Source organism: Citrobacter sp. CFNIH10 (genome assembly GCF_002934585.1).
In the GTDB taxonomy this organism is placed as follows: Bacteria; Pseudomonadota; Gammaproteobacteria; order Enterobacterales; family Enterobacteriaceae; genus Citrobacter_A; species Citrobacter_A amalonaticus.
Genome location: NZ_CP026216.1, coordinates 1,210,411 through 1,671,783, shown reverse-complemented (window position 1 = coordinate 1,671,783; position 461,373 = coordinate 1,210,411). Strand labels below are relative to the sequence as shown.

Below are 461,373 nucleotides of genomic sequence, written 5' to 3'. Positions count from 1 at the left end.
TTCGTTAAACAAAATCCCCCTCAGGAACATTTTCGGCAAGCCTGATAAGCGTCGTGCCATCAGGCAGGTCGGCGCACATTGCCGGATGGCGGCGCAAGCGCCCGGTCGGTTTCATAACGCACGCTGAATCGCTGGCGACGGCGATATGCGTAAACATCTTCAACATGCCCTTCCCGAATGCGCGTCTGTAATGCGCGCCAGTAATCGGCACGAAACAGATCGGCGTGCATCTCCTCAAACAGCGGTCCGATGCGTGGGTCGGCGCATAACCAGTGGCGAAACTCCTCAGGAAACACATCGCCAGGGGATACGCTATACCAGGGCTCGGCACTCATCTCATCTTCCGGGTAGCGCGGCGGCGGGATGTCCCGGAAATTCACTTCCGTCATGTAGCAGATTTCATCGTAATCGTAGAACACCACGCGACCATGACGGGTGACGCCAAAGTTTTTGAACAGCATGTCGCCGGGGAAAATATTGGCGGCGGCAAGCTGGCGAATCGCGTTGCCGTACTCCTCAATCGCATCCCGCAGTTGCTGACCTTCGACCTGCTCAAGCCAGATATTGAGCGGCACCATCCGCCGCTCAATATAGAGATGACGGATGACAATCTGCTCACCAAGATCGGTTATCTTTTCCGGCACTTCCTCAAGTAACAGCGCCATCAATGCCGGATCGATCTGACGTTTATCCAGCACGAAATTTTCGAACTCCTGGGTATCTGCCATGCGTCCCACGCGATCGTGCTCTTTCACCAGTTGATAGCAGGCGCGAACGTGGGCGGCAGACATCTCTTTTTGCGGCGCGAACTTATCTTTAATGATTTTAAAAACCCGGTCGAACCCCGGCAGCGTAAAGACCAGCATCACCATGCCACGTATGCCCGGCGCTTCAATGAACTGCTCATCGCAGCTGCGCAGATACAACAAATACTCGCGATAGCTCTCGGTCTTCGCATGTTTCTGACAGCCAATCGCCATGTATAACTCAGCGGTGGTTTTTCCTGGCAGGATCTCGCGCAACCATTCCACCAGCGCGGCGGGCAGCGGCGCGTACACCATAAAATAGGAACGAGCGAAACCGAACACGATACTGGCTTCTGCCGTGGTGGTCAGGCAGGTATCCACAAACAGTTCACCTTCATCGGTGCGATGAATCGGCAGCAAAAAGGGCAACGTGGCGGATGGCGTGATGAGTTTGCCGACCAACCATGCAGCTTTATTGCGATAAAACAGTTCGTTAGCCACCTGTAGATGGCACTGCTGCAACGTCTCCTCACCAAAGGTTTGACGCAGATGTGCAATGATATAGCGAATATCGCGCCCTTTGTTCTGCCAGGGCAGGCGCAACGGCAGATCGCTGAGAATGCGGGTGAGCAGCGGTTCCCAACCGCTATCCGGGAAGAAATCTTTTGCCAGCGGACGCGGGATCGTCCGGAAACGACGTTCCGGCTGGGAGCTAAAAATAAAGAGCCGCTCGGGAGTGAGCGAGCGGTGGTCAAATAACCGACAATATACGGAGTTAAAAAAGCTCTCCGCAATCTCGAAGCGCGGGTAATCCGGCAGGAGCCCCGTGTAATGCTCTTTTACACGCAGCAAAAATGCGGCGTCGGTACTTTTGCCGCCAGTGATGCAGCGCAGTTGTTCCACCACCAGACCCACGTGGTGATCGTAGAGGTGAATACGGCTTTTCATCGCCTGCTGCACGGCATGCCAGTCAGCCTGTTCAAAGCGCTGTTGCGCGCCGGAGGTCACTTCCAGAAATCGACCATACTGGGCGTCGAAACCTTGCAAAATCGTCTGAGCAATCAGTAACTCCAGGCCACGCGTCATCGCTTCTCCTCATCCGGCACAACGTCATGCCGGATAGCGCGTCTGCTTATCCGGCCTACATCCCTTCGTAGGCCCGGTAAGCGCAGCGCCACCGGGCATTAATCAAAACTGTGATTCTTCGGTCGAGCCGGTCAGCGCGGTCACCGAGGAAGTGCCGCCCTGAATGATGGTGGTGACTTTATCAAAGTAGCCTGTCCCTACTTCCTGCTGATGGGACACGAAGGTGTAACCGTCTTTAGCCGCCGCAAATTCCGGCTGCTGAACCTTCTCAACATAGTGGCGCATGCCTTCACCCTGCGCGTAGGAGTGCGCAAGGTCGAACATGTTGAACCACATGCTGTGAATACCTGCCAGGGTAATGAACTGGTATTTGTAACCCATATCGGACAACTGCTGCTGGAAGCTGGCGATGGTCTTATCGTCCAGATTCTTCTGCCAGTTGAACGACGGCGAACAGTTATAGGCCAGCAGTTTGCCTGGGAATTTCGCATGAATCGCATCGGCAAAACGCTTCGCCAGTTCCAGATCCGGCGTCGAGGTTTCACACCACACCAGATCGGCATACGGGGCGTAGGCCAGGCCACGGCTGATCGCCTGCTCAATGCCGGCACGCGTACGGAAGAATCCTTCACTGGTGCGCTCGCCGGTAATAAATTCGCTGTCGTACGGGTCACAGTCGGAGGTGATCAGATCCGCCGCATCCGCATCGGTACGCGCAATCACCAGCGTCGGGACGCCCATAACGTCTGCCGCCAGACGCGCAGCCACCAGTTTCTGAATCGCTTCCTGAGTTGGCACCAGCACTTTGCCGCCCATATGACCACATTTCTTCACCGAGGCCAGTTGATCTTCGAAGTGAACAGCCGCTGCACCGGCCTCAATCATCGACTTCATCAGCTCAAACGCATTCAGTACGCCGCCAAACCCGGCTTCCGCATCGGCGACGATTGGCAGGAAGTAATCCACATAGCGCGGATCGTTGGGCTCAATACCGCTGGACCACTGGATCTGATCCGCACGGCGAAAGGTGTTGTTGATCCGATCCACCACTGCCGGAACAGAATTCGCCGGGTAGAGCGATTGATCCGGGTACATACTGGACGCCAGGTTGGCATCCGCCGCAACCTGCCACCCCGACAGATACACCGCTTCGATACCCGCTTTCGCCTGCTGTAACGCCTGACCACCGGTCAGCGCACCAAGGCTGTTGATGTAACCTTTTTTCGATTCGCCGTGCAGCAGACGCCACATTTTGGCTGCGCCCAGCTGCGCCAGCGTGCATTCCGGGTTAACCGAGCCGCGTAATTTCACCACTTCCTCCGCGCTGTACGGGCGACGGATGCCTTCCCAGCGTGGTTGTGTCCATTCTTTCTGTAACGCTTCGATCTGTTGGGTACGGGTTTTCATGTGCAGATGCTCCATATTATTCTCCTGGCTTCCCAGGCGTTATTGGTGAAGGCAGTTTGGTCACGGGAAGCCGCGCAAAAACCGGAGCGTACTTATCGTACGTGAGGATTTTGAGCACGGCCCGGGGCCAAAATGGCGAACAAAATAGCCTGGGCATTTACGCCAGCAGGCGGTAGCCTGGCAATGTCAGGAAATCGATTAATTCGTCAGAAGTGGTGATTTGCTCCATCAGGCGCGCGGCATCATCAAATCGGCCGCTGCTGTAACGGTGTTCACCCAGTTCGTCCTGGATGACCCGCATCTCTTCAGCCAACATCTGGCGGAACAGCGCCTTAGTGACCGGTTTGCCGTTGCTCAGGGTTTTCTCGTGATGGATCCACTGCCAGATTGACGTACGGGAGATCTCCGCTGTCGCCGCATCTTCCATCAGGCCATAAATCGGCACGCAGCCGTTGCCGGAGATCCACGCTTCGATGTACTGCACCGCAACGCGAATATTGGCGCGCATCCCCTCTTCCGTACGCTCGCCTTCACATGGCGCCAGCAATTGTTCTGCGGTAATCGGCGCGTCTTCATCACGGGTCACAAACAGCTGGTTTTTGTTCTCGCCGAGCACCTCGTTGAAGACTGCCATCGCGGTATCCGCCAGTCCCGGATGCGCAATCCACGTGCCGTCGTGGCCGTTATTGGCTTCCAGCGCTTTATCCGCTTTCACCTTGCTGAGTACCTGATTATTGCGTTCAGCGTCTTTGCTCGGGATGAATGCCGCCATACCGCCCATCGCGAAGGCACCACGTTTGTGACAGGTTTTAATCAGCAGACGCGAATAGGCGCTAAGGAAAGGCTTATCCATCGTCACCACCTGGCGGTCCGGCAGAACGCGATCCGGATGATTCTTCAGCGTTTTGATATAGCTGAAGATGTAATCCCAGCGACCACAGTTCAGCCCGACAATATGGTCACGCAGCGCGTGCAGGATCTCGTCCATCTGGAACACGGCCGGCAGGGTTTCAATCAGCAGCGTAGCTTTAATCGTACCGCGCGACAGATTGAAACGATCTTCGGTATAGCTGAAGACTTCACTCCACCAGGCCGCTTCCTGCCAGGCCTGCGTTTTCGGCAGGTAGAAATAGGGACCGCTGCCTTTGGCCAGCAACGCTTTGTAGTTATGGAAGAAATAGAGGGCAAAATCGAACAGGCTGCCGGGGATCGCTTCACCGCGCCAGGTCACATGTTTTTCCGGCAGGTGCAGACCACGCACACGGCAAATCAGTAATGCCGGATTGGGCTTCAACTGATAGATTTTGCCAGCTTCATTGGTGTAGCTGATGGTGCCGTTTACCGCGTCACGCAGGTTGATATGCCCGTCGATCACTTTGCTCCATTCCGGTGCCAGCGAATCTTCGAAATCGGCCATAAAAACCTTCACATTCGCGTTCAACGCATTGATGACCATCTTGCGTTCAACCGGTCCGGTGATTTCGACCCGACGATCCTGTAAATCCTCCGGAATGCCGCGAATCTTCCAGTCTCCGTTTCTAATGGAAACAGTTTCCGAAATAAAATCAGGCAATATACCGTTGTCGATATCCCGCTGCTGCTGAATACGAGCCGCGAGCAGCTTATTGCGCTTCGTCGTAAAGCGCGCCACCAGTTCAGTGAGAAATTCGACCGCTTCATCGGTCAGGATCTGCTTCTCTGGCTCACCATGGGGCCTGGTAAAGATCAATTCATCGGTAGTCGTTGCCTGTTGATTCATTCTGTAACTCCTCGTCATTGATAACAAAGCATTCCCAATGCGAACGAAGGATCGTTGTGCGCTTTTCGTTCAGCACAACTAAGACTACTCATTTAAATTTCAAAATCAAAAACAATTTCCATTTTTAATTTAATTATCAATTAACCTATTGATAACAATAAAAATAAAGTTTAATCACAAGTTGAAGTGCATTTCGGAAATAAAAAAGGCACCCGAAGGTGCCTGATTCACTATGCTGAAACGCTTTAGGATCGTCAGCGACAGACGATTAATCCAGCGTTGGATTCATGTGACGCAGATCATATGGTGTGATCTGGTAGACGTAATAGTTGAGCCAGTTGATGAACAGCAAATTACCGTGGCTTCGCCAGGTAGCGCGAGGTTTGTTTTGGGGATCGTTTTGCGGGAAATAATTGTAGGGAACGTCGGGGTTTAATCCGGCTTCTACATCGCGGAAATATTCGCTACCTAATGTGTTGGCATCATATTCCGGATGGCCCGTGACAAACGCAATGCGTTTATCTTTGCTGGCAAAAAGATAGGCATCACCATTCTCAGTCTCGGCGAGGATCTCAAGATCGGTGTAGTCACGGATCAACACTGACGGGAAATCAGCATAGCGTGAATGCGGGGCCAGGAACGAATCATCAAAACCCCGCGTCAGCAGTGCATGAGGGTGAAGAATATGATGCTCATAAACGCCAGAAAGCTTATCAGTGCGGGTCTGTTTCGGAATACCGTAGAGGATATTAAGCGCTGCCTGGACCGCCCAACAGACAAACAGCGTTGAGGTGACATGATCTTTCGCCCACTCCAGCACTTGTTTGATCTGTGGCCAGTAGGCAACATCATTGAACTCCACCAGACCCAGCGGCGCGCCGGTGACGATCAAGCCATCGAAGTTCTGATCGCAGATATCCTCAAAGTTACAGTAGAAGTTGTTCAGATGCTCTGCTGGCGTATTACGCGACTCACGTGCATCAATGCGCAGTAACTGTACATCCACCTGCAACGGAGAGTTCGACAGCAGCCGCAAAAACTGATTTTCCGTTTCGATTTTCTTCGGCATCAGGTTGAGGATGAGTACCTTTAGCGGACGAATTTCCTGACCTGAAGCACGGGAAGTCGTCATAACAAAGACGTTTTCCTCACGTAAGAAATTGACGGCGGGTAGCTCGTCCTGCACACGAATCGGCATAACCTGATAACCTCACTACATACGTTTAAACGTTTAGACATCCAGATAGCTGAAGATACTCAGAAATCACGCCAATGTCGAGCCTGCATGTTAAAGGTGAGAAAGTTTCACGACGACGGATACGTTAGAATATAAGCATAACGAAAAGGAGAGAATATGGTTATTAACATACGCCGATCGCGGCATGATGAAGGGAACAAACTGATTGCAATCTGGTGCCGTTCGGTCGACGCCACGCATGATTTTCTGTCTAAAGAGTACCGCATCAAGCTGGAGGAACTAGTCCGCTCGTTTTTACCCGAAGCCCCTTTATGGGTTGCCGCTAATGAGCAGGATGAGCCCGTCGCGTTTATGTTGCTCACTGGAGAGCATATGGATGCGCTGTTTGTTGATCCCGATATTCGGGGCTGTGGCGTGGGTAAACTGTTGATTGAGCATGCGCTTTCGCTAGCGCCCGCGTTGACGACTAACGTGAACGAGCAGAATGAACAAGCTGTGGGATTCTATAAGAAGATGGGATTCAGGGTGACGGGGCGCGCAGAGGTCGACGATCTTGGGCAGCCATATCCGTTATTGCATTTGCGTTACCACAAAGCCTCGTCCTGACAGCAGGCCGGATAAGGCAAAGCCGCCATCCGGCAGTGGTGCGGTCTGCCTGAGGCGCTGCGCCTGTCAGGCCTACAGGCCAGATAAGGCAAAGCCACACTCCAAATTTGCAGCGCAGAAACGCAAAAAAGCCCATCCGTCAGGATGGGCTCTTCACTTAATTGATGCCTGGCAGTTCCCTACTCTCGCATGGGGAGACCCCACACTACCATCGGCGCTACGGCGTTTCACTTCTGAGTTCGGCATGGGGTCAGGTGGGACCACCGCGCTACAGCCGCCAGGCAAATTCTGTTTATTAACCCGCCTTTCGCCGGTTAATCTAATCTGTAATCAGGCTGAAAATTTTCTCAATCCGCCAAAACAGCTTCGGCGTTGTAAGGTTAAGCCTCACGGTTCATTAGTACCGGTTAGCTCAACGCATCGCTGCGCTTACACACCCGGCCTATCAACGTCGTCGTCTTCAACGTTCCTTCAGGACCCTTAAAGGGTCAGGGAGAACTCATCTCGGGGCAAGTTTCGTGCTTAGATGCTTTCAGCACTTATCTCTTCCGCATTTAGCTACCGGGCAGTGCCATTGGCATGACAACCCGAACACCAGTGATGCGTCCACTCCGGTCCTCTCGTACTAGGAGCAGCCCCCCTCAATTCTCCAGCGCCCACGGCAGATAGGGACCGAACTGTCTCACGACGTTCTAAACCCAGCTCGCGTACCACTTTAAATGGCGAACAGCCATACCCTTGGGACCTACTTCAGCCCCAGGATGTGATGAGCCGACATCGAGGTGCCAAACACCGCCGTCGATATGAACTCTTGGGCGGTATCAGCCTGTTATCCCCGGAGTACCTTTTATCCGTTGAGCGATGGCCCTTCCATTCAGAACCACCGGATCACTAAGACCTGCTTTCGCACCTGCTCGCGCCGTCACGCTCGCAGTCAAGCTAGCTTATGCCTTTGCACTAACCTCCTGATGTCCGACCAGGATTAGCTAACCTTCGTGCTCCTCCGTTACTCTTTAGGAGGAGACCGCCCCAGTCAAACTACCCACCAGACACTGTCCGCAACCCGGATTACGGGCCTACGTTAGAACACCAGCCATTAAAGGGTGGTATTTCAAGGGCGGCTCCACACGAACTGGCGTCCGCGCTTCAAAGCCTCCCACCTATCCTACACATCAAGGACCAGTGTTCAGTGTCAAGCTATAGTAAAGGTTCACGGGGTCTTTCCGTCTTGCCGCGGGTACACTGCATCTTCACAGCGAGTTCAATTTCACTGAGTCTCGGGTGGAGACAGCCTGGCCATCATTACGCCATTCGTGCAGGTCGGAACTTACCCGACAAGGAATTTCGCTACCTTAGGACCGTTATAGTTACGGCCGCCGTTTACCGGGGCTTCGATCAAGAGCTTCTCCTTACGGATAACCCCATCAATTAACCTTCCGGCACCGGGCAGGCGTCACACCGTATACGTCCACTTTCGTGTTTGCACAGTGCTGTGTTTTTAATAAACAGTTGCAGCCAGCTGGTATCTTCGACTGATTTCAGCTCCACGAGTAAATCGCTTCACCTACATATCAGCGTGCCTTCTCCCGAAGTTACGGCACCATTTTGCCTAGTTCCTTCACCCGAGTTCTCTCAAGCGCCTTGGTATTCTCTACCTGACCACCTGTGTCGGTTTGGGGTACGATCTGATGTTACCTGATGCTTAGAGGCTTTTCCTGGAAGCAGGGCATTTGTTGCTTCAGCACCGTAGTGCCTCGTCATCACGCCTCAGTGTTAAAGTGAACCGGATTTACCTGGAACACACACCTACACGCTTAAACCGGGACAACCGTCGCCCGGCCAACATAGCCTTCTCCGTCCCCCCTTCGCAGTAACACCTGGTACAGGAATATTAACCTGTTTCCCATCGACTACGCCTTTCGGCCTCGCCTTAGGGGTCGACTCACCCTGCCCCGATTAACGTTGGACAGGAACCCTTGGTCTTCCGGCGAGCGGGCTTTTCACCCGCTTTATCGTTACTTATGTCAGCATTCGCACTTCTGATACCTCCAGCATGCCTCACAGCACACCTTCGCAGGCTTACAGAACGCTCCCCTACCCAACAACACTTAGTGTCGCTGCCGCAGCTTCGGTGCATGGTTTAGCCCCGTTACATCTTCCGCGCAGGCCGACTCGACCAGTGAGCTATTACGCTTTCTTTAAATGATGGCTGCTTCTAAGCCAACATCCTGGCTGTCTGAGCCTTCCCACATCGTTTCCCACTTAACCATGACTTTGGGACCTTAGCTGGCGGTCTGGGTTGTTTCCCTCTTCACGACGGACGTTAGCACCCGCCGTGTGTCTCCCGTGATAACATTCTCCGGTATTCGCAGTTTGCATCGGGTTGGTAAGCCGGGATGGCCCCCTAGCCGAAACAGTGCTCTACCCCCGGAGATGAATTCACGAGGCGCTACCTAAATAGCTTTCGGGGAGAACCAGCTATCTCCCGGTTTGATTGGCCTTTCACCCCCAGCCACAAGTCATCCGCTAATTTTTCAACATTAGTCGGTTCGGTCCTCCAGTTAGTGTTACCCAACCTTCAACCTGCCCATGGCTAGATCACCGGGTTTCGGGTCTATACCCTGCAACTTAACGCCCAGTTAAGACTCGGTTTCCCTTCGGCTCCCCTATTCGGTTAACCTTGCTACAGAATATAAGTCGCTGACCCATTATACAAAAGGTACGCAGTCACCCCATTAAAGAGGCTCCCACTGCTTGTACGTACACGGTTTCAGGTTCTTTTTCACTCCCCTCGCCGGGGTTCTTTTCGCCTTTCCCTCACGGTACTGGTTCACTATCGGTCAGTCAGGAGTATTTAGCCTTGGAGGATGGTCCCCCCATATTCAGACAGGATACCACGTGTCCCGCCCTACTCATCGAGCTCACAGCACATGCAATTTTGTGTACGGGGCTGTCACCCTGTATCGCCGGCCTTTCCAGACCGTTCCACTACCACACATGCTGATTCAGGCTCTGGGCTGCTCCCCGTTCGCTCGCCGCTACTGGGGGAATCTCGGTTGATTTCTTTTCCTCGGGGTACTTAGATGTTTCAGTTCCCCCGGTTCGCCTCGTTAACCTATGGATTCAGTTAACGATAGTGCAACGAATTGCACTGGGTTTCCCCATTCGGACATCGCCGGTTATAACGGTTCATATCACCTTACCGACGCTTTTCGCAGATTAGCACGTCCTTCATCGCCTCTGACTGCCAGGGCATCCACCGTGTACGCTTAGTCGCTTAACCTCACAACCCGAAGATGTTTCACTTCTGATTGCGAAAATTTGAGAGACTCGAACACACCATTAACAGTGTGTCGTTTCAATTTTCAGCTTGATCCAGATTTTTAAAGAGCAAATATCTCAAACATGACTCGCTGAGTCAGTTTTGAGATACAAAGGCCGGCGACTTTCACTCACACAAACCAGCAAGTGGCGTCCCCTAGGGGATTCGAACCCCTGTTACCGCCGTGAAAGGGCGGTGTCCTGGGCCTCTAGACGAAGGGGACACTGAAGTCTGCTTCGGCAAGACGCCTTGCTTTTTACTTTTCATCAGACAATCTGTGTGGGCACTACAAAGGCAGGTTCTTTAAGGTAAGGAGGTGATCCAACCGCAGGTTCCCCTACGGTTACCTTGTTACGACTTCACCCCAGTCATGAATCACAAAGTGGTAAGCGCCCTCCCGAAGGTTAAGCTACCTACTTCTTTTGCAACCCACTCCCATGGTGTGACGGGCGGTGTGTACAAGGCCCGGGAACGTATTCACCGTGGCATTCTGATCCACGATTACTAGCGATTCCGACTTCATGGAGTCGAGTTGCAGACTCCAATCCGGACTACGACATACTTTATGAGGTCCGCTTGCTCTCGCGAGGTCGCTTCTCTTTGTATATGCCATTGTAGCACGTGTGTAGCCCTGGTCGTAAGGGCCATGATGACTTGACGTCATCCCCACCTTCCTCCAGTTTATCACTGGCAGTCTCCTTTGAGTTCCCGGCCGGACCGCTGGCAACAAAGGATAAGGGTTGCGCTCGTTGCGGGACTTAACCCAACATTTCACAACACGAGCTGACGACAGCCATGCAGCACCTGTCTCACAGTTCCCGAAGGCACCTATCCATCTCTGGAAAGTTCTGTGGATGTCAAGACCAGGTAAGGTTCTTCGCGTTGCATCGAATTAAACCACATGCTCCACCGCTTGTGCGGGCCCCCGTCAATTCATTTGAGTTTTAACCTTGCGGCCGTACTCCCCAGGCGGTCTATTTAACGCGTTAGCTCCGGAAGCCACGCCTCAAGGGCACAACCTCCAAATAGACATCGTTTACGGCGTGGACTACCAGGGTATCTAATCCTGTTTGCTCCCCACGCTTTCGCACCTGAGCGTCAGTCTTCGTCCAGGGGGCCGCCTTCGCCACCGGTATTCCTCCAGATCTCTACGCATTTCACCGCTACACCTGGAATTCTACCCCCCTCTACGAGACTCAAGCCTGCCAGTTTCGAATGCAGTTCCCAGGTTGAGCCCGGGGATTTCACATCCGACTTGACAGACCGCCTGCGTGCGCTTTACGCCCAGTAATTCCGATTAACGCTTGCACCCTCCGTATTACCGCGGCTGCTGGCACGGAGTTAGCCGGTGCTTCTTCTGCGGGTAACGTCAATGGCTAAGGTTATTAACCTTAACCCCTTCCTCCCCGCTGAAAGTACTTTACAACCCGAAGGCCTTCTTCATACACGCGGCATGGCTGCATCAGGCTTGCGCCCATTGTGCAATATTCCCCACTGCTGCCTCCCGTAGGAGTCTGGACCGTGTCTCAGTTCCAGTGTGGCTGGTCATCCTCTCAGACCAGCTAGGGATCGTCGCCTTGGTGAGCCGTTACCTCACCAACAAGCTAATCCCATCTGGGCACATCCGATGGCAAGAGGCCCGAAGGTCCCCCTCTTTGGTCTTGCGACATTATGCGGTATTAGCTACCGTTTCCAGTAGTTATCCCCCTCCATCGGGCAGTTTCCCAGACATTACTCACCCGTCCGCCACTCGTCAGCAAAGCAGCAAGCTGCTTCCTGTTACCGTTCGACTTGCATGTGTTAGGCCTGCCGCCAGCGTTCAATCTGAGCCATGATCAAACTCTTCAATTTAAGTTTGATGCTCTTAGAATTAAACGTCGTAATGAATTACGTGTTCACTCTTTGAGACTTGGTATTCATTTTTCGTCTTGCGACGTTAAGAATCCATGTCACTCTGAGTGCCCACACAGATTGTCTGATAAATTGTTAAAGAGCAGTTGCGACGCGCTTTAGCGCTCTGTCGCGAGGTGGCGTATATTACGCTTTCCTCTTTCAGAGTCAACCCTGATTTTCAGGATTTTTCTCTTCAACCGAACCGGCTGTTTGTGTGAAGTGATTCACATCCGCCGTGTCGATGGAGGCGCATTATAGGGAGTTCCCGGGCATCCGCAATAGAAAAGTTGCAGAAAAATGACTGACTGCTGCATTCCCCAGCAAAACCCCGCCTTATACCCTTTTACACACAGACTTATCCACAATCGTCGGGATCTTTGAGCGGATCTTCCCTGCCGTTAACGATCTATATAGAGAGAAAATCAGAACCAGAATCGAAAAAGAAAAATTCGCGAGCGTTGCGCAAACGTTTTCGTTACAATGCCCCCGCAAAACAAGGATGCCCCGTAAGGGGCGTTAGCTAAGTTTTTCACGAAAAATTCAGCTAACGCTCTCTGTTATCGTCAAATCCAGGGGATTTACCATGCAACAACGTCGTCCAGTCCGCCGCGCTCTGCTCAGTGTTTCTGACAAAGCTGGTATCGTCGAATTCGCCCAGGCACTTTCCGCACGTGGTGTGGATCTGCTGTCGACAGGGGGCACTGCCCGTCTGTTAGCAGAGAAAGGTCTGCCGGTGACCGAAGTTTCCGATTACACCGGTTTCCCGGAAATGATGGATGGACGCGTCAAAACCCTGCATCCTAAAGTACACGGCGGTATTCTCGGTCGTCGCGGTCAGGATGACGGGATTATGGAACAGCACGGCATCGCCCCCATCGACATGGTGGTTGTTAACCTTTATCCGTTCGCCCAGACCGTTGCCCGCGAAGGCTGCTCACTGGAAGATGCTGTAGAGAACATCGACATCGGCGGGCCGACAATGGTGCGCTCTGCTGCAAAAAACCATAAAGATGTCGCAATCGTTGTAAAGAGCAGCGACTACGACGCCATTATTAAAGAGATGGATGCCAACGACGGTTCTTTGACCCTCGATACCCGTTTCGACCTCGCGATTAAAGCCTTCGAACACACCGCCGCTTACGACAGTATGATTGCCAACTATTTTGGCAGCATGGTTCCGGCCTATCACGGTGAAAGCAAAGACGCCGCGGGTCGCTTCCCGCGGACGCTGAACCTGAACTTCATTAAGAAGCAGGATATGCGCTACGGTGAAAACAGCCACCAGCAGGCTGCATTCTATATAGAAGAGAACGTACAAGAAGCCTCCGTTGCAACCGCTCAGCAGGTTCAGGGCAAAGCGCTCTCCTATAACAACATCGCCGATACCGACGCCGCGCTGGAATGTGTGAAAGAGTTCAACGAGCCAGCCTGCGTTATCGTCAAGCACGCGAACCCATGCGGCGTTGCCGTAAGCACCTCTATTCTGGATGCCTACGATCGCGCCTACAAAACCGACCCAACATCTGCCTTCGGCGGCATCATCGCCTTTAACCGCGAACTGGATGCTGAAACGGCGCAGGCCATCATCTCCCGTCAGTTTGTCGAAGTGATCATCGCTCCATCAGCGACCGATGAGGCGCTGAAAATCACCGCTGCCAAGCAAAACGTGCGCGTTCTGACCTGCGGTCAGTGGGCTGAGCGCGTGCCGGGCCTGGACTTCAAACGTGTTAACGGCGGTCTGCTGGTACAGGATCGCGATCTGGGTATGGTCACTGCTGGTGAGCTGCGCGTGGTGACGAAGCGCCAGCCGACCGAACAGGAACTGCGCGACGCGCTGTTCTGCTGGAAAGTCGCGAAGTTCGTTAAATCCAACGCCATTGTTTACGCCAAAGAGAACATGACTATCGGTATTGGCGCAGGCCAGATGAGCCGCGTCTACTCCGCTAAAATTGCCGGGATCAAAGCCGCTGATGAAGGTCTGGAAGTGAAAGGTTCCGCGATGGCGTCCGACGCCTTCTTCCCGTTCCGCGATGGTATTGATGCTGCTGCCGCTGTTGGCGTGAGCTGCGTGATCCAGCCAGGCGGTTCCATCCGTGATGATGAAGTCATTGCCGCTGCTGACGAACACGGCATTGCGATGATCTTCACCGACATGCGCCACTTCCGCCATTAATGGAGCGAGACATGAAAGTATTAGTTATCGGAAACGGCGGGCGCGAGCACGCTCTGGCGTGGAAAGCCGCTCAGTCACCAACAGTGGCAACCGTATTTGTTGCACCGGGTAACGCCGGCACCGCGCTGGAACCGACGCTGCAAAACGTCGCGATCGGCGCAACCGATATTCCGGCACTGCTGAACTTTGCCCAGAGTGAAAAGATTGACCTGACGATCGTCGGCCCGGAAGCGCCGCTGGTGAAAGGCGTGGTCGATACCTTCCGTGCGGCGGGCCTGAAAATCTTCGGTCCAACCGCAGGCGCGGCACAACTGGAAGGTTCAAAAGCGTTCACCAAAGATTTCCTTGCACGTCACCAGATCCCGACGGCCGAATATCAGAACTTTACGGAGATCGAACCAGCTCTCGCTTATCTGCGTGAGAAAGGCGCGCCGATCGTCATTAAGGCTGACGGTCTGGCTGCCGGTAAGGGTGTGATTGTCGCAATGACGCTGGAAGAAGCCGAAGCCGCCGTACATGATATGCTGGCTGGTAACGCGTTTGGCGACGCGGGTCATCGCATCGTGATTGAAGAGTTCCTCGACGGCGAAGAAGCCAGCTTTATCGTGATGGTCGACGGCGAGCACGTCTTGCCGATGGCGACCAGTCAGGATCATAAGCGCGTAGGCGATGGTGATACCGGCCTGAACACCGGCGGGATGGGTGCCTATTCTCCGGCGCCGGTGGTGACGGATGACGTCCATCAGCGCACGATGGAACGCATCATCTGGCCAACCGTCAAAGGCATGGCGGCAGAAGGTAATACCTATACCGGTTTCCTGTATGCCGGTCTGATGATCGACAAACAGGGCAATCCGAAGGTGATCGAATTTAACTGCCGCTTTGGCGATCCGGAAACCCAGCCCATCATGCTGCGTATGAAATCCGATCTGGTTGAGCTTTGCCTTGCTGCCTGCGAAGGCAAACTGGATGAGCAAAAATCAGAGTGGGATGATCGCGCCTCGCTTGGCGTGGTGATGGCAGCGGGCGGTTATCCTGGCGATTATCGCACCGGCGACGTGATCCACGGTTTGCCATTGGAAGAAGTGGCAGATGGCAAAGTGTTCCACGCCGGCACCCGACTGGACGATAACGAGCAGGTTGTCACCAGCGGTGGTCGCGTGCTGTGCGTCACTGCGCTGGGGGATACGGTGGCAGAGGCGCAAAAACGCGCCTATGCCTTAATGACCGATATCCACTGGGACGACTGTTTCTGCCGTAAAGACATCGGCTGGCGCGCCATTGAGCGTGAACAGAACTAACGCGACAGTTTCGCCAGCAGCGTCTTTCGCGTAATCCCTAGCTGACGGGCGGCTTCCGTTTTGTTGCCGCCCGTTTTTTCCAGCGCCGCCAGAATCACCTCTTTTTCGACTTCCACCAGCGGCTGAATGGCCTGCTCCGTCATGAGCGGCAGGGGCTGACTCGCGATCGCCAGCGGCAGCTCGCGCTCAGAAATATACTCTCCGGTCAGCAGGACCACTGAACGCTCAATTGCATTTTCCAGCTCACGGATATTCCCCGGCCAGTCGTAGTGAATCAGCAGATCCATCGCCCGTGGGGTAAACCCTTTCACCGCCTTACGGTTACGTTCAGCAAACCGCTGGCGAAAGTGGTCAGCCAACAGGGGGATATCTTCCCGCCGCTGACGCAGCGACGGCGTTTCAATGGTCACTACGTTCAGGCGATAGTAGAGATCCTGACGAAAACGTCCGGCCTGCACCTCTTGTGCCAGATCGCGATGAGTCGCGGCAATCAGGCGGACATCGACCGAGATCGTCTGGTTGCTGCCCACACGCTGAACTTCGCGTTCCTGAATCGCCCGCAGTAACCGCACCTGCATCATCGGCGAGATATCACCAATCTCATCAAGAAACAGCGTGCCGCCATCGGCTTCGACAAAGCGCCCTTCCCGGCGCTTGTCGGCACCGGTAAATGCGCCTTTTTCATGACCGAACAGCTCAGATTCCAGTAGCGACTCGTTGAGCGCCGCGCAGTTCAACGTTATCAGCGGTTTGTCGCTCCGCTCACTGCAGGCATGCAGCGCACGCGCCACCAGCTCTTTCCCGGTGCCAGAATCTCCATGAATCAATACCGTTGCATCGGAAGGCGCAACCATCGCAATTTCACTCAGCAGTTGTCGCATCGCCGGGCTTTCGCCGACCATCCCAAACTGCGAGGCGGAAACTGACGGCAGCTCGCTGGCGGATGCTCGCGTATGCGCCAGCGCGTTTTCCAGCGTCGTTTGCAGATTATCAAAATCCAACGGTTTGATTAAGTAATCCTGCGCGCCGGTTTTTAGCGCCTCTACCGCCGTCTCCACGCTGGAAAACGCCGTCATGATCAGCACCGGAATTGCCGGGTTCAGCGTCTTGATCTCTTTCAGCGTTTCGATGCCGTCCATCTCCGCCATGCGTACATCGCACAACACGAGGTCAAAGACGTGTTCACGCACCTGCTCGAGTGCGGCTCGCCCGCTGTAGGCCAGCGCGACGTCATAGCCCCATCCTCGCAGTAATGCCTGTAAAATAGTGCAGTGGCTGACGTCGTCATCCACCACCAGAATATCGATCTTTGCGCGAATCATCCTTGTGAATCCTTACGTGTTAACGTCACCGGGAGCCAGAGGGTGAACGTTGCGCCTTTACCTGGCAGGCTATCCGCCTGGATCGTCCCGCCATGCTGTTCAATGATGTTCTGTACCACCGCCAGCCCCAGTCCCGTACCGTCCGCTTTCGTCGTGAAATAAGGGGTGAAAATGGCGGCCAGCTGTTCCGCCGCAATCCCTTTCCCGCTGTCTGCAACGGTGATTTTAACGCGATCGGCTCCGCTTGTGCTTGCCTCAACGCGGATGGTCCCCTGCCGATCGATGGCATGAATCGCGTTCAGATAAAGATTTAGCAACACCTGCGTCAGCCGGTCCGGGTCAGCCTGAACGGGCGGCAGCGCAGGGTCTGACACAAATTGCAGCTCAATCGCCCGACTCTGCGCGTCCTGGCTGACCAGTTGCAGAGAGTGGTCAATTACCGCATTGAGATCCACCGACTGCAAGGACAAGTGCGCGGGCTTCACCAGTTCCAGCAGTTCACTGACCACCCGGTTTAAACGATCGGCCTCTTTCGCCATCACCTGCGCCAGTTCATGCGCTTCACCGCCCGCTGGCGCGCGTTCAGCAAAGTACTTTGCCAGTCCTTTGATGGAAGAGAGCGGATTTCGAATCTCATGCGCGACGCCTGCGGCCAGATGCCCGATCGCCACCAGCTTCTCTTTACGGTTCATCTCATCCTGCAACAGCTGGCGAGAACGCAGGTATCGCCGGTACCAGAAAAACGTCAGGAGGGTCGCCAGCAGCACGGTGGTCAGCGCGAAAAGCATAATCAGCGTATTACGCCACTCACGCGCCTGCGTCACGGCCAACTCACTGGCATCAAAGGCGATAAAAATGAACTGATGAGCAGAACCCGGCATTGCGCCATTACCACGCGACATCCCACGCATCCCGTGTCGTCCAGGGAAAAACAGCGGCTGGAACTGACGATAGATCTCCAGCGCCGGAACGGTCTCCCCCTGCGCATCCGTCGCGTCAAGCGCACGCCAGCGCGCCTCTTCTCCTGGGTGTAATGTGTGCATCTCTGCTGGCGAGTAGAGCGTTTTCCCGACCAGGGCAGGATCGCTGTGCATGACAACGTTGCCCTGCGCATCGGTCACGGCAAACCACAGCACGCCTGGCTGCCCCGCCATCTCTTCGAGCAGCGTTTGCTGCTGAGCATGATGCATCCGCATGCCCATCCCGACGCGCGTCCCCGACTCCAGTGCACGGATTAGCACACTGCCTTTTTCCAGCAGCGTCTGCCGCGCTGCGTCACTTTCACGCCCGTAATCGCGGATCACCATCACGGCAAATAGCCCAACCAGAATCAGGATGATGGCGGGTAGCACCCCGCTCAACCATCGGGCTACCGTATCCTTATGTTCTCGCATCATTCTCATCAGCTCTGAGTGACTCAATCCCTTCTTTTCAGCAGAAATCATGCCACTTTTCGCGGCTCGTATCCCGGTCTTGCCACACAAACTGCCGACAACGCCGGGTAAAAATGACCCACTGCGTCCTTCCGGCGAGTCATTTTTACTCGCTTTGCTGGCCTGTGCATCGCCAGAACCCGCGCCGGGCGGGAAGAATCAGTCTGGCACGGAAGATGCAATACAGAAGATAAGACCACCCACTGGAGGATAAATGATGAAACGGAACACGAAAGCAGGCCTGGCGCTGATCGCCCTCTCTTTGATGGTGCTGGGTTCCAGCCCCGCCCTGGCACGGCATCACTGGGGGAACGGCGGCGGCATGTGGCAACAAAATGGCAGTGGACTGAGCGCAGAGCAGCAGGCTGCCGCGCAAAAAATCCATAATGACTTTTACAACCAGACTAACGCCCTACGCCAACAACTGATGTCCAAACGCTATGAATACAACGCGCTGTTAGCGACGAATCCGCCGGATACCGCCAAAATCAATGCGGTGGCGAAAGAGATGGAATCCTTAAGACAGTCTCTGGATGAACAACGGGTGAAACGGGATGTTGCCATGGCTCAGGCCGGTGTCCCTGGCGGTATGGGGATGGGTTACGGCGGATGCAGTGGTCGTGGCGGCCACATGGGAATGGGACACTGGTAATGTTTTGCCTGATGGCGCGACGCTTATCAGGCCTACAGAATGTCTGATGTAGGCCGCCATCCGGCACCCATCAAAACGTTTTTTCTTTTGGCTGCCAGTGGCAGAAGTCGGAATTCGCCACCAGCAGAAGCTGTGACCCTTCGGGCGCCTCCAGCCATGCCACGCTGACGTCAACAGATGAATGGCTCTGGCGGCGCTCAATGTGACTCATCGCCCAGGCATCTAAATCCGGTTTAATCGTCTCGCCTTCGCAGGTGGTAACCGTACGTTCAGCGGCATGCCAGCGTCCCTGACGCAAGACCACCCGCCCCTGTCGCAATGCATCGCTGGTCAGGCGGATCTGCTCGGCACGGTAACGGTACAATTCGATTTGGTCGTTCGACAACTGCTGTTTATGACCATCGACTTCGCGCTGCATAAAGCTCAGTTCGCCGCGATCGTCAAAACGCACGCGGATATGCTCCGGCGGTTCGCCATAAATATTGAGTTCTATCAGTGAAAGGGAATCACCCTGCCAGCGGTACTCGCTGGTTGTGGTACTGCCATTACGCCACGGACTGAACACCGAAAGCATATGGACGCCGTCTGATGCGTCTTTACGCCAGATACGCACCGCACCCTGGTTGTCAGCAAACCCACTGGCGGTAAACGGCGGAAGAGAGGCGTTATGGCTACAGGCCGTTAGCAACAGCACGCCTGCTAACGTCAACGTGCGACGCCAGACAGACGAAAGGGGCGAAGCCGCCCCTTCATTAAAACTGTTCACAGCCACGCGGTCTTACTTAACTGCGTCTTTCAGTGCTTTACCAGAAACAAACGCCGGTACGTTAGCTGCGGCGATTTTGATTTCTTTACCGGTCTGCGGGTTGCGGCCAGTGCGCTCAGCACGGTGGTTCACTTTGAAGGTACCGAAACCAACCAGTTGTACAGCATCGCCTTCTTTCAGAGACTCAGTAATAGCAGCCAGAGTGGATTCCAGAGCAGCTTTAGCCTGGGTTTTGGACAGTTCTGCTTTGTCTGCAATTACATCAATCAGTTGAGTCTTGTTCATAAGTTATCCTTACAATGTGTTTATCGCTTGCTAAGCATCGAGTGCGACGGAAATGCCAGAAAAGCACTCTCCTGCATACACGCACCGATAGCCACTTTTTTTCGCCCTCCAAATGTAGACCAGACGGGGGGCGGAAGGGAAGCCTTCAGGTACGACAATTCAGAAGTTAAATCACGTTTTCGTGTCTTACTGCTGCAAATTTATACCGATATTGCTCTCGCCAGCCTCACGCAGGTCTGCTCTAAGCCCTTTTATCAGCTCAATGTCGCGTTCTTCACAGTCAGCTAAAAGTCGGAATATTTCCCACTGAATATCCCACTCTTGCTCCACCGCCGGGTTATCTTTGAGCTCTTCATCGCTCATTTCTCGACCTGCCTGGGTCATTTCCAGCATCGCAACCGTAGTGATGGACGTCTTGCTGACTTCAATGGCGTGTTCCAGCGTCTCACCGCTCAAACGGGAATGAACCAGCTCGCTTAACGCCACGCAGGCATCAATGGCCGGATAAACCCCATACAAGTCATAATCGTCTGCCGCCGGGATCGCTTCTTCAAACTTCTCCAGTTGGCTGTCGAAATTCACTTTCGCGTCTTTGACCGTCAGCGTTTCCCAGATCAGGTCCAGAATACGGCGGTACACCTGTCCGTCGCCAAACCCGGTCTGTTGGCAGAACATGGCATAGTTCGGGTACATGCGCTCACACAGGCAGGCCATAAACGTGACGTGCTGCCAGCTTTCCAGACGTTCCAGACGCAGATGAATCGGGTTTTGTAACATGATGAATTCTCGAATCAGAAATTAGCGGCAGTGTACCGCAATCAGGGCTGAATTTCCTGCCATCGCATAAATGCTGGACGTTCCGATGCCACCGCATCCGCCCAGCGGGTTGGCTCCGGCAGGCGGTAGCCTTTCATACAGCGCTGCACCCACGCCAGGGCACTGTCCAACCCGACACGATGGCCCGTAGCGATAAACAGCGGATTACAGCGCGCTTTGCTACGCCAGACCCATGCCAGTTGCTCACCTTTGTCCATCAGCGGCGCCAGTGCGCCAGGTTCAGCAGAGAGTGGTTCGAACTTGCCGCACAATCGTTTTTTCGCCACACCAATGGTCGGCACATCCACCAACAGTCCGAAATGGCTGGCCACGCCGAGACGGCGCGGATGGGAAATACCGTGACCATCCACAAAGAGCAAATCGGGTTTTTGCGAGAGTTGCTCCCACGCTGCCAGCAACGCGGGATATTCACGGAAGGAGAGAAAGCCGGGGATATAAGGCATGGTGGTGGCGATGCGCGCCACTTTGTATTCCACCAGTTCCAGCGAGGGATATTTCAGCAAAACCATCGCCGCCCGCGTCACCTCTCCGCCCTGTTCAAACCCCACGTCTGCCCCGCCGATCAGATCCGGCGGATCGTTATCAAGTTGATCCACGCGGATTACAGATGAGGCCAGTTCAAGTTGTTGAGCGCGTAGCGACGCGAGGTCCATATGGTCTCCTTAGCGGTGGTATTGCGCGGACAGCCGGTGCACCGCCTCCACAAAGGCGCCAGCATGTTCTGGCGGCACGTCCTGGTGGATGCCGTGACCGAGGTTAAAGACGTGGCCTTCCCCCTGGCCGAAACCAGAAAGTATAGACACCACTTCTTCTTCGATCCGCGCCGCAGGCGCATAGAGCATGGAAGGATCCATGTTGCCCTGTAAAGCGACCTTGTGTCCCACGCGACGACGTGCATCGGCAATATCGGTGGTCCAGTCGAGCCCGAGCGCATCGCAGCCGGTTTCCGCCATCGCTTCCAGCCACTGTCCGCCACCTTTAGTAAACAGCGTCACCGGCACGCGGCGACCGTCGTTCTCACGCAGCAGGCCATCAACGATTTTGTGCATGTAATACAGCGAGAACTGCTGATAATCGCGTCCGGTCAGCACGCCACCCCAGGTGTCGAAAATCATCACCGACTGCGCGCCCGCCTTGATTTGAGCATTCAGATACAGCGTGACGCTCTTCGCCAGCTTATCAAGTAGCGCATGCAGCGTTTTCGGGTCGGCATACATCATCTTTTTAATCACGGTAAAGGCTTTGCTGCTTCCACCTTCCACCATGTAGGTCGCCAGCGTCCACGGACTGCCGGAGAAGCCAATCAGCGGCACATCGCCTTTTAGCTCGCGACGAATCGTACGTACCGCGTTCATCACGTAGCCCAGTTCATCTTCCGGATCGGGAACCGGCAGCTTGTCGACATCGGCTTTGCAGGCGACCGGTGCAGTAAAACGCGGACCTTCGCCGGCTTCAAACCAGAGCCCCAGCCCCATCGCATCCGGAATGGTCAGGATATCCGAGAAGAGGATCGCCGCATCAAGCGGATAACGGCGCAGCGGCTGGAGCGTCACTTCGCAGGCCAGCTCGGCATTTTTGCACAGTGACATAAAATCGCCCGCCTCTGCGCGGGTGGCTTTATATTCCGGTAAATAGCGGCCCGCCTGGCGCATCATCCATACCGGGGTGACATCAACGGGCTGGCGCAGCAGCGCACGCAGATAACGATCGTTCTTCAGTTCGGTCATTTTTGCAGTTCCTTATTGCGTCAGGCCGTCAGTGTATCATGTCATTCATACTCAGCCCGACACATTGCCACGGTATCTTCGATCAGACGCCGTGCGACGGTGCCAGGCGGCGGCAGGAGTGGTAGATCATCGTAGCGATACCAGTTAGCCTCCAGCAACTCTTTCGGGTCGATGACAATCTCGCCGCTGTCATACTCCGCCATAAACGCAGTCATCAGCGACATCGGGAAAGGCCACGGCTGCGAGGTGATATAGCGCAGGTTTTTAATTTTAATGCCGCTCTCTTCCATCACCTCACGCGCCACCGCCTGTTCCAGGGTCTCGCCCACCTCAACAAATCCGGCAAGTACGGTATGTACGCCGTTACGATGGCGAACGTGTTGGGCAAGCAGGATCGAATCCTCACGGCGAATGGCGACGATAATGCAGGGGGCGATTTGCGGATAGTAACGTTCACGGCAGTGGGTACAGAGCATCGCCCACTCGGTTTTACTCGGATGCATCAGGTGCCCGCAGTAGCCACAGAATTTATGCGATCGATAAAACTCAGCCAGCTGTACCCCGCGCCCCGCCAGTTGAAACAGCCCCACATCCTGATCGATCACCTGACGAACCGATCCCATCTCGTGACGCCGATGCTGTTGCACCAGCCAGACGGGTTCGCCTTCCCACTCTCCGATTTGCAGCGCTGGCTGCCCGACAAGATCGAAAGTTGCCGCATCGCCGTGTGGCAATTCGCCATGAGGCAACCATAATTTTTGCTCATGGCTGACGATCCACCAGCCGTGATCTAATTTTTCAATTATACGATCCATAGCTCTTGCACTACCTTTGCTTCACTGGCATGTTGATAACATTATTTTTACAATTCCTGCGTGAGCAGTTTTTAAATCTACACTTGCGGAGTCAATCATGCTAAACCAGCTGGAAGACCTGACAGAGCGCGTCAGAGGAAGTAACAAACTGGTTGATCGCTGGCTACATGTACGTAAGCATCTGCTCGTGGCTTACTACAATCTGGTTGGCATTAAGCCTGGCAAAGAATCGTACATGCAACTGAATGAAAAAGCGCTGGATGATTTTTGTCAGAGCCTGGTCGACTACCTCTCCACCGGACACTTCAGTATTTATGAACGTATTCTGCATAAATTGGAAGGTAACGGGCAGCTTTTAAAAGCGACAAAAATTTGGCCGCTACTGGAAGCTAACACACAACGCATCATGGACTACTATGACTCCAGCCTGGAAACGGCGATTGATCATGATAACTGCCTGGAGTTTCAACAAGTTTTATCCGATCTCGGCGAAGCGCTGGAAGCCCGATTTGCGCTAGAAGATAAGCTGATCATGCTGGTCTTTGACGCCATGCATGACAATGCGGTTATCAAACGTCCTGCTTGAGTTCGGCGCACAGAACGCGTAGTTTACCCCTATTGCCTCTTATCAGAGGTTACATCTTGTCGGAGTGCCTGGTGTGAAAACACCGGCTGAGACCGTTAATTCGGGATCCGCGGAACCTGATCAGGTTAAAACCTGCGAAGGGAACAAGAGTAATTCTGCTTTATGCGTAAGCCTTAACGGGCGTCGCACACCTATTACTCATCCGTCGTCTGACAAGCCATCTCCTTACTTTTTTGGAATGAGCTATGTCTGCAACTACCCCTAAATTGTCCCGCCGCGAACAGCGCGCGCAAGCACAACACTTTATCGATACGCTGGAAGGCACAGCCTTCCCGAACTCAAAACGGATCTACATCACCGGTTCACAACACGATCTTCGCGTCCCGATGCGGGAAATTCAGCTTAGCCCGACGCTCATCGGCGGCAGCAAAGCGGAACCGCAGTTTGAAGAGAACGAAGCGATTCCGGTGTACGACACCTCCGGTCCGTATGGTGATCCGGATGTGGCAATTAACGTCCAGCAGGGGCTGACAAAGCTGCGCCAGCCGTGGATTGATGCGCGTAACGACAGCGAAGCCTTAACTGACCGCAGCTCTGTCTATACCAAAGAACGTCTGGCCGACGACGGTCTGGATGAACTGCGTTTCACCGGTTTGCTGACGCCAAAACGCGCGAAAGCAGGCAAATGCGTGACGCAACTGCACTACGCGCGCCAGGGTATCGTCACCCCGGAAATGGAGTTTATCGCCATTCGTGAAAACATGGGCCGTGAACGCATCCGCAGTGAAGTGTTACGCCAGCAGCATCCGGGTGAAGGATTTGGCGCACGCCTGCCGGAGAACATCACGCCGGAATTTGTGCGTGATGAAGTGGCCGCTGGACGAGCTATCATCCCCGCCAACATCAATCACCCGGAATCGGAACCGATGATTATCGGGCGTAATTTCCTGGTGAAGGTGAACGCCAATATCGGCAACTCTGCCGTCACCTCCTCCATCGAAGAAGAAGTGGAGAAACTGGTGTGGTCAACGCGCTGGGGAGCGGACACCGTAATGGACCTCTCCACCGGTCGCTATATCCATGAAACCCGCGAATGGATCCTGCGCAACAGCCCGGTACCGATCGGTACCGTTCCGATCTACCAGGCGCTGGAGAAGGTCAACGGGATCGCCGAAGATCTGACGTGGGAAGCCTTCCGCGATACGCTGCTGGAGCAGGCCGAACAGGGGGTGGACTACTTCACCATTCATGCCGGCGTACTGCTGCGCTATGTGCCGATGACCGCGAAACGCCTGACAGGGATTGTCTCGCGCGGAGGGTCCATTATGGCGAAATGGTGTCTCTCTCATCACAAAGAGAACTTCCTCTTCCAGCACTTCCGCGAGATTTGTGAAATCTGCGCTGCCTATGACGTGTCGCTGTCGCTCGGCGATGGCCTGCGTCCGGGTTCCCTTCAGGACGCCAACGACGAGGCACAGTTCTCAGAACTGCACACACTGGGCGAACTGACCAAAATCGCCTGGGAGTATGACGTGCAGGTGATGATTGAAGGTCCGGGCCATGTGCCGATGCAGATGATCCGTCGCAACATGACCGAAGAGCTGGAGCACTGTCATGAAGCGCCATTCTACACCTTAGGCCCGCTGACCACTGATATCGCACCGGGTTACGACCATTTCACCTCGGGAATTGGCGCAGCGATGATCGGCTGGTTTGGCTGCGCGATGCTCTGCTATGTCACCCCGAAAGAACACCTTGGCCTGCCAAACAAAGAAGATGTGAAACAGGGGCTGATTACCTACAAGATTGCCGCCCATGCCGCCGATCTGGCGAAAGGGCATCCGGGGGCGCAAATCCGTGATAACGCGATGTCCAAAGCGCGCTTTGAATTCCGCTGGGAAGACCAGTTTAATCTGGCGCTCGATCCGTTTACCGCCCGCGCTTACCACGATGAAACCCTGCCGCAGGAATCCGGCAAAGTCGCGCACTTCTGCTCCATGTGCGGCCCGAAATTCTGCTCAATGAAAATCAGTCAGGAAGTCCGTAACTACGCCGCCGCGCAGACCATCGAAGTGGGGATGGCGGATATGTCAGAAAACTTCCGCGCCAAAGGCGGAGAAATCTACCTCAAGCGGGAGGAAGTCTGATGATTCAACCCGATTTCCCAACGGTTCCTTTTCGCCTGGGCCTCTATCCGGTTGTCGACAGCGTAACGTGGATTGAACGCCTACTGGATGCGGGCGTGCGTACGCTCCAGTTGCGCATCAAAGATAAGCGTGATGAAGAGGTGGAAGCCGATGTGGTGGCCGCCATCAAACTGGGGCGGAAATACAACGCCCGTCTGTTTATTAACGATTACTGGCGGCTGGCGATCAAACACCGCGCCTATGGCGTGCATCTGGGTCAGGAAGATCTGGAAACCACCGAACTGAAGGCGATTCAGGCGGCGGGATTACGCCTGGGCGTCTCGACACACGACGATATGGAGATCGACGTAGCGCTGGCGGCACGTCCCTCCTACATCGCGCTGGGCCACGTTTTCCCGACGCAGACTAAGCAGATGCCGTCCGCGCCGCAAGGACTGGAACAACTCGCACGGCATATCAATCGTCTGAATGATTATCCTACCGTCGCCATTGGCGGTATCAGCCTGGAGCGCGCACCCGCCGTGCTGGCGACTGGTGTAGGGAGTATTGCGGTGGTCAGCGCCATTACCCAGGCCGAAGACTGGCGGGCGGCCACCGCGCAATTGCTGGCGATAGCAGGAGCAGGCGATGAATGACCGTGACTTTATGCGCTATAGCCGTCAGATCCTGCTGGGCGATATCGCCATTGACGGTCAGCAAAAGCTGCTTGCCAGCCGTGTGCTGATCGTCGGGCTGGGCGGATTAGGCTCACCGGCCGCGCTGTATCTGGCAGGAGCCGGTGTCGGCACGCTGGTGCTGGCTGACGACGATGAGGTTCATCTCAGCAACCTGCAGCGGCAGATCCTGTTCACCACGGATGATATTGCCCGCGCTAAATCGCAGGTTGCACAGCAGCGGCTGGCACGACTCAATCCGGATATCGAACTGCTCTCGCTGACGCAGCGTCTGAGTGGAGAGGCGCTCAGGCATGCAGTGGCGCAAGCGGATGTCGTGCTCGATTGCACCGACAACATGGCGACGCGTCAGGAAATTAACGCCGCCTGCGTGGCGCTCGATACCCCGCTGATCACCGCCAGCGCGGTCGGTTTTGGCGGCCAGTTGATGGTGTTGACGCCGCCCTGGTCACAAGGCTGCTATCGCTGCTTATGGCCGGATGACGCGGAACCCGAACGCAATTGCCGTACCGCAGGCGTTGTCGGCCCCGTCGTCGGGATGATGGGGACCCTGCAGGCACTCGAGGCAATCAAGCTCCTAAGCGGTATGGAGATACCCGGCGGCGAATTGCGCCTGTTTGACGGCAAAACCAGCCAGTGGCGCAGCCTGGCATTACGCCGCGCCAGCGGGTGCCCAGTGTGTGGAGGGCGACATGCGAATACAGTTCAATGATGAGCCAATGCAGTGTGCAGAAGGACTCTCCGTGCATACACTGCTGACGCAATTGAATCAGTTAAAACCCGGCGCCGCACTGGCGCTGAATCAACAGATCCTGCCCCGCGAGCAGTGGGAGCAGCACATCGTGCAGGAAGGCGACCAGATCCTGCTTTTTCAGGTTATCGCAGGGGGTTGAAATGTTACGAATTGCAGATAAAACATTTGATTCGCATCTGTTCACGGGCACGGGTAAGTTTGCATCACCAGCATTAATGATTGACGCGATCCGCGCCTCCGGTAGCCAACTGGTGACGCTGGCCATGAAGCGAGTGGATTTGCGCCAGCATAATGACGCCATCCTGGCTCCTCTTATCGACGCGGGCGTCACGCTGTTGCCCAACACCTCCGGGGCGAAAACGGCAGAAGAGGCAATCTTTGCCGCACAGCTTGCGCGCGAGGCGCTCGGTACCCATTGGCTGAAGCTGGAAATTCATCCCGATGCGCGCTGGTTGCTGCCGGACCCCATTGAAACGCTGAAAGCCGCCGAGGCACTGGTAAAACAAGGATTTGTGGTGCTGCCTTACTGCGGTGCGGATCCGGTGCTGTGTAAACGGCTGGAAGAGGTGGGCTGTGCGGCAGTGATGCCGCTCGGCGCGCCGATTGGCTCTAATCAGGGGCTGGAAACCCGGGCCATGCTGGAGATTATTATCCAGCAGTCCACCGTTCCGGTCGTGGTGGATGCCGGAATCGGCGTACCCAGCCACGCCACGCAGGCGCTGGAAATGGGCGCGGACGCCGTGCTGGTGAATACGGCGATTGCCGTGGCGGACGATCCGGTGATGATGGCCCGCGCTTTCCGTCTGGCGGTAGAAGCCGGCCTTCTGGCGCGTCAGGCAGGACCGGGTAGTCGCAGCCGTCAGGCGCAGGCCACCAGCCCACTGACCGGTTTTCTGGAGATCCCGGTATGAAAACGTTCACCGACCGCTGGCAGCAACTCGACTGGGACGACATCCGCCTGCGCATCAACAGCAAAACGTCCGCTGACGTTGAGCGGGCGCTAAATGCCCCCCACCCCAGCCGCGACGATATGATGGCACTGCTGTCACCTGCCGCGAGCGCATACCTTGAACCGCTGGCACAGCGGGCGCAGACGCTGACCCGCCAGCGCTTCGGCAATACGGTGAGTTTTTACGTCCCGCTGTATCTCTCCAATCTGTGCGCTAACGACTGTACCTACTGCGGTTTTTCGATGAGTAACCGCATCAAGCGCAAGACACTGAATGAAACGGACATTATCCGGGAGTGTGCGGCGATCCGCGAGCTGGGTTTCGAACATCTCCTGCTGGTCACCGGCGAGCATCAGGCAAAGGTGGGAATGGACTATTTCCGTCGCCACTTGCCCACCATTCGCCAGCAGTTTTCGTCATTACAGATGGAAGTTCAACCGTTAGCCGAGGCGGAATATGCCGAACTGAAAACGCTGGGACTCGACGGCGTGATGGTCTATCAGGAAACGTATCACGACGCGATGTACGCGCAGCACCATCTGAAAGGGAGAAAACAAGATTTCTTCTGGCGGCTGGAAACCCCGGACCGACTGGGGCGCGCCGGTATCGACAAAATCGGCCTCGGGGCGCTGATTGGTCTTTCCGACAACTGGCGGGTGGACTGCTATATGGTTGCAGAGCATTTGCTGTGGCTTCAGCAGCACTACTGGCAAAGCCGCTACTCGATTTCGTTCCCGCGCCTGCGTCCGTGCGCTGGCGGTATTGAGCCCGCCTCAATCATGGATGAGCGCCAACTGGTACAAACCATTTGCGCGTTCCGTCTGCTGGCACCGGAAATTGAGCTGTCGTTGTCGACGCGGGAGTCGCCCTGGTTTCGTGACCACGTGATCCCGCTGGCGATTAACAACGTCAGCGCGTTCTCGAAAACCCAGCCTGGCGGGTATGCGGACAATCATCCTGAACTGGAACAGTTTGCGCCACATGACAACCGCCGTCCCGAAACTGTCGCCGATGCGCTTGCCGCGCAGGGGCTTCAGCCGGTATGGAAAGACTGGGATGCGTATCTGGGGCGCGCTTCGCAAAGGCGATGAACCGTCTTGCAAACGGGTAACCATTTTACGAGCCGCGACGAAAGAGAGAAAATGAGAGGTTGTTGTTAGCCTCTCACTTTTTTAACGTATCACCGTCAGCCTTAACGCTGTCCAGGGCGAAGAGCTTCTTCCTCGTTTCGCCCTACCTTCACCGAAATCAGCGAGATAAAACACCAATTTCAGCCCAAAATGGCCACTGGGGTGTACACTTCTTAAGATAAATCACCTCGACTTATATCAGCGAGATTATAATTGCCTACATTCTTCCTGATATGCAGAGCCACATTGTTGGCTTCACTTCGCACTTCTCTTCGGGATTTACACTTTCTGGATAAGTACAGTAATGGCACGTCATAACAGAAAACTTTCATTCACGACGCCAATATTGGTGAGCTTTACGGGGATCATACTCAGCTTTTTATTGATCGCCATATTCATAACTTTTACGCAGAAGAATGATTTTCTTGAAGATTATCATGGTATTAATCGGAACTTCACCCATAACCTGGCGGTGAACTATACCGAGTCTTTGCTACGCGAAAATGATTATATCCTTGGTCGGGCGGCGACCTACTTTTCTCGTAATGACCACCTGAACGACACGGTTAACCTTGACCCGGAACAAGGTCTGAAAACCATCATGCAATTGCAGACGCTGATGCCCTCAGTCTCCTCGATCTCATTGGTAGATATAGAAGGCCATTACCTGCGCGCGCCCCAGGTGCTAAATACCGAACGCAGCACAACATTCGACGTGAAATCGCGTCCCTGGTTTATGGATCAGGCTGAAGCCAGTACCTTTAGCAACTATACCGCCCCCTACATTGACTATTTTACGCACCACCCTACGGTGACGATCTACAAACCGGTCATCTCTCCCGAAGGGAAAATGAAAGGTACGATTGCGTTTCATCTTGATCTGACGTCAATGGGTTACGCATTGCGCCAGATGGTGGCTCCCGTCCAGGGCGAGTTCTATGTGGTCGACCGTGATGGAAAAGTGGTACTGCATCCGGATACAGGCGCGCTGTTTAAACAGTATGTCAGTAAAAAAACCATGAGCCGGATGACCAGCGGTGAAGGACATCTGTACGACCCGGACACTCAGGACTGGTACTACTACTATTCGTTCACCAACCCGGACTGGTTTGTGATTTATCGGGTTTCAGATACAACCCTCGTCGATCTGACACGTCATGAGACCAACATTGTGGTCTGGGGATTTGCCCTTGCGGCGATCATCATTGCGCTGTTTGGTCTCTATCTTCGCCACGCTTCACGCACGGTGCTGATGAATATCATCAACGCAATCAAGACCGGCGATGTGAAACGCGCACCGCGCCTTGAAGCAATGCTGAGCAAAGCTATCGAGTCCAATAAGGAGCGCGAACTGGCTTACGTTCGACAGGCGACCATTGATGCCCTGACCGGTTGTAAAAACCGCCGCGCTTTTGACAGCGATATCGCCGCGCTGATGAACGATCACCAACCGTTCGTTCTGGCACTGGTGGATATTGATAATTTTAAATTTATCAATGATACCTGGGGACATTTGAATGGCGACATCGTCCTGCGTAACGTCGCGCGCGAAGGGATTCAGATCATGCAACCCGCCGCCGTTTCTGTCTATCGCTATGGCGGTGAGGAGTTTGCCGTGCTGTTCTCGGGTGAGCAATTGAACAACGCGCATACCCTACTGGAACGCTGGCGCATTGAGGTCGCGCAGCGCTCATGGCGTGAAGAGGGTCTGCACGTCACCTTTAGCGCCGGACTCGGGGAATGGAATCTGGAAGCGCAGGAACAGCTGATCATGCGTGTAGATGAAGCGCTATACAAAGCCAAACAGGAAGGAAAAAACCGGATTATTGTCGCGAATCGCTGATCATCCCCTCTCTGCAACGCCCGTTATGACGGGCTTTTTTTCATTTTGAGAAAAACCGCAACCGGTTTCATTATTTGTGCGATTTCTTTGTGATGCTTTACACACATTCGCGGTAAGGCGGTTGTTCTCATCACTCGGTCGGACTAAAGATGAAGTATCAATGGAACCGTGAGAGCGAACTATGAAGAATATCGTTTTATGCTGTGCCGCCGGTATGTCCACCAGCATGCTGGTACAACGAATGAAAGATGCCGCTCAGAAGAAAGGGATCGAAGTGACGATCAAGGCTGTGCCTGTCGCAGAGTTTAAAGAGAATATTGCCACGGCGGACATCGTTCTGTTGGGCCCGCAGGTCAAGTATGAGCAGGCAAAATTGCAGGCGCTGGCCGATCCGCTCGGTAAGAAAGTCGCCGTGATCGACATGATGGATTACGGCATGATGAAAGGCGATGCCGTGCTGGAAAAAGCCCTGAAGCTGATGGAGCCCTAACATGGAAGAGTTAGAAACCATCATTATGGAACTGCTGGTTAATGCCGGAGCCGCACGAAGCCAGGCATTGACCGCCCTGCAACTGGCTCGCAAAGGCGACTTTGCCGGTGCCGAACAGGCGATGGAAGAGTCACGCGATTACGTCAAACTGGCGCATAAAATCCAGACGCAACTGATCGGGATCGATGAAGGAACCGGTAAGCTGCCGGTGAATCTGATCACCGTCCACTCGCAGGACCATCTGATGAACGCGATGGTGATTCAGGATCTGGCAGGTGACATGATTGAACTGTATCGCCGAATCCCGCTGGCAAACTGATAAAAAAGCCTGGTGGCGCTACGCTTACCGGGCCTACAAAAACGCCATAAAAAAACCCGCCGAAGCGGGTTTTTTACTGTCAGGCAGTCAACGATTACTCGTTGTCAGAACCACCCAGACCTGCGTTCAGCAGTTCTGCCAGGCTGGCAGAGGCATCTTCTGCAGTCACCTGCGGTGCAGCCGGAAGTTCACCCGCAGCACGGCGACGCATACGATCCTGGTGGTACGCATAACCGGTACCCGCCGGGATCAGACGACCTACGATAACGTTCTCTTTCAGGCCACGCAGTTCGTCGCGTTTACCCGCAACGGCTGCTTCGGTCAGGACACGCGTGGTCTCCTGGAACGATGCGGCAGAGATGAACGACTCGGTTGCCAGAGACGCTTTGGTGATACCCAGCAGATCGCGGGAGAACGTGGCGCCCACTTTGCCGTTCGCTTCCAGTTCGCGGTTAGCGATCTTGACGCGGGAGTATTCAACCTGTTCGCCTTCCAGGAAGTCGGAGCTACCAGCGCTTTCGATGGTGGCTTTACGCAGCATCTGACGAACGATAACTTCGATGTGTTTATCGTTAATCTTAACGCCCTGCAGACGGTATACGTCCTGAACTTCGTTAACGATGTAACGAGTTACAGCATGAACACCACGCAGACGCAGAATGTCGTGCGGTGCTTCCGGACCGTCGGAAACCACGTCACCACGTTCTACACGTTCACCTTCGAACACGTTGAGCTGACGCCATTTCGGAATCATCTCTTCGTACGGATCGCTACCGTCTACCGGGGTGATAACCAGACGACGTTTCCCTTTGGTTTCTTTACCGAAGGAAATAATACCGCTGATTTCAGCCAGGATTGCCGGCTCTTTCGGACGACGTGCTTCGAACAGGTCCGCAACGCGCGGCAGACCACCGGTGATGTCCTTGGTACCGCCGGATTCCTGCGGAACACGCGCCAGGGTGTCACCAGAACTGATCTGTACGCCATCTTCCAACTGAACAATCGCTTTACCCGGCAGGAAGTACTGCGCAGGCATGTCGGTACCCGGGATCAGTACGTCGTTACCCTGAGCATCAACGATTTTCAGTGCAGGACGCAGATCTTTACCACCGGTAGTACGTTCTGCGGAATCCAGAACCACCAGAGAAGACAGACCGGTTAACTCGTCGGTCTGACGCGTAATGGTCTGGCCGTCGATCATGTCAGTGAAGCGGACAAAACCACTCACTTCCGTGATAACCGGCATAGTGTGCGGATCCCAGTTTGCTACGGTTTCACCGCCGGCAACCTGCTCACCATCACCTTTCGCCATCACAGAGCCGTAAGGCACTTTATAGCTTTCTTTGGTACGACCGAATTCGTCGATCAGTTTCAGCTCAGTGTTACGGGAGGTGATCACCAGTTTACCGCTGGAGTTCACAACCGACTTCGCATTGCTCAGACGGATGCTACCTTTGTTTTTCACCTGGATGCTGGATTCAGCAGCCGCACGAGATGCCGCACCACCGATGTGGAACGTACGCATCGTCAGCTGTGTACCCGGCTCACCGATGGACTGTGCCGCGATAACGCCGATAGCTTCACCTTTGTTGATGATGTGGCCACGCGCCAGGTCACGACCATAGCAGTGCGCACATACACCAAAGTCGGTGTCACAGGATACAACAGAGCGAACTTTCACAGAGTCAACGGAGTTTGCTTCCAGCAGATCACACCACTGTTCGTGCAGCAGCGTGTTGCGCGGAACCAGAATATCCGCCGTACCCGGCTTCAGAATGTCTTCTGCGGTTACACGACCCAGAACGCGATCGCGCAATGGCTCTTTAACATCACCACCCTCGATAACCGGGGTCATGGTGATACCTTCCAGCGTGCCGCAGTCGTCTTCGGTAACAACCAGATCCTGTGCAACGTCAACCAGACGACGCGTCAGGTAACCGGAGTTCGCTGTTTTCAGTGCGGTATCCGCCAGACCTTTACGCGCACCGTGCGTGGAGATGAAGTACTGGAGTACGTTCAGACCTTCACGGAAGTTCGCGGTGATCGGCGTTTCGATGATGGAGCCATCCGGCTTCGCCATCAGACCACGCATACCCGCCAGCTGACGAATCTGTGCAGCAGAACCACGCGCACCGGAATCGGCCATCATGTAGATGCTGTTGAAGGAAACCTGCTGCTCTTCCTGACCGTCACGGTTAATCACGGTTTCGGTTTGCAGGTTATCCATCATCGCTTTGGAAACGCGATCGTTCGCCGCAGCCCAGATATCGATCACTTTGTTGTAACGTTCGCCGGCGGTAACCAGACCAGACTGGAACTGTTCCTGGATCTCAGCCACTTCAGCTTCCGCTTCAGAGATGATCTCGTGTTTTTTCTCCGGGATGACCATGTCATCGATACCAACGGATGCACCTGAACGCGCTGCATAAGCAAAGCCGGTGTACATCGTCTGGTCCGCAAAAATAACGGTCGGTTTCAGGCCCAGAATACGGTAGCAAGTGTTCAGCATCTTGGAGATGGCTTTCTTGCCCAGCGCCTGGTTGACGATGGAGAAAGGCAGACCTTTCGGTACGATCATCCACAGGATTGCACGACCTACCGTCGTATCAATCAGGCTGGTTTTCGCAACGAACTCGCCGTTAGCATCTTTTTCGTATTCGGTGATACGCACTTTAACGCGCGCATGCAGAGAGGCCAGGCCAGCGCGATAAATACGCTCAGCTTCTTTCGGGCCAGTCAGCACCATGCCTTCGCCTTTGGCGTTAACACAGTCACGGGTCATGTAGTACAGACCCAGTACAACGTCCTGAGACGGAACGATGATAGGTTCGCCGTTCGCCGGGGACAGGATGTTGTTGGTAGACATCATCAGCGCACGCGCTTCGAGCTGGGCTTCCAGCGTCAGCGGTACGTGAACAGCCATCTGGTCACCATCGAAGTCGGCGTTATAGGCCGCACAAACCAGCGGGTGCAGCTGGATAGCTTTACCTTCGATAAGAACAGGTTCAAACGCCTGGATACCCAGACGGTGCAGTGTTGGTGCACGGTTCAGCAGTACCGGGTGTTCGCGGATAACTTCGTCCAGGATATCCCAAACGACAGCTTCTTCACGCTCAACCATTTTCTTCGCGGCTTTGATGGTGGTGGCGAGGCCACGCAGTTCCAGCTTGCCGTAGATGAACGGTTTGAACAGCTCCAGTGCCATTTTCTTCGGCAGACCGCACTGATGCAGACGCAGGTATGGACCTACGGTGATAACAGAACGACCGGAGTAGTCAACACGCTTACCGAGCAGGTTCTGACGGAAACGACCCTGCTTACCTTTGATCATGTCGGCCAAAGATTTCAGAGGACGTTTGTTAGAACCAGTGATCGCACGACCGCGACGACCGTTATCCAGCAGGGCGTCAACCGCTTCCTGCAGCATACGTTTTTCGTTGCGTACGATGATATCCGGCGCAGCCAGATCCAGCAGACGTTTCAGACGGTTGTTACGGTTGATCACGCGACGATACAGATCGTTTAGATCCGACGTGGCGAAACGACCACCATCCAGCGGAACCAGCGGACGCAGATCTGGCGGCAGAACCGGCAGAACGGTCAGGATCATCCACTCCGGCTTATTGCCAGACTGAACGAACGCTTCCAGCAGCTTGATACGCTTGGTCAGCTTCTTACGTTTGGTTTCGGAGTTGGTTTCGTTCAGCTCTTCACGCAGAGTTTCACACTCTTGCTCCAGATCCATGCTCTTCAGCAAGGCCTGGATCGCTTCCGCACCCATCTTCGCGTCAAATTCGTCACCGAACTCTTCCAGCGCATCCAGATACTGTTCTTCAGTCAGGATCTGCTGGCGTTCCAGATTGGTCATACCGCCTTCGATAACCACATAGGATTCGAAGTACAGTACGCGTTCGATATCGCGCAGCGGCATATCGAGCAGCAGGCCGATACGGGACGGCAGAGATTTCAGGAACCAGATGTGAGCAGTCGGGGACGCCAGCTCGATGTGGCCCATACGCTCACGGCGTACTTTAGTCTGGGTCACTTCAACGCCGCACTTCTCACAGATCACACCGCGGTGTTTCAGGCGCTTGTACTTACCGCACAGGCACTCATAGTCTTTTACCGGCCCAAAGATACGGGCGCAGAAAAGGCCGTCACGCTCAGGTTTGAACGTACGGTAGTTAATGGTTTCCGGCTTCTTAACTTCACCGAAAGACCATGAACGGATCATGTCTGGCGAAGCCAGAGCAATTTTGATCGCATCAAACTCTTCGGTTTTAGTTTGCGCTTTCAGAAACTTTAATAAGTCTTTCACGGATTTGCTCCCGTCGGAGTTAGCACATTCCGCTGCCGGGTGTTATTCCGGCAGCAGTGACCTGTTTGAGCGAGAATTACTCGTCTTCCAGTTCGATGTTGATACCCAGCGAACGAATCTCTTTCAACAGTACGTTGAAGGATTCCGGCATGCCCGGTTCCATCTGATGGTTGCCATCTACGATGTTCTTATACATCTTAGTGCGGCCGTTCACGTCATCAGACTTAACGGTGAGCATTTCCTGCAGGGTGTATGCCGCGCCGTATGCTTCCAGCGCCCATACTTCCATCTCCCCGAAGCGCTGACCACCGAACTGCGCCTTACCACCCAGCGGCTGCTGAGTAACCAGGCTGTAGGAACCGGTGGAACGAGCGTGCATCTTATCGTCGACCAGGTGGTTCAGTTTCAGCATGTACATGTAACCTACAGTTACCGGACGCTCGAACTGCTCACCCGTACGGCCGTCGAACAGCGTGATCTGACCGGAAGTCGGCAGGTCACCCAGTTTCAGCAGCTCTTTAATTTCCGCTTCTTTCGCACCGTCGAACACCGGCGTTGCGATTGGCATACCTTTGCGCAGGTTTTCAGCCAGACGCAGAACTTCTTCATCGCTGAAGGTATTCAGGTCAACTTTCTGACGAACATCAGCGCCCAGATCGTACGCACGCTGGATGAACTCGCGCAGTTTCGCGACTTCCTGCTGCTGTTTCAGCATGGCGTTGATCTTATCGCCGATACCTTTCGCAGCCATACCCAGGTGGGTTTCCAGAATCTGACCGATGTTCATACGAGACGGTACGCCCAGCGGGTTCAGTACGATATCTACCGGCGTACCGTTAGCATCGTGCGGCATATCTTCGATCGGGTTGATCTTAGAAATGACACCCTTGTTACCGTGACGACCTGCCATCTTGTCACCAGGCTGGATACGGCGTTTAACGGCCAGATAGACCTTAACAATCTTCAGCACGCCCGGTGCCAGATCGTCGCCTTGGGTGATTTTGCGGCGTTTCGCTTCGAGTTTTTTCTCGAACTCGTGTTTCAGTTCGTCGTACTGCTCAGCCAGCTGTTCCAGCTGATTTTGTTTCTCTTCATCGGTCAGGCCGAGTTCCAGCCAGCGATCGCGAGGCAGTTTGTCGAGCTTCTCAGCTTCAACACCACCGGCAACCAGCACAGCATAGATACGGCTGAACAGGCCAGCTTCGAGGATCTGCAGTTCTTCAGACAGGTCTTTCTTCGCCTGCTTCAGCTGCATCTCTTCGATTTCCAGCGCACGTTTGTCTTTTTCTACGCCATCGCGAGTAAAGACCTGAACGTCGATAACCGTACCGGAAACACCGTTTGGTACGCGCAGAGAAGAGTCTTTAACGTCAGACGCTTTCTCACCGAAGATCGCACGCAGCAGTTTTTCTTCTGGCGTCAGCTGGGTTTCACCTTTCGGCGTTACCTTACCCACCAGAATGTCGCCGCCGGTCACTTCCGCACCGATGTAAACGATACCGGATTCATCCAGTTTGGAGAGCGCAGCTTCACCCACGTTCGGGATGTCAGCGGTGATCTCTTCCGGCCCCAGCTTGGTGTCACGGGACACGCACGCCAGTTCCTGAATGTGGATGGTGGTGAAACGGTCTTCCTGGACAACACGCTCGGAAACGAGGATGGAGTCTTCGAAGTTGTAACCGTTCCACGGCATGAACGCGACGCGCATGTTCTGACCGAGCGCCAGTTCACCGAGGTCGGTGGACGGACCGTCTGCAAGTACATCACCACGTTCAACCGGCTCGCCCAGAGAGACACACGGCATCTGGTTGATACAGGTGTTCTGGTTAGAACGGGTGTATTTGGTCAGGTTGTAGATGTCGATACCCGCTTCGCCCGGGTACATCTCGTCTTCGTTAACTTTGATAACGATACGGGAAGCATCCACGTACTGAACGGTACCGCCACGTTTAGCCACCGCAGTAACACCGGAGTCAACGGCAACAGCACGTTCCATACCGGTACCTACCAGCGGCTTATCAGCGCGCAGAGTCGGAACCGCCTGACGTTGCATGTTCGCACCCATCAATGCACGGTTGGCGTCATCGTGTTCCAGGAACGGGATCAGGGACGCACCGACGGAAACCACCTGCTGAGTGGAAACGTCCATGTAGTCAACCTGGTCACGGCTGAACAGGCTGGATTCACCTTTGCTACGGCAGGTCACCAGATCTTCTACGAAGTGGCCATCGTCATCCAGGTTCGAGTTCGCCTGAGCGATAACGAAGTTACCTTCTTCAATAGCAGACAGGTAATGAATCTCATCTGTCACAACGCCATCAACCACGCGACGATACGGCGTCTCGAGGAAGCCATATTCGTTAGTCTGTGCGTACACGGACAGGGAGTTGATCAGACCGATGTTCGGACCTTCAGGCGTTTCGATTGGACATACGCGACCATAGTGCGTCGGGTGTACGTCTCGAACTTCAAAGCCAGCACGCTCACGCGTCAGACCGCCTGGGCCGAGGGCAGAGATACGACGTTTGTGCGTAATCTCAGACAGCGGGTTGTTCTGGTCCATAAACTGAGACAGCTGGCTGGAACCGAAGAACTCTTTCACTGCTGCAGAAATCGGTTTGGCGTTGATCATGTCCTGAGGCATCAGGGTATCCAGATCGCCCAGAGACAGACGCTCTTTCACCGCACGCTCAACACGTACCAGGCCAACGCGGAATTGGTTTTCCGCCATTTCGCCTACGGAACGGATACGACGGTTGCCGAGGTGGTCGATATCATCGACTTCGCCTTTACCGTTACGGATATCGATGAGCTTCTTCATCACTTCGATGATGTCGTCTTTGCTCAGGATACCGGAACCTTCGATTTCGTCGCGCAGCAGAGAACGGTTGAACTTCATACGACCGACCGCAGACAGGTCATAACGGTCTTCAGAGAAGAACAGGTTCTCAAACAGGCTTTCAGCCGCTTCACGTGTCGGCGGCTCACCCGGGCGCATCATGCGGTAGATTTCTACCAGCGCGCTCAGACGATCGTTAGTTGGGTCGACGCGTACGGTTTCAGAAATGTACGGGCCGTGATCCAGATCGTTGGTGAACAGGGTTTCGATACGTTTGTGGCCAGACTGGCTCAGCTTAGCCAGCAGATCCAGGCTCAGCTCCATGTTCGCCGGGCAGATCAGCTCGCCAGTGGATTCGTCAACGTAATCTTTCGCAGCCACTTTGCCCGCAATGTACTCAACCGGAACTTCGATATGTTTGATATCGTCTTTTTCCAGTTGGCGGATGTGACGCGCAGTGATGCGGCGGCCTTTTTCAACGTAGATTTTACCGTTCGCTTCGATATCGAAGGAGGCGGTTTCACCACGCAGACGTTCAGGCACCAGCTCCATCTGCAGCTTGTTGTCGCGAATCTCGAAAATCACTTTTTCGAAGAACAGATCCAGGATCTGCTCAGTGGTGTAGTTCAGCGCACGCAGAATAATGGTCGCAGGCAGTTTACGGCGACGGTCGATACGTACGAACAGGTTGTCCTTCGGATCGAATTCGAAGTCCAGCCAGGAACCACGGTAAGGAATGATGCGCGCGTTATACAGCACTTTACCCGAAGAGTGGGTTTTACCTTTGTCGGAGTCAAAGAAGACGCCCGGACTACGGTGCAGCTGAGAAACGATAACACGCTCAGTACCGTTGATAACAAAGGTACCGTTGTCGGTCATGAGCGGAATTTCGCCCATGTAGACTTCTTGTTCTTTAATGTCTTTAACGGTGCCTTCCGGCGCTTCGCGCTCGTAGATCACCAGACGCAGTTTTACGCGCAGCGGTGCGGAATAGGTCACGCCACGGATCTGACATTCCTGAACGTCAAACACCGGTTCGCCAAGACGGTAGCTGACGTATTGCAGCTCGGAATTACCGCTATAGCTCTGAATCGGGAATACGGAACGGAAGGCGGCTTCCAGACCATACTGCCCCTCAGGATCTTGCTCGATAAACTTCTGAAACGAGTCAAGCTGGATAGAAAGGAGATAAGGCACATCCAGAACTTGTGGACGTTTACCAAAATCCTTACGAATACGTTTTTTCTCGGTATAGGAGTAAACCATAGGGTTCCTCAGCTCGCTGACAAGTCGACCCATCTGTCCATTGAGCGGACAGTTTGTGCAACACTATTTTGTTGACCGGAAAATCGAATACTTTCCGCAATGCCTGTTGCTATCACGCTTAAACCATTTCATTGCGATTTACACAGAACGGACGCTCTGTCGCAGTATATTAAGTCGTCGATAGAAACAAGCATTGAAAGGCACAGCAGTAGTCAAACAGTGTGAAACGCTACTGGCGCCTTACAGCGCAAAAAGGCTGGTGACCAAAAAGTCACCAGCCATCAGCCTAATTTCTCAGGCTGCAACCGGAAGGGTTGGCTTATTTAACTTCAACTTCAGCGCCAGCTTCTTCCAGAGATTTTTTCAGTGCTTCTGCGTCATCTTTGCTCACGCCTTCTTTCAGAGCGGCCGGAGCAGATTCTACCAGGTCTTTAGCTTCTTTCAGACCCAGGCCAGTTGCGCCACGTACTGCTTTGATTACAGCAACTTTGTTAGCGCCAGCAGCTTTCAGAATTACGTCGAATTCAGTTTTTTCTTCAGCAGCTTCAACCGGGCCAGCAGCTACAGCAACAGCAGCAGCAGCGGAAACACCGAATTTTTCTTCCATTGCAGAGATCAGTTCTACAACGTCCATTACGGACATAGCGGATACTGCTTCAATGATTTGATCTTTAGTGATAGACATTTAAATTGTTCCTGAATATCAGAATAAGTTTATACGTAAGCAGATGCTTTAAAAAGATAACTGCGATTAAGCAGCTTCTTTCGCATCGCGTACAGCAGCCAGAGTACGAACCAGTTTGCCAGCCGAAGCTTCTTTCATGGTTGCCATCAGGCGTGCAATTGCTTCTTCGTAGGTCGGCAGAGTTGCCAGGCGGTCGATCTGAGACGCCGGGATCAGCTCACCTTCAAAGGCAGCGGCTTTGACCTCAAATTTTGCATTCGCTTTCGCGAACTCTTTGAACAGACGAGCAGCAGCGCCCGGGTGTTCCATAGAGTATGCAATCAGGGTCGGACCAACAAACGTGTCTTTCAGGCACTCGAACGGAGAACCTTCAACAGCACGACGCAGCAGGGTGTTACGAACAACACGCATGTAAACGCCAGCTTCACGACCTGCTTTACGCAGTTCAGTCATTTTATCTACAGTCACGCCACGGGAATCCGCAACTACTGCAGACAGCGCGCCTTTGGCTACTTCGCTGACTTCAGCAACAATCGCTTGTTTGTCTTGAAGATTTAAAGCCATTAGCTTTGCTCCTGGATGTTTGCCGGAACTCATGTTCCGGAACTCACTTCACTCTTTCCAACGAAAAGAGCGTCTTAATACGGTGAGCAGAAACAAGCCAGAGTATCCAAAAATAATCTTAGCGTTCTGTCACCGTCTACGCAGGGGATTAAGTTTCTTACGAAACACCTGCGGTCTTCGACGGAGGCCTGGATTAGGCCAGGCTCCAACGAACAAATCTGTTCTATGCTTCGTCTTTCGAACCGCAATTCAAATGACTTGCAGAGTGTCTGTCTCTTTCAACAGAAACGTGGGGGTAGAATTGTAGACAAATCCACCGCCCACGTAAAGCTAATCTTAGTTCGCAGAAGCGCTCAGACCAGCCTGATCAACGGCAACACCAGCACCCATGGTGGTGGAGATGCTGATTTTCTTGATGTACACGCCTTTCGCCTGAGTCGGTTTTGCTTTCTTCAGCGCAACCAGCAGAGCTTCCAGGTTTTCTTTCAGTTTGTCAGCGTCAAAATCCACTTTACCGATGGTAGTGTGGATGATGCCGTTTTTGTCGTTACGGTAACGAACCTGACCCGCTTTAGCGTTCTTAACTGCTTCAGCAACGTTCGGCGTTACGGTACCCACTTTCGGGTTTGGCATCAGGCCACGCGGACCCAGAACCTGGCCCAGTTGGCCAACAACGCGCATTGCATCCGGAGAAGCAATAACCACGTCAAAGTTCATTTCGCCTTTCTTGATCTGCTCAGCCAGATCTTCCATACCTACCAGTTCAGCGCCAGCAGCTTTAGCAGCTTCAGCGTTTGCACCCTGGGTAAATACAGCTACGCGAACGGAACGGCCAGTACCGTGCGGCAGTACAGTTGCACCACGTACGTTCTGGTCAGATTTACGCGCATCGATGCCGAGGTTAACGGCAACGTCTACGCTTTCAACGAACTTAGCGGTAGCCAGTTCTTTCAGCAGAGAGATAGCTTCGTTGATGTCGTACTGTTTGGTCGCATCAACTTTCTCACGGATCACACGCATGCGCTTGGTCAGTTTAGCCATTTCTTAGTCCTCCACTACCAGGCCCATGGAACGTGCAGTACCTTCAATGGAGCGAGTCATCGCTTCAATGTCGGCACCAGTCATGTCGGCAGCTTTGGTCTGCGCGATTTCCTGCAGCTGAGCGCGGGAAATTTTACCTACTTTGTCTTTGTTCGGCTTACCGGAACCAGACTTAATACCAGCCGCTTTCTTCAGCAGAACGGCTGCCGGAGGCGTTTTGGTAATGAAGGTGAAAGAACGGTCAGCGTAAACGGTGATAACAACCGGAATTGGCAGACCTTTTTCGATGGAATCAGTCTTAGCGTTGAACGCTTTGCAGAATTCCATGATGTTAACACCCTGTTGACCCAGAGCAGGACCAACCGGCGGACTCGGGTTTGCCATACCAGCTGCAACCTGCAGCTTGACGTAGGCTTGGACTTTCTTAGCCATTCTCAATTTCCTCTGTTGGGTGATAGCGCCTCAGAGAGGCTCCCCGTGATATAAAAATTCGTTCTACGGGCCAGGCCCATAAAAACAAAAGGCGCGAAATTGTATTCCAATCTCACGCCTTGTGCAACGATTAAATCGCCGCTTTTTTGATCGTTACTTAGGCTTTTTCAACCTGTGCAAAGTCCAGCTCTACCGGGGTCGCACGACCGAAGATAGAAACGGATACTTTCAGGCGGGACTTCTCATAGTCCACTTCTTCAACGACGCCATTAAAGTCAGCAAACGGACCATCGTTGACACGCACCATCTCACCCGGTTCAAACAACGTTTTCGGCCGCGGCTTATCACCCACCTGCTGCAGGCGATTCATAATCGCATCAACCTCTTTGTCGCTGATCGGCGCCGGACGGTCAGATGTACCGCCGATAAAGCCCATCACACGCGGTACGCTACGCACCAGGTGCCAGCTCGCGTCATTCATGACCATCTGGACCAGCACATAACCCGGGAAGAATTTACGCTCGCTCTTACGGCGCTGACCACCACGGATTTCAACCACTTCTTCGGTCGGCACCATGACTTCGCCAAACAACTCTTCCATATTGTGTAATTTGATATGCTCACGCAGCGATGTTGCTACGCGGCCTTCAAAACCGGAAAACGCCTGAACGACGTACCAGCGCTTTTTAGGAGCTTCAGACATCTCAGAACCTCAGGCCAGTGATAAAGGAAACCAGGCGAACCAGAATACCATCCAGTCCCCACAGGATCAGTGACATTACTGCGGTAACCGCAGCCACAATCAACGTGGTGTGCAATGTTTCCTGGCGAGTCGGCCAAATGACCTTACGTACTTCAGTACGCGCTTCGCGGGCAAAAGCAACGGTAGCTTTACCTTTTGTCGTCAACAGCGCGACACCACCCGCTGCAGCAATCAGAATTACTACGGCCAGCGCACGCAGCGGCAGCATCATGTCACGATAAAGATAGTTGCCAACAATTGCCACGAGCAGCAATGCCACAACCACGATCCACTTTATCGCTTCCAGGCCACGCCCGCTCCCTTGAGCTTCGGTATTCGCACTCATAAACCAACCTGTCAGAAGTATTCTACAAATAATTTCACCCCGCGAATGCGAGGCTAACCAGTCAACCTTGTGCCGAAATGCATTGGGGGCATTCCGGGCTCAACGCCCTCTTCAGAGCCTGTCTCAGCAATGATTATGACAAATAAAATCACTGATGAGCCAGGTTCTGGTTCGAAAGCGTGCAAAAAGGGCATCAAATGATGCCCTTTTAATGCGCATTGCGTCAAATGTTATCAGCGATTAGCTGAGAACTTTAGCAACAACGCCTGCGCCTACCGTACGGCCGCCTTCACGGATTGCGAAACGCAGACCGTCGTCCATCGCGATCGGGTGGATCAGGGTAACAACCATTTTGATGTTGTCGCCCGGCATTACCATCTCAACGCCTTCCGGCAGTTCGATGGTGCCAGTCACGTCAGTTGTACGGAAGTAGAACTGCGGACGGTAGCCTTTGAAGAACGGAGTATGACGGCCGCCTTCGTCTTTGGACAGGATGTACACTTCGGATTCGAACATCGTGTGCGGCTTGATAGTGCCCGGCTTAGCCAGTACCTGACCACGTTCGATTTCTTCACGTTTGATACCACGCAGCAGAACACCAACGTTCTCACCCGCACGGCCTTCGTCCAGCAGTTTGCGGAACATTTCAACGCCAGTACAGGTAGACTTGGCAGTCTCTTTGATACCAACGATTTCAACTTCTTCGCCCACTTTGATGATACCGCGTTCTACACGACCGGTAACAACGGTACCACGACCGGAGATGGAGAATACGTCTTCGATCGGCAGCAGGAACGGCTTGTCAATCGCACGCTCTGGTTCCGGGATGTAAGAATCCAGGAAGCCAGCCAGTTCGATGATTTTCGCTTCCCACTCTGCGTCGCCTTCCAGCGCTTTCAGAGCAGAACCACGAACGATCGGGGTGTCGTCGCCCGGGAAATCGTACTGAGACAGAAGTTCACGAACTTCCATTTCTACCAGTTCCAGCAGCTCTTCGTCATCAACCATGTCGCATTTGTTCAGGAACACGATGATGTACGGAACGCCTACCTGACGACCCAGCAGGATGTGCTCACGAGTCTGCGGCATCGGGCCGTCAGTCGCAGCAACAACCAGGATCGCGCCGTCCATCTGCGCAGCACCGGTGATCATGTTTTTAACATAGTCGGCGTGGCCCGGGCAGTCTACGTGTGCGTAGTGGCGAGTCGGGGTGTCATATTCAACGTGAGAAGTGTTGATGGTGATACCACGAGCTTTTTCTTCCGGCGCGTTATCGATCTGATCGAATGCGCGAGCAGCACCGCCGTAGGTTTTAGCCAGTACGGTAGTGATGGCAGCGGTCAGCGTTGTTTTACCATGGTCAACGTGGCCGATAGTACCGACGTTAACGTGCGGTTTTGTACGTTCAAACTTTTCTTTAGACATCGATTGTCCCTCTAAGACACGGATAAATCGGTGATATCACCACATCAACCAGGCGATATGCCTGAACTGTTGAATCATTGAGTCGTTACAGAGAAAACACGGGGAGGAGAAGTGAAGTGGTGCTGATACCCAGAGTCGAACTGGGGACCTCACCCTTACCAAGGGTGCGCTCTACCAACTGAGCCATATCAGCACGTCTGGAGCGGGCAGCGGGAATCGAACCCGCATCATCAGCTTGGAAGGCTGAGGTAATAGCCATTATACGATGCCCGCATCCTGAAACTCGGCTACCCAGTTCTTTCTGTAACAAAAAAAGAGACAAGTCTCTTTTCTCATTCGAGCCGATTATTTTCGTAACCAGCTCAGACAGCAATTGCTGCCAGAAAGTGGTGGTGGGGGAAGGATTCGAACCTTCGAAGTCTGTGACGGCAGATTTACAGTCTGCTCCCTTTGGCCGCTCGGGAACCCCACCGGACTTGATGGTGCCGACTACCGGAATCGAACTGGTGACCTACTGATTACAAGTCAGTTGCTCTACCTACTGAGCTAAGTCGGCATCAAGTAGCGCGCATTCTATGGAGACCTGCGTGCTCATGCAACTAAAAAATTGCATAAAATGTTCTATCGCTCACATTTTGCACTATACGACCAAAAAATGGCGTATTTTCAGTCAGCTTAGCATAAAATTTCGACATTATCTGGCAGTCCATTTCCTCCCACCTGCATCGGGTGGTACTTCAACGCACCAAATCATCGCCTGTACATCTGGAATATCCGTCACATTGCGTTTCAGGGAATGACGTTCAGAAGAGATTTTTTCTTATTATTCCCCCCCATCTGGTGTTACCCTCCTGCCCATTGTCCAAATTAACTGAAATGCGACGTGCCATTGCATGCCGGGGATGACGCGCTTTTTATCACTGCCCTGATGGTGTAATGACAGCCAGAAACATGCTTATGAGTATAAAAGAGCAAACGTTAATGACGCCTTACCTACAGTTTGACCGCAACCAGTGGGCTGCGCTTCGTGATTCCGTGCCGATGACCCTCACTGAAGAAGAGATCGCACGGTTAAAAGGGATTAATGAAGATTTATCGCTGGAAGAAGTTGCAGAGATCTATTTGCCCTTGTCGCGTTTGCTTAACTTCTATATCAGCTCGAACCTGCGTCGTCAGGCTGTTCTCGAACAGTTTCTGGGCACGAACGGTGAGCGTATCCCTTATATCATCAGTATTGCTGGCAGCGTAGCGGTGGGGAAAAGTACCACTGCGCGTGTATTACAGGCGTTACTGAGCCGTTGGCCAGAACATCGTCGCGTTGAACTGATCACCACGGATGGTTTTCTTCATCCAAACCAGGTATTAAAAGACCGTGGGTTAATGAAGAAGAAAGGTTTTCCGGAATCGTATGACATGCATCGTCTGGTCAAGTTTGTCTCCGATCTCAAATCCGGCGTGCCAAACGTAACCGCTCCGGTTTATTCGCATCTGATTTATGATGTGATCCCTGATGGGGATAAAACCGTGGCCCAACCCGATATATTAATTCTCGAAGGACTCAATGTTCTGCAGAGCGGGATGGACTATCCACACGACCCTCATCATGTATTTGTTTCGGACTTCGTCGACTTCTCTATTTATGTTGATGCACCGGAAGAGTTACTGCAGACATGGTATATCAATCGTTTTCTTAAATTCCGCGAGGGGGCGTTTACCGACCCTGACTCTTATTTCCATAACTACGCGAAACTGACGAAAGAGGAGGCGATCAATACGGCCACCTCATTATGGAAAGAAATTAACTGGCTGAATTTAAAACAAAATATTCTACCCACGCGTGAGCGCGCGAGTCTGATTATGACCAAGAGCGCCAATCATGCCGTCGAGCAGGTTCGCCTGCGAAAATAATTAAAAAGGGAGCTTTCGCTCCCTTTTTAATTATTCAGCGCTTCTCAGGGAGATTTCTCCCCCAACCCACGGTTTTATAATACCATCCTGTTCCAGAAGTAATGCGCCCTGCGCATCGATACCTCGTGAAATACCGTATATTTCTTTGTCACCGATAATCAGTTTAACCTGGCGATTGATAAAGTTATCCAGCTTTTCCCAACGGGAAAGATAAGGAGCCAGTCCTTCTTGCTCAAATAACTCCAGCGCGGTACGTAATTCACGAATGAGCCTTGCCGCCAGCGTATTGCGATCGAGCGTAATCCCAGCTTCCTGCAACGTAATCCATCCCTGATTCACCACGCCTTCTTCCACACGGCGCATTGCCATGTTAATGCCGGCGCCGATGACGATCTGCGCAGCATCGCCCGTCTTACCCGTTAACTCAACCAGGATCCCCGCCAGTTTGCGATCCAACAGGTAGAGATCGTTAGGCCACTTCACCCGTACCTTGTCCGCACCCAGATCACGCAGAACCTCAGCCATTACGATACCGATCACCAGGCTTAAGCCGATCGCGGCGGCCGGCCCCTGCTCCAGACGCCAGAACATTGAAAGATAAAGGTTTGCGCCAAAGGGGGAAAACCACTTACGTCCACGACGTCCACGACCTGCCTGTTGGTATTCCGCCACGCAGGCATCGCCAGACTGCAATAGATCGATGCGGTCCAGCAGGTACTGATTGGTGGAATCAATAACCGGCAGCACAGCCACCGTGCCGCAATCCAACTGACTGTAGATGCGGTCAGAATCCAGCAACTGAATCGGCTCCGGTAAACTGTATCCTTTGCCTGGCACGGTAAAGACATCAACTCCCCAGTCACGTAGAGTCTGGATATGTTTATTGATGGCCGCCCGGCTCATCCCCAACTGTTCACCCAGTTGCTCACCGGAATGAAACTCGCCATCGGCCAGTAAGGAGATAAGCATCAGAGGAACGGTATTATCCTTCATGCAATGATCTCCACAGCATTGACTTCGCCACTCTGCCCGATGAAGCGTACTTCAGGCTCCAGCCAGACGTTAAATTTCTCACCGACTTTCGCACGCACCAGGTGCGCGAGATTGACCACATCTTCGCTTGTCGCGTTAGCCGCGTTAATAAGTACAAGCGCCTGTTGACGATGTACGGCTGCCCCTCCGATACCCACGCCTTTCAACTCACATTGGTCAATGAGCCAGCCAGCCGCCAGTTTTACTGAACCATCAGGTTGAGGGTAATGAGGGGCATTCGGAAACTGAGACAGCAGTGCCTCAACCACATCCTTTGCCACGACGGGGTTTTTAAAAAAGCTGCCCGCATTACCGTTCACTTTTGGATCGGGCAGTTTTGTTATACGCATATGGCAAACCGAATCAAACACCTGCTGGGGCGTTACCGTGGCCGGATCCAGACGCGTCAGGTCGCCATAGGTCAACACTGGTTGCCATTGCTTAGTCAGACGTAACCCCACCGCAACGATCGCGTAGCGATCCTGGTATTCATGTTTAAAGATACTGTCACGATAGCCAAAGCGACATTCCGCCGCACTCACGCGCCGCGATTTTCCTGTCGCCAGCTCAACACAGTCAACATAATCACACACTCGCTGGAGCTCCACGCCGTAAGCACCAATATTCTGGATCGGTGAAGACCCTACGCAGCCGGGGATCAGCGCCAGGTTTTCCAGCCCCGGCATGCCAAGACGTAGTGTATGCTGAACCAGATGATGCCAGTTTTCACCCGCACCGACATGCAATAACCACGCGTCTGGTTGCTCTGTTACTTCAATGCCTTTGATACGATTAACGATCACTGTCCCGCGGAAGGCGTCAAGGAACAGGACGTTACTCCCTTCACCCAGTATCAGTACCGGCTGATGCAACGCATTGGCAGATTGCCAGGCGCTAAGTAGTTGTTGTTCATTTTCGGCGCAAACAATCTCATTGGCATTTTGATCGATGCCAAAAGTATTCCAGGATTTAAGGGAGTGATTCATAGAGGCTTTCCTGATGCAAAATCGCGGTTAGTTTACCGCATATGCCGCAGTATGGCTTGTATTATGGCGGGATGACGTTATTCGATAAAATGATCCGACCGATGACGGATGCAAAAAAGCCCATCCGTCAGGATGGGCTCTTCACTTGTTTGATGCCTGGCAGTTCCCTACTCTCGCATGGGGAGACCCCACACTACCATCGGCGCTACGGCGTTTCACTTCTGAGTTCGGCATGGGGTCAGGTGGGACCACCGCGCTACAGCCGCCAGGCAAATTCTGTTAATCTGTATCAAGCTGAGTTGAATGCGTCATCTCTTCGCCGAAACAGCTTCGGCGTTGTAAGGTTAAGCCTCACGGTTCATTAGTACCGGTTAGCTCAACGCATCGCTGCGCTTACACACCCGGCCTATCAACGTCGTCGTCTTCAACGTTCCTTCAGGACCCTTAAAGGGTCAGGGAGAACTCATCTCGGGGCAAGTTTCGTGCTTAGATGCTTTCAGCACTTATCTCTTCCGCATTTAGCTACCGGGCAGTGCCATTGGCATGACAACCCGAACACCAGTGATGCGTCCACTCCGGTCCTCTCGTACTAGGAGCAGCCCCCCTCAATTCTCCAGCGCCCACGGCAGATAGGGACCGAACTGTCTCACGACGTTCTAAACCCAGCTCGCGTACCACTTTAAATGGCGAACAGCCATACCCTTGGGACCTACTTCAGCCCCAGGATGTGATGAGCCGACATCGAGGTGCCAAACACCGCCGTCGATATGAACTCTTGGGCGGTATCAGCCTGTTATCCCCGGAGTACCTTTTATCCGTTGAGCGATGGCCCTTCCATTCAGAACCACCGGATCACTAAGACCTGCTTTCGCACCTGCTCGCGCCGTCACGCTCGCAGTCAAGCTAGCTTATGCCTTTGCACTAACCTCCTGATGTCCGACCAGGATTAGCTAACCTTCGTGCTCCTCCGTTACTCTTTAGGAGGAGACCGCCCCAGTCAAACTACCCACCAGACACTGTCCGCAACCCGGATTACGGGCCCACGTTAGAACACCAGCCATTAAAGGGTGGTATTTCAAGGGCGGCTCCACACGAACTGGCGTCCGCGCTTCAAAGCCTCCCACCTATCCTACACATCAAGGACCAGTGTTCAGTGTCAAGCTATAGTAAAGGTTCACGGGGTCTTTCCGTCTTGCCGCGGGTACACTGCATCTTCACAGCGAGTTCAATTTCACTGAGTCTCGGGTGGAGACAGCCTGGCCATCATTACGCCATTCGTGCAGGTCGGAACTTACCCGACAAGGAATTTCGCTACCTTAGGACCGTTATAGTTACGGCCGCCGTTTACCGGGGCTTCGATCAAGAGCTTCTCCTTACGGATAACCCCATCAATTAACCTTCCGGCACCGGGCAGGCGTCACACCGTATACGTCCACTTTCGTGTTTGCACAGTGCTGTGTTTTTAATAAACAGTTGCAGCCAGCTGGTATCTTCGACTGATTTCAGCTCCACGAGTAAATCGCTTCACCTACATATCAGCGTGCCTTCTCCCGAAGTTACGGCACCATTTTGCCTAGTTCCTTCACCCGAGTTCTCTCAAGCGCCTTGGTATTCTCTACCTGACCACCTGTGTCGGTTTGGGGTACGATCTGATGTTACCTGATGCTTAGAGGCTTTTCCTGGAAGCAGGGCATTTGTTGCTTCAGCACCGTAGTGCCTCGTCATCACGCCTCAGTGTTAAAGTGAACCGGATTTACCTGGAACACACACCTACACGCTTAAACCGGGACAACCGTCGCCCGGCCAACATAGCCTTCTCCGTCCCCCCTTCGCAGTAACACCTGGTACAGGAATATTAACCTGTTTCCCATCGACTACGCCTTTCGGCCTCGCCTTAGGGGTCGACTCACCCTGCCCCGATTAACGTTGGACAGGAACCCTTGGTCTTCCGGCGAGCGGGCTTTTCACCCGCTTTATCGTTACTTATGTCAGCATTCGCACTTCTGATACCTCCAGCATGCCTCACAGCACACCTTCACAGGCTTACAGAACGCTCCCCTACCCAACAACACTTAGTGTCGCTGCCGCAGCTTCGGTGCATGGTTTAGCCCCGTTACATCTTCCGCGCAGGCCGACTCGACCAGTGAGCTATTACGCTTTCTTTAAATGATGGCTGCTTCTAAGCCAACATCCTGGCTGTCTGAGCCTTCCCACATCGTTTCCCACTTAACCATGACTTTGGGACCTTAGCTGGCGGTCTGGGTTGTTTCCCTCTTCACGACGGACGTTAGCACCCGCCGTGTGTCTCCCGTGATAACATTCTCCGGTATTCGCAGTTTGCATCGGGTTGGTAAGCCGGGATGGCCCCCTAGCCGAAACAGTGCTCTACCCCCGGAGATGAATTCACGAGGCGCTACCTAAATAGCTTTCGGGGAGAACCAGCTATCTCCCGGTTTGATTGGCCTTTCACCCCCAGCCACAAGTCATCCGCTAATTTTTCAACATTAGTCGGTTCGGTCCTCCAGTTAGTGTTACCCAACCTTCAACCTGCCCATGGCTAGATCACCGGGTTTCGGGTCTATACCCTGCAACTTAACGCCCAGTTAAGACTCGGTTTCCCTTCGGCTCCCCTATTCGGTTAACCTTGCTACAGAATATAAGTCGCTGACCCATTATACAAAAGGTACGCAGTCACCCCATTAAAGAGGCTCCCACTGCTTGTACGTACACGGTTTCAGGTTCTTTTTCACTCCCCTCGCCGGGGTTCTTTTCGCCTTTCCCTCACGGTACTGGTTCACTATCGGTCAGTCAGGAGTATTTAGCCTTGGAGGATGGTCCCCCCATATTCAGACAGGATACCACGTGTCCCGCCCTACTCATCGAGTTCACAGCACATGCAATTTTGTGTACGGGGCTGTCACCCTGTATCGCCGGCCTTTCCAGACCGTTCCACTACCACACATGCTGATTCAGGCTCTGGGCTGCTCCCCGTTCGCTCGCCGCTACTGGGGGAATCTCGGTTGATTTCTTTTCCTCGGGGTACTTAGATGTTTCAGTTCCCCCGGTTCGCCTCGTTAACCTATGGATTCAGTTAACGATAGTGCAACGAATTGCACTGGGTTTCCCCATTCGGACATCGCCGGTTATAACGGTTCATATCACCTTACCGACGCTTTTCGCAGATTAGCACGTCCTTCATCGCCTCTGACTGCCAGGGCATCCACCGTGTACGCTTAGTCGCTTAACCTCACAACCCGAAGATGTTTCTTTCGATTCATCATCGTGTTGCGAAAATTTGAGAGACTCGAACACACCATTGACAGTGTGTCGTTTCAATTTTCAGCTTGATCCAGATTTTTAAAGAGCAAAACTTCGCAGCGCACCCTTTCAGGTACACTCTGAAGTTTTCTTGATTACGTTCTACAGTATGGTGGAGCTATGCGGGATCGAACCGCAGACCTCCTGCGTGCAAAGCAGGCGCTCTCCCAGCTGAGCTATAGCCCCATACAGTGTAGTTAAAACCTCATCCCCAATTCGTTTCCGGGCGCGGCGTGGTGAAGCGAAGCATACGTAAAGTATGTGAGCTTTGCCACAACAAAGCACGGGAGCGAATTTGGTAGGCCTGAGTGGACTTGAACCACCGACCTCACCCTTATCAGGGGTGCGCTCTAACCACCTGAGCTACAAGCCTGTAGAGGTTTTACTGCTCGTTTTTCATCAGACAATCTGTGTGGGCACTACAAAGGCAGGTTCTTTAAGGTAAGGAGGTGATCCAACCGCAGGTTCCCCTACGGTTACCTTGTTACGACTTCACCCCAGTCATGAATCACAAAGTGGTAAGCGCCCTCCCGAAGGTTAAGCTACCTACTTCTTTTGCAACCCACTCCCATGGTGTGACGGGCGGTGTGTACAAGGCCCGGGAACGTATTCACCGTGGCATTCTGATCCACGATTACTAGCGATTCCGACTTCATGGAGTCGAGTTGCAGACTCCAATCCGGACTACGACATACTTTATGAGGTCCGCTTGCTCTCGCGAGGTCGCTTCTCTTTGTATATGCCATTGTAGCACGTGTGTAGCCCTGGTCGTAAGGGCCATGATGACTTGACGTCATCCCCACCTTCCTCCAGTTTATCACTGGCAGTCTCCTTTGAGTTCCCGGCCTAACCGCTGGCAACAAAGGATAAGGGTTGCGCTCGTTGCGGGACTTAACCCAACATTTCACAACACGAGCTGACGACAGCCATGCAGCACCTGTCTCACAGTTCCCGAAGGCACCAAGGCATCTCTGCCAAGTTCTGTGGATGTCAAGACCAGGTAAGGTTCTTCGCGTTGCATCGAATTAAACCACATGCTCCACCGCTTGTGCGGGCCCCCGTCAATTCATTTGAGTTTTAACCTTGCGGCCGTACTCCCCAGGCGGTCTATTTAACGCGTTAGCTCCGGAAGCCACGCCTCAAGGGCACAACCTCCAAATAGACATCGTTTACGGCGTGGACTACCAGGGTATCTAATCCTGTTTGCTCCCCACGCTTTCGCACCTGAGCGTCAGTCTTCGTCCAGGGGGCCGCCTTCGCCACCGGTATTCCTCCAGATCTCTACGCATTTCACCGCTACACCTGGAATTCTACCCCCCTCTACGAGACTCAAGCCTGCCAGTTTCGAATGCAGTTCCCAGGTTGAGCCCGGGGATTTCACATCCGACTTGACAGACCGCCTGCGTGCGCTTTACGCCCAGTAATTCCGATTAACGCTTGCACCCTCCGTATTACCGCGGCTGCTGGCACGGAGTTAGCCGGTGCTTCTTCTGCGGGTAACGTCAATTGCTGCGGTTATTAACCACAACACCTTCCTCCCCGCTGAAAGTACTTTACAACCCGAAGGCCTTCTTCATACACGCGGCATGGCTGCATCAGGCTTGCGCCCATTGTGCAATATTCCCCACTGCTGCCTCCCGTAGGAGTCTGGACCGTGTCTCAGTTCCAGTGTGGCTGGTCATCCTCTCAGACCAGCTAGGGATCGTCGCCTTGGTGAGCCGTTACCTCACCAACAAGCTAATCCCATCTGGGCACATCCGATGGCAAGAGGCCCGAAGGTCCCCCTCTTTGGTCTTGCGACATTATGCGGTATTAGCTACCGTTTCCAGTAGTTATCCCCCTCCATCGGGCAGTTTCCCAGACATTACTCACCCGTCCGCCACTCGTCAGCAAAGCAGCAAGCTGCTTCCTGTTACCGTTCGACTTGCATGTGTTAGGCCTGCCGCCAGCGTTCAATCTGAGCCATGATCAAACTCTTCAATTTAAGTTTGATGCTCTTAGAATTAAACGTCGTAATGAATTACGTGTTCACTCTTTGAGACTTGGTATTCATTTTTCGTCTTGCGACGTTAAGAATCCATGTCACTCTGAGTGCCCACACAGATTGTCTGATAAATTGTTAAAGAGCAGTGCCGCTTCGCTTTTTCTCAGCGGCGCGGGGTGTGCATAATACACTTTCCCGCTTCAGAGTCAAGCATTTATTTCGCTTTTCTCTGTTGGTGTTCATCACTGGTTTTCACCGGAGAACCCCGCTGACCCGGCGGCTTGCGTGCCGTTGTTCCGTGTCAGTGGAGGCGCATTATAGGGAGTTATTTCGGGCTGACAAGGGGAAATTTAAAATAATTTTCCGAGTGCGTAATATTTACCCAAAACAGCGTTAAACCGTCAGTTTTTCGAGCGATTCAAAGCCATAGCGCTGCAAAACGGGCAATAATTGCTCAGTTTCTGGCGTCATCGCCATGCAATAGGCAATGTTGGCATCTGCTGATTTCGCATCCGGCGCTTCATGTTCCAGTAGCCAGGCAGTACGTCGTGCAATGGCCGCCCCGGAATCGACCAGTCGCGTTCCTTCAGGCAGAACCTGTAAGAGTTCTTCCTGCAACAGGGGAAAGTGGGTGCAGCCAAGTACCACGGTATCAGGCGGCTCCGGCATCCGCAGCCATGGGCGCAGGATCCGTTGTAGTTCTTCCAGCGGCACGGGCTCGCCGTGCAACTTCGCTTCCGCCAGTTCCACCAGCTCTGCGGACCCCAGCATGGCTATCTGGCACTCATTGGCAAAGCGCGCGATCAGTTCATGCGTATAAGGGCGCTTCACCGTCCCGCGCGTGGCCAGAAGCCCGACAACCCCGTTCGCCGTCAGACGCGCCGCCGGTTTGATCGCCGGTACCACGCCCACAACCGGGAAAGCGAACTTCTCACGTAAGGCAGGAAGAGAGACCGTGCTGGCCGTGTTACAGGCGATAACGGCCAGAGAAAGAGGATAACGCTGCTGTACCGCCGTCACGATCTCAACAACGCGCTCAACGATAAATGCCTCGCTCTTCTCCCCATAAGGAAAAGCCACGTTATCGAAAGCATAGATATAGTGGAGATCCGGCAGGAGATGCCGAATCTCATCATAGACCGACAACCCACCGACACCGGAATCAAATACCAGCACGGTGGGGCGTGGATCAGAAGGTGTAGCTGCCAGACAAGGTGTATTCCCGTCCTGCAGTTTGGTAGCCATAAACTGTCTCGTAATCTTTATCGAACAGGTTGGCTATTTTACCACGAACTGTGAGATGTGAGGTGACTGGATATGAAAGTCCGAGGTCCCACACGCTCAGCCCGCCCATTTTCACCTTCCGGGAATTGTCGTAGTCGTAATCGTAACGCTCGCCAATATACTGATAGGTCACATCCCAGCCCAGATCGTAGACCTGTCCGCTGAGCTCGTACTTCACCTGCTGTTTAGCGCGACGATAAAGCGGCTGATCGGTTTCATCATCACGCGGATCAACATACTGCAACGTTAAGCGATGATCGACCGGCCCGGTCGTCAGGTTCCCGGTCCATTCCAGGCCTTTGATGGTCGCGGATTTGACGTTGAAGTAGGTATTGTTGTTGTAGTCGATCAGGTTCTGAATTTTGTAGCGATAGGTCGACAGACGCCAGTCAAGCGGGCCGGTCAGCCCTTCTAATCCGGCTTCCCACTGCTTCGACTCTTCCGGCTTCAGGTTTGGGTTAGAGGCGATCCCAAAACGCTCCGCACCAAACTGTTGCCCCAGTGAAGGCGCAAGGAAGCCCGTGCCATAGGAAAGCGTCACTTTATAGTCATCAACAAACTGCCATCCCGCCGCTGTTTGCCAGGTACCATGCCAGCCGAACTGGTCGTCATGGTCTTCACGGCCCGACGCTTCCAGCGTCACGCTATCAATCTGCTGTTGCCCGGTGAGATAGAGGCCCGTGTTATCACGCTTATAGTTGTCTGTCCCATACTCGCCGAAGGACATCAGCTTTTCTTGTTTCCAGTCGACACCAGCACTGACAGCGCCGTGCCCGACAATAACGTTGTTGCCCCACTGGACGTAGCGCTGTTCCATATCATCAAGGCTATAACCTGTGGCATAGCGCCCATTCAGGCTGCTGTAGTTATAGTCCTTAATTCGCTGGTAGTTAGCGACCAGTTGTGACGAGTAGATTCCAGAATTGAAGCGCAGCCCCGTATCCCACGACTGAGTGTAATTCTGGTGCTCGTCGTTTCCGCCGTCATATCCCCAGTTCCCCTGGTCGTAATCGGCATTACTGGCATAGCCGTAGCCACGAAAGTAACCATCGAATTGATCGTTAAATTTGTGCTCAACGCCACCCCAGAAGAGTTTATTGCGATAACCATCGCGATCGCTGTCGCCGCTATAGCTGGAACGCGGCTGAACGTCGAAGCCTTTGGTGGTCTGATAAGCCCCGGCCGCGGTTACCACGGTATCGCCAAAACGCTGGCGGTACGTACCGTCATATTGCTGATAACCTTTTGACCCCACGCCAGCATTAATCTGCGAACGTTCCTCACCCGTCATAGTGATGATGTTCACTACGCCGCCAATCGCGCCAGAGCCATAAATGGCTGAGCGCGGGCCACGGATATACTCAATGCGCTGCACCAGCGACACCGGGATCTGGTCAATATCGGAATTATTCGTAATGCCCGGACGGGCGACCGGAATACCATCGACTAACACCAGAACGTGTTTCGCTTCGGTACCCCGCACAAACAGAGAAGAGCTTTGCCCCATGCCGCCATTCTGGGCGACATCCACGCCTGGCAGGCGGCGCATGACATCCAGAACGGTTCGGGACTGCCAGCGTTCGATATCCTCGCGGGTGACAATATCGGTCGGGGCCAGAACGGTATTAACAGGTTGTTGAAAACGGTTTGCTGTCACGACAAGCGTGTCAGGGGTGGCATCCTGTGCCCAACCCGAAAAAGCCGCGACGGAGAGCGCCGTCAGCAGCGATGTTTTTTTAATCATTGTAAAGCATCCACAATATAAGAAGGATGCCGCAGGTCCCACCGATAGTACGCGATGATGAAAACCAGTTGCGACGTTAGCCGGCAGGTCTTCGGGCTTGGAAGGTTATCCACGGATATAAGAGATGAAGACTTCCCACCCAACAGGCAGTGTCTGCTTACGCTCTCATCTCACCTTTCCTTACCGCTGCGCGTCAGCTCCAGATTTACACTGGATTCCCTATTAACTCACAGGACCGGCACACGGATGCTACAGTTTGTAACATCTTACTGTCCAGCGTGTTTGTTAAATATGAGAGATCATCAATGACTGGACATCTGTTGAGCAATCCCTACAATCCCCGCGTACTTTTATTTTTCAGGATACATCATGACCCCCGAACACCTTCCGACAGAACAGTATGACGCGCAGCTCGCCGAAAAAGTGGTGCGCTTGCAGAGTATGATGGCGCCCTTTTCTGACCTTGTCCCGGAAGTGTTTCGTTCGCCGGTCAGTCACTACCGTATGCGTGCTGAATTCCGCATCTGGCACGATGGCGATGACCTCTATCACATCATTTTTGACCAACAGAGCAAAAGCCGAATCCGCGTCGACAGCTTCCCTGCGGCGAGTGAACTGATTAACCAGTTGATGACCGCGATGATCGCAGGCGTGCGCGACAACCGCGTGTTGCGCCATAAACTGTTCCAGATTGATTACCTCACCACCATGAGTAATCAGGCAGTGGTTTCGCTGCTGTATCATAAAAAGCTGGACGACGAATGGCGTGAAGCCGCCGAAGCGCTCCGCGACGCCCTGCGTGCGCAGAACCTGAACGTGCATCTGATTGGCCGCGCGACAAAAACCAAAATCGAGCTGGATCAGGACTACATTGATGAACGTTTGCCAGTTGCGGGCAAAGAAATGATCTATCGCCAGGTTGAGAACAGCTTTACGCAGCCAAATGCGGCCATGAACATTCAGATGCTGGAGTGGGCGCTGGATGTCACTAAAGGCTCGAAAGGCGACCTGCTTGAACTGTACTGCGGTAACGGCAACTTTTCTTTAGCGCTGGCACGCAATTTTGACCGTGTGCTGGCCACCGAAATCGCCAAACCGTCTGTTGCCGCCGCGCAATACAACATTGCGGCGAATCAGATTGATAACGTGCAGATTATCCGCATGGCGGCGGAAGAGTTTACGCAGGCAATGAACGGCGTGCGCGAATTTAACCGCTTGCAGGGTATCGATCTGAAAAGCTATCAGTGCGAAACGATTTTTGTCGATCCGCCCCGCAGCGGCCTGGACAGCGAAACGGAGAAAATGGTACAGGCATATCCGCGCATTCTGTACATCTCCTGTAATCCGGAGACGCTGTGCAAGAACCTGGAAACGTTAAGCCAGACGCATGACGTATCACGTCTGGCGCTGTTTGATCAGTTTCCGTATACGCACCATATGGAGTGTGGGGTGTTGTTGACGGCGAAGTGAGTGTCATAACCGGATGATGACGCAAAGCGTCTCATCCGGCATCTCCTCTTTATTCCGACACTTCCTGCTTGCGATTACGCATTTTCACGCCGATCCAGAAGACCAGAATGACCGACAGCACCGCCGGGAAGAAGTTGGAACCGATATCCGGATATTCCGCGCGCACCACGGTGCTGTAAAGCAGAACGCCGAGAATAAAGCAGGCGGCAGCCAGACCCGGTAAACCCACAGGCATGGTGCGATTCAAATAACGTTGATGCAGACAGTACACCGTCAGCACCAACGAGATAATCGGAAATACAGAAAACGGCACGATGGAGCTAAACAGCGCCGCGAATGTGCCATTGATTGACAAGCCAGCGACCAGCGCCAGCAGCAGCGTACCTTTATCCTGAACTGACTGTTTCATTACTCTTCCTTCACGTTACCCGGAATGAGGGGCATCTTCTCTTGTTCACGGCGATACCAGTAATACGCACCTTTCGAAATCATGCGCAGTTGCAGTACCAGTCGCTCTTCTAACTGCCGACGCTGTTCCGCGCCCACGTCCAGCGCTTCGGCGCCTGCACTGAAGACAATCGTCACCATCGCTTCGGCTTGCGCTTCAGTAAACGCACGCGGCATATGGTTTTCGATTTCCAGATAGTCCGCAAGTTCCGCGATGAAGTGCTGAATTTCTCGCGCAACGGCAGCACGGAACGCCGCTGAGGTGCCAGAACGTTCACGCAATAATAAACGGAAGGCGTTGGGGTTGTTACCGATGAACTCCATAAATGTGGAGACCGAGGTGCGGATCACACTCCCGCCCTTGGCGATACGCTGACGAGCCTGGCGCATCAACTGACGCAACATCAGACCGCTTTCATCAACCATGGTCAGGCCGAGCTCATCAACATCACGGAAATGACGATAAAAGGAGGTTGGCGCAATGCCCGCTTCACGTGCGACTTCACGCAAACTGAGACTGGCGAAGCTACGCTCCGCGCTCAGTTGACTAAATGCGGCTTCTACCAGCGAACGCCGGGTTTTTTCTTTTTGCTGCGCTCTAACGCCCATCACGATGTCTGAATCCTTCCGTATGCCTTGTCCGGCACTATACCAGAGTTCAAAGTTAATCTGTTTGTTCAGCTTTGTGAATGATTGTTTACGCGCAGTTTGTGCTTCGGCTTCGCAAAAAAGCACAACGATAATTGGGTTATCCCGGCAATGATGTTACTATTCTGTTGCTTTTATGTATAAGAACAGGTAAGCCTTACCATGCCACATTCCTACGATTACGATGCCATAGTTATAGGTTCCGGCCCCGGCGGCGAAGGCGCTGCAATGGGTCTGGTTAAGCAAGGAGCTCGTGTTGCCGTTATCGAGCGTTATCACAACGTTGGCGGCGGTTGCACCCACTGGGGCACCATCCCGTCAAAAGCGCTCCGCCACGCAGTCAGTCGTATTATCGAATTCAATCAGAACCCCCTTTATAGCGATCATTCCCGCCTGCTTCGTTCCTCATTCGCCGATATTCTCAACCATGCCGACAACGTGATTAATCAGCAAACACGGATGCGGCAGGGTTTTTATGAGCGTAACCACTGCGAGATCTTGCAGGGTAACGCCCATTTTGTTGACGAACACACGCTGGCGCTGGAATGTCATGACGGTACGGTTGAAACCCTGACAGCAGAGAAATTTGTCATTGCCTGCGGATCGCGCCCTTATCATCCGGCAGACGTGGATTTCTCGCACCCGCGCATTTATGACAGCGATTCGATCCTCAGTCTGCACCACGAACCGCGCCATGTGATTATTTATGGTGCCGGAGTGATTGGCTGCGAATATGCGTCGATCTTCCGCGGAATGGAGGTCAAAGTTGATCTCATCAACACCCGCGACCGTCTGCTGGCGTTCCTCGATCAAGAGATGTCCGACTCCCTCTCTTACCACTTCTGGAACAGCGGCGTCGTCATTCGCCACAATGAAGAGTATGAGAAAATCGAAGGCTGCGACGATGGCGTGATCATGCACCTGAAGTCCGGTAAGAAACTGAAGGCCGACTGCCTGTTGTATGCCAATGGTCGTACCGGCAACACCGATTCTCTGGCGTTACAGAATATCGGTCTGGAAACCGACAGCCGTGGTCAGCTCAAGGTCAACAGCATGTACCAAACCGCGCTGCCGCACGTTTACGCGGTGGGTGATGTGATCGGTTACCCGAGCCTGGCGTCCGCAGCATACGACCAGGGACGCATTGCCGCCCAGGCGCTGGTGAAAGGGGAAGCGAACGCGCACCTGATCGAAGATATCCCGACCGGCATTTACACCATCCCGGAGATCAGTTCCGTGGGCAAAACCGAACAGCAACTGACGGCGATGAAAGTGCCTTACGAAGTGGGCCGCGCTCAGTTTAAACACCTGGCGCGCGCGCAAATCGTTGGCATGAACGTAGGTACGCTGAAGATTTTGTTCCATCGGGAAACGAAAGAGATTCTGGGGATCCACTGCTTTGGTGAGCGCGCAGCCGAGATTATTCACATCGGTCAGGCGATTATGGAGCAGAAAGGTGGTGGTAACACGATTGAGTACTTCGTTAACACCACCTTTAACTACCCGACGATGGCGGAAGCCTATCGGGTAGCGGCGCTAAATGGCTTAAACCGCCTTTTTTAACGCCTTGTCGAAATGGCCATCCATCGCACCGCGGATGGCCTCTGCCAGTTGCTCATAGCGACTACGCAGCGGTGATCCTGGACGATACACCAGCCCCACCGTACGACGCGGCTCAGGCTTAATGCAGGGCAGATATACCACGCCATCACGTTTGCGTTCTTGCGGAACCGCCAGTGCAGGCAGCAGGGTAATACCGCTTCCTGCCGCTACCATGTTACGCAGCGTTTCCAGACTGGTCGCACGGAAGTGGGTGTCTTCGTCAGCACCGGCTTCAAAGCAGAATCCCATCGCCTGATCGCGCAGACAGTGACCGTCCTCCAGCATCAGCAGTTTTTCGCCTGCCAGATCGGACATCGGCACGCATTCGCGATTCGCCCACGGGTGATCTTCGTAGATCGCCAGCAGCATCGGCTCGTCGAACAACGGCACTTCGATAAAGGCCTCGCTCTCTTTCACCAGCGCCAGGATCACGCAGTCAAGCTTGCCGCTATCCAGTTGCGCCAGCAGCTGATGGGTCTGCGCTTCATGCAGATACATTTCCAGCTTCGGGAAAGTCTGGTGCAGCATCGGGATAATATGCGGCAGCAGGTAAGGACCGACAGTGGGAATCAAACCAATGTGCAGCGGACCTGACATGGTTTCGCCCTGTTGGCTTGCCATCTCCTTGAGCACTTTGACCTCACGCAGCACGGTACGCGCCTGATCCACCAGCAGTAAACCCGCCTGGGTGAACAGCACTTTACGACTCGTACGCTCCAGCAGCATCACGCCCAGCTCATCTTCCAGCTTGCGGATTTGTCCGCTCAGCGTTGGCTGACTAACGTGACAGGAGTCCGCCGCGCGCCGGAAGTGGCGATGTTCGGCTAATGCCACCAGGTATTCAAGATCACGAATATTCATTATTCATCCTCCATCGCCACGATAGTTCATGGCGATAGGTAGCATAGCAACGAACGATTATCCCTATCAAGCTTTCTGTCTGATAATCCATCACAGAAACGGAGCAGTCTCGTTTAACCCTTGAAGCCACTGCCCGTTCAGAGAGTCTCTCTCTACCCAAATAACGAAAGCCAACGTGAACTTTTGCGGACCCCGTGGTCCGCATTTTTTTTTGCGTAAAAAAGCCAGGCATCGTGCCTGGCCGGAATGAAGTTAATCAGCGTTATATTGCACTCAATGCATCCGCAACGCGTTTGAATTGCGCAAACCGGCTACGCAGCATGTTGTGCTTTACGGCATTCGGCTCAAGTCTGATCACCGACGGCAGAGTGGCGTTAATCGCCTGTGCGAATCCTGCATAATCCCCCACGCCAACGGCCGCACACATCGCCGCCGCCCGGCACCCGGACTGCTCGACATCGACAATTTCAAGCGGCAGATTGCTGGCATCGCAAAACATCTGCATCCAGATGCGCGAATGCGTTGGCCCGCCGGTAAAACGAATCGCCTGGGTTGCGCCGTTGAGTTGCAGCATCCGGTCCTGATGCAGTAAATGAGAAAATACGATGCCCTGATAGATAGCGTAAACCATGTCTGACGCATCGTGATGCCCTGCCAGCCCGAAAAAGCCGCCGCTTAATGAGTCGCAATAGTTTGAGCCGTACAGCCACGGGAAAAACAGAATGCTGTCTGGCTTCTGATACCCCTGCTCCGCCCACCGGTTAAGCGTATCGTGATCGTTCGCCAACGCCGGGAAAAAATGGTTGATAAACCAGGTCAGATTACTGGCGGAAGTGGGGCTGCCTTCATGCGCAAAATACTGCCCAGGAACACTGAATTTACCCCACACATAGGGATAATCCGCCGGAATAATGCGATCGAATACCCGGGTAGCGATAGACCAGGTGCCCGCTACCGCACTGAGGTGCGAGCTGTCATGCACACCGGAGGTGATGGCTGCGCCAACCACGTCAAAGACCCCGCCGAACACGGGTGTACCTGCCTTCAACCCGCATAACGTAGCGGCATCGGCGGTCACATAGCCAGCGAGATCGGCAGAACCTATCACCCCCGGCGTGCAGTGCACCATCTCCTCAATGCCAAACAGGGCGAACAGCGCGGGATCGAACTCATTACGCTGCTGATTAAACAACTGGCTCCCGGAGATATTGGTCTCTTCACAGGCAAGGTTATCCGTCAGGCAGTAACGAATATAATCGTGCGCCATCAGGATGTGGCCCGTCCGCGCGTAGTTCTCCGGCTCATGCTGTTTCAGCCAGGCCAGCAGCGCTGCCGGATGAGAAGGCCATAGCTGTTGCAAACTGAGCGGGTACGCCTGGCGATCGACACCCTGCGCCTTCCAGCTTGCCACCAGCGGTTGCGCCCGGGAATCTGAAGAGACGATGCCATTACGGACGGGTTTGCCCGACTTATCGACCAGGTAAAGTCCTTTACCGTGTGCAGAAAAGCCAATCCCGCGGATCTGTTCCGCCGCAATATGGCTCTCGGCCAGCGCGCGCTGAATCACGAGACATGTGGTGGCCCAGAGCGCGTTCATATCGCGCTCACAACACCCCACCTGTGGGCTCAGCAGCGGCAAGGTTTGGGCCGCAACGGTGACTTCTCTACCTTCGGCGGTATAAATCCCCGCTTTGGTGACTGTGCCGCCCAAATCAATGCCGATAAAGTAATGGCTCATCGTTATCTCCTTAACCTGCCATGAGCGGCCGTTCGTCATACCACCCAGCTGCCTGCATCTTGCTCTCTATCCACTGGCGCGCATGGATAATTTCTAACAACGGCTCGGCGGACTTTTCCGTCCACATCTCAATCAGGAAGGTTCCCCGATAGTTAAGGCGGCGTAGCGTTTTGAACAGCTTGATAAAGTCCACACACCCTTCGCCAAAGGGCACATCGCGGAATTGCCCGGGCGAATCCGGCGTCACCGGGAATGTGTCTTTGAGATGGATCGCGGCAATACGGTCGATGCCTTTCGCCAGTTCGCTCTCCAGTTCGTTACCCCAGGCAGTTAAGTTGCCGACGTCCGGGTAAACGGTGAACCACGGCGAGTTAATTTTTTCATCCAGCACTTTCCATTTGCTGATGGAATTGATGAAAGGCGTATCCATGATTTCCACGGCACACATCACCTGCGCAGCTGCAGCCTGCTCCGCGGCCCAGGCCATCGCATCTTCGAACCAGGCGATAGTCTCTTCATTCTGTGGCTCATAATAAACGTCATAACCGGCAAGCTGGATGGTCCGTATCCCTAGATCCTGCGCCAGTCGCAGTGCTTTTTGCATGATGGCACTCGCCTGCTGGCGAGTCTGACTATCGTGGCTGCCGAACGGGAAACGGCGATGGGCGGATAAGCACATCGTTGGAATGCGCACCCCGGTTTTCTGGATCGCGCTGATGATTTCCATACGCTCTGCCAGTGACCAGTCGAGACGTGCCAGCCGCTCTTCGCTCTCATCCACCGACATTTCGACAAAATCAAAACCGCAGGATTTTGCCAGTGCCAGTTTTTCTACCCAACTGGTGTTTCCGGGTAGCGCCTTTTCATAAATACCTAACGGGTGGCTACGCATTATCTTCCCTCACGAGTGGCCAGTTGTTGTAACGCTTTTCGGCTGTGATTCATGGCGCGCTGTGCCTGCCATTTTTGCTTAAAGAATTTAAACGCCAGCGCTGCTATCAGCGTGATACCCCAGACCGCCAGATTGAAATGCAGGCTGAGGCCTAACAGGCTCAGGCCGGTGGCGATCACCTGCAGCACCAGCAAGGCGCAAAAGACGTGGCTGACTTTGCCTGAGCCGCCGAAGGGATCGGTGCCGCCCAGCACAATCGCCAGTACCGTCAGCAGCAGATAAGAATCGCCATAGCCCATACGGGCGGAGTTAAAACGGGCCAGCATAATCAGCCCGGCCAGCACACACAGCAGGCTGGAAATCGCGTAAATCGCCATTAACACACGGTGGGTGCGAATGCCGCTAAACCAGGTCGCATTGATGTTGCTGCCGCACATATAGATGATTTTCCCGGTACGGGTTTTGCCGAGGAATAGCGCCAGGCCCAGGGTAGCGACGATAAAAATCACCATCGGCACCGGAATGCCAAAGATCACTTCCGACCCGATACTGCGCACCACCGGTGGCATACCGCTTAGCGCCGCGCCTTTAGTCAGGTAAACGCCGATGCCGCTGATAATGGTCATGCTGCCCAGCGTCACCAGAATCGGGTGCGCGCCCACGCGGGAAATAATGGTCCCGGTGAGCGCGCCGATCGCCATGGCGATCGCCATCGCACCCAGCAGCGCCAGAAACAGCCACCACAGTTGCATACCGGTAGACGCGTCAGCCGGCACATACTGGATCAGCAGCCAGGCCATAAACAGGCTGGTCAAATTCGCGGTACCGATAATCGCCAGATTCAGACCGCCGCTCAGCATCGGGACAAACATCGCGAAGGTCAGTAGCCCCAGTTCCGGTAGCTGAAAGGCGATACTCAGAAAAGTGTTGTCGGTAAAAAAACGCCCTGGCATCGCCAGACTGAACGCCGCCACGGCGAAGAAACAGATCGCCAGCAACCCTGAGCTGGTGCCATCAAGCGGTAAAAATGCCTGCTTTTTCATTTCAAGCCCCCTGTCAGACGAATCCAACGTCCGTTTCTTTACGTTTTTTGTAGTGGGTGACGCAGATAGCCGAGACAATCACCACGCCGATGACGATATTCACGAAGTAGCTGGAGACGCCGATCAGGTTAAGACCGTTTTTGAGGATGCCGATCAGAAAGACCCCCATTAGCGTGCCGATCACCGAACCGCGCCCGCCGGACAAACTGGCTCCGCCCAGCACGGCGGCAGCCAACACATCGAGTTCGCCGCCCACCAGCGCGTTAGGCACCACTTCACTCATGCGGTAGGCCTGTAGCATTCCGCCAATGGCGGCGGCGGCGCCAAGATACCCGTAGGCAAACAGATAAATCAGCGATACCCGGATACCGATACGTCGTGCCGATTCGGTACTGCCGCCCACCGCATACAGCTGGCGGCCAATATGGGTTTTATTCATCAGCATCCAGGTGAAACAGGCCATCGCCAACATCACCACCAGCGGCAGTCCGACCTGGTAGGTTTCTCCTTCAAAACCAAAACTAAACAGCGATCGCTGGGTGATCCACCAGTCCGGCAGGTCATAGATGCTGTGGCCGTTGGTCAGCCACATCAGCATGCCGAACAACAGCGACTGCATACTGATGGTGATGATGATGGAAACCACATTGAGGTAATAAATCAGGATCGCGTTGATCAGGCCAAATATCACACCCAGCGCGATAGCAAACCCCAGGCACAGCAGCGGGCTGGTCATGGTGCCGCTGAGCAACAGGGACGCCACCACGTACTGAACCACCGACGCCACGGCGGCGAAGGAAATATCAATCCCCCCGGTAACCAGCACCACAAACAAGCCGAGGGCGAATATCCCCGTCACCGCGTAGCTTTCGGTGAGATCGAGCAGGTTCTGGATTGACAGGAACTCATTACTCATCAGCGAAAAAAACGCCAGCATCAGGACGATGACCCAGCCCAGCCAGCCTTCCACCGACCGTGGAAACCGGAGCGACAATACATTAGCCATTAATCACCTCCGCCAGCTGCTGCTCGGTATAGTCCGCAGGCAACAGCTCGTTAATAATTTTCCCGCGCTGCATATGGAAAATACGATCGCAGTTGTAATACGCCTCTGGCGCTTCATCGGTAATCAGCAGCACGGAAATACCGACGCCGGAAAGGCGGTGGATAAGCTGATAAATACTGTCTTTCGCGCCAATATCGACGCCGACGGTCGGCGCATCAAGGATCAAGACTTTGGGGCGGGTTAAAATCCATTTTGCCAACACCACTTTTTGTTGGTTGCCGCCGGACAGCGTCGAGAGCGGGTTATCGGGATTGGCGACTTTAATATCCAGATCCTGGATCCACTCCTGAACGAGGGTAGCCTGCCGTTTTTCGTCAATAACATGCCACGGCGTTTTTAACCGGTTAAGGATCGAAAGCACCATATTGTCGCTGACCGACTGCGGGAGCACCGCGCCCAGCGTCAGGCGGTCTTCAGAGACATAGGCAATGCCCAGTTTCGCGGCCTGCGTATTGTCTTTGATGATGACTTTTTTCCCTTCCAGATAAATCTCTCCGCTATCCGGATGGGTAATGCCAAAAAGACTTAACGCCAGCTCTGTTCGCCCTGAGCCTAACAATCCGCACAGTCCCAGCACTTCACCCTGGTGAAGCTTCAGTGAAATATCCTCGAACTGCCCTTTCCGACTGAGCTTATTCAGTTCCAGCACCACTTTTCCTTCCACGCTGTTCGGCAGCTTTTTCTGATGGACAATCGTTCTGCCGGTCATCAGTTCGGTAATACGCGACGGGGTTAGTAAATTCGCCGCCCAGGTGCCAATGATTTCGCCATCGCGGATCACGGTAATACGGTCGGAAATCTCTTTCACTTCATCCAGACGATGGCTGACAAACACCACGGTGATATTTTTATCGCGCAGATAATTGACCGTGCGCAGTAGTTGGTTAACTTCAGTACGCGTCAGCGACGCCGTAGGCTCATCCATAATCACCAGCCGGGCATCGGCCACCAGCGCGCGGCAAATCGCCACCTGCTGGCGCTGGGCAATCGGTAAATGCTGAACCTGCGCGTCCGGATCGAGGGAGAAATGTAATTCGTGGATAATTTTTAGCGCCAGCGCTTTCAGACGGGCTTTGCGGTGCCAGCCAAAATAGCCCTTGAGATTTTCTTCAAAGGCAATATTTTCCGCGACCGTGAGGTTCGGGAATAACGACAGATCCTGATAAATAACCTGAATGCCTAACTCACGGGCTTTATCCGGCGAGAGTCTGGACCAGGATTTATCATCAATAATAATTTCGCTACCGGCATCCGGGATATACACACCGCACAGGGTTTTTATCAGCGTACTTTTACCACAGCCGTTCGCTCCGGCCAGACAGTGGACTTCGCCTTTATTTAACGTGAGATCAATATTCTTTAATGCCCGATGACCGCCAAAACTTTTGCTTAGCGACTTAAACGTCACCAACGGTTCACCGGCATTTCGTTCTGCAATATGCGGCATCATGCTGTTCCTGAAAACGACCAAAGGATTTCCGGGCCGGTTGGCGGCCCGGTGATGCGACCAGAAATTACAAACCTAACTTCACTAAACGCCGGGTATTTTCAACATCAAGCTTTTCGGGGTTATCGCTCAGGATGGTGTTGTTCTGGACTTTGATTTCGCCCATATCGCCGATTTTGACGCCGTCTTTAATCGGTTCGCCGTTCATCATCGCCGTGGCGACCTGAACGAAAACTTTACCGGCGATCATCGGGTTAGAAATGTAGCCGCCGTCAATCGCGCCTTTCTCCAGCAATTTAATGCCCTGACCCGGAGTGAAGGTGCCGAACACGCAAATCGCATCGTTTTTCTTACGCTTATCAATCGCGCGGCCTGCGCCAATCGGGCCCTGAGAACCGAACGACATAATGCCTTTGAGATCTTTGTATTTGGACATCAGGTCATTCGCAGTGCGCATGGAATCGTCCACCGATTCCGCCACGCCAAAGCGATCTTCCACCAGGGTCATTTTCGGGTAGTGTTCTTTTTGATAAGCAATCGCGGCATTGGCCCAGTCATTCACCAGCGGTACCGTCAGGCTGCCGACAAACATGGCGTATTTGCCCTCTTCCCCCATGCACTTCGCCATATCTTTCATATGATTGGCGCCCATGGTTTGGGTGTTCAGCAGCTCAAAATCCCAGTCAGCATTAGCCTGATCAGGTGATTCATGGGTAATCACTTTGATACCGGCTTCCTGGGCACGTTTAAGTACCGGCTCCAGCACTTTCGCATCGTTCGGCACCACGCCAATCACATCGACTTTCTTAGCGATTAAATCTTCAATGGCCCGCACCTGCTCGGCCGGGTCTGCCGTCGTTGGGCCAACCTGCCAGGCATTAACGCCGAGCGCCTTGCCCTCTTCTTTAATCCCTTGTTCCATCACGTTGAACCAGGGAATCCCGCCGACTTTCACAACCACGCCCATGGTAAAAGGCTTGTTGGCTTTTTGCGGCGCCGTGGATTGTTCAGCCCACGCGGCGGTTGATGACAATGCAACAGTAATCAGGCAGGGTAAGAGTAATTTTTTCATCGTAATTTCCTTAAGAAATAGCTTCAGACGCCAGGAATACCCAATAAAAATTGGCCTGACTTTTTATTTATTTCGACTTTCCTCTGGCATTGGCAGAATAACCAGACAGGTGTCATGATTATTCAGATAACGGCTAACACATACTACTTATCGACTTCCACCACATTTAGCTGTGGGTATTGCGCACGATAACGTTGATCAATACAGCTATTGGTGACCATAATATCGATTTCATCCAGCATACATATTTTACTGAAGGCGTATTGTTCAAATTTACTGGAATCCACCAGAAGGATCTTTTGCCCGGAAACCTGTAACATAACCTGTTTTAATCTGGCATTTATTTCACTGCCATCACGTATGCCATTTTCCAGATTTACTCCCTGACAGGAAAAGAAAAAACTATTAATTTGAAAATTTCGAATAGCACTCTCGGCAACGGGTCCATGGAAATCATCGTGGCGTTCAGAATACTCACCCCCAATACCGATAATGCGCACTTTATCCCGACAGGCCAGCGCCTGGATAATGCGTAGCGAATTGGTCACCACGGTAATATCAATGTCCGGAATTTGCCGGGCCAGAAACCAGCAGGTACTGCTGTTGTCCATCAGAATGCAATCGCCGGAATGAATAAACTGTAACGCTGCCTTGGCGATTTTAGTTTTGATATCAGGATGTTCCTCGGTACGCTTGCGAAATGATTCGGCGCGGTCCACGCTGCTCGCCTGCCATGCCGTCCCCTCTATCGCCGCTGCCGTCGCCTCTGGCGCATCCAGAGAAACCGCGCCGCCAAAGCTGCGGGTCAATCGTTTGTTACGTTCTAATACTCTCAGATCCCGGCGAATGGTTTCCGGTGATACCTGACATAATTGCGACAGCTCCGTTACCCGCACCGCCCCTTGTTTTTGCACATGGGCACAAATCATTTTGTAACGTTCTGCCTGCAGCATAATAGGGATCCGCTAAGTATCATTTTACATGGTCTTATAATTAACGTTTCCACCCGGAATTAAAGTGATTAATTTCAAGAAATATTCCATTGAAAAAGCCCGCGAACAATTGAACGATACTCATCACAATAAACAATGAAATAACAGCAACCAGTCAACATGTAAGGTGATAAAACTCACAAAATACGCTTATTTTGCACGCCTGCCGTAACCTGAAAACACGCAAACAAACATAAATGGTCATCTTAGGATTGACCAAATATGCCCGAATGTGACCGAGTATGACTTTTTCTTGCCATGACGCGCCTGACTACGTTTTACATCCTATTTATTCGGCGTAATTTAAATAAAAACGCGGCACATATTTTATGTTATCCATCGTTAAGTCATTAATGCTGTTAAATAACATGCTTCCTATATTCTGGAGTCAACAATGAATACGTTAAAACAACACGTTCTCGAGGCGAATTTATCCCTGCCTGCGCATAAACTGGTAACGTTTACCTGGGGTAACGTCAGCGGAATCGATCGTGAAAAAGGTATTATGGTCATCAAACCTTCCGGAGTGGAATATAACCATATGGGTCTGGAAGATATGGTGGTGGTGGATGTACAAAGCGGCAACGTTATTGAGGGAAATAAAAAGCCATCATCAGATACCGACACGCATTTAGCGCTCTATCGCGCTTTCCCGACGATTGGCGGCATCGTACATACGCATTCCCGACACGCCACTATCTGGTCGCAGGCCGGAAAAGACTTAATGGCTTTAGGCACCACGCATGCGGATTATTTTTACGGAACCATTCCTTGCACGCGCCCGATGCATGACGAGGAAATTAATGGCCGCTATGAATATGAAACTGGCAGCGTGATTATCGAAACCTTTGCGCAGCGCGGGCTTTCACCGGAACAGATCCCGGCGGTACTGGTCAACAGCCATGGGCCTTTCGCCTGGGGTTCTGATCCTGCTAACGCCGTGCATAACGCCGTGGTACTGGAAGAAATCGCTTATATGAATTTGTTTACTCAGCAGTTACAACCTCAAATTCCCGCCATGCAACCCACGCTGCTGGATAAACATTTCCTGAGAAAACACGGCGCGAATGCTTATTACGGACAGTAATCTTCGCGTGATGGCATAAAAAAGCCTGGCATCTCGCCAGGCCAGATAAGCCAGAATACCCGTTATGCCAGACGCGCCTTCGCGTAGCTGATCGCTTGTGCGATCTGCTGCGGAGACACCCCGCCCTTCGCGGCACGTTTGTCCAGACACGACTGCAGAGAGAGGATCGGGTATACGTCATCGCCAATGACGCTACTGAATTTCTGCAGATCGGCGAGCGGCAGGTCTTCCAGCGGTTTCCCCTGACGAATCGCCTCAACAACCGTTTCACCGACGATGTGGTGCGCTTCACGGAACGGCACGCCTTTCGCGACCAGATAATCCGCCAGTTCAGTGGCGTTAGCGTATCCTTGCTGCGCCGCTTCCTGGCAACGCGGACGTTTCACCTGAATGCCGTCCAGCACCAGCGCAGCCATATGCAGGCAGTCCAGCCAGGTGTCGAGCGCGTCGAACAAGCCTTCTTTGTCTTCCTGCATATCTTTGTTGTAGGCCAGTGGAAGTCCTTTCAGCGTCATCATCATGCCCGTCAATGCGCCCTGCACACGGCCACATTTACCGCGAATCAACTCCAGCGCGTCCGGGTTTTTCTTCTGCGGCATCAATGAAGAACCGGAGGTCACGCGATCGGAAAGCTCAACAAAGCCCGCTTCACCGGTGTTAAAGAAAATCAGATCTTCGGCAAAACGCGACAGGTGCACCATACCGATAGAGGCGTCGGCCAGCAGTTCCAGCACGTGGTCACGATCGGAGACGCTGTCCAGACTGTTACGCGTGGCCGAGGCAAATCCCAGCCAGCCCGCCAGCTGTTCACGATCGATTTCATAGGCGGTCCCGGCCAGCGCGCCACAGCCTAATGGGCTAACGTCCAGACGCTTTAACGCATCCTGCAGACGGCTTTCATCACGCGCCAGCATTTCGACATACGCCAGGCACCAGTGCGCAAACGTCACCGGCTGCGCACGTTGCAGGTGGGTATACCCCGGCATCACCGCATCCTGGTTATTTTCCGCCGTCTCGACCAGTGCGCTCTGCAACTGACGATTGGCGGTAAGCAGTTCGGTTACCGTCTCTTTGCACCACAGTTTCAAATCGGTAGCGACCTGGTCATTACGGCTACGCCCGGTATGCAGCTTTTTACCTAACTGACCGACTTTGTCGATCAGTTTGCCTTCCACCCAGCTGTGAATATCTTCGGCATCGCTTTCGAGGATCTGCTGCGGATTAGCGCGAACCTCTTCCAGCAGTACGTTCAACGCCTCTTCGAGCTGAAGTTGTTCGTCAGCGGTCAACACGCCAACGGTAACCAACGCTTTGGACCAGGCCACAGAGCCAACAATATCCTGCTCCGCCAGGCGGTAATCAAAGCGCAACGAATCGTTGAACTGTTTGAACCGCTGATCTGCTGCCTGAGTAAAACGCCCACCCCAAAGTGCCATAACGAATTTCCTTAATTTGATATTTTTGCCCGGTGGCGCTGCGCTTACCGGGCCTACAAAACCCATGCAGGCCGGATAAGGCGAAGCCGCCATCCGGCACATTAATAGTTAAGCTAGAATACGTGTACCGATCGGCGTACCGTTGAACAGCGCCGGGAGTTGCTCGGCATGACGCCAGGAGGCGATATCCACCGGACGACCCAGCGTGCGTGCAGCATCCAGCGCGGCATTGACCTTCACAATCATGCCATCGGTAATAATACCCTGGTCGATCAGCTGTTCCGCTTTCGCGGCGGTCATTTCAGCAATGCGCTGACCTTTACCGTCGAGAATACCACTCACGTCGGAAAGCAGGATCAGATCCGCGCCCAGCGTCGCCGCCAGCGCTGTCGCCGCCTGGTCCGCGTTCACGTTCATCAACTGCCCTTCTTCCGTCACCCCAATCGAGCTGACGACTGGCAGAAAACCATTTTCCAGCAGCGTGTTAATCAGCGTAGGTGAACCCGGCTGCGCCAGTCCAACATGGCCAAGCTCTTCGTCGAGCTGGGTCACTTTTACGCTATCGCCATCGCCAAGATACAGGCCTACGGAGGCGATGTGGTGTTTCTTCGCCCATGCCAGCAGCGTTTTGTTCGCCGTTCCCGCCAGCGCACCGGTGATGATGTCGATCTGGTCAGCAGGCGTCACACGCAGGCCGTTTTTCTTTTTCACCGGCAGGTTGAGCCCTTTCATCAACTCATCAACGACACAACCGCCGCCATGGACAATGACCAGCGGACGCTGATGCGACTCGCGATAGTTCACCAGCGCAGTAAAAAGACGCTCCAGCGCCTCTTCGCTATCCAGTAATACGCCACCCAGCTTGATAATTAATGGACTCATCATTGCACCCTTAAATAAGAGACTGCGTTTCAGCAAAGCCGAAACGGATATTGGCACACTGCACTGCCTGTGCGGCGGCGCCTTTCAACAAATTATCTTCGGTTGCCACCACGATCAAATGTTCACCCTGCACGGCAAAACCGATATCGCAGAACGGCAGCCCAACGACATTCTTCAGCGCCGGAACGCCTTTGTCATACAGACGCACCAGCGGTTTATCCGCATACGCCTGCTGTAATACCTGCGCGACCTGCGCAGCGGTCACGCCCGGCTGCAGTCGACAAGTGATCGTTTCCAGGATCCCGCGCGGGAAATTGCCCAGATGCGGGGTGAAAATCACGTCCGTTCCCAGATGGGTGGCGATCTCCGGCTGATGACGATGGGTAAACACGCCATACGGTTGCAGGCTCACTTCGCAGAAGCTGTTAGACAACGCCGCTTTACGTCCCGCTCCGCTCACCCCGCTGGTCGCGTTAATCACCGGCCATTGCGTCAAATCCAGCAGTCCGGCATCAATCAGGGGTTTCAAAGAAAGTTGCGCCGCCGTGGGATAACACCCCGGCACCGCAATCAGATTCGCCTCTTTCAGTTTGTCGGCGCTCCACTCCGCCAGACCGTAGACCGCCTGCTCAAGCAGGTTGGGATACTGATGGGTGAAGCCATAGTATTTTTCATAGAAGCTGGCATCGTTCACGCGGAAGGCACCGGAAAGGTCGAAGACCACGCAACCGGTAGCCAGAAATTGCGGCGCCAGGTCATGGCTGACTTCGTGGGCGGTGGCTAAAAACACCACATCCACACCATCGGTAAACTCGCTGATATCGGACATCGGCTGCAACGGCAGATCGACGATGCCTTTAAGCTGTGGATGCAAATCAGAAATTAACTTTCCCGCATCATTGCTTTGCGCTGAGACGGTCAAAGCGGTTATGGTCATATGAGGGTGGCGATTCACGTAGCTTACAAGCTCTGCGCCCGCATAACCGCTAGCGCCTACAATCAGCGTATTCAACATCAGGTTCCTTTATGCTCAACGTTAATGTATTTTTATGCATATTTATTGCATGAATATTGATACTATCACGACCTAAGGTGTGTCAACAATGAAAATGAACTTACCGCCATTTATCGAGATCTACCGCGCGCTGATTGCCACGCCGTCCATCAGCGCTACCGAAGAAGCACTGGATCAGAGCAATGAGTCTTTAATCAATCTGCTGGCGGGTTGGTTCAGCGATCTCGGTTTCAACGTTGAGATTCAACCGGTCCCGGGAACCCGCAATAAATTCAATCTGCTGGCCAGCACCGGACAAGGAGCAGGCGGCTTACTGCTCACGGGTCATACCGACACCGTACCGTTTGACGATGGGCGCTGGACGCGCGATCCCTTCACCCTTACCGAGCATGACAATAAGCTCTACGGTCTGGGTACCGCAGATATGAAGGGCTTCTTCGCATTTATTCTCGACGCGCTTCGCGACGTTGATGTGACACAACTGAAAAAACCGCTCTACATCCTGGCGACGGCAGATGAAGAGACCAGTATGGCGGGGGCGCGTTACTTCTCGGAAAACGCGTCGATTCGTCCTGATTGCGCGATCATCGGTGAGCCCACGTCGCTACAGCCGATTCGCGCTCACAAAGGTCATATCTCGACGGCGGTACGGGTGATGGGCCAGTCCGGTCACTCCAGCGATCCGGCACGCGGCGTGAACGCCATCGAACTGATGCACGACGCGATTGGTCGCATTATGCAACTGCGCGATACTCTGAAAGCGCGTTATCACTACGACGCGTTCACCGTACCATATCCCACCCTGAATCTGGGTAGTCTGCACGGTGGCGATGCGTCGAACCGAATTTGTGCCTGCTGTGAACTGCATATGGATATCCGTCCGCTGCCGGGCATGACGCTGGGCGATCTGGATGGTTTGCTGACGGAAGCCCTGGCGCCAGTGAGCGAACGCTGGCCGGGTCGTCTGACCGTTGCCGAACTCCATCCGCCGATCCCTGGTTACGAGTGTCCGCCGGACCATCAGCTTGTCGAGGTAGTGGAGAAACTGCTGGGCGAAAAAACCGATGTCGTGAACTACTGCACCGAAGCGCCGTTTATTCAGACCCTGTGCCCAACGCTGGTGTTGGGAGCGGGTTCAATCAATCAGGCGCACCAGCCTGACGAATATCTCGAGACGCGTTTTATTAAGCCCACCCGTGAGTTAATCACCCAGGTCGTGCACCACTTCTGCTGGCACTGATCGAACTACCCGCTTTCCCGGCCTACCTCCGATGGTAGGCCGGATATGCGCAGCGCCATCCGGCAATGCATTTTCACATTCCGATAAGCATTTCTTATCTGGCTGGATGTGAATTAAATTTCGTAAATTACCCGCATTTATTCGTTTGCTGAACCGATTTCGCCGCAATTGACGCCACGGGTTTTACGTGGCTTTATAAAAGACGACTACTAAACAAAGTCCGAAAGATTTCGTGTCACAGCAAGGCGGCAAACAAGCCCATTCCAGGGCGCTTACATAAGTAAGTGACCTGGGTGGGCGAGCGCAGCCAACGCCGCTGTGGCGTGAAAGATACAGGACTCATAGATTAAAGATGGGGTGTCTGGGTTAATATGAACGAACAATATTCCGCGTTGCGTAGTAATGTCAGTATGCTCGGCAAAGTGCTGGGAGAAACCATCAAGGATGCGCTGGGAGAGAACATTCTTGATCGCGTAGAAACAATCCGTAAGCTGTCTAAATCCTCACGCGCTGGCAATGAAGCAAATCGCCAGGAGTTGCTCACCACGTTACAGAATTTGTCGAATGACGAGTTGCTGCCGGTCGCACGCGCGTTTAGCCAGTTCCTGAACCTGGCCAACACCGCCGAGCAATATCACAGCAGTTCGCCAAAAGGCGAAGGCGCCAGCAACCCGGAAGTGATTGCCCGCACCCTGCGTAAACTGAAAAACCAGCCAGAGCTGAACGACGCCATCATCAAAAAAGCGCTAGAGTCGTTGTCTCTTGAGCTGGTGCTGACCGCACATCCGACGGAAATTACCCGTCGCACACTGATCCACAAAATGGGCGAAATCAACGCCTGTCTGAAGCAGCTCGATAACAAAGATATCGTTGAATACGAACGCCACCAGCTGATGCGCCGTCTGCGTCAGCTGATTGCCCAGTCCTGGCACACCGATGAAATTCGTAAGCTGCGCCCAAGCCCGGTTGATGAAGCCAAATGGGGCTTCGCGGTGGTCGAGAACAGCCTGTGGCAGGGCGTACCGAACTATTTACGCGAGCTGAACGAACAGCTGGAAGATAATCTGGGCTACCAGTTACCCGTTGATTTCGTTCCGGTCCGTTTCACCTCATGGATGGGCGGCGACCGTGACGGCAACCCGAATGTAACCGCAGATATCACCCGCCACGTTCTGCTGCTGAGCCGCTGGAAAGCAACCGACCTGTTCCTGAAAGATATTCAGGTTCTGGTTTCCGAGCTGTCGATGGTCGATGCCACGCCGGAACTGTTAGCGATGGTCGGTGAAGAAGGCGCTTCGGAGCCTTACCGCTATCTGATGAAAAACCTGCGCTCGCGCCTGATGGCAACCCAGGCTTGGCTGGAAGCGCGTCTGAAAGGCGAGAAGCTGCCGAAACCGGCAGGTCTGCTGACGCAAAACGAACAGCTATGGGAACCGCTGTACGCCTGCTACCGGTCGTTACAAGCTTGCGGCATGGGCATTATCGCCAACGGTGAACTGCTCGACACCCTGCGTCGTGTGAAATGTTTTGGCGTCCCGCTGGTGCGTATTGATATCCGCCAGGAAAGCACCCGCCACACCGAAGCGCTGGGTGAACTGACCCGCTACCTCGGCATTGGTGATTACGAAAGCTGGTCAGAAGCGGACAAACAGGCCTTCCTGATCCGTGAGCTGAACTCCAAACGCCCGCTGCTACCGCGCAACTGGGAGCCGAGTAATGACACTCGTGAAGTGCTCGACACCTGTAAAGTCATCGCCGAAGCGCCGAAAGGGTCGATTGCTGCCTACGTCATCTCAATGGCAAAAACGCCATCTGACGTGCTGGCTGTGCATCTACTATTGAAAGAAGCCGGAATTGGCTTTGCCATGCCGGTGGCCCCGCTGTTCGAGACCCTTGACGACCTGAACAATGCCGACGACGTCATGACCCAACTGCTGAACATCGACTGGTATCGCGGTCTGATTCAGGGCAAGCAGATGGTGATGATTGGTTATTCCGACTCGGCAAAAGATGCCGGCGTAATGGCCGCCTCCTGGGCGCAATATCAGGCGCAGGATGCGTTGATCAAAACTTGCGAGAAAGCCGGTATCGAACTGACGCTGTTCCATGGTCGCGGTGGTTCTATCGGTCGCGGGGGCGCACCGGCCCATGCCGCCCTGCTTTCACAACCACCGGGCAGCCTGAAAGGCGGTCTGCGCGTGACCGAACAGGGCGAGATGATCCGTTTCAAATACGGTCTGCCGGAAGTCACCGTCAGCAGCCTGTCGCTATACACCAGCGCCATTCTGGAAGCGAACCTGCTGCCGCCGCCAGAGCCGAAAGACGCCTGGCGTCATATCATGGACGAACTTTCAGTCATCTCCTGTGACGTGTACCGTGGCTACGTGCGTGAAAACAAAGACTTTGTCCCGTACTTCCGCTCCGCAACGCCGGAACAGGAACTGGGCAAACTGCCGCTCGGTTCGCGTCCAGCGAAACGTCGCCCGACCGGTGGTGTGGAATCTCTGCGCGCTATTCCGTGGATTTTCGCCTGGACGCAGAACCGCCTGATGTTGCCAGCCTGGCTCGGTGCCGGCACCGCGCTGCAAAAAGTGGTGGAAGATGGTAAGCAGAGCGAACTGGAAGCGATGTGCCGCGACTGGCCGTTCTTCTCCACCCGTCTCGGCATGCTGGAAATGGTGTTCTCGAAAGCGGATCTGTGGCTGGCGGAATATTACGATCAGCGCCTGGTCGCGAAAGCGCTGTGGCCGCTGGGCAAGGAGCTGCGCGAACTGCTGGAAGAAGACATCAAAGTGGTGCTGGCGATTGCCAACGATTCACATCTGATGGCCGATCTCCCGTGGATTGCCGAGTCTATCCAGTTACGGAATATCTACACCGACCCGCTGAACGTTCTGCAGGCTGAGCTTTTACACCGCTCGCGACTGACGGAACAACAGGGCAAAGAGCCCGATCCTCGCGTTGAACAAGCGCTGATGGTCACCATTGCCGGCGTGGCGGCAGGTATGCGTAATACCGGCTAATTTTCCCCCTAACCCCCTCTCGTGCTATTGCGCGCGAGGGGGTTGAAATAGTTCTGTCATAACCTCCGCACATTCACTATATTTCTGTCTGTTTTTTCCACCGTGAGATTTTTCAGAGCAACGTGTGCCTTTGCACCGGTGCTTCAGATTCTCTTAAGGTTTAGTCGCTACGTTTGGCACCACGTTTAAAGACAGGCTGACAATATGCAATCCACAACCCTCCAGTCTACGCCATCATTTAGCTGGAAAGCCCTTGGCTGGGCGCTTCTCTATTTTTGGTTTTTCTCCTCTTTATTACAGGCCATTATTTTAATTACGGGTTTCAGCGGTACCAACGGACTGCGTGACTCGTTGCTTTACAGCTCCCTTTGGCTAATCCCAATTTTCCTGTTCCCGAGTCGGACCCGCATTATTGCTGCGGTGGTGGGGATCGTGTTATGGGCGACGTCGCTGGCCACGCTCTGCTATTACGTCATCTACGGGCAAGAGTTTTCGCAAAGCGTCTTGTTCGTGATGTTTGAGACTAACGCCAACGAAGCCAGCGAATACCTGAGCCAATACTTCAGCCTGAAGATTATCGCCATTGCGCTGGCCTATACCGTCGTCGCCGTATTTCTCTGGACACGACTGCGCCCCGTCTATATTCCCGGACGCTGGCGTTGGCTCGTCTCTTTTGCGCTGCTGTATGGGCTGATCCTGAACCCGTTTGTGGTTCGTTCTGCGTTTGGCAACTCGCCGTATGAAAAAACGCTAAGCGGCCTCTCCTCACGTATGGAACCGGCGGCACCATGGCAGTTTGTCATTGGTTACTACCAGTATCAGCGCCAGTTGACCTCACTTAACAACCTGTTAAGTCAGAACCACGCTCTGCCTCCGCTGAGCAATTTTAAAGACAATTCCGGCGACGCGCCGCGCACGCTGGTGCTGGTGATTGGCGAATCCACCCAACGTGGCCGCATGAGTCTGTACGGTTATCCGCGTGAAACCACGCCGGAACTGGACGCATTGCATCAGTCGGATCCGAATCTGACCGTGTTTAACAACGTCGTGACCTCACGCCCTTACACGATCGAAATCTTGCAACAGGCGCTGACCTTCGCGAACGAGAAGAACCCGGACCTGTATCTGACGAAACCGTCGCTGATGAACATGATGAAACAGGCGGGGTATAAGACCTACTGGATCACAAACCAGCAGACGATGACCGCCCGTAACACCATGCTGACGGTTTTCTCTAAGCAGACCGATGAGCAGTTCTATATGAACCAGCAGCGTACGCAAAGCGCGCGCGAATATGACACTAACGTGCTGACGCCATTTAAGAAAATCATGGCTGATCCGGCACCGAAAAAGTTCATCATCGTGCATTTGCTGGGCACGCACATTAAGTACAAATTCCGTTACCCGGAAGACCAGGGCAAGTTCGACGGCAGTACCGATCATGTTCCGCCAGGCCTGAGCGCAGAAGAGCTGGAATCGTATAACGATTACGACAACGCCAACCTGTATAACGACAAAGTCGTCGCGAGCCTGATTAAGGATTATAAAGCGACCGATCCGAACGGCTTCCTGCTCTATTTCTCCGACCATGGCGAAGAGGTGTATGACACCCCGCCGCATAAAACGCAGGGTCGTAACGAGGACAACCCGACGCGTCACATGTATACCGTGCCGTTCCTGTTGTGGACGTCCGACAAATGGCAGGCCGCGCATCCGCGTGATTTATCACAAGATGTGAATCGTAAGTACAGCAGTTCGGAACTGATCCACACCTGGTCCGACTTAGCCGGGCTGACCTACGACGGTTTCGATCCGACGCGCTCCATCACCAGCCCGCAGTTCAAAGAAACCACGCGCTGGATTGGTAACCCGTACAAGAAAAATGCGCTGATTGATTACGACACTCTGCCGTATGGCGATCAGGTCGGAAATCAGTAAGTCATTCAGCAGGCCACGCTTTTTAGGGTGGCCTTTTTTCACCCTGGCGGTTACTGTTTCCTTGTCTGTGCAACGCAAGGGATCATCATGTATCAAGACGTCAGCCATCTTCTATCCCGCCTGATTCATGGCCCCGCGCCGCTGCGCCAGATTTTCTTTGCCAGTACGCTTACCCCCATCCCGGCGCTGGCGTATCAGGTCGATTTTCCCCGTCTGGAAATCGTGCTGGAAGGTGAACTGACCGACGCCAGCCTCACCGACACGCTCACCCCATACGATGTGCTCTATGTGCCAGCAGGTGGCTGGAATCTTCCGCAGTGGCAGGTGCCGGTCATTACGCTCAGTATCCTGTTCGGCAAACAACAGCTCGGATTCAGCGTGGTGCAATGGGACGGGGAAACATACCAGAATCTGGTCAAACAGCACGTGGCGCGCCGTGGCCCGCGTATCGGTTCCTTTCTGTTGCAGACGCTCAATGAAATGCAAATGCAGCCGCAGGAGCAGCAAACGGCGCGGTTGATTGTCGCCAGTCTGCTCAGCCACTGTCGCGACCTGCTTGGCAGCCAGATCCAGACTGCCTCGCGCAGCCAGGCGCTGTTTGAGGCTATCCGCGACTACATTGACGAGCGCTACGCCTCACCGCTCACCCGGGAATCGGTGGCGCAGGCGTTCTATATTTCGCCGAACTATCTCTCGCATCTGTTTCAAAAAACGGGGGCGGTTGGCTTTAACGAATACCTGAACCATACGCGACTGGAACACGCAAAGACCTTGTTGAAAGGCTACGACTTAAAAGTGAAAGAAGTCGCGCACACCTGCGGATTTGTGGACAGTAACTACTTTTGCCGCCTGTTTCGTAAAAACACCGAACGCTCGCCGTCAGAATATCGTCGTCAGTATCACAGCCAGCTAACGGAAAAGCAGGTCAGTCCAGAATAAGATGGGTATATTGCGGAGCGGAAAGCAACTTACGCACCGCGCTCATGACACGCTGCGGTTCGCGCAGAAAGGCGTTAATGCCGGACTGGACATAACGGCATTGAGTGAAACGTTCCGCTCCCGCCAGTTCGATATCGGTAATCAGCAGCACGGCATCCGCCCGACGGATATCCTCTTCGGTTAAGCGATTTTCCGTACCAAGCGCCCCCTGCGTTTCAATCTTAATGGTCCATTTTTCCTGCTGGCATAACTTCTCCAGCCGTTCAGCCGCCATGTAGGTATGGGCCACACCGCTTACGCAGGCCGTCACCGCGACCAGAAATCGTCCTGTTGACACGGACATATTACCCTCCTGTTGTGACCTGAAAGCCCGCGTTCTCCGCCATCTCACGCATTTGGGCAATAATCTGTTCCGTTGGCGCAGGGACGTCCTTCATCCCCCACTGCTGCCCGAGCAACCGATATTTCGGTTCTCCATAGAGATGAAACGGTAGCAGGTGCAATTGCTTTATACCAAGCGATAACAGCAACGTCAGCGCGCGCTGCATATTCTCATGTGTGAGCGTGTAACCGGGGATCAGCGGCAAACGGGGGATCACGTTAACGCCCTCCGCCACCAGCATCCGCAAATTAGCCACGACGCGTGGCATATTCATCGCCACAATCTCACGGGCCCGTTCAGGCTCCATGATCTTTAAATCGAACAGCACTTCATCACACGCTTTCGCCAGCGGAAGCAGCCGACGGGCGGGGGCATCGCCTGCCGTTTCAATTGCACAATGCACACCCCAGCGCCGCAGACGCTGTAAGAATCGCGTAGCGAAAGCCGCCTGCATCAACACCTCTCCGCCCGACAGCGTCACCCCGCCGCCAGAAGTGCGAAAGAAAACGTCATCTTTCATCACCTCGCGTTCCAGCTCATCCAGGGTGACATCACGGCCAATACACTCAAACACCCCGGAAGGACACTCGTCGGCATCACGCAGACACGGCGTACAGTGCAGGCATTTGCTTTCCCGTCGCACCGTTTCAATTCGTGGCGAGATCGATTCCGGATTGGCGCACCACGGGCAGGTGTGCGGGCAGCCTTTAAAAAAGACCACCGTGCGGATCCCCTGACCGTCATTCAGCGAATACCGTTGAATATTGAAGATGCGTGCGACCTCCTCGTCGCACGACTCCACAACCACACAACTGATGCGCGGTGCGGCGAATGATGTCATCCTGAATCTCCTTCGACAGCTCGACAAAGAAGGCGCTATACCCTGCCACACGTACCACCAGCCCGGCGAAATCCTGGGGTCGCAGCTGCGCTTCCCGCAGCGTTTCGGCATTCACCACGTTAAACTGAATATGCTGCAATTTGAGCTGGGTAAAGGCGCGCAAGAAATCGCACAGTTTGCGTAATCCTGCCTCTCCTTCCAGCGTGGCGGGCGTGAACTTCACGTTCAGCAACGTCCCGTTGGACAACAGCGTGTTATCCAGCTTACTGACCGATTTCAGCACCGCCGTCGGTCCCTGCATATCCTGTCCAAGCATCGGCGAAAGGCCGCCATCCGCCAGTTGCTCTCCGGAAAACCGCCCGTCCGGCGTCGCCCCCACCACCGCGCCCAACGGCACGTGTGCGGACACGGTATAAGAACCCGGCGTAAACTGCCCGCCACGCGGATTCTGATACTTCTCCACCTCTTTGCAGTAATAACGCAGCAGTTCGGCGCTGATGTTGTCCACCTCATCAATGTCATTACCGTATTTATGGAAGCGGTTGATCAACCTGGCGCGGATCTTTTCCCCTTCCGGCGTGGCAAAGTTAGCCTTTAACACCGCAAGAAGTTCGTCAAAACGGAGGCGCTGCTGCTCAAACACCAGTCCATTCAGCGCATGCAGAGAATCGCTGAGGTTGGCGATGCCAATACCCTGCACACCCGAGAAATTATAGCGCGCGCCGCCGTCGGTGATGTCACATCCCTTCTCCAGACAATCACTGATAAACGAGGAGAGCAACGGCACTGGCGCCCAGTCGCGATGACCGATGTCGCAAATATTACTGCCTTCAACCATCAGCGTGATGTAGTGGCTGATTTTGGCGCGAATATGTGCCAGCAGACCGTCCCAGGTCAGCTCACCATTACCTTCATTCTCGTACAGGCTAATTTCCATGACCTTCAACAGATTGAACATAGCGATATCATGCAGACCATAGGTTCTGCCCGGAATCGACAACTCCACGCACCCTACCACGGCGTAATCACGCGCATCTTCCAGCGAGACGCCCCGGTTGAGGAATGCCGGGATCACCACTTCATCATTAAAGATCTGTGGAATACCGGTACCCAGACGGATAGTCTCGGCGGTCTTCATCAGAAACGGCGTATCAATCAGCGCGTTGATGCGAACGCCCAGATTCGGCTGGGGTAACTGCACACTCTGATAGGCATCGAGACAGAGGAATGAAAGCACGTTTACCGCACTGCGGCCATTCTCCGTCAGGCCACCAAGTAGCGCGGTATAGCCGGTCGGGAAGCCAGCGAAATAACGTGCGCTGCTGGTCGAACGCAGGAGCACAATGTCGTTGCATTTCACCCACAGCGATTCCAGCAGTTCTTTCAGGAATGCGGGATCATCTCCCTGCGCCAGCGACGCCTGATAAAACGGCAGCATGTACTGATCGAAACGCCCCAGCGACAGCGAACTGGCGTTGGACTCGTACTGCAAAATGATGTTCATGTACCAGAACAACTGGCACGCCTGCCAGAAGGTGTGCGGCTTATGCTGCACGTTATGCCGCGAGTTGGCAGCGATAGTCAGCAACTCCTGGCGACGAGTGACGTCAGGGCAGCGTTCAGCCATCTCTTCCGCCAGTACGGCATAACGCAGAATGTGGCGCTGCGACGCTTCCAGCAGCAGCAGTGCCGCCTGATAAAAGGCGTTATGCGGCGCCTGCTCGCAGTGCGCGCGCATCTCCATCACCAGTTCACCCAGCCCATGATTCAGCAGGCGCGGATAATCAATGATGATATGCCCCTGTCCCTTATCCGTCTGGTTGATGCTAAAAATCTGGGTACTGACGGCGGCCTTAACCTCATCCGTCATCTGACCGTTGATGAAATCCTTCATCGACCGTTTTTCCCAGTAAGGGAACAGCACATCACGATAGAGGCGTTTATCGTCTTCGCTGATGTCGAAACGGTCCTGGGGACGAGTCGGGAACTGATCCAACTCGTTGAGCAGCCAGTACGGGTCCATCTCCGGCGACATGATGCCCGCACGCGGTTTAACGGTACGGTTGCCGGCAATCAGTTCCTCATCACGAATCGAAATCTCGACATGCTCGAGGATATATGCGGTCGCCTTAGCCCGACGTAAAATGACCGGCTCCCCTTCCGTCTGTTGATGACTGGCGGTATACAGCATTGCACGCTCAAGCGAAATTTCCCTGCTGTTCTGAAAGAGTGCCGCTTTTAAGCGGTGGATGCGGTGGGTCATGAGGAACTCCTGTGGGCATGAATGCCTGATGGCGCTACGCTTATCAGGCCTACAAATTCGTAGGCCGGATAAGGCAGCGCCGCCATCCGGAACACAAAAAACTTATGCGGTTTGCGCCAGATGCGCGCCAATCTTGTTCATAATCGCGTCGGCGCGTTTTACCGCATCGCTGATGTTGACACGGACGATAGTCTTACCAACAAAACGCTCCTCAAATTTAATCCCGATATCCTTGGTCAGAATGACGATATTAGCCTGTGCCACATCAGCGGGTGTCAGTTCATTTTCCAGACCAATGGAGCCCTGCGTCTCCACTTTCACTTCCCAGCCTTTCGCTTTGGCTGCACTTTCCAGCGCTTCAGCGGCCATATAGGTATGTGCAACACCTGAAGGACATGCGGTTACTGCAATAATTTTCGTCATGACGCCACTCCTCACTTAATTAATTTCAAAATCTAAATCCAGATCGTCTTCTTTCTCGTCGGTCTGAGAGACATTCTTGCGCGCCAGGCTTTTCAGCACGTTCACACAGATAGCCGTCACCACCGCACCTACCGCCACCGCGGCGACATAACCTAGTTTCCCTTCCACCACCGGCAGAACAATCAGTCCACCCCAGCCTGCGTAACACTGAGCGCCGAACAATGCCGCCGTGGCCGCACCACAGGCCGAACCCAGCATGATGGAAGGAATGACGCGCAGCGGGTCAGCGGCAGCGAAAGGAATCGCCCCTTCGGTAACGCCCACACACCCCATCACCAGCGCCGCTTTACCGGCTTCGCGCTCTTCAGAAGAGAAATTTTTACGCCCCACCAGCGTCGCCAGTCCTAAGCCCAGCGGCGGCACGCAGATCCCGACCGCCGCAATGGCCACCACGGTGTAAACCCCCTGCGCTACACAAATCAGCATGAAGGCGTAGGCCACTTTGTTGATCGGGCCGCCCATGTCAAAGGCCAGCATCAGCCCCATAATCACCGCCAACACCACGATGCTGCCCTGCTGCATGCCTTGCAGCCACTGGGTCAGACTGGCGGTCAGCGCGCCAACGGGTTCGCCCAGTCCCCACATCATGATGCCCGCCGTAATAAAGGTCCCGATGACAGGAATCACGAAGATGGGCATGACAGAACGCAATACCTTATGGACCGGAATTTTTTTCAGGTAATACACCACAATGCCGCCGATAATCCCGGCAATCAGCGCCCCGAAGAACCCGGCGCCGAAGCTGTTGCCTACCCAGGCACCAATCGCGCATGGTGCCAGCGCGGAGCGTTCCGCAATGGAATAACCAATGTACGCCGCAAGGAAAGGCACCATCAGGGTCAGCCCGGCCACGCCGATATCAAACAGCTTTTTGAGATTCGGATCGGTCGCGGCATCAGGCACCGCCCCTTTCCCATACAGCATGACGGAGACTGCCAGTAAGATGCCGCCCGCAACCACAAAGGGGATCATATGCGACACCCCCGTCATCAGATGCTGACGGGTATTTTTCAGGATGTGTACCAACTCATTCATAAGTCGCTCCCGGGCAGGTGTTTGCCCATATCCATAACGTTGTTGTGGCAAACAATAGGCAATCCGCAAGGTCGCAGACAGTGGATAAAAAGGCCATTTACTGGATTTTTGTAATATCAGTACAAAAATGCGATCCGCTTCATAAGTTGAAGGATAAGAGAATTCACGGATACCGGGAGGACTTGTGAACTGTCTCCCACTTTTCGCCTTACATTACATTTGTCCAGTTTTTGGCAGAATTGTCACATGGCAGCGAACAAGCAAGGCCTTTTATGCTGTAGACAGAAAACCGTTATGGGAGAAAGGCAATGGCCCTGATTGTGGAATTTACCTGTGAGCTGCCCAATGGCGTCCATGCGCGCCCGGCAAGCCATGTTGAGACCCTGTGTAACACCTTTACTTCACACATTGAGTGGCACAACCTGCGAACCGATCGTAAGGGCAACGCCAAGAGCGCACTGGCGTTGATTGGCACGGATACGCTGGCTGGCGACCCCTGCCAGTTGCTCATTACAGGAGCAGATGAATCCGATGCCCATCAGCGCCTGAGCCTGTGGCTGCGCGACGAGTTCCCCCACTGCGATGCCCCGCTGGCAGAAGCCAGTAACAGCGAATTAGAACCACTACCGGCTTCACTGACTCACCTGAACCCGCAGCTTTTCCGCGCCCGTAGCGTTTGCAGTGGTAGCGCGGGCGGTATCCTGACGCTTCTCTCTTCGCTGGATCTCAACGCGCTCGGCGAACTCCCTGTGGCAGGCGATGTGGAAAGCGAGCAGTCGGCGCTGGATCGCGGCTTAACACTGCTGGTAAAAAACATTGCGTTTCGTTTGCTCGACAGCGACGGCGCCACCAGTGCGATTCTGGAAGCCCACCGTTCGCTGGCGGGCGATACCTCCTTACGTCAGCATTTGCTGGCAGGCGTTTCTCGCGGCTTAAGCTGCGCGCAGGCGATTGTCGACAGCGCCAACCATTTCTGCGATGAGTTTGCCCATTCCAGCAGTCGCTATTTGCAGGAACGCGCGCTGGACGTTCGCGACGTCTGTTTCCAGTTGCTGCAACACATCTACGGCGAAAAGCGCTTTCCGGCACCGGGAAAGCTGACCCAACCCACCATCTGTATGGCGGATGAGTTGACGCCCAGCCAGTTCCTGGAACTGGACAAAACGTTCCTCAAAGGACTGCTGTTGAAAAGCGGCGGCACCACTTCGCACACGGTGATTCTTGCTCGTTCATTCAACATCCCCACTCTGATCGGTGTCGCGATTGACGCTTTAACCCCGTGGCTGCAGCAAGAAGTTTATATCGATGGCAATGCAGGAGCGGTGGTGGTCGCGCCTGATGAACCGGTCAGCCGCTACTATCAGCAGGAAGCCCGTGTACACGAGGCGCTGCGCGAGCAACAGCGCGTCTGGCTGACCCAGGAAGCGCGCACGGCCGACGGCATTCGTATGGAAGTTGCCGCCAACATTGCTCACTCCGTGGAAGCGCAGGCGGCATTTGGCAACGGCGCGGAGGCGGTTGGCCTGTTCCGCACCGAAATGCTGTATATGGATCGGCTCAGCGCTCCGGACGAGAACGAGCTGTACAACATTTTTTGCCAGGCGCTGGAATCCGCACAGGGGCGCAGCATTATTGTGCGTACGATGGATATCGGCGGCGATAAGCCCGTTGATTATCTGAATATTCCTGCTGAAGCCAACCCGTTCCTCGGCTATCGCGCCGTGCGTATCTATGAAGAGTACGCCGCGCTGTTTACCACTCAGCTCCGGTCGATCCTGCGCGCATCGGCGCACGGAAGCCTGAAAATTATGATCCCGATGATCTCCTCAATGGAAGAGATCCTGTGGGTGAAAGAGAAACTGGCGGAAGCCAAACAGCAGCTTCGCAATGAACAGATCCCATTTGATGAGAAGATCCCGCTCGGCATTATGCTGGAAGTCCCGTCAGTGATGTTCATCATCGACCAGTGCTGTGAAGAGATTGATTTTTTTAGTATTGGCAGCAATGACCTGACGCAATACCTGTTGGCCGTTGACCGCGATAACGCCAAAGTGACCCGCCACTACAACAGCCTGAACCCGGCCTTTCTGCGCGCGCTGGATTTCGCGGTGCAGGCGGTGCACCGTCAGGGGAAATGGATCGGCCTGTGTGGCGAGCTCGGGGCAAAAGGTTCCGTTCTGCCATTGCTGGTCGGGTTGGGGCTGGATGAAATCAGCATGAGCGCCCCCGCCATTCCTGCCGCTAAAGCGCGAATGGCGCAGCTCGACAGTCGCGCCTGCCGCCAATTGCTGAATCAGGCGATGGCCTGTCGCACGTCGCTGGAAGTGGAGCATCTGCTGGCGCAGTTCCGCATGTCACAGCAGGATGCCCCACTGGTCACCGCCCAGTGCATCACCCTCGACAGTGACTGGCGCAGCAAAGAAGAGGTGATCAAAGGGATGACCGACAACCTGCTGCTCGCCAGCCGCTGCCGCTACCCCCGCAAACTGGAAGCCGATCTGTGGGCTCGTGAGGCAGTTTTCTCTACCGGGCTGGGCTTCAGCTTCGCCATTCCGCACAGCAAATCTGAACACATTGAGCAGTCCACTATCAGCGTGGCACGCCTGAAAGCGCCTGTCCGCTGGGGAGATGACGAGGCGCAGTTCATCATCATGCTAACGCTCAACAAACACGCGGCGGGGGACCAGCACATGCGTATTTTCTCACGCCTGGCCCGTCGCATTATGCACGAAGAATTTCGCAATGCACTGGTGAATGCCGCGTCTGCCGACGCGATTGCCAGCCTGCTGCAACATGAGCTTGAACTTTAAGAGGAAGCAAAATGGAACTGTATCTGGATAGCGCCAATGTGGCGGAAGTCGAACGTCTGGCCCGCATTTTCCCTATCGCCGGGGTGACGACCAACCCGAGTATTATCGCGGCAAGCAAAGAATCCATCTGGGATGTTCTGCCGCGTCTGCAAAAGGTGATTGGCGAAAACGGCGTTCTGTTTGCCCAGACCATGAGTCGCGATGCGCAGGGAATGGTGAACGAAGCTAAACGTCTGAACAATGCCGTTCCGGGAATTGTGGTGAAAATCCCGGTAACCTCTGAAGGACTGGTCGCCATCAAGCAGTTGAAAAAAGAGGGCATAGTCACCCTGGGAACCGCCGTGTACAGCGCCTCTCAGGGACTACTTGCCGCGCTGGCGGGGGCAAAATATGTCGCGCCTTACGTCAACCGCGTAGATGCCCAGGGCGGAGACGGTATTCGCACCGTTCAGGAATTACAGACGCTACTGGAACGTCATGCCCCGAAAAGCAAAGTGCTGGCCGCCAGTTTCAAGACCCCGCGCCAGGCGCTGGACTGTCTGCTGGTGGGCTGTGAAGCAATCACCCTTCCTTTAGATGTAGCGCAACAAATGCTCGATACCCCTGCGGTAGAGTCAGCTGTTGAGAAGTTTGAGCAAGACTGGAAAAACGCATTCGGTAACATCAACCTGTGAGGGAAATAAGGTATGGATCGCATTATTCAATCCCCTGGTAAGTACATCCAGGGTGCAGATGTCATCACTCGTCTTGGCGAATACCTCAAGCCGTTGGCTGAACGTTGGCTGGTTGTTGGCGACAAATTTGTTCTCGGTTTCGCTCAGGGCGAACTGGAAAAAAGCTTTAAAAACGCAGGACTGGCGCTGGAAGTCGCGCCGTTTGGCGGTGAATGCTCGCAAAACGAGATCGACCGTTTGCGCAGCGTGGCGGAAAATGCGCAGTGTGGCGCGGTGCTCGGCATCGGCGGCGGTAAAACGCTGGATACCGCCAAAGCCCTTGCCCACTTTATGAACCTGCCTGTGGCGATCGCCCCGACCATCGCCTCAACCGATGCGCCCTGCAGCGCACTTTCCGTTATCTACACCGATGCTGGTGAATTTGACCGTTATCTGCTGCTACCGCACAACCCGCATATGGTTATCGTCGACACCAAAATCGTTGCCGGCGCCCCGGCGCGTCTGTTAGCCGCAGGGATTGGTGATGCGCTGGCCACGTGGTTTGAAGCACGCGCGTGTTCACGCAGCGGCGCGATCACCATGGCGGGCGGCAAATGCACTCAGGCGGCGCTGGCGCTGGCTGAACTGTGCTACAACACGCTGCTCGAAGAGGGTGAAAAAGCAATGCTCGCCGCCGAGCAGCATGTCGTGACCCCGGCGCTTGAGCGCGTGATTGAGGCCAACACCTATCTGAGCGGCGTCGGCTTTGAAAGCGGCGGTCTGGCTGCCGCGCACGCGGTTCACAACGGTCTGACGGCGATCCCGGATGCGCATCACTATTATCACGGTGAAAAAGTGGCCTTCGGTACGCTGACGCAGTTGATTCTGGAAAACGCGCCGGTTGAAGAGATTGAGACCGTTGCCGCACTGTGCCATTCCGTCGGTCTGCCGATTACGCTGGCGCAACTGGATATCAAACAGGATATCCCGGCGAAGATGCGTATTGTGGCAGAAGCCTCCTGCGCGGAAGGCGAAACCATTCACAACATGCCTGGCGGCGCAACGCCGGATCAGGTTTATGCCGCACTGTTGGTTGCCGACCAGTACGGTCAGCGCTATCTGCAAGAGTGGGAATAACACGCTCTACACTCCCGGCCTCGCCGGGAGTGTTTCTTATCTCATCAGGCCTGTTCGACCACCTGCACCTCACGCTTTTTCCGGCTGACAATTGCCAGCGCCATAACGATCAGCACAATTCCCCCACCCTCAACGGGACCGGGGTTTTCACCAAGCAGCCACCAGGAAAACAGCACGCTACAGACCGGCACCGCCAGGGTGCTTAAGCTGGCGATACTGGCAGGCAAATTCTTCAGGACAAACAGCCACAAACTCCAGGCCAGCGCCGTCGCCAGAATCGCGCTATATCCCAGCGCCCAGAGGACCACCGGCTGCCAGTCAACTTCCCGCTGCGGCACCAGCCAGGCCACCGCACTCATCACCAGCGCGGCATACAACATCTGCCAGGCCGTTAACGACAGCAAATCGACGCGTGGATGGCGGGTATAAAGACGTTTAGCGACAATGGCGCTCGCTCCCCAGCTGACTCCGGAGAGAATCGCCAGCAGAGCGCTCTTCAACGTTGATAAATTCAGTTGCCACGGTTGCAGCACCAGCAGTAACCCTATTGCGGCAATGGCAATTGCGGCGTATTGCAGGCGTCGCAGTCGCTCCCCCAGAAACAGCGCCGCCAGAATAACGACCCAAAACGGCATGGTATAGGTCAGGATAGCGACTTTCCCCGCCCCGCCGCTGACCAGCGCCCACTGACCGAAGCCAATCATCCCGCAGGTCTGCAACAGCGCAATCGCCAGCGTAAACCGAAACGGCGTCGGGCGCAGGCCACGGCCGCGCAAAAGGAGGACGAGGAATAATATTAAGGCTCCGAAGATACAGCGTAATGCAGTGAAGTCGAACGCGCCGATATAGCTCGTGACCTGCTTCATAAAAATCCAGCTATAGCTCCAGATAAGGGTAAGCAAGATAAGACCACCGATTGCCAGTGGATTGCCCTTTCCTGAGACAGACATGATAGATCCAGTAGATTGACGTTTCCTGCGGACACTATACCCCTACAAATACACTTCAGCGACTGCAAGCCGTCGCTGAAGTGGGGTCAGATTACATCAGGGGTGGGCTTACTGCAGGTCGAAACGGTCCAGGTTCATCACTTTCACCCATGCCGCAACAAAGTCCTTCACGAACTTCACGTGCGCATCGCTACCGGCATACACTTCCGCCAGAGCACGCAGCACCGCATGAGAGCCAAAAACCAGGTCCGCACGAGAAGCGGTGTATTTCACTTCACCTGTCTGACGATCGCGACCTTCAAACTGTTCGTTTGACTCATCAACCGGTTTCCATTCGTGACGCATATCCAGCAGGTTGACGAAGAAGTCATTGCTGAGTACACCCGGACGATCGGTAAAGACACCATGTTTACTGCCGTCGTAGTTCGCGCCAAGCACGCGCAGACCACCCACCAGCACGGTCATTTCTGGTGCGGTCAGAGTCAACTGCTGCGCTTTATCGATCAGCAGAGACTCTGTTGTTGCCACGCCAGGTTCACCGCGATAGTTACGGAACCCATCGGCGATCGGTTTGAGGAGCTCAAACATCTCAATATCTGTCTGATCCTGACGCGCATCCACACGACCAGGCGTAAACGGCACATGAATGCTGACACCTGCAGCGCTGGCGGCTTTTTCAACCCCCACGACACCGGCAAGAACAATGATATCGGCCAGCGACGCTTTAGCGGAATCACGCTGGATTTTCTCCAGAACCGGCAGCGCACGCGTAGCAATCGCATTGACATCCCAGCCGCGCTGCGGCGCTAATGCCAGACGCGCACCGTTCGCCCCGCCACGTTTATCCCCCCCGCGGAAGGTCGACGCAGACGCCCACGCAACGGACACCAGTTCACCGACAGAGAGACCGGAATCCGCGATGGCAGACTTCAGGCTCAGGATATCTTCTTCCGTTGGATTGAAGGTGGGTTGCGGCAGCGGGTCCTGCCAAATCAGATCTTCTTTTGGCACTTCCGGACCGATGTAACGCGCTTTCGGCCCCATATCACGGTGGGTCAGTTTGAACCACGCACGGGCGAAGGCTTCGTTAAACGCCTGCGGATCGTTCAGGAAACGGCGGGAAATTTTTTCGAATTCCGGATCAAAACGCAGCGTCAGGTCGGTGACCAGCATCGTCGGCTTACGTTTTTTCGACGGGTCGAATGGATCAGGAATGATTTCTGGCGCATCGACTGCTTCAAACTGGATGGCGCCAGCCGGACTGCGCGTCTGTACCCACTCATATTTGAACAGGTTCTCGAAGAAGTAGTTGCTCCACTGGGTTGGGGTTTGCGTCCAGACCACTTCCAGTCCGGATGTAATCGCATCCGCGCCCACACCGCTACCAAAATCACTTTTCCAGCCTAAACCCTGGTTTTCGATCGGTGCCACTTCCGGGTCCGGGCCGACGTGCGTCGCCGGGCCTGCGCCGTGGGTTTTCCCTAATGTATGACCGCCGGCAATCAACGCAACGGTCTCTTCGTCGTTCATCCCCATGTTGCCAAAGGTTGCACGAATCGCTGAAGCCGCCGAAAGCGGTTCACCGCTGGCGTTAGGACCTTCCGGGTTAACATAGATCAGCCCCATCTCGGTGGCGGCTAAAGGACGTTTAGCCAGTTCTTCCGGGTCACGGTGGGCAAGCCACGTTTTCTCATCGCCCCAGTTTACATCCAGATCCGGTTCCCAGACGTCCTCACGACCCGCACCGAAACCAAAGGTACGGAAGCCGGAGTTTTCCAGCGCAACGTTACCCGCCAGAATAAACAGGTCGGCCCAGGAAATTTTTTGTCCGTATTTTTGCTTGATTGGCCACAGCAGACGACGCGCCTTGTCCAGACTCACGTTATCCGGCCAGGAGTTCAGGGGAGCAAAACGCTGCTGTCCGCGACCTGCGCCGCCGCGTCCGTCAACGGAACGATAGGTACCAGCCCCGTGCCAGGCCATGCGGATAAACAGACCGGCATACGTTCCCCAGTCAGCAGGCCACCACGGTTGAGATTCGGTGAGAAGCGCTCTGAGATCGCCTTTCAGCGCGGAATAATCTAATTTGCTGAATTCTTTGCGGTAATCGAAATCTTCACCCAGCGGGTTTGAGCGATTGGAATGTTGGTTTAACAAGTCGACGCGGAGCTGGTTAGGCCACCAGTCACGGCTGGTTGTTCCTGCTCCAGCGCTCTGGTCATGGCCGCCCTGATGAAAAGGACATTTTCCGGCGGACGTCGGGTTATGGATATCGTCTGGCGTGCTCATCTATATGCTCCCTTTACAGTGTTTACATTACGATATACACCTACAGAGATAAGATATAGTCGAAAAAATCCACAGATTCGATAGCCGATACCTTTTATATTTTTAGTTACAGAGATGTAGATCAAAATGAGGTGTAATAAAGCCCTCCGGGGAGGGCCGAGGCATTTAGATACCGGGTCTGACACCCAGGGTGTGGCAAATGGCATAACTCATTTCAGCGCGGTTAAGTGTATAGAAATGAAAGTCTTTTACGCCTTCCCGGCTTAAAATTTTCACCATGTCCATGGCGATATTTGCTCCCACCAGCTTACGGGTTTCCGCATCGTCATCGAGGCCATTAAACATTTGTGACATCCACGCCGGAATGCGCACATTGGTCATATCGGCAAACTTCTTCGCCTGCTTAAAGTTCGAGACCGGCAGAATGCCAGGAATGATTTCCACGTCGATACCCGCAGAGACGCAGCGGTCACGAAAACGCAGGTAGCTTTCGACGTCAAAGAAAAATTGGGTAATGGCGCGGTTCGCCCCGGCATCCACTTTACGTTTCAGGTTGAGCAGATCCGCCTGCGCGCTTTTCGCTTCCGGATGCACTTCCGGGTAAGCGGCGACGGAGATATCAAAGTCGGCCACCTCTTTCAGCAGGCTCACCAGGTCGGCAGCATACATATCGGGCTTACCGCTGCCTGCCGGCAAATCGCCGCGCAGCGCAACGATGTGGCGGATTCCGTTGTTCCAGTAGTCCTGTGCAATAGTACGCAGTTCATCGCGGGTCGCATCAATACAGGTCAGGTGCGGTGCGGCTTCCAGACCGGTGCGATCTTTAATCCCTTTGATAATGCTGTGCGTGCGGTCGCGTTCGCCAGAGTTGGCGCCGTAGGTTACCGAAACAAACTTCGGCTTCAGGCTGCTCAGGCGATCGATGGAATTCCACAGGGTTTGCTCCATTTCACTGGTGCGCGGCGGGAAAAACTCGAACGAAACGTTAATCTGACCCTGGACTTCCGCCAGGCTCTGATTCAGGGCTTCCCGCTGGTTGGCGTGAAAAAAGCTCATACCTTACCTCATCAATCGCTTGTCATTATATGTTGTGTTGTGAACATCTATCCGTTTAGACGTCCAGATGTAAAAATGACGGAAAAGCACGATGACGTCAACTGAAAAATCATCGTTGATGGTGAGGAAAAGTCAGGGAAGATGAAAAAAATTCACGTTAGTGGGCTATACCAGCGGACAGCATCATGCTTTTCAGCCAATGTAAGCGGGCAGCGTTCTCCGGCAACATCGCCAGCCCCGCCTGAATGCTGAGTTCACCCTCGCTCAGTGGTCGAAAAACCACGCCCTGACGCTGAATAGCGGCAAAGGAAGCAGGGAATAAGCTCAGACCATCGCCATGGGCTATTCGCGCCAGCAGAACGTCATGCTCCAGCGGCTCTTCAAGACAGGCAGGAGCGTAACCCACACGCTGAAAGCGTGCCCGCGTAGCGTCAAAGAAGGCCGGATTTCGTTCCCGGCTAAACCAGAACAGCGGCCGGTGATTAAGTGCTTTCAGGGAGAGGGTGTCACTGCCAGCCTCTGACCAAATGGCAGGTAGCGCTGCGATGAGCGGCTCACGCCAGTCGAGCGGCGTGATGGTCAGTCCGGCGGTCTCCAGCGGCAACGCCACCACGGCAGCATCCAGTTTTCCGCGTCGCACCTGACGTATGAGATCGGGCGAGCCCTGGCGCACAAGGCGCAGGGTATCAACCCGGGTATTCAGTTGCGTTTCCAGCGCGGCGAAAACGCCCTGCTCAAATGCCGTCGTCAGCCCCAGACGCAACGACTGCACGCCGTCTGGCGCAAGCTGATTCAGGGCCGCATAGGTTTTATCCTGCTGTTCCAGCAGCGGACGCACGATCTCCAGCACGCGCAGCCCCTCATTCGTCAGCGTCAACCCTTTGGTATGACGGACAAACAGCGTCACCCCCAGACGTTCTTCAAGCTGGCGTATATGGCGGCTAAGCGGCGGTTGCGACATAAACAGTCGCAGGGCTGCCCGGCTCATGTTGTTCTCTTCCGCCACCACGGCAAAGTAACGCAGCAGGCGAATATCCAGAGAGTGCAGAAGCGGTGTTGTCATACCGAAAAGGTATCACGGAAACGGTATTATCCAAATCATTCCACCCACCCTATCCTCACGTCATCATTAACAGATGAGGAAGACACTATGCATTCAGAACGCTTTATCACCGGTCAGAACATGCTACAGCAGGTTGATGGCAAAGGCGGCGATGCCGTCGTCGAGAGCCTGAAGGACATCGCTCCCGACTTCGCTCGCTATCTGATTGAGTTTCCTTTTGGCGACATTTATTCCCGCCCCGGACTGGATTTACGCAGTCGGGAAATCGCCACCGTCGCCGCCTTAACCGCACTGGGCAACGCCGCACCGCAGTTGAAGGTTCACATTGCTGCCGCGCTGCATGTCGGGTTAACGCAGGAGGAGATTATTGAGGTCATGATGCAGATGGCAGTGTATGCCGGTTTCCCGGCGGCGCTGAACGGTCTGTTCGCCGCAAAAGAGGTGTTTGCTGGTCGGTAACACGCCGGACGGGATGCTGAAGCATCTTATCCGGCCTGAATTACGCCCGAACCATCGGCCGGATAAGCGCACAGCGCCATCCGGCAAAAAACTACAGCAGCTGCGCCAGACGGTTAATATCCGACTGAATCGCCCCGGCAGTGACGTCACGCCCGGCACCGGGCCCGCGGATCACTAACGGGTTATCGCGATACCAGCGGCTTTCGATAGCAAAGACGTTATCGCACGGCAGCAGCGCTGCCAGCGGATGCTCCGGGCGAACCGCTTCTACGCCAACACGCGCTTTGCCATTGGCATCGAAACGCGCCACATAGCGCAGTACCAGCCCCATTTCACGGGCCGCTTCCAGACGCTGCACCATCTGATCGTTCAGCTCATCGCCATTCTCAAAGAAGTGGTCGATTGAGCCTTCTTCACAATGCGCGGGAACCAGCGACTCAACGCGGACCTGATCCGGCTCGATGTCGTAGCCTGCTTCGCGTGCCAGAATCACCAGCTTGCGCATCACATCTTTACCCGACAGGTCAACGCGCGGATCCGGCTCCGTCAGTCCCTGTTGCCAGGCCTGATCCACCAGATCGGTAAACGGCACAGAGCCATCAAACTGCAGGAACAGCCAGGACAGCGTGCCGGAGAAGATCCCGCTGATCGACAGGATGGTGTCGCCGCTGTCGATCAGATCGCGCACGGTGTGGTTGATCGGCAACCCCGCACCCACGGTCGCGTTATACAGCCAGTGGCGCCCGGTCTTATCAAACGCGTCGTGGATCTGGCGATACTTATTGCTGGTGCTCGCCCCAGCCAGCTTGTTGGCGCTGATGACGTGAAAACCGTGGCTGGCAAAGTCGAGATACTGATCCGCCAGCTGTTCGCTCGCGGTCACATCCAGCACCACCAGATCGTCATACGGGTGCGCGCGCATCCACAGGAACAGCGACTCTTCATCCTGTTCAATGGCTTCATCATTGAAGAACGCCAGCGCCCGGCTGGCGTCCAGCCCTTCGTAGTTCAGCAGGCTGCGACGGCTATCCACCACCCCGGCCAGCACAAATTCAAATCCGGTACGCGCCGAGAGCGTGCTCTGCTCGCGGGCAAACAGCTCAAGCCAGCGGGAGCCGATGTTGCCCTTGCCGAAAAGCACCAGGCCGATGCGTTTTTCAGCGCGGAAAATGGACTGATGCAGACCCTGAATCAGGCTCTCCGTTGGGCCGGTACGCAGTACGGCCACCAGGCTGATGCCCTCTTCCGACTGCCAGGTAAATTCTACCGGCTGTCCTTTCAACTGTTGCCAGAAACGATGGCAGTGCAGCGGGTTACGGGTGACGCCTGCGCCCACCATTGCCACCAGCGCCAGCCCCTGACGCAATCGCAGTTCACCCGGCAGACCGGCTTCATCGAGGATTCGCAAGGCGCTGTCGGCCACTTCCGAGGTATAGCAGAACTGCAGCAGATGACGATCGGTATGGACGCCAACGGCCAGCGGACGCACCTGTGCACGCTTGAGGACCTGATCGATATCTTTATGCGCCTGCTTAAAGTCCTGGCTGGCGGGCACCTGAAATTCAATCAGGCAGACGTCATCATGGCTGGTCACGATACGCGCACCGGTCCCGGAAGCTAATACACGCTCAATGCGCGTGGAGCCTTGATCTGGCGTATAACTACAGCGCAACTGGAGATCGATATCGCTGCCAGAAACCGGCTGCAGCGTGCGGGCGTGCAGAACCGGCGCCGCCAGACGCGCCAGCTCGCTGGCTTCATCCAGACGCAGCAGCGGCAGCAGGCAGGCATCTTTGACTTTACGCGGGTCAGCGCTGTAAACCCCGGCCACGTCACTCCAGATGGTAACGCGGGAAACGCCCGCCAGCGCGCCAATCTGCGTGGCGGAGTAGTCAGAACCATTACGGCCCAGCAGCACTGTTTCACCCGCATTACTACGACTGATAAAACCGGTCACGACCAGACGTTTCTGCGGATGCTGGATCAGCAGTTGCTGTAATAACGGATAAGAAAGCCCTTCATCCACCTGCGGTTGCGCAGCGCGCTCAGCGCGTAAGAATTCACGCGCATCCAGCCAGGCCGACTCCATGCCCTGCTGATTGAGCACAGCCGACATCAGACGCGCTGACCATACTTCACCGTGGCCCACGACTTCCGCATAAACGGCGTCATTCACGCCGCTGTCCAGCAGATTGGCCAGACGTTCCAGATCGCTGATAAACAGGCTGGTTAATGCCTCCGCCACGTCGGCGGGAAGCAAGCCGCTAATCAGTTCACACTGATAGCGTCGCAGGGTCTGTTGTACCTGATGCGCAGAGAGGCGATCGGTCTGACTTAATTTCAGCCAACTGATCAGTTGGTTGGTCGTACTGCCCGCAGCGGAAACCACCATCATGTCGTCAGGCTGTGAGTATTCCGCCATGATGCCCGCGACGCGCAGATAACACTTCACGTCAGCCAGACTACTACCACCAAATTTGTGCAGTTGACGACCCTTCGCCCCTGCCTGCGCAATCACACTCATGTTTACCCCTTGTTTGCAGCCCGGAAGCCATTTTCCAGGTCGGCAATTAAATCTTCGCCATCTTCAATACCCGTGGAGATGCGCAGCAGCGTCTCGGAGATCCCGGCGGCCGCACGCGCTTCTGGCGCCATGCCAGCATGCGTCATCGTTGCGGCGTGAGAGATTAAGCTTTCCACTCCCCCTAAAGATTCCGCCAGCGTAAACAACGACAGCCCACTCAGGAAACGACGCAGCGTCTGCTCATCGCCATCCAGTTCAAAACTCAACATTGCGCCAAAGCCTTTCTGCTGACGCGCGGCAATGTCATGCCCCTGATTTTCTGGCAGCGACGGGTGATACAGCTTTTTCACCAGCGGCTGGGTTTGCAGGTAATCGACGATCGCCTGTGCATTACGCTGCGCCACTTCCATGCGCGGCGACAGCGTACGCAGCCCGCGCAGCAGCAGGTAGCTGTCAAACGCGCTGCCGGTCACGCCGATATTATTCGCCCACCAGGCCAGTTCGGTGACGATTTCCGGATCTTTGGCTATCACCACGCCCGCCACGACGTCAGAGTGACCATTCAGATATTTCGTGCATGAATGCAACACCAGATCGGCGCCCAATGCCAGCGGATTTTGCAGCGCCGGGCTTAAAAAAGTGTTATCGACAACGCTGACGGCCCCGGCTTCACGTGCCAGTTGACAGATTTTCGCAATATCCACCACGCGTAATAGCGGATTACTCGGACTTTCTACCAGCACCAGTTTAGGTTTTTCTGCCAGCGCTGCCTGCAACGCCTGCTCATCTCCCTGATCGACAAAGCGCACGCGATAGCATCCGCGCTTCGCCAGGCTGTCAAACAGGCGGTAGCTGCCGCCGTAGCAGTCATGTGGCGCAACCAGCAGATCTCCGGGCTTCAGGAACACGGTCGTCACCAGATGAATCGCCGACATACCGGTATTGGTCAGTACCGCACCCGCACCGCCTTCCAGTTCGGCCAGCGCACGCTGGACCACATCGCGCGTCGGGTTACCGCGACGGGAGTAGTCATGGGCGCGCGGCTCATTAAAACCGGTAAAATTATAGGTACTGGAAAGGTGAATCGGCGGAACGACGCAACCGTACTGTTCGTCGTCATTTAACCCGCTACGCACTGCGATGGTGGCCTGTTTACGCGTCATGTTAGGGTGTTCCTGAGCTGAGTCGATGAAAAGTCAGGTCCCAGAGTAAACAGGTTAACAATAGACGTCAATACATCTGGACATCTAAACTTCTTTGCGTATAGATTGAGCAAACCGGAAATAGCCGTTAAAATTATCTGCATTAGCGCACAACTACAGGTGCTTAATCCGTGTCACGGTATCGCCTGTACGGTAAACTATGCGGAATTACGGTGAGTAACCATACGAGAAGTGCGGTCTTACCCCATATTAATGACGAAGAGGATTAAGGTATCTCATGGCTGAATGGAGCGGCGAATATATCAGCCCATACGCTGAGCACGGTAAGAAGAGTGAGCAAGTAAAGAAAATTACGGTTTCCATTCCTCTGAAGGTGTTAAAAATCCTCACCGATGAACGCACGCGTCGTCAGGTGAACAACCTGCGTCACGCCACCAACAGCGAGCTGCTGTGTGAAGCGTTTCTGCATGCTTTTACCGGACAACCCCTGCCAAACGATGCAGACCTGCGCAAAGAGCGTAGCGATGAAATCCCGGAAGCGGCGAAAGAAATTATGCGCGAACTGGGCATCGACCCGGAGACGTGGGAATATTGATGCAGAAAAGAGCAGAAGCCACGCTTCTGCTCTTTTTCATGGTGATTATCGGTTTGGCTCTCTCGGATCAGGCTGGCTGATGGTACTGCGCCTTCTGCCGGTTTACATAACCAATCGTATTGTTTCCCCACAGCTGTTCGTACGGCATACCAGCCAGCATCTCCACGATCTGGCGCGCCTGAGGTGTGATCGCGTCCGGGGTAACCCCTCCGGCCTGACGCATTTTCAGTGTCTCTTCGCGCAGTACTTTGTGCGTTTTCAGGTTTAATCGAAAACGCAGTGAAACCAGGAATCCCATGCAGAGCACCGCCACCGTACCGAAACTCAGAATCAGCATGATGGTATGGCTGACACCCGGCACCTGAGTGGCCTGTCCTGAGACAAAACCGGAATACTGCATCACAATGCCGACCAACATTACGGCACCGGCCTGAGACGCTTTGCGAGTCAGGGTCATGATGCCCGCAAATATCCCCTCGCGACGCTGTCCTGTGATGACCTCATCCACATCCGCAATATAGGTATAAATGTTCCACGGGATATAATTGATGCCGCCGCGCCCCAGACCGGCCACCGCGGAAATCAGCAGCAACAGCGCCGAATTGTCGCTCATCCCGCTATAGTACAGTGCGGAGTATGACAGCGCGCCCAGACCAAACAGCAGCACCACCACACGATACGACGGCGCCGGGCCAAAACGGATACACAGCGGGATCATCGCCATCACAGCGATAAACTGCAGGATCGCCATCGTCCCCATGAGATTGGACGCCAGCGTTGGGCTTTGCATCAGCACGAACACCACGTAATAGGTAAACACGGCGTTGAAAACGTCCTGCGCAATATAGCCGCCGAGATACATCCCGAGATGCAGACGAAAAATTCGAATGCGAAACGTTGAGCTCAGCTCAATCACCAGGCGATGCAGACTCTGCCCCAGAGTCAGCTTTTGCGCCTGCACCGCCAGCTCTTCCGCACTACGTTCACGTTCCCAGGTAAAGATCCAGACGAAAGTCAGCACCACGGCACACATAATGGCGAACACCAGGCTGGCGTAAAAGAAGGAGATGGCATTGTCCTTACCAAAATGGTTCAGCAAAATACCGGGTAAAAAAGCCGCCAGGATCGCTGACAGTTGCGCCATCGCGATACGCGCCCCGGAAAACTTCGTTTTCTGCCTGAAGTCGTCGGTCATTTCCGGAACCAGCGTTTCATAAGGCACCAAAATCATGGTGTAGACCACGTCGAACAACAGATAGGCGGCCAGATAATACCAGTAGCTCATTCCCTCCATCCACATCAGGCTATAGGAGAAAACGCAGGGAATACCCAGTAAAATAAAGAACTTCCGTCGACCAAATCGTTTTCCCAACCACGTATTGCCAAAGCTATCCGTCAGATATCCCATCAGCGGACTGACCACCGCATCCAAAATTCTCGCCATCGCAAAAATAAACGTCGCCTCTATTGGTGTTAATCCGCAAAAGGTAGTGAAAAAATATAATAACCATGCCGCAGTCAGCGCGGTTGTCCCTGCGCCAAGACAATCACCTGAGCCATAGGCGAGGTAATTCACAAGACCTATTTTTCGCTTATTCATCTGGATTCCCTGATTATTAAGCATGAAGTACGCGCGGCAAAAAAATACGCTTACCGCACAGGAATATGTCATAGAGAAGAATTTATAAATCAGAAAGTATAACCAATACCAATACGATAACGTGTCTGACGATCGTCGGTTGTCGCTGTATTATAGCCGGAAGAGACGTTACCCACTTCAGCAAAAGGAATCCAGGAACCTATTTTATAGGCAACGCGAAAGTTAAGTTCATAGTCTTCTTTTTTATTATTATATAAATCTTCACTGTCTGCGATTTTATAAATACCGTTCAGTTCAAACATCCAGTCATGAAGGTTATAGCCCAACCAGGCCTCCGGGCGATAAACCATTCGATCATCTCTGACTTCTGAATTGCGACGAGTATACTCAAAACGATAGCGGAATGCCGTCCACCAGCTATCATTGATATTATATTGCACACGCAAGTACGGCTTATAGATTGCCTGACCTTCATCTGTTTCTATCGCCAGTCCCGGTTGCCAGACAAGGTCTTGCCAGGTGAACTGGTAACTGGCCGTGTACTCGTTACCGTTCGTCTCCATGTTATTAACCGGATGTTTTGGATCCGAATCATCAGAGCGCGAAATCGCTTCTACCGCAACGCCAAATCCACTGGCAAAACGATGGGACATATAAACACGGTCATAGTTACGTCCGTCGTCATAATATTCATGACGATAATCTACGTAGCCAGCATGAGCGGCTCCAGATAATATTGGAATAAGTAATAACGCATATCCACGCTTCATAGCAATCCCTCTCAATAGAATACATCAAAAACAATCTGACCTTATCAACATCACAACGATAAAAATGCAATGATGAAAACAAGGATAATTTTATATTACGAAGTGAAGTTTATTTAAGTGGGAAAGTTAAAACCTTTTAAATTTTTCCAGCAAATAAAAATCATGGCAAAAAAAGGAAGATAAGAGAGACAGACATCACCAACAGAAACAATTTATCGATAAATTAAAAACAACATTTCAATTTGCTATGGCGTTATTTATTCAAGACATTAATGATATATATGGAACAGATAAATTTCAGAGACAAAAAAAGCGCCAGTCGGCGCTTTTTTTTGACAGCTGAAACTTATTTGCTGCCCGGGATGTTGAAGCGCTTGTTGAAGCGGTCAACACGGCCACCGGTTGCAACGTCACGCTGTTTGCCAGTGTAGAACGGGTGGCATTTACCGCACACGTCCAGGTTCAGATCGTGACCAACGGTAGAGCGGATTTTCATGACGTTACCGCAAGAACAGGTAGCAGTAATTTCTTCGTATTTCGGGTGAATATCTTTTTTCATGGGAAACCTCAGTTTAAGGCCGCGTCGCTCTTCCAGCCCTAACGCCAGACACCACGCGATGTTGATAGTATAGTTTGACACAATCAATTTGCATCAAAGGCGGCGAATCATACAGAAATTAGCCCACTCATGCAAACTGATTCGCTCGTCACCCACGACTAATGTGTATACTAACCCGCCAGATTTCAAGTCAGGACGATTTATGCCCGTAGCGCGCGTTGCCTTACCCGTTCCGCTTCCCCGCACCTTTGACTATCTTCTGCCGGAAGGCATGAGCAGCGTCAAGGCAGGATGTCGCGTGCGCGTGCCGTTTGGCAAACAGCAAGAGCGCGTCGGGATCGTGGTTTCGGTCAGCGACAAAAGCGAGCTGCCGCTGAATGAACTGAAAGCGATCGTTGACGTGCTGGATGATGAACCGCTCTTTTCGACCTCTGTCTGGCGTCTGCTGATCTGGGCGGCGGATTATTATCATCATCCCATCGGCGATGTGCTGTTCCACGCTCTGCCTATTCTGTTGCGTCAGGGGAAACCAGCTACCAACGCGCCTATGTGGTACTGGTTTGCCACCGAAGAGGGCCAGGTGGTTGATCTCAATAGCCTGAAGCGTTCCCCCAAACAGCAGCAGGCACTGGCTGCGTTACGGCAGGGGAAAATCTGGCGCGATCAGGTGACTGCTCTCGAATTCAACGATGCCGCGCTTCAGGCGCTGCGTAAAAAAGGCTTGTGCGAACTGGCGAGCGAAACGCCTGGTTTTAGCGACTGGCGCACAAATTACGCGGTCTGCGGCGAACGTCTGCGCCTGAACACCGAACAGGCCACCGCCGTTGGCGCCATTCACAGTGCGTCAGACAGTTTCTCCGCCTGGCTGCTGGCCGGGGTGACAGGCTCAGGTAAAACCGAAGTTTACCTGAGCGTACTGGAAAACGTCCTCGCGCAGGGTAAACAGGCGCTGGTAATGGTGCCGGAAATTGGCCTGACGCCGCAAACCATCGCCCGCTTTCGCGAACGTTTCAACGCGCCGGTGGAAGTGCTGCACTCCGCTCTCAACGACAGCGAACGCCTCTCTGCCTGGCTGAAGGCGAAAAACGGCGAAGCCGCGATCGTCATTGGCACCCGTTCCTCCTTATTTACACCGTTTAAAAATCTTGGCGTGATCGTGATCGATGAAGAACACGACAGTTCCTATAAACAGCAGGAAGGCTGGCGCTACCATGCCCGCGATCTGGCGGTCTGGCGCGCCCATAGTGAACGCATCCCGATTATCCTCGGTTCGGCAACGCCGGCGCTTGAGACGCTTTGCAATGTCAGGCAGAAAAAATACCGCATGCTGCGCCTGACGCGTCGTGCCGGAAACGCACGCCCCGCCATTCAGCATGTACTCGATTTAAAAGGTCAACAGGTACAGGCAGGCCTGGCACCGGCGTTAATCGCCCGTATGCGCCAGCATTTACAGGCCGATAACCAGGTAATTTTATTCCTCAACCGCCGGGGTTTTGCGCCTGCGTTGCTTTGCCACGACTGCGGCTGGATTGCAGAGTGTCCGCGTTGCGATCACTACTACACCCTGCACCAGGCGCAGCACCACTTGCGCTGCCACCACTGCGACAGTCAGCGCCCGGTGCCGCGTCAGTGCCCCTCCTGCGGCTCCACGCATATGGTGCCGGTCGGGTTAGGCACCGAGCAGCTTGAACAAGCCTTAGCCCCCTTCTTTCCCGGCGTGCCGATTTCCCGCATTGACCGCGACACCACCAGCCGAAAAGGATCGCTTGAGCAACATCTGGCGGAAGTCCATCGCGGCGGCGCAAGGATCCTGATCGGCACCCAGATGCTGGCAAAAGGTCACCACTTCCCTGATGTGACGCTGGTTGCGCTGCTGGATGTGGATGGCGCGTTGTTCTCCGCAGACTTCCGCTCGGCGGAGCGCTTTGCCCAACTTTATACTCAGGTGTCCGGACGCGCAGGACGCGCAGGCAAACAGGGGGAAGTGGTTTTGCAGACTCACCATCCGGAACATCCGCTGCTGCAAACCTTGTTGCATAAAGGCTATGACGCGTTTGCCGAACAGGCGCTGGCCGAACGCCAAACGATGCAACTGCCGCCGTGGACCAGCCACGTCATCGTGCGTGCTGAAGATCATAATAATCAGCAGGCTTCACTGTTTTTGCAGCAGTTGCGTAATCTGATCCAGGCCAGCCCGCTGGCAGATGACAAGCTCTGGGTGTTAGGCCCCGTTCCGGCGCTGGCGCCGAAGCGCGGCGGACGCTATCGCTGGCAGATTTTATTGCAACATCCATCACGAATTCGTTTGCAACATATCGTCAGCGGAACGCTCGCGCTCATCAATACCTTACCGGATTCACGCAAGGTGAAATGGGTACTGGATGTCGATCCTATTGAGGGATAATCCCCTCACGATGCGAGGCGGATCGTAAAATTTAACACCCATCACACTTTTTATGAAAATTCTGTAACCGTTTCCATTCGCTATCTGATAAAAATGTTTCCGATGTGAATTTAAACAGGGATTGTGCTGCGCCGGATTTCCCAGGCGAGGAGAAAGAGTGAAACCGAATAAGCAGGTTGCTGCCGCTACAATGAAAGATGTTGCCATGAAGGCGAAAGTCTCAACGGCAACCGTGTCTCGCGCGCTAATGAACCCGGATAAAGTCTCTCAGTCCACCCGAAACCGGGTTGAACAGGCAGCTGTAGAGGTCGGGTATTTACCGCAGGCGGCGGGACGCAACGTTAAACGTAATGAATCGCGAACCATCCTGGTGATTGTTCCGGATATTTGCGATCCCTTCTTTAGCGAACTGATCCGTGGTATCGAGGTCACCGCCGCCAGTCATGGCTATCTGGTGCTGATCGGCGATTGTGCGCATCAGAACCAGCAGGAAAAAACCTTCGTCAATTTGATCATCACCAAGCAAATTGATGGCATGCTGCTGCTGGGCTCTCGTCTGCCGTTTGACGCCAGTATTGAAGAGCCGCGCAATCTGCCGCCGATGGTGATGGCGAACGAGTTTGCGCCGGAACTGGAACTGCCTACCGTCCATATCGATAACCTGACCGCCGCCTTCAATGCCGTGAACTACCTGCATGAGCTGGGACATCAGCGCATTGGCTGTATTGCCGGGCCGGAAGAAATGCCGCTGTGTCATTACCGCTTGCAGGGCTACGTGCAGGCGCTGCGTCGTTGCGGTATTACCGTTGATCCGCACTATATCGCCCGTGGGGATTTTACCTACGAAGCTGGCGGCAATGCGCTTAAACAACTGTTCGACTTGCCGCAACCACCGACAGCGGTATTCTGTCATAGCGATGTCATGGCGCTTGGCGCCCTCTCATGGGCCAAACGCCAGGGCATAAAAGTCCCGCAAGATTTGTCGATCATTGGATTCGATAACATCGCGCTGGCAGAATTCTGTGATCCGCCGCTGACCACCGTTGCGCAACCGCGTTTCGAAATTGGTCGCGAAGCGATGCTGTTGCTGCTTGACCAAATTCAGGGGCAAAATGTCAACAGCGGCTCGCGTTTAATGGATTGTGAGTTAATCCTTCGGGGTACGACGCGCGCCTTAACGTAAACCTTTCAGACACCGTGTCTGGTCAAAGGCCCGCCGCTTAAGTAACATGGCGGGCTGACGAACGAATCAATACAGCGAAACGATAGTGGCACAACGAGATTATGTACGTCGCGGCCAACCGGCACCTTCGCGGCGCAAAAAGAGCACCTCACGGAAAAAGCAACGCAACACGTCTGCGGTATCGCCCGCAATGGTCGCCATTGCCGCCGCCGTGCTTGTGGCCTTTATCGGTGGTCTGTACTTCATTACGCATCATAAAAAAGAAGAATCCGAAACGTTGCAGGGTCAGAAAGTGACCGGCAACGGGCTGCCGCCAAAGCCGGAAGAGCGCTGGCGCTATATTAAAGAGCTGGAAAGCCGTCAGCCAGGCGTACGTGCGCCCACAGAACCGTCAGCCGGTGGTGAAGTCATGAAGCCGGATCAACTGACTGAAGAACAGCGCCAGTTACTTGCGCAAATGCAGGCAGACATGCGCCAGCAACCGACGCAGCTCAACGAAGTGCCGTGGAACGAGCAGACACCGGCACAACGTCAGCAAACGTTACAGCGCCAGGCTCAGCAACGTCAGGTTGAGCAACAGCAGCAGTGGAACAGCACGCCGCCGGTTCAACAGCCGCGTACGCAGCCACAGACGCAAACGCGTACTGCGCAAACGGCGCCAGTGCAGCAGCCGTCGAAGCCTGCCACGCAGACGCAGAAACCCGCTGCGACGTCGCAACCGTACCAGGATCTGCTGCAGACCCCGGCGCACACCACGGCATCGCAGCCAAAAACACAGCCAGCCGCACCGGTTGAGCGCGTGCCAGAGGCACCGAAGCCGACAACAGAGAAGAAAGACGAACGTCGCTGGATGGTACAATGTGGTTCGTTTAAAGGCGCTGAACAGGCAGAAACCGTGCGTGCACAGTTAGCTTTCGAAGGCTTTGACTCCAAAATCACCACCAATAATGGCTGGAACCGCGTGGTCATCGGGCCGGTGAAAGGCAAAGAGAATGCCGACAGCACCATTAGCCGTCTGAAGATGGCAGGTCACACAAACTGTATTCGACTCGCCTCCGGGGGTTGAAACACCCAAAATCTCCCCCATCTATACTTGCATTACGCCCCGCACACCGTGCGGGGCTTGTATTCTGCATTTGTAACCAAGGGGTCTGCTCGTGACAACAATAGTAAGCGTACGCCGTAACGGCCAGGTGGTTATCGCCGGTGATGGTCAGGCCACACTGGGTAACACCGTCATGAAAGGCAACGTGAAGAAAGTGCGTCGTCTGTACAACGACAAAGTCATTGCTGGCTTTGCGGGCGGTACGGCGGATGCGTTCACGCTGTTCGAACTGTTTGAGCGCAAGCTGGAAATGCATCAGGGACATCTGGTTAAAGCCGCCGTTGAGCTGGCGAAAGACTGGCGTACCGATCGCATGCTGCGCAAACTTGAAGCGCTGTTGGCGGTCGCGGATGAAACCGCCTCCCTCATCATCACCGGTAACGGTGACGTCGTGCAGCCGGAAAACGATCTGATTGCCATCGGCTCCGGCGGTCCCTACGCCCAGGCTGCGGCACGTGCTCTGCTGGAAAACACCGAGCTCGGCGCTCGCGACATTGCTGAAAAAGCGTTGGATATTGCAGGTGATATCTGCATTTACACCAACCATTTCCATACCATTGAAGAATTACCGTCTAAAGCGTAAGGATCTCCCATGTCTGAAATGACCCCACGCGAAATCGTCAGCGAACTGAACAAGCACATCATCGGCCAGGATAACGCCAAGCGTTCCGTGGCGATTGCACTGCGTAACCGCTGGCGCCGCATGCAGCTCGACGAAGAGCTGCGCCATGAAGTTACACCGAAAAACATTCTGATGATCGGCCCAACCGGTGTCGGTAAAACCGAAATCGCCCGTCGTCTGGCAAAGCTTGCCAACGCGCCGTTCATTAAAGTGGAAGCAACAAAATTCACCGAAGTGGGTTATGTCGGTAAAGAAGTCGACTCTATCATCCGCGATCTGACCGATGCCGCCATTAAAATGGTTCGCGTCCAGGCGATCGAAAAGAACCGCTATCGTGCGGAAGAGATGGCAGAAGAGCGCATTCTTGATGTGCTGATCCCACCGGCGAAAAATAACTGGGGCCAGGCGGAGCAACAGTCTGAACCGTCCGCTGCGCGTCAGGCGTTCCGTAAAAAACTGCGTGAAGGCCAGCTCGACGATAAAGAAATCGAGATCGATCTTGCCGCCGCACCGATGGGCGTGGAAATCATGGCGCCTCCGGGAATGGAAGAGATGACCAGCCAACTGCAGTCCATGTTCCAGAACCTGGGTGGACAGAAGCAGAAAGCGCGTAAGCTGAAAATCAAAGACGCGATGAAGCTGCTGATTGAAGAAGAAGCGGCCAAACTGGTGAACCCGGAAGAGCTGAAACAGGAAGCTATCGACGCCGTTGAGCAGCATGGGATCGTGTTTATCGACGAAATCGACAAAATCTGTAAGCGCGGCGAATCCTCGGGTCCGGACGTGTCCCGTGAAGGCGTACAGCGCGACCTGCTGCCGCTGGTTGAAGGCTGCACCGTCTCGACCAAACACGGTATGGTCAAAACCGACCACATTTTGTTTATCGCCTCTGGCGCATTCCAGGTGGCAAAACCGTCCGATCTGATCCCGGAACTGCAGGGTCGTCTGCCGATTCGCGTAGAGCTGCAGGCGCTGACTACCAGCGACTTCGAACGTATTCTGACGGAACCTAACGCTTCTGTTACCGTGCAGTACAAAGCGCTAATGGCGACCGAAGGCGTCAACATTGAGTTTACGGAATCCGGTATCAAGCGTATTGCTGAAGCAGCATGGCAGGTTAACGAGACCACCGAAAACATCGGTGCCCGTCGTCTGCACACCGTTCTGGAGCGTCTGATGGAAGATATTTCCTATGATGCGAGCGATTTGAACGGTCAAAGCATAACAATTGATGCGGATTATGTGAGCAAACATCTGGATGCGCTGGTCGCAGATGAAGATCTGAGCCGTTTTATCCTATAATCGCGTTCACTGCATTTTCATCATTGTTGATGGGGCTGAAAGGCCCCATTTTTATTGGCGCTAAATATGACTGAACAACAACAAATTAGCCGCTCCCAGGCCTGGCTGGAAAGTTTACGACCCAAGACTCTACCGCTCGCCTTCGCGGCGATCATCGTCGGTACTGCCCTGGCATGGTGGCAGGGATATTTTGATCCGCTGGTCGCCTTGCTGGCGCTCATTACGGCAGGGCTTCTGCAAATCCTGTCAAATCTCGCCAACGACTATGGTGATGCCGTTAAAGGCAGCGATAAGCCGGATCGCATTGGGCCGCTGCGTGGGATGCAAAAAGGGGTGATCACCCAACAGGAGATGAAGCGCGCGCTGATCATCACCGTGGTACTCATTTGCGTGTCCGGTCTGTCGCTGGTTGCGGTGGCATGCCGCACGCCGGCGGATTTTGTCGGCTTCCTGGTGCTTGGCGTACTGTCGATCATTGCCGCCATCACCTATACCGTGGGCAATCGTCCTTATGGCTATATCGGTCTGGGCGATATTTCCGTGCTGGTCTTCTTTGGCTGGTTGAGCGTGATGGGGAGTTGGTATCTGCAGGCGCATACACTGATCCCGGCGTTAATCCTTCCAGCTACCGCCTGCGGTCTGCTGGCCACCGCCGTGCTTAACATCAATAATCTGCGCGATATCAACAGTGACCGGGAAAACGGCAAGAACACGCTGGTTGTCCGCCTCGGCGCCGTAAATGCCCGTCGTTACCACGCTTGCTTGCTGATAGGCACGCTGATCTGCCTGGCGCTGTTTAACCTGCTTTCGCTGCAAAGTCCGTGGGGTTGGTTGTTCCTGCTGGCCGCACCGGTACTGGTAAAACAGGCGCGTTACGTGATGCGCCAGATGGAACCAGCAGCGATGCGCCCAATGCTTGAACGTACGGTAAAAGCCGCGTTGCTGACTAACCTGCTGTTTGTTGTCGGGATTTTCTTAAGTCAGTGGGCAAGATAACTGACAAATATCAATTAACAATTGATGATTTTGCCAACAGTACGCATAGCGCGATATACTAAAAATTCTCGCAGCAACTGAACGTTAAGCCTATGAAATACGATACTTCCGAGCTTTGTGACATCTATCAAGAAGATGTCAACGTCGTGGAACCACTGTTCTCTAACTTTGGAGGACGGTCGTCGTTTGGCGGACAAATCGTCACGGTGAAATGTTTCGAGGACAACGGGTTGCTGTACGATCTGCTCGAACAAAATGGCCGTGGTCGCATTCTGCTGGTCGATGGCGGCGGTTCTGTCCGTCGTGCGCTGGTCGACGCCGAACTGGCGCGTCTGGCTGTACAAAATGAATGGGAAGGTCTGGTCATCTACGGCGCGGTGCGTCAGGTAGACGATCTGGAAGAGCTGGACATCGGCATTCAGGCGATTGCCGCGATTCCGGTAGGTGCAGCAGGCGAAGGGATTGGGGAAAGCGATGTCCGCGTCAATTTCGGCGGCGTGACCTTCTTCTCCGGCGACCATCTGTACGCCGATAACACCGGAATCATCCTCTCCGAAGACCCGCTCGATATCGAGTGATCGAAAAAGGCACCGTAAGGTGCCTTTTTTATTGGTTATCGCGGGGTACTGGATGGCGGCTTGCGCCTTATCCGGCCTACAAGCTACTTGCTCAGGAATCCTCTAAAGATTTCGCGTTAGGGCAAGGCGGCAAGCGAATGAATCCCCAGGAGTAAACTACGTGACCGGGGTGAATACGCGCAGCCAACGCCGCCATAACGTGAAAGATGACGAGGATTAGACTTCTTCCATGCGGCCCAGCAATGCCTGCAAACGATCCTGCCAGCCATTCTGCTGTTCTTTCAGAGACTGATTTTCGCGCTCGAGCTCTTCACGGCTGTGCTGGGCAGATTGCACTTCCTGCGCCAGCGAGCTGTTCTTCTCTTTCAGCTCTTCAATTTCCATCTGCAACAAGGTGATGGTATCAATCGCCTGCTGTACTTTTGCTTCCAGTTTCTCAAACACTTCTAAAGACATGGTCATACTCTCCTGAATTGCAAGGCGACGCTTCACGTGAACGCGCACAATATATAGTGCCGATTGTATGAAGCCCCGCTCTCCCTGTCCAGCGGCATCCCGCGCTGATTGCGGTTTGCAACACTTTTCAGTCGACTCTTACAGACATTGACGGCCTAACCCTTAAGTGTTAACGCTTTGGTTAATGAAATGATTCAGCTCACACTATTTTTGTATAACAAAACGCGCCTCATGGCGCGAAAACGCTCATTTTATTGACGGAGCACACACATTTTAAGTTCGATATTTCTCGTTTGTGCTCGTTAACGATAAATTAACAGTGTGCCTACAGGGCATCGCGGACGTCAGTGACCTCCTCGCATACAATAAACATTAAACTCTTCAGGATCCGATTATGAGTCAAACATCAACCTTAAAAGGCCAGTGCATTGCTGAATTCCTCGGTACCGGGTTGTTGATTTTCTTCGGTGTGGGGTGTGTCGCTGCGCTTAAAGTCGCGGGTGCGTCTTTTGGACAGTGGGAAATCAGCGTCATCTGGGGATTGGGGGTAGCCATGGCTATCTACCTGACCGCAGGGGTGTCTGGCGCACATCTCAACCCGGCAGTCACTATCGCGTTGTGGCTGTTTGCGTGTTTCGACAAGCGCAAAGTTGTTCCTTTTATCCTTTCTCAATTTGCCGGTGCCTTTTGCGCAGCGGCGTTAGTTTACGGGCTTTACTACAATCTTTTCGCCGACTTCGAACAAACGCACCACATTGTACGTGGCAGCATTGAGAGTGTTGATCTGGCCGGCACTTTCTCAACGTATCCCAACCCACATATCAATTTTGTGCAGGCCTTCGCGGTTGAAATGGTGATTACCGCTATCCTGATGGGGCTTATTCTGGCGCTGACTGATGACGGTAACGGTGTACCGCGTGGCCCACTGGCTCCTTTGTTGATTGGTTTACTGATTGCGGTTATCGGCGCATCCATGGGCCCACTGACCGGGTTTGCGATGAACCCGGCACGTGACATCGGTCCGAAAGCGTTCGCCTGGCTTGCAGGCTGGGGTAATGTCGCCTTCACCGGTGGCAAAGATATTCCTTACTTCCTGGTGCCGCTGTTTGGCCCCATCGTTGGTGCTATTTTGGGCGCTTTCGCCTATCGCAAGCTGATCGGTCGCCATTTGCCGTGCGATATCTGTGCCGTGGAAGAGAAGGAAACCACGACCACTTCACAACAAAAAGCTTCGCTGTAATGTGACTACGGGACAAATAATTATGACTGAGAAAAAATATATCGTTGCGCTCGACCAGGGAACCACCAGCTCCCGCGCCGTCGTGATGGATCATGATGCCAATATCGTAAGCGTCTCACAGCGCGAATTTGAGCAGATCTACCCGAAAGCAGGCTGGGTAGAACACGACCCGATGGAAATCTGGGCAACGCAGAGCTCTACCCTGGTGGAAGTCCTGGCGAAAGCGGACATCAGTTCCGATCAGATTGCAGCTATCGGGATTACTAACCAGCGTGAAACGACCATCGTCTGGGAACGTGAGACCGGTAAACCTATCTATAATGCGATTGTCTGGCAGTGCCGTCGTACCTCGGATATCTGCGAACATCTGAAGCGCGATGGCATGGAAGAGTACATCCGCAATAACACGGGTCTGGTCATTGACCCGTATTTTTCCGGCACCAAAGTGAAGTGGATCCTCGACCACGTCGAAGGCTCTCGTGAGCGCGCACGTCGCGGCGAACTGCTGTTCGGTACCGTTGATACCTGGCTTATCTGGAAAATGACCCAGGGACGCGTACACGTAACGGATTACACCAACGCCTCGCGTACCATGCTCTTCAACATCCACACGCTGGACTGGGACGACAAGATGCTGGATGCGCTGGATATTCCACGCGCCATGCTGCCGGAAGTGCGCCGTTCTTCCGAGGTCTACGGTCAGACCAACATCGGCGGTAAAGGCGGCACGCGTATTCCGATCTCCGGTATCGCCGGTGACCAGCAGGCTGCACTGTTCGGCCAGCTGTGCGTGAAGGAAGGGATGGCGAAAAACACCTACGGTACCGGCTGCTTTATGCTGATGAACACCGGCGAAAAAGCGGTGAAATCCGAAAACGGCCTGTTGACCACCATCGCCTGCGGCCCGACCGGGGAAGTGAACTATGCGCTGGAAGGCGCTGTGTTTATGGCGGGCGCTTCTATTCAGTGGCTGCGTGATGAAATGAAGCTCATCAGCGACGCCTTCGATTCCGAGTATTTCGCGACCAAAGTGAAGGACACTAACGGCGTGTACGTCGTCCCCGCCTTCACCGGCCTGGGCGCGCCGTACTGGGACCCGTATGCGCGTGGCGCGATCTTCGGCTTGACCCGTGGTGTGAACGCCAACCACATCATCCGTGCAACGCTGGAATCTATTGCCTACCAGACCCGCGACGTACTGGAAGCGATGCAGGCAGACTCCGGCATTCGCCTGCACGCCCTGCGCGTGGACGGTGGCGCGGTCGCCAACAACTTCCTGATGCAGTTCCAGTCTGACATTCTTGGCACGCGCGTTGAGCGTCCGGAAGTGCGTGAAGTCACGGCGTTGGGTGCGGCCTACCTGGCCGGTCTGGCAGTCGGTTTCTGGCAGAACCTTGATGAACTGCAGGAAAAAGCGGTCATCGAACGTGAATTCCGCCCTGGCATCGAAACCACCGAGCGTAACTACCGTTACAGCGGCTGGAAGAAAGCGGTCAAACGCGCGCTGGCGTGGGAAGACCACGAAGAGTAATCGCGAATTGCCGGATAACGATGCGAAAGCGTCTTATCCGGCCTACGGATGAGATTACGGTGCGGGGACAACCCCGCACACTCACCCTCTGATATCAATAATTTCCCCCTCTCCCCTGTGCTACACTTCGCGCCATTCCTTTCTGCTACGAGTTTGCTATGAGACGAGAACTTGCCATCGAATTTTCCCGCGTAACCGAAGCGGCGGCGCTGGCTGGCTACAAATGGTTAGGACGCGGTGACAAAAACACCGCCGACGGCGCGGCGGTTAACGCCATGCGCATAATGCTAAACCAGGTCAACATTGACGGGACCATCGTGATCGGGGAAGGCGAGATCGACGAAGCGCCGATGCTCTACATCGGTGAGAAAGTCGGTACCGGTCGCGGCGACGCGGTGGATATTGCCGTCGACCCCATTGAAGGCACACGAATGACGGCGATGGGCCAGGCCAACGCGTTGGCCGTTCTGGCCGTGGGTGACAAGGGTTGCTTCCTGAACGCACCTGACATGTATATGGAAAAGCTGATTGTCGGACCGGGCGCAAAAGGCAGCATCGATCTCAATCTGCCGCTGGAAGAGAACCTGCGCAATGTCGCCAACGCGCTGGGCAAACCGCTGAGCGAACTGACGGTGACGATTCTGGCGAAACCGCGTCATGATGACGTGATCGCAGAGATGGCGAAGCTTGGCGTGCGCGTATTCGCGATTCCTGATGGCGATGTTGCCGCGTCCATTCTGACCTGCATGCCGGACAGCGAAGTGGATGTGCTGTACGGGATTGGCGGTGCGCCGGAAGGCGTGGTGTCCGCCGCGGTGATCCGCGCACTGGATGGTGACATGCAGGGCCGTCTGCTGGCACGTCATGATGTCAAAGGCGACAGCGAAGAGAACCGTCGCATTGGCGAACAAGAGCTGGCACGCTGCCAGGCAATGGGCATCGAGGCGGGTAAAGCGCTGCGTCTGGATGAAATGGCGCGCAGCGATAATGTTATTTTCTCCGCAACCGGCATCACCAAAGGCGATCTGCTGGAAGGGATCAGCCGTAAAGGTAATATCGCGACCACCGAAACGCTGCTGATCCGCGGTAAGTCACGCACCATCCGCCGTATTCAGTCGATCCACTATCTCGACCGTAAAGACCCGGACGTGCAGGCGCACATCCTGTAACTGATTTGTTCGTTCGAGCCTTCCAGCCCCTCCGGGCTGGAAATCTTTCCGCCAACGAACGAAGATAAGGGAACGAGACCCGTACAGGAGAAAACCATGGCAGATTGGGTAACAGGCAAAGTCACAAAGGTACAGAACTGGACTGATGCTCTGTTTAGTCTGACCGTTCACGCCCCCGTTCATCCCTTCACCGCAGGTCAATTTACCAAACTCGGTCTTGAGATTGACGGCGAGCGCGTCCAGCGTGCCTACTCGTATGTGAATGCCCCTGACAATCCCGATCTGGAGTTTTACCTGGTCACCGTGCCTGACGGTAAGCTAAGCCCACGTCTGGCGGCACTCAAGCCCGGCGACGAAGTACAGGTAGTGAGCGAAGCCACCGGTTTCTTTGTGCTTGACGAAGTACCGGACTGCGACACGTTATGGATGCTGGCAACGGGCACCGCCATTGGTCCCTATTTATCGATTCTGCAACTGGGTAACGATCTCGAACGTTTCAAAAATCTGGTACTGGTCCACGCCGCACGATACGCCGCCGATTTAAGCTACCTGCCGCTGATGCAGGCGCTGCAAAAGCGCTACGAAGGCAAACTGCGGATCCAGACGGTGGTGAGCCGGGAGACCGTCGCGGGTTCACTGACCGGCCGCATTCCGGCATTGATTGAAAGTGGCGAACTGGAAAAAGCGGTAGGCTTACCGATGGATAAAGAGACCAGCCATGTGATGCTGTGTGGAAATCCGCAAATGGTTCGCGACACACAGCAGTTGCTGAAAGAGACCCGGCAGATGACGAAACACCTTCGTCGCCGGCCAGGCCATATGACCGCCGAGCATTACTGGTAATACGGTTCAGGGCGCTGATTTAAACGCGACATCCTGCGTGTCTTTACCGTATTTATTTTCGCCCTGGGTGCCAACAAACGCCCCCAGGTCGATAAGAGTCATGATGAGGATAAGCGTCGGCGCAAACCGTCCGACCACCCATTGCCACATCCCCGGCAGAATAGCCCAGTTACCGGCTAACAGCATCCAGGCAAGAATAATCAATAACGCCCACAGCCCCGAACGCCCACGATCGTGCAGACGTTTCACCGTAACCGCTGCCGTCGGCCAGAGCAGACACACCAGGGCAAAGGGAGCAATCTGATCGGGAAGTAATTTTTGACTCTCGAGCGAAAACAGAACCACCATGCTGACAATCCACAGCGCAATCCAGATCCAGAAATCACGGCGTCCAATACGCCCTTTAAATGAGAATAACCACTGCTGTAGGGTCATGTCTGTTCCTTTAAAATGACTATCTTCGACAGTTTACCCTTTTGACAAGCCAGACGGTTATCGTTTTAATCGTGGACAGTCATAACGAAAGGTAAGATTGATGAAGCCAGGATGTTCACTGTTTTTATTATTGTTTTCTGCGATGCTCTCCAGCCCTCCGGCGCTGGCGGCTGAGCCATTGGCGGCCACCACCGCACCGTATTTACTCGCCGGTGCCCCCACGTTTGACCTTTCGATCAGCCAGTTTCGCGAAAACTTTAATACGCAAAATCCGAAGCTTACCTTAAATGAATTCCGCGCCATCGACAGTAGTCGCGACAAAGCCAACCTCACCCGTGCGGCCAGCAAAATAAATGAAAACCTGTACGCCTCGACCGCTCTTGAGCGCGGAACGCTGAAGATTAAGAGCATGCAGATAACCTGGCTGCCGATTCAGGGGCCGGAACAGAAAGCGGCGAAAGCTAAAGCGCAGGAATATATGGCGGCAGTGATCCGCACGGTCGCCCCCTTATTGACCAAAGAGCAGAGCCAGAAAAAGCTGCAAAAGCTGCTTACGTCGGGGAAAAATAAGCGCTATTACGCGGAGACCGAAGGCGCAATTCGCTATGTTGTCGCAGATAACGGCGAAAAGGGGCTGACCTTCGCGGTTGAACCGATTAAGCTGGCGTTATCTGAAAATCTGGACGGGCCCAATTGATGATAAAAAGCAAAGCCTTTCCGGGGAGTGATCTCTATACTGTTTCACAGACCATGCTGCCCTGCGGGGCGGCCATCTTCCTTAATTCGCTGACAAAGCGTGGAGAATAGAAATGCGACATCCTTTAGTGATGGGTAACTGGAAACTGAACGGCAGCCGCCACATGGTAAACGAACTGATTGCTAACCTGCGTAAAGAGCTGGCTGGCGTCGCTGGCTGTGCGGTAGCGATCGCACCGCCAGAAATGTATATCGATCTGGCAAAACATGCTGCGGCCGGTAGCCACATCCTCCTGGGCGCACAGAACGTTGACCTGAACCTGTCCGGCGCATTTACCGGTGAAACAAGTGCTGAAATGCTGAAAGACATCGGCGCACAGTACATCATCATCGGCCACTCTGAGCGTCGTACTTACCACAAAGAGTCTGACGAACTGATCGCGAAAAAATTCGCTGTGCTGAAAGAGCAGGGTCTGACTCCCGTTCTGTGCATCGGTGAAACCGAAGCTGAAAACGAAGCGGGCAAAACAGAAGAAGTGTGCGCACGTCAGATCGACGCCGTTCTGAAAACACAGGGTGCTGCGGCATTCGAAGGCGTAGTTATCGCTTACGAACCGGTTTGGGCAATCGGCACCGGCAAATCCGCAACGCCAGCGCAGGCACAGGCTGTTCACAAATTTATCCGTGATCATATTGCCAAAGCGGACGCGAAAATTGCTGAGCAGGTCATCATCCAGTACGGCGGTTCCGTAAACGCAGCTAACGCGGCAGAACTGTTCACTCAGCCGGATATCGACGGCGCGCTGGTTGGCGGTGCTTCTCTGAAAGCTGACGCTTTCGCCGTGATCGTAAAAGCAGCTGAAGCAGCAAAACAAGCTTAAGTTGTGTAGTCGGGGGGACCTCTCCCCCGACTTATCCCCGTATTACCAGTATCCCAGCCAGTGCCACCAGAAAGCCCCTGTCACCGCCCAGATAGTCAGGTTTACCACACTCATCACCAGCCCCGTCTTCCACCATTCCGCCAGAGTGGCATAGCCAGAGCCAAAAATAATCGGCGCAGTGCCCGTACCGTAGTGGGTGAGCGACATCATCAGCGAAGAGGAGAAACCGAGCATCAGCCCCAGCAGGGCCGGTGGCGCGCCCAGACCTAACCCCGCGATGAAGAAGGCGGAGAACATGGCCGTGATATGCGCCGTGGTGCTGGCGAAAAAGTAATGAGAGTAGACGTAAAGCAGGATCAACAGCAGTGTCGCAATACTCCAGTGGACGCCAAGGTGATTGATTGCCGTCCCTACACTGGTCGCAAGCCAGCCGACCAGTCCCAGTTTGCTGAGGAAATCCGCCATCATCACCAGCGCGGCAAACCAGACAATGGTATCCCAGGCACCGCGGCACTTAAGGATGTCCTCCCAGTGTAATACCCCCGTCAGCAACAGAATCGATAAACCGATCAGCGCCGCACTGGTGGGGTTAACGGTCCAGCCGCTGCCCATGATCATCGCGGGAACGCCAGCCCACAGGCAGAGCAGCAAAATGAACACCGCCAGCGTGATTTTTTCCGCCAGCGACAGTGGGCCGAGAAGATCCAGCTTTTGCCGGGCGAACTGCGGCGCATTGGGTGTGCGGGTAATGGCGGGTGGATAGAGCCACCAGATGACGATGGGCATCACAATCAGCGAAACGACCGCCGGAAGAAGCGCCGCAATGGCCCACATCCCCCAGGTCATATTCAGTACCCCATCCGTTCCCTGGGACAAAAAGGTGACAATGAGGGGGTTAGGGGCGGTTGCGGTGATGAACATCGCTGAACTGATCGGGTTAATGTTGTAATTCACCAGCGCCAGATAGCGCCCCGTTGAGCCATTTTCGCTATTGCCGGGCTGCGATCCAAGGCTGTCGGCAATGGCGCGCATCACCGGGTGAATAATGCCGCCGCCGCGTGCCGTGTTACTTGGGGTGACGGGGGCAATCAGCGTTTCCGCGAGGGTTAATGCCCACGCGATACCTAAGGTTCGCTTACCAAACAACGCAATAAATCCGTAGCCGATACGCGCCCCAAGTCCTGTTTTCAGCAAGCTTTGCGACAGCATGATCGATAAACCGATCAGCCAAATCAGTTGGTTGGAAAAGCCACTCAGCGCATCGTTAAGCGCTGCCGCAGGCTTACCGGGATTCGTCACACCGGTCATCGCCACCAGCATGATCGCCACAACAGCAATCGCCCCGATGGGCATCGCTTTGCCGATAATGGCCGCAATCGTACCGATAAACAGCGCCAGCAGATGCCATGCCTGTGGCGTCACGTCAGCAGGACAAGGGATGATAAACCAGATGGTCAGTGTGATAACCATCGAGATGATGGCGGGCCAACCGCGAATGGGGGTCAATCTATCCATGGTTCAATCCTTGAGTATCCTGCGCATAAGTATGCGTTTCAGTATTAACCGTCATTCGTGCAGGTAAAACTCACCACCCTCTCACAAAACTAAAATAATCAGGCAATTAACACTACAATTTTCCTAATAGATTAAACCATGCATAGTCCAGTGGCAGCAGGATCAGATACGTCGTCAGCGCCAGCACCAGACACAGGAGCAGCCCGGCTCTCGCTGGCACCCTGCCTAACGCCATCGCCACCACAATAGGTGATGCCTGATACGGCAGTAGCGGCGTTGAATAGCCCAGCACCTGAATCATAATCACCGACAGCAGCGGGAATTGCGTTGCCTCAGAAAAGCTCTGCGCCAGAGTGGTATACAGCGCCGGAACGCCGTTGGCGGTCATAATGAAGTTAAGCGCAGTGGTGATGCCGGTCAGGGCGAGAAAACTGGTGAACGGTTTCTCCGGATCCAGCGGCATCACGTGCAGCAGCGCTTCACCGACCGCATCGCCAATACCGGTTTGCGTCACTACACTCGCCAGTCCAAGAATACCGGCAACATAAATGCAGGTACGGATGTTAACCCCCGTGGAAAACTCCTCTCCATTGATGAACCCGACACGCGGTAACAGGGTGATGACCGCTGCCGCCAGCCCGGTCCACGCCGGGCCAATGCCATGCCAGCTTTCGCTGACCCACATCACCAGCACGACTGCCAGCATCCAGGCCAGTCGTTTTTCGTCGCGGCTCATTGGCTCCGGTGGTGAGAATTCACGTGGCGCATGGGGTTTTCCGGGAAACAGCCAGCAGATCAGCGCAATCAACAGTCCACCTTTCAGCCAGCCTAATACCGGCGTATGCAGCAGCAGATAAGGCAGATAGTTCAGGTGGATACCGTACGATCCTTCCGCCGCCCCGCTCATCACGAGATTCGGCACGTTAGCAGGCAAAATGGTGGCGGAAAGCTGAAAAGTGCCAAAACCCACAGCAAGCGCCAGGCCATACCACGCACGGGTGCCATCGAGGATCCCGGCACGCTTCGCCATCGCTGCAACAACGGGCATCAGCAGCGCGATACGTCCCATATTAGAGGGCATTACAAACGCCAGCGCATAGCTCAGCAGCACCACGCTTGAGACCATCAGCGGCCAGGATTCCGTCAGCCGTGATGACAACGCTCTTGCCGCCCTGTCCGCCAGTCCGGTTTTGCGGATCGCCACGCCTAGCACAAAGCCGCTGAATACCAGCCAGAACGCCGAGGAGGCAAAGCCGCCAAAGATGACGTCCGGTGGGGCGATTTTCGCCACCATCGCCACCGTGAAGAACAGCAGCGCAGTGATAAATTCCGGTAATAGCGAGGTTGCCCAGAGCAGGATGGTGACAATCACCACCAACGAGGGCAGAAACAGAGGATGTGAAAACCAGAGCGACATGCCTGTCTCCTGTTGTTTTTTTCAACAAGAATACGGGGGCATCCCCCTTCTGTAAACGCGCGTCTCCCCCTAAAAAAGCAGAGGGTCAGTGATAATGGATTTCGCCGAAGTAGTCAGACAGCACATAGTAGCGGCAATACTCAAAGGGATGCGCTTCCCCCGCCATAAACGTCTGGCGCGCCACGGAAAGGAGTGGTTTGTTCTCAGCAATCTGCAGCTTCTCGCATAAATCAGGGCTGGGCAGAATGGCATCGACCTTTTCGATCGCTGAGTCGCTTTTCACATTCAACAGGTGATAAAGCGAGGTATGGGCCAGTTCATCCGCTGTCAGGGTTAATCCCGGAAAGAAGGAGAGATCGAGATAAATTTTCTCGTGGTTAAACGGGCGATCGTTCAGGTATCGCACCCGAGAAATATAGAGATAGTGATGATGGGCCGGCAGGCTTAAACCATCTTCCTGCGCGTCGCGCGCCCGGCGTGTGGCGATTTCCAGAATGCGGTTCTCAACCGCCACGCTGGCATCACGCAGGTCGCTGGTGATCCCGCGAAAGGTATGACCATAGTTTACGCCTTCCGGCACCGCGCTCACCACGGAACCACTTCCGCGTTGAGAGGTGATCACACCGGCGTTGATCAACTCACTCCACGCCTGCTTCACGACGATCAGCGACACATTATAGGTTTGGGCGATCGCTTTTTGCGTTGGCAACTGACTCCCCAGCGGCAGGGTGCCGTTCTGGATCTGCTGGCAGATGATATAAAACAACTGCTTATACAGCGGAGTGAAACTCGTTTTATCAACCTGCAAGCCATTTACCTCGAAAGTCTGCCAGTCGGGGACGGTTGTCGCCGCCCCCGCAGGGCAGCGCACTACCCTTTAATCTGTCTGGCGAGTTCAGCCAAATCGAAATGATTCATACGATTAACGGTAGTTAAATAGTCGGCAGGAAAAGCATCAGCACCGTGCCAGGCGCCGGAGAGTGCCCCAACCATGGTGGCGACGGTATCGGTGTCATTGCCGATATTAACGGCGGAAATAATAGCATCAACGGCCGAATCCGGACAACACGCGAACAGACCAAACGCGGCCGGAACCGCCTCGCTGACGTGCAACCCGGACCCGATGATATCGGCAATCTCAACAATCGCCGTCTCCCAATGGGCGTGCCGCTTACCGATCGCTACCGCCAGTTCAATACGACGCGCCACCGACGGCCCGGCAACCATCATCGCGCCCTGTTCTGCCGCCAGCGCATAACCCCTGTCAGCGCCGTAAATCCCGGCCGCAATGATGCTTTCCGCACTCGCCACGGACTGTAACGCCTCGCTGGTTGCTGCCGCCATCGCCGCTGCGCCAGACATCGCCAGTACGTTATTATGGGTAAAGCGGCAGATTTCCAGCGCAGTCTGAATCGCTTTTTCTATGTCGCCAGGATGCAGTACGGCGGCAGGCCAAATCTTCATTGCCGCGCCGTTGGTGGCTTCCGCATTACCCTTATTGATAATCTGTACCGACTGTTTCTCACCTTCCAGTTCCCCCTGCAGGGACACGCGATTATCGTTAAAGATGGCTTTCATCGCGGCCCGGGTGGTTGGCCCGGTAAAATTGGCGTAGTACGGATAGGCCAGCCAGCGCTGGAAGGCTTCACGCATTGCTTCATCGCTCACCTGACGATGGTGCTGTAGCAGGGCGTCCATGATGTACTTCGCCTGAATAAAGTCATCGGTACACATTCCGGCTTCGTTACAGCGACCAAACGTATCGGCGGGCGGTTTCTCAAAACCGGTCACCCAGCCACCAAAGTATTCTCGAATTTGTTGCTGAGTACGCACTTCGGTCGCTGCGCCCATCGCGTCCGCCGCAGCGGCACCAATCAGGCAGCCCAGTATTTTGTTAATTTCAACGTGCATGAATGACTCCTTAACGGTTTAGCATATTTTTTCCAGTGGATGACTGGCGCGAAAAGCCGCGAGCTGTTCAGGATAAGGCAGCGCGGTCATCGCCCCTTTTGCCGTGACCACCATTGCGCCGCAGGCATTGGCTGTACCGATCGCCTGCGCAAGCAAGTGACTGTCCCAGGAAGCGGCCTGTGAAAGGGTATAAAGCAGCCCGCCGACAAAGGCATCGCCCGCTCCGGTGGTGTCCACCACGGAAATTTTCGCGGCAGGGAACGCGCATTCGCCCTCTGGCGTCACCAGGTACGCCCCTGCATCGCCCAATGAGATAACGGTGGTTTCACAGCCAAGTTCACGCATCAGATAGCGTGCGTCCTGCCAGCGTTCGACCTTACCCAGCCAACACAGCTCATCCGCAGAGACCTTGCAGATGGAGGCCAGCGCAATAGATTGTGCGAGTAAGGGGACGATTTCCTGGATATCCCGCCACATGCTGACGCGCAGGTTAACGTCGAACATGACGTGCCCTCCCGCCGTCTTCATGCGTCTGGCGCCTTCCAGACACGCCTCACGCGCCGGACTGTCTGTCAGGCCAATCGAGCTGAAGTAAAACCACTCGTTGGCGCTGAAAGTCGGTAAATCCTGCACCGAGACAAAAGTGTCCGCGCCGGGATGTACCAGATAGGTAAAACTGCGCTCGCCTTCTGGCGTCAGATTGACGATCAGTACCGCGCTGGTTTGCTGTGGGTCTAGGCGCAATGACCCCACACCTACCCCGTTTTCTGCCAGCGTCTGGCGGAGAAAACGTCCGGCGTCATCCTCCCCAAGACAGCCGATAAATTCACAGTCGCCACCCAGTCGCGCGATGCAAACGGCGACGTTAGCCGATGCACCCCCCGGACATTTCAGGTAGGTGTCCGCGCCTTCCGGCACCAGATCCACGGACGCGTCGCCAATCACCCAGACTTTTTTGAGATGACTCATCTGCTCCTCCTCACGCCTGACGCTGCGCCAGTTCACTCTGGATATCGCGGTAATAATCGTTGTTGATCAGATACTTTTTCATCACCACGCCAACCACCAGATGGAAGACGGCAGGGATGAGCGTCATCATCAGCGCAATCCCGGTCAGCGAGCTTGCACTCTGCTGGACATCCGCCTGGTAGCCGAAGTGGCTCAGCAGGAAGCCAAGGACGCCGCCGGCAATCCCCATCCCGAATTTCTGAAAGAACAGAATGCCGCCGAAAGCCAGTCCGGAAACGCGCAGCCCGGTTTTCTTCTCGCCGTAATCGACGGCCTCCGCGATGGAAGACCAGAACACCGGCATTTGCATGTCGCAGAAGAAGTTGATGAGAAAGTAAAAGACAAAGGCGAGGATCAGGTTCTGCTGCCCGACGCAAAGATACATGCCGATACTCAGCGCGAAGGTCATCAGTTGGGTGTAGCGGAACATTTTTATTTTGTCCCAGAACTTAGTCACCCACGTGGTCGCAATCATCGCCAGAATAGACGCCACCACGCCGACGGTCAGGAACGGTGAAATCAGGCTGTCACCGCCATTCAGATAATATTTGGCGTAATAGGCCGCGACCGAACCGCGGATCACGTAGCCGCACATCAGCAACATAATCACCACGCCCAGAATCAGCCACTGGTCGTTACGTAGTAAATTCGCAAACTGCTGTTTGACGGACAGTGACGGCAATTCAGGCTCGCTGCGTTCGCGGGTGGTCATAAAGCAGAAGATAAACAGCACGGCGCCCATCGCCCCCATCAGGCCCATAGAGAGCTGATAACCCAGCGCTTTATTGCCCTGTCCCAGCCAGACCGCCAGCATGGGAACCACAATCGTCACCAGAAACGCGGCGATTTTGGTCATCACAAAACGATACCCGTTGGCGCTCAGACGCTCGCCCGGATCGTCCGTGATAACGCCAATCAGAGAGATATAAGGGATGGTGATCGCCGTATAAACCAGCGTCATCAGAATGTAAGTGAAATAGGCCCATGCCAGCTTCGCCATATACGCCATATCCGGCGTGATAAACATCAGATAGACGGCGAAGCCAAATGGAATGGCAAACCATAACAACCATGGACGATAGCGTCCCCAGCGGGTCGACACTTTGTCGGTCAGCATTCCCATTGCCGGATCGATAATGGCATCGATCATCCGCACCACCACCAGCAGCACACCCACATCCGCTGCCCGTAAACCGTAAATATCCGTGTAGAAATATGCCAGCAGAAGCTGCATGGCAATAATCACTACGTTGATCGCCATATCCCCGGCGCCGAAACCTATTTTTTCCACGATAGACAATTTCATATCGGTATTCCTTTTGCGCCGTTCAGCGCAAGAATGTCGAAAAAAGGATGACGTAACTACGTGAAATAAAAGCTTTTATGATTAACGCATGACCCAGAAAACAAGGATCAGGCGTTATGAGGGAGTGTAATGGAACCACAAAAGATATAAAGGTATACCTTTATATCTTTTTGATCGAATTCACATTATTTTAACCAACGATACATCTTCGCTGGCCTGAAGTGGGAGATTGTGCAAAAAAACGCCGACAACCGTCGGCGTGGCGATCAGGGCTGAGTCAGGAGCTTACAGTCGTGATCCTGAATTTCTTCTGCCGACGCCCGGTTAAACGCCAGCATGTTGCGCTGCGTGGCCAACAGAACAAAAGCGTCATCACTTTGACGCGCCAGCGCCAGCGCATAGCTACCCATTCGCTCACGCGCTTCCGGCACCTCTTCGGCCAGCATCATAAACGGACTGCGCTGCGCCAGTTCGCTTTCTGTCACGCGACGGGCGAGATACTCATGCCCGCGCAGTCCGCCCGGCAGCGGTAACCAGCGGGTGCTGATTTTGGTCTGGTTAGCGTCCAGTTGCGCTCTGACATCAGGACGAAGGCAGGAAATATGGATGTGGAAATGGTTTTGCGTCCGCCCGCTGCGCGAATTGATTGCCAGCGACACGACGCTGTCCGGAATATCCTTGCCATACTTTTGGCTCATGAAATCGCGCGCCTGCCAGGCCAGCCAGAAGAAATTCGGCGTGTATTGTTCTACCAGCAACGGGCTCTCGGTGCCATTAATGCGATAAGTCGGCATCAGCAGATATTGCAGCGGACCATTGCGATCTTTAAAGACCACATATCCAGCATCGGGCTTCACTTCGACACATGGCGCAGGGTTTTGATGCTGCAACTGGTTGGGCAGGCATTGCTCAAGCACAATCTTACGCAACGCATCCGGGTTTCCGGCCAGCTTCCAGTAGCCAAAACCTGCCGCAGCGGCAATAACGACAACGGCCAGTAGTCCATAGCCTGTTTTTTTCATAACGCGTTCCCTGTATCTCAACGGCCTGCAAGAGTAACGCAAAATGATGACAAATAAAAAAGCCCGGCGGTAAATACCCCGGGCTTCTTCTCCTGCCAGCTCTTAACGCTTGCTGATTTGATCGAACGTTCCGCCATTCGAGAAGTGTTCTTTTTGCGCTTTCGTCCAGCCGCCGAACGTTTCATCAATGGTAAAGAGTTTCAGCTTCGGAAACGCATTTTCGTATTTCTTCGCCACCTCTGCATCACGCGGACGGTAGTAGTTTTTCGCCGCAATCTCCTGACCTTCCGGTGAGTAGAGATACTTTAGATAGGCTTCCGCCACGGCCTGAGTGCCTTTCTTCTCGGTCACTTTATCCACAACGGAGACCGTCGGTTCAGCCAGAATGGATTCGCTCGGCGTCACGATTTCAAATTTATCTTTGCCCAGCTCATTGGTCGCCAGCAGCGCTTCGTTCTCCCAGGCGATCAGCACGTCGCCGATGCCGCGTTCGACAAAGGTATTGGTCGCACCGCGTGCGCCAGAGTCCAGCACTTCGACATTCTTAAACAGCGCCTTCACAAAGTCCTGCGCTTTTGCCTGATCGTTGTTGTTGTGGTGCAGCGCATAACCCCAGGCAGCCAGATAGTTCCAGCGTGCGCCGCCGGAGCTTTTCGGGTTAGGCGTGATCACCGAAACGCCAGGCTTAACCAGATCGTTCCAGTCATGAATTTGCTTCGGGTTGCCTTTACGCACCAGGAACACAATGGTAGAGGTGTAAGGCGCAGAGTTGTCCGGCAGGCGTTTGATCCAGTTTTTATCAATACGACCACGCTCGGCAATCGCATCCACATCATAGGCCAGCGCCAGTGTCACCACATCCGCCTCAATGCCGTTAATCACCGAGGTCGCCTGTTTGCCTGACCCGCCGTGTGACTGACGAATCACCACGTTATCGCCCGTTTCTTGCTTCCAGTGTGCGCTAAACGCTTTGTTGTACTGCTCGTACAGCTCACGCGTTGGATCGTAAGACACGTTCAGTAATTGAATATCCTTTGCCAGAACGCCGCTGGATACCAGCAGCAAAGTTAACCCCACGCCCCATTTGTTCATCGCCCAACTCTCTTATGTTGTGTTGTGATGAGCAAAGCGTGCCAGAAAGGTATCCAAACATTAAAGAATAAAAAAAGATTGGCTATAACGAGAGGGAATATATGGAGGGCTTATGCCGGATGGCGGCTGACGCCTTATCCGGCCTACAAGTCTTTGCGATCTGTAGGCCGGGTAAGCGTAGCGCCATCAGGCGCAGAGAAGAATCAGTACAGTTTCTTCGCGCAATCCAGCCAGTCACCTTTGAACGGACGCTTCATGTTTTCGATAGCATCGATGATGTCATGGTGAACCAGTTTTTCGTTCTGAATACCGACGCAACGACCACCGTGACCTTCCAGCAGCAGTTCAATGGCGTAAGAACCCATACGGGAAGCCAGGATGCGGTCATAAGGCACTGGAGAACCGCCGCGCTGGATGTGACCCAGTACGGTCGAGCGGGTTTCACGGCCCGTCTCTTTCTCAATGTAATGCGCCAGTTCGTCGACATCGCACATGTGCTCAGTGATTGCCACGATAGCGTGTTTCTTACCCTTCGCAATACCCGCTTTGATTTCAGCAACCAGATCGTCACGGCTGAATTCCACTTCCGGTACCACAACGAACTCACAGCCACCGGCAATCGCTGCCGCCAGCGTCAGGTCGCCACAGTAACGCCCCATCACTTCAACGATAGAGATACGCTGGTGAGAAGACGAGGTGTCGCGCAGACGGTCAATCGCTTCAACCACGGTGCCCAGCGCCGTAAAGTAACCGATGGTGTAGTCAGTGCCTTTGATATCGTTATCGATAGTGCCAGGCAAGCCGATGCACGGGAAGCCCATTTCAGTCAGGCGTTTCGCACCCATGTAAGAACCGTCACCGCCGATCACCACCAGCGCGTCGATTCCACGTTTTTTCAGGTTTTCGATAGCCACGGCGCGGACATTTTCGTCACGGAACTCCGGGAAACGAGCGGAACCCAGGAAGGTACCACCGCGGTTAATCATGTCGGACACGCTATAACGGTCAAGCTGCACCATGCGGTCTTCGTACAGACCCAGGTAGCCATCATAAATCCCCATGACTTCCAGTCCTTCCGTCAGTGCTGCGCGCACCACACCACGGATTGCTGCGTTCATGCCCGGCGCATCACCGCCGCTTGTCAACACACCGATTTTCTTAATCATGACTACCTCTGAACTTTGGAATGCAAAATGAAGTCTGTTGCCGGAAGTCGATCCTGCATAGCGAGACGATCCAACGAATATGCAAATAGTATAACAATCACGTCCTGCTGAATTGATTCAGGTCAGGCCAAATGGCGGTAATTTATACACAAAATGCGGGCCTGGCTCTCTTTTTTACGCTCACTTACGAAAGCTCAAACCTTTTGCCTTCCCTGGGAACGACGGAACACGGGTCCTGATGGATAATGACATCGGAGCCCGGAAAACGCCGTAAAATCGCCTGCTCTACCTGTTCAGCCACAACATGCGCCTGAACGAGCGGCAGATTATCTTCCATTTCCAAATGAATCTGAATAAAGCGGGTCGGCCCTGACTGCCGCGTACGGAGATCGTGAGCACCACTGACGCCCGGCCATGATGTCACGATGTCAAAAATTTCCTGACGTTCTTCATCGGGTAATGCGCGATCCAGTAACGACTGCACGGCATCATAACCCATGCGTAACGCGCTATATAAAATATAGATGCCAATCCCCAAAGCAAACAACGCGTCTGCACGATGCCAGCCGTACCAGGCCAGACCGAGCGCCACGAGAATCGCACCGTTCATCATAACATCAGACTGATAATGAAGCATATCCGCCCGTACTGCCTGGCTTTGCGTCCGCTTCACCACCCAGCGCTGAAACGAGACCAGCACCACAGTACATATCAGGGCGATAATGGTAACCACAACCCCCACGCCGGGTTCGTTCATCGGCGTGGGGGTAATCAGATGCTGGATACCCGTTAAAAATAAAAACAACGCCGAACCGGAAATAAACATGCTTTGTGCCAGCGCAGCCAGTGATTCCGCTTTGCCATGACCAAAGGTATGTTCATCATCCGCGGGCTGCAGCGAATAGCGCACCACTAACAGGTTAGTGAGCGACGCGGCAATATCCACCAGCGAGTCGACCAGGGCCGCCAGAATACTCACCGACCCGGTGTACCACCACGCAAAAATTTTGATCAAAAGTAACAGCGATGCCATCACTGTCGCGGCAATGGCCGCCCGACTGACTAACCGCCCATAGGATTGATTCATAAACACTCCTGCCATTTCATGCCGGTAGTATAACGGATGGTGTAAGACAATCAGTGATTATGACGATGACAATTTACAGGCAAAAAAAACCCCCACGTCATGTGGGGGAAGACAGGGATGGTGTCTATGGCAAGGAAAACAGGGTTTACTACTGGGAACGTGAGTTGCTACTACTCAATAACTTCAACGAAGAACTTTTTTGCCAGTGCGTCACGTCACGCAACTGCTCCATTCTTTGTTGGTGCTTCTCGTTTAAAACCGCTTGCTGCTCGGGGGTAAGCAGGCGATACATCTGGTTGCGAACGCGGGCCATTTCGACCTGTCTGGCAACCTGTGCCTGCGCCATTTTTTCTGCCTGAGCGCGTACAGCGGTTTCATCAAAATTTTCTGCAGTAATAAGACGATGCATCGTCTCCATTTCGCTAACATTAACAGGCGGCTGCTCATGGCGGGCCTGTTGCATCAGATCTCTCATCTGTTGACGTTGATGTTCGGTTAAACTTATGCCGTCAAACATATGGCTCTGTACAGTGCGCGGCGCAGAGGATTCTCCCGGGTGCCAGTTATCGCCTGTAACGACTTCAGCTGCATGGCTAACCGTACTGAGTGCCAGCGTTGAGGCCATGACGGCAGCGGTAACTTTGCGCATCATTTGCTCCCAAAATCTTTTCTGTCGCGATTCAACGAGAGACAGTTTACGATTCGGGCTGCAAACATGCGTCAGGGGGTGTAAAACAACGTAAAGTCATGGATTAGCGACGCCTGATGACGTAATTTCTGCCTCGGAGGTACTTAAACAATGAATAAAATCCTGTTAGTTGATGATGACCGAGAGCTGACTTCCCTGTTAAAGGAGCTGCTCGAAATGGAAGGCTTCAATGTGCTGGTTGCCCATGACGGGGAGCAGGCGCTTGAGCTTCTGGACGACAGCATTGATTTACTTTTGCTTGATGTGATGATGCCGAAGAAAAACGGTATCGATACGTTGAAAGCGCTTCGCCAGACACACCAGACGCCCGTAATTATGCTGACCGCCCGCGGCAGCGAACTGGATCGTGTACTCGGCCTTGAGCTGGGTGCAGATGACTATTTGCCGAAACCGTTTAACGATCGTGAACTGGTCGCCCGTATCCGCGCGATCCTGCGTCGTTCGCACTGGAGCGAGCAGCAGCAGAGCAGCGATAACGGCTCGCCGACGCTGGAAGTGGATGCCCTTAGCCTTAACCCGGGCCGCCAGGAAGCCAGCTTTGATGGTCAGACGCTGGAGTTAACTGGTACCGAATTCACCCTGCTCTATCTGCTGGCGCAGCATCTCGGCCAGGTGGTATCGCGTGAACATTTGAGCCAGGAAGTGCTGGGTAAACGCCTGACGCCTTTCGACCGTGCCATCGACATGCATATCTCCAACCTGCGGCGCAAACTGCCGGAGCGGAAAGACGGGCATCCGTGGTTTAAAACTCTGCGTGGTCGCGGCTATCTGATGGTTTCCGCTTCATGATAGGGAGCTTAACCGCGCGCATCTTTGCCATCTTCTGGTTGACGCTGGCACTGGTGTTGATGTTGGTACTGATGTTACCCAAGCTCGACTCACGCCAGATGACCGAGCTACTGGACAGCGAACAGCGCCAGGGGTTAATGATTGAGCAACACGTAGAAGCTGAACTCGCGAACGATCCACCCAATGATTTGATGTGGTGGCGTCGCCTGTTCCGTGCGATTGACAAGTGGGCGCCGCCAGGACAGCGGTTATTGCTAGTGACCACAGAAGGACGCGTGATCGGCGCTGAACGCAGCGAAATGCAGATCATTCGTAACTTTATTGGTCAGGCGGATAACGCCGATCATCCGCAGAAGAAAAAGTACGGTCGCGTTGAAATGGTGGGGCCCTTCTCCGTCAGAGACGGGGAAGATAACTACCAGCTTTACCTGATTCGACCAGCCAGCAGTTCCCAATCCGATTTTATCAACCTGCTGTTTGACCGCCCGCTGTTGTTGCTGATTGTCACGATGTTAGTCAGTTCTCCGCTGTTGTTATGGCTGGCGTGGAGCCTGGCAAAACCGGCGCGTAAGTTGAAAAACGCGGCGGATGAGGTGGCTCAGGGTAACCTGCGTCAGCATCCGGAACTGGAAGCCGGTCCGCAGGAATTTCTTGCCGCAGGCGCCAGTTTTAACCAGATGGTGACCGCGCTGGAGCGGATGATGACCACGCAACAGCGTCTGTTGTCTGATATCTCACACGAACTGAGAACCCCGCTCACCCGTTTGCAACTGGGGACCGCGCTGTTGCGTCGTCGCAGCGGCGAAAGTAAGGAGCTGGAGCGTATTGAGACGGAAGCGCAGCGTCTGGACAGCATGATCAACGATCTGCTGGTCATGTCGCGCAATCAGCAGAAAAATGCGCTGGTCAGCGAAACGATGAAAGCCAATCATCTGTGGGGTGAGGTGCTGGATAATGCCGCCTTTGAAGCCGAACAGATGGGCAAATCGCTTACGGTGAATTTCCCGCCGGGACCGTGGCCGCTGTACGGAAACCCGAACGCGCTGGAAAGTGCGCTGGAAAACATCGTCCGTAATGCCCTGCGCTATTCACACTCGAAGATTGAAGTCGGCTTCGCAGTGGATAAAGACGGAATTACGATCACGGTGGATGATGATGGTCCTGGCGTCAGCCCGGAAGACCGTGAGCAGATTTTCCGCCCGTTCTATCGCACCGATGAAGCACGCGATCGCGAATCCGGCGGCACCGGTCTGGGTCTGGCAATTGTAGAAACCGCCATTCAGCAGCATCGCGGCTGGGTGAAAGCCGAAGACAGCCCGCTGGGCGGTTTACGGCTGGTGATTTGGTTGCCGTTGTATAAACGTTCGTAACGGTATTGTGCCGGATAGTGGCGTAAACGCCTTATCCGGCCGACAAATCTCCACGAACGGTAGGTCGGATAAGCGTTGCGCCATCAGGCATTTTTTCCGTTGCCGGATAGCAGCGCTTATTTGCCCCACAAACGCCGGGATTGATCTTCGATTTTGCCGCTTAAACGGCGCTTTTGCATCGTTCGCGTCCAGCTCTTCGACAGCCCCGCCGCTGACAGTAAACGATGGTACTGTTCATCATCAAAAGGCATATGCCAGGCTATGGCGATCGCCTCCTGTACGCTGACGTCGCTTACGCGGGAAACCAGCTCCAGTGGCGCATCGGCTGACACCATGCCTGGCGCAATCACACTACACAGCCAGCCCGTTTTGCCGCAGTTCTGCATCAGGCTCGCCATATCGCTAATACCAAAGTGGAAATTAAGCTTAAAGCACGGTGAGCGCGGCTGTGTGACCTGAATCAGCGCTTCGCCCCAACGGAAAATATCGCCAATATAGACATTGTGTTCCGTCAGGCCATCGGTAGAGAGGTTCTCACCAAACGCCGGGGCCACGAATTGATCCGCCTGATCGGGGAACTCCCGCGCCCAGTACAGATAATGTTCGCGCGGATAATGGCACAGCGCACGATCGGGCCCGCCGTGGATTTTCGTTTCTGCCTGTTCATCACCTTCCAGACCCAGTTCCGTCAGCATCAGTTCGCCATCGACCTGAATTTTGCCAATTGCACTGGGGCGGCTTCCCGCGTAGTCCTGAATCTTGCCGCTGAACACGTCTACTGGATATCGCATCTGGCCCTCTCCCTGATCAATTTGCCTTATTTAACCACAATTATTTTACCTCAACCGCGCAAAATGAGAGCAAGGTTCACACGACGCGCAAATATCCATGCTATCAATGGAAGTGATTTTGAAACGGCATTTCATAATAAGGAGTCAACAACGTGACAGGTCAAACGCAGTTTGCTGGCGTCTGGTGCCCCTCCATTACGCCAATGGATCAGGATGGTAATATCGATCTCAACGGTCTGAGCCAACACCTTCAACGCCTCACTGACGCAAAAATCGACGTGATTTTGCTGATGGGCAGTATCGGAGAGTTCGCTTCCTTCACCCTTGACGAACGCCTGCTGTTGATTCGCGAGGCGCGCGGCATGAGCCCATTGAAGATGGTAGCTAACGTCTCCTCCACCTGCATCCACGATGTCTTGCGGATGGCGCAGGAAGCGTATCGCACAGGCTACGATGCAGTGATGGTTCTGCCACCCTATTACTACGGTCAAACGCCGAAGCAACTGCTGAGCTACTTCCGCCAGTTGGGGCAAAAGCTCAGCGGGAAATGGTTTGCCTACAACTTCCCGCCGCGCACCGGCAGCGACTTAACGCCGGATCTGGTTGCCCAGCTTGCCAGCGAGTTCCCGAACTTTGCCGGGATCAAAGATACCGTTGACTGTCAGTCGCATACCCGCAGAATGAGCGAGGCAACGCAGGCCGTGCGTAACGACTTTGCCGTCCTTTCAGGCTATGACGAGTACTTCATTCCCAATCTGCTGGCTGGCGGCGCGGGGATTATCTCTGGGCTGAACAATGTGATGCCGGAGCTGTTTGTCAGCGCGCGTGAGGCGTTCAAGGCCGGTGACCTGGCGGCCCTTCGCGACATTCAGCAGAAAATTGGCGTATACATGTCGATTTATGCCATCGGCGAAGATTTCGTCACCACCATCAAGACGGTGGTATCGCGCAAGTTTGGCTATTGCACAGGGGTTTCACGCAATGCGGGCGGCGAGTTGAACGAACACGATTGCCGGACGATTGATGAGGTGTTTGGTCGTTAATAGACAAGGCCCGGTGAGATTCACCAGGCCTTTTTATGACGCAAAAACAAGCCGGATAAGCGTAGCGCCATCCGGCATTATTGTATTATTTCACTGCATTCTGGATGTCGACTGCCGCCACTTTTGCTTTGACCTTCTTCGACCAGATGGAGGTGATAATCGGCACCAGGATTGATGTCACAATCACCGAGGTGGCGACCAGCGAAGTTGCAGCCGGTGCCATCGGTTTAAACGCGGGCACCATTTCTGCGATCAGTACCGGTGTCGCCACTGCAGCTCCTGCTGAGCTGGACGCCGCAATCCCTGCTGTACCGTCGCCGCCGCCAATCAGTTTATCGGCAATAATCAGCGGAATACCGGTGACGATAATCACCGCCACACCCAACAGAATACCCAACAGACCGGTCTGTGCTATCACGCTCAGATCGATGGTGTTACCCAGCGCAAAGGCGAAGAAAGGGATCAGCGTCTGGACGGCTTTACTGAAGAATTCACGCAGTTCCGGGTCAAGGTTACCCAGCGTAAAGCCCACCAGGAAAGGCAGCACTGCGCCGACAAACACATGCGGTTCAAACGACGCAATCCCGGCCGTACCGAGGATGATCATCGTCATCAGCGGTCCTGACTCCAGCGACATCAGAACAAATGCCCCGGCCTCTTCTTTGGTGCCGTACTGTTGCATAATGGACGCATACAGCCCGCCGTTGGTCATGTCCATTGCCGCAACCAGCGCCAGTGTCGACAGCCCGGCAAAGAATCCTGCCTCCACGCCATGTTCAGGAATAATCCGCGAGGCAATCGCTGCCACTACCCACGCCACGGCAATTTTAGTCACCACCAGCGTCCCGGACTTACGCAGGACGGTACCCGTCGCGCTTAGCTTGATGGAGGCCCCCATGCAGAAGAACCACACGGCCAGAATAGGCACCGTGCCAGTGATCATCCCGTTGGTGAATGAGCCAAAATATTTCCCCGCGTCAGGAGAGAACGTGTGACACAACGCGCCCAGGAACAGAGGGACGAGCATCATGCCACCAGGGATTTTTTCTATCGTGCGTTTAATCTGCATTTCCATCACCTTCCGATGTAAAGATGTGTCAACGATAGACATTCAGCACAATAATAAAAGTGATCCCAACCACACAATAAAACAATGTTTCAATTTTTGTGGATCACTGTTTTTCATTCGATTTTGATCACAAAAAAACCCCACCGGCCACGCCGACGGGGTCATATAAACGCGATGTCTTGTTAAATAAGACTTATTTTTTTGCAGCGAAACGCGCAGCCGCTTCGTCCCAGTTCACCACGTTCCAGAACTCTTTGATGTAGTCCGGACGACGGTTCTGGAATTTCAGGTAGTAAGCGTGTTCCCACACGTCCAGGCCCACAATCGGGAAGCCAGACGCACCAGAAATCGCTTCACCCATCAGCGGGGAATCCTGGTTTGCGGTTGAAACGACCGCCAGCTTGTCGCCTTTCAGCACCAGCCAGGCCCAGCCGGAACCGAAACGGGTGGCGGCAGCTTTTTCGAATTCTGCTTTGAAGTTATCAACAGAGCCGAAATCACGTTCGATAGCCGCTTTCAGATCGCCCTGCAGGGTAGTGCCCTTTTTCAGGCCTTTCCAGAACAGGCTGTGGTTAGCGTGACCGCCCGCATTATTACGCAGAACGGTTTTCTTGTCGGCCGGTACCTGATCCAGTTTAGCGATCAGCTCTTCAGCAGACAGGTTAGCGAATTCAGGCAGACTTTCCAGCGCCGCGTTGGCGTTGTTTACATAGGTCTGGTGGTGTTTGGTATGGTGGATTTCCATCGTCTGCTTATCGAAGTGCGGTTCCAGCGCATCATAAGCGTACGGCAGGGATGGCAGTGTATAACTCATAATCATCTCCATTATTGTCGAGCGGCCGGGTGTTAACGCCGCGTAAGCAGTTGGTTCATTATAGTTAATTAAATGATATTGAAAATGATTATCAATGCCGTACTTTTACTAAGGTTATTACATTAACGTCTATTGCTGATTATGTGAGCCATATCACCCACTTAACCGGGTCTTTGCCAGAAAGGGAAAATCGCGGCAATCGGCAAAAGGTTATACATCTGCGCAATTTTTAAACTCATGACGTCGGAAGGCTAGAAACGACGATAAAAACAATGAGGATGATGTGATGAGTAACGCGATTACGATGGGTATTTTTTGGCATTTGATAGGTGCGGCCAGTGCAGCCTGTTTCTATGCCCCGTTCAAACAAGTGAAACAGTGGTCATGGGAAACCATGTGGTCGGTCGGTGGGATTGTCTCGTGGCTGATCCTCCCGTGGACCATCAGCGCCATGCTGCTGCCTGACTTCTGGGCCTATTACAGTTCATTCAGCCTTTCCACTCTACTGCCGGTGTTTCTGTTCGGCGCCATGTGGGGCATCGGCAATATCAACTACGGTCTGACCATGCGCTACCTCGGCATGTCGATGGGGATTGGCATTGCCATCGGCATTACGCTGATTGTCGGTACGCTGATGACCCCTATCATCAACGGCAATTTTGATGTGTTGATTAACACCGAAGGCGGGCGTATGACGCTGCTCGGGGTGCTGGTTGCGCTGATTGGCGTCGGGATCGTCACACGCGCGGGCCAGCTCAAAGAGCGTAAAATGGGCATCAAAGCCGAAGATTTCAACCTGAAAAAAGGGCTGTTGCTGGCGGTAATGTGCGGCATTTTCTCCGCGGGCATGTCGTTTGCGATGAACGCGGCGAAGCCGATGCATGAAGCCGCCGCGGCGCTGGGTGTAGACCCGCTGTATGTCGCCCTGCCGAGCTATGTAGTGATCATGGGCGGCGGCGCGTTGGTCAACCTGGGTTTCTGTTTTATTCGTCTGGCAAAAGTGAAAAACCTGTCGGTAAAAGCCGACTTCTCGCTGGCAAAATCGCTTATCATCACCAACGTGCTGCTGTCCGCGCTGGGTGGCCTGATGTGGTATTTGCAGTTCTTTTTCTACGCCTGGGGCCACGCGCGCATTCCGGCGCAATATGACTACATCAGTTGGATGCTGCACATGAGTTTCTACGTGCTGTGCGGTGGTATTGTCGGTCTGGTACTGAAAGAGTGGAACAACGCCGGGCGTCGTCCTGTCAGCGTCCTGAGTCTGGGATGTGTGGTGATCATCATCGCCGCCAACATTGTCGGTCTGGGTATGGCAAGCTAATCCGTTGAATTACTGAGATGACGCCACTGACTGGGCGTCATCCCGGTTTCCCGCGTAAACACCACAGAAAAGTAATTACTGTCTTCAAAGCCACACTTCATCGAAATCTCACCGATCATCAGACGGCTGTGCTGAAGTAAATATTGCGCATGACAGACGCGAACCTGGCGCTGATACTGGTTAATCGTCATTCCGGTCTGGCTACGAAACTGCTGGCGCAGCACGCGTTCACTGCACGCTTCCCGATCGCAGAAGACATCCAGCGCAAACGGACGCTCCAGACTGGCGGCCAGCGCGGTAATCAGTTTATCCAGCAGCGTTTCGCTGGAGGTCGCCGGCAGCGTGTCGGTCGCATAGCGATGACGCTTCAACGTCATCACCAGTTGGCCAAAGAGCAGCTCCGCCATGTCGTTGGCGATCGGATCGTGCTGGTTACTTTCATGCTCAAGCTGGCTTATCACCTGGCGCGCCTGCGTCATACCCACACTACCCAGTCGCCAGTGCGGCTGTCGCGGTGTGCCGTTAAAACCCGGGATCGCGCTCTCCCAGCCCAGATTCAACTTTAGCCGCTCCGGACAATAGATGATGTTCTGTAACACGAGATCGTTAACGGAGGTGTAAGAGTGCTTGTCTTCGGCGCGAATATAAAACAGATCGCCACGGGTGATGCGATAGGGACGGTCATTGAGCACATGCAGACCATTGCCGCGCCAGACGATCACCAGCTCACAAAAATCATGCGTATGTTCGGCAAACACATCCTGCGGATAGCGATCGGCGACAGCGACGGCCTGTCCGGCATTCGCAAAGAAGTCATCTTTTAGAAGAATCAGTTGATTCGCCACCTGAATATTCCTTGCCGGATGATGGCTTCGCCTTATCCGACCCGCAAATTACGTCAACACCCAGGCCGGATAAGATTTCCGGCATCACAGATCGATGATTATTAACATTCTGGCGGCGAAAAACGTTGATAGCATTCGCGTTACTGAAGTAACGCATCCCGTCCCTGGCGAATGTCGCGCGGCGACCAGTCAAATTCACGGCGAAACAGGGTCGAAAAGTGGTTACTGTCGCCAAAACCACAGCGATAGGCGATTTCTGTGACGCTTTCATCGCTATGACGCAACAGATGGCGGGCTTTGATTAAGCGCAGACGGTTAAGATAGCGCTGCGGCGTCAGCCCAGTCTGTTGTTTCAACTGGCGGTGCAGCGTGCGCAAGGAAAGCGAGAAGCGATCGGCCAACGCCTCCCAGCAGACCTCCTCCGCAAAATGATCTTCCAGCCAGGCCATCAACTGGTTCAGGCGCGCATCGTTATTGTCCGCCCCTTCCATCAGGCTACTTTTGCGCAACAGCACCAGCAGTTGCATAAACAGAATTTCACGATTGGCGACGCCGGGGAGATCGCTCTCATCGCCGTCCTGTTCCATTTTTGCCACCAGTTGGCGCACCTGTTGTAGCGCGCTCTGATTCACCCGCCAGTGAGAGGGATACACGCCATCCTGTTCCTGCGGCAGTAACTGATCTAACCCTGCCAGAAAGCGGAACGCATCGGGCGAACGGTAGAGCACATTGGTCAGGCAAAGATTGTCCGTATGCTCATACAAGTGCCGGTCATGGTCGCGGACAAAGCAAACCGTACCGCCGCTGATGGTATAGGGCTGTCCATTGAATACATGAATACCGGTGCCATGTTCCACAATCACAATCTCATGAAAATCATGATGATGCTCTGGAAAAGCGGACTGAGGTAAGCGGGGCTCAATGGCCACAGGCGCTTTACCTGATGGAAAAAAATCCACGCAGTGCAGTACGGTCATGATGGCATCCAGGTCAAATGAACATGTCAGAAATAGTAATTAAGGGTTAGCCACCTCACCTTAAATTTTTGACATAAAACCGAGCAAACAAGGTCAATTTTTCAAGAAAAGACGGGAAAGATCCGGAAATGCGGACGGCGTCACATCAGGGGAAATCGCGCCTATTACCGGAAACTGTGAACGTTATCACGTTCACCTTTGCTTTCTTGCCAACGGCCAATTTTGCCTGTCAGTAACAAGAAGGTGAGCCATGACGAGGTTTTTTAGACTGGGCTTAATGAAACTCAGAAGGACCTCACTATGACTTTTCGCCATTGTGTCGCTGTCGATCTTGGCGCCTCCAGCGGACGCGTAATGCTGGCGCGCTATGACAGTGAAGATCGCACCCTGACGCTGCGTGAAATCCATCGCTTCGCGAACTGCCTGCAAAAGCAGGACGGTTTCGACACCTGGGATCTCGACAGTCTCGAAGACGCCATTCGCCTGGGGCTGGAAAAAGTCTGCGATGAAGGCATCCGCATTGACAGTATCGGTATTGATACCTGGGGCGTGGACTATGTCCTGATCGATAAACAAGGCCAACGCGTCGGGCTACCGGTTTCTTATCGTGACAGCCGCACCACAGGCGTAATGCAACGCGCACAGGAACAGCTCGGTAAAACCACTATTTATCAACGCAGCGGGATCCAGTTTCTGCCGTTCAACACGCTCTACCAGCTGCGTGCGCTGGTTGAACAGCAGCCGGAGTGGGTTTCGCAGGTCGCACATGCCTTGCTGATCCCCGACTACTTCAGCTTCCGTCTGACCGGGGAGTTGAACTGGGAATACACCAACGCTACCACCACGCAACTGGTAAACATCAACAGCGATGACTGGGATGAGACGCTGCTGGCATGGACGGGGGCAGACAACGCCTGGTTTGGTCACCCGACGCATCCGGGCAACGTGATTGGTTACTGGATTTGCCCGCAGAAGAATCAGATCCCCGTGGTGGCCGTCGCCAGTCACGACACCGCCAGCGCGGTGATCGCCTCGCCGCTGGCTGATAAACACAGTGCGTATCTCTCCTCCGGCACCTGGTCGTTAATGGGCTTTGAAAGCCGAACGCCTTACACCAACGACGCCGCGCTGGCGGCGAACATCACCAATGAAGGCGGCGCGGAAGGGCGTTATCGGGTGCTGAAAAATATCATGGGTCTGTGGCTGCTGCAGCGCGTGCTGAAAGAGCGCCAGGTGGACGATCTGTCCGCGCTGATTGCCGCCACGCACGCATTGCCCGCCTGCCGTTTTCTGATCAACCCGAATGACGATCGCTTTATCAACCCCGCCAACATGAGCGCTGAAATTCAGGCCGCCTGTCGCGAGTCCGGACTGCCGGTGCCTGATAGCGATGCAGAACTGGCGCGCTGTATTTTCGACAGTCTGGCGCTGCTGTACGCCGATGTGTTGCAAGAACTGGCGACGCTGCGCGGCGAGACCTTCAGCCAGTTGCACATTGTCGGCGGTGGCTGCCAGAACGCCATGCTGAACCAACTGTGCGCCGATGCCTGCGGTATTCGCGTCATGGCTGGGCCTGTTGAAGCCTCTACGCTCGGCAACATCGGTATCCAGTTGATGACGCTGGATGAACTCAACAACGTCGATGACTTCCGCCAGGTGGTCACCGCTAATTACAACCTGACGACGTTTACCCCCAATCCTGACAGTGAGATTGCCCGCTATGTGACGCAATTTCATTCAAAACGACAGACAAAGGAGCTTTGCGCATGACCACTCAACTGGAACAAGCCTGGGAACTGGCGAAACAACGCTTCGCCGCAGTAGGTATTGATGTCGAGGAGGCGCTGCGCCAGCTCGATCGTCTGCCGGTCTCAATGCACTGCTGGCAGGGCGATGATGTAGCCGGTTTCGAAAACCCGGAAGGATCGCTCACCGGCGGTATTCAGGCCACCGGTAACTACCCGGGTAAAGCGCGTAATGCCCATGAGCTACGCGCCGATCTGGAGCAGGCGCTCAGCCTGATCCCTGGGCCTAAACGCCTGAACCTGCATGCCATCTATCTGGAATCCGATACCCCGGTCGCCCGTGACAAAATCAAACCGGAACACTTTAAAAACTGGGTAGAGTGGGCAAAAGCGCATCAACTTGGTCTGGATTTCAACCCGTCCTGCTTCTCGCATCCGCTGAGCGCTGACGGCTTCACGCTGGCGCATGCCGACGACACAATCCGCCAGTTCTGGATCGACCACTGCAAGGCCAGCCGCCGCGTATCCGCCTACTTTGGCGAGCAACTGGGCACGCCGTCGGTGATGAATATCTGGATCCCGGACGGCATGAAAGATGTCACCGTAGACCGCCTGGCCCCGCGTCAGCGTCTGATGGACGCGCTGGACGAAGTCATCAGTGAAAAACTGAACCCGGCGCACCATATCGACGCCGTTGAAAGCAAACTCTTTGGCATCGGCGCAGAAAGCTACACCGTCGGCTCCAACGAGTTCTACATGGGATATGCCACCAGCCGCCAGACCGCGCTGTGCCTTGATGCGGGCCACTTCCATCCGACAGAAGTGATCTCCGACAAAATCTCCGCCGCCATGCTGTATGTGCCGCGTCTGCTGCTGCACGTGAGCCGCCCGGTGCGTTGGGACAGCGACCACGTGGTACTGCTGGATGATGAAACCCAGGCGATTGCCAGCGAGATCGTACGCCACAACCTGTTCGACCGCGTCCACATCGGTCTCGACTTCTTCGACGCCTCCATCAACCGCATCGCGGCATGGGTCATCGGTACCCGCAATATGAAAAAAGCGCTGCTGCGCGCCCTGCTGGAACCCACCGAACATCTGCGCCAACTGGAAGCCAGTGGCGATTACACCGCACGCCTGGCATTGCTGGAAGAGCAAAAATCGCTGCCGTGGCAGGCGGTATGGGAAATGTATTGCCAGCGTCATGACACACCCGCTGGCAGCCAGTGGCTCGAGAGCGTTCGCGCCTATGAGAAAGAGATTTTGAGCAAACGCGGTTAACACATTATTGCCGGATGGCGCTGCGCTTATCCGGCCTACTGACACATTCAACATCGCAGGCCCGATAGGCGCATTGCCATCGGGCATTGACTAAAACAGGTAGACCTTTTATGCAAAATATTCTCGACGCCTGGTTTGTCCAGGGGATGATTAAAGCCACCTCCGACGCCTGGCTGAAAGGCTGGGACGAGCGCAATGGCGGCAACCTGACGCTGCGTCTCGATGACGCGGATATTGCCCCTTTCAGCGCCGATTTCCATCCTGCGCCACGCTACATTGCCCTAAGCCAGCCAATGCCGCTGTTGGCGAACACGCCGTTTATCGTGACCGGCTCTGGTAAATTCTTCCGCAACGTACAACTCGATCCCGCCGCCAATTTGGGCATCGTGAAAGTGGACAGCGACGGAGCGGGCTACCACATTCTATGGGGGCTGACGAACGAGGCGGTGCCCACCTCTGAGTTGCCGGCACACTTCCTGTCGCACTGCGAACGTATCCAGACCACGCAAGGTAAAGATCGCGTGATCATGCACTGCCACGCCACCAACCTGATCGCTCTGACCTACGTGCTGGAAAACAGCACCGCGCTTTTTACCCGCAAACTGTGGGAAGGCAGTACCGAGTGTCTGGTGGTCTTCCCGGATGGCGTGGGCATTCTGCCATGGATGGTGCCGGGCACCGATGAAATCGGCCAGGCCACCGCGCAGGAAATGCAGAAACATTCGCTGGTGTTGTGGCCGTTCCACGGCGTATTCGGCAGCGGCCCGACGCTGGATGAAACGTTTGGACTGATCGATACCGCCGAGAAGTCCGCCGAAGTGTTAGTCAAAGTGCTGTCGATGGGCGGTATGAAGCAAACCATCAGCCGCGAAGAACTGATCGCGCTGGGTAAACGCTTTGGCGTCACCCCGCTCGCCAGTGCATTAGAACTGTATTGATAACAACATCGCGCCCCGCTCACTGAGACGGGGCGAACTCTGTCACCTGCAAATCCAAACCATTCCCCATGGGAATCAACATGATGTGGAGTAAAAGCAATGAATATAAAGACAAGCTTGATCCTCACCGTTGCCGCTCTGGCGTTGTCCGGTTCCGCTTTAGCTGAAGTAAAAATCGCCCTGGTGGCGAAATCGTTAGGTAATGGATTTTTCGAAGCGGCAAATGTCGGCGCTCAGGAAGCCGCCAAAGAGATCGGTGATGTCAAAGTAATCTACACCGGTCCCACCACGACTACCGCTGAAGCGCAGATCGAAGTATTGAATGGGCTAATCGCCCAGGGTGTTGATGCGATCGCCATCTCTGCCAACGATCCCGATGCCGTTGTACCCGTCCTGAAGAAAGCGATGCAGCGTGGTATCAAAGTCGTGTCATGGGATTCCGGCGTCGCGCCTGCGGGGCGGCAGATCCACCTTAACCCGTCAAATAATGCCCTGATCGGCGAAACCAACGTCAAACTCGCCGCCGATGCGCTGAAGGCGTTGAACGTGGAGAAAGGCGATGTGGCGATCCTGAGCGCCACGCCAACGTCGACCAACCAGAATATCTGGATTGCGGAGATGAAAAAGGTGCTTCCGCAGTATCCGTCTATCAACCTGGTGACCGTGGCTTATGGCGACGATCTCTCAGACAAGAGCTACCGCGAAGCAGTAGGGCTGCTCAAATCTTACCCGGATCTGAAAGTGATCGTCTCCCCGTCTTCCGTCGGCATTGTTGCCGCGGCGCAGGCAGTGAAGGATCAGGGCAAAATTGGCAAAGTGTATGTGACGGGTCTCGGCTTGCCATCCGAAATGGCGGGCGCGGTGAAGTCAGGCGCGTCGAAAAGTTTTGCGATCTGGAATCCTATCGATCTGGGCTATGCGGCGACGTATCTGGCGGACGATCTGGTTAAAGGCACCGCCAGCAAAACCGAAGCCAATATGGGGAAACTGGGTAAAGTGCAACTGGATGCCGACGGCAATGGGGCGATGGCTAAGCCATTCGTCTACGATGCCAGCAACATTGATAAGTTCTCAAAAATCTTCTGATCCCTGGGTCACGCCGCCGGGTGACGTTGTGCTTATCCGGCCTGCGGGTACCGATACGTTTTGTAGGCCGGATAAGCGTTAGCGCCATCCGGCAACACTACATGAAGAGGAGAACCGACATGTCCACCCCTTTATTGCAACTTCATGGGATCACCAAGATATTCCCCGGCGTGCGCGCCCTTGAGAACGTGCAGCTCGATCTCTGGCCAGGCAAAGTGACCGCGCTGGTGGGCGAAAACGGCGCGGGGAAGTCCACGCTGGTCAAAGTCATGACCGGCATCTATCAGCCTGATGAGGGGGAAATCCTCTACAAGGCTATTCCTGTTCAGCTCCCGACGCCGGAAGCGGCGCATAAAGTCGGCATCACCGCGATTCATCAGGAAACGGTGCTGTTCGATGAGCTGTCGGTGACTGAGAATATTTTTGTCGGCCAATACCTGTATAAAGGCTTTTTCAAAAAGCTCGACTGGCCAGAAATGCACCGTCGGGCGCAGGCGATCCTCACCCGCCTTGAGGTGCAGATCGATCCGCGCGCCACGCTGAAAACCCTGAGCATCGCCCAGCGCCATATGGTGGCCATTGCCCGTGCGCTTTCCTTTGAGGCCCAGGTAGTGATTCTCGATGAACCGACCGCCGCACTGTCGCAACACGAAATTCTGGAGTTCTATCAAATCGTTGAGCGCCTGAAGCAGGAAGGCAAAGCGATTCTGTTTATCTCCCACAAGTTCGATGAAATCTTTGAGCTGGCGGATCACTACACCATTCTACGCGACGGCGTATTCGTCTGTTCCGGCGACATCCATGAGATTAGCGAAGAGCGGATGGTCGCCATGATGGTAGGACGCGCGATTACCCAGACTTTCCCGAAAGTGGCCTGCGAGAAAGGCGAGACGGTACTGGAGGTGAAAGATCTCTGCCATCCCACTGAATTTGCCCACATTGATTTCACTCTGAGAAAAGGGGAGATCCTCGGTTTCTACGGGCTGGTGGGGGCAGGACGGACCGAATTGATGCAGGCGCTGTCCGGCGTATCCCGGCCTTCTCACGGTGAAATCCGTCTCAACGGACGGGCCATTCATTTTCATCAGCCTGCCGATGCGATTCGCGCTGGTATTGTCTGCGTGCCGGAAGAACGACAAAAACAGGGGGCAATCATTGAAATGAGTATCGCCGAGAACATCAGCCTGCCGCAGTTGAGTAAGCTGAATCCGCGTGGCGTGCTCAATGCGGCGCGAGAGTGGCAACTGGCGGACAGCTATGCTAAACGCCTGCAGGTCAAAGCGTTTAGCTGGCGTCAGGCGGTCGAAACGCTTTCCGGCGGCAATCAGCAAAAGGTGGTGATCGGTAAATGGCTCGCCACCCATCCTGAAGTGATTATTCTCGACGAACCGACCAAAGGCATCGATATCGGCTCAAAAGCGGCGGTGCACCAGTTTATGTCCGAACTGGTGGCGCAAGGGCTGGCGGTGATTATGGTCTCCTCTGAACTCCCGGAAGTGATGGGCATGGCAGACAGAATTATCGTCATGCACGAAGGGTTGATGGTCGCGCAATACCGCGCCGGTGAAGCCACAGCGGAGGCCATTGTCAGCGCCGCCAGCGGCATCAATAAGGAGGCAGCATAATGATTCAGCGCCTGCTCAAACACCGCGAAGCCCTGCTGGCAGCGGTTATTCTCCTGATGATCGCCGCCATCGGCAGTCGCGTCCCGTCGTTTGTCTCTCCTGGCAACCTGGCTGAAATCTTCAATGACACCTCGATTCTGATCATCCTTGCGCTCGGGCAAATGATGGTACTACTGACCAAAGGTATCGATCTGTCGATGGCCGCCAATCTGGCGCTCACCGGGATGATCGTCGCCCTGCTCAACTTCCAGCATCCTGAGATCCCCGTCTGGGCGTTGATATTACTGGCAACCGCCTGCGGTCTGGTGATGGGAATGATCAACGGTCTGCTGGTCTGGAAATTAGGTATCCCGGCGATAGTGGTCACGCTCGGTACCATGAGCATTTATCGCGGCATTATCTTTTTGCTGTCGAACGGCGGCTGGATTAACTCGCATCAGATGAGCGACAGCTTCCTCGCCCTTCCTCGTTTTGCTCTGCTTGGCCTGCCGGTACTGAGCTGGTGCGCCATCGCCGCCGTTATCGTAGTCAGCTACTTCCTGCGCTACAGCCGCACAGGGCGAGCGCTGTACACCGCAGGCGGGAATGCCACTGCGGCGTATTACACCGGGATCAACGCCGGGAAAATGCAGTTCATCAGCTTCTGCCTGTCGGGTGCCCTCGCCGGTTTCTGCGGCTACCTGTGGATTTCCCGATTCGCTGTTGCCTATGTCGATGTAGCTAACGGTTTTGAGTTACAGGTTGTGGCAGCCTGTGTGATTGGGGGTATCAGTACGATGGGAGGAATCGGTCGCGTTCTCGGTTGCCTGTGTGGCGCATTGTTCCTTGGCGTGATCAATAACGCATTGCCCGTCATTGGCATCTCACCCTTCTGGCAGATGGCTATTTCCGGCGCGGTGATCGTGATTGCCGTTCTGCTCAACGAACGCAGCAATAAACACAAAGGCCGGTTAATTCTGCGCAACGCAGCGCTGGCACGGCAAAAACAGGCGGTGAACTCATGAATAAAGTGATGACGTCTGAAGCGATCGAACGCGCCCCCGATACGCGCGCGGTCTGGCAACGCCTGTTGTGCTGGGAGGGTTTTCTGTTCGCCGTCACCCTGGCGGTATTTATCGTCAACGCGCTGGCCTCGCCGTACTTCCTTAATATCTGGAATCTCTCCGACGCAACGTTCAACTTCACCGAAAAAGCGATCATCGTGCTGCCCATGGCGATGCTGATTATCGCCCGGGAAATTGATCTCTCGGTGGCGTCAACTCTGGCGCTGAGTTCGACGGCCATGGGGTTCTGCGCGGCAGCGGGAATGGATACGCCCCTGCTGGTCTGCGTCGGGCTGGGAACCGGACTCTTGTGCGGGCTGCTGAACGGCATCCTGGTGACGCGGTTTAATCTCTCATCCATCGTGATCACCATCGGCACCATGAGTTTGTATCGCGGCATAACCTACATTTTACTCGGCGATCAGGCGCTGAATGCTTACCCGGAAAGCTTTACGTGGTTTGGTCAGGGCTACGTCTGGGGCGCGCTGTCGTTCGAGTTTGCGCTGTTTATCGTACTGGCGATCGTGTTCACCTTCCTGCTGCACAAAACGAACTTTGGTCGCCGCACCTACGCCATCGGTAATAACCCGGTGGGCGCGTGGTACTCCGGCATTAACGTGAAACGTCACAACCTGATTTTATTCGCTCTGGTCGGACTCATGGCGGGACTGGCCGCCGTGTTGCTCACCTCCAGACTCGGCAGTACGCGTCCCACCATCGCGATGGGCTGGGAGCTGGCCGTGGTAACAATGGCGGTGCTGGGTGGCGTCAATATTCTCGGCGGCTCCGGCAGCATGACTGGCGTCATCATCGCAGCGTTCCTGATGGGGCTGGTGACCTTCGGCCTGAGCCTGCTCAACGTGCCGGGCATCGTGATGTCGATCATTATCGGCGCGATGCTGATCGTGGTGATCTCGCTGCCGATTCTTACACGCCGAATGATGCAACGACGACGAATCTGAATCCCTCCGGCGACATGGAGTTTTGCCGCCGGAAATATCATCACTTTAAGGAGAAACAACATGAGCTTTATGCTGGCACTTCCGAAAATCAGTCTGCATGGCGCGGGCGCGATTGGCGATATGGTGAACCTCGTAGCGAATAAGCAATGGGGAAAAGCGCTGATCGTCACCGACGGTCAACTGGTTAAGCTGGGCCTGCTCGACAGTCTGTTTGCGGCGCTGGATGAGCACAAAATGTCGTACCACCTGTTCGATGAGGTGTTCCCGAACCCGACCGAAGCGCTGGTGCAAAAAGGCTACGCGGCTTATCAGGACGCGAACTGTGATTACCTCATCGCCTTTGGCGGCGGCAGCCCGATCGATACCGCTAAAGCCGTGAAAATCCTCACCGCGAACCCGGGGCCTTCCACCGCTTACTCCGGCGTGGGGAAAGTGAAAAACCCAGGCGTACCGCTGGTTGCCATTAACACCACTGCCGGAACCGCTGCCGAGATGACCAGCAACGCCGTGATCATCGACTCCGGACGCCAGGTGAAAGAGGTTATCATCGATCCGAACATTATCCCGGATATCGCCGTGGACGATGCCAGCGTGATGCTGGAAATCCCGGCCTCCGTGACGGCAGCAACCGGTATGGACGCGCTGACCCACGCGGTGGAAGCATATGTTTCTGTTGGTGCACACCCGCTGACTGACGCCAATGCGCTGGAAGCGATTCGCCTGATCAACCTGTGGCTGCCAAAAGCGGTCGATGATGGCCACAACCTGGAAGCGCGCGAGCAAATGGCGTTTGGTCAGTATCTGGCGGGGATGGCGTTCAACAGCGCCGGCCTGGGGCTGGTTCACGCCCTGGCGCACCAGCCGGGCGCCACGCATAACCTGCCGCACGGCGTTTGTAACGCCATCCTGCTGCCGATTATCGAAAACTTTAACCGCCCGAACGCAGTGGCGCGTTTTGCCCGCATCGCGCAGGCGATGGGTGTCGATACCCGTGGTATGAGCGATGAAGCAGCAAGTATGGAAGCGATCAACGCCATCCGCGCATTAAGCAAACGTGTCGGTATTCCGGCTGGTTTCAGCCAGCTTGGCGTCACTAAAGAGGATATCGAAGGCTGGCTGGACAAAGCGCTGGCGGATCCTTGTGCGCCGTGTAACCCGCGGACTGCCAGCCGTGACGAAGTACGCGAGCTGTATCTGGAGGCATTATGATCCGCAAAGCGTTCGTGATGCAGGTGAATGCCGACGCACATGAGGAGTACCAGCGTCGGCATAATCCCATCTGGCCGGAGCTGGAAGCTGTGCTGAAAGCGCACGGGGCGCATCATTACGCGATCTATCTCGATGCGCCGCGTAATTTGCTGTTTGCGACCGTAGAGATTGAGTCCGAAGAACGCTGGAACGCCGTTGCCAACACTGACGTTTGTCAGCGCTGGTGGAAGCATATGCGCGACGTCATGCCCGCAAATCCGGATAACAGCCCGGTGAGCGCAGAGCTGAAAAACGTGTTTTATCTGGAGTAATCGATGAGCCCGGTAGACCTCGGCGCTACCGGGCCTTTTCGTTTAGAAATAATATTTAAAGCGAACGCGACCACCATAACGATTATCAGAATCGTCGCCGTTCACGTTATCGCCTTCGCTATCCAGAATTGAGTAATATGCGCCAAGGTAAATATTGAAGTTTTGCATATTCATCACATTAGCAAACTGATACGACGCGTGAATGGTATGAATGTCATAGGTGCCTTTATTATTAATCCAGCAGCCGTCATCACACACCACCCCTTCAAAGTCATCAATTTTGTTATGCGCGTAGATATAACCTAATTCAAAACGTTTCCACAGCGCGTTCAGCCCGGCGGTAAAATCGTTTTCATTATTGGCATCAAGATAAGCGGTATTCAGGTTTACCACCATGCCATTCTCCGGATCGCTCTTTAAACCATTCCATGTCATCGTCATACCGTAACCGGTACGGTCCGACTGATCGACAAATTTACCGTTTGAGTTGGTGTAGCCATAGGCGTTATTGACGACGTTCGACTCCATCGCGGCAGCTACCGAGAACGCATCCTGCGACCATGAAATAACCGGACGCAAATAGGCAACGTTTTTCTGTTGATCCATTCTCCGGCCGTGGAATTCGTCATCGTTATAGAGTGAAGTGCCTTCTTCCAGCAGAGTGTTTAACTCGAAGTACCAGTTATCCACCTGCTTGCTGACGAGGAAGTTACCGCCAGCATCAGAACGACCGCGGCCTTCTTTCATCATGTAGATGTAACCGCTGCCGTCGTCATACAGATTGTTGGCGGTATTCCCCGAATGCTCAACAAAGGTATCCTGATTCAGCGGGAACATATCGTAGGCTTCGAAGCGCCCCACCTTCACTTTCCAGTCATTCTCTTTACCAAAGAAGAAGACGGCATCATCGATATTCACCGTACCGGTCATATCCCCCAGCGGTTGGGCGGAGAATCCGGCATAATAACCCTCACCCAGCTTACGTGTACCATCAAAGCCCAGTAAAATCCGGCCATTAATATTCCACTGTTCGTTAGTCGGGTCATGGTCAACACTGGCATTGGTCATTGCCAGCAAGCCATGATTACTTTCCGCATCTATGTTGAATTCAACGTCACCATAGATTTTCAGATCGCCATAACCGGAAAGCAGCAGATTCGGTGTCGCGGCATTCTTTTTCGTCTCCTCAGGAGGGGTTTGGCCGTTAACTGGCGTGTTGCCCTGTGCCGCCTTAATTTCACGGATTTCGGTTGCCTGTTGGGTCTGTAATTGCTGAACCTGATTTTCCGCCTTTGCCGCCCGATATTCTGCGGCCTCCAGTCGCGCTTCCAATTGTTCGAGCCGTTGTTCCAGTGTCATTTTTTGCGTTTTAGCAAAACCATTATTAGCGATTAATAACAGACCTATTGCTAAAGCCAGCGTCGATTTCCTCATTTATTTGCGCTCCTTGAAAATAAATAATGGACAGCGTATTTCTTTGAGAAATACGCAAAATGAATAACAAAATAGTATGTGTTATTTTTATATTTAATAACGGCTACAATTGATGATAATAATCAACTGTTACCGCGCCGCAGGCCAGCAATTACTAACATGCAGCTTTCTTTGTGTAAACGCAGAAAGCTTTCAGTTCGTGAGGAATATAACAAAAGGGCTAAAATAAACGAAATATCATAAAAACAATTAAATATGCATTAAGAGAAAAAATAATTAGAAGTAATCATTCGGGGGAGCCTTTTGCATACCATAACGGTGAAATTCCAGGTTCGCTAAACTCTGCTCAGCCACCAGAATCGCCTGGGTATCCGCTTCCAGCGCCTGGAAGATATGCTCCTGATCGGCGGGATAACAAATATAGTCGCCCTCACCTAACACTTCTGGCGCTTCTGTCAGCCCGACCAGCGCTTTTCCCTTCGTGACAATAATATGCTCGATCGAGCCCGGTGGATGCGGCTGAGAAATGCGGTCGGCTCCTGGCTGGGTCAACAACAGATAGATATCACGCCGTGCGCCAGGCGGGCAGGCAGCCAGTAAAATCGCCTGATAGTGCGCCTGTTCGGCCACTACTTTCGTACCCTCACCGCACCGGATCACCTGCGTTTTTTGCACCTGCGGCTCCAGCAGTCGCGCAAAGGGAATATCCAGCGCCACACAAAGCGACCAGAGGGTTTCCAGGCTAGGATTACCGTTCCCCGCTTCCAGTTGGGAAAGCGTCGACTTGGCGATCCCCGCCCGTCGGGCGATTTCTGCCAGCGACAGACCCGTCCGCTGACGCTCGCGAACCAGACTTTTGGCGATCACGCTGATGGGTTGTGTCATACCCGACTCCATGTTTTTTATATCGAACGAATCGTTCATCTTGTCAAACACTGATGTTGCGTTCATTATAATGGAAATTCGTTCGATATGGCTAAATCATGGCGCACTTCTTCTCCTGTCTGAAGGCAGACACGATAAAAGCAATCTTTCTGGTCTGCCTGGCGGTAGGCGTGGTTGGGATGTCCTACGGTTCACTGGCGATGGCTTATGGCTTCCCGGTGTGGGTGCCGTTTGTACTCTCTATTTGTGTGCTGGCAGGAGCGTCCGAATTTATGTTTATCGGCATTGTCGCCAGCGGCGGTAATCCGTTAGCCGCTGCCGCAGCCGGTTTACTGGTTAACGCCCGCCATGTTCCGTTTGGCGTGACGGTACGGGATCTGGTCGGCACCCGCGCGGCGAGTTTTTTCGGCTGCCATATTATGAACGATGAAAGCGTCGTGTTCGGCCTGTCGCAGAAAACCCCAGAGCAGCGCAAAGCCGCCTACTGGCTATGTGGCCTCGGCGTTGCCATTCTGTGGCCGCTGGGGACCCTGCTGGGCACCGTGGTGGGTCAATTGCTGCCAGCCCCGGAAACCATCGGGCTGGACGCCGTGTTCCCGGCTATCCTGCTGGCTCTCGTCGTCCCGGCGTTTAAAAACCGTACCACTCTGATTCGGGGCCTGAGCGGAGCCGCCGTGTCGCTCGCCGCCGTGCCTTTCGCGCCGGTCGGGCTGCCAGTTCTGCTCTCCCTGCTGGGCTTACTGACGAGGAAAAAGTAATGGGTAACATGACGCTGTTTATCGTCGGTATCGCCATTTTATCGGCAGGCACCTATTTAATGCGCCTCGGCGGCGCCAGACTGGGCAGTCGCCTGGCGCTCTCTGAACGCGCTCAGGCACTGTTATCCGATGCCGCCACGGTACTGCTGTTTTCCGTCGCCCTGGCCACCACCTTTTATGAAGGCGTGCATTTGGCTGGCATGGCACGCGTTCTCGGCGTGGCGTTCGCGGTCTTTCTCGCCTGGCGTAAGATGCCATTGATTGTGGTGATCGTCGCCGCCGCCGTGGTGACCGCGCTGCTGCGAATGGTAGGGATACACTAAAAAAGCGCCCGCGGGCGCCCTTGAAGGGGTAACGACACTCTACCGTTCAGGTTTTGTCTATCTGTTCGTCTATCCAGGCGATAACGGATTCAATATCCAGCGTTTGCTGTTGATCTACCGTAAACACCGGCCCGAGCCGCATCGGTTCGGCGCGTTCTGCCAGTTGCGCCAGTTCGGGTAGATACTCCTCACCGGGATGACCCGGTTTGCGATCCTGTAAGCGGGTGGCATAGCGCGTCACTGCCAGCTCAGGCGTGATCTGATTCCACACTTCCAACACCTTCTCAACACCCGCCTGCTGCAAGAGTTGTTGCAACCTCTCGCGAGGCTGAAAGCCAAACCAGGCATCAACCAGCCAGACAACGTTCGCCGGAGCGTGGCCAATAATAGACCAGATCACCTCATAGGCCGCACAGCCCAACTGCCGGTTGAAAGGCCGGTCGATATCCGTAAAGCGTGCCATAAACGGCTCTTTGATCCCATCAATCGTCAGCAGTGGCAAACTGAAGGTCCTGGAGAGCTGATGAGTAATGGTACTTTTACCTGAAGCGGGGATCCCGTTAATCAGAATCACTGTTTTACAGTCCGGCGAGAGGTGTCGTTTCATAGCAACGCGACCACCTCTTCCTGGGAACGTGCCGCCCGCAACTTCGTCATGCGTTCATCGTTATCGAGTAAGGCGACAATGGCGCGGATGCCCTCTTCAATATGCGCATTACTGTCCTGTGCACCAAACATAATGACAATGTCGGCGGCTTCACTGTCGGCAAACTGAATGGGCTTATCCAACAGCACCATGCTAAAACAGTTGCGCTTCACCCCACATTCTGGACGGGCATGGGGGATCGCAACCCCTTCATCAAATACATAATACGCCCCATGACTGAGGGTGTTGTCGATAACTGCCTGACCGTATTCCGCTGAAATATACCCTTTTGCGACCAACGGTCTGGCCGCCAGTTGAATCACCTTCTGCCAGTCGTTTTCCGCGACGCCAACCTGAATGGCATCGGCCTCGATCAGTAATTCTTTTATCGTCATGACGACTCCCTAAGCGCTTAATAAACCCGACGCTAAATATTCCGGCGAATAACATTACGCAACTCATCTATACGCACAAAAAGCGAATCAATATCCTGCCGGTGCGTCTGGCTTTTGGCATAGACCGACAGCGCCCGGTTATAGATCAGCATTAATGCTTTCTGTATTTCACCATTACCCGGGTTGCCCTGCAGTTCACCTTCCAGCCTGGCGATTTCTCCTGCCAGAACACGGGACTGTTCATCATAATCTTCCGGCGGGCGTGTTTCTTTTTTCCATAACGATTTCAAAGATTCAAACATAGCGATCCCCCGCCCTGATGGACAACAGGGCAACAAAACATCATTTATTAATAACGGAGTTATTTAAATAACGCGATCTTTTCCATTAATACCTGGGTGACGGCATTATTTGCCGGAATTAAAAACTTACGTACGCTGTCATTCACTTTGCCTTTCTCAAAGGTATTTTTACACTGGTCGACCCACTGTACGTTCATTTCCGTGCCGACATTCACTTTATTAATGCCTTCAGTGACGGCCAGGCGCATATCGTCGTCACTCACCCCCGTCCCTCCGTGTAATACCAGTGGAACACCGGTCGCGGCGCTGATCTCTTGCAGCCGCTGATGTTGAATCTGCGCCTTGCCGGTATACAGGCCGTGTACCGTACCCACCGACACCGCCAGCATGTCGACTCGCGTTTCCTCAACGAAGCGTTTGGCATCTTCTACCGTCGTAAAGCAGATATCCTCTGCCGCCACTGCTTTACCATCCTCTGAGCCACCAATAGCCCCAAGCTCGCCTTCCACCGTAATATTGCGCGGTCTGGCCATCTCCACCACGATGCGGGTATTACCGATATTCTCTTCCAGTTCCAGGTGCGAGCCGTCATACATGACCGAGGAAAATCCGGCATTCATCGCCGTCTCAATGGCGCTGATATCAGAGCAGTGATCCAGATGCAGACAGGTCGGGACATTCTCGCTCTCCGCCAGCGAACGCACCGCATCAACCAGCAGGCGATAACCCAGATATTCTGCCGTCCCGGTTGAAATCTGAATCATTAACGGGCTATTCGTTTTTTGCGCCGCTTTAAAAAACGCAGGCAGCATTTCAATACAGTGCAGGTTAAAGGATCCAATCGCTTTGAAATTTCTTTCCTGGCCGATTTTTAGGATCTCGTTGAAATTATACAGACTCATGAACATTTTCCCCTTTTGGCTTAGCGGATTTACCGTTTACGAACCATGCCAGTGCGGCAACAAAAACAATGAACAACGCGACAAACAGCCAGTTATTCTGGAAGGCGTGGCCTAAAACGAGGCCGGAACTGATGACGTCAGAATCGCTGAACGTGACGCCGGTGAAACCGTAGATTTCCAGCATCGGCACCAGAATCGCAGGCAGGAAGGTGATGAACAGCCCGTGAACTACGCCGCCGATCATCGCGCCACGACGGCCGCCCAGCGCGTTGCCAAAGACGCCCGCGGTCCCCCCGGCGAAAAAGTTAGTTAGCAGACCCGGCAGGATCATCGCCAGACCAAACATCGGGAACACCAGCATACCGATGATGGAACCGACAGTGGTCGCCAGGAACCCAACAATCACCGCGTTGGGGGCATAAGGGAACAGAACCGGGCAATCCAGCGCGGGCTTTGCATCCGGAACGATACGCATAGCGATACCGCGAAATGCCGGAACCAGTTCGTTGAGCAGTAAGCGCACGCCGCTGTAGAGCACGAAGACACCGGCCACAAACTGAATGGACTGCATGAAGGCATACATCAGATAGTTCACGCCGCCGGAGAACTGGGCGATATATTCCGGACCCGCCGCCAGCGCCGGAATGAGGTACATCGGCACCATCACTACCGCCATGGCGAGATAGGTATCCTGTAAGAACTTGAAATTATCGGGTAATTCAAGGTCTTCCGTGGAGCGAGATCCTTTGCCCACCACTTTAGCCACCGCCGCCTGCACGAGATAGCCAATAGTACAAAAGTGCCCCAGCGCCACATCATCCGAGCCGGTGATGCGCCTGACCACCGGTTGCGCCAGCGCAGGCATCAGCACCGCCATCACGCCGCCAAAAACCCCGCCGGTCAGAATCAACGGCAGTCCGGTGAGCCCCGATTTATAGCCAATGACCGCGCCAATGGTCGCCATCCACAACAACGCTTGTCCGGTCAGGAAGATGTATTTCAGCGGTGTCAGACGCGCGATGATGATATTGACGGCAAAAATCACCATCAGGGTTAACGCCACTTCTGAGCCCAACTCACGGTTAGCTAACCCGGCGATGGCAGCCACATCGGTAATGTAGCCCTTCATACCAAATCCCTGAGTAAAAATATCGTTCAGGAAGGTCAGTGTGGCGACAATAATATTGATCCCGGCCATCATGATTAAAAAACCGAGCAGCGTTTTAAACGTCCCCTCTGCGGTTTTTCCCGGTGATTTCTTTTGCAGGATCAGTCCGAGCATCGCGATAAAGGCGATTAATATCGACGCCTGACCGAGCAAATCTTTAACGATGAATTCAACGAAGCTATTCATAATGAGCTACCTTCAGATTCCGCTCTTTTAAAAACGCGACGATTTTGGCTTCAATTTCGTCTTTGTCCGTGAGCTTATTCAGAACCACGACCCGTTTAATTTCTTCTTCACTGGCATCCGCCGTTAAGATGTCAGCAAAGGTTTTTTGCGTCAGGATCATGTCAGATTTAAACGCCCCTGCTTCAGATACCGTGGTATGTTCGATATGCGCAGGAATTTCCAGTTTCTTTAAAACCGCTTTCGCCGTCATTTCAATAGCAAAACTTGAACCGAGGCCGCAGCCACATACGCAAAGAATTTTCAGCATGTAAGGTCTCCTCAAATAATATTGAGTTGTTTGGCAAGTTTGTAATGATGTCCTTCTGTATCGACCAGACGTTTTTTCATACTTACGAGATCAATCGGAATAGGTTTATTGCTTTGATTTATAATAATCGCTTTATTTTTCATCCCTGACTGGATGCATCGAACCACTTCGCTCGCCATGATGGTGCCCTGATAAATTTCTTCACAGGTCGGATCGCCATTACGTAAACCGTAACCAACAATCGTTTTACGAATGCGCTCGCCAATACGTGGTTCGAGCTGTTTTATCATGGTGTCAATCGCCCCCTGAAAACCGGGAGAATATTCTCTGGTGTAGCCTTCTGAGCACAGAATAATCACGCTATTCTGGACGGTCAGTTTTTGCCTTACCCGTTCCGCTAAGGCATCAAGCGACATCTGGCATTCCGGAATCAGGGCGATATCCGCATTGCATTTAATTGCGGATTGCAGCGTTAATTCACCACAATATCCCCCCAATAATTCCACCATAAACACGCGACCAGGTAGCGCTCTGCCCGTATTTCGTAAACGAGAAACCTCCTTAATAATCTGTTCACAGGCGGTCGAAAAACCAATCGTATAATGACTGCCATAAACATCATTATCGATAGTCATCCCCACGCCAAAACAATTAATATCAAATTCGCTCAGGGTATTGAGAAACTGTAAACTGCCGTCACCGCCCGCCATAATTAACACATCAATGTGCAGCGACTTGAGTTTTCTGGCGATCGTTTCATATTCGCTACGCTGCAACTTACGGGTCGTTCTTCCCGAGGTAATGAGAGGTATTGCCGCGATAGAAAAATCGACCAAATCGCGCCATGCCACGTCATGATGATTTTTCTCCAGCAAGCCGGGAATACCACCATTGAATAAGGTAATTTTTGCATCCGCGAGTCGGGCAATCTGGAATATGAAATTATTTATTCCAGACACATCGCCCCCACTAATGACAATACCAATTTTCATTGCGTTTCCTCCGAAGCACCCGTGGAACATTTTTCCCTGACTTCAAGTCCGCTATTTGCAATGAAGATCACATTATGCTGATAAATTCAGAGGCGAGTAATATTGACAGACTGATTGCATGGTCAATTTTTGTGATGCCAATCACATATAAAAATGAAATTTATCAAAGCGTGATTTTTTAATTCCGTTAATTATCATTTAGTTAATTGAAGCCCCCCTCATCCTTTTTACGCGCCCCTATTCTGTACGTCATATCGAGTTTATAAAAAGAGAGAAATGTGAGAAATATCGCATTTTTTTGCGTCCGGGAGGTTTATCAGCGCATTATTTCTTTCTGCGTCGCGTTGCAAAATGTGGCCTCGTGCACAAAGCCTGTTGATGCTTAGCCGACATTATGTCACTCCGCTCAGACATATTGCCGCTCATCTCAATACGAAAGCATCGTTAAAATCGTAGAAAAGAGGTTTTAACGGAGTCTCTCTATGTCAGAGCTTACGGTACGTTGTATTGACCTGAATATTCAGGGCAACAGCACTTATTCCATTCTGAAACAACTCGCGGAAATGGCGTTTCGGAATGGCGCGATCACCGATCGCCAGTTGTTTTTACAAACGCTGCTGATGCGGGAAAAACTGCATTCTACCGGATTCGGATCAGGTATCGCTGTGCCCCATGGCAAAAGCGCCTGCGTAGAACACCCCTTTGTACTGTTTGCCCGTAAAACTCACGGAGTGGACTGGCAGTCCAGCGATGGCGAAGCCGTTAACTGTTGGATCTGCCTCGGCATACCGCAAACCGGCGAAGACGATCAGGTCAAAATCATCGGCACCCTGTGTCGCAAACTTATCCATCAGGATTTCATCAATCAACTGAAGCAAGGTGACGCCACTCAGGTACTGACTTTGCTCAATCAGACCTTAACTTCATAAGGAAGCGGCTATGGAGTCATCCTTACGTTTAGTAGCAATCACCAACTGTCCTGCCGGCATCGCCCACACTTATATGGTGGCCGAAGCGCTTGAGCAAAAAGCACGCTCGCTCGGTCATACGATTAAAATCGAAACCCAGGGGGCAAGTGGTGTAGAAAACCGCCTGACGCAGGATGACATTGCCGCCGCCGATTACGTGATTTTAGCCACCGGGCGTGGCTTAAGTGGTGACGATCGGGCGCGATTTGCCGGGAAAAAAGTCTATGAGATCGCCATTTCCCAGGCGCTAAAAAATATCGACCAGATTTTCAGACAGTTGCCTTCTCATTCGCAGATGTTTACCGCAGATAGTAGCGTTAAACTCGGTAAACAGGATGTCCAGCAAGGCAGTGTAATGAGCCACCTGATGGCGGGGGTTTCCGCTGCGCTCCCGTTTGTGATCGGTGGCGGTATCCTGGTCGCCATCGCGAATATGCTGGTGCAGTTCGGCTTGCCGTATACCGATATGTCGAAGGGTGCGCCGTCATTTACCTGGATTATCGAATCCATCGGCTATCTGGGCTTCACCTTTATGATCCCCATTATGGGGGCGTATATCGCGTGGTCGATTGCCGACAAACCCGCATTTGCCCCGGCGTTTCTGGTCTGCTATCTGGCTAACGACAAAGGATTGCTCGGCACCCAGTCTGGTGCTGGTTTTCTCGGCGCGGTGGTACTGGGTTTGGCAATCGGCTATTTCGTGCTGTGGTTTCGCAAAGTCCGTCTCGGCAAAGCGCTCCAGCCGTTGCTTGGCTCGATGCTAATCCCATTCGCCACTTTGCTGGTGTTTGGCGTGCTGACGTATTACGTTATTGGTCCGGTGATGTCGGATCTGATGAGCGGCCTGCTGCACTTCCTGAACACGATCCCCCCGTCCATGAAAATGGGCGCCGCCTTCCTCGTTGGCGCGATGCTGGCATTTGATATGGGTGGGCCCATCAACAAAACCGCATGGTTTTTCTGCTTCTCACTGCTGGAAAAACATATCTATGACTGGTACGCCATCGTCGGCGTAGTGGCGCTAATGCCTCCCGTCGCGGTAGGCATTGCCACGTATCTGACACCCAAACTGTTTACCTCACAGGAGAAGGCCGCCGCGAGCAGCGCGATTGTGGTCGGCGCCACTGTCGCCACCGAACCCGCAATTCCTTATGCCCTGGCCGCACCGCTGCCAATGATTACCGCCAATACACTCTCCGGTGGTATTACCGGAATGCTGGTGATCGCTTTCGGAATCAAACGCCTCGCGCCGGGATTAGGTATTTTTGATCCGCTGATTGGCCTGATGTCGCCGGTAGGCTCCTTTTACCTGGTGCTGGCTATTGGCCTCGCACTGAACATTGCGTTGATTATCATCCTGAAAGGGCTGTGGCTGAGACGCAAGACCGCGCAACAGGAACATGCACATGAACATTAAGTTACTTCAGCAATTATGCGAAGCCAGCGCGGTCAGTGGCGATGAACAAGAAGTGCGCGCAATTCTCATCAATGAGCTGGAATCCTGCGTGGATGAAATGACGTTTGACGGCCTCGGCAGTTTTGTTGCTCGTAAAGGTCATTGTGGGCCAAAGGTGGCAGTCGTCGGTCATATGGATGAAGTCGGCTTTATGGTCACACATATCGACGATAGCGGTTTTCTGCGTTTTACGACAATTGGGAGTTGGTGGAGTCAGTCGATGCTGAACCACCGGGTCACTATTTGTACCCGCAAGCGATTTAAAATCCCTGGTGTTATCGGCTCCGTTGCACCGCATGCCCTCACCGAAAAACAGAAACAGCAACCACTGACATTTGACGAAATGTTCATTGATATTGGCGCGAGCAGCCGCGAAGAGGTAGAAAAGCGCGGTATTGCGATCGGTGACTTCATTAGCCCAGAGGCGAACTTTGCCTGCTGGGGCGACGACAAAATCGTCGGCAAAGCACTGGATAATCGTGTCGGCTGCGCCCTGATGGCAGAACTTTTGCAGTCCGTCGATAATCCTAATATCACCCTCTATGGCGTGGGCAGTGTGGAGGAAGAGGTGGGGCTGCGCGGCGCGCAAACCTCAGCAGAACACATCAGGCCCGACGTGGTTATCGTCCTGGATACTGCTGTTGCTGGTGATGTCCCTGGAATCGACAACACCAAATACCCATTGAAACTGGGTGAAGGTCCAGGGCTCATGCTGTTTGATAAACGTTATTTCCCAAATCAACAGCTGGTCGCTGCATTAAGGACGAGTGCAGAAAACAGTGGCGCCCCTTTACAGTTCTGTACCATGAAAACCGGAGCAACAGACGGTGGACGCTACAATGTGATGGGTGGCGGGCGCCCCGTTGCAGCACTCTGTTTGCCCACCCGCTATCTGCATGCCAATAGCGGCATGATTTCTGCAAAAGATTATGATGCATTGTTTACGTTAGTCCGTGAGCTGCTGACTTCATTGACGGCAGATCAGATCAAAACTTTCACCGACTTTCGCCGGGTGATCTGATGCTCAGTGAACGCCAGTTAACGCTTGTCGACCTTCTTGAACAACGGCCTAACTCACTCAGCGAGCTGGCGCGGCAAACTGGCGTTTCGGGTAGAACAATCCTGCGCGATATTGATTACATCAATTTTACCCTCAGCGGGAAAGCGCGCATTCAGCCTGGTGGCAGTGCGGGTTACCAACTGGACATTATCGACCGGCGCAGCTTTTTTCAGCTTTTACAACGCCATGATAACGACGATCGTTTGCTGGCACTTCTGCTGCTCAATAACTTTACCCCCCGCGTACAACTGGCTTCTTCGCTTAATTTGCCGGAAACCTGGGTCGCAGACCGTCTGTCGCGACTGAAGCAACGCTATGAGCGTGCATTTTGTCTTTCCAGCCGCCCCGGTGTGGGCCATTTCGTTGATGAACCAGAAGAAAAACGGATTGTCCTGCTGGCGAACCTGCTCAAAAAAGACCCGCTGTTAATTCCTCTCCCCGGCGTGACGCGAGACACTATCGAACGACTTACCAGCGCATGTGAACATCTTCTTGCTGAGTTCCCACTGACGTCGGGTGAATACCTCGCCAGTCTGGTGCTGGCGGTCTATGCACTGCGTAATCAACTCTCGGGCACATGGCCTGAATGTCGGCATACAGTGTTAAAAAATGCCGTAGAACAGGGCGGGATCTATCTTGGCGAGAACGCGTTCAAAACGCTGCACGGACTGCTGGATAAACAGCAACAACAGGCCATGACCCTGTCTGCCGATACCGTGATTGCTTTACTACAACGCGTACCTGGCGTCGCCACTTTGAACCTTATCGATACGCAACTGGTTGAAAATATCACGGGTCACCTGCTGAGATGCGTTTCGGCCCCCGTTTGGGTACCGGAACATCGCCAGAGCAGCATGAATAACCTGAAAGCGGCCTGGCCCGCTGCATTTGACATGAGCCTGCGCTTCATTGCGCTACTGCGGGAACAGTTAGAAATTCCGCTGTTTGACAGTGATCTGATCGGGCTCTATTTCGCCTGTGCGCTGGAGCGGCACCAAAATGAGCGTCAACCCATCATTTTATTATCCGATCAAAATGCGATTGCCACCATAAATCAGCAGGCTATTGAACGTGATGTATTGAATTGTCGGGTGATCATTGCACGCACTCCCAGTGATGTGTACGCGATAAGACAAGAAGTTGATCCCCTGTTGATCGTCAATAACAGCCACTATTTATTGGATGACTCATTAAAAAATGTCCTGACTATTAAAAATATTATTTCCGCAGTCGGGTCCGAACAAATCAAAAATTTTCTTGCCACGGCGTTTATTCGTCAGCAACCGGAGCGCTTCTTCTCTGAGCCGGGCAGCTTTCACTATATGAATCTCGCCGACGAAACCTGGCATCACATTACCCATCAGATTTGCGACAAACTCGTGGCGCAGGAACATATCACCCGTGATGAAGCACTGCGGATATGCGCCCGCGAAGATGAAGGCGAAAACCTGATTATCAATCATCTGGCGATCCCCCACTGCTGGAGCGAACAGAAGCGTCACTTTCGCGGGTTCTTTATTACTCTGGCGCATCCCGTACAGGTCAATAATGAACCGGTCAGCCATGTACTGATTGCTTGCGCTGCCGCTGACGCACGTCACGAATTAAAAATCTTCAGCTATCTGGCCAGCGTGCTGTGTCAGCATCCCGCCGAAACCATTTGTGAGTTAACGGGATATGACGCGTTTATGTCGTTGTTAAAACAATAATGACAGACACAAAAAAAGCGCCTCAAGGGCGCTCTTTCGACAATGGAGATGAACTTATTTCAGCAGTTCCGCCGTCATGTGCACGCGGTTACCGGTGTAAGCCTGAGTGATTTTATAGGAGCTTGCACCAGCCTGTTCAGCCTGAGCGGCGATTTTTGCTTCAGCACTTTCCAGAGTAGAACCGGTCGCGGTCACAGACTGGGCAGCAAAAGAACCGAAAGAGGTAGCGAGAGCGATAACTGCGACAAAAGTTTTGATGCTTTTCATGATATAAACCCTTTAACTTAGTTGTTTAAGTAAGGCACCGTGCCTTGATGTGATAAATAATAGGCCGTTACTCAGATAACTAAAAGCGGAAGGATTTGCCCGTCTCATTCAAATTAATTGAATCAAAATCACTCAGCGATTAAACGCTGCGGATGAGTATAAATGGTCGCCCTGCCTGGCTTACAGAACCCCACCAGCGTCAGATTGCAGCGCTCAGCGACTTCCACCGCCAGCGTGGTGGCAGCAGATACCGCAAACAGAATCTCAACGCCGCACATCGCAGACTTCTGCACCATCTCATAGCTTGCGCGACTGGAAACCAGCGCCGCTCCCGGCACCCAGCTTTCGCCTTCGGCGGCACGGCGCCCCAGCAGTTTATCCAGCGCAACATGCCGACCGACATCTTCATGTCCGCCCGCCAGTTCACCCGATGGCATCACCCACGCCGCAGCGTGCGTACACCCGGTGAGCTGCCCCACAGGCTGAAAATCTTTCAGATGTCTTAATGCGTGATCAAGTCTGGAGAGGTTAAAAGTCTGGGTGAACGGCAGCGGCTGCACCGGTTTACCGATGTCATTGAGCTGCTCAACCCCGCACACGCCACAGCCGGTGCGTCCGGCCAACGCGCGACGGCGTTCTTTCAGCCCCATAAAACGGCGACTGGAAAGCTCGATCTGGACTTCAAGTCCATTACAGGAGGGAACCACATCCATGCCATAGATCTCGCGCGGGCTGTCAATGATCCCCTCAGACAAGGAAAAACCGACTGCAAAATGTTCCAGATCCTTCGGCGAGGCCATCATGACAACATGAGAAATGCCGTTATAAACCAGCGCCACGGGCACCTCTTCAGCGACCTCATCCGGCTGAGGGTGATGCAAATCCTCACGCTTCCAAAGATTAACCTGGCGAGAGCTCGTGACATTAATCACATTTCCGACTTCTTTTGGATGTATCTTATTCACTTTCTTTTAACCGTATAAGAACACACGTACCAACATTGTGGTATTCTGTCGCAAGCCCCTCCTGGATGGGGGGAATTAACCCAATTTTGGACCTTTGCGGTCCCGTCCGCAAAGAAAAATAACAACCACACCCTGAGCGCTCACCAACATGAATGTGAAAGGGATGTGACAATGTCGAAAAAGGAGCAAACCATGCAGGTCAGCAGAAGGCAGTTCTTTAAGATCTGCGCTGGCGGTATGGCAGGCACCACGGCGGCAGCACTGGGCTTCGCGCCCGGCGTAGCGCTCGCGGAAACCCGGCAATATAAACTGCTGCGCACCCGCGAAACCCGTAATACCTGCACTTACTGTTCCGTTGGTTGTGGGCTGTTGATGTACAGCCTCGGCGACGGTGCAAAAAACGCCAAAGCGTCAATCTTCCATATCGAAGGTGACCCGGACCATCCGGTCAACCGTGGTGCGCTCTGTCCGAAAGGGGCCGGTCTGGTGGACTTCATCCACTCCGAAAGTCGCCTCAAATTCCCGGAATACCGCGCGCCAGGCTCGGATAAATGGCAACAAATCAGTTGGGATGAGGCATTTGACCGCATCGCGAAACTGATGAAAGAAGACCGCGATGCTAACTACATTGCGCAAAACGCTGAAGGCGTTACCGTTAACCGCTGGCTGTCTACCGGGATGCTGTGTGCTTCCGCGTCCAGTAACGAAACCGGCTTTTTAACGCAAAAATTCACCCGCGCGCTCGGTATGCTCGCGGTCGACAACCAGGCGCGTGTCTGACACGGACCAACGGTAGCAAGTCTTGCTCCAACATTTGGTCGCGGTGCGATGACCAACCACTGGGTCGACATTAAGAACGCCAACCTCGTCGTGGTGATGGGCGGTAACGCCGCTGAAGCACACCCGGTCGGGTTCCGCTGGGCGATGGAAGCGAAGATTCACAACGGCGCGAAGCTGATTGTGATCGATCCGCGTTTCACGCGTACGGCGTCGGTGGCCGATTTCTATGCCCCAATCCGTTCTGGTACTGACATTGCCTTCCTGTCAGGCGTGATGCTGTACCTGCTGACGAACGAAAAATATAACCGCGAATACACCGAGGCCTACACCAACGCCAGCCTGATCGTGCGTGAAGATTTCGGCTTCGAAGATGGCCTGTTCACTGGCTATAACGCGGATCAACGCAAGTACGACAAGACCAGCTGGAACTATGAGCTGGACGAAGAGGGCTTTGCCAAACGCGATACCACGCTGCAACACCCGCGCTGCGTCTGGAACCTGCTGAAACAGCACGTTTCCCGCTACACGCCGGACGTGGTGGAAAATATCTGCGGCACGCCGAAAGCCGACTTCCTGAAAGTCTGTGAGTACATCGCGGAAACCAGTGCGAAAGACAAAACCGCATCGTTCCTGTATGCCCTCGGCTGGACACAGCACTCCATCGGTTCGCAGAACATTCGCACCATGGCGATGATCCAGTTGCTGCTTGGCAACATGGGGATGGCAGGCGGCGGCGTTAACGCCCTGCGCGGCCATTCCAACATTCAGGGGCTGACAGACTTAGGCCTGCTGTCACAAAGCCTGCCGGGTTACCTGACGCTACCGAATGAAAAACAGCCGGACCTGCAAACGTATCTGGCCGCGAACACGCCAAAACCGCTGTTGAAAGACCAGGTCAACTACTGGGGCAACTACCCGAAATTCTTCGTCTCGTTGATGAAGGCCTTCTACGGCGATAAAGCGACAGCGGAAAATAGCTGGGGCTTTGACTTCTTGCCGAAGTGGGACAAAGGGTACGACGTGCTGCAGTACTTCGAGATGATGAAAGAGGGTAAGGTCAATGGCTATATCTGCCAGGGCTTCAACCCGGTTGCCTCATTCCCGAACAAAAACAAGACGATCGCATCACTGTCCAAACTGAAGTTCCTGGTGACGATCGATCCGCTCAACACCGAGACCTCCACCTTCTGGCAAAACCACGGTGAGTCGAACGATGTGGATCCGTCGAAAATCCAGACCGAAGTGTTCCGCCTGCCGTCCACCTGCTTCGCTGAAGAGAACGGCTCGATCGTGAACTCCGGTCGCTGGCTGCAGTGGCACTGGAAAGGCGCAGACGCCCCGGGGATCGCGGTCACCGACGGCGAAATCCTGGCCGGTATCTTCCTGCGCCTGCGCAAAATGTATGCTGAGCAGAGCGGTGCCAACCCGGAACAGGTGCTGAGCATGACCTGGAACTACTCCACCCCACATGAACCGGCATCGGAAGAAGTGGCGATGGAGAGTAACGGGAAAGCGCTGGCCGATCTCATCGACCCGGCAACGGGCTCAGTGATCGTCAAGAAAGGCCAACAGCTCAGCTCGTTTGCTCAGTTGCGTGACGACGGCACCACCTCCAGCGGCTGCTGGATTTTCGCCGGTAGCTGGACGCCGGAAGGCAACCAGATGGCGCGTCGCGATAACGCCGATCCGTCCGGTCTGGGCAATACGCTGGGCTGGGCATGGGCATGGCCGTTGAACCGCCGCATCCTGTACAACCGTGCATCCGCTGACCCGCAGGGTAATCCGTGGGATCCGAAGCGCCAGATCCTGAAATGGGACGGCGCAAAATGGAGCGGGATGGACATTCCGGACTACAGCGCCGCCGCGCCAGGCAGCGACGTCGGGCCGTTCATCATGCAACCGGAAGGGATGGGACGTCTGTTCGCTCTCGACAAGATGGCAGAAGGTCCATTCCCGGAACACTACGAACCGTTTGAAACGCCGCTGGGTACCAACCCGCTGCACCCGAACGTGATCTCCAACCCTGCCGCCCGTATCTTTAAGGGCGACGCCGAAGCGCTGGGTAAAGCCGATAAGTTCCCGTACGTCGGAACCACTTACCGTCTGACCGAGCACTTCCACTACTGGACCAAGCATGCGCTGCTTAACGCTATCGCGCAGCCGGAACAGTTTGTGGAGATCGGCGAGACGCTGGCGAACAAGCTCGGTATCGCCCATGGCGACACTGTTAAAGTCTCCTCTAACCGCGGCTATATCAAAGCCAAAGCCGTGGTGACTAAGCGTATTCGCACGCTGAAGGCAGACGGTAAGGATATCGATACTATCGGTATTCCGATTCACTGGGGCTATGAAGGTGTGGCGAAGAAAGGGTTTATTGCGAACACCCTGACGCCATCGGTGGGCGATGCCAACTCACAAACGCCGGAATTTAAGTCCTTCCTGGTGAACGTGGAAAAGGTGTAACGGAGACGACTTATGGCTTATCAATCGCAAGACATTATCCGTCGTTCCGCGACTAACGGTCTCACCCCCGCGCCTCAGGCGCGGGACTTCCAGGAAGAAGTGGCGAAGCTCATTGACGTCACCACCTGCATCGGCTGTAAAGCCTGTCAGGTGGCCTGTTCAGAGTGGAACGACATCCGTGATGAGATCGGCAGCAACGTCGGGGTCTATGATAACCCGGCGGATTTAACCGCTAAATCCTGGACCGTGATGCGTTTCTCGGAAGTGGAGCAGAACGACAAACTGGAATGGCTGATCCGTAAGGATGGCTGTATGCACTGCGCCGATCCGGGCTGCCTGAAGGCGTGTCCGGCAGAAGGCGCTATCATTCAGTATGCCAACGGGATTGTCGACTTCCAGTCCGAGCAGTGCATCGGCTGTGGTTACTGCATCGCCGGTTGCCCGTTCGACGTGCCGCGACTCAACCCGGAAGACAACCGCGTCTATAAATGTACGCTGTGCGTTGACCGCGTGACCGTCGGCCAGGAACCGGCCTGCGTGAAAACCTGCCCAACGGGTGCTATCCACTTTGGTTCCAAAGAGGACATGAAAACGTTGGCTGGCGAGCGTGTGGCAGAACTGAAAACCCGTGGTTACGACAATGCTGGCCTGTACGATCCGGCGGGCGTAGGTGGGACGCACGTGATGTATGTGTTGCACCATGCCGACAAACCGAATCTGTACCACGGTCTGCCGGAGAACCCGGAAATCAGCGCCACCGTGAAATTCTGGAAAGGGATCTGGAAGCCTCTTGCAGCGGTCGGCTTTGCCGCGACCTTTGCGGCCAGCATCTTCCACTACGTCGGTGTCGGTCCAAACCGTGCGGATGAGGAAGAGAACAACCTGCATGAAGAGAAAGACGATGAGGTGCGCAAATGAAAAGACGTGACACCATCGTGCGCTACACCGCGCCGGAACGCATCAACCACTGGGTCACCGCCTTCTGCTTCGTGCTGGCGGCGGTGAGCGGACTGGGCTTTTTCTTCCCGTCCTTCAACTGGCTGATGCAAATCATGGGCACACCGCAACTGGCGCGTATTCTGCACCCGTTTGTGGGCGTCATCATGTTTGCCTCGTTCATCATCATGTTCTTCCGTTACTGGCACCACAACCTGATTAACCGGGATGACATTTTTTGGGCGAAGAACATTCGCAAGATTGTCGTCAACGAAGAGGTGGGTGACACCGGGCGGTATAACTTCGGCCAGAAATGCGTGTTCTGGGCGGCGATTATCTTCCTGGTGCTGCTGCTGGTGAGCGGTGTGATCATCTGGCGTCCGTACTTTGCGCCAGCGTTCTCCATTCCGGTGATCCGCTTCGCGTTAATGCTGCATTCATTTGCCGCCGTCGCGCTGATTGTGGTTATCATGGTGCATATTTACGCCGCGCTGTGGGTAAAAGGTACTATTACCGCGATGGTAGAGGGCTGGGTAACCCGCTCCTGGGCGAAGAAGCATCACCCGCGCTGGTACCGTGAAGTTCGCGAAAAGCAGGATAAGACCCAGTCGTAAGCAAAGGCTGTTCGTGAACCGATAAGATAACGCCGGAGACTGAGTTTCCGGCGTTTTTTTAAGGGATATTTTTGGCCTGACAGGCCGTTTTGACAACTTTTTGACAACTTTATACAGATTACAGACCAACCGACGTTACGGTCGCATAAGAATGGAGTCGATTCTTAAGACAAGGAGACGTACCGTGAATCTCAAACACCTCTTCGCAGCCCTGGCAATGGGACTGCTTGCGACAACAACAGCGGCACAACCGCCCGCGCCGAAAGTGACGATTAAATCCGAACTGGCTTCCCCTCTGGTGCTGGAAAACAGCCAGGACAAAAACTACCTCAAAGTATCACTGACGGGTTTCCCGCTGCATGCAACCAAACGCAGCCCGATCAACCTCGCGCTGGTGATTGACCGCTCCGGCTCTATGGGCGGCGAGCGTATCGAACAAGCCACAGAAGCTGCCGTAATGGCAGTGAACACTTTAAGCGCCCAGGACACGCTCTCGGTGGTGATTTACGACGACGTCGTGGATGTCATTGTGCCGGCGGCCAAAGTCGACAATAAAGCGAAACTTATCAGCCAAATCCGTGAACGACTGACCGCACGCGGCGGTACTGCCCTGTTTGCCGGTGTCAGCCGCGGTATCAAAGAAAACAGTAAATTCCTCGATAAGGCCCATGTTAACCGCATCATCCTGCTGTCTGATGGTCAGGCGAACATCGGCCCTTCCTCCACCAGCGAGCTGGCAGAACTGGGTAAGATTGCCGCCCGCAAAGGGATTGCCATCACCACGATGGGTATTGGCGAAGGCTACAATGAAGATCTGATGGCGGCGATTGCCCAGTACAGCGATGGCAACCACGTGTTTGTACAAAACACCGATGCCCTGGAGAAGGCATTTGCCCATGAATTTGGCGATGTCATGTCCGTCGTCGCTCAGGATGTGGTGGTGCAAATTAACGTCGCCGACAACGTTAAGCCACTTCGCCTGCTGGGGCGTGAAGGTGAAATCCGCGACAACACGGTGACCGTTAAACTGAACCAGCTTTACGCCAATCAGGAGAAATATGTCATGCTGGAAGTGCTGCCGGCGAAAGGCCAGGCCGCACAAAGCAAGCCGCTCGCTGAGGTCAACGTCAGCTATAACAACCTCGCCACCGGGCAGAAAGAGCGTTGGGATGACAAGATGGCCGTCAGCTATACCGCCTCAGCCAACGAGGTTCAGAAAGCGCAGGTGGAGGATGTGATCGTCGATTCCGCCATTCAGAAATCCGCCATTCAGAATGAGCAGGCGTTACAGCTCATCGATGAAGGCAAAATGGACGAGGCGAAAGCGATCCTGCGCGAAAACTCCAGTACACTCAGCGCGTTACCGCTTAGCGCACCGGCCGCCAGAATGAAGGCACAGGCGAGCGCAGAGGAAAATCTTAAGTTGCTGGACAGGATGGAAAGCGAAAGCAAAGAAGCGTCGCGCAAGTCGCTGAAAGAACAGAGTTATAAAACCAAAAACCAGAGTTCGAAATCGAACTGATCCACAAGGAGTGCTGGATGTTCAGACGTAAGCCGATTTATCTCGTCATTACATTGATGTTTTTTATTCTGCTTGCTTACCTGGGCGTTCGCACTCTGGAACATGAAGTCTTGTTGCGTCAGTACCAGACCCAAACCCTGGCGAAATCGCAAACCGCCAGCGTCGCCAGGGGGATCGAAAATATTCTGCAGCAAAAAGCCTCCCGCCTGCATGCGATTGGCGATTTTATCGACCCCGCAGAGGTCGCCACCCTCAGCGCGCTTAAAGAGAACGACAGCGACATTGCCGACGTCTTTATGCTGCGGAAAAATCATCTCCTTTACCCCGATGAGCGTCAGCCGTTGAGCAACAAGGATAAAGAGTGGGTACGCCTGCTCAGCCCGCTGGTCAACGATCCCAGCCAACTTGCCAGTCATATGACGCAAAGCGAGCAGGACACGCCGCAGGCCGGCTGGTTTATTAGTTTTGAGACTCCGGAACCGCTGTTGATCTACTGGCGGCAGAAAGACGGGGCGATCATCGGCTTTCGCCTCTCCTGGGTACAGCTGATGATGGATATGGCGAACAGCATACAGGTGAATCCGGGGGATCCGCAGCAGATTGTCAGGGTGACGGAAAACGGCCGTCAGCTTTATCAGAACGCGCAGGCGGATCTGCGGCGGCTCACTTTAATGGACTCCCGCACGCTGGCGTATCCACTCACAACGTGGCAGGTCAGCGCTTACGGCGTCAACGCACCGCTCTGGCATATCTGGCTGTGGGGCGGCGCATTAATCGTCCTGCTGCTTCTCGCCGTCGCACTGTTGGGCGTCTCGCTGTGGCGAGAATATACCCGCGCGGCGCGTCAGGCGCGCCAGCAGGTCGATTTTGTCAGCCAGGTGTCACACGAACTGAAAACACCGCTGACCAACATCACGCTCTATGCCGAACTGCTGCGCGAAGGGCTGGATGATGAACAAACGCATGAGCGACGCTATGTGGATGTGATCACTCAGGAAGGCCAGCGGTTATCACGGCTTATCCAGAATATCCTGACCTTTACGCGCGCACCGAAACTGCATCTTCAGCCAGTCAATCTCCGCCGTCTGATGACAGAAATTACGCAGATCTTTACGCCTGCGTTGCAGGCTAAAGGCATGACGATTCACATGTCCTGCCCTGAGAATCTGATATTGCACAGCGATCGCGACGTGATCACGCAAATTGTCAGCAACTTTCTCAGTAATGCCGAAAAATACGCTTCGCAGGGCCAGCGCGTGGATCTGACCGTTGAACACGTTGCGGAAAACGTGGAGATCGCCGTTCGCGACTATGGTCCCGGTATTGCGGAAAATGAGATGTCCTTGATCTTCCGCCCGTTTTATCGGGTCAAATCCTCCATTACCGAGGGTGTTTCAGGTACCGGTATTGGGCTCACCATCGCTTGCCAACTGGCGCAACGCCTGCACGGCAAGATTCAGGTAACGGCGCAAGAGCCAGGCGTCCGCTTTACCCTTACGCTGCCGCAGGGATGAGAATATGAAGATACTGATTGCCGAAGATGATGCAAACATCCGCCAGGGTCTGGTGGATGCACTGTCGCGCGAGGGTTATTCGATCATAGCAGCACCGAACGGGCGCGCGGCGCTGGAGAGTTATCATCGCGACAAACCGGACTTTGTGCTGTTAGACATCATGATGCCCGAAATGGATGGCTATACCGTCTGCCGGGAAATTCGCCGCCAGAACGAACACATTCCCATCGTGTTTCTCTCCGCCAAAGATGAGGAGATCGACCGTGTCGTGGGGCTGGAACTGGGTGCAGATGACTACATCAGCAAACCGTTTGGTATTCATGAACTGCGGGCGCGGATAAAAACCATCGCCCGTCGTTGTTTAAACCATAGCGCCACGCAGCCTAACCTCAGTTTTGCTTTTGGCGACCTGACGGTGTTACCGAATGAACTGTGCGCCTGGCGCGGCGAACAAAAGCTGGAGCTGACGCTGCGGGAAGTTCGCATTTTAAGCTGTCTTGAGCGTCATAAAAATCAGGTGGTTACGCGCGATATGTTGTTCGATGCGGCGTGGGGGTACGACTATTTGCCCAATAGCCGTACGCTGGATCAGCACATTTCCCGGCTCCGCAAAGTCATCGAACAGGATGCCAATCAGCCGCAGCTAATCCGAACGGTGCATGGTCTGGGGTATCGATATCAGGTATCGTAACGCACACATTGCGATGTCACCGCTATAACCCGCAGGCCGATTGCGGTTATCATTAATGACATTCACCAGCGCGGGCGCGAAATGCCCGCCAATTCACAGAGCGGATTACACCTAGCTAAATCTGCCTAACCAGGAAGTGACTGAATGAGCATTCGTATCATCCCGCAAGATGAGCTGGAAAAGAGCGAGAAACGCGCGACGGATATGATTCCACCGTTATTATTCCCCCGGCTCAAAAATCTGTATAACCGTCGCGCCGAGCGTCTGCGCGAACTGGCTGAGAATAACCCGCTGGGAGATTACCTGCGCTTTGCTGCGCTGATCGCCCATGCCCAGGAAGTGGTGCTGTATGACCATCCGTTGCAGATGGATCTCACTGCACGCATCAAAGAAGCCAACGATCAGGGTAAGCCGCCGCTGGATATCCACGTTCTGCCACGCGATAAGCACTGGCAGAAACTGCTGCACTCGCTGATCGCCGAACTGAAACCGGAGATGAGCGGCCCGGCGCTGGCGGTGATCGAAAATCTGGAAAAAGCCTCCGAACAGGAACTGGAACAGATGGCCAGCGCTCTGTTTGCCTCCGATTTCGCCGCGGTCAGCAGCGATAAGGCCCCGTTCATCTGGGCCGCGCTGTCGCTGTACTGGGCGCAAATGGCCAGCCTTATCCCGGGTAAAGCCCGCGCGGAATACGGCGAACAACGTCAGTACTGCCCGGTGTGCGGCTCGATGCCGGTCTCCAGCATGGTGCAAATTGGCACCACCCAGGGACTGCGCTATCTGCACTGCAACCTTTGTGAAACCGAGTGGCATGTGGTTCGTGTTAAATGCAGCAACTGCGAGCAAAGCCGCGATCTGCACTACTGGTCACTGGACAATGAGCAGGCGGCAATCAAAGCCGAAAGCTGCGGTGACTGTGGAACCTACCTTAAGATCCTCTATCAGGAAAAAGACCCGAAAGTGGAAGCCGTCGCCGACGACCTCGCGTCGCTGGTACTGGACGCGCGCATGGAGCAAGAAGGCTTCGCCCGCAGTTCCATCAACCCGTTCCTGTTCCCGGGAGAAGGGGAGTAAACGCCTTCAACAGGTGATGCCGGACGGTGCTTATCGTCCGGCTTGCAACTGATAAGGCGTAATGACGCCAGGTATCCCCGCGAAATCTCTGGTGTTGCGCGTCACAAGCGCAAACCGATGAATCTGCGCGGTAGCCAGAATAATCGCGTCCGGAAGTTTCATCCCATATTCCTGCCTGAGATTCACGCTTCGCTCAGCAATTTCCTGTGAAACGCCGATGATGTTGAACGCACTCAACGCCACACGTGTACGATATTCCTGATGGTATTTTTTTGCCCCCACCATGACTTCCATCCAGGTAACCAGGCTGATGGCATTCTGCGGCGGATACGCTTCCAGTACTTGCTGTGCTTCCTGGTGCCCGCTGAATAAATCAATCAGGATATTGGTATCGAACAGCACGGGACCCTTTTGCATTACCATTCCTCGCGTAGCGTCCTCTGATACTCAACGCCGTCTTCCTCACAGCCCTGCCAGAGCCCCAGCGCATTGGAAATCGTGGTTTCAGCCTGTCCCTGCCTTTCAAGGTACTGTTCAACCGCTTCGCGCAACAACTCCGCACGCGGCAGATTCCGCTGCTGCTTGAGATCGTCAAGGCGCTTGATCACCTCATCGGATAAGTCGAGTAATATTCTGCCCATGTCCATTCCAGCCATATGCATACATATACTTCCAGTATATCATTGGCGAATAATTTTCAAACAACATACACCGTCAGCAAGCAGGAAAAAAGCGATCTCCGTAGTGACTTTTCCTTTTGCGAGGCGCTTTCCAGAATTTTACTCTGTCCCAAATCCACCATTCTCTTTCATGAAAAACCAGGTTATAACACTGTATATTCATACAGATTTTAGGGATTAAGAAAATGGCGCTTGAAAACGGGATTGCACAACGGGTCGAGGAATTTATCGCGGCGGGACGTCCTTCTGTTCGTCGGCAACATATTGATGACCGGAGAGCAGGCTATATCGCCAGTACCGCGCTGGCCGGAAAGACCGAAACGCGCGTAGAAGTCAGCGATGTTGAGCTGGAGGGGATGACGCTGCGCGTCGTATCGCCGCGCCACGTTTCGGGCGCTCTGCCCTGCGTTATTTACTACCACGGCGGCTGTTTCGTGAGCGGCGGATTTGCCACCCACGATAATCAGTTGCGGCAACTGGCGCATACCAGCGGTTGCCGGGTGATTGCCGTACAGTACCGCCTCGCGCCAGAACACACGTTTCCTGCGGCGCATGACGATGCTGAAAAAGGGGCCAACCTGATCTGGCAATATGCGAAACAGCTTGGCGTTGAACGCCAGCACATCACGCTTGCCGGGGACAGTGCGGGCGGACACCTGGCGCTGGTGACAGCATTGCGCCTGAAGGCAGCAAAGCAATGGCTGCCCGCACAATTGATGCTGATCTACCCGATGCTCGACGCGACCGCAAAATGTGAGAGCTATACCCGCAACGGTCTGGACTACATCATTACCCGTGACACGTTGCTAACCGGGTATGAGATGTATATGCCCCATACCGATCGCCAGCATCCCGAAGCCAGCCCGCTCTGGCGAGATGATCTCAGCGGCTTACCGCCTACGCACATCATCACCGCTGAATTTGATCCGCTGTGCGACGAAGGCGAACTTTTGTATGAGCGACTGACGACCCAACACGTCGACTGCACCTGCCAGCGCTACCTCGGGGTGATTCATGGTTTTTTCCAGCTAGCTGGCGTCAGCCATGCGGCGCGCAGCGCAATGCAGGATATCGCCTGGCGCGTGACTATCCCGTCCGTTAGCGAAGAATAGAGAAGGGAGTTCCCCTACTCTTCCTCGTTTCCGCCTTCTTCATAGGGACCAAACGGTTTGGCGGGCAGGACGATGTAAATACCTTCAAAAATAGCGCCCGGTGTGTCATTGCCCAGCAGCTCTACCTGCAGTTGAACCCGCGCCTTTTTCCCACGCGCCAGACGGTCAAGATCGCCGCTCAACGAGCCGAGATCGGCAACCGCGGCGGGTCTGCCGCTGATAGGTTTGCTATAGCGGATATGGGCGTCAGCGAGAATGATCGTGCCCCCAAGATGGCGCTCACGCAGCATCAGCCAGATAAGCCCCCAGCCGGTCAGCGTAGCCAGCGAAAACAGGCTCCCGGCAAACAGCGTGTGGTGCGGATTTTGATTGCCCGTCTCCGGCATGGTGGTAATAAATTTCTGCCCGGTGTACTGCTGAATACGTACACCCATCTTCTCGCTCAGCGGGATGTGCTCATACCATGCCTGCTGTAGCTGTCCGCACCAGTCGCCGCGATGCAAAATGTCATCGAGCGAGGCAATCGGTTTGATCATCAAAAAGTGGCGAACCGGCGTAGTTTGCGGCGTGGTGATTTCGCCCTGATTGACAAAACCCAGTTTGGCGAAGAATTCGACAGCGTCTTCCCGTGCGCTACAGGTCACTCGTTTGACCCCTTCCTGACGTGCGACGGACTCCAGCGTCATTGCCATCAGCGTTCCCAGCCCCTTTTCCTGCACGGTGGGATCGACAGCCATGAAACGGATGGAAGCCTCATTATCGGCATTGATGTACAACCGCCCGACGGCAACCAGATTGCCCTCTTCATCGACCACCATCTGGTGGTGCGCCATTGCGTCCCAGGCATCACGCTCGGAACCCTTCGGTTGATGCAGCGGCTTGCGCAGCATTTCCCAGCGAAACTGATAGTAACGCTCTAATTCTTCTTCTGTTTGCGGTACTCGAAGGTGATACATAGCGGTACTCTCTCTTGTAACCCGCGGCCACGCCGGAAGCTGATTCATACCTGTAACCAGAACGTCACGGGGCCGTCATTCACCAGCGCAACCTGCATATCGGCAGCGAAGCGTCCGGTCTGCGTATTCATGTCCTGCTGGCGGCAGCGTTCGACGAAATAATCGTACAGGGCCTCCGCCCGCTCCGGCGTCGCCCCTTTAGAGAACCCCGGACGCATGCCGCGTTCGGTATCCGCCGCCAGCGTAAATTGTGAAACCACCAGCACACTCCCGCCCGCCTGTTGCACGTTCAGGTTCATTTTGCCTTCGGCATCGCTAAAAATACGGTAGCCGAGCACACGTTCACACAGGCGATTCGCTTTCTGCTCGTCGTCGTCCTTTTCGACACCCAACAACACTAAAAGTCCTGAGCCAATTTCACCCGTCACTTCGTCCTCCACGGTGACGCTGGCACGGGTTACGCGCTGAATTAATGCAATCATGGTTGGTCTGCTTCTTCTTGTTCTGCGGCTTGTTTGAGTTTGCGGTATTCCCCGAGAGTGACAGTTATTTCCGCACCAAGCAAGACGATACACCACGTCCAGTACACCCAGACAAACAAAATGGGTACCACCGCTAACACGCCGTAAATAAGCTGATATGACGGGAACATGGTGATATAAAGCGCGAAACCTTTCTTTCCAGCCTCAAACAGGACCGCAGCGACAAAGGCGCCGACAATCGCATCCCGATTCGGTACGCGCGTGGTCGGCACCACGCTGTAGAGGAGCCAGAATGAGAGCCAGGAGAGGATCAGCGGGAAGAGACGCAGCACATCATCAATCACGGTATTGAGATCGCTGGCCCAGCGTAATGAGAGAAGATAGGAACTGATCGCCAGACTGGCCCCTGCCAGTAATGGTCCCAGCGTCAAAATCATCCAGTACACGGCAAAGGAGTACACTTTTGGCCGCGTGCGCGTGCTGCGCCAGATAGTATTCAGCGCGCTATCAATGGCATACATCAACAGCAGCGCGGTGACGATTAACCCGCAGGCCCCCACCGCCGTCATTTTGTTGGAGTTGGCGACAAACTGCTCAATGTAACGTTGAATCACATCGCCCGTTGCCGGGATAAAGTTGGCAAAAATAAAGTGTCGCAACTGGACGCTGACATCGGAAAACATCGGAAAAGCGGCGAAAAGCGCAAATACAACGGCGATCAGCGGCACTAATGAGAGCAACGAGACGTAGGCAAGATTCCCTGCCAGGGTCGTCATATTGTCCTCATCAATGCGCTTCCAGAGGAGCTTCAGCCAGGCCCAGATCGGTCGGGTATGATGCCTGGCTTTTTGATGCACGGTTTTTAGCATAACAACTTCGCGAAATACTCAGGAATGACGGTTTTATCGGTCACCAGAATGCTGGTTATCCCCAACTGGTTGGCCCCTTCTATATTATCGATGTTGTCGTCAAAAAAGACCGTGTCGCTCGCTGAAAAACCCTCTTGCTGTAACACATGCTGATAAATCCGTGTCTCCGGCTTGCGCATCCCCAGATCCTGCGACAAATAAATATGGTCCGCCGCCTGGCGAATTTCTGGATATTCCTCTGGCCAGAACGTCGTATGCAGCCGGTTGGTGTTCGACAGGACGACCACGCGATGCCCCTGCTCACGCAGTTTCTGCATGATATCGATAACCTCAGGCCGTAGCGCGACAAAAACGGCCTGCCAGCCATGGGAAAACTGTTCGTAGCTCAGCGACAGATCCATCTCATGACAAAGGGCCTCGGCAAATGCTTCATCGGTGATTTCTCCCCGTTCGTGCTGATGGAAGGCCTCACCCATCGTAAAGCTCTGCTTTAACGACGCCAGCGGCACACGGCTCAGATCGCTCCAGGTACCTAATACGCGGTTGAAGTCGATATCGACAATCACATTACCTAAATCAAAGATATAGAGCATGTCCCTTCTCCTTACTTGCCGTGGATGAATAACTGTAGCGGGAAAGGGGCGTTTTGACTATGTACCCGTCAGGGAAAGATGAAGGAAAAAAAGGCGATGCCCTGAGAGCATCGCCTTGTTCTGGTGTGATATTTCTCGGTTTCTTAGAAGCTGTATTTCACCCCGAGCATCGCAGAGGTATCGCTGTAGCTGTTGTCGCCCATTTGCTGCGCCACGTTACCCCACACCTGCAGACGCGGGTTGATTTGCCCTTCAATACCCACTTTCAGCTCACCAATGTTACGTGTCCCGCTGATGTCATCCTTGATGGAGCCCATCTGTACGGTCTGGTTATTGGTGTTGTGGATCCAGTTCGCTTCAATGAACGGCTGGAAATCACGGCCTTTATCGGTATCTTTCTCCGCATGACCTTTCAGGTAAGCACGGACGCCGAGGCGAGTCATCAGGTTGCCGTCAGTTTTGTCTTTAACCACCGTCCCGTTGTGCTCACGGTGTGAATCGGCCTGCACGTCCATCCAGATAACCTGCGCTTTCGGTTGGATCCAGTAGGTTTTATTTTCACTTTCCCCGACCAGGAAGCTATAACCGCCTTCAACAGACGCCGTGATACCGTCGGATTTGTAGTTTTCGCTGGCCAGATGTTCGCCACTAACGGTGTTATCAAACCAGTTATACAGTACCCAGCTATCCAGATAGGTCCCGGTCTTATCCGCTTCATTGGCATACCAGGTGGCATACAGACCGACGCTGTAACCATCTACCTGTCCACGAGACGAATAGCCAGTGTAACTGTTACGGGTTTTACTTTTCTGGTTGGCATAACCCGCCATGGCACCCAGATGCCAGCGATCGAGGCCGTCGCTGCTCCACTGCGCCAGGTCGCCGCCTAACTGCAGAACATAACGGTTAGCGTTGGTTTTCAACTGCCCGCTGCCGTCAGTAAAGCGATTATGGCCCCCTACGTTACGCATCCACATACTGGTGACTTTTTCTTCGCCAGTCAGCATATCGGTATACTGAGTTTCACCCAGACGGTCATGCAGACGGGTGATAAACATCGTATTGGCCGCATAGTTGTTCGCCAGATAACTCCCGAATTCAGGGCGATACTGGTGCTCGACGGGACCCGGATATACTGGCGGTCCTGGAGGATCAGTTGGGTCTGGCTGCGCGGGATCGGGATCCGGCTCAGTCGGTGGTGGCGGAGGCGGCTCCACTGGCGGCGGATCCACCGGTGACAGCTCGCTGGTCAGATACCAGTCACTGGCTTTTTTCACCACGTCATAGTCGTACGCACCGGCGACGATACGCCCTGATTTGGTAAAGGTACCGTCAGAGTTTCCGGCAACCTCAACAATTTTAATCCCATCGACGGTCAGTTCACCCACACCACCAATGTTGTTGATCCCCACTTTGGTATTACCGGAGGTATCGCCATTCACTTTCAGCATGTCAGTTAATGAACCGTCACCTTCCAGTACGGTATTCAGCACTAACAGCGCGTTGGTCCCGATGTAGTTTCCTATCACAGTCAATGTTTTGAAGGTTCCCGCATCATCGCGAGACACGCCGTCAGGACTATAGCGCAGCGTCGCCTGATCCAGCGTCAGATTAGAGACCACGGAATTTCCAGTCATCGTCCATTCGCTGCTGGCGCCCTTCATACTCAAATCCAGCGAGCCGTGGTAGGTTGCATTACTATTCTCTTGTGAAGAATCGGCTTTGCCTACAAAGCGGCTTCCATCTTCCATACGCAGATCCATGGTGCCGCCATAATAAGCACGTAAATTGCCTTCAATGTCGTACACACCTGAGTCAGCCGTATCGGTAGCGTAATCCCATGAACGAATGACGCCCTGCGAACCATATGCGTAAATGGCATAAGCGCCACTGTCAGTCACCTGAATTTTCGTATCGCCACCCAGGTTCACCGTTGCGGACTCAGTAGATGAAGACGCATAAACGCCGTGCGCAGTGACACCAGAGGTTTTTAAATCAACGTTATTTAGGTTTATGGTTCCTTTACGCCCCACATACACTGCATGTGCATTTCGACCTGACGTCGTGACTGACGTCGCGCCATTGAGCGTAATATCCGCATTTCCTCTTGCCGTTCCTGTCAGTTGTGCAGGATCTCTACCTGCATAAATACCATAACCTGTATTCATGCTTCCGGGACCACGAGTAACAATATCCGTATTCCCATGAATAATTATGGATGACTGGGCATTGTCTTTATTCGCCGATGCGTTAGCACGTAACCCCATTCCATTTTCAGCATCAACGGTCACGTCGCCATTGACTTCAACGATTGAATAATCCGCCTGGAGTTCACGACCGATATTTATACCATCAGCGCTACTTCCTGTTGCGGTGATGTAAATATTATCGGCAACCAGCTTACCCCCAGCATTTTTAGAATGGATTCCGTCTGCTGCAGTGCCTGTAGTATTGATAACCAGATTTTTGAACTTATAACCAATATTATCAATATAGACGCCCCAGCCCGTTAGCCCAGCGGTAGTACCTTCAGAAGTCGTATCAATACGCACTTCATCAAAACCACTGTAATCCCTTGCAGCCCCTCCAAGTGGATTGCCGTAGTGATAGATCGTGGTGTTATCACAAAAGAGTTGTGCCGTGGAAGTGTAACTACACCCCGCGGAAACCGCTTGCCCGCTAAATCCTCCGAGCGCCAGCGCACTGGCGATACAGAGTGCCAATTTCCCCGGTGAGGGTGGTTTGCATTTCATTTTTTGTGTTTTCATAGGAATACCTTTTCCGTACTACTCTTTTTTCGGATAAGAGCATAAAAGACGCAGTAAAAATTAATTAAAAGGCAAAGCGGGTCCGTTCATCTTTAAAACCTTAAAGATTCACTTACCTTAAAATTATAAATCTTTCCTTTTGCGCGATTAATACAGTTATTCAAAGGTTATGTCAACGGGGGTTGCACTGACGAAAAAGCAAAAATAATAAAATGACATCCATTTATTTATATTATTCCTGGGTGTTTTTTTAATGAATAAAAAGAGTGCGTAACGAGGGTAAAAAAAGCTTACGAATCAATGCGCATTAAAAGCACAATTTGATACTTCATGCGAGTTTTAGGATTTTTATACATAATACCAGGACGTTTAACTATTTATATTTTTTGTGATAAGAACCGCCTGAACGGCGGTTTATTTTGAAAGGAGTCTGTTACGAAGAAACGCCATCATCCTGGTCTGGGCTCACCTGAACGATTTCAACCTGATGAGTCTGAAGAAGCGTATGCAGAGCCGGGCCAGGGAGTTCATCAGTAAACAACGCGGTTACCGCAGAAACATTGCCAATTTCTACCGCCGCCGAGGCGTGGTATTTCGTATGATCGGCAGCAAGCAGAATATGGCGTGAGTGAGCCATCATCGTCTTCACCACACTGGCCTCATTGACGTCAAATTCCAGCATCGCGCCATCGCTTTCAATCGCCCCGACGCTGGTGACGAGGTAGTCCGCCCGGAAATCAGCGACAAACGCAGTCGCAGAAGGGCCAATAATCCCGCTGTTATGTGGACGCAGCGTTCCACCGGGGACCATCACTTCGAAACGGGGATTGTTATAGAGAATATGCGCAACCCGAAGGCTGTTGGTGATGATACGCAGATGATTGTGGTTCAACAACGCCCGCGCCACCTGCTCTACGGTAGTGCCAATGGTGATGAACACCGTTGAACCATCTGGAATGTAGTCCGCCACCGCTTCCGCGATGGCTTTTTTCTCTTGCGTCCACGAGACTTCACGTTGCTCAAAGGCAGTGTTAACCACGCTGGACGCGCGGCCAGCGCCACCGTGATGACGGGTAATCAGCCCCTGTTCGCTTAATTTACGGATATCACGGCGCACCGTCTGCGTAGAGACATCCAGTAAACCCGCCAGTTCATCAATGTTCATATACCCACGCTCACCAACGAGCGATAGCAACTGATCATGCCGTGGGTTACCGGTCAGTTCGGTAAAACTCATGAAAATTCCTCGAAAAACCATTGCCCTGCATTTTATACAAAAAGTGACAGAAAAGATCGGGTTTGATCACAGTCAGGAATTCCTGCACGTCCACCCGGTCGGGTACACTTCAGTGCCGCCACCCCACTGGCGAACCTGACCGCGTCTTTCAGTTCGCTTCCTGATGCGAGGCTGAATGCCAGCGCACCGTGGAAAACGTCGCCTGCCCCGGTTGTATCCACCACATCCACTGCAAAACCGGCCTGGTGTTGCAGCGTGCCATTTTCTATCCAGTCACACCCTTCACTACCTTGCGTGACGTAGACATGTCCATTTGTGAGCGTTTGTGATTGTTTCAACGCCTTGGCGGTCTCATTGATGCCCGTCAGGCGCGCCAGACCCGGGGCCGAAAACACAGCATGATCGCTTAAGGCCACCAGCTCGCTGATGTCCTGCGGCGTCACATCGCCATCCAGCAGCGTCTCCACGCCCGCCTGATGCGCCAGCGTAAAGGCCTGCTTTGCCCCTTCATGCCAGCGAACGTCCGCCAGTACGATATCCCACTGGGAAAAGTCGATGTCATTGAGCCAGTCGGCCTCCGCCGGCAAATCGGGGCTCGGGAAATTGACGATAATCCGCTCCCCTTGAGCATCAACCATGATAGCCGATTGCGACGACTTTGCCCCCGCATAGCGCCGGGTGTAACGGGTATTGACCCCCAGAGATTCCAGCTCCGCCAACAGGTGTTTTCCGGTGTCGTCATCGCCCACACGGCCAATAAAGTTTACCTGTGCCCCTAACTTCGCCGCTGCCACTGCGGCAGTGGCGGCTGGTCCACCGCCCACCTCGGTATAACGACGCGCCACATATTTACCGCCTACAGCCGGTAACGTTTCTACGTAATAGATGCGATCCAGCACGGTAATACCTACACAAGCAATACGAATCATGGTCGTTCCTTAAGCATTTCGGGATGAGATTATTTTAATTCCACAAAATGTTTAAAAAGTGACGGCTGTCAATTTTTTGACCATAAATTACAAATACGATCAAAAACAGACAGAAACAACCGGTCATAATTGACAAAAAATGACACCACCGTCTCAGGAGAACGATATGGCAGTCATCGCATTTATCGGATTAGGACAGATGGGCGCCCCAATGGCGAGCAACTTACTCAAACAGGGTCACCAACTTAGCGTTTTTGACGTTAACCCCGATGCCGTCCAACGTCTGGTCGAAAAAGGGGCACAACCAGCCCGCTCTCCAGCACAGGCCGCAGAAGGCGCTGAGTTTGTCATCACTATGCTGCCCAACGGCGATCTGGTGCGCAGCGTATTATTGGGCGAAAAAGGCGTTTGCGAACGCCTCTCCCCACAAGCGCTGGTGATCGATATGTCAACCATCCATCCCTTGCAGACTGACAAGCTGATCGCCGACCTTCGCGTTAAAGGCTTCGCCATGATGGATGTCCCGGTCGGGAGAACCTCGGATCACGCCGTTGCCGGTACATTGCTGTTGCTGGCGGGCGGCACACCGGACCAGGTCGAGCGCGCCACACCGGTACTGATGGCAATGGGGAATGAGTTGATTAACGCCGGCGGCCCAGGAATGGGGATCCGCGTGAAGTTGATTAACAACTACATGAGCATTGCGCTGAATGCCCTGTCAGCCGAAGCCGCCGTGCTGTGTGAAGCGCTGGGTCTCTCCTTCGATGTCGCGCTACAGGTCATGAGCGGGACACCCGCAGGTAAAGGTCACTTCACCACCTCGTGGCCGAACAAAGTGCTGAAAGGCGATCTTTCCCCGGCCTTCATGATCGACCTGGCCCACAAAGATCTCGGCATCGCGCTGGATGTCGCCAACCAGCTGCACGTTCCTATGCCGCTCGGCGCGGCGTCCAGGGAAGTTTATAACCAGGCACGAGCCGCTGGCCGTGGGCGGGAAGACTGGACCGCCATTCTTGAACTGGTTCGCACTTCTGCCGGACTGAAAAACCACCATTGACAGGTAAAAAGGACTGAAGAATGACCACGTACACCCTGAAAGATATCACCAGACCTTCCGGCGGTTTCGCCATGCTGGCCGTTGACCAGCGTGAAGCAATGCGCCTGATGTTTGCCGCCGCAGGCACGCCAACGCCGGTCACCGATCAGCATCTCACGGATTTTAAAGTCAATGCTGCAAAAATTCTCTCGCCGTATGCCTCCGCGATCCTGCTTGACCAACAGTTTTGCTACCGCCAGGCGGTAGAGCAGAATGCCGTTGCCAAAAGCTGCGCCATGATTGTCGCCGCCGACGCCTTCATCCCGGGTAATGGCATCCCCGTCGACAGCGTAGTGATTGATAAAACCATCAATCCTCAGGCCGTCAAGCAGGATGGCGCGAAAGCCTTAAAACTGCTGGTGCTCTGGCGCAGTGATGAAGATGCGCAGCAACGTCTTGAAATGGTGAAAGAATTTAATACGTTGTGCCATAGCCAGGGTCTATTGAGCATCATCGAACCGGTAGTCCGTCCGCCGCGTCGCGGCGATCAATTCGATCGTGAACAGGCGATTATCGACGCCGCCAAAGAACTGGGCGACAGCGGCGCCGATCTCTATAAGGTCGAAATGCCGCTGCAGGGTAAAGGCACGCAGCAAGCCCTGCTCAGCGCGTCTCAACACCTGAACGAACACATCAATATGCCGTGGGTCATTCTCTCTTCCGGCGTTGATGAAAAGCTGTTTCCACGCGCGGTCAGCGTTGCAATGAGTGCTGGCGCTTCTGGCTTCCTGGCCGGTCGTGCGGTCTGGTCATCGGTGATTGGCCTGCCGGACAGCGAGATGATGCTGCGTGATGTGTCTGCACCTAAATTGCAACGCTTAGGTGAAATTGTCGATGAAATGATGGCCCGCCGCCGTTAATACGAGGATCAAAGCATGAAATGGTTTAACACCATGAGCCACAACCGCTGGCTGGAGCAAGAAACCGATCGCATCTTCAATTTTGGTAAGAACGCGGCGGTGCCAACCGGATTCGGCTGGCTGGGTAATAAAGGACAGGTCAAAGAAGAGATGGGCACGCACCTGTGGATCACCGCCCGCATGCTGCACGTCTATTCCGTCGCCGCAGCGATGGGCAGACCGGGCGCTTACAGCCTGGTCGATCACGGTATTAAGGCCATGAACGGCGCGCTGCGGGATAAAAAATACGGTGGCTGGTACGCCTGCGTGAATGATGAAGGCGTGGTAGATGCCTCCAAACAGGGATACCAACACTTTTTTGCACTGCTGGGCGCTGCCAGCGCGGTCACCACCGGACACCCTGAGGCCAGGAAACTGCTCGATTACACCATTGAAGTCATTGAGAAATACTTCTGGAGTGAAGAAGAGCAAATGTGCCTGGAATCCTGGGATGAAGCGTTTAGCAAAACCGAAGACTATCGCGGCGGCAATGCCAATATGCACGCCGTTGAAGCCTTCCTGATTGTTTACGACGTCACCCATGACAAAAAATGGCTGGATCGTGCGATCCACATCGCCTCGGTCATCATTCACGATGTCGCCCGCAAAGGGGAATACCGGGTCAATGAGCATTTCGACGTGAACTGGAACCCGGTCCGCGACTACAACAAAGACAATCCCGCCCACCGTTTCCGCGCCTATGGCGGCACGCCAGGCCACTGGATTGAGTGGGGCCGTCTGATGCTGCATATCCACGCCGCGTTAGAAGCGAGAAGCGAACAACCGCCCGCCTGGTTACTGGAAGACGCAAAAGGTCTTTTCCACGCCACCATTCGTGATGCCTGGGCGCCCGACGGCGCTGACGGCATCGTGTACACCGTTGACTGGGATGGCAAACCCATTGTTCGTGAACGGGTGCGCTGGCCGATTGTAGAAGCAATGGGTACCGCCTATGCGCTATATACGGTCACGGGCGATCGCCAGTACGAAACCTGGTATCAGACCTGGTGGGAATACTGCATTAAGTACCTGATGGATTACGAAAATGGTTCCTGGTGGCAGGAGCTGGATGCGGACAACAAGGTCACAACCCGGGTATGGGACGGTAAACAGGATATTTATCACCTGTTGCACTGTCTGGTTATCCCACGTTTACCGCTGGCACCGGGCCTTGCTCCTGCGGTTGCTGCCGGTCTTCTGGATATCAACGCCAGGTAAGCAACGAGGATAGCAGCCATGCATAGCGGTGGAAAAACACTTCATCTTCAGGCCGGGCACTACTGCGCGAAAATAGTCACCGTTGGCGCCGGATTAGCAGAATTGACGCACCGTGGGCGTCACGTCGTTATTCCCCATAAGCCGGAAGAGATACCGTTGGCGCATTTGGGAAAAGTGCTAATACCCTGGCCAAATCGCGTGGCAAAAGGCTGCTATCAACATAACGGCAAGCGCTTCCAGCTTGCTATTAACGATCCGGTTACGCATAGCGCTATTCATGGATTACTGGCCTGGCGGGACTGGCAGATTAATCAGCAGTCTAAAACGGAAGCGTCACTGACGATTTTTCTGCCGCCTTCTTATGGTTATCCCTTTGCGCTGGTTTCAGAGGTGATTTATCGACTGGAGGAAACACACGGGCTGCATGTCTTTATTCGTACGCAGAATCTGAGTGACGAAATCGCACCGTATGGTGCCGGAGCCCATCCCTATTTGACCTGCAATCTGCACCCCATTGATGGTTGTGAATTGACGCTTCCTGCGAGTGAAGAAACAGGTAGTGAACGGGATTTCACAACGCCGCGACGCATTGCAGGAACCTCTATCGATCATACATTCAGGGTCTTGACACCTGAGGTTGAGTGGGAAGTCAGGATGACCTGTGCCTCACAAAACATAACGACTTTTTTACGCAGCCATCAACCCTGGCTGCAGGTATATACCGGCGAGAAATTAGCAAGGCGTGGTCTTGCAGTGGAACCGATGACCTGCCCACCCGATGCCTTTAACTCCGGAACAGGCCTGATTTATCTCGCGCCAGGAGAAACACATCAGATGCATTTTCTCATCGGCAGCGAATAAAAGATTTCCGACAAATTACCGAATTACCCTATTTATTACGGAGACGATGATGAATTCGTTACAACAACGGTCAACCCCATTAGAGCTGACGACGTTACAGAATGGATTTACGCTTACGTACCACCAGCGATTAATTTTACGTCACAGCGAAGCAGCCCCCTGTCTGTGGGTTGGTGCTGGCGTCGCCGATATCGACATGTTTCGTGGCAACTTCAGCATTAAAGACAAACTTAACGAGAAAATTGCCCTGACCGATGCCACTGTCAGTGAATCAGCCGACGGCTGGCGAGTACGCTTTAGTCGTGGTGATGCCGTCACGGCGACGCTACGCATCTCCACCGATGAAGCGGGTCGTTTGCAACTGGATCTGCACAATGACGATCCCGACCATAACCGTATCTGGCTGAAACTGGCGGCTAACCCGAATGACCATATCTACGGTTGCGGCGAGCAGTTCTCTTACTTCGATCTGCGTGGCAAACCGTTTCCACTGTGGACCAGCGAACAGGGGGTGGGCCGTAATAAAACCAGCTACGTCACCTGGCAAGCCGACTGCAAAGAGAACGCCGGCGGGGACTACTACTGGACCTTCTTCCCGCAACCTACGTTTGTCAGTACGCAGAAGTATTACTGCCACGTTGATAATAGCTGCTACATGAATTTTGACTTCAGCGCGCCGGATTATCACGAACTGGCATTGTGGGAGGATAAAACCACCCTGCGAATTGAATGCGCCGACACCTATATCGCGCTGCTGGAAAAACTGACCGCGCTGTTAGGTCGTCAACCCGAGTTACCAGACTGGATTTATGATGGCGTCACACTGGGCATTCAGGGCGGCACCGACGTTTGCCAGAAAAAACTGGATACGATGCGCCGTGCTGGCGTGAAGGTAAACGGCATCTGGGCGCAGGACTGGTCCGGGATCCGCATGACGTCATTCGGTAAGCGCGTGATGTGGAACTGGAAATGGAACAGCGACAACTATCCACAACTGGACAGCCGTATCAAACAGTGGAATGCCGAAGGCGTGAAATTCCTTTCATATATCAACCCGTATGTCGCCAGCGATAAAGACCTGTGCGCCGAAGCGGCAAAGCACGGCTATCTGGCAAAAGATATGTCAGGTAATGATTACCTTGTTGAATTTGGTGAGTTTTACGGCGGCGTGGTTGATTTGACCAACCCGGCGGCCTACGACTGGTTCAAAGACGTCATCAAGAAAAATATGATCGCACTCGGCTGCGGCGGCTGGATGGCGGACTTTGGCGAATATCTGCCGACCGACACGGTTCTGCATAACGGCGTCAGCGCGGAGATCATGCATAACGCCTGGCCTGCACTGTGGGCAAAATGTAACTACGAGGCGCTTCAGGAAACCGGCAAGCTTGGCGAAATCCTGTTCTTCATGCGTGCGGGTTATACCGGCAGTCAGAAATACTCGACCATGATGTGGGCGGGTGACCAGAACGTGGACTGGAGTCTGGACGATGGACTCGCCTCCGTTATTCCCGCAGCCCTGTCGCTGGCTATGAGCGGTCACGGCCTGCACCACAGCGATATTGGCGGCTATACCACCCTGTTTGAGATGAAACGCAGCAAAGAGTTGCTGCTGCGCTGGTGTGATTTCAATGCTTTCACGCCCATGATGCGCACCCACGAAGGTAACCGTCCCGGTGATAACTGGCAGTTTGACAGCGATGAGGAAACCATCGCCCATTTCGCCAGAATGACGACCGTGTTTACGACGTTGAAGCCGTACCTTAAGCAAGCCGTCGCGCAAAACGCCGCAACTGGCTTGCCAGTTATGCGTCCGTTGTTCCTGCATTACGAAAACGATGCGCGCACCTACACCCTGAAATACCAGTACTTGCTGGGGCAAGACCTGCTGGTCGCTCCGGTACATGAGCAGGGCCGCTGCGACTGGACGCTGTATCTGCCGGAGGATCATTGGGTGAATCTCTGGACAGGTGAAACGCAAAGTGGCGGCGAGGTAACCGTGGATGCGCCATTAGGTAAACCGCCAGTCTTTTATCGCGCGAAAAGTGAGTGGGCGTCGCTGTTTGCATCTTTACGCCACTTCTAATAAGGCTCGCCCATGGGAAAACTCATGGGCAAATGAGGGATAATCATGAGTCAAAACATAACCAACCCGGCAACCCTACGCTTGCCCTTTAAGGAAAAACTCGCCTACGGAATGGGTGATTTAGGTTCCAATATTCTTCTGGATATCGGTACGCTCTATTTACTGAAGTTTTATACCGATGTTCTCGGTTTACCGGGCACCTATGGCGGTATCATTTTTCTTATTGCCAAGTTTTTTACCGCGTTTACCGATATGGGAACCGGTATTATGCTCGATTCACGGCGTAAAATCGGTCCAAAAGGTAAATTCCGTCCTTTTGTTATGTACGCTGCGTTTCCGGTGACCCTGCTGGCTATCGCTAACTTTGTCGGTACACCGTTTGAAATCACCGGAAAAACGGTCATGGCGACCGTCCTGTTTATGCTCTACGGGCTGTTCTTCAGCATGATGAACTGTTCCTATGGCGCAATGGTGCCCGCCATCACCAAAAACCCGGACGAACGCGCCTCGCTCGCCGCCTGGCGGCAGGGTGGCGCGACGCTTGGCCTGCTGCTGTGCACCGTCGGTTTTGTGCCGGTCATGAACCTGATCGAAGGCAATTCGCAACTGGGGTATATCTTCGCCGCGACGCTGTTCTCGCTGTTCGGGTTGTTCTTTATGTGGTGCTGCTATGCCGGGGTGAAAGAGCGCTATGTCGAAGTGAAACCTGTCGACGCGGCGCAAAAACCGGGATTATTGCAGTCCTTTCGTGCCATCGCCGGTAACCGTCCGCTTTTCATCCTGTGTATTGCCAATCTCTGCACGCTCGGCGCATTTAACGTCAAGCTGGCGATCCAGGTTTATTACACCCAGTACGTGCTGAACGATCCGATTTTGCTGTCGTGGATGGGCTTTTTCAGCATGGGCTGTATCTTCATCGGCGTCTTTTTAATGCCGGGGATGGTGCGTCGCTTTGGCAAGAAAAAGGTCTATATCGGTGGCCTGCTGATCTGGGTTGCAGGCGATCTCCTCAACTACCTCTTCGGCGGAGGTTCGGTCAGTTTTGTCGCGTTCTCCTGCCTGGCATTCTTCGGCTCTGCGTTTGTGAACAGCCTGAACTGGGCGCTGGTTTCCGACACGGTGGAATACGGCGAATGGCGAACTGGCGTGCGTTCTGAAGGGACGGTTTACACCGGTTTTACGTTCTTCCGTAAGGTTTCACAGGCGCTGGCCGGCTTCTTCCCGGGATGGATGCTGACCCAAATTGGCTATGTGCCTAACGTGGTGCAATCGGCGGGAACGGTCGAGGGGTTACGGCAGCTGATCTTTATTTATCCCTGTGCGCTGGCGGTCGTCACCATCATTGCAATGGGCTGTTTCTACAACCTCAACGAAAAAATGTATATCCGTATCGTTGGCGAAATCGAAGCCCGTAAACAAACGATTTAAAACAATAATATCCAACGCCCTACGGGGCGTTATGAGAGGCGATTATGTCTGACCATGATCCGCTAACGCTGAAACTGAGCCTGCGTGAGAAGTGCGCCTACGGCATAGGTGATTTCGGCTCAAACCTGATGCTGTGTATCGGGACGCTGTATCTGCTTAAGTTTTATACCGATGTGCTGGGGATGCCTGCGTATTACGGCGGCATAATCTTCCTGGTGGCGAAGTTCTTTACTGCCTTTACCGATATATTAACCGGTGTATTGCTGGATTCACGCCGTAATATTGGTGTAATGGGTAAATTCCGCCCCTTCATACTTTATGCCTCTTTTCCCGTGGCGCTGGTTGCCAGCGCGCAGTTCTTTGCCACGGACTTTACCTTAACGGTGAAGACGACGCTGGCCACCCTCCTGTTTATGCTGTTTGGTTTGTTTTATAGCCTTATGAACTGCTCTTATGGTGCAATGGTGCCAGCTATCACCAAAAACCCGCACGAACGCGCCCAGCTTGCCGCCTGGCGCCAGGGCGGCGCAACCATTGGTCTGCTGCTGTGTACCGTCGGCTTTATGCCGATTCAGGCGTTGTTTACCCGTTCGCCATCGTTGGGCTATTTAATTGCCGCGCTGATTTTCTCCGTGTGCGGACTGTTCAGTATGTGGTGGTGTTTCCGTGGCGTTAAGGAACGTTACATCGAAATCGTGCCAGATCACCATAAGCCTGGCATTCTCAAGTCGTTCTGCGCGATTTTCCGCAACCCACCTCTGTTAGTGCTGTGTATTGCCAATCTGTGTACGCTGGCAGCGTTCAACATCAAACTGGCGATCCAGGTCTATTACACACAGTACGTTCTGAACGATATCCATTTGCTCTCATGGATGGGCTTCTTCAGCATGGGGTGTATTCTGGCAGGTGTACTGTTAGTACCCATGACCGTAAGGCGTTTCGGTAAAAAACAGGTTTATCTCGGAGGGCTAACGCTCTGGGCAGTTGGGGATATCCTGAATTTCTTTTGGGGCGGAACCTCCTTTTTATTCGTCACCTTTTCCTGTGTAGCCTTCTTCGGTACCGCCTTCGTGAACAGCCTGAACTGGGCACTGGTGCCGGATACCGTGGATTACGGCGAATGGAAAACGGGGATTCGCGCAGAAGGTTCCGTCTATACCGGATATACCTTTTCGCGCAAGATTTCCGCTGCGTTGGCGGGGTTCCTGCCCGGAATGATGTTGACCCAGATTGGTTATATCCCCAACATCGCGCAAAGCGACGCGACCTTACTGGGATTACGCCAGTTAATTTTTCTCTGGCCCTGTGGTCTGGCGATTATTGCTGCACTGACCATGGGTTTCTTTTATAAGCTTAACGAAGCGCGTTTCGCTTTTATTATTGAGGAAATAAATCAACGAAAAAAGAACAACACTCGTTCTGACGTAACCAATAACAATAAAAACATCGCTACTGTAAATCTTTAAACAAATCTTGCCGCTATTTCCATCCAGATGGATGGCGGCTTCCCTACGCTTAAAAAATGGATTTATGATGAAAACATTACATACTCTCATTCTGTTATCTTCAGTGATATCCACCTCTGTAGTTGCTGGCGCTTATGTCGAAAACCGGGAGGCGTATAATCTGGCATCCGATCAACAAGAGATCATGCTGCGCGTTGGCTATAACTTTGACATGGGTGCGGGCATTATGCTCACTAATACCTATACGCTCCAGCGTGAAGACGAGTTAAAACACGGCTATAACGAGATCGAGGGCTGGTATCCGCTCTTCAAACCCACGGATAGATTAACGATCCAACCTGGCGGGTTGATTACCGACAAGAGTATTGGCTCCAGCGGCGCGGTGTATCTGGACGTGAATTACAAGTTTACACCGTGGTTTAATCTGACGGTGCGTAACCGCTACAACCATAATAATTACAGCTCGGTCGATTTAAATGGCGATCGGGATAATAATGATACCTATGAGATCGGCAACTACTGGAACTTTATTATTACCGATAAATTCTCGTATACCTTTGAACCCCACTATTTTATGCGGGTGAATGATTTTAATAGCAGCAATGGCAAGGATCATCACTGGGAAATTACGAATACCTTCCGTTATCGGATCAACCAGAACTGGCTGCCCTACTTCGAACTGCGCTGGCTGGACCGGAACGTAGAACCCTATCACCGCGAACAAAATCAGATTCGCGTTGGGGTTAAATATTTCTTCTGAATAGATTGAGGTAAAGAAAAGCCGCTGAAATCAGCGGCTTTTTTCGTCACAAGATTATCAATTAATCTTCTTTCGGACCACGGTTCGCGCGGCGGCGATCGTTTTCCGTCAGGTGACGTTTACGAATACGGATAGACTGCGGCGTCACTTCTACCAGTTCGTCGTCATCGATAAACTCCAGAGCTTGTTCCAGAGTCATCTTAACCGGTGGAACCAGAACCGTGGCTTCGTCAGTACCGGAAGCACGCATGTTGGTCAGTTTCTTACCGGTCAGGCAGTTTACCGTCAGGTCGTTAGAACGGCTATGAATACCGATGATCTGGCCTTCGTACACTTCAGCACCGTGACCCAGGAACAGCTTACCGCGGTCCTGCAGGCTGAACAGTGCAAACGCAACCGCTTTACCCTGACCGTTGGAGATCAGTACGCCGTTCTGGCGCTGACCCACTTCACCCGGACGTACGTCGTCGTAGTGGCTGAAGGTGGAGTACAGCAGACCGGTACCGGAGGTCATGGTCATGAATTCTGAACGGAAGCCGATCAGACCACGGCTTGGAATCACGTAGTCGAGACGTACGCGGCCTTTGCCATCTGGATTCATATTTTTCAGGTCGCCTTTACGCTCGCCCAGTGCCTGCATGACAGAACCCTGGTGCTGCTCTTCAACGTCCAGCGTCACGTTCTCGAACGGCTCTTGTTTACGACCATCGATTTCGCGGAAGATAACTTTCGGACGGGAAACCGCCATTTCGAAACCTTCACGACGCATGTTTTCGATCAGAACAGACAGGTGCAGCTCACCACGACCGGATACACGGAACGCGTCCGCATCTTCAGTTTCTTCAACACGCAGTGCAACGTTGTGCACCAGCTCTTTGTTCAGGCGGTCAAGGATCTGACGAGAGGTGACGTATTTACCTTCTTTGCCACAGAACGGAGAGGTGTTGACGTTGAAGAACATGGTGACGGTCGGTTCATCAACAGACAGTGCCGGCAGCGCTTCCACATTCTGCGGATCGCAGATGGTGTCAGAGATGTTCAGCTCGCCCAGACCGGTGATCGCGATGATGTCGCCTGCTTCTGCCAGATCGCTATCGATACGCTCCAGACCCAGGTGAGTCAGGACTTTACCGACTTTACCGTTGCGAGTTTTGCCTTCGCTATCCACGATAGTAATCTGCTGGTTCGGCTTCACTTTACCGCGTTTGATGCGGCCGATACCGATAACGCCAACGTAGTTGTTGTAGTCCAGCTGAGAGATCTGCATCTGGAACGGACCATCAAGGTCAACGTCCGGCGCAGGTACGTGGTCGACAATCGCCTGATACAGCGGGGTCATGTCTTCCGCCATATCTTCGTGATCCAGACCAGCAATACCGTTCAGCGCAGAAGCGTAGATGATCGGGAAATCCAGCTGTTCGTCGGTCGCGTCGAGGTTCACAAACAGGTCAAATACCTGATCGACAACCCAGTCCGGACGCGCGCCAGGACGGTCAACTTTGTTGATGACCACGATCGGCTTCAGGCCATGCGCAAAGGCTTTTTTGGTCACGAAGCGCGTCTGCGGCATCGGGCCGTCAAATGCGTCAACCACCAGCAGCACAGAGTCAACCATGGACATGACACGCTCAACTTCACCACCGAAGTCTGCGTGCCCAGGGGTATCAACGATGTTGATACGATAATCATTCCATTTGATAGCGGTGTTTTTCGCGAGGATGGTAATCCCACGCTCTTTCTCCAAATCGTTGGAGTCCATCACACGCTCTTGAGTTTCGGCACGAGAGTCGAACGTACCGGATTGCTGCAGCAGCTTATCAACCAGGGTAGTTTTACCATGGTCGACGTGCGCGATGATGGCGATGTTACGCAAATTTTCGATCACAACTTTGCCTCAGGCATTAGAAATAGCGCGTTATTGTACACGGATTAATCGCACTACAAAACAGGATCACAAACATCCTCCGCAAACAAGTATTGCAGAGTTTCTTTGTGATCGCTTTCACGGAGCGTTAAAAGGGTTATGCACGGTCCATTGCACCAATATGGTGCTTAATGTTCACATTAAAGCACTATACTGGTGCAACATACACGGCATGGTGCAACCCTTTTGCACGATGGTGCGCATGATAACGCCTTTTAGGGGCAATTTAAAAGTTGGCACAGATTTCGCTTTATCTTTTTTACGGCGACACGGCCAATGATTAAAGAATTGAACACCTCGTTACCACGACGACTATGACCAATCTGGAGAGTTAAGTATGTCCGCTGAACACGTTTTGACGATGCTGAATGAGCACGAAGTGAAGTTTGTTGATTTGCGCTTCACTGATACCAAAGGTAAAGAACAGCACGTCACGATTCCTGCTCATCAGGTAAATGCCGAATTCTTCGAAGAAGGCAAAATGTTTGACGGCTCTTCGATTGGTGGCTGGAAAGGCATCAACGAATCCGACATGGTGCTGATGCCGGATGCTTCTACCGCAGTCATCGACCCGTTCTTCGCGGATTCTACGCTGATCATCCGTTGTGACATCCTGGAACCTGGCACCCTGCAAGGCTATGACCGCGACCCGCGCTCTATCGCCAAGCGTGCTGAAGAATACCTGCGCTCCACCGGCATCGCGGATACCGTTCTGTTTGGGCCAGAACCAGAATTCTTCCTGTTTGACGACATCCGTTTCGGCGCGTCAATCTCCGGTTCTCACGTGGCTATCGATGACATCGAAGGCGCCTGGAACTCCTCCACCCAGTACGAAGGTGGTAACAAAGGTCACCGTCCGGCAGTAAAAGGCGGCTACTTCCCGGTTCCACCAGTAGATTCTGCTCAGGACATCCGTTCTGAAATGTGTCTGGTGATGGAGCAAATGGGCCTGGTCGTTGAAGCTCACCACCATGAAGTGGCCACTGCGGGTCAGAACGAAGTGGCAACCCGCTTCAACACCATGACCAAAAAAGCGGACGAAATTCAGATCTACAAATATGTGGTACACAACGTCGCTCACCGCTTCGGCAAAACCGCGACCTTTATGCCAAAACCGATGTTCGGCGATAACGGTTCCGGTATGCACTGCCACATGTCCCTGTCTAAGAACGGTACCAACCTGTTCTCTGGCGACAAATATGCGGGCCTGTCTGAGCAAGCGCTGTACTACATCGGCGGCGTAATCAAACACGCTAAAGCGATTAACGCCCTTGCGAACCCGACCACCAACTCATACAAGCGTCTGGTCCCGGGCTACGAAGCACCGGTTATGCTGGCTTACTCTGCCCGTAACCGTTCTGCCTCTATCCGTATTCCAGTGGTCGCGTCTCCAAAAGCACGTCGTATCGAAGTCCGTTTCCCGGATCCGGCAGCGAACCCGTACCTGTGCTTTGCAGCCCTGCTGATGGCCGGTCTTGACGGCATTAAGAACAAGATCCACCCTGGCGAAGCCATGGACAAAAACCTGTACGACCTGCCGCCGGAAGAAGCGAAAGAGATCCCACAGGTTGCAGGTTCTCTGGAAGAAGCACTGAACGAGCTGAACCTGGATCGCGAGTTCCTGAAAGCGGGCGGCGTGTTCACTGATGAAGCTATCGATGCTTACATCGCGCTGCGTATTGAAGAAAACGACCGCGTACGCATGACGCCGCACCCGGTAGAGTTTGAGCTGTACTACAGCGTTTAACTGTATCTTAAAAGCCCGACGAATTTCGCGTTGCGGCAAGGCGGCAACGGAGCGAATCCCCAGGAGCAGAGATAACGATGTGACTGGGGTGAGCGAAGGTAGCCAACGCAGCAGCGGCGTGAAAGGCGTCAGGTGTTTTTTAGTTGCCGTGGAAACTTTTAGCCCATCTCACGATGGGCTTTTTTCACCGTCAACAATCTGATCCTTCGCGCTTTTTCTACATAAAAAGCTATAATGCACTAAATTGGTGCAAATTTTTCAGGAGACTGCTGTATGGCAACAGGCACGCTGCCCGATGCTGGGCAGATCCTCAATTCTTTAATCAACAGCATCTTACTGGTCGACGATGAGCTGGCGGTGCATTACGCCAACCCGGCCGCGCAGCAGTTACTCGCCCAAAGCTCCCGCAAACTGTTTGGTACGCCGCTTCCTGAACTCCTGAGCTATTTTTCTTTGAATATCGAACTGATGCGTGAAAGCTTAGAGGCGGGACAAGGGTTTACCGACAATGAGGTCACGTTGGTGATTGATGGGCGTTCACACATTCTGTCGCTCACCGCGCAGCGTTTGCCAGACGGCCAGATCCTGCTCGAAATGGCGCCGATGGATAATCAGCGCCGCCTGAGCCAGGAGCAGCTACAGCACGCTCAGCAGGTCGCTGCGCGCGATCTGGTGCGAGGACTGGCACACGAGATTAAAAACCCGCTCGGTGGCTTACGCGGCGCTGCACAGCTATTAAGTAAAGCCCTGCCCGACCCGGCGCTGCTGGAATACACCAAAGTCATTATTGAACAGGCTGATCGACTGCGTAATCTGGTCGACAGGCTGTTGGGCCCGCAGATGCCGGGAACGCATGTCACGGAAAGTATTCATAAGGTGGCAGAGCGCGTGGTGGCGCTGGTTTCTATGGAATTACCGGCCAACGTCACGCTGGTCCGCGATTACGATCCCAGCCTACCGGAATTGCCGCACGACCCGGAACAGATCGAGCAGGTGTTGTTGAATATTGTCCGTAATGCATTGCAGGCTCTGGGATCAAACGGTGGGGAGATCGTGCTACGTACCCGTACCGCGTTCCAGCTCACGCTGCACGGCGAGCGCTATCGCCTGGCGGCGCGTATCGACGTCGAAGATAACGGACCGGGGATTCCTTCCCACTTACAGGATACGCTGTTTTACCCCATGGTCAGCGGCCGCGAAGGCGGCACCGGGCTGGGATTATCCATCGCCCGTAATTTGATCGATCAGCATTCCGGCAAAATTGAATTTACCAGTTGGCCAGGCCATACCGAGTTCTCGGTTTATCTGCCGATTCGGAAATAGAGGTGCTTATGCAACGAGGGATAGTCTGGGTAGTCGATGACGATAGTTCCATCCGTTGGGTGCTTGAACGTGCTCTCGCCGGGGCGGGTCTGAGTTGTACGACCTTTGAAAACGGCAACGACGTGCTGGGCGCGCTGGCGAGCAAAACGCCGGACGTGCTGTTGTCCGACATTCGCATGCCGGGGATGGACGGGCTGGCGCTGTTAAAACAGATTAAACAGCGTCATCCAATGCTGCCGGTCATCATAATGACTGCGCATTCCGATCTGGATGCTGCCGTCAGCGCCTATCAGCAAGGGGCGTTTGATTATCTGCCGAAACCCTTTGATATCGATGAAGCAGTAGCGCTGGTTGAACGCGCCATCAGCCATTATCAGGAACAGCAGCAGCCGCGTAATATTCAGATCAACGGCCCGACAACCGACATCATCGGTGAAGCGCCGGCCATGCAGGATGTATTTCGTATTATCGGGCGGCTCTCGCGTTCCTCCATCAGCGTGTTGATTAACGGGGAGTCCGGGACGGGTAAAGAACTGGTCGCCCATGCCCTGCACCGCCACAGCCCACGCGCCAAAGCGCCGTTTATCGCGCTCAACATGGCGGCGATTCCGAAAGATTTGATCGAATCCGAGCTGTTTGGTCATGAAAAAGGGGCATTTACCGGAGCGAATACCATTCGTCAGGGACGCTTCGAACAGGCCGATGGCGGCACGCTGTTTCTTGATGAGATTGGCGATATGCCGCTGGATGTGCAGACCCGTCTTTTGCGCGTATTAGCCGACGGACAGTTTTATCGCGTTGGCGGCTATGCGCCGGTGAAGGTGGACGTGCGAATCATCGCCGCGACTCACCAGAACCTGGAACTGCGTGTGCAGGAAGGCAAGTTTCGTGAGGATTTATTCCATCGTCTGAACGTCATCCGCGTACACCTGCCGCCGTTGCGCGAGCGCCGGGAGGATATTCCGCGCCTGGCGCGCCACTTCCTGCAGGTTGCAGCGCGTGAACTGGGCGTAGAAGCTAAGTTATTGCACCCGGAAACCGAAGCGGCGCTGACGCGGCTGGCATGGCCGGGCAACGTTCGCCAACTGGAAAACACCTGTCGCTGGTTAACCGTAATGGCGGCCGGACAAGAGGTATTAATTCAGGATCTCCCCGCTGAACTGTTCGAAGCCACCGCGCCCGAAAGCCCGTCGCATCTCCAGCCGGACAGTTGGGCCACGCTTCTGGCGCAGTGGGCGGATCGGGCGCTGCGATCCGGTCATCAAAACCTGCTGTCGGAAGCACAACCTGAAATGGAGCGCACGTTGCTGACCACAGCACTACGCCATACACAGGGCCATAAACAGGAAGCGGCACGCTTGCTCGGATGGGGGCGTAATACCCTGACGCGTAAGTTGAAAGAGCTGGGAATGGAGTAACGTCACACGGTTGTGTAAAGATTAATAATTGAGCGCAAATTGCCGTTATTTTGCACTTTACTGTTCCGATGAGTTCAGTATGATCGTGCCCGGCAAACGGGGGACAAAACATGCTGGAATCGATTATAAATCTGCTATCAAGCGGAGCGGTCGACAGCCATACGCCACAAACTGCGGTTGCCGCAGTACTGTGCGCCGCGCTGGTTGGGCTGTTCAGCTAACACTGTGCCGGATGGCGCTATGCTTATCTGGCTTACAGGTAACATCAATCGTAGGCCCGGTAAGCGTTAGCGCCACCGGGCAACGTTTTTATATCACGCGTGAGAACTGCTGCATCCGCGCTTTTTGGCGCAGATACGCATCAAAGCACATGCAAATGTTGCGAATCAGCAGACGCCCTTTCGGCGTGACCTGAATCCCCTTCGTTGTCACATCCACCAGCCCATCTTTCGCCAGCGGCGCCAACAGCTTCAGGTCTTCGGCAAAATAATCCGCGAAGTTCAGATCCCACTGCTGCTCAACTGCGGCAGTGTCGAGACGGAAATTGCAGATAAGCGACTTGATGACGTCACGACGGATACAGTCATCGCGAGTCAGCGCGATACCGCGCCATAAGGCATTTCCCTGCTCATCCACCTGCTGATAGTAGAGTTTCAGCTCTTTCTGGTTCTGGGCATAGCAATCGCCAATCATACTGATGGCAGAAACGCCCATCCCCAGCAGATCGGTGTCACCCTGGGTGGTATATCCCTGAAAATTACGGTGGAGAACGCCTTCGCGCTGGGCAATCGCCAGTTCGTCATCCGGGCGGGCAAAATGGTCCATACCAATAAACTGATAGCCGGTCTCTGTCAGCGAGGAGATGGTTTCCTGCAAAATATCCAGCTTCTGCTGCGCGCTGGGCAGATCGGCATCTTTTATTTTGCGCTGCGCGGCAAACAGCGTCGGCAAATGCGCATAGTTAAAGACGCTCAGACGATCGGGGCTTAATTCCGCAACCCGCTTCAGGGTAAAGGCGAAACTTTCCGGCGTCTGTTTAGGTAAACCGTAGATCAGATCGATATTGGTCGACGTAAAGCCAATGTCACGTGCGTGATTGAGCAGCGCAAAAATAAACTCCTCATCCTGCTCACGGTTAACCAGTCGCTGGACCTCTTTGTTGAAGTCCTGCACGCCCATGCTGAGACGATTAAAGCCTTCCGCGCGTAAATGATCGAGCACATCCAGCTCAATCTCACGGGGATCGACTTCGATCGAAATCTCCGCATCCGCATTGAAGTGGAAATGATTTCGCAGCAGCGCCATCAGGCGACTGATTTGCGCTTTATTCAGGTAAGTCGGCGTGCCGCCGCCCCAGTGCAGTTGGCTGACCTTGCGTCCGGCAAACAGCGGCGCACGGTGCAGAATTTCCTGTTCGAGTGCATCCAGATACTGATCGGCCTTATGCTGCTGACGGGTCACAATCTTATTGCAGCCGCAGAAGTAGCAGAGCTTGTGGCAAAACGGGATATGGACGTAAAGCGAGAGCGGACGCTCAGGATAGCGCGCGACAGCCTGTAAAAATGCCGGTTCGCCAAACGCATCAGAAAATTCCAGCGCGGTCGGGTACGAGGTATAGCGCGGCCCGGAATAGTTATATTTCTGGATCAGGGCCTGATCCCAGTCTATTTGTTGTTCTGACATGCTCACTCCTTCCGATGGCGTCTCTGGCGGGTACGGCGTACCGGCCGCACTCCATTTCGAGTACTAAGCCGGCTGCGCAGCCACTTCTGTCGCCGCGACAACCGCTGTAGTTTAACGAATAACCACACCAGATAACATATAACCGGAAGGGTTATAAGCAGGACGGGCAGGCCCACGGTGTAAACCGTTAGTTACCGCCACGCAGCAGGCGCATCATATCTTCCTGCTTCTCATCATCTTCCTCTTCTTCGTCATCATCGTAGGAGAGGCCCAGCTTCTGCATCAGTTCATCGATGCGATCCAGTTTGGCATCCACCCAGGACTGATCTTCCGCGCTCAAGGTTTCGCCTGCTTCAAGACGTTCTAACAGCGCATCCAGGCGCTCATCTGTTTCCAGTAAATCCAACTCAGCCTGCGGTGAAAGCATAGGTTTCTCGCTCTTCGGTTTGTGCTGTTTGGTGACTTTTTCGGTCACGCCCAATGGAATAGGGGTTTTACTGCCGATGCGTGGATCTTTCTGTTGGTTCTTGTTTTTACCACCTGACGCCGCGTCACCACCGGTCGCACGGCTACCCGCCGCGTGTCCACGGTGTTTTTTCTGACGCTTGCGGTCACGAGCTTCCTGATTCAGCTCTTCGCGGGTTTTACGGCGTGCCTTTGCAGGGCCTTTGCCGCGTGGTGTAGAAGTGGATTTCATAGTGATTCGTCTTTGGCTGTTTTATTCAGTATATAATTGCGCCGGAATCTAGCAGAAATAAAGAAAAAAGGCGACAGATTGCTCTGTCGCCTTTTCACCTTACTCACAACCCTGAACGGGTCCTACATTCCCTGTCGGCTATCAACGCACCCTGTTTTTCCGTCAGCCTGGAACATTCCGTGTCTTTTCCGTTTCCGTATACCAACGTCTCCGAACGCCTGTCATCCTGACAATCCTGTGTCTTCGCCTCCTGGCGCTCCTGACCCTCATCCTGAGTCGTCTTCCTGTACAGCTATCCTCGCTATGGGGGTTACTCTACTCTTTTGGAGTAAAGTAACAAGTCGTTGGTCGCACAGTTCAGCCATTTTCAGAATATTACATACCTTTTAATAGTATGATTTAGTTGATTTATTTAATTATATTCTCTGCAATTACTCTGAAATTTCGTATAAGAACAATCGGCAATGTCTCACAATATGCAGGGTTTTTACTCACAACAGACCCATGTCGAAAAATCAGTCTTTTGCTCCTGTTCAGGTATAATCGCGGCAAAGCTTTGACTGACGGAGACGACCGCTTTGATTAACCTGAATTATCAACAGACGCACTTTGTGATGAGCGCGCCTGATATTCGCCATTTACCTTCCGATACGGGGATTGAAGTGGCATTTGCTGGCCGTTCCAACGCAGGTAAGTCCAGCGCGCTGAACACGCTGACCAATCAGAAGAGCCTGGCGCGGACTTCGAAAACGCCTGGCCGCACTCAATTGATTAACCTGTTTGAAGTGGTCGACGGCAAACGCCTTGTTGACCTGCCCGGCTATGGTTACGCCGAAGTGCCGGAAGAGATGAAGCGCAAGTGGCAACGCGCGCTGGGTGAATATCTGGAAAAACGCCAGAGCCTGCAGGGACTGGTGGTGCTGATGGATATTCGCCACCCGCTAAAAGATCTCGACCAGCAGATGGTCCAGTGGGCCGTCGAGAGCAACATCCAGGTTCTGGTGCTGCTGACGAAAGCGGACAAACTGGCGAGCGGGGCGCGTAAGGCCCAACTGAATATGGTCCGTGAAGCGGTATTAGCCTTTAACGGCGATGTGCAGGTTGAGACCTTCTCATCGCTGAAAAAGCAGGGCGTGGATAAATTACGGCAGAAGCTGGACAGTTGGTTTAACGAACTGGCGCCGGTGGAAGAGGATCAGGGCGGGGAGTAATTCATCGCGACGCCGGATAGCGACGCGGTGCGTCTTATCCGGTCTGGCACGCCGACCCTATCTTTCTTTCGCCCATAAAAAACGCCCCAGTCAGAAACTGACTGGGGCGGCTAAAATATTCAGCCAAATCCGATTACGTGAAGTAAAAGGTCTGAAAGATAGAACATCTTACCTCTGTACCCTACGCGAATAACTTTACTCTTTTTTGAGCAGCTCAGAAAGCACTTTTTGTAATTTTTTTTCATTCTTTACATAGGGAATTCCAATACCCATCACAAAAATCGCGCACTTATGTTGCTTAATTACGAAAAAAGCGCGTTATCTCGCGAGCACTTAGTGCGCCTGATCCCAGTTTTCACCACTTCCAACTTCCACCAGCAGCGGTACATCAATGCGTGTGCAGTTCTCCATCAACTGATGGATCTTTTTCGCTACCGTGTCCAGGTCGTCTTTGTGTACTTCAAACACCAGTTCATCGTGTACCTGCATGATCATACGCACGCGCGGTTTTTCCATTTCCAGCCAGCCATCGACCGCAATCATCGCCCGTTTGATAATATCGGCAGCGGTTCCCTGCATCGGGGCGTTAATCGCCGCACGCTCCGCACCCGCTCGACGCGCGCCGTTGCTGGATTTAATATCCGGCAGATAGAGACGACGGCCTTCCAGCGTTTCAACGTAGCCCTGCTCTTTCGCCTGAGCGCGGGTGCGTTCCATATACTCCAGCACGCCGGGATAACGTTCAAAATAGAGGTCCATGTATTTCTGCGCTTCTTTACGCGGAATGTTCAACTGGCGCGCCAGACCGAACGCACTCATACCGTAGATCAAACCAAAGTTGATCGCTTTCGCGCTCCGACGCTGTTCGCTGGTCACGGTATCCAGCGGCAGACCAAACACTTCGGCGGCGGTGGCGCGGTGAATGTCCTTCCCTTCGGCAAACGCCGTCAGCAGCCCTTTGTCGCGTGAAAGGTGCGCCATAATACGCAATTCAATCTGCGAATAGTCCGCAGAAACAATCAGGTAATCCTTCGGCGGGATAAATGCCTGGCGGATACGACGCCCTTCTTCATTACGTACCGGAATGTTTTGCAGGTTCGGATCGGTCGATGACAAACGGCCCGTCGCAGTCACGGCCTGATGATACGAGGTGTGCACACGCCCGGTTTTCGGGTTAATCATCAGCGGGAGTTTGTCGGTGTAGGTCGATTTCAGCTTCGCCAGACCGCGATACTCAAGAATCACTTTAGGTAGCGGGTAATCCAGCGCCAGTTCTTCCAGCACTTCTTCAGAGGTTGACGGCGCGCCGCCTGGGGTTTTCTTCAGCGGCTTAATGCCCTGTTTTTCGAACAGGATCGTCTGCAACTGCTTGGTTGAAGAAAGGTTAAATACTTCTCCTGCAATCTCATGGGCTTTCTGTTCCAGCTCCGCCAGACGGAGCGTGATCTCCTCGGAGTGCTTGTGCAGCACCGCGGGGTCGATCTTCACACCGTTACGCTCTACACGAGATAACACCGGTACCAGTGGCATTTCGATGTTTTCAAAGACGTTCAGCGGCCCTTTGTGCTGCTGCAGCTCTGGCCACATTTTCAGATGCAGCTGTAAGGTGACATCGGCATCTTCTGCCGCGTAACGTCCCGCTTCTTCCAGCGCAATCTGATTAAAGGTTAGTTGGTTCTTCCCTTTACCCGCAATCTCTTCAAAAGTGATGGTTTTATGTTTCAGCCAGCGATCGGACAAACTGTCCATATCGTGACGTCCGGCAACGCTGTTCAGAATGTACGACTCGAGCATGGTATCAAAAGCGATGCCGCGCAGTTCGATACCATAATTCGCCAGAATGCCGCGATCGTACTTGAGATTTTGCCCGACCTTACGCGCGTTTTCATCTTCCAGGAGCGGCTTGAGCATCGCCAGCGCACGGTCGCGGGAGATTTGATCCGGCGCATCCAGATAGTCATGCGCCACTGGCACATAAGCCGCCACTCCCGGCTCAATAGCGAATGAGAGCCCTACCAGGTTGGCGGAGATGTTATCCAGACTGTCGGTTTCGGTATCGAAGGCAAACACTGGCGCTTTTTTCAGCTTCGCAATCCACGTTTCCAGCGTCGCTTCATCGAGAATGGTCACGTAATTCTCATAAGAAAGTACGACAGCGGCTTCTTCCGGGGCTTCATCAATGACAATCGTTTCCTGCGGTTTTACCGCCGGTTTTGCCCCTTTTGCTTGTAACCACTTGCCCGCTTCGACATCAGCGGTCCAGCGCTTGAATTCATACTTTTTAAACAGCCCAACCAGTTCGTCAGCCTGGGGTTGTTGCACTTCCAGTTGTTCGCAGGTCAGTTCCAGCTCAACGTCTGTTTTGATCGTCGCCAGTTTATAGGAGAGGTATGCCACCTCTTTGTTTTGCTCAAGTTTACCCGCCATAGTTTTCGCACCACGGAACGTCAACCCGGCAATTTTATCGGACTCAGCATAAAGAGTATCCAGGCCGCCCAGCCCCTGAAGCAATGCCTGCGCGGTCTTTTCCCCGACCCCCGGTACGCCCGGAATGTTATCGGAGGAATCGCCCATTAGCGCCAGGAAATCGATGATCAGTTCCGGCGGCACGCCGTATTTTGTCACCACCTCATCTGGACCAAGAATGGTGTTGGTCATGGTATTGATGAGTGTGATATTTGGCGTGACCAGTTGGGCCATGTCTTTATCGCCGGTACTGATCAGCACCGGGCGCCCCATTTTTTCTGCCTCACGCGCCAGGGTACCAATAACATCGTCCGCCTCCACGCCAGATACAGCCAGCAGCGGTAGCCCCATCGCCTTCACCATGGCATGCAGCGGTTCGATCTGCGCCCGCAGATCGTCCGGCATCGGCGGGCGATGCGATTTGTAATGCTCGAATAATTCGTCACGGAAGGTTTTACCCTTGGCATCAAATACCACTGCGGCATGCGTTGGCTGATATTGCATGATCAGGCTGCGCAGCATATTGAGGACACCGTACATCGCGCCTGTCGGTTCGCCTGCGCTGTTGGTCAGCGGCGGAAACGCATGGTATGCGCGATAGAGATAAGAGGAGCCATCTACAAGGATAAGTGGGTTTTCTGGGATCTGAACCATAATGTCCGTGCCTGTTTATCAGATTATGGATAAAGGATGCCACAGACAGGATGAAAACATGAGTTTTTCACCACATTTGTCGTAATTCTTTTGCAGATCTTCTGGATCGCTCGCAAAGCCGCCTGTGGATAACTTTGTGAATAATTAATTTTCATCGCATTAATTTCAAAACGATGCGTTAACCATCATTTATAATATTCTTTAAATTCAATTAATTATAAAAACGACAGAATAAACCCTTTATGTTTTCATTGAATTACTGAATGTGGATAGATATGGCGTGTTTTTCTCTGTCGCGAAGAACCGTCATTTGAGTCATTTTCTGATAAAATCAGCCCCCTTGCGCGACTTTAGCGTACTGTTTATGGCTAATCCTTTGAATAATTTAATCATGGCGAGATTACTCGCTACAGTCACCCTGTTGCTGAGCATTGCATTGACCATTGTGGTCACAATTTTGTGCTCCGTACCGATCATTCTGGCCGGACTGGTAAAGCTCCTGCTGCCCGTTCCGTTCGTCTGGCGCAAGGTATCTCTGTTTTGTAATTTCATGATGTATTGCTGGTGTGAAGGCCTCGCCCTGCTGTTGCATCTCAATCCATGGCTGAAATGGGATGTGCAGGGCCTGGAAGGACTGAGCAAGAAAAACTGGTATCTGCTGGTGTGTAATCATCACAGCTGGGCGGACATCGTGGTACTGTGCGTACTCTTTCGCAAGCACATTCCTATGAACAAGTACTTCCTTAAGCAACAGTTGGCCTGGGTACCTTTTATCGGCCTCGCCTGCTGGGCACTGGATATGCCATTTATGAAGCGCTATTCGCGCGCTTATCTCCTGCGCCACCCGGAACGCCGCGGTAAAGATGTCGAGACTACCCGTCGGTCCTGCGAGAAATTCCGCGCGCATCCCACCACGATCGTTAATTTCGTCGAGGGCTCCCGCTTTACCGAAGAAAAACGTCAGCAGACCCGCTCGCCGTATCAACACCTGTTGCCACCAAAGGCGGCGGGCATTGCGATGGCGCTGAATGTGTTAGGTTCGCAGTTCGATAAATTACTTAATGTTACGCTGTGCTATCCGGAAAACGACCGTACGCCCTTCTTCGATATGCTGAGCGGGAAACTAACGCGCATAGTGGTTCGCGTGGACATGCAACCCATTCAGGAAGAACTGCACGGCGACTACGTTAACGATAAAGGATTTAAGCGTCGTTTCCAGCTATGGCTGAATACGCTATGGAGCGAAAAAGACGTGTTAATAGAAGAGATTAAAGCGACAACTAAAAACGCCGGTCACTGACCGGCGCTGCTTTTATTTCTTACCGACCAGGTATTTCACCGTGTCAGCATATTGCTGAACAAAGATATCCATGCTGCTGGTATCCATGCCCTGCGGATTCACCTGATATTTACCGTTAACAAACATCGCCGGCACGCCCTGCAGTTGCAGATCGGCAGCAGCTTTTTCCTGCTGCGCAACCAGTGATTTCACGACAAAGCTGTTCCACGCGGCATCGTAATCTTCGCCTTTAATACCGGCATCCACGAACACTTTACGGATATCTGCAACGCTCTGCACGGTCTGGGTTTTCTGTACCCCTTCAAACATCGGCACAGTCACTTTATCTTCTACGCCCAGTGCCATCGCGACGGCCCACGCTTGCGTCAGATCCTTGCCCAACGGGCCCAGGAACTCAACGTGGTATTTGGTCATTTTGACGCCTTCAGGAAGTTTTTTCTTCACATTCTCAGAAACATGAAGGACTTCTTCAAACTGGTAGCAGTGTGGGCAATAGAAAGAGAAGAACTCCAGCACCTGCGGTTCACCGGCAACGGGCTTTTCCAGGGTGGTATACTGCTTACCATCCTCGAATTGCGCTGCCGATGCGCTAAAAGCTAAAACCATACCAGCCAGCGCCAGCCAAATCTTTTTCATGATTACGTCTCCGATTAATACATGGGTGTTAATTGTAATGGGGGTTCTTGCAGGACTTTTGCCTGCTCGATAAATGTCGCGGTCTGTCGTTGCCAGTAATCTTCCCCAGTTAACCACGGGAAGTTTTTAGGAAACGCAGGATCGTCCCAACGACGCATCAGCCAGGCAAGATAATAAACCAAACGCATAGCACGTAAAGGTTCAATCAGTTCAATTTCAGATGTTTCGAACTCACTAACTTCTTCATAAGCTTCAATAATCGTTTCAAGCTGCATACGTTGCTCAGCTTTATCACCATTAAGAAGCATCCACAGATCCTGAATGGCAGGACCGTTGCGGGAATCATCTAAATCGACAAACAGCGGCCCCTCGCGCCAGAGGATATTTCCAGCGTGGCAGTCGCCATGTAGACGAAGGCTGTCAAAATTTGTATGCCACCGCTCAGTGACGGCCGCAATCAGTGTATCCGTCGCTTTCAGAAATGCGGCCTTTTGTGCGGACGGAATGAGTTGGGCGTGCTCGAAGAGTTTACGCGGCTCGACGAGGTATTCGTCCAGCCCGATGGTCGGTCGCCAGGTAAATGGCTGCTTACGGCCGGTCTGATGAAGACGCCCCAGATAACGGCCCACCGCTTCCATTTGATCGATATTGTCCGCTTCGAACTGTCGACCGCCTACACTTGGAAAAATCGCGTAGTGGAACCCCTGATGCGATAATAGCGTCTGACCATTAAAAGCCAACGGCGCAGCAACCGGGACTTCATCCTCAAGCAGCTCAATCGCAAACTGATGCTCTTCCAGGATCTGATCAACTGACCAGCGCTCAGGGCGATAAAATTTAACGACAAAACGCCGACGGTCTTCATCCTGGAACTGATAGACACGGTTTTCATAGCTATTAAGCGGGGTAAGACCAGAATCCACCCGGATCCCCTGCTCAAACAGCGCATCCATGATGGTATCCGGGTGTAATGTCTGGAAATTGAAAGTGTTGTTATTCATCCCATCATCCGGAAAATACGTCGAATGATTCAGGATATCATTTCATAACAGCTTCGGTGGCCCCGCTTACAAGCTTTTACTCTTTAATTACGCCACGAGCGCGCAACAGCGCCGTCTTGAAATCTTCCTCGTAATCTTTCTGAATACCGGGAATAACCGCGTCTTTTGCAGAGTCGCGCATTTTCAGGTGATAGATCAGAATGTCGTCGGTTAAATCCGCCAGTTCACCGTCAAAACCTGACTCTTTCGCCAGTTTCTGCAAAAATTGCATCAGGTTAAGGTCGGGCTCTTTTTGCCAGGCTGGCTGGAGGAGTTCAATAACTTCATTCAGGCGTTTACATTTCATGGTCATGCTCCTTACTCTTGAGACAGACACGTTAGCAGGGTCAATCCCACAATAAAAGAGGCGATATCAGTGAATCAGGATAGTGCAATAACAGGGGTTGTACTGGCTGGCGGAAAGGCCAGGCGAATGGGGGGCATTGATAAAGGCTTGCTTGAGCTTAAAGGGAAACCGCTGTGGAAACATGTCGCCGATACGCTGTTATCCCAACTGGAAACGGTGGTTGTGAATGCCAATCGGCATCAGGAAATTTATCGCTCGGGTGGCCTGAAAGTCATTTCAGATGTGATGGCGGATTTTCCCGGCCCGTTGGCGGGCATGCTTTCTGTTTTCCAACAGGAGGCGGGCGACTGGTTTCTGTTCTGCCCCTGTGATACCCCTTTTATCCCGCAAACGCTGGCTGCCCGCTTACGTGCCCGGTGCAATCATGCACCGGTGGTATGGGTGCATGATGGAGAGCGCGATCATCCCACCATTGCGCTGGTTCACCGTTCAGTCCAGCCATTTTTGCAGCGCTATTTACAGTCTGGCGAGCGACGGGTCATGGTTTTTATGCGTCAGGCAGGTGGGCATGCCGTTGACTTCAGCGACTGCAAGGAAGCGTTTGTGAATGTGAATACCCTTGAGGAGCTTGATAAATGGCAGAAGAAACCATGATCCCTCTACTGGCTATCGCCGCGTGGAGCGGAACGGGAAAAACGACGCTGCTCAGGAAGCTAATCCCGGCGCTGTGCGCCGCCGGGATCCGCCCCGGACTTATCAAACATACGCATCATGATATGGATGTGGATAAGCCAGGCAAAGACAGCTACGAGCTACGCAAAGCAGGAGCGGCGCAAACGCTGGTCGCCAGTCAGCAACGTTGGGCATTAATGACTGAGACACCTGAAGAACCCGAACTGAATCTGGCGTACCTGGTCAGCAGGATGGATCATGCCACGCTGGATCTGGTGCTGGTTGAGGGATTTAAGCATGAGGCCGTGCCTAAGATCCTGCTGTTCAGAAGCGATGCAGGGCATGATTTCAGCGAATTAACGCTGGATGAGCATGTGATTGCGGTAGCCAGTGATGTTGTATTGCCGCTTGAAGTTCCGGTGCTGGATTTAAATGATGTGGATGTGATTGCGAAGTTTATTGTGGAGTGGAGTGCGATCTGACGACTTGCCGGGTGGCGGTTTCGCCTTACCCGGCCTACAAAATTCGGTGATCCAGAAACGCAAAAAGCCCATCCGTCAGGATGGGCTCTTCACTTGTTTGATGCCTGGCAGTTCCCTACTCTCGCATGGGGAGACCCCACACTACCATCGGCGCTACGGCGTTTCACTTCTGAGTTCGGCATGGGGTCAGGTGGGACCACCGCGCTACAGCCGCCAGGCAAATTCTGTTTATTAACCCGCCTTTCGCCGGTTAATCTAATCTGTAATCAGGCTGAAAATTTTCTCAATCCGCCAAAACATCTTCGGCGTTGTAAGGTTAAGCCTCACGGTTCATTAGTACCGGTTAGCTCAACGCATCGCTGCGCTTACACACCCGGCCTATCAACGTCGTCGTCTTCAACGTTCCTTCAGGACCCTTAAAGGGTCAGGGAGAACTCATCTCGGGGCAAGTTTCGTGCTTAGATGCTTTCAGCACTTATCTCTTCCGCATTTAGCTACCGGGCAGTGCCATTGGCATGACAACCCGAACACCAGTGATGCGTCCACTCCGGTCCTCTCGTACTAGGAGCAGCCCCCCTCAATTCTCCAGCGCCCACGGCAGATAGGGACCGAACTGTCTCACGACGTTCTAAACCCAGCTCGCGTACCACTTTAAATGGCGAACAGCCATACCCTTGGGACCTACTTCAGCCCCAGGATGTGATGAGCCGACATCGAGGTGCCAAACACCGCCGTCGATATGAACTCTTGGGCGGTATCAGCCTGTTATCCCCGGAGTACCTTTTATCCGTTGAGCGATGGCCCTTCCATTCAGAACCACCGGATCACTAAGACCTGCTTTCGCACCTGCTCGCGCCGTCACGCTCGCAGTCAAGCTAGCTTATGCCTTTGCACTAACCTCCTGATGTCCGACCAGGATTAGCTAACCTTCGTGCTCCTCCGTTACTCTTTAGGAGGAGACCGCCCCAGTCAAACTACCCACCAGACACTGTCCGCAACCCGGATTACGGGCCCACGTTAGAACACCAGCCATTAAAGGGTGGTATTTCAAGGGCGGCTCCACACGAACTGGCGTCCGCGCTTCAAAGCCTCCCACCTATCCTACACATCAAGGACCAGTGTTCAGTGTCAAGCTATAGTAAAGGTTCACGGGGTCTTTCCGTCTTGCCGCGGGTACACTGCATCTTCACAGCGAGTTCAATTTCACTGAGTCTCGGGTGGAGACAGCCTGGCCATCATTACGCCATTCGTGCAGGTCGGAACTTACCCGACAAGGAATTTCGCTACCTTAGGACCGTTATAGTTACGGCCGCCGTTTACCGGGGCTTCGATCAAGAGCTTCTCCTTACGGATAACCCCATCAATTAACCTTCCGGCACCGGGCAGGCGTCACACCGTATACGTCCACTTTCGTGTTTGCACAGTGCTGTGTTTTTAATAAACAGTTGCAGCCAGCTGGTATCTTCGACTGATTTCAGCTCCACGAGTAAATCGCTTCACCTACATATCAGCGTGCCTTCTCCCGAAGTTACGGCACCATTTTGCCTAGTTCCTTCACCCGAGTTCTCTCAAGCGCCTTGGTATTCTCTACCTGACCACCTGTGTCGGTTTGGGGTACGATCTGATGTTACCTGATGCTTAGAGGCTTTTCCTGGAAGCAGGGCATTTGTTGCTTCAGCACCGTAGTGCCTCGTCATCACGCCTCAGTGTTAAAGTGAACCGGATTTACCTGGAACACACACCTACACGCTTAAACCGGGACAACCGTCGCCCGGCCAACATAGCCTTCTCCGTCCCCCCTTCGCAGTAACACCTGGTACAGGAATATTAACCTGTTTCCCATCGACTACGCCTTTCGGCCTCGCCTTAGGGGTCGACTCACCCTGCCCCGATTAACGTTGGACAGGAACCCTTGGTCTTCCGGCGAGCGGGCTTTTCACCCGCTTTATCGTTACTTATGTCAGCATTCGCACTTCTGATACCTCCAGCATGCCTCACAGCACACCTTCACAGGCTTACAGAACGCTCCCCTACCCAACAACACTTAGTGTCGCTGCCGCAGCTTCGGTGCATGGTTTAGCCCCGTTACATCTTCCGCGCAGGCCGACTCGACCAGTGAGCTATTACGCTTTCTTTAAATGATGGCTGCTTCTAAGCCAACATCCTGGCTGTCTGAGCCTTCCCACATCGTTTCCCACTTAACCATGACTTTGGGACCTTAGCTGGCGGTCTGGGTTGTTTCCCTCTTCACGACGGACGTTAGCACCCGCCGTGTGTCTCCCGTGATAACATTCTCCGGTATTCGCAGTTTGCATCGGGTTGGTAAGCCGGGATGGCCCCCTAGCCGAAACAGTGCTCTACCCCCGGAGATGAATTCACGAGGCGCTACCTAAATAGCTTTCGGGGAGAACCAGCTATCTCCCGGTTTGATTGGCCTTTCACCCCCAGCCACAAGTCATCCGCTAATTTTTCAACATTAGTCGGTTCGGTCCTCCAGTTAGTGTTACCCAACCTTCAACCTGCCCATGGCTAGATCACCGGGTTTCGGGTCTATACCCTGCAACTTAACGCCCAGTTAAGACTCGGTTTCCCTTCGGCTCCCCTATTCGGTTAACCTTGCTACAGAATATAAGTCGCTGACCCATTATACAAAAGGTACGCAGTCACCCCATTAAAGAGGCTCCCACTGCTTGTACGTACACGGTTTCAGGTTCTTTTTCACTCCCCTCGCCGGGGTTCTTTTCGCCTTTCCCTCACGGTACTGGTTCACTATCGGTCAGTCAGGAGTATTTAGCCTTGGAGGATGGTCCCCCCATATTCAGACAGGATACCACGTGTCCCGCCCTACTCATCGAGCTCACAACACATGCAATTTTGTGTACGGGGCTGTCACCCTGTATCGCCGGCCTTTCCAGACCGTTCCACTACCACACATGCTGATTCAGGCTCTGGGCTGCTCCCCGTTCGCTCGCCGCTACTGGGGGAATCTCGGTTGATTTCTTTTCCTCGGGGTACTTAGATGTTTCAGTTCCCCCGGTTCGCCTCGTTAACCTATGGATTCAGTTAACGATAGTGCAACGAATTGCACTGGGTTTCCCCATTCGGACATCGCCGGTTATAACGGTTCATATCACCTTACCGACGCTTTTCGCAGATTAGCACGTCCTTCATCGCCTCTGACTGCCAGGGCATCCACCGTGTACGCTTAGTCGCTTAACCTCACAACCCGAAGATGTTTCACTTCTGATTGCGAAAATTTGAGAGACTCGAACACACATAACATGTGTGTCGTTTCAATTTTCAGCTTGATCCAGATTTTTAAAGAGCAAAACTTCGCAGCGCACCCTTTCAGGTACACTCTGAAGTTTTCTTGATTACGTTCTACAGTATGGTGGAGCTATGCGGGATCGAACCGCAGACCTCCTGCGTGCAAAGCAGGCGCTCTCCCAGCTGAGCTATAGCCCCATACAGTGTAGTTAAAACCTCATCCCCAATTCGTTTCCGGGCGCGGCGTGGTGAAGCGAAGCATACGTAAAGTATGTGAGCTTTGCCACAACAAAGCACGGGAGCGAATTTGGTAGGCCTGAGTGGACTTGAACCACCGACCTCACCCTTATCAGGGGTGCGCTCTAACCACCTGAGCTACAAGCCTGTAGAGGTTTTACTGCTCGTTTTTCATCAGACAATCTGTGTGGGCACTACAAAGGCAGGTTCTTTAAGGTAAGGAGGTGATCCAACCGCAGGTTCCCCTACGGTTACCTTGTTACGACTTCACCCCAGTCATGAATCACAAAGTGGTAAGCGCCCTCCCGAAGGTTAAGCTACCTACTTCTTTTGCAACCCACTCCCATGGTGTGACGGGCGGTGTGTACAAGGCCCGGGAACGTATTCACCGTGGCATTCTGATCCACGATTACTAGCGATTCCGACTTCATGGAGTCGAGTTGCAGACTCCAATCCGGACTACGACATACTTTATGAGGTCCGCTTGCTCTCGCGAGGTCGCTTCTCTTTGTATATGCCATTGTAGCACGTGTGTAGCCCTGGTCGTAAGGGCCATGATGACTTGACGTCATCCCCACCTTCCTCCAGTTTATCACTGGCAGTCTCCTTTGAGTTCCCGGCCTAACCGCTGGCAACAAAGGATAAGGGTTGCGCTCGTTGCGGGACTTAACCCAACATTTCACAACACGAGCTGACGACAGCCATGCAGCACCTGTCTCACAGTTCCCGAAGGCACCAAGGCATCTCTGCCAAGTTCTGTGGATGTCAAGACCAGGTAAGGTTCTTCGCGTTGCATCGAATTAAACCACATGCTCCACCGCTTGTGCGGGCCCCCGTCAATTCATTTGAGTTTTAACCTTGCGGCCGTACTCCCCAGGCGGTCTATTTAACGCGTTAGCTCCGGAAGCCACGCCTCAAGGGCACAACCTCCAAATAGACATCGTTTACGGCGTGGACTACCAGGGTATCTAATCCTGTTTGCTCCCCACGCTTTCGCACCTGAGCGTCAGTCTTCGTCCAGGGGGCCGCCTTCGCCACCGGTATTCCTCCAGATCTCTACGCATTTCACCGCTACACCTGGAATTCTACCCCCCTCTACGAGACTCAAGCCTGCCAGTTTCGAATGCAGTTCCCAGGTTGAGCCCGGGGATTTCACATCCGACTTGACAGACCGCCTGCGTGCGCTTTACGCCCAGTAATTCCGATTAACGCTTGCACCCTCCGTATTACCGCGGCTGCTGGCACGGAGTTAGCCGGTGCTTCTTCTGCGGGTAACGTCAATGGCTAAGGTTATTAACCTTAACCCCTTCCTCCCCGCTGAAAGTACTTTACAACCCGAAGGCCTTCTTCATACACGCGGCATGGCTGCATCAGGCTTGCGCCCATTGTGCAATATTCCCCACTGCTGCCTCCCGTAGGAGTCTGGACCGTGTCTCAGTTCCAGTGTGGCTGGTCATCCTCTCAGACCAGCTAGGGATCGTCGCCTTGGTGAGCCGTTACCTCACCAACAAGCTAATCCCATCTGGGCACATCCGATGGCAAGAGGCCCGAAGGTCCCCCTCTTTGGTCTTGCGACATTATGCGGTATTAGCTACCGTTTCCAGTAGTTATCCCCCTCCATCGGGCAGTTTCCCAGACATTACTCACCCGTCCGCCACTCGTCAGCAAAGCAGCAAGCTGCTTCCTGTTACCGTTCGACTTGCATGTGTTAGGCCTGCCGCCAGCGTTCAATCTGAGCCATGATCAAACTCTTCAATTTAAGTTTGATGCTCCTAGAATTAAACGTCGTAATGAATTACGTGTTCACTCTTTGAGACTTGGTATTCATTTTTCGTCTTGCGACGTTAAGAATCCATGTCACTCTGAGTGCCCACACAGATTGTCTGATAAATTGTTAAAGAGCAGTTGCGACGCGCTTTAGCGCTCTGTCGCGAGGTCACGTATATTACGTTTTCCTCATTCAGAGTCAAGCATTTATTTCGCTTTTCTCTGTTGGTGTTCATCACTGGTTTTCACCGGATAACCCCGCTGACCCGGCGGCTTGCGTGCCGTTGTTCCGTGTCAGTGGAGGCGCATTATAGGGAGTTATTTCGGGCTGACAAGGGGAAATTTAAAATAATTTTCCGAGTGCGCATTTTTTATTCTTTGCGTTTATTTAACCACCGAATCGGGGGTTAACTGGGCGATTTCGCGGGCAAAACTCGCCACTTGCTCCCAGTCGGTATAGATAACTTCTTTGCGCGTATCCGTTTCGCCGCCCGACATTTTCATAATGAGTTGAATCATCATGCGATCATACCAGCGATAGCGTGGGTACAGCAGCGCCCCGGCGATAACCGCAGAACGGTCTGGCCGCCACTGTGAGTTCATTAAAAACTTGCGCGCGTAGCTGTTGGTCTGCGGCGTCCGCTTTTCCGGTTTACGCGCCACCAGGTTGACGGAGTAAAACGCGCTTGGCATGTGATTCAGTCGCGTCGCATGTTTCTTCACAAACTCGAGAAATGCAGAATGATAGTGTCCATAACGAATGGATGCGCCAATGACCACACGGTCATAGCGTTCCCAGTCAGGCTCTTCGGTACGATGCAGGTTGACGACATCCGTACAAACGCCAAGCTCTTTGAGTTCTGACGCCAGATAAGCAGCGATTTCCCGGGTCTGTCCATCGCGAGATGAGAAAAGAATCAGTGTTTTCACGTGTTACTCCATTATTCACGCCAGAAGGTCGGGGTAAAAAGTACCAGCAAAGTGAAGACTTCCAGACGACCGAACAGCATATTGGCAATCAGGATCCATTTTGCCACTGGATTCATACTGGCAAAGTTGTCCGCCACGACGCCCAGCCCGGGCCCAAGGTTGTTCAACGTCGCCACCACGGAAGCAAAGGCCGAGAAATCGTCCACACCAGTCGCGATAATCGCCAGCATACTGACAATAAAAACCAGCGCATACGCCGAGAAAAATCCCCAGACCGCTTCAAGAATACGCTCCGGCAGCGCGCGATTCCCCAGTTTGATGCTATAGACCGCATTGGGATGCACCAGGCGCTTCAGCTCGCGGTTCCCCTGTTTGAACAGCAAGAGGATACGGATAACCTTCAGTCCCCCGCCCGTTGACCCTGCACAGCCGCCGATAAACGCAGAACATAGCAGCAATACCGGCAGGAAAAGCGGCCAGCGCGCAATACTGTCGGTGGTAAATCCGGCCGTAGTCGCCATCGACACCACCTGGAAAAAGGCCTGATTGAGCGTCGTCAGTGCGGAGTTATAGATGTTATGGAACCAGAGCACTAATGTGCAGATGACCACCAGTGTCAGTTGGACGCCAATGAACATGCGAAATTCGGGGTCACGCCAGTAAACCTTCAGGCTGCGGCCACTCAGTAACGAGAAGTGCAGACCGTAGTTACAGCCGGAGATTAATAAGAAGATAGCGATGATAGTGTTAATCGTTGGGCTGTCAAAATAACCCACGCTGGCATCATGGGTAGAAAACCCGCCGATCGCGATAGTAGCGAAACTGTGTCCGATGGCGTCAAACGCTGGCATGCCGGCAAACCACAGCGCCAGCGCGCAGGCGACCGTCAGCAGGACGTAGATCAGCCACAGCGTTTTTGCCGTTTCGGCAATACGCGGGCGCATCTTGTTATCTTTCAGCGGCCCTGGCATTTCAGCGCGATAGAGCTGCATCCCACCGACGCCGAGTATCGGCAAGATCGCGACGGCCAGCACAATGATTCCCATCCCACCGAACCATTGCAGCATCTGGCGATAAAAGAGGATCGCATGCGGCAGCGAATCCAGCCCCACCAGCGTGGTAGCGCCGGTCGTGGTCAGTCCGGAGAATGATTCGAAAAACGCATCGGTAATCGTGAGGTTCGGGCTTTCAGAAAAAATGAAGGGTAACGCACCCACGCTACCCAGCACGGTCCAGAACAGTACCACGATCAGAAACCCTTCACGGGATTTCAGTTCGCCTTTCTCACGACGGTTCGGCCACCACAACATGGAGCCAATCACCAGTGCGACAAAAAAGGTTTGCGTAAATGCGCGTCCCGCCCCATCACGATAGATAAGCGCTACCAGCCCCGGGAGGATCATCGTGCCCGAAAATAAGATAACCAGTAGTCCTACAATTCGGGTAATGGCGCGAAAATGCATCTCTGCCGCTTCCTTAGTTCTTCAAAATGAGGTGGGGATTATTCTTCAATCGCTAATAATTGCAATGAACCACGACTAAAATCCGCCAGCTTTGCTGAAAATTCATCCACTTTCGCATAAGGAAGCGCCACCCGTAACCGAACGAATGCCTGGTAATCACTGGTGACGATTTTGCCGCCATATTGACCCAGAAGTGCTTCAACGCCAGCCAACTGCGCGTACTCACACTGCAAAGTATATTCGGTTAATGGCGTCTTGCGCTGTGTCGTTAACTGACGCAATGCCTGGTTTACGCCACCGCCGTAGGCTTTAACCAGTCCGCCAGTGCCGAGTAAGATCCCGCCGTAATAGCGCACCACAACGGCGGTAATTTCCCCAACGCCGCTGCCCATCAACTGCGCGAGCATCGGCTTGCCTGCCGTTCCCGCCGGTTCACCATCATCTGAAAAGCCCAATTGCTGCGAATCATCCGGCGCTCCCGCCACCCACGCCACGCAATGGTGACGGGCGTCCGGGTGCTCCGCTCTGACTGATTCCACAAACGCTTTTGCCGCCTCTACGCCATCGGTATGCGCCAACAACGTAATGAAGCGGCTTTTTTTGATCTCTTCGACAACGGTGACCGGCGCCGCAGGGATTAACCAACTGTCCATTACGCCAGTTTCAGATCCCGCGTCATGTTTTCAACGTTGTTCTCGTGGATCACCACGTTATCTTCAATACGAATACCACCAAACGGTTTCAGCGCTTCAATTTTCTGCCAGTTGAAGTGTTTGCTGAACTGCCCTTCACGCCACGGCGCGAGCAGCGATTCGATGAAGTAAAAGCCCGGTTCAATGGTCAACACCATGCCCGGCTGGAGCACACGGGTGCAGCGCAGATACGGATATTTGGACGGCGCGGCGAGATGCGTACCGGTGTCATCCTGCATAAAGCCCGCGACATCATGCACCTGCAGGCCCAGCGGATGGCCAATCCCGTGCGGCATAAACGGTCCGGTGAGATCGTTTTCGACCATCGCCTCTTCGCTCATGTCGGTGACGAGCTGATGCTTACGCAGCAGTTTTGCAATACGCTGATGGAACTGAACATGATAATCCACATAGCTGACACCCGCTTTCATGGTGGCAATCAGCGCCAACTGTTCGTCATTCACATCTTTCACTAACTGCGCATACTCGTTGTCGCTTTTCGCCGACCAGGTACGGGTCAGGTCTGCGGCATAACCGTTGTACTCCGCACCGGCATCCAGCAAGAAGCTGCGGATTTCAGACGGTGCCTGATGATCCAGCTTCGTATAATGCAAAACCGACGCATGCTCGTTCAGCGCCACGATATTGCTGTACGGCACATCGGTGTCGCGGTGACCGGTCGCAGTCAGATAGGCCAGGTTGATATCAAACTCGCTCATCCCCGAACGGAAGGCTTCTTCCGCCGCACGGTGTCCATTCACCGCCATTTTCTGCGCTTCGCGCATGCAGGCCAGTTCGTAGTCCGTTTTGTAGGCGCGGTAATAGTGCAGATAGTCGATCACCCCTTTCGGATTGATATTGCTGGCGGCGATCTCCAGTTGCAACGCACGCTCTGGAACCGGGCCGATATAACCAATATTGCCGCGCGCGGCAGGCAATTGACTGCCAATGCCATCCGCCTTCGGCAGGGCAATCACCTCAACTTCTTCAGTCCAGAAGGAGGTCGGCAGCGGTTCAACGTTGTGCCAGTAATCGACCGGCAAGTAAAACCACAGTTTGGGTTTGTTCACCCCATCAACCAGCAACCAGCAGTTGGGAACCTGAGTCACCGGCACCCAGGCTTTAAACTGCGGATTAACCTTAAACGGGTAAGGATGATCGTCGAGAAAAACGTTAACCAGCTCGCCGGAGTGAATAAGCAGCGCATCAAGCTTAAAGCGTTCCAACGCATCACGCGTCCGTTCTTGTAAGGTAACGATATGATTTTTATAGAGTGCGGCCAGTGATTCCATTTTCTATCCTTCTGTTTTTTTCGACCTCAAGTCTCCGCATCTTAGCACATCGATTCACGAGAGCGTGATTTCTACCAGGTGTGATCGGATCGGCATTTTTTTAATCAGTCATTTGCATTTTATTAACATAAAATACACACTTCGCTTCATCTGGTATGACCAGATCACCTTGCGGATTCAGGAGACTGACATGCTTTACAAAGGCGACAACCTGTACCTCGACTGGCTGGAAGATGGCATCGCCGAACTGGTGTTCGATGCCCCAGGCTCAGTGAACAAACTCGACACGGCAACCGTCGCCAGCCTCGGCCAGGCGCTGGACGTACTGGAAAAACAAACAGATTTAAAAGGGCTGCTGCTGCGTTCGAATAAAGCAGCCTTTATCGTCGGTGCCGATATCACCGAATTCCTTTCGCTGTTTCTCGTTCCCGAAGAACAGCTCAGCCAGTGGTTGCATTTCGCCAACAGCGTCTTTAACCGTCTGGAAGATCTGCCGGTCCCCACGCTCTCTGCGGTTAACGGCTATGCGTTAGGTGGCGGCTGCGAATGCGTACTGGCGACCGATTACCGCCTGGCGACGCCGGATCTGCGTATCGGTCTACCAGAAACAAAGCTGGGCATCATGCCAGGCTTTGGCGGTTCCGTACGTATGCCGCGCATGTTAGGCGCGGACAGCGCACTGGAGATCATTGCTGCCGGTAAAGACGTTGGTGCTGAACAGGCGCTGAAAATCGGTCTGGTCGATGGCGTCGTGAAAGCGGAAAAACTGATTGAAGGCGCAAAAGCAGTTTTACGTCAGGCCATCAGCGGCGATCTGGACTGGAAAGCGAAGCGTCAGCCGAAGCTGGAACCGCTGAAGCTCAGCAAAATTGAAGCTGCCATGAGCTTTACCATTGCCAAAGGCATGGTCGCGCAAACGGCAGGCAAACATTACCCGGCCCCGATGACTGCAGTGAAAACCATTGAAGCCGCCGCGCGTTTTGGCCGTGAAGAAGCGCTTAATCTGGAAAACAAAAGTTTTGTTCCGCTGGCGCACACCAATGAAGCCCGCGCGTTGGTCGGTATCTTCCTTAACGACCAATATGTGAAAGGCAAAGCGAAGAAGCTGACCAAAGACGTTGAGACGCCAAAACAGGCTGCTGTGCTGGGCGCAGGCATTATGGGCGGCGGTATCGCGTATCAGTCGGCGTGGAAAGGCGTGCCGGTTATCATGAAAGATATCAACGACAAATCCCTGACCCTCGGAATGACCGAAGCGGCTAAGCTGCTGAACAAACAGCTTGAGCGCGGCAAAATTGACGGTCTGAAGATGGCGGGCGTGATTTCGACCATTCACCCTACGCTGGACTATGCCGGTTTTGATCGCGTGGACGTCGTGGTCGAAGCCGTGGTTGAAAACCCGAAAGTCAAAAAAGCGGTGCTGTCCGAAACGGAAGACAAGGTTCGCCCGGATACCGTGCTGGCCTCTAACACCTCCACCATTCCCATCAGTGAACTGGCAAGCGTGCTGAAACGCCCGGAAAATTTCTGCGGGATGCATTTCTTTAACCCGGTTCACCGGATGCCGCTGGTTGAGATCATTCGTGGCGAGAAAAGCGCCGATGAAACCATCGCGAAAGTAGTCGCCTGGGCAAGCAAAATGGGCAAAACACCGATTGTGGTGAACGACTGCCCTGGCTTCTTTGTAAACCGCGTACTGTTCCCTTACTTCGCGGGATTCAGCCAGTTGCTGCGCGACGGAGCGGACTTCCGCAAAGTTGACAAGGTCATGGAAAAACAGTTCGGCTGGCCGATGGGCCCGGCATACCTGCTTGATGTTGTCGGCATTGATACAGCGCATCACGCGCAGGCCGTGATGTCCGCAGGCTTCCCGCAGCGGATGCAAAAAGATTATCGCGACGCGATCGATGCGCTGTTTGACGCCAGTCGTTTTGGTCAGAAAAACGGTCTGGGCTTCTGGCGCTATAAAGAAGACAACAAAGGTAAGCCGAAGAAAGAAGAGGATGCCACCGTTGATGACCTGCTGGCTGACGTCAGTAACGCGAAGCGTGATTTCAGCGAAGACGAAATTATCGCCCGTATGATGATCCCGATGGTCAACGAAGTGGTGCGCTGTCTCGAAGAAGGCATTATCGCCAGTCCGGCAGAGGCCGATATGGCACTGGTTTACGGTCTGGGCTTCCCTCCGTTCCACGGCGGCGCGTTCCGCTGGCTGGATACGCTCGGCAGCGCGAAGTATCTCGATATGGCGCAACAGTATCAGCACCTCGGTCCGTTATACGACGTTCCGGAAGGTCTGCGTAATAAAGCGCGTCATAACGAACCGTATTATCCCCCGGTTGAGCCTGCCCGTCCGGTCGGCGACCTGAAAACGGCTTAAGGAGTCACAATGGAACAGGTTGTAATTGTTGATGCGATCCGTACCCCGATGGGCCGTTCGAAAGGGGGCGCGTTTCGCAACGTGCGTGCGGAAGATCTCTCCGCACATTTGATGCGTAGTCTTCTGGCGCGTAATCCGGCGCTTGAAGCGGCGGCGCTTGATGACATCTACTGGGGTTGCGTGCAGCAGACGCTGGAGCAGGGCTTTAACATCGCCCGTAACGCGGCGCTGCTGGCGGAAGTTCCACACTCCGTTCCGGCGGTGACCGTCAACCGTCTGTGCGGCTCTTCCATGCAGGCATTGCATGACGCCGCACGAATGATTATGACCGGTGATGCACAGGCCTGTCTGGTGGGTGGCGTGGAGCATATGGGCCATGTGCCGATGAGCCACGGCGTCGATTTTCACCCAGGTCTGAGCCGTAACGTCGCCAAAGCGGCGGGCATGATGGGACTAACGGCGGAGATGCTCTCACGCATGCACGGCATCAGCCGTGAAATGCAGGATGCCTTTGCCGCACGTTCACACGCCCGCGCCTGGGCCGCCACGCAGTCCGGCGCGTTTAAGAACGAAATTATCCCAACCGGTGGGCATGACGCCGATGGCGTGCTGAAGCAGTTTAACTACGACGAAGTGATCCGTCCGGAAACCACGGTTGAAGCGTTATCTACCCTGCGTCCGGCGTTTGACCCGGTCAGCGGCACGGTCACCGCAGGAACCTCTTCTGCACTCTCCGATGGTGCCGCCGCCATGCTGGTGATGAGCGCGAGTCGTGCACGCGAGTTAGGTCTGAAACCACGCGCCCGCGTGCGCTCAATGGCGGTGGTCGGTTGTGATCCTTCCATCATGGGATACGGTCCGGTTCCGGCGTCGAAACTGGCGCTGAAAAAAGCGGGGCTTTCGGCCAGTGATATCGGTTTGTTTGAGATGAACGAAGCGTTTGCTGCGCAGATCCTGCCGTGTATTAAAGATCTGGGGTTAATGGAGCAGATTGACGAGAAGATCAACCTTAACGGCGGCGCGATCGCGCTCGGTCACCCGTTGGGTTGTTCTGGCGCGCGTATCAGCACCACGTTGTTGAACCTGATGGAACGCAAAGATGTCCAGTTCGGCCTGGCGACGATGTGTATTGGGTTGGGTCAGGGTATCGCGACCGTGTTTGAGCGGGTGTAAAGATATTCACTCATTGTCGGCCGGGTAAGCGAAGCGCCCCCGGCTCGATTGCCGGATGGCGACGCTAAAGCATCTCATCCGGCCTACAACGAAAACGTCACGGTATAACCATTTAGTTGCCGTTCTTCCCGCCTGTCAGGGGCGGGTTTTTTCTTCTTCGTTTCTCTTCTTAGATAAATGAGAACGCATCGCCAAACAGACGATCTTCACGTGCGCTGCGCTCATTACAGAACAGGTCACGCGCGATTTTCGCCATCTCAAAACGTCCGGCAATGTAGATGTCATGATCGGCCAGCGTTCCGTGATCCTGCATCACCGCCGTTAAGACCGTCCCTGTACGCCCACGCCAGCCGGCTTCCGGTTGTTCCACCACGGCTTCGACGCGCAGATTGGGATGGTTGACAGAGAGCGCTTCAAGTTCAGAGAGATCGTAGAGATGCTTCTCTTCACGTCCCCCCCAGTAAATCGTGACCTCACGATTGGGATTATGCGCCAGCGCCGTCAGCAGAATGGAACGGGCGTAGGAAAAACCCGTACCACCAGCAATCAGGATCAGCGGACGCTCTTCATCGTCACGCAGCCATGCGTCGCCGTGCGGAATATCTATCGTTATCTCATGATCTTTCAGGATGCGATCCATCACTGCTTTGGCATAGAGATTAATTTCTGACGCGCCAATGTGGAGCTCAATAAAACCCTGCTCATCCGGCGTAGAGGCCATCGAGAACGGACGTTTATCCCGCTCATCCATCACGACCATCAAATATTGACCGGCACGAAAGGAAAATGCCGCGTCGGGTACTAAACGAACACGGTATACGGTATCAGTGATAGCTTCTACCGAGGTCACTTTACAGCTTAAGGTTGTCATGCGCTCCCTCTATGGGTCTGTAGGGCAAAACGAGCGCCTCAGGCGCCTTTACCGTCATTAAAGATGGCCAGTTCATCCCAAATCGCATCAATGCGGGCGGTCACGTCGGGGTCTTTTTTAATTGGACGTCCCCACTCGCGTTGGGTTTCACCTGGCCATTTGTTCGTGGCATCCAGCCCCATTTTTGAACCCAGACCGGAGACCGGCGAGGCAAAATCCAGATAATCAATTGGCGTATTTTCTACCAGCACCGTGTCCCTGGCCGGGTCCATACGGGTGGTAATCGCCCAAATCACATCGTTCCAGTCGCGTGCATTGACGTCATCATCACAGACGATAACAAATTTGGTGTACATAAACTGGCGTAAAAATGACCAGACACCCATCATGACGCGTTTCGCATGCCCCGCGTACTGTTTTTTAATCGTGACGACGGCAAGGCGATAAGAGCACCCTTCCGGCGGCAGGTAAAAATCGACGATTTCCGGGAACTGTTTTTGCAGAATCGGCACAAACACTTCATTTAGCGCAACGCCAAGTACGGCAGGCTCATCCGGCGGACGACCGGTGTAGGTCGAATGGTAAATCGCATCTTCACGCTGGGTAATATGCGTGACGGTAAAGACCGGGAAGCTATCCACTTCATTGTAATACCCCGTATGGTCGCCATACGGGCCTTCCGGCGCCATTTCACCCGGATCGATATACCCTTCCAACACAATTTCCGCACTGGCAGGCACTTCAAGATCGTTAGACAGGCATTTAACCACTTCGGTTTTCGTACCGCGCAGCAGACCGGCAAAGGCGTACTCTGAGAGTGTGTCTGGTACCGGCGTCACCGCGCCAAGAATGGTGGCAGGATCGGCGCCTAAGGCGACAGACACCGGGAAACGTTCACCCGGATGCGCCGCACACCACTCCTGATAATCAAGCGCGCCGCCACGATGGGACAGCCAGCGCATGATCAATTTATTTTTGCCAATCAACTGCTGGCGATAAATCCCCAGATTCTGCCGCTCTTTATGCGGGCCACGCGTGACGGTCAGCCCCCAGGTGATGAGCGGCGCGGCATCTTCTGGCCAGCAGGTCATAATGGGAATTCGGTTTAAATCGACGTCATCGCCAGAGATGATTTTTTGCTGACAAGGCGCACCGCGCAGTCGCTTCGTCGGCATATTCAGCACCTGTTTGAACTGCGGCAGTTTATCAAACAGATCGCGGAAGCCCTTCGGCGGCTCCGGTTCTTTCAAAAAGGCCAGTAATTTACCCACTTCCCGCAGCGCAGAGACATCATCCTGCCCCATGCCCATCGCGACACGCTTTGGCGTACCAAACAGGTTACACAACACCGGCATTGAATAGCCTTTGGGGTTTTCAAACAGCAGCGCAGGGCCACCGGCACGTAACGTGCGGTCGGCAATTTCTGTGATTTCCAGATATGGATCCACTTCAAGCGTAATGCGTTTGAGTTCGCCCTGTTGTTCAAGCAGCGTCAGGAAGTCGCGTAAATCGTGATATTTCATGGCGTCCATTGTGGCCTCTTCGTAAGCGCCTCATTATACGGCGTTCATCATCGTGATGCTGTATTTTTGTTAAATTAGCGTGAACTCTGGCAGCCCACCGCCGCCACCGGGATTATAATTAACTTCACGCCTTACATTTGCTATGCTTGCGCCCCGAATAAGCGGATAAGAGCCATTATGCAATCCTGGTATTTACTGTACTGCAAACGCGGGCAACTTCAGCGTGCTCAGGAACACCTCGAAAGACAGGCAGTGAGCTGCCTGACACCGATGATCACCCTGGAAAAAATGGTGCGTGGAAAACGTACTGCAGTCAGCGAACCCCTGTTCCCTAACTATCTGTTCGTGGAATTTGACCCGGAAGTGATTCATACCACGACGATCAATGCCACGCGCGGCGTCAGCCATTTTGTCCGCTTTGGCGCATCACCGGCAATTGTCCCTGCTACGGTGATTCACCAGCTCTCCGTCTATAAGCCAGAAGGCATTGTCGACCCTGAAACGCCTTACCCCGGCGACCGAGTGGTCATCACGGAAGGGGCTTTTGAAGGCCTGCAGGCGATCTTCACTGAACCGGACGGTGAAGCGCGTTCCATGCTGCTGCTCAACCTGTTGAATAAAGAGGTGAAGCAGAGCGTGAAAAACACCGGTTTCCGTAAGCTTTAACGGCGACTTAAAACGACATTCCAAACAGTTTCCTGACGTTCGCATCCGTTGTGGCGGAAAGCCACTGCGGATCGTCTCCGCGCCAGTGGGCGATACGCTCAAGAATATGTGGCAGATATGCCGGTTCGTTACGTCGCGATGCGGGTTTCGGCGAGAGATCGCGCGGCAACAGATACGGCGCATCGGTTTCAATCAGCAACTGTTCGGCCGGAATAAACGGTAGCAATTCGCGCAGTTCCAGCCCACGACGCTCATCACAGACCCAGCCTGTAATGCCGATATGTAATCCTCTGTCGATACAGTCCTGCATTTCTTCACGCGTGCCGGTAAAGCAGTGCAGCACCGCACCCGGGAGTTTGTCCAGCCACGGATCCAGCAGCGTCAGAAATCGTGCATGCGCATCACGACAATGCATAAAAACCGGCATCTGTAACTCAGCAGCGATACGCAACTGCGCATCAAACGCCCGCTCTTGTTCCTGCGGAGTGGAAAAATTACGATTGAAATCAAGGCCACATTCGCCAATCGCCACGACCTCAGGCATTGACGCCAGCGCCACAATCGCCTCCTCTGTGGCAGGCTGCCACTGGCTACTGTCGTGCGGGTGAACACCGGCCGTCGACCAACAGTGAGGATAAATGTGCGCCAGTCGTTGCGCCTGTTGGCTTTCATGCAGGTTTGTTCCGGTGAGAAGCAGGCCCTTCACGCCAGCGGCCTTCGCGCGAGCCACAACCTCATCACGGTCTTTTAAAAACTGCGAGCTGGTTAAATTAACGCCGATATCAAACATGCTTCGCTCCATATGACAACCGCCCTGGCGGGCGGTTGAATTTACTCTTCTGTCTTCTCGGCTTTCTCAGCTTCGGCTTCTGATTCCGCCTCGTTATCTTCATCCCGTGTCTGTCGCTTACCGACATAGAAACGTGAGAAGAAAACGCCGACCTCAAACAGGAAGTACATCGGAATCGCCAGTAACGTCTGCGAAAAAACATCCGGCGGCGTCAGCAACATCCCTACCACAAACGCGCCAACTAACACATAAGGCCGTTTTTTACGCAAATCTTCCGGTGTCGTCACCCCCATCCAGCAAAGCAGCACGATGGCAACGGGCACCTCAAACGAGACCCCGAACGCCATAAACAGCGCCATGACAAAGCTCAGATAGCTGGCAATATCCGTCGAGACCTGCACACCTTCCGGCGCGGTATTGGCAAGGAAGCCAAACGCCAGCGGGAACACGACAAAGTAGGCAAACGCCATGCCGATATAGAACAGTAACGAGCTGGAGATCAGTAACGGTACCACCATGCGGCGTTCATGCTTATACAGCGCTGGCGCGATAAACGCCCAGACCTGATAAAGGATCACCGGTGCTGACAGGATCAGCGACACCATGAAGGTTAATTTGATCGGGGTGAAGAACGGTGATGCGACATCCGTCGCGATCATGGTTGCGCCCTGCGGCAACTGTTTGATAAGCGGCGAGGAAACCAGGTGATAGATGTCATTGGCAAAATAGACCAATGCCAGAAAAATCACGATAACCGCAATAATGCAGTTAAGCAGACGTTTACGCAGCTCAATCAGGTGCGTGATAAGCGGTTGAGTATCTTCTACAGCCATGTTTACGGTTTATCACTCGACGTAGGGGAGGAGCCAGCAACAGGGGCAGCGGTTTTCGGTTCAGCGTCCTTCACGTTGACGGCAGGAGACGTCTCCCCGACAATCTCAGGAGCCTGTTCCGGTGCGCTGGCCTGGACTTCAGCAGTAGCGGGCGTGACCCCTTCATGCTGTTCTTCGTTCCCTTTCACCACCGGGTTATGGATGGTGTGCGCTTCATCGCTCGCTTTTTCGGGCTCGTTCGCGCTATAGGAACGTTTCATTGACTCCGCCGCCTGGCGCAGTTCATCCATTGAGGCTTTCAGCTCGGGAGTCAGATTTTCCAGGCTCGCTTTCTCAACCTTTTTCAGGCTGTCCTGAAACTCCTGGAGCTTAAGCTCCTGGGTCAGTTCATTCTGAACGGTGGTCGCAAGGGATCGCAATGCGCGTACCCAGCCAGCTATCGTTTTGACGGCTACCGGCAATCGCTGCGGCCCCAGTACGACGAGGCCGATAATAAACACCAGTAACAGTTCGCTAAAGCCGATATCAAACACGAATTACACCTGCTCTTTATCGTGGCTTTTCGCGTCTTCTTTTTTCGCCGTTTCTTTAGCAGCGTCTGCCGGTTTGTCAGTAATAGACTTCGCGGTAAAGTCAGCGTCCTGACTGGCTTTATCCTGTTTAGCATCATCATCACTCATGGCTTTTTTGAAGCCTTTGATGGATGCGCCAAGATCGGAACCGATGGAGCCGAGCTTCTTGGTGCCAAACAACAGTACAACGATGACGGCAATGATCACCAACTGCCAAATACTGATACCACCCATACATGTTCCTCTGTGATAGATGATGAATTAATAAGGCCGTAGTATACGTTACCCGGCCTGCCTTGAGCGATGAAAAAATCAGCGAGTTTTGCGCCAGCCGACAATCCAGGCGACCAGACCGCCTGCCATCAACCAGCCGGGCATATAGCCCCATTCAGGACGATTAATCAACAGGAATGTCCCACTCAATAGTAACGTGGCTCCAATTCCCAATAAGTAACGGGATTGGCCCTGACGCACATGATTCTCCTGAAGCTCGCGCGCAATCTTATCAACACTGTGCTGTAAATATTTGCCCTGGCGCAAACTGTCGTACACCAGTTCAGGGAGTTCTGGCATTTTTTCGACCCAGAACGGCGCTTTTTCCTTAAATGCCCTGACCAGCGCCGGAATACCGACCTGATCTTTAATCCATGATTCCAGAAAAGGCTTCGCCGTTTTCCAGAGATCCAACTGCGGATACAGCTGACGTCCTACGCCCTCAACATACAGTAATGTCTTCTGCAACAATACCAGTTGAGGCTGCACTTCCATGTTAAATCGACGCGCCGTATTGAAAAGGTTTAACAAAACGTGACCAAACGAGATTTCTGCTAGCGGTTTCTCGAAGATAGGCTCGCATACGGTACGAATCGCAAACTCAAACTCTTCAACGTTGGTATCCGGCGGAACCCAGCCTGAATCAACATGCAGTTCCGCAACCTTGCGGTAATCACGATTAAAGAACGCGATAAAGTTCTCCGCCAGGTAACGCTTATCTTCCTTGTTTAAGGAGCCGACAATGCCGCAATCAATGCCAATATATTTCGGGTTTTCGGGGTGTTCATAACTGACAAAGATGTTTCCGGGATGCATATCCGCGTGGAAAAAGCTGTCGCGAAACACCTGAGTGAAGAAAACCTGCACGCCGCGCTCCGCCAGCAACTTCATGTTGGTGCCGTTTTTCTCCAGAGTCACCACATCGGAAACCGGGATGCCATAGATGCGTTCCATCACCATCATATTCTCACTGCAGTAGTCAGAATAAACTTCCGGGATGTAGAGCATGGGGCTGTCTTCAAAGTTTCGCCGTAGCTGAATGGCGTTGGCCGATTCGCGCAGCAGGTTCAGCTCATCAATCAGTGTTTTTTCATATTCCCGCACCACTTCCGTCGGGCGCAGACGGCGACCGTCCGGTAGCAAGCGCGGCACCCAGCGGGCAAGACGATAAATCAGTCGTAGATCCGCTTTGATAACCGGCAGGATGTCAGGACGTATGACTTTGATGACGACCTCTTTGCCGTTCGATTTCAGTCTCGCCGTATGCACCTGAGCAATTGACGCCGACGCCAGCGGCTGAATCTCGAATTCATCAAACCAGGCTTCAACGGGCAGTCCGCCCATCGCTTCTTCGATTTGCGCTTTCGCCAGCTTGCCATCGAAGGGGGCGACTTTGTCCTGTAACAACGCCAGTTGATCGGCGATATGCGGAGGGAAGAGATCGCGGCGAGTTGAGAGCATTTGACCAAACTTGATCCACACCGGCCCTAACTCCTGCAGAGCCAGTCTCAGTCGCTCTCCCAATAATTTGTCTTTATGCCGGTTTGGCATCCAGAACAGGCAGTAACGCCATAACCGCAGCGGCAGCGTGATCCGCATTTTGGGGATGAGTTCATCAAGTCCGTAACTTAAAAAAGTGCGAATGATGAAATACAGGCGCCGTACTTCACCTGGCGTCATTTAGCCTCCAGTTTTTCCAGCCGCCGGGTCAGCGCATCGACAGCGCGTTCCACCGCTGCCGTTTCTTCCGCGAACCATGCAACCTCTAACGGTCCGGGTGCCATTCGCCACTCTTCCGTAATGGCTTCGGCAACATAACGTTGCTGACGTTGGATCCCGTGACGGAGAAATTTTGCCCCGCCGCGCAGGGCTTTGCTGATCCCTTCCGCCGCGATGTCGCCGGTATAAGGCGCCAGCAGTTCAGCAGGATCGAATTCCGCCAGGTCGGCAAGGGCAACGAAATTTTGCACAACCTGAATATCACCCTGCACTTCCAGTTCGCCACTGCGAATCAGCGCAGCCAGTTGCTGGCGGTCACGTAATTTTGGCAATACGCTGGCATGAGTGATCACCGTACAATCGGCCTCGCCAGCCCACTCGCCCAGCACGTCAACCTGGCGTTCGCTGAACAGCAGAATTAATGATGTCGAAAAGCCTTTTAGCTCTACACGCAGCACTTTTCCCAGCAGACGCGCTCGCGCCGTTTTCAACGCCGGCGAACGATACAGGAATGAATTAAGCAAACTTTCCATTCCTGCAGTCACTAAGGGTTTAAAAGGCATCCCCGTTCTCCTGTCAGAACTTATAGCCGCGATGTAGCGCAACCACACCCGCTGTCAGGTTGTAATAGTCGACACTTTCGAACCCGGCGTCCTGCATCATCGCTTTCAAGGTGTCCTGATCGGGATGCATACGGATGGATTCCGCCAGATAACGATAGCTATCGGCATCATTGGCGACCATTGAACCGATACGCGGCAGGATATGGAACGAGTAGGCGTCGTACGCTTTGCTCAGTGGCTCGATAATCGGTTTAGAGAATTCCAGCACCAGCAGACGACCACCTGGCTTCAGGACACGGAACATCGAGCGCAGGGCTTTGTCTTTGTCCGTGACGTTACGCAAACCGAAGGAAATAGTGATGCAGTCAAACGTATTGTCCGGGAACGGCAGCGCTTCCGCATTGGCCTGAACATATTCTACGTTGCCAATCACGCCGATATTGCGCAGCTTTTCACGACCCATTTTGAGCATTGAGTCATTGATGTCAGCCAGAATCACCTTGCCGGTCTCCCCGACCAGACGGGAGAATTTAGCCGTCAGATCGCCGGTTCCCCCGGCTAAATCCAGTACTGTCTGACCACGGCGGACGCCGCTACAGTCGATGGTGAAGCGCTTCCACAAACGATGGATGCCAAAAGACATCAAATCATTCATAACATCATATTTTGATGCCACAGAATGAAAAACGTGGGCCACCATGTCCGCTTTATGCTCTTTAGCGACAGTCTGAAAACCAAAGTGCGTCGTTTCTTGTGAATTATCCACCATCTCAGTGCCTGCTCATCAAAAAATTGTTCGAGAAGTGTAACAGATTGGGGCGCATTGCCCTACCCTTCTGCCCGTCCGGGTTACTCCGAACGGACTAATTCGATTGCTGCTTTATCCCGTCATCGTCGGAATAAGATGCATCTTCCTGCTCTTCAGGTACCGATCGCAACCGATACTCTTCATCCTGCGTTGTGGCCTGTTCCGCCAGTTCAGGGTTAATCTCGCGCTTAATTTCTACCCCTAAGCCGCGAAACGCTTCGGCCTGCGCCAGCACGTTGCCGCGCCCCGACGACAGCTTTTTCATCGCCTGACGATAGTTATCCTGCGCTTTGTCCAGACTCTGCCCGATGGAGGACATATCGTCGACAAACAGCCGCATCTTGTCATAGAGCTTACTCGCACGGTCCGCAATCTGTTGCGCATTACGGCTTTGATGTTCGTAACGCCAAAGATTCGCAATGGTTCGCAACGCCACCAGTAATGTCGTGGGACTGACCAGCATAATATTATTTTTAAGCGCTTCAGTAATCAGTTCGGGCTGTCGGTCGAGCGCTAACAGAAACGCGGGCTCCACCGGGATAAACATCAGCACGTAATCCAGCGTGCGCAGCCCCGGAAGCTGCTGGTAGTCCTTACGTCCCAACAGGCGAATATGGTTACGCACCGAAGCAATGTGTTCCTGAAGCGCGCTTTCGCGGGTGTAATCGTCTTCCGCATTAAAATAGCGCTCATAGGCCACCAGCGTCATTTTGGCGTCGATCACCACATCTTTTCCCTGCGGTAAACGTACAATTACGTCGGGCTGCATGCGGGAACGAACGTCATTCTCGATACTGACCTGCGTTTCGTACTCATAACCTTCACGCAGTCCGGATGCTTCCAGCACACGGGTGAGTACGACTTCGCCCCAGTTCCCCTGCGTTTTATTATCGCCTTTTAGTGCACGCGTCAGGTTGACCGCTTCCTGGGCCATTTGTGCATTAAGCTGTTGAAGATTGCGAATTTCATGCGCCAGGGTGTGACGTTCTCGCGCTTCCTGACCAAAGCTGTCCTGAACCTGGCGACGGAAACCGTCCAGTTGTTCACGCAGCGGCGTCAGCAGCCCATTCAGGCTCTGTCGGTTTTGCTCATCAACCCGGCGATTGCTTTGCTCAAAGATTCGGTTTGCCAGGTTTTCAAACTGTTCGCTCAGACGCTGCTCGCTGTTGATCATCTGGCGAATTTTATCTTCCGCATGCTGCTGTGTGGCTTCCATTCGCGTGGTCACTTCACGCAGATCCGCTTCCAGCGAGGTGTTAATGCTGCGCAGGCTACGTAATTCGTTATTGAGCAACTCGCACTCATCACGCCAGTGTTCACTTTGGGCAAGCTGTTGTTTGGCAGCACTTAATGCCGCAACCATCTCTTCACGTTCAGCGAATTGTTCGGCTTTCTGTTGCGCATGCTGATAGCTGGCTATCAGCCAGCCAAGCGCAATGCCCACCAGCGCAATAACCGCATAAATGATGATTGAGATATCCAAAATGCCTCCCGACGCCATACATCACCCGCACAAAATAGAATTGTGCTGTATAAACGTCCAGTTTTAAAGAACTTTCCTGCGAGGCGGTACGCAAATAATCGCGTAAAAGCAAAAGGCCGAACGCGTCGGCCTTGTTTACGGAAGAGAAGAGAATTAGATGAGACGACGTGCCGCTTCCACCACGATTTTCACCGCATGGCTTTCAGTTTGTTTCATCGTCTCCGCATTCGGGATCTCTTGCTGGGTGCGGTTGACGATTACCCCCGCAACCATCCCGGCGCGCAGGCCCTGGCTTGCACACATGGTCAGCAGCGTGGCGGACTCCATTTCGTAGTTCATCACGCCCATTGACTGCCACTCTTCCATGGAGCCTTTGAAACGACGTACTACGCGACCGGAGAAAGTGTCGTAACGTTCCTGGCCTGGGTAGAAGGTGTCAGAAGATGCAGTTACGCCCACGTGAGTTGTGGCACCGATGGATTTTGCCGCTTCAACCAGCGCGGTGGTGCATTCAAAGTCAGCGACTGCCGGATACTCCATCGGCGCAAAGTGCAGGCTCGCACCATCCAGACGAACGGACGCCGTGGTGACCAGAACATCGCCGACATTGATATGCGGCTGAATGGCCCCCGTGGTGCCAATACGCAGGAAAGTACGAATGCCCAACTGAGCCAATTCTTCCACCGCTATAGAAGTTGATGGGCCGCCGATACCGGTCGAGCAGACGATGACGGCTTTACCGTCCAGCTCTGCGCGCCAGGTAGTGAATTCACGGTGAGATGCCAGTTTAACCGGCTTCTCCATCAGCGCGGCGATCTTTTCTACACGTTCCGGATCGCCAGGGACGATAGCCAGCGTAGCCCCTTGTAAATCGTTCTTGGTGAGGCCGAGATGAAAAACGTCAGACCTGGACATATAAAACTCCTCTGTGATTCGGTTTTTGTCAGAAGAAGCAAAAAGACACTTTACCGAAGGACTTAAGATATTTTCGTGACCGCTATCACCATGATGCAATTCATTTGCATGAATTTACCTACAAAAAGTGATCAACATCACATCAATAGCCCAACTTTCTCTTTCTTTGCACAAAAAGCGAGCCGTTTGAGGCAGTGTGAATGGTTAAAGGCTGTCTATAGTTAATAGTGCGCTATTTTTCTAAGGGTACGGAGAATACCATGACATCAACACCACAAACCGGTTTTGCACCTGCAGCATCCCCTATTGCCTCTACCTCAGTGCATACCCCGGACGACGCCATCGTCGCGGGTTTTACGTCAATCCCTTCTCAGGGGGACGAGATGCCGGCGTTTCACGCCCGGCCGAAAAAGAGCAATGGCCCACTGCCTGTGGTCATTGTAGTGCAGGAAATCTTTGGCGTGCATGAACATATCCGCGACATCTGCCGTCGTCTGGCGCTGGACGGCTATTTGGCTATCGCGCCAGAACTCTACTTCCGCGAAGGCGATCCCAATGATTTCGCCGATATTCCCACGCTATTGAGCGGTCTGGTGGCGAAAGTGCCGGATTCTCAGGTTCTGGCCGATCTGGATCACGTCGCCAGTTGGGCGTCCCGCAACGGTGGCGATGTTCATCGTCTGATGATCACTGGCTTTTGTTGGGGCGGACGTATTACGTGGCTGTACGCGGCGCATAACCCGCAACTGAAAGCCGCTGTAGCCTGGTATGGGAAGTTGGTTGGCGATAAGTCGTTGAATTCGCCGAAACATCCTGTCGATGTGGCGACCGATCTGAACGCCCCGGTGCTGGGTCTGTACGGCGGTCAGGATAACAGTATTTCACAGGAGAGCGTGGAGACCATGCGCCAGGCCTTACGCGCCGCTAACGCCAATACGGAGATTGTTGTCTATCCTGATGCCGGTCATGCCTTCAATGCCGACTACCGCTCGAGCTATCACGAAGAATCTGCCAAAGACGGCTGGCAAAGAATGCTGGCGTGGTTTGCACAGTACGGAAGTAAGAAATAACGCAGGTCTGAACCGCCCCCCGACAACAGGCCCGGTGGCGACTTCGCCTTACCGGGCCCAGGAAGATCACGCCTGACGCAGATTCTGCGCGGCTTTCACCATGTTCGCCAGCGCGGCGCGGGTTTCCGGCCAACCGCGGGTTTTCAGGCCACAGTCCGGGTTCACCCACAGGCGTTCAGCCGGGATACGTTGTGCCGCTTTTTGCAACAGCGCCTCAATCCACTCTACGCTCGGGACATTCGGCGAGTGAATGTCATACACGCCCGGTCCGATTTCGTTCGGATAGTCGAACTCTTCGAACGACTCCAGAAGCTCCATGTCGGAACGTGAGGTCTCAATGGTGATCACGTCAGCATCCAGCGCGGCAATAGAATCCATGATGTTGTTAAACTCGCAGTAACACATGTGGGTGTGGATCTGGGTATCATCTTTCGCCACCGCCGCGTTGATACGGAACGCTTCCACGCCCCACGCCAGATAAGCCGCCCAGTCGCTACGACGCAACGGCAGCCCTTCGCGTAGTGCGGGTTCATCAATCTGAATGATGCCAATGCCTGCCGCTTCCAGATCCGCCACCTCATCACGCAGTGCCAGCGCGATCTGTTTGGCGATGGTTTCGCGGGTGACGTCTTCACGCGGGAAGGACCAGCAGAGAATGGTCACCGGGCCGGTCAGCATGCCTTTTACCGGTTTGTCAGTCAGCGACTGAGCATACTTCGCCCATTCTACGGTGATCGCTTCCGGACGGCTGACGTCGCCGATCACCACCGGCGGTTTCACGCAGCGAGAGCCGTAACTCTGCACCCAGCCATTCTGGGTGAAAACAAAACCATCGAGGTGCTCACCGAAATATTCCACCATGTCGTTACGCTCGGCTTCACCGTGGACCAGCACGTCCAGGCCTAAGCGTTCCTGCTCAACAATCGCCTGCTTAATATGCTCCGCGATGCCAGTGCGATAGTTGTTAGCATCAAGCTGCCCTTTTTTGAAGTCCAGACGCAGGCCGCGGATTTCAGTAGTCTGCGGGAAAGAACCGATAGTGGTCGTCGGCCATGCAGGCAGGTTGAAGCGCGCACGCTGAGCCTCAGCGCGCACTTCGTACGGGTTCGCCCGCTGGCTGTCCTGCGCGGTGATGGCCGCCAGACGTTTTTCCACTGCTGCATTGTGCACACGGGTCGAGTGGCGACGCGCCTGAATCGGTGCGCTCCATTCGGCGATGGCGGCGGTATCGCCGCTGTTCAGCGCATCGCGCAGCAGCGTCAGTTCACCACACTTTTGCAGGGCGAAGGCAAACCAGCTCTTCACTTCCGCATCCAGACGCGTTTCAACGCTCAGGTCGATCGGGCTGTGCAGCAATGAGCAGGACGAGGCCACCCACAGATCGCGAAGGCCTACGATATCTTTAATCTGGGCATATTTTTCTGTCAGATCGGCACGCCAGACGTTGCGTCCATTGACCAGACCGGCAGACAGCAGCCAGTCAGTCGGCAGGCGTTTGTGCAGCGCTGTCACGTCATCTTTACCGTGGACCAGGTCAACGTGGAGTCCTTGTACCGGCAGCGCGGCAATGGTATCAAGGTTAGGCGTCACACCTTCAAAGTAGGTGGTCAGCAGCAGTTTCACCTGCCCGGAAAGCGCATCGTAGGCCGGTTTGAAGGCGTTCAGCCACGTCTGCGGCAGTTCCAGCACCAGCGCGGGTTCGTCGATCTGCACCCACTCGATGCCGCGTTTTGCCAGTTCCGCCAGCACCTGCTGGTAAACCGGCAGAATGTCTTTCAGCAGGCTCAGGCGATCGAACGACTCGCCCTTTACTTTGCCCAGCCACAGGTAAGTGACCGGGCCGAGCAGCACAGGTTTCACCTTGTGACCCAGCGCCAGCGCTTCGTCTACTTCATCCAGCAGTTGTGTCCAGGTCAGTTTGAACTGCTGACCCTTAACGAACTCCGGCACCATATAGTGATAGTTGGTGTTAAACCATTTGGTCATTTCTGCCGCCGCAGCCGGTTCGCCGGTCGGCGCACGACCGCGACCAATGCGGAACAGGGTGTCGATATCGACGGAACCATCTTTGTTCTGATGACGCGCCGGGACGTTACCGAGCAGCAGGCTGGTGGTCAGAACATGGTCGTACCAGGCAAAATCGCCGACCGGCAGTAGATCGATACCTGCCTGCTTTTGCTGATCCCAGTGACGCGCCCGCAGTTCGCGGCCCACCGCCAGCAGTTCTTCACGGGTCACATTACCCGCCCAGTAGCCCTCTTGCGCTTTTTTCAGCTCGCGACGCAGGCCAACACGAGGGAAACCGAGGGTGTGATTCAGTATTGTCATTTTACTTCCTCTAATTATATGTAAATCCTATGGATTTTTAATTCAGGGAAGGTGGCAAGTTTGCTCATCCCCGGGAGCTTACATCAGTAAGTAACCAGGGCGGGGAAACGCAGCCAACGCACCATAAATTTAAAATACGAAGGATTTTGGACGTCTGGATGTTTACACATCCATATTTGACAGTTACTGTATATTCCTCAAGCGCAATTTGTTCATGCCGAAGTGAAGGACTTTCATGATCGAGATTAAACACCTGAAAACGCTCCAGGCGTTGCGGAATACCGGGTCACTGGCAGCCGCCGCGGCGACGCTGCATCAGACCCAATCCGCCCTGTCTCACCAGTTCAGCGATCTGGAACAGCGCCTTGGCTTTCGGCTATTCATACGTAAAAGTCAGCCGCTGCGTTTCACCCCACAGGGTGAGATCCTGTTGCAACTGGCCAGTCAGGTTCTGCCACAAATTAACCGCGCGTTGCAGGCCTGCAACGAACCACAACAAACCCGTCTGCGTATCGCCATTGAGTGCCATAGCTGTATTCAGTGGTTGACCCCGGCGCTGGAAAACTTCCGCGCCAAATGGCCGCAGGTGGAGATGGATTTTAAATCCGGCGTGACGTTTGACCCCCAACCGGCGCTCCAGCAGGACGAGCTCGATCTGGTGATGACCTCTGACATTCTGCCGCGCAGCGGGCTGCATTATTCTCCGATGTTTGATTTTGAAGTTCGCCTGGTGCTGGCACCCGAGCATCCGCTGACCAGCAAAACGCAGATCACCCCGGAAGATTTAGCCAGCGAAACGCTGCTGATCTATCCGGTACAACGCAGTCGACTGGACGTCTGGCGTCATTTTCTTCAGCCCGCAGGGGTCAGCCCGTCACTGAAAAGCGTGGATAATACTCTGCTGTTGATTCAGATGGTGGCGGCAAACATGGGCATTGCTGCCCTGCCGCACTGGGTCGTGGAGAGTTTTGAACGCCAGGGCCTGGTGGTGACCAGAACCCTGGGAGAGGGCTTATGGAGCCGCCTGTACGCCGCCGTGCGTGATGGCGAGCAGCGCCAGCCGGTGACTGAGGCGTTTATTCGATCGGCGCGCAATCACGCCTGCGATCATCTGCCGTTTGTTCGGAGCGCGGAGCGACCCACTTTCGATGCACCCACAGTGAAGCCAGTATCACCATCGCACCCGTAATAAAACTTGGCCAGTGGGGCTGTTGGTGCCAGATAGCCAGGTTGACCAGCAGCCCTGCGGGCACATGCATATTGTTCATAATACCCAGCGTCCCCGCATCAACCTGTGTCGCGCCGTAGTTCCACATAAAGTAGCCGATGCCTGAAGCGGCCACGCCCAGGAACACCAGAATTCCCCACTGGAGCGTGGTTTCCGGCATTTTCTGCGCATTGCCCAACATGAACCAGGCAACTACCGCCACCAGAAACGCGCCGATGTAAAACCATGCAAAGGCGTTATGCTGGGGCATCGGGCGCGTCTCCATCAGGCGTTTATAGCCCACCATCCCGATGGCAAAACTGATGTTGGAAAGCTGTACCAGCAGCAGACCAGTCCAGAAGTGATCGGTCACCTGGTCATAACGAATAATCCCTGCGCCAATCACCGCCAGCAGCGCGCTAAACGCATACCCCCAGCGCAGCCGCCGTTTACTCATCAGATCGTAAATCAGCGTGATATAGAGCGGCGTCAACACGGTAAACAGCAGCAGTTCAGAGACAGTCAGATAGAGATAAGCGTGGAAACTCAGCATATACATGATGCCAAGCTGCATGGCTCCCACCAGCATATAAAGCCCGATAGTTTTCAGGCTGTGCCCGCGCGTACGCAGGAAAGGCAGGAATACCAGCGCCGCCAGACCGACCCGAACCAACACGGCAAAGTAGCTATCGACGTGCCCGGCAAGGTATTCCCCGAACAGGCTGAAGGAGAAAGCCCACAGGATCGTGGTAATGATCAGTAACGCCACAATGGATATCTCGTAGAATATGGAGTATCCATTGTAGCGGAGAGTTAAGTTGACAACTGATTAATTAATCAGCATTCATCTTAGCGTAAGAAGAGATCGCGCAGATAATGCGGCACCGCATCGTCGATATTAGAGCCGATCACTTCCAGTTCCGGATGCAGATCCTTCAGGCGTTGATGCGCCCCGGCCATAATGCAGCCTTTGCCTGCCATTGACAGCATTTCAGCGTCGTTCATCCCGTCGCCAAAGGCGATGCAGTCTTTGAGGCTGTAACCCATCGCGTTGGCGACCGCCTCCAGCGCATGGCCTTTCGACACGCCGCCCGCCATCACTTCCAGACAGGTGAGCGTGGAGAAGCTCACGTTCACCCGATCGCCCCAGCGCGCATTAATAGCCTGTTCCAGCGGCAGCAGGACGTCATGAGAATGACTGGTGAAGAACACTTTGCTGACGCCTTCCGGCTCCAGTAAACCCGGTTCAAACAGCGAGTAATGGAACACCGCCTCTTTGAAAAATCGCATTTCATCCGGACGATGGCGGTTCATAAACCATTCGTCATCGCGATAGACGTTAGTGATGATATCCGGGTTCGCGTTCACCACCCCAAACAGATCGCTGGCAATATCGCGGTCCAGATTATGGGTAAACACCAGATTGCCATCCATATCATGCACACGCGCGCCGTTGGAGGTAATCATATAGCACTTAATCTCCAGATTATCGCGAATCTGCCCCACATCGACATGATGTCGACCGGTCGCAAAGACAAAGTTAACGCCGCGTGCGGTCAGCAGCTTCAATGTCTCTTTCGCGTAGGGGGATAGGGTATGGTCGGGAGAAAGCAGTGTGCCATCTAAATCAGACGCAACAATCTGATACATATAAAAATTCAACCTCTGAGCAAAGCGGTTTCCGCTGATGAGTTATGCTTGTTGAAAAAATCAACGATAGCCTGAAGCGCAACTGAGCGCATAGCGTCCTTTTCAAAAAGGATCTCATGGTAAGCGCCTTTAATGACCAGCGGATGCCCCCCTTCGACAGGATGGCCCGCTGCGGCGCGGAGTTCACAAAAACGTTCGTGCATGCGGTTATCCACCACACGCTCTTCTTCAGCCTGAATCAGCAGAGTTGGCGTGGCGTCATCGCCCGCGCCTGCCAGCACCTGTTCAGCCGCCAGGATGCCTTCCCGTACCCAGTGAAAGGTTGGGCCGCCGACGCGCAGCTGCGGCTCATCGGCATAAAAACGTAAATTACGCCGATAGCGTTGTCGACTGTGCGTTAATAAATTCATGCCAAAGGGCAATGCCCGCCAGCGTCCGGTGCCGATCGCATACCCTTCCCGGATACGCTGATGACCTTCGGCCCAGTCGAGGATATGGCGTACCATCCAGTCCGGCAAACGCATCACAATACCAAACATTGGCGCGCAGAGCGCGATCGCATCGCACTGATGCGGATGGCGCTGCAAAAACAGCGTCGCAATCGCCCCGCCCATCGAGTGTGCCAGAATATAACGTTTACGCCACGGTCCCGGCTGCACTTCTTGTCCCCAGAACGCCGATAAATCATCAACATAGTCGTTGAAATTGTCGACATGTCCGCGATTAGGATCCGATAGCATACGCCCGGAACGCCCCTGACCGCGATGGTCAATAATGAGGACATCAAAGCCCAGATGAAACAGGTCATACGCCAGCTCAGCGTACTTTACATAGCTTTCAATTCGCCCCGGACAGATGACAATGACACGATCGTTATGCGCTGCGCGAAACCGGACAAACCGCACCGGCACACGACCGACGCCGGTCAATTCCGCTTCCTCACGCTGACGCCAGAAGTCTGTCAGCGGCCCCATGGAAAAAGCCGCAAACGCGTTTTCTCTCGTTTCCCAGTCTTTTTGCTGCTGAAACATCGGGTATCCAGCCTCGTTTACCAGGTAAAAATCGTTTTTTTAATCATGTCTGACACAACACCGCAACAGTAGCGTATTGTGGCATATACCCGTCATACTTCAAGCTGCAGATGCGTTGGCTTTCCTCGCTCATCCCCGTCATGTACTCCCTGTACGCGCCTGGGATTTCGCTGCGTCGCCGCCTTTGTGCAACTCGAATTATTTAGTGTATTTAAAGTGCAATCAGGGAGTTTCTCATGACTTTTGAATGGTGGTTCGCCTACCTGCTGACATCCATAATTTTGAGCCTTTCGCCCGGTTCCGGCGCCATCAATACCATGACAACTTCCCTTAATCACGGCTATCGCGGCGCAGTGGCGTCAATTGCCGGGTTACAGGCCGGACTGGGCATTCATATCGTGCTGGTCGGCGTCGGTCTGGGCACGCTGTTTTCACGCTCCGTCATCGCCTTTGAGGTGCTGAAATGGGCGGGCGCGGCCTATCTGATTTGGTTAGGCATCCAGCAATGGCGCGCCGCCGGTGCGATTGATCTGAATGCTATGGCCCAGACCCAGTCGCGCGGTCGCCTGTTTAAACGCGCCGTATTCGTGAACCTGACAAACCCTAAAAGCATCGTCTTCCTGGCGGCCCTTTTCCCACAGTTCGTGATGCCAAAAGAACCCCAACTGATGCAGTACATCGTGCTCGGTGTAACCACTATTGCAGTCGACATCGTGGTGATGATCGGCTACGCCACGCTGGCGCAGCGTATCGCGTTGTGGATCAAAGGACCGAAACAGATGAAAGCGTTGAATAAAGTTTTCGGTTCGCTGTTTATGCTGGTGGGTGCACTGCTGGCGTCGGCGCGCCACGCCTGACCGGTTGCCGGATAGCAACTGGCACGTATCCGGCACAAAGACTTAGCGCGAAATGATCAGATGGATACCGAACCCCGCGAACAACGCCCCGGCAAAACCGTCGATCCATTTCGCCATACGCTGGTAGCCACGACGCATTTTCGGCAGCGCAAACAGGCTGGCAACCACGGTAAACCACGCGAAAGTCTCAACGATAATCAGCACGAAAATCCCCCAACGCGCGGCAGTACCGACGCTGTCGCCGACAAACAGAGAAAAGACCGAACCGAAGTAGATGATGGCTTTCGGGTTAGCCAGGTTCGTCAGTAACCCTTTCAGGAAACTGCGACCGCTTTGCGCCAGCTCAACCTGCGGCGTGGGTGCCGCGACATCCTGCTTTTTCAACGCGCCACGCAGCATCTGGTAGCCCATCCAGCACAGATACAGGCCGCCGCCGACCATGATAATAGTGTGTAACCAGGCCATTTTTTCAATGATCAGATGCAGGCCGAGCAGCGCGATGCCCGCCCAGACCATGACGCCACAGGTAATGCCCAGCACGCCCATCATCGCTTCTTTGCGCGAGCGGCTGACCGCCGTCTGCGAGACAAAAAAGAAATCCGGCCCTGGGCTCATCAGTGCCACAATGTGCACCATCGCCACGGTGAGAAATAACATTAACATGATGAAAATACTCGCGGGGGAAACAGTTCAGTGAGTCACCATCCTGGCACTTTTTTGCCCGGCTGACTACTCTTCGTCGTCACCATCAACGTGCGCGCGGATCAACGCCATAAACGCTTTACCGAAGCGTTCCAGTTTGCGCATTCCCACCCCGTTGACGCTGAGCATTTCGCTCGCGGAAACCGGCATCTGTTCCGCCATCTCAATCAGCGTGGCGTCGTTGAAGACGACGTACGGCGGGATATTCTCTTCATCAGCAATAGCTTTACGCAGCTTGCGCAGTTTGGCGAACAGTTTGCGATCGTAATTGCCGCCGAAAGATTTCTGCATGACGCGCGGTTTCAGGGCGACAATACGCGGCACTGCGAGTTGCAGGGTGACCTCGCCGCGCAGCAGCGGACGTGAAGCATCGGTGAGCTGTAGCGCGGAATGCTGGGCGATATTTTGCGTAACGAAGCCCAGGTGAATCAACTGGCGGATCACGCTCACCCAGTGCTCGTGACTCTGTTCGCGCCCCATACCGTACACCTTGAGCTTGTCGTGGCCGAGTTCGCGAATACGCTGGCTGTTAGCCCCGCGTATCACTTCCACCACGTAACCCATCCCAAAACGCTGGTTTACCCGACCAATGGTCGAGAGCGCAATCTGTGCGTCCTTCACGCCATCATACTGTTTTGGCGGATCAAGACAGATATCGCAGTTGCCGCACGGTTCCTGACGCCCTTCACCGAAGTAGTTAAGCAGCACCAGACGACGACAGGTTTGCGCCTCGGCAAACGCGCCCATCGCGTTCAACTTGTGCCGTTCGATATCCTGTAGCTGTCCCTGCGGTTTTTCTTCCAGGCAGCGGCGCAGCCACGCCATATCCGCCGGATCGTAAAACAGCATCGCCTCCGCGGGCAGGCCGTCTCGCCCGGCACGACCGGTCTCCTGGTAGTAGGACTCAATGTTGCGGGGAATATCGAAATGCACCACAAAACGCACGTTAGGTTTGTTGATGCCCATGCCAAAAGCGACGGTCGCCACCACGATTTGCAGGTCGTCGCGCTGGAATTTCTCCTGCACGTCGGCGCGGATGTGATTTTCCAGCCCTGCATGGTATGCCGCGGCGCTAATGCCCCGGCTTTGCAGACGCGCGGCGGTGTCCTCCACTTTCGCACGACTGTTACAGTAAATAATCCCGGATTTACCACGCTGTTCCTGCACGTAACGCATCAGTTGATCGAGCGGTTTAAACTTCTCCATCAGCATGTAGCGAATGTTCGGACGGTCAAAACTGCTGATCTGGATTAAGGGATCGTTCAGTCCCAGCAGACGAACAATATCCAGCCGTGTGGTTTCATCAGCGGTCGCGGTCAGCGCGACAAATGGCAGTGTGGGAAAACGCTGTCTGAGCTGGCCGAGTGCGGCATATTCCGGGCGGAAATCATGTCCCCACTGCGAGATACAGTGCGCTTCGTCCACGGCCAGTAACACCGGATTCCAGTGCGCCAGGTGCTCAAGGAAGTTATCCAGCATCAGGCGTTCAGGAGCGATATACAGCAGACGGATTTGTCCGGTACGACACCCCGTCATCACTTCAAGCTGCTGCTCGCGGGTTTGCGTCGAATTCAGACAAGCGGCCGCCACGCCGTTCGCCAGCAGTTGGTCGACCTGATCTTTCATCAGGGAGATCAGCGGCGAAACCACCACGGTCAGGCCGTTGAGCAGTAAGGCAGGGATTTGATAGCAGAGGGATTTTCCGCCCCCGGTCGGCATCACGACCAGGCAGTCGCGCCCCGAAACGACGGTGTCGATGATCGCTTCCTGACCCGGGCGAAACTGCTGGTAGCCAAAGGTTTCTTGCAAAACCTGCTTAGCTCCAGATTCCAGATTCAACACTTCCGCCTGCGCCACATTAACCCCGTTCGCTTAAATCAAAACAGGCGCTATTTTCAGCGCCTGAGGGAGAAACTGCAATGTTTAAAACACAATCATCGATCAGAAGATATCGTTGAGCATCACACCCACACCGACGCGCGTCTGATTAAAGTTATAGTCGATCAGCGATTCGCCATACCCGCTATATACCTGGGTATAGAGACGAATATGCTTCGTCATCGGATAACTCAGCCCCAGCTCCGCGCCGCCGTAACCGGTATTCCAGTTGTACTGGCCCTTCGCGCTCAGGACCGCATCGCCCAGGTGATAGCCGACCTTAAGCTGATAATAGCCCATGTATTTGGTGATATCTGGATTATCGTCGGTACTGCCGATGACGTACCACGGTTTAACCTCTACCAGCCAGTTGCCATTTTCCGCCATCAGACGCGTGTAAAGACGGTTCCAGCTACGTGATGTCGGATCGGAACGCCCGTTCGAATCATGGTTGTACCCCATTTCCACGTCGCGCAGCGTCCATCCGGCAACGCGGTAATCGGTAGCAAAACCCAGGAACAGCTGCGGTTCATAGTTGGTTTCACGAAATGGTGACGACTCTTTTGTATTGGATAACTGCCACCAGGACTTCTGCGTATAAGAGGCGCCCAGAACCGAATTCGGCCCCATAATCCCACGCCAGATCGGAAACGCCAGGCTCAGCTGGAACTTCACTTCATCTTTGCGGGCATTTTCGGACCAGTTGTAGGAACTGATCGCTTCTTTGTTCATGTCGCTGGTATTGGTGTAGATCAGATAGTTCGTATCGTAGGGATAGAGCGTAAAAGGATTATCATGCTCCTGCAGCATATTGGCGATAATACTGCCCCGCACCGCCGGTGCATCATGAACCTCTTTCACCGTCGCCTCTTGCGCATACGCCGCCAGCGGCAGCAGTGCTGCTGGTAGCAACCAAGCCAGAATCGCCCGCATTCTTGTTGTTCTCCTGAACGAAAGATTTTTGATTTGTCTATTATTCTGCCAACCATTTTACATATTTACACACATCCTCGTTAGTTATCCCGTCTTAAAGTGGAAAACAACATTTAAGAAGCATAACATCAACATTTCATTAACCAATGGAGTGTTGGAATCGTATGTCTGCCGTACTGACTGCTGAACAAGTCCTGAAGCTTGTGGGCGAAATGTTTGTCTACCACATGCCGTTCAACCGGGCGCTGGGCCTGGAACTGGAACGCTATGAGAAAGAGTTTGCCCAACTGGCGTTTAATAATCAGCCGATGATGGTGGGAAACTGGGCGCAAAGCATACTGCATGGCGGGGTGATCGCCTCTGCGCTGGACGTGGCTGCCGGGCTGGTGTGTGTCGGCAGTACTCTGACGCGCCATGAAACCATCAGTGAAGACGAACTGCGCCAGCGGCTGTCTCGCATGGGGACCATCGATCTGCGCGTAGACTACCTGCGTCCGGGTCGGGGCAATCGCTTTACCGCCACCAGCAGTCTGCTGCGCGCCGGGAATAAAGTCGCCGTCGCACGTGTGGAATTACACAACGAAGAGCAGCTTTATATTGCCAGCGCCACCGCCACTTATATGGTGGGGTAAAAACAGGTAAACTGTTGTTACATTTCAGACATGAGTTTTCCCGATGGATGCAAAACAAACGCGGCTGGGCGTGTTATTCGCGCTTGCCGCCTATTTTATTTGGGGGATCGCTCCGGCGTACTTCAAGCTAATTTATTATGTTCCCGCAGATGAAATCCTGACCCATCGCGTGATCTGGTCGTTTTTCTTTATGGTGGCGCTGATCAGCATTAGCCGACAGTGGTCGAGCGTAAAAGCGCTGCTGAAAACACCGAAAAAGATCTTCCTGTTGGCGCTCTCGGCGGTACTCGTGGGGGGCAACTGGCTGTTGTTTATCTGGGCGGTAAACAACCACCATATGCTGGAAGCCAGCCTGGGTTATTTTATCAACCCGCTGGTGAACATTGTGCTGGGAATGCTTTTCCTCGGTGAACGCTTCCGTCGGATGCAGTGGCTGGCGGTAATTCTGGCGACCTGTGGCGTTCTGGTGCAGCTCTGGACCTTCGGTTCACTACCCGTCATCGCGCTGGGACTGGCGTTCAGCTTTGCCTTTTACGGTCTGGTACGCAAAAAAATCGCCGTTGAAGCGCAAACCGGGATGCTGGTGGAAACTTTGTGGCTGTTGCCTGTTGCCGCCATCTACCTGTTCGGTATCGCCGACAGCTCAACCAGCCATATGGGGCAGAACCCGATGTCGCTCAACCTGCTGCTGATTGCCGCCGGGGTGGTGACCACGGTTCCGCTGCTGTGCTTTACCGGTGCGGCGACGCGCCTGCGCCTTTCTACGCTGGGTTTCTTCCAGTACATCGGCCCGACGCTGATGTTCCTGCTGGCCGTCACGTTCTACGGTGAAGTGCCGGGCGCGGATAAAATGGTGACATTTGCCTTTATCTGGGTCGCGCTGGCGATCTTCGTGACGGATGCGATTTATACGCAGAGACGGGGACGTCGGAGTTAGGGGGGTTGCCGGATGGCGGCTGTGCCTTATCCGGCCTATGATGATGTACTTTCTGTAAGCCGGATAAGCGAAGCGCCATCCGGCATAACCATTACAGCCAGTTCTTCCGTTTAAAGTACAGATACGGTGCCAGACCGGCGAGCAGCATAAAGATAATCGCGCCCGGGTAGCCAAAGCTCCACTTCAGTTCAGGCATAAACTCAAAGTTCATCCCATAGCTGGAGGCCACCAGCGTCGGCGGCAGGAAAACCACGGAAACCACCGAGAAGATCTTGATGATGCGGTTCTGCTCGATGTTGATAAAGCCCATCGCCGCCTGCATCAGGAAGTTCACTTTCTGGAACAGGGATTCATTGTGCGGCAGCAGGGATTCGATATCTCGCAGGATCTCGCGCGCCTGTTCCAGTTGTCCGCCCGGTAAACGCGCCTTGCGGACCAGGAAGTTCAGCGCACGCTGGGTATCCATCAGACACAGGCGGACTTTCCAGCCGATATCTTCCAGTTCTGCCAGCGTCGAGAGGGCTTCATCGTACTCATCGCCCTGGTGCCCTTCCATAATCACCCGACTCAGCTCTTCCAGATCGCTGTAGATGTTTTCGATTTCATCCGCCAGCTGTTCGATTTTGGTTTCGAACAGATCCAGCAGCAGTTCATAGGCGTTACCGTCAACCATGGCCTGGCTGCGGGCGCGCATACGATACAAACGAAACGCGGGCAGCTCACGTTCACGCAGGGTAAACAGGCGGCCATCGCGGATGGTGAATGCCACGGTGGAGTTACCCGCGTGGTCTTCTGCATCTTCGAAGAAGAAAAAGGAGTGGATGTGCAGACCGTCTTCGTCTTCGAAGAAACGGGCGGATGCTTCGATGTCTTCCAGTTCAGGACGGGTCGCCAGGCTCTGGCCCAGCTCAGATTGTACGCGCAGTCGCTCGTCGTCGTCGGGCTCGACCAGGTCGACCCAGACGGCATCAATCAGGGTTTGTGACTCTTCGACTTCCAGCCGGGTGAGTCGGTTATTTTCCAGTTGAAATGCGCTCAGCATGACCGGGACTCCCAATGCTTAAAAATATCGGACAGTTCGGTGGGCACACAGAAACAAATTGGGTTTCAGACCATTAAACAGCCTGACTCAGCGCGACGGGAAAAAAGAGAAGGTCGCTGACAACCGCTAAGGCTATCAGCAAAAAGGGATAGCCTTAGGAGTTGATCCTGGATGACAGGATAATGAGCCAGTATCTACTGGGTGTGTCCAAGGCGAATGTCCTCTTAGCGTAATCGTGCGCGCATGTTACGCCAGCAAAAATTTGCCGTCAACACGCAACGAAACGCGAAAAAGTAATAATTTCCCCTTATGCAGAAAGGTTAGCAGAGGGGGAAATTAAAGTGATAGTTATCTATAAGTTAGACCGTTTCTAACTTCGCATACGCAGCAACGAGCCATTTAATTCCCTGTCCCTGGAAAGCCACCTGCAACCGGCTGTGTTCGCCGCTGCCCTCCAGATTCACAATGGTGCCCTCGCCGAACTTAGCATGGCGCACACGCTGGCCCAGCTTGTAACCGGTGTCGTTTTCCGCCATCGGCGTCCCCATCCGCTGATGGCTCACCGGACGGCTGATCGTTGCACGCAGACGGACCTCTTCAACGCACGCTTCCGGCAACTCACCGATGAAGCGCGACGGACGGTGATACACCTCTTTGCCATACAAGCGACGCGTTTCGGCATAGGTTAGGGTCAGTTTCTGCATCGCACGGGTCACGCCGACATAGGCCAGACGACGCTCTTCTTCAAGGCGTCCGCCCTCATCCAGTGACATCTGGCTGGGGAACATCCCCTCTTCCATCCCGACGATAAACACCTGCGGGAACTCCAGCCCTTTCGCCGAGTGCAGCGTCATGAGCTGTACCGCATCCTGCCAGGTATCCGCCTGCCCTTCGCCCGCTTCCAGCGCCGCATGGGAGAGAAAGGCCTGCAACGGCATCAGATCTTCGTCTTCGTCGTTGTAGCTGAACTGGCGCGTCGCCGTCACCAGTTCCTCTAAGTTCTCGATGCGGGTCTGACCTTTCTCGCCTTTCTCCTGCTCGTACATCATGCGCAGGCCGGAATCTTTAATCACCCGGTCAGTCTGCACGTGCAGCGGCATATCTGCCGTTTCCTGCGCCAGTGCGTCAATGAGTTCCATAAAGCGTTGCAGCGCACTGGCGGCACGACCGGCCAGCGCTTTTTCCTGCAACAGTTCGCGGCACGCCTGCCACAACGTGAGCTGGCGATCGCGTGACGTCTGGCGCACCACGTCCAGCGTCCGATCGCCAATCCCGCGCGTCGGGGTATTCACCACACGTTCAAAGGCGGCGTCATCATTGCGGTTCGCAATCAGGCGCAGATAAGAGAGTGCATCTTTGATTTCCTGACGCTCGAAGAAGCGCATGCCGCCGTATATGCGGTACGGCATACTGGCCTGTAGCAGCGCCTCTTCCAGCACACGCGACTGGGCGTTACTGCGGTAGAGAATAGCGCACTGTTCCAGCGCGCCACCGTTGTCCTGCCAGGTTTTGATCCGGTTGACGACAAAGCGCGCTTCATCCAGCTCGTTAAACGCGCAGTAGAGTGAAATGGGCTCGCCTTCGACGCCATCGGTCCACAGCTTTTTACCCAGACGCCCATTGTTGTTCTCGATCAGGGCGTTCGCCGCGCTGAGAATATTACTGGTTGAGCGGTAGTTCTGCTCAAGACGGATGGTTTGCGCACCGGGGAAGTCGTTCAGGAAGCGCTGGATGTTCTCTACCTGCGCACCACGCCAGCCGTAGATCGACTGGTCGTCATCGCCCACGATCATCACTTTGCCGGTATCGCCAGCCAGCAGACGGATCCAGGCATACTGGATGTTGTTGGTATCCTGGAATTCGTCCACCAGGATATTCGTGAAACGTTCGCGGTAGTGCTGAAGAATATGCGGTTTGTTGAGCCACAGCTCATGCGCGCGCAGCAGTAGTTCGGCAAAATCCACCAGCCCCGCACGATCGCACGCTTCCTGATAGGCCTGATACACCTTCTGCCAGGTCTGCTCAATCGGGTTACCGAAACTCTGAATATGATGTGGGCGCAGACCTTCGTCTTTCTGTCCGTTGATGTACCACATCGCCTGACGCGCCGGCCACTGCTTCTCGTCGAGGTTCATCGCCTTAATCAGACGCTTGAGCAGACGCAACTGGTCTTCGCTGTCGAGGATCTGAAAATCCTGCGGCAAATTCGCATCCATGTGATGCGCGCGCAACAGTCGGTGCGCCAGACCGTGGAAAGTGCCGACCCACATGCCGCCCTGGCTGGTGCCCATAATCTGGCCGATACGGTGACGCATCTCCGCCGCCGCTTTATTGGTAAAGGTTACCGCCATAATCGAATACGGCGAGTTATTTTCTACCGTCAGCAGCCAGGCGATACGGTGTACCAGTACGCGTGTCTTACCGCTCCCTGCCCCCGCGAGAACCAGCATGTTGCTACGTGGCGCGGCCACCGCTTCGCGCTGTTTATCATTGAGGCTGTCGAGCAGATAAGAAACGTCCATTGGCACCGCCGCATTAAAATAAGTAGGGCGGATAAGCGTCGCGCCATCCGCCAAAAAGCTGTGTATTTATACAGAACTGCTGGTGATTATATCAGCGAGGTCAGAGATGCCAACTGTGAAATCTCAATATGTGGCAGTAAGCGGCTGTCAAAAGTGTGCATCAGGTCGGCATTTTCCGGTTTAATCCAGCAGGCCTGCAACCCACTGCGGATCGCCCCGGCAACGTCGGTCGTCAGATCATCGCCCACGTGCAGGATCTCGCCAATCGGCACAGTTAACTTTTCCGCCGCCAGGAAGTACATATCACTGAACGGCTTTGAGCGTCCGTCCGGACCGGCCCGCAGCACAAATTCGAAATAGTCGCCGAGGCCGAACAGCTCCGGCTGCGCGTTGCCGTTGGTGATCGCCACCAGCGGCCACTTTCTCGCTAACGCTTTCAGCGTGTCGTGCGTCTCTTGCGGGACATCGACCTGACTGCGCCACTTCGCAAAGTTCATCATCGCGGCATTCGCCCCCGCAACCGCCTCCTGCGCGGAGAGTCCGGCGTTTAGCATGGCACGCTCGACGGCGCGATGACGCCAGCGGGTGACATCGTGGTAAATTTCCGGCTCCGCTTCCCGTACCGCCTGACGCAAGCGTTGCAGATCAGCATTTTGCAGCGTGCGTAGCGCCGGATGGTAGTTTTGCACAAAGGCGAGCGCTTCCTGTTCGGTGCGCTGGATAACCGGACGGTTATCGTAAAGAGTGTCATCGAGATCGAACGTGATCGCCGAGATGGGTCCTGGAGACCGGTAAAAACGCATTATTTCCCCCGTTTGGCGCGTGGATGCGCCGCATCGTACACCGAGGCCAGGTGTTGAAAATCAAGATGAGTATAGATTTGCGTGGTCGAGAGGTTGGCGTGTCCCAGCAGTTCCTGTACGCCTCGCAGGTCACCGCTCGATTCCAGCATATGCGTGGCAAACGAGTGGCGCAGCTTATGCGGATGCACGTGGCTGTTTAACCCCTGCTTAATGCCCCACTCGGCAAAACGCTTTTGCACGTTGCGCGCGGAAATACGGTTGCCCAGCTTCGACAGGAACAGCGCGTCTTCCTCGCTGCCAAACAACCCGCGCAGATCCAGCCAGTGCTCAATCCACGCCACCGCATTGCGACCAATGGGCAGGCGACGCTCTTTGCTGCCTTTCCCCATCACCCACACTTCACCGCTGTCGAGATCCAGATGTTTGATGTCCAGCCCCACCAGCTCCGACAAACGCAGACCCGCACCGTACATCACCTCCAGCATCGCGCGGTCGCGCACGGCGAGCGGATCGTTAAGGTCGATATCCAGCAGACGGTTCACATCATCAACATCGATATTTTTCGGCAAATGGCGCGGCGCTTTGGGTGCCTGTACCCCTTTCGCCGGATTGGCTTTCAGCTTGCCTTCGCTAACCATCCAGTCGAAGAAGCTGCGCAGAGCAGAGAGGCGTAGCGCGAGACTCGCAGGGCCAAGCCCTTTACGGCGGCTGCGCACCGCGAAACTGCGCACCATTGCAGCGTCACATTGTTGCCAGCTTTGTAGTCCGGTTTCGCCGGCTAAAGCGATGATGGCATCAAGCTGACGCTGATAGTTTTTCAGCGTGATGGGGCTAAGCTGGCGTTCTACGCCCAGATAGCGCAGAAATCGGGCGACATCGGTGGCAAAGTCCGTCATACGCGTTCAATCCAGCGCTCCAGCAGATCCGGCATCATTAGCGCGATTTCATGCAGGAGTTGCGTTCCCTGGCCTGCCTGATAGTGATGCGTGTCGCGGCTGCTGAACAAAATGACGCCCAAATCGCCGTCACGTCCCAGCATCGACATCGCCACCGAACCAATCGCCTTCGCTTCCGGCAACACCACCAGCAATTCCGGACCGTTTAAGGTGCCCAGATAGTGCTGCTCCTGCCCCAGCCGCTGAATACGCAGCGGTTCGAAGGCCTGGCGGCTTAACGCCAGATGGGTATAGCTTGACGGCGCGCCGAGACGCCAGCGATCGGGAAACAGGCGCACCGTGGCACCGGCAAGGCCCAGTTCACGCGCCCAGCGATGAAAGCGCATCAGCATATCGTCCAGGCTGGTCGCGGCAACCAGACGTCCCTGCAAATGCAACAGGCGATAAAACAGGCTTTCGTTGGCATTCGCCTGCGCCATCAACAGCGACATATTTTCTTCAAGGACGTTAATGTAATTGCGCGCGCGGGCCATGTGCCACTCAACGAGCGAGACGGTGCCCCGCACCGGGTGCGGCACCCGCATCGCTTCCACGGCATGCGCATTGCGGATAAAAAACTCAGGGTTTTTCTGCAGATAGTCGACGACCGCCCGGTCATCGAGTTCCGTAAGCGTTTCCTGTAGTTCTTCCCCTGGCTGCTTCATAGATGGATAAACCCGTCATAGACATGTGCCGCCGGGCCAGTCATGTATAACGGATGACCCGGACCTTTCCAGGCGATATCAAGGCGACCGCCCGGTAATTCCACGCGGACCTCTTCCGCCAGCAAACTTTGCTGAATGCCGACGGCGACGGCCGCGCACGCGCCGCTCCCACAGGCCTGTGTCTCTCCCGCGCCGCGCTCATAAACGCGTAGGCGAATATGCTCGCGTTTCATGATCTGCATAAAACCGATATTAGCCCGTTCAGGAAAACGTTCGTGACTTTCCAGAACCGGTCCCAGCGTTTCCACCGCCGCCGTATCAACATCGTCGACCTGAATCACACAGTGCGGATTACCCATTGAAACGACACCGCACAATATTGTCTGTTCCGCCGCTCGCATAATATAGGTCTTTTCCGCTTTGTTAGCGCGAAAAGGCACCTGCGATGGCTCAAAATTGGGTTCACCCATGTTGACGCGCACCAACTCATCGTCCGTCACGCTCAACACCATCCGCCCATTCGCCGTACTGACGCGAATATCACGTTTGTTGGTTAACCCCTTGAGGCGCACAAAACGGGCAAAACAGCGCGCGCCATTACCACATTGCGACACTTCACTGCCGTCGGCATTAAAAATGCGGTAATGAAAATCCAGCTCAGGATCGTACGGAGGTTCAACCACCAGCAGTTGATCAAACCCCACCCCCAGATGCCTGTCAGATAAGCGACGGATCAATTCTGGCGAAAAAAAGACATTCTGCGTTACCGCGTCGACGACCATAAAATCGTTGCCAAGGCCATGCATTTTAGAGAATTGCATTATTCACTCCGTTCACGCGGGTACAGAAACACACCGTCAGTAGTTCACCTGGGAAGGCCCATCTCCCGTGGCACGATCGTTTTGATCGGGCGTGGTGGATTGCGTTTGTGTATCAACCGGTTTAGTCGGCGGCGGTGCATTTTTATCAGCCGGAGGGAAATAGAGCGGCCCTTTAAGGCCACAACCCGTCAGGCTGAACAGAGTGAGAAGAACAGCGAGTGCCTGAAAGACGTTTTTCATTATGGATTGCCTGTAAGTTCATACTTTCTGTTTTCTATCATCGCAGGAGAAGGCGTAAAAGCAAGAGTTTGCCTGTAATCTGCAACGCGATTTGTTTCAGGTTATACTGCCGCCATCACGAAAAAACGGGAAACGACAATGAACGACAGTGAATTTCATCGCCTGGCCGATACCTTGTGGATGACCATCGAAGAACGTCTGGACGACTGGGACGGCGACAGCGATATCGACTGCGAAATCAATGGCGGCGTACTGACCATTAGCTTTGAAAACGGCAGCAAAATCATTATTAACCGTCAGGAACCGCTGCACCAGGTGTGGCTGGCGACCAAACAGGGCGGCTACCATTTTGACCTGAAAGGGGACGAATGGGTTTGCGACCGGAGCGGAGAAACCTTCTGGGATCTGCTGGAACAGGCGGCAACGCATCAGGCGGGCGAAGAAGTCAGCTTCCGTTAAGTCTTATTTGCCGGATAACATCCGGCAAAACTATCACGAGAAATACTGCTGCAGCTGCGGCGTGTCGTTATCCTGATTGGCTGGCGGAACGTTGCCGAGTGATTGTGCGCGGAACGGGATCACCTGTGCGCGCCCGTCCGTATTCACAATCTGATAGAACTGCGGCAGGTTGAAGTTGATGAAACTGGAGCCGTAGGTAAAGCGGTCGTGCGACGAGGAGTAGAAACGGCTGACGTCGCGCACCAGCTCTTCTTTGCTGCCTTCGCAGTGATGATACACTTCCGCCCGGTTACTCTCGTCCAGAATGTAGATGTTAAAGCCCTTCTCATCACCGGTCTCTTCAAAGAAGAACTGAATGATCCCTTCGCTGGCGAAGCCATCCACGACGGACGGCAGTTTCACCTGATTGGTTTCCACCTGAACTGACAAGCCGTGCAATTTGTTATGCGAAATTGCGCCGTAGAACTCAATGGCGTTTTCCAGCTTCTGTACCGACACATTCAGGCGTTCAAAGAACAGGCCCCATGTCTGACCGGAAACGCGCAGTGCCTTAAAGCGCCCTGTCTCCTGACGGGTACTGGAGAGACGCAGCTCGATGCACTCTGAAACCAGTTGCTGCACGCGGGTACGAATCAAACCACGCAGATGCTGGCTGTAGCAGAACACTTCCACGCTGTCCGGCGGCGCGGCGTCCTGGTGCATTTTGCCCAGAATCGTTTTCAGTGCTTCTATCATCGCCTGTTCGCCGTTGAAATGCAGCGTACGCACTTCATTCCACGAGTTGCGGTACAGCAGATCTACGCTGCCCACCAGGCAATTTTGCTCTTCGCCAAAGCTGAAAACATCCAGCTTACGGAAGTCAAAATGGACCACCTGATTGCGGAATGCCGCCGTCGGGTCATATTCGAGGTTAACGATGATCGCCAGATGGCGAATTTCACACGGGCTGTAGAGCGCTTTCGGCGTCGGCGCAGGCAAACGCAGCGGGAAATGGTGCGACACATCGGCCACCATCTCCTGCAATTTCGGCAGATCGACAATGCCGTTGCCCTTAATAAACAGATGCGTGCGCGACGTCAGCAGACCGTTAAACCACGCCCAGGCCACCAGCTTATTCAGATAGCGGTTATATTCCAGCGGCTGATGGCTGATGATGGAATCCATGTTTGGCGCCCGGTTGTAGAGATACCAACCTGAACGGTTGGCGCGACCTGGCGGAACGTGGATAAAGGTTAAGTTCGGTTCAGAGAGATCCGGCGAAATCTGTGGGTTCACCAGCGTAACTTTACCGGGTAACGCTTCAAACGCGGCGTACAGCTTACGGGTCAGAACTCCAATATCCTGCGGGCTGGCGCTGACGCTGAGATTATTACGACGCGCAAAGCGGATCAGATTACGGTAGCTCTGCATCATAGCATCGAGCAGTTCGTTGTGCGCTTCACGTACCTGATCAATCTTCCAGTTCGCCCGGTTGTCGAGCATGGCCAGACGATTTTCGTCCCATCCCCACTCGCTTACTAACTGACTGAGCACTTCACGACGCCAGCCGACGCAGGCGCGTTCGCGGCTCAGTTTTTCGCAAACTTTTAAGTAGAAACATCGGCGCACTAAATCCAGGCGCGTCGGATCTTCAATCGCCGTGAGGTATTCCGTCACGCGTTCCAGCATCATGCAGTACGGGTCAAGACCAAACGAGACGATCTCGCCGTCATGCAGGCGCTGTTTAATGTCTTTCGCCAACAGGCGTGGATTGGGGTATTCCCAGGAGTAGGCTTCCAGCAACAGCGTTTTCAGCACCGCCTTGTACGGTGAATCGATACTTTTATACAGTTGCCAGAGGCTGGCACCAAAGTACTCTTCAGCGGAGAGCGAGCTTAATCCGCCCAGGTCCAGCCATTCGTTTGGCGTGAGCACACCCTGAGCGTAGAGCGTCATAACGTAGTCGTCGTAATGCTCTTCTTCATCGCCCGGCACCATATTCCACAGAATACGCTTACCGGCGAGACGCACCGCGGTACGGTAGAATTCATCCAGCAGCAGGATATGCTGCGTCGAGCCACAGTCTTCACCACCCAGACTGCCGCTTTCATTATGGCGGAAACGGTTTTCATCAATCAGGAAGAAGCTGACTTCCACCCCCAGCGAAGCGGCCCAGCTTTCCAGCAGACTGCATTTACGCTGCAGCAGTTGTCGTTCTTCGCTGTCCAGCCAGGACTGGTGACACACCCAGATATCAAGATCCGACGAACAGCTTTGTCCGACAGAGGAGGTGCTGCCCATGGAGTAAACGCCGGTAATCGGCAATTCACCTTTTGGCGGATCCTGCGGCGCCAGACCGCGATACAGTTCCAGTTCGTTCAGATAGTGGCGTTGGGTTTCATCAGGCGTGTAGAAGCAAATGCCTCTGGGAACGTTACCATCGAGGTATCCCGGCATCAGCGGATGGTGATAGTGCAATAATGTCGGCAGAAGACTGTACACCTGCTGGAAAGCAGGTCCCATGGCAGCAAGCGCGCGATCCACACGCAGTTGATTAATGGCATCCAGTCTCTGTTTCAGAGTCTCAATATAGAGGTACAAGACGTATCGCCTGATGTTGCTACCCGTCATGCCGTCGATTGTCGCAGCGCGATCCGCTTACCAACAACCTTCACCATTCGGGATAAACCAAATGACAAAAATAACCGTTACCTTTTACGACCTTTTTTTTGTGCGTTCAGTCGAAAAAATGGCCTAAAACGTGATCAATTTAACACCTTGCTCATTGACCGTAAAGAAAGATGCGCTACATACAAGTGTAGCACCAATCGCTTCGCGTAAATTCTGAAGTACGCCCGGACGGTTTCTCGTCATTAAATACTGCCAGCCGCAACACAGCGTCTTATCCTTGACTTACCTTTGACCGTAACACTGACATCCCACTTGTAAGGATGTTAGGATGAACCACGGACGATAATGACGGTAACAAGCATGTTAGACAATGTTTTAAGAATTGCCACACGCCAAAGCCCCCTCGCGCTCTGGCAGGCACATTATGTCAAAGACGCTCTGATGGCGAGCCATCCCGGCCTGGTCGTGGAGCTGGTGCCTATGGTGACGCGTGGTGATGTCATTCTTGATACCCCACTGGCGAAAGTAGGCGGCAAAGGTCTGTTCGTAAAAGAGCTGGAAGTTGCGCTGCTCGAAAAACGTGCCGACATCGCGGTGCACTCAATGAAAGATGTTCCGGTTGAATTTCCGGAAGGTCTGGGACTGGTTACTATCTGTGAGCGCGAAGATCCGCGCGACGCCTTTGTCTCGAACACATATAACACCCTTGATGAACTGCCCGCCGGCAGCATCGTGGGTACCTCCAGTTTGCGCCGCCAGTGTCAGCTGGCAGAACGCCGTCCGGATCTCGTCATTCGTTCACTGCGCGGCAATGTTGGAACCCGCCTGAGCAAGCTGGATAACGGCGACTATGATGCCATTATCCTGGCCGTTGCCGGTTTAAAACGCTTAGGACTGGAATCGCGAATCCGCTCGGCGCTTCCACCAGAAGTGTCGCTGCCTGCCGTGGGGCAAGGCGCGGTTGGCATCGAATGCCGCCTCGACGATAGCAGGACTCAGGCGCTGCTGGCCCCGCTGAATGATGAAATGACCGCCCTTCGCGTCAAAGCCGAGCGCGCCATGAACACCCGCCTGGAAGGGGGCTGTCAGGTGCCAATTGGCAGCTATGCTGAAATCATTGATGGTGAGATTTGGCTACGCGCGCTGGTCGGTGCGCCAGACGGTTCACAAATGGTACGCGGAGAGCGCCGTGGCTCGCCCGATCAGGCGGAGCAGATGGGCATTTCGCTGGCCGAAGAGCTGCTGGATAACGGCGCGCGCGCGATTCTGACCGAGGTTTATAACGGAGAATCCCCCGCATGAGTATCCTGGTCACCCGCCCGTCTCCCGCAGGGGAAGAGTTAGTGAGCCGTCTGCGCACACTGGGGCAGGAGGCCTGGAGTTTTCCGCTCATCGAATTTACCCCGGGTCAGGATTTATCGCGACTGGCCGGGGTGTTTTCGACGATCACTGATAACGATCTGCTCTTTGTGCTGTCACAGCACGCGGTCTCTTTTGCCCATGCGCAACTGGAACGTGAAGGGCTGAAGTGGCCGGCCGCCGCGCACTATTTTGCTATTGGTCGCACGACCGCCCTGGCGCTGCATACCGTCAGCGGATATGACATTCGCTATCCACTGGATCGGGAAATCAGCGAAGTCTTGCTACAATTACCTGAATTACAAAATATTGCGGGCAAACGTGCGCTGATCTTACGCGGCAACGGCGGTCGGGAGCTATTAGGCGAAACCCTGGCGGCACGCGGTGCAGATGTCACGTTTTATGAATGTTATCAACGTAGTGCTAAACCTTACGATGGGGCACAAGAAGCGATGCGCTGGCAGTCGCGCGGCGTGACAACGATAGTGGTCACCAGCGGGGAAATGCTGCAACAGCTTAACGCACTAATCCCGCAGTGGTATCGCGAAAACTGGTTACTACGCTGTCGGCTTATTGTCGTCAGCGAGCGTCTGGCGCACCTCGCCCGGGAACTGGGCTGGCAAGATATTAAGGTCGCTGATAACGCCGACAACGATGCGCTACTGCGCGCATTACAATAACTCTCATAATGGGAAGCCATAATGACGGAACAAGACAAATCCTCCGCCGTGGTTGAAGAGACCAGGGAGGCCGTGGAAACTCAGCCACAGCCAGCTACTGCTGAAAAAAAGAGTAAAAACGGCACTGCGCTCATCCTGAGTGCGGTGGCAATCGCCATCGCGCTGGCAGCCGGTGTTGGACTCTATGGCTGGGGAAAACAACAGGCGACCACACAGACCGCCACCAGCGATGCACTGGCTAATCAACTGACCGCGCTGCAAAAAGCGCAGGAAAGCCAGAAGGCGGAGCTGGAAGGCGTCATTAAACAGCAGGCGGCGCAGCTTGAGCAGGCCAACCGTCAGCAAACTGAACTGGCGAAACAGCTGGATGAAGTCCAACAGAAAGTCGCCACGATTTCCGGTAGCGATGCCAAAACGTGGCTGCTTGCGCAGGCCGATTTTCTGGTCAAGCTAGCCGGACGTAAGCTGTGGAGCGATCAGGATGTGACGACGGCGGCCGCGCTACTGAAGAGCGCAGATGCCAGCCTCGCGGACATGAACGATCCCAGCCTGATTACCGCACGCCGGGCTATCACCGATGATATCGCCAGTCTTTCCTCCGTCGCTCAGGTGGATTACGACGGTATCATCCTGAAAATTAATCAGCTTTCTAATCAGATCGATAACCTGCGTCTGGCGGATAACGACAGCGACGGTTCACCGATGGACGCCGATAGCCCTGAGCTTTCCAGTTCAATCAGCGAATGGCGCGTCAATCTACAAAAAAGCTGGCAGAACTTTATGGACAGCTTTATCACCATCCGCCGCCGCGATGATACTGCGGTCCCGCTGTTAGCGCCGAATCAGGATGTCTATCTGCGGGAAAACATCCGCTCTCGTCTGCTGGTTGCCGCCCAGGCTGTGCCGCGCCATCAGGAAGAGACTTACCGTCAGGCGCTGGATAACGTCTCCACCTGGGTGCGTGCCTACTACGATACCGACGACGCCACGACAAAAGCCTTCCTTGAAGAAGTGGACAAGTTGAGTCAGCAGAGCATCACGATGGACGTACCGGAAACGCTGCAAAGCCAGGCGATCCTCGAAAAATTGATGCAAACCCGCGTGCGTAACCTGCTGGCACAACCGGGCGCCGCGCCATCTGAAGCGGCCCCTGCGTCTGAAGCACCGCAGGCAGAAATCCCGGCAGCCGCGCCGCAAGGAGAATAATGATGCTAAAAGTATTATTGCTCTTTGTGCTGTTGATCGCGGGTATCGTGATCGGCCCGATGATTGCCGGTCACCAGGGTTATGTCCTGATCCAGACCGACACCTACAATATTGAAACCAGCGTGACCGGGCTGATCATCATCCTGATCCTTGCGATGGTGGTACTGTTTGCCATCGAATGGCTGCTGCGCCGCCTCTTCCGGACCGGCGCACATACGCGCGGCTGGTTTGTGGGTCGCAAACGTCGTCGTGCCCGCAAGCAGACCGAACAGGCATTGTTGAAACTGGCGGAAGGAGACTATCAGCAGGTTGAGAAGCTGATGGCGAAAAATGCCGATCATGCTGAACAGCCGGTAGTGAACTACCTGCTCGCCGCTGAAGCAGCGCAACAGCGTGGTGACGAAGCGCGCGCAAACCAACATCTGGAACGTGCGGCAGAACTCGCGGGCAACGACACGATCCCGGTTGAGATCGCGCGTGTCCGCCTGCAACTGGCGCGCAATGAGAACCATGCCGCGCGCCACGGCGTGGATAAATTGCTGGAGGTAACGCCGCGCCATCCGGAAGTATTGCGTCTGGCAGAACAGGCCTACATTCGCACCGGTGCCTGGAGCTCGCTGCTGGATATCATCCCGTCAATGGCGAAAGCGAACGTCGGTGATGAAGAGCATCGTGCGATGCTGGAACAGCAGGCGTGGATTGGTCTGATGGATCAGGCACGTGCCGATCAGGGCAGCGATGGTCTACGCGAATGGTGGAAAAACCAGAGCCGTAAAACCCGTCATCAGGTCGCCCTGCAGGTGGCCATGGCCGAGCATCTGATTGAATGCGACGATCACGACATGGCGCAGCAAATCATTATCGACGGTCTGAAGCGTCAGTATGACGATCGCCTCGTGCTGCCAATTCCGCGTCTGAAAACCAATAATCCGGAACAGCTGGAGAAAGTCCTGCGTCAGCAAATCAAGACCGTCGGCGATCGCCCGCTGCTGTGGAGTACGCTGGGTCAGTCGCTGATGAAGCACGGCGAATGGCAGGAAGCGACCGTTGCCTTCCGCGCCGCGCTGAAGCAGCGCCCGGACGCGTACGATTATGCCTGGCTTGCCGACGCGCTCGACCGCCTGCATCAACCGGAAGAAGCGGCCACCATGCGCCGTGACGGCCTGATGCTGACGTTGCAGAATAATCCCCCGCAATAACGCCCTGACGCCCGGTGACGCTTCGCGATCCGGGCATTAATCGCATACACAAAATCATTCGGGATGCATCGAGGCGGCAAGTCTGAGGATCCCCGGGAGCTTACATAAGTCAGTGACCGGGGTGAGCAGGCGCAGCCAACAAAGGGGCAGCCTGGAGGATGACGTATATGCATAAAAAAACGCCCGCTCTTTTGGAGCAGGCGTTAAACAGGTCTTTATGACAACATAAATGGGTGCTTCACTCAACGTTATGTCCATGGTGTTTGATGAGGCCGAAGCGACATCTGTCTGTGGACGATAAGCACCGTAAACGGCTCTGCATCATTCCTGAGTTTATGAGGCACTATGGCGAGCATAAGAGATGGAATGAGCATCTACCCGACTATTATTGCACATTGCATGCCAGGATTGCACCGCTAAAAATAGGGATTAAGATAATTCGCTATCCCTGTACTGGCGCGGGTTGTCGGCGATTTTGCCTTTTTCTGCCAGCCGGAAATACACCTCATTGTCGCTCAGCAGAGACAGATCTCGCCCGATATACGAAAATCTTGAAATTTCAGAAGGTTAATCGTCACCAAATGGCGACAATGGCAAACAGGGTTGTCTCAGGGAAGCAACAGGGGGAAAGAAGAAGAAAGTGTGGCGTAGAAAAAGAAAAACCCCGCCGAAGCGGGGTTCAAAATTGGTCGGCGAGAGAGGATTCGAACCTCCGACCCACTGGTCCCAAACCAGTTGCGCTACCAAGCTGCGCTACTCGCCGATGTACTGCTTTTTGAATTTTTAGTTCAATTCGTTAAGTCGTGGTGCGAGGGGGGGGACTTGAACCCCCACGTCCGTAAGGACACTAACACCTGAAGCTAGCGCGTCTACCAATTCCGCCACCTTCGCATTTCACAACTTTTAATAATGGGGTGGCTAATGGGATTCGAACCCACGACAACTGGAATCACAATCCAGGGCTCTACCAACTGAGCTATAGCCACCACTGCAAATCTTTGTTACGCGGTATCAAAACCACCGCAGCCCCAGCACCGGGTAAATGGTGCGCCCGACAGGATTCGAACCTGAGACCTCTGCCTCCGGAGGGCAGCGCTCTATCCAGCTGAGCTACGGGCGCTTAGCGCCGTTGCGGGGGTGGATAATACGGACTTCACACCCCGCTGTCTAGTGCCTTTTTAAATAAAATGCGCGTTTGGTTACGCTTTGCGCGTTTTGTCGCTTATTCCCCCGTTTTCTGGGCGATACCCTGACGGTTGAGGCCAAAAACCTTGTAAACAGCCGTCACGGAGAGCAGGAAGATGATGCCGACAAACAGCGACATACGGGTATCTTCATTAAAGTACATGCCGATCAGTACGCAAACCAGGAAAGCCATCGTCAAATAGTTTGCCCACGGGAACAGAATTGAACGGAACGGATGGCTGGCCATCGCCGCTTTATGCGCCCGACGAAAACGCAACTGGCTAATCAGGATCACAAACCACGGCACCATCCCCGGCAGCACGCTTGCACTATAAACATAGACGAAGACGCGCTGCGGATTAGGAATGATGTAATTCAGGCACGAACCGACCAGCAGAATCGCAATCGACAACGCCACGCCCGCCACCGGAACGCCGTGACGGGAAACTTTCCCCATCGCCGCCGGCAGTTGACGATTCTTCGCCAGCGCGTAAAGCATACGCCCACAACTGTACATTCCGCTGTTACAGCCAGACAGCGCGGCGGTCAGCACGACAAAGTTGATAATCGCCGCCGCAGTAGTGATACCAATTTTGGCAAAGGTCAGGACGAACGGACTGCCGTTGCTGCCAATTTCGTTCCACGGGAAGATAGTGACGATCACGAAAATCGCTCCCACGTAGAAGATCAGAATACGCCACAGCACTTTACCTACCGCGCTACGCAGCGTGACCTGCGGGTTTTTGGCTTCGCCCGCCGTAATCCCAATCAGCTCCACGCCCTGATAAGAGGCGACCACAATACACAACGCGGTGAGGAAGCCTTTCCAGCCACCGGCAAAGAAACCGCCGTGCCCGGTCAGGTTACCAAAGCCAATCGGCTGCCCGCCGTTGCCAAGGCCGAAGAAAATCACGCCCAGACCCACCACAATCATCACGATGATGGTGGTGACTTTGATCATCGCAAACCAGAACTCAATTTCGCCATACAGACGAACGGCCGCCAGGTTTGCCAGCGCCACCAGTCCAACGGCAATTAGCGCCGGTATCCATTGCGCCATTTCCGGAAACCAGAACTGGACATAGACGCCGATCGCGGTGATCTCCGAAATACCGACCGCCATCCACATAAACCAGTATGACCATGCGGTGAGATAACCGAAGAACGGGCTCATGTAGCGGTGAGCGTAAACGGCGAAAGAACCGGCAACCGGCTCCAGGAACAGCATCTCTCCCATTGAACGCATAATGAAAAAGACGAACAGGCCGGCGACAATATATGCCAGCAGTACCGATGGTCCTGCCCATTTCAGGGTGCTTGCCGCCCCCATAAACAGGCCGACGCCAATGGTGCCCCCGAGGGCAATCAATTCGATATGACGAGCCTCCAGCCCACGCTGCAGCTCCGGTTTATTCTCTGCCATAAATCCTCTTGTCGTGTTTACATGCTTTCCGGCATTGCCGGTTATTGTTATGGGTACATCGCTGGGGGCGCATGTTTTCGCAAATTTGGCGAAATGGCAAACGAAGCATTAAAAAATTGCATTTTTTTGTAAAAACAGTGCAAAAATGAGGCAACATGGTAGCGCATGGAGCAGAATGCGCTACCTGCATGAAGAAGGGGTTTTTAGATATTACCGCTGTAGTGCCAGCGCAGGTAACGCAGTAAACGGAGTTGACGGGTAATGCGGCTCGGCTGCGACAGCAAGCGATACAGCCACTCCAGCCCCAGATTTTGCCACACCTTCGGCGCGCGTTTTACATGACCGGTGAAAACATCATAGGTACCGCCGACGCCCATATAGAGCGCATGCGGATGCACCTGCCGGCAATCGCGCATAAAGATTTCCTGTTTCGGCGATCCCATCGCCACGGTGACGATTTTCGCCCCACTGGCGTGGATTTGCTCAAATAGCGCAGGACGCTGCTCCGGCGTAAAATAACCGTCCTGGCTGCCGACAATGTTCACATTCCACTGGGCGCGCAGTTTCGCTTGCGTTTGCACCAGCACTTCCGGCTTTCCGCCCACAAGGAATACCGGCGTGCCTTCCTCACCCGCGCGGGCCATCAACGCTTCCCAGAGATCGGCACCCGCCACGCGAGAAACCTGGGCATGCGGAAATTTTTTTCGTACCGAGCGCACGACGCTGATCCCGTCGGCATATTTATACTCTGCTGCCTCAATCAGGGTACGGACTTCTGGGTTATCTTCCGCCGTCAGGACCTTTTCTGCGTTAATCGCCACCAGCGTACCTTGTTTAAGCTGGCCGCCAGCATAGAGATAATCCAGCGCATGGTGCATATCACGCCAGCCAATCAGCTGGAGTCCGCGCAGATCGTAAATTGGTGCTGTTATATTATCAGTCATTGCTATCCTTCAACCTGTTTGTCTGGCAGGGCTCGCCAACGTTTATGGATCAGTCCGGCCTGGTCAAACAGCCAGAACAGAAGTTTTGCCACCAGCAAACAGGCACCAAAAACCACCAGGAAAAAAACAACACGCGAGACAAACGAGTCCAGTCCCTCTCGCGCCAGCACGATCATATTGAAAATCGCGCCAAAGCAAAAACTATGCAAAATCGCGGCCTTGTAGCGGTTGGCCTCACGATTACCCAGCTCGTACAGCCAGTCGAACCATTTGATGATAAGCCCTACCACAACCGCGCCCAGCGGGATAAACAGCGCGCCGCCCATCACCACCAGCGAACCAATCAGCGTTGGCGAAATCGCCAGACCGGAATGGTTGTTCAGCACTTCCCACGTAAAGTAGTTCGCCGTATTCAGCACCACACTCGGCCGCCCTGGCCAAAGCCAGGAAGGAATAAAGACGTAGAAATCACGGGCAATTGGCGCCAGCCCCTGAAAGTCGATTTTGTCGTAATTTTGCAGCAGCAGCGCCAGGTTCTCCCACGGAGAAAACGTGTCACGGGTGAGATAGAGAAACGTATAGAACGCCTCGTCACCGCTGACGTTCAGCCCGTAGCGCTTCAATGCCAGCCAGAACATCCCGACAATCCCCAGCACGCCTGCTGCCGCCAGCATCCACAGCGAGATCCAGCCGCGAATAATACCGATGAACAGGAAAATGGCGAAGGCAATGATGATATTGGCGCGAGTGCCGCCGACAATCATATACGTCAGCAGGCCAAATGCGACGGTGCTGACCAGGAAGAACAGCCACGCTTTGCTGTCCTGGCGCAGAAAATAGACCACCAGCATCGCTGGAATGAAGAAGTAAAAGAAGCGCTTTAACGCCACGCCGGAAACTTCACTGGAAAAAATCTGGCTATACGACTGCAGGCGAAACAGTAAGAAACCATTATGCATGAAGAAGATGCCCACGCTGATCAGCGCAATCCCCATCAGAATCATCCAGGTGAGATGGGTTTCCACCCGATTCATCGTGAACAGCGGTTTGTACGGCGCGTCCGCAACCCGTTTGCGCAAGCGGGTCTTATAGGTCACATAGTAGATCGCGTAGAAACAGGCGGCGGAAAGCAGTGCCTGTAGCAGGATTTCCGGCGGTGCGACGGCAACGTCAAAGCGGAACGCCAGCACGCTGGTCAGCGGAAAGCCAAAAAAGAAGGTCAGCAAAAACAGCAGCGAGAAGAACACGTTGAAGTTGAAGCGCACGCGGCGAAACTCAAACCAGGTTAGCGTGGCGATAAACAACGTGGAGAGGAGCCAGACGACAAACAGGCCGCTGAACTGCATCAGACTCATAGCGCCTCCCCTGCGGCAACCTGCAACGCGTGATGCCAGGGCTGCAAATAGTTCGGGCTAAAGAAGGTAATGGTATTTTTATCGACTGAGGCCAGCTGGCGCTGCGCCTCGCGCACCACCTGTTCGTTAAGTTCATCGGTCGTAAACAGCACCGGAAGATGCTGTTCCACCATGTCCTGCCAGAAGGGATTTTCGCGGTTCAGCACGCAGGGCACGCCTGCCTGAATCAGCAAACACAAGGTGCCAATTCCCTGCTGACGGGCAAAAATAAAGTACCCGAGATCGCACTGACGAAGCAGCGCCAGATAGTCGTCGAACGCCAGCTTGTCGCTGAGGATCTGCAGGTTATCTGCACTGAACAGTCTTAGCCCCGCCTGACGAACGTCCGCGATATACGCCTCGTTATTCGCCGGATAGCCCATCGGGACAACCACATTTACGTTGTCGCCAAACTGCTGATGTACCGCCCGCAGCGCGGCGATATGTTCGTTGCTGCGATCGCCTGAGTTGCCCACCAGAATGGTCATTTTTCCGCTGCGTTGGCGATCGTTCACCATATTGTTGAGCGCGGGATCCATTCGCGTCGGGAAATAGAGCAGTTCTCCCGGCACGCGCGGATGCTGTTGGGCGAAATAGTTCAGATCGCCACGGGTGGCAAAAACGCCCCCAACACGGCTTTGCGCCAGACGGCGAAGCGGATAAAACAGTTTGAATTTCAGTCCGCTGGAGACTTCATACAGATCCGCGCCCCAGATGTGCCAGTAAAACTGACTGGGCTTAATTCCACCGCTCAGTAACGCCAGCCACAGCGCCATATTAAACTGACCGTGGAAGAAGAAACGCTGCTGTCTGTTCGCTTTAGCTTGCGCTATCACCGCTTGCGCCAGCGATTTTTTACCGCTGTAGAAACGGATGGAGAGCGCCGGGCAACTTTCCGTCAACCCGGCATCCTGACCGGCGACCATAAAGACACGGGCATGCTCACTGGTCGATGCCAGCGTATCGTTGAAAAACCGCAGCACGGTTTGATTATGGTGAGGGATATCCGATCCCAGTACGTGAATCAGTACAGTCATGCCCGCCTACGCCAGAGTAAAAATACACAACAACATAAAGAAAAATAGACGACATACGTTGCCATATAGGCCTGTGCCGCACCCAGCGCGCCATGTGCCGGGATCAGCCAGTGCGCAAATGCCGTCAATAAAAAGAACTGGCTGATTTCCGCCAGAATATAAAACCGCAGTGACGCTTTGGCGATCACCAGGTAACCGAAGACATATGCCCCAACTTTCAGCACATCTCCAACCAACTGCCAGGCAAACAGATCGCGCATGGCGGTGAATTTCTCAGAGAACAGCAGCCAGATAGCAAAGTCACGCAGCAGCCAGACGGAGAAGCTCGCAGCGGCCACCGCAGGCAGAACAAACTTCAGCGACTTCACCACTTCCCGTGTGATGTCCCGCTTTTCGGTAAGGCGCGACAGCGTCGGCAACAGGTAAACGCTAAACGACGCGGTAATAAATTGTAGGTAAGCATCCGAGATACTGCTCACCCCTTGCCAGATTCCGACGTCATCCCAACTGTAGTGCGCCGCCAGCAGGTTTCGCATCATCACATACGCCACTGGCAGCGTGACGGAGGTGATCAGCGCCATCAGGGTAAACTTGCTGAGCTGGCCCGCCAGCCCGTTATCCCAGGATGGCTTGAGATAGCACAGAGGGATCATTCCGCGTTTCAGCAGCATGGCTGCCGCCGGGATCACCACCAGTGCGGGCACCAGCGCCAGGCCGAGGAGCGCTCCTTCATAGCCACCCAGCCGGTAACAGCCATAATAGGCGACAACGCCCACCAGGCTGCCGACAATCAGTGACAGCGCATTCCCGGCCGCATCACGAAATCCTTTCATTAACGCCAGCAGCAGGTTGGCCCAGGCAATCCCCATCTGCACCAGCGCCACTAAGCGTACTAACCCCTGATACTGCGTATGACCAAACAGTCCCTGGCTAATCGGTGCCGCCGCAAGCAGAAACACCAGCGCCAGCAGCGTCGAAAAACCCAGCACCATCGCCGAGGATGTCCCGACCACCTGCCGCAATTGTTCGGGGTTATCGTGAGACTGCGCAACGTATTTGGTAACGCCGTTGAAAATGCCGGCCCCCGCCAGGACGCCAAGCACGGTGACCATCTGACGGAAATTTCCCGCTTGCCCGACACCCGCCGGGCCGAATGACACCGCCAGCAGCTTAACGACCAGTAACCCCGCGCCAATTTTGACCAGCGTGCTGGCCGCCGTCCACAAGGACGCTTTCGCAAGCGACATATCAGGCGAAATAGTTCAGCAATGTCGTAATCACCGTGCGCTGATTCACTGCCGACAGGTTATAGAACAACGGAAGGCGCAGCAGACGTTCGCTCTCTTTGGTGGTGTAGCGGTCCTCGCCGGAGAATTCACCAAACTTGTCGCCCGCCGGGCAGTCATGCAGCGGAATGTAGTGGAACACCGCCATAATCTCGGCTTCTTTCAGGAAGTTAATCAGCGCGCTACGATCGTCAATGTCGCGCAGCTTGATATAAAACATATGGGCGTTCTGTTTGCAGTCATCCGGAATGGATGGCAATTCAATTCTGCCCGCACGCGCCAGCGGTGCGAGGGCATCGTAGTAGGTCTGCCATAGCGCCAGACGCTGCTGATTAATGCGGTCCGCCGCTTCCAACTGTGCCCAGAGATAAGCGGCCTGTAGATCGGACATCAAATAGCTGGAACCAATATCACGCCAGGTATATTTGTCGACCTGACCACGGAAGAACTGGCTGCGGTTAGTCCCTTTTTCACGAATGATTTCGGCTCGCTCAATAAGGCTGCGATCGTTAATCAGCGTTGCGCCGCCTTCGCCACCGGCGGTGTAGTTTTTGGTTTCATGGAAACTAAAGCAGCCGATGTGGCCGATCGTTCCCAGCGCCCGGCCTTTGTAAGTCGACATCACCCCCTGCGCGGCGTCTTCTACCACAAACAGGTTGTACTTATCCGCCAGCGCCATGATGGTGTCCATCTCACAGGCCACCCCCGCATAATGCACCGGCACAATCGCCCGCGTTTTTTCGGTGATCGCCGCTTCAATGCGCGTTTCGTCAATGTTCATGGTATCCGGACGGATATCCACAAAGATGATTTTAGCGCCGCGCAGCACAAAGGCATTCGCGGTCGACACGAAGGTGTAACTCGGCATGATCACTTCATCACCCGGCTGGATATCCAGCAGCAGTGCCGCCATCTCCAGTGAGGCGGTACAGGAAGGCGTCAGCAGTACCTTCGCACTGCCAAAACGCTGCTCAAGCCACTGCTGACAACGACGGGTAAAGCCCCCGTCGCCACACAGCTTGCCGCTGCCCATTGCAGACTGCATATACTCAAGTTCGGTACCCACCACCGGCGGTGCGTTAAACGGAATCATGTTGTCACCTGTATAACCAGTACGCGGTGCTTTCTACATTCGCACCGCTTTGTATATAACGTTTAAGCGCGGCGGTGTTGCCCATCTGGGTCGCCACCCGCAATGTTGTTTTGCCGCGCACCTGCGCCCATCCCAGCGCCGCCTGCATCAGTTCTGCCCCAACGCCACGCCCGGCGAGCAAGCCGATTCGCGCCTCGCGGTCATCCAGTTCACGCAGCGAGACATAGCCGCGAATATCCCCATTTGAGGTGCGAAGAACCAGACACTGATGATCAAACGTGCCGTGCACCGCGTTTTCAATCCACTGCGCATAAAAGCGAGCGCTGGCGTCAGGCGCATACCACGGCGTGCGAAAGCGGCTTTGCGCAAAGGCCGCCGCAGCGAGCTGGCGCAAGGCCGGAATGTCCGTCAGTTGTGCAATTTCTGCGCCAGTTTGACCGTTGTTTTTCCCGACAGGAAGAACAAAATCGACTTCCCCTTCCACCAGCGCGAAACCCAGTTGTTGCAGAGCATCCAGCTCGCGGGTATTGGCCGCCGGGATTTTGGCCTGCACCCGCGACCAGGGCTGTAAGGCTTCTGCGGTCAATAATGGCGCCGCCGGATCCAGCCGGACAATGGCGCTGTTGATGCCAAAGAAGCGGTTTTCCCAGCCCAGCGGCTCAATACTGGCGTGGACGTGCACGAAGCAGCTCCAGTAAATATTGGCCATAACCTGTTTTCGCCAGAGCGCTGGCGGCACGTTTCACGCCGTCATCATCCAGCCAGCCATTGCGCCAGGCAATCTCTTCCAGACAGGCAATTTTGAATCCCTGACGCTTTTCAACCGTCTGCACAAAGGTGCTCGCCTCAATCAGGCTGTCATGCGTTCCCGTATCGAGCCAGGCAAAACCGCGGCCCAGCAGCTCAACGGTCAGATTGCCTGCGTCAAGGTACATCTGATTGATAGAGGTGATCTCCAGTTCGCCGCGTTCAGATGGTTTCACGCGCTTTGCGTACTCCACCACCTTGCTGTCGTAGAAATAGAGCCCGGTCACCGCCCAGTTAGATTTTGGCTGCTTCGGTTTCTCTTCTAACGAGATGGCGCGGAAATTGTCATCAAACTCCACCACGCCAAACCGTTCTGGATCCATCACCTGATAGCCAAACACGGTCGCCCCTTCGGTACGCGCGGCGACATGGCGCAATTTAGGACTGAACCCCTGACCGAAGAAAATATTGTCGCCTAACACCAGGCAGGAAGGTTCGCCGTTCAGGAACGTCTCACCGATGATAAACGCTTGCGCCAGGCCATCCGGACTCGGTTGTTCGGCATACTGCAAATGAATGCCAAATTCAGAACCGTCGCCTAACAGACGCTGAAAATATCCTTTGTCTTCCGGCGTGGTGATAATCAGGATCTCACGAATGCCGGCCAGCATGAGCACCGATAACGGATAATAAATCATCGGCTTATCGTAAATGGGGAGCAGCTGTTTCGACACGCCACGCGTGATAGGATGCAAACGGGTGCCAGAGCCGCCCGCCAGAATGATACCTTTCATGCCTTCCTCCTCCGGGAAATTAGCCCTTCAGACCTAAACGTTGCCCCTGATAACTGCCGTCTTGTACGGGCTTCCACCAGGCCTCATTCGCCAGATACCACTCCACGGTTTTACGCATGCCGCTTTCAAAGGTTTCCTGCGGCGTCCAGCCAAGCTCACGGGCGATTTTTGACGCATCAATGGCGTAACGTAAGTCGTGACCAGGACGATCGTCCACAAAGGTAATCAGGTCGCGGTAATGTGCGATACCCTGTGGTTTGTTCGGCGCCAGCGTTTCCAGCAGCTCGCAAATCGTCTCAACCACGTCCAGATTCTTACGCTCGTTATGACCGCCGATGTTATACGTTTCACCGACTTCTCCGGTGGTCGCCACGCAGTACAGCGCTCTCGCGTGATCGTCCACATACAGCCAATCGCGGACCTGCTGTCCGTTGCCATACACCGGCAGCGGTTTGCCCGCCAGCGCATTAAGAATCATCAGCGGTATCAGTTTTTCCGGGAAATGGTAAGGGCCATAGTTGTTAGAGCAGTTGGTGATAAGGGTTGGAAGACCGTAAGTGCGCAACCAGGCGCGCACCAGGTGATCGCTGCTGGCTTTCGACGCGGAATAGGGGCTGCTAGGGGCGTAGGGCGTCGTCTCAGTAAAGAAATCATCCGTCGAGTGCAGATCGCCATACACCTCGTCCGTCGAGATGTGGTGGAAGCGAAACGCCGATTTCTTCTCGTCAGCCCGTTCACTCCAGTACGCCCGCGCCGCTTCCAGCAGCGTGTAGGTGCCAACAATGTTGGTTTCGATAAACGCCGCCGGTCCGTCGATAGAGCGATCGACGTGGCTTTCGGCGGCCAGGTGCATCACGCAGTCTGGCTGATACTGTTGAAAAACCCGATCCAGCGAGGCACGATCGCAAATATCCACTTTCTCGAAAGCAAAGCGATCGTTCTGCGCAACCGGAGTCAGCGACATCAGATTGCCGGCGTAGGTGAGTTTATCCACCACCACCACCGCATCTGCCGTCTCATTAATGATATGCCGTACCACCGCTGAGCCGATGAAACCTGCGCCACCCGTCACCAGAATCCGTTTCATTAACGCCACACTCCTTTGGTATCCACGACGTACTGCTGCTGCACAGCATCGCCCTGAATGGCTTTAAACTGGCTATGATCGACCAGCATCACCAGCACGTCGGCCGTCGCCAGCGCGTCGTTCAGGGCGGCAAGAGTACAAAGACCGTCCAGCTTTTTCGGCAACTGGTGAATATTCGGTTCCACCACCAGCGTTTCACCGCTGTGCCACTGGGCGATACTTTTTGCGATCCCCATTGCCGGGCTTTCACGCAAATCGTCGATATTGGGTTTGAATGCGAGGCCAAAGCAGGCGATTTTCACTTCGCTGGCGCGCTTGTTCGTCGCCGCCAGGCAGTCCGCAACGGCGGCTTTGACCTGATCGACGACCCAGTGTGGTTTACCGTCGTTTACTTCACGCGCGGTACGGATCAGACGCGACTGCAACGGATTCTGCGCCACGATGAACCACGGGTCGACAGCAATACAGTGCCCGCCCACACCCGGTCCCGGCTGGAGAATGTTGACGCGTGGATGACGGTTCGCCAGGCGGATCAGTTCCCAGACGTTAATCCCCTGCTCGGCGCAAATCAGCGACAGTTCGTTCGCAAAGGCGATATTGACGTCGCGGAAGCTGTTTTCCGTCAGCTTGCACATTTCGGCCGTACGGGAATTGGTCACCACGCACTCGCCTTCAAGAAATATTTTGTACAGCTCGCTGGCACGCGCCGAGCACACCGGCGTCATGCCGCCGATGACCCGGTCATTCTTGATCAGTTCAACCATCACCTGACCCGGCAGAACGCGCTCAGGACAATAGGCGATATTCACATCCGCCTGCTCGCCCGCCTGCTGCGGGAAAGTGAGATCCGGACGCATTTCGGCCAGCCACGCCGCCATCTGTTCGGTCGCGCCAACCGGAGAGGTCGACTCGAGGATCACCAGCGCGCCCTTTTTCAGCACTGGCGCAACGGATTTCGCCGCCGCTTCGACATAGGTCATATCCGGCTCATGCTCACCTTTAAACGGCGTCGGTACTGCAATCAGATACGCATCGGCATCGACAGGGGTCGTGGTGGCGCGCAGAAAACCGCCTTCCACCGCCGTTTTCACGACGTTATCGAGGTCCGGCTCAACAATATGGATTTCACCGCGATTGATGGTCTCCACCGCATGCGGGTTAACGTCCACCCCAATCACCTGCTTTTGGCGCGAAGCAAAGGCAGCCGCCGTCGGCAAACCGATATATCCCAGCCCAATAACAGAAATGGTAGAAAAACTCATAGCGATACCCGATTGTTTTTTAATGCGTGTAAAATGCGGCCGCAGGCCTGCCCGTCACCGTAAGGGTTATGGGCGCGGCTCATAGCCTGATATTCGTTTTCGTCATGCAGCAAACGCGTGACTTCTTCAACAATGCGCTGTGGGTCTGTCCCCACCAGACGCACGGTCCCGGCGGTAATGGCCTCGGGTCGTTCGGTTGTTTCACGCATCACCAGCACCGGTTTGCCCAGTGACGGCGCCTCTTCCTGAATCCCGCCGGAGTCCGTCAGAATCAGCCAGGCGTGATTCATCAGCCAGACAAAGGGCAGATAGTCCTGCGGTTCAATCAGCGTCACGTTTTCAACATGACCGAGAATGCGGTTGACCGGCTCGCTGACGTTCGGGTTCAGGTGCACTGGATAGACAATCTGCACATCCTGATTGGCGGCCGCAATCTCCGCCAGCGCATGGCAAATCTGCTCAAATCCACGGCCAAAACTTTCGCGACGATGACCGGTCACGAGGATCAGTTTTTTATCCGAACTGAGGAACGGATACTGCTCGGCCAGTTCTGAACGCAACGTATCACTAGCCAGAACGCGGTCGCGCACCCAGATCAGTGCATCGATCACCGTATTGCCGGTGACAAAGATGCGGCTGTCGGCAATATTCTCGCGCAACAGGTTTTGCCGCGAGTTCTCCGTCGGCGCAAAGTGATACATCGCCAGATGCCCGGTCAGCGTACGGTTTGCCTCTTCCGGCCACGGGGAATAGAGATCGCCAGTGCGTAACCCGGCCTCGACATGGCCGACCGGTATACGTTGATAAAACGCGGCCAGACTGGTCGCAATCGTGGTGGTGGTATCTCCGTGTACCAGTACCACATCTGGCTTGAAGTCAGCGAGGATAGGCTTCAGCCCTTCCAGTATCCGACAGGTTATCTCTGTCAATCCCTGACCCGGTTGCATAATATTGAGATCGTAATCAGGAACAATAGAAAAGAGATTCAATACCTGATCGAGCATCTCCCGGTGCTGCGCGGTGACGCAGACTTTTGCGTCGAAATCAGGATCCTTTGCCAGCGCATGCACCAGAGGTGCCATTTTTATGGCTTCCGGTCGCGTGCCAAATACAGTCAGTACTTTCACATCGATTCTCTTCGAATAGTCAGTGAGGGCCCAGCCCCTCACTGCGGCAGTCGTGCTAAATCGTGCGGCGGCGGGTTAACGCAACACCTGCGCCGATAAGCCCCCCCACGATGCCCCACATCACCATCAGGAAGGCACGGCGCGGGCTATCGCGTTTTACCGGTTCTTCCGGTGTACGCAAATAGCGATAGGTCTGAAAACGCGGGTCCAGCGTGGGGCCCACATTCAATGTATTTAGCATGGCTCGATTCTGGAAGTAGTCCAGATCGAAAGAGGGGCCGACCGCCTGTAAATTTTCAAGGCGTGCCTGGAGCATGGGACGTCCGAGCAGAAACAGCTCCGAATCCGGTAATTCATCCGCTGGCACATCGGTCGCACTGCGGGAGATATTGTGCTGTTCAGCGATTTTAAGCGCCTGTTCAATACTGCTCACGCGGCGGGAGAAAATTGCTTTCGCCACCTCTTCCTGACGTTTGACCTGCGCCTTCATTTGCACGGTCCGCGCGGCCCACGCGCCTTTCAGTTCTTCATTGAGATGGCTTGCCGCACGCTGGCTGGAGAACGCCACATACTGACGCAGCAGATTGTTCGCATCAGGTGCGGTTTCGGCAATCAGCTTGACGCTGTCGTTAATGGCACGGGCAAAATCACCGGGAGTGAACTGAATGTTGTTGATCATCTCATCCAGCATGGCGGCATCGGCCTTGCTGTTGCCAACCATCCGCTGCTTGTAATAGTCAGTTTGCAGCCAGAAGTCGCGACGCGTATCCCAGGAGGCCAGTTGCATCACAAACTCTTTATAGGCTTCGTCCATGACCGAAGGTTGATCACCTGACGCGTTGTCCGCTTTCGCATCCAGATTCCGCAAAAACTGCTGTTGGGAATAGTAACCCCCCAGCATATTCACCGTGGGGCGATCGGAGATCGCGGTCGCGCTCCACTCCTGACGAGCAAAAAAAGTATACGCCAGCGCGATCAGCGCGAATAACAGCGCGATACCGACAATCCACACCTTCCCGGCCCATAAGGTACGAAACAACCCACGAATATCCAGTTCATTTTCAGCGCTCACAACGTGTGCCCCCGGTAATGGTTGAGTCATCGCACCCTCATTTACTTGGTTAATTTTGGATTGTTATCACGGTTTCTTCGTAATCTGCGCTTCATGCGCTTAATGAACCTCGCCACCTTCCAGGCACGTTTAATGCAGTAACCGTAGAGGAAGAATGCTAGCAAAAAGAGCACCAGCATGACCCATTCCGGGACAAAATGAGAATATTCCGCCAGCACGCCAATCGAGGCCAGTATTGCGGCGGCTAGCGTGATCAGGACAAACGCCTGACGTGAAGTAAACCCTGCACGCATGATCAAATGATGAATATGCTGACGGTCTGGCGAGAACGGGCTCATCCCTTTACGCAGACGACGATACATGATGGCCACCATGTCCATCAGCGGAATGGCGATGATCCATAGCGCGGTAACCGGGCTTATCGGGTGCGTTTTACCCTGGGTAGTTTCAAGCAGGATCCAGATAACGGTAAAACCAATCAGCGTACTGCCAGCGTCACCCATAAATACTTTATAGCGACGGCCAAGCGCACCGAGGTTCAACAGGATATAGGGCAGGATGGCGGCGATCATGGCAAAGCACCAGATAGCCAGACTGGTCTGTCCATCAAACCACAGAATAAGCCCCATTGCGGCAAATGAGACGCTGGAGAGCCCGCCTAATAAGCCATCGATACCATCCACCATGTTGAAGGCATTGATCGCGGCCCATACGGCGAAGAGCGTGAGGAAATAACCAAACGGGCCGAGCACCATCTCCCACGGGCCAAAGATATAACCGAGGCTGCTGAGATAAAGCTTGCCCACCGCCATCATAATTACGCCGATAGCAGCCTGAATGGTGGCACGTATTTTTACGCTAATATCAAAGCGATCGTCCAGTGCACCGATAAAGACCAGGACACCGGCACAAGCCAGATAGAGAGCAGCGTGGGGGATATAGACATTCACAATGCTAAATGTGAAACAAATCCCCGCATAAACTGAGATGCCCCCAACCAACGGTATCAATCCCTGGTGGCGTTTACGGAAGTTGGGTTTATCCACTAAACCGACCTTTTTTGCGACCTTCCGTGCAAAAAACAGGAACAGTGTCGTGAATAAAAAAATACTGATGAGATCAGTACTGACTGTCAGTAAATTCACAATGCGTGCTCTCAGAGAAAATTATAAGCAGAAGTATAACCACGAAGGCCTGTATTCAGAAGGGAAACTCCACTCCGAACCGTCTGTTTTGTATAATTATTAACCACGTGTCGCACTTGATGGCTGACGCACGTGCAGCGGAGGACAATAACCCCTGATTTGTTAACTTGTCGTTAAGATTACAGACATAAAAGCAAAACGCCACGTAAAAACGTGGCGTTTTCGGCTGAGAGCTCGTTTACGAGCGCTTCATCATGTCGAAGAAGTCGTCGTTAGTTTTGGTCATCGCCAGTTTATTAATGAGGAATTCCATTGCGTCGATTTCGCCCATCGGGTGAATAATCTTGCGCAGGATCCACATTTTCTGCAGCTCTTCCTGAGTGGTGAGCAGCTCTTCTTTACGGGTACCGGAACGGTTGTAGTCGATAGCCGGGAAGACGCGTTTTTCAGCAATCTTACGAGAGAGGTGCAGTTCCATGTTACCGGTGCCTTTAAACTCTTCGTAGATGACTTCATCCATCTTAGAGCCGGTATCGATCAACGCCGTTGCGATGATGGTCAGGCTGCCGCCCTCTTCCACGTTACGCGCCGCACCGAAGAAACGCTTCGGACGATGCAGAGCGTTAGCGTCCACACCACCGGTCAGCACTTTACCGGAAGCCGGAACCACGGTGTTGTATGCACGTGCCAGACGGGTGATGGAGTCGAGCAGAATGATAACGTCTTTTTTGTGTTCAACCAGACGTTTCGCTTTCTCGATCACCATTTCCGCTACCTGAACGTGACGGGATGCCGGTTCGTCGAAGGTAGAAGCAACAACTTCACCTTTCACCAGACGTTGCATCTCGGTCACTTCTTCCGGACGTTCGTCAATCAGCAGCACCATCAACACACAGTCAGGGTGGTTGTAAGCGATGCTCTGCGCAATGTTTTGCAGCAGCATGGTTTTACCGGCTTTCGGCGGTGCGACGATCAGACCACGCTGACCACGACCGATTGGTGAAGCCAGATCCAAAACGCGCGCCGTTAAGTCTTCGGTAGAGCCGTTACCACGTTCCATACGCAGACGAGAGTTTGCGTGCAGCGGGGTTAAGTTTTCGAAGAGAATTTTATTACGGGCGTTTTCCGGTTTGTCGTAGTTAACTTCGTTAACTTTCAGCAGCGCAAAGTAGCGTTCGCCTTCTTTTGGCGGGCGAATCTTACCAGAGATGGTATCACCAGTGCGGAGGTTGAAACGGCGGATTTGGCTGGGGGAAACGTAGATGTCATCAGGACCGGCGAGGTAGGAGCTGTCTGCAGAACGGAGGAAACCAAATCCATCCTGCAATATCTCCAGCACACCGTCACCAAAGATATCTTCGCCACTCTTTGCGTGCTGCTTCAGGATGGCAAAAATAATGTCCTGCTTACGCATACGAGCCAGGTTTTCCAGCCCCATATTTTCGCCGAGAGTGATCAGCTCAGAAACCGGCGTATTCTTTAATTCGGTAAGATTCATAATGGTGTGAGTTCTTAAACTTGGGGTAAATCTCGAACTTAATGTTGTGAATGGTATGGCAGGGTCATCCATGCCTGTTTACGGCCATCAACTCATGTCTGTTCGCTGTCTGGTCACAGGAAAGTACGCAGAACTGAAACGACAAGACGGATTGAATGATAAGCCAGGAATCTGTCCACTTCGCGTGCGAGAAAAAACGGGAAGTATTGGAGTTATCAAGATTCAAACTTAATAAGGTATGTTTAATACGAAGTCAACACTAACTTAGCACGACTCAAGTCGGGCGTCCAGTCATCCGAATCAATTAGGATTCAGGTCGCCCGAACATGAGACGTCCGGCTTACGCCAGGTTCGCGTCGAGGAACTCTTTCAGCTGACCTTTGGACAGTGCGCCCACTTTGGTCGCTGCAACCTCACCGTTCTTGAACAGCAGCAGGGTCGGGATGCCACGGATACCATACTTCGGCGCAGTGCCTGGGTTTTGGTCAATGTTCAGTTTAGCAACCGTCAATTTGCCCTGATATTCGTCAGCGATTTCATCCAGAATCGGGGCGATCATTTTGCACGGTCCGCACCACTCTGCCCAGAAATCAACGAGGATCGCCCCGTCCGCTTTGAGTACATCCGTGTCAAAACTGTCGTCAGTCAGGTGAATAATTTTATCGCTCATATAAACTCCACAGGAATAAGCCTGGTGTGTTGGTGTATACACATCATCCTTTAAGCTGCCTCTTTGTTGGCTTCACTCATCGTCCAGGTCACGTACTCTGTACGTTCTTGTGGACGCGTTCGCTTGCCGCCTCGACGCATCATGAATGATTTGTGTACAGCATTAACCAACTAAAGGTTGACTTTATTTCACCGGATACGCTTTCGTAAAGCAATAGTAAGCTGATATTCTACCACACTATGAGCAAAACACATTTAACAGAACAGAAGTTTTCCGACTTCGCCCTGCACCCAAAGGTTATCGAAGCCCTTGAAAATAAAGGCTTTCACAACTGCACGCCCATTCAGGCCCTCGCACTGCCGCTTACGCTGGCTGGTCGCGATGTTGCAGGGCAGGCGCAAACCGGTACCGGAAAAACGATGGCGTTCCTGACGTCAACGTTTCATTATCTTCTCTCTCATCCCGCGATTGACGATCGCAAGGTGAACCAGCCACGCGCCTTAATTATGGCGCCGACGCGTGAGTTAGCCGTGCAGATCCACGCTGATGCCGAGCCGCTGGCACAGACGACCGGTCTGAAGCTGGGTCTCGCTTACGGCGGTGACGGTTACGACAAACAGCTAAAAGTGCTGGAAAGCGGCGTCGATATTCTCATCGGCACCACGGGTCGTCTGATCGACTACGCGAAACAGAATCACATCAACCTGGGCGCCATCCAGGTGGTGGTCCTCGATGAAGCCGATCGCATGTACGATCTGGGCTTTATTAAAGATATTCGCTGGCTGTTCCGCCGCATGCCGCCGGCCAACCAACGCCTGAACATGTTGTTCTCTGCTACCCTCTCTTACCGCGTGCGTGAACTGGCGTTCGAACAGATGAACAACGCCGAATACGTTGAAGTCGAGCCGGAACAAAAAACGGGTCACCGTATTAAAGAAGAGCTTTTCTATCCGTCTAACGAAGAGAAAATGCGCTTACTGCAAACGCTGATCGAAGAAGAGTGGCCGGATCGCGCCATCATCTTCGCGAACACCAAACACCGCTGCGAAGATATCTGGGGTCATCTTGCCGCCGATGGTCATCGCGTTGGTTTGCTGACTGGCGATGTGGCGCAGAAAAAACGTCTGCGTATTCTCGACGAATTTACCCGTGGCGATCTGGATATTCTGGTCGCAACCGACGTTGCCGCGCGCGGCCTGCACATTCCTGCCGTGACGCACGTATTTAACTACGATCTGCCGGACGATTGCGAAGACTACGTACACCGCATCGGTCGTACGGGCCGTGCTGGCGCAAGCGGTCACTCGATCAGCCTGGCCTGTGAAGAGTACGCCCTGAACCTACCTGCGATTGAAACCTACATTGGTCACTCGATTCCGGTGAGTAAATACAACCCGGAAGCGTTGATGAACAATCTGCCGAAGCCGCTGCGCCTGACGCGTACGCGCCCTGGCAATGGCCCGCGCCGCTCTGGCGGTGCTCCGCGTAATCGTCGTCGTTCAGGTTAAAAAAGTTATGCCATACACAACATCATTCAGCCTGTATCAGGGCGGCAAGAAAACGAATCCTGATGAGCTTACTTTCAGTGATTCGGGTGAAAAAACGCAGCCAGCACAGATACCGGTTGAAGGATGAAGTGTATGAATTCTACCTCGTTGTACGCCGCTATCGATCTCGGTTCCAATAGTTTTCATATGCTGGTCGTACGCGAGGTAGCGGGCAGCATCCAGACGCTCACGCGCATTAAACGCAAAGTGCGTCTGGCCGCCGGTCTGAACAGCAACAATGTCCTTTCTGCTGAAGCAATGGAACGCGGCTGGCAATGCCTGCGTCTGTTTGCCGAGCGCCTTCAGGATATTCCGCAGCCGCAAATTCGCGTGGTCGCTACGGCTACGTTACGTATCGCGGTAAACGCCAGCGAGTTTATCGCTAAAGCGCAGGAAATCCTCGGTTGTCCGGTTCAGGTCATCAGCGGTGAAGAAGAAGCGCGCCTGATTTATCAGGGCGTGGCGCACACCACTGGCGGAGCGGATCAGCGTCTGGTCGTCGATATCGGCGGCGCCAGCACCGAACTGGTCACCGGAACAGGTGCGCAAACCACCTCCCTGTTCAGCCTGTCAATGGGCTGCGTCACCTGGCTCGAACGCTACTTTACCGATCGCAATCTGGCACAAGAGAATTTCGACGAAGCGGAAAAAGCGGCGCGCGATGTGCTGCGCCCGGTCGCCGATGAACTTCGCTATCACGGCTGGAAAGTCTGCGTCGGTGCCTCCGGTACCGTTCAGGCGTTGCAGGAAATCATGATGGCGCAGGGGATGGATGAGCGCATCACGCTGGCGAAACTGCAGCAGTTGAAACAGCGGGCGATTCACTGCGGTCGTCTGGAAGAGCTTGAAATTGAAGGCTTAACCCTGGAACGAGCGCTGGTGTTCCCCAGCGGGTTGGCTATTCTTATCGCCATCTTCACCGAACTCAATATTCAGTGTATGACCCTGGCCGGTGGGGCATTACGTGAAGGGCTGGTCTACGGGATGCTGCATCTTGCGGTGGATCAGGATATTCGCAGCCGCACGCTGCGTAATATTCAGCGCCGGTTTATGGTGGATACCGAACAGGCGCATCGCGTTGCGAATCTGGCGGTGAGTTTTCTCGATCAGGTAGAAAATGAGTGGCATCTTGAGCCGATCAGCCGCGAACTGCTGATCAGCGCCTGCCAGCTGCACGAGATAGGCCTGAGCGTTGATTTTAAGCAAGCGCCTCAGCATGCCGCCTATCTGGTCCGTAATCTGGATCTGCCGGGCTTCACGCCCGCACAGAAAAAACTGCTCGCCACGCTATTGTTAAATCAGACCAACCCGGTCGATCTCTCGTCGTTGCATCAGCAAAATGCCGTACCGCCGCGTGTGGCGGAGCATCTTTGTCGTCTGCTCAGACTGGCGATTATCTTCGCCAGCCGCCGTCGTGACGATCTGGTGCCAGCTATTACGCTACAGGCATCGAATGAAATTCTCACCCTGGCGCTACCGCCGGACTGGCTGGAACAACATCCGCTGGGGAAAGAGTTGATTGAACAAGAAAGCCAGTGGCAGAGCTATGTCCACTGGCCTTTAGCAGTGCGTGAATGATTCACTGCCGGAGGGCGGCGTAAATGCCTAATCCGGCCTCCAGCCTACGATTTCTCTCTTTTCGCCGCCATCATCGCTTTCAGATTCGCCAGATGGCTTTGCCCTTTCTGCATTCGCTCTTCAGCACTCACCACTTTACGCTCCTGCTCCCAGATCAGATCGTCCTGCGGTAACTCCAGCAGGAAGCGGCTCGGCTCCGGACGCACCAGTTCACCGTACTGACGTCGCTCTTTACACAACGTAAAAATCAGCTCTTTCTGCGCGCGGGTGATGCCGACATAAGCCAGGCGGCGCTCTTCATCAATGTTGTCTTCATCGATGCTGCTCTGGTGTGGCAGGAAGCCTTCTTCCATACCCACCATAAACACATACGGGAACTCCAGCCCTTTCGAGGCATGCAGCGTCATCAATTGCACCTGATCCAGCTCTTCCTCACTCTCGCCGCGCTCCATCATGTCACGTAGCGTGAAGCGGGTGACAACCTGAGTGAGCGTCATCGGCTCATCCAGTTCGCTGCCTTCCAGCATTTCGGTCATCCAGCTAAACAGCTGGTTGACGTTTTTCATGCGCATTTCAGCGGCTTTTGGGCTGGGCGACGTTTCGTAAAGCCATGATTCGTAATCAATTCCGTGGATGAGCTCGCGAACAGCGGCAATCGGCTCACGTTCTGCCAACCGCTGAACCTCGCCCAGCCAGTGGGTAAAACGGGTGAGCGAGTCATAGCCGCGCCCGGTGAGCGTCTGGCTAAGCCCCAGATCAAAACTGGCGGTAAACAGGCTTTTGTTCCGCGTCATCGCCCATTCACCCAGCTTTTGCAGCGTGGCGGGGCCGATTTCACGCTTTGGCGTATTCACAATACGCAGGAACGCGCTGTCATCATCCGGATTGGTCAACACCCGCAGATAGGCCAGCAAGTCTTTAATTTCCGGACGCGAGAAGAACGACGTTCCACCGGAGATTTTGTAGGGGATCCGGTTCTGCATGAGGAATTTTTCGAATACTCGCGCCTGGTGGTTGCCGCGATACAGAATGGCGTAATCTTTGTATTCCGTTTTATTTACAAAGTGATGGGCGATGAGTTCCCCGGTCACCCGCTCGGCTTCGTGCTCCTCATTATTCGCACTCAGAACTTTGAGTTCCGCGCCATATCCCAGCTCGGAAAAAAGCCGTTTTTCAAAGACGTGCGGGTTATTGGCAATGAGGATGTTCGCCGCCTTCAGGATCCGCCCGGAGGAGCGGTAGTTCTGCTCCAGTTTGATCACCTGTAACGCCGGAAAATCCTGACTTAACAACACCAGGTTTTGCGGACGCGCCCCGCGCCAGGAGTAAATCGACTGATCGTCGTCCCCTACGACGGTGAATCGCGCCCGGTTTCCCACCAGCAATTTCACCAGTTCGTACTGACTGGTGTTGGTGTCCTGATATTCATCCACCAGCAGATAGCGAATCTTGTTCTGCCAGCGCTCACGCACCTCTTCATTACGTTGCAACAGCAGCGTCGGTAGCAGAATCAAATCATCAAAGTCGAGGACATTGCAGGCTTTCATATGCGCGTCGTACAGCCCGTAGCAGTGCGCAAAGATACGATCGCGCTCGCCTTTCGCACCAGCGGCCGCCTGTGCGGGCGTTTTGAGATCGTTCTTCCAGTTCGAGATCGTCGAGATCAACTGTTGCAGTATCACTTTGTCGTCTTCAATCAGCCCTTCCGTCAGATCTTTGAGCAGTGCAACCTGGTCCGTGTCATCAAACAGCGAAAAATTCGACTTCATCCCCAGCGCGGCGTATTCGCGTTTAATCACCTCCAGCCCTAGCGTATGGAAAGTGGAGATCATCAACCCACGCGCTTCTTTGCGTCCCAGCGTCTGTCCGACACGCTCTTTCATCTCACGCGCCGCTTTATTAGTAAAAGTTACCGCCGCAATGTGTCGCGCCTGGTAGCCGCAACCACGGATTAGGTGAGCGATCTTGTTGGTGATCACGCGTGTCTTACCGGAACCCGCCCCCGCCAGCACCAGGCACGGTCCGGTGACGAATTCGACAGCTTGTTGTTGGCCGGGGTTTAAACGCATAGGTAAAAGTGCTCAATCTTCGAACGGGGGACGAATTGTAGCAGAAAGCGAGGTCGAGATTGAGCTTTCCGTAACCGCGCGTAACGCTGCCTGTGAGGGTAAGTAAGCTTGTGCTGCTGTCCAGATTCTGAACAATCCTGAACGCCGATCACACGGAAAAAATTACACAACGCCTGCACAAGAGGTTTAATTAACATATTGAGTATAAAAGAAAAACAGTAACAATAGTCGGACTAAGCTGCTTTGGCTTGTATAAACCGACAAAAAAGAAGACCGTTCATCCCACTTTCTTTGTTTATTCAACCGAAACATTTCTGAACCAAATACGCTAATAAATCAGGTGCTGCCACGTACCGCACCTCCTCTTATGCTGAGCATACAATGAATAAGATCCAAGCCACTTACTACCTACAAGACTCAACCGCTCGCCAGATAGTCCAACGCACGATGGGGATTATCCCCTATTCGGTTAACGTTATGAACGAGCACGGCATGATCATTGCCTCAGGTGAGGCGTCCCGTTTACATCAGCGCCATGAAGGTGCGGTGCTGGCGTTAACTGAAAACCGGATTGTTGAAATCGATTCGGCGACGGCTGACAAACTCAAAGGTGTGAAGCCCGGTATTAACTTGCCAATAAATTTTCGCGATCAGCTTATCGGCGTACTGGGTATCACCGGAGAGCCGGGTGAGGTGAAGGCTTATGCGCAACTCGTCAAGATGGCGTCGGAACTCATCATTGAACAAATGGCGTTACTTGAACAAAAACAGTGGGATAAACGCTACCGCGAAGAGCTAATCAACCAGCTTATTTTACGCGACCCGCCTCCGTCATCGTTAAGCGCCGTGGTCTCATGGTTAGGCGTTAATCTCCAGCTGCCGCGCGTGGTGCTTATCATGGAATTGCAGCAGCCGGATCGCGATGCGCTACGTACGCTGATGGATTATTTTGAATACAGCGCCCGCGACCATCTGGTGACATTTTCCGACTTTAACGAGCTGATTATCCTCAAACCTGTCACCCTGAAAAATGGGACTCTCAATAAATCGCTGGAGCAGCACGAGTTACAAAAATTTAAGCATTACGCACAGTCCTGCGGCTTTTCACGGCTCATCGTCGGCGGCTATTTTGCGGGAGAAAATGGCCTGCGACGCTCCTATCAGACAGCGAAATCAACCCAGGCGATGGTGAAAAGGCTGAAACTTAAGCATCAGTTTATCTTTCACGATGACTACGCGCTGGCCTCATTGCTGGGGGGACTTTCCGGCACCTGGCAAGCGGAAGAGTTATCAAAAATATGGTGCGAGTTGGTTACTCAGGACAGCAAAGGCGTCATGCAAAAAACATTGGAGCACTATTTCGAACATAATTGTGATCTTTCGCAAACTGCCACCAGTCTGCATATTCACGTAAACACCCTGCGCTATCGACTGCAACGCGTTGAAGAGATAACGGGAATAAAAATCAACAACTTGAAACAACTCCTTTGGTTGTACATTGGCATGGAGCTGCAGCGGTAGTCTGTATTTTCCTCCAAATTTACATCCTGTCAGACGCGTATTTTTTAGCGGATCCTCACAAGGCTATTCCCGGCGGCTTCTCCATACTGCCCCAGTCAATTTAATGGAGAAAGCAGAAGATGGTTTCAATATCCGCAACAGGCGCCATCATCGCACTCGTGGTGGCGATCGTCTTAATATTACGCAAAGTCTCTCCCGCGTACGGCATGATGGTGGGTGCGCTGGTCGGTGGTCTCGTCGGCGGGGCAGACCTGGTCCAGACCGTCACGCTGATGGTCACGGGTGCGCAGGGCATCACCAATGCCGTACTGCGCATTCTCGCTGCAGGCGTACTGGCTGGTGTGCTGATCGAATCCGGCGCCGCGAACACAATCGCGGAAACGGTAGTGAAAAAAGTGGGCGAAAGTCGTGCCCTGCTTGCCTTAGCCATTGCCACTATGATTCTGACGGCCGTTGGCGTTTTTATCGATGTCGCGGTGATTACCGTCGCGCCGATTGCGCTTTCGATCGCCAGACGCGCCGGGCTATCAAAACTCGCCATTTTGCTGGCGATGATTGGCGGTGGCAAAGCGGGTAACGTCATGTCACCGAATCCCAATGCCATTGCCGCTTCGGATTCGTTCCATGTCCCGCTCACATCCGTCATGATGGGGGGGATTATTCCCGGATTGTTCGGCCTGGCAATCGCCTATTTTCTGGCGAAGCGTCTGAGCCAAAAAGGCTCGATGGTCACGACGGAAGAGATCATTTCTCAGGACACGCACGGCACACAACCCGGATTTCTGGCGGCCATCAGCGCCCCCCTTGTTGCCATTATTCTGTTAGCGCTGCGTCCTGTGGCGGGCATTGCTATCGATCCGCTCATTGCTCTGCCAGTGGGAGGATTAGTCGGCGCAATCCTGATGGGCCGATTTAAACAAAGTAACGCCTTTATGATGTCCGGGCTGACGCGCATGGCACCTGTCGCCATTATGCTGCTCGGTACCGGCACGCTGGCTGGCATCATTGCCAACTCAGCGTTAAAAGAGGTCCTGATCGACGGATTAACCTCTTCCGGTCTCCCTTCTTATCTCCTGGCCCCCATCTCTGGCGCAATTATGTCGATGGCCACCGCGTCGACAACGGCCGGAACCGCCGTTGCAGCAGGCGTGTTCAGTCAAACGCTGCTGGGACTTGGCGTCTCTGCGCTTGCCGGTGCAGTCATGATTCATGCCGGGGCGACGGTTCTGGATCATCTCCCTCACGGCAGTTTTTTCCACGCCACTGGCGGTAGCGTCAGTATGCAAATCCATGAACGCTTAAAACTTCTGCCTTATGAAACCCTTGTTGGTTTCGTCATCGCATTGATTTCGACACTGCTGTTTGGTGTCTTCGGACTCGCCGGGTAAGCACACAATGAAAATAGTTATCGCACCAGATTCATTTAAAGAAAGTTTGTCTGCCATGCAGGTGGCGACGGCTATCGAACAGGGGTTTCGCGAAATATATCCCGATGCCCAGTATGTCAAACTCCCTATGGCGGACGGCGGCGAAGGCACCGTTGAGTCGATGGTGGAGGCCACTGAGGGCCATTACCACTTTATCGATGTCACAGGCCCTCTGGGAACACCGGTCCAGGCACGCTGGGGAATGCTGGGTGACGGGAAGACGGCGGTGATCGAAATGGCTGCGGCGTCAGGTCTCCACCATGTGCCGCCAGAGCATCGTAACCCACTGCTGACCACCAGCTATGGAACGGGCGAGCTCATCCTTGCCGCACTCGATCGGGGCGTTGAGCACATTATTCTTGGCATTGGCGGCAGCGCGACGAATGACGGAGGCGCGGGCATGCTACAGGCGCTGGGCATCGACCTCCTGGATGAAAAAGGAGACGCGCTTCCCGAAGGCGGCGGTGCGCTCAGTAAACTGGCAACAATCGACACTTCCCACGCCGACCCGCGTCTAAAGACGGTCTCCATCACCGTGGCCTGCGACGTCAACAATCCGCTGTGCGGTCCGACGGGGGCCTCTGCCATTTTCGGCCCACAAAAGGGGGCGACGGAAGCGATGGTTGCAGCGTTAGACGGTGCGCTGGCGGTTTATGGCAAGCGACTACAGGAGTTTACCGGTCGGGATGTAATGAATGCGCCGGGCGCTGGCGCAGCAGGCGGAATGGGAGCCGCATTACTCGGTCTACTGGGCGCTGATTTAAAACCCGGTGTGGAGATTGTGATTAACGCGCTGCAACTGGAGCGCCTGGTAGCCGATGCCAGTCTGGTGATCACCGGAGAAGGTCGCCTCGACAGCCAGAGCATCTGCGGCAAAACGCCGATTGGCGTTGCCCGCTGCGCCAAACGCTATCAAAAACCGGTTATTGCGCTTGCCGGCGGTTTGACCCAGGATCATCAGATTGTTCATGAGCATGGGCTGGATGCCGTTTTCTCTGTGTTGACGCGCATCGCCACGCTACCGGAAGCCTTAGAGGACGCGGAATACAATCTGCGCATTTCGGCTCGTAATATTGCCAGCGTCTGGAAGCTGTCGCAGCAGCAAATTCACTAATCCTATATCCAGGCCAGTCACCAACCGCTGGCCTGGATATTCTTTCCCTCTCCCCACATGCTAAAATCGCCCCCTTCATTTCCCCGACTCAAGGCACGATCATGGCAAAAACCGCAGCAGCACTGCATATCCTTGTTAAAGAAGAGAAACTGGCACTGGATCTTCTGGAGCAGATTAAAAACGGCGCCGACTTCGGCAAACTGGCGAAGAAACATTCCATCTGCCCGTCAGGCAAACGAGGCGGTGACTTAGGCGAATTCCGCCAGGGCCAGATGGTTCCGGCGTTCGATAAAGTGGTCTTTTCCTGCCCGGTGCTGGAACCGACCGGCCCGCTGCACACCCAGTTCGGCTACCACATCATCAAAGTGCTGTACCGTAACTAAGCAAAAGCCCAGAGCGTTCAGACTCTGGGCTTTTTTTGCCGGATGGCACGATGCTTATCCGGCCTACGGCTTTGCACTTTTGTAGGTCGGGTCAGGCGTAGCCGCCACCCGACAATGTCGGTTTAACCCGCAACGGCAATGCGCTTCATATCGGTCATATAACCACGCAGTTTCTGGCCGACTTTCTCGATAGCATGGCTGCGAATCGCGTCATTTACATCGCGTAACTGAGCGTTATCCACTGCGCCTTCAGCAATCGCTTTACCCAGGTCGCCGGTCTGCAGCGTGGCCATGAACTCTTTCAGCAGCGGTACGCAGGCATAAGAGAACAGGTAGTTACCGTATTCTGCGGTATCAGAGATCACCACGTTCATTTCGTACAGACGCTTACGCGCAATGGTGTTGGCGATCAGCGGCAGCTCGTGCAGGGATTCGTAGTACGCGGACTCTTCGATGATGCCGGAATCCACCATGGTTTCAAACGCCAGCTCAACGCCCGCTTTTACCATCGCGATCATCAGTACGCCTTTATCGAAGTACTCCTGCTCGCCGATTTTGCCTTCATACTGCGGCGCGGTTTCGAACGCGGTTTTACCAGTCTCTTCACGCCATGTCAGCAGTTTCTTATCGTCGTTAGCCCAGTCAGCCATCATGCCGGAAGAGAACTCACCGGAAATGATGTCGTCCATGTGTTTCTGGAACAGCGGCGCCATAATTTCTTTCAGCTGTTCGGACAGCGCGTAAGCACGCAGTTTTGCCGGATTGGACAGACGGTCCATCATCAGCGTGATACCGCCCTGCTTCAGCGCTTCAGTGATCGTTTCCCAGCCGAACTGAATCAGTTTCTCGGCATATGCCGGGTCAGTCCCTTCTTCCACCAGCTTATCGAAGCACAGCAGAGAACCAGCCTGCAGCATACCGCACAGTATGGTCTGCTCGCCCATCAGGTCGGATTTCACTTCCGCCACGAAGGAAGATTCCAGCACGCCCGCACGGTGACCGCCGGTCGCTGCAGCCCAGGCTTTAGCAATCGCCATGCCTTCGCCTTTCGGATCGTTTTCCGGGTGAACCGCGATCAGCGTCGGCACACCGAAACCACGTTTGTACTCTTCACGCACTTCGGTACCCGGGCACTTCGGTGCCACCATCACGACGGTGATGTCTTTACGGATCTGCTCGCCCACTTCAACGATGTTGAAGCCGTGAGAGTAACCCAGCGCCGCGCCGTCTTTCATCAGCGGTTGTACGGAACGCACTACGTCAGAGTGCTGTTTGTCTGGCGTCAGGTTAACCACCAAATCCGCCTGCGGGATCAGCTCTTCATACGTGCCGACTTTGAAGCCGTTTTCTGTCGCTTTACGCCAGGATGCGCGCTTCTCAGCAATCGCCTCTTTACGCAGGGCGTAGGAGATATCCAGACCGGAATCACGCATGTTCAGGCCCTGGTTCAGACCCTGCGCGCCACAGCCGACAATGACCACTTTTTTACCCTGAAGGTAGCTCGCGCCATCGGCGAACTCATCGCGGCCCATAAAGCGACATTTACCCAGCTGTGCCAGCTGCTGGCGCAGGTTCAGTGTATTAAAGTAGTTAGCCATGGTGGTGTACTCCGTGATGTTGTGTTGTGGTGCTTATTATTCGGTTCGCTGTTCAGCGAGAATGACTCCACAGTACAACAGGAAATTTATTGCGGAAATTGATATATTCACAACGTCACATTGCAATAACTGCAACGTAAAAATTAAGAGGTTCGCCGGTGGATTTACGCGATCTGAAAATGTTCCTGCATCTGGCGGAAAGCCGCCACTTTGGCCGCAGCGCGCGGGCGATGCACGTCAGTCCTTCTACGCTATCACGGCAGATCCAGCGCCTTGAGGAAGACCTCGGGCAGCCGTTGTTTGTCCGCGATAATCGCACGGTCACGCTGACCGAAGCGGGTGAAGAGCTGCGAACGTTTGCCCAGCAGACGCTGTTGCAGTATCAGCAACTGCGCCACACCCTCGATCAGCAAGGTCCGTCGCTATCGGGCGAACTGCATATTTTCTGCTCGGTGACCGCCGCCTACAGCCATCTGCCGCCAATCCTCGATCGCTTTCGCGCTGAGCATCCCTCAGTAGAAATTAAACTCACCACCGGCGACGCCGCCGATGCCATGGAAAAGGTGGTGACCGGCGAAGCGGATCTGGCGATTGCCGGTAAGCCTGAAACGCTGCCGGGCGCGGTGGCGTTTTCGATGCTGGAAAATCTGGCGGTGGTACTCATTGCCCCGGCGCTGCCCTGCCCGGTACGCAATCAGGTTTCGGTGGAGAAACCCGACTGGTCTACGGTGCCATTCATCATGGCCGATCAGGGGCCTGTGCGCCGCCGCATTGAACTGTGGTTTCGTCGCCATAAAATCAGCAACCCGCAGATTTACGCCACCGTGGGGGGTCACGAAGCGATGGTGTCGATGGTCGCACTCGGCTGTGGCGTGGCGTTGCTGCCCGAAGTGGTGCTGGAAAACAGCCCCGAACCGGTGCGCAATCGCGTCATGATTTTAGAGCGTAGCGACGAGAAAACTCCGTTCGAACTGGGCGTCTGCGCGCCGAAAAAACGGCTGCATGAGCCGCTTATTGATGCGTTCTGGAAAATTGTGCTGGAGCGCAAAATTGCCGAGTAGTATCAGCGTCAGGTCTAAAATCAGAGGTAGATTCAGTTTTGCGGAATCTTTTCTGTATAATGACCCGCCATAATACACAGACGGTGTCATTGCCCCTATGACAGCGAAACACAAACTAAATTAGCCATCATTATGATAATCAAGCCAAAAATCCGTGGATTCATCTGTACAACGACCCATCCGACTGGCTGTAAAGTCAATGTGGAAAAGCAGATCGAGTACGTTAAACAAAACGGGAAAATCGAAAACGGTCCTTCCCGCGTGCTGGTCATCGGTGCTTCAACCGGCTATGGACTGGCATCAAGAATCTCCGCAGCGTTTGGCAGCGGAGCCGCCACTATCGGCGTATTTTTCGAAAAACCGGGTACCGAATCTAAACCAGGTTCAGCAGGCTGGTATAACGCCGCGGCTTTCGATGAAGCTGCAAAGCGGGAAGGTCTGTATTCCAAAAGCATTAACGGTGATGCGTTCTCCGACGAATGTCGTGATGAAGTCATCAAGCTCATCAAAGAAGACCTGGGTCAAATTGATTTAGTCGTTTATTCACTCGCTTCCCCGGTTCGTAAAATGCCGAAAACGGGTGAAGTTGTCCGTTCGGCGCTGAAACCTATTGGTGAGGTTTACACCTCTAAAGCGATTGATACCAATAAGGATCAGATCACGACGGCCAGCATTGAGCCCGCAACGGAAGAAGAAGTTCAGAACACCGTGACCGTAATGGGCGGAGAAGACTGGGAGCTGTGGATAGATGCCCTGCGCCAGGCCAATGTGCTGGCCGACGGCGTGAAAACCGTTGCTTATTCTTACATCGGTACCGACCTGACGTGGCCAATCTATTGGCATGGCGCGCTGGGCAAAGCGAAAGAAGACCTTGACCGTGCGGCAGGTGCGCTGCGTAATCAACTGTCTTCAATCAATGGCACAGCCAACGTTGCGGTCCTGAAATCGGTAGTCACACAGGCTTCTTCAGCCATTCCAGTAATGCCGCTGTATATCTCTATGGTCTTCAAACTGATGAAAGAACAAGGGATTCATGAAGGATGCATTGAGCAGATTAACCGTCTGATGACCACCAGCCTGTACGGTGACAAGGCTGCGCTTGATGACCACCAGCGTATCCGCATGGATGACTGGGAACTGCGTGAAGATATTCAGCAGGCATGCCGGGATCTGTGGCCGCTGATCACCACCGAAAACCTGGCGCAAGAAACCGATTATGCAGGCTACAAGCTGGAATTTCTTAACCTGTTCGGTTTTGGCCTCGACGAAGTCGATTACGAGGCTGATGTGAACCCCGAAGTCGAATTTGATGTGGTGACTCTGTAATTTGCTGATGTAAGAGCAAAAACAGACGTCTGATCAAGTCCTGGCTGAAAAGTCAGGACTTTAACTAATCAGAGCAGTGCCGCCCTGCGTAAAGAATATTCCCTACCGCAATCTATGAAACCTTCCCCTTGTTAAGCCGTTCCCAAAAACAGAACAAGTAGTCTGTGATGCTTGAGAGACGGCGTTGTGGCGATAACATTGGGTGAAAGGCGTCGGCACTTGCTACACGAAAATATATTTATGTGTAATGCCTGACGCACAGAGTAAATCATCACCTTATAGATATTAATAAATAACGAATAAACTGTTACTATTTTTCATGCCATAAACCAGTAGACTTAATAACGACAACTCCTGTACGATGCAATCTGATGTTAGATATATATAACGCAAATTAAGTTGTGAATTAACTTAACGCATATTATCCACACAGGGTATATTAACTAGCACCCATTCATATTCCAAATCATTCAGAATATGAATTAAATTGAAGTTGCCATTAGATATATAGAGCCTATCCCAATAGGTGTACTTTTACAGTCATGTTGCAACACGGGTGGCACGGCACAAAAGGTTCATAGCCGGAATACGTGAGGAGGACTCGCTTCACACGCCTTTCAGGCTGCTCTGATGGTCGTTCAAACGCCTGCCCAGGTTCAGAATGCCAAATGTAATAGCCCATTGGGATAGACTCTTAATCCTGCTCATGGATCGGAGCTTACTATTATGCATTCAACGCATTTTCATCGATTTGGTTATTCAGATAATTTATTAACTCCCGCCAACTATATTTCTCGACAGGTTGCCTTCTCCCCTGTTGAGATACCGGCGGCAGAGCCCGCGCCCCTGGTTTCGGCAATCATTCCATGCCTGAATGAAGAACTTACGCTTGCTATCTGTATTAAGAAAGTAACAGAAGCGTTTACTCGCCTGGGTATTCAAGGTGAAATTATCATCGGTGATAATGGCTCAACAGACCAATCCGTTGAAATTGCAAAATCACTGGGTGCCCGAGTTATTCATCAGTCCGTCAAAGGTTATGGCGCAGCAATAAGCGCGGCTGCCAGTGCGGCAAAAGGTAAATATCTCATTATGGCTGATGCCGATGACTCCTATGACTGGAGCCAGCTAGATATTTTCGTCGATGCACTGGAAAGCGGTGCAGACTTTGTTATGGGTAATCGATTTGCTGGAGGAATTGAACCAGGGGCAATGCCTCCTCTGCATCGCTATCTGGGAAATCCACTGCTTTCCGGCATAGCCAGGCTGCTTTACCACTCACCCATTCGCGATTTCCACTGTGGGATGCGGGCCTTTACCCGCGAAGCATTTCAAAAAATGGCCACTCGTTCTACCGGTATGGAATTTGCCTCTGAAATGATCATTAACGCGCACCGCGCAAGACTCATCATTCATGAAGTGCCTATCAAGCTCTATCCGGACAAACGCAACCGCCCTCCTCATTTACGTTCATTTCGTGACGGCTGGAGACATCTGCGTCTTCTCATCGCTCATGCCCCAGACAGGCTCTATTTGATCCCTGGCTTTACGCTACTACTGCTCGGAGCTATCGGCCTTGCGCTACTTGCCGCAGGCCCCATAGAAATCAACGGTTACTATTTTGGTATCCATTTCGTTGCCCTGGCGACAATGTCGACGCTTATTGGTCTTATCGCGGTCCTGTTAGGCGTGCTAGCGAAGGTCGCCATCGCCATTAACCACCCGATTGCGGAAAGCCGGGTTATCCCCTGGCTCATGCGCTCGCACCCTCTCGAGTGGCTGGTATTCAGCGGATCTGTGCTTGCCATAGCCGGTTTTTTTGCCGACCTCCTCCTTGCTTTTCACTGGATATTTACCCGTGGCTCAATGGAACAGTCGGTACACATTGTTTTTGCCATCAGCACAGCCTGCATCGCTGGAGTGCTGATGGTCCTGGCCGGATTCGTACTACAGCTCCTGCTGGACAGCCTGAACCGGCATGATTCAGATACCTCACCGCAAGGACCCGGAGTATGAAAAGAAACAGGGCCACCCCTCGAATTTGGCACACTGACTGGCTGTTGTTACGTGCACTGGCGAGACGATTACGCGAGCAAGCAGAACGTCACATTCAGCCAAATACCTTCATGATCGACTTTGGCTGCGGCGATTCCCCCTATGCTGAAATGATGCGTCAGTTGAATATTAACTATTGTGGTGCCGATCTTGATGACAGCGGTACACTCAAAATTGACCCACAGGGACGTATCCCTTTAGCTGATGGTGCCGCAGGAGCCATACTTTCCGTCCAGGTACTGGAACACGTCAGAGATCTTGATGCGTATTGCGCTGAAATTCGGCGTTTGTTAAATGATGATGGTCTCTTGTTACTCTCCACGCACGGAACCTGGCTCTATCATCCTCATCCGGAAGATCACCGCCGCTGGACCCGCACCGGTCTCATATCCGATCTTACCGATCGCGGGTTTGTGGTTGAAGAAGTCGACGCTCTGGTTGGCCCATTGGCTACAACCACCATTATTCGCCTGACAGGTTTTGCGTTTTTCATCCGTCGGCTCCCCCTCATCGGCGGCGTTCTAGCCTCAGGTCTGGCCGTCATGATGAATCTGCGCGCCATGTTCGAAGATTATGTCACGCCGGCGCAAGTACGGCATGACAACGCCTGCGTATTTTTACTTCGTGCCCGGAAAGCACCCCGATGAAAATTCGCACCTCTTTTACTTATCTCTGCATTTCTGGCTGCTGTTTCCTGGGACATAATGCCATCATGATCGTGGCGGAAAGTTTATGCGTTGCGCTCTGGTTAGCGATCCTGTTGTCTTTCGCCATCATCGCTACCGTCGGTTATATCCTGCACAGCTTATTCACGTTTAAACAGCCGCTTTCATTTGCTGGCTTTGGCCGTTATACCATCAGCATGTTGTTGAATATCCCTCTTGCCTTTGTCAGCACCTGGATTTGGTATCACTGGCTGGAATTTCCGATGACCATCGCTGCGCCGCTTGCTTCGCTCTGCATGCTCGTGCTGAATTTTCTCCTTAGCCGTTGGGCTATCAGCACGTCAGGTCGCAGTAAAGCCATACAAATATGATTAACGTTCCCCTTAATCCGCACTATCAACAGAAGACGGTATCACACCATCTCGTGGTTTATCCCCATTCGATGCGTCTGGTGAGGGTCTAGCCAGTGAATATCTTGACGATCAGCCATTTCTACGAGGCACACGGCGGGGGTATTGAACGCGTTGCCGGGCATTTGTGCCGCCAGTTCGCACACCTGGGAGCGACACCGTATTGGGCAGCCAGCGCCAGCGATACGTTACCTACCGGTAATCTCAACATTATCGCGTTACGCTGCGTCGATCCGTTGGAGAAACTCACCGGTCTGCCAATGCCGTTACCTGGCCCTACAGCCATTTGCGCACTTAGCGACGCCGTCCGGCGTAGCGACGTGGTGGTGATTCACGATGTGCTCTATGCCACATCAATCCTTGGTATGATGATGGCCAAACTCCACGCGAAGCCCGTCATTCTGATTCAACATATTGCCGCCATTCCTTTCAGATCACCCGTACTGCGTCTGCTTATGCGGCTGGCTAATTTGGTCGTAACACGCCCGATGTTATGGGCCGCCGATGCCAGGGTATTTATTAGCGATACTGTCCGCCACGACCTGCTTGGGACCCCTGCGCGTTATCCGTATAAATTGCTGTTTAACGGGGTTGATAGCACCATTTTCTATCCCTCCGTGACTTCAGTATCCAGTCAAACTCCGCTGGCAAGATACAACCTCCCGCCTTGTGCCCGGCGCATACTATTCGTGGGTCGTTATGTTGAAAAGAAAGGGTTGTCGATACTGCACGCTCTGGCAATAACCAGACCGGAATGCCAGTTTTTACTGGCCGGAAACGGCCCACTTCGCCCCGCAGAATGGGGATTGAGCAACGTTTACGATCTTGGCGTTCAGGCCCCCCGCGCACTGGCAGAGCTTTATCGCTGTGCGGATGTTCTTCTGTTACCGGCCGTCGGAGAAGGTTATCCCCTTGTTATCCAGGAGGCAATGGCTTGTGGATTACCCGTCATCTGTGGTAGCCCGGCTCACAGAGCCGATCCCGTAGCGGCAAGCTGGATACATGGTGTGAACATAGACCTCAACGAGCCACAACGTTCGGCACAGTTCTGCTCTGTCGCAATAGATAACTGCGTGCTCTCCCTCCACGAACGTGAGGCCATGATTTGTTATGCCAGAGAACATTATAGCTGGCGAAAAATGGCGCAGGAAATCATGGAGTTGGTGCTAAATGGAGATGGAGATAAAGCCAATGGCAAAGCCAGAAGATAATAAAATGGATACCTCCGGCACGCTTTTTATTGGCGCCTGCCCGCGCAGGTTAACGCTCCTCCTTAGTGTGAGTATTGCCATTAAAGTTACGCTTATTTTCGTTTTTGCCTGGCATATTCTCTTGATCATGGATGAGTTTGCCCAACTTGGCTACGCCAAGTATTTTGCTAATGGACTATTCGACACGATTCACCCCCCTAAGGCCGTAGGGTTTGCGGTGTTTTATAAACTGGCTCACCTGATTGGCTGGGATGCGGTTTCGATCATTCTCGTCGCGCGGATGCAGACGGCACTCCTCGCTTGTGGAACCCTGCTGCTGGTCTATGCCTGCGCGCGTGCGCTGGGCGAGCAGCGCTTACGGGCGCTTTTTATTATTCTCGTTTTACTCTGTTTTACGAATTTTATGGAGCGCATCTTCCGCACCCGTTCAGAGCCCCTGGCGCTGTTTTTCGCCCTGGCCGCCGTGCTGGTAATTCTGCGCGGCCATACGCTCAACGCAAGAAAGATTTTTATCGCCGGTATCCTGAGCGGACTGGCGTTTTTAGTTACCCAAAAATCAGCGTTCTTCAATCTGGCGCTTGGGCTTGGATTGGTGATTGACGCTACGCTGCGCAAACATTTCATCGATGCTATCGTTCGCGGCTTTTACTTAACCGCCGGTTGGTTACTTCCTGCAATTGCCTATTGCTTTATATTTGGCGGCAGCGACCCGTTACGTATCGCTGAAGGTTTGATCTTCGGTCCGGTAGAAGTGGCGGTATACAGCAGCGAAGCCTATAACGGGATTCGCGTATATGTCTTGCAAACCCTTTTAGACAATACGCTTCTCTATCTGCTCTGTTTTAGCGGCATGATAATGGCATTAAAGCGCTGGAAAACCTTGAATGAAAAAACGCGCATCGCCCTGATTTTTTCATTCGTCATTACCACGTTAGTTTTCACTCATAACCAGCCCTGGCCCTATGTGTTTATTATGGCGCTACCGTTTATATCGCTCTGGTCCCTCGTCCCGCTAGATAGCCTTCTCGCCCAAAACCGCAGGCCAGCCACGAGATTATTTATCCTGGCGGTGACAACAGTAACCCTGGTTTCAAGCTACTGTCTCAATCTCAGCTACCTGAAAATTAACAATGTGCAACAACTTGAACTGGTTACCAGAGCAGAAGCACTGCTCAAACCTGACGAAAAGTATTTTGATGGTATAGGGATGCTGCCCAACAGGCTGGAGCCGACGACGCTATGGCTCGATGCCTGGTATGTTTTAAAGACACGGCGAGAAGGTAAACATTCCGAAGCCTGGCAAGTGCTGACTCAGTCCCCCCCGAAAGTCATTATATGGTCCTACCGGTTGAGTAATATCTATTCTGCTATCGCAGAAGCCATCGACAACAGCTACGTCAAGGTCGCGCCAAATATAAGATTGGCGGGGCGACAACTACACATTGGCCGTCAGGAGGAATTTAACGTACCGCTGTCCGGAAGATATCAGTTGTACAGTGAAACCGGCACCCCCATATCAGCACAAATAAACGTGGAAGGGATCACACTCGCCCCGCCGGTTACTTTGTCGGCAGGCGCTAAAACTATCACCTTACTTAATGGTCCGGAGAAGGCGCTATTGTTGCCGGAAGGAAATTATGATGGGTTGTTCAAAGACGGAGATGATAACAATAAACTGTTTGCCCATACGTATTACCGTTGAGCTTACAAAAAAACAGGAGATAACCCGGTCAGGTCATCTCCTGTTAAGCCGCGGTTAGCCTGCAAGAAAAAAGCGGAATGCCGGGTTATGCGTTTCGTCGTGACACTCATAGCCCAGTTCTTGCAAACGCGTTTCGAAATCCGGTTCGTGATCGCCCAGTTCAAACGCGGCCAGTACGCGGCCATAGTCCGTGCCGTGGCTGCGGTAATGGAACAACGAGATATTCCAGTGGGTCCCCAGCGTATGCAAGAACTTGAGCAGCGCGCCGGGTGATTCCGGAAATTCGAAGCTGAATAAACGTTCCTGTAGCGGTTTCGATGGACGACCGCCAACCATGTAGCGTACGTGCAGCTTCGCCATTTCGTCGTCAGAGAGGTCAACCACGCTGTAGCCACCGTCGCGCAACAGATTCAGGATCTCCGTGCGTTCTTCCATCCCCCTGCTCAACCGGACACCGACGAAAATGCAGGCGTTCTTATCATCGGCAAAGCGATAGTTAAATTCAGTGACTGAGCGACCACCCAGCAGTTGGCAAAACTTCAGGAAGCTGCCTTTTTCTTCCGGAATGGTCACTGCCAGCAGCGCCTCACGCTGTTCGCCCAGCTCGCAACGCTCGGAAACGTAGCGCAGACCGTGGAAATTGACGTTAGCGCCGGAAAGGATATGCGCCAGACGTTCGCCGCGGATATTGTGCTGAGCGACGTACTTTTTCATTCCCGCCAGCGCCAGCGCGCCGGAAGGCTCTGCGACTGCGCGAACATCTTCGAACAGGTCTTTCATCGCCGCACATATCGCGTCGCTATCCACGGTGATGATGTCGTCGAGATATTCCTGACACAGACGGAAGGTTTCATCGCCAATGCGTTTTACCGCGACACCTTCGGCGAACAGGCCAACGCGTGGGAGATCGACCGGATGGCCCGCATCCAGCGCCGCTTTCAGACAGGCGGAGTCTTCCGCCTCCACCGCAATCACTTTGATTTGCGGCATCAATTGCTTAATCAGTACCGCCACGCCCGCCGCCAGACCGCCGCCGCCGACCGGTACAAATACACGATCAAGATGCGCATCCTGCTGCAGCAGTTCCAGCGCCAGCGTCCCCTGACCGGCAATCACCATCGGATGATCGAATGGCGGAACCCAGGTAAAACCCTGTTGCTGCGACAGTTCAATCGCTTTCGCTTTCGCTTCATCAAAGTTTGCGCCATGCAGCAGCACTTCGCCGCCAAACCCGCGAACGGCATCGACTTTGATATCGGCCGTCGCAACAGGCATCACGATCAGCGCCTTCACGCCCAGACGAGCGGAGGAAAACGCCACGCCCTGGGCATGGTTGCCTGCAGAAGCGGTGATCACCCCGTGAGCTTTTTGCGCCTCGGTCAGCCCTGCCATCATCGCGTAAGCGCCTCGAAGCTTGAAGCTGTGAACGGGCTGCCGGTCTTCGCGCTTCACGAGGATCACGTTATCAAGGCGCGATGAGAGCTTTTCCATTTTTTGTAGCGGCGTCACCTGCGCCGCTTCGTATACCGGCGCGCGGAGCACCGCACGCAGATATTCTGCCCCTTCCGGGGCTGCTGACAGAGGTTGTGATTCGGCCATCATCAGCCTCCCAGTTTCGATTTATCGCGGACCGCGCCTTTATCGGCGCTGGTCGCCAGGCTGGCATAGGCGCGCAGCGCAAACGACACCTGACGCTGACGATTTTTCGGAGTCCACGCTTTGTCGCCGCGTGCTTCCTGAGCTTCACGACGCGCAGCAATTTCCGCATCGCTCAGTTGCAGTTGAATGCCACGGTTTGGAATATCGATAGCAATCATGTCACCGTCTTCAATGATCGCGATATTGCCGCCGCTGGCCGCTTCCGGTGAAACGTGACCAATGGAGAGGCCAGAGGTGCCGCCAGAGAAACGACCGTCGGTAACCAGTGCGCACGCTTTGCCGAGGCCCATCGACTTGAGGAAGGTGGTCGGGTAAAGCATTTCCTGCATCCCCGGTCCGCCTTTCGGCCCTTCGTAGCGGATCACGACCACATCGCCTGCCACCACTTTGCCGCCGAGGATCGCGTCAACCGCCTCATCCTGGCTTTCATACACTTTGGCCGGGCCAGTGAACTTCAGAATACTGTCATCCACGCCGGCGGTTTTGACGATGCAGCCATTTTCCGCGAAGTTTCCGTAAAGTACCGCCAGACCACCATCTTTGCTGTAGGCATGTTCCAGCGAACGGATACAACCTTCAGCGCGATCGTCATCCAGCGAGTCCCAGCGGCAATCCTGCGAGAACGCTTCTGTAGTACGAATACCCGCAGGGCCTGCGCGGAACATCTGCTTCACGGCGTCATCTTGCGTCACCGTAATGTCATACTGCTCAAGGGTTTGCGGCAACGTCAACCCCAGCACGTTCTTCACGTCCCGGTTCAACAGGCCCGCACGATCCAGCTCGCCCAGAATCCCCAGCACCCCGCCCGCACGGTGAACATCTTCCATATGGTATTTCTGCGTACTCGGCGCCACTTTGCACAGCTGCGGCACTTTACGGGAAAGTTTGTCGATATCACTCATTGTGAAATCGATCTCCGCTTCCTGCGCCGCCGCCAGTAAGTGCAGAACGGTATTGGTGGAACCGCCCATCGCGATATCCAGCGTCATGGCGTTCTCAAACGCTGCCTTGCTGGCTATGCTGCGCGGCAGCGCGGAGGCGTCATCCTGCTCGTAGTAACGTTTAGTCAGCTCAACAATGCGTTTACCGGCATTGAGGAACAACTGTTTACGGTCGGCGTGAGTCGCCAACAGCGAACCGTTACCCGGCTGTGACAGGCCCAACGCTTCGGTCAGACAGTTCATCGAGTTCGCGGTAAACATCCCGGAACAGGAGCCACAGGTCGGACAGGCGGAACGTTCAACCTGATTACTCTGATCGTCAGAGACTTTCGGGTCCGCGCCCTGGATCATGGCATCGACCAGATCGAGCTTGATGATTTTATCAGACAGCTTGGTTTTCCCGGCTTCCATCGGACCGCCGGAAACGAAGATCACCGGAATGTTCAGACGCAGGGAAGCCATCAGCATCCCTGGGGTGATTTTGTCGCAGTTGGAGATACAGACCATTGCATCGGCACAATGGGCGTTCACCATGTACTCCACCGAATCTGCGATCAGCTCGCGCGATGGCAGTGAATAAAGCATGCCCCCATGACCCATAGCGATACCATCATCCACGGCAATGGTATTGAACTCTTTCGCCACGCCGCCGGACGCTTCAATCTGTTCAGCGACCAGTTTACCGAGATCGCGCAGGTGCACGTGTCCTGGCACAAACTGGGTGAATGAGTTCACGACGGCAATGATCGGTTTGCCAAAATCGGCATCCGTCATTCCGGTTGCGCGCCACAGCGCGCGGGCTCCTGCCATATTGCGGCCATGAGTGGTGGTAGCGGAACGGTACTTAGGCATGCGTTATTTACTCCTGGTGTCTGTAAAACGGGACGGTGCGTGCCGTCCCATTTATCTTTAATTATGAATTTACCTGATCCAACCAGCCCCATTTGTCCTCGGTTTCGCCGGTGAACAGGCCGAAGAACGCTTGCTGGATGCGTTTGGTGACTGGACCACAGCGGCCTTCGCCCACCTGAATGCCGTCAACGCTGCGAACCGGGGTGATTTCCGCCGCGGTACCAGACATGAAGACTTCATCCGCCAGATACAGGGATTCGCGGGACAGAACCTGCTCGCGCACTTCAATACCCAGTTCTTTCGCCAGTTTAATGATGGCGTCACGGGTGATCCCCGGCAACGCGGAAGAGGTAAACGGCGGGGTAAACAGCACACCGTCTTTCACTTCAAACAGGTTTTCACCGGCGCCTTCGGAGATGTAACCATTCACATCCAGCGCAATACCTTCCTGATAGCCATGACGACGCGCTTCGCTACCCACCAGAAGTGACGAAAGGTAGTTACCGCCCGCTTTTGCGGCGGTCGGGATAGTGTTAGGTGCGGCACGGTTCCACGAGGAAACCATTGCATCGATCCCTTGTTCCAGCGCTTCAGCGCCCAGGTACGCGCCCCACGGGAACGCAGCGATAATGACGTCGGTGGTGTATCCCGGAGGCGGGTTCACGCCCATGCCTACATCGCCAACAAACACCAGCGGGCGAATATAAGCGCTGGTCAGGTTGTTTTTACGGATCACCTCACGGCAGGCTTCCATCAACTCATCCACGCTCTGAGAGACCGGGAAACGATAAATTTTGGCTGAGTCATGCAGGCGTTGCATATGTTCACGATGACGGAACACCACCGGGCCTTTGTGCGAGTCATAGCAACGGATGCCTTCAAAGACAGACGTACCGTAGTGCAGCGCGTGGGACATCACGTGAACTTTCGCGTCTTCCCAACGAACCATCTCGCCATTGAACCAAATGTAATCAGCTTTTTTCGTCGTCATTTCTTCTTCCTGTCACGCTTACGCGCGGATTTGTTGTGATGTTGTTGTGCTCTGGCAGATGGCAACATGTGCCACATCCACCAGCTTACTTAACTGACTAAACAGTAAGTCGACCGACCGTGGACTGGCAACGGTCAATTCGATATTTATATTCTGCGCGTCACGGGCGGCTTCCATATTCATGGCACATACCTGAAAACCACGGTGGCGTACCACACGTAAAACACGTTCCAGCGTTTCCGGGTTAAAGCGAGCCTCTACGGCGACCTGATGTTGCATCATGATAATTTCTCCAGCATTTCAGCGTTGCTGGCGCCAGGCGGCACCAGTGGCCAGACATTCTCAAGTTCGTCGATTGAGACATGAAGCAGGTATGGCCCGTCGCTGTTCAGCAGGGTATCGAGCGCCGCTTCAACCTGGTCTTTTCGGGTGATGTGTTGGCCAGGGATGCCGAAGGCGCTGGCTAACGTGAGGAAATCGGGGTTATCGGTTAAGGTGGTTTCGCTATATCGTTCCTGGAAAAACAGCTGCTGCCATTGTCGAACCATACCTAACCGTTGGTTATCCAGTAAAACTATCTTCAACGGTAACTGCTTACGTTTTACGGTGCCCAGCTCCTGAACATTCATCATGAAGGAGCCATCACCGGAGATACAGATAACGGTGTCGTCCGGTCGCGCAACCTGCGCCCCAACGGCAGCCGGTAAACCAAAGCCCATTGTGCCTAAGCCGCTGGAGGTGATGAAATTCTCCGGGCGACTGTAGGTCATATGTTGTGCAGACCACATCTGATGCTGACCGACATCCGTCGTTACAACACAGTTGGCAGGCTTACGCTCCGACAGCTGTTTCAGCAGCAGCGGCGCGTAGATGGCCTCCCCTGGATGATCGTAGCGCCAGGTGTGGTCAGTACGCAGTTCCGCATTACGCTGACGCCATTCATCGATGTCGACCGGTTGTTGCAGCGCAGGCAGCAGTGCATTCAAATCGCCCTGCAAGGTGACATGCGCCCGGCGCAGTTTGTTCAGTTCAGCCGGATCGATATCCATGTGGATAACACTGGCATGGGGCGCGAAAGTATCCAGTTTGCCGGTCACCCGGTCATCAAAACGTGCACCTACGGCAATCAACAAATCACATTCCTGCACGGCAAAATTCGCGGCTTTGGTGCCATGCATACCCAGCATCCCCAGATAGTAGGGATAATCCGCCTCAACAGCCCCCAGGCCTTTCAGCGTGCAGGTCACCGGCATTTGCGTTACCGCAATAAACTCACGCAGCGCCGGAACCGCCTGCGCCATCCCTACGCCTCCTCCCACATACAGCATCGGTTTTTGCGCCTGAGCCAGCATGTTACGCGCCTGCTCTACGTCAGCCTGAGGGAAAACTGCCGCGTTATCGACGGTCGTGAAATACGGTTCCAGCGCCCCGGTGGCTAACTGGATATCTTTCGGGATATCAACCAGAACCGGACCCGGACGACCCGTGTTAGCGACCTCAAACGCCTCCGCCATGATGCGTGGCAGCTCTTCCAGAGACTGCACCAGGAAACTGTGCTTGGTGCAGGCCAACGACAACCCCAGTACATCCACTTCCTGAAACGCATCAGTGCCGATGAACGGCGCAGCAACCTGTCCGGTGATCGCGACAACAGGGACCGAATCTAACAGCGCATCTGCAAGTCCGGTGATCAGGTTGGTTGCCCCCGGACCAGAAGTAGCGATGCAGACCCCCGTTTTACCGGTGGAACGGGCATAGCCAATGGCTGCGATCGCGGCCCCCTGTTCGTGTCGGCACAGCAGGTGTTCCACGCCACCGTCGTACAACGCATCGTAGACCGGCATAATTGCGCCACCGGGATAGCCGAATACGGTGTCGACCCCCTGTGCACGCAACGCATGTACCACCCACTGTGCTCCATTCATAGTTAGTTCCCCGTCATAAATCTGAAGAAACAGAATTTTATGCTGTTATTCATTTTCTGCTCCTCTGTTGTGTTTTTAAGGTCAAAAAAAACCCCCGGACCTTTCGGTGCGGGGGTCTTAGTTCGTTAAGGCTTGATTTTTAAGCCTTTCCTCGTCCAAGTGCAGCCCCGCACGGTGGGATAATAATCACCACCACGCTAATCACGACCAGGCTAATCACTCGTAGAAGGGCTGTCATTTTTGTCTTTTCTGGCATCTTGTTCGAAGGAATGCCTAAAGAGTTACCATAGATTTCGCCAATAGCACAAGATTTTTTTCTTTTCATTTTTCTGACTCAGCTAACGGATTAACGAAAAGCCCTTGTTTTATATACAAAAACCAGGAATTGAAAAAAATTCACTATCTGGACGGAAGTAAACCCCTTTTTCATAACGTCGCAGGAGAGGAAAACGGATTGCGAGCGCCCTTCCAGAAAAAGAGAAGACGTAAACTAATTGCATTAAAAGTGCGGAATCTTCTGCGAATAAACATTATTTAGCAGTGATCTTGCACAGAGGAAATTAGACATAATAGTGGCATCTGGAGGGACTATGTCACTGTCAATTGTTCATACACGCGCTGCGCTGGGTGTCAATGCACCGGCGATTACTATCGAAGTGCATATCAGCAACGGTTTACCCGGTTTAACACTGGTGGGGTTACCAGAAACGACCGTCAAAGAGGCGCGCGACCGGGTACGCAGCGCGATCATTAATAGCGGATATGACTTTCCCGCAAAGAAAATCACCATCAATCTCGCCCCTGCCGATCTTCCCAAAGAGGGCGGGAGATATGATTTACCTATTGCTGTGGCGCTTCTGGTTGCCTCTGAGCAGCTTACAACCCATAAACTCGACCAATATGAGTTAGTGGGTGAATTAGCGCTTACAGGTGCGTTACGCGGCGTTCCCGGCGCCATATCCAGCGCAACCGAGGCGATACGGGTGGGAAGGGGCATTATCGTGGCAAAAGAGAACGAAAACGAAGTCGGGCTGATTGAGGGTGAAGGATGTCTGGTTGCCGATCATCTACAAGCTGTCTGTGCCTTCCTGGAAGGAAAACATGACCTTAGCCATCCTGTTGTTAACAACGACACTATCAGTGTGTCATCTGATGATCTCAGCGATATTATTGGTCAGGAGCAAGGGAAGCGCAGCCTTGAGATCACCGCCGCAGGTGGCCACAATCTGCTATTAGTTGGCCCACCGGGTACGGGGAAAACGATGCTTGCCAGCCGTCTTAATGGCCTGTTGCCGGCATTAAGTAACGAAGAAGCCCTGGAAAGCGCCGCTATCCTCAGTCTGGTTAACTCGACTAGCGTGCAAAAGTTATGGAAACAACGACCTTTTCGCTCACCACACCACAGCGCATCCCTGACCGCCATGGTTGGTGGCGGAACTATCCCCGCACCAGGCGAAATTTCTTTGGCACACAACGGCATACTGTTTCTTGATGAGCTGCCTGAGTTTGAACGACGCACATTAGATGCTCTACGTGAACCGATAGAGTCTGGTCAGATCCACCTTTCGCGTACGCGCGCTAAGATCACCTATCCTGCGCGCTTTCAATTGGTAGCGGCAATGAATCCCAGTCCCACCGGTCATTATCAGGGCAACCATAACCGCAATACACCTGAACAGACATTACGCTATCTCAGTCGGCTATCGGGCCCCTTTCTGGACCGCTTTGATCTTTCTCTTGAGATCCCTCTCCCACCGCCAGGCATACTCAGCCAGCCCGGTGTAAAGGGAGAAAACAGCTTTACGGTTAAACAGCGGGTCATTGGTGCGCGGGAACGTCAGCATAAACGCCAGGGCAAATTGAATGCACACCTGCAAAACAGGGAGATACGTGAACACTGCCCATTAGCAGATGAAGACGCGCAGTGGCTTGAAGAGACCCTCCTCCATCTTGGATTGTCTATACGCGCCTGGCAGCGGTTATTAAAGGTATCGAGGACTATTGCCGATCTCGCGCAAGCCGAACACATTTCACGAAGACACTTGCAGGAAGCGGTCAGTTACCGGGCGATAGATCGTCTGCTTGCTCACCTGCAGAAACAACTGACATAAAAAAAGGGCCTTCGCCCTTTTTTTTATTAGTCATCAGACTCTGTGTAGTCCTCAGCACCTTCCATCTGCGGTTTACCGCCGGACAGGGTATGGAAACGTTTTGGACGCTTGATACGCGTCATATATTTGGACCAGACGCGTTCCGCTTCGGTCACTGGCTCACGTTCACCACGACATACCGCAACAAAGAGCTTCTCTTCTTCGGTAACCGGCTCGCGTTTTCCGAGATCCAGCTCGTTGAAGGCATAACCGTGACGTTCAAGCAGTTGCGCCTCTTTGATGGTGAAATCACCATGACGAGAGAATCCGCGTGGATAATATTTGTTGTCGAAATATCGATTAGTCGTCGTAAAGCTTTCCGCCATCCTGCACGCTCCTAATTCTTTGGCCGATCTATTTATGGCGCGGAGTATTAGTTACGCTTGACAGAGTGTAAAACAAAACATTTAAATCATAACGACAAATAATTTTGCGGAGAGCACTGTGGATACGGAATTGTTAAAAACTTTCCTGGAAGTTAGCCGAACGCGCCACTTTGGCCGGGCTGCGGAAGCGCTCTACCTGACTCAGTCGGCGGTAAGCTTTCGCATCAGACAGTTGGAAAATCAACTGGGTGTGAATCTTTTTACCCGCCACAGAAATAATATCCGTTTAACGGCGGCCGGCGAGAAGCTTCTGCCCTATGCGGAAACGCTAATGAATACTTGGCAGGCAGCACGTAAAGAGGTCGCCCATACATCCAGACATAATGAATTTTCAATCGGTGCCAGCGCCTCTCTGTGGGAGTGCATGCTCAACGGCTGGTTGGGACGCTTGTATCAGTCACAAGAGCCCCAGAACGGCCTGCAATTCGAAGCCCGTATTGCGCAGCGCCAGTCCCTGGTAAAACAGTTGCATGAACGTCAGCTTGATCTGCTTATCACCACAGAAGCCCCAAAAATGGATGAATTTAGCAGTCAATTACTGGGGTATTTCACCCTGGCGTTATATTGCGCCAGCCCCTCAACGATGAAAGAGGCTCTGAATTATCTGCGCCTGGAGTGGGGGCCAGACTTTCAACAAAACGAAGTGGGATTGATTGCTGCCGATGAAGTCCCGGTACTCACCACCAGTTCTGCTGAACTGGCCAGACAGCAACTTCATGCTCTGAACGGCTGCACATGGTTACCCACACGTTGGGCAAAAGAGAAAGGAGGTTTGCATACTGTTGCAGACAGCGCAACGCTTTCGCGTCCGTTATACGCTATTTGGCTGCAAAATAGTGATAAACATGTACTGATCAAAGATCTTCTAAAGATAGATGTACTGGGAGAATAAGCAGAAATGAGATTGGCAAGGATGCCAGAAAAGGAAGAGATCGGTATCTGGAGGCGCGTTTTACAGACAAAAAAAATCCTTAGCAGATGCTAAGGATTATTTTCTGGCAGGGGCGGAGAGACTCGAACTCCCAACACCCGGTTTTGGAGACCGGTGCTCTACCAATTGAACTACGCCCCTAATTAGGGTGGCGGAACGGACGGGACTCGAACCCGCGACCCCCTGCGTGACAGGCAGGTATTCTAACCAACTGAACTACCGCTCCACCGAATTTTTCTACAACCACTGATTTTTACATCAGTTTACTGCTTAATTTGATGCCTGGCAGTTCCCTACTCTCGCATGGGGAGACCCCACACTACCATCGGCGCTACGGCGTTTCACTTCTGAGTTCGGCATGGGGTCAGGTGGGACCACCGCGCTACAGCCGCCAGGCAAATTCTGTTTATTAACCCGCCTTTCGCCGGTTAATCTAATCTGTAATCAGGCTGAAAATTTTCTCAATCCGCCAAAACAGCTTCGGCGTTGTAAGGTTAAGCCTCACGGTTCATTAGTACCGGTTAGCTCAACGCATCGCTGCGCTTACACACCCGGCCTATCAACGTCGTCGTCTTCAACGTTCCTTCAGGACCCTTAAAGGGTCAGGGAGAACTCATCTCGGGGCAAGTTTCGTGCTTAGATGCTTTCAGCACTTATCTCTTCCGCATTTAGCTACCGGGCAGTGCCATTGGCATGACAACCCGAACACCAGTGATGCGTCCACTCCGGTCCTCTCGTACTAGGAGCAGCCCCCCTCAATTCTCCAGCGCCCACGGCAGATAGGGACCGAACTGTCTCACGACGTTCTAAACCCAGCTCGCGTACCACTTTAAATGGCGAACAGCCATACCCTTGGGACCTACTTCAGCCCCAGGATGTGATGAGCCGACATCGAGGTGCCAAACACCGCCGTCGATATGAACTCTTGGGCGGTATCAGCCTGTTATCCCCGGAGTACCTTTTATCCGTTGAGCGATGGCCCTTCCATTCAGAACCACCGGATCACTAAGACCTGCTTTCGCACCTGCTCGCGCCGTCACGCTCGCAGTCAAGCTAGCTTATGCCTTTGCACTAACCTCCTGATGTCCGACCAGGATTAGCTAACCTTCGTGCTCCTCCGTTACTCTTTAGGAGGAGACCGCCCCAGTCAAACTACCCACCAGACACTGTCCGCAACCCGGATTACGGGCCCACGTTAGAACACCAGCCATTAAAGGGTGGTATTTCAAGGATGGCTCCACACGAACTGGCGTCCGCGCTTCAAAGCCTCCCACCTATCCTACACATCAAGGACCAGTGTTCAGTGTCAAGCTATAGTAAAGGTTCACGGGGTCTTTCCGTCTTGCCGCGGGTACACTGCATCTTCACAGCGAGTTCAATTTCACTGAGTCTCGGGTGGAGACAGCCTGGCCATCATTACGCCATTCGTGCAGGTCGGAACTTACCCGACAAGGAATTTCGCTACCTTAGGACCGTTATAGTTACGGCCGCCGTTTACCGGGGCTTCGATCAAGAGCTTCTCCTTACGGATAACCCCATCAATTAACCTTCCGGCACCGGGCAGGCGTCACACCGTATACGTCCACTTTCGTGTTTGCACAGTGCTGTGTTTTTAATAAACAGTTGCAGCCAGCTGGTATCTTCGACTGATTTCAGCTCCACGAGTAAATCGCTTCACCTACATATCAGCGTGCCTTCTCCCGAAGTTACGGCACCATTTTGCCTAGTTCCTTCACCCGAGTTCTCTCAAGCGCCTTGGTATTCTCTACCTGACCACCTGTGTCGGTTTGGGGTACGATCTGATGTTACCTGATGCTTAGAGGCTTTTCCTGGAAGCAGGGCATTTGTCACTTCAGCACCGTAGTGCCTCGTCATCACGCCTCAGTGTTAAAGTGAACCGGATTTACCTGGAACACACACCTACACGCTTAAACCGGGACAACCGTCGCCCGGCCAACATAGCCTTCTCCGTCCCCCCTTCGCAGTAACACCTGGTACAGGAATATTAACCTGTTTCCCATCGACTACGCCTTTCGGCCTCGCCTTAGGGGTCGACTCACCCTGCCCCGATTAACGTTGGACAGGAACCCTTGGTCTTCCGGCGAGCGGGCTTTTCACCCGCTTTATCGTTACTTATGTCAGCATTCGCACTTCTGATACCTCCAGCATGCCTCACAGCACACCTTCGCAGGCTTACAGAACGCTCCCCTACCCAACAACACTTAGTGTCGCTGCCGCAGCTTCGGTGCATGGTTTAGCCCCGTTACATCTTCCGCGCAGGCCGACTCGACCAGTGAGCTATTACGCTTTCTTTAAATGATGGCTGCTTCTAAGCCAACATCCTGGCTGTCTGAGCCTTCCCACATCGTTTCCCACTTAACCATGACTTTGGGACCTTAGCTGGCGGTCTGGGTTGTTTCCCTCTTCACGACGGACGTTAGCACCCGCCGTGTGTCTCCCGTGATAACATTCTCCGGTATTCGCAGTTTGCATCGGGTTGGTAAGCCGGGATGGCCCCCTAGCCGAAACAGTGCTCTACCCCCGGAGATGAATTCACGAGGCGCTACCTAAATAGCTTTCGGGGAGAACCAGCTATCTCCCGGTTTGATTGGCCTTTCACCCCCAGCCACAAGTCATCCGCTAATTTTTCAACATTAGTCGGTTCGGTCCTCCAGTTAGTGTTACCCAACCTTCAACCTGCCCATGGCTAGATCACCGGGTTTCGGGTCTATACCCTGCAACTTAACGCCCAGTTAAGACTCGGTTTCCCTTCGGCTCCCCTATTCGGTTAACCTTGCTACAGAATATAAGTCGCTGACCCATTATACAAAAGGTACGCAGTCACCCCATTAAAGAGGCTCCCACTGCTTGTACGTACACGGTTTCAGGTTCTTTTTCACTCCCCTCGCCGGGGTTCTTTTCGCCTTTCCCTCACGGTACTGGTTCACTATCGGTCAGTCAGGAGTATTTAGCCTTGGAGGATGGTCCCCCCATATTCAGACAGGATACCACGTGTCCCGCCCTACTCATCGAGCTCACAACACATGCAATTTTGTGTACGGGGCTGTCACCCTGTATCGCCGGCCTTTCCAGACCGTTCCACTACCACACATGCTGATTCAGGCTCTGGGCTGCTCCCCGTTCGCTCGCCGCTACTGGGGGAATCTCGGTTGATTTCTTTTCCTCGGGGTACTTAGATGTTTCAGTTCCCCCGGTTCGCCTCGTTAACCTATGGATTCAGTTAACGATAGTGCAACGAATTGCACTGGGTTTCCCCATTCGGACATCGCCGGCTATAACGGTTCATATCACCTTACCGACGCTTTTCGCAGATTAGCACGTCCTTCATCGCCTCTGACTGCCAGGGCATCCACCGTGTACGCTTAGTCGCTTAACCTCACAACCCGAAGATGTTTCTTTCGATTCATCATCGTGTTGCGAAAATTTGAGAGACTCGAACACACCATTGACAGTGTGTCGTTTCAATTTTCAGCTTGATCCAGATTTTTAAAGAGCAAATATCTCAAACATGACTCGCTGAGTCAGTTTTGAGATACAAAGGCCGGCGACTTTCACTCACACAAACCAGCAAGTGGCGTCCCCTAGGGGATTCGAACCCCTGTTACCGCCGTGAAAGGGCGGTGTCCTGGGCCTCTAGACGAAGGGGACACGAAAATTGCTTATCACGCGCTGCGTGATATTTTCGTGTAGGGTGAGCTTTCATCAATAGAAAGCGAGCGGCCTTATTCTGTTCAGCCTCACTCCCAACGCGTAAACGCCTTGCTTTTTACTTTTCATCAGACAATCTGTGTGGGCACTACAAAGGCAGGTTCTTTAAGGTAAGGAGGTGATCCAACCGCAGGTTCCCCTACGGTTACCTTGTTACGACTTCACCCCAGTCATGAATCACAAAGTGGTAAGCGCCCTCCCGAAGGTTAAGCTACCTACTTCTTTTGCAACCCACTCCCATGGTGTGACGGGCGGTGTGTACAAGGCCCGGGAACGTATTCACCGTGGCATTCTGATCCACGATTACTAGCGATTCCGACTTCATGGAGTCGAGTTGCAGACTCCAATCCGGACTACGACATACTTTATGAGGTCCGCTTGCTCTCGCGAGGTCGCTTCTCTTTGTATATGCCATTGTAGCACGTGTGTAGCCCTGGTCGTAAGGGCCATGATGACTTGACGTCATCCCCACCTTCCTCCAGTTTATCACTGGCAGTCTCCTTTGAGTTCCCGGCCTAACCGCTGGCAACAAAGGATAAGGGTTGCGCTCGTTGCGGGACTTAACCCAACATTTCACAACACGAGCTGACGACAGCCATGCAGCACCTGTCTCACAGTTCCCGAAGGCACCAAGGCATCTCTGCCAAGTTCTGTGGATGTCAAGACCAGGTAAGGTTCTTCGCGTTGCATCGAATTAAACCACATGCTCCACCGCTTGTGCGGGCCCCCGTCAATTCATTTGAGTTTTAACCTTGCGGCCGTACTCCCCAGGCGGTCTATTTAACGCGTTAGCTCCGGAAGCCACGCCTCAAGGGCACAACCTCCAAATAGACATCGTTTACGGCGTGGACTACCAGGGTATCTAATCCTGTTTGCTCCCCACGCTTTCGCACCTGAGCGTCAGTCTTCGTCCAGGGGGCCGCCTTCGCCACCGGTATTCCTCCAGATCTCTACGCATTTCACCGCTACACCTGGAATTCTACCCCCCTCTACGAGACTCAAGCCTGCCAGTTTCGAATGCAGTTCCCAGGTTGAGCCCGGGGATTTCACATCCGACTTGACAGACCGCCTGCGTGCGCTTTACGCCCAGTAATTCCGATTAACGCTTGCACCCTCCGTATTACCGCGGCTGCTGGCACGGAGTTAGCCGGTGCTTCTTCTGCGGGTAACGTCAATGGCTAAGGTTATTAACCTTAACCCCTTCCTCCCCGCTGAAAGTACTTTACAACCCGAAGGCCTTCTTCATACACGCGGCATGGCTGCATCAGGCTTGCGCCCATTGTGCAATATTCCCCACTGCTGCCTCCCGTAGGAGTCTGGACCGTGTCTCAGTTCCAGTGTGGCTGGTCATCCTCTCAGACCAGCTAGGGATCGTCGCCTTGGTGAGCCGTTACCTCACCAACAAGCTAATCCCATCTGGGCACATCCGATGGCAAGAGGCCCGAAGGTCCCCCTCTTTGGTCTTGCGACATTATGCGGTATTAGCTACCGTTTCCAGTAGTTATCCCCCTCCATCGGGCAGTTTCCCAGACATTACTCACCCGTCCGCCACTCGTCAGCAAAGCAGCAAGCTGCTTCCTGTTACCGTTCGACTTGCATGTGTTAGGCCTGCCGCCAGCGTTCAATCTGAGCCATGATCAAACTCTTCAATTTAAGTTTGATGCTCTTAGAATTAAACGTCGTAATGAATTACGTGTTCACTCTTTGAGACTTGGTATTCATTTTTCGTCTTGCGACGTTAAGAATCCATGTCACTCTGAGTGCCCACACAGATTGTCTGATAAATTGTTAAAGAGCAGTGCCGCTTCGCTTTTTCTCAGCGGCGCGGGGTGTGCATAATACGCTTTCCCGCTTCAGAGTCAAGCATTTATTTCGCTTTTCTCTGTCGGTGTTCATCACTGGTTTTCACCGGAGAACCCCGCTGACCCGGCGGCTTGCGTGCCGTTGTTCCGTGTCAGTGGAGGCGCATTATAGGGAGTTATTTCGGGCTGACAAGGGGAAATTTAAAATAATTTTCCGAGTGTTCTTTTTTTCACCAAAACCGGTATTAACGTGCCATAAAATAAGCGTTTTGCTGTTTTTGCAGCCGCAATCACACTTCCTGGTGGCATACTAATGAGTAAGAAAAAGATAAAGGACAAAGAGTCATGCCTTTAAGCGCACAACAGTTGGCTGCACAGAAAAACCTTTCCTATGTCCTGGCTGAGAAGCTGGCGCAGCAGATCCTCAAAGGTGCATATGCCCCTGGCGCCATTCTTCCTGGCGAAATTGAGCTTGGCGAACAGTTTGGTGTGAGTCGGACCGCCGTTCGGGAAGCAGTTAAAACATTAACGGCCAAAGGGATGGTGCTGCCGCGCCCTCGCATTGGCACCCGAGTGATGCCACAGGCAAACTGGAATTTCCTCGATCAGGAATTACTCACCTGGTGGATGACTGAAGAGAATTTTCAGCAGGTTATTGAACACTTTCTGGTGATGCGTATCAGCCTGGAGCCTCAGGCGTGCTCGCTGGCGGCAACAATCGGTACCGCAGAACAAAAAGCGCATCTGAATACATTGATGGAAGAGATGGTGGCGCTGAAAAAAAACTTTAAGCGCGAACGCTGGATTGAAGTGGACATGGCCTGGCATGAGCACATTTATGAAATGAGCGCGAACCCGTTCTTAACCTCTTTTGCCTCGTTGTTTCATTCTGTCTACCATACCTATTTTAATTCAATTACTTACAACACCGTTGTGAAGCTGGATTTGCATCAGGCGATTGTCGATGCCATTGCACAAAGCGACGGTGACGGTGCGTTTAAGGCCTGTCAGGCGCTACTGTTCGCCCCAAATGAACGTCCAGAAAATAACCAGGATTGTGCATGACCAACAAAAAAGCACGCAGTATGGCCGGATTGCCGTGGATAGCGGCAATGGCTTTCTTCATGCAGGCACTGGACGCCACTATTCTAAATACCGCTTTACCCGCCATTGCCCAGAGTCTCAATCGCTCCCCATTGGCAATGCAGTCCGCAATTATCAGTTATACCCTGACGGTAGCCATGCTAATTCCGGTGAGCGGATGGCTGGCCGATCGCTTTGGTACCCGACGCGTATTCATGATCGCTGTGAGCTTGTTCACGCTCGGCTCACTCGCCTGTGCGCTTTCAAGTACGTTACCGGAGTTGGTTATCTTTCGCGTGATTCAGGGGATTGGTGGCGCAATGATGATGCCCGTTGCTCGCCTGGCATTATTAAGAGCTTACCCACGCAGTGAACTGCTGCCGGTGCTGAATTTTGTGACGATGCCTGGACTGCTCGGCCCCATTCTGGGTCCCGTACTGGGAGGCGTTCTGGTCACCTGGGCCAGTTGGCACTGGATTTTCCTGATCAATATTCCGATAGGAATCGCCGGTATTTTATATGCGCGCAAATATATGCCGAACTTCACCACCCCTCGGCGCAAATTTGATATGACTGGCTTCTTTCTTTTCGGCCTGAGTCTGGTGCTCTTTTCCAGCGGGATGGAGTTATTTGGCGAGAAAATTGTCGCCACCTGGATAGCACTGACCATTATTCTGCTGAGTATTGTGTTACTGCTGGCTTATATTCGTCATGCGCGACGCCATCCCATCCCGCTTATTTCGTTGTCACTATTTAAGACGCGCACTTTCTCCGTCGGCATTTCCGGTAACCTGGCAACCCGTCTGGGAACAGGATGTGTGCCGTTCCTGATGCCATTGATGCTACAGGTAGGATTTGGCTTTCCGGCGCTGATTGCCGGTTGCATGATGGCGCCCACCGCGCTGGGTTCAATACTGGCGAAGTCGATGGTGACGCAGGTACTGCGCCGTCTGGGTTATCGAACCACCCTGGTGGGCATTACGGTCTTTATCGGATTGATGATTGCGCAGTTTTCTCTGCAATCTCCCGCCATGCCCGTCTGGATGTTGATTCTGCCGTTATTCATTCTCGGGATGGCGATGTCGACGCAATTCACCGCAATGAACACCATTACGCTGGCCGATCTGACCGATGATAACGCCAGCAGTGGCAACAGCGTACTGGCCGTTACGCAACAACTGTCCATCAGTTTAGGGGTAGCGATAAGCGCGGCGGTGTTACGCATCTATGAAGGGATGGAAGGAACCAATACGGTCGAACAGTTCCACTACACCTTTATAACGATGGGTGCGATTACGATCGTGTCAGCCCTGATGTTCATGTTGCTGAGAGCCAAAGATGGCCGCAACCTGATCAAAGAGCGACACAAACCTACACGGAACCCCGCGCCATCAAAACAGGAGTAAGTTGCAAACGCTGCTGTTGTAGGGCGGGTTGCGCCATCCGATGAATCAGAACATCGATGGCCAGCTCACCCAGTTCATCTTTCGGCTGATGAATCGTGGTAAGCGGCGGCGTCATGTAACGCGCCAGTTCGATGTCATCGTAGCCAATCACCGCCATGTCCTGCGGAATTCGCAATCCGGCCTGGTACAACGCCTGATAGGCGCCGACGGCCATGGCATCATTGCCGGTAAACACAGCGTGGGGCCGATGTTGATGCGAAAGCAGTTTCTGCATGGCCTCAAACCCACCGCCAAATTCAAAATCACCGGTAATTTCGTAACCGTCCGGGATATCCAGCCCGGCACGCTTCATCGCTGCGCGATACCCTTCCAGACGTAATCGCGCCGGGGTTTTATCCAATGGCCCGGTAATACAGGCGATACGGGTAAAGCCTTTATCAATCAAATGCTGTGTAGCCAGGTCGCCGCCAAGCAACGAGTTATCCTGAATAAGATCGCTATCCCCATCGCCATCAAAAGGCGACCAGTCCATCATAACAGTAGGGATAGAAGGATAGCGCTGCATGATCTCACGCGATGGCTGGTGTGTTTCGGTACAGAGCAACAATAAACCATCCACCCGCTTTTGCATCAGGGTTTCCAGATTACGGTTCATGCGCTGCTCATCGCCTTCAGTATTGCATAACACCAGGCTATAGCCGCGTTCAAAACAGCTGCGCTCAACGCCACGCACCAGTTCGGAATAAAAGGGGTTGGTACTCGCTGTAATCAGCATGCCGATGGTGCGCGTCTGATTCAGCTTCAGGCTGCGCGCCAGCGCAGAAGGGGCGTAATTTAATGACTTGATCGCCGCATCGACTTTTTGAGTTATCGCTTCACTGACAAAGCGATCCTTATTAATGACATGCGAAACGGTTGAAGTGGAAACGCCCGCCAGGCGGGCAACATCCTTCATGGTAGCCAAGCGTTACCTCTGCTGACCTAAAAACGCCTCAATTTCTTCACGCCACGGCACGGAAGGCTGTGCTCCTTTACGGGTCACCGCAATTGCCGCAGCGGCATGCGCAAAGCGGATTGCGTCAGACAACGGTTTTTCTTCCAGCAGAGCGGTGATCAGCGCGCCGTTGAAGGTATCGCCCGCAGCGATAGTATCGACAGCGTCAACTTTAAATCCAGGTATCCGACTGCCTTCGCCATTCACACTGGCCCAGACACCCCGGCTTCCTAATGTAATCAATACGGTACGAATGCCTTTTGCATGCAGCGCCTGGGATGCTTTCGCTGCGTCTGTATCAGTTTCGACACGGATCCCCGTCAGCTTTTCCGCTTCGGTTTCGTTGGGGGTGATGATATCCACCAGCGCCAGCAGTTCGTCGGATAACTCACGCGCCGGAGCCGGGTTCAGCGCCACAATCGTATTGTTTTGCTTTGCGATCTTCGCGGCCGTCAACACGCTTTCTATCGGCGACTCCAGTTGCATCAACAATGCAGATGCCTGAGCAATGCGCTCACGCTGCGCCTCAACGAATGCAGGGGAAAGCGCCGCATTAGCGCCAGCATGAATACCAATAACGTTTTCACCGTCGCCGTTCACAAAAATCAGCGCCACGCCGGTGGACTCACCGCTAATGACACTGATCGAATCGACGTCAATGTTGTCACTGACAAGCTGTTTACGGATGTTACTTCCGATATCGTCATCGCCCGTACAGGCAATGAACGCAATATTAGCCCCACTGCGACCCGCAGCCACCGCCTGATTCGCCCCTTTACCGCCAAAAGCCACCTGATAGTGATTTCCGGTGACGGTTTCGCCTGGCGTAGGGAATGTTTCAAGGTTCAGGATATGGTCGGCATTAATGCTGCCTAGAACGACAAGACTGCCTGCGGTTTTCATGTTCGGGGTGTCCATCTGAGATCGCCACCGGTATTACCCGGTGGCGTATGCCACACTTTTCTTTATATTTAGTCCCTCAGGCGACACGTGGTCGCCTGAATCGCCAGTTACTGCTTGATGACCAGCTTCAGGTCAACTGGATATTTGGCCTGAACTTTCTCGCCTTTCAGCACCTTATCCGCTGTCTCAACGCCTTTCGCGCCGATCTGGTCCGGTAACTGTGCGATAGTCGCAGCCAGTTTGCCATCATTTACCGCTTTTTCGCCATCAGGCGTACCGTCAAATCCGACCACCATCACATCAGATTTACCTGCGGTTTGCAGAGCACGCAGCGCACCCAGCGCCATTTCATCGTTCTGTGCAAAAACAGCCTGCACGTCCGGATGCGCAGTCAGTAGGTTCTGCATGACGTTCAGACCCTTAGTGCGGTCGAAATCTGCCGGCTGACTGGCCAGAACGTTAAATTTGTGTGCCGCAACGGCCTGCTGGAAACCTTCACCACGCTCACGCGCCGCGGAAGTCCCGGCAATACCTTGCAGTTCAATGACTTTTGCGCCTTCACCGGCTTTTTTGGCGATGTAATCACCAGCGATTTTCCCGCCCAGCACGTTATCAGATGCGATATGGCTGACGACGTCACCTTTAGTTGCCTGGCGGTCAAGGGTAATCACCGGGATATTCGCCTGGTTCGCCATCTTCACTGCGTTACCCACCGCGTCGGAATCCGTCGGGTTGATCAGCAGAATTTTAGTACCACGTACGGTTAAATCCTGAACGTTCGCCAACTCTTTCGCCGGGTTGTTCTGAGAATCCAGTACCACCAGGTTGTAACCCAGCTTGTCAGCCTCTTTCTGCGCCCCGTCTTTCAGCGAGACAAAGAACGGGTTATTAAGCGTGGAGACCACCAGCGCAATGGTATCTTTCGCCATTGCATTCGCGCTCACGGTGGCGCTTAGCGCAACAGCAGAAACCAGGGTAGCCAGTTTTTTCATGTTCATATTTAAGATGTCCTGTAGTCGTTGTTACTGCTTTTTGTTGTCTACCAGTACCGCCAGCAAAATCACCACCGCTTTGACGATCATCTGGTAATAGGAGGAAACACCTAACAAATTCAAACCATTATTGAGGAAACCCAGAATTAATGCGCCGATCAAGGTCCCAACAATACGACCTTTGCCGCCCGCCAGACTGGTCCCACCCAGCACAACGGCTGCGATGGCATCCAGCTCATAGCCCGTACCGGCAGTCGGCTGGGCAGAGGAGAGGCGCGCCACTTCAATGATGCCCGCCAGCGATGCCAGCAGCCCACACAGTGAATAGACGATAATCTTGATTTTACTGACGCTAATGCCAGACAGACGCGTTGCCGCTTCGTTACCACCCAGCGCATAGATATAGCGACCCAGACGAGTGTGGTGCAACATGTACCATGCCGCCAGGAAAACAATACCCATGATCCAGACCGGCGTTGGAACCCCCAGCGGACGACCGATACCGAACCAGCCAAACAGATCGGCATTATCGGTAAAGCCCGTATTAACCGGACTCCCGTTGGTGTACACCATTGTCACGCCGCGCAGCAGTAGCATCATGACCAGCGTGGCGATAAATGCCTGCACGCGGCCTTTCGCCACAATCACACCTGTGACTGCGCCAACAGCGGCACCTAATGCCAGAGCAGCAGCAACGGCCACCAGCGCGTTAACTTCAATCCCTACAATTGAAGCCGCCACCGCGCCGGTGAGCGCCAGCAAGGAACCGACAGACAAATCGATACCCGATGTCAGGATCACCAGCGTCATCCCCACCGCCATAATGGCGTTCACGGATGTCTGTTGAAGAATGTTGAACAGGTTATTGACGGTAAAAAAGTTAGGGCTCAACGTCGAGACAATCGCGATCAGCACCAGCAGGGCGATGAGCGACTTCTGCTCCATCAACCACGCTTTGGTGAAATAACGGCGACCAGAAACAGCCTGGGTAGTCATCTTTTTTACTCCTGATTCACGCGATTAAGCTTGCCTACAGCGGCAGCCATCAGAACTTCCTGGGTGGCCTGCTCGCGAGTGAATTCACCGCCGAGATGCCCTTCATGCATGACGATAATGCGATCGCTCATGCCTAATACTTCTGGCATCTCAGAGGAGACCAGAATGATGCTCAGGCCGTCAGCCTTAAACTGGTTAATTAACTGATAAATTTCTTTCTTGGCCCCCACATCCACGCCGCGGGTAGGCTCATCGAGGATCAGCACCTTCGGACGGGTCATCAACCCACGGGCAATCGCCACTTTCTGCTGGTTGCCACCGGACAGCAGACCGATAGCCTGTTCCATCGACGGCGTCTTCACGTTGAACAGGCGGATAAAATCGCTTACCGCCTGTTGCTCATCCTTATGCTTCAGACTGCCGCCGCTGCGACTGAAATAGCGCAGCGCGGTCAGCGACATATTCTCTTTTACCGACATACCGAGCACTAAACCGTCGCGCTTGCGGTCTTCAGAAATATAGACGATACCGTTCGCCAGTCCGTCCTGCGGAGAACGAGTGATCACTTCATGCCCGTCGAGCGTGACATAACCACTGGTACGTGGCAGCGCGCCATACAGAACCTTCATCAGTTCGGTACGCCCGGCTCCCATCAGGCCCGAGATCCCTAATATTTCACCTTTACGCAGAGTAAAAGAGACATCATTCACACCGGGTCCGCACAGGTTATCGACCTTCAGACAGATGTCACCAGGCGCTTTATCCAGGCGCGGATACTGCTCTTCGAGCTTACGTCCCACCATCATCTCTATCAGGGAGTCTTCGGTCAGCGAGGCCACTTCACGTTCGGCAATAAACTGCCCGTCGCGGAAAACGGTCACGTCATCGCAAATCTCGAAGATCTCTTTCATGCGGTGAGAAATATAGACAATACCGCGCCCCTGCGACTTCAGTTCGCGGATCACGCGGAACAGGGATTCGGTTTCGGTATCGGTGAGCGCATCCGTTGGCTCATCCATAATGATGACTTTCGACTCAAAGCTCAGCACTTTGGCGATCTCGACCATCTGCTGGTCGCCAATCGACAATTCACCAACCTGGCGGTCGCTCTTAAAGCGCAGATTGAGTTTAGCTAACAGGAGATCCGCTTCGGCATACATTTTCTTCCAGTCAATCTTGCCAAAGCGGTTAACGAATTCGCGGCCGAGGAAAATATTTTCCGCAATGGTGAGTTGCGGGATCAGGTTAAGTTCCTGATGGATGATGCCGATACCGGCTTCCTGGGACGATTTAGGGCCATTAAAGGTGGTTTCTTTACCCAGCCACAACAGCGAACCCGCATCACGGGTATAGATACCGGTCAGCACTTTCATCATGGTGGATTTGCCGGCACCATTTTCCCCCACCAGCGCCATCACGCGGCCGGGATAAACATTGAGTGCGGCGCCGGATAGCGCTTTCACGCCAGGGAACGCTTTATCGATCCCTTTGAGTTGCAGTAATGCGTCCATGACAGCCTCAGAAAGTGACGCCAGCACAGAGAATGATATTCGCATACGGGGAACACTCCCCGCTGCGAATTACCGCCTGACTGTCTGCGGTTTGTTTTTTAAATTGTTCATGCGTGGTGTAACGAATTTCTATGGTATTTCCCTGGTGTTGTTGCAGTTGCTCGATATGGCTGAGCAACGTTTCGTGGAGCTGCGGATTATGTTGTTTAATTTCCGTCGCGAGAATGGCCAACTCAACCTGCATTTCACGGGTCACCACATCCAGTACCTGCATAAAAGAAGGTACGCCCTGGGTTAATGCCATATCAATACGCGTAGTTCTGTTCGGGATGGGTAAACCTGCATCACACACCACCAGCGTATCAGTATGCCCCAGACGGGAGATCACCGATGAAATCTCTGAATTGAGTACAGTGCCTTTCTTCATTTTCTTACTCCACTAGCGAAACGTTTCGCTGGTATTGAGTGTAGTCTGAGAAGTGAGCAAATAACCATCATTACGTAACAGATTTGTGATCACCGTCGAAACGTTTCGCTAAGTGAAATGGCAAGAGAGACAAAGCAGAGCTGGACGGGAAGAAAAATGCCGGGCAAGCGTTGCGCTGCCAGGCTGAATGAGCACGTTAAATCTCGACCTGTGTCCCCAGTTCAATCACGCGGTTAGGCGGGATCTCAAACTGGTCAGGCGCGCGCAGCGCGTTACGCTGGAGAAGCAGATACAGCTTGCCACGCAGACGCAAATACCAGGGGCGTTTGCCGACGATTAACGACTCGTGCGACATAAAGAACGACGTTTCCATCATCCGGCAGCTCAACCCTTCCAGACCGCAGCGATGGAAGACTTCTTCAACATTCGGCGTTTCACGCCAGCCATAGCTGGCAACGACGCGCCAGAAGGTTGGCGACAGCTGTTCAATCTGCACACGACGGACGTTATGCACGTACGGCGCATCTTCAGTCCGCAGCGTCAGCAGGATCACTCGCTCATGCAATACCTTGTTGTGCTTGAGATTGTGCATCAGAGCAAAGGGGATCACATTCAGCGCGCGAGACATATATACCGCAGTTCCTGGTACGCGTACCGGCGGGGATTTCTCCAGCGAGGCAATCATCGCTTCCAGAGAATTACCGTGCTCGTGCATACGACGCAGCAGGCGGAAACGTTCGCTCTTCCAGGTGGTCATGATGGTGAACATCACCAGACCCAGCGATAACGGTAACCAACCACCAGACAGCAGTTTGTCGAGGTTTGCCGAGAACAATGGAATATCAATACACAGAAACGCGACGAGAATCAGCGCCACGAAGTACTTATTCCAGTGCCAGTTTTTACGCGCCACGGTGGTTGAGAGAATCGAGGTCAGCACCATCGTGCCGGTCACGGCAATCCCATACGCCGCCGCCAGGTTACTGGAGTGTTCGAAGCTGACAATCACAATGACCACTGCGATATAAAGCATCCAGTTGACGAACGGAATGTAGATCTGTCCGGACTCCATTTCTGACGTATGAATGATACGCATGGGCGACAGATATCCCAGGCGAACCGCCTGACGCGTCAGCGAAAAGACGCCTGAAATCACCGCCTGAGAGGCGATCACCGTCGCCAGCGCCGCAATGATCAGCAGCGGAATCAACGCCCAGTCCGGCGCCAACAAGAAGAACGGGTTTTTAATCGCTTCCGGATGCTTTAACAGCAGCGCGCCCTGACCAAAGTAGTTGAGCACCAGCGAAGGCAGTACCACGGTGAACCACGCCAGGCGGATGGGGAACTTACCAAAGTGCCCCATATCGGCATACAGCGCTTCGACACCGGTAATCGACAGAACCACCGCGCCAAGCGCAACAAAGGAGACGGTTTTATATTCCAGAAAGAAATGCACCGCCCACATCGGGTTCAACGCCTGCAGCACTTCGGGGTTGGCAATAATGCTGCGCAGGCCAAGCACGGCCAGAATCAAAAACCAGGCCAGCATGATAGGCGCAAATAACTTCCCCACCATCCCGGTACCGTGCTTCTGAATCATAAACAGCAGCGTCAGGACGATTATCGACAGCGGGACAATCCAGGTATCCAGTTGCGGCGCAACGATCTCCAGACCCTCAATGGCCGACATCACCGAGATGGCCGGGGTGATCACCACCTCACCATAAAAGAAGCTGCCGCCGATTAAGCCCATGATGACCAGCATAGAGGTCGTTCGCGCGGAGGTATTACGCCCCGCCAGCGACATCAGCGTCAGGATCCCCCCTTCACCAGCGTTATCAGCACGCATGACGAAAGTCAGATACTTAATCGAAACAACAAAGATGAGTAGCCAGAAAATCAGCGACAAAAAACCAAAAACGGCATCACGTTCAACGCCAAAACCAAACTGACCGGACAAACATTCACGAAGTGTATAAAGTGGGCTGGTACCAATATCACCGTAGACAACCCCAATGGCTGCGAGGGTAATCGCAGACAATGATTGCTTATTATCAGTGCTCATAGACTAGTCTTTCATATATAAAGAAATGTGTGCGTAGTCCCTTGGCCCACAAAAAGCGCACAGTATGCACGATTCCAAGCAAAATCGTACCCCTAAATGAGACCAGATTAACCTGGCTCAAAGAAAAATAAACAGCCTCCCGAACAAGTTCAGCCTGTGAACCGAAACGTCTATACTCGCTGTTAACGCAGTACATTTATGAAAGGACGCCACTCTATTATGGCTCACCCACATTTATTAGCGGAAAGAATTTCCCGCCTGAGCAGCGCGCTGGAAAAAGGTCTCTATGAGCGCAGTCACGCCATTCGGCTTTGCCTGCTGGCCGCCCTGAGCGGCGAAAGCGTTTTCTTACTTGGCCCTCCAGGGATCGCCAAAAGCCTGATTGCCCGTCGGCTGAAATTTGCCTTCCAGAATGCGCGGGCGTTTGAATATCTGATGACGCGTTTTTCCACGCCGGAAGAGGTTTTTGGCCCACTCTCTATTCAGGCACTTAAAGATGAAGGTCGTTACGAACGCTTAACCGCCGGTTATCTTCCCGAAGCGGAAATCGTCTTTCTCGATGAAATCTGGAAAGCGGGTCCGGCAATCCTCAATACCCTGCTGACTGCGATTAACGAACGTCACTTTCGCAACGGCGCGCACGAAGAAAAAATCCCTATGCGTCTGCTGGTGGCCGCCTCCAACGAACTACCGGAAGCAGACAGCAGTCTGGAAGCGCTGTACGACCGTATGCTGATCCGTCTGTGGCTGGACAAAGTGCAGGACAAAGCTAACTTTCGCTCCTTGCTGGTAAGCCAACAGGACGAAAGCGAAAACCCGGTTCCCGCCTCACTACAGGTGAGCGATGAAGAGTATTACCGCTGGCAGAAAGACATTGGCGCAATTACGCTGCCCGATCATGTTTTTGAGCTGATTTTTACGCTGCGCCAGCAGTTGGATAATCTGCCGAATGCGCCTTACGTCTCAGACCGTCGCTGGAAAAAAGCGATTCGTCTGTTACAGGCCAGCGCCTTCTTTAGCGGGCGTGACGCCGTTGCCCCTATCGATCTCATTCTGCTAAAGGACTGCCTGTGGTACGACGCCCAGAGCCTGAACCTGATGCAGCAACAGCTCGAAATATTGATGACCGGACACGCCTGGCAACAGCAAACCATGCTGACGCGCCTCGGCGGTATCGTCCAGCAACGCATTCAGTTGCAGCAGCAACAAAGCGATAAAACCAGGTTTACCGTGCTGCGTCAGGGGGGCATGTTCAGCCGTCGTCCGCATTACGATTTGCCCGCTGAGGTCACTGCGACAACTCTGACGCTACTTCTGCAAAAACCCTTGAAATTGCATGATATGGAAGTGATCCACATCGCTTTTGATCGCAGCGCGCTGGAGCAATGGCTGGCGAAAGGGGGCGAGATCCGCGGTAAACTCAACGGGATCGGGTTTGCTCAGACGCTGAATATGGAAGTCGATAGCGCCCAGCATCTGGTTGTGCGCGATGTGAGTCTACAGGGCACGCGCCTGGCGCTTCCTGGTTCTTCGGAAGAAGCCATGCCCGGCGAAATCAAGCAGCAGCTGGAGGCGCTGGAAAACGACTGGCGCCAGCAGCATACCCGCTTTAGCGAACAGCAAAAGTGCCTGTTTATTCATAGCGACTGGTTAGGTCGTATTGAGGCCAGCCTTCAGGATGTCGGTGAGCAGATCCGTCAGGCGCAACAATGCTGACACTGGATACACTCAATGTCATGTTAGCCGTCAGTGAAGAGGGGATGATCGAAGAGATGATCCTCGCGCTGCTGGCCTCGCCACAGCTGGCGGTCTTTTTTGAAAAATTTCCCCGTCTGAAAGCGGCAATCACGGACGATCTACCGCGCTGGCGCGAAGCGCTTCGTCGGCGGCTTAAAGATGCACGCGTACCGCCTGAGCTGACGGAAGAGGTGATGTGCTACCAGCAGAGCCAACTTCTCTCTACCGCGCAGTTCATCGTCCAGCTTCCGCAAATATTGACGCTATTACACCGGCTGCACTCGCCGTATGCCGGACAGGCGCAGCAACTGGTGGACAGCAACACGATATTCACCCCCGCTCTGCATACGCTCTTTTTACAGCGTTGGCGCTTAAGTCTGTTGGTGCAGACCACGACACTGAATCAGCAATTGCTTGAAGAAGAGCGTGAGCAGTTACTGAGTGAAGTTCAGGAACGAATGACCCTGAGCGGGCAACTGGATCCGGTTCTGGCAGAAAACGAAACCGCCGCAGGCCGCCTGTGGGATATGAGCGCCGGTCAGCTCAGACGCGGTGATTATCAGTTGATCGTGAAGTATGGTGATTTTCTGCGCGAACAGCCGGAGTTGATGCGACTGGCAGAGCAACTGGGGCGTTCCAGAGAAGCCAAATCCGTTCCGCGAAAAGATGCGCCGATGGAGACCTTTCGCACGCTGGTGCGCGAGCCCGCCACGGTGCCTGAGCAGGTTGATGGTATTCAGCAAAGTGACGATATTCTGCGTCTGTTGCCACCGGAACTGGCCACGCTCGGCATAACAGAACTGGAATATGAGTTCTACCGGCGGCTGGTGGAAAAACAACTGCTCACTTATCGTCTGCACGGTGAAGCCTGGCGCGAGAAGGTCACTGAACGACCGGTGATTCATCAGGATTTCGATGAACAGCCGCGCGGGCCGTTCATTGTGTGCGTTGACACCTCCGGCTCAATGGGGGGCTTTAATGAACAGTGCGCAAAGGCCTTTTGCCTGGCCCTGATGCGCATTGCCCTTGCCGATAACCGTCGTTGCTTCATCATGCTGTTTTCCACCGAAGTGGTGCGCTATGAGCTTTCCGGCCAACAAGGCATTGAGCAGGCTATCCGCTTTCTGAGCCAACGCTTTCGCGGCGGTACGGATATCGCCAGCTGTTTTCGCGCCATTATTGAACGCATGCAGGGACGAGAGTGGTTTGATGCCGATGCGGTGGTGATTTCAGATTTTATCGCCCAGCGGTTGCCTGACGAAGTGGTGAGTAAAGTCGGAGAGCTGCAGCGGGTTCATCAACATCGCTTTCACGCGGTGGCGATGTCAGCACATGGCAAACCCGGCATCATGCGCATTTTCGATCATATCTGGCGCTTTGATACCGGGATGCGAAGCCGCCTGCTCAGACGCTGGCGGCGATAAGATTACAGCAGCGAAGCAACGCTTTCTCGGACCTGTGCAGGCCATACGCCGCACTGAACCTGACCAATGTGCGGCAGTTGCAGCAGCAGCATGGTTAAGCGCGACTGACCAATGCCGCCGCCAATAGTCTGCGGCATTTCACCGCGCAGCAGCGCCTGGTGCCATTCCAGACTCAGACGATCTTCATCACCGGTAAGCTTAAGCTGATGTTTCAGCGCGTCGGCATCGACACGGATGCCCATGGAAGAGAGTTCAAACGCATCTTCCAGCACCGGGTTCCAGACCAGAATATCGCCGTTCAGACCGGCATACCCCAACTCGGATGCGGAACTCCAGTCATCATAGTCCGGCGCACGAACGTCATGGCGGTGGCCATCGCTGAGCTTACCGCCGATCCCCACCAGGAAGACCGCGCCAAACTCTTTGGCGATCGCACGTTCACGACCTTTTGCATCAAGACCCGGATAACGGCTCAGTAATTCCTGGCTGTGAACAAAGTGGATCTGCTCTGGCAGGAACGGTGCCAGACAAAATTCTTTGCTTACCGCTGCTTCGGTCGCTTTAATTCCCGCCCAGATAGCCTCTACCGTGCTTTTCAGAGTGGAGAACTGACGCTCACCGTCGCCCATCACGCGTTCCCAGTCCCACTGATCGACATACACTGAGTGGAGCGGGGAGAGACGATCTTCATCCGGGCGCAGGGCTTTCATGTGCGTGTAGAGCCCTTCGCCAGCGCTGAAGTCGTGTTGTCCCAGTGTTTGACGCTTCCACTTCGCCAGCGAATGAACCACTTCGAACTGGGCATCTGGCAGCGCTTTCACTTTCACCTGCACCGCTTTTTCACAGCCCGACAAGTTATCCTGCGTGCCATCCCCTACACGGCTGAGGATCGGTGCCTGGACTTCAATCAGACCCAGACGCTCCTCCAGTTGACGAGAGAAGTGAGATTTCACGAAGCTAATTTGGCGTTGTTTGGCAATGTAAGCGGTTTTCATTTTTTTACTCCTGCGTCCTGTTGCCTATGATTAAGCAACAAAATGGGGGTGATATTCAATAATCAACAAATAAAAAGCCGCATTCAATTTTGATTCATTAAAATTAACCGCTAAAATAGAGTGAATCATTAATACACATAAGAAAAAATTATGGAAAATTATCAGATCGACAATCTGGACCGCGGCATTCTTGATGCCTTAATGGAAAATGCCCGTACCGCCTACGCCGAACTGGCAAAACAGTTTGGCGTCAGTCCGGGGACCATTCACGTGCGTGTGGAGAAAATGAAACAGGCGGGGATCATCACCGGTGCGCGCATTGACGTCAGCCCGAAGCAACTCGGTTATGACGTCGGCTGCTTTATCGGCATCATTCTCAAAAGCGCCAAAGACTATCCTTCGGCATTGGCCAGGCTGGAAAGCCTGGATGAAGTCACTGAGGCGTATTACACCACCGGCCACTACAGCATCTTTATTAAGGTCATGTGCCGGTCGATCGATGCGCTCCAGCATGTACTTATCAACAAGATCCAAACAATTGATGAAATTCAGTCCACCGAGACACTGATCGTCCTGCAAAACCCGATTATGCGTACCATCAAGCCGTGATCGCCTTTTTTAATCCCACATTTTTCCACAGGTAGATCCCAGCTCACTCACAGCGTACAATAGCCCTTCTTTAACAGGATGGGCTCGTATGGCTGACATAACTCTTATTAGCGGCAGCACCCTCGGCGGCGCTGAATATGTTGCAGAACACCTGGCTGAAAAGCTGGAAGATGCCGGTTTTTCTACTGAAACCCTGCACGGCCCGCTGTTAGAGGATCTTTCTGCCTCCGGGATCTGGTTGGTCATTAGCTCCACGCACGGTGCGGGAGACATTCCGGATAACCTTGTTCCTTTATATGAAGATCTTCAATCGCAAAAACCAGATCTGTCGCAGGTTCGTTTCGGCGCGATCGGTATAGGCAGTCGCGAGTATGACACCTTCTGTGGCGCTATCGAGAAGATCGAAGCTGAACTGAAGCATTCCGGAGCCAGACAGATCGGCGAAACGCTGAAGATCAATATCCTTGAACACGATATTCCGGAAGATCCGGCAGAAGCCTGGCTGGGATCCTGGATTAATTTAATCAAATAAGTGTAAAGATCGTGCGATCGTGTGTGGATAACTCTGTCAGGAACCTTGGATCAACCAGTAGTTATCCAAAGAATAACCATTGTTCAGTTTTTGAGTTGTGTATAACCCTTCATTCTGATCCCAGCTTATACGGACCAGGATCACCGATCATTCACAGCTAATGATCCTTACCAAGGTATTGATCTTAATACCGGGATCCGGCTTATCCACAGCCAATGGCGATCCTAATAAGAGATCACAATAGAACAGATCTCTAAATAAAAAGATCTTCTTTTTAATAGCCAGGATCCCGGGGTCTTTCTCAAGCCGACAAAGTTGAGTAGAATCCACCGCCCGGGCTTCAATCCATTTTCACACCGCGTTATGCGAGGCAATTACCATGTTTTATCCGGATCCTTTTGACGTCATCATCATTGGCGGGGGTCATGCAGGCACTGAGGCCGCGATGGCCGCAGCGCGTATGGGTCAACAAACCCTGCTTTTGACACACAATATCGACACGCTGGGGCAGATGAGCTGCAACCCGGCGATTGGCGGTATTGGGAAGGGACACCTGGTAAAAGAAGTGGATGCGCTCGGCGGGCTGATGGCACAAGCAATCGACCAGGCAGGTATCCAGTTTAGGATACTAAACGCGAGCAAAGGACCGGCGGTTCGCGCTACCCGTGCTCAGGCGGATCGTGTGCTGTACCGTCAGGCGGTGCGTACCGCGCTGGAGAACCAACCCAACCTGATGATCTTCCAGCAGGCGGTTGAAGATCTGATTGTTGAAAACGATCGTGTCGTTGGCGCAGTGACCCAGATGGGGCTGAAATTCCGCGCTAAAGCGGTAGTGTTGACCGTTGGAACTTTCCTTGACGGCAAAATTCATATTGGTCTGGATAATTACAGTGGTGGCCGTGCTGGCGATCCGCCATCCATTCCGCTCTCTCGCCGTCTGCGCGAACTGCCGCTGCGCGTAAGCCGTCTTAAAACCGGCACCCCGCCGCGTATCGATGCACGCACGATTAATTTCAGCGTGCTGGCGCAGCAGCATGGCGACAACCCAATGCCGGTCTTCTCGTTCATGGGCAATGCTGCCCAGCACCCACAACAGGTGCCGTGCTATATCACGCATACCAACGAGAAAACCCATGACGTGATCCGTAATAACCTCGATCGTAGCCCGATGTATGCAGGCGTGATCGAAGGCATCGGGCCACGTTACTGCCCGTCGATCGAAGATAAAGTGATGCGCTTTGCCGATCGTAACCAGCACCAGATCTTCCTGGAGCCGGAAGGGCTTACCTCAAATGAAATTTACCCGAACGGGATCTCCACCAGCCTGCCTTTCGACGTGCAGATGCAGATTGTCCGCTCAATGGAAGGGATGGAGAACGCGAAAATCGTCCGTCCGGGTTATGCCATTGAGTATGACTTTTTCGACCCGCGCGACCTGAAACCGACGCTGGAAAGCAAATTTATCCAGGGCCTGTTCTTCGCCGGACAAATTAACGGTACCACCGGCTACGAAGAGGCTGCTGCCCAGGGCCTGCTTGCAGGGCTCAATGCCGCGCGTCTGTCCGCAGACAAAGAGGGGTGGGCACCGGCACGTTCTCAGGCCTATCTCGGCGTACTGGTCGACGACCTGTGCACGCTGGGCACCAAAGAACCGTACCGCATGTTTACCTCGCGTGCCGAATACCGTCTGATGCTGCGCGAAGACAACGCCGATCTGCGTCTGACCGAAATGGGGCGTGAACTGGGGCTGGTGGATGACGTGCGTTGGGCTCGCTTCAACGAGAAGCTGGAGAACATCGAACGCGAACGCCAGCGCCTGAAATCTACCTGGGTGACGCCTGCGGCGGAATCGGCCAACGAAGTGAATGCTCACCTTACTGCGCCGCTGTCTCGTGAAGCCAGTGGTGAAGATCTGCTGCGTCGTCCGGAAATGACCTATGCACAGCTCACGACCCTGACGCCGTTTGCCCCCGCACTGGAAGACGCGCAGGCTGCTGAGCAGGTTGAAATCCAGGTGAAGTACGAAGGTTATATCGCTCGTCAGCAGGATGAGATTGAAAAACAGCAGCGCAATGAAAACACGCTGCTGCCTGCCACGCTGGATTACCGCCAGGTATCTGGCCTGTCGAATGAAGTGATTGCCAAGCTAAACGATCACAAGCCGGTTTCGATCGGCCAGGCATCGCGCATCTCTGGCGTCACGCCTGCCGCTATCTCCATTCTGCTGGTGTGGCTGAAAAAACAGGGTATGCTGCGCCGCAGCGCTTAATGTGTTGAACGTTGCCCGGTGGCGCATTGCTTACCGGGCAAATTAGTTAAAACAGGTAATCACCGTGCTCAACAAACTCTCACGCCTGCTGGCAGACGCCGGCATTTCGCTTACTGATCACCAGAAAAATCAGCTGATTGCGTATGTTGAAATGCTGCACAAATGGAACAAAGCGTACAACCTGACCTCTGTGCGGGATCCCAACGAGATGCTGGTTCGTCACATTCTCGACAGTATTATCGTGGCACCGCATTTGCAGGGTGAGCGTTTTATTGATGTCGGTACCGGACCGGGGTTGCCGGGCATTCCGTTGTCCATTGTGCGTCCGCAAGCGCATTTCACCCTGCTCGACAGTCTGGGTAAACGCGTGCGTTTCCTGCGTCAGGTCCAGCATGAGCTGAAGCTGGCTAACATCACGCCAGTGCAAAGTCGTGTGGAAGAATTTCCCGCAGAGCCACCGTTTGATGGCGTGATCAGCCGGGCGTTCGCTTCACTCAATGACATGGTGAGCTGGTGTCACCACCTTCCGGGCGAGAAGGGCTGTTTTTATGCGCTGAAAGGCCAGCTACCGGAAGACGAGATAGCGTCGCTTCCTCCTGCGTTTTGTGTTGAATCGGTAGTTAAACTGCAGGTTCCGCATCTGGAAGGTGAGCGCCATCTGGTGGTGATTAAGCCAAACAAAATTTAATATTTATCAAAAAAAATAGAGAAAAATCGGTCTTTTTATTGTTAAAACACTGAGACATTTTTGCCGATATAAGTCGTCACACTTAACGCCACATTTACTGTCTATTATCAACAGGGCAACGTGGCTTTTTTGGCTAAAGACAAAATTAGTCAACACTGAAAATATCAGGCTGCTAAAAATCCAGGCGTAGAATCACTCTCGAGTGTTGAATTTTTATTAAAAATGTCAATGGTTGGTTTTTGAGATGTAATCGGTCGTTTTTAAAAGAGTGAGTGATTTTAGGCTTAAATATCAGAAAGTTGAAAAGGCATCATTTGCCAAGTAAATAAATACCGTCGGGGCGAATATGCTCAATATGTGATCTGAAGCACGCTTTAACACCAGTGTTTACGCGCTATTTGCAGTTTTGCATGATCGTTCACAGTTTGGCTAAAAGTCATAAATGTGGGCCAGGGAAAAATATTTAAACATTTATTCACCTTTTAGCTACTTATTGTTTGAAATCACGAGGGCGCACCGTATAATTTGACCGCTTTTTGATGCTTGACTCTAAGCCTCAAAGAACGTTTTATACGACACGCGGCATACCTCGAAGGGAGCAGGAGTTAAAAACGTGATGTCTGTGTCGCTCTTGAGTCGAAACGTTGCTCGTAAGCTTCTGTTCATTCAGTTTCTGGCGGTAGTAGCAAGTGGATTGCTGTTCAGCCTCAAAGACCTCTTCTGGGGCACTTCCGCAATATGCGGAGGTATGGCAGTCTTTCTGCCTAACGTGTTGTTTATGATATTTGCCTGGCGTCACCAGGCGCATACACCTGCTAAAGGCCGAGTGGCCTGGACGTTCGCCTTCGGCGAAGCCTTCAAGGTGTTAGCGATGCTGATTTTGCTGGTGGTGGCGCTGGCGGTTTTCAAGGCGGTATTTTTGCCGCTGATCGTTACGTGGGTTTTGGTGCTGGTGGTTCAGATACTGGCGCCGGCTGTAATTAACAACAAAGGGTAAAAGGCATCATGGCTTCAGAAAATATGACGCCGCAGGATTACATAGGACACCATCTGAACAACCTTCAGTTGGACCTGCGTACATTCTCGCTGGTGGATCCGCATAACCCCCCAGCCACCTTCTGGACGCTCAATATTGACTCCATGTTTTTCTCGGTGGTGCTGGGTCTGTTGTTCCTGGCTTTGTTCCGCAGCGTGGCCAAAAAGGCGACCAGCGGCGTACCAGGCAAGTTTCAGACCGCGATTGAGCTGATAATCGGCTTTGTGCATGGTAGCGTGAAAGACATGTACCATGGCAAAAGCAAGCTGATTGCACCACTGGCCCTGACGATCTTCGTCTGGGTATTCCTGATGAACCTGATGGACTTACTGCCAATCGACTTGCTGCCGTACATCGGCGAGCATATCTTCGGTCTGCCTGCACTGCGCGTGGTTCCGTCTGCTGACGTGAACGTTACCCTGTCCATGGCGCTCGGCGTATTTATCCTCATTCTGTTCTACAGCATCAAAATGAAAGGCATCGGTGGCTTCGCGAAAGAGTTGACGCTGCAGCCGTTCAATCACTGGGCGTTCATCCCTGTCAACTTAATCCTTGAAGGGGTAAGTCTGCTGTCTAAACCGGTTTCTCTCGGTCTGCGACTGTTCGGCAACATGTATGCCGGTGAGCTGATTTTCATTCTGATTGCTGGTCTGTTGCCGTGGTGGTCACAGTGGATCCTGAATGTGCCGTGGGCCATTTTCCACATCCTGATTATTACGCTGCAAGCCTTCATCTTCATGGTTCTGACGATCGTCTATCTGTCGATGGCGTCTGAAGAGCATTAATTTACCAACACTACTACGTTTTAACTGAAACAAACTGGAGACTGTCATGGAAAACCTGAATATGGATCTGCTGTACATGGCTGCCGCTGTGATGATGGGTCTGGCGGCAATCGGTGCTGCGATCGGTATCGGCATCCTCGGGGGTAAATTCCTGGAAGGCGCAGCGCGTCAACCTGATCTGATTCCTCTGCTGCGTACTCAGTTCTTTATCGTTATGGGTCTGGTGGATGCTATCCCGATGATCGCTGTAGGTCTGGGTCTGTACGTGATGTTCGCTGTCGCGTAGTAAGCGTTGCTTGAATTAAGAGCAATATCAGAACGTTAACTAGATAGAGGCATTGTGCTGTGAATCTTAACGCAACAATCCTCGGCCAGGCCATCGCGTTTGTCCTGTTTGTTCTGTTCTGCATGAAGTATGTATGGCCGCCGTTAATGGCTGCCATCGAGAAGCGTCAAAAAGAAATTGCTGACGGTCTTGCTTCTGCTGAACGCGCACACAAGGATCTTGACCTTGCAAAGGCCAGCGCGACCGACCAGCTGAAAAAAGCGAAGGCGGAAGCTCAGGTAATCATCGAGCAGGCGAACAAACGTCGCGCTCAGATCCTGGACGAAGCCAAAACGGAAGCAGAACAGGAACGTACTAAAATCGTGGCCCAGGCGCAGGCGGAAATTGATGCCGAGCGTAAACGTGCCCGTGAAGAGCTGCGTAAGCAAGTTGCTATCCTGGCTGTTGCTGGCGCCGAGAAGATCATCGAACGTTCCGTGGATGAAGCTGCTAACAGCGACATCGTGGATAAACTTGTCGCTGAACTGTAAGGAGGGAGGGGCTGATGTCTGAATTTGTTACGGTAGCTCGCCCCTACGCCAAAGCAGCTTTTGACTTTGCCGTCGAACACCAAAGTGTAGAGCGCTGGCAGGACATGCTGGCGTTTGCCGCCGAGGTGACTAAGAACGAACAAATGGCAGAGCTTCTCTCTGGCGCACTGGCGCCGGAAACGCTCGCCGGGTCGTTTATCGCAGTTTGCGGTGAGCAACTGGACGAAAACGGTCAGAACCTGATTAAGGTGATGGCTGAGAATAACCGTCTGAACGCGCTCCCGGATGTTCTTGAGCAGTTTATTCACCTGCGTGCCGCGAGTGAGTCTATCTCTGAGGTAGAAGTCACTTCCGCGAACGAACTGAGTGAAGAACAGCTTGCGAAGATTAGCGCTGCGATGGAAAAACGTCTGTCACGCAAAGTTAAGCTGAATTGCAAAATCGATAAGTCTGTAATGGCGGGCGTAATCATCCGTGCGGGTGATATGGTCATTGATGGCAGCGTACGCGGCCGTCTTGAACGTCTTGCAGACGTCTTGCAGTCTTAAGGGGACTGGAGCATGCAACTGAATTCCACCGAAATCAGCGAACTGATCAAGCAGCGCATTGCTCAGTTCAATGTTGTGAGTGAAGCTCACAACGAAGGTACTATTGTTTCTGTAAGTGACGGTGTTATCCGCATTCACGGCCTGGCCGATTGTATGCAGGGTGAGATGATTTCCCTGCCGGGTAACCGTTACGCTATCGCACTGAACCTGGAGCGCGACTCCGTGGGTGCAGTGGTGATGGGTCCATACGCTGACCTCGCCGAAGGTATGAAGGTTAAGTGTACGGGTCGTATTCTGGAAGTTCCGGTTGGCCGTGGCCTGCTGGGCCGTGTGGTTAACACACTGGGTTCTCCGATTGACGGTAAAGGTCCGGTTGATAACGATGGCTTCTCGCCAATCGAAGTTATCGCACCAGGCGTAATTGAACGTCAGTCCGTCGATCAGCCGGTGCAGACTGGTTATAAATCCGTTGATGCCATGATCCCAATCGGTCGTGGTCAGCGTGAATTGATCATCGGTGACCGTCAGACCGGTAAAACCGCGATGGCAATCGATGCCATCATCAACCAGCGTGATTCCGGCATTAAATGTGTGTACGTGGCTATCGGCCAGAAAGCGTCCACCATTTCTAACGTGGTTCGTAAACTGGAAGAACACGGCGCCCTGTCTAACACCATCGTTGTGGTAGCGACCGCGTCTGAATCTGCCGCACTGCAATACCTAGCGCCGTATGCTGGTTGCGCAATGGGCGAATACTTCCGTGATCGCGGTGAAGATGCGCTGATCGTTTATGATGACCTGTCTAAACAGGCTGTTGCTTACCGTCAGGTTTCCCTGCTGCTCCGTCGTCCGCCAGGACGTGAAGCATTCCCGGGCGACGTGTTCTACCTCCACTCCCGTCTGCTGGAGCGCGCATCCCGCGTTAACGCGGAATACGTTGAGAACTTCACCAAGGGTGAAGTGAAAGGTAAAACCGGCTCCCTGACCGCTCTGCCGATTATCGAAACCCAGGCGGGTGACGTTTCTGCGTTCGTTCCGACCAACGTAATTTCTATTACCGATGGTCAGATCTTCCTGGAAACTAACCTGTTCAACTCCGGTATTCGTCCGGCGGTTAACCCGGGTATCTCTGTATCTCGTGTAGGTGGTGCTGCTCAGACCAAGATTATCAAGAAACTGTCCGGTGGTATCCGTACCGCGCTGGCACAGTATCGTGAACTGGCTGCGTTCTCTCAGTTCGCATCCGATCTGGACGAAGCAACCCGTAAACAGCTGAGCCACGGTCAGAAAGTGACCGAGCTGCTGAAGCAGAAACAGTATGCCCCTATGTCTGTAGCACAACAGGGTGTGGTTCTGTTCGCGGCTGAACGCGGTTACCTCGAAGATGTGGAACTGGCGAAAATCGGTAGCTTCGAAGCCGCTCTGCTGGCTTATGTCGACCGTGACCATGCTCCGCTGATGCAAGAAATCAACCAGACTGGTAACTATAACGACGAAATCGAAGGCAAGCTGAAAGCTATCCTCGATTCCTTCAAAGCAACCCAGTCCTGGTAACGTCTGGCGGCTTGTCTTAGGACAGGCCGCAAGGCATTGAGGAGAAGCTCATGGCCGGCGCAAAAGAGATACGTAGTAAGATCGCAAGCGTCCAGAACACGCAGAAGATCACTAAAGCGATGGAGATGGTCGCCGCTTCCAAAATGCGTAAATCGCAGGATCGCATGGCGGCCAGCCGTCCTTATGCAGAGACCATGCGCAAAGTGATTGGTCACCTTGCGAATGGTAATCTGGAATATAAGCACCCGTACCTGGAAGAACGCGACGTTAAACGCGTGGGCTACCTGGTGGTGTCGACTGACCGTGGTCTGTGCGGTGGCTTGAACATTAACCTGTTCAAAAAGCTGCTGGCGGATATGAAAACATGGTCCGATAAAGGCGTTCAGTGCGACATCGCAATGATCGGCTCTAAGGGCGTGTCTTTCTTTAATTCCGTTGGCGGTAATGTGGTTGCGCAGGTAACCGGTATGGGGGATAACCCTTCCCTGTCCGAACTGATCGGTCCGGTTAAAGTGATGCTGCAGGCTTACGATGAAGGTCGTCTGGACAGACTGTACGTTGTCAGTAACAAATTTATCAACACCATGTCTCAGGTTCCGACGCTGACTCAACTGCTGCCATTACCGGCATCAGAAGATGAAGAGTTAAAACAAAAAGCCTGGGATTACCTGTATGAACCTGATCCGAAACCGCTGCTGGATACCCTGCTGCGTCGTTACGTTGAATCTCAGGTTTATCAGGGCGTGGTAGAAAACCTGGCCAGCGAGCAGGCCGCACGTATGGTGGCGATGAAAGCCGCGACCGACAATGGCGGCAGCCTGATTAAAGAGCTGCAGTTGGTATACAACAAAGCTCGTCAGGCCAGCATTACTCAGGAACTCACCGAGATCGTCGGTGGTGCATCCGCGGTATAACCAGGTTAATTCGTAGAGGATTCAAGATGGCTACTGGAAAAATTGTCCAGGTAATCGGCGCCGTGGTTGACGTCGAATTCCCTCAGGATGCCGTACCGCGCGTGTACGATGCTCTTGAGGTTATGAATGGTAAAGAGAGTCTGGTGCTGGAAGTTCAGCAGCAGCTCGGCGGCGGTATCGTACGTACCATCGCAATGGGTTCTTCCGACGGTCTGCGTCGTGGTCTGGAAGTCAAAGACCTCGAGCATCCGATCGAAGTCCCGGTAGGTAAAGCAACCCTGGGTCGTATCATGAACGTCCTGGGTCACCCGATCGACATGAAAGGCGATATCGGTGAAGAAGAGCGTTGGGCTATCCACCGCGCAGCACCGTCCTATGAAGAGCTGTCCAGCTCTCAGGAACTGCTGGAAACCGGTATCAAAGTTATCGACCTGATGTGTCCGTTCGCGAAGGGCGGTAAAGTCGGTCTGTTCGGTGGTGCGGGTGTAGGTAAAACCGTAAACATGATGGAGCTTATCCGTAACATCGCGATCGAGCACTCCGGTTACTCCGTGTTTGCGGGCGTAGGTGAACGTACTCGTGAGGGTAACGACTTCTACCACGAAATGACCGACTCCAACGTTCTGGATAAAGTATCCCTGGTATATGGCCAGATGAACGAGCCGCCGGGAAACCGTCTGCGCGTTGCACTGACCGGTCTGACCATGGCAGAGAAATTCCGTGACGAAGGTCGTGACGTACTGCTGTTCGTCGATAACATCTATCGTTACACCCTGGCCGGTACGGAAGTTTCCGCACTGCTGGGTCGTATGCCATCAGCGGTAGGTTACCAGCCGACCCTGGCGGAAGAGATGGGTGTTCTGCAGGAACGTATCACTTCTACCAAAACCGGTTCTATCACTTCCGTTCAGGCGGTATACGTACCTGCGGATGACTTGACTGACCCGTCGCCAGCCACCACCTTTGCTCACTTAGATGCAACCGTGGTACTGAGCCGTCAGATCGCGTCTCTGGGTATCTACCCGGCCGTTGACCCGCTGGATTCTACAAGCCGTCAGTTGGATCCACTGGTGGTTGGCCAGGAACACTACGATACCGCGCGTGGCGTACAGTCCCTGCTGCAACGTTATCAGGAACTGAAAGACATCATCGCCATCCTGGGTATGGATGAACTGTCTGAAGAAGACAAACTGGTGGTAGCACGCGCGCGTAAGATCCAGCGCTTCCTGTCCCAGCCGTTCTTCGTTGCGGAAGTATTCACCGGTTCTCCGGGTAAATACGTTTCCCTGAAAGACACCATCCGTGGCTTTAAAGGCATCATGGAAGGCGAGTATGACCACCTGCCAGAGCAGGCGTTCTACATGGTTGGTTCTATCGACGAAGCCGTAGAAAAAGCCAAAAAACTTTAACGCCTTAATCGGAGGGTGATATGGCAATGACTTACCACCTGGACGTCGTCAGCGCAGAGCAACAAATGTTCTCTGGTCTGGTCGAGAAAATCCAGGTAACGGGTAGTGAAGGTGAACTGGGTATTTTCCCAGGGCACGCCCCACTGCTCACCGCCATTAAGCCTGGTATGATCCGCATCGTTAAACAGTTCGGTCATGAAGAGTTTATCTATCTGTCTGGCGGCATTCTTGAAGTGCAACCTGGCAGCGTGACCGTACTGGCTGATACCGCGATTCGCGGGCAGGATCTCGATGAAGCGAGAGCCCTGGAAGCGAAACGTAAGGCTGAAGAGCACATTAAGAGCTCTCATGGTGACGTGGATTACGCTCAGGCATCTGCGGAACTGGCCAAAGCGATCGCGAAACTGCGCGTTATCGAGTTGACCAAAAAAGCGATGTAACACCGGGTTGAAAAAATGAAAACCAGTCTGATTTCAGGCTGGTTTTTTTTTGTCTGTCATTAATGTGCTGTTTGCGTCATCTTTCTTTAGGGATCAAAAAAAGAGCAAAAACATTAGCCTGGCGCGTTAATCGCGATATCAGGTGACATTTCAGAAGACAAAAGTCGCAGCAATGGACGAAAATGTCTCTATCTTCGTTGGGGAAAATTCGCGATTGTGCGTTTTATCCTCTGCCCATTTCACGACGAAAAAAATGTAGTATTTTCAACGTGAAACGGTATAAATTCGTTCTCAAATTACAGTCAGGACGCGTATGTTGAATAAAGCGATGAGCGTAGTGATCCTTGCCGCAGGCAAAGGCACACGTATGTATTCCGATCTTCCAAAAGTGCTGCACACCCTTGCCGGGAAATCGATGGTTCAGCATGTCATTGATGTAGCAAATGAATTAGGCTCATCTCAGGTTCATCTGGTCTACGGGCACGGCGGCGATCTGCTTAAAAAGAGCCTGAAAGAAGACAACCTTAACTGGGTGTTACAGGCGGAGCAGCTGGGCACCGGCCATGCGATGCAGCAGGCAGCGCCGTTCTTTGGCAATGATGAAGACATTTTAATGCTCTACGGTGATGTCCCACTGATCTCCGTTGAAACCCTGACTCGCCTGCGTGAAGCTAAACCCCAGGGCGGCATCGGTTTGTTGACCGTCGTGCTGGACGATCCGAGCGGCTATGGTCGCATCACCCGTGAAAACGGCAAAGTGACCGGCATCGTTGAGCATAAAGATGCCAGCGAGGAACAGCGCAGGATTCAGGAGATCAACACCGGGATCCTGATTGCCAATGGCGCGGACATGAAACGCTGGCTGTCTAAACTGACCAATAACAACGCGCAGGGTGAATACTACATCACTGACATCATTGCGATGGCCTACCAGGAAGGGCGGGAGATTGCGGCGGTACATCCGGCGCGTATTAGCGAAACTGAAGGGGTAAATAACCGTCTTCAGCTCTCCCGCCTGGAGCGTGTTTACCAGTCCGAGCAGGCAGAAAAACTGCTGCTGGCGGGCGTGATGCTGCGCGATCCGGCGCGTTTTGACCTGCGCGGAACGCTCGTTCACGGGCGAGATGTTGAAATTGATACTAACGTTATCATCGAAGGTCAGGTCACGTTGGGCCATCGCGTGAAGATTGGCGCGGGCTGCGTCATTAAAAACAGCGTTATTGGTGATGACTGTGAAATCAGCCCGTACAGCGTAGTGGAAGATGCCCATCTGGACGCGGCCTGCACCATTGGACCCTTTGCTCGTCTGCGCCCTGGTGCGCAACTGATGGAAGGTGCTCACGTCGGTAACTTCGTCGAGATGAAGAAAGCGCGTCTCGGCAAAGGTTCAAAAGCCGGTCACCTGACCTATCTGGGTGATGCGGAAATTGGCGACAACGTGAACATTGGCGCAGGCACCATTACCTGCAACTACGACGGCGCGAACAAGTTTAAAACCATTATTGGCGACGATGTGTTTGTCGGATCCGATACTCAGCTGGTGGCGCCGGTGACCGTAGGCCATGGGGCAACCATCGCTGCCGGGACCACCGTCACCCGTAACGTGGCTGATAATGAGTTGGTCATCAGCCGTGTTCCGCAGGTGAATAAGCAGGGCTGGAAACGCCCGGTGAAGAAAAAGTAGATATTTTTGCCGGATGGCGCTTTCGCTTATCCGGTCTACGTTCAGTGATGTTTTGTTGGCCGGATAAGGCGTTGCCTGCATCAGGCCAACCCGGGTGAGGAAATAAAAATATATTTCCCCCCAGCAGTACCTATAAAAATAACCCCACTCTCTACAAGGCTCGGGGCGCCCGAAAATACGGGCATACAGGTCGAAAGACAACGACAGGCATAATGCCTTGATTCGGAATAAAAAACTATGTGTGGAATTGTTGGCGCTATCGCGCAACGTGATGTAGCTGAAATCCTTCTCGAAGGTTTACGTCGTCTGGAATACCGTGGTTACGACTCTGCGGGTCTGGCCGTGGTAGATGCAGAAGGTCATATGACCCGTCTGCGTCGTCTGGGTAAAGTACAGATGCTGTCTCAGGCTGCGGAAGAACATCCGCTGCATGGCGGTACTGGTATTGCTCACACCCGTTGGGCTACGCATGGCGAACCTTCAGAAGCAAACGCGCATCCGCATGTTTCTGAACACATTGTGGTGGTGCATAACGGCATCATCGAAAACCATGAACCACTGCGTGAAGAACTTAAAGCGCGTGGCTATACCTTCGTTTCAGAAACCGACACCGAAGTAATTGCTCACTTAGTGCACTGGGAGCTGAAACAGGGCGGTACGCTGCGTGATGCTGTGCTGCGTACCATCCCGCAACTGCGCGGCGCGTACGGTACGGTAATCATGGATACCCGTCATCCAGATACGTTGCTGGCTGCACGTTCAGGTAGCCCGCTGGTTATCGGTCTGGGAATGGGCGAAAACTTTATCGCCTCCGATCAGTTGGCGCTGCTGCCGGTGACCCGTCGCTTTATCTTCCTGGAAGAAGGCGATATTGCGGAAGTGACTCGCCGTTCCGTCGCGATTTTTGATAAAACTGGCGCGGACGTGAAGCGTCAGGATATCGAATCTAATCTGCAATATGACGCGGGTGATAAAGGTATCTATCGCCACTACATGCAGAAAGAGATTTACGAACAACCGAATGCGATTAAAAACACTCTGACCGGGCGCATCAGCCACGGCGAAGTGGATTTAAGCGAACTTGGGCCAAAAGCTAACGAGCTGTTGTCTCAGGTTGAGCATATCCAGATCATCGCGTGTGGCACGTCTTACAACTCCGGGATGGTTTCTCGCTACTGGTTTGAATCTTTGGCCGGTATTCCGTGCGACGTCGAAATCGCTTCTGAATTCCGCTACCGCAAATCAGCAGTACGCCGTAATAGCCTTATGATCACGCTGTCTCAGTCGGGTGAAACGGCGGATACGCTGGCAGGCCTGCGTTTGTCGAAAGAACTGGGCTATCTGGGTTCACTCGCCATCTGTAACGTTCCGGGGTCTTCTCTGGTACGTGAATCGGATTTGGCGATGATGACCAATGCCGGCACGGAAATCGGCGTGGCGTCGACGAAAGCCTTTACCACTCAGTTAACCGTTCTGCTGATGCTGGTGGCGAAACTGGCGCGTCTGAAAGGTCTGGATGCGTCCATTGAGCATGATATTGTTCATGGCCTGCAGGCGCTGCCGAGCCGTATCGAGCAAATGCTCTCTCAGGACAAACGCATTGAAGCGTTGGCTGAAGATTTCTCTGACAAACACCATGCCCTGTTCCTGGGCCGTGGCGATCAGTATCCGATCGCTCTCGAAGGCGCGTTGAAGCTGAAAGAGATCTCCTATATACACGCAGAAGCCTATGCGGCAGGTGAGCTGAAACACGGCCCGCTGGCGCTGATTGATGCCGATATGCCGGTTATCGTTGTTGCACCAAACAACGAACTGCTGGAAAAACTGAAGTCCAACATTGAAGAAGTGCGCGCCCGTGGCGGTCAGCTGTATGTCTTCGCCGATCAGGACGCCGGTTTTGCCAGCAGCGACAATATGCACATCATTGAGATGCCGCATGTGGAAGAGGTGATTGCACCGATCTTCTATACCGTACCGCTGCAACTGCTGGCTTATCACGTGGCGCTGATTAAAGGTACCGACGTGGATCAGCCGCGTAACCTAGCAAAATCAGTTACCGTCGAGTAAAACGCTCATGCCCTGCGAAAGCGGGGCATTTTTTTCATTCCTGTGCTGTTTTTAATCAATTTCCCCGCCGTTTTACTGTGACAAATCGTCATCTTCAGCTACTTTTTTCAGTGTCACAAAAAGAAAATTTTCCTGAAAAGCTTTTGTCATATTTTCAGTTAACTTAATGATAAACAGGAAAAAAAACATTCTGATTTAACGGAAATTTTCATTGTCATAAAACTGTCATATTTCGTACATTTAACTGTCACCTGTTTGTCCTATTTTGCTCATCGTAGCCACTTAACAATGATTTACGAAAATCTTGCAGGAGACATTATGAAAGTTATGCGTACCACTGTCGCAACTGTTGTCGCCGCGACCTTATCTATGAGCGCTTTCTCTGCATTAGCAGCAGCAAGTCTGACAGGCGCAGGTGCAACTTTTCCTGCGCCGGTGTATGCCAAATGGGCTGATACTTATCAGAAAGAGACCGGTAGTAAAGTTAACTACCAGGGTATCGGCTCCTCCGGTGGTGTTAAACAAATTACAGCGAATACTGTTGATTTCGGTGCCTCTGATGCGCCGCTGTCTGACGAAAAACTGAATCAGGAAGGCCTGTTCCAGTTCCCGACCGTGATTGGCGGCGTGGTACTGGCGGTGAACATCCCAGGTCTGAAGTCTGGCGAACTGGTGCTGGATGGTAAAACGCTGGGTGACATCTACCTGGGTAAAATCAAGAAGTGGGATGATGAAGCCATCACCAAACTGAACCCAGGCGTGAAACTGCCTTCTCAGAACATCGCCGTTGTGCGTCGTGCCGATGGTTCTGGTACCTCCTTCGTCTTCACCAGCTATCTGGCGAAAGTGAACGAAGAGTGGAAAACCAAAGTGGGCGCTGGCTCTACCGTTAACTGGCCAACCGGTCTGGGCGGTAAGGGTAACGACGGTATCGCCGCGTTCGTACAGCGTCTGCCAGGTTCCATCGGCTACGTTGAATACGCTTACGCTAAGCAGAACAACCTGGCATACACCAAGCTGGTTTCTGCTGACGGTAAACCGGTTAGTCCGACTGAAGAGAACTTCGCTAACGCCGCGAAAGGCGCTGACTGGAGTAAATCCTTCGCACAGGATCTGACGAACCAGAAAGGTGATGATGCGTGGCCGATTACCTCCACCACCTTTATTCTGATTCATAAAGAGCAGAAGAAACCTGAGCAGGGTGCTGAAGTGCTGAAATTCTTCGACTGGGCATACAAAAATGGCGGCAAACAGGCTAATGACCTGGATTACGCCAGCCTGCCGGACAGCGTGGTAGAGCAGATCCGTGCAGCATGGAAGACCAATGTGAAAGACAGCAGCGGTAAAGCGCTGTACTAAATACCTGTCATACTTCGAGCCGCAGCTGCGTTGGCTGCGTTTGTTCACCCCAGTCACATAGTGAATCTATGCTCCTGGGGATTCACAAGCTTGCCGCCTTGCTGCAACTCGAATTATTTAGGGTATGGCATTACGTTAGCCAGGAAGCGCGATAAAATGCGCGCTTCCTGGCCCAAACTTAAAGAGTGATTTATGGCTGCAACCAAGCCTGCTTTTAACCCACCGGGTAAAAAGGGTGACAAAATCTTCAGCGCGCTGGTAAAACTGGCTGCGCTGATTGTGCTATTGATGTTGGGTGGCATTATTGTCTCTCTGATCATCTCCTCCTGGCCCAGCATTGAGAAATTTGGTTTCTCTTTCCTGTGGACCAAAGACTGGGACGCGCCAAACGATATCTACGGGGCGCTGGTACCGATCTACGGTACGCTGGTCACCTCTTTTATCGCACTGCTGATCGCCGTTCCGGTGAGCTTCGGCATTGCCCTGTTTCTGACCGAACTCGCGCCAGGCTGGCTGCGTCGTCCGCTGGGGATTGCGATTGAACTGCTGGCGGCGATCCCGAGTATCGTCTACGGCATGTGGGGCCTGTTTATCTTTGCTCCACTGTTTGCCACTTATTTTCAGGAACCGGTCGGTAATATCCTTTCCAACATTCCGTTTGTTGGCGCGCTGTTCTCCGGCCCGGCGTTTGGTATCGGTATTCTGGCGGCTGGCGTGATCCTCGCCATCATGATCATCCCTTACATTGCAGCTGTAATGCGTGATGTATTTGAACAGACGCCGGTGATGATGAAAGAGTCTGCCTACGGTATCGGCTGTACCACCTGGGAGGTTATCTGGCGCATCGTGTTGCCGTTCACCAAAAATGGGGTAATTGGCGGCATCATGCTGGGTCTGGGACGAGCACTGGGTGAAACGATGGCGGTGACCTTCATCATCGGCAACACCTACCAGCTCGACAGCGCATCGCTGTATATGCCGGGTAACAGCATCACCTCGGCGCTGGCGAATGAATTTGCGGAAGCGGAGTCTGGCCTGCACGTTGCGGCGTTGATGGAACTGGGTCTGATTCTGTTCGTGATTACCTTCATCGTGCTGGCAGCGTCTAAGTTTATGATTTTGCGCCTTGCGAAGAACGAGGGGGCACGCTAATGGCTACGCTTGAAATGCAAACCAGCGCGGAACTGGCGGAATCCCGCCGCAAAATGCAGGCTAAGCGCCGGATGAAAAACCGCATCGCCCTGACGCTTTCTATGGCGACGATGGCGTTTGGTCTGTTCTGGCTCGTCTGGATCCTGATGTCCACCATTTCCCGTGGTATCGACGGGATGTCGCTGGCGCTGTTCACCGAAATGACGCCGCCGCCGAACACTGCGGGTGGCGGTCTGGCGAACGCCCTGGCGGGCAGTGGTCTGTTGATCCTCTGGGCAACCGTGTTTGGTACGCCGCTGGGCATCATGGCCGGGATTTATCTGGCGGAATATGGTCGCAAATCCTGGCTGGCGGAAGTGATTCGCTTCATCAATGACATTCTGCTTTCCGCCCCGTCTATTGTGGTTGGTCTGTTCGTGTACACCATTGTGGTGGCGCAGATGGAGCACTTCTCCGGTTGGGCGGGCGTGATTGCGCTGGCGCTGCTGCAGGTGCCTATCGTGATTCGAACCACCGAAAACATGTTGAAGTTGGTGCCGGACAGTCTGCGTGAAGCGGCTTATGCACTGGGGACGCCGAAGTGGAAAATGATCTCCGCGATTACGCTGAAAGCGTCTGTCTCCGGGATCATGACCGGTATCCTGCTGGCGATTGCGCGTATCGCAGGTGAAACCGCTCCGCTGCTGTTTACCGCGCTCTCCAATCAGTTCTGGAGTACCGACATGATGCAGCCGATCGCCAACCTGCCGGTCACCATCTTTAAATTTGCGATGAGCCCGTTTGCGGAATGGCAGCAACTGGCGTGGGCCGGGGTGCTGATTATCACGCTGTGCGTATTGCTGCTGAACATTCTGGCGCGCGTAATTTTCGCCAAGAGCAAACACGGTTAACACGTTGCCGGATGGCGGCGTGCGGCCTACGGTTGAACCTATTTGTTGTAGGCCTGATAAGCGAAGCGCCATCAGGCATGATAAGGAAAAGAGTAAAATGAGTATGGTTGATACTGCTCCGGGTAAGATTCAGGTTCGTGATTTGAACTTCTACTACGGCAAATTCCATGCCCTGAAGAACATCAACCTGGATATTGCAAAGAACCAGGTAACGGCATTCATCGGGCCTTCTGGCTGCGGTAAATCGACGCTGTTGCGTACGTTCAACAAGATGTTTGAACTCTACCCGGAACAGCGTGCGGAAGGTGAAATTCTGCTCGATGGTGACAATATTCTCACCAATACCCAGGATATCGCCCTGCTGCGTGCCAAAGTCGGGATGGTGTTCCAGAAGCCGACGCCGTTCCCGATGTCTATTTACGACAACATCGCCTTTGGCGTGCGTCTGTTTGAGAAACTGTCCCGGGCGGATATGGACGAGCGCGTGCAGTGGGCGTTGACCAAGGCCGCACTATGGAATGAAACCAAAGATAAATTGCACCAGAGCGGATATTCTCTCTCCGGTGGTCAGCAGCAGCGTCTGTGCATCGCGCGAGGTATCGCCATTCGCCCGGAAGTCTTGCTGTTGGATGAGCCGTGCTCAGCACTGGATCCGATCTCAACCGGTCGTATCGAAGAGCTGATTACCGAGCTGAAACAGGATTACACCGTGGTGATCGTGACCCACAACATGCAGCAGGCTGCGCGTTGTTCCGATCATACGGCGTTTATGTACCTGGGCGAGTTGATTGAGTTCAGCAACACGGACGACCTGTTCACCAAGCCCGCGAAGAAACAAACCGAAGATTACATTACTGGCCGCTACGGTTGATATGCCCGGGCATCTGGAGAAATGATGGACAATTTAAACCTTAATAAACACATTTCCGGTCAGTTCAACGCCGAACTGGAAAGTATCCGCACTCAGGTAATGACGATGGGCGGCATGGTCGAGCAGCAACTTTCTGATGCCATCACCGCGATGCACAATCAGGACAGCGAGCTGGCGAAACGCGTTGTTGATGGCGATAAGCACGTCAATATGATGGAAGTGGCGATTGATGAAGCCTGTGTTCGCATCATCGCCAAGCGCCAGCCGACGGCGAGCGATCTGCGTCTGGTGATGGCGATCATCAAAACCATCGCCGAACTGGAACGTATTGGCGACGTGGCGGATAAAATCTGTCGTACCGCGCTGGAGAAGTTCTCCCAGCAGCATCAGCCGCTGCTGGTGAGCCTGGAGTCACTGGGGCGTCACACCATACAGATGCTGCACGACGTGCTGGATGCGTTTGCGCGGATGGATCTGGATGAAGCAGTGCGTATCTACCGTGAAGACAAGAAAGTGGACCAGGAATACGAAGGGATTGTGCGTCAGCTGATGACCTATATGATGGAAGATTCGCGTACGATTCCCAGTGTACTGACTGCGTTATTCTGTGCACGCTCTATCGAGCGTATCGGCGACCGCTGCCAGAATATCTGCGAATACATCTTCTACTTCGTGAAGGGCCAGGATTTCCGTCACGTAGGCGGTGATGAACTGGATAAGCTGCTGGCGGGTAAAGATCCAAAAGAGTGATAAAACGTAGAAAATAGGCCGGATAAGCGTTAGCGCCATCCGGCAATTGCCCGGTGGCGCAAGCTTACCGGGCCTACAAAAATTACCGGGTAATATTCCAGCCGCGTGCTTTCCATAACGCTGGCAACTGTGCCAAATCGGTAAAAGTCGTCACTTTGGGATGTTCGATAGGCTTGTTGTGCGGATCGGCACAGAAGTAGAACACTTCCATTCCCGCATCAATCCCCGACTGCGCGCCAGCGGAAGAGTCATCGACCAGAATGCAGTTCTGTGCGTTGACGTTCATCGCTTTTGCTGCGTGGAACATCAGCGCCGGATCGGGCTTCCAGCGTTGAATATCGTAGCCGCTGTACAGTTTGTCCGGAAAATGATGCAGCATGCCCAGTTTACCCAGCGAGTGTTGCATTTTGCTGACCGGACCGTTAGAGACCACGCACATCGGCACTGTCATGCTGTCCAGCAGGGTATTCGCACCAGGGATCACTTCCAGTTCCGAGTCGAACAGGCGTGCGACCTCGGCGCGGTAGACGGGTTCTAAGTCGGCTTTGGCCAACGTCACCCCATGCTCCTCGTTAATGATATCAATGATTTCGTAGAGTTTTACGCCCTTAAAGCGTTTAAAAGTTTCTTCGAGATCGAGGGTGATACCGAATTCCTGGAACATTGCGACGTACGCGCGGGAACAGATCACTTCACTGTCGACCAGCGTACCGTCACAGTCAAAAAATACCGCTTCAATTCCGGACATGCCTTTCCCTTTTCACAAGTTTAACGTTTACGTACTGCCTGATTGTGCAACGCAATCGTTGCCGTATAAGCAAATTCAATGAAAAAAACCTCACACAATCACCCCCTATTGTCGCATTTTGGTATAGGATAGCGACGAATTTTCCCTCCTTGTTTGGAAATTGATAATGAGTCAACAACACACAACCCAGACGTCTGGTCAGGGGATGCTGGAACGCGTGTTCAAACTGCGCGAACATGGCACAACGGCACGAACCGAAGTGATCGCCGGTTTTACCACCTTCCTGACGATGGTTTACATCGTTTTTGTTAACCCGCAAATTCTGGGCGTTGCTGGCATGGACACCAGCGCTGTCTTCGTGACCACCTGTCTGATTGCCGCGTTCGGCAGCATTCTGATGGGGCTGTTCGCTAACCTGCCGGTGGCACTGGCGCCCGCGATGGGGCTGAATGCGTTCTTTGCCTTCGTTGTGGTTGGCGCGATGGGCCTGTCGTGGCAGGTCGGTATGGGGGCGATTTTCTGGGGCGCCGTCGGTCTGCTGTTGCTGACTATTTTCCGCGTGCGTTACTGGATGATTGCCAATATCCCGGTCAGTCTGCGCGTGGGGATCACCAGCGGTATCGGTCTATTCATCGGCATGATGGGGCTTAAAAACGCGGGTGTCATCGTTGCGAATCCGGAAACGCTGGTCAGCATTGGTAATCTGACCTCCCATAGCGTCCTGCTGGGCGTGCTCGGTTTCTTTATCATCGCTATCCTGGCGTCACGTAATATTCACGCCGCCGTGCTGGTATCCATCATCGTCACTACGCTGTTGGGCTGGATGCTGGGTGATGTGCACTATAACGGCATTGTCTCTGCGCCGCCGAGCGTCTCGTCGGTGATTGGGCATGTCGATCTGGCGGGGTCGTTTAACATTGGTCTGGCTGGGGTGATTTTCTCCTTCATGCTGGTTAACCTGTTTGACTCCTCCGGCACATTGATCGGCGTAACTGATAAAGCCGGTCTGGCGGATGAAAAAGGGAAATTTCCGCGCATGAAGCAGGCGCTGTTTGTCGATAGCGTCTCCTCTGTGACCGGGGCATTTATTGGTACGTCTTCCGTCACTGCTTATATCGAGTCCTCTTCCGGCGTTTCTGTTGGGGGGCGTACTGGCCTGACCGCGGTGGTGGTTGGTCTGCTGTTCCTGCTGGTGATCTTCCTGTCACCGCTGGCGGGGATGGTGCCGGGCTATGCGGCTGCAGGCGCGCTGATTTACGTCGGCGTGTTAATGACGTCCAGTCTGGCGCGCGTGAAGTGGGACGATCTCACTGAATCTGTACCGGCGTTTATCACTGCCGTGATGATGCCGTTCAGCTTCTCCATTACCGAAGGGATCGCGCTGGGCTTTATCTCTTACTGTGTGATGAAAATCGGTACCGGTCGTCTGCGTGAGCTGAGCCCGTGCGTGGTCGTTGTGGCGCTGCTGTTTGTGCTGAAGATTGTGTTTATCGACGCGCACTAATGTAGAACATGCTTCAGCTTTGTTATCAAGGCTGAAGCATTTCCTGTCTGATTGTCTTTTATTCCTGCCCCAAAATATCAAGCTTGAAAATTATCTCTCTGCGAATAAATAACCTCTGTAATTTATGACCATGTTTTAGCGAGTTGTGGTTTCTTCTGGTGAATTATCTGTTAACAGATTGAAATGTTTTTACTTTGGTTTTTTTGAAATATCAAAAATAGCCATAGTAAATGCAGGGGGTATTTCAACTTTCGCACAGGCATTTTTCGTTACTGTTTCTTATCTCTATTAAAAGGAGTTTCGAAATGAAGAAAACTGTCATTGCGACGTTCTGTATCTCTCTGTTTTTTCCGCTATTCGCAAGCGCTACTACCAGCGTGACGCTGGATGGTCATTCATTAACACTGGATGATGCCTGGGCCATTGCTCAGGGGGAAAAACAGGTTGAGATCGCTGCCACTGCGATGGATCGCGTCGATAAAGCCAATAAACTTTTAATGATTGCTGCCGGAAAAGGCGTTCCCGTTTACGGACTGACGGTAGGTGTGGGACTCAATAAAGATAAATCTTTGTTTGATGCGCATGGAAAACTGACTCCGGAGGTTATTCAGGCCTCTCGTGAGTTTAATATCAATGCGCTGCATGCGCATGCGGCGGGCGTTGGTCCAGACATGCCGGATGAACTGGTGCGTCTGGCTATGGTGATTCGCCTGAATACGATGTTAACGGGAAATACTGGTGCCCAACCGCAGGTTGCCAAAATGTATCAGCAGTTTCTCAATAAGCACATTACCCCCGTCGTGCCCTCACAGGGCTCTGTGGGTGAAGCTGATATCACGCTTGCCTCTCATATCGGCGATGTGATGATTGGTGAATGGCGCGTTCGCGTAAAAGGCGTCGAGATGGATTCGGCAAAAGCGCTGAAACAGGCGGGTATTGATAAGCTGGAACCGCTCGGCAAAGATGCGCTGTCGATTCTTTCTTCCAATGCAGTATCAACAGCTTATTCTGCGCAGGCTCTTCTGGAGTCCAGACAGATTATTAACGTCACCCCGGCGGTGTTCGGTTTATCGCTGGAAGCGCTAAATGGCAACGTTGCGCCATTCCTGCACCAGAGTTTAAGCGTTAGACCTTTCCCTGGCATTCAGGATACTGCCGGAACGATTCGAACTGTGCTCACGGGTTCTTATCTCTGGCAACATCAGGATGGACGTCCTTTGCAGGACCCGCTCTCTTTCCGTACGACGGTATTTGTGCTTAATGAAGCGCGTCGCGAATGGAATGAAGCTTGGCAAATGCTGGAAATCCAGATGAACAGCTCGGACGACAACCCCGCGGTAATCGTAAATGCCGATCGTTCGTTGGCGGAAAATAGCCAGGTTGAGCAGTATTTCGTGAGCGCAAAAGGGGCCAATGGCGAAACCCTCAGCGGCGCGATTTTCCCGACCTCTAATTTTGAACCGCTACCTCTGGCGCTGGCGATTCAGAATCTGTCTTTGGCGATGGGACATCTGGCGCATAACAGCGTTCAGCGCACTTTGCATTTATCTGACGATCATTTCACCGGACTGAGTCGTTTCCTCGCTTCCGACACCAATCAGCAGGGACATGCCTTCGGCGCTATTCAGAAGCCACAGGTTGCGTTACTGGCGGATATTCGCGACTTGGTTAACCCAGTATCACTGGATGGGCAACCGATGGCGGGAACGATTGAGGATACCTACACCAACAATCTCCGGGCGTCCAAGCGATTGAGTCAAATCGTGGATGATATGCGCAGCATTTATGGTCTGGAACTGTTGCACGCCAGTCAGGCTGTCGATCTACGGAAACAGAAAAATCCTGACCTGAAGTTGGGTGAGATGACTGGAAAACTCTTTGCCGCCTATCGTGAAAAAGTACCGTTTGTTGTGCAGGATAGGATTTTTACTGACAACATTGCTGATTCATCCGCGTTAGTCGCATCGTTTCCTTCCGGTTCCCTGGTCAGTACGCAAGCAGGGAGCAAATGACGACAATGAAAAAAACCGTTAATGCGTCGCGGCGAGCCTTTTTGACGAAAAGTACCCTCCTGGCGACCGGCGGCGCACTTACGGCGCTGACTGGAAAGGTGATGGCGCAGGATAACTGCGCCCCGGCTTCGTCGGTTCGTTACCATAAAGTCTATGATGTGATCGTTGTCGGAAGCGGCTTTGCCGGACTAGCTGCTGCACTTGAAGCCGCTCAGGCTGGCCGCAGCGTGCTGGTGATTGAAAAGATGCCTGTTTTTGGTGGCAACTCAGCGATTAACGGCGGTGCGGTTGCCGTAGCCGGATCGACTGTGCAGAAAAAAGAAGGGATCGTCGATTCACCAGAGTTGATGTTTAAGGACATGTTGAAAGCTGGACGTGGGCTAAATGATAAAGATCAGTTGAAGATTCTCGTTAACAACACGACCGCTGCATATGAGTTTACCCTACAACACGGCGTAAAATATAAACCGTTCGTACAGCATTTTGGCGGTCACTCTGTCCCTCGTACGTTGCAAACGGTAGAGAGTTCTGGGGCGGGGATCACTCGGCCGCTAAAAGAGTCCGCCATGAAAATGGGCGTTGTTTTTCGCGCCCAATGCAAGCTGGAATCTTTCCTGCAAAATTCGCAAGGACGTGTTATCGGTCTGACGGTACGTGACGGCTATCGTTTCCCGGATGAACAGAGCGGCAAGATAAGGCATTACGGCGCGCGTTACGGCGTGGTGATGTGTTCTGGCGGTTTTTCCAATGATCTGCGTTTTCGTAAAATGCAAAACCCCATGATGGATGAGCGTGTCGACTCCACCAACCACCCTGGCGCTACATCGGAATGTCTGGTGCAAATGCTACGTATTGGCGCAACGCCAGTGCAGCTTGATCTTATCCAGCTAGGCCCCTGGTCTTCGCCAGACGAACGCGGATTTGGCTACGTTTCGCAGTTCAATACCATCTCAGGTTTTCCTAACGGAATTATGGTTAACCCGCGTTCTGGTCATCGTTTCACAAATGAGCTTGCCGATCGCAAAGAGCGTGAAGAGGGGATTCTGGCGCAGGTGGATGAGAAAGGGGATCCACTTTATCCCATCTGCTTCACCACGCTTGAAGGCGCTAAACTGGCTCAAAGCCTGAAACATGCCTTGCATTATGGTGTCGCCTGGCAGTTTGACTCACTGGATCAGTTGGCGGCGCATTTCGGCATACCTTCCGACACACTGCAAGAAGAAGTGGAGACCTACAATGCGGCCGTTGCGCGCAAAGGCGGCGATCGCATGAAAAAAGATGTGAGTCGTGCGGTTCCGTTAGACAAAGGGCCATTTGTTGCTGTACGCGTGTGGCCTAAAGTGCACTACGTCATGGGGGGGGTGCAGATCAGTATGCGCACAGAGGTACTCAATGCGGCTGATAGCAAACCTATCCCCGGCCTGTACGCTGCCGGAGAAGCGACAGCAGGTTCACATGGTGGAAGTCGTCTGGGGAGTTGCGCCGTTGCGGATTGCCTGGTTTTTGGCCGGATTGCGGGGCTTAGCGTTGCCTCAGCGACTGCTGCGGATGAAGCCTTTGACGTTGAGGGAATTTAATATGGCAAAATTATGGATAGCCATGCTGTTGCTGTGTATTGGTGGTTTTTCCCAGGTCATCGCTGCGACTGACGACGAAGCTGCTTTTCATCAGCAACTGAATGCAATGAACGTCAAGCCTTATCACCATTCATTGGAAGCCACCGGACGCAATACATCATGTCAGTTATGTCACGGTTCCAGCACGCCTGTAGCGGCACCGAATGATAAATCTTGCCTGAGTTGCCACGGTTCGCGCGACCAGATTGCCGGACTAACGCAACCCAATCCGCATGACAATAATGCAGAGCCCAACCCGCATGATTCAATGCATTACGGCAAAGATGTTCCTTGTACCGCTTGTCATAACGAACATAAACCCTCGGTAATTTATTGTAATAATTGCCATCTCTTTAAATATCCGGATATGAAGCCATGAGAGATATCATGCGCGGATTATTAACAAGAGGACTATTCTTTCTGCTGGTGGGATGGATACCCCTGTCGGGATATTGTGCGCCAGTGCCGACAGCGCAACTCAATCAACCTTGTCTGGCATGCCACGCTGATAGCGATATTCAGGGGATCTCGACGGACAAAGTACAGGTGAATTTAGTTGTCTCCGCCGATAAATATCACGACAGCGTGCATGGTGAAGTGCCGTGTATCGCCTGCCATCAGAGCCAACCCGGAAGCGAGGGATTTTCTGTCACCCCGCATGTTCTGAAGCCTGGCGACGACCAAAACTGCGAAAGTTGTCATGGCGTGGTCATGCGCGATACGGTGCATGCCGTACAGCAGAGCGCCCACAGTGAAAAGATAGCCAAAGGACTCTTCTCTTGTACCTCATGCCATAACGCGCACACCATGACGGCGGGAGAGCTAAACCATCCGGGTAAACAACGGGTTGCCGACGACAATTTGATGTGCACGAATTGTCATTCGCGGGCGGGAGTCTTTATGCACCTGTCCGGTGGGAAAAGCTCAACATCTCAGGATATGGCACACTCTGCGCTGCCTTATGCTTCTGAACATCTCAACAGTTTACGCTGCATTGACTGCCATGCCGATGCGGCGGATAGCACTTTGCATCGTATTCTGCCTGCTTCAAAAGCCATCAGCTGTGTACAGTGTCATGGCGACGGAATGCTGCTTACCGCTCGGCGGAAAACGTTTGCGCCTGATGAAAATGCCATGGCAGGTAGCTTGTTAGGGAAAGGGTTATTTGATGATGTATCTCTTAGAGAAAAACTGACGGCGATGGCGCCTCCTGTTCCCGCAGTTCGTCAGATAGATGGTGTGTTATTTACCGATACCTACATGATTGGTAATAACGGCAGTGGTCAGGCCGATCGCTTCATTGCCTGGGCGCTGAGCGGCTTCGTAGTGTTGCTACTCTGTCATGGTTTGGGGCGGCTAATCATGTCGCGTCGTAAGACAGATATGCCGCTGGAGAAAAGTTATCTCTATACGCTGCCTGTCCGCTGCTGGCACTGGCTGAACGCACTCTGTTTTGCCGCGCTAATTATCAGCGGCTGTGCCTTGCATTGGGTGAGTGCGCGATTCTCGCTGTGGGTTGATGTGCACAATATTGCAGGGATATCGCTGTGTGTTATATGGCTGGGTTTTATCCTGGTTTCGATGTGTGGCAACGGGCACCATTATCAGGTGCGCTGGCAAGGTATTACAGGGCGGCTTATCCGTCAGACCCGCTACTACCTGTATGGTATTTTCCGTGGAGAACCTCACCCGGAGCATGCGTCGCCAGCGGCTAAATTCAATATTCTCCAGCAACTGGGCTATATTGGTGTGATGTTCCTGTTATTGCCGCTGCTCATTGTGACCGGATTACTGATGATGTATCCCGGTTATACGCCAGAAACTCTGTTTGCGTTACCTGGTAAGCAGGTTGTGGCTTGGCTCCATTACGCTTTGGCTGTCGTGATGGTGGCATTTATCATCGTGCATCTCTATTTAAGTAGTACAGGGGATACGCCGGGGGCACTGATTAAAGGTATGCTCGACGGTTTCCATCGCGCCAGAAAGCAAAAATAAAGACTGCTCCCCTTTTCCTGAAGAGAGAAGGGGACGTCAGATTATTTTTCTTTCACCACAATGCCCAGTTTCTTCATTTTGCTGTATAGCGTGTTGCTGTTAACACCAAGTAACTCTGCTGCACCGCCTTTGCCTGATATTTTCCCCTGACTTTGTTGTAACGCCATTTGGATATGTTGGCGCATTGCGTCATCAAGCGGAGGGATGGTTATCGCATTTCTCTCTTTTGGTAGGACAATGTGTAACTCATTGCCTGTGCAACGGAAAAACGCATTTTCTAATAATCCTATCAATTCCGTAATGTTGCCCGGCCAGTGATACTTCAATAATAAGCGTAGTGAATCATCACCCAGTACAGGTAAAGAGGTGCGTCTATACTGGCTTGATAGCTTCCTCAGGTAGTAGGTCAGCAGCAGAGAAATATCATCATAGCGATGCCGCAACGGTGGCAATGTAACGACCTGACAAAGGGTATTTGCATAATATTGGTTTGTCAGATAGTGAGTGGATATATCGTGATTAAGTGTGTTGTTTACCATTGAAAATGGAAGTGTTTGTATGGCAATAATCTGTAGCTGGCAATACTCGCTGTAATTTGAGTGCAGTGCCAGTAAAAATGTTTGCCAACGATCCGGAAAAGAATTTATTTCTTTTATCAGTAAAGATCCCTGATGCAAGATTAGAAATGAAGCCATGTTAGGGGGGGTGTTGAAATCAATAGTTATAGTGCGGTTCAGGACACCATTTTTCATGACGATCAACTGCCCCTGAGGACTAATCAATCCATAATAACCACTGCGCGTTGAACGTTGTTGCTGAAGCTCGGAAGCAAGTGAGTTTTTTCCAACCCCTTTCTCTCCCAGTAATAAAACAGGCAATTCACTGTTTGCCAACCTTTTCAATGAATGGTACAACTGAAAAAGAGGAAGATTATTTTGACTAACGACAAATTTTTCGCTCTCTTCTGCAATAGATAGTCCGGGAATAGAAGGAGGCGTATTATTTAATAAAAGGTTATGTCGGGAAAGGGCAATAAAGGCCAGTAAGGAGAGTTCTCCCCGTACTGATTCGAATAATTCAGCATGTTGAGGTGTAAAAGCATCAGTCCGGTGGCTAAATATACCCATCGCGCCAAGCCGTAGACCATCCAGGTGCATACGCATCAGGATCAGAGATTTGATATTACGAAAGCAGGTGTTAACGACATATTCAGTCAGCGGACATTGGCTCAGAGTATCGATAACTTGGGTAGAGAAGTTATCTGAGTGATTGAATTGCTTGGCTATAACTTCAGGGATCGGGATGATATCTCGTTTCAGTCGCGCTGTTTTGTGTGTCGCTAATGCTAAAAACTGGATACAGCGAATATCACTTCGATAATAGTTAAAGAAAATACCATCACAAACAATTGAGTCAGGTATCGACTGTAAGCAGGCATGCATGGATTTCTCCAGTTGTGTACTGCTACATAATGCGGTCCTTAGATGTGAAAATGTCCTGTCCATGGTATATCCATTGTTCACGGTAGACAAAATGTCGGAAAAATATTAGATATATTTATTGATTTTATTGCAACAGCAATGCTGGTAACACTATGGCACAATAATGAAGGGGAAAAAACAGACAACAGTGATTTATAGACAGATTTACGCAAATAATAATAAGAAAATAATCCAGATGCATAAGCGCTTACTGGATTATTTAAGAGTAGTCGGAAAGTTTTGTTATCAGGCCTTCACGCGCTCGATGTAGTCACCAAACGCGGTGAGCTGGCCGGTTAGATGGTCCAGCGTACTCTGGTCAATCACTTCACCCGTCTGCGGGTCTACTTTGTTTTGTATCACGCCACCCATAAATTCCGGCTTGTTCATGACCATGGCATCCAGGAAAACCAGGATCTGACGCAGATGATACTGGCAGCGCGCGCCGCCAATCGCCCCCATCGAGCTGGTCTGGATGAGCACCGGTTTGCCTGAAAGCGGCTGATCGGGCAGGCGTGACAGCCAGTCGATGGCGTTCTTCAGACCACCCGGTACCGAATAGTTATATTCCGGCGTAACGATAACCACGCCATCAGCCTGGCGAATTTGCTCAGCCAGCGCGTCGACGCTTGCCGGAAACCCCTCTTCCTGCTGCACGTCAGCATCGTAAAGCGGGATATCACCGATAGACGGTAACGCACTGATTTTCATACCCGCCGGGGCGATTTTCGGCAGCGTACGGGCAACCATACCGTTAAACGAACCTTTGCGCAGGCTTCCCAGTAACGTAACAACATTCAACGTTTCAGACATGGTAACTCCATCAGTTGTGCGTATAAGACGTCGCGGCAGATAATTGCGCGAATCGCATCAGACGACCCGTCGGCGCATTCGCGCGGGTCTGGATATCAGGCAGGCTTTTCCAGCCCTGCTTAACATCAAACTCCCAAAGTTGAAGTTTATCAATGGCTGGCGTAACCGCAACCGACCACACTAGCAGGTCTTCGGCATCGCAAATAGCCTCAATCTGAGTAACACGGGCACATTTCAGACGCCCGGAGACTGGCAGCAATTGCAGCTCATGCGGATCGTTGTTGCGGACGTCACCCGTCAGTTTCAAGACACTCTGGCGTAAGGTGATCATCTGCGCGCGCGCTTCGTCCGGATCGTTTTGCTTGCTGATCCACAGGCTTTCGTTGCTGGAGAAGGTCGGGACGTCGGCGGTATGGGGGCTAATAAATCCACGGGGGGCGCGCTGGAGTTCCATATCCAGTCCGCATTCCCCTTCGGTTGTCAGCGCCACACCGACCATATTACCGGCATAGGCGATGGAAAAGCTGGGTAGATTTTTATCGCGAAATGCCGGTTTGCCTTTGGCTTTGTATACGATTTCCGGTAACTCGAGCGTGCCATACAGCATAAACATCAGCTCGGCGAGAAGTCCTCGGGATGCCAGAAAACGGGTCTGGCGATGTGTGGGGAGTCTTCGTGCTTCATGATGGCAGGATGACGGAAGGCGCATCGAAATCAAGTGTCCTTCCGTCAGGATCCCTCTGGCAAAATGGGTCGCCATTTTTCTCTCCATGATTAATGGTCGGTGATAATGACGAGAGTAACATTTACTCGGTTTATAGACAGAGTAAATAGCCAAAAAGTACGAATGAATCAGCCTCCCTTACGCGCATTTACATTTCCTGGTACGGATTGGCTGTTTTTGCGTCAGGAGAGGTTGTTTGATGGTCTCCCAGGGAAGAAGGCGAATTGCCATTTAGACAACAGTGAATTCCTGACTGACATGCCGCCCTGAATGAGGCGGCATGTCAGCATGGAGGAACAGCAATTTAACTGAATCGGGGTAACAGGTTGAAGACGTTGCCGAACCAGCAAACAATAACCGCTACGCCGAACAGGATCACGATAGTCGGGATAAAGACACCGCCCCAGACGGTAAACATTTTATTGGGGAACTTCTGGCGGGCTTTCAGGGCCAGTACCGCAGGGATGATCACGGCCCATATCGTTGCGCACAGCCCTGCGCCGCCGATGCCATAGATAAAACCGTTCGGGAAGATTAAGTATAAAAGCGCCGGAGGCAGGAAGGTTAACAAGACGGTTTTAAAACGTCCCACTGCCGAATTGTCGAATTTGAACAGATCCGCAAGATAATCAAATAGCCCCAGAGTCACGCCAAAAAAGGAACTGGCGACGGCCAGGTTTGAAAAAACCAGCAGACAAAATTCGATGATTCCGGTTTGCCTGGTGCCGAGAAATGATTTTACTAATGAATCAACATTACCGCCCGACGCAATGATCTCACTGAAGCTTTCCCGTGTAATGTTACCCATGGTGCAATACAACCAGAACAGATAAATCACCAGCGCCAGCAAAGAACCAAAGACAATGCTTTTAATTAATTTATCTTTTCTTTTGCCATAGCAGATGATCAGACTGGGAATGTTTCCGTGAAAGCCAAATGAAGCCAGGCATACCGGTAATGCCATAAAAATATAGGGGAAGTAAGAGACGTTGTTTTGAGCCTGGCCTGCCGTATCCCGCAGTATAGAAAAATCGACCTGGAAGAAGAATGACCCAAAAACGATAATAAAAGAGATGATTTTAATCCCGAGGAACAAGGAGGTAATTCGACTGGCTGCCAGTGAACTGATCCACAACACGCTGGCGACAAAAATGGCAGTACAGATTCCAACAATTCGGGGGTTAACGCGATATCCCATATTCATGGAGATCGTTTCGCTAATGATGGCGCCATTAGCAGAAATATAGGCATACGTGAGAATGTAGAGAACAAAGGCAACGGTAAATCCACTCACAATGTTCCATTTGTTGCCAATAAGATCTTTAGTAATGGTATTAAAACTGGATCCAACGGGGTAATTTAAATTTGCCTCTAATAACAGGAGTCCGGAATGCATCATTGAAAACCAGGCGATTATTAAAATAAACGCCCCCCAAAAAAACCACGCGCCGGACAAATCAACGGGGAGAGCAAACATCCCCCCACCAATCACCGTACCGGCTATGACCATAATCCCCCAAAAGGAGGAGTGTTTAGCATTCGAATTTTCTTCCATGATGCCTCATTAATTATAGTGAACCTATAAGGTTTTAATTATGCAACAATATAAAGGAAGTGGATTTATCGCTGGGGGGTTACATCGTATAACCCCCCTGATGCTTATAATTAAACTTCTTTCAGTTTAGCGGTGAAGTGACGTAATACTTTCGGTTCGTAGGTGAAGGTCAACCCTTTAATATTCATCGCGTTTTCTTTGACGTGTTCAAAGGCTTCAATAATGAAGTCCATATGAGATTGCGTATACGTTGCTCTTGGGATGGTTAGACGCAGAAGCTCGGCCGGGCAAGGTAATTGCTTACCGGTTTTAGGATCTCTGCCTAATAAGAATGAACCAATCTCAACGGCGCGGATACCGGCCACTTTATAGAGTTCGCAAGCGAGAGCCTGAGCCGGGAACTGTTCTGCCGGAATGTGCGGCAATAATTTACCCGCATCGACAAAGGCCGCGTGGCCGCCAGCTTGTTGGCAAGTGACGCCAATCGCCTCGAGGCCATCGACTAAATATTGCACTTGCGCGATACGATAGGCCAGCCAGTCCTGGTTCATACCATCCACCAGACCCACCGCAAGACGCTCCATTGCCCCGCCTTCCAGACCACCGTATGTCGGGAAGCCTTCCTGTACGACGCACAGGGTTCTGCACTCGGTATAGACGTCAAAATAGGTGTCGTCTTTAATGCACAGTAAGCCGCCCATTGGCACCATCGCATCTTTTTTCGCGGACATTGCCAACATATCGGCATATTTGTAAGTCTCGCGGGTAATTTCTTCGATGCTCCAGTCCCGGTATTCTGCTTCGCGTTTCTGGATAAAATACGCATTCTCGGCAAAGCGCGCGGAGTCCATGACTACCGGAATGTCATATTTTTTAGCGATATTATACATGGCCTTCAGGTTGGCTAATGAAACCGGTTGCCCGCCTGCAGAGTTACTGGTAATGGTCGCCACAATATACGGAACGTTGTTGGGGCCGACTTCCTGAATGCCGCGCTCTAATCCATCGAGATCGAAATTTCCCTTAAAGTCATAACGAACACCAGTATCAAATGCCTCTTTGATGTACACGTTACGCACGGCGCAGCCGTTGATTTGGCTGTGTCCCTGAGTGGTATCGAAGAAGTAGTTGGAGAAAACCGCCATCTTACTTCTGTCTAACCCTTTTTCCTGCTCACGTTTTTTGATGAGAACCGGAATATAAATTTGTTCTGCACCGCGGCCCTGGTGCGTTGGAATTGTATATTGATAACCAAAAATGTTTTTCACTGCTTCAGATAACGCATAATAGCTACGGCTGCCGCTGTAGGCTTCATCCCCACGTAGCATGGCTGCTTGCATATTCTGTGTCACTGCGCCAGTACCGCTGTCGGTTAGCAGATCAATAAAGACATCTTCACTATCCAGCAGGAAAGGGTTCATCCCGGATTTAATAATTGCGTTATTCCGATGTTCTCTCGTTGTACGTTTTACCGGTTCAATAACACGAATACGGAAGGGTTCTGGTAAATGTTTAAAGTTATCCATGACATAATCCTTTAATTTATTTCACTGTATTGACTCAATACGTCTGCACGCGGGTACAAATATACCCGGCATAACTCATCTCTCATTTATTCCAGTCATGACTGTATTTTCGTTTTAAAAAACGAACAGGCATACGTGGCGTTGCGATATGCAATCACAATGAGAAATTGAGCTATGTTTGAGATGTGCCAAATGAACAGACTACGAATAGCCTATGTTCTGGCAAAATAAAGGCAGGGAAATTTAAGGGTGATGATTGACAATTTTATTGTCAACATTAAACCATTTTGAAATGATGTATGCATGTAAGATAATCATGATTGAGTTATCCTCTGTAGACACAGTGCTACATTATGGCAATGAAAATATTTGTCTATGAGAGAATAATTTAACTGTGATAAAAATCACAGTTAAATTAACATTTAATTAATTAAGGATCATTCAAGAAAATACAATATTCCGCTAGCGATTTACCGAACGGGCAATACGTGTATAAGTATGTCTGACGCCACGAATCGCCACGCTGTAGGCCAGTATATTTTCCGGCAACGCCATTCCCATATAGCCAGTATCGCCAATATGATGGAGATCCGCCCCTGCCATTTTACTCATCAGGGCTATCTGGCGAATTGTACTGACGTCTGCGCCCTCCTGAGAGGTGCCGATTGCCGTCATTGCCAGCGCACCGTGCGCGTGTGCACACGCGATCAGCGCCTCTACTTTTTGCTGGCTCATACCCGGTACTGTTCCTGGTGCCGGAATAAGCACGATATCTGCGCCCTGTCCGGCAAAGGCGGCGACGTCACTTTCACTGATAATTGCGCTGCCGCTTTCCCGCACAATCCCTGCGCCGTGCATTTTACCGGTGATGATAATGGCCTTGTCGCCAACGGCCTCACGGATCGTTTTCACCGCTTTTCCCAGAGCGAGATTGCTAACGCCGTTGTTGGGATTTCCCGTCAGTACCAGGATCTTCGCTCCCATTTCTACCAGTTTGCGAGCATTCTCTGCGGTTGCGGCACGGCCTGGTTTCATCTTCCAGATGTCATCATGCGCACTGGCAAATTTAGGATCGACGGCCTCAAGGTTGACGCCTATGATGCGTCCGGTCAGGCGCTGCAGTTCATGCAACGTCTGATCCGGTGCAGTACCGGCAGGCATTCCCTGGATTAGCGGTGCTTCGCTATCGAACATGTTGATCAGCAGAATGTCCGCCCCCTGCGACGCGGCAAGTTCGGCATTAGTGACGTTATTGAGCAATGGTTGGGTAATGGCGATGGTTTCACTGACCAGGACGCGGCCTTCACTGGCGCGGATTGCGTACAGCAGCGCCGTTTTGTCCATGCACACGAAATCAGAAGCACTACAGTCAAGTAAACGTTTATGTTCCATAAAAAGAGACCCTCTTATAAAACGATAATGCCCTGAATTAACCGTCAGTTAATTCAGGGCTACGGGATTACTTACCGATACAGAAGCTGGAGAAAATTCTTCCCAGCAGATCGTCGGAGGTAAACTCACCGGTGATCTCACTTAAGCTTTGCTGCGCCAGACGGAGCTCTTCAGCCAGTAGCTCACCGGCCCATGCACCTAACAGTTGGGTCTTGCCCTGCTGGAGATGCTCAGCGGCGTCGGCCAGCGCCTGTAAGTGACGACGACGGGCCAGGAAGCCTCCTTCCATGTTGGTATCAAAACCCATGCTCTGTTTGAGATGGTTGCGCAGTACGTCCACGCCTTCACCGGTGCGCGCCGAAAGACGAACCAGTGAGTGACCATTCACCTCGCTGATGCCCAGCGGTTCGCCGGTGATATCCGCTTTGTTCCGTACCACGGTAATGGGCAGTTTTGACGGTAAACGGGCGATAAAGTCCGGCCAGATGTCAGCCGGGTCAACGGCATCCGTGGTAGTGCCATCGACCATAAACAACACGCGATCCGCTTGCTCAATTTCCTGCCAGGCCCGTTCGATACCGATACGCTCCACTTCGTCGCTGGCCTCACGCAGACCGGCGGTATCGATAATGTGCAGCGGCATACCATCGATATGGATGTGCTCACGCAGCACATCGCGCGTGGTACCGGCGATGTCGGTGACAATGGCCGCCTCACGGCCCGCCAGCGCATTCAGGAGGCTTGATTTACCGGCGTTAGGGCGTCCTGCAATGACCACCTTCATCCCTTCACGCAGCAGGCTGCCCTGACGCGCTTCAGCGCGAACGGCATCGAGATCGGCAATCACGCCATTCAATTGCGCTTCAATTTTGCCATCCGACAGGAAGTCGATCTCTTCATCCGGAAAGTCGATGGCCGCTTCTACGTAGATGCGCAGGTGAGTGAGTGCTTCCACCAGATGGTTTACGCGAGTGGAAAACGCTCCCTGCAATGAGTTCAACGCTGAACGAGCCGCCTGCTCAGAACTGGCATCAATCAGGTCGGCAATCGCTTCGGCCTGGGCTAAGTCGAGTTTATCGTTGAGAAACGCGCGCTCAGAGAACTCGCCGGGGCGGGCAATGCGTAGGCCGGGCAGCGTCAGGATGCGTTTTAACAGCAGGTCGAGAATGACCGGGCCGCCGTGTCCCTGAAGTTCCAGCACATCCTCACCTGTAAACGAGTTCGGGCCGGGAAACCACAGGGCGATCCCCTGGTCCAGCGCGGTACCGTCGGCATCTTTAAACGGCAGATAGTCGGCGTAACGGGGTTTGGGCAGCTTGCCCAGAACAGCTTCGGCCACCTCACGCGCCTTCAGGCCGGAAATGCGCAGAATACCCACACCACCGCGTCCCGGTGGGGTTGCCTGGGCGACGATAGTGTCGTTATGGCTCATGATATGTCTCTTCGTAAATGTAAAAAAGGCGGTCTAATGACCGCCTTCTCTGGCATTAACTTTAACGTGAATACTCGAAATAATTCAAGTTGCAGGAAGGCGGCAAGTTTGTGAGCCCCAGGAGCTTACTGAAGTAAGTGACTGGGGCAAGCAAATGCAGCCAACGCGCCTGCGGCTTGAAGAATGAAGAGTATCAGGACTTTTTCTTCTCGCGGCTATGCAGGCCACGTTTTTCCAGACCACGGTAAATCAGCTGCTGCTGGATGATCGTCACCAGGTTGCTGACGATATAGTACAGCACCAGACCTGACGGGAACCACAAGAAGAACACGGTAAAGATGACCGGCATAAAGGTCATGATCTTCTGCTGCATCGGGTCGGTCACGGTGGTCGGCGACATCTTCTGGATGAAGAACATCGTTACGCCCATCAGGATCGGCAGGATGTAGTACGGGTCCTGTGCAGACAAGTCATGGATCCACAGGGCGAACGGCGCATGACGCAGTTCCACGGAGCCCATCAGCATGTAGTACAACGCCAGGAAGATAGGCATCTGGATGATCAGCGGGAAGCAGCCGCCCAGCGGGTTAACCTTCTCAGCTTTGTACAGGGCCATCATTTCCTGGCTCTGACGCTGTTTGTCATCGCCCAGACGCTCACGCATTGCCTGAATCTTCGGCTGCAGCATACGCATCTTCGCCATGGAGGTGTACTGCGCTTTAGTCAGCGGGTACATGATGCCACGAACGATAAAGGTGATGATGATAATGGAGAAGCCCCAGTTACCGACAAAGCTATGGATCCATTTCAGCAGTTTGAACAGCGGCTGAGAGATGAACCACAACCAACCGTAATCCACGGTCAGATCCAGGTGCGGTGCAACGGCCGCCATTTTGTCCTGAATTTCCGGGCCAACCCACAGGGTGCTGGTCATCGCGCCAGACTGACCCGGCTGAACCAGTACCGGCTGAGATTTATAGCCGATAGCGGCAATGCCGTTACCCAGGTTCGCGGTATAGAAGTTGTTGGTACCGTCGTTACGTGGCACCCATGCCGTTGCAAAATACTGTTGCAGCATCGCCACCCAACCGTCTTTCGCATTGACGTTCAGGTTTTCGTTATCCGCGATGGTGTCGAATTTGTATTTTTCATACTTCTCATCTGGCGTGGAATACGCAGCGCCACGGAAAGTATGCAGTGCGAAGTTGCTGCTTCCGGTGTCGCGATGAGACGGCAGATTGATGGATTGCTTCAGCTGACCAAAGGTGGAGATCTCCAGCGGTTTCTCGCTGGCGTTCTGCACGCTGTAGTTAACGTTAACCGCATAGTCGCCACGTTTGAGGACAAACGTTTTGGTAAAGGTGTTACCCGCGGCATCCGTATAGGTCATCGGGATCTGCAGTTCGTTCTGACCATCAGCCAGTACAAAGGCGTCTTTTTCGACGTTGTACAGCGGACGTGGGCCGTTAGCCGGGTTATCCGGGCCGTCACGACCTGTCAGACCGCTCTGAGCCTGATAGATAAACTGCGGCGTGGTTTCCAGCAGTTGGAACGGTTCGCTGGAACCGAGTTCTTTCGGGTAAGCTGGCAGCAGGGCCTGTTCCACATCACCACCACGGGTGTTAATGGTCAGATCAAGCACGTCAGTCTTAACCGTAATCAGTTTCCCCTGGCCACTGGCCGGTACGCCCTGGTCGGCGGCGCTACCCGCTGCGGTGGTCGTTGTCTGCGTGGTCTGTTGGGTCTGAGGTTGCGGATTTTTATCCTGCTCCCAGGCTTGCCAGATCATGAAAGACACGAACAGCAAAGCGATGACTAAAAGATTGCGTTGCGAATCCATCGTTAGTGTTCTCTGGTATCAAATGGTCCGGGCGGGACGGGATCGTCACCACCAGGGTGTAAAGGGTGGCATTTTAATACGCGTTTCACCGTCAACCAACTGCCTTTTATCACTCCAAACCTGCGCAATGCCTCAATTCCGTAGCTTGAACACGTTGGAGTGAAACGGCAATGCGGCCCAAGCAGCGGACTGATCAGGCGTTGATAGACCCGAATAAGGGCTATCAGGACCCGCGAGCCAGGCGACAATGGCGGCGCCATAATTTTTCCAACGCTTCCGAGAGAGCACGGTTATCGAGGTCGGCAACCCCTTTTTTCGCCACCACTACGAAGTCCATTGCTGGCAATTCGTGTTGACGCAGACGAAAGCTTTCACGCGTCAGACGTTTAATCCGATTGCGTTCATGCGCGCGTCGAACGTTTTTCTTGGCGACAGTAAGACCGATACGGGGATGCCCCAGCGAATTCAGGCGGCCGAGGATGGTGATTTGCGGCGTGCCAGCCCGTTGTGGCTGCTGGAAGACGAAAGTGAAATGAGCGGGAGTTAACAAACGTAACTCCCTGGGAAATGCGAGCTTAACCACTCAGGGGTTAGCTTTATTACTTGGAAACGGTCAGACGAGCGCGGCCTTTAGCACGACGACGTGCCAGAACCTGACGACCATTTTTAGTAGCCATACGAGCACGGAAGCCGTGAGAACGGTTGCGCTTCAGTACAGACGGTTGAAAAGTGCGTTTCATGGCGATTTCTACCTAAACTTGAATAAATTCACTGACTTTTGCGTATACCCGAACGAGTTTCGAACGACTAACGCCTCAGCGTGGGTGATTAAAGAGGCCGGATTGTAATAATTGTACACTCCGGAGTCAATTCTCTTTCCTTATTTCCCGCGTATTTCCGCACGTTTTCGCGTGAAAAACAGGCAGCGTTGACACCGTGTTACGGGCATCGCGCGACGGGGGAAAGATTATACGGGCTGATGAACAAAGCGCAAGGATCGCTCGGGATCTTTATGAGATCGTTTTAGCAGTATAGCGTCTTTACTCATTAATTTTTCCAATATGCGGGCGAAATCGTGCAGCACTTCTCCAGGATCGTTTACACTTATCCGGTCCTGTGAAGGCCTGTGGATAAATCGGGAAGAATCTGTGAGAAACAGAAGATCTCTTGCGCAGTTTACGCTATGATCCGCGGTCCCGATCGTTTCAAAGGATCCTGATCGGGTTAAAATTGCAGATAGCAATTCGCACGTCACCCTTTGCATAGGGTCTAGCCGACGTGCGTCAACAATCATGAATGTTTCAGCCTTTGTCATTTATCGACTTTTGTTCGAGTGGAGTCCGCCGTGTCACTTTCGCTTTGGCAGCAGTGTCTTGCCCGATTGCAGGATGAGTTACCAGCCACAGAATTCAGTATGTGGATACGCCCTTTGCAGGCGGAACTGAGCGATAACACGCTGGCTTTGTATGCGCCAAACCGTTTTGTGCTCGATTGGGTAAGAGACAAGTACCTTAACAATATCAATGGGCTGCTGAATAATTTCTGCGGCGCAGATGCCCCGCAACTGCGTTTTGAGGTCGGGACGAAGCCCGTCAGCCAGACGCTGAAGGCGCCCGTGAACAACAACGTCGCCGCACCGGCTCAGGTGGCGCACCAGGTTCAGCCGCAGCGCGCGTCGCCTGTCGCGGCACGTCCTGGCTGGGACAATGTGCCTGCGCCGGCAGAACCCACCTATCGCTCTAACGTTAACGTCAAACACACGTTTGATAACTTCGTTGAAGGTAAATCCAACCAGTTGGCTCGCGCGGCGGCGCGTCAGGTGGCAGACAATCCTGGTGGCGCCTATAACCCGCTGTTCCTTTATGGCGGCACCGGTCTGGGTAAAACCCACCTGTTGCACGCGGTGGGAAACGGCATTATGGCGCGCAAACCTAATGCCAAAGTGGTGTATATGCACTCCGAACGCTTTGTCCAGGACATGGTAAAAGCCCTGCAAAACAACGCGATCGAAGAGTTTAAACGCTATTATCGTTCCGTCGATGCCCTCCTCATCGATGACATCCAGTTCTTCGCTAATAAAGAACGATCTCAGGAAGAATTTTTCCACACCTTTAACGCCCTTCTTGAAGGTAATCAGCAGATCATTTTGACTTCGGATCGTTATCCAAAAGAGATCAACGGCGTTGAGGATCGTCTGAAATCCCGCTTCGGCTGGGGGTTGACGGTGGCGATCGAACCGCCAGAACTGGAAACGCGCGTGGCGATCCTGATGAAAAAGGCCGACGAAAATGATATTCGTCTGCCGGGTGAAGTGGCCTTCTTTATTGCCAAGCGTCTACGCTCTAACGTGCGTGAGCTGGAAGGGGCACTGAACCGTGTGATTGCCAACGCCAACTTTACCGGTCGGGCGATTACCATCGACTTCGTTCGCGAAGCGCTGCGCGATCTGCTGGCGTTACAGGAAAAACTGGTCACCATCGACAATATTCAGAAGACGGTGGCGGAGTATTACAAAATTAAAATTGCGGATTTGCTTTCCAAGCGTCGTTCTCGCTCGGTAGCGCGTCCGCGTCAGATGGCCATGGCGTTGGCGAAAGAGCTCACCAACCACAGCTTGCCGGAAATTGGCGATGCGTTTGGTGGCCGCGACCACACTACGGTGCTTCATGCCTGCCGTAAGATTGAGCAGTTGCGTGAAGAAAGCCATGATATTAAAGAAGATTTCTCAAACTTAATCAGAACATTATCTTCGTGACGCTATGAAATTTACCGTTGAACGTGAACATTTATTAAAGCCGCTTCAGCAGGTCAGCGGCCCGCTGGGTGGTCGTCCTACGCTGCCTATTCTTGGCAACCTGTTGCTGCAGGTGGCTGACGGTGCGCTTTCGCTGACGGGTACCGACCTTGAAATGGAAATGGTGGCCCGCGTTGCGTTGATTCAGCCGCATGAGCCTGGCGCCACGACGGTCCCGGCGCGGAAGTTCTTTGATATCTGCCGTGGCCTACCGGAAGGGGCGGAAATCGCCGTCCAGCTGGAAGGCGATCGCATGCTGGTACGTTCGGGCCGCAGTCGTTTTTCGCTGTCCACGCTGCCTGCCGCCGACTTCCCGAATCTGGATGACTGGCAGAGCGAGGTAGAATTCACCCTGCCGCAGGCGACGATGAAGCGTCTGATTGAAGCCACGCAGTTCTCCATGGCGCATCAGGACGTGCGTTACTACTTAAACGGCATGCTGTTTGAGACCGAAGGTGAAGAGTTGCGTACCGTGGCAACTGATGGTCACCGTCTGGCGGTTTGCTCTATGCCTGTTGGTCAGTCGCTGCCCAACCATTCGGTGATCGTGCCGCGTAAAGGTGTGATTGAACTGATGCGTATGCTTGACGGCGGCGATAACCCGCTGCGCGTGCAGATTGGCAGCAACAACATCCGCGCACACGTTGGCGACTTTATCTTTACGTCTAAGCTGGTGGACGGCCGTTTCCCGGATTACCGTCGCGTACTGCCGAAGAATCCGGATAAACATCTGGAAGCCGGCTGCGATATCCTCAAGCAGGCTTTTGCCCGCGCGGCGATCCTGTCGAACGAGAAGTTCCGCGGCGTGCGTCTGTATGTGAGTGAAAATCAGCTCAAAATCACGGCGAACAACCCGGAACAGGAGGAAGCCGAAGAGATTCTGGATGTCACCTACCCGGGGACTGAAATGGAGATCGGCTTTAACGTCAGCTACGTATTAGATGTCCTGAATGCGCTGAAGTGTGAAAACGTGCGCATCATGCTGACTGACTCCGTGTCGAGCGTACAAATTGAAGATGCGGCGTCGCAAAGTGCGGCTTACGTTGTTATGCCAATGAGATTGTAGAATCTGAAAGGGGGCTGGTTTACTTGCCATTTCGTTTCCCGGCAGTGCTCGAAATGCTCACGTACTTCGTGTACGCTCCGCTTTCTGCGCGCTGGCGGTAAACGAACTGGCTGCGACACTCACGCCCCCTGGATGATGCTCTGAAATATGTCGCTATCCCGACTCTTAATCAAAGATTTCCGCAATATTGAAAATGCGGATCTCGCGTTATCCCCCGGCTTTAACTTCCTGGTTGGCGCGAACGGCAGCGGTAAAACCAGCGTTCTGGAAGCCATCTATACGCTCGGCCACGGCCGGGCGTTTCGCAGTTTGCAGATTGGTCGCGTCATTCGTCACGAGCAGGAGTCGTTTGTTCTTCATGGGCGATTGCAGGGGAATGAGCGGGAAACCTCGATTGGGTTAACCAAAGATAAGCTGGGTGACAGTAAAGTGCGTATCGACGGCACTGACGGCCACAAGGTGGCGGAGCTGGCGCTGTTGATGCCGATGCAACTGATCACCCCTGAGGGGTTTACTTTACTCAACGGCGGCCCCAAATACAGAAGAGCGTTCCTCGATTGGGGATGCTTTCACAATGAAGCTGGATTCTTCACCGCCTGGAGCAACCTGAAGCGTCTGCTCAAGCAGCGCAATGCGGCGCTGCGCCAGGTGAGTCGTTACGAGCAACTGCGTCCGTGGGATAAAGAACTGATCCCGCTGGCGGAACAAATCAGCACCTGGCGCGCGGAGTACAGCGCCGGTATCGCACAGGATATGGCGGATACTTGCCAGCAGTTTCTTCCTGAATTTTCTCTCTCCTTCTCTTTTCAGCGCGGCTGGGAGAAAGAGACTGATTATGCCGAGGTGCTGGAACGTGGTTTTGAACGCGACCGCATGTTGACTTACACCGCGCACGGCCCGCATAAAGCGGATTTCCGCATTCGCGCCGACGGTGCGCCGGTAGAAGATACCTTGTCGCGTGGGCAGTTAAAGCTGCTAATGTGCGCCTTACGTCTGGCGCAAGGGGAGTTCCTCACCCGTGAAAGCGGGCGGCGGTGTCTCTACCTGATAGATGATTTTGCCTCAGAGCTTGATGATGCGCGTCGCGGACTGTTAGCCAGTCGATTAAAAGCGACGCAATCACAGGTCTTTGTCAGCGCAATCAGCGCTGAACACGTTCTGGACATGTCGGACAAAAATTCGAAGATGTTCACCGTGGAAAAGGGTAAAATAACGGATTAACCCAAGTTTAAATGAGCGAGAAACGTTGATGTCGAATTCTTATGACTCCTCCAGTATCAAAGTCCTGAAAGGACTGGATGCGGTGCGTAAGCGCCCGGGTATGTATATCGGCGATACGGATGACGGCACCGGTCTGCACCACATGGTATTCGAGGTGGTAGATAACGCTATCGACGAAGCGCTCGCGGGTCACTGTAAAGACATTATTGTCACCATCCATGCCGACAACTCTGTCTCCGTACAGGATGATGGACGCGGCATCCCGACCGGTATTCACCCGGAAGAAGGCGTATCGGCGGCGGAAGTGATCATGACCGTTCTGCACGCAGGCGGTAAATTTGACGATAACTCCTATAAAGTCTCCGGCGGTCTGCACGGTGTGGGTGTCTCCGTGGTGAACGCCCTGTCGCAGAAACTGGAACTGGTTATCCAGCGCGATAACAAAATCCACCGTCAGATCTACGAGCACGGCGTCCCGCAGGCACCGCTGGCAGTCACTGGCGATACCGATAAAACCGGTACGATGGTGCGTTTCTGGCCGAGCCACGAAACCTTCACTAACGTCACGGAGTTCGAATACGAGATTCTGGCGAAGCGTCTGCGCGAACTGTCGTTCCTGAACTCTGGCGTCTCTATTCGCCTGAAAGACAAGCGCGATGGTAAAGAAGACCATTTCCACTATGAAGGTGGCATCAGGGCGTTCGTTGAGTATCTGAACAAGAACAAAACGCCAATCCACCCGAATATCTTCTATTTCTCCACCGAAAAAGACGGTATCGGCGTGGAAGTTGCACTGCAATGGAACGACGGCTTCCAGGAAAACATCTACTGCTTTACTAACAACATTCCGCAGCGTGACGGCGGTACGCACCTGGCAGGTTTCCGTGCGGCGATGACCCGTACCCTGAACGCCTACATGGACAAAGAAGGCTACAGCAAAAAAGCGAAAGTCAGCGCTACCGGTGATGATGCACGTGAAGGTCTGATTGCTGTGGTGTCCGTGAAGGTGCCGGATCCGAAGTTCTCCTCGCAGACCAAAGATAAACTGGTCTCCTCTGAGGTGAAATCGGCGGTAGAACAGCAGATGAACGAACTGCTGAGCGAATACCTGCTGGAAAACCCGTCTGACGCCAAAATCGTGGTCGGTAAAATTATTGATGCGGCCCGTGCCCGTGAAGCAGCCCGCCGTGCGCGTGAAATGACGCGTCGTAAAGGGGCGCTGGATCTGGCGGGTCTGCCTGGCAAACTGGCGGACTGTCAGGAACGCGACCCGGCGCTGTCCGAACTGTACCTTGTGGAAGGGGACTCCGCGGGCGGCTCTGCAAAACAAGGGCGTAACCGCAAGAACCAGGCGATTCTGCCGCTGAAGGGTAAGATCCTTAACGTAGAGAAAGCGCGCTTCGACAAGATGCTCTCTTCGCAGGAAGTGGCGACGCTGATCACCGCGCTCGGTTGCGGTATCGGTCGTGACGAGTACAACCCGGACAAACTGCGCTATCACAGCATCATTATCATGACCGATGCGGACGTCGATGGCTCGCATATTCGTACGCTGTTGTTGACCTTCTTCTATCGTCAGATGCCAGAAATTGTTGAGCGTGGCCATGTCTACATTGCCCAGCCGCCGCTGTATAAAGTGAAGAAAGGCAAGCAGGAACAGTACATTAAAGACGATGAGGCGATGGACCAGTACCAGATCTCCATCGCGCTGGACGGTGCTACGCTGCACACCAACGCCAGCGCACCGGCGCTGTCTGGTGAAGCGTTAGAAAAACTGGTTTCTGAGTACAACGCCACGCAGAAAATGATTGGTCGTATGGAGCGTCGCTTCCCGAAAGCAATGCTGAAAGAGCTGGTGTATCAGCCGACGCTGACTGAAGACAATCTTTCAGACGAGCAGACCGTGAGCCGTTGGGTGAACGCGCTAATTACCGAGCTGAATGAGAAAGAGCAGCACGGTAGCCAGTGGAAATTCGATATCCAGCACAATACGGAACAGAATCTGTTTGAACCGATCGTGCGTGTGCGTACCCACGGTGTGGACACCGACTACGCGCTGGATCACGAGTTTGTAACGGGTGCGGAATACCGCCGTATCTGCACGCTGGGTGAAAAACTGCGCGGCCTGATGGAAGAAGATGCCTTCATCGAACGTGGCGAACGTCGTCAACCGGTTGCCAGCTTCGAACAGGCGCTGGACTGGCTGGTGAAAGAGTCACGTCGTGGTCTGGCCATTCAGCGTTATAAAGGTCTGGGCGAGATGAACCCGGATCAGCTGTGGGAAACCACCATGGATCCGGAAAGCCGTCGCATGTTACGCGTTACCGTGAAGGATGCGATTGCTGCTGACCAGTTGTTCACCACGCTGATGGGCGACGCCGTAGAACCACGTCGTGCGTTTATCGAAGAGAACGCCCTGAAAGCGGCAAATATCGATATCTAATCCCTGCTATAGGCCGGATAAGGCGGTTTTACGCCGCCATCCGGCAAGATCCTGCGTGATGCCTGATGGCGCGTTGCTTATCAGGCCTACAATTGATCGTCAAAAGGGGAATCGTGATTCCCCTTCTTATCCCCCTTTTCGCTGCTGTTTTTTGAGCGGAATCGCGTTAGCATGAGTCAGGACTCATTGAATGCGGGGAATTCATGGCTATCAAACTCATTGCTATCGATATGGATGGCACCCTTCTGTTACCCGATCACACCATTTCACCGGCGGTTAAACGTGCGATTGCCGCAGCCCGTGAAAAAGGGGTAAACGTGGTACTGACCACCGGTCGTCCGTATGCGGGTGTACACAGCTATCTGAAAGAGCTGCATATGGAACAACCCGGCGACTACTGCATTACCTATAACGGTGCGCTGGTGCAGAAAGCGGGCGATGGTAGCACTGTCGCACAAACCGCGCTGAGCTATGACGATTACCGCTATCTGGAAAAACTCTCCCGCGAGGTCGGCTCGCACTTCCACGCGCTGGACCGTACCACGCTGTATACCGCAAACCGTGATATCAGCTATTACACCGTACATGAATCCTATGTCGCGACCATTCCACTGGTGTTCTGCGAAGCGGAAAAGATGGATCCGCAAACCCAGTTCCTGAAAGTGATGATGATTGATGAGCCCGCGATCCTCGATCAGGCCATCGCCCGTATTCCGGCAGAAGTGAAAGAGAAATATACCGTGCTGAAAAGTGCGCCGTACTTCCTCGAAATCCTCGATAAACGCGTCAATAAAGGCACTGGTGTGAAATCACTGGCTGATGCGCTGGGCATCAAACCGGAAGAAATTATGGCGATTGGCGATCAGGAAAATGACATCGCGATGATCGAGTATGCCGGGCTTGGGGTAGCGATGGATAACGCCATTCCCCTGGTGAAAGAGATTGCCAACTTTGTCACCAAATCAAATCTGGAAGATGGCGTTGCGTATGCCATTGAGCAGCACGTCCTGAAGTAATCCCTCTGGATGGTTTGCCATGACCCGCGTTGATCGCGGGTTTTTTTATCCCCGCCGTTTACTCCTCATAACATTTTCATTACCGATTGTCGTTTTTGTGATCTAAATTGTAGTACAACATATCTATGTTGTACTACATTGAGCGCATAGCAACACTGTATAGCATCACGTTAGTACTACAAAAATGAGGCGAATTTCAGCGATAACGGTAAAGTAGAGAGGACCATCCAGAGCACAAGGACTCTCCATGACTCTCAATAAAACCGATCGCATCGTGATCACGCTGGGCAAACAGATTGTCAGCGGTAAATACGTACCGGGTGCCGCACTCCCTGCGGAAGCGGAGCTGTGTGAGGAGTTTGAAACCTCACGCAATATCATTCGCGAAGTGTTCCGCTCGCTAATGGCAAAGCGGCTGATTGAAATGAAGCGTTATCGTGGCGCCTTTGTCACATCGCGGAATCAGTGGAATTACCTCGATACCGACGTGTTGCAATGGGTACTGGAAAACGATTACGACCCGCGGCTCATCAGTGCGATGAGCGAGGTCCGAAATCTGGTGGAACCCGCGATTGCCCGCTGGGCAGCGGAACGCGCGACCTCGAGTGATTTGGCTGAAATTGAATCGGCGCTCAATGACATGATCGCCAACAATCAGGATCGGGAGGCCTTTAATGAAGCGGATATCCGCTATCACGAGGCGGTATTGCAGTCAGTGCATAACCCGGTTTTGCAACAGCTGAGCGTGGCAATCACTTCGCTTCAACGGGCGGTATTTGAACGGACCTGGATGGGCGATGAAGCCAACATGCCAAAAACGCTCCAGGAACATAAGGCGCTATTCGATGCGATACGGCATCAGGATAGCAATGCGGCAGAGCAGGCGGCCCTGACCATGATCGCCAGCTCGACACGAAGGTTGAAGGAAATCACATGACAGCTCGCTACATCGCAATTGACTGGGGATCGACCAATTTGCGTGCCTGGCTTTACCAGGGCGACAAATGCCTGGAAAGCAGGCAATCAGAAGCAGGCGTTACGCGTCTGAACGGTAAATCCCCTGAGGCGGTGTTAGCAGAAGTCACACAAAACTGGCGCGACAGCGCCACACCGGTGGTTATGGCCGGAATGGTCGGTAGCAACGTGGGCTGGAAGATTGCCCCGTATCTGCCGGTTCCTGCCTCTTTCGCTGCCATTGGTGAGCAGTTAACGCCCGTTGGCGACAATGTCTGGATTATTCCTGGCTTGTGTGTTTCGCGCGACGATAACCACAATGTGATGCGCGGCGAAGAGACACAACTGCTCGGCGCACGCACGCTTTCTCCTTCTTCTGTCTATGTCATGCCGGGGACGCACTGCAAATGGGTGCAGGCTGACGCAGAGCAAATTCACGATTTTCGTACCGTGATGACCGGTGAACTACACCATTTGCTCCTGCAACACTCGCTGGTGGGCGCTGGCTTGCCGGAACAGCAAACCTCTTCAGATGCCTTTGCCGCCGGGCTTGCGCGCGGGATCGACTCCCCTGCCGTTTTGCCACAACTTTTTGAGGTTCGTGCCTCGCATGTGCTGGGAAATCTCCCGCGCGAGCAGGTCAACGAATTTCTCTCTGGCCTGTTGATTGGCGCAGAGGTCGCCAGCATGCGTGATTTCATCGCGCACGAGCAGACCATCACGATTGTCGCAGGCGCATCGCTGACATCACGCTATCAGCAGGCGTTCCACGCCATGGGGCGTGACGTTTCCGCGGTTCCCGGCGATACGGCATTTCAGGCAGGTATAAGGAGCATCGCCCATGCAGTGGCAAACTAATCTTCCGCTTATTGCTATTTTGCGCGGCATTACCCCCGGGGAGGCGCTTGCGCACGTTGGCGCAGTGATCGACGCCGGATTTGACGCGGTGGAGATCCCGCTTAACTCCCCCGAGTGGGAAAAGAGCATTCCGGCCGTGGTGGATGCGTTTGGCGATAACGCGCTGATCGGTGCCGGAACGGTATTACAACCGGAGCAGGTGGATCGCCTGGCGAAGATGGGCTGTCGGCTCATTGTGACGCCAAATATCAATGCGGAGGTCATTCGCCGTGCGGTGGGTTACGGCATGACGGTCTGTCCGGGATGCGCCACCGCCACAGAAGCCTTTACCGCGTTGGATGCTGGCGCGCAGGCGCTGAAAATTTTCCCGTCATCGGCCTTTGGACCGGATTACATCAAAGCGCTGAAAGCGGTATTACCCGCCAGTGTACCGGTCTTTGCCGTGGGCGGCGTAACGCCAGACAACCTGGCGCAGTGGATGAAAGCCGGGTGTGTGGGTGCGGGACTGGGCAGCGATCTGTATCGCGCCGGGCAGTCCGTAGCGCGCACCGCGCAGCAGGCGGCAGCATTTGTTAAGGCATATCGAGAGGCAGTGAAATGAAAATAACCAAACTCACCACGTACCGTTTACCTCCGCGTTGGATGTTCCTGAAAATTGAAACCGACGAAGGCGTTGTTGGCTGGGGCGAGCCGGTGATTGAAGGCCGCGCCCGTACCGTCGAAGCGGCGGTGCATGAACTGGGCGATTACCTGATTGGTCAGGACCCGGCGCGCATTAATGACCTGTGGCAGGTGATGTATCGCGCAGGTTTCTACCGCGGCGGCCCGATTCTGATGAGCGCCATCGCTGGTATCGACCAGGCGCTGTGGGATATCAAAGGTAAAGTGCTGAACGCGCCGGTCTGGCAACTGATGGGTGGCCTGGTACGCGACAAAATCAAAGCCTACAGCTGGGTTGGCGGCGATCGTCCTGCGGAAGTGATCGACGGCATTAAGCAATTGCGGAATATCGGCTTTGACACCTTCAAGCTCAACGGCTGCGAAGAGATGGGCGTGATTGATAATTCACGGGCGGTCGATCGCGCGGTCAACACCGTGGCGCAAATCCGCGAAGCCTTTGGCAATGAAATTGAGTTTGGTCTGGATTTCCACGGACGCGTCAGCGCGCCGATGGCGAAAGTGCTGATTAAAGAGCTGGAGCCTTATCGCCCGCTGTTTATTGAAGAGCCGGTGCTGGCGGAACAGGCAGAGTACTACCCGAAACTGGCGGAACAGACCCATATTCCGATCGCGGCGGGTGAACGTATGTTCTCGCGCTTCGAGTTTAAACGAGTGCTGGAAGCGGGCGGGCTGGCGATTTTGCAGCCGGACCTGTCACATGCGGGCGGTATTACCGAGTGTTACAAAATTGCCGCAATGGCGGAAGCTTATGATGTGGCGCTGGCCCCGCACTGTCCGCTGGGACCGATTGCGCTGGCAGCGTGTCTGCATGTCGACTTTGTTTCACGTAATGCCGTGTTCCAGGAACAGAGCATGGGGATTCACTATAACAAGGGCGCGGAACTGCTCGACTTTGTGAAAAACAAAGACGATTTCAACATGGAAGGCGGGTTCTTTAAACCATTAATGAAGCCGGGCCTTGGCGTGGATATTGATGAAGCCAAAGTCATTGAGCTAAGCAAAAATGTGCCGGACTGGCGTAATCCGCTGTGGCGTCATGAAGATGGTTCGGTCGCCGAATGGTGATGTCCGTCATACTTCGCGCCGCAGATGCGTTGGCTGCGATTGCGCACCCCAGTCACTTACAAATGTAAGCTCCTGGGGATTTGCAATCTTGCCGCCTTCCTGCGACACGAATTATTTAGGACATCTCTCTTAATAAAAACAATTACACCCTCTGTAAATTACCGGGCATGGTGAGCGGCTTCGCTATGCCCAAAATCTGGAGACAGATTGCGATGGATATTCCAGTTACTGCTGCAAAAACCGGGCGTCGCCGTTACCTGACGCTGATTATGATCTTTATTACCGTGGTCATCTGTTATGTCGACCGCGCCAACCTTGCGGTGGCGTCGGCGCATATTCAGGAAGAGTTTGGTATTACGAAAGCGGAAATGGGCTATGTCTTCTCGGCTTTTGCCTGGTTGTATACCCTATGCCAGATCCCCGGCGGCTGGTTCCTTGACCGCGTCGGATCCCGTCTGACCTACTTTATTGCGATATTTGGCTGGTCGGTGGCAACCCTCTTCCAGGGCTTCGCCACGGGGTTAATGTCGTTAATTGGCCTGCGCGCCATTACCGGGATATTCGAAGCCCCGGCCTTCCCCACCAACAACCGCATGGTGACGAGTTGGTTCCCCGAGCATGAACGTGCCTCCGCCGTCGGTTTTTATACCTCCGGACAGTTTGTCGGCCTGGCGTTCCTGACCCCGCTGTTGATCTGGATCCAGGAGATGCTGAGCTGGCACTGGGTGTTCATTGTCACCGGGGGGATTGGCATTATCTGGTCGCTGGTCTGGTTTAAAGTGTATCAACCGCCTCGTCTGACCAAAAGTATCACCAAAGCGGAACTGGACTATATTCGCGACGGCGGCGGCCTGGTGGATGGCGATGCACCCGTTAAGAAAGAGGCGCGTCAGCCGTTGACCAAAGCGGACTGGAAACTGGTGTTCCACCGTAAGCTGGTGGGCGTTTATCTGGGCCAGTTTGCCGTCACCTCGACGCTGTGGTTCTTCCTGACATGGTTCCCGAACTACCTGACACAGGAAAAAGGCATTACCGCGCTGAAGGCGGGTTTTATGACCACCGTACCGTTCCTCGCGGCGTTCTTTGGCGTACTGCTTTCCGGATGGCTGGCGGATAAGCTGGTGAAAAAAGGCTTTTCTCTGGGCGTGGCGCGTAAAACGCCGATTATTTGTGGTCTGTTAATCTCCACCTGCATCATGGGTGCAAACTACACCAACGATCCGGTGTGGATTATGACCCTGATGGCGGTGGCGTTCTTCGGTAACGGCTTTGCTTCCATCACCTGGTCACTGGTCTCTTCGCTGGCGCCGATGCGCCTCATCGGCCTGACCGGTGGCGTTTTTAACTTTGTTGGTGGGCTGGGCGGGATTACGGTTCCGCTGGTGATTGGCTACCTTGCGCAGGACTATGGCTTTGGTCCCGCGCTGGTTTATATCTCAGCCGTTGCCCTGATTGGCGCGCTCTCTTACATCCTGCTGGTGGGTGATGTAAAACGCGTAGGTTAATACTCCTTTACCAGCCCGCCAGACGTTATGGTGGGCTGGTCATCCTGGCTTAGCGGGATATGCGCGATGCCGCTTCGCATAATCGCGCTTCTCAATACGGGCGCAGTCAAACAACGACTCTTCAGGATTTTGCCATACAGTTTAACGCGCAGTTGGCGGGTGGCCTTCCGGTAAGCGCGGTTCCTCTCCGGCGCATCCAGCAGCAGAACAGCCTTGAGGATCTCCGCGCTATCCAGGGCGTAGCTAATCCCCTCCAGTGAACTGGCGCTGATGAACCCGGCGGCCTCGCCAATCAGAAATGCGTTATCTTCACCGCAGACGAAATCTGCCCAGCGTGACGGAAAGAGTACAGTACATTTCTCGCTTTTCATCGGCTCGCCGAAGCGGAACTGAAAGGCCGCCATTTTCTCTTTTAGCGCGTCAAAGCGCGCCAGGCCGTCTTTCATGGGATAAGCGCCGCCAAAGATGAAATAGCCGTCTTTGCTGATACTCCAGGAGTAACAATCCGTCACAGCGTTATCGAAAATGCAGGAATAAAACGGGACCGGATGACTTTCTGCGAACCACTGTTGGATGGCGACATATTTGCGAATCTGATGTTCCGGATAAAGATAGCGACGCACCAGCGAATTTGCTCCGTCGGCCCCCACCAGATAGCGGGCGGTAATCTGTTGCTCCCAACCGTCGGCGCGAAAAATCACGTGCCACTTCCCCTCTTCTCGCCAGATTTTTCGACACAGGCTGTCGTGATACACCTGTACCTCATCCGGGATCAGCGATTTCATCCATAAATCAAAGTCATGACGGTTGATGTTGATATAGCTGCGCTGGTAGTTGCGCGTCAGTGAGGTGTCGACATCCACCGTTTTAACGCTGAAAATTTGCGGATTGGCGATGACGTCCACCGGCAGCGTAATGCCGTCGCGAATAAATGAACGCTGTGCATCCGGTGCCAGTAAACCGCCGCAGGGTTTGGTGAACCCTTCATTGCCGCAGTGACGTTTTTTATCCAGCGCAAGCACGCGCATTTTACCGCTCAATTTACGCGCCAGCGTTGCGCCGGCCGGGCCGAGACCGATAATCGCTACGTCGAAATGTTCCATCTTTTTGTCCGCAAAAAATGAAGATGGCACTACGCTAATGCCTGAAAGTGAAGTCCTTGTGAAGTATGATTGATGAAATTGTTCCTGACCTGAGTATCCCATGAAGCAAATCACCTTTACGCCGCGTAATCATCAGCTTACCAATACCCGGGCCTGGACGGCGGAGAGCCGTTGGCTGGTGTTTGACGTTCGCCCGTCAGGAGCGTCTTTCACTGGCGAAACCATTGAAAGGGTGAATGTCCATACCGGTGAGCAGGAGGTGATTTATCGCGCGACGCAGGGAGCGCATGTCGGTGTGGTAACGGTGCATCCGCTGGCGGAGAAATATGTATTTATTCATGGGCCTGAAAACCCGGATGCGACGTGGCACTATGACTTTCATCATCGTCGCGGCGTGATTGCCGAACAGGGGAAAGTGACGAATCTGGACGCGATGGATATCACTTCACCGTACACGCCGGGTGCACTGCGCGGCGGCAGCCATGTTCATGTTTTCAGCCCGAACGGTGAGTTTGTCAGCTTTACCTACAACGATCATGTCATGCATGAACGCGAGCTGGCGCTGGATTTACGCAACGTGGGCGTCGCACTGCCTTATGGGCCGGTGACGGTGTCGGCGCAGCATCCAAGAGAATACAGCGGCAGCCACTGGTGCGTGCTGGTCAGCCAGACGACGCCCGAACCCACGCCGGGCAGCGATGAGATTTCTCGCGCCTACGAAGAGGGCTGGGTGGGAAATCATGCGCTGGCGTTTATCGGCGACACAATGTCTGAAAAGGGCGAGAAAATACCGGAGCTGTTTCTGGTTGAACTCCCGCAGACGGAGGCGGGCTGGAAAATGCCAGGTGATGCCCCGCTGGAAGGTACGGATTCCACGCTGCCCGCACCGCCGCGCGGAGTGACACAGCGCCGCCTGACGTTCACCCATGCACGTCGTTTCCCAGGACTGGCAACGGTTCCGCGTCATTGGGTGCGCAGTAATCCGCAGGCGACGGAGATTGCGTTCCTGATGCGCGATGAGGCTGGTATCGTGCAACTGTGGTTGATTTCGCCACAGGGCGGGGAGCCCCGCCAGTTGACCCATCACGCTACCGGGATTCAGTCCGCGTTTAACTGGCATCCGTCAGGAAAATGGCTGGGATGCGTGGTGGATAACCGAATTGCCTGCTGTGATGCGCGCAGCGGAGAGATCACGTTTTTAACGCAGAATCACGGCACTCCGCCTTCTGGGGATGCTGTGGTTTTCTCGCCTGATGGTCAGTTTGTGGCGTGGATGGAAGATGTAGACGGTTTCCGTCAACTGTGGATGACAGAAACCGGGCGGTAATCAGGGGGCGGGCATTTTCGCCGGAGGGATCACGGAGTTGGTTATCCGTGTTCTCTCCTCGCTTCTTTCGACACGCGATCTGACTGAATTGTCTTTACGGAACAGATCCCACGGTAACAGGATCGTGTCCATTACTGCCGTAAAGGGCATATCCAGTATCGCCAGCGATTTGGTACCCCAGTTTGTCTCATCGTCACCTATCATCGTGGCGCTGGCGCGGGTGCCAGGATAAGTTCCCTCTTTACCACCGGTATGTGACATTACGCTGGAGCAACCACTCAGTAAAACCATCCCACTGCACATCATCAGCGTTAACAACACATTTCTTATCATGATTTATTCATCTGTTGATCATCGGTGTTTGCATGATGAGTTATAGCGATCCCTTGCCAGAAATAACATCCTCATCACATCGCACTGTGGCGGCTATCGCACTTTAACGATTAGTGCTGTCCCCACCCAGTCTATGCAATAGACAGCAAACTGCAAAAAAAAGTCAGCCTGGACGGCTTGAAATGTGCGTATTCAGACCCATTTTGATGGTGTAGGCAAATGAAGAGCACGCCTGATGGGTGTTCTGACTACCGGACCTGTCCATGATGGAAGGTCATTTAACTTCTCGCTGATTTCAGGAGCTATTGATTATGCGTAACTTTGATTTATCCCCGCTGTACCGTTCTGCTATTGGTTTTGACCGCCTGTTTAACCTGCTGGAAAGCAATCAGAGCCAGAGTAACGGCGGCTACCCTCCGTATAACGTTGAGCTGGTAGACGAAAACCATTACCGCATTGCCATCGCCGTTGCCGGTTTCGCCGAGAGCGAGCTGGAAATTACCGCACAAGACAACCTGCTGGTGGTGAAAGGCGCACATGCGGACGAGCAAAAAGAACGGACCTACCTTTACCAGGGTATCGCGGAGCGCAACTTTGAGCGTAAGTTCCAGTTAGCTGAGAACATCCATGTTCGCGGCGCGAATCTGGTCAATGGTCTGCTGTACATCGATCTTGAGCGCGTGATTCCGGAAGCGAACAAACCGCGTCGTATCGAAATCAATTAATTCTGACGGGCCGCGTTGCGCGGCCTGTTATCCCGGGCTCGCCGACAGGGGGCCTATGCAAATCTACGGATTTGCAGGTACGACTATGCCCTAAACCGCTTGCGTTGCAGGGTGTAGTGAAAACTCGCTTCTTAGAAGGAGAATGATTATGCGTAACTACGATTTATCCCCGCTGCTGCGTCAATGGATCGGTTTTGACAAACTGGCCAACGCGTTACAAAACACCGGTGAAAGCCAGAGCTTCCCACCCTATAACATTGAAAAAAGTGACGATAACCACTATCGCATTACGCTTGCGTTGGCCGGTTTCCGTCAGGAAGACCTGGATATTCAGCTGGAAGGCACCCGCCTGACCGTAAAAGGCACACCGCAGCAGCCTGAAAAAGAGACCAAATGGTTGCATCAGGGGCTGGTCACCCAGTCGTTCAGCCTGAGCTTTACCCTGGCTGAAAATATGGAGGTGTCCGGCGCGACATTTACCAACGGGTTGTTGCACATCGATTTGACCCGTAATGTCCCGGAAGCGGTTGCTCCGCAACGTATCGCCATCAGCGAACGTCCCGCATTAAATAGCTAATTTAGCTCCTTGCCTTTGCCCCGCCAGAAATGACGGGGCTTTTTTGTGCACGAAGATAACACCGGGTTTTAGGGTATGATGCCCTTACCAGAAGAAAGCATTCAGCAACGTCAGGTTACGATGAAGAAAAAAGGGGGAAGAAACGCCCATCATAAGGGTGCTTTACCGTTTCGGCAGCATGAGAATGTGCGCCATCTTGCATATATGCCTGAACGGTTCAGTCATAATCCATGTAAATTGAAATGTTATTCACAGGGAATAAAAAATGAGTGATATAGCATTGACGGTCAGCGTTCTGGCGTTGGTGGCGGTTGTCGGATTGTGGATCGGCAACATCAAGGTGCGGGGTGTCGGCTTTGGCATCGGCGGCGTGTTGTTCGGCGGCATTATCGTCGGCCACTTCGTTGATCAGGCTGGGGTGACGCTGAGCGGCGATATGCTGCACTTTATCCAGGAATTTGGCCTGATTCTGTTCGTCTACACCATTGGGATTCAGGTGGGGCCAGGGTTCTTCGCCTCGCTGCGGGTTTCTGGTCTGCGTCTCAATCTGTTTGCGATTCTGATCGTCATCATCGGCGGACTGGTTACCGCTATCCTGCATAAAGTGTTTGCTATTCCGCTGCCGGTGGTGCTGGGGATTTTCTCCGGTGCGGTCACCAATACTCCGGCGCTGGGGGCGGGACAACAAATCCTGCGCGATCTGGGTACGCCAATGGAGCTGGTGGACCAGATGGGGATGAGCTACGCGATGGCGTATCCGTTTGGGATTTGCGGTATTTTGCTGACCATGTGGCTGATGCGCATGATATTTCGCGTCAATGTGGAAGCGGAAGCGCAACAGCATGAATCGACGCTCACCAACGGTCACTCGCTGATTCAGACCATCAATATCCGCGTTGAGAACCCCAATCTCAACAATATGGCGATTCAGGATGTGCCGATCCTTAATAGCGATAAAATCATCTGTTCACGACTGAAGCGTGAAGAGACGCTGATGGTGCCGTCGCCGGGAACGGTGATTCAACTGGGTGATTTGCTGCACCTCGTTGGTCAGCCGGGCGATCTGCATAACGCACGATTGGTGATAGGTCAGGAGGTGGATACCTCACTGTCGACCCGGGGCACCGATTTGCGCGTCGAACGCGTCGTGGTCACCAACGAAAAAGTGCTCGGCAAACGCATCCGCGATTTGCACTTTAAAGAGCGTTATGACGTGGTGATTTCTCGACTGAACCGTGCGGGCGTTGAACTGGTGGCCAGCAGCGATGCCAGCCTGCAATTTGGTGACATCCTTAATCTGGTGGGACGACCCGCCTCGATTGATGCCGTTGCCAATGTTGTCGGTAACGCCCAGCAAAAACTGCAGCAGGTGCAGATGCTGCCGGTGTTTATTGGCATCGGTCTGGGGGTGTTGCTGGGGTCTATTCCGCTCTTTATTCCCGGCTTTCCGGTGGCGTTAAAGCTGGGGCTGGCGGGCGGACCGCTGATTATGGCACTGATTCTGGGGCGTATCGGTAGCATTGGTAAGCTGTACTGGTTTATGCCGCCAAGTGCGAACCTGGCGCTGCGTGAGCTGGGGATTGTGCTGTTCCTGGCCGTGGTGGGGCTGAAATCAGGTGGTGATTTTATTGATACGCTGACGCAGGGCGATGGTCTGAGCTGGGTGGGCTACGGTATTTTTATTACTGCTATCCCGCTTATCACCGTCGGTTTACTGGCGCGTATTTTTGCCAAAATGAACTACCTGACGCTGTGCGGGATGCTGGCCGGTTCGATGACCGATCCACCGGCGCTGGCGTTTGCAAACAACCTTCATGCCACCAGCGGCGCGGCGGCGCTGTCGTATGCGACGGTGTATCCGTTGGTGATGTTCCTGCGGATTATCACGCCTCAACTGCTGGCGGTGATTTTCTGGGGATTAAGTTAGATCTGCTCATATCGACCGGCATCCATCGGGTTGCCGGTCAGCATCGTTCAACACATCACGCTTTCTTACTAACCCGTTGTGGTGTCCGGTTTTTCCACACCCAGGTGTTGAAAATGCTCGTAGTACGTCATTTTCAGCCAACAGGTGCACAATCCCCATTTTAGCCGTGCGATAACGCCAGGGTTTTGCGGTGGCGGTACTGCGTATTCATCGCCAGATGCTTCTGTCGATTCACCATGGAAGAAATGAAACTGGTTTCGCAAACGCTACATGCATCGACCTGAGTTACAGAGTTTATTAATGCTATTTATCCAGGTGCTCAGGTAATATTGCGGTTATTTCATACGCACTTTTACGCATTCAGTAGGGGGTTAAATGAAGATTTCCCGCCTCGGAGAAGCCCCGGATTACCGCTTCTCACTGGCAAACGAGCGTACCTTTCTGGCGTGGATCCGCACCGCGCTGGGTTTCCTGGCCGCCGGCGTTGGGCTTGACCAACTGGCGCCGGACTTCGCCACGCCGGTGATCCGCGAGCTGTTGGCGCTGCTGCTCTGTTTGTTCGCTGGCGGTCTGGCGATTTACGGTTATCTGCGCTGGCTGCGCAATGAAAAGGCGATGCGGCTGAAAGAGGATTTACCCTATACCCGAAGCCTGCTGATCATCAGTCTGATATTGACCATTGTGGCGATTGTGGTCATGGCGCTGGTGCTGTATGCCGGATAGCCGTAAGGCCCGTCGCCTGTCCGATCCGGGACTGCAGCCGGAGCGCACATCGCTGGCATGGTTTCGCACGCTGCTGGGCTACGGTGCGCTGATGGCGCTGGCGATAAAACATCACTGGCATCAGGCGGGATTCTTGTTCTGGGTCTCTATCGCGGTGCTGGCTATCGTGGTAGTGATCCTCTGGCGCTATACGCGCAAGCGTAATCTGATGGATGTCTCGCATATTGATTTTGTCCAGTCACGCGCGGTTCGTGACAAATTTATGATCTCCCTCGCGGTGTTATCTCTCGCAATACTGTTTGCTGTAACGCACGTTCGCCAACTTATCGTATTTCTCGGGAATTTAGCATGACAGGATGTCAGGTCATGGCCAAGCCGGCCAGTTCACGTTGTAACCTGGATTGTCGTTACTGCTTTTACATTGATAAACCCGCCCACCCGGTGATGGATGACATCACGTTATCGACGTTTATTCAGCAGCATATTGCCGCACAGCCAGGGCCAGATGTTTTGTTTGCCTGGCAGGGAGGAGAACCGACGCTCTGCGGTCTGGATTTTTTTCATCGTGTGGTGGCGTTGCAAAAGCAGTTCGGCGCGGGAAAGCAGATCCAGAACGCTTTTCAGACCAACGGCATTTTGCTCAATGATGCATGGTGTCGCTTTCTGCACGACAATAACTGGCTGGTGGGACTCTCACTGGACGGTCCTGCTGATTTGCATGATGCCTTTCGCGTCAGTCGTCGCGGCAATCCAACCCATCAAAAAGTGATGACTGCGCTGCAAAAACTGGTCGAATACCGCGTGGAGTTCAACCTGCTGGTGGTGGTGAATCGCCTCAACAGCAACCAGCCGGAGCGGATGTATCACTATCTTCGCCAGCTAGGGACGCCTTTTTTACAGTTTATTCCGCTCGTTGAGCTGGATGAGCACGGCAGGCTGACGGCGGAATCGGTCGAATCACAGGCATGGGGGCAGTTTCTTAAATCGGTATTTGATATCTGGGTACGGGAAGATATTGGCCGTGTGTATATTCAGCTCTTTGACTCGACGCTGGGCGTGTGGTGCGGCTATCCGTCGCAGATGTGCGCGCTAAGTCAGGACTGTGGCCACGCTTTCGCGCTGGAAGCCAATGGTGATTTGTATCAGTGCGATCATTATGTTTATCCGCAGTACCGGCTGGGCAACATTCATCACACGCCGCTGAAGGCGCTCAATGCCAGTCCGCAGGCGAAAGCTTTTGGGGAGCTGAAAAGAACCACGTTAAGCGCAGCGTGTCAGGCCTGTTCGCTGCTGCGCTTTTGTCATGGTGATTGCCCTAAACATCGGGATGAGAGCGGGAAAAGCATGCTGTGCGCCGGATACCGCGACTTTATCCGTCATAGCGCGCCGCACATGCGCGTGATGCGTGATCTGATCAGGCAGCATCGCTCACCGGCAGAGCTGATGGCGATGCTGCGTGCCGGGCGTTAGCGCCCTTTCGCCAGGTATTGCGCCATTTCTGCTTCTGGTACCATGCCGCCGCCCGTCGCCCAGACCAGGTGCGTTGCATTATTGAGCTGCTCAGCGCTAATCCCCTGCATTTGCTGATAGTCAGTGGATGCACAAACACGCTGAGGTCCCGCCATTCCCGCCAGCGCTGACGGTTCCAGACGGATGTTCTCTTCCTGTGCCAGCCAGCCCAGCATGTCATACATGGACTGATCGCTGAGGGTATATAACCCATCGAGCAGGCGTTCCATCGCTCTGCCGACAAAGCCCGATGCCCGCCCTACCGCCAGGCCATCTGCCGCCGTCAGGTTATCGATACCGATTTCCTGCACGGAGATCGCATCATGCAGACCGGTATACACACCCAGCAGCATGCAAGGGGAATGCGTCGGTTCAGCAAAGAAGCAGTGTACGTTATCGCCAAATGCCAGTTTCAGACCAAACGCCACCCCGCCGGGGCCACCGCCCACGCCGCACGGCAGGTAAACAAATAATGGGTGATCGGCATCCACCACGCGGCCTTGCTGTTCGAATTGCGCTTTCAGACGCTGCCCCGCAACGGCATAGCCTAAAAACAACGTGCGGGAGTTTTCATCGTCGATAAAGAAGCAGTTCGGATCGGACTCCGCCGCTTTACGGCCCTGTTCAACCGCCACGCCATAATCTTCTTCATATTCAACAACCGTGACGCCGTGGCTGCGCAGTTTGGCTTTCTTCCACGCCCGGGCATCCGCAGACATATGCACTGTGACGTTAAAGCCAATGCGGGCGCTCATAATGCCGATAGAAAGCCCCAGGTTGCCGGTTGACCCCACCGCGATGCTGTACTGGCTAAAGAAGGCTTTGAACTCCGGAGAAAGCAGAACGCTGTAATCCTCTTCTGGGGTCAGCATCCCGGCTTCCCGCGCCAGTTTTTCGGCGTGCGTCAGCACTTCATAAATGCCGCCGCGCGCTTTGATCGAGCCGGAAATGGGCAGATGGCTATCTTTTTTCAGCAGGATTTCGCCACTGATTTTTTGGCCGTACTGTTTTTCCAGACGCTGCTGCATGGCCGGAATGGCAACAACCTCAGATTCAATAATTCCCCCGCTCGCAGCGGTTTCCGGGAAGGCTTTGGCCAGATACGGCGCAAAGCGCGCCAGACGGGCGTGGGCACCCTTAACGTCTTGTTCCGACAGCCCTACATAGGGTAAACCTTCCGCCAGAGAGGTCGTTCCGGGATTGAACCAGGTCGTTTCTCGCAAAGCCACCAGATCCTCCACCAAAGGATACTGGGCGATGAGTTTTTGTATGTTTTCCATAGGACGTCTCTTTGCGCTTAGATGATAAAGGAAAGCAGGAATGTGCAAGCCAGTGCAATGACCGAGGCGATGAATGTCGCGGTCGTATAGTATTTGAACGTCTCATTCAGGGTGGCGCCGCAATATTGCTTAACCAGCCAGAAGAGGGAGTCGGTGACGATCGTGCAGCCAATGGCACCGGAACCGATGGCAATGGCGATAATCTCCGGACTGACGTTGGGATAAAGCGGCAGCATCGGCGCGACAATCGCCGTGGCGCCCATCATCGCAACGGTGGCTGAACCGACTGCCGCGTGCAGAATCAGCGCCACCAGCCAGGCCAGCAGAATCGGGTGCATATCCATATTGGAAAGGATCACCGCCAGCGTGTCTGCCAGACCGCTGCTTTTGAGGATGGCGTTGAATGCCCCGCCCGCCCCGATAATCAGCAGAATATTGGCGATAGAACCAAAACCGTTTTCGGTATGGGTGAGCAGGGTGCTCATGCCGATATGCTGGCGCAGACCGAGGATGTAATACGCCACGAAGACGGCAATAAACATCGCGGTGATCGGGTTACCGATAAATTCCAGCAGGGTGTACAGCGTGCTGCCTTTGGTCATGTTCAGTTCAGCAACGGTTTTCACCAGCATTAAACCAATCGGTAGCAGGACGGTAAACAGCGTTGCGCCCAGCGACGGCAGCGTGCTTTCTTCGCGTACCTTGAGGTCTGCAAACTCAGCGGGAACCGGTTTGAACGGCAGGCGATTGCCGAGAAATTTCAGGAACAGCGGGCCGCCGATCAGCGACGCCATCAGGCCAACCAACAGGCCGTAGACGATCACTGAACCAATATCCGCGCCCAGTTTATTGGCGACAAACAGCGCTGCCGGGTGCGGTGGTACGACGCAGTGAACGGCCATCAGCGCGGTACATAGCGGGATTGCCAGTTTCAGCAGCGAGGTGTTGGTTTTTTTCGCGATGGAGAACGCCAGCGGAATTAACAGCACCACGCCAACTTCAACGAACAGCGTGATCCCGCAAATCAGCCCCACCAGCACCATAATGACGTCAGCAGAGAGCCAGCGACAGCGCTGGAGCGTTAAGCCGATGCGTTCTGCTGCGCCGGAAACCTCCATCATTTTGCCGAGAATCGTACCCAGACCGATGACGGCGGCGAGAAAGCCCAGCGTACCGCCAATCCCGCTCTCAATGGCGTTGACCATATCCAGCGGCCCCATGCCCATCATGGTTCCCACAAAGAAACTGGCGAGCAGCAGTGCCAGGAACGGGTGGAATTTGAATTTCACGATGGTCAATACAATTAACACAATGCTAATTAGCAGCGTGCTCACAACCCAGATTTGAGAGTGCATATCTCACCTTGCCCTGTGATTAACCTGTCCCTATTGGACAAAAATTCGGCGTGGGCTGACAAACGATATAAATCCTCATTCACATGAATCAGATTGAATCAAAGAGGTGATTTACATCGAATATTCGCGCAATTTTGCGATATGGTTCACCCTCATTCATCTTTATGCTGATTTTTTCTGCGTTTTTTTTTACACTTCGCCGGACTGAAGCTGAAGTCACCGAGGTATAAATGGAACCCCTTCGCGAAGTCAGAAACCATCTCCTCAATGGCTGGCAATTATCGAAACTGTACACGTTTGAAGTGGCCGCGCGACATCAGTCGTTTGCGATGGCCGCAGACGAACTGTCGCTGAGTCCCAGCGCTATCAGCCACCGCATTAACCAACTGGAAGAGGAGTTGGGGATCCAGCTTTTCGTCCGTTCGCACCGCAAAGTGGAACTTACCCATGAAGGTAAGCGGGTGTTCTGGGCGCTGAAATCGTCGCTGGATACGCTGAACCAGGAGATCCTCGATATCAAAAATCAGGAACTCTCCGGGACGTTGACCGTCTATTCTCGCCCGTCTATCGCGCAGTGCTGGCTGGTGCCTGCGCTGGGTGACTTTACCCGCCGCTATCCATCAATCTCGCTCACGATCTTAACCGGCAACGACAACGTAAACCTGCAGCGCGCCGGGGTCGATCTGGCACTCTACTTTGACGATGCGCCATCTGCCCAACTGGAACATCACTTTTTAATGGATGAAGCGATTCTCCCCGTTTGTAGCCCGGATTATGCCCGGCGTTTTGATTTAATGGGCTCGCTGGTGAATTTGCCGCACTGCACGCTGCTGCATGACCGTCAGGCCTGGAGCAATGATTCAGGAACCGATGAATGGCATAGTTGGGCACAACATTTTTCAGTGAATTTGCCGACATCGTCAGGAATTGGCTTCGATCGTTCTGATTTAGCGGTGATTGCCGCCATGAACCATATCGGCGTGGCGATGGGGCGTAAACGGCTGGTACAGAAGCGGCTCGAAAGCGGTGAGCTGGTCGCCCCGTTTGGTGAGATGGCGTTGACCTGTCATCAGCATTACTACATGACGACGTTACCCGGCAGACAATGGCCGAAAATTGATGCCTTTATCACCTGGCTGCGTGAGCAGGCGAAGCCGTTTACCCAAAGCGAAACTGCTACGCGATAACTAAAAAAGCGTGCTAAATACGAGATAGCGCTTGCAACATTACTGAGGGTCATCGTGATTAAACCGCTCGTCTCGCTCTTCGTGTTGGTCAGTTTCGCCCTGGGGGCAGCGCAACCGCCGCTGACGGCAACACATTATGCGCAGCAGCTCGGTGTGGGGATGGACGTCGACTGGGCACGCACGGAACAGGGTATCCGGGAGTTTGACCCGCTGGTGGTGCGGGACTTCCACGCCAAAGGGATTACCCATGTACGCATTCGGGTGGCGGGAGAACCCACCGAGGCGCGGCTTATTCATCTGCGCAAGCTGGTGGAAGCTTGCGAGCAGTATGGCGTCATTCCGGTTATCGCCTACCAGGCCGACGAGTATAAAAATGATCCCAGTGCGAGCAACGAAAAAGAGGTGACCAACTGGTGGGTCGCAGTAGCGCACTATTTCGCTCACCGCGCGCCGCTGCTGGGGTTTGATCTGATTTACGAACCGGCCGGTAAGCTGAATCATAATCTGGCCTCCCTGAACCGGGTGTACGAAAAGACCATTCGCACTATCCATGCTATTGATCCGCAACGGATGATTTTTGTCGCGCCGCGTCTGCGCGCCGCGCCGGAAGAGCTGCCGAATCTACGCCTGCCGCCGCAAAGCCAGAACTATGTCCTGGCGGAATGGCATATCTTCCCGTGGGGACCGGTGAAAAATAACGGTAAATACCCCTGGACGTCGGGGACGGCGACAGAGAAAGCGGCGATTCGCGCGCGCATCGCTAGCGCGGTGCACTGGCAACAAAAAAGCGGGCATGTCAGCTGGGTTGGCGGTTGGGCCACGGGAGAAACCAGTAAGAATCCCCCGTCCTCTTCACAGCTGGCCTTTGCCACGTTTATGGCCTGCGAGTTGAAGAAAGCGAAAATTCCCTATGCGATCAACGCCGATACGCAATTTTACGACGGGGAAGAGGGGGCATGGCGGCCCGCGCTCGAACCGCTGTTACTGGCGATGATTGCGCCGGACTGCGAAACGCCCGGCCACACGGTCATTAAATCGCCTGTCCCTGGTGTGAAAAACGCGCCGCCAGCGGTAGCCAGCACAGTAAAATCAGCAGCCCCATAAGCGTCATCAGCAGGCCGAGGCTGCCCTGCCCGGTTTGTGGCAGCATCGCGGAAAGCCACGCCAGTACGCCGGAGCCAATGTTTTGCAGGCCGCCTACCAGCGCACCTGCTGTACCGGCGAGGAACGGGAACGGCTCCATTGCGCCGCTGGTTGCCAGCGGGAACAGCATCCCGGCACCGAAGAAGAACAGCGCGGCGGGGATCAGCAGCGTCCAGACATTCATCACGCCAAACCAACCGGGAATCCACATCATCAGCCCGGCCAGCAGACAACTCACCACCGACTGCCACATTAGCGTGGAGAAGCGCTTATTCGGGCGACCGGCAAACCATGCGCCGAAAAACGCCGCCGGAATCGGCAGGATAAACAGGATGCTCACCACCATACTGCTCAGCCCTAACACTGCGCCCATCAGCACGCCGGAGCACGCTTCGAACACCGCGATCCCTGCCAGTCCGCCAATCAGCATCAGCAGATAGCAGTTAAACGCGCTGTGACCAAACAAGGTTTTATAGCTGGCAATCAGCCGCGTGCGCGGCGCGCCGGTAGGACGCGTTTCCGGCATCCAGCGCGCCATGCTGAAAGTGACGCCCGCACAGAGCACGAGCAGGAAAACGTAACAGGCGCGCCAGTTCCACATTGTATCCAGCAGCCCGCCAATCAGCGGGGCCAGCAGCGGACTGACCAGGATGCCCATATTCAACATGCTGTTGGCGTGGCGCAGCTGTGTGCCTTCGTACAGATCGCGCGGTAAGGTTCGAGCCATTACCCCGCCGACGCCGGTCCCCATTCCCTGCAACGCACTGGCGGCGATCAGCACCGTCAGGCTGTGAGTCGTAATCGCGACCAGCGTGGCAAGCATAAAAATCGACATCCCGACGAGGATCACCGGGCGGCGTCCGACGCGTTCGGACTGAGGGCCATAAAACAGTTGCGATACGCCATAGGTCAGCAGATAAGCTGCCATCACGCTTTGCACGGCCCCTTCGCGAACGTTAAGCTCGCGTGCCATATCAGCAATGGCAGGGATATAAATGGTTTGTGCCATCTGACCCACAGCCACAAGTAATACCAACATCAACAACAAATTGACGTTTCTCTGCCTTTTCATTTCGCTGAATACTTTTCAAAAAGAGAAAAAATAAGAATAAGGTGCTACGCATTCCCATAAATGCGAGTGAAATCTACCACACTAAAAAAAGAAGGCCAGATGGTGAGCGGGAATGGAAAAGGAGTGAACGGCAGGATATGTAAACAAAAAGCGGCAACAAATGTTGCCGAGTTTGAGTTCTAGGACAGGCGTAACAGAATGGCGCCAGCGGCAATTCCGCCAGCAGCCACCAGGCGCAACCCCACCACTCGTTCCTTCAACAGCAGCCAGGCAATCAGCGCGCCGAACAGGATTGAGGTTTCACGCAGTGCAGCGACGACAGCCAGCGGCGCGAGAGTCATTGCCCAGAGTGCCAGTCCGTAAGAGCCCATGGTGGCAATGCCGCCAAAAATCCCCTTCTTCCAGTGCTGCGTCAGATAGCGCAATGCCTCACGGCGACGGGCCATCATCGCCCATCCCAGCAGGCAGGAACCGTTCAAAAAGAAGGTCCAGAGCGTGTATCCCAGCGCGGTTTCCGAGAGCCTGACGCCGGTGCCGTCGACCAGCGTATATCCGGCGATGAAACAGGCGTTAATCAGGGCGAGCACAATACCTTGCTGCGAACGAGTCCGACCGTTAAAGGCCATGCCGAGGATGGCGGCGCAGATCACCGCGATACCCGTCCAGGCCAGGGCGGACAGGCTGTCGCCAAGAAAAAGTACGCTGATGATGGCCACCAGTAGCGGCGCCGTCCCGCGCATCAGCGGATAGGTCTGACTCATATCGGAAACGGTATACGTTCTGGCGACCAGTACGGTGTAGACCACCTGTAATGCGGTCGAGGCCGCTAAAAACGGGATGCTGGCGGTTGAGGGTGGTGGCGCAAAGGGCAGGCACAGGAGCGCCATAATGGCGGCGGAACCGCTGACGCTGATGGCGGCGTAGAGTTTGTCGTTCCCGGCTTTCACAATGGCGTTCCAGCTGGCGTGCAGCAGTGCGGCGAACAGCAAAATGCAGAAAACAGTAAGGGTCATAGCGCAGACGTCATCAGGGAATGTCATAAAAACGTAACATATCATCACCGCATAAGCATCTGCGATGTAAAAGGGGAGCGGTTGCCCGCTCCCCTTTAGTGCGACTTGAATCTGAATTACTTCAGGTATTTCAGAACAGCATCAAGCAGTTGCATGGCTGCAACAATGAGTTTCAGGATAAGAATAGCGATATCCACGAGGCTCATACGCGTCTCCTTTAGCAAAGGAGCACGGTGCTGACGTGCCTTTCCGCCGCCTGTTATCAGCACCTTTGTTGACATAACACAGTGTGCTCACCGGGGGGGTTAAGGCGCTGACGGCACCACCCGTTTCAGCCAGGACTTTGTTGCGCCGGTTTACGATGCGGCCCCACCTGACACACTGCGTACGGAGATATTATAGATAAATACTGTATGAATGAACAGGTATTTGTGGACAGTACCGAACTTCTGATCCATACTCAAAAGTGTCAAAATCCGTGCCGAAATTGCGTGTTCTTCGCAGAACGCGTATACTTTTGCTGTTGACATAACACAGTGTGCTTTGCGGCAACCAACCGCATCCCGCTGAAAAAACCTCGCTCCGGCGGGGTTTTTTGTTTTCAGGGGTTTTTATTAGCGAAACGTGATCGTCGACGCATTTTTACGCAGATGAAAATTTTTCCGTTGTCAGGTTATGAAAGCTGTGCTTGTATAAATCCTGTTAATCATTAAACAGACAAGGTCCCTAATGAACCCTTCCATGCTGACTGCGACCCTACTAAACACTGCGCCATCTCGCGCAGCGGTCGTCGTGCGTGTGGTGGTGGTCGTCGGCAATGCGCCGTAGGGTCCGGAACAACACACGATTCCAAAACCCCGCCGGCGCAAACCGGGCGGGGTTTTTCGTTTAAGAGACCTGTCCGGAGCGTCGGCCCAGAACAAAAGGACTGGAGCATGGCAAGTTCGGGCACAACATCAACATCCCAGCATACGCGTTTTACGGGCGCTGAATTCATCGTTCATTTTCTGGAACGTCAGGGCATTAAGATTGTCACTGGGATTCCCGGTGGATCGATTCTCCCCGTCTATGATGCCTTAAGTCAGAGCACGCAAATCCGCCATATTCTGGCGCGCCACGAGCAGGGAGCGGGGTTCATTGCGCAGGGCATGGCGCGCACCGACGGCAAACCGGCGGTGTGCATGGCCTGTAGCGGGCCGGGCGCGACCAATCTGGTGACCGCTATCGCCGATGCGCGCCTGGATTCTATCCCTATGGTGTGTATCACCGGGCAGGTTCCGGCCTCCATGATCGGCACCGACGCCTTCCAGGAAGTGGACACCTACGGCATCTCTATCCCCATCACAAAACATAACTATCTGGTCAGACATATCGATGAACTCCCGCAGGTGATGAGCGACGCATTTCGTCTTGCTCAGTCCGGACGTCCTGGCCCGGTGTGGATAGACATACCTAAGGATATCCAGATGGCGGTCCTCGAGATTGACGAGATGCCAGAACCGGCACAGAAAATGGCGACGCCGGAATTCAGTGCAGACAGCATTCGTGACGCAGCCGCAATGATTAACGCTGCACAGCGCCCGGTGTTGTACCTCGGTGGCGGGGTGATTAATGCGCCACAGCGGGTGCGTGAACTGGCGGAAAAGGCGCAGTTGCCGACCACCATGACGTTGATGGCGCTGGGAATGCTGCCGAAAGCGCATCCGTTGTCGTTAGGCATGTTAGGGATGCACGGCGCACGCAGCACCAACTTCATCCTGCAAGAGGCGGATCTGCTGATCGTGCTGGGCGCGCGTTTTGATGACCGGGCGATAGGCAAAACCGAGCAGTTCTGCCCGAACGCCAAAATTATCCACGTCGATATCGACCGCGCGGAGCTGGGTAAAATCAAGCAGCCGCACATCGCGATTCAGGCGGATGTGGATGACGTGCTGGCGCAACTGATTCCACAAATTGAGGCGAAACCGCGCGCAGAGTGGCACCAGTTGGTCAGCGATTTGCAACGTGAATTTCCGTGTACCATTCCACAGGAAAGCGACCCACTCAGTCATTATGGTCTGATCAACGCCGTGGCGGCCTGTGTGGACGACAACGCGATTATCACTACCGACGTGGGCCAGCATCAGATGTGGGCGGCGCAGGCCTATCCGCTGAACCGTCCACGCCAGTGGCTGACCTCTGGCGGGCTGGGCACCATGGGATTTGGTCTGCCGGCGGCAATTGGCGCGGCGCTGGCGAACCCGGATAAGAAAGTACTGTGCTTCTCCGGCGATGGCAGTCTGATGATGAACATTCAGGAGATGGCGACCGCCAGCGAAAACCAACTGGATGTGAAAATCATCCTGATGAATAACGAAGCGCTGGGGCTGGTGCATCAACAGCAGAGTCTGTTTTACAAGCAGGGCGTTTTTGCGGCGACCTATCCGGGAACCATCAACTTCATGCAGATTGCGGCCGGATTTGGTTTGCATACCTGCGATCTGAATAACGAAGCGGACCCGCAGGCGGCATTGCAGGAGATCATCAGTCGGCCGGGACCGGCGCTGATCCATGTCCGCATTGATGCGGAAGAAAAAGTGTATCCAATGGTACCGCCAGGCGCGGCAAATACAGAGATGGTGGGGGAATAAGCCATGCAGAAACAATCACATGAGAACGTCATTCTGGAACTCACCGTCCGCAACCACCCAGGCGTTATGACCCACGTCTGCGGACTCTTTGCCCGCCGTGCATTTAACGTCGAGGGCATCCTCTGTCTGCCGATTCAGAGTAGCGACCAGAGCCGCATCTGGCTTCTGGTCAACGACGATCAGCGTCTGGAGCAGATGATTAGCCAAATCGATAAGCTGGAAGATGTGGTGAAAGTGGTACGTAATCAGTCAGACCCGACGATGTTCAACAAAATTGCCGTGTTCTTTGAGTAAATTAATCGCCGTCTGAATCAGGGGTAATCACGTTGACAGAACCGTTCCGGCAGTGGGTGGCGTAATCTGCCGGTAACGGACGATCGCATATCAGGACATCAAAGGTGGAAAGCGGGCCGATGCTGGCGGGAGCGACCTCATCGAACAGGGCGTAACGCGTCAGTAAAATTTTACGTAGTCCGCGCTCCATCGCTTTACGCTTAGTGGCAAGGTCGTCCGGGTTAAACCAACTGACGCCGAAGTGCTCGTGTACGCCGCTGGCGGAGATAAAGACTTTCCGCGGATTCAGTGAATCCAGTGGTGACGGGTTATTGGCATCGTAGAACGCATCGCTCTTCGCCCGATAGGTTCCCCCGCAGAGGATCGCTGTGGCGTTGGGTTTTTCATTGAGCGCGATAAAAACCTGGTGCGAGTAGCAGATCCCGGTAAAGGTGATCTCGTCCGGGATCATGCTGATCACCAACGGCATCTCCGGACCATTATCAAAAAAGATCAGATCGTTTTCGCTCACCAGACCGGCCGCCAGGATCGCGACAGGCAAATCGTCGCGATGATGGGTTTTAACCGCAGGCAGCGGGGCGTGAGAGGACGCGGCAGGTTTATTCACCATGACGATATAGCCGCCGAGCAGCGTCAGGGGTAACGGTTCGTCATCCTGACTAAGGTCGCGGCGGATGGTCATCACGGAAACCTCCAGCATCCGCGCGGCGTCTTTCAGATGGATGCGGTCGGTCTTCTTCAACAGTTCCATCAGACGTCGAATACGTTCTTTTTGCTTGGTTTCCATTCACCTTCTCCGCGATTCATGTTGCGTATGTTCCATCAGTAACATTTTTGTGTCCACTGGAACATTATGTTGCTGCATTACTATACGTCCGGCAGGCAGGAATTAAAAGCGCGTTCGTTCGCGTTTCTTTGATTATAACTAGTTTAATTTCAGTTAATTGTAACTATTGATGGATGGGGAAGGGTGATTGCATGTGCATAATGCGCCTAATAAATAAACAGTGAAATGATCTTCCAATCGCGATCGTAGTCACAAATGATACGGAAGTAACATGATAATGTTATTTTAATATCATTGTTGTGTGATTGTTTCTGAGAGGTAGTAAAATGGATATCGCGGTTATTGGCTCTAACATGGTGGATCTCATCACCTACACCAATCAGATGCCCAAAGAAGGGGAAACCCTGGAAGCGCCAGCGTTTAAAATCGGCTGCGGTGGTAAAGGTGCGAATCAAGCTGTTGCTGCGGCGAAACTCAATTCGAAAGTGCTGATGCTGACCAAAGTCGGTGACGATATCTTTGCGGATAACACGATTCGCAATCTCGAATCCTGGGGCATCAACACCACCTATGTCGAAAAAGTCCCGTGCACCAGTAGCGGCGTGGCGCCGATTTTTGTGAATGCGAACTCCAGTAACAGCATTCTTATTATTAAAGGGGCGAACAAATTCCTCTCTCCGGAAGATATCGATCGCGCAGCGGAAGATTTAAAAAAATGTCAGCTTATTGTCTTGCAACTGGAAGTTCAGCTGGAGACGGTTTATCACGCTATTGAATTTGGCAAAAAGCATGGTATTGAAGTGTTATTAAATCCCGCTCCGGCATTGCGGGAATTAGATATGTCGTACGCCTGTAAATGTGATTTCTTTGTACCGAATGAAACCGAGCTGGAAATATTAACCGGCATGTCGGTGGACTCGTATGATCATATTCGTGCCGCCGCCCGATCCCTGGTGGATAAAGGGTTAAACAATATTATTGTCACCATGGGCGAAAAAGGTGCGTTATGGATGACGCGTGACCAGGAAGTTCATGTTCCGGCGTTTCGCGTTAATGCTGTTGATACCAGTGGCGCAGGCGATGCTTTTATCGGTTGCTTTGCCCATTACTATGTCCAGAGCGGAGATGTCGAAGCCGCGATGAAGAAAGCCGTCCTTTTCGCAGCGTTTAGCGTTACCGGGAAAGGCACACAATCCTCTTATCCGAGTATCGAACAATTTAATGAATTTCTTACCCTAAACGAATAATACTCCTGCACTGTAAAAGGTAGCACTATGAACGATAAAAACATCATTCAGATGCCCGATGGATATCTGAATAAGACCCCTCTGTTCCAGTTTATTTTGTTATCCTGTTTATTCCCGTTATGGGGATGCGCAGCCGCATTAAATGATATTTTGATTACGCAATTCAAAAGCGTATTTTCACTCAGCAACTTTGCCTCAGCATTAGTTCAGAGCGCCTTTTATGGCGGTTATTTTTTAATTGCGATCCCGGCATCCCTGGTGATTAAAAAGACCAGTTATAAAGTAGCGATATTAATCGGCCTGACGCTGTATATCGTCGGCTGTACGCTCTTTTTCCCGGCCTCACACATGGCCACTTACACCATGTTCCTTGCGGCGATCTTCGCGATTGCCATTGGTCTGAGCTTCCTGGAAACCGCGGCGAACACCTACAGTTCGATGATCGGTCCAAAAGCCTACGCCACCTTACGATTGAATATCAGTCAGACTTTCTATCCGATTGGCGCGGCGTCCGGCATTTTGCTGGGTAAATATCTGGTCTTTTCCGAAGGCGACAGTCTGGAAAAACAGATGGCGGGGATGAATGCCGAGCAGATCCATAACTTTAAAGTGTTGATGCTGGAAAACACCCTTGAGCCGTATAAGTACATGATTATGGTTCTGGTGGTGGTGATGGTACTGTTCCTGCTGACCCGCTTCCCGACCTGCAAAGTAGCGCAAACCGCCAACCATAAACGCCCGTCAGCGATGGACACATTGCGCTATCTGGCGAGCAATGCCCGTTTCCGCCGCGGTATTGTGGCGCAGTTTCTGTACGTGGGAATGCAGGTTGCCGTGTGGTCATTCACCATCCGTCTGGCGCTGGAGTTGGGCGATATCAACGAGCGTGATGCTTCTAACTTCATGGTCTATAGCTTTGCCTGCTTCTTTATCGGTAAGTTTATCGCCAACATCCTGATGACCCGTTTTAATCCGGAAAAGGTGCTGATCCTTTACTCCATTATCGGCGCGCTGTTCCTTGCCTATGTTTCGCTGGCTCCGAGCTTTAGCGCGGTATACGTCGCGGTACTGGTGAGCATTCTGTTTGGACCTTGCTGGGCGACCATCTATGCCGGTACGCTGGATACGGTCGATAACGAACATACTGAAATGGCGGGTGCGGTGATTGTGATGGCCATCGTTGGCGCCGCCGTGGTTCCGGCGATTCAGGGTTATGTGGCGGATATGTTCCACTCGCTACAACTCTCGTTCCTCGTCTCCATGCTGTGCTTCGTTTACGTAGGGGTTTACTTCTGGCGTGAAAGCAAAGTGCGCAGCCTGGCTGAAGCGACTGCATCCTGAGGAGAACGATGATGACAACACGTATTACTCTGTGGCGGACGCTCTTTGGTGAACATCCTCAAGTCCTGCTGGAGAACTGTGATTTCACGGTCACTGCCTTTCGTTATGCCAGCGGTGTGGAAGGGCTGAAGGTGCAGAACAGTCGTGGTCATCTGGTGATTCTGCCCTGGATGGGGCAGATGATCTGGGATGCCCGGTTTGATGGTCACGATCTGACCATGCGCAACATGTTCCGCCAGCCGAAACCCGCAACGGAAGTCGTGGCGACCTATGGCTGTTTTGCCTTCCATTCCGGCCTGCTGGCCAATGGCTGCCCGTCGCCGGAAGATACGCACCCGTTGCACGGTGAAATGGCCTGCGCCGCGATGGACGAGGCCTGGCTGGAACTGGACGGCGACAGTCTGCGCGTGACCGGACGCTACGAGTATGTGATGGGATTCGGTCATCATTATCAGGCGCAGCCTGCGGTGGTGATGCATAAAGCGAGCGCGCTGTTTGATATTCAGATGGCCGTCACTAACCTCGCATCCGTCGCGATGCCGTTACAGTACATGTGCCACATGAACTATGCGTACGTACCGGAAGCCACTTTCAGCCAGAATATCCCGGATGAGGCGCTGCGGCTTCGCGAATCGGTCCCGGCGCATGTGAAACCCACCGCACAGTGGCTGGCGTTTAATCAGCGGATCTTACAAGGCGACGCGTCGCTGGCCGCGCTCAATGAACCTGACTTTTACGATCCGGAAATCGTCTTCTTTGCCGACAAACTGGACAGGTATACGGATAAACCCGAATTCCGCATGATCGCCCCGGATGGCACCACGTTTGTCACCCGTTTCGCCAGTTCGGAACTCAACTATGTCACCCGCTGGATCCTGTATAACGGCGATCAGCAGGTCGCAGCATTCGCCCTGCCCGCCACCTGCCGTCCGGAAGGCTTTCTCGCCGCCCAGCGAAATGGCTCATTACTTGACGTGCCGCCGCAGCAAACGCGGAGTTTTACGGTCACCACGGGTATCGCCTGATCGCTCAAGGCTTGAACAGCAACGCGCTTATCGTTAAGGTAAGCGCGTTTTTTTACCCGCCAGGACAGAGCCATGATTACCGTTGCCCTTATAGACGACCACCTTATCGTTCGCTCCGGCTTTGCCCAATTGCTTGGGCTGGAGGCCGATTTACAGGTGGTCGCCGAGTTTGGCTCGGGGCGTGAGGCGCTGGCGGGATTGCCGGGACGCGGTGTTCAGGTGTGTATTTGCGACATCTCGATGCCGGATATCTCCGGTCTGGAGCTGTTGAGCCAGTTGCCAAAAGGGATGGCGACCATCATGCTCTCGGTACACGACAGCCCGGCGCTGGTGGAACAGGCTCTGAACGCCGGGGCGCGCGGCTTTCTCTCCAAACGCTGCAGCCCGGATGAACTGATTGCCGCAGTACATACCGTGGCTACCGGCGGCTGTTATTTGACGCCAGAAATCGCCGTCAAACTGGCGGCTGGCCGCCAGGATCCGCTGACCCGGCGCGAGCGCCAGGTGGCGGAAAAACTGGCGCAGGGGATGGCGGTAAAAGAGATTGCTGTCGAGCTGGGGCTATCGCCGAAAACGGTGCACGTCCATCGCGCAAACCTGATGGAAAAACTGGGCGTCAGCAATGACGTTGAGCTGGCGCGGCGCATGTTTGACGGCTGGCAATGAAAACCCTGTTGTCACGGTTTATCACCGTTCTCGCCTGTTTTTTTATTTTCTCTGCCGCCTGGTTTTGTCTGTGGAGCATCAGCCTGCATCTGGTTGAGCGTCCGGAACTGGCGGTACTGCTGTTCCCGTTTGGTTTGCGCCTGGGGCTGATGCTGCAATGTCCACGCGGCTATTGGCCGGTATTGCTGGGCGCGGAATGGCTGTTGACCTTCTGGCTGGCGCAGGAAGTGGCGCTGGAGCATCTTCCCCTTTTGCTGATTGGCGGCCTGCTGACGCTGCTGCCCGTGGCGCTGATCTCCCGTTATCGCCATCAGCGTGACTGGCGAACGCTGCTGCTTCAGGGCGCGGCGTTGACGGCGGCAGCGCTGTTGCAGTCGCTGCCCTGGCTGGGACAGGGGGAAGAAGCGTGGAATGCGCTGCTGCTGACCCTGACCGGCGGACTGACGCTGGCACCGATCTGCCTGGTGTTCTGGCACTATCTGACCAGTACGACCTGGCTGCCGCTGGGTCCGGCGCTGGTGTCGCAACCGGTGAACTGGCGCGGTCGGCACCTGATCTGGTATCTGCTGCTGTTTAGCGTCAGTCTGTGGCTCCAGTTGGGATTACCCGCAGAGCTTTCGCGATTTACCCCCTTCTGTCTGGCGCTGCCGATTATTGCGCTGGCCTGGCATTACGGCTGGCAGGGGGCACTGATCGCAACCCTGATGAACGCTATCGCGCTGATTGCCAGCCAGACCTGGCACGATCACCCCGTAGATTTATTGCTCTCCCTGTTGGCGCAAAGCCTGACCGGACTGCTGCTTGGCGCGGGTATTCAGCGTCTGCGCGAGCTGAACCAGTCGCTGCAAAACGAACTGGCGCGCAATCACCGGCTGGCGGAGCGCCTGCTGGAAACGGAAGAGAGCGTACGCCGCGACGTGGCGCGTGAGTTGCACGATGATATCGGCCAGACCATCACCGCGATCCGTACTCAGGCCGGAATCGTGCAGCGGCTGGCGGTTGAAAACGGCGGCGTGAAGCAGAGCGGACAGCTTATCGAACAGCTTTCGCTGGGCGTCTATGATTCTGTGCGCCGCCTGCTGGGACGCCTGCGTCCGCGCCAGTTGGATGATTTAACGCTGGAACAGGCGATCCGCTCGTTGATGCGGGAAATGGAGCTGGAAAGTCGCGGCATCGTCAGCCATCTCGACTGGCGGATCGACGAGACGGCGCTCAGCGAGGGTTTGCGGGTGACGCTGTTTCGCGTCTGTCAGGAAGGGCTGAACAATATAGTGAAACATGCCAACGCCAGCGCGGTGACGCTGCAGGGCTGGCAGCAGGACGAGCGGCTGATGCTGGTGATTGAGGATGACGGCAGCGGTCTGCCGCCGGGCTCCGGTCAGCAGGGTTTTGGCCTGACCGGGATGCGCGAGCGCGTTACGGCGCTCGGCGGTTCGCTGACGATTTCCTGCACGCACGGTACGCGAGTCAGCGTCTCGCTACCCCTGCGTTACGTTTGAGGAGCGGCAATGCTAACCTTTTTTAACGCCCCGGCGAATGCGCCGCAGTTAACGGACAAGCGCGAGATCGACGATCTTTATCGCTACTGGCGTCGCCATATTCTGCTGACCATCTGGCTGGGCTACGCCCTGTTCTATTTCACGCGGAAAAGTTTTAACGCCGCCGTCCCGGACATTCTCGCCAACGGCGTGTTAACCCGCAGCGATATCGGCCTGCTGGCGACGCTGTTTTACATCACCTATGGCGTGTCGAAATTCGTTTCCGGCATCGTCAGCGATCGTTCTAACGCCCGCTATTTTATGGGGATAGGGCTGATTGCCACCGGCATCGTCAATATTCTGTTTGGTTTTTCCACTTCGCTCTGGGCGTTTGCCCTGCTGTGGGCGCTGAACGCTTTCTTCCAGGGATGGGGCGCGCCGGTGTGCGCACGTCTGCTGACAGCATGGTATTCGCGCAACGAGCGCGGCGGCTGGTGGGCTATCTGGAATACCGCCCACAACGTTGGCGGTGCGTTGATTCCGATCGTCATGGCTGCTGCGGCACTGCATTATGGCTGGCGTGCCGGGATGATGATGGCCGGGATGCTGGCGATCGTCGTCGGAATTTTTCTTTGCTGGCGACTGCGCGACCGTCCGCAGGCCGTGGGGCTGCCACCGGTGGGCGACTGGCAGCACGATGCCCTGGAAATTGCTCAGCAACAGGAGGGCGCGGGACTGACCCGTAAAGAGATCCTCACGAAATACGTGCTGCTCAACCCTTATATCTGGCTGCTATCACTCTGTTATGTGCTGGTGTACGTGGTGCGCGCCGCCATCAACGACTGGGGCAATCTGTATATGTCCGAGACGCTGGGCGTCGATCTGGTGTCCGCCAACATGGCGGTGACGATGTTCGAGCTGGGCGGATTTATCGGCGCGCTGGTGGCGGGCTGGGGGTCAGACAAACTGTTCAACGGCAATCGCGGGCCGATGAACCTGATTTTTGCCGCCGGAATTTTGCTTTCGGTGGGTTCACTGTGGCTGATGCCGTTTGCCAGTTATGTAATGCAGGCGGCCTGCTTCTTCACCACCGGATTCTTTGTCTTTGGCCCGCAGATGCTGATCGGTATGGCGGCGGCGGAGTGTTCGCACAAAGAGGCGGCAGGGGCGGCAACCGGATTTGTTGGGCTGTTTGCTTATCTCGGTGCATCGCTTTCCGGCTGGCCGCTGGCGCAGGTACTGGAAACCTGGCACTGGACCGGTTTCTTCGTGGTCATCGCTATCGCTGCCGGGATCTCCGCCCTGCTGTTACTGCCATTCCTCAACGCCCAGGCTCCACGTGAGGCCAGCGAAGCGTGATGCAGTTCACTTTTTTACCGCGAGTGGGGCAAAACTAAGAAATTTTCCCGGTTTCGCCTGGACGCTGTCTCAGGCATGTCTCCCGACTGATTTTTACAATGCCTGCCATTCGCAGGTATAAAAATTAGCCCGGGAGTGTCCTATGCTGGCCTTTCTAAACCAGGTGCGTAAACCGACCCTGGATCTGCCGCTCGATGTGCGGCGCAAGATGTGGTTCAAACCGTTCATGCAGTCTTATCTGGTGGTCTTCATCGGCTACCTGACTATGTATTTGATCCGCAAGAACTTTAACATAGCCCAGAACGATATGATTTCCACCTACGGGTTGAGCATGACGCAACTGGGGATGATTGGTCTGGGGTTCTCCATCACCTACGGCGTAGGTAAAACGCTGGTTTCCTATTATGCGGACGGCAAAAACACCAAGCAGTTCCTGCCGTTTATGCTGATCCTCTCTGCAATTTGTATGCTCGGCTTCAGCGCCAGCATGGGAACGGGTTCCGTAAGCCTGTTCCTGATGATCGCCTTCTATGCCCTGAGTGGTTTCTTCCAGAGCACCGGCGGCTCGTGCAGCTATTCCACTATCACCAAATGGACGCCTCGCCGTAAGCGCGGCACTTTCCTCGGCTTCTGGAATATCTCTCATAACCTTGGCGGCGCAGGTGCGGCAGGCGTGGCGCTGTTCGGTGCGAACGTGCTGTTCGACGGACACGTGATTGGGATGTTTATCTTCCCGTCGATTATCGCTCTGATTGTTGGCTTTATCGGTCTGCGCTTTGGTAGCGACTCGCCGGAATCGTATGGTCTCGGTAAAGCTGAAGAACTGTTCGGCGAAGAGATCAGTGAAGAGGATAAAGAGACCGAAGAAAATGACATGACCAAATGGCAGATCTTCGTTGAATACGTGCTGAAAAACAAAGTGATCTGGCTGCTCTGTTTCTCGAACATCTTCCTGTACGTGGTGCGTATCGGCATCGATCAGTGGTCTACCGTGTACGCTTTCCAGGAGCTGAAACTGTCCAAAGAGGTGGCAATTCAGGGCTTTACCTTGTTTGAGGTGGGGGCGCTGGTCGGTACGCTGCTGTGGGGTTGGCTCTCGGATCTGGCGAACGGTCGCCGTGCGCTGGTGGCCTGCGTGGCGCTGGCGCTGATCATCGCGACGCTTGGCGTGTACCAACATGCCAGCAACCAGTATGTCTATCTCGCGTCACTGTTTGCGCTCGGCTTCCTAGTGTTTGGCCCGCAACTGTTGATTGGCGTGGCGGCGGTGGGTTTTGTTCCGAAAAAAGCCATTGGCGCGGCGGACGGTATCAAGGGTACCTTTGCGTACTTGATCGGCGATAGCTTTGCCAAGTTAGGTCTGGGGATGATTGCCGACGGTACGCCAGTGTTTGGTTTGACCGGCTGGGCGGGTACCTTCGCTGCGCTGGACGCCGCCGCTATCGGCTGTATCTGCCTGATGGCGATGGTTGCGGTTATGGAAGAGCGCAAAATACGCCGGGAAAGAAAAATTCAGCAGTTAAGAACCGCTTAAGTGTGTAATTGGTAACATTTTGCCCAGCCTGCGCGCTGGGCTTTTTTCCTCCCGCCTAAACGTTTTCCGAATCCGGGCAATATTTCTCTCCCCTCGCAGTTTTCCCCCATGATGCCAGCTTAAGGTAATCCTTCTGATTTATATGCAAAAAGGGTTTAAGCATGAGTGGAAAACCGGCGGCGCGTCAGGGCGACGGCACCATGAAGGGTGGCCCGATAATCCAGGGCTCTGCGGGTGTGATGATTGGCGCACCTACCGGCGTGGCCTGCTCGGTCTGCCCGGGAGGGATGACTTCCGGTAACCCGGTCAATCCGTTGCTGGGTGCAAAGGTGCAGCCCGGCGAAACCGATTTCGCCCTGCCGGGTCCGTTGCCGTTTGTGCTCTCGAGGACTTACAACAGCTACCGGACGAAAACGCCTGCACCGGTGGGTATTTTTGGCCCCGGCTGGAAAGCGCCCTTCGATATCCGCTTACAAATCCACGATAACGAACTGATCATTAACGATAACGGCGGCAGAAGCATCCACTTTGAGCCGCTGTTTCCCGGTGAAACGGCCTTCAGCCGCAGCGAATCGCTCTGGCTGGCGCGGGGCGGCGTGCCGGCGCTGCATGAAAGCAATCCGCTGCACACACTGTGGCAGTCGTTGCCGGAAGACATTCGCACCAGTCCACACGTGTATCTGGCAACCAACAGCGTTCAGGGACCGTGGTGGATCCTGGGCTGGTCTGCGCGCGTACCGGGAGCGGAGGAACCCTTACCTGCCCCGCTGCCGCCGTACCGGACGCTGACGGCTCTGGTGGACAATTTAGGGCGGAGAATGGTCTTCCATCGTGCCGCTACCGGTGATGCAACCGGGGAAATCACCGCCGTGACGGACGGTGCAGGCCGCCGCTTCCGGCTGGTGCTGACTACGCAGGCGCAGCGGGCAGCACAGTACCGGAAGCAGGTAACCGCCAGTGGCACAAAACCCCTTCCCTTCCCGGATGCTCTGCCCGCCACCGCGTACGGCACGGACAACGGCCTTCGTCTGGCAGAAGTATGGCTGATCCACGACCCGGAATACCCGGACACTCTGCCCGCCGCGCCGCTGGCGCGATACGACTATTCCCCGCGTGGCGAACTGGCAACGGTATACGACCGCAGCGGCACGGCAGTACGCCATTTTACGTATGACCCGCCGCATCCGGGACGCATGGTGGCACACCGTTATGCGGGCAGACCAGAGATACGCTATCGCTATGACATCGCCGGGCGGGTAACGGAACAGCGTAACCCGGAAGGCTTAAGCTATACCTACTCGTATGAACAGAACCGCGTCATTATCACCGACAGCCTGAACCGCCGCGAGGTGCTGCACACCGAAGGCGAAGGCGGGCTGAAGCGGGTGGTCAGACAGGAACGCTCCGATGGCAGCGCCATTCACAGTGAATACGACCCGGCAGGGAGACTTATTGCGCAGACCGATGCGGCGGGCCGTAAGACGGAATACCGCCTGAGTCCCGGCTCCGGCCAGTTAAAAGAAATCATCGCGCCAGACGGCAGGCGTACTGAATTTTATTACAACAGCCAGCGCCAGTTGACGGACACCGTATACCCGGACGGCCTGCAAAACCGGCAGGAATACGACGTTCAGGGCAGACTCACCGCCGACACCCTGCGCGACGGCAGCACCACCCGCTGGTTTTATGACAACCCGCACAGCGAATACCCGTCTGCCAGCGAAGACGCCACCGGCAGCCGGAAACAGATGACGTGGAGCCGCTACGGGCAGTTGCTCACCTTCACCGACTGCTCCGGCTACCAGACCCGTTACGAATATGACCGCTTCGGTCAGGCCACTGCCCTTCATCAGGAAGAAGGCCTCAGCCAGTACCGTGCTTACGATGACCGGGGCAGACTGGTCAGCCAGAAAAATGCACAGGGCCACGAAACCCGCTATGAGTACAGCATCGCGGGCGACCTGATGGTCGTGCTCCACCCGGACGGCAGCAGGCAGACCACAGAGTATGATGCCGCTGGACACCCGGTGAGCACCACCACTGGCGACCTGACACGCCGGGTAGAATACGACGCCGCAGGCCGTGTGACGCAACTGACCAACGAAAACGGCAGCCACACCACTTTCACTTATGATGTGCTGGACCGGCTGGTGCAGGAAGCGGGCTTTGACGGCAGGACGCAGCGTTATCAGTACGGTATTACCGGGCAGCTTATCCGCAGTGAGGACGAAAGCCTTGTCACCCTCTGGCATTACGATGCGTCAGACCGCCTGACATACCGAACGGTGAATGACGAAGAGGCAGAACGCTGGCAGTACAACGAGCGTGGCTGGCTGGCCGAAGTCAGCCATCTCAGCGACGGCCACCGCGTCGCCGTGCAGTATGAGTACGATAAACAGGGACGGATGAACCTTGAACGCCAGACGGTGCAGCATCCCGAAACGGGAGAGCTGCTGTGGCAGCACGAAACCCGGCACGATTACAGCGATAAGGGACTGCCGGACCGCGTGACACCGGACGCCCTTCCCCCGGTGGCGTGGCTGACCTACGGCAGCGGGTATCTGGCCGGCATGAAGCTCGGCGACACGCCGCTTATCGACTTCACCCGCGACCGCCTGCACCGGGAGACGCAGCGCCGCTTCGGCGAATACGACCTGACCACGGCATACACCCCAGGCGGTCAGCTACAGAGCCATCACCTCAGCATTCTTCAGCTTAACCGCGACTACACCTGGAACAGCGGCGGACAGCTGGTCCGCATCCGCGGGCAGCATGAGCAGCGGGATTATCAGTACGGCGACGCCGGGAGGCTCCTCGGTACACATATCACATCGCCCCACCACGACCTGGCGCAGTGGACGTTCACCGACCCGGCGGGCAACCGGACAGCGCAACGGGATAGATACCCGATGCTGCCGGACCATTTCCGGGATAACCGCATCACCCAGGATGTGGAGAATTTTTACCATTATGACGAACACGGCAGGCTGACAGAGAAAGACGAGCGCCGGATACGCCCGCACGGCAGCGTCGTGCATCATTACCGCTATGATAACCAGCACCGGCTGACGCACTACCGCCGGATGCAACAGGGCAACGTGCTGACGGAAAGCCGCTATCTTTACGACCCGCCGGGCCGCCGCGTCAGCAAACGGGTGTGGGCATGTACGGTATTTCACGATGGCTCGTGTTCACAGCCGGCACTGCAGGAAACCGTGTGGTACGCCTGGGATGGCGACCGGCTGACCACCACGCAGACGGACAAAACCCGCATCCAGACGGTGTACCTGCCGGGAAGCTTCACGCCGCTCATCCGTATTGAAACGGCAACCGGAGAACTGACCAGAGCCATCCGCCGCACGCTGGCGGAGAAATTTCAACAGGAAGCAAACGTGACCTTCCCGCCGGAACTGGTGGCGATGGTGGATAATCTGGAAGCAGAGCTACGGCGCGGGGAACTCAGCGAAGCCAGCCGGGCGTGGCTGGCACAGTGCGGCCTGACGCCGGAGCAGATGAAAAATCAGCTGGAGCCGGAATACACGCCGGAACGCAAAATCCACCTGTACCACTGCGACCACCGGGGACTGCCGCTGGCGCTGATTGACGTTAACGGGGCCATTGCATGGCGCGCAGAGTTTGATGAATGGGGGAATGTGCTGCGGGAAGATAACCCGTATAACCTGCAACAGCTCATCCGTCTGCCGGGGCAGCAATATGATAAAGAGACGGGGTTGTACTATAACCGGCACCGGTATTACGACCCAGCACAGGGAAGATATATCACGCAGGACCCGATTGGGTTAGCGGGAGGGTGGAATCTGTATCAATATCCGCTTAACCCGGTCACAAAAATAGATCCATTGGGGCTATTCCAAATGTGTCACAGGGATCTTCTTCTACCCATTCCCTATGCGAGGCATTGTTACGTAAAATTTGATGATGGCTCAACATCAAGTTATGACCCTAAAGGGGTTAATCCCGATCCCGACCCGCATCAAGAAGGTACTGTTTGTACAGAACCCAAACAACCCGCTCTTGATGATTGTATTAAGAAAGCGATGGATCAATGTAAGGGAAAAGATTACAGTTTTACGGAATTCAATTGTTGTCATTGTGCTGAACAAGCAATGAAAGAGTGTGGCACATCAATACCTAAGGGGGCCTGGCCCAACTCTCCAGTAAATCCTGGACCTCAGCCCGGTGAGAATGGATTCACTCCAGACCCAGTGTATAATTCAACGCTGGGGAAATAATGTTATGACTACAAAAAGAATAATCGTTATTGGTATCACAATCATCATAATTAGTAGTGTTTTTTTATGGTTAAGCTCTCTCATTCATAGCTATGTCTATAATAGAATGCACATTAACCGTAATGGTTTATTGACATGCCTTTGGTTATTGAATTCTTTTTCATCATATCTTCTTTATTTTTATAATATCAGAGGAAAATTGCTAATAAGTCTCCTGTATATATTATTTTTGGGCGGTCTAATGACGCTTATGCATTTTATATTTTGGAATGAAACATATGGTGATTTTTCTGGGATTGAAGGATTAAAAGTTATCAGTGGTGTTTATTTTGCTATCAGTACGATAACTATATGTATTGGAGTCGGAGTTGGTTTTATTACCTCCTGCTTAAAAAGAAAATGATATGTTGGAGGATTTGCTTAATGAATATTACCCATCAGGGGGAGGGTAACATCCGATCAATTAGTCGTAGGGATGAAGGATTGTACTATGATTGTTGTTGCTATGATAAACCGTCTTATCGACGATTCATCATTCAGGAATAGAGCCAGCAGTGGCGAAGCGGTATTACGTGCAGAATATGATGAATGGGGGAATATGCTGCGGGAAGATAACCCGGAGAATCTGCAACAGCTCATCCGCCTGCCGGGACAGCAATGGGATAAAGAGACCGGACTGTACTATAACCGGCACCGGTACTACGACCCGTTACAGGGAAGGTATATCACGCAGGACCCGATTGGGTTGGAAGGGGGGAAAAACGCATATTCATATCCACTGAATCCAGTGCAATACGTTGATCCATTAGGGCTTAGTACTATGTTAATAGGTAACGGTCCCGTTCCTGATAATCCTTTTGGGCATGCTGCCGCAGCAAATCGGTATGGATTAATGAGTTCGGGAACTGGGGATGAGATGGGAGCTTCTGTGTCTGATTATTTTAAAAAGATGCAACCCCGTAGAGATACTTGGATTTGGATAATAGATACAACAGATGAAGAAGAACAATGTATGATGAATAAGGCAATCGACCTTAATAAAAACCTAAAAACTATTAGCCTCGGGCCTCTTCCTATTGCAAATAACTGTTTTAGCCGGACGAACATGATTTTTGAGGCGTGTGGCTTTAGTAACCCCACTATGAATACAAATTCACCTATAAGCCTACAAGTGCTCGGTGAGCTTTATGGTTCTCAAAGATATATTATACCTAAAGGTTCTTTCACTGGATTCCCATTTAAATTTCAAGAGGTAAAATAGATGAAAATAATTGGGAAGATATTGGCAGTAATAACCCCCATGATAATTACATCTTGCGACTATTACAATGCCGGGTTAGAGTATCAAGATAATACAGCCCTCGAGCAAGTCGTAGCATGGGATTCTGATAATATATTCACACCTAATATATTTGAATATGATGGGAAATGTTTTATGAAAAAAAATGAAACATGGATGTTATTAAATGGAGATGCAACGCCTAACATTAGAACGATGAGCGATAAGAAAATTCAATGTCTGGAAAAGAGTGAAGTAGAATGGGCTAGCAGAGTTTGCGACAGTATCACAAACAATAGAAAGGAAAATCTTAAGGCATTAATATGTAGCAAGCCAGCTATATCAATTAATACAGATAAAAGGCCAGCGTTATGATATTGAAACGGACGCTGCGCTATTTCACTATTACATTCTGCTGAGTGACTGGAGCAACCGCTCCGCCCACCGGGGCATACCCCCAGCCGCTGGCTGACGTTAAAAGACGGGTTGCGTGGTGCGTAGAATCTGACTGCGGGAGAATAACCCGCAAAACAGGAACAGCTTATCCGTCTACCGGGGCAGCAGTGGGGTAACGAGACAGGATGTACGACACCCGACACGAGTATCATGAACCACAGCAGGCACGTATAAGCACTTGAGATTCAGTATTTAGTTCCCCTTTTATATTCTCTGGTTAGGCGACCCTTAATCAGTCAGCGATCTCATGGGAAGTGAAGGTAAACGTTTCACCGTCAAACAGCCCCTGGCTGGTGAGTTTTAGCGCGGGAATCACCGGCAGGGAGAGAAACGCCATTTGGATAAACGGCTCGTCGGGCAGAGAGCCACATTCGCGACCTGCTGCTTTTAGCGCATCGATCTGCTCCGCCAGCGAATCGGCGGTGTCGGTGCTCATTAACCCGGCAATCGGCAGCGGCAAGTGGCATTGCACCTGGCCGTTACGAACGACGCAAAGCCCGCCGCCATCGTCAATCACCTGATTAACAGCCAGAACCATCTCTTCCGCGCTGCGACCGATCACCACAATATTATGACTGTCATGGCTGACCGTGGCCGCCAGCGCGCCTTCACGCAGTCCGAATCCACCTAATAAGCTACAGGCCGGGGGCGACTGGCGACCGTAGCGTTCAAGCACGGCGATATAGCAAATATCATGACGATCGAAGCCCTCCGCGGTGCACTCGCAGTCACTGGCGCCTGTCACCAGTTCGTTAGGGATAACATCGATCACCCGATAGCGTTTGCCGGGGGTGAAATGCAGCGGGAAGTCATTGGCGCAAACGGGGTGGCGCGCAATGGTATTGCCATACGGCGGAACGGTTTGCGCCAGCCTTGCCGGTTCGTCGGCTTTCAGATGTTCAGTGTCAACGGGTTCTCCTTTGACAAACACCTGCTGTACCGTCACGTTGCTGGCATCGCTGAGCAGGACAATATCCGCCTGTTTACCGGGGGCCAGCAAGCCAAGATGGCGCAGGCCAAAATGATGAGCGGCAGACCAACTGGCGATGCGATAAGCGACGTGTAGCGGGACGTTATGCTGTAAAATCAGCCGGCGAATCAGGGCGTCGATATGCCCTTCATGCGCAATTTCCCAGGGATTGCGATCGTCGGTACAGAGCAGGCACTGTGGGCTGTTAAAAGCGTTGATCAGCGGTGCCAGCGCGTCGAGGTTGCGGGCGGCGGAACCTTCGCGGATCATCAGCGTCATCCCGCGTTGCAACTTGCGACGCCCCTCCTCCAGTGTGTAGCTCTCGTGACAATTCTCGATCCCGGCGGCGATGTAGGCGTTGAGCGCTTTACCGCTCAGTCCTGGGCAGTGGCCGTCCAGCGTCAGATGGCGAAAAGCGTCCATTTTGTCGAGCAGCGCATCTTGTCCGGCAATGACGCCTGGGTAATCCATCACTTCGGCTAGTCCGGCGACCAGCGGGTGATCGCGCCAGACCAGCATCTGGTCGAGGGAGAAATGTGCGCCATTCACATCACATCCCTCCAGAGCGGGAACGCAGGAACTCACCTGCAGATACTGATTCTGCTTCGCCTGTTCGGCGCAGCGGATAAACCAGGAGAATCCTTTTTCGCCCATCACATTGACGATTTCATGAGGATCGCACACGACGGTGGTGAGCCCGCGCGGCAGCGTCGCGGTTTCAAAGGTCACTGGCGTCATCATGCTGGATTCAATGTGCAGGTGAGCGTCGATAAAGCCGGGTACCGCTGTTGCGCCGTCGGCGTCGATGCGCCGTAATGCCGGAGCGTCACGATACTCCGCCCCGATGCCCGCGATATGCCGCCCTTTGATCACAATAGGGCCAGTCATTTCTCCGCCATTGATAATATCGAGAAGGATGACATTATCAATAATATAATCAGCAACCGCTTCGCCGCGTGCAACGGCTAACAATTCTTGCTGTTCCTGGCGGCTAATATAATGAAATTTATGACTTATGCTGTTATTCATATTTTTCTCATTTTGATTTTATCAATTTGATTGTTATTTATCATTAAGAAATACCGGGTAATTATTTTAAGTTTATCGATTAACGGGCATTTGCATTGTGATTACAATCACTGAATTAAAGACAGGAGATGTTTTAAATGAGGCCTGCTTATATCTTCATAAATGGATGAGAAAAATGAATAATGATATCAGTGATGACGTGCAGCATGATTCGAATCACCTTTCGCGATTATTTAAACTCCGCCAGCATGGCACCGACGTGCGGACCGAAACGATTGCCGGGATGACGACGTTTTTAACGATGGTGTACATTGTTTTTGTTAACCCGCAAATACTTGGGGCCGCGCAGATGGACCCCAAAGTGGTGTTTGTCACCACGTGTCTCATCGCCGGTATTGGCAGCATCGCGATGGGCCTCGTCGCTAACCTTCCCGTTGCATTAGCGCCGGCGATGGGATTGAACGCGTTTTTTGCCTTTGTGGTGGTGGGAGCAATGGGGGTAAGCTGGCAAACGGGAATGGGGGCTATCTTCTGGGGGGCGGTCGGACTATTTTTACTCACCCTTTTTCGCATCCGTTACTGGATGATTTCCAATATCCCGATTAATTTACGTATCGGCATCACCAGTGGTATTGGTTTATTTATTGCGTTGATGGGATTAAAAAATTCGGGCGTCATTATTGCAAATAAAGACACCCTGGTGACCATTGGTAACTTAAGCTCCCACAGCGTATTACTGGGTATTTTAGGTTTCTTTATTATTACCGTGCTGTCATCACGTCATTTTCATGCTGCGGTGCTGGTCTCTATTGTCGTCACCTCCTGCTGTGGGTTATTTTTCGGTGATGTCCATTTTAGCGGCATTTATTCTGTGCCTCCCAGTATTAGCGGAGTGATGGGTGAGGTCGATTTAAGTGGTTCTTTATCGCTTAATCTGGCCGGGATTATCTTTTCGTTCATGCTCATCAATTTGTTTGATTCATCAGGAACATTAATTGGTGTGACGGATAAAGCCGGGTTAATCGGTAGCGACGGTAAGTTTCCTGGTATGAGGCGGGCACTGTATGTCGACAGTGTGAGCTCGGTTGCCGGGGCGTTTATCGGCACCTCGTCTGTGACGGCTTATATTGAGAGCACCTCGGGCGTGGCGGTTGGCGGGCGTACCGGCCTGACGGCGGTGGTGGTTGGTGTGCTCTTCCTGCTGGTGATGTTCTTTTCTCCGCTGGTGAGTATGGTTCCCGCTTATGCAACGGCAGGCGCGCTGATCTTTGTCGGTGTGCTGATGACCTCCAGCCTTTCCCGCGTTAACTGGGATGATTTAACCGAATCGGTTCCTGCGTTTATCACCACGGTGATGATGCCTTTTAGTTTTTCCATTACTGAGGGGATCGCGCTTGGCTTTATGTCGTACTGCATCATGAAAGTGTTTACCGGACGCTGGCGGGAACTGAACCTGTGCGTCGTTGTGGTCGCGGTGCTTTTTGCGCTGAAAATCATTCTGGTGGATTAGTATTCACGAGCCGTTTCCAGATATCATGAGCGCTGATAAAGCAGGAGAACGCATGATCTGGATAATGCTGGCCACACTGGCGGTGGTGTTTGTTATCGGGTTTCGGGTACTCACTTCCGGATCCCGGCGGGCGATTCGCCGCTTGAGCGAGCGCCTGAATATTGATGTGGTGGCGGTAGAATCGATGATCGATCAGATGGGAAAAGTGCAGGGTGAGGCATTTATGCATTATCTCCATCGCCCCGACGAGTCACATCTGCAAAATGCCGCTCAGGTTTTGTTGATCTGGCAGAGCGTCATTGTGGACGGCAGCGAGCAGAACCTGTTGCAGTGGCATCGCCTGCTGCAAAAGGCCAGGCTGGCTGCGCCAGTCACCGATGCGCAGGTACGTCTGGCGCTCGGTTTCTTACGCGAGGTTGATCCGGATATGCAGGACATCAACGCCTTCCAGATGCGATACAACGCCTTTTTTCAGCCTGAAGACGGCGTGCACTGGCTGCATTAAGAGCAATATGGATACGAATGTTGTTACGCAAGTGAAGCGTAAGACAGGTGTAGCCATCGGACAAATAGTTGCCAAAACGTTAAATGCGTCACAATTAAAATGTTACACTGCGTGACTTTCCCACCAGAACACCACGCAGGTAGCATAAATGAGTGAATGTATCGAAGAAAAAACCCGCGCTGACGTTGTCGCCCGCCCGAACTGGTCGGCGGTATTTGCCGTGGCGTTCTGTGTCGCTTGCCTGATTACCGTCGAATTTTTACCTGTCAGTCTGTTGACGCCAATGGCGCAGGACCTGGGGATTTCTGAAGGCGTTGCCGGACAGTCGGTGACTGTCACCGCGTTTGTCGCCATGTTTGCCAGCCTGTTTATCACGCAGATCATTCAGGCAACGGATCGTCGTTATGTGGTGATTCTGTTCTCCGTGTTACTGACCCTCTCCTGCCTGCTGGTCTCTTTTGCCAACTCCTTTGCGTTATTGCTGGTGGGACGCGCCTGTCTGGGACTGGCGCTGGGTGGATTCTGGGCGATGTCGGCGTCGCTGACCATGCGCCTGGTTCCGCCGCGTACCGTGCCAAAAGCGCTGTCAGTGATTTTCGGCGCGGTTTCTATCGCGCTGGTGATTGCTGCGCCATTGGGCAGTTTTTTAGGCGGCATTATTGGCTGGCGTCACGTCTTTAACGCCGCAGCGGTGATGGGCTTGCTGTGTATGGTCTGGGTGGTGAAATCACTGCCGTCGCTGCCCGGTGAGCCTTCTCATCAGAAGCAAAACATGTTCAGCTTGTTGAATCGTCCCGGTGTTGCGGCAGGGATGATCGCCATCTTTATGTCCTTTGCCGGCCAGTTTGCGTTCTTCACTTATATCCGCCCGGTGTATATGAATCTGGCGGGCTTTGATGTCGATGGCCTGACGCTGGTGCTGCTGAGCTTTGGCATCGCCAGTTTTGTTGGCACCTCGCTGTCGTCTGTGATTCTTAAACGCTCGGTCAAGCTGGCATTAGCCGGTGCGCCGCTGGTACTGGCGCTGAGTGCGTTGGTGCTTACGTTGTGGGGCAGCGACAAGATTGTGGCGGCGGGTATTGCGATTATCTGGGGACTGGCGTTTGCGCTGGTGCCGGTGGGGTGGTCGACATGGATTACCCGGTCGCTTGCCGATCAGGCAGAAAAGGCTGGATCCGTCCAGGTCGCCGTGATCCAGCTTGCCAATACCTGTGGGGCCGCGGTGGGAGGCTATGCACTCGATAACCTTGGCCTGCTGTCGCCCCTGATGCTCTCCGGCAGCCTGATGCTGCTGACGGCGCTTCTGGTGGCAGCGAAAGTTCGCATAAAGGGTATGCAATGATCTCACACTCTGTTTGTCGAATGGCGCTGCGCTTATCCGACCTACGGTACGGAGACCTGTAGGCCGGATAAGGCATTTATGCCACCATCCGGCATAACGCGATATGGCTCATCAGAACCACGCTTCCCACATCGCGCCGACGTTGAAATCGTCCAGCGTTTCGTCATCCGTGCCGTTCACGCGAGCGGTGCGGTCGTTATCCACTTTGCCGCCGGTGACGTAGAAGCGCAGCATCGGGCGGAACTCCGGCCCCATTGCAATCGACATGTTCTGCGACAGCGTCAGCTTCCAGCCTTTGTTATCGCCGCCGTTATCATAGTCGACACGCTGATAGCCCGCTTCCAGCCAGGTGGAGTGCACGTCGTTCCAGAAGTACATTGGACGCACAATAGCACCATAGTTCTTGCGATTTTCACTCTGATCGGCGCTGTTGTCGTAGTCATGGAATGCCAACAGGTATTCAACCTGCGCCTGTTGCGTGAATTTATGACTCCCTTCGAAACTGGCGTAAATCGCGGTCAGATCGTCGGTTTTGTTGTAGACGCTGTTGTCGGAGTTGTCAGAGTAACGGGCGATCACTTTGTTGACGCCGCTGTCATTGGTGTGGCTGACGACAAACGCGCCCTGCCAGGCCTTCAGGCGATCGTCGCTATCGACCGCTTTCGAGTCAAAGCCGTAGTTGGCGTAAATTTCCAGATCTAACGGACCGAGTTTCATGCCGTGGATTTTTGAGGTCACGGCGTAGTTGCCTTTGTCACCGGTGCCGGAACCGCCGGTACAGGTGATGCGTGACGGGTTGGCCTCATCTTCCATCACTTCCGGGCTGCACGATTCCACGGCGGCCACGGTCGCCACGTCAAACTGCACGCCGCCAATATCGAAGTTCTTCACCCCGGCGCCCTGGCCGTCGTGGTTCATCCAGAAGTAGTCGTTGATCCCTTGTTGCGGACGCTGGTGGAAGTCGCGCCCCGCCCAGATATAGGCGTTCGGGTTGGATTCCAGAACGTTGGTCACCCCTGCGTAGGCCTTTTTGAGGTTCACCTCGTCGCCCCAGTGGTCGATCATCACGTTGATATCCCAGATCGCACCGTTGTCGCCTTTGAATGCTTTGGAAAGCTGGAATTCGCCGCCGTTGCCTTCGTTACCCAGACGACCAATGGCGGACGCGCCGTTATAGGAACCGTCCACGCCGACGTACTTCTGATCGCCGCTCTGGAAGTGCGCGCCGTAACGCGCATAGCCGCTGAATTTCACACCGAACGGGATGGCCATATCGGGTGACTGCGCGGCGCTTTGCGGCTCAACAATCACATCGGTTTTTTTCGCCACAGCAGCGTCCATTTTCGCCTGACGTTCCGCAAGGGCTTTGTCTACGGCTTTGGCGACAATGGCGTCGATTTGTTCCTGCGTAAATTCCTGTGCGAGTACAGAAATCGGGCAAAGCGCGGCCACGACCGCCATGGCTAATGGAAGTTTTTTTATCATGTTCATGGTTATCTCATTTACGTTTTATCCTTCAGTTTGCATTGAGCATTCTGAAGAGATGTGCGCATTAATTTATTTTAAGATAATAACCATCCCGCCTTGGTGTAATTCGCTATCACCAAAACAAGTTGATCTGTTATTTATAGGTGCGGGTACAGAATGCGTTTATTTAATCGTAATAGCGTCTCCGTTTATTATTATTACCCTTCGACTTTCAAGCTGTTTCTTTGTTGGCTACGTTCGTTCACCCCAGTCACTTAGTTGAGTAAGCACCAGGGAATTCTCTCTTGCCGCCTCGACGCAACTCGAAATCCATTGGGTATAGATTTAAATTAACGTTGGTAGAGATGAATAATTTCTTCTGACAGTTCGCGGGCTAGCAGCGATGTCATTAAATGATCCTGCGCATGCACCATAATTAACGTCATGGGTTGCCGGGCTTCCCCGGCATCCTGTTCGATCAATTTGGTTTGCATGTGGTGGGCCTGACGGGCGTAACCGTCCGCCTCCCGAAGCAGGCTTTTCGCCTCGTCAATGTTGCCTGCACGCGCAGCGTGAAGCGCCTCGAAGCACAGACTGCGGGACTGTCCGGCATTGACGATAATTTCCATTACTGCTTCTTCTAATGCAATCATTGTAAATATCTCTTAATCGAATCCGTTATGTTCGGCGGTATTGGCGAACCACTCGCCGCTCTTTTTCACCGTACGTTTTTGCGTGTCTAAATCTAACTGGACAAAACCATAGCGGTTTTTATATCCGTTGAGCCATGACCAGTTATCAATAAAGGTCCACATATGGTAACCAAGGCACTGACAGCCTTCACTGATCCCTTTATGTAGCCATTTAAGATGTTCAGAGACAAATTCAATACGGTAACTGTCGTTAATTTGCCCGTTCTGAATAAATCGCTGTTCGTTTTCTACACCCATTCCGTTTTCAGAAATAAAGCAGCGCGGGTTGCCGTAATTATCACGCAGATTGGTAATAATATCGTAAATACCCGGCTCATAAATTTCCCAGCCCCGGTAAGGGTTCATTTTACGGCCTGGCATTTCATAATAATCAAACAACCACTCCGGCATAAATGGCGCATTCAGATTGATGGCGGTATCGCGGCATTTTACGCGGCGGGGCTGATAATAATTAATGCCCAGCAGGTCGATTTTGCCATCGGCAATCAGCTGTGCGTCACCTGGTTGGCAGGCGGGCAATTGATCGTACTCTTTCAGTAACGCCACCAGATCCGCCGGATATTCCCCTTTCAGCACCGGGTCGAGGAAGCTGCGGTTGAACAGCAGATCCGCATGGTGCGCGGCTTTCACATCCGCCGGATGCTGTGAGCGCGGATAAGAAGGCGTCAGGTTGAGCACGACACCGATTTCGCCGTCGTTGTTGCCCGCACGATAAGCGCGAACCGCCGTCGAGTGCGCCAGCACGGTGTGATACGCCACGGTGGCTGCGCGTCTGAAATCCACCACGTTGGGGTAATGGAAGTCATACAGATAGCCGCCTTCTACCGGCACAATCGGCTCGTTAAAGGTGAACCAGTGCTTAACGCGGTTGCCGAACAATTCGAAACACGTCTGCGCGTAGCGGCCAAAGGCTTCCACGACGTCACGGTTTTCCCAGCCGCCTTTCTCCTGCATCACCATCGGCATGTCGAAGTGAAACAGCGTGATAAACGGCGTGATACCCTGTGCCAGCAGTTCGTCGATAACGTTGTTATAGAACGCCACCGCTTCTGGATTCACCTCGCCCGTGCCGTCTGGAATCAGGCGCGACCAGCTTAACGAGGTGCGGAAGCTGTTATGTTTCAACTGCTTCAGCAGCGCGATGTCCTGTTTCCAGTGCTGATAAAAGGTTGAGGTGTTCGCCGGGCCAACCCCCTGATGGAAACGACCTGGCTGGCGGTCGAACCACACATCCCATGTGGTCTGGCTTTTGCCGCCGTTCAGGCTATCCCCTTCGGTTTGCAGCGCTGAGCAGGCACTGCCCCACCAGAAGTTTTCAGGAAAACGGTATCTCATTGTTCTGACTCCTTGATTCATTATGAGTTGCTACGGGCAGCGTTCGCCACGGAGACGGCATCCTGGGCTTTTTGCTCTTCTGTCTTCAGCAGAGAACGTTCGTAAGCGCGCAGGAACGGGAGGTAAATCAACGCTGACATCACCATACAGATCAGACACATCACCACCGGACTAAAGGCCCAGTTTGCCGCCCAGGAGGCGCCAATCGGTGCGGGCGTGGTCCACGGCGTCAGTGACACCACCTGATCCAGCCAGCCCAGACGGGTTGCGGTGTAAGCCAGTACGGCGTTGATCATGGGCACGAAAACGAACGGGATAAACAGCATCGGGTTCATGATGATCGGCGCACCGAACAGAATAGGCTCATTAATGTTGAAGAAGCTAGGGACGATGCCCATTTTGCCGATCGTCCGCAGATGGGTAACGCGACTACGCAGCAGCAGGAAGGCCAGTGGTAAAGTCGAGCCCACGCCGCCGATCAGCAGATAGTGATCCCAGAAACCTTGTAAATAGACGTGTGGCAATGCCGCGCCTGCTGCCAGCGCCGCCTGGTTCGCGGAAAGGTTGGCCATCCAGAATGGGTTCATAATGCCTGTGACGATCAGCGAACCGTGAATACCAGCAAACCAGAAAATCTGGCACATCAGGACCGAAAGCAGAATCGCCGGCAGGGAGTCAGACGCGGAAACCAACGGCGCCAGCAGGTGCATGATCGCCTGCGGAATGATCATGCCGGTCTGCGCTTCAATAAACAGGTTCAGCGGGTGTAACGTCGCAATGACCACCAGAACCGGAATGAGGATCTCAAACGAACGGGCGACGCCGGTCGGAACCTCTTTCGGCAGACGGATAGTGATGTTGTGCTGCTTCAGCCAGGCATAAACGCGCGTGGCATAGATGGCGGTGATCAGCGCGGTAAAGATCCCCTGACCGGAAAGGTACTGGGTGGAGATTTTCCCGTCGGCATACGGGGCGGCGACCAGTAAAAAGGCCATAAACGCCAGCAGGCCGGACATGATTGGATCGAGATTAAACTGACGGCCCAGACTGGCACCAATGCCCACAGAGATGAAGAACGTCATAACGCCCATGCTGAGGTTAAACGGCAGCATCAACTGTTCACGATACGTGGCGGAGAAATCGAGCCAGCCACGGGCAAAGCTGTTGGTGGTTTCGGCAGAGAACGGCGGAAAAATAAACACCAGCATGAACGAGCCGATGATCATAAACGGCAGCGCCGCGGTAAAACCATCACGAATCGCAATCACATACTTTTGCTGGCCCAGTTTACCGGCAAGAGGGGTGATGGATTGTTCTATGACAGCAACCATTGACTGATATAACGAACTCATAATGACACCTTTCTAATGTGCCGCTTCAATCAGCGACAGAGCAAAATCCAGCACCTTGTCACCGCGTTGCATTCCGTAATCCTGCATATCAATGGCTTTTACGGGGATGTTTTGGGTGGCAGCCTTCTCTGAGAGCGTGTTAAGCATGTATTTTACCTGGGGGCCAAGCAGCACCACCTGGTAATTTGGAAACTGAATGTCAAATTCGGAAACGCCATATGCATCAATTTGGACTGGCAGCTTCCGCTCTTCTGCGGCTTCGACCATTTTACGAACCAGCAGACTGGTGGACATCCCTGCAGAGCAACACAACATAATCCTGAACATTATTAACCATCCTCAAAATGTAAAAACTTATTGCGAGTCTGATTTGATATCATACGGAAACCGGTTTCCATATGAAGCAAACGGAACTGTGACAACCGTCAAGATCTTATTCTTATAAGGCTAATTATTTGGATTTGGCTCACGGTTTTGGTGCTATTTCATACTTTTTGAGTGGAAACGGAAAATCGGTTTCCATGAAAAACGGAAACAGCTATACTGCGTGTGGTGATTATTTGAGCCAATGTTAAATTCAGGATTGAAGGAGCCAGGCAGGCTCTGTCAGGGGAGAATGATGTCTACTATCAACGATGTATCGCGTTTGGCTGGCGTGTCTAAAGCCACGGTGTCGCGCGTGTTGAGCGGATCGCGTGGTGTGAAGGAAGCCAGTCGTCTTGCCGTGTTAAAGGCGGTGGATGAACTGAACTATCGTCCGAATGTGATTGCCCAGTCATTACTCAGCCAGAGCACCGGTTGCATTGGCGTGATTTGCGCGCAGGACAACATTAACCAGACGACGGGCTACCTTTACGCACTGGAAAAACATCTGAGCCAGCACCAAAAGCATCTGTTGCTCCGCTTTGCCAACACCAAAGCAGAGGTGATGAGCGCCCTTGATGAATTAAGTTGTGGCCTGTGTGACGATGTGCTGATTATTGGGGCGCGTTTCCCGCTGAATATCAGCCAGGAAAACGTCATTCTGGTGGATTGCCTGGAAGCGGGCGATGATGTGACCAGTATTCAGTTTGACCACAGCTTTGCCACCGAAACGGCCTGTAACTATCTGATTAGCCAGAATCGACGGCAGATTGCCCTCATTCATCCTGAAGGGATGGGATTCTCCGAACAGGTACTGCTCGGCTACAAACACGCGCTGGAGAAGAACTTCCTGCCCTTTAACCGTAACCTGGTGTTTATGGAAGCCACCTCTTCCTCGGTCGCGCTACAGGAGTTGTTGAATAACGCCTCCACGCTCAACTTTAACGCCCTGCTGGTGGCGGATGAGCAGCAGGCTCAGCGGGTGATCCCACAATTGCAGGCGTTTAATAAGTCGGTTCCGGAAGATATTATGATCTTCAGCCTCGCCGGTTCGCTGCATCTGCCGGGGATCCCGACCATCCCGGCAATCGAATACTCCATGGATGCGATGGCGGCGCGGATTGTCAGCTGGCTGAATGAAAAAACGCAGAGCATGTTGGGATCGTATGTGCTGCGCGGCGACCTCATCATTCCGGATGTTCGCCAGCGGTAAGCTAATTAACGGGCGTGAGGCATAGGCTTCACGCTACATATCCGGGCATTCCACCTTACCGAGCGCTTCCCAGTAGTTGCTCTGATTGTTCCTTTCCATCGCCACCGCCGCCTCGCGGATGTGCTGCTGATTGCCTTCATTCGCCATGATCGTTTTTTCCCACGCCTCGTCTGAAGGCGAACCTTGCGGCGTACACATTTTGCGTAAATCGTTGAGTATCGTATTTTTTTCGTGCACGGATTGCAGTGCGCCGTAAGGCGAGTCGGCCTGCGCCAGCGTTGGCATCAAGAAAAGGGCGGCAATGATCGGTAAAACGGCTCGTTTCATGGTAATAATCCTTGTAGTCGATGCGCATCATTTCAAGAGTAAGTGTAGATGGTGTACGACTCTCTCAGCAGCCCGTGCGAAAGTTGGAAAAGGCTTCAGCCAAAAGTTGTATTTTTTCAGGAGGATAGAATGCAGATACAAATTACCGATACCGTTACCGAAGACGATCAAAATGCACTGCTCACCGGATTGCGCGCTTACAATTTTCAGTTTCTGCAAACGAGAAATTTTGGCGATCTGGCGGTTTACTGGCGTGACGAGCAGCAGAAAATCCGGGGGGGATTGATTGGCAAAATCAAAGGGGAATGGTTGAGCATTGATTTTTTATGGATGCATGAATCCCTGCGTAAAGGCGGTTACGGTAGCCAGCTAATCCAGGCCGCAGAGCACGCCGCTCGCGAAAGAGGTTGTCTCCATGCGCTGGTCGATACCCTGAGTTTTCAGGCGCTGCCGTTCTACCAGAAGAACGGTTATCAACTGCAACTGACCCTTGAAGACTTCCCGGAAAAAGGGGCTGCCCGGCATTATTTATCGAAAACATTTTGATGACCGGAGGCATTCACCGTGACGTCTGGACGCCGATTCACTTTCTTGCATAGCAGAATAGTGTATGTTCTGAACAATCATTTAATTCTTAAGCGGTAAAAAGATGAGACGGATCGAGATCGTACTGGGAGAGCTTGAAAGGCTGACGCGTGGGCTGGATCGTGCCGATTTGGCGCAGGAGACGGCGTTCACTGCGGAGGCGATTGGCTTCAACCTGGGGCTGGCGCGCAACTCGGTCAGTAAAGATCTCAACCAACTGTGGAATGACGGTCTGGCGATTAAAAGCCGGGGGCGTCCGGTGTTCTTCCTGCACCGCCAGACGCTGGAGACATTGCTGGGTCGCAAACTGGAGAGTAGCGAGCGCGAGGTGCGCTCGGTGGCTGACCTGCTTCCGCAAACGGAAAATACGGGCGACGACGATCCTTTCACCGGCCTGATTGGCTATGACCGCAGCCTGCGCGATGCGGTTGAAAAAGGCCGCGCCGCCGTGCTCTATCCGCAAGGTTTGCACGTACTGCTGACCGGCCCATCTGGCGTGGGGAAAACCTTTTTTGCCGAACTGATGCACCGCTTCGCCTGCGAAAAGTCCGCCGGTTCCCCACCGCCGCTGGTCTACTTTAACTGCGCCGAGTACGCCCATAACCCGGAACTGCTCTCTTCCCACCTGTTTGGCCATCGTCAGGGGGCATTTACCGGCGCGAACGAGAATAAACCCGGTCTGGTTGAGCAGGCAGACGGCGGCTATTTGCTGCTCGATGAAGTGCACCGTCTGCCCTACGAAGGTCAGGAAAAACTGTTCTCTATTCTTGATAAGGGTGAGTACCGTCCGCTGGGGGACAGCAGTAAGGCGCGTTCGATCTCGGTACGGCTGATTTGCGCCACCACGGAACCGGCGAATTCGTCGCTGTTGCGTACCTTCCAGCGACGCATTCAGGTAAGCATCGATTTGCCGGGGATTCGTCAGCGATCGATTGAAGAACAAGTGGAGCTGATTGTTGGTTTCCTGCAGCGTGAAAGTCGCAAAATCGAGCGCACGGTCAGCATCGACAAAACGCTACTGCTCTGGCTGTTGAACAAACCGCTGGAGGGCAACATTGGTCAGTTGAAGAGTGATATCCAGTTCCTGTGCGCCCAGGCGTGGGCGTCAGGAATGACGGAACATAATGACACACTACAACTGGATAAACGGCTGGCGGAGATACCGTTTCACGCCACGCCGGAACAGCGCCTGTTGGTCGATGCCTTGTTTGAAGGGAAAGAGCGGCTGAACATTGATGCGCGCACGTTACCGGCGCTGAAAACGTCGCTGGCGACCGGGGCGGAAATCGAAGAGAGCGATCTGTTTTACAGCTTCCTGACCCGTGAATATGTCAATCTGCGCAACAGTAATGTCCCGCCGGCGGAAACACTGGCTATCCTGAAAAACAAGCTCAGCTCGATTTTCGAATATGGCCTCTACAGTCGCGATAGCGTGGCGCATCCACCGCGTTATGGCGATCAAATCGAAGAACGCGTGACGCTGTTGATCGGCTGCGTGGAACAGGTGCTTACGTTTACGCTGCCGGAAAACCTGGTGAATCCGCTGCGCAAGCACTTCCTGGCGCTGATTGGCTACGTCCAGCGCGGGTTGATTCCCCAGCTCTACTCTTCCAGTCTGATCCTCGATCGCTGCAAAGATGAATACGATAACGCCACGCTGCTGTGCCGCAAAATTAATGAACTGCTGCATATTCAGTGCCCGGCGACGGAAGTGGTCTGGCTGTGCCTGTTCCTGAAAGAGTGTCGTCATTACCGCCAGCGCATTGATGCCAGTCCGGATTGCGGGGTGATTCTGGTCGCTCACGGCGCGACCACCGCGACCAGCATGGCGCAGTATGTTAACCGTGTACTGGAACGCGACCTGTTCAGCGCAGTCGACATGCCGTTTGAGCAGTCGGTACATGACACGCTGGAAACGCTGACCCAGATTATTCAGACCCAACGCTATCAGCGGCTGATCCTGATGGTCGACATCGGTTCACTGGTACATTTCGGCAGTACGATCAGCAAGTTATTTCAGATAGACGTACTGCTGATGCCCAACATCACGCTGACCAGTCTGCTGGAGGTTGGGCTGGATTTAAGTTACGAAACCAGCGATTTACCCCAATTGGCGGCGCTGATGCAGAGCAAAAATATCCCCTGCCAGCTGTGTACGCCGCAGCAGGAAAACGGCGGCAAAGTGCTGGTCGTTTCCTGCATTACCGGCATGGGAACGGCGGAAAAAATTAAAAAAGTGCTCGAGGAGAGCTTCGGCGAACTGATGTCGCAGGACACGCGAATGGTGATCCTCGATTACAACGACGTGCGCAGTCTCGAACGTGTCCAGCAGGCGCTGAATGCCAATGAGCGACTGGCGGGGATTGTCGGGACTTTCCAGCCCGGACTGCCGGATATTCCGTTTATCTCGCTGGAAGAACTGTTCTCTGAGCAGGGGCCGGAGCTGGTGTTAAGCCTGCTGACGCCGGATCTCTCCAGCGCCGAGCGCCGTCTGGAGATGGAGCGCAGCGCGATGCGCTTTATCAGCGCGCTGACCATGGAGAGCATCATCAATCATATTTCAGTGCTCAACCCGCAGCGCATTCTGAAAGAGATGGAGGGCGTGCTTAACCATCTGACGACTGCGCTTTCCCTCAAACCCAGTCGCCAGGTGACACTACGCTTCCTGATCCACTGCTGTTGCATGGTTGAGCGTATCGTGATCAACCGTAAACCGTTACAGATGGCGCTGGAAAACAAACCGAATCTGGATCCCCGCGCGTTTAGTGTCATTAAATCTGCGTTTCTGCCGATCGAAGAGGCCTATGCCATCCGGTTATCGGATGCGGAATATTTTTATATCTACGAACTGCTTTATAGCTGATCCCTTAACGGGCGAGGCGTTGCGCCTTGCCCGCTCTCCTTTCCCCCTCGTGTGACACAAATACTGGCACAGCCTTTGCTCTTTCCTTGCGTGTAAATGTAATCGCGCCAGGAGGCCATTTTGACTACCACTCAACCGTTGCCCGACATTCTGCTGCTGACCCATGGCGGCTGGGGACAACAGCTTTGTAACAGCCTGCGCATGGTGATGGGCGAAATTAAAGGCGTGACGGAAATTGCGCTGATGCCCGTCGATACGTTGGGCGAGTTTTATCAGCGTGTTGAAGACGTGGTGAAAACCATGCCGGAAGGCTCACTGATTCTGACCGATTTTGTGGGCGGCACGACATCCAACGTGGCGGCGCGGCTGAGTGCGGATTATCCGGTGGCGGTCGTTTCCGGACTCAACGCATCACTGCTGCTGGAAGCGCTGGACAGACGTGAACACGGTTCACTGACTACCTGCGTCAGCGAACTGGTGGACGCCGGACGCAGCAGTTGCCTGGACGTTGTCGCTCACGTCCGTCAATTACAACAATCACAATAAGGAAAATCATCATGGCAAACATCGTGTTATGTCGTATCGATAGCCGACTGATCCACGGACAGGTGGTGACGAAGTGGGTCGGGCAGTCCCAGGCCAACCGCATCGCGGTGGTCAGCGATGAACTGGATGCCGATCCGTTTATGAAAAACATCTACCTGATGGCCGCGCCGCCGAACATCAAAGTGGACTGCTACAGCAACCTGAGCTTTGCCGCCTCATGGCAAGAGAACCAACTGGGCGACGGCAATGTGCTGGTGCTGTTCCCTTCTCTGGCGGCGATTCAGCAGGCCGTACAACAGGGGTTTGATGTCTCCACGATTCAGGTGGGGGGGCTGGGCGGTGGACCGAACCGCAAAGCGGTATTCCAGAACATTACGCTCGATGAAAAAGACGTTGGCATTCTGAACGACCTGAAAAGTCGTGGGATTCAGGTGTTCTTCCAGACTATCCCGGAAGATAAACCGCAGTCGCTGGACGATATCCTGAAAAAATTCTAATTCTCTGATAATGGGATAACACTATGGATACCTTAGTTTTTGCAAGCCTCATGGGGTTGTATTACTGGTTTGCCCGCTTACGCCTTGGCTACACCTTCTCTGCCATGCTGCTTCAGCCGGTGGTGGTGGCTGTTTTCGTCGGGCTGCTGCTTGGCAATATGCAGACTGCGATGATTATCGGTGCCGGGATGCAGCTCGTTTATCTCGGCGTGACCTCCACGCCTGGCGGTAACGTGCCGTCAGATCCGGCGCTGGCGGCCTGTATCTCGATTCCCATCGCGGTGAAAGCCGGGATGGATCCGAACCTGGCCATTGCGCTGGCGATCCCCTTCGGCGTAATCGGCGTCTTCCTTGACCAGTTGCGTCGTACCCTGAACGCCGCCTGGGTGCATATGGCTGATAAGCACGCGGAAACAGCGAACATGTCGGGCATTATGCGCTGTGCGTTCCTCTACCCGGCGTTACTCGGACTGGCGCTGCGTTTCCCGGTGGTGTTTGCCGCGAACTACTTCGGTCAGGACGTGGTGGAAAGTTTCCTCAAACTGATGCCGCACTGGCTGACCCACTCCTTTGAAATCATGGGCGGGATCCTGCCGGCGCTGGGCTTCGCAATCACCATTATGGTGATCGGTAAAAAGAGCCTGCTGCCGTGGTTTATCGGCGGATTCTTCGCGGTGCTGTACCTCAAGGTAGACATCATGGCGATGGCGATCTTCGGTACCTGTGTGGCCTTCCTGATTAAAGGCCTGGCGAAAAATGAAGGAGCAGCATGATGAGCAGCGACGTAATGCAGCATGAACTGGTTGAGCGCGCACGGACGACCGGGGCGTTAACCAAAGCGGATATCACTAAAGCGTGGTTTATCTACTGGCTGGGCGCGGAAGTCTCCAACTCTTATGAACGTCTGCAGAGCCTGATTTTCTGCGCCTCGATGACACCGATCATCAAAAAGCTCTACCCGCAAAAAGAGGAACAGGTGGAGGCGCTGAAACGGCACCTGAACTTCTTCAACTCTGAGCAAACATTTGGCGCGGTGATCCAGGGGATTTCCATCGCTATGGAAGAGCAAAAAACGCGCGGCGAGCCGATCAGCGATGCCTCAATTACCGGGATTAAAACCGGTCTGATGGGGCCGCTGGCCGGGATGGGCGACTCCATTGTCTGGGCCGCCGTCATGCCGCTGCTGATTGCGATTTTCATCCCTTTCGCCGCCAATGGCAGCGCGTTTGGCGGTATTGCGCCGCTGATCCTCTATCCGGCGATTACCCTGGCGATCAGCTACGGTCTTATCCACAAAGGCTACACCCTGGGACGTGATTCTATCGTTGGGTTATTGCAGGGAGGACGAATCAAAGAACTGATCTACGGCGCGAACGTGCTGGGGTTGATCATGATGGGCGCGCTGTCGGCAAGCTACGTCAAGATCACCACACCGTTGAAAATCAGCGCCCTGAAGGGTTCTGAAGTGGTCGTGCAGCAGATCCTTGACTCTATCGCGCCAGGCCTGCTGCCGCTGGCGGCGGTGTTTGCCATCTATATCTTCCTGGTGAAAAAGGGTCCGCGTTACACCACCATTCTGCTGTCGATTGTGGCGCTGAGCGTGGTGTGTTCGCTGCTGGGAGTGTTGTAAGCCATGACAGAGAATATTTATCAACAGCTGGGGCTAAAACAGGTGATTAACGCCTGCGGCAAGATGACGATTCTTGGCGTCTCCAGCGTCGCGCCGGAGGTGATGCAGGCCACGGCGCGCGCGGCCTCGGCCTTTGTTGAGATCGACAAGCTGGTGGACCGAACCGGTGAACTGGTTTCCCGCTTTACCGGCGCGCAGGACAGCTACGTGACCTCCTGCGCCTCGGCAGGGATTGCCATTGCCGTTGCCGCCGCCATTACTCGTGGCGACCCGCTTCGCGTGTCGCTGATGCCGGACAGTAGCGGAATGGCCAACGAGGTAGTGATGCTGCGCGGTCATAACGTGGATTACGGCGCGCCGATTACCAGCGCCATTCGTCTGGGCGGTGGGCGCGTTGTGGAAGTCGGTTCGAGTAACCTGGCCGCACGCTGGCAACTGGAGAGCGCCATTACTGACGAGACCGCCGCACTGCTGTATGTGAAATCTCACCACTGCGTGCAAAAAGGCATGCTCAGCATTGACGACTTTGTACAAGTGGCGCAGATCCACAACCTGCCGCTGATTGTCGATGCCGCCGCCGAGGAGGATTTACACGCCTGGGTGGCGAGCGGGGCGGACATGGTTATCTACAGCGGGGCGAAAGCCTTCAATGCGCCGACCTCCGGGTTTATCACCGGCAATAAAACGTGGATCGCCGCCTGTAAAGCGCAACATCACGGGATTGCCAGAGCGATGAAAATCGGCAAGGAGAACATGGTCGGGCTGGTGTATGCGCTGGAAAATTATCACCAGGGGCAGACCGTGGTGACCGCCGAGCAGTTGCAACCGACGGTGGAGGCGATTTCGGCCATTCGCGGGCTGACCGCCGATATCGAGCAGGACGAAGCCGGGCGTGCCATCTGGCGCATTCGCGTTCGGGTTGATGCGCAGGTGTTTGGTCTGGACGCGCGCGACGTCGAAGCCCAACTGCGAAGTGGCGATATCGCCATTTACGCACGGCGCTATAACCTCCATCAGGGCGTATTCAGCCTCGACCCACGTACGGTCGCTGAGGGGGAAATGGCGTTGATTGTGGCGCGACTTAAGGAGATTGCAGAACATGCAGCAGATTAATTTTTATCGTCAGCGTGTGGCGATTAACGTGCTGGCGAAAGATATCGCTAACGCCAGGGAAATCTATGACGCCGCCGAGGGACACGCGGTGATTGGCATCCTGTCTGCGCAATTTTCGTCGGTCGACGAAGGCGTTCTGGAGGTGAAGCGCTGGATGGCGGACGTGCCGTCGATTTCGGTCGGGCTGGGGGCGGGCGATCCGGCGCAGTATTACAAGGCGGCGATGATTGCCGCAAAGGTTCATCCGGCGCACGTCAACCAGACCTTTACCGGCAGCGGTTTTGCCGCAGGCGCGCTGGCGGCGACGGGGGGAGAACAGACCCATATCAATGCGCTGGTCAGCCCGACGGGAACGCCTGGTGACGTGTTGATTTCCACCGGCGTCAGCAGCAGCAAGGGGACACCCGCGCGTGTCTCCTGCGATGCCGCCGTGCGGATGATGCAGGATATGGGGGCGCACGCGGCCAAATTCTTTCCGTTGGGCGGGGAGAAGTCGCTGCCGGAGCTGTACGTACTGGCGAGCAGCGCGGCGCGTAACGGCATGACGCTGATTGAACCGACCGGCGGTATCGATCTGGATAATTTCGGCGTCATATTGCAGACCTGCCTGGAGGCGGGAGTGCCGCGCGTGATGCCGCATGTGTACAGTTCGATTATCGATCCGCAAACCGGGAATACACGTCCTGAAGATATCGTCAGGTTAATGGACATCATCAAAGCGCTGGTCTGAGCCGAATGGCGCTGCGTGTGGTCAGCGCAGCGCCATCAGGATTTTCGCATATTCTCCCTTTATGCCTTTTTCTTCTTATTGATACCTTTTCGGTTTTTAAACCGCCGTGCCCTTCCCGCTATAGTCATTTCATTACTCATCAGGCGGTTATTTCAAAAGGATAAAAATGTGAAATTGACGATACCTCATTTACGGACAGGGGCGGCGGTACTGCTGGCGGGATTGTTGCTGGTCGGGTGCGATCAGCAGAGCAGCGATGCAAAGCACATTAAAGTGGGTGTGATTAACGGCGCCGAGCAGGATGTCGCGGAAGTCGCCAAAAAAGTGGCGAAAGAGAAGTACGGCCTCGACGTTGAGCTGGTCGGTTTCAGCGGCTCGCTGTTGCCGAATGACGCCACCAACCACGGCGAACTGGATGCCAACGTTTTCCAGCATCGTCCGTTCCTTGAGCAGGATAACCAGGCGCACAACTATAAGCTGGTGGCGGTAGGGAATACTTTTGTCTTCCCGATGGCAGGCTATTCGAAAAAAATTAAAACGGTGGATCAACTGAAAGAGGGCGCGACGGTGGCGATCCCGAACGATCCGACTAATCTGGGACGCGCGCTTCTGCTGCTGCAAAAAGAGAAGCTGATTACCCTGAAAGAAGGGAAAGGTCTGCTGCCGACGGCGCTGGATATCACCGATAATCCGCGTCACTTGCAGATTATGGAACTGGAAGGCGCGCAGCTGCCGCGAGTACTTGACGACCCGAAAGTCGATGTAGCGATCATCAGCACGACCTACATTCAGCAAACCGGGCTTTCTCCGGTTCATGACAGTGTGTTTATCGAAGATAAAAATTCGCCGTACGTGAACATTCTGGTGGGGCGGGAAGACAACAAAGACGCGCAAAACGTGAAGGAGTTTTTGCAGTCCTATCAGTCGCCGGAAGTCGCCAAAGCGGCGGAGAAAATCTTTAACGGCGGCGCGGTGCCGGGTTGGTAAGATGAGCGTTGCCGCGCCAGTGATGTCAAACGGTTCTGGCGCGGCGGCGAGAATCCATCGAGATCAATACCACGGACGACAGAATCAGCAGTGTGCCCAGCCAGTCCGGCAGCGTGAAGGTAATGCCCAACAAGAGCAATGACAGCAACGCGCTGCTCAGCGGTTCGGCACAGCTTAAAATGCTCGCTTTCGGCCCGCCAATCATCTGCGCCCCCTTCAGATACAGGCTGAACGTCAGTGACGTGCCGATCACCACCAGGTAGAAAAACGCCAGAATCAGGCTGCCATTCACCACGAAATCCGTGCCCTCTCCAGCGTAAAACGGCAGCAGGATCATCCCGCCGATTAACATACTCCAGCCGACAATCGGCAAAGTGCCGTAACGTGCAATCAGCGTTGACGGGTAGGTGGTATAAAACGCGGCGGCAAATGCGGAGGCGATCCCCCAGAACAGCGCGGCGGGTGAAATTGACAGCGAAGTAGGGTTGCCGTGCGTTACCAGTAAAAAGGTGCCGATCAGGGAGGTGAGGATTGCCGTCAGCACCAATACGCCGGGACGGGCCTTACGTACCAGCGCGAACCACGCCACGATAATCGTCGGAGACAGAAATTGCAGCACGGTGGCGGTCGCGGCGTTGGACTTTTCGATGGTCAGCAGGAAGGTGAGTTGTACGGTCAGCGCGCCGACGACAGAAAATATCAGCAGACTCAGAGCGTCTTTGCGGTCTTTGAAAAGGGAAAAAATTTTGTCGCCGTGGACAAAGGAGAGCATCAGCAGAATGAGTCCGGCGAAGATCAGACGCGTCATGGTCAGAAATGGCGACGACATCTGGCTTTGCTCCATGATGTACTGCGCGCAAACGCCGGAACTTCCCCATAATACGGCAGCAATCAGAACGTTCAGCATCCCTCTTCTGGTGGACCCCATGTTTTCCTCGGCTGTGTTTTTTCGACGCTATTTGCAGGCATGATAGCAGATAAGGCACAGCCGTTACCCTCCACACAACAGGTTGTTTATTAATGGCCTGCGAGCCAATGCAAAACCAGGAATATTTGACATTGCGTACTTGATGGCGGCGCACTATTGTCAAAGTGGAACATCATCTGGAAGGAACACATCATGGGTAAGCGTCGTGGTTTAACGGCAGTGCTGGCCACACTGGTTTCACTCTCTCTGTTCGCTGCGCCGGTCATGGCGAATCCGGGGAATGGTAACGGAAATGGTCATGGCGGAGGCGGCCAGGGCAACAGCAGTGGCAATCATGGAAATAAGGGCAACCAGGGAAATAACGGGCAAAAAGGAAATTCGGCCCAGAAAAACAACGCTTCTTCCGATCATCGTAAAAATTACGGCAAACCCGATCACGTCGAGTCTGACATCAGTTTCGCGACAGCGCGTCATCTGGCGGTGAACTACGGCCTGACGGGATATGATTCTCTGCCTCCGGGCATTGCGAAAAACCTGGCGCGTGGAAAACCGCTCCCTCCGGGCATCGCGAAAAAAACCGTACCGGCATCCATGCTGGGGCAACTGCCTTATTATCCTGGCTATGAATGGAAAATTGTTGGGGATGATTTAGTGCTGATTGCGCTCAGTACTGCCGTGGTCACGGCGATTATTAACGGGGTGTTTGATTAATATATTTAAAGGCCGGGGAGAGTTCCCCGGCTTGTGTATATACCATCCTAATAATAGGTAAATGTAACCGGCAAACTGGCGGTGTAATTACCCGCCGGTATTGTACCGGTATGGGGAAACACTCTTGCCAACAAGGTGCCATCAAACTGCTTTTGATTCACAAGAAAAGGCGCTTTACTCAACTCGACCGGCGTGCCGAATTCAACCGCACCCCCGCCTTTCTTCCATGACAAGGTAATATCAACCATATTATTTGACGTAGTGAGTTTCGAATTACTGCCCCCAGCCAGAGTAACCTCAAATTTGGTGATATCACTGACACAGTCAATCACGAGGGGAACTTCAACATTATTATCGCCTAATAAGGCACCTGATGTGGTAATCAGCGGAAGTTGCACGGTTTCAGGCAGGCCAAGCCCTTTGTTGATTTGGCACTGAGGATTAGTGACCTGCATTGAAATGGGAAGACTTACGCTTGCCGTTTGTGCGGCGTGACTGTTAAGTGCCGTTGTTGCGCTTAACAGCCCCACCAGTAACGGAAAAAATAGACATGTCCTGTCAATCATAGGTTACCTCGACAGTCAGACTAGTGGAAATATTCCCGGCCTGAAGCGTTTCTTCAGGAATTTTTTTTGGCAACAGCTGGAACTGACCAAGCGTTTCATTTTGGTTACTTAATGCAGTTGATGCGGGAACAAAAGACTTATTCAATTCTAGCGGCGTAAAATCTGTGCCGGATGCATTTTTCCATGCCAACGCAAGCCCAACGCCGGATAAACCCGTTTTCATTAGGTTAGTGCTGCTCGTGGAAACGCCTGCAGCGGGCGAAAATTTCAGTGAGATCCCGGTTGCAGGCCAACTGCATGCAATATTCAGATCAACTGTCTGTGGCGTTGTTGCGTCATTTTCAAACTGGCTAAAGCCGATTTGTTGAAAATTCAGATTTGCCGGAGAGAGAGATAATGCGCACGTGTTTAAGGCTAACTCGGCGTTTATCGTAGCTTTTCTCTGCACTGATTTCGACGCAGAGGCATTGTGAATTGAAAAAAGTATCAAAAAAAGGGCTAACCATCTGAGCATAATTAATCCAGCTTATCTGTATATTAGCGAAACATTCAGGTACGTAGAAACCTTCCCGGCAGGAAACGGTGTTGATGGTTTGACGTTGATTCTGAATCTAGCACTATCATCAATATTGTTTCGTGTTTGCGAATAGAGCTGATAATTAGTATTGAGAGGGATAATTTGTTCATACCCGTATAGTCTGGTTATCTGGAAGTTTAACTTGCGACCATTAGTATCATTAGCACTAAACATACCATTCGCTGCATCGACTACATTTTCAGGGTCTAAACGGACATAGAGACCATTGATTAATGCTTTATTTTTGCAAGAATATGAAACTAATAACTCTTTATACAAACCTCGATTAACGTCACTGGGTGTTAATTTGCCAAAGTCAATATTTTCTGGAATAAGACTCATGGAGCAGGTGGCATTATCTTGAAAAATAAAAGGAATCATTCCCCCTAAAGCAGAACTCACATTTACCACTGGGCTGTTTGCTAAAGTATTTCCTACCGAAGGTGGCTGGATATTAACAGTATATTGACCCGTTTGTATGTTTTGCATCCAATATTGATCATTTACGACAAGTTTAGCTTTACCTAGGACAGTGCCTGCGGGCCAGTTAGCTCTACCATCCCATGGCGCGGCTTTGACGTTATTGGAGATAATATCAGTGCCGTTACAATGCATACCCTCCAATTGCCATTCAATGCCAGGATAAGGTGTTGTTATGGTGGTCAAGTCTTTACAAGCCCCTCCACTGGTCATTTTCATGACCATATTACTCATCTTGGTTGCATTCTCTGTATAATCTGGATCACAAGTCATACTATTTTGCACGGTGACTTCCAAAATTAACAATGGATCATTATCTGCTGACGTATAACCATTCGCCCAGTAATCATGATCACTGGCATCAGTATCAAAAAGTATCGTCCCTCCACTACAGTTAGCTGCCATGGCAGGTAACGAACAGAGAGATAATAAAGCGATGAAAAGAGCAAATATGAATTTACACATAATAAAAGCCTTACACGTGTCAGGATTTGTTTAATTTATACTCTTTGTTAACGCCATAATCATCAAACGCCACAATGCTAAGGTTGCTACTAGTAATTGACTTACCCAGAGAAACTTTTTCACCTGGCGCAAAGACAGCTAATTTTTCTTTAATATCGTCACTAACTTTAACAGGCGTTCCGTTTTGTTTAACACTGATGATCGCAAAATAATAGGGTGTATCGTTCCAGAGAACGGTGTTGCCCTCACTGCTTATCATTTTAATCTGTTGTTCGGCGTTTTCCCTTTTCGCTTTCAGTGCGTCAGGGCGATAAAACATTTTGACCTGGGTATGCAGCGCAATGGATAATGCATTCATACCTTCTTTCGGTGCTTTAGGGATCTCCTGGATATTGATCCAGAAAAGTGATTCTTTGTCTTTTGGTAACGCATTATTAATTTTCAGGATACGCAGGATTTGTTTGTGTTGATCGGCCACTTTAAAGAACGTGGGGCTGGGCACAAAATAGACGTTCTTGTCGTTTTGGTCCTGGTTTTCAATCCATATCTGTCCGCCATATTCCTGAGCAGACTGGTTATCAACCTGTACAGAGATATTCTCTCTTTTTTCATCAAAGACATAACGTGTGCTGTTAAGGACAAACGCCGCATGACTTGATGCCGTAAATAAAAACAGTGACGCAGAAAAGAAAAACGTTCTCAGTGTATTGTTCTTAGCCACACTTAACCTCCTGTGCTTTACCCGTATCTTTATGCAGCGATCGTGAATCGAATTTGCAGTCACCTACAGAAATGATCCCTTCATCTTTATCTTCAAGATTCATTAACAGAATTCCGCCATTGTTGACATAGCCGATTTCCTGGTTGTCTGCGTTTTTAGCGATACTTCCCATTGGAATAACAAAACCATTGCTGCCGATAACTTTGACGATATACGTGTTAATTTTTCTGTATTTCACTTTTTTGTAGATAATGGCATTTTCTGTCGGCGTGACATTGATTGCGTTTTCTGTCAATTCGACACTTTGTGGCAAGTTGTCGGCATTGACCGTAATGGTGTTATTGTTATAAGCCGTTAACGGTATAACAGCTCGACCTTTTTTATCGCCCGGCATGGAGCCATTAAATCTGACGCCTGGAACATCCTCCATTTGTACAATCGCGATTTCATCATTTTTCACAGGCGTAAAAAGAATGCCTGCATCTGGTAACCCGATAATACTTCCGCCAACCTGGAAGGAAGAACTGGAAGTGCTCCCCATTTGCGAATAGCTTGCCGAGGTTTGAACTTCGTCAAACAGATAAGACGCTGAAATCGCGCTTCCTGTGGTGTTGCGTGACTGACTGATGGACGCATTATAGCTCAGGCGAGAATTAACACTTCCCGCAACACCGGTATTGAAATTCGTGCCATTACGACGATCATAGTTTATGCCAGAGAAGCTGTAGTGCGATTTATCAAACACGCTGAAGGGTACGCTAAGGGATACCCCGGCGTTATAATCACTTTCCATCCCCTGCAGTCTGGAATATCCGGCATTCAGAGAGACCGATATATTATTAAAACTCTTGCTGAGATTTACGTTTGCCCCTACCTCACTGGAACTGTCCCAGTAATCTTCCTTCCAGGCTGACATGTTTAAGAACACATTCATTTCCGGGAGTTGATAGGTGATAATCGATTCATACCGCTGTTTGGGTCTGTTGTTTAACAGATTGTAATAGCGATAGTTAAAATCCGCGTAGTCAATGTAATTTTCTGAGTTAAAGCGATAACCGATTAACTGTAAATTCGCGTTTTCACCTAAGGCACGGGCATATTTCACCGATGCGCTAAAGCCGTTCATCGTTTTGCCATTATGGTATTTGGCCTGCGACAGGTTGCCACTCATTGCCACGGCACCAAACCAGCCGAAAGAACGGATAAGACCCAGACCAACGTTGTTATAGTTTTTATCTACCAGTGCAGAGGTATTGAGCGTAAAGGGCTCAAAACCATAATCATAGGTCATCTGCGCGAATAAACTATCATCATCACGCTTGTCACTGTATTGGTCAACTTTACTACCTACCGCGATATTGTAATTATAATTGCCAGGTTTTAATAAATTGGGCAGCACAGCGACCGGGAATCGCTGTTCTTTTACCGAACCATCCTCTTCGTAAATTTTTAAAATAATGTCACCCGAATACACACCGGTCAGATCGTTTATCACAAATGGACCCGGTGGGACCACGAACGATTTTAATGTGTATCCGCCTTGTTCGACGGTGACACGGGCATGTGTTCTGGCAATACCATTAATTACCGGGGCATAAGACTGCGAGTCCCAGGGATACATATCCTGATTGGATTTTAACTGTGCGCCATAAAAGGTAAAACCATCGTTCAGGGTATTGTAAGACTGGGTTTTACCAATCAGGATATCTGATTTTATCGATTTTATCGCATGCGTTAACAGCAGGTTATTGCTCTGGAATTTTTCTCCCTGATACGCGTATCCTCTCCCAAGCAGAACCCATTCGCCTATATTGATCTGGCCTTCGATATTGCCGTATGTTGTCCGATCCTGGTCACTTGATTTTGATGTATTGACATCATAGGCGAGTTTGAAACCGGCACTGCCATAATCCCAGGCACCGCCTTCTTTTTTATTATCGATAAAGCCAGCCTGAGGCATCTCGATCGACAACTCCTGCAGGGAAGGATCAAATTTAACCCGACTGTTCTTCTCTTTATCAAGAAGATAGCAGTTGCGTGTGGGGTTAAGATACTGTTTATAGAATTCTTTATTAAGAAAAATGCCTTTTCCCTGTAACCATTTATCCGAAAGACAAATATGCTCTGCATCAGCATTGCTGAGTGTTAGTTCCACAGAGGTCGCTGTTTTAGAACCATTAAAAAGTAGATCGACAACATAGTTCCCCGGGATGTTTTGTCCGGTATTCTTTAGTACTTCTGGTACCTCTTTGCTGCCACCACGGATAAAACTGTAATTGAAATCGTCGGCAAGAACTTCATTCGACCATAAATGAAAAATGATAGCGATACATAATACTTTTATTTTCATTACTTTTCCTTGCCAACATGTACCTTATTTAATTAAGGGAGCCAAGGCTCCCTTTTTATGAAAGATATTTATTTATATGCGATTACATAGCTTGCAGAGGCTGAGAATGGACCAGCAGTAAGAGTGCCAGTGCTTGGTTTGCTCAGCCAGGCACTATAATCGAAGGAGGCGATACCACCTTTGGTGGAATTATAATCTAAAGAGGTTGCACCCGCTTTAATTGCAGCCTCAGCACCCTGTTTGACTGCATTTGTACCGACCAAGTTCATAAATGCGTTAGTGCCACCTGCTGCAGCGTTAGCGATGCCTACATCCGTTAGTGTCGGAGAAGACCAAGAAACATTAGCTTGAGCTTTTGCAAGACAATCAGGCGTTTGAGGAACGAGCTTAAAAGCTACTTGTGCCCCGTTTGCTGCTGTATTTGCAATAGTGCCTAAATTAACAGTGCTAACACTCGTACCACTGCTATCTTTTACACTAACTTCGCAAGTGGCGGTCGAAACAGAACCCGTAAAGTTTACAGTACCAGTGTTTGGCGCAGCCATAGCACTAGACGCTACACCCAGAACCGCCACAATTGCCGAACCTAAAATCAGCTTTTTCATTTTATACTCCATTAGTAATAGGCTTAATTCTAAAGTCAGCTCATAACAATCTTAATGAGCGAGGCAGAATATATTGCCTTGGGAATTCGATGGCAAATCCTAAAATGGCGTTTGTTACTTTCCTATCGGCTTTTTTTATTTGTCATTTCGTTAGTTATATAGTTTCAGTTTTCGTAACTAATTTTTTTATTTTTTGTAAGGGAGATATAAAATAGAGTAAAGATGATAGTGTATTTATCATAATACTCTTTCAGGATATAAGAATAAAAAAGCCCCGTTATTTTATTGACTGATTCTGGTTTTTATTGATTTTTAGTGTTTTAATCTGATAGTTCCCGGGGGATAAAGTGAATAAAGTATATGCAATAAAAAAGAACAGAAAGGGCGAAGCTGTTGTCGTTTCAGAAGTCAGTAGAGGGATAAGGAGGATAAGGAAATGTCAAATAGTACGAACAACCCTGAATGCCTTGCTTATCAGCATGACAGGATTAGTATGTCCTCTATCATCAGAGGCTTCAGTTAGCGTACACAGTATTCCTTACCAGACATATCGCGATTTTGCTGAGAACAAAGGCCTGTTTAAGCCAGGCGCAGAAAACATCCCGCTATATGATAAAAATGGATCTATCGTTACCACGCTAAATAAAGCGCCCATGATAGATTTCAGTTCAACTGACACAAATGGTATTGGAACGTTAGTTGCACCGCAATATATCGTCAGCGTGAAACACAACGTGGGTTATAAACAGGTGAAGTTTGGTTACAGTGACGACACCACCTATAACCTGGTTGAAAGAAATAATCACGAGTGGGATTTCCATCGGCCTCGACTGAATAAAATTGTGACAGAGATTGTGCCTCTTGATATGACCAGTGCGGGGATTGAAAATGGTACATATCAGAATACAGAGCGGTTTCCCGTTTTCTATCGGGTCGGTACGGGAACGCAATATGTCAAAGATGAGAGTGGCAAATTGACACAACTCGCAGGGGGATACTCTTATAAAACAGGAGGAATAGTAAATCCACCATATACTTCTAGCTGGCGTTTTTTCACTATCACAACAGATACCCCTCTTTCCACCTATGGTACTCCTGGGGACAGTGGCTCTCCATTATTTGGCTGGGATGCACAGCAAAACAAATGGGTTGTAGTTGGAGTACTCAATTCTTATGCGGGCTTATGGGGTAAGACTAACTACTATACAGTAATCCCTGTCGGTGACGTGGTTGAAACCATGAAGCTGAACGCTGATGCCCCAATCCATTCACAAAAAAATGAAGGTGATATTCACTGGACTTATGATGACAAAACCGGCGTTGGCGCATTAACCCAGGGGGCGGCCTCATGGTCAATGCATGGTAATCAGGGGGCAACCTGGCCTGCTTCATTGAACAGCGGTAAAGATCTCATCTTCCAGGGCGGCGGCTCTGTGGTGTTAGAAAATAGCGTTCACCAGGGGGCGGGGACGCTGACCTTTGATGATGATTACATTATTAAGCCCCTGGATTCTCAGACCTGGAAAGGTGGCGGGATCATTGTTAACGGCGATCATACCGTCGACTGGCAGGTAAACGGTGTTCAGGGGGATAATTTGCATAAGCTCGGTACCGGGACACTGAAAGTCAATGGTACGGGTATCAACCCCGGTGGGCTGAATGTTGGCGAAGGGACGGTGGTTCTGGCACAACGACCGGACAGCGATGGCAACGTTCAGGCCTTTAATAATGTCAGTATTGTGAGCGGCCGCCCAACCGTTGTGTTAAGCGATGACAAACAGGTTAATCCCGACAATATCAAATGGGGTTATCGCGGCGGTAAGCTCGACATCAACGGTAACAGCCTTACCTTCCATCAGCTTAACGGTGCGGACGACGGGGCGATCCTGACCAACCGCGGGAAACAGGCCTCCGTCAACCTGGATTTCAATAAAGCAGATGCCACGACGGCGGTTGCCAATATCTGGCACGGTCACTTCACCGGCAATGTTGATGTCAAAAATACCGTTACGCCCGGAACGCAGAACGACTTTGTCATGGATGGCGGGATGAACACGCAGGGGAGCTTCACCCAGCAAAATGGCCGTCTGTTTGTCCAGGGGCATCCGGTTATCCATGCTGTGAGCACTCAGGCTGTGGCGGATAAGATGAAGGCGCTGGGCGACAACTCTGTTCTCACTCAGCCGGTTTCCTTTACCCAGAGTGACTGGGAAACCCGCCAGTTCAGCCTGAAGCAGCTTGATCTGTACAACGCTGATTTCAGTCTGGCGAGGAATGCCAGCCTTAATACAAATATTAATGCCGACCATTCCACCGTAACGCTGGGCAGTGAAAACCTCTATATCGATCTCAATGACGGGAACGGGGTGAAAACCACGCCGTCATTCGGGCAGTCAAAAGCGACAAACGACGCCGATCAGAGCCGTTTCACCGGACGCGTACAGCTGAAGAACGGCTCCACCCTCAACATTAATGAACACTTTAGCGGCGGGATTGACAGCGCAGACAGTTCAGTGACCGTGGCGTCCAGTGATGCCGTTCTCAGCCAGTTCAGCCGTTTCAGCCACTCGCCGCTGTCACTGGCAGATGGCGCGAAGCTGACGGCAACGTCGGGGCTGGTTTCTGACAGTGAAGTGACAGCCGGTACAGGATCAACGCTTTCACTGTTATCCGGAGCGTACTCGGCTGGGCGCTGGCGTCTTGACGGGCAGGGCACCACGCTGAATGTCGGCTCGGGTAGCGTAATAACAGGCAATATTCAGGCGGATGCTGCGGCCAGCCTGAATATGGGTACGGCAGAGGACACCAGTAAGGATCTGTTCACAGTTTATGGTGGCAACCTGAGTGCGCCACTGGCAGGCGCGGTGATGACGAATACTCTCTGGCAGGCGGACGGGCAGTCCGTGGTGAAATCTCTCGACCTGAAAGGTTCACAGGTGCGCTTTGGCAATGCCGGCGCAGCGGGTTCTCTGACGGTGGACACTCTGACGGCCAGCAACAGCCAGTTCATCATGAACACTGACGGTAAAACGGCAGATACGGTAACGGTTAAGCAGTCGCTGACCGGTAAAAACAATGCGCTGGTTGTTGTCCCGTCTGTGGCTTCAGTGAGTAAGGAAACATCGCCCGTCGCGTTAGTCACGGCACCGAAAGCGACGGCTGCCGATGTGTTCACGCTCAAACCGGTGACACAGCGCGCGGGTGTTCATACCTTCACGCCGCAGATGGGTATCGTGGAGAGCGGGAACAGCAAACAATGGCGACTGGAAGGGTTTGACGTGCAGCAGGACAACGCGGCGGTGCAGGCCAGCAAAGCCGTTATGAATACGGGATACAAAAACTTCCTGACGGAGATGAATAACCTGAACTACCGCATGGGCGACCTGCGCAACACCCACGGTGAAACCGGGGCGTGGGCGCGAGTCTTCAGCGGTACCGGTTCCGCAGATGCGGGTTATTCCAACAGCTGGACTCACCTGCAGACTGGCGCCGACAGAAAGTACGCGTTTGACGGTGGTGACCTGTTTACCGGTGTGACGGCAACGTTCACTCACAGTAACAGCCATGGCGATGGCTGGTCCGGTCAGACGAAATCAACCGGTATCGGTCTTTATGCTTCCGCGATGTTTGACTCCGGGCTGTATGTGGATGCCATCGGTAAATATGTTCGCCACGACAACCACTATTCGGCGAGTGAAACCGGAATGCCGGAGCAGGATTACCGCTCGCACTCCTGGTATATGGGTGCAGAAACCGGCTGGCGCTTCTCGCTACCCGGCGAAACTTTTATCCAGCCGCAGACGGAACTGGTTTATGGCTCAGTGTCAGGAACCCGGTTTGACTGGCAGTCTGCAGGTTCAGACATCCGTATGCAGCGTAAGCAGGAGAATCCGTTGATAGGTCGTACGGGGGTGGAATCCGGAAAAACGTTCAGAGGGAAAGACTGGGAACTGACGGCGCTGGCGGGCGTTCATTATCAGTATGACCTGTTTAAACCGGCAGAGACGGTTGTTCATGATTTTGCCGGGGAAACTCATATTAAGAATGGTAAAGATAGCCGGGTTAACTTCAGTTTAGGTGTTAATGCCAGAATTAAAGAAAACACCAGGATTAGTCTTAATATAGAGCGTTCGGCCTTCGGTCATTACGATATCGATAAGGCAATTAACGCCAATATCCGTTATTCATTCTGATTTTAACAGGTGAGTCAGTAAAAGCCTGAACCTATAGTTCAGGCTTTTTTATGGATTAAATGTGAGTGAGAATTAAATCCATTTACGCAACAAGTTAGTGTGCATAATTTTATCGCAATGGGTTATTTTTTAGGGTGGTTTTTGCACTTTTCATACTTTATAGTCACTTTTGGTTAAGGTGTCTAATACATTTGATAACTAAGAGTTCTTATGTCGGTTGCTTTTTTGTTGGCAAGTAAAAATGCCTATTTTAATTATGGGTTGTCATTGCTCTCTAATGATGATCCAGATATTAAATGTCATGAGTACAGAGAGATTGAATCTGATCATGATGTGCTTAATAAATATAATAAAATATATCTGGTCTGCGACAAGGACGATTACTTTGCTTACAGTTTTCTTATGGAGAAACTCCCGGTGACGTGTCTGTCCCTCGATCAGATTGCGTACCGTTGTAAGAAACTGCGAGTCCTGACGAGCAGCAGACCTTCGCCTGTTTCTGTGTTCAACGACTTTACGGAGGATGAACGAAAAATTGTCTATTTGTACTTTTTTAAAAGGAAGAAAGTCAGGGAGATCGCGACGTTAACACAGCTAAAGGAAAATACTATTTATTATAGGATACGCGAGATAAAAATTAAACTCGGCGCGGAGTCCACCAGAAAACTGCCGCTGCTGCTTAATGATTTTTTTCTGGTGTCAAATACCTGATTGCTGTTTCTACGTGTAATTTCCTGTTGAAAATATTAAAATTGTTAACTACATCACCAAAGCCAATGGGTAACGCTATGTATTTTAAAGAAATGCATAGTTAAAAAAGTAATAATTAAAATTATAAACTATTTCGTTAATTAAAAAATTCCGAATTTAAATGGCTGATAACCCATGAAATTATATGCATACAAAGCATGGGGGTGACTGTATGAATAGTCAAAGTGCTTTAAGTACCCTTAATTTTCCGGCTAAGGAAAGCTATGCACACAACAATCTGTTGGTGCTGAAAAAGATACGTTTTTATAACTGTGCGATTATCTATCTACGGGATGCGCAACTGCTTATAAAAACGAAAGATGGGCAGTCCTTTAATGTACCCCCTGAATCACTTTGTTATATCGAAAAAAACACAGTGATTGATGTTGCATTAAAAGTGCTAGGTAAAGGGGTTCCTTATGAGCTCTATCACGTTGATAGTGATGTGTTGAGTTGTATCTGTAAGGTGATGGAACCGCTGTTGTTAGATCCGCAAAGAGTCAACCAGACGCGGCGTAAAATATTTACCTGTCCCGTTGATGAAACAGATACAAAAATCTTCAAACGATTAACGGGAAGCGATGTCCCACAACACCGACAAGTTTATAAAATAACCTATCTTCTTTCTAAAATGAGGGATATAGAATCGTTAGTTTATTCCTTGTCGGTATCAACGGATACCACCTTTACTGAACGACTGAAGTCAATCATTGAAGCCGATCTCTCTAAATCGTGGAGGCTGGCAGATCTGGCGAACATTTTACATATGTCGGAGGTGTCGATTCGTAAAAAGCTGGAGAAAGAGAGTAATAATTTTAATACGCTGGTGTTGGATATTCGCATGCATCAGGCGGCGAAACTCATCACCACGACTGAGAAGCATATTAACAGTATTGCCAATGAAGTGGGCTATACCAGTACTTCATACTTTATTCGTAACTTTAAAGAGTTCTTTGGCATAACACCGAAACAGTTTTCTTTGAAGGTAAAAAAACAATCCTGATGATCGATATCGTTAAGATATTTCGCAGGACAAAACGACTTTGGCGTAACAGGCTGGAGTATTGCTGAAATCTTTACCCTACCTGTTGCGTTAAGTCTTTGCTTTTATCGATCCCGTTCGCTTCCTCAGATCGGGTAAAGCCCTGGATCTGTATCTCGCCATAGTGGCCTTCTTCAAAGCGCAGTGGTTTGTCTGATGGCAGGTCAAACGCGCAGAGCCAAAATCACTGGCGATCCGTTCTCCTCTTATTGTGAACAAAAACGCAATAGTCTATTGCCATTTGTATCATTTATGTCATCAGGTCGTCAGCGTATTCTTCTCCCAACGCGTTATTCAACGCCAACCAATCAATTTACTCTGGGATTAAACATGAAAACCATTATCGCTGTTATTACTGCTTCTCTGTTCTCTGCTATGACCTTTAGCGCCTCTGCACAGAGCGTTACGGCGTCTGGCACCACGCTGGATTCTGCTGAAGCAGTGATTGCGCAAAAAGCGAAAGAGATGAACGCCTCTGAATACAAAATCACCAGCGCTCGCATGGGCAATACCGTCACTATGAGTGCAGAACTGTATAACTAATCGCGAGGGAAACCCATTATGTTATTCGATCACTATGCGCTGAATGCCTTGCCGTTAAAAAACCGGATTGTTATGCCGCCGATGACGCGTTCTCGCGCCGGGGCAGGCGACGTCGCGACTGACATGATGGCGGACTATTACGCGCAGCGTGCCAGCGCGGGGCTTATCATTAGCGAAGGCACGCAAATCAGCCAGCAGGGTCAGGGCTATGCCTGGACGCCGGGTATCTATTCCGATGCACAGATTGCTGGCTGGAAAAAAGTCACCGACGCCGTGCACAAGGCGGGCGGTAAAATCTTCGCTCAGTTGTGGCACGTCGGTCGTGTTTCACACACCGTTCTGCAACCTGGCGGCGCCGCGCCGGTCTCTTCTTCTGCCATTCAGGCGCCAGGGGTGAAAGTCTTTGTCGATGTGGAAGGGCGCGGCCCGGAAAATGGCGTCGGCGAGATGGTGCAGCATGACATGCCGCGCGCCCTGACGCTGGAAGAGATCCCGGCTATTGTCAATGACTATGCTCAGGCGGCGCGTAATGCTATCGCTGCAGGATTTGACGGCATTGAACTGCATGGGGCGAACGGCTATCTGATCAATCAGTTCATTGACTCGCAGGCCAACCTGCGTGACGACGAATACGGCGGCTCGCTGCAAAACCGTCTGCGCTTTATGCGGGAGGTGGTGACGGCGGTCTCTGCGGCGATTGGTAAAGAGCGCGTGGGTATTCGTCTCGCTCCGCTGACCACGCTGATGGGGTCAAAAGATGATACCCCGGAAGCGACCTATCTGGCGGCAGCCAGCGTGCTGAACGAGCTAGGCATTGCCTATATTCATATCGCCGAAGCGGACTGGGAAGATGCGCCGGTCATGCCTGCCGCGTTTAAAGAAGCGCTGCGTATTATCTTCCACGGCGCGTTGATTTACTCCGGTAAATACACCAAAGCCCGTGCTGAAGAGGCGCTGGCGAACGGCTGGGCCGATCTGATCGGTTTTGGTCGTCCATTTATTGCTAACCCTGATCTGCCACATCGACTAAAAAATGACGTGCCGCTGAATGCGCCAATTAAAGAGACGTTCTTTGGTGGCGGGAAAGAAGGGTATCTGGACTACCCGGCTAGCTGATTTCATGACGCAATGCGTCAATCTGCTCGCACATCCGCAAATGGTCCGGCGAATAACATCACGCCGGGCTTTGTGCATCCCTTTCATTTTCATGTGAATACCATCAGCGTAAACCGTGTTATCTGCGGGTATGATGAGGCAGTCCAGTTGATTCAAAAAAAGGTAAACGCATGCCCACTCCGCTATTCCGTCAGGCCACGCCCGCCGATGTTGACCGCTGTTATGAGATTGAAACGCTCGCCTATGAAGGCGATGAAGCGGCAACCCGGGAAAAGATTGCTACCCGTATCCAGCGCTATCCACAGGGATTTATGTGCATGGAGCTGAACGGCGAGGTGGCTGGCTTTATTAATGCCGGTTGCGCCTGGGAAGTGGTGATGTCTGACGAGGCTTTTAAGGAACTGGTAGGCCACGATCCGGATGCGCCCAATGCGGTGATTATGTCGGTGGTGGTGCACCCGGATTTTCAGGGGAAAGGCTATTCTTCACTGATGATGCGTGAATTTGTGGCGCGGATGAAAGCGATGCACAAAAAGACGATTCACCTGATGTGCAAAGATCGTCATGTCGATCTTTATGCTCACTTTGGCTACCGCTACGTCAAACCGTCTGAATCCGATCACGGCGGGATGGCGTGGCACGAGATGGTGATGGTGTTGTAAGAGACGCGATGAAAACCGCGCGAAACTCGAATGTAGAAGGCGTTTTTAGGCTTTCTGAAGCGGGAATAGGGCATGATATTTTGGCAGATCACAGGAGTCGAACCTGCCCGGGACCGCTGGCGGCCCCAACTGGATTTGAAGTCCAGCCGCCTCACCGGAGACGACGATCTTCCGCGCCTGCATTGCTACATGGAGGCGGGGCGCATTATAGCTACTTCCTGACGTTTCCACACCCCCTCACTCACTTTTTTAACTTCCCTTTCTTCTTACCATGATCGGTTTCATATAAATCCTCATAAATTCCTCTAGTTACATTTTCTCACATCTTCTGGCGCAACCGCGATCACAGAAAACAAGAATCGTAATTTAATAACGAGATATCGGAATATCCGTCGCTAGCGCGAATGGTTTACAAAAACGGTAACCGGTACCAGTGCGCATGAGAGCGCGAAAGGATGCGTTATGACTATTCATATTTTGTCTGTTAAGGAGAAGATTGGCTACGGGATGGGCGACGCTGCCAGTCATATCATTTTTGATAACGTCATGCTGTATATGATGTTTTTTTATACCGATATTTTCGGTATTCCCGCCGGTTTTGTCGGCACCATGTTTTTACTGGCGCGTGCGCTGGACGCCATTTCAGACCCGTGCATGGGACTGCTGGCGGATCGCACGCGTTCCCGTTGGGGCAAATTCCGTCCGTGGGTGCTGTTTGGCGCGCTGCCGTTTGGCCTTGTTTGCGTCCTGGCATACAGCACGCCGGACCTCAGCCTGAACGGTAAGATGATTTACGCTGCTATCACCTATACGCTGCTGACGCTGCTTTATACCGTGGTGAATATCCCGTATTGCGCACTGGGCGGGGTGATCACTAATGACCCCACGCAGCGTATTTCTCTGCAATCCTGGCGCTTTGTGCTGGCGACGGCGGGCGGGATGCTCTCGACCGTGCTGATGATGCCGCTGGTGAATCTCATTGGCGGTGATAACAAAGCGCTGGGATTTCAGGGTGGGATTGCAGTGCTGTCGGTAGTGGCATTCCTGATGCTGGCGTTTTGCTTCTTCACCACCAAAGAGCGTATCGAAGCGCCACCGAGCACAACCTCAATGCGCGAAGATCTCCGCGATATCTGGCAAAATGACCAGTGGCGGATTGTGGGACTGCTGACCATCCTCAATATTCTCGCCGTCTGCGTACGCGGTGGCGCGATGATGTATTACGTCACCTGGATCCTGGGGACGCCGGAAGTATTCGTCGCCTTCCTGACCACCTACTGTGTCGGTAACCTGATTGGCTCCGCGCTGGCAAAACCCCTCACCGACTGGAAATGCAAAGTCAGTATCTTCTGGTGGACCAACGCGGCCCTGGCCGTGGTTAGCCTCGCGATGTTCTTTGTCCCGATGCAGGCCGACATCACCATGTTCGTCTTTATCTTCGTGATTGGCGTGTTGCACCAGCTGGTGACGCCGATCCAGTGGGTGATGATGTCCGATACCGTCGATTATGGCGAATGGTGCAACGGTAAACGTCTGACCGGTATCAGTTTTGCGGGCACACTGTTCGTACTCAAACTGGGTCTGGCGCTCGGTGGCGCGCTTATTGGTTGGATGCTGGCAGGCGGTGGCTACGACGCGGCGGCGAAAACGCAGAACAACGCCACCATCAACATCATTATTGCCCTGTTCACAATCGTCCCGGCCATCTGCTATCTGCTGAGTGCCGTGATTGCCAAACGCTTCTACACCCTGAAAACGCCTTACCTGAGAAACATCCTCGACCAACTGGCACAGGGCGCGCGTCGCAATCAGCAGGAATTTACGCATAACGAATTTCAGAACTAAAGGAACAGAGTATGAAGATTAGCGACGGAAACTGGCTGATTCAGCCTGGCCTTAATTTACTTCATCCAGTCCAGGTGTTTGATGTGGAACAGCACGGTAACGAACTGGTGGTTTATGCCGCGCCGCGTGATGTCCGCGAACGCACCTGGCAACTGGATACTCCGCTCTTTACATTGCGTTTCTCTTCGCCGCAGGAAGGGATTGTGGGCGTGCGTATGGAACACTTTCAGGGGGCGCTGGATAACGGTCCGCAGTACCCGCTCAACGTTTTACAGGACGTGAAGGTCGATATCCAAAACACCGCTGAGGTTGCTGAGCTGAAAAGCGGTAACTTAAGCGTGCGCGTCACTAAAGGTGAGTGCTGGTCGCTGGATTTCCTGCGTAACGGTGTGCGCATTACCGGTAGTCAGTTGAAGAACAACGGCTATGTGCAGGACACCACCACCCAGCGGAACTACATGTTCGAGCGCCTGGATCTGGGCGTCGGCGAGACGGTTTACGGTCTGGGCGAGCGCTTTACCGCGCTGGTGCGTAATGGTCAGACGGTAGAAACCTGGAACCGCGATGGCGGCACCAGCACCGAACAATCCTATAAGAACATCCCGTTTTATATGACCAACCGTGGCTATGGCGTGCTGGTCAACCATCCACAGTGCGTCTCGTTTGAAGTCGGTTCGGAGAAAGTGTCGAAAGTGCAGTTCAGCGTTGAGGGCGAATATCTCGAATATTTCGTGATCGACGGTCCGACGCCGAAAGAAGTGTTGAACCGCTATACCCGCTTCACGGGGCGTCCGGCATTGCCGCCTGCCTGGTCGTTTGGCCTGTGGCTGACCACTTCGTTCACCACCAACTACGATGAAGCGACGGTAAACCGCTTTATCGACGGCATGGCTGAGCGCAATCTGCCGCTGCACGTCTTCCACTTTGACTGCTTCTGGATGAAGGCTTTTCAGTGGTGCGACTTCGAATGGGATCCGGTGACGTTCCCCGACCCGGAAGGAATGATTCGTCGGTTGAAGGAGAAAGGGCTGAAGGTCTGCGTATGGATCAACCCGTACATCGGACAGAAATCGCCGATTTTCAAGGAGCTGAAAGAGAAAGGCTACCTGCTGAAACGTCCGGACGGTTCCCTGTGGCAATGGGATAAATGGCAACCGGGGCTGGCGATTTATGACTTCACCAATCCGCAGGCCTGTGAATGGTATGCCAATAAACTGAAAGGTCTGGTGGATATCGGTGTTGACTGCTTCAAGACCGACTTCGGCGAGCGTATCCCGACCGATGTGCAATGGTTTGATGGCGCCGATCCGCAGAAAATGCACAACCATTATGCCTACATCTACAACGAACTGGTGTGGAACGTGCTGAAAGAGACCGTTGGCGAAAAAGAGGCGGTGCTGTTCGCCCGATCCGCATCGGTGGGTGCGCAGCAGTTTCCGGTACACTGGGGCGGCGACTGCTACGCCAACTATGAGTCAATGGCAGAAAGCCTGCGCGGCGGCCTGTCCATTGGCTTGTCCGGTTTTGGCTTCTGGAGCCACGATATCGGCGGCTTCGAAAACACCGCGCCGGCACACGTTTATAAACGCTGGTGTGCATTTGGTTTGCTCTCCAGTCACAGTCGCCTGCACGGCAGCAAATCCTATCGTGTGCCCTGGGCGTATGATGAGGAATCCTGCGATGTGGTGCGCTTCTTCACTGAGCAGAAGTGCCGCATGATGCCGTACCTGTACCGTGAAGCGGCTCGTGCACACGAGCGGGGCACGCCAATGATGCGCGCCATGATGCTGGAGTTCCCGGACGATCCGGCATGCGATTATCTCGATCGCCAGTATATGCTAGGGGATTCAGTGATGGTGGCGCCGGTATTCTCGGAAACGGGGGAGGTGCAGTTTTACTTGCCGGAAGGACGCTGGACGCATCTGTGGCACAATGACGTCGTACAGGGCAGCCGCTGGTACAAACAGCAGCATGACTTCCTGAGTCTGCCAGTGTATGTGCGTGGCAACACCCTGTTGGCGCTGGGCCGTAATAATCAGAAACCAGATTACGCGTGGAACGAAGGCACTGCCTTCCAGTTGTTCGCGCTCGAGGAGGGACGTGAAGCCGTGTGCGACGTCCCTGCCGCTGACGGTTCGGTTATCTTTACGCTGATTGCTAAGCGCAATGGCAACACCCTCACCGTGACGGGCAAGGGGGATGCGCGCGACTGGACGTTGTGCCTGCGTAACATCGCGCAGATTAGCGGTATTCGCGGCGCTTCACACCGGGGAAGCGAACTGGGCGTGATGGTGACGCCGCAAAGTCATGAGATCGTCATTTCGCTTTAAGTTGATGTACCGAGGGGGTGGAGGTTCAGCCGCCCCCACAGCGCCAGCAGCAGATACAACGCGACCGGTAATAGAAAGCTGAACCGGAGGTTGAGTCCATCAATACAAGCAGCCTGCAGTAAGGGTATAACCGCACCACCAATCCCGGCCATCACCATTGCTGCGGCAGAAATATTGGCGATCGCCGGATTTTTGTTGATGGTGTGCCCGAAGATAATCGGATAGAGAATTGAGTTTCCTAAACCGGTCAGGATAAGCAGATAACCGCCAGTGGTATTGTTCAGCCATATCGCCATCATCACCGCCGTTGCACAGGCCAGCGTCGCCATCAGAAACGGCGTGTAATTGCCTGTTTTGTCGGCGAGAAAACCATAAAGAAAACGACCCGCCAGCGCACCTCCCCAGTAAAAAGAGACCAGCGACATCGCAACAGTAGTGCTCCAGCCGCCGATGGTGATGAGATATTTTACCAGACTGGTCGCAAGGCTCACTTCGACGCCGACATAGATAAAAATCGCCGCCACACTGAATAACAGTTCTCTGTTCTTCCAGGCGTTATACGTTCCTGACGCGGCTTTTCCCGGGCGCGCCACATCCGGCAGGCGGATCCAGAAAACTCCTGTAATCAATACCAGCGAAAAGCAGGCGAGGCAAAGCCAGAGCGCACTGATAGGTTCTTCACGCGCCAGGATATCGATAGGGGAAAACGCCAGGAGGAGCGCAACCAGCATGGGCGCCAGCGTGGTTCCCAGCGAATTAACCGCAGAGGCCAGACACAGATTGCCAATGCGTTTGTGCGGTGCGCTGAGCAATGTCAGATAGGGATTCGCGACAACCTGCATCGCCGCCACGCCCGTCGCCACGACAAACATCGCCAACAGTGACAGGGCGAAGGAATCCAGCTGCAACGCCAGAGCGAACAGCAGGCATCCCGCAACCGACAACGTTAACGACAGCAGCAACACCTTACGGTACCCCTGGCGTTCAATCAGCATTGAACAGGGCAGACAGGTCAGAAAAGGGGCCACGTAAAAAATAACGGTAATG

General features: G+C 53.4%; 391 protein-coding genes, 17 tRNA genes, 12 rRNA genes, 4 pseudogenes, 2 riboswitches and 1 other annotated feature (2 of these 427 cut by a window edge). Of the genes and pseudogenes, 196 read left to right on the top strand and 228 right to left on the bottom strand.

What is annotated here, in order from left to right; genetic code table 11:
* Positions 1–8: the end of a glyoxylate bypass operon transcriptional repressor IclR gene (gene iclR, locus C2U53_RS11455; protein ID WP_042320966.1), read on the top strand. It extends 817 nt beyond the left edge of the window; 8 of the gene's 825 nt are visible here — the last part of the coding sequence; its start codon lies off the left edge, out of view; its stop codon occupies positions 6–8.
* A gap of 51 nt (positions 9–59) precedes the next feature.
* Here iclR and aceK read toward each other — a convergent pair whose 3' ends face one another.
* From aceK to metA, 4 genes are all read right to left on the bottom strand, one after another.
* Positions 60–1,832: a bifunctional isocitrate dehydrogenase kinase/phosphatase gene (aceK, locus tag C2U53_RS11450; RefSeq protein ID WP_104445912.1), complete on the bottom strand. Its 1,773-nt coding sequence runs from the start codon at positions 1,830–1,832 to the stop codon at positions 60–62.
* A 102-nt stretch (positions 1,833–1,934) separates the two neighbouring features.
* Positions 1,935–3,239 carry an isocitrate lyase gene (gene aceA, locus C2U53_RS11445; protein WP_044268583.1) on the bottom strand — a complete coding sequence of 435 codons (1,305 nt, stop codon included), beginning with the start codon at positions 3,237–3,239 and terminating at the stop codon, positions 1,935–1,937.
* 157 nt (positions 3,240–3,396) lie between these two features.
* Positions 3,397–4,998, bottom strand: a complete 1,602-nt coding sequence (gene aceB / locus C2U53_RS11440) for a malate synthase A (RefSeq protein WP_042998992.1) — start codon at positions 4,996–4,998, stop codon at positions 3,397–3,399.
* A gap of 268 nt (positions 4,999–5,266) precedes the next feature.
* Positions 5,267–6,196: a homoserine O-succinyltransferase gene (gene metA / locus C2U53_RS11435; protein ID WP_042998991.1), complete on the bottom strand. Its 930-nt coding sequence runs from the start codon at positions 6,194–6,196 to the stop codon at positions 5,267–5,269.
* A gap of 156 nt (positions 6,197–6,352) precedes the next feature.
* Here metA and C2U53_RS11430 point away from each other — a divergent pair, with 156 nt between their 5' ends.
* Entirely contained in the window at positions 6,353–6,802 is a 450-nt protein-coding gene (locus C2U53_RS11430) for an acetyltransferase (RefSeq protein WP_042998990.1), read from the top strand.
* A gap of 166 nt (positions 6,803–6,968) precedes the next feature.
* Here the strand turns inward: C2U53_RS11430 and rrf (C2U53_RS11425) are convergent.
* The 4 genes from rrf (C2U53_RS11425) to C2U53_RS11410 all read right to left on the bottom strand — a co-directional run bounded on the left by rrf (C2U53_RS11425) (position 6,969) and on the right by C2U53_RS11410 (position 11,975).
* Positions 6,969–7,084: ribosomal RNA gene (rrf, locus tag C2U53_RS11425) — 5S ribosomal RNA — on the bottom strand.
* Positions 7,085–7,178: 94 nt separating this feature from the next.
* Positions 7,179–10,085, bottom strand: a 23S ribosomal RNA gene (locus tag C2U53_RS11420).
* Positions 10,086–10,271: 186 nt separating this feature from the next.
* Positions 10,272–10,347, bottom strand: a tRNA-Glu gene (locus tag C2U53_RS11415).
* Positions 10,348–10,433: 86 nt separating this feature from the next.
* Positions 10,434–11,975, bottom strand: a 16S ribosomal RNA gene (locus C2U53_RS11410).
* Together the 16S, 23S and 5S rRNA genes with 1 tRNA gene alongside form the textbook arrangement of a ribosomal RNA operon.
* A 625-nt stretch (positions 11,976–12,600) precedes the next feature.
* On the opposite strand from C2U53_RS11410, the gene purH reads away from it, so the two are divergent.
* Positions 12,601–14,190, top strand: coding sequence for a bifunctional phosphoribosylaminoimidazolecarboxamide formyltransferase/IMP cyclohydrolase (purH, locus tag C2U53_RS11405; protein WP_042998989.1), 1,590 nt, complete (start codon positions 12,601–12,603; stop codon positions 14,188–14,190).
* Positions 14,191–14,201: 11 nt separating this feature from the next.
* Positions 14,202–15,491, top strand: a complete 1,290-nt coding sequence (gene purD, locus C2U53_RS11400; RefSeq protein WP_044326879.1) for a phosphoribosylamine--glycine ligase — start codon at positions 14,202–14,204, stop codon at positions 15,489–15,491.
* Here purD and zraR read toward each other — a convergent pair.
* Together zraR and zraS are read right to left on the bottom strand one after the other, a co-directional pair.
* A complete protein-coding gene (gene zraR / locus C2U53_RS11395) occupies positions 15,488–16,813 on the bottom strand; it encodes a sigma-54-dependent response regulator transcription factor ZraR (protein ID WP_104445911.1) in 1,326 nt (441 codons plus the stop codon). The two genes, purD and zraR, sit on opposite strands and share 4 nt — an antisense overlap.
* Complete coding sequence (zraS, locus tag C2U53_RS11390) at positions 16,810–18,216, bottom strand: two-component system sensor histidine kinase ZraS (RefSeq protein WP_054177378.1); 1,407 nt, start codon at positions 18,214–18,216, stop codon at positions 16,810–16,812. Before zraS ends, zraR begins: the two co-directional genes overlap by 4 nt.
* Positions 18,217–18,256: 40 nt before the next feature.
* Between zraS and C2U53_RS29900 the strand changes: the two genes are divergently transcribed.
* Together C2U53_RS29900 and zraP are read left to right on the top strand one after the other, a co-directional pair.
* Entirely contained in the window at positions 18,257–18,460 is a 204-nt protein-coding gene (locus tag C2U53_RS29900; protein WP_141227670.1) for a hypothetical protein, read from the top strand.
* Positions 18,461–18,463: 3 nt separating this feature from the next.
* On the top strand, positions 18,464–18,898 hold the full coding sequence (gene zraP / locus C2U53_RS11385) for a zinc resistance sensor/chaperone ZraP (protein ID WP_044326882.1): 435 nt from the start codon (positions 18,464–18,466) through the stop codon (positions 18,896–18,898).
* Positions 18,899–18,968: 70 nt separating this feature from the next.
* Here the strand turns inward: zraP and C2U53_RS11380 are convergent, their stop codons facing one another.
* The 6 genes from C2U53_RS11380 to nudC all read right to left on the bottom strand — a co-directional run bounded on the left by C2U53_RS11380 (position 18,969) and on the right by nudC (position 23,328).
* Positions 18,969–19,664, bottom strand: a complete 696-nt coding sequence (locus C2U53_RS11380; RefSeq protein ID WP_104446883.1) for a DUF1481 domain-containing protein — start codon at positions 19,662–19,664, stop codon at positions 18,969–18,971.
* Positions 19,665–19,676: 12 nt separating this feature from the next.
* A complete protein-coding gene (gene hupA, locus C2U53_RS11375) occupies positions 19,677–19,949 on the bottom strand; it encodes a nucleoid-associated protein HU-alpha (protein ID WP_001044509.1) in 273 nt (90 codons plus the stop codon).
* A gap of 186 nt (positions 19,950–20,135) precedes the next feature.
* On the bottom strand, positions 20,136–20,726 hold the full coding sequence (locus C2U53_RS11370; protein WP_042998985.1) for a YjaG family protein: 591 nt from the start codon (positions 20,724–20,726) through the stop codon (positions 20,136–20,138).
* A gap of 41 nt (positions 20,727–20,767) precedes the next feature.
* Positions 20,768–21,439 carry a deoxyribonuclease V gene (nfi, locus tag C2U53_RS11365; protein WP_042998984.1) on the bottom strand — a complete coding sequence of 224 codons (672 nt, stop codon included), beginning with the start codon at positions 21,437–21,439 and terminating at the stop codon, positions 20,768–20,770.
* Between the two features lie 9 nt (positions 21,440–21,448).
* Entirely contained in the window at positions 21,449–22,513 is a 1,065-nt protein-coding gene (gene hemE, locus C2U53_RS11360) for a uroporphyrinogen decarboxylase (protein WP_104445910.1), read from the bottom strand.
* Between the two features lie 41 nt (positions 22,514–22,554).
* Positions 22,555–23,328, bottom strand: coding sequence for an NAD(+) diphosphatase (nudC, locus tag C2U53_RS11355; protein WP_042998982.1), 774 nt, complete (start codon positions 23,326–23,328; stop codon positions 22,555–22,557).
* Positions 23,329–23,425: 97 nt separating this feature from the next.
* Between nudC and C2U53_RS11350 the strand changes: the two genes are divergently transcribed.
* From C2U53_RS11350 to C2U53_RS11305, 10 genes are all read left to right on the top strand, one after another.
* A complete protein-coding gene (locus C2U53_RS11350) occupies positions 23,426–23,914 on the top strand; it encodes an Rsd/AlgQ family anti-sigma factor (protein ID WP_042998981.1) in 489 nt (162 codons plus the stop codon).
* A gap of 50 nt (positions 23,915–23,964) precedes the next feature.
* A riboswitch (TPP riboswitch) is annotated at positions 23,965–24,074 on the top strand.
* An 85-nt stretch (positions 24,075–24,159) separates the two neighbouring features.
* On the top strand, positions 24,160–26,061 hold the full coding sequence (gene thiC / locus C2U53_RS11345) for a phosphomethylpyrimidine synthase ThiC (protein WP_104445909.1): 1,902 nt from the start codon (positions 24,160–24,162) through the stop codon (positions 26,059–26,061).
* Positions 26,061–26,696, top strand: coding sequence for a thiamine phosphate synthase (gene thiE / locus C2U53_RS11340; RefSeq protein WP_042998979.1), 636 nt, complete (start codon positions 26,061–26,063; stop codon positions 26,694–26,696). Before thiC ends, thiE begins: the two co-directional genes overlap by 1 nt.
* Entirely contained in the window at positions 26,689–27,447 is a 759-nt protein-coding gene (locus tag C2U53_RS11335) for a HesA/MoeB/ThiF family protein (RefSeq protein WP_042998978.1), read from the top strand. The genes thiE and C2U53_RS11335 overlap by 8 nt, the downstream gene beginning before the upstream one ends.
* Entirely contained in the window at positions 27,428–27,628 is a 201-nt protein-coding gene (gene thiS / locus C2U53_RS11330; protein WP_042998977.1) for a sulfur carrier protein ThiS, read from the top strand. Before C2U53_RS11335 ends, thiS begins: the two co-directional genes overlap by 20 nt.
* Before the next feature lies 1 nt (position 27,629).
* On the top strand, positions 27,630–28,400 hold the full coding sequence (thiG, locus tag C2U53_RS11325) for a thiazole synthase (RefSeq protein ID WP_044256804.1): 771 nt from the start codon (positions 27,630–27,632) through the stop codon (positions 28,398–28,400).
* Positions 28,397–29,530, top strand: coding sequence for a 2-iminoacetate synthase ThiH (gene thiH, locus C2U53_RS11320; protein ID WP_099433012.1), 1,134 nt, complete (start codon positions 28,397–28,399; stop codon positions 29,528–29,530). Before thiG ends, thiH begins: the two co-directional genes overlap by 4 nt.
* Before the next feature lie 343 nt (positions 29,531–29,873).
* Positions 29,874–31,412, top strand: coding sequence for a sensor domain-containing diguanylate cyclase (locus C2U53_RS11315; RefSeq protein ID WP_044256802.1), 1,539 nt, complete (start codon positions 29,874–29,876; stop codon positions 31,410–31,412).
* Between the two features lie 181 nt (positions 31,413–31,593).
* On the top strand, positions 31,594–31,902 hold the full coding sequence (locus C2U53_RS11310; RefSeq protein WP_042998973.1) for a PTS sugar transporter subunit IIB: 309 nt from the start codon (positions 31,594–31,596) through the stop codon (positions 31,900–31,902).
* 1 nt (position 31,903) lies between these two features.
* On the top strand, positions 31,904–32,221 hold the full coding sequence (locus tag C2U53_RS11305) for a PTS lactose/cellobiose transporter subunit IIA (RefSeq protein ID WP_042998972.1): 318 nt from the start codon (positions 31,904–31,906) through the stop codon (positions 32,219–32,221).
* A 94-nt stretch (positions 32,222–32,315) separates the two neighbouring features.
* On the opposite strand, the gene rpoC is transcribed toward C2U53_RS11305, so the two are convergent.
* The 13 genes from rpoC to C2U53_RS11235 all read right to left on the bottom strand — a co-directional run bounded on the left by rpoC (position 32,316) and on the right by C2U53_RS11235 (position 46,435).
* Positions 32,316–36,539: a DNA-directed RNA polymerase subunit beta' gene (rpoC, locus tag C2U53_RS11300; RefSeq protein ID WP_042998971.1), complete on the bottom strand. Its 4,224-nt coding sequence runs from the start codon at positions 36,537–36,539 to the stop codon at positions 32,316–32,318.
* 76 nt (positions 36,540–36,615) lie between these two features.
* A complete protein-coding gene (rpoB, locus tag C2U53_RS11295) occupies positions 36,616–40,644 on the bottom strand; it encodes a DNA-directed RNA polymerase subunit beta (RefSeq protein WP_042998970.1) in 4,029 nt (1,342 codons plus the stop codon).
* Between the two features lie 319 nt (positions 40,645–40,963).
* On the bottom strand, positions 40,964–41,329 hold the full coding sequence (gene rplL / locus C2U53_RS11290; RefSeq protein ID WP_012133812.1) for a 50S ribosomal protein L7/L12: 366 nt from the start codon (positions 41,327–41,329) through the stop codon (positions 40,964–40,966).
* A 66-nt stretch (positions 41,330–41,395) separates the two neighbouring features.
* A complete protein-coding gene (gene rplJ, locus C2U53_RS11285; protein WP_042293041.1) occupies positions 41,396–41,893 on the bottom strand; it encodes a 50S ribosomal protein L10 in 498 nt (165 codons plus the stop codon).
* A gap of 336 nt (positions 41,894–42,229) precedes the next feature.
* On the bottom strand, positions 42,230–42,934 hold the full coding sequence (gene rplA, locus C2U53_RS11275) for a 50S ribosomal protein L1 (protein WP_042998969.1): 705 nt from the start codon (positions 42,932–42,934) through the stop codon (positions 42,230–42,232).
* A 3-nt stretch (positions 42,935–42,937) separates the two neighbouring features.
* The gene (gene rplK / locus C2U53_RS11270) at positions 42,938–43,366 is read right to left on the bottom strand and encodes a 50S ribosomal protein L11 (protein ID WP_012133815.1); all 429 of its coding nucleotides are present in this window, start codon (positions 43,364–43,366) and stop codon (positions 42,938–42,940) included.
* A 157-nt stretch (positions 43,367–43,523) separates the two neighbouring features.
* A complete protein-coding gene (gene nusG, locus C2U53_RS11265) occupies positions 43,524–44,069 on the bottom strand; it encodes a transcription termination/antitermination protein NusG (protein WP_003862341.1) in 546 nt (181 codons plus the stop codon).
* A 1-nt stretch (position 44,070) separates the two neighbouring features.
* Positions 44,071–44,454 (bottom strand): preprotein translocase subunit SecE, encoded by a 384-nt coding sequence (gene secE / locus C2U53_RS11260; protein WP_012907759.1) that lies wholly within the window; start codon positions 44,452–44,454, stop codon positions 44,071–44,073.
* 240 nt (positions 44,455–44,694) lie between these two features.
* Positions 44,695–45,879 (bottom strand): elongation factor Tu, encoded by a 1,185-nt coding sequence (gene tuf, locus C2U53_RS11255; protein WP_042998968.1) that lies wholly within the window; start codon positions 45,877–45,879, stop codon positions 44,695–44,697.
* A gap of 117 nt (positions 45,880–45,996) precedes the next feature.
* Positions 45,997–46,072, bottom strand: a tRNA-Thr gene (locus tag C2U53_RS11250).
* A gap of 5 nt (positions 46,073–46,077) precedes the next feature.
* Positions 46,078–46,152, bottom strand: a tRNA-Gly gene (locus C2U53_RS11245).
* Positions 46,153–46,266: 114 nt separating this feature from the next.
* A tRNA-Tyr gene (locus tag C2U53_RS11240) sits at positions 46,267–46,351 on the bottom strand.
* An 8-nt stretch (positions 46,352–46,359) separates the two neighbouring features.
* A tRNA-Thr gene (locus C2U53_RS11235) sits at positions 46,360–46,435 on the bottom strand.
* Positions 46,436–46,836: 401 nt separating this feature from the next.
* Between C2U53_RS11235 and coaA the strand changes: the two genes are divergently transcribed.
* A complete protein-coding gene (coaA, locus tag C2U53_RS11225; protein WP_061069505.1) occupies positions 46,837–47,787 on the top strand; it encodes a type I pantothenate kinase in 951 nt (316 codons plus the stop codon).
* A 30-nt stretch (positions 47,788–47,817) separates the two neighbouring features.
* Here the strand turns inward: coaA and birA are convergent, their stop codons facing one another.
* The 9 genes from birA to btuB all read right to left on the bottom strand — a co-directional run bounded on the left by birA (position 47,818) and on the right by btuB (position 58,135).
* On the bottom strand, positions 47,818–48,780 hold the full coding sequence (gene birA / locus C2U53_RS11220) for a bifunctional biotin--[acetyl-CoA-carboxylase] ligase/biotin operon repressor BirA (RefSeq protein WP_090050955.1): 963 nt from the start codon (positions 48,778–48,780) through the stop codon (positions 47,818–47,820).
* Positions 48,777–49,805: a UDP-N-acetylmuramate dehydrogenase gene (murB, locus tag C2U53_RS11215; protein WP_044268480.1), complete on the bottom strand. Its 1,029-nt coding sequence runs from the start codon at positions 49,803–49,805 to the stop codon at positions 48,777–48,779. The genes birA and murB overlap by 4 nt, the downstream gene beginning before the upstream one ends.
* A 154-nt stretch (positions 49,806–49,959) precedes the next feature.
* Positions 49,960–50,075: ribosomal RNA gene (gene rrf, locus C2U53_RS11210) — 5S ribosomal RNA — on the bottom strand.
* A 70-nt stretch (positions 50,076–50,145) separates the two neighbouring features.
* Positions 50,146–53,052 (bottom strand): 23S ribosomal RNA (locus C2U53_RS11205).
* Positions 53,053–53,233: 181 nt separating this feature from the next.
* Positions 53,234–53,309, bottom strand: a tRNA-Ala gene (locus C2U53_RS11200).
* A gap of 110 nt (positions 53,310–53,419) precedes the next feature.
* Positions 53,420–53,496 (bottom strand) — tRNA-Ile (locus C2U53_RS11195).
* A 69-nt stretch (positions 53,497–53,565) separates the two neighbouring features.
* A 16S ribosomal RNA gene (locus tag C2U53_RS11190) occupies positions 53,566–55,107 on the bottom strand.
* 393 nt (positions 55,108–55,500) lie between these two features.
* Entirely contained in the window at positions 55,501–56,352 is an 852-nt protein-coding gene (gene murI / locus C2U53_RS11185) for a glutamate racemase (protein ID WP_042998964.1), read from the bottom strand.
* Positions 56,297–58,135 carry a TonB-dependent vitamin B12 receptor BtuB gene (gene btuB / locus C2U53_RS11180; RefSeq protein ID WP_104445908.1) on the bottom strand — a complete coding sequence of 613 codons (1,839 nt, stop codon included), beginning with the start codon at positions 58,133–58,135 and terminating at the stop codon, positions 56,297–56,299. Before btuB ends, murI begins: the two co-directional genes overlap by 56 nt.
* Before the next feature lie 64 nt (positions 58,136–58,199).
* Positions 58,200–58,390: riboswitch (cobalamin riboswitch) on the bottom strand.
* Positions 58,391–58,504: 114 nt separating this feature from the next.
* Between btuB and trmA the strand changes: the two genes are divergently transcribed.
* Positions 58,505–59,605, top strand: coding sequence for a tRNA (uridine(54)-C5)-methyltransferase TrmA (gene trmA / locus C2U53_RS11175; protein WP_044265235.1), 1,101 nt, complete (start codon positions 58,505–58,507; stop codon positions 59,603–59,605).
* A 49-nt stretch (positions 59,606–59,654) separates the two neighbouring features.
* On the opposite strand, the gene C2U53_RS11170 is transcribed toward trmA, so the two are convergent.
* Positions 59,655–60,014 carry a YijD family membrane protein gene (locus C2U53_RS11170; RefSeq protein ID WP_042998961.1) on the bottom strand — a complete coding sequence of 120 codons (360 nt, stop codon included), beginning with the start codon at positions 60,012–60,014 and terminating at the stop codon, positions 59,655–59,657.
* Positions 60,014–60,664, bottom strand: a complete 651-nt coding sequence (gene fabR, locus C2U53_RS11165) for an HTH-type transcriptional repressor FabR (RefSeq protein ID WP_043001797.1) — start codon at positions 60,662–60,664, stop codon at positions 60,014–60,016. The genes C2U53_RS11170 and fabR overlap by 1 nt, the downstream gene beginning before the upstream one ends.
* Before the next feature lie 198 nt (positions 60,665–60,862).
* On the opposite strand from fabR, the gene sthA reads away from it, so the two are divergent.
* On the top strand, positions 60,863–62,263 hold the full coding sequence (gene sthA / locus C2U53_RS11160; protein WP_042325654.1) for a Si-specific NAD(P)(+) transhydrogenase: 1,401 nt from the start codon (positions 60,863–60,865) through the stop codon (positions 62,261–62,263).
* Here sthA and oxyR read toward each other — a convergent pair.
* The 8 genes from oxyR to C2U53_RS11120 form a co-directional block, all read right to left on the bottom strand.
* Positions 62,246–63,163: a DNA-binding transcriptional regulator OxyR gene (oxyR, locus tag C2U53_RS11155; protein WP_042998960.1), complete on the bottom strand. Its 918-nt coding sequence runs from the start codon at positions 63,161–63,163 to the stop codon at positions 62,246–62,248. The two genes, sthA and oxyR, sit on opposite strands and share 18 nt — an antisense overlap.
* A gap of 262 nt (positions 63,164–63,425) precedes the next feature.
* Positions 63,426–64,901 carry an FGGY-family carbohydrate kinase gene (locus C2U53_RS11150; protein ID WP_042998959.1) on the bottom strand — a complete coding sequence of 492 codons (1,476 nt, stop codon included), beginning with the start codon at positions 64,899–64,901 and terminating at the stop codon, positions 63,426–63,428.
* A gap of 10 nt (positions 64,902–64,911) precedes the next feature.
* The gene (locus C2U53_RS11145; RefSeq protein WP_104445907.1) at positions 64,912–65,793 is read right to left on the bottom strand and encodes an L-ribulose-5-phosphate 3-epimerase; all 882 of its coding nucleotides are present in this window, start codon (positions 65,791–65,793) and stop codon (positions 64,912–64,914) included.
* Positions 65,793–66,836: an ABC transporter permease gene (locus C2U53_RS11140; RefSeq protein ID WP_042998957.1), complete on the bottom strand. Its 1,044-nt coding sequence runs from the start codon at positions 66,834–66,836 to the stop codon at positions 65,793–65,795. The genes C2U53_RS11145 and C2U53_RS11140 overlap by 1 nt, the downstream gene beginning before the upstream one ends.
* 13 nt (positions 66,837–66,849) lie before the next feature.
* The gene (locus tag C2U53_RS11135; RefSeq protein ID WP_042998956.1) at positions 66,850–67,842 is read right to left on the bottom strand and encodes an ABC transporter permease; all 993 of its coding nucleotides are present in this window, start codon (positions 67,840–67,842) and stop codon (positions 66,850–66,852) included.
* Positions 67,835–69,352 carry a sugar ABC transporter ATP-binding protein gene (locus C2U53_RS11130; RefSeq protein WP_044265230.1) on the bottom strand — a complete coding sequence of 506 codons (1,518 nt, stop codon included), beginning with the start codon at positions 69,350–69,352 and terminating at the stop codon, positions 67,835–67,837. Before C2U53_RS11130 ends, C2U53_RS11135 begins: the two co-directional genes overlap by 8 nt.
* 64 nt (positions 69,353–69,416) lie before the next feature.
* On the bottom strand, positions 69,417–70,421 hold the full coding sequence (locus tag C2U53_RS11125) for a substrate-binding domain-containing protein (protein ID WP_042998953.1): 1,005 nt from the start codon (positions 70,419–70,421) through the stop codon (positions 69,417–69,419).
* Positions 70,422–70,564: 143 nt separating this feature from the next.
* Positions 70,565–71,374, bottom strand: a complete 810-nt coding sequence (locus C2U53_RS11120) for a DeoR/GlpR family DNA-binding transcription regulator (RefSeq protein ID WP_042998952.1) — start codon at positions 71,372–71,374, stop codon at positions 70,565–70,567.
* A 433-nt stretch (positions 71,375–71,807) separates the two neighbouring features.
* Here C2U53_RS11120 and araD point away from each other — a divergent pair, with 433 nt between their 5' ends.
* A complete protein-coding gene (araD, locus tag C2U53_RS11115; RefSeq protein WP_044257499.1) occupies positions 71,808–72,500 on the top strand; it encodes an L-ribulose-5-phosphate 4-epimerase in 693 nt (230 codons plus the stop codon).
* A gap of 62 nt (positions 72,501–72,562) precedes the next feature.
* On the opposite strand, the gene argH is transcribed toward araD, so the two are convergent.
* From argH to argC, 3 genes are all read right to left on the bottom strand, one after another.
* Positions 72,563–73,936, bottom strand: a complete 1,374-nt coding sequence (gene argH / locus C2U53_RS11110) for an argininosuccinate lyase (protein WP_061069497.1) — start codon at positions 73,934–73,936, stop codon at positions 72,563–72,565.
* A gap of 108 nt (positions 73,937–74,044) precedes the next feature.
* Complete coding sequence (gene argB / locus C2U53_RS11105) at positions 74,045–74,821, bottom strand: acetylglutamate kinase (RefSeq protein WP_086512777.1); 777 nt, start codon at positions 74,819–74,821, stop codon at positions 74,045–74,047.
* Between the two features lie 7 nt (positions 74,822–74,828).
* Positions 74,829–75,833 carry an N-acetyl-gamma-glutamyl-phosphate reductase gene (gene argC / locus C2U53_RS11100; protein WP_104445906.1) on the bottom strand — a complete coding sequence of 335 codons (1,005 nt, stop codon included), beginning with the start codon at positions 75,831–75,833 and terminating at the stop codon, positions 74,829–74,831.
* Between the two features lie 88 nt (positions 75,834–75,921).
* Between argC and argE the strand changes: the two genes are divergently transcribed.
* From argE to C2U53_RS11080, 4 genes are all read left to right on the top strand, one after another.
* Positions 75,922–77,073 (top strand): acetylornithine deacetylase, encoded by a 1,152-nt coding sequence (argE, locus tag C2U53_RS11095; protein WP_104445905.1) that lies wholly within the window; start codon positions 75,922–75,924, stop codon positions 77,071–77,073.
* A gap of 371 nt (positions 77,074–77,444) precedes the next feature.
* A complete protein-coding gene (gene ppc / locus C2U53_RS11090) occupies positions 77,445–80,096 on the top strand; it encodes a phosphoenolpyruvate carboxylase (RefSeq protein WP_104445904.1) in 2,652 nt (883 codons plus the stop codon).
* 204 nt (positions 80,097–80,300) lie between these two features.
* Positions 80,301–82,034: a phosphoethanolamine transferase CptA gene (locus C2U53_RS11085; RefSeq protein ID WP_044257495.1), complete on the top strand. Its 1,734-nt coding sequence runs from the start codon at positions 80,301–80,303 to the stop codon at positions 82,032–82,034.
* Positions 82,035–82,121: 87 nt separating this feature from the next.
* Positions 82,122–82,973: an AraC family transcriptional regulator gene (locus tag C2U53_RS11080; protein WP_042998944.1), complete on the top strand. Its 852-nt coding sequence runs from the start codon at positions 82,122–82,124 to the stop codon at positions 82,971–82,973.
* On the opposite strand, the gene C2U53_RS11075 is transcribed toward C2U53_RS11080, so the two are convergent.
* From C2U53_RS11075 to C2U53_RS11055, 5 genes and pseudogenes are all read right to left on the bottom strand, one after another.
* The gene (locus tag C2U53_RS11075) at positions 82,960–83,316 is read right to left on the bottom strand and encodes a PTS fructose-like transporter subunit IIB (protein ID WP_042998943.1); all 357 of its coding nucleotides are present in this window, start codon (positions 83,314–83,316) and stop codon (positions 82,960–82,962) included. The genes C2U53_RS11080 and C2U53_RS11075 overlap by 14 nt on opposite strands.
* 1 nt (position 83,317) lies before the next feature.
* Positions 83,318–84,196 (bottom strand): [formate-C-acetyltransferase]-activating enzyme, encoded by an 879-nt coding sequence (locus C2U53_RS11070; protein WP_104445903.1) that lies wholly within the window; start codon positions 84,194–84,196, stop codon positions 83,318–83,320.
* Positions 84,165–86,459 (bottom strand): annotated as a pseudogene (locus tag C2U53_RS11065) (formate C-acetyltransferase); the annotation flags it as partial. The pseudogene C2U53_RS11065 and the gene C2U53_RS11070, both read right to left, overlap by 32 nt.
* A 102-nt stretch (positions 86,460–86,561) precedes the next feature.
* A complete protein-coding gene (locus C2U53_RS11060; protein WP_104445902.1) occupies positions 86,562–86,882 on the bottom strand; it encodes a PTS fructose-like transporter subunit IIB in 321 nt (106 codons plus the stop codon).
* Between the two features lie 15 nt (positions 86,883–86,897).
* Complete coding sequence (locus C2U53_RS11055; protein WP_104445901.1) at positions 86,898–87,977, bottom strand: PTS fructose transporter subunit EIIC; 1,080 nt, start codon at positions 87,975–87,977, stop codon at positions 86,898–86,900.
* 308 nt (positions 87,978–88,285) lie between these two features.
* Between C2U53_RS11055 and ptsP the strand changes: the two genes are divergently transcribed.
* From ptsP to C2U53_RS11040, 3 genes are read left to right on the top strand one after another with little or no spacing between them, the layout of a single operon-like run.
* The gene (gene ptsP, locus C2U53_RS11050) at positions 88,286–90,787 is read left to right on the top strand and encodes a phosphoenolpyruvate--protein phosphotransferase (RefSeq protein WP_104445900.1); all 2,502 of its coding nucleotides are present in this window, start codon (positions 88,286–88,288) and stop codon (positions 90,785–90,787) included.
* An 11-nt stretch (positions 90,788–90,798) separates the two neighbouring features.
* Positions 90,799–91,461, top strand: a complete 663-nt coding sequence (gene fsa / locus C2U53_RS11045) for a fructose-6-phosphate aldolase (protein WP_042998940.1) — start codon at positions 90,799–90,801, stop codon at positions 91,459–91,461.
* Between the two features lie 12 nt (positions 91,462–91,473).
* Positions 91,474–92,577 carry a glycerol dehydrogenase gene (locus tag C2U53_RS11040; protein ID WP_061069494.1) on the top strand — a complete coding sequence of 368 codons (1,104 nt, stop codon included), beginning with the start codon at positions 91,474–91,476 and terminating at the stop codon, positions 92,575–92,577.
* A 44-nt stretch (positions 92,578–92,621) separates the two neighbouring features.
* Here C2U53_RS11040 and C2U53_RS11035 read toward each other — a convergent pair whose 3' ends face one another.
* From C2U53_RS11035 to C2U53_RS11020, 4 genes are all read right to left on the bottom strand, one after another.
* Positions 92,622–93,527, bottom strand: coding sequence for a DMT family transporter (locus tag C2U53_RS11035; RefSeq protein ID WP_044265212.1), 906 nt, complete (start codon positions 93,525–93,527; stop codon positions 92,622–92,624).
* A 108-nt stretch (positions 93,528–93,635) separates the two neighbouring features.
* On the bottom strand, positions 93,636–95,816 hold the full coding sequence (gene katG, locus C2U53_RS11030) for a catalase/peroxidase HPI (protein WP_042998937.1): 2,181 nt from the start codon (positions 95,814–95,816) through the stop codon (positions 93,636–93,638).
* A gap of 165 nt (positions 95,817–95,981) precedes the next feature.
* Positions 95,982–96,872, bottom strand: a complete 891-nt coding sequence (gene metF / locus C2U53_RS11025) for a methylenetetrahydrofolate reductase (RefSeq protein ID WP_042998936.1) — start codon at positions 96,870–96,872, stop codon at positions 95,982–95,984.
* A 157-nt stretch (positions 96,873–97,029) separates the two neighbouring features.
* Entirely contained in the window at positions 97,030–97,935 is a 906-nt protein-coding gene (locus C2U53_RS11020; protein WP_104445899.1) for a LysR family transcriptional regulator, read from the bottom strand.
* An 87-nt stretch (positions 97,936–98,022) separates the two neighbouring features.
* Here C2U53_RS11020 and C2U53_RS11015 point away from each other — a divergent pair, with 87 nt between their 5' ends.
* Positions 98,023–98,394: a carboxymuconolactone decarboxylase family protein gene (locus C2U53_RS11015; RefSeq protein WP_042998934.1), complete on the top strand. Its 372-nt coding sequence runs from the start codon at positions 98,023–98,025 to the stop codon at positions 98,392–98,394.
* 91 nt (positions 98,395–98,485) lie between these two features.
* Here the strand turns inward: C2U53_RS11015 and metL are convergent, their stop codons facing one another.
* Both metL and metB read right to left on the bottom strand, forming a co-directional pair.
* Positions 98,486–100,918, bottom strand: a complete 2,433-nt coding sequence (gene metL / locus C2U53_RS11010; protein ID WP_046401646.1) for a bifunctional aspartate kinase/homoserine dehydrogenase II — start codon at positions 100,916–100,918, stop codon at positions 98,486–98,488.
* Positions 100,919–100,920: 2 nt separating this feature from the next.
* Positions 100,921–102,081, bottom strand: a complete 1,161-nt coding sequence (gene metB, locus C2U53_RS11005; RefSeq protein ID WP_044265209.1) for a cystathionine gamma-synthase — start codon at positions 102,079–102,081, stop codon at positions 100,921–100,923.
* A 277-nt stretch (positions 102,082–102,358) separates the two neighbouring features.
* On the opposite strand from metB, the gene metJ reads away from it, so the two are divergent.
* A complete protein-coding gene (metJ, locus tag C2U53_RS11000; protein ID WP_042325599.1) occupies positions 102,359–102,676 on the top strand; it encodes a met regulon transcriptional regulator MetJ in 318 nt (105 codons plus the stop codon).
* 67 nt (positions 102,677–102,743) lie between these two features.
* Here the strand turns inward: metJ and C2U53_RS10995 are convergent, their stop codons facing one another.
* The 3 genes from C2U53_RS10995 to rpmE form a co-directional block, all read right to left on the bottom strand.
* Positions 102,744–104,276: an MFS transporter gene (locus C2U53_RS10995; protein WP_104445898.1), complete on the bottom strand. Its 1,533-nt coding sequence runs from the start codon at positions 104,274–104,276 to the stop codon at positions 102,744–102,746.
* Positions 104,277–104,365: 89 nt separating this feature from the next.
* Positions 104,366–105,046, bottom strand: coding sequence for an oligogalacturonate-specific porin KdgM family protein (locus C2U53_RS10990; protein WP_044257475.1), 681 nt, complete (start codon positions 105,044–105,046; stop codon positions 104,366–104,368).
* Between the two features lie 346 nt (positions 105,047–105,392).
* A complete protein-coding gene (rpmE, locus tag C2U53_RS10985) occupies positions 105,393–105,605 on the bottom strand; it encodes a 50S ribosomal protein L31 (RefSeq protein WP_042325590.1) in 213 nt (70 codons plus the stop codon).
* A 202-nt stretch (positions 105,606–105,807) separates the two neighbouring features.
* Between rpmE and priA the strand changes: the two genes are divergently transcribed.
* The 7 genes from priA to rraA all read left to right on the top strand — a co-directional run bounded on the left by priA (position 105,808) and on the right by rraA (position 113,795).
* Positions 105,808–108,009, top strand: coding sequence for a primosomal protein N' (gene priA / locus C2U53_RS10980; RefSeq protein WP_104445897.1), 2,202 nt, complete (start codon positions 105,808–105,810; stop codon positions 108,007–108,009).
* 157 nt (positions 108,010–108,166) lie between these two features.
* Complete coding sequence (cytR, locus tag C2U53_RS10975; RefSeq protein WP_104445896.1) at positions 108,167–109,192, top strand: DNA-binding transcriptional regulator CytR; 1,026 nt, start codon at positions 108,167–108,169, stop codon at positions 109,190–109,192.
* An 85-nt stretch (positions 109,193–109,277) separates the two neighbouring features.
* Entirely contained in the window at positions 109,278–110,258 is a 981-nt protein-coding gene (ftsN, locus tag C2U53_RS10970) for a cell division protein FtsN (RefSeq protein ID WP_042998927.1), read from the top strand.
* Positions 110,259–110,349: 91 nt separating this feature from the next.
* Positions 110,350–110,880 (top strand): ATP-dependent protease subunit HslV, encoded by a 531-nt coding sequence (gene hslV, locus C2U53_RS10965; protein ID WP_044257469.1) that lies wholly within the window; start codon positions 110,350–110,352, stop codon positions 110,878–110,880.
* Positions 110,881–110,889: 9 nt separating this feature from the next.
* Positions 110,890–112,221 carry an HslU--HslV peptidase ATPase subunit gene (gene hslU, locus C2U53_RS10960; protein ID WP_044257468.1) on the top strand — a complete coding sequence of 444 codons (1,332 nt, stop codon included), beginning with the start codon at positions 110,890–110,892 and terminating at the stop codon, positions 112,219–112,221.
* 66 nt (positions 112,222–112,287) lie between these two features.
* Entirely contained in the window at positions 112,288–113,217 is a 930-nt protein-coding gene (gene menA / locus C2U53_RS10955; RefSeq protein WP_042998925.1) for a 1,4-dihydroxy-2-naphthoate polyprenyltransferase, read from the top strand.
* A 92-nt stretch (positions 113,218–113,309) separates the two neighbouring features.
* Positions 113,310–113,795 (top strand): ribonuclease E activity regulator RraA, encoded by a 486-nt coding sequence (gene rraA / locus C2U53_RS10950; protein WP_042998924.1) that lies wholly within the window; start codon positions 113,310–113,312, stop codon positions 113,793–113,795.
* 216 nt (positions 113,796–114,011) lie between these two features.
* Here rraA and zapB read toward each other — a convergent pair whose 3' ends face one another.
* Positions 114,012–114,257, bottom strand: coding sequence for a septal ring assembly protein ZapB (gene zapB, locus C2U53_RS10945; protein WP_090050665.1), 246 nt, complete (start codon positions 114,255–114,257; stop codon positions 114,012–114,014).
* Positions 114,258–114,645: 388 nt separating this feature from the next.
* Here zapB and glpF point away from each other — a divergent pair, with 388 nt between their 5' ends.
* The 4 genes from glpF (at position 114,646) to fpr (ending at position 119,034) form a co-directional block, all read left to right on the top strand.
* Positions 114,646–115,491, top strand: coding sequence for a glycerol uptake facilitator protein GlpF (glpF, locus tag C2U53_RS10940; protein WP_042998923.1), 846 nt, complete (start codon positions 114,646–114,648; stop codon positions 115,489–115,491).
* A gap of 22 nt (positions 115,492–115,513) precedes the next feature.
* Positions 115,514–117,022, top strand: coding sequence for a glycerol kinase GlpK (gene glpK, locus C2U53_RS10935; RefSeq protein ID WP_042998922.1), 1,509 nt, complete (start codon positions 115,514–115,516; stop codon positions 117,020–117,022).
* A 158-nt stretch (positions 117,023–117,180) separates the two neighbouring features.
* The gene (glpX, locus tag C2U53_RS10930; protein ID WP_042998921.1) at positions 117,181–118,191 is read left to right on the top strand and encodes a class II fructose-bisphosphatase; all 1,011 of its coding nucleotides are present in this window, start codon (positions 117,181–117,183) and stop codon (positions 118,189–118,191) included.
* Positions 118,192–118,287: 96 nt separating this feature from the next.
* On the top strand, positions 118,288–119,034 hold the full coding sequence (fpr, locus tag C2U53_RS10925) for a ferredoxin--NADP(+) reductase (protein WP_042998920.1): 747 nt from the start codon (positions 118,288–118,290) through the stop codon (positions 119,032–119,034).
* Between the two features lie 6 nt (positions 119,035–119,040).
* Here fpr and C2U53_RS10920 read toward each other — a convergent pair whose 3' ends face one another.
* Positions 119,041–119,469 carry a DUF805 domain-containing protein gene (locus C2U53_RS10920; protein ID WP_042998919.1) on the bottom strand — a complete coding sequence of 143 codons (429 nt, stop codon included), beginning with the start codon at positions 119,467–119,469 and terminating at the stop codon, positions 119,041–119,043.
* A 100-nt stretch (positions 119,470–119,569) separates the two neighbouring features.
* Between C2U53_RS10920 and C2U53_RS10915 the strand changes: the two genes are divergently transcribed.
* Together C2U53_RS10915 and tpiA are read left to right on the top strand one after the other, a co-directional pair.
* Complete coding sequence (locus tag C2U53_RS10915; protein WP_044257465.1) at positions 119,570–120,166, top strand: YiiQ family protein; 597 nt, start codon at positions 119,570–119,572, stop codon at positions 120,164–120,166.
* Between the two features lie 112 nt (positions 120,167–120,278).
* A complete protein-coding gene (tpiA, locus tag C2U53_RS10910) occupies positions 120,279–121,046 on the top strand; it encodes a triose-phosphate isomerase (protein ID WP_042325562.1) in 768 nt (255 codons plus the stop codon).
* A 42-nt stretch (positions 121,047–121,088) separates the two neighbouring features.
* On the opposite strand, the gene C2U53_RS10905 is transcribed toward tpiA, so the two are convergent.
* The 11 genes from C2U53_RS10905 to cpxP form a co-directional block, all read right to left on the bottom strand.
* Entirely contained in the window at positions 121,089–122,561 is a 1,473-nt protein-coding gene (locus C2U53_RS10905) for a DASS family sodium-coupled anion symporter (protein WP_090050662.1), read from the bottom strand.
* 112 nt (positions 122,562–122,673) lie between these two features.
* Positions 122,674–123,978 (bottom strand): SLC13 family permease, encoded by a 1,305-nt coding sequence (locus C2U53_RS10900; protein WP_042998914.1) that lies wholly within the window; start codon positions 123,976–123,978, stop codon positions 122,674–122,676.
* Between the two features lie 85 nt (positions 123,979–124,063).
* The gene (locus tag C2U53_RS10895; RefSeq protein ID WP_104445895.1) at positions 124,064–124,786 is read right to left on the bottom strand and encodes a GntR family transcriptional regulator; all 723 of its coding nucleotides are present in this window, start codon (positions 124,784–124,786) and stop codon (positions 124,064–124,066) included.
* Positions 124,787–124,848: 62 nt separating this feature from the next.
* Positions 124,849–125,889, bottom strand: coding sequence for an ADP-ribosylglycohydrolase family protein (locus C2U53_RS10890; RefSeq protein ID WP_042998913.1), 1,041 nt, complete (start codon positions 125,887–125,889; stop codon positions 124,849–124,851).
* Positions 125,890–125,907: 18 nt separating this feature from the next.
* A complete protein-coding gene (locus tag C2U53_RS10885) occupies positions 125,908–126,858 on the bottom strand; it encodes an aminoimidazole riboside kinase (RefSeq protein WP_044265202.1) in 951 nt (316 codons plus the stop codon).
* A 10-nt stretch (positions 126,859–126,868) separates the two neighbouring features.
* Complete coding sequence (locus C2U53_RS10880; protein WP_042998911.1) at positions 126,869–128,203, bottom strand: MFS transporter; 1,335 nt, start codon at positions 128,201–128,203, stop codon at positions 126,869–126,871.
* 266 nt (positions 128,204–128,469) lie between these two features.
* On the bottom strand, positions 128,470–129,225 hold the full coding sequence (locus tag C2U53_RS10875) for a CDP-diacylglycerol diphosphatase (RefSeq protein ID WP_042998910.1): 756 nt from the start codon (positions 129,223–129,225) through the stop codon (positions 128,470–128,472).
* Positions 129,226–129,327: 102 nt separating this feature from the next.
* On the bottom strand, positions 129,328–130,317 hold the full coding sequence (sbp, locus tag C2U53_RS10870; RefSeq protein ID WP_058587289.1) for a sulfate/thiosulfate ABC transporter substrate-binding protein Sbp: 990 nt from the start codon (positions 130,315–130,317) through the stop codon (positions 129,328–129,330).
* A gap of 203 nt (positions 130,318–130,520) precedes the next feature.
* Entirely contained in the window at positions 130,521–131,483 is a 963-nt protein-coding gene (pfkA, locus tag C2U53_RS10860) for a 6-phosphofructokinase (RefSeq protein ID WP_042998908.1), read from the bottom strand.
* 184 nt (positions 131,484–131,667) lie between these two features.
* Positions 131,668–132,570, bottom strand: coding sequence for a CDF family cation-efflux transporter FieF (gene fieF / locus C2U53_RS10855; protein WP_042998907.1), 903 nt, complete (start codon positions 132,568–132,570; stop codon positions 131,668–131,670).
* Between the two features lie 148 nt (positions 132,571–132,718).
* On the bottom strand, positions 132,719–133,219 hold the full coding sequence (gene cpxP, locus C2U53_RS10850) for a cell-envelope stress modulator CpxP (protein WP_043001792.1): 501 nt from the start codon (positions 133,217–133,219) through the stop codon (positions 132,719–132,721).
* Between the two features lie 150 nt (positions 133,220–133,369).
* Here cpxP and cpxR point away from each other — a divergent pair, with 150 nt between their 5' ends.
* Together cpxR and cpxA are read left to right on the top strand one after the other, a co-directional pair.
* Positions 133,370–134,068 (top strand): envelope stress response regulator transcription factor CpxR, encoded by a 699-nt coding sequence (gene cpxR / locus C2U53_RS10845; RefSeq protein WP_001033731.1) that lies wholly within the window; start codon positions 133,370–133,372, stop codon positions 134,066–134,068.
* The gene (gene cpxA, locus C2U53_RS10840; protein WP_044257455.1) at positions 134,065–135,438 is read left to right on the top strand and encodes an envelope stress sensor histidine kinase CpxA; all 1,374 of its coding nucleotides are present in this window, start codon (positions 134,065–134,067) and stop codon (positions 135,436–135,438) included. The genes cpxR and cpxA overlap by 4 nt, the downstream gene beginning before the upstream one ends.
* 116 nt (positions 135,439–135,554) lie before the next feature.
* Here cpxA and yiiM read toward each other — a convergent pair whose 3' ends face one another.
* The gene (gene yiiM / locus C2U53_RS10835) at positions 135,555–136,229 is read right to left on the bottom strand and encodes a 6-hydroxyaminopurine reductase (protein WP_042998904.1); all 675 of its coding nucleotides are present in this window, start codon (positions 136,227–136,229) and stop codon (positions 135,555–135,557) included.
* A gap of 152 nt (positions 136,230–136,381) precedes the next feature.
* Here yiiM and C2U53_RS10830 point away from each other — a divergent pair, with 152 nt between their 5' ends.
* Entirely contained in the window at positions 136,382–137,272 is an 891-nt protein-coding gene (locus tag C2U53_RS10830) for a dihydrodipicolinate synthase family protein (protein ID WP_104445894.1), read from the top strand.
* Between the two features lie 85 nt (positions 137,273–137,357).
* Here C2U53_RS10830 and kdgT read toward each other — a convergent pair whose 3' ends face one another.
* The gene (kdgT, locus tag C2U53_RS10825; RefSeq protein WP_042998902.1) at positions 137,358–138,341 is read right to left on the bottom strand and encodes a 2-keto-3-deoxygluconate transporter; all 984 of its coding nucleotides are present in this window, start codon (positions 138,339–138,341) and stop codon (positions 137,358–137,360) included.
* 193 nt (positions 138,342–138,534) lie between these two features.
* Positions 138,535–139,155, bottom strand: coding sequence for a superoxide dismutase [Mn] (gene sodA, locus C2U53_RS10820; RefSeq protein WP_044257452.1), 621 nt, complete (start codon positions 139,153–139,155; stop codon positions 138,535–138,537).
* Positions 139,156–139,441: 286 nt separating this feature from the next.
* Between sodA and rhaT the strand changes: the two genes are divergently transcribed.
* Positions 139,442–140,476, top strand: coding sequence for an L-rhamnose/proton symporter RhaT (gene rhaT / locus C2U53_RS10815; protein ID WP_042998900.1), 1,035 nt, complete (start codon positions 139,442–139,444; stop codon positions 140,474–140,476).
* Here the strand turns inward: rhaT and rhaR are convergent.
* Complete coding sequence (gene rhaR, locus C2U53_RS10810; RefSeq protein ID WP_042998899.1) at positions 140,473–141,321, bottom strand: HTH-type transcriptional activator RhaR; 849 nt, start codon at positions 141,319–141,321, stop codon at positions 140,473–140,475. The two genes, rhaT and rhaR, sit on opposite strands and share 4 nt — an antisense overlap.
* Before the next feature lie 140 nt (positions 141,322–141,461).
* A complete protein-coding gene (gene rhaS / locus C2U53_RS10805; protein ID WP_042998898.1) occupies positions 141,462–142,298 on the bottom strand; it encodes an HTH-type transcriptional activator RhaS in 837 nt (278 codons plus the stop codon).
* 300 nt (positions 142,299–142,598) lie between these two features.
* Here rhaS (C2U53_RS10805) and rhaB point away from each other — a divergent pair, with 300 nt between their 5' ends.
* The 9 genes from rhaB (at position 142,599) to rhaM (ending at position 152,498) form a co-directional block, all read left to right on the top strand.
* Positions 142,599–144,068: a rhamnulokinase gene (gene rhaB / locus C2U53_RS10800; protein WP_104445893.1), complete on the top strand. Its 1,470-nt coding sequence runs from the start codon at positions 142,599–142,601 to the stop codon at positions 144,066–144,068.
* On the top strand, positions 144,065–145,324 hold the full coding sequence (gene rhaA / locus C2U53_RS10795; RefSeq protein WP_042998896.1) for an L-rhamnose isomerase: 1,260 nt from the start codon (positions 144,065–144,067) through the stop codon (positions 145,322–145,324). Before rhaB ends, rhaA begins: the two co-directional genes overlap by 4 nt.
* Positions 145,325–145,434: 110 nt before the next feature.
* Positions 145,435–146,262: a rhamnulose-1-phosphate aldolase gene (gene rhaD / locus C2U53_RS10790; protein WP_042998895.1), complete on the top strand. Its 828-nt coding sequence runs from the start codon at positions 145,435–145,437 to the stop codon at positions 146,260–146,262.
* Between the two features lie 99 nt (positions 146,263–146,361).
* Positions 146,362–147,348, top strand: coding sequence for a rhamnose ABC transporter substrate-binding protein (rhaS, locus tag C2U53_RS10785; protein WP_042998894.1), 987 nt, complete (start codon positions 146,362–146,364; stop codon positions 147,346–147,348).
* A 119-nt stretch (positions 147,349–147,467) separates the two neighbouring features.
* On the top strand, positions 147,468–148,973 hold the full coding sequence (locus tag C2U53_RS10780) for a sugar ABC transporter ATP-binding protein (protein ID WP_104445892.1): 1,506 nt from the start codon (positions 147,468–147,470) through the stop codon (positions 148,971–148,973).
* A complete protein-coding gene (locus tag C2U53_RS10775) occupies positions 148,973–149,977 on the top strand; it encodes an ABC transporter permease (RefSeq protein WP_042998892.1) in 1,005 nt (334 codons plus the stop codon). The genes C2U53_RS10780 and C2U53_RS10775 overlap by 1 nt, the downstream gene beginning before the upstream one ends.
* Positions 149,974–150,978, top strand: a complete 1,005-nt coding sequence (locus C2U53_RS10770) for an ABC transporter permease (protein ID WP_042998891.1) — start codon at positions 149,974–149,976, stop codon at positions 150,976–150,978. The genes C2U53_RS10775 and C2U53_RS10770 overlap by 4 nt, the downstream gene beginning before the upstream one ends.
* Before the next feature lie 60 nt (positions 150,979–151,038).
* On the top strand, positions 151,039–152,187 hold the full coding sequence (gene fucO / locus C2U53_RS10765) for a lactaldehyde reductase (protein WP_042998890.1): 1,149 nt from the start codon (positions 151,039–151,041) through the stop codon (positions 152,185–152,187).
* On the top strand, positions 152,184–152,498 hold the full coding sequence (rhaM, locus tag C2U53_RS10760; protein ID WP_042998889.1) for an L-rhamnose mutarotase: 315 nt from the start codon (positions 152,184–152,186) through the stop codon (positions 152,496–152,498). The genes fucO and rhaM overlap by 4 nt, the downstream gene beginning before the upstream one ends.
* 42 nt (positions 152,499–152,540) lie before the next feature.
* Here rhaM and C2U53_RS10755 read toward each other — a convergent pair whose 3' ends face one another.
* Together C2U53_RS10755 and C2U53_RS10750 are read right to left on the bottom strand one after the other, a co-directional pair.
* A complete protein-coding gene (locus tag C2U53_RS10755) occupies positions 152,541–153,932 on the bottom strand; it encodes a carbohydrate porin (RefSeq protein ID WP_104445891.1) in 1,392 nt (463 codons plus the stop codon).
* Between the two features lie 339 nt (positions 153,933–154,271).
* A pseudogene (locus C2U53_RS10750) lies at positions 154,272–154,817 on the bottom strand (helix-turn-helix domain-containing protein); the annotation flags it as partial.
* A gap of 98 nt (positions 154,818–154,915) precedes the next feature.
* Here C2U53_RS10750 and C2U53_RS10745 point away from each other — a divergent pair.
* Positions 154,916–155,575: an AzlC family ABC transporter permease gene (locus C2U53_RS10745; RefSeq protein ID WP_042998885.1), complete on the top strand. Its 660-nt coding sequence runs from the start codon at positions 154,916–154,918 to the stop codon at positions 155,573–155,575.
* Positions 155,575–155,898, top strand: a complete 324-nt coding sequence (locus C2U53_RS10740; RefSeq protein ID WP_104445890.1) for an AzlD domain-containing protein — start codon at positions 155,575–155,577, stop codon at positions 155,896–155,898. The genes C2U53_RS10745 and C2U53_RS10740 overlap by 1 nt, the downstream gene beginning before the upstream one ends.
* A 46-nt stretch (positions 155,899–155,944) precedes the next feature.
* Here C2U53_RS10740 and C2U53_RS10735 read toward each other — a convergent pair whose 3' ends face one another.
* Genes C2U53_RS10735 through C2U53_RS10705 form a run of 7 tightly spaced genes read right to left on the bottom strand, consistent with a single transcriptional unit; the run spans position 155,945 to position 160,796 of the window.
* Positions 155,945–156,505, bottom strand: a complete 561-nt coding sequence (locus C2U53_RS10735) for an AAA family ATPase (RefSeq protein ID WP_061069455.1) — start codon at positions 156,503–156,505, stop codon at positions 155,945–155,947.
* Entirely contained in the window at positions 156,502–156,939 is a 438-nt protein-coding gene (locus C2U53_RS10730) for a PTS sugar transporter subunit IIA (RefSeq protein WP_104445889.1), read from the bottom strand. Before C2U53_RS10730 ends, C2U53_RS10735 begins: the two co-directional genes overlap by 4 nt.
* Before the next feature lie 32 nt (positions 156,940–156,971).
* Complete coding sequence (locus C2U53_RS10725) at positions 156,972–157,241, bottom strand: hypothetical protein (RefSeq protein ID WP_042998881.1); 270 nt, start codon at positions 157,239–157,241, stop codon at positions 156,972–156,974.
* A gap of 59 nt (positions 157,242–157,300) precedes the next feature.
* Complete coding sequence (locus C2U53_RS10720; protein ID WP_042998880.1) at positions 157,301–158,143, bottom strand: class II fructose-bisphosphate aldolase; 843 nt, start codon at positions 158,141–158,143, stop codon at positions 157,301–157,303.
* Positions 158,130–159,497, bottom strand: a complete 1,368-nt coding sequence (locus C2U53_RS10715) for a PTS sugar transporter subunit IIC (protein ID WP_104445888.1) — start codon at positions 159,495–159,497, stop codon at positions 158,130–158,132. Before C2U53_RS10715 ends, C2U53_RS10720 begins: the two co-directional genes overlap by 14 nt.
* Complete coding sequence (locus tag C2U53_RS10710; RefSeq protein WP_042325486.1) at positions 159,490–159,804, bottom strand: PTS sugar transporter subunit IIB; 315 nt, start codon at positions 159,802–159,804, stop codon at positions 159,490–159,492. Before C2U53_RS10710 ends, C2U53_RS10715 begins: the two co-directional genes overlap by 8 nt.
* Before the next feature lie 11 nt (positions 159,805–159,815).
* A complete protein-coding gene (locus C2U53_RS10705; protein ID WP_044257191.1) occupies positions 159,816–160,796 on the bottom strand; it encodes a 6-phosphofructokinase in 981 nt (326 codons plus the stop codon).
* Between the two features lie 482 nt (positions 160,797–161,278).
* Here C2U53_RS10705 and C2U53_RS10700 point away from each other — a divergent pair, with 482 nt between their 5' ends.
* The 4 genes from C2U53_RS10700 to C2U53_RS10685 are packed head-to-tail and all read left to right on the top strand — an operon-like array spanning position 161,279 to position 165,989.
* Entirely contained in the window at positions 161,279–161,725 is a 447-nt protein-coding gene (locus tag C2U53_RS10700; RefSeq protein WP_054177409.1) for a PTS fructose transporter subunit IIA, read from the top strand.
* 10 nt (positions 161,726–161,735) lie between these two features.
* Positions 161,736–163,181, top strand: coding sequence for a PTS fructose-like transporter subunit IIBC (locus tag C2U53_RS10695; RefSeq protein ID WP_104445887.1), 1,446 nt, complete (start codon positions 161,736–161,738; stop codon positions 163,179–163,181).
* Positions 163,171–164,241, top strand: a complete 1,071-nt coding sequence (locus C2U53_RS10690; protein ID WP_042998875.1) for an aminopeptidase — start codon at positions 163,171–163,173, stop codon at positions 164,239–164,241. Before C2U53_RS10695 ends, C2U53_RS10690 begins: the two co-directional genes overlap by 11 nt.
* Entirely contained in the window at positions 164,241–165,989 is a 1,749-nt protein-coding gene (locus C2U53_RS10685; protein ID WP_104445886.1) for a putative frv operon regulatory protein, read from the top strand. The genes C2U53_RS10690 and C2U53_RS10685 overlap by 1 nt, the downstream gene beginning before the upstream one ends.
* A 54-nt stretch (positions 165,990–166,043) precedes the next feature.
* Here the strand turns inward: C2U53_RS10685 and C2U53_RS10680 are convergent, their stop codons facing one another.
* Both C2U53_RS10680 and fdhD read right to left on the bottom strand, forming a co-directional pair.
* Positions 166,044–166,256 carry a DUF1471 domain-containing protein gene (locus C2U53_RS10680; protein WP_042998873.1) on the bottom strand — a complete coding sequence of 71 codons (213 nt, stop codon included), beginning with the start codon at positions 166,254–166,256 and terminating at the stop codon, positions 166,044–166,046.
* 128 nt (positions 166,257–166,384) lie between these two features.
* A complete protein-coding gene (gene fdhD / locus C2U53_RS10675) occupies positions 166,385–167,221 on the bottom strand; it encodes a formate dehydrogenase accessory sulfurtransferase FdhD (RefSeq protein ID WP_044265169.1) in 837 nt (278 codons plus the stop codon).
* Between the two features lie 192 nt (positions 167,222–167,413).
* Here fdhD and fdnG point away from each other — a divergent pair, with 192 nt between their 5' ends.
* The 7 genes from fdnG (at position 167,414) to fdhE (ending at position 176,815) form a co-directional block, all read left to right on the top strand.
* The gene (gene fdnG, locus C2U53_RS10670) at positions 167,414–170,464 is read left to right on the top strand and encodes a formate dehydrogenase-N subunit alpha (RefSeq protein WP_104445885.1); all 3,051 of its coding nucleotides are present in this window, start codon (positions 167,414–167,416) and stop codon (positions 170,462–170,464) included.
* 12 nt (positions 170,465–170,476) lie between these two features.
* Entirely contained in the window at positions 170,477–171,382 is a 906-nt protein-coding gene (gene fdoH / locus C2U53_RS10665; protein WP_042998870.1) for a formate dehydrogenase O subunit beta, read from the top strand.
* Positions 171,379–172,014 (top strand): formate dehydrogenase cytochrome b556 subunit, encoded by a 636-nt coding sequence (fdoI, locus tag C2U53_RS10660; protein ID WP_044257180.1) that lies wholly within the window; start codon positions 171,379–171,381, stop codon positions 172,012–172,014. The genes fdoH and fdoI overlap by 4 nt, the downstream gene beginning before the upstream one ends.
* A gap of 184 nt (positions 172,015–172,198) precedes the next feature.
* On the top strand, positions 172,199–173,536 hold the full coding sequence (locus C2U53_RS10655; RefSeq protein ID WP_086512772.1) for a VWA domain-containing protein: 1,338 nt from the start codon (positions 172,199–172,201) through the stop codon (positions 173,534–173,536).
* Between the two features lie 17 nt (positions 173,537–173,553).
* Positions 173,554–175,050, top strand: coding sequence for a HAMP domain-containing sensor histidine kinase (locus C2U53_RS10650; RefSeq protein ID WP_044257176.1), 1,497 nt, complete (start codon positions 173,554–173,556; stop codon positions 175,048–175,050).
* A 4-nt stretch (positions 175,051–175,054) separates the two neighbouring features.
* Positions 175,055–175,741, top strand: a complete 687-nt coding sequence (locus C2U53_RS10645) for a response regulator transcription factor (protein WP_044257174.1) — start codon at positions 175,055–175,057, stop codon at positions 175,739–175,741.
* 144 nt (positions 175,742–175,885) lie between these two features.
* The gene (gene fdhE / locus C2U53_RS10640; protein WP_042998866.1) at positions 175,886–176,815 is read left to right on the top strand and encodes a formate dehydrogenase accessory protein FdhE; all 930 of its coding nucleotides are present in this window, start codon (positions 175,886–175,888) and stop codon (positions 176,813–176,815) included.
* A 30-nt stretch (positions 176,816–176,845) separates the two neighbouring features.
* Here the strand turns inward: fdhE and C2U53_RS10635 are convergent, their stop codons facing one another.
* Positions 176,846–177,232 carry a type II toxin-antitoxin system VapC family toxin gene (locus C2U53_RS10635; RefSeq protein WP_104445884.1) on the bottom strand — a complete coding sequence of 129 codons (387 nt, stop codon included), beginning with the start codon at positions 177,230–177,232 and terminating at the stop codon, positions 176,846–176,848.
* The gene (locus C2U53_RS10630) at positions 177,232–177,471 is read right to left on the bottom strand and encodes a CopG family transcriptional regulator (RefSeq protein WP_162178932.1); all 240 of its coding nucleotides are present in this window, start codon (positions 177,469–177,471) and stop codon (positions 177,232–177,234) included. The genes C2U53_RS10635 and C2U53_RS10630 overlap by 1 nt, the downstream gene beginning before the upstream one ends.
* 209 nt (positions 177,472–177,680) lie before the next feature.
* Between C2U53_RS10630 and C2U53_RS10625 the strand changes: the two genes are divergently transcribed.
* Positions 177,681–178,607, top strand: a complete 927-nt coding sequence (locus tag C2U53_RS10625; RefSeq protein ID WP_104445883.1) for an alpha/beta hydrolase — start codon at positions 177,681–177,683, stop codon at positions 178,605–178,607.
* A gap of 14 nt (positions 178,608–178,621) precedes the next feature.
* On the opposite strand, the gene fabY is transcribed toward C2U53_RS10625, so the two are convergent.
* From fabY to C2U53_RS10590, 7 genes are all read right to left on the bottom strand, one after another.
* Entirely contained in the window at positions 178,622–179,563 is a 942-nt protein-coding gene (gene fabY, locus C2U53_RS10620; protein ID WP_042998862.1) for a fatty acid biosynthesis protein FabY, read from the bottom strand.
* 44 nt (positions 179,564–179,607) lie between these two features.
* Positions 179,608–180,045, bottom strand: coding sequence for a D-aminoacyl-tRNA deacylase (dtd, locus tag C2U53_RS10615; RefSeq protein WP_044265155.1), 438 nt, complete (start codon positions 180,043–180,045; stop codon positions 179,608–179,610).
* Positions 180,042–180,914, bottom strand: coding sequence for a virulence factor BrkB family protein (locus C2U53_RS10610; protein WP_044257165.1), 873 nt, complete (start codon positions 180,912–180,914; stop codon positions 180,042–180,044). Before C2U53_RS10610 ends, dtd begins: the two co-directional genes overlap by 4 nt.
* Positions 180,908–181,507 (bottom strand): glucose-1-phosphatase, encoded by a 600-nt coding sequence (yihX, locus tag C2U53_RS10605; RefSeq protein WP_044265152.1) that lies wholly within the window; start codon positions 181,505–181,507, stop codon positions 180,908–180,910. The genes C2U53_RS10610 and yihX overlap by 7 nt, the downstream gene beginning before the upstream one ends.
* A gap of 143 nt (positions 181,508–181,650) precedes the next feature.
* Entirely contained in the window at positions 181,651–184,275 is a 2,625-nt protein-coding gene (locus C2U53_RS10600; RefSeq protein ID WP_104445882.1) for an autotransporter outer membrane beta-barrel domain-containing protein, read from the bottom strand.
* A 433-nt stretch (positions 184,276–184,708) separates the two neighbouring features.
* Positions 184,709–185,512 (bottom strand): DeoR/GlpR family DNA-binding transcription regulator, encoded by an 804-nt coding sequence (locus C2U53_RS10595; RefSeq protein ID WP_044265149.1) that lies wholly within the window; start codon positions 185,510–185,512, stop codon positions 184,709–184,711.
* Between the two features lie 32 nt (positions 185,513–185,544).
* Positions 185,545–186,441 (bottom strand): sugar kinase, encoded by an 897-nt coding sequence (locus C2U53_RS10590; protein ID WP_044257159.1) that lies wholly within the window; start codon positions 186,439–186,441, stop codon positions 185,545–185,547.
* 166 nt (positions 186,442–186,607) lie between these two features.
* Here C2U53_RS10590 and yihU point away from each other — a divergent pair, with 166 nt between their 5' ends.
* From yihU to ompL, 8 genes are all read left to right on the top strand, one after another.
* Positions 186,608–187,498, top strand: a complete 891-nt coding sequence (yihU, locus tag C2U53_RS10585; protein ID WP_104445881.1) for a sulfolactaldehyde 3-reductase — start codon at positions 186,608–186,610, stop codon at positions 187,496–187,498.
* A gap of 20 nt (positions 187,499–187,518) precedes the next feature.
* Positions 187,519–188,397, top strand: a complete 879-nt coding sequence (gene yihT / locus C2U53_RS10580) for a sulfofructosephosphate aldolase (protein WP_042998854.1) — start codon at positions 187,519–187,521, stop codon at positions 188,395–188,397.
* A gap of 15 nt (positions 188,398–188,412) precedes the next feature.
* Positions 188,413–189,654, top strand: a complete 1,242-nt coding sequence (gene yihS / locus C2U53_RS10575; RefSeq protein WP_044265143.1) for a sulfoquinovose isomerase — start codon at positions 188,413–188,415, stop codon at positions 189,652–189,654.
* Between the two features lie 18 nt (positions 189,655–189,672).
* Complete coding sequence (locus C2U53_RS10570) at positions 189,673–190,515, top strand: aldose-1-epimerase (protein WP_042998853.1); 843 nt, start codon at positions 189,673–189,675, stop codon at positions 190,513–190,515.
* A gap of 49 nt (positions 190,516–190,564) precedes the next feature.
* Positions 190,565–192,601 carry an alpha-glucosidase gene (locus tag C2U53_RS10565; protein ID WP_104445880.1) on the top strand — a complete coding sequence of 679 codons (2,037 nt, stop codon included), beginning with the start codon at positions 190,565–190,567 and terminating at the stop codon, positions 192,599–192,601.
* 45 nt (positions 192,602–192,646) lie between these two features.
* Positions 192,647–194,029: an MFS transporter gene (locus C2U53_RS10560; RefSeq protein ID WP_042998851.1), complete on the top strand. Its 1,383-nt coding sequence runs from the start codon at positions 192,647–192,649 to the stop codon at positions 194,027–194,029.
* A gap of 44 nt (positions 194,030–194,073) precedes the next feature.
* Positions 194,074–195,495, top strand: coding sequence for an MFS transporter (locus tag C2U53_RS10555; protein ID WP_044257152.1), 1,422 nt, complete (start codon positions 194,074–194,076; stop codon positions 195,493–195,495).
* A 67-nt stretch (positions 195,496–195,562) separates the two neighbouring features.
* A complete protein-coding gene (gene ompL / locus C2U53_RS10550; protein WP_099433478.1) occupies positions 195,563–196,255 on the top strand; it encodes a porin OmpL in 693 nt (230 codons plus the stop codon).
* Between the two features lie 61 nt (positions 196,256–196,316).
* Here ompL and typA read toward each other — a convergent pair whose 3' ends face one another.
* The gene (gene typA, locus C2U53_RS10545) at positions 196,317–198,140 is read right to left on the bottom strand and encodes a ribosome-dependent GTPase TypA (protein ID WP_042325427.1); all 1,824 of its coding nucleotides are present in this window, start codon (positions 198,138–198,140) and stop codon (positions 196,317–196,319) included.
* 376 nt (positions 198,141–198,516) lie between these two features.
* Between typA and glnA the strand changes: the two genes are divergently transcribed.
* The 4 genes from glnA (at position 198,517) to C2U53_RS10520 (ending at position 202,888) form a co-directional block, all read left to right on the top strand.
* Positions 198,517–199,926: a glutamate--ammonia ligase gene (gene glnA / locus C2U53_RS10535; protein WP_042325425.1), complete on the top strand. Its 1,410-nt coding sequence runs from the start codon at positions 198,517–198,519 to the stop codon at positions 199,924–199,926.
* A gap of 273 nt (positions 199,927–200,199) precedes the next feature.
* Positions 200,200–201,249 (top strand): nitrogen regulation protein NR(II), encoded by a 1,050-nt coding sequence (glnL, locus tag C2U53_RS10530; RefSeq protein ID WP_099433477.1) that lies wholly within the window; start codon positions 200,200–200,202, stop codon positions 201,247–201,249.
* A gap of 8 nt (positions 201,250–201,257) precedes the next feature.
* The gene (gene glnG / locus C2U53_RS10525) at positions 201,258–202,667 is read left to right on the top strand and encodes a nitrogen regulation protein NR(I) (protein ID WP_042998847.1); all 1,410 of its coding nucleotides are present in this window, start codon (positions 201,258–201,260) and stop codon (positions 202,665–202,667) included.
* A 110-nt stretch (positions 202,668–202,777) separates the two neighbouring features.
* Entirely contained in the window at positions 202,778–202,888 is a 111-nt protein-coding gene (locus C2U53_RS10520) for a YshB family small membrane protein (RefSeq protein ID WP_090050632.1), read from the top strand.
* An 88-nt stretch (positions 202,889–202,976) separates the two neighbouring features.
* Here the strand turns inward: C2U53_RS10520 and hemN are convergent, their stop codons facing one another.
* The 3 genes and pseudogenes from hemN to C2U53_RS30715 form a co-directional block, all read right to left on the bottom strand.
* Positions 202,977–204,350: an oxygen-independent coproporphyrinogen III oxidase gene (gene hemN / locus C2U53_RS10515; RefSeq protein ID WP_044257149.1), complete on the bottom strand. Its 1,374-nt coding sequence runs from the start codon at positions 204,348–204,350 to the stop codon at positions 202,977–202,979.
* A 187-nt stretch (positions 204,351–204,537) separates the two neighbouring features.
* A complete protein-coding gene (yihI, locus tag C2U53_RS10510) occupies positions 204,538–205,047 on the bottom strand; it encodes a Der GTPase-activating protein YihI (RefSeq protein WP_042998845.1) in 510 nt (169 codons plus the stop codon).
* A gap of 103 nt (positions 205,048–205,150) precedes the next feature.
* Positions 205,151–205,412 (bottom strand): annotated as a pseudogene (locus C2U53_RS30715) (hypothetical protein).
* A gap of 213 nt (positions 205,413–205,625) precedes the next feature.
* On the opposite strand from C2U53_RS30715, the gene yihA reads away from it, so the two are divergent.
* Complete coding sequence (yihA, locus tag C2U53_RS10500; protein WP_042998843.1) at positions 205,626–206,258, top strand: ribosome biogenesis GTP-binding protein YihA/YsxC; 633 nt, start codon at positions 205,626–205,628, stop codon at positions 206,256–206,258.
* A gap of 333 nt (positions 206,259–206,591) precedes the next feature.
* On the opposite strand, the gene polA is transcribed toward yihA, so the two are convergent.
* A complete protein-coding gene (polA, locus tag C2U53_RS10495; protein ID WP_104445879.1) occupies positions 206,592–209,378 on the bottom strand; it encodes a DNA polymerase I in 2,787 nt (928 codons plus the stop codon).
* A 364-nt stretch (positions 209,379–209,742) separates the two neighbouring features.
* Here polA and C2U53_RS10490 point away from each other — a divergent pair, with 364 nt between their 5' ends.
* Complete coding sequence (locus C2U53_RS10490) at positions 209,743–210,678, top strand: acyltransferase (protein ID WP_043001789.1); 936 nt, start codon at positions 209,743–209,745, stop codon at positions 210,676–210,678.
* 12 nt (positions 210,679–210,690) lie between these two features.
* On the opposite strand, the gene dsbA is transcribed toward C2U53_RS10490, so the two are convergent.
* The 3 genes from dsbA to C2U53_RS10475 all read right to left on the bottom strand — a co-directional run bounded on the left by dsbA (position 210,691) and on the right by C2U53_RS10475 (position 212,661).
* Complete coding sequence (gene dsbA / locus C2U53_RS10485) at positions 210,691–211,314, bottom strand: thiol:disulfide interchange protein DsbA (protein ID WP_042325410.1); 624 nt, start codon at positions 211,312–211,314, stop codon at positions 210,691–210,693.
* Positions 211,315–211,328: 14 nt separating this feature from the next.
* Entirely contained in the window at positions 211,329–212,315 is a 987-nt protein-coding gene (locus C2U53_RS10480; RefSeq protein ID WP_044265132.1) for a serine/threonine protein kinase, read from the bottom strand.
* 76 nt (positions 212,316–212,391) lie between these two features.
* Entirely contained in the window at positions 212,392–212,661 is a 270-nt protein-coding gene (locus C2U53_RS10475; RefSeq protein WP_042325406.1) for a YihD family protein, read from the bottom strand.
* Positions 212,662–212,730: 69 nt separating this feature from the next.
* Here C2U53_RS10475 and mobA point away from each other — a divergent pair, with 69 nt between their 5' ends.
* Entirely contained in the window at positions 212,731–213,315 is a 585-nt protein-coding gene (gene mobA / locus C2U53_RS10470; RefSeq protein ID WP_104445878.1) for a molybdenum cofactor guanylyltransferase MobA, read from the top strand.
* The gene (gene mobB / locus C2U53_RS10465; RefSeq protein WP_072011058.1) at positions 213,312–213,815 is read left to right on the top strand and encodes a molybdopterin-guanine dinucleotide biosynthesis protein MobB; all 504 of its coding nucleotides are present in this window, start codon (positions 213,312–213,314) and stop codon (positions 213,813–213,815) included. The genes mobA and mobB overlap by 4 nt, the downstream gene beginning before the upstream one ends.
* A gap of 102 nt (positions 213,816–213,917) precedes the next feature.
* Here the strand turns inward: mobB and rrf (C2U53_RS10460) are convergent.
* The 9 genes from rrf (C2U53_RS10460) to pepQ all read right to left on the bottom strand — a co-directional run bounded on the left by rrf (C2U53_RS10460) (position 213,918) and on the right by pepQ (position 223,463).
* Positions 213,918–214,033, bottom strand: a 5S ribosomal RNA gene (gene rrf, locus C2U53_RS10460).
* Between the two features lie 94 nt (positions 214,034–214,127).
* Positions 214,128–217,034: ribosomal RNA gene (locus C2U53_RS10455) — 23S ribosomal RNA — on the bottom strand.
* A 170-nt stretch (positions 217,035–217,204) separates the two neighbouring features.
* Positions 217,205–217,280, bottom strand: a tRNA-Ala gene (locus C2U53_RS10450).
* 110 nt (positions 217,281–217,390) lie between these two features.
* Positions 217,391–217,467 (bottom strand) — tRNA-Ile (locus tag C2U53_RS10445).
* A 69-nt stretch (positions 217,468–217,536) separates the two neighbouring features.
* Positions 217,537–219,078, bottom strand: a 16S ribosomal RNA gene (locus C2U53_RS10440).
* Positions 219,079–219,470: 392 nt separating this feature from the next.
* The gene (gene hemG / locus C2U53_RS10435; protein WP_042998838.1) at positions 219,471–220,016 is read right to left on the bottom strand and encodes a menaquinone-dependent protoporphyrinogen IX dehydrogenase; all 546 of its coding nucleotides are present in this window, start codon (positions 220,014–220,016) and stop codon (positions 219,471–219,473) included.
* Between the two features lie 11 nt (positions 220,017–220,027).
* A complete protein-coding gene (gene trkH, locus C2U53_RS10430; RefSeq protein ID WP_042998837.1) occupies positions 220,028–221,479 on the bottom strand; it encodes a Trk system potassium transporter TrkH in 1,452 nt (483 codons plus the stop codon).
* Positions 221,480–221,517: 38 nt separating this feature from the next.
* A complete protein-coding gene (locus tag C2U53_RS10425; RefSeq protein ID WP_042998836.1) occupies positions 221,518–222,132 on the bottom strand; it encodes an IMPACT family protein in 615 nt (204 codons plus the stop codon).
* The gene (gene pepQ, locus C2U53_RS10420) at positions 222,132–223,463 is read right to left on the bottom strand and encodes a Xaa-Pro dipeptidase (protein ID WP_042998835.1); all 1,332 of its coding nucleotides are present in this window, start codon (positions 223,461–223,463) and stop codon (positions 222,132–222,134) included. Before pepQ ends, C2U53_RS10425 begins: the two co-directional genes overlap by 1 nt.
* A gap of 190 nt (positions 223,464–223,653) precedes the next feature.
* On the opposite strand from pepQ, the gene fadB reads away from it, so the two are divergent.
* Both fadB and fadA read left to right on the top strand, forming a co-directional pair.
* Positions 223,654–225,843 (top strand): fatty acid oxidation complex subunit alpha FadB, encoded by a 2,190-nt coding sequence (fadB, locus tag C2U53_RS10415; RefSeq protein WP_090050808.1) that lies wholly within the window; start codon positions 223,654–223,656, stop codon positions 225,841–225,843.
* 9 nt (positions 225,844–225,852) lie between these two features.
* Positions 225,853–227,016 (top strand): acetyl-CoA C-acyltransferase FadA, encoded by a 1,164-nt coding sequence (gene fadA, locus C2U53_RS10410; RefSeq protein ID WP_046402115.1) that lies wholly within the window; start codon positions 225,853–225,855, stop codon positions 227,014–227,016.
* Between the two features lie 169 nt (positions 227,017–227,185).
* Here fadA and fre read toward each other — a convergent pair whose 3' ends face one another.
* Together fre and ubiD are read right to left on the bottom strand one after the other, a co-directional pair.
* Positions 227,186–227,887 (bottom strand): NAD(P)H-flavin reductase, encoded by a 702-nt coding sequence (gene fre / locus C2U53_RS10405; protein WP_044258316.1) that lies wholly within the window; start codon positions 227,885–227,887, stop codon positions 227,186–227,188.
* Positions 227,888–227,925: 38 nt separating this feature from the next.
* Entirely contained in the window at positions 227,926–229,419 is a 1,494-nt protein-coding gene (ubiD, locus tag C2U53_RS10400; RefSeq protein ID WP_044327658.1) for a 4-hydroxy-3-polyprenylbenzoate decarboxylase, read from the bottom strand.
* A 168-nt stretch (positions 229,420–229,587) separates the two neighbouring features.
* Between ubiD and rfaH the strand changes: the two genes are divergently transcribed.
* Positions 229,588–230,076, top strand: coding sequence for a transcription/translation regulatory transformer protein RfaH (gene rfaH / locus C2U53_RS10395; RefSeq protein ID WP_042998831.1), 489 nt, complete (start codon positions 229,588–229,590; stop codon positions 230,074–230,076).
* A gap of 7 nt (positions 230,077–230,083) precedes the next feature.
* Here the strand turns inward: rfaH and tatD are convergent, their stop codons facing one another.
* The 9 genes from tatD to udp all read right to left on the bottom strand — a co-directional run bounded on the left by tatD (position 230,084) and on the right by udp (position 238,032).
* Positions 230,084–230,866 (bottom strand): 3'-5' ssDNA/RNA exonuclease TatD, encoded by a 783-nt coding sequence (tatD, locus tag C2U53_RS10390; RefSeq protein WP_104445877.1) that lies wholly within the window; start codon positions 230,864–230,866, stop codon positions 230,084–230,086.
* 41 nt (positions 230,867–230,907) lie between these two features.
* The gene (gene tatC / locus C2U53_RS10385; RefSeq protein WP_042998829.1) at positions 230,908–231,699 is read right to left on the bottom strand and encodes a Sec-independent protein translocase subunit TatC; all 792 of its coding nucleotides are present in this window, start codon (positions 231,697–231,699) and stop codon (positions 230,908–230,910) included.
* 2 nt (positions 231,700–231,701) lie between these two features.
* Positions 231,702–232,232 (bottom strand): Sec-independent protein translocase protein TatB, encoded by a 531-nt coding sequence (tatB, locus tag C2U53_RS10380; protein WP_042998828.1) that lies wholly within the window; start codon positions 232,230–232,232, stop codon positions 231,702–231,704.
* 3 nt (positions 232,233–232,235) lie between these two features.
* Positions 232,236–232,505, bottom strand: coding sequence for a Sec-independent protein translocase subunit TatA (gene tatA, locus C2U53_RS10375; RefSeq protein ID WP_042998827.1), 270 nt, complete (start codon positions 232,503–232,505; stop codon positions 232,236–232,238).
* A 78-nt stretch (positions 232,506–232,583) separates the two neighbouring features.
* Entirely contained in the window at positions 232,584–234,224 is a 1,641-nt protein-coding gene (gene ubiB, locus C2U53_RS10370; RefSeq protein ID WP_044258310.1) for a ubiquinone biosynthesis regulatory protein kinase UbiB, read from the bottom strand.
* Positions 234,221–234,826, bottom strand: a complete 606-nt coding sequence (gene ubiJ / locus C2U53_RS10365; RefSeq protein ID WP_042998825.1) for a ubiquinone biosynthesis protein UbiJ — start codon at positions 234,824–234,826, stop codon at positions 234,221–234,223. Before ubiJ ends, ubiB begins: the two co-directional genes overlap by 4 nt.
* Before the next feature lie 13 nt (positions 234,827–234,839).
* Entirely contained in the window at positions 234,840–235,595 is a 756-nt protein-coding gene (gene ubiE / locus C2U53_RS10360) for a bifunctional demethylmenaquinone methyltransferase/2-methoxy-6-polyprenyl-1,4-benzoquinol methylase UbiE (RefSeq protein WP_042326162.1), read from the bottom strand.
* A 94-nt stretch (positions 235,596–235,689) separates the two neighbouring features.
* Positions 235,690–237,117, bottom strand: coding sequence for a DNA recombination protein RmuC (gene rmuC / locus C2U53_RS10355; RefSeq protein ID WP_044267347.1), 1,428 nt, complete (start codon positions 237,115–237,117; stop codon positions 235,690–235,692).
* Positions 237,118–237,270: 153 nt separating this feature from the next.
* Positions 237,271–238,032 carry a uridine phosphorylase gene (udp, locus tag C2U53_RS10350; protein WP_042998824.1) on the bottom strand — a complete coding sequence of 254 codons (762 nt, stop codon included), beginning with the start codon at positions 238,030–238,032 and terminating at the stop codon, positions 237,271–237,273.
* Between the two features lie 260 nt (positions 238,033–238,292).
* Here udp and C2U53_RS10345 point away from each other — a divergent pair, with 260 nt between their 5' ends.
* Positions 238,293–239,102, top strand: coding sequence for a dienelactone hydrolase family protein (locus C2U53_RS10345; protein WP_042998823.1), 810 nt, complete (start codon positions 238,293–238,295; stop codon positions 239,100–239,102).
* Between the two features lie 66 nt (positions 239,103–239,168).
* On the opposite strand, the gene metE is transcribed toward C2U53_RS10345, so the two are convergent.
* On the bottom strand, positions 239,169–241,430 hold the full coding sequence (gene metE, locus C2U53_RS10340; RefSeq protein WP_104445876.1) for a 5-methyltetrahydropteroyltriglutamate--homocysteine S-methyltransferase: 2,262 nt from the start codon (positions 241,428–241,430) through the stop codon (positions 239,169–239,171).
* 235 nt (positions 241,431–241,665) lie between these two features.
* On the opposite strand from metE, the gene metR reads away from it, so the two are divergent.
* A complete protein-coding gene (metR, locus tag C2U53_RS10335) occupies positions 241,666–242,619 on the top strand; it encodes an HTH-type transcriptional regulator MetR (RefSeq protein WP_104445875.1) in 954 nt (317 codons plus the stop codon).
* Here the strand turns inward: metR and bioP are convergent.
* From bioP to pldB, 3 genes are all read right to left on the bottom strand, one after another.
* Positions 242,507–243,406, bottom strand: coding sequence for a biotin transporter (bioP, locus tag C2U53_RS10330; RefSeq protein ID WP_042998820.1), 900 nt, complete (start codon positions 243,404–243,406; stop codon positions 242,507–242,509). The two genes, metR and bioP, sit on opposite strands and share 113 nt — an antisense overlap.
* An 80-nt stretch (positions 243,407–243,486) precedes the next feature.
* Positions 243,487–244,287 carry a sugar/pyridoxal phosphate phosphatase YigL gene (gene yigL / locus C2U53_RS10325; RefSeq protein ID WP_042998819.1) on the bottom strand — a complete coding sequence of 267 codons (801 nt, stop codon included), beginning with the start codon at positions 244,285–244,287 and terminating at the stop codon, positions 243,487–243,489.
* Between the two features lie 8 nt (positions 244,288–244,295).
* On the bottom strand, positions 244,296–245,318 hold the full coding sequence (pldB, locus tag C2U53_RS10320) for a lysophospholipase L2 (protein WP_042998818.1): 1,023 nt from the start codon (positions 245,316–245,318) through the stop codon (positions 244,296–244,298).
* A 236-nt stretch (positions 245,319–245,554) separates the two neighbouring features.
* On the opposite strand from pldB, the gene rhtB reads away from it, so the two are divergent.
* Positions 245,555–246,175 (top strand): homoserine/homoserine lactone efflux protein, encoded by a 621-nt coding sequence (gene rhtB, locus C2U53_RS10315; protein ID WP_054176993.1) that lies wholly within the window; start codon positions 245,555–245,557, stop codon positions 246,173–246,175.
* A 42-nt stretch (positions 246,176–246,217) separates the two neighbouring features.
* Here the strand turns inward: rhtB and rhtC are convergent, their stop codons facing one another.
* The 3 genes from rhtC to pldA all read right to left on the bottom strand — a co-directional run bounded on the left by rhtC (position 246,218) and on the right by pldA (position 249,688).
* Positions 246,218–246,838: a threonine export protein RhtC gene (rhtC, locus tag C2U53_RS10310; protein ID WP_042998816.1), complete on the bottom strand. Its 621-nt coding sequence runs from the start codon at positions 246,836–246,838 to the stop codon at positions 246,218–246,220.
* Between the two features lie 66 nt (positions 246,839–246,904).
* Positions 246,905–248,734: an ATP-dependent DNA helicase RecQ gene (recQ, locus tag C2U53_RS10305; RefSeq protein ID WP_042998815.1), complete on the bottom strand. Its 1,830-nt coding sequence runs from the start codon at positions 248,732–248,734 to the stop codon at positions 246,905–246,907.
* Between the two features lie 84 nt (positions 248,735–248,818).
* Positions 248,819–249,688: a phospholipase A gene (gene pldA, locus C2U53_RS10300; RefSeq protein WP_042998814.1), complete on the bottom strand. Its 870-nt coding sequence runs from the start codon at positions 249,686–249,688 to the stop codon at positions 248,819–248,821.
* 164 nt (positions 249,689–249,852) lie between these two features.
* Here pldA and yigI point away from each other — a divergent pair, with 164 nt between their 5' ends.
* Positions 249,853–250,320, top strand: a complete 468-nt coding sequence (gene yigI, locus C2U53_RS10295) for an acyl-CoA thioesterase YigI (protein WP_042998813.1) — start codon at positions 249,853–249,855, stop codon at positions 250,318–250,320.
* Positions 250,321–250,363: 43 nt separating this feature from the next.
* Positions 250,364–251,257: an EamA family transporter RarD gene (gene rarD / locus C2U53_RS10290; protein ID WP_104445874.1), complete on the top strand. Its 894-nt coding sequence runs from the start codon at positions 250,364–250,366 to the stop codon at positions 251,255–251,257.
* Between the two features lie 91 nt (positions 251,258–251,348).
* Here rarD and corA read toward each other — a convergent pair whose 3' ends face one another.
* The 8 genes from corA to C2U53_RS10255 all read right to left on the bottom strand — a co-directional run bounded on the left by corA (position 251,349) and on the right by C2U53_RS10255 (position 258,285).
* Entirely contained in the window at positions 251,349–252,299 is a 951-nt protein-coding gene (gene corA, locus C2U53_RS10285; RefSeq protein WP_042326126.1) for a magnesium/cobalt transporter CorA, read from the bottom strand.
* A 154-nt stretch (positions 252,300–252,453) separates the two neighbouring features.
* Entirely contained in the window at positions 252,454–252,510 is a 57-nt protein-coding gene (gene ysgD, locus C2U53_RS30285; RefSeq protein ID WP_212723238.1) for a YsgD/CorL family protein, read from the bottom strand.
* A gap of 148 nt (positions 252,511–252,658) precedes the next feature.
* Positions 252,659–254,821, bottom strand: a complete 2,163-nt coding sequence (gene uvrD, locus C2U53_RS10280) for a DNA helicase II (protein WP_044258300.1) — start codon at positions 254,819–254,821, stop codon at positions 252,659–252,661.
* A gap of 86 nt (positions 254,822–254,907) precedes the next feature.
* Positions 254,908–255,624: a 5-amino-6-(5-phospho-D-ribitylamino)uracil phosphatase YigB gene (gene yigB, locus C2U53_RS10275; protein WP_044327584.1), complete on the bottom strand. Its 717-nt coding sequence runs from the start codon at positions 255,622–255,624 to the stop codon at positions 254,908–254,910.
* Entirely contained in the window at positions 255,624–256,520 is an 897-nt protein-coding gene (xerC, locus tag C2U53_RS10270; protein ID WP_104445873.1) for a tyrosine recombinase XerC, read from the bottom strand. The genes yigB and xerC overlap by 1 nt, the downstream gene beginning before the upstream one ends.
* Positions 256,517–257,224 (bottom strand): DUF484 domain-containing protein, encoded by a 708-nt coding sequence (locus C2U53_RS10265; protein WP_104445872.1) that lies wholly within the window; start codon positions 257,222–257,224, stop codon positions 256,517–256,519. Before C2U53_RS10265 ends, xerC begins: the two co-directional genes overlap by 4 nt.
* On the bottom strand, positions 257,221–258,045 hold the full coding sequence (gene dapF, locus C2U53_RS10260) for a diaminopimelate epimerase (RefSeq protein WP_104445871.1): 825 nt from the start codon (positions 258,043–258,045) through the stop codon (positions 257,221–257,223). The genes C2U53_RS10265 and dapF overlap by 4 nt, the downstream gene beginning before the upstream one ends.
* A gap of 36 nt (positions 258,046–258,081) precedes the next feature.
* Positions 258,082–258,285, bottom strand: a complete 204-nt coding sequence (locus C2U53_RS10255; RefSeq protein ID WP_042326113.1) for a lipoprotein — start codon at positions 258,283–258,285, stop codon at positions 258,082–258,084.
* Between the two features lie 138 nt (positions 258,286–258,423).
* Between C2U53_RS10255 and cyaY the strand changes: the two genes are divergently transcribed.
* On the top strand, positions 258,424–258,744 hold the full coding sequence (gene cyaY, locus C2U53_RS10250; RefSeq protein WP_042998806.1) for an iron donor protein CyaY: 321 nt from the start codon (positions 258,424–258,426) through the stop codon (positions 258,742–258,744).
* A 33-nt stretch (positions 258,745–258,777) separates the two neighbouring features.
* Here the strand turns inward: cyaY and cyaA are convergent, their stop codons facing one another.
* A complete protein-coding gene (cyaA, locus tag C2U53_RS10245) occupies positions 258,778–261,324 on the bottom strand; it encodes a class I adenylate cyclase (RefSeq protein WP_042998805.1) in 2,547 nt (848 codons plus the stop codon).
* A gap of 390 nt (positions 261,325–261,714) precedes the next feature.
* Between cyaA and hemC the strand changes: the two genes are divergently transcribed.
* From hemC to hemY, 4 genes are read left to right on the top strand one after another with little or no spacing between them, the layout of a single operon-like run.
* Positions 261,715–262,656 (top strand): hydroxymethylbilane synthase, encoded by a 942-nt coding sequence (hemC, locus tag C2U53_RS10235; RefSeq protein ID WP_104445870.1) that lies wholly within the window; start codon positions 261,715–261,717, stop codon positions 262,654–262,656.
* Positions 262,653–263,393 (top strand): uroporphyrinogen-III synthase, encoded by a 741-nt coding sequence (gene hemD / locus C2U53_RS10230; protein ID WP_044327607.1) that lies wholly within the window; start codon positions 262,653–262,655, stop codon positions 263,391–263,393. The genes hemC and hemD overlap by 4 nt, the downstream gene beginning before the upstream one ends.
* A gap of 21 nt (positions 263,394–263,414) precedes the next feature.
* Positions 263,415–264,599, top strand: a complete 1,185-nt coding sequence (hemX, locus tag C2U53_RS10225; RefSeq protein WP_104445869.1) for a uroporphyrinogen-III C-methyltransferase — start codon at positions 263,415–263,417, stop codon at positions 264,597–264,599.
* A 2-nt stretch (positions 264,600–264,601) separates the two neighbouring features.
* Complete coding sequence (gene hemY / locus C2U53_RS10220; protein WP_104445868.1) at positions 264,602–265,798, top strand: protoheme IX biogenesis protein HemY; 1,197 nt, start codon at positions 264,602–264,604, stop codon at positions 265,796–265,798.
* Between the two features lie 686 nt (positions 265,799–266,484).
* Here the strand turns inward: hemY and C2U53_RS10215 are convergent.
* From C2U53_RS10215 to trxA, 20 genes are all read right to left on the bottom strand, one after another.
* A tRNA-Pro gene (locus tag C2U53_RS10215) sits at positions 266,485–266,561 on the bottom strand.
* Between the two features lie 41 nt (positions 266,562–266,602).
* A tRNA-Leu gene (locus tag C2U53_RS10210) sits at positions 266,603–266,689 on the bottom strand.
* 19 nt (positions 266,690–266,708) lie between these two features.
* A tRNA-His gene (locus tag C2U53_RS10205) sits at positions 266,709–266,784 on the bottom strand.
* A 57-nt stretch (positions 266,785–266,841) separates the two neighbouring features.
* Positions 266,842–266,918: transfer RNA gene (locus C2U53_RS10200), tRNA-Arg, on the bottom strand.
* A 102-nt stretch (positions 266,919–267,020) separates the two neighbouring features.
* Positions 267,021–268,406 (bottom strand): amino acid permease, encoded by a 1,386-nt coding sequence (locus tag C2U53_RS10195; protein ID WP_042998800.1) that lies wholly within the window; start codon positions 268,404–268,406, stop codon positions 267,021–267,023.
* Between the two features lie 203 nt (positions 268,407–268,609).
* Entirely contained in the window at positions 268,610–269,350 is a 741-nt protein-coding gene (gene wecG, locus C2U53_RS10190) for a lipopolysaccharide N-acetylmannosaminouronosyltransferase (RefSeq protein ID WP_104445867.1), read from the bottom strand.
* A gap of 2 nt (positions 269,351–269,352) precedes the next feature.
* Positions 269,353–270,705 carry an ECA oligosaccharide polymerase gene (gene wzyE, locus C2U53_RS10185; protein WP_042998798.1) on the bottom strand — a complete coding sequence of 451 codons (1,353 nt, stop codon included), beginning with the start codon at positions 270,703–270,705 and terminating at the stop codon, positions 269,353–269,355.
* The gene (locus C2U53_RS10180; protein WP_104445866.1) at positions 270,702–271,781 is read right to left on the bottom strand and encodes a TDP-N-acetylfucosamine:lipid II N-acetylfucosaminyltransferase; all 1,080 of its coding nucleotides are present in this window, start codon (positions 271,779–271,781) and stop codon (positions 270,702–270,704) included. The genes wzyE and C2U53_RS10180 overlap by 4 nt, the downstream gene beginning before the upstream one ends.
* On the bottom strand, positions 271,778–273,028 hold the full coding sequence (wzxE, locus tag C2U53_RS10175; RefSeq protein WP_044258285.1) for a lipid III flippase WzxE: 1,251 nt from the start codon (positions 273,026–273,028) through the stop codon (positions 271,778–271,780). Before wzxE ends, C2U53_RS10180 begins: the two co-directional genes overlap by 4 nt.
* A 1-nt stretch (position 273,029) precedes the next feature.
* A complete protein-coding gene (rffA, locus tag C2U53_RS10170) occupies positions 273,030–274,160 on the bottom strand; it encodes a dTDP-4-amino-4,6-dideoxygalactose transaminase (RefSeq protein ID WP_044258283.1) in 1,131 nt (376 codons plus the stop codon).
* A 4-nt stretch (positions 274,161–274,164) separates the two neighbouring features.
* Positions 274,165–274,842: a dTDP-4-amino-4,6-dideoxy-D-galactose acyltransferase gene (rffC, locus tag C2U53_RS10165; RefSeq protein WP_044267319.1), complete on the bottom strand. Its 678-nt coding sequence runs from the start codon at positions 274,840–274,842 to the stop codon at positions 274,165–274,167.
* Positions 274,820–275,701, bottom strand: a complete 882-nt coding sequence (gene rfbA, locus C2U53_RS10160) for a glucose-1-phosphate thymidylyltransferase RfbA (protein WP_042998793.1) — start codon at positions 275,699–275,701, stop codon at positions 274,820–274,822. Before rfbA ends, rffC begins: the two co-directional genes overlap by 23 nt.
* A gap of 19 nt (positions 275,702–275,720) precedes the next feature.
* Complete coding sequence (rffG, locus tag C2U53_RS10155; protein WP_044267323.1) at positions 275,721–276,788, bottom strand: dTDP-glucose 4,6-dehydratase; 1,068 nt, start codon at positions 276,786–276,788, stop codon at positions 275,721–275,723.
* On the bottom strand, positions 276,788–278,050 hold the full coding sequence (wecC, locus tag C2U53_RS10150; protein ID WP_044267324.1) for a UDP-N-acetyl-D-mannosamine dehydrogenase: 1,263 nt from the start codon (positions 278,048–278,050) through the stop codon (positions 276,788–276,790). The genes rffG and wecC overlap by 1 nt, the downstream gene beginning before the upstream one ends.
* Complete coding sequence (gene wecB / locus C2U53_RS10145) at positions 278,047–279,177, bottom strand: non-hydrolyzing UDP-N-acetylglucosamine 2-epimerase (RefSeq protein ID WP_042998790.1); 1,131 nt, start codon at positions 279,175–279,177, stop codon at positions 278,047–278,049. Before wecB ends, wecC begins: the two co-directional genes overlap by 4 nt.
* A gap of 55 nt (positions 279,178–279,232) precedes the next feature.
* On the bottom strand, positions 279,233–280,279 hold the full coding sequence (gene wzzE / locus C2U53_RS10140) for an ECA polysaccharide chain length modulation protein (RefSeq protein ID WP_042998789.1): 1,047 nt from the start codon (positions 280,277–280,279) through the stop codon (positions 279,233–279,235).
* Positions 280,280–280,290: 11 nt separating this feature from the next.
* Positions 280,291–281,394: a UDP-N-acetylglucosamine--undecaprenyl-phosphate N-acetylglucosaminephosphotransferase gene (gene wecA / locus C2U53_RS10135; protein ID WP_042998788.1), complete on the bottom strand. Its 1,104-nt coding sequence runs from the start codon at positions 281,392–281,394 to the stop codon at positions 280,291–280,293.
* Between the two features lie 238 nt (positions 281,395–281,632).
* On the bottom strand, positions 281,633–282,892 hold the full coding sequence (gene rho / locus C2U53_RS10125; RefSeq protein WP_002437993.1) for a transcription termination factor Rho: 1,260 nt from the start codon (positions 282,890–282,892) through the stop codon (positions 281,633–281,635).
* A gap of 87 nt (positions 282,893–282,979) precedes the next feature.
* On the bottom strand, positions 282,980–283,099 hold the full coding sequence (locus C2U53_RS10120) for a rho operon leader peptide (RefSeq protein WP_071887707.1): 120 nt from the start codon (positions 283,097–283,099) through the stop codon (positions 282,980–282,982).
* Positions 283,100–283,232: 133 nt separating this feature from the next.
* On the bottom strand, positions 283,233–283,562 hold the full coding sequence (trxA, locus tag C2U53_RS10115) for a thioredoxin TrxA (protein WP_001280776.1): 330 nt from the start codon (positions 283,560–283,562) through the stop codon (positions 283,233–283,235).
* Positions 283,563–283,801: 239 nt separating this feature from the next.
* On the opposite strand from trxA, the gene rhlB reads away from it, so the two are divergent.
* Together rhlB and gppA are read left to right on the top strand one after the other, a co-directional pair.
* On the top strand, positions 283,802–285,070 hold the full coding sequence (gene rhlB, locus C2U53_RS10110; protein WP_042998787.1) for an ATP-dependent RNA helicase RhlB: 1,269 nt from the start codon (positions 283,802–283,804) through the stop codon (positions 285,068–285,070).
* A 132-nt stretch (positions 285,071–285,202) separates the two neighbouring features.
* Positions 285,203–286,687, top strand: a complete 1,485-nt coding sequence (gene gppA, locus C2U53_RS10100; protein ID WP_042998786.1) for a guanosine-5'-triphosphate,3'-diphosphate diphosphatase — start codon at positions 285,203–285,205, stop codon at positions 286,685–286,687.
* Between the two features lie 44 nt (positions 286,688–286,731).
* On the opposite strand, the gene rep is transcribed toward gppA, so the two are convergent.
* Positions 286,732–288,756 (bottom strand): DNA helicase Rep, encoded by a 2,025-nt coding sequence (gene rep / locus C2U53_RS10095; protein WP_042998785.1) that lies wholly within the window; start codon positions 288,754–288,756, stop codon positions 286,732–286,734.
* Positions 288,757–289,137: 381 nt separating this feature from the next.
* On the opposite strand from rep, the gene C2U53_RS10090 reads away from it, so the two are divergent.
* The 4 genes from C2U53_RS10090 to ppiC all read left to right on the top strand — a co-directional run bounded on the left by C2U53_RS10090 (position 289,138) and on the right by ppiC (position 293,201).
* On the top strand, positions 289,138–290,277 hold the full coding sequence (locus C2U53_RS10090; protein WP_042998784.1) for a sugar diacid recognition domain-containing protein: 1,140 nt from the start codon (positions 289,138–289,140) through the stop codon (positions 290,275–290,277).
* Positions 290,278–290,396: 119 nt separating this feature from the next.
* On the top strand, positions 290,397–291,665 hold the full coding sequence (locus C2U53_RS10085; protein ID WP_042998783.1) for a GntP family permease: 1,269 nt from the start codon (positions 290,397–290,399) through the stop codon (positions 291,663–291,665).
* A gap of 7 nt (positions 291,666–291,672) precedes the next feature.
* Entirely contained in the window at positions 291,673–292,818 is a 1,146-nt protein-coding gene (locus C2U53_RS10080) for a glycerate kinase (protein ID WP_042998782.1), read from the top strand.
* Between the two features lie 101 nt (positions 292,819–292,919).
* Complete coding sequence (gene ppiC, locus C2U53_RS10075) at positions 292,920–293,201, top strand: peptidylprolyl isomerase PpiC (RefSeq protein WP_001140251.1); 282 nt, start codon at positions 292,920–292,922, stop codon at positions 293,199–293,201.
* A 122-nt stretch (positions 293,202–293,323) separates the two neighbouring features.
* Here ppiC and ilvC read toward each other — a convergent pair whose 3' ends face one another.
* A complete protein-coding gene (ilvC, locus tag C2U53_RS10070) occupies positions 293,324–294,799 on the bottom strand; it encodes a ketol-acid reductoisomerase (RefSeq protein ID WP_042998781.1) in 1,476 nt (491 codons plus the stop codon).
* 158 nt (positions 294,800–294,957) lie between these two features.
* Between ilvC and ilvY the strand changes: the two genes are divergently transcribed.
* The 7 genes from ilvY (at position 294,958) to C2U53_RS10035 (ending at position 303,229) form a co-directional block, all read left to right on the top strand.
* A complete protein-coding gene (ilvY, locus tag C2U53_RS10065) occupies positions 294,958–295,860 on the top strand; it encodes an HTH-type transcriptional activator IlvY (RefSeq protein WP_042998780.1) in 903 nt (300 codons plus the stop codon).
* A gap of 132 nt (positions 295,861–295,992) precedes the next feature.
* A complete protein-coding gene (fabV, locus tag C2U53_RS10060; RefSeq protein WP_042998779.1) occupies positions 295,993–297,186 on the top strand; it encodes an enoyl-ACP reductase FabV in 1,194 nt (397 codons plus the stop codon).
* Positions 297,187–297,912: 726 nt separating this feature from the next.
* Positions 297,913–299,202, top strand: coding sequence for a glycosyltransferase family 2 protein (locus C2U53_RS10055; RefSeq protein WP_082195305.1), 1,290 nt, complete (start codon positions 297,913–297,915; stop codon positions 299,200–299,202).
* Positions 299,199–299,888 (top strand): methyltransferase domain-containing protein, encoded by a 690-nt coding sequence (locus tag C2U53_RS10050; RefSeq protein ID WP_044267336.1) that lies wholly within the window; start codon positions 299,199–299,201, stop codon positions 299,886–299,888. Before C2U53_RS10055 ends, C2U53_RS10050 begins: the two co-directional genes overlap by 4 nt.
* Positions 299,885–300,277, top strand: coding sequence for a GtrA family protein (locus tag C2U53_RS10045; protein ID WP_042998777.1), 393 nt, complete (start codon positions 299,885–299,887; stop codon positions 300,275–300,277). The genes C2U53_RS10050 and C2U53_RS10045 overlap by 4 nt, the downstream gene beginning before the upstream one ends.
* 95 nt (positions 300,278–300,372) lie before the next feature.
* Positions 300,373–301,527 carry a glycosyltransferase family 4 protein gene (locus C2U53_RS10040; RefSeq protein WP_104445865.1) on the top strand — a complete coding sequence of 385 codons (1,155 nt, stop codon included), beginning with the start codon at positions 300,373–300,375 and terminating at the stop codon, positions 301,525–301,527.
* On the top strand, positions 301,508–303,229 hold the full coding sequence (locus C2U53_RS10035; protein WP_042998775.1) for a hypothetical protein: 1,722 nt from the start codon (positions 301,508–301,510) through the stop codon (positions 303,227–303,229). Before C2U53_RS10040 ends, C2U53_RS10035 begins: the two co-directional genes overlap by 20 nt.
* Before the next feature lie 54 nt (positions 303,230–303,283).
* Here the strand turns inward: C2U53_RS10035 and ilvA are convergent, their stop codons facing one another.
* The 7 genes from ilvA to ilvL form a co-directional block, all read right to left on the bottom strand.
* On the bottom strand, positions 303,284–304,828 hold the full coding sequence (gene ilvA, locus C2U53_RS10030; protein WP_043001785.1) for a threonine ammonia-lyase, biosynthetic: 1,545 nt from the start codon (positions 304,826–304,828) through the stop codon (positions 303,284–303,286).
* Between the two features lie 2 nt (positions 304,829–304,830).
* A complete protein-coding gene (ilvD, locus tag C2U53_RS10025) occupies positions 304,831–306,681 on the bottom strand; it encodes a dihydroxy-acid dehydratase (protein ID WP_042998774.1) in 1,851 nt (616 codons plus the stop codon).
* Between the two features lie 61 nt (positions 306,682–306,742).
* Positions 306,743–307,672 (bottom strand): branched-chain-amino-acid transaminase, encoded by a 930-nt coding sequence (ilvE, locus tag C2U53_RS10020; protein WP_042998773.1) that lies wholly within the window; start codon positions 307,670–307,672, stop codon positions 306,743–306,745.
* Between the two features lie 18 nt (positions 307,673–307,690).
* Positions 307,691–307,954: an acetolactate synthase 2 small subunit gene (ilvM, locus tag C2U53_RS10015; RefSeq protein ID WP_042326055.1), complete on the bottom strand. Its 264-nt coding sequence runs from the start codon at positions 307,952–307,954 to the stop codon at positions 307,691–307,693.
* Complete coding sequence (ilvG, locus tag C2U53_RS10010; protein WP_044258256.1) at positions 307,951–309,597, bottom strand: acetolactate synthase 2 catalytic subunit; 1,647 nt, start codon at positions 309,595–309,597, stop codon at positions 307,951–307,953. The genes ilvM and ilvG overlap by 4 nt, the downstream gene beginning before the upstream one ends.
* A 2-nt stretch (positions 309,598–309,599) precedes the next feature.
* The gene (gene ilvX, locus C2U53_RS30095; RefSeq protein WP_193762813.1) at positions 309,600–309,650 is read right to left on the bottom strand and encodes a peptide IlvX; all 51 of its coding nucleotides are present in this window, start codon (positions 309,648–309,650) and stop codon (positions 309,600–309,602) included.
* An 86-nt stretch (positions 309,651–309,736) separates the two neighbouring features.
* Positions 309,737–309,835 carry an ilv operon leader peptide gene (gene ilvL, locus C2U53_RS10005; RefSeq protein ID WP_001311244.1) on the bottom strand — a complete coding sequence of 33 codons (99 nt, stop codon included), beginning with the start codon at positions 309,833–309,835 and terminating at the stop codon, positions 309,737–309,739.
* Positions 309,836–310,187: 352 nt separating this feature from the next.
* Here ilvL and C2U53_RS09995 point away from each other — a divergent pair, with 352 nt between their 5' ends.
* Positions 310,188–311,708 (top strand): YifB family Mg chelatase-like AAA ATPase, encoded by a 1,521-nt coding sequence (locus tag C2U53_RS09995; RefSeq protein ID WP_104445864.1) that lies wholly within the window; start codon positions 310,188–310,190, stop codon positions 311,706–311,708.
* Between the two features lie 26 nt (positions 311,709–311,734).
* Here C2U53_RS09995 and maoP read toward each other — a convergent pair whose 3' ends face one another.
* Positions 311,735–312,073: a macrodomain Ori organization protein MaoP gene (maoP, locus tag C2U53_RS09990; RefSeq protein WP_042326051.1), complete on the bottom strand. Its 339-nt coding sequence runs from the start codon at positions 312,071–312,073 to the stop codon at positions 311,735–311,737.
* A 118-nt stretch (positions 312,074–312,191) separates the two neighbouring features.
* Here maoP and hdfR point away from each other — a divergent pair, with 118 nt between their 5' ends.
* Positions 312,192–313,025 (top strand): HTH-type transcriptional regulator HdfR, encoded by an 834-nt coding sequence (gene hdfR / locus C2U53_RS09985; protein WP_042998770.1) that lies wholly within the window; start codon positions 312,192–312,194, stop codon positions 313,023–313,025.
* A gap of 104 nt (positions 313,026–313,129) precedes the next feature.
* Here the strand turns inward: hdfR and C2U53_RS09980 are convergent.
* The 6 genes from C2U53_RS09980 to C2U53_RS09955 form a co-directional block, all read right to left on the bottom strand.
* Positions 313,130–313,205 (bottom strand) — tRNA-Trp (locus tag C2U53_RS09980).
* An 8-nt stretch (positions 313,206–313,213) separates the two neighbouring features.
* A tRNA-Asp gene (locus C2U53_RS09975) sits at positions 313,214–313,290 on the bottom strand.
* A gap of 54 nt (positions 313,291–313,344) precedes the next feature.
* A 5S ribosomal RNA gene (rrf, locus tag C2U53_RS09970) occupies positions 313,345–313,460 on the bottom strand.
* A 94-nt stretch (positions 313,461–313,554) separates the two neighbouring features.
* A 23S ribosomal RNA gene (locus C2U53_RS09965) occupies positions 313,555–316,461 on the bottom strand.
* Positions 316,462–316,657: 196 nt separating this feature from the next.
* Positions 316,658–316,733, bottom strand: a tRNA-Glu gene (locus C2U53_RS09960).
* A gap of 171 nt (positions 316,734–316,904) precedes the next feature.
* Positions 316,905–318,446 (bottom strand): 16S ribosomal RNA (locus tag C2U53_RS09955).
* Positions 318,447–318,940: 494 nt separating this feature from the next.
* Here C2U53_RS09955 and C2U53_RS09945 point away from each other — a divergent pair.
* Both C2U53_RS09945 and mdtD read left to right on the top strand, forming a co-directional pair.
* Complete coding sequence (locus tag C2U53_RS09945) at positions 318,941–319,660, top strand: FadR/GntR family transcriptional regulator (protein ID WP_042998769.1); 720 nt, start codon at positions 318,941–318,943, stop codon at positions 319,658–319,660.
* Positions 319,657–321,084 (top strand): multidrug transporter subunit MdtD, encoded by a 1,428-nt coding sequence (gene mdtD / locus C2U53_RS09940; protein WP_104445862.1) that lies wholly within the window; start codon positions 319,657–319,659, stop codon positions 321,082–321,084. Before C2U53_RS09945 ends, mdtD begins: the two co-directional genes overlap by 4 nt.
* On the opposite strand, the gene rbsR is transcribed toward mdtD, so the two are convergent.
* From rbsR to kup, 7 genes are all read right to left on the bottom strand, one after another.
* On the bottom strand, positions 321,050–322,048 hold the full coding sequence (rbsR, locus tag C2U53_RS09935; RefSeq protein ID WP_080721904.1) for a ribose operon transcriptional repressor RbsR: 999 nt from the start codon (positions 322,046–322,048) through the stop codon (positions 321,050–321,052). The genes mdtD and rbsR overlap by 35 nt on opposite strands.
* A 3-nt stretch (positions 322,049–322,051) precedes the next feature.
* Positions 322,052–322,981 carry a ribokinase gene (rbsK, locus tag C2U53_RS09930; RefSeq protein WP_099433255.1) on the bottom strand — a complete coding sequence of 310 codons (930 nt, stop codon included), beginning with the start codon at positions 322,979–322,981 and terminating at the stop codon, positions 322,052–322,054.
* A 107-nt stretch (positions 322,982–323,088) separates the two neighbouring features.
* Positions 323,089–323,979 (bottom strand): ribose ABC transporter substrate-binding protein RbsB, encoded by an 891-nt coding sequence (gene rbsB / locus C2U53_RS09925; RefSeq protein ID WP_042998766.1) that lies wholly within the window; start codon positions 323,977–323,979, stop codon positions 323,089–323,091.
* Positions 323,980–324,003: 24 nt separating this feature from the next.
* The gene (gene rbsC / locus C2U53_RS09920; RefSeq protein WP_042998765.1) at positions 324,004–324,969 is read right to left on the bottom strand and encodes a ribose ABC transporter permease; all 966 of its coding nucleotides are present in this window, start codon (positions 324,967–324,969) and stop codon (positions 324,004–324,006) included.
* A 5-nt stretch (positions 324,970–324,974) separates the two neighbouring features.
* Positions 324,975–326,480: a ribose ABC transporter ATP-binding protein RbsA gene (rbsA, locus tag C2U53_RS09915; RefSeq protein ID WP_104445861.1), complete on the bottom strand. Its 1,506-nt coding sequence runs from the start codon at positions 326,478–326,480 to the stop codon at positions 324,975–324,977.
* 7 nt (positions 326,481–326,487) lie between these two features.
* Positions 326,488–326,907 carry a D-ribose pyranase gene (gene rbsD, locus C2U53_RS09910; protein WP_104445860.1) on the bottom strand — a complete coding sequence of 140 codons (420 nt, stop codon included), beginning with the start codon at positions 326,905–326,907 and terminating at the stop codon, positions 326,488–326,490.
* Positions 326,908–327,103: 196 nt separating this feature from the next.
* A complete protein-coding gene (gene kup, locus C2U53_RS09905) occupies positions 327,104–328,972 on the bottom strand; it encodes a low affinity potassium transporter Kup (RefSeq protein WP_042998762.1) in 1,869 nt (622 codons plus the stop codon).
* Between the two features lie 219 nt (positions 328,973–329,191).
* Here kup and ravA point away from each other — a divergent pair, with 219 nt between their 5' ends.
* Together ravA and viaA are read left to right on the top strand one after the other, a co-directional pair.
* Complete coding sequence (ravA, locus tag C2U53_RS09895; RefSeq protein ID WP_104445859.1) at positions 329,192–330,688, top strand: ATPase RavA; 1,497 nt, start codon at positions 329,192–329,194, stop codon at positions 330,686–330,688.
* Positions 330,682–332,133 (top strand): ATPase RavA stimulator ViaA, encoded by a 1,452-nt coding sequence (viaA, locus tag C2U53_RS09890; RefSeq protein ID WP_042998760.1) that lies wholly within the window; start codon positions 330,682–330,684, stop codon positions 332,131–332,133. The genes ravA and viaA overlap by 7 nt, the downstream gene beginning before the upstream one ends.
* Positions 332,134–332,135: 2 nt before the next feature.
* Here viaA and asnA read toward each other — a convergent pair whose 3' ends face one another.
* Positions 332,136–333,128, bottom strand: a complete 993-nt coding sequence (asnA, locus tag C2U53_RS09885) for an aspartate--ammonia ligase (RefSeq protein ID WP_104445858.1) — start codon at positions 333,126–333,128, stop codon at positions 332,136–332,138.
* Between the two features lie 150 nt (positions 333,129–333,278).
* On the opposite strand from asnA, the gene asnC reads away from it, so the two are divergent.
* The 20 genes from asnC to phoU all read left to right on the top strand — a co-directional run bounded on the left by asnC (position 333,279) and on the right by phoU (position 353,501).
* Positions 333,279–333,737 (top strand): transcriptional regulator AsnC, encoded by a 459-nt coding sequence (gene asnC, locus C2U53_RS09880; RefSeq protein ID WP_042323573.1) that lies wholly within the window; start codon positions 333,279–333,281, stop codon positions 333,735–333,737.
* Between the two features lie 88 nt (positions 333,738–333,825).
* Positions 333,826–334,269, top strand: coding sequence for an FMN-binding protein MioC (gene mioC / locus C2U53_RS09875; protein WP_104445857.1), 444 nt, complete (start codon positions 333,826–333,828; stop codon positions 334,267–334,269).
* Between the two features lie 379 nt (positions 334,270–334,648).
* On the top strand, positions 334,649–336,538 hold the full coding sequence (gene mnmG / locus C2U53_RS09870; RefSeq protein WP_104445856.1) for a tRNA uridine-5-carboxymethylaminomethyl(34) synthesis enzyme MnmG: 1,890 nt from the start codon (positions 334,649–334,651) through the stop codon (positions 336,536–336,538).
* A 64-nt stretch (positions 336,539–336,602) separates the two neighbouring features.
* On the top strand, positions 336,603–337,226 hold the full coding sequence (rsmG, locus tag C2U53_RS09865; RefSeq protein ID WP_042998756.1) for a 16S rRNA (guanine(527)-N(7))-methyltransferase RsmG: 624 nt from the start codon (positions 336,603–336,605) through the stop codon (positions 337,224–337,226).
* A gap of 616 nt (positions 337,227–337,842) precedes the next feature.
* Positions 337,843–338,223, top strand: coding sequence for a F0F1 ATP synthase subunit I (gene atpI / locus C2U53_RS09860; protein WP_042323565.1), 381 nt, complete (start codon positions 337,843–337,845; stop codon positions 338,221–338,223).
* Between the two features lie 8 nt (positions 338,224–338,231).
* On the top strand, positions 338,232–339,047 hold the full coding sequence (gene atpB, locus C2U53_RS09855; protein WP_042998755.1) for a F0F1 ATP synthase subunit A: 816 nt from the start codon (positions 338,232–338,234) through the stop codon (positions 339,045–339,047).
* A 46-nt stretch (positions 339,048–339,093) separates the two neighbouring features.
* The gene (gene atpE / locus C2U53_RS09850) at positions 339,094–339,333 is read left to right on the top strand and encodes a F0F1 ATP synthase subunit C (protein WP_000429386.1); all 240 of its coding nucleotides are present in this window, start codon (positions 339,094–339,096) and stop codon (positions 339,331–339,333) included.
* 59 nt (positions 339,334–339,392) lie between these two features.
* Positions 339,393–339,863, top strand: coding sequence for a F0F1 ATP synthase subunit B (atpF, locus tag C2U53_RS09845; RefSeq protein ID WP_003827022.1), 471 nt, complete (start codon positions 339,393–339,395; stop codon positions 339,861–339,863).
* 14 nt (positions 339,864–339,877) lie between these two features.
* Positions 339,878–340,411 carry a F0F1 ATP synthase subunit delta gene (gene atpH / locus C2U53_RS09840; RefSeq protein ID WP_042998754.1) on the top strand — a complete coding sequence of 178 codons (534 nt, stop codon included), beginning with the start codon at positions 339,878–339,880 and terminating at the stop codon, positions 340,409–340,411.
* Between the two features lie 12 nt (positions 340,412–340,423).
* Complete coding sequence (atpA, locus tag C2U53_RS09835; protein WP_042998753.1) at positions 340,424–341,965, top strand: F0F1 ATP synthase subunit alpha; 1,542 nt, start codon at positions 340,424–340,426, stop codon at positions 341,963–341,965.
* Positions 341,966–342,015: 50 nt separating this feature from the next.
* Complete coding sequence (gene atpG, locus C2U53_RS09830) at positions 342,016–342,879, top strand: F0F1 ATP synthase subunit gamma (RefSeq protein ID WP_005121458.1); 864 nt, start codon at positions 342,016–342,018, stop codon at positions 342,877–342,879.
* Between the two features lie 26 nt (positions 342,880–342,905).
* Entirely contained in the window at positions 342,906–344,288 is a 1,383-nt protein-coding gene (atpD, locus tag C2U53_RS09825; protein WP_003023806.1) for a F0F1 ATP synthase subunit beta, read from the top strand.
* A 20-nt stretch (positions 344,289–344,308) separates the two neighbouring features.
* On the top strand, positions 344,309–344,728 hold the full coding sequence (locus C2U53_RS09820) for a F0F1 ATP synthase subunit epsilon (protein ID WP_003023809.1): 420 nt from the start codon (positions 344,309–344,311) through the stop codon (positions 344,726–344,728).
* A 313-nt stretch (positions 344,729–345,041) separates the two neighbouring features.
* Positions 345,042–346,412, top strand: coding sequence for a bifunctional UDP-N-acetylglucosamine diphosphorylase/glucosamine-1-phosphate N-acetyltransferase GlmU (glmU, locus tag C2U53_RS09815; RefSeq protein WP_104445855.1), 1,371 nt, complete (start codon positions 345,042–345,044; stop codon positions 346,410–346,412).
* Positions 346,413–346,649: 237 nt separating this feature from the next.
* Positions 346,650–348,479 (top strand): glutamine--fructose-6-phosphate transaminase (isomerizing), encoded by a 1,830-nt coding sequence (gene glmS, locus C2U53_RS09810; RefSeq protein ID WP_044256178.1) that lies wholly within the window; start codon positions 346,650–346,652, stop codon positions 348,477–348,479.
* A gap of 318 nt (positions 348,480–348,797) precedes the next feature.
* The gene (pstS, locus tag C2U53_RS09805) at positions 348,798–349,838 is read left to right on the top strand and encodes a phosphate ABC transporter substrate-binding protein PstS (protein ID WP_044268157.1); all 1,041 of its coding nucleotides are present in this window, start codon (positions 348,798–348,800) and stop codon (positions 349,836–349,838) included.
* Between the two features lie 192 nt (positions 349,839–350,030).
* Complete coding sequence (gene pstC, locus C2U53_RS09795) at positions 350,031–350,990, top strand: phosphate ABC transporter permease PstC (protein ID WP_042323550.1); 960 nt, start codon at positions 350,031–350,033, stop codon at positions 350,988–350,990.
* On the top strand, positions 350,990–351,880 hold the full coding sequence (gene pstA, locus C2U53_RS09790; protein WP_042998748.1) for a phosphate ABC transporter permease PstA: 891 nt from the start codon (positions 350,990–350,992) through the stop codon (positions 351,878–351,880). Before pstC ends, pstA begins: the two co-directional genes overlap by 1 nt.
* 97 nt (positions 351,881–351,977) lie before the next feature.
* Positions 351,978–352,751, top strand: coding sequence for a phosphate ABC transporter ATP-binding protein PstB (pstB, locus tag C2U53_RS09785; protein ID WP_042998747.1), 774 nt, complete (start codon positions 351,978–351,980; stop codon positions 352,749–352,751).
* A gap of 24 nt (positions 352,752–352,775) precedes the next feature.
* Complete coding sequence (gene phoU / locus C2U53_RS09780) at positions 352,776–353,501, top strand: phosphate signaling complex protein PhoU (RefSeq protein ID WP_042998746.1); 726 nt, start codon at positions 352,776–352,778, stop codon at positions 353,499–353,501.
* Positions 353,502–353,583: 82 nt separating this feature from the next.
* Here the strand turns inward: phoU and yieH are convergent, their stop codons facing one another.
* Positions 353,584–354,249 carry a 6-phosphogluconate phosphatase gene (gene yieH, locus C2U53_RS09775; RefSeq protein ID WP_042998745.1) on the bottom strand — a complete coding sequence of 222 codons (666 nt, stop codon included), beginning with the start codon at positions 354,247–354,249 and terminating at the stop codon, positions 353,584–353,586.
* Between the two features lie 166 nt (positions 354,250–354,415).
* Here yieH and adeP point away from each other — a divergent pair, with 166 nt between their 5' ends.
* The 5 genes from adeP to phsC all read left to right on the top strand — a co-directional run bounded on the left by adeP (position 354,416) and on the right by phsC (position 361,376).
* Entirely contained in the window at positions 354,416–355,753 is a 1,338-nt protein-coding gene (gene adeP, locus C2U53_RS09770) for an adenine permease AdeP (protein ID WP_042998744.1), read from the top strand.
* Between the two features lie 305 nt (positions 355,754–356,058).
* A complete protein-coding gene (gene hutH / locus C2U53_RS09765) occupies positions 356,059–357,765 on the top strand; it encodes a histidine ammonia-lyase (RefSeq protein ID WP_042998743.1) in 1,707 nt (568 codons plus the stop codon).
* A gap of 5 nt (positions 357,766–357,770) precedes the next feature.
* Positions 357,771–359,342, top strand: coding sequence for a flavocytochrome c (locus C2U53_RS09760; RefSeq protein WP_104446882.1), 1,572 nt, complete (start codon positions 357,771–357,773; stop codon positions 359,340–359,342).
* A 1-nt stretch (position 359,343) separates the two neighbouring features.
* On the top strand, positions 359,344–359,760 hold the full coding sequence (locus C2U53_RS09755) for a cytochrome c3 family protein (protein ID WP_051642285.1): 417 nt from the start codon (positions 359,344–359,346) through the stop codon (positions 359,758–359,760).
* 8 nt (positions 359,761–359,768) lie between these two features.
* Positions 359,769–361,376 carry a thiosulfate reductase cytochrome B subunit gene (phsC, locus tag C2U53_RS09750; protein WP_051642363.1) on the top strand — a complete coding sequence of 536 codons (1,608 nt, stop codon included), beginning with the start codon at positions 359,769–359,771 and terminating at the stop codon, positions 361,374–361,376.
* A 41-nt stretch (positions 361,377–361,417) separates the two neighbouring features.
* On the opposite strand, the gene C2U53_RS09745 is transcribed toward phsC, so the two are convergent.
* The 12 genes from C2U53_RS09745 to rpmH form a co-directional block, all read right to left on the bottom strand.
* A complete protein-coding gene (locus C2U53_RS09745) occupies positions 361,418–362,818 on the bottom strand; it encodes a sigma 54-interacting transcriptional regulator (protein WP_104445854.1) in 1,401 nt (466 codons plus the stop codon).
* Positions 362,819–363,103: 285 nt separating this feature from the next.
* On the bottom strand, positions 363,104–363,670 hold the full coding sequence (locus C2U53_RS09740) for an NADPH-dependent FMN reductase (RefSeq protein ID WP_042998741.1): 567 nt from the start codon (positions 363,668–363,670) through the stop codon (positions 363,104–363,106).
* 10 nt (positions 363,671–363,680) lie between these two features.
* Positions 363,681–364,430 carry a 4'-phosphopantetheinyl transferase superfamily protein gene (locus tag C2U53_RS09735; RefSeq protein ID WP_042998740.1) on the bottom strand — a complete coding sequence of 250 codons (750 nt, stop codon included), beginning with the start codon at positions 364,428–364,430 and terminating at the stop codon, positions 363,681–363,683.
* Positions 364,431–364,698: 268 nt separating this feature from the next.
* A complete protein-coding gene (tnaB, locus tag C2U53_RS09730; protein ID WP_042998739.1) occupies positions 364,699–365,949 on the bottom strand; it encodes a low affinity tryptophan permease TnaB in 1,251 nt (416 codons plus the stop codon).
* A 110-nt stretch (positions 365,950–366,059) separates the two neighbouring features.
* Entirely contained in the window at positions 366,060–367,475 is a 1,416-nt protein-coding gene (tnaA, locus tag C2U53_RS09725) for a tryptophanase (protein ID WP_042998738.1), read from the bottom strand.
* A gap of 243 nt (positions 367,476–367,718) precedes the next feature.
* Positions 367,719–367,793 carry a tryptophanase leader peptide gene (tnaC, locus tag C2U53_RS30710; RefSeq protein ID WP_099433256.1) on the bottom strand — a complete coding sequence of 25 codons (75 nt, stop codon included), beginning with the start codon at positions 367,791–367,793 and terminating at the stop codon, positions 367,719–367,721.
* 144 nt (positions 367,794–367,937) lie between these two features.
* A complete protein-coding gene (locus C2U53_RS09715; protein WP_104445853.1) occupies positions 367,938–368,867 on the bottom strand; it encodes a PEP phosphonomutase in 930 nt (309 codons plus the stop codon).
* Positions 368,868–368,934: 67 nt separating this feature from the next.
* Positions 368,935–370,299, bottom strand: a complete 1,365-nt coding sequence (gene mnmE, locus C2U53_RS09710) for a tRNA uridine-5-carboxymethylaminomethyl(34) synthesis GTPase MnmE (protein ID WP_104445852.1) — start codon at positions 370,297–370,299, stop codon at positions 368,935–368,937.
* Between the two features lie 193 nt (positions 370,300–370,492).
* Positions 370,493–372,139, bottom strand: a complete 1,647-nt coding sequence (gene yidC, locus C2U53_RS09705) for a membrane protein insertase YidC (RefSeq protein WP_042323526.1) — start codon at positions 372,137–372,139, stop codon at positions 370,493–370,495.
* 2 nt (positions 372,140–372,141) lie between these two features.
* Positions 372,142–372,399, bottom strand: a complete 258-nt coding sequence (gene yidD / locus C2U53_RS09700; RefSeq protein WP_001307474.1) for a membrane protein insertion efficiency factor YidD — start codon at positions 372,397–372,399, stop codon at positions 372,142–372,144.
* The gene (rnpA, locus tag C2U53_RS09695) at positions 372,363–372,722 is read right to left on the bottom strand and encodes a ribonuclease P protein component (RefSeq protein WP_000239725.1); all 360 of its coding nucleotides are present in this window, start codon (positions 372,720–372,722) and stop codon (positions 372,363–372,365) included. The genes yidD and rnpA overlap by 37 nt, the downstream gene beginning before the upstream one ends.
* Positions 372,723–372,738: 16 nt before the next feature.
* Positions 372,739–372,879, bottom strand: coding sequence for a 50S ribosomal protein L34 (gene rpmH / locus C2U53_RS09690; protein WP_000831330.1), 141 nt, complete (start codon positions 372,877–372,879; stop codon positions 372,739–372,741).
* A gap of 605 nt (positions 372,880–373,484) precedes the next feature.
* Between rpmH and dnaA the strand changes: the two genes are divergently transcribed.
* From dnaA to C2U53_RS09640, 10 genes are all read left to right on the top strand, one after another.
* On the top strand, positions 373,485–374,894 hold the full coding sequence (gene dnaA, locus C2U53_RS09685; RefSeq protein WP_042998735.1) for a chromosomal replication initiator protein DnaA: 1,410 nt from the start codon (positions 373,485–373,487) through the stop codon (positions 374,892–374,894).
* 4 nt (positions 374,895–374,898) lie between these two features.
* Positions 374,899–375,999, top strand: a complete 1,101-nt coding sequence (gene dnaN / locus C2U53_RS09680; protein ID WP_042998734.1) for a DNA polymerase III subunit beta — start codon at positions 374,899–374,901, stop codon at positions 375,997–375,999.
* Between the two features lie 147 nt (positions 376,000–376,146).
* Positions 376,147–377,220: a DNA replication/repair protein RecF gene (recF, locus tag C2U53_RS09675; RefSeq protein ID WP_042998733.1), complete on the top strand. Its 1,074-nt coding sequence runs from the start codon at positions 376,147–376,149 to the stop codon at positions 377,218–377,220.
* 28 nt (positions 377,221–377,248) lie between these two features.
* On the top strand, positions 377,249–379,663 hold the full coding sequence (gene gyrB / locus C2U53_RS09670; RefSeq protein ID WP_054177157.1) for a DNA topoisomerase (ATP-hydrolyzing) subunit B: 2,415 nt from the start codon (positions 377,249–377,251) through the stop codon (positions 379,661–379,663).
* A gap of 203 nt (positions 379,664–379,866) precedes the next feature.
* Positions 379,867–380,679 carry a sugar-phosphatase gene (gene yidA / locus C2U53_RS09665; RefSeq protein WP_042998731.1) on the top strand — a complete coding sequence of 271 codons (813 nt, stop codon included), beginning with the start codon at positions 379,867–379,869 and terminating at the stop codon, positions 380,677–380,679.
* Between the two features lie 247 nt (positions 380,680–380,926).
* Positions 380,927–381,616: a D-galactonate utilization transcriptional regulator DgoR gene (gene dgoR, locus C2U53_RS09660; RefSeq protein WP_042998730.1), complete on the top strand. Its 690-nt coding sequence runs from the start codon at positions 380,927–380,929 to the stop codon at positions 381,614–381,616.
* Complete coding sequence (locus tag C2U53_RS09655) at positions 381,613–382,491, top strand: 2-dehydro-3-deoxygalactonokinase (protein ID WP_044328788.1); 879 nt, start codon at positions 381,613–381,615, stop codon at positions 382,489–382,491. Before dgoR ends, C2U53_RS09655 begins: the two co-directional genes overlap by 4 nt.
* Entirely contained in the window at positions 382,475–383,092 is a 618-nt protein-coding gene (locus tag C2U53_RS09650; protein WP_044328789.1) for a 2-dehydro-3-deoxy-6-phosphogalactonate aldolase, read from the top strand. The genes C2U53_RS09655 and C2U53_RS09650 overlap by 17 nt, the downstream gene beginning before the upstream one ends.
* Complete coding sequence (dgoD, locus tag C2U53_RS09645; RefSeq protein ID WP_104445851.1) at positions 383,089–384,237, top strand: galactonate dehydratase; 1,149 nt, start codon at positions 383,089–383,091, stop codon at positions 384,235–384,237. Before C2U53_RS09650 ends, dgoD begins: the two co-directional genes overlap by 4 nt.
* A gap of 167 nt (positions 384,238–384,404) precedes the next feature.
* On the top strand, positions 384,405–385,742 hold the full coding sequence (locus C2U53_RS09640; RefSeq protein WP_072031698.1) for an MFS transporter: 1,338 nt from the start codon (positions 384,405–384,407) through the stop codon (positions 385,740–385,742).
* Here the strand turns inward: C2U53_RS09640 and cbrA are convergent.
* Entirely contained in the window at positions 385,739–386,845 is a 1,107-nt protein-coding gene (gene cbrA / locus C2U53_RS09635; RefSeq protein ID WP_104446881.1) for a colicin M resistance lipid reductase CbrA, read from the bottom strand. The genes C2U53_RS09640 and cbrA overlap by 4 nt on opposite strands.
* A gap of 100 nt (positions 386,846–386,945) precedes the next feature.
* Here cbrA and C2U53_RS09630 point away from each other — a divergent pair, with 100 nt between their 5' ends.
* The gene (locus tag C2U53_RS09630) at positions 386,946–388,172 is read left to right on the top strand and encodes a DUF3748 domain-containing protein (protein ID WP_104445850.1); all 1,227 of its coding nucleotides are present in this window, start codon (positions 386,946–386,948) and stop codon (positions 388,170–388,172) included.
* On the opposite strand, the gene C2U53_RS09625 is transcribed toward C2U53_RS09630, so the two are convergent.
* Positions 388,173–388,505 carry a YceK/YidQ family lipoprotein gene (locus tag C2U53_RS09625; RefSeq protein ID WP_042998724.1) on the bottom strand — a complete coding sequence of 111 codons (333 nt, stop codon included), beginning with the start codon at positions 388,503–388,505 and terminating at the stop codon, positions 388,173–388,175.
* A 243-nt stretch (positions 388,506–388,748) separates the two neighbouring features.
* Positions 388,749–388,823: a sequence feature (ROSE (Repression Of Heat Shock gene Expression) occurs in the 5'-region of heat shock genes and acts as an RNA thermometer to modulate expression.), on the top strand.
* Between C2U53_RS09625 and ibpA the strand changes: the two genes are divergently transcribed.
* From ibpA to C2U53_RS09590, 6 genes are all read left to right on the top strand, one after another.
* Entirely contained in the window at positions 388,817–389,230 is a 414-nt protein-coding gene (gene ibpA / locus C2U53_RS09615; RefSeq protein ID WP_042998723.1) for a small heat shock chaperone IbpA, read from the top strand. (Overlaps the previous feature by 7 nt.)
* A gap of 148 nt (positions 389,231–389,378) precedes the next feature.
* Entirely contained in the window at positions 389,379–389,807 is a 429-nt protein-coding gene (ibpB, locus tag C2U53_RS09610) for a small heat shock chaperone IbpB (protein WP_042998722.1), read from the top strand.
* A 265-nt stretch (positions 389,808–390,072) separates the two neighbouring features.
* On the top strand, positions 390,073–391,734 hold the full coding sequence (locus C2U53_RS09605) for a putative transporter (RefSeq protein WP_042998721.1): 1,662 nt from the start codon (positions 390,073–390,075) through the stop codon (positions 391,732–391,734).
* Between the two features lie 375 nt (positions 391,735–392,109).
* Positions 392,110–392,457: a YidH family protein gene (locus C2U53_RS09600; RefSeq protein WP_042998720.1), complete on the top strand. Its 348-nt coding sequence runs from the start codon at positions 392,110–392,112 to the stop codon at positions 392,455–392,457.
* On the top strand, positions 392,447–392,809 hold the full coding sequence (locus C2U53_RS09595; protein ID WP_042998719.1) for a DUF202 domain-containing protein: 363 nt from the start codon (positions 392,447–392,449) through the stop codon (positions 392,807–392,809). Before C2U53_RS09600 ends, C2U53_RS09595 begins: the two co-directional genes overlap by 11 nt.
* Positions 392,806–393,927 (top strand): anaerobic sulfatase maturase, encoded by a 1,122-nt coding sequence (locus C2U53_RS09590; RefSeq protein WP_162178944.1) that lies wholly within the window; start codon positions 392,806–392,808, stop codon positions 393,925–393,927. Before C2U53_RS09595 ends, C2U53_RS09590 begins: the two co-directional genes overlap by 4 nt.
* On the opposite strand, the gene dsdA is transcribed toward C2U53_RS09590, so the two are convergent.
* Entirely contained in the window at positions 393,924–395,246 is a 1,323-nt protein-coding gene (dsdA, locus tag C2U53_RS09585; RefSeq protein ID WP_044268114.1) for a D-serine ammonia-lyase, read from the bottom strand. The two genes, C2U53_RS09590 and dsdA, sit on opposite strands and share 4 nt — an antisense overlap.
* A 17-nt stretch (positions 395,247–395,263) precedes the next feature.
* Positions 395,264–396,601, bottom strand: a complete 1,338-nt coding sequence (gene dsdX, locus C2U53_RS09580) for a D-serine transporter DsdX (RefSeq protein ID WP_042998716.1) — start codon at positions 396,599–396,601, stop codon at positions 395,264–395,266.
* Positions 396,602–396,831: 230 nt separating this feature from the next.
* Here dsdX and dsdC point away from each other — a divergent pair, with 230 nt between their 5' ends.
* Entirely contained in the window at positions 396,832–397,788 is a 957-nt protein-coding gene (gene dsdC, locus C2U53_RS09575; protein ID WP_042998715.1) for a DNA-binding transcriptional regulator DsdC, read from the top strand.
* Between the two features lie 54 nt (positions 397,789–397,842).
* Positions 397,843–398,892 carry a cellulase family glycosylhydrolase gene (locus C2U53_RS09570; RefSeq protein ID WP_099433254.1) on the top strand — a complete coding sequence of 350 codons (1,050 nt, stop codon included), beginning with the start codon at positions 397,843–397,845 and terminating at the stop codon, positions 398,890–398,892.
* Here C2U53_RS09570 and emrD read toward each other — a convergent pair.
* The 3 genes from emrD to tisB all read right to left on the bottom strand — a co-directional run bounded on the left by emrD (position 398,819) and on the right by tisB (position 401,222).
* Complete coding sequence (emrD, locus tag C2U53_RS09565; RefSeq protein ID WP_104445849.1) at positions 398,819–400,003, bottom strand: multidrug efflux MFS transporter EmrD; 1,185 nt, start codon at positions 400,001–400,003, stop codon at positions 398,819–398,821. The two genes, C2U53_RS09570 and emrD, sit on opposite strands and share 74 nt — an antisense overlap.
* Positions 400,004–400,182: 179 nt before the next feature.
* A complete protein-coding gene (locus tag C2U53_RS09560; protein ID WP_054177161.1) occupies positions 400,183–401,016 on the bottom strand; it encodes a DMT family transporter in 834 nt (277 codons plus the stop codon).
* 116 nt (positions 401,017–401,132) lie between these two features.
* A complete protein-coding gene (gene tisB, locus C2U53_RS09555) occupies positions 401,133–401,222 on the bottom strand; it encodes a type I toxin-antitoxin system toxin TisB (RefSeq protein ID WP_042323479.1) in 90 nt (29 codons plus the stop codon).
* A gap of 523 nt (positions 401,223–401,745) precedes the next feature.
* Between tisB and ivbL the strand changes: the two genes are divergently transcribed.
* From ivbL to ilvN, 3 genes are all read left to right on the top strand, one after another.
* Entirely contained in the window at positions 401,746–401,844 is a 99-nt protein-coding gene (ivbL, locus tag C2U53_RS09545; RefSeq protein WP_042998711.1) for an ilvB operon leader peptide IvbL, read from the top strand.
* A 107-nt stretch (positions 401,845–401,951) separates the two neighbouring features.
* Entirely contained in the window at positions 401,952–403,646 is a 1,695-nt protein-coding gene (ilvB, locus tag C2U53_RS09540; protein ID WP_104445848.1) for an acetolactate synthase large subunit, read from the top strand.
* 3 nt (positions 403,647–403,649) lie between these two features.
* A complete protein-coding gene (gene ilvN / locus C2U53_RS09535) occupies positions 403,650–403,940 on the top strand; it encodes an acetolactate synthase small subunit (protein ID WP_042998709.1) in 291 nt (96 codons plus the stop codon).
* 1 nt (position 403,941) lies between these two features.
* Here ilvN and C2U53_RS09530 read toward each other — a convergent pair whose 3' ends face one another.
* The gene (locus C2U53_RS09530) at positions 403,942–404,727 is read right to left on the bottom strand and encodes a DeoR family transcriptional regulator (RefSeq protein WP_042998708.1); all 786 of its coding nucleotides are present in this window, start codon (positions 404,725–404,727) and stop codon (positions 403,942–403,944) included.
* A gap of 326 nt (positions 404,728–405,053) precedes the next feature.
* On the opposite strand from C2U53_RS09530, the gene rbsK (C2U53_RS09525) reads away from it, so the two are divergent.
* The 10 genes and pseudogenes from rbsK (C2U53_RS09525) (at position 405,054) to C2U53_RS09480 (ending at position 419,284) form a co-directional block, all read left to right on the top strand.
* A complete protein-coding gene (gene rbsK / locus C2U53_RS09525; RefSeq protein ID WP_042998707.1) occupies positions 405,054–405,974 on the top strand; it encodes a ribokinase in 921 nt (306 codons plus the stop codon).
* A gap of 27 nt (positions 405,975–406,001) precedes the next feature.
* Entirely contained in the window at positions 406,002–407,315 is a 1,314-nt protein-coding gene (fucP, locus tag C2U53_RS09520; RefSeq protein WP_042998706.1) for an L-fucose:H+ symporter permease, read from the top strand.
* Positions 407,316–407,326: 11 nt separating this feature from the next.
* On the top strand, positions 407,327–408,340 hold the full coding sequence (locus tag C2U53_RS09515; RefSeq protein ID WP_042998705.1) for an aldose 1-epimerase family protein: 1,014 nt from the start codon (positions 407,327–407,329) through the stop codon (positions 408,338–408,340).
* Positions 408,341–408,412: 72 nt separating this feature from the next.
* On the top strand, positions 408,413–409,006 hold the full coding sequence (gene uhpA / locus C2U53_RS09510) for a transcriptional regulator UhpA (protein WP_042998704.1): 594 nt from the start codon (positions 408,413–408,415) through the stop codon (positions 409,004–409,006).
* Positions 409,003–410,505 (top strand): signal transduction histidine-protein kinase/phosphatase UhpB, encoded by a 1,503-nt coding sequence (uhpB, locus tag C2U53_RS09505; protein WP_044256147.1) that lies wholly within the window; start codon positions 409,003–409,005, stop codon positions 410,503–410,505. The genes uhpA and uhpB overlap by 4 nt, the downstream gene beginning before the upstream one ends.
* A 9-nt stretch (positions 410,506–410,514) precedes the next feature.
* On the top strand, positions 410,515–411,843 hold the full coding sequence (locus C2U53_RS09500; protein ID WP_044326829.1) for an MFS transporter: 1,329 nt from the start codon (positions 410,515–410,517) through the stop codon (positions 411,841–411,843).
* Between the two features lie 142 nt (positions 411,844–411,985).
* The gene (gene uhpT, locus C2U53_RS09495; RefSeq protein WP_042998701.1) at positions 411,986–413,377 is read left to right on the top strand and encodes a hexose-6-phosphate:phosphate antiporter; all 1,392 of its coding nucleotides are present in this window, start codon (positions 411,986–411,988) and stop codon (positions 413,375–413,377) included.
* A 161-nt stretch (positions 413,378–413,538) separates the two neighbouring features.
* Entirely contained in the window at positions 413,539–417,630 is a 4,092-nt protein-coding gene (locus tag C2U53_RS09490; protein WP_172740568.1) for an RHS element core protein, read from the top strand.
* Between the two features lie 565 nt (positions 417,631–418,195).
* A pseudogene (locus C2U53_RS09485) lies at positions 418,196–418,891 on the top strand (RHS repeat-associated core domain-containing protein); the annotation flags it as partial.
* Positions 418,892–419,284: a hypothetical protein gene (locus tag C2U53_RS09480; RefSeq protein WP_054177244.1), complete on the top strand. Its 393-nt coding sequence runs from the start codon at positions 418,892–418,894 to the stop codon at positions 419,282–419,284.
* Between the two features lie 313 nt (positions 419,285–419,597).
* Here C2U53_RS09480 and adeD read toward each other — a convergent pair whose 3' ends face one another.
* Positions 419,598–421,364, bottom strand: coding sequence for an adenine deaminase (gene adeD, locus C2U53_RS09475; protein ID WP_104445846.1), 1,767 nt, complete (start codon positions 421,362–421,364; stop codon positions 419,598–419,600).
* A 175-nt stretch (positions 421,365–421,539) separates the two neighbouring features.
* On the opposite strand from adeD, the gene C2U53_RS09470 reads away from it, so the two are divergent.
* From C2U53_RS09470 to nepI, 3 genes are all read left to right on the top strand, one after another.
* Positions 421,540–422,874 carry an NCS2 family permease gene (locus C2U53_RS09470; RefSeq protein ID WP_042998697.1) on the top strand — a complete coding sequence of 445 codons (1,335 nt, stop codon included), beginning with the start codon at positions 421,540–421,542 and terminating at the stop codon, positions 422,872–422,874.
* A gap of 52 nt (positions 422,875–422,926) precedes the next feature.
* Positions 422,927–423,379: a DUF1198 domain-containing protein gene (locus C2U53_RS09465; protein ID WP_104445845.1), complete on the top strand. Its 453-nt coding sequence runs from the start codon at positions 422,927–422,929 to the stop codon at positions 423,377–423,379.
* Between the two features lie 148 nt (positions 423,380–423,527).
* Positions 423,528–424,721, top strand: coding sequence for a purine ribonucleoside efflux pump NepI (gene nepI, locus C2U53_RS09460; protein ID WP_104445844.1), 1,194 nt, complete (start codon positions 423,528–423,530; stop codon positions 424,719–424,721).
* Between the two features lie 111 nt (positions 424,722–424,832).
* Here the strand turns inward: nepI and C2U53_RS09455 are convergent, their stop codons facing one another.
* The 5 genes from C2U53_RS09455 to C2U53_RS09435 all read right to left on the bottom strand — a co-directional run bounded on the left by C2U53_RS09455 (position 424,833) and on the right by C2U53_RS09435 (position 429,915).
* Positions 424,833–426,212 (bottom strand): carbohydrate porin, encoded by a 1,380-nt coding sequence (locus C2U53_RS09455; protein ID WP_042998694.1) that lies wholly within the window; start codon positions 426,210–426,212, stop codon positions 424,833–424,835.
* Between the two features lie 326 nt (positions 426,213–426,538).
* Complete coding sequence (locus C2U53_RS09450; protein ID WP_008786514.1) at positions 426,539–426,841, bottom strand: PTS lactose/cellobiose transporter subunit IIA; 303 nt, start codon at positions 426,839–426,841, stop codon at positions 426,539–426,541.
* A 12-nt stretch (positions 426,842–426,853) separates the two neighbouring features.
* Entirely contained in the window at positions 426,854–428,236 is a 1,383-nt protein-coding gene (locus C2U53_RS09445; RefSeq protein ID WP_044263598.1) for a glycoside hydrolase family 1 protein, read from the bottom strand.
* Between the two features lie 20 nt (positions 428,237–428,256).
* Positions 428,257–429,588, bottom strand: coding sequence for a PTS sugar transporter subunit IIC (locus C2U53_RS09440; RefSeq protein WP_042998692.1), 1,332 nt, complete (start codon positions 429,586–429,588; stop codon positions 428,257–428,259).
* 12 nt (positions 429,589–429,600) lie between these two features.
* Positions 429,601–429,915 (bottom strand): PTS sugar transporter subunit IIB, encoded by a 315-nt coding sequence (locus C2U53_RS09435; protein ID WP_042323435.1) that lies wholly within the window; start codon positions 429,913–429,915, stop codon positions 429,601–429,603.
* A gap of 292 nt (positions 429,916–430,207) precedes the next feature.
* Between C2U53_RS09435 and C2U53_RS09430 the strand changes: the two genes are divergently transcribed.
* Positions 430,208–431,164, top strand: coding sequence for a LacI family DNA-binding transcriptional regulator (locus C2U53_RS09430; RefSeq protein WP_042998691.1), 957 nt, complete (start codon positions 430,208–430,210; stop codon positions 431,162–431,164).
* 33 nt (positions 431,165–431,197) lie between these two features.
* Here the strand turns inward: C2U53_RS09430 and C2U53_RS09425 are convergent, their stop codons facing one another.
* Entirely contained in the window at positions 431,198–431,491 is a 294-nt protein-coding gene (locus C2U53_RS09425; RefSeq protein ID WP_042998690.1) for a YicS family protein, read from the bottom strand.
* Positions 431,492–431,620: 129 nt separating this feature from the next.
* Here C2U53_RS09425 and C2U53_RS09420 point away from each other — a divergent pair, with 129 nt between their 5' ends.
* The 9 genes from C2U53_RS09420 (at position 431,621) to nlpA (ending at position 440,442) form a co-directional block, all read left to right on the top strand.
* Positions 431,621–432,037, top strand: a complete 417-nt coding sequence (locus C2U53_RS09420; RefSeq protein WP_044254537.1) for a GNAT family N-acetyltransferase — start codon at positions 431,621–431,623, stop codon at positions 432,035–432,037.
* A gap of 103 nt (positions 432,038–432,140) precedes the next feature.
* Positions 432,141–434,939 (top strand): transcriptional regulator DagR, encoded by a 2,799-nt coding sequence (gene dagR / locus C2U53_RS09415; RefSeq protein ID WP_044254535.1) that lies wholly within the window; start codon positions 432,141–432,143, stop codon positions 434,937–434,939.
* Between the two features lie 120 nt (positions 434,940–435,059).
* The gene (locus C2U53_RS09410; RefSeq protein ID WP_042998687.1) at positions 435,060–435,485 is read left to right on the top strand and encodes a PTS sugar transporter subunit IIA; all 426 of its coding nucleotides are present in this window, start codon (positions 435,060–435,062) and stop codon (positions 435,483–435,485) included.
* Between the two features lie 11 nt (positions 435,486–435,496).
* A complete protein-coding gene (locus C2U53_RS09405) occupies positions 435,497–435,982 on the top strand; it encodes a PTS system mannose/fructose/N-acetylgalactosamine-transporter subunit IIB (RefSeq protein WP_044328028.1) in 486 nt (161 codons plus the stop codon).
* Positions 435,983–436,005: 23 nt separating this feature from the next.
* Positions 436,006–436,755, top strand: a complete 750-nt coding sequence (locus C2U53_RS09400) for a PTS sugar transporter subunit IIC (RefSeq protein WP_042323417.1) — start codon at positions 436,006–436,008, stop codon at positions 436,753–436,755.
* Positions 436,752–437,612: a PTS system mannose/fructose/sorbose family transporter subunit IID gene (locus tag C2U53_RS09395; RefSeq protein WP_161215577.1), complete on the top strand. Its 861-nt coding sequence runs from the start codon at positions 436,752–436,754 to the stop codon at positions 437,610–437,612. Before C2U53_RS09400 ends, C2U53_RS09395 begins: the two co-directional genes overlap by 4 nt.
* A 3-nt stretch (positions 437,613–437,615) precedes the next feature.
* Positions 437,616–438,725, top strand: a complete 1,110-nt coding sequence (gene dgaE / locus C2U53_RS09390) for a D-glucosaminate-6-phosphate ammonia lyase (protein ID WP_044263591.1) — start codon at positions 437,616–437,618, stop codon at positions 438,723–438,725.
* Positions 438,712–439,455, top strand: a complete 744-nt coding sequence (locus C2U53_RS09385) for a 2-dehydro-3-deoxy-phosphogluconate aldolase (protein WP_104445843.1) — start codon at positions 438,712–438,714, stop codon at positions 439,453–439,455. Before dgaE ends, C2U53_RS09385 begins: the two co-directional genes overlap by 14 nt.
* Before the next feature lie 168 nt (positions 439,456–439,623).
* A complete protein-coding gene (gene nlpA / locus C2U53_RS09380) occupies positions 439,624–440,442 on the top strand; it encodes a lipoprotein NlpA (protein ID WP_104445842.1) in 819 nt (272 codons plus the stop codon).
* A gap of 25 nt (positions 440,443–440,467) precedes the next feature.
* On the opposite strand, the gene C2U53_RS09375 is transcribed toward nlpA, so the two are convergent.
* Positions 440,468–441,370, bottom strand: a complete 903-nt coding sequence (locus C2U53_RS09375; RefSeq protein WP_044263588.1) for a carboxylate/amino acid/amine transporter — start codon at positions 441,368–441,370, stop codon at positions 440,468–440,470.
* A 192-nt stretch (positions 441,371–441,562) separates the two neighbouring features.
* Here C2U53_RS09375 and C2U53_RS09370 point away from each other — a divergent pair, with 192 nt between their 5' ends.
* Positions 441,563–442,081, top strand: a complete 519-nt coding sequence (locus C2U53_RS09370) for an anti-virulence regulator CigR family protein (RefSeq protein ID WP_104445841.1) — start codon at positions 441,563–441,565, stop codon at positions 442,079–442,081.
* A gap of 47 nt (positions 442,082–442,128) precedes the next feature.
* On the opposite strand, the gene C2U53_RS09365 is transcribed toward C2U53_RS09370, so the two are convergent.
* From C2U53_RS09365 to C2U53_RS09340, 6 genes are all read right to left on the bottom strand, one after another.
* The gene (locus C2U53_RS09365) at positions 442,129–442,647 is read right to left on the bottom strand and encodes a fimbrial protein (protein WP_104445840.1); all 519 of its coding nucleotides are present in this window, start codon (positions 442,645–442,647) and stop codon (positions 442,129–442,131) included.
* On the bottom strand, positions 442,640–443,161 hold the full coding sequence (locus tag C2U53_RS09360) for a fimbrial protein (RefSeq protein ID WP_104445839.1): 522 nt from the start codon (positions 443,159–443,161) through the stop codon (positions 442,640–442,642). The genes C2U53_RS09365 and C2U53_RS09360 overlap by 8 nt, the downstream gene beginning before the upstream one ends.
* Before the next feature lie 12 nt (positions 443,162–443,173).
* Positions 443,174–444,169, bottom strand: a complete 996-nt coding sequence (locus tag C2U53_RS09355) for a fimbrial protein (protein WP_104445838.1) — start codon at positions 444,167–444,169, stop codon at positions 443,174–443,176.
* 19 nt (positions 444,170–444,188) lie between these two features.
* Positions 444,189–444,890, bottom strand: a complete 702-nt coding sequence (locus C2U53_RS09350) for a fimbrial chaperone (protein WP_104445837.1) — start codon at positions 444,888–444,890, stop codon at positions 444,189–444,191.
* Positions 444,883–447,240 carry a PefC/AfrB family outer membrane usher protein gene (gene pefC, locus C2U53_RS09345; RefSeq protein ID WP_104445836.1) on the bottom strand — a complete coding sequence of 786 codons (2,358 nt, stop codon included), beginning with the start codon at positions 447,238–447,240 and terminating at the stop codon, positions 444,883–444,885. The genes C2U53_RS09350 and pefC overlap by 8 nt, the downstream gene beginning before the upstream one ends.
* 68 nt (positions 447,241–447,308) lie before the next feature.
* Positions 447,309–447,845 carry a fimbrial protein gene (locus C2U53_RS09340; protein WP_104445835.1) on the bottom strand — a complete coding sequence of 179 codons (537 nt, stop codon included), beginning with the start codon at positions 447,843–447,845 and terminating at the stop codon, positions 447,309–447,311.
* 347 nt (positions 447,846–448,192) lie between these two features.
* Here C2U53_RS09340 and C2U53_RS09335 point away from each other — a divergent pair, with 347 nt between their 5' ends.
* The 6 genes from C2U53_RS09335 (at position 448,193) to C2U53_RS09310 (ending at position 456,151) form a co-directional block, all read left to right on the top strand.
* Positions 448,193–452,038 carry a S6 family peptidase gene (locus tag C2U53_RS09335; protein WP_104445834.1) on the top strand — a complete coding sequence of 1,282 codons (3,846 nt, stop codon included), beginning with the start codon at positions 448,193–448,195 and terminating at the stop codon, positions 452,036–452,038.
* A 210-nt stretch (positions 452,039–452,248) separates the two neighbouring features.
* Positions 452,249–452,749 carry a sigma factor-like helix-turn-helix DNA-binding protein gene (locus C2U53_RS09330; protein ID WP_044263569.1) on the top strand — a complete coding sequence of 167 codons (501 nt, stop codon included), beginning with the start codon at positions 452,249–452,251 and terminating at the stop codon, positions 452,747–452,749.
* Between the two features lie 211 nt (positions 452,750–452,960).
* Positions 452,961–453,791, top strand: a complete 831-nt coding sequence (locus C2U53_RS09325; protein WP_044328463.1) for an AraC family transcriptional regulator — start codon at positions 452,961–452,963, stop codon at positions 453,789–453,791.
* Between the two features lie 369 nt (positions 453,792–454,160).
* A complete protein-coding gene (locus tag C2U53_RS09320) occupies positions 454,161–454,373 on the top strand; it encodes a DUF1471 domain-containing protein (RefSeq protein WP_044254506.1) in 213 nt (70 codons plus the stop codon).
* Positions 454,374–454,391: 18 nt separating this feature from the next.
* On the top strand, positions 454,392–455,489 hold the full coding sequence (locus C2U53_RS09315; protein ID WP_104445833.1) for an alkene reductase: 1,098 nt from the start codon (positions 454,392–454,394) through the stop codon (positions 455,487–455,489).
* A 170-nt stretch (positions 455,490–455,659) separates the two neighbouring features.
* Entirely contained in the window at positions 455,660–456,151 is a 492-nt protein-coding gene (locus C2U53_RS09310; RefSeq protein ID WP_044254500.1) for a GNAT family N-acetyltransferase, read from the top strand.
* 81 nt (positions 456,152–456,232) lie between these two features.
* Here the strand turns inward: C2U53_RS09310 and C2U53_RS29895 are convergent.
* Positions 456,233–456,324 (bottom strand) — tRNA-Sec (locus tag C2U53_RS29895).
* A gap of 289 nt (positions 456,325–456,613) precedes the next feature.
* On the opposite strand from C2U53_RS29895, the gene C2U53_RS09305 reads away from it, so the two are divergent.
* Together C2U53_RS09305 and yicI are read left to right on the top strand one after the other, a co-directional pair.
* Positions 456,614–457,996: a glycoside-pentoside-hexuronide family transporter gene (locus C2U53_RS09305; protein ID WP_042998653.1), complete on the top strand. Its 1,383-nt coding sequence runs from the start codon at positions 456,614–456,616 to the stop codon at positions 457,994–457,996.
* A gap of 11 nt (positions 457,997–458,007) precedes the next feature.
* Entirely contained in the window at positions 458,008–460,326 is a 2,319-nt protein-coding gene (gene yicI / locus C2U53_RS09300) for an alpha-xylosidase (protein ID WP_104445832.1), read from the top strand.
* On the opposite strand, the gene C2U53_RS09295 is transcribed toward yicI, so the two are convergent.
* Positions 460,323–461,373: the 3' portion of an MFS transporter gene (locus tag C2U53_RS09295; protein WP_042998651.1), read on the bottom strand. The gene runs 125 nt beyond the window's last position; only the last 1,051 of its 1,176 coding nucleotides appear in the window; its start codon lies beyond the right edge, outside the window — the gene reads right to left on this strand; the stop codon is at positions 460,323–460,325. The genes yicI and C2U53_RS09295 overlap by 4 nt on opposite strands.

Excerpts from the sequence above, each read along its gene's own strand:
- aceK (WP_104445912.1), bottom strand. The coding sequence starts at position 1,832 with ATGACGCGTGGCCTGGAGTTACTGATTGCTCAGACGATTTTGCAAGGT.
- aceA (WP_044268583.1), bottom strand. The coding sequence starts at position 3,239 with ATGAAAACCCGTACCCAACAGATCGAAGCGTTACAGAAAGAATGGACA.
- aceB (WP_042998992.1), bottom strand. The coding sequence starts at position 4,998 with ATGAATCAACAGGCAACGACTACCGATGAATTGATCTTTACCAGGCCC.
- metA (WP_042998991.1), bottom strand. The coding sequence starts at position 6,196 with ATGCCGATTCGTGTGCAGGACGAGCTACCCGCCGTCAATTTCTTACGT.
- C2U53_RS11430 (WP_042998990.1), top strand. The coding sequence starts at position 6,353 with ATGGTTATTAACATACGCCGATCGCGGCATGATGAAGGGAACAAACTG.
- purH (WP_042998989.1), top strand. The coding sequence starts at position 12,601 with ATGCAACAACGTCGTCCAGTCCGCCGCGCTCTGCTCAGTGTTTCTGAC.
- purD (WP_044326879.1), top strand. The coding sequence starts at position 14,202 with ATGAAAGTATTAGTTATCGGAAACGGCGGGCGCGAGCACGCTCTGGCG.
- zraR (WP_104445911.1), bottom strand. The coding sequence starts at position 16,813 with ATGATTCGCGCAAAGATCGATATTCTGGTGGTGGATGACGACGTCAGC.
- zraS (WP_054177378.1), bottom strand. The coding sequence starts at position 18,216 with ATGAGAATGATGCGAGAACATAAGGATACGGTAGCCCGATGGTTGAGC.
- C2U53_RS29900 (WP_141227670.1), top strand. The coding sequence starts at position 18,257 with ATGCCACTTTTCGCGGCTCGTATCCCGGTCTTGCCACACAAACTGCCG.
- zraP (WP_044326882.1), top strand. The coding sequence starts at position 18,464 with ATGAAACGGAACACGAAAGCAGGCCTGGCGCTGATCGCCCTCTCTTTG.
- hupA (WP_001044509.1), bottom strand. The coding sequence starts at position 19,949 with ATGAACAAGACTCAACTGATTGATGTAATTGCAGACAAAGCAGAACTG.
- C2U53_RS11370 (WP_042998985.1), bottom strand. The coding sequence starts at position 20,726 with ATGTTACAAAACCCGATTCATCTGCGTCTGGAACGTCTGGAAAGCTGG.
- nfi (WP_042998984.1), bottom strand. The coding sequence starts at position 21,439 with ATGGACCTCGCGTCGCTACGCGCTCAACAACTTGAACTGGCCTCATCT.
- hemE (WP_104445910.1), bottom strand. The coding sequence starts at position 22,513 with ATGACCGAACTGAAGAACGATCGTTATCTGCGTGCGCTGCTGCGCCAG.
- nudC (WP_042998982.1), bottom strand. The coding sequence starts at position 23,328 with ATGGATCGTATAATTGAAAAATTAGATCACGGCTGGTGGATCGTCAGC.
- C2U53_RS11350 (WP_042998981.1), top strand. The coding sequence starts at position 23,426 with ATGCTAAACCAGCTGGAAGACCTGACAGAGCGCGTCAGAGGAAGTAAC.
- thiC (WP_104445909.1), top strand. The coding sequence starts at position 24,160 with ATGTCTGCAACTACCCCTAAATTGTCCCGCCGCGAACAGCGCGCGCAA.
- thiE (WP_042998979.1), top strand. The coding sequence starts at position 26,061 with ATGATTCAACCCGATTTCCCAACGGTTCCTTTTCGCCTGGGCCTCTAT.
- C2U53_RS11335 (WP_042998978.1), top strand. The coding sequence starts at position 26,689 with ATGAATGACCGTGACTTTATGCGCTATAGCCGTCAGATCCTGCTGGGC.
- thiS (WP_042998977.1), top strand. The coding sequence starts at position 27,428 with ATGCGAATACAGTTCAATGATGAGCCAATGCAGTGTGCAGAAGGACTC.
- thiG (WP_044256804.1), top strand. The coding sequence starts at position 27,630 with ATGTTACGAATTGCAGATAAAACATTTGATTCGCATCTGTTCACGGGC.
- thiH (WP_099433012.1), top strand. The coding sequence starts at position 28,397 with ATGAAAACGTTCACCGACCGCTGGCAGCAACTCGACTGGGACGACATC.
- C2U53_RS11315 (WP_044256802.1), top strand. The coding sequence starts at position 29,874 with ATGGCACGTCATAACAGAAAACTTTCATTCACGACGCCAATATTGGTG.
- C2U53_RS11310 (WP_042998973.1), top strand. The coding sequence starts at position 31,594 with ATGAAGAATATCGTTTTATGCTGTGCCGCCGGTATGTCCACCAGCATG.
- C2U53_RS11305 (WP_042998972.1), top strand. The coding sequence starts at position 31,904 with ATGGAAGAGTTAGAAACCATCATTATGGAACTGCTGGTTAATGCCGGA.
- rpoB (WP_042998970.1), bottom strand. The coding sequence starts at position 40,644 with ATGGTTTACTCCTATACCGAGAAAAAACGTATTCGTAAGGATTTTGGT.
- rplL (WP_012133812.1), bottom strand. The coding sequence starts at position 41,329 with ATGTCTATCACTAAAGATCAAATCATTGAAGCAGTATCCGCTATGTCC.
- rplJ (WP_042293041.1), bottom strand. The coding sequence starts at position 41,893 with ATGGCTTTAAATCTTCAAGACAAACAAGCGATTGTTGCTGAAGTCAGC.
- rplA (WP_042998969.1), bottom strand. The coding sequence starts at position 42,934 with ATGGCTAAACTGACCAAGCGCATGCGTGTGATCCGTGAGAAAGTTGAT.
- rplK (WP_012133815.1), bottom strand. The coding sequence starts at position 43,366 with ATGGCTAAGAAAGTCCAAGCCTACGTCAAGCTGCAGGTTGCAGCTGGT.
- nusG (WP_003862341.1), bottom strand. The coding sequence starts at position 44,069 with ATGTCTGAAGCTCCTAAAAAGCGCTGGTACGTCGTTCAGGCGTTTTCC.
- secE (WP_012907759.1), bottom strand. The coding sequence starts at position 44,454 with ATGAGTGCGAATACCGAAGCTCAAGGGAGCGGGCGTGGCCTGGAAGCG.
- tuf (WP_042998968.1), bottom strand. The coding sequence starts at position 45,879 with ATGTCTAAAGAAAAGTTTGAACGTACAAAACCGCACGTTAACGTCGGT.
- coaA (WP_061069505.1), top strand. The coding sequence starts at position 46,837 with ATGAGTATAAAAGAGCAAACGTTAATGACGCCTTACCTACAGTTTGAC.
- birA (WP_090050955.1), bottom strand. The coding sequence starts at position 48,780 with ATGAAGGATAATACCGTTCCTCTGATGCTTATCTCCTTACTGGCCGAT.
- murB (WP_044268480.1), bottom strand. The coding sequence starts at position 49,805 with ATGAATCACTCCCTTAAATCCTGGAATACTTTTGGCATCGATCAAAAT.
- murI (WP_042998964.1), bottom strand. The coding sequence starts at position 56,352 with ATGGCTACCAAACTGCAGGACGGGAATACACCTTGTCTGGCAGCTACA.
- btuB (WP_104445908.1), bottom strand. The coding sequence starts at position 58,135 with ATGATTAAAAAAACATCGCTGCTGACGGCGCTCTCCGTCGCGGCTTTT.
- trmA (WP_044265235.1), top strand. The coding sequence starts at position 58,505 with ATGACCCCCGAACACCTTCCGACAGAACAGTATGACGCGCAGCTCGCC.
- C2U53_RS11170 (WP_042998961.1), bottom strand. The coding sequence starts at position 60,014 with ATGAAACAGTCAGTTCAGGATAAAGGTACGCTGCTGCTGGCGCTGGTC.
- sthA (WP_042325654.1), top strand. The coding sequence starts at position 60,863 with ATGCCACATTCCTACGATTACGATGCCATAGTTATAGGTTCCGGCCCC.
- oxyR (WP_042998960.1), bottom strand. The coding sequence starts at position 63,163 with ATGAATATTCGTGATCTTGAATACCTGGTGGCATTAGCCGAACATCGC.
- C2U53_RS11150 (WP_042998959.1), bottom strand. The coding sequence starts at position 64,901 with ATGAGCCATTACTTTATCGGCATTGATTTGGGCGGCACAGTCACCAAA.
- C2U53_RS11145 (WP_104445907.1), bottom strand. The coding sequence starts at position 65,793 with ATGCGTAGCCACCCGTTAGGTATTTATGAAAAGGCGCTACCCGGAAAC.
- C2U53_RS11140 (WP_042998957.1), bottom strand. The coding sequence starts at position 66,836 with ATGAAAAAGCAGGCATTTTTACCGCTTGATGGCACCAGCTCAGGGTTG.
- C2U53_RS11135 (WP_042998956.1), bottom strand. The coding sequence starts at position 67,842 with ATGGCTAATGTATTGTCGCTCCGGTTTCCACGGTCGGTGGAAGGCTGG.
- C2U53_RS11130 (WP_044265230.1), bottom strand. The coding sequence starts at position 69,352 with ATGATGCCGCATATTGCAGAACGAAATGCCGGTGAACCGTTGGTGACG.
- C2U53_RS11125 (WP_042998953.1), bottom strand. The coding sequence starts at position 70,421 with ATGAAAAAATTACTCTTACCCTGCCTGATTACTGTTGCATTGTCATCA.
- C2U53_RS11120 (WP_042998952.1), bottom strand. The coding sequence starts at position 71,374 with ATGCTGCAGGCAGAACGTTACAAAATGATTTGTGCCCATGTGCAAAAA.
- araD (WP_044257499.1), top strand. The coding sequence starts at position 71,808 with ATGAATACGTTAAAACAACACGTTCTCGAGGCGAATTTATCCCTGCCT.
- argH (WP_061069497.1), bottom strand. The coding sequence starts at position 73,936 with ATGGCACTTTGGGGTGGGCGTTTTACTCAGGCAGCAGATCAGCGGTTC.
- argB (WP_086512777.1), bottom strand. The coding sequence starts at position 74,821 with ATGATGAGTCCATTAATTATCAAGCTGGGTGGCGTATTACTGGATAGC.
- argC (WP_104445906.1), bottom strand. The coding sequence starts at position 75,833 with ATGTTGAATACGCTGATTGTAGGCGCTAGCGGTTATGCGGGCGCAGAG.
- argE (WP_104445905.1), top strand. The coding sequence starts at position 75,922 with ATGAAAATGAACTTACCGCCATTTATCGAGATCTACCGCGCGCTGATT.
- ppc (WP_104445904.1), top strand. The coding sequence starts at position 77,445 with ATGAACGAACAATATTCCGCGTTGCGTAGTAATGTCAGTATGCTCGGC.
- C2U53_RS11085 (WP_044257495.1), top strand. The coding sequence starts at position 80,301 with ATGCAATCCACAACCCTCCAGTCTACGCCATCATTTAGCTGGAAAGCC.
- C2U53_RS11080 (WP_042998944.1), top strand. The coding sequence starts at position 82,122 with ATGTATCAAGACGTCAGCCATCTTCTATCCCGCCTGATTCATGGCCCC.
- C2U53_RS11075 (WP_042998943.1), bottom strand. The coding sequence starts at position 83,316 with ATGTCCGTGTCAACAGGACGATTTCTGGTCGCGGTGACGGCCTGCGTA.
- C2U53_RS11070 (WP_104445903.1), bottom strand. The coding sequence starts at position 84,196 with ATGACATCATTCGCCGCACCGCGCATCAGTTGTGTGGTTGTGGAGTCG.
- C2U53_RS11060 (WP_104445902.1), bottom strand. The coding sequence starts at position 86,882 with ATGACGAAAATTATTGCAGTAACCGCATGTCCTTCAGGTGTTGCACAT.
- C2U53_RS11055 (WP_104445901.1), bottom strand. The coding sequence starts at position 87,977 with ATGAATGAGTTGGTACACATCCTGAAAAATACCCGTCAGCATCTGATG.
- ptsP (WP_104445900.1), top strand. The coding sequence starts at position 88,286 with ATGGCCCTGATTGTGGAATTTACCTGTGAGCTGCCCAATGGCGTCCAT.
- fsa (WP_042998940.1), top strand. The coding sequence starts at position 90,799 with ATGGAACTGTATCTGGATAGCGCCAATGTGGCGGAAGTCGAACGTCTG.
- C2U53_RS11040 (WP_061069494.1), top strand. The coding sequence starts at position 91,474 with ATGGATCGCATTATTCAATCCCCTGGTAAGTACATCCAGGGTGCAGAT.
- C2U53_RS11035 (WP_044265212.1), bottom strand. The coding sequence starts at position 93,527 with ATGTCTGTCTCAGGAAAGGGCAATCCACTGGCAATCGGTGGTCTTATC.
- katG (WP_042998937.1), bottom strand. The coding sequence starts at position 95,816 with ATGAGCACGCCAGACGATATCCATAACCCGACGTCCGCCGGAAAATGT.
- metF (WP_042998936.1), bottom strand. The coding sequence starts at position 96,872 with ATGAGCTTTTTTCACGCCAACCAGCGGGAAGCCCTGAATCAGAGCCTG.
- C2U53_RS11020 (WP_104445899.1), bottom strand. The coding sequence starts at position 97,935 with ATGACAACACCGCTTCTGCACTCTCTGGATATTCGCCTGCTGCGTTAC.
- C2U53_RS11015 (WP_042998934.1), top strand. The coding sequence starts at position 98,023 with ATGCATTCAGAACGCTTTATCACCGGTCAGAACATGCTACAGCAGGTT.
- metL (WP_046401646.1), bottom strand. The coding sequence starts at position 100,918 with ATGAGTGTGATTGCGCAGGCAGGGGCGAAGGGTCGTCAACTGCACAAA.
- metB (WP_044265209.1), bottom strand. The coding sequence starts at position 102,081 with ATGACGCGTAAACAGGCCACCATCGCAGTGCGTAGCGGGTTAAATGAC.
- metJ (WP_042325599.1), top strand. The coding sequence starts at position 102,359 with ATGGCTGAATGGAGCGGCGAATATATCAGCCCATACGCTGAGCACGGT.
- C2U53_RS10995 (WP_104445898.1), bottom strand. The coding sequence starts at position 104,276 with ATGAATAAGCGAAAAATAGGTCTTGTGAATTACCTCGCCTATGGCTCA.
- C2U53_RS10990 (WP_044257475.1), bottom strand. The coding sequence starts at position 105,046 with ATGAAGCGTGGATATGCGTTATTACTTATTCCAATATTATCTGGAGCC.
- rpmE (WP_042325590.1), bottom strand. The coding sequence starts at position 105,605 with ATGAAAAAAGATATTCACCCGAAATACGAAGAAATTACTGCTACCTGT.
- priA (WP_104445897.1), top strand. The coding sequence starts at position 105,808 with ATGCCCGTAGCGCGCGTTGCCTTACCCGTTCCGCTTCCCCGCACCTTT.
- hslU (WP_044257468.1), top strand. The coding sequence starts at position 110,890 with ATGTCTGAAATGACCCCACGCGAAATCGTCAGCGAACTGAACAAGCAC.
- menA (WP_042998925.1), top strand. The coding sequence starts at position 112,288 with ATGACTGAACAACAACAAATTAGCCGCTCCCAGGCCTGGCTGGAAAGT.
- rraA (WP_042998924.1), top strand. The coding sequence starts at position 113,310 with ATGAAATACGATACTTCCGAGCTTTGTGACATCTATCAAGAAGATGTC.
- zapB (WP_090050665.1), bottom strand. The coding sequence starts at position 114,257 with ATGACCATGTCTTTAGAAGTGTTTGAGAAACTGGAAGCAAAAGTACAG.
- glpF (WP_042998923.1), top strand. The coding sequence starts at position 114,646 with ATGAGTCAAACATCAACCTTAAAAGGCCAGTGCATTGCTGAATTCCTC.
- glpK (WP_042998922.1), top strand. The coding sequence starts at position 115,514 with ATGACTGAGAAAAAATATATCGTTGCGCTCGACCAGGGAACCACCAGC.
- glpX (WP_042998921.1), top strand. The coding sequence starts at position 117,181 with ATGAGACGAGAACTTGCCATCGAATTTTCCCGCGTAACCGAAGCGGCG.
- fpr (WP_042998920.1), top strand. The coding sequence starts at position 118,288 with ATGGCAGATTGGGTAACAGGCAAAGTCACAAAGGTACAGAACTGGACT.
- C2U53_RS10920 (WP_042998919.1), bottom strand. The coding sequence starts at position 119,469 with ATGACCCTACAGCAGTGGTTATTCTCATTTAAAGGGCGTATTGGACGC.
- C2U53_RS10915 (WP_044257465.1), top strand. The coding sequence starts at position 119,570 with ATGAAGCCAGGATGTTCACTGTTTTTATTATTGTTTTCTGCGATGCTC.
- tpiA (WP_042325562.1), top strand. The coding sequence starts at position 120,279 with ATGCGACATCCTTTAGTGATGGGTAACTGGAAACTGAACGGCAGCCGC.
- C2U53_RS10905 (WP_090050662.1), bottom strand. The coding sequence starts at position 122,561 with ATGGATAGATTGACCCCCATTCGCGGTTGGCCCGCCATCATCTCGATG.
- C2U53_RS10900 (WP_042998914.1), bottom strand. The coding sequence starts at position 123,978 with ATGTCGCTCTGGTTTTCACATCCTCTGTTTCTGCCCTCGTTGGTGGTG.
- C2U53_RS10890 (WP_042998913.1), bottom strand. The coding sequence starts at position 125,889 with ATGCACGTTGAAATTAACAAAATACTGGGCTGCCTGATTGGTGCCGCT.
- C2U53_RS10885 (WP_044265202.1), bottom strand. The coding sequence starts at position 126,858 with ATGAGTCATCTCAAAAAAGTCTGGGTGATTGGCGACGCGTCCGTGGAT.
- C2U53_RS10880 (WP_042998911.1), bottom strand. The coding sequence starts at position 128,203 with ATGAAATTGTCTATCGTGGAAAAAATAGGTTTCGGCGCCGGGGATATG.
- C2U53_RS10875 (WP_042998910.1), bottom strand. The coding sequence starts at position 129,225 with ATGAAAAAAACAGGCTATGGACTACTGGCCGTTGTCGTTATTGCCGCT.
- sbp (WP_058587289.1), bottom strand. The coding sequence starts at position 130,317 with ATGAACAAATGGGGCGTGGGGTTAACTTTGCTGCTGGTATCCAGCGGC.
- pfkA (WP_042998908.1), bottom strand. The coding sequence starts at position 131,483 with ATGATTAAGAAAATCGGTGTGTTGACAAGCGGCGGTGATGCGCCGGGC.
- fieF (WP_042998907.1), bottom strand. The coding sequence starts at position 132,570 with ATGAATCAATCCTATGGGCGGTTAGTCAGTCGGGCGGCCATTGCCGCG.
- cpxP (WP_043001792.1), bottom strand. The coding sequence starts at position 133,219 with ATGCGCAAAGTTACCGCTGCCGTCATGGCCTCAACGCTGGCACTCAGT.
- cpxR (WP_001033731.1), top strand. The coding sequence starts at position 133,370 with ATGAATAAAATCCTGTTAGTTGATGATGACCGAGAGCTGACTTCCCTG.
- cpxA (WP_044257455.1), top strand. The coding sequence starts at position 134,065 with ATGATAGGGAGCTTAACCGCGCGCATCTTTGCCATCTTCTGGTTGACG.
- yiiM (WP_042998904.1), bottom strand. The coding sequence starts at position 136,229 with ATGCGATATCCAGTAGACGTGTTCAGCGGCAAGATTCAGGACTACGCG.
- kdgT (WP_042998902.1), bottom strand. The coding sequence starts at position 138,341 with ATGCAGATTAAACGCACGATAGAAAAAATCCCTGGTGGCATGATGCTC.
- sodA (WP_044257452.1), bottom strand. The coding sequence starts at position 139,155 with ATGAGTTATACACTGCCATCCCTGCCGTACGCTTATGATGCGCTGGAA.
- rhaT (WP_042998900.1), top strand. The coding sequence starts at position 139,442 with ATGAGTAACGCGATTACGATGGGTATTTTTTGGCATTTGATAGGTGCG.
- rhaS (WP_042998898.1), bottom strand. The coding sequence starts at position 142,298 with ATGACCGTACTGCACTGCGTGGATTTTTTTCCATCAGGTAAAGCGCCT.
- rhaB (WP_104445893.1), top strand. The coding sequence starts at position 142,599 with ATGACTTTTCGCCATTGTGTCGCTGTCGATCTTGGCGCCTCCAGCGGA.
- rhaA (WP_042998896.1), top strand. The coding sequence starts at position 144,065 with ATGACCACTCAACTGGAACAAGCCTGGGAACTGGCGAAACAACGCTTC.
- rhaD (WP_042998895.1), top strand. The coding sequence starts at position 145,435 with ATGCAAAATATTCTCGACGCCTGGTTTGTCCAGGGGATGATTAAAGCC.
- rhaS (WP_042998894.1), top strand. The coding sequence starts at position 146,362 with ATGAATATAAAGACAAGCTTGATCCTCACCGTTGCCGCTCTGGCGTTG.
- C2U53_RS10780 (WP_104445892.1), top strand. The coding sequence starts at position 147,468 with ATGTCCACCCCTTTATTGCAACTTCATGGGATCACCAAGATATTCCCC.
- C2U53_RS10775 (WP_042998892.1), top strand. The coding sequence starts at position 148,973 with ATGATTCAGCGCCTGCTCAAACACCGCGAAGCCCTGCTGGCAGCGGTT.
- C2U53_RS10770 (WP_042998891.1), top strand. The coding sequence starts at position 149,974 with ATGAATAAAGTGATGACGTCTGAAGCGATCGAACGCGCCCCCGATACG.
- fucO (WP_042998890.1), top strand. The coding sequence starts at position 151,039 with ATGAGCTTTATGCTGGCACTTCCGAAAATCAGTCTGCATGGCGCGGGC.
- rhaM (WP_042998889.1), top strand. The coding sequence starts at position 152,184 with ATGATCCGCAAAGCGTTCGTGATGCAGGTGAATGCCGACGCACATGAG.
- C2U53_RS10755 (WP_104445891.1), bottom strand. The coding sequence starts at position 153,932 with ATGAGGAAATCGACGCTGGCTTTAGCAATAGGTCTGTTATTAATCGCT.
- C2U53_RS10745 (WP_042998885.1), top strand. The coding sequence starts at position 154,916 with ATGGCGCACTTCTTCTCCTGTCTGAAGGCAGACACGATAAAAGCAATC.
- C2U53_RS10740 (WP_104445890.1), top strand. The coding sequence starts at position 155,575 with ATGGGTAACATGACGCTGTTTATCGTCGGTATCGCCATTTTATCGGCA.
- C2U53_RS10735 (WP_061069455.1), bottom strand. The coding sequence starts at position 156,505 with ATGAAACGACACCTCTCGCCGGACTGTAAAACAGTGATTCTGATTAAC.
- C2U53_RS10730 (WP_104445889.1), bottom strand. The coding sequence starts at position 156,939 with ATGACGATAAAAGAATTACTGATCGAGGCCGATGCCATTCAGGTTGGC.
- C2U53_RS10725 (WP_042998881.1), bottom strand. The coding sequence starts at position 157,241 with ATGTTTGAATCTTTGAAATCGTTATGGAAAAAAGAAACACGCCCGCCG.
- C2U53_RS10720 (WP_042998880.1), bottom strand. The coding sequence starts at position 158,143 with ATGAGTCTGTATAATTTCAACGAGATCCTAAAAATCGGCCAGGAAAGA.
- C2U53_RS10715 (WP_104445888.1), bottom strand. The coding sequence starts at position 159,497 with ATGAATAGCTTCGTTGAATTCATCGTTAAAGATTTGCTCGGTCAGGCG.
- C2U53_RS10710 (WP_042325486.1), bottom strand. The coding sequence starts at position 159,804 with ATGCTGAAAATTCTTTGCGTATGTGGCTGCGGCCTCGGTTCAAGTTTT.
- C2U53_RS10705 (WP_044257191.1), bottom strand. The coding sequence starts at position 160,796 with ATGAAAATTGGTATTGTCATTAGTGGGGGCGATGTGTCTGGAATAAAT.
- C2U53_RS10700 (WP_054177409.1), top strand. The coding sequence starts at position 161,279 with ATGTCAGAGCTTACGGTACGTTGTATTGACCTGAATATTCAGGGCAAC.
- C2U53_RS10695 (WP_104445887.1), top strand. The coding sequence starts at position 161,736 with ATGGAGTCATCCTTACGTTTAGTAGCAATCACCAACTGTCCTGCCGGC.
- C2U53_RS10690 (WP_042998875.1), top strand. The coding sequence starts at position 163,171 with ATGAACATTAAGTTACTTCAGCAATTATGCGAAGCCAGCGCGGTCAGT.
- C2U53_RS10685 (WP_104445886.1), top strand. The coding sequence starts at position 164,241 with ATGCTCAGTGAACGCCAGTTAACGCTTGTCGACCTTCTTGAACAACGG.
- C2U53_RS10680 (WP_042998873.1), bottom strand. The coding sequence starts at position 166,256 with ATGAAAAGCATCAAAACTTTTGTCGCAGTTATCGCTCTCGCTACCTCT.
- fdoH (WP_042998870.1), top strand. The coding sequence starts at position 170,477 with ATGGCTTATCAATCGCAAGACATTATCCGTCGTTCCGCGACTAACGGT.
- fdoI (WP_044257180.1), top strand. The coding sequence starts at position 171,379 with ATGAAAAGACGTGACACCATCGTGCGCTACACCGCGCCGGAACGCATC.
- C2U53_RS10650 (WP_044257176.1), top strand. The coding sequence starts at position 173,554 with ATGTTCAGACGTAAGCCGATTTATCTCGTCATTACATTGATGTTTTTT.
- C2U53_RS10645 (WP_044257174.1), top strand. The coding sequence starts at position 175,055 with ATGAAGATACTGATTGCCGAAGATGATGCAAACATCCGCCAGGGTCTG.
- fdhE (WP_042998866.1), top strand. The coding sequence starts at position 175,886 with ATGAGCATTCGTATCATCCCGCAAGATGAGCTGGAAAAGAGCGAGAAA.
- C2U53_RS10635 (WP_104445884.1), bottom strand. The coding sequence starts at position 177,232 with ATGCAAAAGGGTCCCGTGCTGTTCGATACCAATATCCTGATTGATTTA.
- C2U53_RS10630 (WP_162178932.1), bottom strand. The coding sequence starts at position 177,471 with ATGGCTGGAATGGACATGGGCAGAATATTACTCGACTTATCCGATGAG.
- C2U53_RS10625 (WP_104445883.1), top strand. The coding sequence starts at position 177,681 with ATGGCGCTTGAAAACGGGATTGCACAACGGGTCGAGGAATTTATCGCG.
- fabY (WP_042998862.1), bottom strand. The coding sequence starts at position 179,563 with ATGTATCACCTTCGAGTACCGCAAACAGAAGAAGAATTAGAGCGTTAC.
- dtd (WP_044265155.1), bottom strand. The coding sequence starts at position 180,045 with ATGATTGCATTAATTCAGCGCGTAACCCGTGCCAGCGTCACCGTGGAG.
- C2U53_RS10610 (WP_044257165.1), bottom strand. The coding sequence starts at position 180,914 with ATGCTAAAAACCGTGCATCAAAAAGCCAGGCATCATACCCGACCGATC.
- yihX (WP_044265152.1), bottom strand. The coding sequence starts at position 181,507 with ATGCTCTATATCTTTGATTTAGGTAATGTGATTGTCGATATCGACTTC.
- C2U53_RS10600 (WP_104445882.1), bottom strand. The coding sequence starts at position 184,275 with ATGAAAACACAAAAAATGAAATGCAAACCACCCTCACCGGGGAAATTG.
- C2U53_RS10595 (WP_044265149.1), bottom strand. The coding sequence starts at position 185,512 with ATGAGTTTTACCGAACTGACCGGTAACCCACGGCATGATCAGTTGCTA.
- C2U53_RS10590 (WP_044257159.1), bottom strand. The coding sequence starts at position 186,441 with ATGATTCGTATTGCTTGTGTAGGTATTACCGTGCTGGATCGCATCTAT.
- yihU (WP_104445881.1), top strand. The coding sequence starts at position 186,608 with ATGGCAGTCATCGCATTTATCGGATTAGGACAGATGGGCGCCCCAATG.
- yihT (WP_042998854.1), top strand. The coding sequence starts at position 187,519 with ATGACCACGTACACCCTGAAAGATATCACCAGACCTTCCGGCGGTTTC.
- yihS (WP_044265143.1), top strand. The coding sequence starts at position 188,413 with ATGAAATGGTTTAACACCATGAGCCACAACCGCTGGCTGGAGCAAGAA.
- C2U53_RS10570 (WP_042998853.1), top strand. The coding sequence starts at position 189,673 with ATGCATAGCGGTGGAAAAACACTTCATCTTCAGGCCGGGCACTACTGC.
- C2U53_RS10565 (WP_104445880.1), top strand. The coding sequence starts at position 190,565 with ATGAATTCGTTACAACAACGGTCAACCCCATTAGAGCTGACGACGTTA.
- C2U53_RS10560 (WP_042998851.1), top strand. The coding sequence starts at position 192,647 with ATGAGTCAAAACATAACCAACCCGGCAACCCTACGCTTGCCCTTTAAG.
- C2U53_RS10555 (WP_044257152.1), top strand. The coding sequence starts at position 194,074 with ATGTCTGACCATGATCCGCTAACGCTGAAACTGAGCCTGCGTGAGAAG.
- ompL (WP_099433478.1), top strand. The coding sequence starts at position 195,563 with ATGAAAACATTACATACTCTCATTCTGTTATCTTCAGTGATATCCACC.
- glnA (WP_042325425.1), top strand. The coding sequence starts at position 198,517 with ATGTCCGCTGAACACGTTTTGACGATGCTGAATGAGCACGAAGTGAAG.
- glnL (WP_099433477.1), top strand. The coding sequence starts at position 200,200 with ATGGCAACAGGCACGCTGCCCGATGCTGGGCAGATCCTCAATTCTTTA.
- glnG (WP_042998847.1), top strand. The coding sequence starts at position 201,258 with ATGCAACGAGGGATAGTCTGGGTAGTCGATGACGATAGTTCCATCCGT.
- C2U53_RS10520 (WP_090050632.1), top strand. The coding sequence starts at position 202,778 with ATGCTGGAATCGATTATAAATCTGCTATCAAGCGGAGCGGTCGACAGC.
- hemN (WP_044257149.1), bottom strand. The coding sequence starts at position 204,350 with ATGTCAGAACAACAAATAGACTGGGATCAGGCCCTGATCCAGAAATAT.
- yihI (WP_042998845.1), bottom strand. The coding sequence starts at position 205,047 with ATGAAATCCACTTCTACACCACGCGGCAAAGGCCCTGCAAAGGCACGC.
- polA (WP_104445879.1), bottom strand. The coding sequence starts at position 209,378 with ATGGTTCAGATCCCAGAAAACCCACTTATCCTTGTAGATGGCTCCTCT.
- C2U53_RS10490 (WP_043001789.1), top strand. The coding sequence starts at position 209,743 with ATGGCTAATCCTTTGAATAATTTAATCATGGCGAGATTACTCGCTACA.
- dsbA (WP_042325410.1), bottom strand. The coding sequence starts at position 211,314 with ATGAAAAAGATTTGGCTGGCGCTGGCTGGTATGGTTTTAGCTTTTAGC.
- C2U53_RS10480 (WP_044265132.1), bottom strand. The coding sequence starts at position 212,315 with ATGAATAACAACACTTTCAATTTCCAGACATTACACCCGGATACCATC.
- C2U53_RS10475 (WP_042325406.1), bottom strand. The coding sequence starts at position 212,661 with ATGAAATGTAAACGCCTGAATGAAGTTATTGAACTCCTCCAGCCAGCC.
- mobB (WP_072011058.1), top strand. The coding sequence starts at position 213,312 with ATGATCCCTCTACTGGCTATCGCCGCGTGGAGCGGAACGGGAAAAACG.
- trkH (WP_042998837.1), bottom strand. The coding sequence starts at position 221,479 with ATGCATTTTCGCGCCATTACCCGAATTGTAGGACTACTGGTTATCTTA.
- C2U53_RS10425 (WP_042998836.1), bottom strand. The coding sequence starts at position 222,132 with ATGGACAGTTGGTTAATCCCTGCGGCGCCGGTCACCGTTGTCGAAGAG.
- pepQ (WP_042998835.1), bottom strand. The coding sequence starts at position 223,463 with ATGGAATCACTGGCCGCACTCTATAAAAATCATATCGTTACCTTACAA.
- fadB (WP_090050808.1), top strand. The coding sequence starts at position 223,654 with ATGCTTTACAAAGGCGACAACCTGTACCTCGACTGGCTGGAAGATGGC.
- fadA (WP_046402115.1), top strand. The coding sequence starts at position 225,853 with ATGGAACAGGTTGTAATTGTTGATGCGATCCGTACCCCGATGGGCCGT.
- fre (WP_044258316.1), bottom strand. The coding sequence starts at position 227,887 with ATGACAACCTTAAGCTGTAAAGTGACCTCGGTAGAAGCTATCACTGAT.
- ubiD (WP_044327658.1), bottom strand. The coding sequence starts at position 229,419 with ATGGACGCCATGAAATATCACGATTTACGCGACTTCCTGACGCTGCTT.
- rfaH (WP_042998831.1), top strand. The coding sequence starts at position 229,588 with ATGCAATCCTGGTATTTACTGTACTGCAAACGCGGGCAACTTCAGCGT.
- tatD (WP_104445877.1), bottom strand. The coding sequence starts at position 230,866 with ATGTTTGATATCGGCGTTAATTTAACCAGCTCGCAGTTTTTAAAAGAC.
- tatC (WP_042998829.1), bottom strand. The coding sequence starts at position 231,699 with ATGGCTGTAGAAGATACTCAACCGCTTATCACGCACCTGATTGAGCTG.
- tatA (WP_042998827.1), bottom strand. The coding sequence starts at position 232,505 with ATGGGTGGTATCAGTATTTGGCAGTTGGTGATCATTGCCGTCATCGTT.
- ubiB (WP_044258310.1), bottom strand. The coding sequence starts at position 234,224 with ATGACGCCAGGTGAAGTACGGCGCCTGTATTTCATCATTCGCACTTTT.
- ubiJ (WP_042998825.1), bottom strand. The coding sequence starts at position 234,826 with ATGCCTTTTAAACCCTTAGTGACTGCAGGAATGGAAAGTTTGCTTAAT.
- ubiE (WP_042326162.1), bottom strand. The coding sequence starts at position 235,595 with ATGGTGGATAATTCACAAGAAACGACGCACTTTGGTTTTCAGACTGTC.
- udp (WP_042998824.1), bottom strand. The coding sequence starts at position 238,032 with ATGTCCAGGTCTGACGTTTTTCATCTCGGCCTCACCAAGAACGATTTA.
- C2U53_RS10345 (WP_042998823.1), top strand. The coding sequence starts at position 238,293 with ATGACATCAACACCACAAACCGGTTTTGCACCTGCAGCATCCCCTATT.
- metE (WP_104445876.1), bottom strand. The coding sequence starts at position 241,430 with ATGACAATACTGAATCACACCCTCGGTTTCCCTCGTGTTGGCCTGCGT.
- metR (WP_104445875.1), top strand. The coding sequence starts at position 241,666 with ATGATCGAGATTAAACACCTGAAAACGCTCCAGGCGTTGCGGAATACC.
- yigL (WP_042998819.1), bottom strand. The coding sequence starts at position 244,287 with ATGTATCAGATTGTTGCGTCTGATTTAGATGGCACACTGCTTTCTCCC.
- pldB (WP_042998818.1), bottom strand. The coding sequence starts at position 245,318 with ATGTTTCAGCAGCAAAAAGACTGGGAAACGAGAGAAAACGCGTTTGCG.
- rhtB (WP_054176993.1), top strand. The coding sequence starts at position 245,555 with ATGACTTTTGAATGGTGGTTCGCCTACCTGCTGACATCCATAATTTTG.
- rhtC (WP_042998816.1), bottom strand. The coding sequence starts at position 246,838 with ATGTTAATGTTATTTCTCACCGTGGCGATGGTGCACATTGTGGCACTG.
- pldA (WP_042998814.1), bottom strand. The coding sequence starts at position 249,688 with ATGCGGGCGATTCTGGCTTGGTTGCTACCAGCAGCACTGCTGCCGCTG.
- yigI (WP_042998813.1), top strand. The coding sequence starts at position 249,853 with ATGTCTGCCGTACTGACTGCTGAACAAGTCCTGAAGCTTGTGGGCGAA.
- rarD (WP_104445874.1), top strand. The coding sequence starts at position 250,364 with ATGGATGCAAAACAAACGCGGCTGGGCGTGTTATTCGCGCTTGCCGCC.
- corA (WP_042326126.1), bottom strand. The coding sequence starts at position 252,299 with ATGCTGAGCGCATTTCAACTGGAAAATAACCGACTCACCCGGCTGGAA.
- uvrD (WP_044258300.1), bottom strand. The coding sequence starts at position 254,821 with ATGGACGTTTCTTATCTGCTCGACAGCCTCAATGATAAACAGCGCGAA.
- yigB (WP_044327584.1), bottom strand. The coding sequence starts at position 255,624 with ATGCGTTTTTACCGGTCTCCAGGACCCATCTCGGCGATCACGTTCGAT.
- xerC (WP_104445873.1), bottom strand. The coding sequence starts at position 256,520 with ATGACGGACTTTGCCACCGATGTCGCCCGATTTCTGCGCTATCTGGGC.
- C2U53_RS10265 (WP_104445872.1), bottom strand. The coding sequence starts at position 257,224 with ATGAAGCAGCCAGGGGAAGAACTACAGGAAACGCTTACGGAACTCGAT.
- dapF (WP_104445871.1), bottom strand. The coding sequence starts at position 258,045 with ATGCAATTCTCTAAAATGCATGGCCTTGGCAACGATTTTATGGTCGTC.
- C2U53_RS10255 (WP_042326113.1), bottom strand. The coding sequence starts at position 258,285 with ATGAAAAACGTCTTTCAGGCACTCGCTGTTCTTCTCACTCTGTTCAGC.
- cyaY (WP_042998806.1), top strand. The coding sequence starts at position 258,424 with ATGAACGACAGTGAATTTCATCGCCTGGCCGATACCTTGTGGATGACC.
- hemC (WP_104445870.1), top strand. The coding sequence starts at position 261,715 with ATGTTAGACAATGTTTTAAGAATTGCCACACGCCAAAGCCCCCTCGCG.
- hemD (WP_044327607.1), top strand. The coding sequence starts at position 262,653 with ATGAGTATCCTGGTCACCCGCCCGTCTCCCGCAGGGGAAGAGTTAGTG.
- hemX (WP_104445869.1), top strand. The coding sequence starts at position 263,415 with ATGACGGAACAAGACAAATCCTCCGCCGTGGTTGAAGAGACCAGGGAG.
- hemY (WP_104445868.1), top strand. The coding sequence starts at position 264,602 with ATGCTAAAAGTATTATTGCTCTTTGTGCTGTTGATCGCGGGTATCGTG.
- C2U53_RS10195 (WP_042998800.1), bottom strand. The coding sequence starts at position 268,406 with ATGGCAGAGAATAAACCGGAGCTGCAGCGTGGGCTGGAGGCTCGTCAT.
- wecG (WP_104445867.1), bottom strand. The coding sequence starts at position 269,350 with ATGACTGATAATATAACAGCACCAATTTACGATCTGCGCGGACTCCAG.
- wzyE (WP_042998798.1), bottom strand. The coding sequence starts at position 270,705 with ATGAGTCTGATGCAGTTCAGCGGCCTGTTTGTCGTCTGGCTCCTCTCC.
- C2U53_RS10180 (WP_104445866.1), bottom strand. The coding sequence starts at position 271,781 with ATGACTGTACTGATTCACGTACTGGGATCGGATATCCCTCACCATAAT.
- wzxE (WP_044258285.1), bottom strand. The coding sequence starts at position 273,028 with ATGTCGCTTGCGAAAGCGTCCTTGTGGACGGCGGCCAGCACGCTGGTC.
- rffA (WP_044258283.1), bottom strand. The coding sequence starts at position 274,160 with ATGATTCCGTTTAACGCACCGCCGGTGGTGGGTACCGAACTTGAGTAT.
- rfbA (WP_042998793.1), bottom strand. The coding sequence starts at position 275,701 with ATGAAAGGTATCATTCTGGCGGGCGGCTCTGGCACCCGTTTGCATCCT.
- rffG (WP_044267323.1), bottom strand. The coding sequence starts at position 276,788 with ATGAAACGGATTCTGGTGACGGGTGGCGCAGGTTTCATCGGCTCAGCG.
- wecC (WP_044267324.1), bottom strand. The coding sequence starts at position 278,050 with ATGAGTTTTTCTACCATTTCTGTTATTGGGCTGGGATATATCGGTTTG.
- wzzE (WP_042998789.1), bottom strand. The coding sequence starts at position 280,279 with ATGACTCAACCATTACCGGGGGCACACGTTGTGAGCGCTGAAAATGAA.
- rho (WP_002437993.1), bottom strand. The coding sequence starts at position 282,892 with ATGAATCTTACCGAATTAAAGAATACGCCGGTTTCTGAGCTGATCACT.
- trxA (WP_001280776.1), bottom strand. The coding sequence starts at position 283,562 with ATGAGCGATAAAATTATTCACCTGACTGACGACAGTTTTGACACGGAT.
- rhlB (WP_042998787.1), top strand. The coding sequence starts at position 283,802 with ATGAGCAAAACACATTTAACAGAACAGAAGTTTTCCGACTTCGCCCTG.
- gppA (WP_042998786.1), top strand. The coding sequence starts at position 285,203 with ATGAATTCTACCTCGTTGTACGCCGCTATCGATCTCGGTTCCAATAGT.
- rep (WP_042998785.1), bottom strand. The coding sequence starts at position 288,756 with ATGCGTTTAAACCCCGGCCAACAACAAGCTGTCGAATTCGTCACCGGA.
- C2U53_RS10090 (WP_042998784.1), top strand. The coding sequence starts at position 289,138 with ATGAATAAGATCCAAGCCACTTACTACCTACAAGACTCAACCGCTCGC.
- C2U53_RS10085 (WP_042998783.1), top strand. The coding sequence starts at position 290,397 with ATGGTTTCAATATCCGCAACAGGCGCCATCATCGCACTCGTGGTGGCG.
- C2U53_RS10080 (WP_042998782.1), top strand. The coding sequence starts at position 291,673 with ATGAAAATAGTTATCGCACCAGATTCATTTAAAGAAAGTTTGTCTGCC.
- ppiC (WP_001140251.1), top strand. The coding sequence starts at position 292,920 with ATGGCAAAAACCGCAGCAGCACTGCATATCCTTGTTAAAGAAGAGAAA.
- ilvC (WP_042998781.1), bottom strand. The coding sequence starts at position 294,799 with ATGGCTAACTACTTTAATACACTGAACCTGCGCCAGCAGCTGGCACAG.
- fabV (WP_042998779.1), top strand. The coding sequence starts at position 295,993 with ATGATAATCAAGCCAAAAATCCGTGGATTCATCTGTACAACGACCCAT.
- C2U53_RS10055 (WP_082195305.1), top strand. The coding sequence starts at position 297,913 with ATGCATTCAACGCATTTTCATCGATTTGGTTATTCAGATAATTTATTA.
- C2U53_RS10050 (WP_044267336.1), top strand. The coding sequence starts at position 299,199 with ATGAAAAGAAACAGGGCCACCCCTCGAATTTGGCACACTGACTGGCTG.
- C2U53_RS10045 (WP_042998777.1), top strand. The coding sequence starts at position 299,885 with ATGAAAATTCGCACCTCTTTTACTTATCTCTGCATTTCTGGCTGCTGT.
- C2U53_RS10035 (WP_042998775.1), top strand. The coding sequence starts at position 301,508 with ATGGCAAAGCCAGAAGATAATAAAATGGATACCTCCGGCACGCTTTTT.
- ilvA (WP_043001785.1), bottom strand. The coding sequence starts at position 304,828 with ATGGCCGAATCACAACCTCTGTCAGCAGCCCCGGAAGGGGCAGAATAT.
- ilvD (WP_042998774.1), bottom strand. The coding sequence starts at position 306,681 with ATGCCTAAGTACCGTTCCGCTACCACCACTCATGGCCGCAATATGGCA.
- ilvE (WP_042998773.1), bottom strand. The coding sequence starts at position 307,672 with ATGACGACGAAAAAAGCTGATTACATTTGGTTCAATGGCGAGATGGTT.
- ilvM (WP_042326055.1), bottom strand. The coding sequence starts at position 307,954 with ATGATGCAACATCAGGTCGCCGTAGAGGCTCGCTTTAACCCGGAAACG.
- ilvG (WP_044258256.1), bottom strand. The coding sequence starts at position 309,597 with ATGAATGGAGCACAGTGGGTGGTACATGCGTTGCGTGCACAGGGGGTC.
- ilvL (WP_001311244.1), bottom strand. The coding sequence starts at position 309,835 with ATGACAGCCCTTCTACGAGTGATTAGCCTGGTCGTGATTAGCGTGGTG.
- C2U53_RS09995 (WP_104445864.1), top strand. The coding sequence starts at position 310,188 with ATGTCACTGTCAATTGTTCATACACGCGCTGCGCTGGGTGTCAATGCA.
- maoP (WP_042326051.1), bottom strand. The coding sequence starts at position 312,073 with ATGGCGGAAAGCTTTACGACGACTAATCGATATTTCGACAACAAATAT.
- C2U53_RS09945 (WP_042998769.1), top strand. The coding sequence starts at position 318,941 with ATGCCTTTAAGCGCACAACAGTTGGCTGCACAGAAAAACCTTTCCTAT.
- mdtD (WP_104445862.1), top strand. The coding sequence starts at position 319,657 with ATGACCAACAAAAAAGCACGCAGTATGGCCGGATTGCCGTGGATAGCG.
- rbsK (WP_099433255.1), bottom strand. The coding sequence starts at position 322,981 with ATGAAAACCGCAGGCAGTCTTGTCGTTCTAGGCAGCATTAATGCCGAC.
- rbsB (WP_042998766.1), bottom strand. The coding sequence starts at position 323,979 with ATGAACATGAAAAAACTGGCTACCCTGGTTTCTGCTGTTGCGCTAAGC.
- rbsC (WP_042998765.1), bottom strand. The coding sequence starts at position 324,969 with ATGACTACCCAGGCTGTTTCTGGTCGCCGTTATTTCACCAAAGCGTGG.
- rbsA (WP_104445861.1), bottom strand. The coding sequence starts at position 326,480 with ATGGACGCATTACTGCAACTCAAAGGGATCGATAAAGCGTTCCCTGGC.
- rbsD (WP_104445860.1), bottom strand. The coding sequence starts at position 326,907 with ATGAAGAAAGGCACTGTACTCAATTCAGAGATTTCATCGGTGATCTCC.
- kup (WP_042998762.1), bottom strand. The coding sequence starts at position 328,972 with ATGAGCACTGATAATAAGCAATCATTGTCTGCGATTACCCTCGCAGCC.
- ravA (WP_104445859.1), top strand. The coding sequence starts at position 329,192 with ATGGCTCACCCACATTTATTAGCGGAAAGAATTTCCCGCCTGAGCAGC.
- viaA (WP_042998760.1), top strand. The coding sequence starts at position 330,682 with ATGCTGACACTGGATACACTCAATGTCATGTTAGCCGTCAGTGAAGAG.
- asnA (WP_104445858.1), bottom strand. The coding sequence starts at position 333,128 with ATGAAAACCGCTTACATTGCCAAACAACGCCAAATTAGCTTCGTGAAA.
- asnC (WP_042323573.1), top strand. The coding sequence starts at position 333,279 with ATGGAAAATTATCAGATCGACAATCTGGACCGCGGCATTCTTGATGCC.
- mioC (WP_104445857.1), top strand. The coding sequence starts at position 333,826 with ATGGCTGACATAACTCTTATTAGCGGCAGCACCCTCGGCGGCGCTGAA.
- mnmG (WP_104445856.1), top strand. The coding sequence starts at position 334,649 with ATGTTTTATCCGGATCCTTTTGACGTCATCATCATTGGCGGGGGTCAT.
- atpI (WP_042323565.1), top strand. The coding sequence starts at position 337,843 with ATGTCTGTGTCGCTCTTGAGTCGAAACGTTGCTCGTAAGCTTCTGTTC.
- atpB (WP_042998755.1), top strand. The coding sequence starts at position 338,232 with ATGGCTTCAGAAAATATGACGCCGCAGGATTACATAGGACACCATCTG.
- atpE (WP_000429386.1), top strand. The coding sequence starts at position 339,094 with ATGGAAAACCTGAATATGGATCTGCTGTACATGGCTGCCGCTGTGATG.
- atpH (WP_042998754.1), top strand. The coding sequence starts at position 339,878 with ATGTCTGAATTTGTTACGGTAGCTCGCCCCTACGCCAAAGCAGCTTTT.
- atpA (WP_042998753.1), top strand. The coding sequence starts at position 340,424 with ATGCAACTGAATTCCACCGAAATCAGCGAACTGATCAAGCAGCGCATT.
- atpG (WP_005121458.1), top strand. The coding sequence starts at position 342,016 with ATGGCCGGCGCAAAAGAGATACGTAGTAAGATCGCAAGCGTCCAGAAC.
- atpD (WP_003023806.1), top strand. The coding sequence starts at position 342,906 with ATGGCTACTGGAAAAATTGTCCAGGTAATCGGCGCCGTGGTTGACGTC.
- C2U53_RS09820 (WP_003023809.1), top strand. The coding sequence starts at position 344,309 with ATGGCAATGACTTACCACCTGGACGTCGTCAGCGCAGAGCAACAAATG.
- glmU (WP_104445855.1), top strand. The coding sequence starts at position 345,042 with ATGTTGAATAAAGCGATGAGCGTAGTGATCCTTGCCGCAGGCAAAGGC.
- glmS (WP_044256178.1), top strand. The coding sequence starts at position 346,650 with ATGTGTGGAATTGTTGGCGCTATCGCGCAACGTGATGTAGCTGAAATC.
- pstS (WP_044268157.1), top strand. The coding sequence starts at position 348,798 with ATGAAAGTTATGCGTACCACTGTCGCAACTGTTGTCGCCGCGACCTTA.
- pstC (WP_042323550.1), top strand. The coding sequence starts at position 350,031 with ATGGCTGCAACCAAGCCTGCTTTTAACCCACCGGGTAAAAAGGGTGAC.
- pstA (WP_042998748.1), top strand. The coding sequence starts at position 350,990 with ATGGCTACGCTTGAAATGCAAACCAGCGCGGAACTGGCGGAATCCCGC.
- pstB (WP_042998747.1), top strand. The coding sequence starts at position 351,978 with ATGAGTATGGTTGATACTGCTCCGGGTAAGATTCAGGTTCGTGATTTG.
- phoU (WP_042998746.1), top strand. The coding sequence starts at position 352,776 with ATGGACAATTTAAACCTTAATAAACACATTTCCGGTCAGTTCAACGCC.
- yieH (WP_042998745.1), bottom strand. The coding sequence starts at position 354,249 with ATGTCCGGAATTGAAGCGGTATTTTTTGACTGTGACGGTACGCTGGTC.
- adeP (WP_042998744.1), top strand. The coding sequence starts at position 354,416 with ATGAGTCAACAACACACAACCCAGACGTCTGGTCAGGGGATGCTGGAA.
- hutH (WP_042998743.1), top strand. The coding sequence starts at position 356,059 with ATGAAGAAAACTGTCATTGCGACGTTCTGTATCTCTCTGTTTTTTCCG.
- C2U53_RS09760 (WP_104446882.1), top strand. The coding sequence starts at position 357,771 with ATGAAAAAAACCGTTAATGCGTCGCGGCGAGCCTTTTTGACGAAAAGT.
- C2U53_RS09755 (WP_051642285.1), top strand. The coding sequence starts at position 359,344 with ATGGCAAAATTATGGATAGCCATGCTGTTGCTGTGTATTGGTGGTTTT.
- phsC (WP_051642363.1), top strand. The coding sequence starts at position 359,769 with ATGCGCGGATTATTAACAAGAGGACTATTCTTTCTGCTGGTGGGATGG.
- C2U53_RS09745 (WP_104445854.1), bottom strand. The coding sequence starts at position 362,818 with ATGCATGCCTGCTTACAGTCGATACCTGACTCAATTGTTTGTGATGGT.
- C2U53_RS09740 (WP_042998741.1), bottom strand. The coding sequence starts at position 363,670 with ATGTCTGAAACGTTGAATGTTGTTACGTTACTGGGAAGCCTGCGCAAA.
- C2U53_RS09735 (WP_042998740.1), bottom strand. The coding sequence starts at position 364,430 with ATGGCGACCCATTTTGCCAGAGGGATCCTGACGGAAGGACACTTGATT.
- tnaB (WP_042998739.1), bottom strand. The coding sequence starts at position 365,949 with ATGGAAGAAAATTCGAATGCTAAACACTCCTCCTTTTGGGGGATTATG.
- tnaA (WP_042998738.1), bottom strand. The coding sequence starts at position 367,475 with ATGGATAACTTTAAACATTTACCAGAACCCTTCCGTATTCGTGTTATT.
- C2U53_RS09715 (WP_104445853.1), bottom strand. The coding sequence starts at position 368,867 with ATGGAACATAAACGTTTACTTGACTGTAGTGCTTCTGATTTCGTGTGC.
- mnmE (WP_104445852.1), bottom strand. The coding sequence starts at position 370,299 with ATGAGCCATAACGACACTATCGTCGCCCAGGCAACCCCACCGGGACGC.
- yidC (WP_042323526.1), bottom strand. The coding sequence starts at position 372,139 with ATGGATTCGCAACGCAATCTTTTAGTCATCGCTTTGCTGTTCGTGTCT.
- yidD (WP_001307474.1), bottom strand. The coding sequence starts at position 372,399 with ATGGCGCCGCCATTGTCGCCTGGCTCGCGGGTCCTGATAGCCCTTATT.
- rpmH (WP_000831330.1), bottom strand. The coding sequence starts at position 372,879 with ATGAAACGCACTTTTCAACCGTCTGTACTGAAGCGCAACCGTTCTCAC.
- dnaN (WP_042998734.1), top strand. The coding sequence starts at position 374,899 with ATGAAATTTACCGTTGAACGTGAACATTTATTAAAGCCGCTTCAGCAG.
- recF (WP_042998733.1), top strand. The coding sequence starts at position 376,147 with ATGTCGCTATCCCGACTCTTAATCAAAGATTTCCGCAATATTGAAAAT.
- gyrB (WP_054177157.1), top strand. The coding sequence starts at position 377,249 with ATGTCGAATTCTTATGACTCCTCCAGTATCAAAGTCCTGAAAGGACTG.
- yidA (WP_042998731.1), top strand. The coding sequence starts at position 379,867 with ATGGCTATCAAACTCATTGCTATCGATATGGATGGCACCCTTCTGTTA.
- dgoR (WP_042998730.1), top strand. The coding sequence starts at position 380,927 with ATGACTCTCAATAAAACCGATCGCATCGTGATCACGCTGGGCAAACAG.
- C2U53_RS09655 (WP_044328788.1), top strand. The coding sequence starts at position 381,613 with ATGACAGCTCGCTACATCGCAATTGACTGGGGATCGACCAATTTGCGT.
- C2U53_RS09650 (WP_044328789.1), top strand. The coding sequence starts at position 382,475 with ATGCAGTGGCAAACTAATCTTCCGCTTATTGCTATTTTGCGCGGCATT.
- dgoD (WP_104445851.1), top strand. The coding sequence starts at position 383,089 with ATGAAAATAACCAAACTCACCACGTACCGTTTACCTCCGCGTTGGATG.
- C2U53_RS09640 (WP_072031698.1), top strand. The coding sequence starts at position 384,405 with ATGGTGAGCGGCTTCGCTATGCCCAAAATCTGGAGACAGATTGCGATG.
- cbrA (WP_104446881.1), bottom strand. The coding sequence starts at position 386,845 with ATGGAACATTTCGACGTAGCGATTATCGGTCTCGGCCCGGCCGGCGCA.
- C2U53_RS09630 (WP_104445850.1), top strand. The coding sequence starts at position 386,946 with ATGAAGCAAATCACCTTTACGCCGCGTAATCATCAGCTTACCAATACC.
- C2U53_RS09625 (WP_042998724.1), bottom strand. The coding sequence starts at position 388,505 with ATGATAAGAAATGTGTTGTTAACGCTGATGATGTGCAGTGGGATGGTT.
- ibpA (WP_042998723.1), top strand. The coding sequence starts at position 388,817 with ATGCGTAACTTTGATTTATCCCCGCTGTACCGTTCTGCTATTGGTTTT.
- ibpB (WP_042998722.1), top strand. The coding sequence starts at position 389,379 with ATGCGTAACTACGATTTATCCCCGCTGCTGCGTCAATGGATCGGTTTT.
- C2U53_RS09605 (WP_042998721.1), top strand. The coding sequence starts at position 390,073 with ATGAGTGATATAGCATTGACGGTCAGCGTTCTGGCGTTGGTGGCGGTT.
- C2U53_RS09600 (WP_042998720.1), top strand. The coding sequence starts at position 392,110 with ATGAAGATTTCCCGCCTCGGAGAAGCCCCGGATTACCGCTTCTCACTG.
- C2U53_RS09595 (WP_042998719.1), top strand. The coding sequence starts at position 392,447 with ATGCCGGATAGCCGTAAGGCCCGTCGCCTGTCCGATCCGGGACTGCAG.
- C2U53_RS09590 (WP_162178944.1), top strand. The coding sequence starts at position 392,806 with ATGACAGGATGTCAGGTCATGGCCAAGCCGGCCAGTTCACGTTGTAAC.
- dsdA (WP_044268114.1), bottom strand. The coding sequence starts at position 395,246 with ATGGAAAACATACAAAAACTCATCGCCCAGTATCCTTTGGTGGAGGAT.
- dsdX (WP_042998716.1), bottom strand. The coding sequence starts at position 396,601 with ATGCACTCTCAAATCTGGGTTGTGAGCACGCTGCTAATTAGCATTGTG.
- dsdC (WP_042998715.1), top strand. The coding sequence starts at position 396,832 with ATGGAACCCCTTCGCGAAGTCAGAAACCATCTCCTCAATGGCTGGCAA.
- emrD (WP_104445849.1), bottom strand. The coding sequence starts at position 400,003 with ATGAAAAGGCAGAGAAACGTCAATTTGTTGTTGATGTTGGTATTACTT.
- C2U53_RS09560 (WP_054177161.1), bottom strand. The coding sequence starts at position 401,016 with ATGACCCTTACTGTTTTCTGCATTTTGCTGTTCGCCGCACTGCTGCAC.
- tisB (WP_042323479.1), bottom strand. The coding sequence starts at position 401,222 with ATGAGCCTCGTGGATATCGCTATTCTTATCCTGAAACTCATTGTTGCA.
- ivbL (WP_042998711.1), top strand. The coding sequence starts at position 401,746 with ATGAACCCTTCCATGCTGACTGCGACCCTACTAAACACTGCGCCATCT.
- ilvB (WP_104445848.1), top strand. The coding sequence starts at position 401,952 with ATGGCAAGTTCGGGCACAACATCAACATCCCAGCATACGCGTTTTACG.
- ilvN (WP_042998709.1), top strand. The coding sequence starts at position 403,650 with ATGCAGAAACAATCACATGAGAACGTCATTCTGGAACTCACCGTCCGC.
- C2U53_RS09530 (WP_042998708.1), bottom strand. The coding sequence starts at position 404,727 with ATGGAAACCAAGCAAAAAGAACGTATTCGACGTCTGATGGAACTGTTG.
- rbsK (WP_042998707.1), top strand. The coding sequence starts at position 405,054 with ATGGATATCGCGGTTATTGGCTCTAACATGGTGGATCTCATCACCTAC.
- fucP (WP_042998706.1), top strand. The coding sequence starts at position 406,002 with ATGAACGATAAAAACATCATTCAGATGCCCGATGGATATCTGAATAAG.
- C2U53_RS09515 (WP_042998705.1), top strand. The coding sequence starts at position 407,327 with ATGACAACACGTATTACTCTGTGGCGGACGCTCTTTGGTGAACATCCT.
- uhpA (WP_042998704.1), top strand. The coding sequence starts at position 408,413 with ATGATTACCGTTGCCCTTATAGACGACCACCTTATCGTTCGCTCCGGC.
- uhpB (WP_044256147.1), top strand. The coding sequence starts at position 409,003 with ATGAAAACCCTGTTGTCACGGTTTATCACCGTTCTCGCCTGTTTTTTT.
- C2U53_RS09500 (WP_044326829.1), top strand. The coding sequence starts at position 410,515 with ATGCTAACCTTTTTTAACGCCCCGGCGAATGCGCCGCAGTTAACGGAC.
- uhpT (WP_042998701.1), top strand. The coding sequence starts at position 411,986 with ATGCTGGCCTTTCTAAACCAGGTGCGTAAACCGACCCTGGATCTGCCG.
- C2U53_RS09490 (WP_172740568.1), top strand. The coding sequence starts at position 413,539 with ATGAGTGGAAAACCGGCGGCGCGTCAGGGCGACGGCACCATGAAGGGT.
- C2U53_RS09480 (WP_054177244.1), top strand. The coding sequence starts at position 418,892 with ATGAAAATAATTGGGAAGATATTGGCAGTAATAACCCCCATGATAATT.
- adeD (WP_104445846.1), bottom strand. The coding sequence starts at position 421,364 with ATGAATAACAGCATAAGTCATAAATTTCATTATATTAGCCGCCAGGAA.
- C2U53_RS09470 (WP_042998697.1), top strand. The coding sequence starts at position 421,540 with ATGAATAATGATATCAGTGATGACGTGCAGCATGATTCGAATCACCTT.
- C2U53_RS09465 (WP_104445845.1), top strand. The coding sequence starts at position 422,927 with ATGATCTGGATAATGCTGGCCACACTGGCGGTGGTGTTTGTTATCGGG.
- nepI (WP_104445844.1), top strand. The coding sequence starts at position 423,528 with ATGAGTGAATGTATCGAAGAAAAAACCCGCGCTGACGTTGTCGCCCGC.
- C2U53_RS09455 (WP_042998694.1), bottom strand. The coding sequence starts at position 426,212 with ATGAACATGATAAAAAAACTTCCATTAGCCATGGCGGTCGTGGCCGCG.
- C2U53_RS09450 (WP_008786514.1), bottom strand. The coding sequence starts at position 426,841 with ATGATTGCATTAGAAGAAGCAGTAATGGAAATTATCGTCAATGCCGGA.
- C2U53_RS09445 (WP_044263598.1), bottom strand. The coding sequence starts at position 428,236 with ATGAGATACCGTTTTCCTGAAAACTTCTGGTGGGGCAGTGCCTGCTCA.
- C2U53_RS09440 (WP_042998692.1), bottom strand. The coding sequence starts at position 429,588 with ATGAGTTCGTTATATCAGTCAATGGTTGCTGTCATAGAACAATCCATC.
- C2U53_RS09435 (WP_042323435.1), bottom strand. The coding sequence starts at position 429,915 with ATGTTCAGGATTATGTTGTGTTGCTCTGCAGGGATGTCCACCAGTCTG.
- C2U53_RS09430 (WP_042998691.1), top strand. The coding sequence starts at position 430,208 with ATGTCTACTATCAACGATGTATCGCGTTTGGCTGGCGTGTCTAAAGCC.
- C2U53_RS09425 (WP_042998690.1), bottom strand. The coding sequence starts at position 431,491 with ATGAAACGAGCCGTTTTACCGATCATTGCCGCCCTTTTCTTGATGCCA.
- C2U53_RS09420 (WP_044254537.1), top strand. The coding sequence starts at position 431,621 with ATGCAGATACAAATTACCGATACCGTTACCGAAGACGATCAAAATGCA.
- dagR (WP_044254535.1), top strand. The coding sequence starts at position 432,141 with ATGAGACGGATCGAGATCGTACTGGGAGAGCTTGAAAGGCTGACGCGT.
- C2U53_RS09405 (WP_044328028.1), top strand. The coding sequence starts at position 435,497 with ATGGCAAACATCGTGTTATGTCGTATCGATAGCCGACTGATCCACGGA.
- C2U53_RS09400 (WP_042323417.1), top strand. The coding sequence starts at position 436,006 with ATGGATACCTTAGTTTTTGCAAGCCTCATGGGGTTGTATTACTGGTTT.
- C2U53_RS09395 (WP_161215577.1), top strand. The coding sequence starts at position 436,752 with ATGATGAGCAGCGACGTAATGCAGCATGAACTGGTTGAGCGCGCACGG.
- dgaE (WP_044263591.1), top strand. The coding sequence starts at position 437,616 with ATGACAGAGAATATTTATCAACAGCTGGGGCTAAAACAGGTGATTAAC.
- C2U53_RS09385 (WP_104445843.1), top strand. The coding sequence starts at position 438,712 with ATGCAGCAGATTAATTTTTATCGTCAGCGTGTGGCGATTAACGTGCTG.
- C2U53_RS09375 (WP_044263588.1), bottom strand. The coding sequence starts at position 441,370 with ATGGGGTCCACCAGAAGAGGGATGCTGAACGTTCTGATTGCTGCCGTA.
- C2U53_RS09370 (WP_104445841.1), top strand. The coding sequence starts at position 441,563 with ATGGGTAAGCGTCGTGGTTTAACGGCAGTGCTGGCCACACTGGTTTCA.
- C2U53_RS09365 (WP_104445840.1), bottom strand. The coding sequence starts at position 442,647 with ATGATTGACAGGACATGTCTATTTTTTCCGTTACTGGTGGGGCTGTTA.
- C2U53_RS09360 (WP_104445839.1), bottom strand. The coding sequence starts at position 443,161 with ATGCTCAGATGGTTAGCCCTTTTTTTGATACTTTTTTCAATTCACAAT.
- C2U53_RS09355 (WP_104445838.1), bottom strand. The coding sequence starts at position 444,169 with ATGTGTAAATTCATATTTGCTCTTTTCATCGCTTTATTATCTCTCTGT.
- pefC (WP_104445836.1), bottom strand. The coding sequence starts at position 447,240 with ATGAAAATAAAAGTATTATGTATCGCTATCATTTTTCATTTATGGTCG.
- C2U53_RS09340 (WP_104445835.1), bottom strand. The coding sequence starts at position 447,845 with ATGAAAAAGCTGATTTTAGGTTCGGCAATTGTGGCGGTTCTGGGTGTA.
- C2U53_RS09330 (WP_044263569.1), top strand. The coding sequence starts at position 452,249 with ATGTCGGTTGCTTTTTTGTTGGCAAGTAAAAATGCCTATTTTAATTAT.
- C2U53_RS09325 (WP_044328463.1), top strand. The coding sequence starts at position 452,961 with ATGAATAGTCAAAGTGCTTTAAGTACCCTTAATTTTCCGGCTAAGGAA.
- C2U53_RS09320 (WP_044254506.1), top strand. The coding sequence starts at position 454,161 with ATGAAAACCATTATCGCTGTTATTACTGCTTCTCTGTTCTCTGCTATG.
- C2U53_RS09315 (WP_104445833.1), top strand. The coding sequence starts at position 454,392 with ATGTTATTCGATCACTATGCGCTGAATGCCTTGCCGTTAAAAAACCGG.
- C2U53_RS09310 (WP_044254500.1), top strand. The coding sequence starts at position 455,660 with ATGCCCACTCCGCTATTCCGTCAGGCCACGCCCGCCGATGTTGACCGC.
- C2U53_RS09305 (WP_042998653.1), top strand. The coding sequence starts at position 456,614 with ATGACTATTCATATTTTGTCTGTTAAGGAGAAGATTGGCTACGGGATG.
- yicI (WP_104445832.1), top strand. The coding sequence starts at position 458,008 with ATGAAGATTAGCGACGGAAACTGGCTGATTCAGCCTGGCCTTAATTTA.